At 70.5% G+C, this 453,715-nt stretch carries 417 protein-coding genes, 6 tRNA genes, 3 rRNA genes, 1 other RNA gene, 3 pseudogenes and 1 riboswitch (2 of these 431 only partly in view); of the genes and pseudogenes, 213 read left to right on the top strand and 217 right to left on the bottom strand.

Annotation, left to right across the window (positions count from 1 at the left end; all coding sequences use genetic code 11):
* The 4 genes in view from LGI35_RS19770 to LGI35_RS19755 are tightly spaced (at most 52 nt apart) and all read left to right on the top strand, a layout consistent with a single transcriptional unit that may run on beyond the window.
* Positions 1-429: the 3' portion of an LPXTG cell wall anchor domain-containing protein gene (locus LGI35_RS19770; protein ID WP_227295137.1), read on the top strand. Its footprint begins 273 nt before the window's first position; the window shows 429 of its 702 coding nt (coding positions 274-702); its start codon lies beyond the left edge, outside the window; its stop codon occupies positions 427-429.
* A 52-nt stretch (positions 430-481) separates the two neighbouring features.
* A complete protein-coding gene (locus LGI35_RS19765) occupies positions 482-1,492 on the top strand; it encodes a COG1470 family protein (protein WP_227295136.1) in 1,011 nt (336 codons plus the stop codon).
* The gene (locus LGI35_RS19760) at positions 1,489-2,619 is read left to right on the top strand and encodes a DUF1573 domain-containing protein (RefSeq protein WP_227295135.1); all 1,131 of its coding nucleotides are present in this window, start codon (positions 1,489-1,491) and stop codon (positions 2,617-2,619) included. The genes LGI35_RS19765 and LGI35_RS19760 overlap by 4 nt, the downstream gene beginning before the upstream one ends.
* A 38-nt stretch (positions 2,620-2,657) precedes the next feature.
* Positions 2,658-3,944, top strand: a complete 1,287-nt coding sequence (locus tag LGI35_RS19755; RefSeq protein WP_227300381.1) for a hypothetical protein — start codon at positions 2,658-2,660, stop codon at positions 3,942-3,944.
* A gap of 85 nt (positions 3,945-4,029) precedes the next feature.
* Here LGI35_RS19755 and LGI35_RS19750 read toward each other — a convergent pair whose 3' ends face one another.
* Positions 4,030-5,517, bottom strand: coding sequence for a peptide MFS transporter (locus LGI35_RS19750; RefSeq protein WP_227295134.1), 1,488 nt, complete (start codon positions 5,515-5,517; stop codon positions 4,030-4,032).
* Between the two features lie 489 nt (positions 5,518-6,006).
* On the opposite strand from LGI35_RS19750, the gene LGI35_RS19745 reads away from it, so the two are divergent.
* Both LGI35_RS19745 and LGI35_RS19740 read left to right on the top strand, forming a co-directional pair.
* A complete protein-coding gene (locus LGI35_RS19745) occupies positions 6,007-6,684 on the top strand; it encodes a response regulator transcription factor (RefSeq protein ID WP_116512611.1) in 678 nt (225 codons plus the stop codon).
* 15 nt (positions 6,685-6,699) lie between these two features.
* Positions 6,700-7,974: an ATP-binding protein gene (locus LGI35_RS19740; RefSeq protein WP_227295133.1), complete on the top strand. Its 1,275-nt coding sequence runs from the start codon at positions 6,700-6,702 to the stop codon at positions 7,972-7,974.
* Positions 7,975-8,016: 42 nt separating this feature from the next.
* Here LGI35_RS19740 and LGI35_RS19735 read toward each other — a convergent pair whose 3' ends face one another.
* Entirely contained in the window at positions 8,017-8,550 is a 534-nt protein-coding gene (locus LGI35_RS19735; RefSeq protein WP_227295132.1) for a GtrA family protein, read from the bottom strand.
* Positions 8,551-8,673: 123 nt separating this feature from the next.
* Between LGI35_RS19735 and LGI35_RS19730 the strand changes: the two genes are divergently transcribed.
* From LGI35_RS19730 to LGI35_RS19715, 4 genes are all read left to right on the top strand, one after another.
* Positions 8,674-9,828 carry a 5-(carboxyamino)imidazole ribonucleotide synthase gene (locus LGI35_RS19730; protein ID WP_227295131.1) on the top strand — a complete coding sequence of 385 codons (1,155 nt, stop codon included), beginning with the start codon at positions 8,674-8,676 and terminating at the stop codon, positions 9,826-9,828.
* Positions 9,825-10,352 (top strand): 5-(carboxyamino)imidazole ribonucleotide mutase, encoded by a 528-nt coding sequence (purE, locus tag LGI35_RS19725; protein WP_227295130.1) that lies wholly within the window; start codon positions 9,825-9,827, stop codon positions 10,350-10,352. The genes LGI35_RS19730 and purE overlap by 4 nt, the downstream gene beginning before the upstream one ends.
* A 5-nt stretch (positions 10,353-10,357) precedes the next feature.
* Positions 10,358-11,545, top strand: coding sequence for a dipeptidase (locus LGI35_RS19720; protein ID WP_227295129.1), 1,188 nt, complete (start codon positions 10,358-10,360; stop codon positions 11,543-11,545).
* A gap of 231 nt (positions 11,546-11,776) precedes the next feature.
* Entirely contained in the window at positions 11,777-12,883 is a 1,107-nt protein-coding gene (locus tag LGI35_RS19715; protein WP_227295128.1) for a dipeptidase, read from the top strand.
* A 21-nt stretch (positions 12,884-12,904) separates the two neighbouring features.
* Here LGI35_RS19715 and LGI35_RS19710 read toward each other — a convergent pair whose 3' ends face one another.
* Complete coding sequence (locus LGI35_RS19710; protein WP_227295127.1) at positions 12,905-13,267, bottom strand: VOC family protein; 363 nt, start codon at positions 13,265-13,267, stop codon at positions 12,905-12,907.
* 91 nt (positions 13,268-13,358) lie between these two features.
* On the opposite strand from LGI35_RS19710, the gene LGI35_RS19705 reads away from it, so the two are divergent.
* The gene (locus LGI35_RS19705) at positions 13,359-13,859 is read left to right on the top strand and encodes a CGNR zinc finger domain-containing protein (protein ID WP_227295126.1); all 501 of its coding nucleotides are present in this window, start codon (positions 13,359-13,361) and stop codon (positions 13,857-13,859) included.
* A gap of 4 nt (positions 13,860-13,863) precedes the next feature.
* Here the strand turns inward: LGI35_RS19705 and LGI35_RS19700 are convergent, their stop codons facing one another.
* A complete protein-coding gene (locus tag LGI35_RS19700; RefSeq protein WP_227295125.1) occupies positions 13,864-15,207 on the bottom strand; it encodes a UDP-glucose dehydrogenase family protein in 1,344 nt (447 codons plus the stop codon).
* 172 nt (positions 15,208-15,379) lie between these two features.
* On the opposite strand from LGI35_RS19700, the gene LGI35_RS19695 reads away from it, so the two are divergent.
* The 6 genes from LGI35_RS19695 to LGI35_RS19670 all read left to right on the top strand — a co-directional run bounded on the left by LGI35_RS19695 (position 15,380) and on the right by LGI35_RS19670 (position 21,602).
* Positions 15,380-16,552, top strand: a complete 1,173-nt coding sequence (locus LGI35_RS19695; protein WP_227295124.1) for an acyl-CoA dehydrogenase — start codon at positions 15,380-15,382, stop codon at positions 16,550-16,552.
* A gap of 229 nt (positions 16,553-16,781) precedes the next feature.
* Positions 16,782-18,173 carry a methyl-accepting chemotaxis domain-containing protein gene (locus LGI35_RS19690; RefSeq protein WP_227295123.1) on the top strand — a complete coding sequence of 464 codons (1,392 nt, stop codon included), beginning with the start codon at positions 16,782-16,784 and terminating at the stop codon, positions 18,171-18,173.
* A complete protein-coding gene (locus tag LGI35_RS19685) occupies positions 18,170-18,661 on the top strand; it encodes a hypothetical protein (RefSeq protein ID WP_227295122.1) in 492 nt (163 codons plus the stop codon). The genes LGI35_RS19690 and LGI35_RS19685 overlap by 4 nt, the downstream gene beginning before the upstream one ends.
* 27 nt (positions 18,662-18,688) lie before the next feature.
* Complete coding sequence (locus LGI35_RS19680) at positions 18,689-19,354, top strand: vWA domain-containing protein (protein WP_227295121.1); 666 nt, start codon at positions 18,689-18,691, stop codon at positions 19,352-19,354.
* Between the two features lie 17 nt (positions 19,355-19,371).
* Positions 19,372-20,631 (top strand): protein phosphatase 2C domain-containing protein, encoded by a 1,260-nt coding sequence (locus tag LGI35_RS19675; protein ID WP_227295120.1) that lies wholly within the window; start codon positions 19,372-19,374, stop codon positions 20,629-20,631.
* Positions 20,628-21,602: a hypothetical protein gene (locus LGI35_RS19670; RefSeq protein WP_227295119.1), complete on the top strand. Its 975-nt coding sequence runs from the start codon at positions 20,628-20,630 to the stop codon at positions 21,600-21,602. The genes LGI35_RS19675 and LGI35_RS19670 overlap by 4 nt, the downstream gene beginning before the upstream one ends.
* Positions 21,603-21,640: 38 nt before the next feature.
* On the opposite strand, the gene LGI35_RS19665 is transcribed toward LGI35_RS19670, so the two are convergent.
* Positions 21,641-22,939, bottom strand: a complete 1,299-nt coding sequence (locus tag LGI35_RS19665; protein WP_227295118.1) for an LCP family protein — start codon at positions 22,937-22,939, stop codon at positions 21,641-21,643.
* 118 nt (positions 22,940-23,057) lie between these two features.
* Between LGI35_RS19665 and LGI35_RS19660 the strand changes: the two genes are divergently transcribed.
* Positions 23,058-23,606, top strand: coding sequence for an acyl-CoA thioesterase (locus tag LGI35_RS19660; protein WP_227295117.1), 549 nt, complete (start codon positions 23,058-23,060; stop codon positions 23,604-23,606).
* An 89-nt stretch (positions 23,607-23,695) separates the two neighbouring features.
* Here LGI35_RS19660 and LGI35_RS19655 read toward each other — a convergent pair whose 3' ends face one another.
* Complete coding sequence (locus tag LGI35_RS19655) at positions 23,696-25,168, bottom strand: LCP family protein (protein WP_227295116.1); 1,473 nt, start codon at positions 25,166-25,168, stop codon at positions 23,696-23,698.
* Positions 25,169-25,294: 126 nt separating this feature from the next.
* Here LGI35_RS19655 and LGI35_RS19650 point away from each other — a divergent pair, with 126 nt between their 5' ends.
* Positions 25,295-26,323, top strand: coding sequence for a glycosyltransferase family 2 protein (locus tag LGI35_RS19650; protein WP_227295115.1), 1,029 nt, complete (start codon positions 25,295-25,297; stop codon positions 26,321-26,323).
* Between the two features lie 39 nt (positions 26,324-26,362).
* Here the strand turns inward: LGI35_RS19650 and LGI35_RS19645 are convergent, their stop codons facing one another.
* The 4 genes from LGI35_RS19645 to LGI35_RS19630 all read right to left on the bottom strand — a co-directional run bounded on the left by LGI35_RS19645 (position 26,363) and on the right by LGI35_RS19630 (position 32,270).
* Positions 26,363-28,030 carry an LCP family protein gene (locus LGI35_RS19645; protein WP_227295114.1) on the bottom strand — a complete coding sequence of 556 codons (1,668 nt, stop codon included), beginning with the start codon at positions 28,028-28,030 and terminating at the stop codon, positions 26,363-26,365.
* 81 nt (positions 28,031-28,111) lie between these two features.
* Positions 28,112-29,845, bottom strand: coding sequence for an LCP family protein (locus LGI35_RS19640; protein ID WP_227295113.1), 1,734 nt, complete (start codon positions 29,843-29,845; stop codon positions 28,112-28,114).
* A 226-nt stretch (positions 29,846-30,071) separates the two neighbouring features.
* Positions 30,072-31,328 (bottom strand): LCP family protein, encoded by a 1,257-nt coding sequence (locus tag LGI35_RS19635; RefSeq protein WP_227300380.1) that lies wholly within the window; start codon positions 31,326-31,328, stop codon positions 30,072-30,074.
* A 186-nt stretch (positions 31,329-31,514) separates the two neighbouring features.
* The gene (locus LGI35_RS19630; protein WP_227295112.1) at positions 31,515-32,270 is read right to left on the bottom strand and encodes a TIGR03089 family protein; all 756 of its coding nucleotides are present in this window, start codon (positions 32,268-32,270) and stop codon (positions 31,515-31,517) included.
* 148 nt (positions 32,271-32,418) lie between these two features.
* Between LGI35_RS19630 and LGI35_RS19625 the strand changes: the two genes are divergently transcribed.
* From LGI35_RS19625 to LGI35_RS19615, 3 genes are all read left to right on the top strand, one after another.
* On the top strand, positions 32,419-33,798 hold the full coding sequence (locus tag LGI35_RS19625) for a peptidoglycan recognition protein family protein (RefSeq protein ID WP_227295111.1): 1,380 nt from the start codon (positions 32,419-32,421) through the stop codon (positions 33,796-33,798).
* 83 nt (positions 33,799-33,881) lie between these two features.
* Positions 33,882-34,964: a mannose-1-phosphate guanylyltransferase gene (gene manB, locus LGI35_RS19620; RefSeq protein WP_227295110.1), complete on the top strand. Its 1,083-nt coding sequence runs from the start codon at positions 33,882-33,884 to the stop codon at positions 34,962-34,964.
* A 130-nt stretch (positions 34,965-35,094) separates the two neighbouring features.
* Positions 35,095-36,120 (top strand): DNA-3-methyladenine glycosylase family protein, encoded by a 1,026-nt coding sequence (locus LGI35_RS19615; protein ID WP_227295109.1) that lies wholly within the window; start codon positions 35,095-35,097, stop codon positions 36,118-36,120.
* 143 nt (positions 36,121-36,263) lie between these two features.
* Here LGI35_RS19615 and LGI35_RS19610 read toward each other — a convergent pair whose 3' ends face one another.
* Genes LGI35_RS19610 through LGI35_RS19600 form a run of 3 tightly spaced genes read right to left on the bottom strand, consistent with a single transcriptional unit; the run spans position 36,264 to position 39,055 of the window.
* Complete coding sequence (locus LGI35_RS19610) at positions 36,264-37,562, bottom strand: coenzyme F420-0:L-glutamate ligase (protein ID WP_227295108.1); 1,299 nt, start codon at positions 37,560-37,562, stop codon at positions 36,264-36,266.
* A complete protein-coding gene (gene cofD / locus LGI35_RS19605; protein ID WP_227295107.1) occupies positions 37,559-38,518 on the bottom strand; it encodes a 2-phospho-L-lactate transferase in 960 nt (319 codons plus the stop codon). Before cofD ends, LGI35_RS19610 begins: the two co-directional genes overlap by 4 nt.
* A 33-nt stretch (positions 38,519-38,551) precedes the next feature.
* Positions 38,552-39,055, bottom strand: coding sequence for a cysteine dioxygenase (locus LGI35_RS19600; RefSeq protein WP_227295106.1), 504 nt, complete (start codon positions 39,053-39,055; stop codon positions 38,552-38,554).
* Between the two features lie 705 nt (positions 39,056-39,760).
* Here LGI35_RS19600 and LGI35_RS19595 point away from each other — a divergent pair.
* The 3 genes from LGI35_RS19595 to LGI35_RS19585 all read left to right on the top strand — a co-directional run bounded on the left by LGI35_RS19595 (position 39,761) and on the right by LGI35_RS19585 (position 45,563).
* Positions 39,761-40,024 carry a WhiB family transcriptional regulator gene (locus tag LGI35_RS19595; protein WP_093617031.1) on the top strand — a complete coding sequence of 88 codons (264 nt, stop codon included), beginning with the start codon at positions 39,761-39,763 and terminating at the stop codon, positions 40,022-40,024.
* Between the two features lie 323 nt (positions 40,025-40,347).
* Positions 40,348-44,058, top strand: coding sequence for a glycosyltransferase family 2 protein (locus LGI35_RS19590; RefSeq protein WP_227295105.1), 3,711 nt, complete (start codon positions 40,348-40,350; stop codon positions 44,056-44,058).
* Positions 44,055-45,563: a DUF5719 family protein gene (locus LGI35_RS19585; protein ID WP_227295104.1), complete on the top strand. Its 1,509-nt coding sequence runs from the start codon at positions 44,055-44,057 to the stop codon at positions 45,561-45,563. The genes LGI35_RS19590 and LGI35_RS19585 overlap by 4 nt, the downstream gene beginning before the upstream one ends.
* A 25-nt stretch (positions 45,564-45,588) precedes the next feature.
* On the opposite strand, the gene LGI35_RS19580 is transcribed toward LGI35_RS19585, so the two are convergent.
* Positions 45,589-46,044, bottom strand: coding sequence for a metallopeptidase family protein (locus tag LGI35_RS19580; protein ID WP_116512639.1), 456 nt, complete (start codon positions 46,042-46,044; stop codon positions 45,589-45,591).
* A 322-nt stretch (positions 46,045-46,366) separates the two neighbouring features.
* On the opposite strand from LGI35_RS19580, the gene LGI35_RS19575 reads away from it, so the two are divergent.
* The 9 genes from LGI35_RS19575 to LGI35_RS19535 all read left to right on the top strand — a co-directional run bounded on the left by LGI35_RS19575 (position 46,367) and on the right by LGI35_RS19535 (position 56,172).
* Entirely contained in the window at positions 46,367-46,744 is a 378-nt protein-coding gene (locus LGI35_RS19575) for a DUF3499 domain-containing protein (RefSeq protein ID WP_206302118.1), read from the top strand.
* Between the two features lie 141 nt (positions 46,745-46,885).
* A complete protein-coding gene (locus LGI35_RS19570; protein WP_227295103.1) occupies positions 46,886-48,502 on the top strand; it encodes an L-lactate permease in 1,617 nt (538 codons plus the stop codon).
* Between the two features lie 68 nt (positions 48,503-48,570).
* Positions 48,571-49,935: a phosphomannomutase/phosphoglucomutase gene (locus tag LGI35_RS19565; protein WP_227300378.1), complete on the top strand. Its 1,365-nt coding sequence runs from the start codon at positions 48,571-48,573 to the stop codon at positions 49,933-49,935.
* Positions 49,936-50,046: 111 nt separating this feature from the next.
* Positions 50,047-50,217 carry a Trm112 family protein gene (locus LGI35_RS19560; protein ID WP_100597970.1) on the top strand — a complete coding sequence of 57 codons (171 nt, stop codon included), beginning with the start codon at positions 50,047-50,049 and terminating at the stop codon, positions 50,215-50,217.
* A gap of 44 nt (positions 50,218-50,261) precedes the next feature.
* The gene (locus LGI35_RS19555) at positions 50,262-51,386 is read left to right on the top strand and encodes an SIS domain-containing protein (protein WP_227295102.1); all 1,125 of its coding nucleotides are present in this window, start codon (positions 50,262-50,264) and stop codon (positions 51,384-51,386) included.
* A 62-nt stretch (positions 51,387-51,448) separates the two neighbouring features.
* A complete protein-coding gene (manA, locus tag LGI35_RS19550) occupies positions 51,449-52,600 on the top strand; it encodes a mannose-6-phosphate isomerase, class I (RefSeq protein WP_227295101.1) in 1,152 nt (383 codons plus the stop codon).
* Positions 52,601-52,729: 129 nt separating this feature from the next.
* A complete protein-coding gene (locus tag LGI35_RS19545; protein WP_227295100.1) occupies positions 52,730-53,734 on the top strand; it encodes a cation diffusion facilitator family transporter in 1,005 nt (334 codons plus the stop codon).
* A gap of 235 nt (positions 53,735-53,969) precedes the next feature.
* Entirely contained in the window at positions 53,970-55,433 is a 1,464-nt protein-coding gene (gene ahcY, locus LGI35_RS19540) for an adenosylhomocysteinase (RefSeq protein ID WP_227295099.1), read from the top strand.
* Between the two features lie 124 nt (positions 55,434-55,557).
* On the top strand, positions 55,558-56,172 hold the full coding sequence (locus LGI35_RS19535) for a hypothetical protein (RefSeq protein WP_227295098.1): 615 nt from the start codon (positions 55,558-55,560) through the stop codon (positions 56,170-56,172).
* Positions 56,173-56,189: 17 nt separating this feature from the next.
* Here LGI35_RS19535 and LGI35_RS19530 read toward each other — a convergent pair whose 3' ends face one another.
* Complete coding sequence (locus LGI35_RS19530) at positions 56,190-57,146, bottom strand: RDD family protein (RefSeq protein ID WP_227295097.1); 957 nt, start codon at positions 57,144-57,146, stop codon at positions 56,190-56,192.
* Between the two features lie 110 nt (positions 57,147-57,256).
* On the opposite strand from LGI35_RS19530, the gene LGI35_RS19525 reads away from it, so the two are divergent.
* From LGI35_RS19525 to rrf, 4 genes are all read left to right on the top strand, one after another.
* Entirely contained in the window at positions 57,257-58,264 is a 1,008-nt protein-coding gene (locus LGI35_RS19525) for a stage II sporulation protein M (protein WP_227295096.1), read from the top strand.
* Positions 58,265-58,862: 598 nt separating this feature from the next.
* Positions 58,863-60,390: ribosomal RNA gene (locus LGI35_RS19520) — 16S ribosomal RNA — on the top strand.
* A gap of 318 nt (positions 60,391-60,708) precedes the next feature.
* Positions 60,709-63,831 (top strand): 23S ribosomal RNA (locus tag LGI35_RS19515).
* Between the two features lie 89 nt (positions 63,832-63,920).
* Positions 63,921-64,037 (top strand): 5S ribosomal RNA (gene rrf / locus LGI35_RS19510).
* The 16S, 23S and 5S rRNA genes sit together here, the layout of an rRNA operon.
* A gap of 131 nt (positions 64,038-64,168) precedes the next feature.
* Here the strand turns inward: rrf and LGI35_RS19505 are convergent.
* Genes LGI35_RS19505 through LGI35_RS19485 form a run of 5 tightly spaced genes read right to left on the bottom strand, consistent with a single transcriptional unit; the run spans position 64,169 to position 69,779 of the window.
* On the bottom strand, positions 64,169-65,479 hold the full coding sequence (locus LGI35_RS19505; protein ID WP_227295095.1) for a DUF58 domain-containing protein: 1,311 nt from the start codon (positions 65,477-65,479) through the stop codon (positions 64,169-64,171).
* A gap of 17 nt (positions 65,480-65,496) precedes the next feature.
* The gene (locus LGI35_RS19500; RefSeq protein ID WP_199842108.1) at positions 65,497-66,489 is read right to left on the bottom strand and encodes an AAA family ATPase; all 993 of its coding nucleotides are present in this window, start codon (positions 66,487-66,489) and stop codon (positions 65,497-65,499) included.
* A complete protein-coding gene (locus LGI35_RS19495) occupies positions 66,486-67,745 on the bottom strand; it encodes a DUF4350 domain-containing protein (RefSeq protein ID WP_227295094.1) in 1,260 nt (419 codons plus the stop codon). Before LGI35_RS19495 ends, LGI35_RS19500 begins: the two co-directional genes overlap by 4 nt.
* Positions 67,742-68,440: a DUF4129 domain-containing protein gene (locus LGI35_RS19490; RefSeq protein WP_227295093.1), complete on the bottom strand. Its 699-nt coding sequence runs from the start codon at positions 68,438-68,440 to the stop codon at positions 67,742-67,744. The genes LGI35_RS19495 and LGI35_RS19490 overlap by 4 nt, the downstream gene beginning before the upstream one ends.
* Positions 68,441-68,444: 4 nt before the next feature.
* Complete coding sequence (locus LGI35_RS19485) at positions 68,445-69,779, bottom strand: DUF7847 domain-containing protein (RefSeq protein WP_227295092.1); 1,335 nt, start codon at positions 69,777-69,779, stop codon at positions 68,445-68,447.
* Positions 69,780-69,919: 140 nt separating this feature from the next.
* On the opposite strand from LGI35_RS19485, the gene mtnA reads away from it, so the two are divergent.
* The 7 genes from mtnA (at position 69,920) to LGI35_RS19450 (ending at position 78,950) form a co-directional block, all read left to right on the top strand.
* Positions 69,920-71,068 (top strand): S-methyl-5-thioribose-1-phosphate isomerase, encoded by a 1,149-nt coding sequence (mtnA, locus tag LGI35_RS19480; RefSeq protein WP_227295091.1) that lies wholly within the window; start codon positions 69,920-69,922, stop codon positions 71,066-71,068.
* 4 nt (positions 71,069-71,072) lie between these two features.
* Positions 71,073-71,762 carry a two-component system response regulator MtrA gene (mtrA, locus tag LGI35_RS19475; protein ID WP_189491636.1) on the top strand — a complete coding sequence of 230 codons (690 nt, stop codon included), beginning with the start codon at positions 71,073-71,075 and terminating at the stop codon, positions 71,760-71,762.
* Between the two features lies 1 nt (position 71,763).
* Positions 71,764-73,845 (top strand): MtrAB system histidine kinase MtrB, encoded by a 2,082-nt coding sequence (gene mtrB / locus LGI35_RS19470; protein ID WP_227295090.1) that lies wholly within the window; start codon positions 71,764-71,766, stop codon positions 73,843-73,845.
* Between the two features lie 94 nt (positions 73,846-73,939).
* Complete coding sequence (locus LGI35_RS19465; RefSeq protein ID WP_227300377.1) at positions 73,940-75,745, top strand: LpqB family beta-propeller domain-containing protein; 1,806 nt, start codon at positions 73,940-73,942, stop codon at positions 75,743-75,745.
* Positions 75,746-75,959: 214 nt separating this feature from the next.
* Positions 75,960-76,952: a ComF family protein gene (locus LGI35_RS19460; RefSeq protein WP_227295089.1), complete on the top strand. Its 993-nt coding sequence runs from the start codon at positions 75,960-75,962 to the stop codon at positions 76,950-76,952.
* A 326-nt stretch (positions 76,953-77,278) separates the two neighbouring features.
* A complete protein-coding gene (hpf, locus tag LGI35_RS19455) occupies positions 77,279-77,968 on the top strand; it encodes a ribosome hibernation-promoting factor, HPF/YfiA family (protein ID WP_376222823.1) in 690 nt (229 codons plus the stop codon).
* A 226-nt stretch (positions 77,969-78,194) separates the two neighbouring features.
* Entirely contained in the window at positions 78,195-78,950 is a 756-nt protein-coding gene (locus LGI35_RS19450; protein WP_116512656.1) for a response regulator, read from the top strand.
* Between the two features lie 89 nt (positions 78,951-79,039).
* On the opposite strand, the gene LGI35_RS19445 is transcribed toward LGI35_RS19450, so the two are convergent.
* Positions 79,040-80,218, bottom strand: a complete 1,179-nt coding sequence (locus LGI35_RS19445) for a winged helix-turn-helix domain-containing protein (RefSeq protein ID WP_227295088.1) — start codon at positions 80,216-80,218, stop codon at positions 79,040-79,042.
* 120 nt (positions 80,219-80,338) lie between these two features.
* Positions 80,339-80,911, bottom strand: a complete 573-nt coding sequence (locus LGI35_RS19440) for a GNAT family N-acetyltransferase (protein WP_227295087.1) — start codon at positions 80,909-80,911, stop codon at positions 80,339-80,341.
* A gap of 243 nt (positions 80,912-81,154) precedes the next feature.
* Here LGI35_RS19440 and secA point away from each other — a divergent pair, with 243 nt between their 5' ends.
* Both secA and LGI35_RS19430 read left to right on the top strand, forming a co-directional pair.
* A complete protein-coding gene (secA, locus tag LGI35_RS19435) occupies positions 81,155-83,959 on the top strand; it encodes a preprotein translocase subunit SecA (RefSeq protein ID WP_227295086.1) in 2,805 nt (934 codons plus the stop codon).
* A 304-nt stretch (positions 83,960-84,263) separates the two neighbouring features.
* Complete coding sequence (locus LGI35_RS19430; RefSeq protein ID WP_227295085.1) at positions 84,264-84,452, top strand: alpha/beta hydrolase family protein; 189 nt, start codon at positions 84,264-84,266, stop codon at positions 84,450-84,452.
* A 12-nt stretch (positions 84,453-84,464) separates the two neighbouring features.
* Here the strand turns inward: LGI35_RS19430 and LGI35_RS19425 are convergent, their stop codons facing one another.
* On the bottom strand, positions 84,465-84,956 hold the full coding sequence (locus LGI35_RS19425; protein WP_227295084.1) for an Rv3235 family protein: 492 nt from the start codon (positions 84,954-84,956) through the stop codon (positions 84,465-84,467).
* Between the two features lie 289 nt (positions 84,957-85,245).
* Here LGI35_RS19425 and LGI35_RS19420 point away from each other — a divergent pair, with 289 nt between their 5' ends.
* Both LGI35_RS19420 and LGI35_RS19415 read left to right on the top strand, forming a co-directional pair.
* Entirely contained in the window at positions 85,246-85,761 is a 516-nt protein-coding gene (locus tag LGI35_RS19420; RefSeq protein WP_227295083.1) for a DUF6912 family protein, read from the top strand.
* 46 nt (positions 85,762-85,807) lie between these two features.
* Complete coding sequence (locus tag LGI35_RS19415) at positions 85,808-86,482, top strand: HAD family hydrolase (RefSeq protein ID WP_227295082.1); 675 nt, start codon at positions 85,808-85,810, stop codon at positions 86,480-86,482.
* Positions 86,483-86,721: 239 nt separating this feature from the next.
* On the opposite strand, the gene LGI35_RS19410 is transcribed toward LGI35_RS19415, so the two are convergent.
* Complete coding sequence (locus LGI35_RS19410; protein ID WP_227295081.1) at positions 86,722-87,288, bottom strand: DJ-1/PfpI family protein; 567 nt, start codon at positions 87,286-87,288, stop codon at positions 86,722-86,724.
* 479 nt (positions 87,289-87,767) lie between these two features.
* Between LGI35_RS19410 and LGI35_RS19405 the strand changes: the two genes are divergently transcribed.
* The 5 genes from LGI35_RS19405 to LGI35_RS19385 all read left to right on the top strand — a co-directional run bounded on the left by LGI35_RS19405 (position 87,768) and on the right by LGI35_RS19385 (position 96,827).
* Positions 87,768-92,699, top strand: a complete 4,932-nt coding sequence (locus LGI35_RS19405; protein ID WP_227295080.1) for an NAD-glutamate dehydrogenase — start codon at positions 87,768-87,770, stop codon at positions 92,697-92,699.
* Positions 92,700-92,967: 268 nt separating this feature from the next.
* Positions 92,968-94,071, top strand: a complete 1,104-nt coding sequence (manB, locus tag LGI35_RS19400; protein ID WP_227295079.1) for a mannose-1-phosphate guanylyltransferase — start codon at positions 92,968-92,970, stop codon at positions 94,069-94,071.
* Positions 94,072-94,157: 86 nt separating this feature from the next.
* Positions 94,158-94,862 (top strand): polyprenol monophosphomannose synthase, encoded by a 705-nt coding sequence (locus tag LGI35_RS19395; protein ID WP_227300376.1) that lies wholly within the window; start codon positions 94,158-94,160, stop codon positions 94,860-94,862.
* Positions 94,859-95,329, top strand: a complete 471-nt coding sequence (locus LGI35_RS19390) for a GtrA family protein (RefSeq protein WP_227295078.1) — start codon at positions 94,859-94,861, stop codon at positions 95,327-95,329. The genes LGI35_RS19395 and LGI35_RS19390 overlap by 4 nt, the downstream gene beginning before the upstream one ends.
* Positions 95,313-96,827 (top strand): hypothetical protein, encoded by a 1,515-nt coding sequence (locus tag LGI35_RS19385; protein WP_227295077.1) that lies wholly within the window; start codon positions 95,313-95,315, stop codon positions 96,825-96,827. Before LGI35_RS19390 ends, LGI35_RS19385 begins: the two co-directional genes overlap by 17 nt.
* On the opposite strand, the gene LGI35_RS19380 is transcribed toward LGI35_RS19385, so the two are convergent.
* From LGI35_RS19380 to LGI35_RS19365, 4 genes are all read right to left on the bottom strand, one after another.
* Positions 96,824-98,509, bottom strand: coding sequence for a glycosyltransferase family 2 protein (locus LGI35_RS19380; protein ID WP_227295076.1), 1,686 nt, complete (start codon positions 98,507-98,509; stop codon positions 96,824-96,826). The genes LGI35_RS19385 and LGI35_RS19380 overlap by 4 nt on opposite strands.
* Positions 98,506-100,716, bottom strand: a complete 2,211-nt coding sequence (locus LGI35_RS19375) for a bifunctional glycosyltransferase/CDP-glycerol:glycerophosphate glycerophosphotransferase (protein ID WP_227295075.1) — start codon at positions 100,714-100,716, stop codon at positions 98,506-98,508. Before LGI35_RS19375 ends, LGI35_RS19380 begins: the two co-directional genes overlap by 4 nt.
* 107 nt (positions 100,717-100,823) lie before the next feature.
* Positions 100,824-101,660 carry an ABC transporter ATP-binding protein gene (locus LGI35_RS19370; protein ID WP_227295074.1) on the bottom strand — a complete coding sequence of 279 codons (837 nt, stop codon included), beginning with the start codon at positions 101,658-101,660 and terminating at the stop codon, positions 100,824-100,826.
* Positions 101,653-102,570: an ABC transporter permease gene (locus tag LGI35_RS19365; RefSeq protein WP_227295073.1), complete on the bottom strand. Its 918-nt coding sequence runs from the start codon at positions 102,568-102,570 to the stop codon at positions 101,653-101,655. The genes LGI35_RS19370 and LGI35_RS19365 overlap by 8 nt, the downstream gene beginning before the upstream one ends.
* A gap of 123 nt (positions 102,571-102,693) precedes the next feature.
* On the opposite strand from LGI35_RS19365, the gene LGI35_RS19360 reads away from it, so the two are divergent.
* Entirely contained in the window at positions 102,694-103,314 is a 621-nt protein-coding gene (locus tag LGI35_RS19360; RefSeq protein WP_227295072.1) for a TetR/AcrR family transcriptional regulator, read from the top strand.
* A gap of 55 nt (positions 103,315-103,369) precedes the next feature.
* On the opposite strand, the gene galE is transcribed toward LGI35_RS19360, so the two are convergent.
* The 4 genes from galE to LGI35_RS19340 all read right to left on the bottom strand — a co-directional run bounded on the left by galE (position 103,370) and on the right by LGI35_RS19340 (position 107,926).
* The gene (galE, locus tag LGI35_RS19355; RefSeq protein WP_227295071.1) at positions 103,370-104,350 is read right to left on the bottom strand and encodes a UDP-glucose 4-epimerase GalE; all 981 of its coding nucleotides are present in this window, start codon (positions 104,348-104,350) and stop codon (positions 103,370-103,372) included.
* Between the two features lie 58 nt (positions 104,351-104,408).
* Positions 104,409-106,022 carry a glycosyltransferase family 2 protein gene (locus LGI35_RS19350; RefSeq protein WP_227295070.1) on the bottom strand — a complete coding sequence of 538 codons (1,614 nt, stop codon included), beginning with the start codon at positions 106,020-106,022 and terminating at the stop codon, positions 104,409-104,411.
* A 57-nt stretch (positions 106,023-106,079) separates the two neighbouring features.
* On the bottom strand, positions 106,080-107,318 hold the full coding sequence (locus LGI35_RS19345; RefSeq protein ID WP_227295069.1) for a glycosyltransferase family 87 protein: 1,239 nt from the start codon (positions 107,316-107,318) through the stop codon (positions 106,080-106,082).
* Between the two features lie 125 nt (positions 107,319-107,443).
* The gene (locus LGI35_RS19340) at positions 107,444-107,926 is read right to left on the bottom strand and encodes a MarR family winged helix-turn-helix transcriptional regulator (protein ID WP_227295068.1); all 483 of its coding nucleotides are present in this window, start codon (positions 107,924-107,926) and stop codon (positions 107,444-107,446) included.
* A gap of 138 nt (positions 107,927-108,064) precedes the next feature.
* Between LGI35_RS19340 and LGI35_RS19335 the strand changes: the two genes are divergently transcribed.
* The 9 genes from LGI35_RS19335 to LGI35_RS19295 all read left to right on the top strand — a co-directional run bounded on the left by LGI35_RS19335 (position 108,065) and on the right by LGI35_RS19295 (position 122,453).
* Positions 108,065-108,478, top strand: a complete 414-nt coding sequence (locus tag LGI35_RS19335; RefSeq protein WP_100598921.1) for an organic hydroperoxide resistance protein — start codon at positions 108,065-108,067, stop codon at positions 108,476-108,478.
* A gap of 192 nt (positions 108,479-108,670) precedes the next feature.
* Entirely contained in the window at positions 108,671-110,272 is a 1,602-nt protein-coding gene (locus LGI35_RS19330; RefSeq protein ID WP_227295067.1) for a glycosyltransferase family 39 protein, read from the top strand.
* On the top strand, positions 110,269-112,008 hold the full coding sequence (locus LGI35_RS19325) for a hypothetical protein (protein WP_227295066.1): 1,740 nt from the start codon (positions 110,269-110,271) through the stop codon (positions 112,006-112,008). Before LGI35_RS19330 ends, LGI35_RS19325 begins: the two co-directional genes overlap by 4 nt.
* Positions 112,005-113,144 (top strand): acyltransferase family protein, encoded by a 1,140-nt coding sequence (locus tag LGI35_RS19320; protein WP_227295065.1) that lies wholly within the window; start codon positions 112,005-112,007, stop codon positions 113,142-113,144. Before LGI35_RS19325 ends, LGI35_RS19320 begins: the two co-directional genes overlap by 4 nt.
* 64 nt (positions 113,145-113,208) lie before the next feature.
* Positions 113,209-113,925: a methyltransferase domain-containing protein gene (locus LGI35_RS19315; RefSeq protein ID WP_227295064.1), complete on the top strand. Its 717-nt coding sequence runs from the start codon at positions 113,209-113,211 to the stop codon at positions 113,923-113,925.
* Between the two features lie 60 nt (positions 113,926-113,985).
* Positions 113,986-114,822 carry a TylF/MycF/NovP-related O-methyltransferase gene (locus tag LGI35_RS19310; protein ID WP_227295063.1) on the top strand — a complete coding sequence of 279 codons (837 nt, stop codon included), beginning with the start codon at positions 113,986-113,988 and terminating at the stop codon, positions 114,820-114,822.
* Between the two features lie 199 nt (positions 114,823-115,021).
* On the top strand, positions 115,022-118,531 hold the full coding sequence (locus LGI35_RS19305) for a bifunctional glycosyltransferase/CDP-glycerol:glycerophosphate glycerophosphotransferase (protein ID WP_227295062.1): 3,510 nt from the start codon (positions 115,022-115,024) through the stop codon (positions 118,529-118,531).
* Positions 118,528-121,290, top strand: a complete 2,763-nt coding sequence (locus LGI35_RS19300; protein WP_227295061.1) for a bifunctional glycosyltransferase/CDP-glycerol:glycerophosphate glycerophosphotransferase — start codon at positions 118,528-118,530, stop codon at positions 121,288-121,290. Before LGI35_RS19305 ends, LGI35_RS19300 begins: the two co-directional genes overlap by 4 nt.
* Positions 121,287-122,453 (top strand): glycosyltransferase, encoded by a 1,167-nt coding sequence (locus tag LGI35_RS19295; RefSeq protein ID WP_227295060.1) that lies wholly within the window; start codon positions 121,287-121,289, stop codon positions 122,451-122,453. The genes LGI35_RS19300 and LGI35_RS19295 overlap by 4 nt, the downstream gene beginning before the upstream one ends.
* Positions 122,454-122,477: 24 nt before the next feature.
* On the opposite strand, the gene LGI35_RS19290 is transcribed toward LGI35_RS19295, so the two are convergent.
* The 5 genes from LGI35_RS19290 to LGI35_RS19270 form a co-directional block, all read right to left on the bottom strand.
* Complete coding sequence (locus tag LGI35_RS19290; RefSeq protein WP_227295059.1) at positions 122,478-124,691, bottom strand: bifunctional glycosyltransferase/CDP-glycerol:glycerophosphate glycerophosphotransferase; 2,214 nt, start codon at positions 124,689-124,691, stop codon at positions 122,478-122,480.
* A gap of 148 nt (positions 124,692-124,839) precedes the next feature.
* Entirely contained in the window at positions 124,840-125,721 is an 882-nt protein-coding gene (locus LGI35_RS19285; protein ID WP_116512686.1) for a carbohydrate ABC transporter permease, read from the bottom strand.
* Entirely contained in the window at positions 125,718-127,073 is a 1,356-nt protein-coding gene (locus LGI35_RS19280; protein WP_227295058.1) for a carbohydrate ABC transporter permease, read from the bottom strand. The genes LGI35_RS19285 and LGI35_RS19280 overlap by 4 nt, the downstream gene beginning before the upstream one ends.
* 9 nt (positions 127,074-127,082) lie before the next feature.
* Positions 127,083-128,486: an ABC transporter substrate-binding protein gene (locus LGI35_RS19275; protein WP_227295057.1), complete on the bottom strand. Its 1,404-nt coding sequence runs from the start codon at positions 128,484-128,486 to the stop codon at positions 127,083-127,085.
* A gap of 211 nt (positions 128,487-128,697) precedes the next feature.
* Positions 128,698-132,045, bottom strand: a complete 3,348-nt coding sequence (locus LGI35_RS19270) for an FHA domain-containing protein (protein WP_227295056.1) — start codon at positions 132,043-132,045, stop codon at positions 128,698-128,700.
* A gap of 403 nt (positions 132,046-132,448) precedes the next feature.
* Between LGI35_RS19270 and LGI35_RS19265 the strand changes: the two genes are divergently transcribed.
* From LGI35_RS19265 to LGI35_RS19250, 4 genes are all read left to right on the top strand, one after another.
* A complete protein-coding gene (locus LGI35_RS19265) occupies positions 132,449-134,098 on the top strand; it encodes a serine/threonine-protein kinase (protein WP_227295055.1) in 1,650 nt (549 codons plus the stop codon).
* Between the two features lie 137 nt (positions 134,099-134,235).
* Positions 134,236-135,471: a serine/threonine-protein kinase gene (locus LGI35_RS19260; RefSeq protein ID WP_116512691.1), complete on the top strand. Its 1,236-nt coding sequence runs from the start codon at positions 134,236-134,238 to the stop codon at positions 135,469-135,471.
* 79 nt (positions 135,472-135,550) lie between these two features.
* Positions 135,551-136,654 (top strand): peptide chain release factor 2, encoded by a 1,104-nt coding sequence (gene prfB / locus LGI35_RS19255; protein WP_116512692.1) that lies wholly within the window; start codon positions 135,551-135,553, stop codon positions 136,652-136,654.
* Between the two features lie 290 nt (positions 136,655-136,944).
* The gene (locus tag LGI35_RS19250; protein WP_227295054.1) at positions 136,945-137,610 is read left to right on the top strand and encodes a hypothetical protein; all 666 of its coding nucleotides are present in this window, start codon (positions 136,945-136,947) and stop codon (positions 137,608-137,610) included.
* A 73-nt stretch (positions 137,611-137,683) separates the two neighbouring features.
* Here LGI35_RS19250 and LGI35_RS19245 read toward each other — a convergent pair whose 3' ends face one another.
* The gene (locus LGI35_RS19245; protein ID WP_227295053.1) at positions 137,684-137,875 is read right to left on the bottom strand and encodes a hypothetical protein; all 192 of its coding nucleotides are present in this window, start codon (positions 137,873-137,875) and stop codon (positions 137,684-137,686) included.
* 291 nt (positions 137,876-138,166) lie between these two features.
* Between LGI35_RS19245 and ftsE the strand changes: the two genes are divergently transcribed.
* The 7 genes from ftsE to dacB all read left to right on the top strand — a co-directional run bounded on the left by ftsE (position 138,167) and on the right by dacB (position 144,911).
* Complete coding sequence (gene ftsE / locus LGI35_RS19240) at positions 138,167-138,856, top strand: cell division ATP-binding protein FtsE (protein WP_116512695.1); 690 nt, start codon at positions 138,167-138,169, stop codon at positions 138,854-138,856.
* Between the two features lie 44 nt (positions 138,857-138,900).
* Entirely contained in the window at positions 138,901-139,818 is a 918-nt protein-coding gene (gene ftsX, locus LGI35_RS19235; RefSeq protein WP_116512696.1) for a permease-like cell division protein FtsX, read from the top strand.
* Positions 139,819-139,896: 78 nt separating this feature from the next.
* On the top strand, positions 139,897-141,051 hold the full coding sequence (locus LGI35_RS19230) for a S41 family peptidase (RefSeq protein ID WP_227295052.1): 1,155 nt from the start codon (positions 139,897-139,899) through the stop codon (positions 141,049-141,051).
* A gap of 30 nt (positions 141,052-141,081) precedes the next feature.
* The gene (gene smpB, locus LGI35_RS19225) at positions 141,082-141,624 is read left to right on the top strand and encodes an SsrA-binding protein SmpB (protein WP_227295051.1); all 543 of its coding nucleotides are present in this window, start codon (positions 141,082-141,084) and stop codon (positions 141,622-141,624) included.
* 123 nt (positions 141,625-141,747) lie between these two features.
* Positions 141,748-142,117, top strand: a transfer-messenger RNA (tmRNA) gene (gene ssrA / locus LGI35_RS19220).
* A 136-nt stretch (positions 142,118-142,253) separates the two neighbouring features.
* On the top strand, positions 142,254-143,246 hold the full coding sequence (locus LGI35_RS19215) for an extracellular catalytic domain type 1 short-chain-length polyhydroxyalkanoate depolymerase (protein WP_227295050.1): 993 nt from the start codon (positions 142,254-142,256) through the stop codon (positions 143,244-143,246).
* A gap of 45 nt (positions 143,247-143,291) precedes the next feature.
* Positions 143,292-144,911 (top strand): D-alanyl-D-alanine carboxypeptidase/D-alanyl-D-alanine endopeptidase, encoded by a 1,620-nt coding sequence (dacB, locus tag LGI35_RS19210; protein WP_227295049.1) that lies wholly within the window; start codon positions 143,292-143,294, stop codon positions 144,909-144,911.
* Positions 144,912-144,924: 13 nt separating this feature from the next.
* Here dacB and LGI35_RS19205 read toward each other — a convergent pair whose 3' ends face one another.
* Positions 144,925-146,181, bottom strand: a complete 1,257-nt coding sequence (locus tag LGI35_RS19205; protein WP_227295048.1) for an MFS transporter — start codon at positions 146,179-146,181, stop codon at positions 144,925-144,927.
* Between the two features lie 83 nt (positions 146,182-146,264).
* Between LGI35_RS19205 and LGI35_RS19200 the strand changes: the two genes are divergently transcribed.
* From LGI35_RS19200 to LGI35_RS19140, 13 genes are all read left to right on the top strand, one after another.
* Positions 146,265-147,278 carry a LysR family transcriptional regulator gene (locus LGI35_RS19200; protein ID WP_227295047.1) on the top strand — a complete coding sequence of 338 codons (1,014 nt, stop codon included), beginning with the start codon at positions 146,265-146,267 and terminating at the stop codon, positions 147,276-147,278.
* 214 nt (positions 147,279-147,492) lie between these two features.
* On the top strand, positions 147,493-148,185 hold the full coding sequence (locus LGI35_RS19195; protein ID WP_227295046.1) for a hypothetical protein: 693 nt from the start codon (positions 147,493-147,495) through the stop codon (positions 148,183-148,185).
* Positions 148,186-150,360 carry a bifunctional polysaccharide deacetylase/glycosyltransferase family 2 protein gene (locus LGI35_RS19190; protein ID WP_227295045.1) on the top strand — a complete coding sequence of 725 codons (2,175 nt, stop codon included), beginning with the start codon at positions 148,186-148,188 and terminating at the stop codon, positions 150,358-150,360. It begins immediately after the preceding gene.
* Positions 150,357-151,652, top strand: a complete 1,296-nt coding sequence (locus tag LGI35_RS19185; RefSeq protein ID WP_227295044.1) for an acyltransferase family protein — start codon at positions 150,357-150,359, stop codon at positions 151,650-151,652. Before LGI35_RS19190 ends, LGI35_RS19185 begins: the two co-directional genes overlap by 4 nt.
* Positions 151,653-151,735: 83 nt before the next feature.
* The gene (locus LGI35_RS19180) at positions 151,736-152,698 is read left to right on the top strand and encodes a hypothetical protein (protein WP_227295043.1); all 963 of its coding nucleotides are present in this window, start codon (positions 151,736-151,738) and stop codon (positions 152,696-152,698) included.
* A 146-nt stretch (positions 152,699-152,844) separates the two neighbouring features.
* Positions 152,845-154,197 carry a nitrate/nitrite transporter gene (locus LGI35_RS19175; protein WP_227295042.1) on the top strand — a complete coding sequence of 451 codons (1,353 nt, stop codon included), beginning with the start codon at positions 152,845-152,847 and terminating at the stop codon, positions 154,195-154,197.
* Positions 154,198-154,294: 97 nt separating this feature from the next.
* Entirely contained in the window at positions 154,295-155,455 is a 1,161-nt protein-coding gene (locus tag LGI35_RS19170; protein ID WP_227295041.1) for a uroporphyrinogen-III synthase, read from the top strand.
* Positions 155,456-155,762: 307 nt separating this feature from the next.
* Positions 155,763-156,350, top strand: a complete 588-nt coding sequence (locus tag LGI35_RS19165; RefSeq protein ID WP_227295040.1) for a CGNR zinc finger domain-containing protein — start codon at positions 155,763-155,765, stop codon at positions 156,348-156,350.
* Positions 156,351-156,496: 146 nt separating this feature from the next.
* The gene (locus LGI35_RS19160; RefSeq protein WP_227295039.1) at positions 156,497-157,072 is read left to right on the top strand and encodes a sigma-70 family RNA polymerase sigma factor; all 576 of its coding nucleotides are present in this window, start codon (positions 156,497-156,499) and stop codon (positions 157,070-157,072) included.
* Positions 157,069-157,869, top strand: coding sequence for an anti-sigma factor family protein (locus tag LGI35_RS19155; protein WP_227295038.1), 801 nt, complete (start codon positions 157,069-157,071; stop codon positions 157,867-157,869). Before LGI35_RS19160 ends, LGI35_RS19155 begins: the two co-directional genes overlap by 4 nt.
* A gap of 81 nt (positions 157,870-157,950) precedes the next feature.
* A complete protein-coding gene (locus tag LGI35_RS19150; RefSeq protein WP_227295037.1) occupies positions 157,951-160,344 on the top strand; it encodes a HelD family protein in 2,394 nt (797 codons plus the stop codon).
* A 363-nt stretch (positions 160,345-160,707) separates the two neighbouring features.
* Positions 160,708-162,141, top strand: a complete 1,434-nt coding sequence (locus tag LGI35_RS19145; protein WP_227295036.1) for an NAD-dependent malic enzyme — start codon at positions 160,708-160,710, stop codon at positions 162,139-162,141.
* Between the two features lie 296 nt (positions 162,142-162,437).
* A complete protein-coding gene (locus LGI35_RS19140) occupies positions 162,438-162,719 on the top strand; it encodes an HU family DNA-binding protein (protein WP_030680681.1) in 282 nt (93 codons plus the stop codon).
* Between the two features lie 104 nt (positions 162,720-162,823).
* Here the strand turns inward: LGI35_RS19140 and murA are convergent, their stop codons facing one another.
* A complete protein-coding gene (gene murA / locus LGI35_RS19135) occupies positions 162,824-164,164 on the bottom strand; it encodes a UDP-N-acetylglucosamine 1-carboxyvinyltransferase (protein ID WP_100593927.1) in 1,341 nt (446 codons plus the stop codon).
* A 324-nt stretch (positions 164,165-164,488) separates the two neighbouring features.
* Here murA and LGI35_RS19130 point away from each other — a divergent pair, with 324 nt between their 5' ends.
* The 12 genes and pseudogenes from LGI35_RS19130 (at position 164,489) to mycP (ending at position 179,406) form a co-directional block, all read left to right on the top strand.
* Complete coding sequence (locus LGI35_RS19130) at positions 164,489-165,049, top strand: YqgE/AlgH family protein (protein WP_227295035.1); 561 nt, start codon at positions 164,489-164,491, stop codon at positions 165,047-165,049.
* A 100-nt stretch (positions 165,050-165,149) separates the two neighbouring features.
* The gene (locus LGI35_RS19125; RefSeq protein WP_100593929.1) at positions 165,150-165,437 is read left to right on the top strand and encodes a DUF3039 domain-containing protein; all 288 of its coding nucleotides are present in this window, start codon (positions 165,150-165,152) and stop codon (positions 165,435-165,437) included.
* A 243-nt stretch (positions 165,438-165,680) separates the two neighbouring features.
* Positions 165,681-166,973 (top strand): extracellular solute-binding protein, encoded by a 1,293-nt coding sequence (locus LGI35_RS19120; protein WP_227295034.1) that lies wholly within the window; start codon positions 165,681-165,683, stop codon positions 166,971-166,973.
* Positions 166,974-166,989: 16 nt separating this feature from the next.
* Positions 166,990-167,871, top strand: a pseudogene (locus LGI35_RS19115) (carbohydrate ABC transporter permease); the annotation flags it as partial.
* Entirely contained in the window at positions 167,868-168,713 is an 846-nt protein-coding gene (locus LGI35_RS19110; RefSeq protein WP_227295033.1) for a carbohydrate ABC transporter permease, read from the top strand. The pseudogene LGI35_RS19115 and the gene LGI35_RS19110, both read left to right, overlap by 4 nt.
* Before the next feature lie 5 nt (positions 168,714-168,718).
* The gene (locus LGI35_RS19105) at positions 168,719-170,365 is read left to right on the top strand and encodes a beta-N-acetylhexosaminidase (RefSeq protein WP_423835710.1); all 1,647 of its coding nucleotides are present in this window, start codon (positions 168,719-168,721) and stop codon (positions 170,363-170,365) included.
* Between the two features lie 317 nt (positions 170,366-170,682).
* Entirely contained in the window at positions 170,683-171,567 is an 885-nt protein-coding gene (locus LGI35_RS19100) for an FAD binding domain-containing protein (protein ID WP_227295032.1), read from the top strand.
* On the top strand, positions 171,564-173,276 hold the full coding sequence (locus LGI35_RS19095) for a 2Fe-2S iron-sulfur cluster-binding protein (protein WP_227295031.1): 1,713 nt from the start codon (positions 171,564-171,566) through the stop codon (positions 173,274-173,276). The genes LGI35_RS19100 and LGI35_RS19095 overlap by 4 nt, the downstream gene beginning before the upstream one ends.
* A complete protein-coding gene (locus LGI35_RS19090) occupies positions 173,273-175,600 on the top strand; it encodes a xanthine dehydrogenase family protein molybdopterin-binding subunit (RefSeq protein WP_227295030.1) in 2,328 nt (775 codons plus the stop codon). The genes LGI35_RS19095 and LGI35_RS19090 overlap by 4 nt, the downstream gene beginning before the upstream one ends.
* A gap of 173 nt (positions 175,601-175,773) precedes the next feature.
* On the top strand, positions 175,774-176,370 hold the full coding sequence (locus LGI35_RS19085) for a hypothetical protein (RefSeq protein ID WP_227295029.1): 597 nt from the start codon (positions 175,774-175,776) through the stop codon (positions 176,368-176,370).
* A complete protein-coding gene (locus tag LGI35_RS19080) occupies positions 176,370-178,019 on the top strand; it encodes a YML083C domain-containing protein (protein ID WP_227295028.1) in 1,650 nt (549 codons plus the stop codon). The genes LGI35_RS19085 and LGI35_RS19080 overlap by 1 nt, the downstream gene beginning before the upstream one ends.
* A 4-nt stretch (positions 178,020-178,023) precedes the next feature.
* A complete protein-coding gene (gene mycP, locus LGI35_RS19075; protein ID WP_227295027.1) occupies positions 178,024-179,406 on the top strand; it encodes a type VII secretion-associated serine protease mycosin in 1,383 nt (460 codons plus the stop codon).
* A 672-nt stretch (positions 179,407-180,078) separates the two neighbouring features.
* On the opposite strand, the gene LGI35_RS19070 is transcribed toward mycP, so the two are convergent.
* The 4 genes from LGI35_RS19070 to LGI35_RS19055 form a co-directional block, all read right to left on the bottom strand.
* Positions 180,079-180,588 carry a hypothetical protein gene (locus LGI35_RS19070; protein WP_227295026.1) on the bottom strand — a complete coding sequence of 170 codons (510 nt, stop codon included), beginning with the start codon at positions 180,586-180,588 and terminating at the stop codon, positions 180,079-180,081.
* 192 nt (positions 180,589-180,780) lie between these two features.
* Complete coding sequence (locus tag LGI35_RS19065; protein WP_227295025.1) at positions 180,781-183,027, bottom strand: hypothetical protein; 2,247 nt, start codon at positions 183,025-183,027, stop codon at positions 180,781-180,783.
* A complete protein-coding gene (locus tag LGI35_RS19060) occupies positions 183,027-183,485 on the bottom strand; it encodes a hypothetical protein (protein WP_227295024.1) in 459 nt (152 codons plus the stop codon). The genes LGI35_RS19065 and LGI35_RS19060 overlap by 1 nt, the downstream gene beginning before the upstream one ends.
* Positions 183,486-184,365: 880 nt before the next feature.
* Complete coding sequence (locus LGI35_RS19055; protein WP_227295023.1) at positions 184,366-185,007, bottom strand: hypothetical protein; 642 nt, start codon at positions 185,005-185,007, stop codon at positions 184,366-184,368.
* Positions 185,008-185,473: 466 nt separating this feature from the next.
* Between LGI35_RS19055 and LGI35_RS19050 the strand changes: the two genes are divergently transcribed.
* Positions 185,474-186,094 carry a TetR/AcrR family transcriptional regulator gene (locus tag LGI35_RS19050; RefSeq protein WP_227295021.1) on the top strand — a complete coding sequence of 207 codons (621 nt, stop codon included), beginning with the start codon at positions 185,474-185,476 and terminating at the stop codon, positions 186,092-186,094.
* A gap of 734 nt (positions 186,095-186,828) precedes the next feature.
* Here LGI35_RS19050 and LGI35_RS19045 read toward each other — a convergent pair.
* From LGI35_RS19045 to LGI35_RS19030, 4 genes are all read right to left on the bottom strand, one after another.
* Positions 186,829-187,086 carry a hypothetical protein gene (locus LGI35_RS19045; RefSeq protein ID WP_227295019.1) on the bottom strand — a complete coding sequence of 86 codons (258 nt, stop codon included), beginning with the start codon at positions 187,084-187,086 and terminating at the stop codon, positions 186,829-186,831.
* 278 nt (positions 187,087-187,364) lie between these two features.
* The gene (locus LGI35_RS19040; protein ID WP_227295018.1) at positions 187,365-189,437 is read right to left on the bottom strand and encodes a hypothetical protein; all 2,073 of its coding nucleotides are present in this window, start codon (positions 189,435-189,437) and stop codon (positions 187,365-187,367) included.
* Between the two features lie 135 nt (positions 189,438-189,572).
* The gene (locus LGI35_RS19035; RefSeq protein WP_227295016.1) at positions 189,573-189,929 is read right to left on the bottom strand and encodes a hypothetical protein; all 357 of its coding nucleotides are present in this window, start codon (positions 189,927-189,929) and stop codon (positions 189,573-189,575) included.
* A 1,011-nt stretch (positions 189,930-190,940) separates the two neighbouring features.
* Positions 190,941-191,012 (bottom strand) — tRNA-Cys (locus LGI35_RS19030).
* A 192-nt stretch (positions 191,013-191,204) separates the two neighbouring features.
* Between LGI35_RS19030 and LGI35_RS19025 the strand changes: the two genes are divergently transcribed.
* From LGI35_RS19025 to LGI35_RS19010, 4 genes are all read left to right on the top strand, one after another.
* A complete protein-coding gene (locus LGI35_RS19025; protein ID WP_376225714.1) occupies positions 191,205-192,767 on the top strand; it encodes an MFS transporter in 1,563 nt (520 codons plus the stop codon).
* Between the two features lie 579 nt (positions 192,768-193,346).
* Positions 193,347-195,152, top strand: coding sequence for a DEAD/DEAH box helicase (locus LGI35_RS19020; protein WP_227295014.1), 1,806 nt, complete (start codon positions 193,347-193,349; stop codon positions 195,150-195,152).
* Between the two features lie 362 nt (positions 195,153-195,514).
* Positions 195,515-196,156 carry an IclR family transcriptional regulator gene (locus LGI35_RS19015; protein WP_227295012.1) on the top strand — a complete coding sequence of 214 codons (642 nt, stop codon included), beginning with the start codon at positions 195,515-195,517 and terminating at the stop codon, positions 196,154-196,156.
* A gap of 620 nt (positions 196,157-196,776) precedes the next feature.
* Positions 196,777-197,520, top strand: coding sequence for a S16 family serine protease (locus LGI35_RS19010; protein ID WP_227295010.1), 744 nt, complete (start codon positions 196,777-196,779; stop codon positions 197,518-197,520).
* An 82-nt stretch (positions 197,521-197,602) separates the two neighbouring features.
* Here LGI35_RS19010 and LGI35_RS19005 read toward each other — a convergent pair whose 3' ends face one another.
* The 5 genes from LGI35_RS19005 to LGI35_RS18985 form a co-directional block, all read right to left on the bottom strand.
* Complete coding sequence (locus tag LGI35_RS19005; RefSeq protein WP_227295009.1) at positions 197,603-198,571, bottom strand: glycine betaine ABC transporter substrate-binding protein; 969 nt, start codon at positions 198,569-198,571, stop codon at positions 197,603-197,605.
* A complete protein-coding gene (locus LGI35_RS19000; protein WP_227295007.1) occupies positions 198,568-199,431 on the bottom strand; it encodes an ABC transporter permease in 864 nt (287 codons plus the stop codon). Before LGI35_RS19000 ends, LGI35_RS19005 begins: the two co-directional genes overlap by 4 nt.
* Positions 199,428-200,732: a betaine/proline/choline family ABC transporter ATP-binding protein gene (locus tag LGI35_RS18995; RefSeq protein ID WP_376597935.1), complete on the bottom strand. Its 1,305-nt coding sequence runs from the start codon at positions 200,730-200,732 to the stop codon at positions 199,428-199,430. The genes LGI35_RS19000 and LGI35_RS18995 overlap by 4 nt, the downstream gene beginning before the upstream one ends.
* Positions 200,725-201,372, bottom strand: coding sequence for an ABC transporter permease (locus LGI35_RS18990; protein WP_227295006.1), 648 nt, complete (start codon positions 201,370-201,372; stop codon positions 200,725-200,727). Before LGI35_RS18990 ends, LGI35_RS18995 begins: the two co-directional genes overlap by 8 nt.
* A 129-nt stretch (positions 201,373-201,501) precedes the next feature.
* Positions 201,502-201,972: an Lrp/AsnC family transcriptional regulator gene (locus LGI35_RS18985; RefSeq protein WP_227295005.1), complete on the bottom strand. Its 471-nt coding sequence runs from the start codon at positions 201,970-201,972 to the stop codon at positions 201,502-201,504.
* A gap of 123 nt (positions 201,973-202,095) precedes the next feature.
* On the opposite strand from LGI35_RS18985, the gene hppD reads away from it, so the two are divergent.
* The 4 genes from hppD to nthA are packed head-to-tail and all read left to right on the top strand — an operon-like array spanning position 202,096 to position 204,443.
* Entirely contained in the window at positions 202,096-203,250 is a 1,155-nt protein-coding gene (gene hppD, locus LGI35_RS18980) for a 4-hydroxyphenylpyruvate dioxygenase (protein WP_227295004.1), read from the top strand.
* Between the two features lie 53 nt (positions 203,251-203,303).
* Positions 203,304-203,588 (top strand): nitrile hydratase subunit beta, encoded by a 285-nt coding sequence (locus tag LGI35_RS46135; RefSeq protein ID WP_264484679.1) that lies wholly within the window; start codon positions 203,304-203,306, stop codon positions 203,586-203,588.
* Positions 203,581-203,856 carry a nitrile hydratase subunit beta gene (locus tag LGI35_RS46130; RefSeq protein ID WP_264484678.1) on the top strand — a complete coding sequence of 92 codons (276 nt, stop codon included), beginning with the start codon at positions 203,581-203,583 and terminating at the stop codon, positions 203,854-203,856. The genes LGI35_RS46135 and LGI35_RS46130 overlap by 8 nt, the downstream gene beginning before the upstream one ends.
* Positions 203,856-204,443 (top strand): nitrile hydratase subunit alpha, encoded by a 588-nt coding sequence (gene nthA / locus LGI35_RS18970; protein ID WP_227295003.1) that lies wholly within the window; start codon positions 203,856-203,858, stop codon positions 204,441-204,443. The genes LGI35_RS46130 and nthA overlap by 1 nt, the downstream gene beginning before the upstream one ends.
* 42 nt (positions 204,444-204,485) lie before the next feature.
* On the opposite strand, the gene LGI35_RS18965 is transcribed toward nthA, so the two are convergent.
* A complete protein-coding gene (locus tag LGI35_RS18965) occupies positions 204,486-206,153 on the bottom strand; it encodes a tetratricopeptide repeat protein (RefSeq protein ID WP_227295002.1) in 1,668 nt (555 codons plus the stop codon).
* A gap of 107 nt (positions 206,154-206,260) precedes the next feature.
* Here LGI35_RS18965 and LGI35_RS18960 point away from each other — a divergent pair, with 107 nt between their 5' ends.
* Positions 206,261-207,631, top strand: a complete 1,371-nt coding sequence (locus LGI35_RS18960; protein ID WP_227295001.1) for an FAD-binding oxidoreductase — start codon at positions 206,261-206,263, stop codon at positions 207,629-207,631.
* 52 nt (positions 207,632-207,683) lie between these two features.
* Here LGI35_RS18960 and LGI35_RS18955 read toward each other — a convergent pair whose 3' ends face one another.
* On the bottom strand, positions 207,684-208,163 hold the full coding sequence (locus tag LGI35_RS18955; RefSeq protein WP_227294999.1) for an SsgA family sporulation/cell division regulator: 480 nt from the start codon (positions 208,161-208,163) through the stop codon (positions 207,684-207,686).
* Between the two features lie 220 nt (positions 208,164-208,383).
* On the opposite strand from LGI35_RS18955, the gene LGI35_RS18950 reads away from it, so the two are divergent.
* Both LGI35_RS18950 and LGI35_RS18945 read left to right on the top strand, forming a co-directional pair.
* Entirely contained in the window at positions 208,384-210,066 is a 1,683-nt protein-coding gene (locus LGI35_RS18950) for an RDD family protein (RefSeq protein ID WP_227294998.1), read from the top strand.
* 99 nt (positions 210,067-210,165) lie between these two features.
* The gene (locus LGI35_RS18945; protein WP_227294997.1) at positions 210,166-210,945 is read left to right on the top strand and encodes an RDD family protein; all 780 of its coding nucleotides are present in this window, start codon (positions 210,166-210,168) and stop codon (positions 210,943-210,945) included.
* A 36-nt stretch (positions 210,946-210,981) separates the two neighbouring features.
* On the opposite strand, the gene LGI35_RS18940 is transcribed toward LGI35_RS18945, so the two are convergent.
* Positions 210,982-211,311, bottom strand: a complete 330-nt coding sequence (locus LGI35_RS18940; protein WP_227294996.1) for a hypothetical protein — start codon at positions 211,309-211,311, stop codon at positions 210,982-210,984.
* 397 nt (positions 211,312-211,708) lie between these two features.
* Between LGI35_RS18940 and LGI35_RS18935 the strand changes: the two genes are divergently transcribed.
* Positions 211,709-214,105 (top strand): immune inhibitor A domain-containing protein, encoded by a 2,397-nt coding sequence (locus LGI35_RS18935; protein ID WP_116512749.1) that lies wholly within the window; start codon positions 211,709-211,711, stop codon positions 214,103-214,105.
* Positions 214,106-214,227: 122 nt separating this feature from the next.
* A pseudogene (locus LGI35_RS18930) lies at positions 214,228-214,527 on the top strand (hypothetical protein); the annotation flags it as partial.
* A 217-nt stretch (positions 214,528-214,744) separates the two neighbouring features.
* Here the strand turns inward: LGI35_RS18930 and LGI35_RS18925 are convergent.
* On the bottom strand, positions 214,745-215,329 hold the full coding sequence (locus LGI35_RS18925) for an isochorismatase family protein (RefSeq protein ID WP_227294992.1): 585 nt from the start codon (positions 215,327-215,329) through the stop codon (positions 214,745-214,747).
* Between the two features lie 73 nt (positions 215,330-215,402).
* Positions 215,403-216,746: a nicotinate phosphoribosyltransferase gene (locus LGI35_RS18920; protein ID WP_227294991.1), complete on the bottom strand. Its 1,344-nt coding sequence runs from the start codon at positions 216,744-216,746 to the stop codon at positions 215,403-215,405.
* A gap of 81 nt (positions 216,747-216,827) precedes the next feature.
* Between LGI35_RS18920 and clpS the strand changes: the two genes are divergently transcribed.
* The 7 genes from clpS (at position 216,828) to LGI35_RS18890 (ending at position 221,732) form a co-directional block, all read left to right on the top strand.
* Complete coding sequence (clpS, locus tag LGI35_RS18915) at positions 216,828-217,145, top strand: ATP-dependent Clp protease adapter ClpS (RefSeq protein ID WP_227294990.1); 318 nt, start codon at positions 216,828-216,830, stop codon at positions 217,143-217,145.
* A 35-nt stretch (positions 217,146-217,180) separates the two neighbouring features.
* Complete coding sequence (locus LGI35_RS18910; RefSeq protein ID WP_227294989.1) at positions 217,181-217,786, top strand: DUF2017 domain-containing protein; 606 nt, start codon at positions 217,181-217,183, stop codon at positions 217,784-217,786.
* Between the two features lie 357 nt (positions 217,787-218,143).
* A complete protein-coding gene (locus LGI35_RS18905) occupies positions 218,144-219,619 on the top strand; it encodes an amino acid permease (protein ID WP_227294988.1) in 1,476 nt (491 codons plus the stop codon).
* Positions 219,620-219,736: 117 nt separating this feature from the next.
* Positions 219,737-220,153, top strand: a complete 417-nt coding sequence (locus tag LGI35_RS18900) for a M67 family metallopeptidase (protein WP_227294987.1) — start codon at positions 219,737-219,739, stop codon at positions 220,151-220,153.
* Between the two features lie 103 nt (positions 220,154-220,256).
* Positions 220,257-220,361, top strand: coding sequence for a putative leader peptide (locus LGI35_RS46390; protein ID WP_323136349.1), 105 nt, complete (start codon positions 220,257-220,259; stop codon positions 220,359-220,361).
* Positions 220,362-220,497: 136 nt separating this feature from the next.
* Positions 220,498-220,776, top strand: a complete 279-nt coding sequence (locus LGI35_RS18895) for a MoaD/ThiS family protein (RefSeq protein ID WP_227294986.1) — start codon at positions 220,498-220,500, stop codon at positions 220,774-220,776.
* A 5-nt stretch (positions 220,777-220,781) separates the two neighbouring features.
* Positions 220,782-221,732, top strand: a complete 951-nt coding sequence (locus tag LGI35_RS18890) for a PLP-dependent cysteine synthase family protein (RefSeq protein ID WP_227294985.1) — start codon at positions 220,782-220,784, stop codon at positions 221,730-221,732.
* Positions 221,733-221,951: 219 nt separating this feature from the next.
* On the opposite strand, the gene LGI35_RS18885 is transcribed toward LGI35_RS18890, so the two are convergent.
* Positions 221,952-222,401: a type II toxin-antitoxin system PemK/MazF family toxin gene (locus tag LGI35_RS18885; RefSeq protein ID WP_227294984.1), complete on the bottom strand. Its 450-nt coding sequence runs from the start codon at positions 222,399-222,401 to the stop codon at positions 221,952-221,954.
* A 207-nt stretch (positions 222,402-222,608) separates the two neighbouring features.
* On the opposite strand from LGI35_RS18885, the gene LGI35_RS18880 reads away from it, so the two are divergent.
* Entirely contained in the window at positions 222,609-223,361 is a 753-nt protein-coding gene (locus LGI35_RS18880; protein WP_227294983.1) for an MBL fold metallo-hydrolase, read from the top strand.
* Between the two features lie 71 nt (positions 223,362-223,432).
* Here the strand turns inward: LGI35_RS18880 and LGI35_RS18875 are convergent, their stop codons facing one another.
* Both LGI35_RS18875 and LGI35_RS18870 read right to left on the bottom strand, forming a co-directional pair.
* Positions 223,433-224,698: a PTS transporter subunit EIIC gene (locus LGI35_RS18875; protein WP_227294982.1), complete on the bottom strand. Its 1,266-nt coding sequence runs from the start codon at positions 224,696-224,698 to the stop codon at positions 223,433-223,435.
* A gap of 252 nt (positions 224,699-224,950) precedes the next feature.
* Positions 224,951-226,240 carry a PTS transporter subunit EIIC gene (locus LGI35_RS18870; RefSeq protein WP_227294981.1) on the bottom strand — a complete coding sequence of 430 codons (1,290 nt, stop codon included), beginning with the start codon at positions 226,238-226,240 and terminating at the stop codon, positions 224,951-224,953.
* A gap of 140 nt (positions 226,241-226,380) precedes the next feature.
* Between LGI35_RS18870 and LGI35_RS18865 the strand changes: the two genes are divergently transcribed.
* The 4 genes from LGI35_RS18865 (at position 226,381) to rdgB (ending at position 228,675) form a co-directional block, all read left to right on the top strand.
* Positions 226,381-226,701 (top strand): PTS sugar transporter subunit IIB, encoded by a 321-nt coding sequence (locus LGI35_RS18865; RefSeq protein ID WP_264484677.1) that lies wholly within the window; start codon positions 226,381-226,383, stop codon positions 226,699-226,701.
* A gap of 87 nt (positions 226,702-226,788) precedes the next feature.
* The gene (rph, locus tag LGI35_RS18860) at positions 226,789-227,526 is read left to right on the top strand and encodes a ribonuclease PH (RefSeq protein ID WP_116512764.1); all 738 of its coding nucleotides are present in this window, start codon (positions 226,789-226,791) and stop codon (positions 227,524-227,526) included.
* Between the two features lie 110 nt (positions 227,527-227,636).
* Positions 227,637-228,035: a TrbJ/VirB5 family protein gene (locus LGI35_RS18855; protein WP_227294979.1), complete on the top strand. Its 399-nt coding sequence runs from the start codon at positions 227,637-227,639 to the stop codon at positions 228,033-228,035.
* A 34-nt stretch (positions 228,036-228,069) separates the two neighbouring features.
* Positions 228,070-228,675 (top strand): RdgB/HAM1 family non-canonical purine NTP pyrophosphatase, encoded by a 606-nt coding sequence (rdgB, locus tag LGI35_RS18850; RefSeq protein ID WP_227294978.1) that lies wholly within the window; start codon positions 228,070-228,072, stop codon positions 228,673-228,675.
* 46 nt (positions 228,676-228,721) lie between these two features.
* Here the strand turns inward: rdgB and LGI35_RS18845 are convergent.
* The 5 genes from LGI35_RS18845 to bcp form a co-directional block, all read right to left on the bottom strand.
* Positions 228,722-228,805: transfer RNA gene (locus LGI35_RS18845), tRNA-Leu, on the bottom strand.
* Between the two features lie 12 nt (positions 228,806-228,817).
* Entirely contained in the window at positions 228,818-229,657 is an 840-nt protein-coding gene (locus tag LGI35_RS18840; RefSeq protein ID WP_227294977.1) for an HNH endonuclease, read from the bottom strand.
* Positions 229,654-230,145 carry an HNH endonuclease signature motif containing protein gene (locus LGI35_RS18835; RefSeq protein WP_323182801.1) on the bottom strand — a complete coding sequence of 164 codons (492 nt, stop codon included), beginning with the start codon at positions 230,143-230,145 and terminating at the stop codon, positions 229,654-229,656. Before LGI35_RS18835 ends, LGI35_RS18840 begins: the two co-directional genes overlap by 4 nt.
* Before the next feature lie 272 nt (positions 230,146-230,417).
* Positions 230,418-231,929, bottom strand: coding sequence for a glycine betaine/L-proline transporter ProP (gene proP / locus LGI35_RS18830; protein ID WP_227294975.1), 1,512 nt, complete (start codon positions 231,927-231,929; stop codon positions 230,418-230,420).
* A 143-nt stretch (positions 231,930-232,072) separates the two neighbouring features.
* Positions 232,073-232,540: a thioredoxin-dependent thiol peroxidase gene (gene bcp / locus LGI35_RS18825; RefSeq protein ID WP_227294974.1), complete on the bottom strand. Its 468-nt coding sequence runs from the start codon at positions 232,538-232,540 to the stop codon at positions 232,073-232,075.
* Between the two features lie 130 nt (positions 232,541-232,670).
* Here bcp and LGI35_RS18820 point away from each other — a divergent pair, with 130 nt between their 5' ends.
* The 3 genes from LGI35_RS18820 (at position 232,671) to LGI35_RS18810 (ending at position 233,981) form a co-directional block, all read left to right on the top strand.
* Positions 232,671-233,009 carry a DUF3618 domain-containing protein gene (locus LGI35_RS18820; RefSeq protein WP_227294973.1) on the top strand — a complete coding sequence of 113 codons (339 nt, stop codon included), beginning with the start codon at positions 232,671-232,673 and terminating at the stop codon, positions 233,007-233,009.
* 44 nt (positions 233,010-233,053) lie between these two features.
* The gene (locus LGI35_RS18815) at positions 233,054-233,410 is read left to right on the top strand and encodes a GroES family chaperonin (RefSeq protein ID WP_116512770.1); all 357 of its coding nucleotides are present in this window, start codon (positions 233,054-233,056) and stop codon (positions 233,408-233,410) included.
* Between the two features lie 158 nt (positions 233,411-233,568).
* Positions 233,569-233,629: riboswitch (guanidine-III (ykkC-III) riboswitch) on the top strand.
* A gap of 31 nt (positions 233,630-233,660) precedes the next feature.
* A complete protein-coding gene (locus tag LGI35_RS18810) occupies positions 233,661-233,981 on the top strand; it encodes a DMT family transporter (protein ID WP_227294972.1) in 321 nt (106 codons plus the stop codon).
* An 18-nt stretch (positions 233,982-233,999) separates the two neighbouring features.
* On the opposite strand, the gene LGI35_RS18805 is transcribed toward LGI35_RS18810, so the two are convergent.
* On the bottom strand, positions 234,000-236,243 hold the full coding sequence (locus LGI35_RS18805) for a transglycosylase domain-containing protein (protein WP_227294971.1): 2,244 nt from the start codon (positions 236,241-236,243) through the stop codon (positions 234,000-234,002).
* Between the two features lie 209 nt (positions 236,244-236,452).
* On the opposite strand from LGI35_RS18805, the gene LGI35_RS18800 reads away from it, so the two are divergent.
* From LGI35_RS18800 to LGI35_RS18785, 4 genes are read left to right on the top strand one after another with little or no spacing between them, the layout of a single operon-like run.
* Positions 236,453-237,265 carry an ABC transporter permease gene (locus LGI35_RS18800; RefSeq protein ID WP_227294970.1) on the top strand — a complete coding sequence of 271 codons (813 nt, stop codon included), beginning with the start codon at positions 236,453-236,455 and terminating at the stop codon, positions 237,263-237,265.
* A gap of 40 nt (positions 237,266-237,305) precedes the next feature.
* Positions 237,306-238,070: an ABC transporter permease gene (locus LGI35_RS18795; protein ID WP_323182873.1), complete on the top strand. Its 765-nt coding sequence runs from the start codon at positions 237,306-237,308 to the stop codon at positions 238,068-238,070.
* Positions 238,071-238,076: 6 nt separating this feature from the next.
* Complete coding sequence (locus LGI35_RS18790; protein WP_227294968.1) at positions 238,077-239,066, top strand: ABC transporter ATP-binding protein; 990 nt, start codon at positions 238,077-238,079, stop codon at positions 239,064-239,066.
* Positions 239,067-239,075: 9 nt separating this feature from the next.
* Positions 239,076-239,912, top strand: a complete 837-nt coding sequence (locus tag LGI35_RS18785) for a DUF1707 SHOCT-like domain-containing protein (RefSeq protein WP_227294967.1) — start codon at positions 239,076-239,078, stop codon at positions 239,910-239,912.
* 11 nt (positions 239,913-239,923) lie between these two features.
* Here LGI35_RS18785 and LGI35_RS18780 read toward each other — a convergent pair whose 3' ends face one another.
* Complete coding sequence (locus tag LGI35_RS18780) at positions 239,924-241,246, bottom strand: SGNH/GDSL hydrolase family protein (protein WP_227294966.1); 1,323 nt, start codon at positions 241,244-241,246, stop codon at positions 239,924-239,926.
* 290 nt (positions 241,247-241,536) lie between these two features.
* Between LGI35_RS18780 and LGI35_RS18775 the strand changes: the two genes are divergently transcribed.
* Positions 241,537-242,865, top strand: a complete 1,329-nt coding sequence (locus tag LGI35_RS18775) for a DUF445 domain-containing protein (RefSeq protein WP_227300367.1) — start codon at positions 241,537-241,539, stop codon at positions 242,863-242,865.
* On the opposite strand, the gene LGI35_RS18770 is transcribed toward LGI35_RS18775, so the two are convergent.
* Positions 242,795-244,087 carry an MFS transporter gene (locus LGI35_RS18770; protein ID WP_227294965.1) on the bottom strand — a complete coding sequence of 431 codons (1,293 nt, stop codon included), beginning with the start codon at positions 244,085-244,087 and terminating at the stop codon, positions 242,795-242,797. The two genes, LGI35_RS18775 and LGI35_RS18770, sit on opposite strands and share 71 nt — an antisense overlap.
* Positions 244,088-244,158: 71 nt before the next feature.
* On the opposite strand from LGI35_RS18770, the gene LGI35_RS18765 reads away from it, so the two are divergent.
* Together LGI35_RS18765 and LGI35_RS18760 are read left to right on the top strand one after the other, a co-directional pair.
* Positions 244,159-245,178, top strand: a complete 1,020-nt coding sequence (locus LGI35_RS18765; RefSeq protein ID WP_227294964.1) for a GlxA family transcriptional regulator — start codon at positions 244,159-244,161, stop codon at positions 245,176-245,178.
* A 71-nt stretch (positions 245,179-245,249) separates the two neighbouring features.
* A complete protein-coding gene (locus LGI35_RS18760; RefSeq protein WP_227294963.1) occupies positions 245,250-245,612 on the top strand; it encodes a VOC family protein in 363 nt (120 codons plus the stop codon).
* An 18-nt stretch (positions 245,613-245,630) separates the two neighbouring features.
* Here LGI35_RS18760 and LGI35_RS18755 read toward each other — a convergent pair whose 3' ends face one another.
* Positions 245,631-245,936, bottom strand: a complete 306-nt coding sequence (locus tag LGI35_RS18755; RefSeq protein ID WP_227294962.1) for a hypothetical protein — start codon at positions 245,934-245,936, stop codon at positions 245,631-245,633.
* A 205-nt stretch (positions 245,937-246,141) separates the two neighbouring features.
* Between LGI35_RS18755 and LGI35_RS18750 the strand changes: the two genes are divergently transcribed.
* From LGI35_RS18750 to LGI35_RS18720, 7 genes are all read left to right on the top strand, one after another.
* On the top strand, positions 246,142-246,546 hold the full coding sequence (locus tag LGI35_RS18750) for a WXG100 family type VII secretion target (protein WP_227294961.1): 405 nt from the start codon (positions 246,142-246,144) through the stop codon (positions 246,544-246,546).
* 98 nt (positions 246,547-246,644) lie between these two features.
* Positions 246,645-246,998, top strand: a complete 354-nt coding sequence (locus LGI35_RS18745) for a WXG100 family type VII secretion target (RefSeq protein WP_372562546.1) — start codon at positions 246,645-246,647, stop codon at positions 246,996-246,998.
* Positions 246,998-248,713 (top strand): RNase A-like domain-containing protein, encoded by a 1,716-nt coding sequence (locus LGI35_RS18740; RefSeq protein ID WP_227294959.1) that lies wholly within the window; start codon positions 246,998-247,000, stop codon positions 248,711-248,713. The genes LGI35_RS18745 and LGI35_RS18740 overlap by 1 nt, the downstream gene beginning before the upstream one ends.
* A 14-nt stretch (positions 248,714-248,727) precedes the next feature.
* Positions 248,728-249,381, top strand: a complete 654-nt coding sequence (locus LGI35_RS18735; RefSeq protein WP_227294958.1) for a hypothetical protein — start codon at positions 248,728-248,730, stop codon at positions 249,379-249,381.
* Positions 249,378-249,686: an RNase A-like domain-containing protein gene (locus LGI35_RS18730; protein ID WP_227294957.1), complete on the top strand. Its 309-nt coding sequence runs from the start codon at positions 249,378-249,380 to the stop codon at positions 249,684-249,686. The genes LGI35_RS18735 and LGI35_RS18730 overlap by 4 nt, the downstream gene beginning before the upstream one ends.
* A gap of 40 nt (positions 249,687-249,726) precedes the next feature.
* Positions 249,727-250,428: a contact-dependent growth inhibition system immunity protein gene (locus tag LGI35_RS18725; protein ID WP_227294956.1), complete on the top strand. Its 702-nt coding sequence runs from the start codon at positions 249,727-249,729 to the stop codon at positions 250,426-250,428.
* A gap of 223 nt (positions 250,429-250,651) precedes the next feature.
* Positions 250,652-251,068, top strand: coding sequence for a nuclear transport factor 2 family protein (locus LGI35_RS18720; protein WP_227294955.1), 417 nt, complete (start codon positions 250,652-250,654; stop codon positions 251,066-251,068).
* A 24-nt stretch (positions 251,069-251,092) separates the two neighbouring features.
* Here the strand turns inward: LGI35_RS18720 and LGI35_RS18715 are convergent, their stop codons facing one another.
* Positions 251,093-251,497: a hypothetical protein gene (locus tag LGI35_RS18715; protein WP_227294954.1), complete on the bottom strand. Its 405-nt coding sequence runs from the start codon at positions 251,495-251,497 to the stop codon at positions 251,093-251,095.
* Entirely contained in the window at positions 251,494-251,808 is a 315-nt protein-coding gene (locus tag LGI35_RS18710; RefSeq protein ID WP_227294953.1) for a hypothetical protein, read from the bottom strand. The genes LGI35_RS18715 and LGI35_RS18710 overlap by 4 nt, the downstream gene beginning before the upstream one ends.
* Before the next feature lie 196 nt (positions 251,809-252,004).
* Here LGI35_RS18710 and LGI35_RS18705 point away from each other — a divergent pair, with 196 nt between their 5' ends.
* Both LGI35_RS18705 and LGI35_RS18700 read left to right on the top strand, forming a co-directional pair.
* Entirely contained in the window at positions 252,005-252,799 is a 795-nt protein-coding gene (locus LGI35_RS18705; RefSeq protein ID WP_227294952.1) for a helix-turn-helix domain-containing protein, read from the top strand.
* Positions 252,792-253,013 carry a DUF397 domain-containing protein gene (locus LGI35_RS18700; RefSeq protein WP_227294951.1) on the top strand — a complete coding sequence of 74 codons (222 nt, stop codon included), beginning with the start codon at positions 252,792-252,794 and terminating at the stop codon, positions 253,011-253,013. Before LGI35_RS18705 ends, LGI35_RS18700 begins: the two co-directional genes overlap by 8 nt.
* Before the next feature lie 115 nt (positions 253,014-253,128).
* Here the strand turns inward: LGI35_RS18700 and LGI35_RS18695 are convergent, their stop codons facing one another.
* From LGI35_RS18695 to LGI35_RS18680, 4 genes are all read right to left on the bottom strand, one after another.
* Complete coding sequence (locus LGI35_RS18695; RefSeq protein ID WP_227294950.1) at positions 253,129-254,178, bottom strand: SRA domain-containing endonuclease; 1,050 nt, start codon at positions 254,176-254,178, stop codon at positions 253,129-253,131.
* Positions 254,179-254,915: 737 nt separating this feature from the next.
* Positions 254,916-258,011 carry a DEAD/DEAH box helicase gene (locus tag LGI35_RS18690; RefSeq protein WP_227300364.1) on the bottom strand — a complete coding sequence of 1,032 codons (3,096 nt, stop codon included), beginning with the start codon at positions 258,009-258,011 and terminating at the stop codon, positions 254,916-254,918.
* 200 nt (positions 258,012-258,211) lie between these two features.
* Positions 258,212-259,255 carry an SEC-C domain-containing protein gene (locus tag LGI35_RS18685; protein ID WP_227294949.1) on the bottom strand — a complete coding sequence of 348 codons (1,044 nt, stop codon included), beginning with the start codon at positions 259,253-259,255 and terminating at the stop codon, positions 258,212-258,214.
* 40 nt (positions 259,256-259,295) lie between these two features.
* Positions 259,296-260,075 (bottom strand): DUF3592 domain-containing protein, encoded by a 780-nt coding sequence (locus LGI35_RS18680; RefSeq protein ID WP_227294948.1) that lies wholly within the window; start codon positions 260,073-260,075, stop codon positions 259,296-259,298.
* 123 nt (positions 260,076-260,198) lie between these two features.
* On the opposite strand from LGI35_RS18680, the gene LGI35_RS18675 reads away from it, so the two are divergent.
* The 4 genes from LGI35_RS18675 (at position 260,199) to LGI35_RS18660 (ending at position 263,239) form a co-directional block, all read left to right on the top strand.
* Complete coding sequence (locus LGI35_RS18675) at positions 260,199-260,963, top strand: class E sortase (RefSeq protein WP_227300362.1); 765 nt, start codon at positions 260,199-260,201, stop codon at positions 260,961-260,963.
* A 112-nt stretch (positions 260,964-261,075) separates the two neighbouring features.
* On the top strand, positions 261,076-261,387 hold the full coding sequence (locus LGI35_RS18670) for a DUF6412 domain-containing protein (protein WP_116512795.1): 312 nt from the start codon (positions 261,076-261,078) through the stop codon (positions 261,385-261,387).
* A gap of 106 nt (positions 261,388-261,493) precedes the next feature.
* Complete coding sequence (locus tag LGI35_RS18665) at positions 261,494-262,267, top strand: YidC/Oxa1 family membrane protein insertase (RefSeq protein WP_227294947.1); 774 nt, start codon at positions 261,494-261,496, stop codon at positions 262,265-262,267.
* A 114-nt stretch (positions 262,268-262,381) separates the two neighbouring features.
* Complete coding sequence (locus LGI35_RS18660; protein ID WP_227294946.1) at positions 262,382-263,239, top strand: fumarylacetoacetate hydrolase family protein; 858 nt, start codon at positions 262,382-262,384, stop codon at positions 263,237-263,239.
* A 108-nt stretch (positions 263,240-263,347) separates the two neighbouring features.
* Here the strand turns inward: LGI35_RS18660 and LGI35_RS18655 are convergent, their stop codons facing one another.
* Positions 263,348-263,812: a heme-degrading domain-containing protein gene (locus tag LGI35_RS18655; RefSeq protein WP_227294945.1), complete on the bottom strand. Its 465-nt coding sequence runs from the start codon at positions 263,810-263,812 to the stop codon at positions 263,348-263,350.
* A complete protein-coding gene (locus tag LGI35_RS18650; RefSeq protein WP_227294944.1) occupies positions 263,809-264,906 on the bottom strand; it encodes a Gfo/Idh/MocA family oxidoreductase in 1,098 nt (365 codons plus the stop codon). Before LGI35_RS18650 ends, LGI35_RS18655 begins: the two co-directional genes overlap by 4 nt.
* Here LGI35_RS18650 and LGI35_RS18645 point away from each other — a divergent pair.
* The 11 genes from LGI35_RS18645 to LGI35_RS18595 all read left to right on the top strand — a co-directional run bounded on the left by LGI35_RS18645 (position 264,905) and on the right by LGI35_RS18595 (position 275,858).
* On the top strand, positions 264,905-266,191 hold the full coding sequence (locus LGI35_RS18645; protein ID WP_351438047.1) for an ROK family transcriptional regulator: 1,287 nt from the start codon (positions 264,905-264,907) through the stop codon (positions 266,189-266,191). The two genes, LGI35_RS18650 and LGI35_RS18645, sit on opposite strands and share 2 nt — an antisense overlap.
* A gap of 123 nt (positions 266,192-266,314) precedes the next feature.
* Positions 266,315-267,343: a peptidase gene (locus LGI35_RS18640; protein ID WP_227294942.1), complete on the top strand. Its 1,029-nt coding sequence runs from the start codon at positions 266,315-266,317 to the stop codon at positions 267,341-267,343.
* 91 nt (positions 267,344-267,434) lie between these two features.
* A complete protein-coding gene (locus LGI35_RS18635; protein ID WP_227294941.1) occupies positions 267,435-268,193 on the top strand; it encodes a GntR family transcriptional regulator in 759 nt (252 codons plus the stop codon).
* 186 nt (positions 268,194-268,379) lie between these two features.
* A complete protein-coding gene (locus LGI35_RS18630; RefSeq protein WP_227294940.1) occupies positions 268,380-269,435 on the top strand; it encodes an ABC transporter ATP-binding protein in 1,056 nt (351 codons plus the stop codon).
* Positions 269,428-270,300 carry a 2-aminoethylphosphonate ABC transporter permease subunit gene (locus tag LGI35_RS18625; RefSeq protein WP_227294939.1) on the top strand — a complete coding sequence of 291 codons (873 nt, stop codon included), beginning with the start codon at positions 269,428-269,430 and terminating at the stop codon, positions 270,298-270,300. The genes LGI35_RS18630 and LGI35_RS18625 overlap by 8 nt, the downstream gene beginning before the upstream one ends.
* A complete protein-coding gene (locus LGI35_RS18620) occupies positions 270,287-271,084 on the top strand; it encodes an ABC transporter permease (RefSeq protein WP_227294938.1) in 798 nt (265 codons plus the stop codon). Before LGI35_RS18625 ends, LGI35_RS18620 begins: the two co-directional genes overlap by 14 nt.
* 50 nt (positions 271,085-271,134) lie before the next feature.
* Complete coding sequence (locus LGI35_RS18615; RefSeq protein ID WP_227294937.1) at positions 271,135-272,196, top strand: 2-aminoethylphosphonate ABC transporter substrate-binding protein; 1,062 nt, start codon at positions 271,135-271,137, stop codon at positions 272,194-272,196.
* A 140-nt stretch (positions 272,197-272,336) separates the two neighbouring features.
* Positions 272,337-273,116, top strand: coding sequence for an HAD-IIA family hydrolase (locus tag LGI35_RS18610; RefSeq protein WP_227294936.1), 780 nt, complete (start codon positions 272,337-272,339; stop codon positions 273,114-273,116).
* A 99-nt stretch (positions 273,117-273,215) separates the two neighbouring features.
* On the top strand, positions 273,216-273,779 hold the full coding sequence (locus LGI35_RS18605; protein WP_227294935.1) for a hypothetical protein: 564 nt from the start codon (positions 273,216-273,218) through the stop codon (positions 273,777-273,779).
* A 13-nt stretch (positions 273,780-273,792) separates the two neighbouring features.
* The gene (locus tag LGI35_RS18600; protein WP_227294934.1) at positions 273,793-274,467 is read left to right on the top strand and encodes a class F sortase; all 675 of its coding nucleotides are present in this window, start codon (positions 273,793-273,795) and stop codon (positions 274,465-274,467) included.
* 353 nt (positions 274,468-274,820) lie between these two features.
* Positions 274,821-275,858: a glycoside hydrolase family 6 protein gene (locus LGI35_RS18595; RefSeq protein ID WP_227294933.1), complete on the top strand. Its 1,038-nt coding sequence runs from the start codon at positions 274,821-274,823 to the stop codon at positions 275,856-275,858.
* 66 nt (positions 275,859-275,924) lie between these two features.
* Here LGI35_RS18595 and glxA read toward each other — a convergent pair whose 3' ends face one another.
* From glxA to LGI35_RS18575, 4 genes are all read right to left on the bottom strand, one after another.
* Positions 275,925-277,862, bottom strand: coding sequence for a radical copper oxidase GlxA (gene glxA / locus LGI35_RS18590; protein WP_227294932.1), 1,938 nt, complete (start codon positions 277,860-277,862; stop codon positions 275,925-275,927).
* Positions 277,859-279,778, bottom strand: coding sequence for a glycosyltransferase family 2 protein (locus LGI35_RS18585; protein WP_227294931.1), 1,920 nt, complete (start codon positions 279,776-279,778; stop codon positions 277,859-277,861). The genes glxA and LGI35_RS18585 overlap by 4 nt, the downstream gene beginning before the upstream one ends.
* 451 nt (positions 279,779-280,229) lie before the next feature.
* Complete coding sequence (locus LGI35_RS18580; RefSeq protein ID WP_227294930.1) at positions 280,230-280,940, bottom strand: FadR/GntR family transcriptional regulator; 711 nt, start codon at positions 280,938-280,940, stop codon at positions 280,230-280,232.
* Between the two features lie 422 nt (positions 280,941-281,362).
* Positions 281,363-281,436: transfer RNA gene (locus LGI35_RS18575), tRNA-Lys, on the bottom strand.
* 186 nt (positions 281,437-281,622) lie between these two features.
* Between LGI35_RS18575 and LGI35_RS18570 the strand changes: the two genes are divergently transcribed.
* The 7 genes from LGI35_RS18570 (at position 281,623) to LGI35_RS18540 (ending at position 288,363) form a co-directional block, all read left to right on the top strand.
* Positions 281,623-282,948: a peptidoglycan-binding protein gene (locus LGI35_RS18570; RefSeq protein ID WP_227294929.1), complete on the top strand. Its 1,326-nt coding sequence runs from the start codon at positions 281,623-281,625 to the stop codon at positions 282,946-282,948.
* Between the two features lie 156 nt (positions 282,949-283,104).
* Positions 283,105-284,337, top strand: a complete 1,233-nt coding sequence (locus LGI35_RS18565; RefSeq protein ID WP_227294928.1) for an SPFH domain-containing protein — start codon at positions 283,105-283,107, stop codon at positions 284,335-284,337.
* Between the two features lie 11 nt (positions 284,338-284,348).
* Positions 284,349-284,981: a nucleoside/nucleotide kinase family protein gene (locus tag LGI35_RS18560; protein ID WP_227294927.1), complete on the top strand. Its 633-nt coding sequence runs from the start codon at positions 284,349-284,351 to the stop codon at positions 284,979-284,981.
* Positions 284,982-285,070: 89 nt separating this feature from the next.
* A complete protein-coding gene (locus LGI35_RS18555) occupies positions 285,071-285,667 on the top strand; it encodes a lytic polysaccharide monooxygenase auxiliary activity family 9 protein (protein WP_227294926.1) in 597 nt (198 codons plus the stop codon).
* 97 nt (positions 285,668-285,764) lie between these two features.
* Positions 285,765-286,205, top strand: a complete 441-nt coding sequence (locus tag LGI35_RS18550) for a DUF3592 domain-containing protein (protein ID WP_227294925.1) — start codon at positions 285,765-285,767, stop codon at positions 286,203-286,205.
* Positions 286,206-286,217: 12 nt separating this feature from the next.
* Positions 286,218-286,643: a hypothetical protein gene (locus tag LGI35_RS18545; protein WP_227294924.1), complete on the top strand. Its 426-nt coding sequence runs from the start codon at positions 286,218-286,220 to the stop codon at positions 286,641-286,643.
* A 52-nt stretch (positions 286,644-286,695) separates the two neighbouring features.
* Positions 286,696-288,363 (top strand): long-chain-fatty-acid--CoA ligase, encoded by a 1,668-nt coding sequence (locus LGI35_RS18540; protein ID WP_227294923.1) that lies wholly within the window; start codon positions 286,696-286,698, stop codon positions 288,361-288,363.
* A gap of 23 nt (positions 288,364-288,386) precedes the next feature.
* Here the strand turns inward: LGI35_RS18540 and LGI35_RS18535 are convergent, their stop codons facing one another.
* Positions 288,387-289,223, bottom strand: coding sequence for an NAD(P)H-binding protein (locus LGI35_RS18535; RefSeq protein ID WP_227294922.1), 837 nt, complete (start codon positions 289,221-289,223; stop codon positions 288,387-288,389).
* A 109-nt stretch (positions 289,224-289,332) separates the two neighbouring features.
* On the opposite strand from LGI35_RS18535, the pseudogene LGI35_RS18530 reads away from it, so the two are divergent.
* From LGI35_RS18530 to LGI35_RS18520, 3 genes and pseudogenes are all read left to right on the top strand, one after another.
* A pseudogene (locus LGI35_RS18530) lies at positions 289,333-289,707 on the top strand (winged helix-turn-helix transcriptional regulator); the annotation flags it as partial.
* Between the two features lie 143 nt (positions 289,708-289,850).
* Positions 289,851-291,116, top strand: a complete 1,266-nt coding sequence (locus LGI35_RS18525; protein WP_227294921.1) for a sensor histidine kinase — start codon at positions 289,851-289,853, stop codon at positions 291,114-291,116.
* Complete coding sequence (locus tag LGI35_RS18520) at positions 291,101-291,760, top strand: response regulator (protein ID WP_227294920.1); 660 nt, start codon at positions 291,101-291,103, stop codon at positions 291,758-291,760. Before LGI35_RS18525 ends, LGI35_RS18520 begins: the two co-directional genes overlap by 16 nt.
* Before the next feature lie 170 nt (positions 291,761-291,930).
* Here LGI35_RS18520 and LGI35_RS18515 read toward each other — a convergent pair.
* The 6 genes from LGI35_RS18515 to ehuB form a co-directional block, all read right to left on the bottom strand.
* Positions 291,931-292,004, bottom strand: a tRNA-Lys gene (locus tag LGI35_RS18515).
* Positions 292,005-292,067: 63 nt separating this feature from the next.
* On the bottom strand, positions 292,068-292,826 hold the full coding sequence (locus LGI35_RS18510) for an IclR family transcriptional regulator (RefSeq protein ID WP_227294919.1): 759 nt from the start codon (positions 292,824-292,826) through the stop codon (positions 292,068-292,070).
* Between the two features lie 197 nt (positions 292,827-293,023).
* A complete protein-coding gene (gene ehuA, locus LGI35_RS18505; protein WP_227294918.1) occupies positions 293,024-293,839 on the bottom strand; it encodes an ectoine/hydroxyectoine ABC transporter ATP-binding protein EhuA in 816 nt (271 codons plus the stop codon).
* Positions 293,829-294,446, bottom strand: a complete 618-nt coding sequence (gene ehuD, locus LGI35_RS18500) for an ectoine/hydroxyectoine ABC transporter permease subunit EhuD (protein ID WP_264484724.1) — start codon at positions 294,444-294,446, stop codon at positions 293,829-293,831. The genes ehuA and ehuD overlap by 11 nt, the downstream gene beginning before the upstream one ends.
* 47 nt (positions 294,447-294,493) lie before the next feature.
* On the bottom strand, positions 294,494-295,240 hold the full coding sequence (ehuC, locus tag LGI35_RS18495) for an ectoine/hydroxyectoine ABC transporter permease subunit EhuC (RefSeq protein WP_227294916.1): 747 nt from the start codon (positions 295,238-295,240) through the stop codon (positions 294,494-294,496).
* A complete protein-coding gene (gene ehuB, locus LGI35_RS18490) occupies positions 295,237-296,154 on the bottom strand; it encodes an ectoine/hydroxyectoine ABC transporter substrate-binding protein EhuB (RefSeq protein ID WP_227294915.1) in 918 nt (305 codons plus the stop codon). The genes ehuC and ehuB overlap by 4 nt, the downstream gene beginning before the upstream one ends.
* Before the next feature lie 109 nt (positions 296,155-296,263).
* On the opposite strand from ehuB, the gene LGI35_RS18485 reads away from it, so the two are divergent.
* Positions 296,264-296,764, top strand: coding sequence for a DUF3830 family protein (locus LGI35_RS18485; RefSeq protein WP_227300360.1), 501 nt, complete (start codon positions 296,264-296,266; stop codon positions 296,762-296,764).
* Here the strand turns inward: LGI35_RS18485 and LGI35_RS18480 are convergent.
* From LGI35_RS18480 to LGI35_RS18470, 3 genes are read right to left on the bottom strand one after another with little or no spacing between them, the layout of a single operon-like run.
* Positions 296,751-298,154, bottom strand: coding sequence for an amidase (locus LGI35_RS18480; RefSeq protein WP_227294914.1), 1,404 nt, complete (start codon positions 298,152-298,154; stop codon positions 296,751-296,753). The two genes, LGI35_RS18485 and LGI35_RS18480, sit on opposite strands and share 14 nt — an antisense overlap.
* Before the next feature lie 57 nt (positions 298,155-298,211).
* Positions 298,212-299,186: a D-2-hydroxyacid dehydrogenase gene (locus LGI35_RS18475; RefSeq protein WP_227294913.1), complete on the bottom strand. Its 975-nt coding sequence runs from the start codon at positions 299,184-299,186 to the stop codon at positions 298,212-298,214.
* On the bottom strand, positions 299,152-299,439 hold the full coding sequence (locus LGI35_RS18470) for a hypothetical protein (protein ID WP_227294912.1): 288 nt from the start codon (positions 299,437-299,439) through the stop codon (positions 299,152-299,154). The genes LGI35_RS18475 and LGI35_RS18470 overlap by 35 nt, the downstream gene beginning before the upstream one ends.
* On the opposite strand from LGI35_RS18470, the gene LGI35_RS18465 reads away from it, so the two are divergent.
* The 3 genes from LGI35_RS18465 (at position 299,438) to LGI35_RS18455 (ending at position 302,174) form a co-directional block, all read left to right on the top strand.
* Complete coding sequence (locus LGI35_RS18465; protein ID WP_116512830.1) at positions 299,438-300,256, top strand: maleate cis-trans isomerase family protein; 819 nt, start codon at positions 299,438-299,440, stop codon at positions 300,254-300,256. The genes LGI35_RS18470 and LGI35_RS18465 overlap by 2 nt on opposite strands.
* Positions 300,253-300,984, top strand: a complete 732-nt coding sequence (locus LGI35_RS18460; protein ID WP_227294911.1) for a maleate cis-trans isomerase family protein — start codon at positions 300,253-300,255, stop codon at positions 300,982-300,984. Before LGI35_RS18465 ends, LGI35_RS18460 begins: the two co-directional genes overlap by 4 nt.
* A gap of 98 nt (positions 300,985-301,082) precedes the next feature.
* The gene (locus LGI35_RS18455; protein ID WP_227294910.1) at positions 301,083-302,174 is read left to right on the top strand and encodes an LLM class flavin-dependent oxidoreductase; all 1,092 of its coding nucleotides are present in this window, start codon (positions 301,083-301,085) and stop codon (positions 302,172-302,174) included.
* Positions 302,175-302,379: 205 nt separating this feature from the next.
* Here LGI35_RS18455 and LGI35_RS18450 read toward each other — a convergent pair whose 3' ends face one another.
* Positions 302,380-304,272 carry a putative bifunctional diguanylate cyclase/phosphodiesterase gene (locus tag LGI35_RS18450; RefSeq protein WP_227300357.1) on the bottom strand — a complete coding sequence of 631 codons (1,893 nt, stop codon included), beginning with the start codon at positions 304,270-304,272 and terminating at the stop codon, positions 302,380-302,382.
* Positions 304,273-304,618: 346 nt separating this feature from the next.
* Here LGI35_RS18450 and LGI35_RS18445 point away from each other — a divergent pair, with 346 nt between their 5' ends.
* Positions 304,619-305,920 (top strand): M6 family metalloprotease domain-containing protein, encoded by a 1,302-nt coding sequence (locus LGI35_RS18445; protein WP_227294909.1) that lies wholly within the window; start codon positions 304,619-304,621, stop codon positions 305,918-305,920.
* 94 nt (positions 305,921-306,014) lie between these two features.
* Here the strand turns inward: LGI35_RS18445 and LGI35_RS18440 are convergent.
* The 7 genes from LGI35_RS18440 to LGI35_RS18410 all read right to left on the bottom strand — a co-directional run bounded on the left by LGI35_RS18440 (position 306,015) and on the right by LGI35_RS18410 (position 312,485).
* Positions 306,015-306,088: transfer RNA gene (locus LGI35_RS18440), tRNA-Lys, on the bottom strand.
* A complete protein-coding gene (locus tag LGI35_RS18435; protein ID WP_227294908.1) occupies positions 306,079-306,705 on the bottom strand; it encodes a bifunctional DNA primase/polymerase in 627 nt (208 codons plus the stop codon). The genes LGI35_RS18440 and LGI35_RS18435 overlap by 10 nt, the downstream gene beginning before the upstream one ends.
* Before the next feature lie 136 nt (positions 306,706-306,841).
* Positions 306,842-307,195, bottom strand: a complete 354-nt coding sequence (locus LGI35_RS18430) for a hypothetical protein (protein ID WP_116512835.1) — start codon at positions 307,193-307,195, stop codon at positions 306,842-306,844.
* Positions 307,196-307,446: 251 nt separating this feature from the next.
* A complete protein-coding gene (locus LGI35_RS18425) occupies positions 307,447-308,823 on the bottom strand; it encodes an AAA domain-containing protein (protein WP_227294907.1) in 1,377 nt (458 codons plus the stop codon).
* Positions 308,820-310,418, bottom strand: a complete 1,599-nt coding sequence (locus tag LGI35_RS18420; RefSeq protein ID WP_227294906.1) for a hypothetical protein — start codon at positions 310,416-310,418, stop codon at positions 308,820-308,822. The genes LGI35_RS18425 and LGI35_RS18420 overlap by 4 nt, the downstream gene beginning before the upstream one ends.
* On the bottom strand, positions 310,409-311,560 hold the full coding sequence (locus tag LGI35_RS18415; protein ID WP_227294905.1) for a hypothetical protein: 1,152 nt from the start codon (positions 311,558-311,560) through the stop codon (positions 310,409-310,411). The genes LGI35_RS18420 and LGI35_RS18415 overlap by 10 nt, the downstream gene beginning before the upstream one ends.
* A complete protein-coding gene (locus LGI35_RS18410; RefSeq protein WP_227294904.1) occupies positions 311,511-312,485 on the bottom strand; it encodes a phosphatase PAP2 family protein in 975 nt (324 codons plus the stop codon). Before LGI35_RS18410 ends, LGI35_RS18415 begins: the two co-directional genes overlap by 50 nt.
* A gap of 224 nt (positions 312,486-312,709) precedes the next feature.
* Between LGI35_RS18410 and LGI35_RS18405 the strand changes: the two genes are divergently transcribed.
* Positions 312,710-313,315 carry a histidine phosphatase family protein gene (locus tag LGI35_RS18405; RefSeq protein WP_227294903.1) on the top strand — a complete coding sequence of 202 codons (606 nt, stop codon included), beginning with the start codon at positions 312,710-312,712 and terminating at the stop codon, positions 313,313-313,315.
* A 57-nt stretch (positions 313,316-313,372) separates the two neighbouring features.
* Here the strand turns inward: LGI35_RS18405 and LGI35_RS18400 are convergent, their stop codons facing one another.
* Positions 313,373-314,770 (bottom strand): NsdA family TPR-like regulatory protein, encoded by a 1,398-nt coding sequence (locus LGI35_RS18400; protein ID WP_227294902.1) that lies wholly within the window; start codon positions 314,768-314,770, stop codon positions 313,373-313,375.
* A gap of 287 nt (positions 314,771-315,057) precedes the next feature.
* Between LGI35_RS18400 and LGI35_RS18395 the strand changes: the two genes are divergently transcribed.
* Both LGI35_RS18395 and LGI35_RS18390 read left to right on the top strand, forming a co-directional pair.
* Positions 315,058-315,495 carry a hypothetical protein gene (locus LGI35_RS18395; protein ID WP_227294901.1) on the top strand — a complete coding sequence of 146 codons (438 nt, stop codon included), beginning with the start codon at positions 315,058-315,060 and terminating at the stop codon, positions 315,493-315,495.
* A gap of 78 nt (positions 315,496-315,573) precedes the next feature.
* On the top strand, positions 315,574-316,455 hold the full coding sequence (locus tag LGI35_RS18390) for a spermidine synthase (RefSeq protein ID WP_227294900.1): 882 nt from the start codon (positions 315,574-315,576) through the stop codon (positions 316,453-316,455).
* A 60-nt stretch (positions 316,456-316,515) separates the two neighbouring features.
* Here the strand turns inward: LGI35_RS18390 and LGI35_RS18385 are convergent, their stop codons facing one another.
* Positions 316,516-317,052 (bottom strand): hypothetical protein, encoded by a 537-nt coding sequence (locus LGI35_RS18385; protein ID WP_227294899.1) that lies wholly within the window; start codon positions 317,050-317,052, stop codon positions 316,516-316,518.
* A gap of 119 nt (positions 317,053-317,171) precedes the next feature.
* Between LGI35_RS18385 and LGI35_RS18380 the strand changes: the two genes are divergently transcribed.
* The 3 genes from LGI35_RS18380 to LGI35_RS18370 all read left to right on the top strand — a co-directional run bounded on the left by LGI35_RS18380 (position 317,172) and on the right by LGI35_RS18370 (position 320,985).
* Entirely contained in the window at positions 317,172-317,879 is a 708-nt protein-coding gene (locus LGI35_RS18380) for a response regulator transcription factor (RefSeq protein ID WP_206302126.1), read from the top strand.
* Positions 317,876-319,330: a sensor histidine kinase gene (locus tag LGI35_RS18375; RefSeq protein ID WP_227294898.1), complete on the top strand. Its 1,455-nt coding sequence runs from the start codon at positions 317,876-317,878 to the stop codon at positions 319,328-319,330. The genes LGI35_RS18380 and LGI35_RS18375 overlap by 4 nt, the downstream gene beginning before the upstream one ends.
* A 173-nt stretch (positions 319,331-319,503) precedes the next feature.
* Positions 319,504-320,985: a glycoside hydrolase family 18 protein gene (locus LGI35_RS18370; RefSeq protein ID WP_227294897.1), complete on the top strand. Its 1,482-nt coding sequence runs from the start codon at positions 319,504-319,506 to the stop codon at positions 320,983-320,985.
* Between the two features lie 99 nt (positions 320,986-321,084).
* On the opposite strand, the gene LGI35_RS18365 is transcribed toward LGI35_RS18370, so the two are convergent.
* The 4 genes from LGI35_RS18365 to LGI35_RS18350 all read right to left on the bottom strand — a co-directional run bounded on the left by LGI35_RS18365 (position 321,085) and on the right by LGI35_RS18350 (position 325,869).
* Positions 321,085-322,545, bottom strand: a complete 1,461-nt coding sequence (locus LGI35_RS18365; protein WP_227294896.1) for a GH1 family beta-glucosidase — start codon at positions 322,543-322,545, stop codon at positions 321,085-321,087.
* A 65-nt stretch (positions 322,546-322,610) separates the two neighbouring features.
* Positions 322,611-323,516, bottom strand: coding sequence for a carbohydrate ABC transporter permease (locus LGI35_RS18360; protein WP_227294895.1), 906 nt, complete (start codon positions 323,514-323,516; stop codon positions 322,611-322,613).
* Positions 323,513-324,544 carry a carbohydrate ABC transporter permease gene (locus LGI35_RS18355; protein ID WP_227294894.1) on the bottom strand — a complete coding sequence of 344 codons (1,032 nt, stop codon included), beginning with the start codon at positions 324,542-324,544 and terminating at the stop codon, positions 323,513-323,515. The genes LGI35_RS18360 and LGI35_RS18355 overlap by 4 nt, the downstream gene beginning before the upstream one ends.
* Positions 324,541-325,869 (bottom strand): ABC transporter substrate-binding protein, encoded by a 1,329-nt coding sequence (locus LGI35_RS18350; RefSeq protein WP_227294893.1) that lies wholly within the window; start codon positions 325,867-325,869, stop codon positions 324,541-324,543. The genes LGI35_RS18355 and LGI35_RS18350 overlap by 4 nt, the downstream gene beginning before the upstream one ends.
* Positions 325,870-326,122: 253 nt before the next feature.
* Between LGI35_RS18350 and LGI35_RS18345 the strand changes: the two genes are divergently transcribed.
* Both LGI35_RS18345 and LGI35_RS46125 read left to right on the top strand, forming a co-directional pair.
* Entirely contained in the window at positions 326,123-327,169 is a 1,047-nt protein-coding gene (locus LGI35_RS18345; RefSeq protein WP_227294892.1) for a LacI family DNA-binding transcriptional regulator, read from the top strand.
* Between the two features lie 667 nt (positions 327,170-327,836).
* Positions 327,837-327,980, top strand: coding sequence for a helix-turn-helix domain-containing protein (locus LGI35_RS46125; RefSeq protein WP_264484676.1), 144 nt, complete (start codon positions 327,837-327,839; stop codon positions 327,978-327,980).
* 24 nt (positions 327,981-328,004) lie between these two features.
* Here the strand turns inward: LGI35_RS46125 and LGI35_RS18335 are convergent, their stop codons facing one another.
* The 44 genes from LGI35_RS18335 to LGI35_RS18120 form a co-directional block, all read right to left on the bottom strand.
* A complete protein-coding gene (locus tag LGI35_RS18335; protein WP_227294890.1) occupies positions 328,005-328,691 on the bottom strand; it encodes a class I SAM-dependent methyltransferase in 687 nt (228 codons plus the stop codon).
* Positions 328,692-328,765: 74 nt separating this feature from the next.
* The gene (locus LGI35_RS18330) at positions 328,766-329,266 is read right to left on the bottom strand and encodes a hypothetical protein (protein WP_227294889.1); all 501 of its coding nucleotides are present in this window, start codon (positions 329,264-329,266) and stop codon (positions 328,766-328,768) included.
* Positions 329,267-329,563: 297 nt separating this feature from the next.
* Complete coding sequence (locus tag LGI35_RS18325; RefSeq protein WP_227294888.1) at positions 329,564-329,902, bottom strand: DUF6415 family natural product biosynthesis protein; 339 nt, start codon at positions 329,900-329,902, stop codon at positions 329,564-329,566.
* A complete protein-coding gene (locus LGI35_RS18320) occupies positions 329,899-330,363 on the bottom strand; it encodes a hypothetical protein (RefSeq protein ID WP_227294887.1) in 465 nt (154 codons plus the stop codon). Before LGI35_RS18320 ends, LGI35_RS18325 begins: the two co-directional genes overlap by 4 nt.
* Positions 330,364-330,450: 87 nt before the next feature.
* Positions 330,451-331,287 (bottom strand): helix-turn-helix domain-containing protein, encoded by an 837-nt coding sequence (locus tag LGI35_RS18315; protein WP_227294886.1) that lies wholly within the window; start codon positions 331,285-331,287, stop codon positions 330,451-330,453.
* Between the two features lie 15 nt (positions 331,288-331,302).
* Positions 331,303-332,031, bottom strand: a complete 729-nt coding sequence (locus LGI35_RS18310) for a DUF6879 family protein (protein WP_227294885.1) — start codon at positions 332,029-332,031, stop codon at positions 331,303-331,305.
* Positions 332,032-332,156: 125 nt separating this feature from the next.
* Positions 332,157-332,768: a collagen-like protein gene (locus LGI35_RS18305; RefSeq protein ID WP_227294884.1), complete on the bottom strand. Its 612-nt coding sequence runs from the start codon at positions 332,766-332,768 to the stop codon at positions 332,157-332,159.
* Positions 332,769-332,815: 47 nt separating this feature from the next.
* On the bottom strand, positions 332,816-333,148 hold the full coding sequence (locus LGI35_RS18300) for a hypothetical protein (protein WP_227294883.1): 333 nt from the start codon (positions 333,146-333,148) through the stop codon (positions 332,816-332,818).
* A gap of 50 nt (positions 333,149-333,198) precedes the next feature.
* Positions 333,199-333,426 (bottom strand): holin, encoded by a 228-nt coding sequence (locus tag LGI35_RS18295; protein ID WP_227294882.1) that lies wholly within the window; start codon positions 333,424-333,426, stop codon positions 333,199-333,201.
* Positions 333,427-333,435: 9 nt separating this feature from the next.
* The gene (locus LGI35_RS18290; RefSeq protein WP_227294881.1) at positions 333,436-334,254 is read right to left on the bottom strand and encodes a peptidoglycan recognition protein family protein; all 819 of its coding nucleotides are present in this window, start codon (positions 334,252-334,254) and stop codon (positions 333,436-333,438) included.
* Complete coding sequence (locus LGI35_RS18285; RefSeq protein ID WP_227294880.1) at positions 334,254-334,478, bottom strand: Acb2/Tad1 domain-containing protein; 225 nt, start codon at positions 334,476-334,478, stop codon at positions 334,254-334,256. Before LGI35_RS18285 ends, LGI35_RS18290 begins: the two co-directional genes overlap by 1 nt.
* A gap of 62 nt (positions 334,479-334,540) precedes the next feature.
* The gene (locus LGI35_RS18280; protein WP_227294879.1) at positions 334,541-336,157 is read right to left on the bottom strand and encodes a right-handed parallel beta-helix repeat-containing protein; all 1,617 of its coding nucleotides are present in this window, start codon (positions 336,155-336,157) and stop codon (positions 334,541-334,543) included.
* 12 nt (positions 336,158-336,169) lie between these two features.
* Entirely contained in the window at positions 336,170-339,964 is a 3,795-nt protein-coding gene (locus LGI35_RS18275; RefSeq protein ID WP_227294878.1) for a hypothetical protein, read from the bottom strand.
* A 2-nt stretch (positions 339,965-339,966) separates the two neighbouring features.
* Entirely contained in the window at positions 339,967-342,255 is a 2,289-nt protein-coding gene (locus LGI35_RS18270) for a phage tail tape measure protein (protein WP_227294877.1), read from the bottom strand.
* Between the two features lie 324 nt (positions 342,256-342,579).
* Complete coding sequence (locus LGI35_RS18265; protein ID WP_227294876.1) at positions 342,580-342,744, bottom strand: hypothetical protein; 165 nt, start codon at positions 342,742-342,744, stop codon at positions 342,580-342,582.
* A 44-nt stretch (positions 342,745-342,788) separates the two neighbouring features.
* Entirely contained in the window at positions 342,789-343,304 is a 516-nt protein-coding gene (locus LGI35_RS18260) for a DUF7426 family protein (protein WP_227294875.1), read from the bottom strand.
* Between the two features lies 1 nt (position 343,305).
* Complete coding sequence (locus LGI35_RS18255) at positions 343,306-343,782, bottom strand: phage tail tube protein (RefSeq protein WP_227294874.1); 477 nt, start codon at positions 343,780-343,782, stop codon at positions 343,306-343,308.
* A gap of 9 nt (positions 343,783-343,791) precedes the next feature.
* Positions 343,792-344,226 carry a minor capsid protein gene (locus LGI35_RS18250; RefSeq protein WP_227294873.1) on the bottom strand — a complete coding sequence of 145 codons (435 nt, stop codon included), beginning with the start codon at positions 344,224-344,226 and terminating at the stop codon, positions 343,792-343,794.
* Positions 344,223-344,573: a minor capsid protein gene (locus tag LGI35_RS18245; RefSeq protein WP_227294872.1), complete on the bottom strand. Its 351-nt coding sequence runs from the start codon at positions 344,571-344,573 to the stop codon at positions 344,223-344,225. Before LGI35_RS18245 ends, LGI35_RS18250 begins: the two co-directional genes overlap by 4 nt.
* Before the next feature lie 14 nt (positions 344,574-344,587).
* Positions 344,588-344,908, bottom strand: a complete 321-nt coding sequence (locus LGI35_RS18240; RefSeq protein ID WP_227294871.1) for a hypothetical protein — start codon at positions 344,906-344,908, stop codon at positions 344,588-344,590.
* Positions 344,902-345,576, bottom strand: a complete 675-nt coding sequence (locus LGI35_RS18235) for a hypothetical protein (RefSeq protein ID WP_227294870.1) — start codon at positions 345,574-345,576, stop codon at positions 344,902-344,904. The genes LGI35_RS18240 and LGI35_RS18235 overlap by 7 nt, the downstream gene beginning before the upstream one ends.
* A gap of 2 nt (positions 345,577-345,578) precedes the next feature.
* Entirely contained in the window at positions 345,579-348,704 is a 3,126-nt protein-coding gene (locus LGI35_RS18230; protein WP_227294869.1) for a hypothetical protein, read from the bottom strand.
* Positions 348,705-348,722: 18 nt separating this feature from the next.
* Positions 348,723-349,163: a hypothetical protein gene (locus LGI35_RS18225; RefSeq protein WP_227294868.1), complete on the bottom strand. Its 441-nt coding sequence runs from the start codon at positions 349,161-349,163 to the stop codon at positions 348,723-348,725.
* A 60-nt stretch (positions 349,164-349,223) separates the two neighbouring features.
* Positions 349,224-349,733, bottom strand: a complete 510-nt coding sequence (locus LGI35_RS18220; RefSeq protein WP_227294867.1) for a hypothetical protein — start codon at positions 349,731-349,733, stop codon at positions 349,224-349,226.
* A gap of 13 nt (positions 349,734-349,746) precedes the next feature.
* Positions 349,747-350,313 carry a hypothetical protein gene (locus LGI35_RS18215; RefSeq protein WP_227294866.1) on the bottom strand — a complete coding sequence of 189 codons (567 nt, stop codon included), beginning with the start codon at positions 350,311-350,313 and terminating at the stop codon, positions 349,747-349,749.
* Positions 350,310-350,678 carry a hypothetical protein gene (locus LGI35_RS18210; RefSeq protein WP_227294865.1) on the bottom strand — a complete coding sequence of 123 codons (369 nt, stop codon included), beginning with the start codon at positions 350,676-350,678 and terminating at the stop codon, positions 350,310-350,312. Before LGI35_RS18210 ends, LGI35_RS18215 begins: the two co-directional genes overlap by 4 nt.
* A 6-nt stretch (positions 350,679-350,684) precedes the next feature.
* A complete protein-coding gene (locus LGI35_RS18205; RefSeq protein WP_227294864.1) occupies positions 350,685-351,749 on the bottom strand; it encodes a major capsid protein in 1,065 nt (354 codons plus the stop codon).
* Positions 351,750-351,764: 15 nt separating this feature from the next.
* Positions 351,765-352,553, bottom strand: coding sequence for a hypothetical protein (locus LGI35_RS18200; protein WP_227294863.1), 789 nt, complete (start codon positions 352,551-352,553; stop codon positions 351,765-351,767).
* A 288-nt stretch (positions 352,554-352,841) separates the two neighbouring features.
* On the bottom strand, positions 352,842-353,963 hold the full coding sequence (locus tag LGI35_RS18195) for a phage minor capsid protein (protein ID WP_227294862.1): 1,122 nt from the start codon (positions 353,961-353,963) through the stop codon (positions 352,842-352,844).
* Between the two features lie 13 nt (positions 353,964-353,976).
* Complete coding sequence (locus LGI35_RS18190) at positions 353,977-355,575, bottom strand: capsid protein (protein WP_227294861.1); 1,599 nt, start codon at positions 355,573-355,575, stop codon at positions 353,977-353,979.
* Entirely contained in the window at positions 355,559-355,756 is a 198-nt protein-coding gene (locus tag LGI35_RS18185) for a hypothetical protein (protein WP_227294860.1), read from the bottom strand. Before LGI35_RS18185 ends, LGI35_RS18190 begins: the two co-directional genes overlap by 17 nt.
* On the bottom strand, positions 355,756-357,009 hold the full coding sequence (locus LGI35_RS18180; RefSeq protein ID WP_227294859.1) for a PBSX family phage terminase large subunit: 1,254 nt from the start codon (positions 357,007-357,009) through the stop codon (positions 355,756-355,758). The genes LGI35_RS18185 and LGI35_RS18180 overlap by 1 nt, the downstream gene beginning before the upstream one ends.
* A gap of 13 nt (positions 357,010-357,022) precedes the next feature.
* Complete coding sequence (locus LGI35_RS18175) at positions 357,023-357,571, bottom strand: helix-turn-helix domain-containing protein (RefSeq protein WP_227294858.1); 549 nt, start codon at positions 357,569-357,571, stop codon at positions 357,023-357,025.
* Positions 357,572-357,645: 74 nt separating this feature from the next.
* The gene (locus LGI35_RS18170) at positions 357,646-357,990 is read right to left on the bottom strand and encodes a hypothetical protein (RefSeq protein WP_227294857.1); all 345 of its coding nucleotides are present in this window, start codon (positions 357,988-357,990) and stop codon (positions 357,646-357,648) included.
* 238 nt (positions 357,991-358,228) lie between these two features.
* On the bottom strand, positions 358,229-359,038 hold the full coding sequence (locus tag LGI35_RS18165; protein WP_227294856.1) for a hypothetical protein: 810 nt from the start codon (positions 359,036-359,038) through the stop codon (positions 358,229-358,231).
* The gene (locus tag LGI35_RS18160) at positions 359,035-359,640 is read right to left on the bottom strand and encodes a hypothetical protein (RefSeq protein ID WP_227294855.1); all 606 of its coding nucleotides are present in this window, start codon (positions 359,638-359,640) and stop codon (positions 359,035-359,037) included. Before LGI35_RS18160 ends, LGI35_RS18165 begins: the two co-directional genes overlap by 4 nt.
* Positions 359,637-360,032 carry a hypothetical protein gene (locus tag LGI35_RS18155; RefSeq protein WP_227294854.1) on the bottom strand — a complete coding sequence of 132 codons (396 nt, stop codon included), beginning with the start codon at positions 360,030-360,032 and terminating at the stop codon, positions 359,637-359,639. The genes LGI35_RS18160 and LGI35_RS18155 overlap by 4 nt, the downstream gene beginning before the upstream one ends.
* Before the next feature lie 173 nt (positions 360,033-360,205).
* Positions 360,206-360,493 (bottom strand): hypothetical protein, encoded by a 288-nt coding sequence (locus LGI35_RS18150; RefSeq protein ID WP_227294853.1) that lies wholly within the window; start codon positions 360,491-360,493, stop codon positions 360,206-360,208.
* 17 nt (positions 360,494-360,510) lie between these two features.
* Positions 360,511-360,711 (bottom strand): hypothetical protein, encoded by a 201-nt coding sequence (locus LGI35_RS18145; RefSeq protein WP_227294852.1) that lies wholly within the window; start codon positions 360,709-360,711, stop codon positions 360,511-360,513.
* Positions 360,711-361,562 (bottom strand): protein transporter Sec31, encoded by an 852-nt coding sequence (locus tag LGI35_RS18140; RefSeq protein WP_227294851.1) that lies wholly within the window; start codon positions 361,560-361,562, stop codon positions 360,711-360,713. The genes LGI35_RS18145 and LGI35_RS18140 overlap by 1 nt, the downstream gene beginning before the upstream one ends.
* 73 nt (positions 361,563-361,635) lie before the next feature.
* Entirely contained in the window at positions 361,636-361,800 is a 165-nt protein-coding gene (locus LGI35_RS18135; protein ID WP_227294850.1) for a hypothetical protein, read from the bottom strand.
* A 50-nt stretch (positions 361,801-361,850) separates the two neighbouring features.
* Complete coding sequence (locus tag LGI35_RS18130) at positions 361,851-362,954, bottom strand: glycosyltransferase family 2 protein (protein WP_227294849.1); 1,104 nt, start codon at positions 362,952-362,954, stop codon at positions 361,851-361,853.
* On the bottom strand, positions 362,954-363,163 hold the full coding sequence (locus LGI35_RS18125; protein ID WP_227294848.1) for a hypothetical protein: 210 nt from the start codon (positions 363,161-363,163) through the stop codon (positions 362,954-362,956). Before LGI35_RS18125 ends, LGI35_RS18130 begins: the two co-directional genes overlap by 1 nt.
* The gene (locus LGI35_RS18120) at positions 363,163-363,327 is read right to left on the bottom strand and encodes a hypothetical protein (protein ID WP_227294847.1); all 165 of its coding nucleotides are present in this window, start codon (positions 363,325-363,327) and stop codon (positions 363,163-363,165) included. Before LGI35_RS18120 ends, LGI35_RS18125 begins: the two co-directional genes overlap by 1 nt.
* Positions 363,328-363,513: 186 nt before the next feature.
* Here LGI35_RS18120 and LGI35_RS18115 point away from each other — a divergent pair, with 186 nt between their 5' ends.
* The 4 genes from LGI35_RS18115 (at position 363,514) to LGI35_RS18100 (ending at position 364,936) form a co-directional block, all read left to right on the top strand.
* Positions 363,514-363,789 carry a helix-turn-helix domain-containing protein gene (locus LGI35_RS18115; protein ID WP_227294846.1) on the top strand — a complete coding sequence of 92 codons (276 nt, stop codon included), beginning with the start codon at positions 363,514-363,516 and terminating at the stop codon, positions 363,787-363,789.
* Positions 363,790-363,981: 192 nt separating this feature from the next.
* Positions 363,982-364,263 (top strand): hypothetical protein, encoded by a 282-nt coding sequence (locus LGI35_RS18110; protein WP_227294845.1) that lies wholly within the window; start codon positions 363,982-363,984, stop codon positions 364,261-364,263.
* A gap of 10 nt (positions 364,264-364,273) precedes the next feature.
* A complete protein-coding gene (locus LGI35_RS18105) occupies positions 364,274-364,606 on the top strand; it encodes a DUF6233 domain-containing protein (RefSeq protein WP_227294844.1) in 333 nt (110 codons plus the stop codon).
* Positions 364,607-364,723: 117 nt separating this feature from the next.
* Positions 364,724-364,936, top strand: coding sequence for a hypothetical protein (locus LGI35_RS18100; protein ID WP_227300355.1), 213 nt, complete (start codon positions 364,724-364,726; stop codon positions 364,934-364,936).
* Positions 364,937-365,062: 126 nt separating this feature from the next.
* Here LGI35_RS18100 and LGI35_RS18095 read toward each other — a convergent pair whose 3' ends face one another.
* From LGI35_RS18095 to LGI35_RS17955, 31 genes are all read right to left on the bottom strand, one after another.
* On the bottom strand, positions 365,063-365,368 hold the full coding sequence (locus LGI35_RS18095) for a hypothetical protein (RefSeq protein WP_227294843.1): 306 nt from the start codon (positions 365,366-365,368) through the stop codon (positions 365,063-365,065).
* A 163-nt stretch (positions 365,369-365,531) separates the two neighbouring features.
* Complete coding sequence (locus tag LGI35_RS18090) at positions 365,532-365,741, bottom strand: hypothetical protein (protein WP_227294842.1); 210 nt, start codon at positions 365,739-365,741, stop codon at positions 365,532-365,534.
* 85 nt (positions 365,742-365,826) lie between these two features.
* On the bottom strand, positions 365,827-366,543 hold the full coding sequence (locus LGI35_RS18085) for a hypothetical protein (protein WP_227294841.1): 717 nt from the start codon (positions 366,541-366,543) through the stop codon (positions 365,827-365,829).
* A 95-nt stretch (positions 366,544-366,638) separates the two neighbouring features.
* Positions 366,639-366,773, bottom strand: coding sequence for a hypothetical protein (locus LGI35_RS46120; protein WP_264484675.1), 135 nt, complete (start codon positions 366,771-366,773; stop codon positions 366,639-366,641).
* A complete protein-coding gene (locus LGI35_RS18080) occupies positions 366,773-367,552 on the bottom strand; it encodes a hypothetical protein (protein ID WP_227294840.1) in 780 nt (259 codons plus the stop codon). The genes LGI35_RS46120 and LGI35_RS18080 overlap by 1 nt, the downstream gene beginning before the upstream one ends.
* Positions 367,549-367,899, bottom strand: coding sequence for a hypothetical protein (locus tag LGI35_RS18075; RefSeq protein WP_227294839.1), 351 nt, complete (start codon positions 367,897-367,899; stop codon positions 367,549-367,551). Before LGI35_RS18075 ends, LGI35_RS18080 begins: the two co-directional genes overlap by 4 nt.
* Positions 367,896-368,054, bottom strand: coding sequence for a hypothetical protein (locus tag LGI35_RS18070; protein ID WP_227294838.1), 159 nt, complete (start codon positions 368,052-368,054; stop codon positions 367,896-367,898). The genes LGI35_RS18075 and LGI35_RS18070 overlap by 4 nt, the downstream gene beginning before the upstream one ends.
* Positions 368,051-368,176, bottom strand: coding sequence for a hypothetical protein (locus LGI35_RS46115; RefSeq protein ID WP_264484674.1), 126 nt, complete (start codon positions 368,174-368,176; stop codon positions 368,051-368,053). The genes LGI35_RS18070 and LGI35_RS46115 overlap by 4 nt, the downstream gene beginning before the upstream one ends.
* Complete coding sequence (locus LGI35_RS18065) at positions 368,173-368,361, bottom strand: hypothetical protein (protein WP_227294837.1); 189 nt, start codon at positions 368,359-368,361, stop codon at positions 368,173-368,175. Before LGI35_RS18065 ends, LGI35_RS46115 begins: the two co-directional genes overlap by 4 nt.
* Positions 368,358-369,320 carry a hypothetical protein gene (locus tag LGI35_RS18060; RefSeq protein WP_227294836.1) on the bottom strand — a complete coding sequence of 321 codons (963 nt, stop codon included), beginning with the start codon at positions 369,318-369,320 and terminating at the stop codon, positions 368,358-368,360. The genes LGI35_RS18065 and LGI35_RS18060 overlap by 4 nt, the downstream gene beginning before the upstream one ends.
* Before the next feature lie 74 nt (positions 369,321-369,394).
* On the bottom strand, positions 369,395-369,994 hold the full coding sequence (locus LGI35_RS18055) for a hypothetical protein (protein WP_227294835.1): 600 nt from the start codon (positions 369,992-369,994) through the stop codon (positions 369,395-369,397).
* 78 nt (positions 369,995-370,072) lie between these two features.
* Entirely contained in the window at positions 370,073-370,321 is a 249-nt protein-coding gene (locus LGI35_RS18050) for a hypothetical protein (protein WP_227294834.1), read from the bottom strand.
* A complete protein-coding gene (locus LGI35_RS18045; protein ID WP_227294833.1) occupies positions 370,318-371,133 on the bottom strand; it encodes a hypothetical protein in 816 nt (271 codons plus the stop codon). Before LGI35_RS18045 ends, LGI35_RS18050 begins: the two co-directional genes overlap by 4 nt.
* 88 nt (positions 371,134-371,221) lie before the next feature.
* The gene (locus LGI35_RS18040) at positions 371,222-371,659 is read right to left on the bottom strand and encodes a hypothetical protein (protein WP_227294832.1); all 438 of its coding nucleotides are present in this window, start codon (positions 371,657-371,659) and stop codon (positions 371,222-371,224) included.
* On the bottom strand, positions 371,659-371,889 hold the full coding sequence (locus LGI35_RS18035) for a hypothetical protein (RefSeq protein ID WP_227294831.1): 231 nt from the start codon (positions 371,887-371,889) through the stop codon (positions 371,659-371,661). Before LGI35_RS18035 ends, LGI35_RS18040 begins: the two co-directional genes overlap by 1 nt.
* Positions 371,886-372,185, bottom strand: a complete 300-nt coding sequence (locus LGI35_RS18030; RefSeq protein WP_227294830.1) for a WhiB family transcriptional regulator — start codon at positions 372,183-372,185, stop codon at positions 371,886-371,888. Before LGI35_RS18030 ends, LGI35_RS18035 begins: the two co-directional genes overlap by 4 nt.
* Positions 372,182-372,625, bottom strand: a complete 444-nt coding sequence (locus LGI35_RS18025) for a hypothetical protein (RefSeq protein WP_227294829.1) — start codon at positions 372,623-372,625, stop codon at positions 372,182-372,184. The genes LGI35_RS18030 and LGI35_RS18025 overlap by 4 nt, the downstream gene beginning before the upstream one ends.
* A gap of 2 nt (positions 372,626-372,627) precedes the next feature.
* Positions 372,628-373,059, bottom strand: coding sequence for a RusA family crossover junction endodeoxyribonuclease (locus LGI35_RS18020; protein ID WP_227294828.1), 432 nt, complete (start codon positions 373,057-373,059; stop codon positions 372,628-372,630).
* Positions 373,056-373,286, bottom strand: a complete 231-nt coding sequence (locus LGI35_RS18015) for a hypothetical protein (RefSeq protein WP_227294827.1) — start codon at positions 373,284-373,286, stop codon at positions 373,056-373,058. The genes LGI35_RS18020 and LGI35_RS18015 overlap by 4 nt, the downstream gene beginning before the upstream one ends.
* The gene (locus LGI35_RS18010; RefSeq protein ID WP_227294826.1) at positions 373,286-374,038 is read right to left on the bottom strand and encodes an exonuclease domain-containing protein; all 753 of its coding nucleotides are present in this window, start codon (positions 374,036-374,038) and stop codon (positions 373,286-373,288) included. Before LGI35_RS18010 ends, LGI35_RS18015 begins: the two co-directional genes overlap by 1 nt.
* Positions 374,035-374,817, bottom strand: a complete 783-nt coding sequence (locus LGI35_RS18005) for an ERF family protein (RefSeq protein WP_227294825.1) — start codon at positions 374,815-374,817, stop codon at positions 374,035-374,037. The genes LGI35_RS18010 and LGI35_RS18005 overlap by 4 nt, the downstream gene beginning before the upstream one ends.
* Complete coding sequence (locus LGI35_RS18000) at positions 374,814-375,869, bottom strand: YqaJ viral recombinase family nuclease (RefSeq protein WP_227294824.1); 1,056 nt, start codon at positions 375,867-375,869, stop codon at positions 374,814-374,816. The genes LGI35_RS18005 and LGI35_RS18000 overlap by 4 nt, the downstream gene beginning before the upstream one ends.
* Entirely contained in the window at positions 375,869-376,126 is a 258-nt protein-coding gene (locus LGI35_RS17995) for a hypothetical protein (RefSeq protein ID WP_227294823.1), read from the bottom strand. Before LGI35_RS17995 ends, LGI35_RS18000 begins: the two co-directional genes overlap by 1 nt.
* On the bottom strand, positions 376,123-376,563 hold the full coding sequence (locus tag LGI35_RS17990) for a hypothetical protein (protein WP_227294822.1): 441 nt from the start codon (positions 376,561-376,563) through the stop codon (positions 376,123-376,125). The genes LGI35_RS17995 and LGI35_RS17990 overlap by 4 nt, the downstream gene beginning before the upstream one ends.
* Positions 376,560-376,925 (bottom strand): hypothetical protein, encoded by a 366-nt coding sequence (locus LGI35_RS17985; protein WP_227294821.1) that lies wholly within the window; start codon positions 376,923-376,925, stop codon positions 376,560-376,562. Before LGI35_RS17985 ends, LGI35_RS17990 begins: the two co-directional genes overlap by 4 nt.
* On the bottom strand, positions 376,922-377,128 hold the full coding sequence (locus tag LGI35_RS17980) for a hypothetical protein (RefSeq protein WP_227294820.1): 207 nt from the start codon (positions 377,126-377,128) through the stop codon (positions 376,922-376,924). Before LGI35_RS17980 ends, LGI35_RS17985 begins: the two co-directional genes overlap by 4 nt.
* On the bottom strand, positions 377,125-377,661 hold the full coding sequence (locus LGI35_RS17975; protein ID WP_227294819.1) for a hypothetical protein: 537 nt from the start codon (positions 377,659-377,661) through the stop codon (positions 377,125-377,127). Before LGI35_RS17975 ends, LGI35_RS17980 begins: the two co-directional genes overlap by 4 nt.
* Positions 377,658-377,996, bottom strand: a complete 339-nt coding sequence (locus LGI35_RS17970; protein WP_227294818.1) for a hypothetical protein — start codon at positions 377,994-377,996, stop codon at positions 377,658-377,660. The genes LGI35_RS17975 and LGI35_RS17970 overlap by 4 nt, the downstream gene beginning before the upstream one ends.
* On the bottom strand, positions 377,993-378,349 hold the full coding sequence (locus LGI35_RS17965) for a hypothetical protein (RefSeq protein ID WP_227294817.1): 357 nt from the start codon (positions 378,347-378,349) through the stop codon (positions 377,993-377,995). The genes LGI35_RS17970 and LGI35_RS17965 overlap by 4 nt, the downstream gene beginning before the upstream one ends.
* A 95-nt stretch (positions 378,350-378,444) precedes the next feature.
* Complete coding sequence (locus LGI35_RS17960; RefSeq protein WP_227294816.1) at positions 378,445-378,717, bottom strand: helix-turn-helix domain-containing protein; 273 nt, start codon at positions 378,715-378,717, stop codon at positions 378,445-378,447.
* A complete protein-coding gene (locus tag LGI35_RS17955; RefSeq protein ID WP_227294815.1) occupies positions 378,714-379,001 on the bottom strand; it encodes a helix-turn-helix domain-containing protein in 288 nt (95 codons plus the stop codon). The genes LGI35_RS17960 and LGI35_RS17955 overlap by 4 nt, the downstream gene beginning before the upstream one ends.
* A 264-nt stretch (positions 379,002-379,265) precedes the next feature.
* Between LGI35_RS17955 and LGI35_RS17950 the strand changes: the two genes are divergently transcribed.
* Together LGI35_RS17950 and LGI35_RS17945 are read left to right on the top strand one after the other, a co-directional pair.
* A complete protein-coding gene (locus tag LGI35_RS17950; protein WP_227294814.1) occupies positions 379,266-379,685 on the top strand; it encodes an XRE family transcriptional regulator in 420 nt (139 codons plus the stop codon).
* 177 nt (positions 379,686-379,862) lie between these two features.
* Positions 379,863-380,348 carry a hypothetical protein gene (locus LGI35_RS17945; protein WP_227294813.1) on the top strand — a complete coding sequence of 162 codons (486 nt, stop codon included), beginning with the start codon at positions 379,863-379,865 and terminating at the stop codon, positions 380,346-380,348.
* Here the strand turns inward: LGI35_RS17945 and LGI35_RS17940 are convergent, their stop codons facing one another.
* From LGI35_RS17940 to LGI35_RS17920, 5 genes are all read right to left on the bottom strand, one after another.
* Positions 380,349-381,638, bottom strand: coding sequence for a tyrosine-type recombinase/integrase (locus LGI35_RS17940; protein ID WP_227294812.1), 1,290 nt, complete (start codon positions 381,636-381,638; stop codon positions 380,349-380,351).
* Between the two features lie 121 nt (positions 381,639-381,759).
* Positions 381,760-381,832 (bottom strand) — tRNA-His (locus tag LGI35_RS17935).
* 121 nt (positions 381,833-381,953) lie between these two features.
* Positions 381,954-382,556 carry an oligoribonuclease gene (gene orn, locus LGI35_RS17930; protein WP_227294811.1) on the bottom strand — a complete coding sequence of 201 codons (603 nt, stop codon included), beginning with the start codon at positions 382,554-382,556 and terminating at the stop codon, positions 381,954-381,956.
* A 10-nt stretch (positions 382,557-382,566) separates the two neighbouring features.
* Entirely contained in the window at positions 382,567-383,778 is a 1,212-nt protein-coding gene (locus LGI35_RS17925) for a helix-turn-helix domain-containing protein (RefSeq protein WP_227294810.1), read from the bottom strand.
* A 407-nt stretch (positions 383,779-384,185) separates the two neighbouring features.
* Positions 384,186-384,554, bottom strand: a complete 369-nt coding sequence (locus LGI35_RS17920; RefSeq protein ID WP_376219141.1) for a hypothetical protein — start codon at positions 384,552-384,554, stop codon at positions 384,186-384,188.
* A gap of 330 nt (positions 384,555-384,884) precedes the next feature.
* On the opposite strand from LGI35_RS17920, the gene LGI35_RS17915 reads away from it, so the two are divergent.
* The gene (locus tag LGI35_RS17915; protein ID WP_227294809.1) at positions 384,885-385,409 is read left to right on the top strand and encodes a universal stress protein; all 525 of its coding nucleotides are present in this window, start codon (positions 384,885-384,887) and stop codon (positions 385,407-385,409) included.
* A 148-nt stretch (positions 385,410-385,557) separates the two neighbouring features.
* The gene (locus LGI35_RS17910; RefSeq protein WP_227294808.1) at positions 385,558-386,127 is read left to right on the top strand and encodes a GPR1/FUN34/YaaH family transporter; all 570 of its coding nucleotides are present in this window, start codon (positions 385,558-385,560) and stop codon (positions 386,125-386,127) included.
* Between the two features lie 111 nt (positions 386,128-386,238).
* On the opposite strand, the gene glmS is transcribed toward LGI35_RS17910, so the two are convergent.
* Together glmS and LGI35_RS17900 are read right to left on the bottom strand one after the other, a co-directional pair.
* Complete coding sequence (glmS, locus tag LGI35_RS17905) at positions 386,239-388,056, bottom strand: glutamine--fructose-6-phosphate transaminase (isomerizing) (RefSeq protein WP_227294807.1); 1,818 nt, start codon at positions 388,054-388,056, stop codon at positions 386,239-386,241.
* A 17-nt stretch (positions 388,057-388,073) separates the two neighbouring features.
* Complete coding sequence (locus LGI35_RS17900) at positions 388,074-388,331, bottom strand: hypothetical protein (RefSeq protein WP_100594082.1); 258 nt, start codon at positions 388,329-388,331, stop codon at positions 388,074-388,076.
* Between the two features lie 212 nt (positions 388,332-388,543).
* Between LGI35_RS17900 and LGI35_RS17895 the strand changes: the two genes are divergently transcribed.
* Entirely contained in the window at positions 388,544-390,124 is a 1,581-nt protein-coding gene (locus LGI35_RS17895; RefSeq protein WP_227300351.1) for a purple acid phosphatase family protein, read from the top strand.
* 125 nt (positions 390,125-390,249) lie between these two features.
* Complete coding sequence (locus LGI35_RS17890; RefSeq protein ID WP_227294806.1) at positions 390,250-391,944, top strand: beta-N-acetylhexosaminidase; 1,695 nt, start codon at positions 390,250-390,252, stop codon at positions 391,942-391,944.
* Positions 391,945-392,026: 82 nt separating this feature from the next.
* Here the strand turns inward: LGI35_RS17890 and LGI35_RS17885 are convergent, their stop codons facing one another.
* From LGI35_RS17885 to LGI35_RS17840, 10 genes are all read right to left on the bottom strand, one after another.
* Positions 392,027-393,799: an IucA/IucC family protein gene (locus tag LGI35_RS17885; RefSeq protein ID WP_227294805.1), complete on the bottom strand. Its 1,773-nt coding sequence runs from the start codon at positions 393,797-393,799 to the stop codon at positions 392,027-392,029.
* Complete coding sequence (locus LGI35_RS17880; RefSeq protein WP_227294804.1) at positions 393,796-394,368, bottom strand: GNAT family N-acetyltransferase; 573 nt, start codon at positions 394,366-394,368, stop codon at positions 393,796-393,798. The genes LGI35_RS17885 and LGI35_RS17880 overlap by 4 nt, the downstream gene beginning before the upstream one ends.
* Complete coding sequence (locus LGI35_RS17875) at positions 394,365-395,672, bottom strand: lysine N(6)-hydroxylase/L-ornithine N(5)-oxygenase family protein (protein WP_451023560.1); 1,308 nt, start codon at positions 395,670-395,672, stop codon at positions 394,365-394,367. The genes LGI35_RS17880 and LGI35_RS17875 overlap by 4 nt, the downstream gene beginning before the upstream one ends.
* Positions 395,629-397,080, bottom strand: a complete 1,452-nt coding sequence (desA, locus tag LGI35_RS17870) for a lysine decarboxylase DesA (protein WP_227294802.1) — start codon at positions 397,078-397,080, stop codon at positions 395,629-395,631. The genes LGI35_RS17875 and desA overlap by 44 nt, the downstream gene beginning before the upstream one ends.
* Positions 397,081-397,231: 151 nt before the next feature.
* A complete protein-coding gene (locus LGI35_RS17865) occupies positions 397,232-398,119 on the bottom strand; it encodes a siderophore-interacting protein (RefSeq protein WP_227294801.1) in 888 nt (295 codons plus the stop codon).
* Positions 398,120-398,124: 5 nt separating this feature from the next.
* A complete protein-coding gene (locus tag LGI35_RS17860) occupies positions 398,125-399,168 on the bottom strand; it encodes an ABC transporter substrate-binding protein (RefSeq protein WP_227294800.1) in 1,044 nt (347 codons plus the stop codon).
* Positions 399,169-399,273: 105 nt separating this feature from the next.
* Positions 399,274-400,434: an acyl-CoA dehydrogenase family protein gene (locus LGI35_RS17855; RefSeq protein WP_116513644.1), complete on the bottom strand. Its 1,161-nt coding sequence runs from the start codon at positions 400,432-400,434 to the stop codon at positions 399,274-399,276.
* Between the two features lie 5 nt (positions 400,435-400,439).
* Positions 400,440-401,417 carry a hydroxymethylglutaryl-CoA lyase gene (locus LGI35_RS17850; RefSeq protein ID WP_227294799.1) on the bottom strand — a complete coding sequence of 326 codons (978 nt, stop codon included), beginning with the start codon at positions 401,415-401,417 and terminating at the stop codon, positions 400,440-400,442.
* Complete coding sequence (locus tag LGI35_RS17845) at positions 401,414-403,351, bottom strand: acetyl/propionyl/methylcrotonyl-CoA carboxylase subunit alpha (RefSeq protein WP_227300350.1); 1,938 nt, start codon at positions 403,349-403,351, stop codon at positions 401,414-401,416. Before LGI35_RS17845 ends, LGI35_RS17850 begins: the two co-directional genes overlap by 4 nt.
* Positions 403,352-403,370: 19 nt before the next feature.
* Complete coding sequence (locus LGI35_RS17840; RefSeq protein ID WP_227294798.1) at positions 403,371-404,993, bottom strand: carboxyl transferase domain-containing protein; 1,623 nt, start codon at positions 404,991-404,993, stop codon at positions 403,371-403,373.
* A 111-nt stretch (positions 404,994-405,104) separates the two neighbouring features.
* On the opposite strand from LGI35_RS17840, the gene LGI35_RS17835 reads away from it, so the two are divergent.
* The 4 genes from LGI35_RS17835 (at position 405,105) to LGI35_RS17820 (ending at position 408,912) form a co-directional block, all read left to right on the top strand.
* Positions 405,105-405,698, top strand: coding sequence for an SACE_7040 family transcriptional regulator (locus LGI35_RS17835; RefSeq protein ID WP_227294797.1), 594 nt, complete (start codon positions 405,105-405,107; stop codon positions 405,696-405,698).
* A 92-nt stretch (positions 405,699-405,790) separates the two neighbouring features.
* Complete coding sequence (locus LGI35_RS17830; protein ID WP_100594312.1) at positions 405,791-406,948, top strand: acyl-CoA dehydrogenase family protein; 1,158 nt, start codon at positions 405,791-405,793, stop codon at positions 406,946-406,948.
* Positions 406,949-406,984: 36 nt separating this feature from the next.
* Positions 406,985-407,866 carry an acyl-CoA thioesterase gene (locus LGI35_RS17825; RefSeq protein ID WP_116512863.1) on the top strand — a complete coding sequence of 294 codons (882 nt, stop codon included), beginning with the start codon at positions 406,985-406,987 and terminating at the stop codon, positions 407,864-407,866.
* Positions 407,867-407,913: 47 nt separating this feature from the next.
* Positions 407,914-408,912, top strand: a complete 999-nt coding sequence (locus LGI35_RS17820) for a cation diffusion facilitator family transporter (protein WP_227294796.1) — start codon at positions 407,914-407,916, stop codon at positions 408,910-408,912.
* On the opposite strand, the gene LGI35_RS17815 is transcribed toward LGI35_RS17820, so the two are convergent.
* Positions 408,896-409,693: a phosphatase gene (locus LGI35_RS17815; protein ID WP_227294795.1), complete on the bottom strand. Its 798-nt coding sequence runs from the start codon at positions 409,691-409,693 to the stop codon at positions 408,896-408,898. The genes LGI35_RS17820 and LGI35_RS17815 overlap by 17 nt on opposite strands.
* 62 nt (positions 409,694-409,755) lie before the next feature.
* A complete protein-coding gene (locus LGI35_RS17810; RefSeq protein ID WP_227294794.1) occupies positions 409,756-411,264 on the bottom strand; it encodes a PucR family transcriptional regulator in 1,509 nt (502 codons plus the stop codon).
* Positions 411,265-411,441: 177 nt separating this feature from the next.
* Between LGI35_RS17810 and LGI35_RS17805 the strand changes: the two genes are divergently transcribed.
* The 7 genes from LGI35_RS17805 to LGI35_RS17775 all read left to right on the top strand — a co-directional run bounded on the left by LGI35_RS17805 (position 411,442) and on the right by LGI35_RS17775 (position 422,734).
* Complete coding sequence (locus tag LGI35_RS17805) at positions 411,442-412,920, top strand: sodium:solute symporter family protein (RefSeq protein ID WP_227294793.1); 1,479 nt, start codon at positions 411,442-411,444, stop codon at positions 412,918-412,920.
* 72 nt (positions 412,921-412,992) lie between these two features.
* Entirely contained in the window at positions 412,993-413,961 is a 969-nt protein-coding gene (gene speB / locus LGI35_RS17800; RefSeq protein ID WP_227294792.1) for an agmatinase, read from the top strand.
* Positions 413,958-415,631 (top strand): thiamine pyrophosphate-binding protein, encoded by a 1,674-nt coding sequence (locus LGI35_RS17795; protein WP_227294791.1) that lies wholly within the window; start codon positions 413,958-413,960, stop codon positions 415,629-415,631. The genes speB and LGI35_RS17795 overlap by 4 nt, the downstream gene beginning before the upstream one ends.
* Before the next feature lie 227 nt (positions 415,632-415,858).
* Complete coding sequence (locus LGI35_RS17790) at positions 415,859-416,785, top strand: serine hydrolase (RefSeq protein WP_227294790.1); 927 nt, start codon at positions 415,859-415,861, stop codon at positions 416,783-416,785.
* Between the two features lie 174 nt (positions 416,786-416,959).
* Complete coding sequence (locus tag LGI35_RS17785; RefSeq protein ID WP_227294789.1) at positions 416,960-420,700, top strand: ABC transporter ATP-binding protein; 3,741 nt, start codon at positions 416,960-416,962, stop codon at positions 420,698-420,700.
* 94 nt (positions 420,701-420,794) lie between these two features.
* Positions 420,795-421,187 (top strand): hypothetical protein, encoded by a 393-nt coding sequence (locus LGI35_RS17780; RefSeq protein WP_227294788.1) that lies wholly within the window; start codon positions 420,795-420,797, stop codon positions 421,185-421,187.
* A 119-nt stretch (positions 421,188-421,306) separates the two neighbouring features.
* A complete protein-coding gene (locus tag LGI35_RS17775; RefSeq protein WP_227294787.1) occupies positions 421,307-422,734 on the top strand; it encodes an alpha/beta hydrolase family protein in 1,428 nt (475 codons plus the stop codon).
* Positions 422,735-422,759: 25 nt separating this feature from the next.
* On the opposite strand, the gene LGI35_RS17770 is transcribed toward LGI35_RS17775, so the two are convergent.
* The 3 genes from LGI35_RS17770 to LGI35_RS17760 form a co-directional block, all read right to left on the bottom strand.
* Positions 422,760-423,392 (bottom strand): hypothetical protein, encoded by a 633-nt coding sequence (locus LGI35_RS17770; RefSeq protein ID WP_227294786.1) that lies wholly within the window; start codon positions 423,390-423,392, stop codon positions 422,760-422,762.
* 111 nt (positions 423,393-423,503) lie between these two features.
* Positions 423,504-425,321 carry a glycoside hydrolase family 3 protein gene (locus tag LGI35_RS17765; protein WP_227294785.1) on the bottom strand — a complete coding sequence of 606 codons (1,818 nt, stop codon included), beginning with the start codon at positions 425,319-425,321 and terminating at the stop codon, positions 423,504-423,506.
* Positions 425,322-425,744: 423 nt separating this feature from the next.
* Positions 425,745-426,704, bottom strand: coding sequence for a LysR family transcriptional regulator (locus LGI35_RS17760; protein WP_227294784.1), 960 nt, complete (start codon positions 426,702-426,704; stop codon positions 425,745-425,747).
* A gap of 133 nt (positions 426,705-426,837) precedes the next feature.
* On the opposite strand from LGI35_RS17760, the gene LGI35_RS17755 reads away from it, so the two are divergent.
* Both LGI35_RS17755 and aroA read left to right on the top strand, forming a co-directional pair.
* Positions 426,838-427,812 carry an EamA family transporter gene (locus LGI35_RS17755; RefSeq protein WP_227300348.1) on the top strand — a complete coding sequence of 325 codons (975 nt, stop codon included), beginning with the start codon at positions 426,838-426,840 and terminating at the stop codon, positions 427,810-427,812.
* Positions 427,799-429,055: a 3-phosphoshikimate 1-carboxyvinyltransferase gene (aroA, locus tag LGI35_RS17750; RefSeq protein ID WP_227294783.1), complete on the top strand. Its 1,257-nt coding sequence runs from the start codon at positions 427,799-427,801 to the stop codon at positions 429,053-429,055. The genes LGI35_RS17755 and aroA overlap by 14 nt, the downstream gene beginning before the upstream one ends.
* On the opposite strand, the gene LGI35_RS17745 is transcribed toward aroA, so the two are convergent.
* Together LGI35_RS17745 and LGI35_RS17740 are read right to left on the bottom strand one after the other, a co-directional pair.
* Positions 429,039-429,839 carry a sugar phosphate isomerase/epimerase family protein gene (locus LGI35_RS17745; RefSeq protein ID WP_227294782.1) on the bottom strand — a complete coding sequence of 267 codons (801 nt, stop codon included), beginning with the start codon at positions 429,837-429,839 and terminating at the stop codon, positions 429,039-429,041. The two genes, aroA and LGI35_RS17745, sit on opposite strands and share 17 nt — an antisense overlap.
* Positions 429,840-430,354: 515 nt before the next feature.
* Positions 430,355-431,404, bottom strand: coding sequence for a LacI family DNA-binding transcriptional regulator (locus LGI35_RS17740; protein ID WP_227294781.1), 1,050 nt, complete (start codon positions 431,402-431,404; stop codon positions 430,355-430,357).
* A 166-nt stretch (positions 431,405-431,570) separates the two neighbouring features.
* Between LGI35_RS17740 and LGI35_RS17735 the strand changes: the two genes are divergently transcribed.
* The 3 genes from LGI35_RS17735 to LGI35_RS17725 are packed head-to-tail and all read left to right on the top strand — an operon-like array spanning position 431,571 to position 434,706.
* Positions 431,571-432,728: a Gfo/Idh/MocA family protein gene (locus LGI35_RS17735; RefSeq protein WP_227294780.1), complete on the top strand. Its 1,158-nt coding sequence runs from the start codon at positions 431,571-431,573 to the stop codon at positions 432,726-432,728.
* Positions 432,725-433,876: a dihydrodipicolinate synthase family protein gene (locus tag LGI35_RS17730; RefSeq protein ID WP_227294779.1), complete on the top strand. Its 1,152-nt coding sequence runs from the start codon at positions 432,725-432,727 to the stop codon at positions 433,874-433,876. Before LGI35_RS17735 ends, LGI35_RS17730 begins: the two co-directional genes overlap by 4 nt.
* Before the next feature lie 32 nt (positions 433,877-433,908).
* A complete protein-coding gene (locus LGI35_RS17725; protein WP_227300346.1) occupies positions 433,909-434,706 on the top strand; it encodes a sugar phosphate isomerase/epimerase family protein in 798 nt (265 codons plus the stop codon).
* A gap of 47 nt (positions 434,707-434,753) precedes the next feature.
* Here LGI35_RS17725 and LGI35_RS17720 read toward each other — a convergent pair whose 3' ends face one another.
* From LGI35_RS17720 to LGI35_RS17695, 6 genes are all read right to left on the bottom strand, one after another.
* On the bottom strand, positions 434,754-435,218 hold the full coding sequence (locus LGI35_RS17720) for a DUF937 domain-containing protein (RefSeq protein WP_227294778.1): 465 nt from the start codon (positions 435,216-435,218) through the stop codon (positions 434,754-434,756).
* 251 nt (positions 435,219-435,469) lie between these two features.
* Positions 435,470-435,859 (bottom strand): D-ribose pyranase, encoded by a 390-nt coding sequence (rbsD, locus tag LGI35_RS17715; protein ID WP_227294777.1) that lies wholly within the window; start codon positions 435,857-435,859, stop codon positions 435,470-435,472.
* A complete protein-coding gene (locus LGI35_RS17710; RefSeq protein WP_227294776.1) occupies positions 435,856-436,755 on the bottom strand; it encodes a ribokinase in 900 nt (299 codons plus the stop codon). The genes rbsD and LGI35_RS17710 overlap by 4 nt, the downstream gene beginning before the upstream one ends.
* An 84-nt stretch (positions 436,756-436,839) precedes the next feature.
* Entirely contained in the window at positions 436,840-438,786 is a 1,947-nt protein-coding gene (locus tag LGI35_RS17705; RefSeq protein WP_227294775.1) for an ABC transporter permease/substrate-binding protein, read from the bottom strand.
* Positions 438,776-440,365: a sugar ABC transporter ATP-binding protein gene (locus LGI35_RS17700; protein ID WP_227294774.1), complete on the bottom strand. Its 1,590-nt coding sequence runs from the start codon at positions 440,363-440,365 to the stop codon at positions 438,776-438,778. The genes LGI35_RS17705 and LGI35_RS17700 overlap by 11 nt, the downstream gene beginning before the upstream one ends.
* A complete protein-coding gene (locus tag LGI35_RS17695) occupies positions 440,362-441,411 on the bottom strand; it encodes a LacI family DNA-binding transcriptional regulator (protein WP_227294773.1) in 1,050 nt (349 codons plus the stop codon). The genes LGI35_RS17700 and LGI35_RS17695 overlap by 4 nt, the downstream gene beginning before the upstream one ends.
* Before the next feature lie 247 nt (positions 441,412-441,658).
* Here LGI35_RS17695 and LGI35_RS17690 point away from each other — a divergent pair, with 247 nt between their 5' ends.
* The 3 genes from LGI35_RS17690 (at position 441,659) to LGI35_RS17680 (ending at position 446,026) form a co-directional block, all read left to right on the top strand.
* On the top strand, positions 441,659-442,243 hold the full coding sequence (locus LGI35_RS17690) for a hypothetical protein (RefSeq protein WP_227294772.1): 585 nt from the start codon (positions 441,659-441,661) through the stop codon (positions 442,241-442,243).
* Positions 442,244-442,298: 55 nt separating this feature from the next.
* On the top strand, positions 442,299-444,602 hold the full coding sequence (gene recD2 / locus LGI35_RS17685) for an SF1B family DNA helicase RecD2 (RefSeq protein ID WP_227294771.1): 2,304 nt from the start codon (positions 442,299-442,301) through the stop codon (positions 444,600-444,602).
* Between the two features lie 134 nt (positions 444,603-444,736).
* Positions 444,737-446,026, top strand: coding sequence for a citrate synthase (locus tag LGI35_RS17680; RefSeq protein WP_116512889.1), 1,290 nt, complete (start codon positions 444,737-444,739; stop codon positions 446,024-446,026).
* A gap of 628 nt (positions 446,027-446,654) precedes the next feature.
* Here LGI35_RS17680 and LGI35_RS17675 read toward each other — a convergent pair.
* The 3 genes from LGI35_RS17675 to LGI35_RS17665 form a co-directional block, all read right to left on the bottom strand.
* Entirely contained in the window at positions 446,655-449,012 is a 2,358-nt protein-coding gene (locus LGI35_RS17675; protein ID WP_227294770.1) for a heavy metal translocating P-type ATPase, read from the bottom strand.
* Between the two features lie 91 nt (positions 449,013-449,103).
* Positions 449,104-449,421, bottom strand: a complete 318-nt coding sequence (locus LGI35_RS17670) for a heavy-metal-associated domain-containing protein (RefSeq protein ID WP_227294769.1) — start codon at positions 449,419-449,421, stop codon at positions 449,104-449,106.
* Between the two features lie 116 nt (positions 449,422-449,537).
* Positions 449,538-450,488: a PrsW family intramembrane metalloprotease gene (locus LGI35_RS17665; RefSeq protein WP_227294768.1), complete on the bottom strand. Its 951-nt coding sequence runs from the start codon at positions 450,486-450,488 to the stop codon at positions 449,538-449,540.
* A gap of 172 nt (positions 450,489-450,660) precedes the next feature.
* On the opposite strand from LGI35_RS17665, the gene LGI35_RS17660 reads away from it, so the two are divergent.
* Positions 450,661-451,695 (top strand): zinc-dependent alcohol dehydrogenase family protein, encoded by a 1,035-nt coding sequence (locus tag LGI35_RS17660; protein WP_227294767.1) that lies wholly within the window; start codon positions 450,661-450,663, stop codon positions 451,693-451,695.
* A 72-nt stretch (positions 451,696-451,767) separates the two neighbouring features.
* Here the strand turns inward: LGI35_RS17660 and LGI35_RS17655 are convergent, their stop codons facing one another.
* The 3 genes from LGI35_RS17655 to LGI35_RS17645 form a co-directional block, all read right to left on the bottom strand.
* Positions 451,768-452,358: a GNAT family N-acetyltransferase gene (locus LGI35_RS17655; protein WP_227294766.1), complete on the bottom strand. Its 591-nt coding sequence runs from the start codon at positions 452,356-452,358 to the stop codon at positions 451,768-451,770.
* A gap of 108 nt (positions 452,359-452,466) precedes the next feature.
* Positions 452,467-452,664, bottom strand: a complete 198-nt coding sequence (locus LGI35_RS17650) for a helix-turn-helix transcriptional regulator (RefSeq protein WP_227294765.1) — start codon at positions 452,662-452,664, stop codon at positions 452,467-452,469.
* 260 nt (positions 452,665-452,924) lie between these two features.
* A protein-coding gene (locus LGI35_RS17645) for a sugar phosphate isomerase/epimerase family protein (protein ID WP_227294764.1) crosses the window boundary here: on the bottom strand, positions 452,925-453,715 show its 3' portion. The gene runs 112 nt beyond the window's last position; the window shows 791 of its 903 coding nt (coding positions 113-903); its start codon lies off the right edge, out of view; it ends in the stop codon at positions 452,925-452,927.

The following is a 453,715-nucleotide window of genomic DNA, read 5'->3' as shown; positions in this document are numbered from 1 at the left end:
GCCGTCATCAAACTGGGCGGCGCCGAGACCGGCTCCCTGCCGGTGTCCGGGCCGGCGAACGCGGAGGCGGTCCCCGCCAACACCCCCATCAAGATCAGTGACCTGTCGGGCACCTACACCCCGGCGAAGAGCGGCAAGGTCACCTTCACGGCGGGTGTCCTCACCATCAAGGCGCTCGGCACCACGACCACGTGCACACCCGCGAACAGCCCGAAGCCGTCACTGACCCTGGACGTCAAGTCGGCCGGGGGCGGCGGCACTTCGGGCGGATCCTCGGGCGGCTCGCAGAGCACCCCGTCCGGTGGCGAACTGCCGCAGACGGGACCCGAGGACTCCGCGATCGCGCTCGGCACCCTCGGCGGCACGGTGCTGCTCGCGGGCGCCGCGGGCGTGCTGTGGCTGACGCGACGCAATCAGGCGGCGCGCTGACCCCGGCGGCCGTGCCCGTCCGACATCCGTACGCGACGACCTGGAGCCGCCGATGCCGTCCAGTCACCGGGCCCGCGCCCGCCTGCGCGCGCTGTGCGGGGCCGCCGTCCTGCTGACCGCGGGGGCGGGGGGCCCGGCGGCCGCGGCCGGCACGGCGCCCGCCTGGTCCGTCTCGCCGTCGGCCGGCGGCGGTACCAGGCCCGCGCAGGACGGGCGCCCCTACTTCTACGCGGAGGGGGTGCCCGGCACGGTGCTCCAGGACAAGGTGGCCGTCACCAACCCCGGCGGCCGCCCCCTGACCGTACGGCTGCGTGGCGCCGACGCCGACAACACCGGCACCGGCGCCCTCTCCCTGCGCAAGAGGTCGACCGACACGGGCGCGTGGATCACCTTCGCCCGGCGCGAGGTGAAGATCCCGGCGCGCACCCGCGCCGAGGTGCCCTTCACCGTCACCGTCCCGGCCGACGCCACACCCGGCGACCACCCGGGCGCCGTGGTGGCGAGCGCGAACGGGCGGGACTCCGGGGTCAGTGTCCATCTGCGGGTCAGCGGCCCCACCCTCTCGGCGCTCACCGTCGAGCGGGTCCGTGTCACTGGCGGCCGGATCTCGTACGACCTCGTCAACCGCGGCAACACCGTCCTGACCCCGAGGCTCGCCGTGCGCGCCGACGGCGTACTCGGCCGGGCGCTCGACCGGCGCCCGCGCACGCTGCCGGTGGAGCTGCTGCCGGGCCGCCGCGTCACCCTCAGCGAGCCCTGGAAGAACGCCCCCTCCCTCGACTCGGTCCGGGTGCGGCTCACGGTCACGGCCGGGGGCGGCGCGCACGACGAGGCGACGGCGACGAAGCGGTTCGTGCCGTGGGCGGCGGTCGCCGGAACGTGCGCCGTGATCCTGGCCGCCGCGGGCGCGGCCTTCTGGTTCGTACGCCGACGGCGGCGTGCGAACGGCGGGAACGACGCCGGCAGCGAGCACGGCGAGTACGGCGAGAACAGCGAGAACAGCGAGTACGGCGAGAACAGCGGGAACCTCGGGAGCCAAGAGATCCAAGGGAGTTGGTCATGAACCGCCGCCACCGCTGCGGGCCCCGGCTGTGGGCGGCAGCGCTCGTCCTCGTCACCGCGCTCGGCCTCGCCGCCCTGCCGCTGCAGGACGCCTCCGCCGCCGATGGGCCGGCCGTCACCCTCTCCAAGTCGCAGGCGGGCACGGGCGGTTCGATCACCGTCAGCGGCTCGGGCTGGCATCCCAAGACGCTGCTCATGATGCTGATCTGCGGCCAGTCCGAGCCCGGCAGGGGAGTCGTCGGCGGTACGAACTCCTGCGCCAACGCCGACGGCCGCGCCGTCACCACCGGGGACAAGGGCACCTTCGGCAAGAAGCTCCCCGTCGCCGAGCCGCCCGTGCCCTGCCCGTGCGTGGTCCACGTGGCGACCGTCACCGGCGACAAGGCGCAGGCGGACGCGGTGCTCAAGGTCGCGGGCCATCCGGTCGAGGCGCTCCCCGCGCAGTCGGGCGGCGGCAAGCTGTCCGTCCTGACCGACACCCGGCTCGACGGTTCGAGCGGTGTCCTGACCTGGTTCGGCGCCCCGGCGTCGCGCACCTTCGTCTTCACCGTCGGCAACGTCGGCTCGGCCCCCCTCAAGGACCCGGTCTTCCAGGTCGGCACCTCCCACGGCGTGTTCGCCCCGCAGTGGGAGGACCAGCAGTGGCGCGGCACGATCGCCCCCGGCAGGAAGGCGCAGATCAAGCTGCCCGTCGAGCTGACCTCGGGGGCGCACGGCAACTACCTGGTCTCCCTCAAGTTCGGCGGCAAGGTCCTCGCCGAGCAGCCGTGGGGCGTGGGCCGCCCCTGGGGCGTGACGCTCTTCTGGATCCTGCTCTGCGTCGTCGTACCGGCCGCCGTGTTCCGGATCGGGATGGCCGCCGTCGACCGCGTACGCCCTCGGCGGTCCGGCGGCGCGGGACGTCACCGGGGCGCGCTGCACTTTCCCGAACTGGCCGCGCGCGTACCGAAGCTGCGCCTGCCCGAGTCCTCCCGCCGCGCCGCGGGTCCGCCGCGCGACAGTACGGGAACCGGCACCCACACCACTACGGCCCTGCCCTGGTTCACCCCGGACACCGATCCGGGCGCACCGGCCGGTCAGCTCTCCGCACCGTCAGACAACAGCCCGACAACGAAGGGAAACACGTGAGCACCCAACGGAGAGTGAGCGCGGCCGGCGTCGCCCTGATGCTGGGCGGTGCGGGCCTCCTGCTCGCCGCCGCACCGGCACAGGCCGCCGAAGTCGCGTACAAGACCGAGTGCATCCCGCCCTCGATCTCCGGCCTGCCCCCCGTGGAGGGCACGACCAAGGTGGAGATCACGGCGCCCGCCGAGGCGAAGGTGGGGGACGAGGTGGAGGTCGTCTGGAAGACGACCCAGGCCGCCTCGAGCAACCCCGACGTCCTCGACCTCGACAAGGACACGGTCAAGCCGACCGGCACGGTGAAGGTGGGCGGCGCGCAGACCGCGGACCTGGCGGTGGAGGGCGAGCGCTCCAACCCGCCCATCAAGAAGAACAGCCCGATGGTGCTCTCCGACATGAAGGGCAAGATCAAGCTGACGGCGCCCGGCGAGGTGACGCTGACGCCTGACAAGTACAACATCAACGTCAGCAAGCCGATCTCGACGGACACCAAGTGCTCGCCCAAGGAGGCCGTGAAGCCCGGCGCGACCATCAAGGTCACCGACGCGGGCGGCGCCACCACGGGCGGGCTGCCCACCGGCCTTCCGACGGGTCTGCCCACGGGGCTTCCGACCGGGCTCCCCACGGGTCTGCCGACGGGCGGCGCCAGTGCCACTCCCACGGGCGGATCATCCAGCTCCAGTGGCGGTGACACCAGCGGCAGCGGCGGCGGGAAGAGTGACTTCACCGGCAAGGAAGTCCAGATCCCGTACCAGTGCAAGACGCCCATCGGCGACAAGAACGCCACGTCGCCGGTGCAGATCAACGCGAAGAAGGACGGCGGGAACTACGGCCTCACGGTCCAGTTCAAGAAGTCCGTCATGGACAGCCCGGCCGACATCCCGAAGGACTCGGTCAAGCCGTCGATGGAGGTGAAGCTGGGCGGCGCCGACAAGGGCACCGTCCATGTGGAGGGCCCGACGAACGCGGAGCCCATCAAGTCGGGTCAGCCCATCAACATCCCCGACCTGACGGGCACCTACAAGCCGGGCGCCGACGGCAAGTCGACCCTGTCACCCGGCGTCCTCACGGTGAAGGCCCTCGGCACGACGACGACGTGCACCCCGTCGAAGACCGAGGTCTCGCTGGAGATCGACACGGCGGCCCAGCCGGGTGGCGCGGCCGGCGGCTCGGGTTCGGCCGGCGGCGCGGGCACCTCCGGCGGCCTCGCGGAGACGGGTTCCTCGAACGACGGCGTCCTGCGCGCCCTCGGCCTCGTCGCGGGCACGGTGATCCTGCTGGGCGGAGCGGTCTTCACGTTCCTGCCGAAGCGGCGGGCCCGGCTGCGCTGACCGGGGACATCCCGTAACGCCGAAGGGCCGCCGCACCGAATCCGGTGCGGCGGCCCTTCCGTTGCCTACTGGCCGAGCGGAGCGACTAGCGGACGTCGCCCATGAGCTCCTTGACCTTCTTGCGGTACATGAAGACCGCGCCACCGGCTATCACCGCGAGTGCGGCCTCCAGGGCCACGACGCCCGAGCCGTTGAGGTCGGCGCCGTAGGTGGAGAGCAGACCCGTCACCGCGTCGCCCGCCGTCACCGCGAGGAACCAGACACCCATCATCTGGGAGCCGTACTTCGCCGGGGCCATCTTGGTGGTGACCGAGAGGCCGACCGGGGAGAGCGTCAGCTCGCCGACCGTCTGGACGAAGTAGATCAGGACGAGCCACCAGGGGCTGACCTTGCCGTCGCCCGCGGCCGTCAGCGGCAGCAGGAAGACGAAGAAGGAGACACCGACGAGGGCCAGACCCAGCGAGAACTTGGTGACCGTGCTCGGCTCCTTGCCCTTGCGGGCCAGCGCCAGCCAGATCATGGCGGCGACCGGGGCCAGCGCCATGATGATCACCGGGTTCACGGACTGGAACCAGGAGACCGGGAAGTCCCAGCCGAAGACGCTCGTGTTGGCGTGGCTGTCGGCGAAGATCGACAGGGTCGAGCCGCCCTGGTCGTAGATCATCCAGAAGACGGCGGCGGCGACGAAGAACCAGATGTAGCCGGAGACCTTCGACTGCTCGGCGCTGGTCAGTTCCTTGTCGCGCTTGATGCGGCCGAGGACCATGATCGGGACGATCAGGCCGATCAGCATGAGCGGGACCATCACCCAGTTCAGGGTGTAGGTGCCGGTGCCCACGACGATGCCGTAGAAGACGACCGCGATGAGCAGCCAGATCATCGACTTCTTCAGCGTGGCGGCGCGCTCGGCGGCGTCCAGCGGCTTCGGGACGACCGACGACTCCTCCGCCAGGTGGCGGGTGCCCAGCAGGAACTGGCCGAGGCCGATCGCCATGCCGACCGCGGCGAGCGCGAAGCCGATGTGCCAGTTCACGTTCTGGCCGATGGTGCCGATGACCAGCGGCGCGGCGAACGCGCCGAGGTTGATGCCCATGTAGAAGACGGTGAAGCCACCGTCACGACGCGGGTCGTCGGGGCCGTTGTAGAGGTGGCCCACCATCGTCGAGATGTTGGACTTCAGCAGACCCGAGCCGACGGCCACGAAGAGCAGACCGACGTAGAAGACGCCGTCCGACGGGACGGCCAGCAGCAGGTGACCAAGCATGATCACCGCACCGGCGATCGCGGTCGTCTTGCGCGGACCCCACACGCGGTCGCCGAACCAGCCGCCGGGCATGGCGAGCAGGTACACCGTCGACACGTAGACGGAGTAGATGGCGATCGCGGTGCCCGCGTCGAGGCCGAGCCCCTCGGGGGCCACCAGGTACAGCGGAAGCAGGGCGCGCATGCCGTAGTAGGAGAAACGCTCCCACATCTCGGTCATGAACAGAGTGGCCAGACCGCGAGGGTGGCCGAAGAAGGTCTTGCCGCCGGAGGGTGCCCCGGTGGATTCCTTCGTCAGGCTGGTCGCCATGGAAGATCCTTGCTGGTACGGGTCGCGGGTCGTGGGTGACCGCGCGGCCAGTGGGGGTGGCCGGCACCGGGACCTGCCGTCCTTCTCCCCACGCCCACAGGGGAGTGCCACCGCGTACGAAGATGCTCACGGAGGCCAGGTACGGCTGTCCCGGGATCCACACCCCGTACGCGTCATCACGTCGGGGTCCGGCCCACAGGTCATTCCTTCATGCTGGTGATAACCAGCTCGCACATGAAGGAGACCTTCGGCGCGCGGTGCGCTCCAAAGGTCCTTCTTTAGTGCATCAGGCGTTGAGTCACCATACGACACGACAGTGCGGCATATGGAAGGACTTGAGAGATGGATCACAGGTCCTGATGGAACCGTTCGCGCGGATTCGAAGGCATCCCCCACGATCTCATCCCACAGCCGCAGGCCGGCCCGGCCAGGTCACGGCCCTGGTGGATCGCCCCCCGGCCGCGGTCCGGCGCGGACTACCATCACTGCATGACCCGTGTACTGCTCGCCGAGGACGACGCGTCCATCTCGGAGCCGCTGGCCCGTGCCCTGCGCAGGGAGGGTTACGAGGTCGAAGTGCGTGAGGACGGCCCGACCGCGCTCGACGCCGGACTTCAGGGCAGCATCGACCTCGTCGTACTCGACCTGGGGCTGCCCGGCATGGACGGCCTCGAGGTCGCCCGGCGGATGCGCGCCGAGGGGCACACGGTGCCCATCCTCATCCTGACCGCCCGCGCCGACGAGGTGGACACCGTCGTCGGCCTGGACGCCGGCGCCGACGACTACGTCACCAAGCCGTTCCGCCTCGCCGAACTGCTCGCCCGCGTACGGGCCCTGCTGCGGCGCGGCGCCGCCGAGCCCCAGCAGCCGCCCGCCACGCACGGCGTCCGCATCGACGTCGAGTCGCACCGCGCGTGGATGGGCGACGAGGAACTCCAGCTCACCGCCAAGGAGTTCGACCTGCTGCGGGTCCTGGTGCGCGACGCCGGCCGCGTCGTCACCCGCGACCAGTTGATGCGCGAGGTCTGGGACACCACCTGGTGGTCCTCGACGAAGACTCTCGACATGCACATCTCCTGGCTGCGCAAGAAGCTCGGCGACGACGCCGCCAATCCCCGCTACATCGCCACGGTGCGCGGCGTCGGTTTCCGTTTCGAGAAGAGCTGACGTACTGGTACAGCTATGCGCCGCCGTCTGATCAATTCCACGCTCGCCGTCGTGCTCGTCGTGATCGCTGTCTTCGGGGTCTCGCTCGTCATCGTCGAGACCCGCACGATCACCAACAGCGCCCGGGAGCGTGTGGACTCCGAGGCGGTCCGGCTCGTCAGCATCGTCGACAGCCGGCTCCTCGGTGACGAACAGGTCACCGGCGCGATCCTGAGGAACCAGGTCGGCCCCGACCGGTACGCCAGGATCGAACTGCCGGGGCGTGCCCCCATCGAGATCGGTGCGCGCCCCCCGGGGGACGTCATCCAGGGCACCGCCAAGGGCGAGAAGGGCGAGACGGTCACCGTCGAGGAGCCGCGCTCCTCCGTCACCCGCGAGGTCGGCCGCACCCTGCTGATCATCGCCGGGGTGGCGCTGCTGGCTGTCATCGCCGCGGTCCTGCTCGCCGTACGCCAGGCCAACCGGCTCACGTCCCCGCTCACCGACCTCGCCTCCACCGCGGAGCGCCTCGGCTCGGGCGACCCCCGCCCCCGCCACCGCCGCTACGGGGTGGCCGAGCTGGACCGGGTCGCCGACGTCCTCGACTCCAGTGCCGAGCGGATCGCCCGCATGCTGACCGCCGAGCGGCGCCTGGCGGCCGACGCCTCGCACCAGCTCCGTACGCCCCTCACGGCGCTCTCCATGCGCCTGGAGGAGATCACCGTCACCGACGACCTGGACACGGTGAAGGAGGAGGCGACGATCGCGCTCGCGCAGGTCGAGCGCCTCACGGACGTCGTGGAGCGGCTGCTGACCAACTCGCGCGACCCGCGCACCGGGTCCGCGGTCTCCTTCGACCTGGACGAGGTCATCAAGCAGCAGCTGGAGGAGTGGCGCCCCGCCTACCGCAGCGCGGGCCGCGCCATCGTCTCCTCGGGCAAGCGGCACCTGAAGGCCGTGGGCACGCCGGGCGCCGTCGCCCAGGTCCTTGCCGCGCTGATCGAGAACTCGCTCATGCACGGCGGCGGCACCGTCGCGCTGCGCACCCGCGTCACCGGCAACCAGGCCGTCGTCGAGGTCACGGACGAGGGGCCGGGGGTGCCGGGGGACCTGGGCGCGCGGATCTTCGAGCGGACCATCAGCGGCCGCAACTCGACGGGTATCGGCCTCGCGGTCGCCCGCGACCTGGCCGAGGCGGACGGCGGCCGCCTGGAGATGCTCCAGACGAACCCGCCGGTGTTCGGCCTGTTCCTGTCGCGTACGCCGCTGAAGAAGTCGGCGCCCGGTGACGGGCCCGAGACGGTCCGCTAGCCGGCCGGCTGGTTGATCGTTCGGTGAGCGGGCCCGGACCGGTCAGCGGTGGGTGCGCTGCACGTCGGAGCGGCGGTCCTCGCGCCCGTCCCGCCCGTCCCGGGTCTCCAGGAACGATTCGGCGCGGGTGACGGTCTCGTGGCCGGGCAGGGTCTTGAAGACCCATGTGCGGTACGACCAGAAGCGGAACAGCGTCGCGATGCCGATGCCGACGACCTTGAAGATGTTGCGCTGGAGCGAGCTGTCCCAGCCGAAGCCGTAGATCGCCACGTACAGGACGCCGTTCTCGATCACCAGGCCGACCGCGCTGAACGCCAGGAAGAGCGAGAGCTCGCGTGTCCGGCCGCTCTTGTCGCGGTCACGGTAGGTGAAGTAGCGGAACCCCACGTAGTTGAAGGCGATGGCGATGACCGTGGCGATGATGTTGGCCCGCACGGCCTGAAGGCTCGTGGTGTGCCACAGAAAGTTGGAGACGCCGAAGTTCACCAGCGTTCCGAGCGCGCCCACGGCACCGAACTTGGCGACCTCGCGGCCGAGCCGGTCGAGCCGCGCACGCCATGTGGCAGGTCCGTTCATCGTGCTCGCCCCAGCCCCCGTAGATTCCGATATATCGACCCCGTCATGCTAACCAGGCGGCTGGTCGGGCGCCTGGGGACGCCGGTAATCCTGGCACCGCGGGTCGGCCGATACCCTGGGGGTGTGACGTTCCCGGTAGTCGGCATGGTCGGCGGGGGGCAGCTCGCTCGTATGACACACGAGGCGGGCATCCCGCTCGGCATCAAGTTCAAGCTCCTCAGTGACACTCCTCAGGATTCCGCGGCGCAGGTCGTCAGCGATGTCGTCATAGGCGACTATCGCGACCTGGACACGCTGCGTGACTTCGCGCGGGGCTGTGACGTGATCACCTTCGATCACGAGCACGTGCCCACGGAGCACCTGCGGGCCCTGGAGGCGGACGGCATTCCCGTGCGCCCAGGACCCGATGCTCTGGTGCACGCCCAGGACAAGGGTGTGATGCGCGCGAAGCTCACGCAGATCGGTGCTCCCTGTCCGCGCCACCGCATGGTGAAGGACCCCGCCGACGTGGCGGCCTTCGCGGCGGAGGGTGCCACTGACGCGGGCGACGGTTTCCCCGTGATCCTCAAGACGGTGCGCGGCGGCTACGACGGGAAGGGGGTGTGGTTCGTACGGTCCCTGGAGGACGCGGCCGAGCCCTTCAAGGCCGGCGTCCCCGTGCTCGCGGAGGAGAAGGTCGACTTCGTACGGGAGCTCGCGGCCAATGTCGTCCGCTCCCCGCACGGCCAGGCCGTGGCCTACCCCGTCGTCGAGTCCCAGCAGGTCGACGGCGTGTGCGACACGGTGATCGCGCCCGCCCCCGGCCTCGACGAGGATCTCGCCCTGCGCGCCGAACAGCTGGCCCTCGGCATCGCGAAGGAGCTCGGTGTCGTCGGGCACCTCGCGGTGGAGCTCTTCGAGACCCGCGACGGCCGCATCCTCGTCAACGAACTGGCGATGCGCCCGCACAACTCCGGCCACTGGACCCAGGACGGTGCCGTGACCTCGCAGTTCGCGAACCACGTGCGCGCCGTCCTCGACCTCCCCCTCGGTGACCCGCGCCCGCGCGCCCCCTGGACGGTCATGTGCAACGTCCTCGGCGGCGACTACCCCGACATGTACTCCGCGTACCTGCACTGCATGGCCCGCGACCCGAAGCTCAAGATCCACATGTACGGCAAGGACGTGAAGCCCGGACGCAAGGTCGGCCACGTCAACACCTACGGCGACGACCTGGACGACGTGCTGGAGCGCGCCCGTCACGCAGCCGGCTACCTCAGAGGAACGATCACCGAATGAGCACGTCCCCTGTCGTTGGCATTGTCATGGGTTCCGACTCCGACTGGCCCGTCATGGAGGCCGCCGCCCAGGCTCTCGACGAGTTCGAGATCCCCTACGAGGTGGACGTCGTCTCCGCGCACCGCATGCCGCGCGAAATGATCGCGTACGGCGAGCACGCCGACGGCCGTGGCCTCAAGGCGATCATCGCGGGCGCGGGGGGAGCCGCCCACCTGCCGGGCATGCTCGCCTCCGTGACCCCGCTGCCCGTCATCGGCGTCCCGGTCCCGCTGAAGTACCTCGACGGCATGGACAGCCTGCTGTCCATCGTGCAGATGCCGGCGGGCGTCCCCGTCGCCACCGTCTCCGTCGGCGGCGCGCGCAACGCGGGCCTGCTCGCGGCCCGCATCCTCGCCACCCAGGACGAGGAACTCCTCGGCCGCATGCGGGAGTTCCAGCAGGAGCTCAACGACCAGGCCACGGAGAAGGGCAAGCGACTGCGGGCCAAGGTCGAGGGCGCGTCCGGCTTCGGCTTCGGGAAGTGACCGCGATGACCACCTCCCTGGAGCGGGCCCGCGCGATACTCGCCGACTTCCCCGTCGTCGACGGCCACAACGACCTGCCGTGGGCACTGCGCGAGCAGGTCGCGTACGACATCGACGCGCGTGACATCGCCGTCGACCAGAGCGCGCATCTGCACACCGACCTGGCCCGGCTGCGGGCCGGCGGGGTCGGCGCGCAGTTCTGGTCCGTGTACGTGCGCTCCGACATGGCCGGCGACGTGGCCGTCAGCGCCACCCTGGAGCAGATCGACTGCGTCCAGCAGCTGATCGAGCGCTACCCGGCCGACCTGCGCCGCGCGCTGACGGCCGCCGACATGGAGGCCGCCCGCACCGAGGGCCGGATCGCGTCCCTCATGGGCGCCGAGGGCGGCCACTCCATCGGCAACTCGCTGGCCACGCTGCGCGCGCTGCACACCCTGGGCGTGCGCTACATGACGCTCACGCACAACGACAACATCGCGTGGGCGGACTCGGCGACGGACGAGCCGGGCGTCGGCGGACTCTCGCCCTTCGGCCACGAGGTCGTACGGGAGATGAACCGGTCCGGCATGCTCGTCGACCTCTCGCACGTGGCGGCGACCACGATGCGGGCCGCGCTCGACACGTCGGTCGCGCCGGTGATCTTCTCCCACTCGTCCTCGCGCGCCGTGTGCGACCACCCGCGCAACATCCCGGACGACGTCCTGGAGCGGCTGCCCGCGAACGGCGGCGTCGCGATGGCCACGTTCGTGCCGAAGTTCGTCCTCCAGGCCGCCGTCGACTGGACGGCCGCCGCGGACGACAACCTGCGCGCGCACGGCCTCCACCACCTGGACACGTCGGAGGAGGCCATGAAGCTCCATCGCGCCTTCGAGGAGGCGCACCCGCGCCCGGTCGCCACCGTCTCCACGGTCGCCGACCACCTCGACCACATGCGCGAGGTCGCGGGCGTCGACCACATCGGCATCGGCGGCGACTACGACGGCACGGCGTTCCTGCCGGACGGCCTCGGCGACGTCTCGGGCTACCCGAACCTGATCGCGGAGCTCGTCGACCGCGGCTGGTCGGACACCGACCTCGCCAAGCTGACCTGGCAGAACGCGGTACGGGTCCTCGGTGCGGCGGAGGACGTGGCCCGCGACGAGCAGGCGCGGCGCGGCCCCTCGAACGCGACGCTCGACCAGCTCGACGGCTGAGCGACCGGGCTCGACGGCCGGGCGACCGGGCTCGACGGCTGAGCGACCGGGCTCGACGGCCGGCCGATCGGGCCCGACGGCCGGGCGACCTGCAGAAACCTCCGGAGTGATGCCGCTCCGGAGGTTTGGGCGGCCCGATGTCGCCCGAACGCGCCGCCCACCGGGTGGCTGCGGGCCATGCGTGTGACGGTGAACGCTACTGCCGACACCGTCGACGCCCGGAGCTTTGCCATGGCAGACCTGCAGGACGAACTGACCGCCACCGCCGAGATGGACGAGCTCGCCGAGCTCGCCTCACCGACCGAGGAGGCTCCCCAGCCCGCCGCGGACGACGCGCTCACCCGCGCCCGCGCCCTCCTCACGACCCACCCCGTCGCCGACGGCTACTGCGGTCTGCCCGCAACGCTGCGCACACTGCCCTGGTACGACCTCGAACTGGGCGACTGCTCGGTCGACACCGACCTCCCGCGGCTGCGTGACGGAGGCGTCGGCGCCCTTCTGTGGACGCTGCGTCTGCCGCCCGGCACCGCGCTCGCCGAGCACCCCGTCACCGCTGTCCTCGAACAGCTCGACCTCGCCAAGCACGTCGTGGCCGAGTACCCCGAGGGCCTGCGCCTGGCCCTCTCCGCCTCCGAGGCGTGCGACGCCCGCGCGTACGGCCGTATCGCCGTCCTCATGGGCCCCGCACCCGCGGCCTCCATCGGCGACTCCCTCGCCACGCTGCGCGCCCTGCACACGCTCGGCCTGCGCGTACTCACCCTCAGCGGCGCCTCCTGGGCCACAGAGGCGGGGCTGACCCGGTTCGGCGAGGAGGTGGTGCGGGAGATGAACCGGCTCGGCGTCCTCGCCGACCTCACCGGCGCCTCCGTGCGCACGGCCCGCCGGGTCCTCGCCGTCGCCAAGGCCCCGGTGATCCTCACCCACTCCGGGGCCCACGCCCTCAACAGCCACCCCGACAACGTCCCCGACGACCTGCTCGCCGAGCTCGGCGCCGCAGGGGGCGTGTGCCTCGTGCCGTGCTCCGCGGAGCGCACGGGGCCCGAACTCGGCGACGTGGCCGACCATCTCGACCATGTGAGACGGGTGGCGGGCCCGGAGTCCGTCGGTCTCTGCGGCGCGTACGACACCGGAGCCGTGCACCCGGACGGCCTCGCCGACGTCTCGCGCTATCCGTACCTCATCGCGGAACTGGTCGAGCGGGGCTGGCCGGAGTCCGATCTGGCACGGCTCACGTGGGGCAACGTCCAGCGTGTGCTGCGCGAGACGGAGTTCGCGGCGCGGGCAGCCGCGCTGCGCCGCCCGCCGTCGACGGCGAGGATCGAACGCCTCGACACCTGACGGGCGGGCAGGGGAGCGGACTCAGCAGGCGCACAGGCAGAACGGGTGCCCTGCCGGGTCCGCGTAGACCCGCCAGGTGCGTGAGCGGTCCTCCGCGTCGAGGACCCTCGCGCCCAGGGCCAGTACGCCCTTCTCCGCCGTGTCGAGGTCCTCGACCGTGAGGTCCAGGTGGAACTGCTGCGGCCGGTCGGGCGCGGGCCAGACCGGCGGTACGAAGTCGGGTGCCGCCTGAAACGCGAGCGACCGGCCGCCCGGCACCTCCAGGTCGACCCAGGTGCCGTCGTCGCCCGTCACTTCGCCGCCGAGCACCTCCGCGTAGAAATCGGCGAGCGCGCGCGGTTCGGGACAGTCCAGGACGACGACACCCAGCGTGGCGAGAGCCATGACATCTCCTCGATGTGAGGGTTACCTGTAGAGGCCTTCATGAGGTAACCGCGTTACTGCATGCTCCCGCAACAGAGGTAACGTCGCAACCATGAACGACCGCGTGCCCGCGCCCGGGGGACTGGCCCTGATCCAGGCCCTGGTGAACACCCTCGACATCGAGACGGGCGCCGACGCGCTCGACACGGAGAAAGGGCGCGAGGCGCTCGGCCTCACTCAGGAGGACGCGGAACCGGCGCGCGAACTGCGCGAATCACTGCGCGTCGCCTGCCTCGCCCACGGCGGACACGCCCCCCACCGCTCGGTGACCCCCCTGCACCGGCTGCTCGCCGAGGCCCCGCTCCTGGTCGGCGTCGACGCGACGGACGGCTCGGCCTCTCTCGCGCCGGCGGACCCGCACGCGCTCGTCTCGCGCGTCGCGGCGGCGATCGCCCAGGCGCACGCGGACGGCACCTGGCCCCGCCTGAAGGCCTGCGAGGCCCCCGACTGCCACTGGGTGTACTACGACCGCAGCCCGGCGGGCCGCGGTCGCTGGTGCTCGATGGCGGTGTGCGGAGCGCGCGCGAAGATGCGCCGCTACCGCGCGAAATAGAGGCTCAGGCGGCCGGGCGGCCCATCGCCCGGTACGTCCAGCCGGCCTTGCGCCACAGCACCGGGTCCAGCGCGTTGCGCCCGTCGAGGATCAGCCGCGTGCCGGCCAGCTCGCCGAGCGCCGCCGGGTCCAGCTCGCGGAACTCGCGCCACTCCGTCAGGTGCAGCACCACGTCCGCGCCCCGCACGGCCGCCTCGGCGGACTCCGCGTAGCCGAGCGTGGGGAACAGGCGCCGGGCGTTGTCCATGCCCTTCGGGTCGTAGACCGTGACCTGGCCGCCCTGGAGGTGGATCTGCCCGGCCACGTTCAGCGCGGGGGAGTCCCGTACGTCGTCGGAGTCCGGCTTGAACGTGGCGCCGAGCACCGCGACCCGCTTGCCCAGGAAGGAGCCGCCGCCGAGCGCCTCGCGGGTCATCTCGACCATCTGGCCGCGGCGCCGCATGTTGATGGAGTCGATCTCGCGCAGGAACGTCAGCGCCTGGTCGGCGCCCAGTTCACCGGCGCGCGCCATGAACGCGCGGATGTCCTTGGGCAGACAGCCGCCGCCGAAGCCGATCCCGGCCCGCAGGAACTTGGACCCGATCCGCTCGTCGTAACCGATCGCCTCGGCGAGCTTCGCGACGTCACCGCCCGCGGCCTCGCACACCTCGGCCATCGCGTTGATGAAGGAGATCTTCGTCGCGAGGAAGGAGTTGGCGGCCGTCTTGACCAGCTCGGCCGTCGGGAAGTCCGTCACGACGAACGGCGAGCCCTGCCCGACCGGCGTCGCGTACACCTCGCGCAGGGTCTGCTCGGCGCGGTCGCTGCGCACGCCGACCACGATCCGGTCCGGGTGCAGCGTGTCCTGCACGGCGAAGCCCTCGCGCAGGAACTCCGGGTTCCACGCGAGCTCGACCTCGCCGCCCGCGGGCGCCAGCTCCAGGATGCGGGCCGCGAGCCGCTCGGCGCTGCCGACGGGCACGGTCGACTTGCCGACGACGAGCGCCGGCTTGCCCAGGTGCTTGGCCAGCGACTCCACCGCGGCGTCGACGTACGACATGTCGCAGGCGTACTCGCCGTGCTTCTGCGGGGTGTTCACGCAGACGAAGTGGACGTCACCGAACTCGGCGACCTCGGCCCAGTCCATGGTGAAGCGCAGCCGCCCCGTCGACCCCTCGATGCCGGCGACGTGCTTGCGCAGCAGTTCCTCGAGACCGGGCTCGTACATGGGGACCTCGCCCCGCGTGAGCATCTCGATCTTCTCGGGCACGACATCGAGCCCGAGCACCTCGAAGCCGAGTTCGGCCATGGCGGCGGCGTGCGTGGCGCCGAGGTAGCCGGTGCCGATCACGGTGATCTTCAAGGCCATGAGAGCTCCAGAGGTGTACGGCTGCAGTGCGGCCCCGAGCATAGTCGGGCGTGGCACGGCCCCTCACAGGGCACGTTTCCCCTGTCGCGTAGCTCACGTATCCCTCAGGTGGGCGGAGGCATAAAATTTGGGTTACTTAACGGTAATTAGCGTCCTTGGAGCGTGAGTCACCTTGGCAGGTTCGCCCGAATTCGACCTGTACCGTCCGGCCGAAGAGCACGACATGCTCCGCGAGTCCGTGCGGGCTCTGTGCGAGGCCAAGATCGCGCCGTTCGCCGCGGCGGTGGACGAGGAGGCGCGTTTCCCGCAGGAGGCCCTCGACGCACTCGTCGCCAACGACCTTCAGGCCGTGCACGTACCGGAGTCCTACGGCGGCGCCGGGGCCGACGCCCTCGCGACCGTCATCGTGATCGAGGAGGTGGCCCGCGTCTGCGCCAGCTCCTCCCTCATCCCGGCCGTGAACAAGCTGGGCTCGCTGCCCGTCATCCTCTCCGGCTCCGAGGAGCTGAAGAAGAAGTACATGACGCCGCTCGCCAAGGGTGAGGGCATGTTCTCGTACTGCCTCTCCGAGCCGGACGCGGGTTCGGACGCGGCGGGCATGAAGACGCGCGCGGTCCGCGACGGCGACTTCTGGGTCCTCAACGGCGTGAAGCGCTGGATCACCAACGCCGGCGTCTCCGAGTACTACACGGTCATGGCCGTCACCGACCCGACCAAGCGGTCCAAGGGCATCTCCGCCTTCGTCGTCGAGAAGTCCGACGAGGGCGTCTCCTTCGGCGCCCCGGAGCGCAAGCTCGGCATCAAGGGCTCCCCGACGCGCGAGGTCTACCTCGACAACGTCCGCATCCCCGCGGACCGCATGATCGGGGAAGAGGGCACCGGCTTCGCCACGGCGATGAAGACCCTGGACCACACCCGCGTCACCATCGCGGCCCAGGCCCTCGGCATCGCCCAGGGCGCCCTCGACTACGCCAAGGGCTACGTCAAGGAGCGCAAGCAGTTCGGCAAGCCGATCGCCGACTTCCAGGGCATCCAGTTCATGCTCGCCGACATGGCCATGAAGATCGAGGCCGCCCGCGCCCTGACCTACCAGGCCGCGGCCAAGTCGGAGCGCGTCGCCGCCGGAGGTGAAGGAGGGGACCTCACGTTCCAGGGCGCCGCCGCCAAGTGCTTCGCCTCGGACGTCGCCATGGAGGTCACCACGGACGCCGTCCAGCTCCTCGGAGGCTACGGCTACACCCGCGACTACCCGGTCGAGCGCATGATGCGCGACGCGAAGATCACGCAGATCTACGAGGGCACGAACCAGGTCCAGCGCATCGTCATGGCGCGCAACCTGCCGTAGTCCAGAACCTTTTGAGCAGCCCCCGGCGCCGAGCCGGGGGCTGCTCCGCGTCCGGCCGATCCCGCCAACTCCCAATGCGGCAAGGACCGTACGCGCTGCGTGACGTGTGTCGTACGCTGTGCGCCTGTGGTCGCGTCCTGAGGGGCGCGGGCCGCGTGGGCCGGGGGGCCGCCGTACCTGCGGGCCGGCTCGTGACGCGCACTCCCGGTGTTTGCGAGGGAGTTGGGGGATGGTCATGGGGGGCCTGACGGACCGGCACGTGGTGGGCCAGCGGATCGGTGACCTCGCCGACGAGCGCGGGCTCGCACCGAGAGCCGAGGAACTCCAGGCGCTGGCTGCGGCGTTGCGCGCCGCGGACACCGACGGCCTCGGTACCTGGGCCGACCTCGACCTGCTCGCCGCGTACGGGCGGCCCGAGAGCGTGGCGGTCGACCCGGCCGTCGAACACAAGGCGTGGGGCTGGCTGGAGGCCGGGCTCGGCGCGCTGGTCTTCCTGCCCCTGCTGTTCACCTGGCACGGTCTGACCCAGGCTTCCAGCGCGTACGGGGCCCTGACGGGCGACAACCCGAAGGCCGCGGCACGGCCCTTCCTCCAGCTGTGGCAGTCGGGTTTCGAGGGACATCTCGCCGGGCTCTACACGTTCGGCACGGTCGCGATGAGCGCGACGGTCGCGATCGCCGTGCTGTTCGCGCTGGCGCTCGTGCACAGCTTCCGCAAGGCGGCGGTCGACCGTCGCGAGGAGGCCGCGCGCCGTGCCGCGGAGCAGCTGATGGCACGTCTGGTGCCGGCCCTCAGCCGTGCCCAGCTCGTCCTCAACGAACACCGGATGTCGTCCCCGGTCAGGTTCGCCGCCGAGCTGACCGGCGCCGCCAAGACGCTGACCCGGCTCGGCAACCGGGCCGCGAAGACCAACGCCGAACTCGCCGCCGCCGCCGAGACGGTCGGTGCGGCGCTCAAGGAGGCCGAGCGCCAGCTGGGCGCGGTCGGCACCTCCGTACGGCCGCTGGAGGAGGCTGCCGGACGGATCGAGACGGCCGTCAGCGGCAGTGGTGCGATGGTGCGCGAGGCGCTGGAGGAGGTCCGGGCGGTGAACGGCGAGGTGCGCGACAGCCTGGGCAAGGCAGGGGAGCGCGTCGAGGACTCCGTGACCGTACTCGCCGCCTCGCAGCGGTCGTTCACCACCGGTATCGAGGTCGCCGCCGATGTGTCGGCACAGGTTCTGGGGCGCCTCGACGCCGCCGCGGAGGAGTCCGCGCGGCTCTTCGCCGCCGCCGAGGAGGCGGTACGGGAGTCCCGGAAGGTGGCGGAGGAGACGCAGGACGCCGTGCGGGACTCACAGAGCGCCGCGCAGGAGACGCAGACCGTGGTGCGGGCGATGGCCCAGCAGGCCGGTGCCCTGCGCGAGACCGCGGAGAAGTTCGCGCAGCTGGTGGCGGTGGTGCAAAACTCCGGGGGAGTCGGTGTGCCCGTCCCCCGGCCGACGGAGGGCGCGTCGTCGGCGCCGTCCGTCCCGTCGTGGCCCGCGAGAGGTGTGGATCTCGGCAAGCCCGGCGACGCGGGTGAGGCCCGAGGGCACGTCGTCGAGGACGCCGTGCCGGGCCGGCCGGGCTCCGCGGGATGAGGGCGCGCAGGTTCAACCCGCTGCACCTGGCGGGCTGGCTCTTCGCCGACATGCTGCTGGTCCTCGCGCTCGTCGCGATGGGCGACCAGGGCGACCCCCAGGCGGCGGAGGCCAGACCGACGCCCTCGGCGTCCGCGAGCGGGAAGCCCACACCGTCGAAGAGCCCCGGGCACAAGGGCCCGCGCGCGGTGACCCGTACGCCCGTCAAGGTGTCCATCGACGCCGCTCAGGGGGACCGGGACCGTATCGAGAAGCGGCTGCGCGCGGTGACGGAGAAGTACCGGGGACGACAGGCGGCGTTCGTCCTCACCTTCGGCCGCAACAGCGACCCGGGCGCCGGAGGCGCGTACGCCCACGAGGTCAACTCGCTGCTGACGAAGGCCCGTCCGGACATGTTCAGGAACGCGACCACCCGCGACTTCTGGAAGGGCGCGGCCACCGGGGGCCATGCCGACATCGAGATCTACTTCTACACCTACGCGAACTGACGACAGGCTTTCCGGAGGCACGAGGCCATGCAGATTCTGCCGTTCTACCTGCTGTGCGACGAGTCGGGCTCGATGACGGGGGACCCGATCGAGGCGATCAACAGCGCACTGCCCGAGCTTCACCACGAGATCAGCACCAATCCGACGGTCGCCGACAAGACCCGGTTCTGCCTGATCGGTTTCTCCGACGACGCGAAGGTGCTGCAGCCCCTGGTCGACCTGAGCGACATCGAAGAGGTCCCGGCGCTCGCCGCGGGCGGACTGACGTCGTACGGCGCGGCCTTCCGCGAGCTGCTGCGCTGCGTAGAGGCGGACGTCGCGTCGCTGAAGGCGCAGGGGCACGAGGTGTACCGGCCCGTCGCGTTCTTCCTGTCCGACGGCATTCCGACCGACGACGGCTGGGAGCGGGACCACAAGGACCTGCTCGCCTCGAAGTACGCCCCGAAGATCATCGCGTTCGGGATCGGTGACGCGGAGGCCGCGACGATCGGGCAGGTGGCGAACTTCCGCGCGTTCATGCAGCAGGACTCGACCGTCTCACCGGCGAAGGCCCTGCGGGAGTTCGCGTCCAGCCTGACCCGCTCCATCGTCCGGTCGGCGAGCAGCATCCCGGCCGACGGCGGGAGCGGTTTCACCCTGGCCGTGGACGAGACCGTCCCGGGCTTCTCCACCGTCTCCCTCGACAAGCTGTGAGCGAAGGGCGTACGCGGATGAACGAGAGCGAGGAAGCGGCCCGGCTGCACTGGACGCCGACCGACCCGCACGGCTTCGTGGTGTCGGACGACGCCCTGACGGTGCGGGACGGCTCCTCGTCGGCGGGGGACGGCGTCTCGTCGGCGCGGGACGACTCCCCGGCGGTTCGGGACGACTCCCCGACGGTGAGGGTCGGCGTCTCGTCGATTCGGGACGACTCCCCGATGGTGGGGGACGGCGTCTCGTCGATTCGGGACGACTCCCCGTCGGTGGGGGACGGCGTCTCGTCGGCGCGGGACGACTATGAGTTGCCGGCGCCGGTGCGGGCCGCCGACGGTCCGGCCCTCACCCAGTCTCCCGTCCCCGCTCTCGGTGCGCCCGCCCACAGCGGTCCGAAGGCGCCGAGCTACCCGCCGGTCCCGCAGGGACTGCCCGCCGTGACAGGGGACTTGGCGGCGGCCGTGCTGCCGGACATCGTCCTCGACGGTGCCGCGTACCCGGGGGTGAGCGTCCGCGCCGCCTCCGTACGCGGGGACTCCCACCGCTATGCCGGGGAGCCGCGGCAGGACGCGCTGTGCGTGACCCGCATCGGTGGCGACGAGCACGGCGGTGAGCTGCTGATGCTCGCGGTCGCCGACGGAGTGGGCTCGGCCCCGCGCTCGCACGTCGGGTCCAACGAGGCCTGCCGCCTGGCCGCCCGCTACCTCGACCGCTCCACGTCCCTGCACGAGGCGATCCGCACCGGCGACGCTGAGCGGTTCCGGCGCACGGCCGACGACGTGGTGCGCCAGATCGGCAACCTGCTGGGCGACCTCGCGTTGCAGCACGGCGAGCGCCCGGACGCCTTCGCCACCACGCTGCGGATCCTGCTGGTCCCGCTCGACCCGCGCGTACGCACCCGCGGCTTCCTGGCCGTCGGGGACGGCGGCACGGCCCTGCTGCGCCGCGGCTACTGGCACCTGGACGTCGTGGGGGACGCCGACGGCGACAAGGACAGCGACGTCATCGACACGCGCACCGCGGCCCTGCCGCGCGCCCGCTCCGCCGTGACGCGCCTGCTCCAGGCGCACGCCGGCGACGTCCTGGTCCTCAGCACGGACGGCCTCTCGTCCCCGCTGGCGGGCGACGCCGGAATGCGGGAATTCCTCGCCGAGGCGTGGAACGGCGACGAGGTCCCGGCGCCGGCCGACTTCCTCTGGCAGTTCCAGTACCGGGTCAAGTCCTACGACGACGATCGCACCGCCGTCGTCCTGTGGGAGCACGGGGAGGCGCGGTGACGTTCCACAACGGCGCCGATCTCCCCTACAGCGGGCTCAAGCTGCTCGGCAAGACAGGGGACGGCGGGCAGGGTGAGGTGCACGCGGTCGGCGGCCCCGGTGACCTGCTCTACAAGAGCTACCGCGAGCCGCACAAGGTCGACGGATCGTCCCTGGCGGCCCTGGTGGCGTACCGTCAGGCTCTTGCCGCCGCCGACAGGGACCGCCTCGACGCGGAGACCGCGTGGCCGCTGTGCCGGGTCCTCGACGCGGGGACGGTCACCGGGTTCCTGATGCGCAGGGCGCCGGCGACCACCAACTGGCGTACTCCCAAAGGCGATACGAAGCTCATCGAGCTGTCCTATCTGCTCCGTGAGCCCAAGGCGGCCTGGCAGGCCGTGCCGCAGCCGGAGCCGGGTGCCCGGCTCGCGATCGCCGTCGCGCTGGCCGGTCTGTTCGGGCGGCTGCACGCGGCGGGGCTCGTGGTCGGTGACCTGTCGCAGTCCAATGTGCTGTGGACCCTCACACCCGAGCCCGCCGTCTTCCTGCTCGACTGCGACGGCATCCGTCTCGTCGGCCGGCCCGCCGTGCTCGACCAGGCGGACACCCCTGACTGGCACGACCCGCTCGCCCCGCCCGGGACGGCCACGGTCGACAGCGACCGGTACAAGGCGTCACTGATGATCGGGCGGGTGCTGATGCGGGACGCGTACGCGCATCCGGGCCGGCCGATGGCGCCGCTCCCCGGTGTCCTCGACGACCGGCGCGAGGCGGCGGTGCGCGGTCTCTGGGCCCGCGCGGCCGGTCCCCGCGGAAGCCGGCCCGATCTCGGGCAGTGGCAGACCGCGCTCGCCGGTCGCGAGACGATCAAGCTGATCGCGGCCGCTCCGGCGCCCCGCCCCGCGGTCGACCGTTCGATGTTCGACACCGCCAGGAGGCGCGGCACGATACAGCTGAACGGCCGGGGAGAAGGGCCGGGGCCGCCGGCCTGAGTCGGAGATCCGACCGGCCAACTGCCCCGTCTCTAGCGTCAGTTGCCCGAGACCGTCACGGTCTCGTCGTTCTTGAGCTCGCCCACCAGCTGCTTGACCTTGGTCTTGTCCCAGACGAGGTTGCCGTTGACGGAGCCGGAGACCGGCATGTTCATCGACTTGCCGTCGCCACCCGTGACGCCCTTCATGGCGAAGAACATCGAGCCCAGGTCCCACAGGTTCATGTCCTTGTCGACGACGAGCGAGTCGAGGCCCGCGCCCATCGTCGGGTAGAGCTTGAACGGGTTCATGACCGTCGACGGGGTGGCCACCTGGTGGGCCAGCGCCGACAGGAACGCCTGCTGGTTCTTGGTGCGCTGGAGGTCGCTCGCCGCGAACGCGTGACGCGTACGGACGAAGGCCAGGGCCTGCTGGCCGTTCAGCGTCTGCTTGCCCTTCTGGAAGTCGGCTCCGGACCACTTGTCCTTGAAGCCCTCCTTCAGGTTCATCTCGACGCCGCCGACCGCGTCCACGATCTTCGCGAAGCCGCCGAAGCCGATCTCCGCGTAGTGGTCGATGTGCAGCCCGGTGTTGAACTCGACGGTCCGCACGAGCAGTTCGGGGCCGTCCTCCGCGTAGGCGGCGTTGAGCTTCACCTGGCGGCCCTGGTTCGGGTAGAGCTTGCCGGAGTCCGAGCCCTTGTAGGACGGGATGGTGACGTTCGAGTCACGCGGCAGGGAGATCATCGTGCTGCCGTTGTCGCCGGTGTGCAGGATCATCATCGTGTCCGTGCGCTTGCCCTCGGCGGACCCGGTGTGCAGCTTCTTCTTCTCCTCGGCAGACATCCCGGCCCGGCTGTCGGTGCCGACGATGAGGTAGTTCGTGCCCTTGCCGGTTTCGGGCCGTTCTATGACCTTGGAGAGGTCGACGTCACGGTGGAGCTTGGAGTCGGCCCAGAAGTACGTGCCGATGCTCACACCGACGAACACGACGACGAGGGTGAGGACGGCCCACTTGATGCGCCGGCCCCAGTTCGGCCGCGGCCGCGGGGGCGCGTACCCGTCGGCCGGGTCGTTGTCGTTCGGTATGTAGCCGTTGCCGCCGCGGCCGCCGCCACCGCCGTAGACCTGGCCGGTGTTGTAGCCGCTGTCGTACTGGTCCCCGTATCCGTCGCCGTACGAGGGCTGCGCCGGGACCGTGGGCCTGGGCGGCGCGGAGCGGCGGGGGCCGCCGCCCTGTCCGCGCTGCACATGCGGCATCGCGCGGGCGCCCTCGGGGCGCGCGTTGGCACTGCCGCGACCGTAACCGCGGTCGCCGCCGCCCTGACTGTCGCCCCAACCCTCTGGCCAATCGTTCATGGGCCCAGTGTGCAGTCCTGGGCTGTGTGCCCCACAAGGGTGGGTGGCGAATCGGGCCCGGGCTGTTGCAGAGCTGACACAAAGCAGCCCGTGTCCTGCCCGGCATAAGGTGGAGGCCATGACAGACCAGGCCCGCGGCACGGAATCCGAAATTCCGGGTAAGCCGACCTCAGCTTCCCGTACGACGTTGTCGCACATCATGACCCACAACGACACCAATCTGCTCGGAACGGTACATGGTGGCGTGATCATGAAACTGGTCGACGACGCGGCGGGCGCCGTGGCCGGACGGCACTCGGGCGGACCCGCCGTCACCGCCTCCATGGACGAGATGGTCTTCCTGGAGCCGGTGCGCGTGGGCGACCTGGTCCATGTGAAGGCACAGGTCAACTGGACGGGCCGTACCTCCATGGAGGTCGGGGTGCGGGTCCTGGCCGAACGCTGGAACGAGTCGACGCCGGCCCAGCAGGTCGGCTCCGCGTACCTCGTGTTCGCCGCGGTCGACGCCGACGGCAAGCCGCGCTCGGTGCCGCCCGTGTTCCCGGAGAGCGAGCGCGACAAGCGGCGCTACCAGGAGGCCCAGATCCGCCGCCAGCACCGGCTCGCGCGCCGCCGCGCGATCAAGGAACTGCGGGAGCAGCGCGTGGCCGACGGCATCGAGGACTAGGGCTTCCCGCTCGGATCGGGCCGGGCGCGCGGGGTCTGCCTGATCCGGACGAAAGGCCCTGGGCCTCTTCGTCCGGAGGCGGCGGGGCGTCAGCCGCACACGACCTGGTCCCCGGTGACCGCTCCGAACTCGCCCTGGCGTGCGTCCTCGGCCCGTACCGCGCTGACCGCCTTGAAGTCCGGGCCCGCCACCACCTTCAGTACCGGGCCCTGCCCGTTCACGGCCTGGAGCTGCGCGCCCGGCAGCGCTGTCGCCAGCGCCTTCGCCGACCGGTCCCAGCGCGGGTCGTAGAGGATCACCGTGTGCTGGGCGGTGCGCTGCGCCGCGTTCATCGGCGCACCGCTCGTGCGGAACCCCGTCCCCCGCAGCCCCGCGTCCACCTTCCTGCCGAGACCCGGGGTCATCGTGCCGTTCTCGACCTGGACGCGGATCTGCTGCGGGGCGACGCCGACGACCGTCCCCGTCGTCTTCTTGTGGTGCACGGCGAGCGGTTTGTCCTCGCGCAGCGCCTTGAACAGCTTCCCGGACTTCGCCGGGTCCCACTTCACCGTCGAGCCGATACCCGGGACCGGGAAGCTGACGTTGCCGATCGGCACGGTCGTGAACTCCGACGACGACGGTGAGAACCCCCGCATCGCCTGCCCGAGCTCGACCATCTGGTCCGTGCCGAACCCCCGGTCCGCGCGCACGGAGCTGAGCAGGGTGCGAGCCACATCACGGAACTTGACCGGGTTCAGGAGCACCCCGGACGACGTGGTCTTCGCGATGAGCGCGGCGAGGAAGCGCTGCTGGCGCTGCATCCGGCCCAGGTCGCCCGCCCCGTCCGTGTGCCGGGCGCGCACGTACTGGAGGGCCTGGCCGCCGTCGAGCGTGTGCGTGCCGACGGCCATGTCGAGCCCGGTGTACGAGTCCTTGAGCGGCTTGGCCGTGCAGATCTCGACGCCGCCGAGCACGTCCACCGTCTTCATGAAGCTGATGAAGTCGACCTCGAGATAGTGGTCGATCTTCACCCCGGTCATGTGCTCGACGGTGCGCACGGTCAGATGGGGCCCGCCCTCCGCGTACGCCGCGTTGATCTTCACCGGGTGCTGGTGGTCCTGCTTGCCCGTCGTCTGGTCGGTGTGCGAGGGGATCTCCGCGTACGAGTCCCGGGGCAGGCTGACGATGCTCGCGCGGTGCCGGTCGGCGGAGAGGTGCACGATCATGATCGTGTCCGTGCAGTGACAGGGAGCGCCGCCCAGCCGGTACTTCAACTTCTCCGCCGGGGTGATCTTGTCGCGGCCGTCGGTGCCGACGAGCAGCACGTTCATCCCGTGACCGCCGGAGGGCCGGTTCTTCATGTCCTTGAAGGGGTCGACGCGGTTGATCTCGGTGTCGAGCCCGGTGACGACCGCGTGCCCGATGCCCGCGGCCGCGAGGACCGTGACCGAGACCGTCGTCGCCACCCGCATGGCCCACCGGGGCTTCTTCCTCCGCACGGGAGCGGGCACGGGGGGACGGCCGCGCTCCTGCCGCGGGGGACGCGGTGGGCGTGCGGGGGAGCGGGTCGGCGGACTGGGCACGTGGGGACACCTCCGAGAAGGTGGGCGTGGGATCGCGAGCACCGTAGGCCGATACGATCTCCTGCCCGCGGTACTGACCACGGCGGCGCGCGCCCGTGTCCCCCATTAGCGGTAACGTGACGCCTGATGAACGCGAATTCCGACAAGCAGCTTCCGCCCGTATCGGTGATCATGCCTGTCCTCAACGAGGAGCGGCACCTGCGCGGAGCCGTCGAGGCGATCCTGGCGCAGGAGTACGGCGGCGAGATGGAGGTCGTGGTCGCGCTCGGCCCGTCCTCGGACCGCACGGACGAGATCGCCGCGGAGCTCGTCCGCGAGGACCCCCGGGTCCACACCGTGCCGAACCCCACGGGCCGTACGCCCGCGGCGCTGAACGCCGCGATCGAGGCGTCCCGCCACCCCATCGTGGTGCGCGTGGACGGACACGGCATGCTCTCGCCGAACTACATCGCGACGGCCGTCCGCCTCCTGGAGGAGACCGGCGCCCAGAACGTCGGCGGCATCATGCACGCCGAGGGCGAGAACGACTGGGAGGACGCGGTCGCCGCCGCCATGACGTCGAAGATCGGCGTCGGCAACGCGGCCTTCCACACGGGCGGCGAGGCTCAGCAGGCCGAGACCGTGTTCCTCGGTGTCTTCCGGCGCGAGGCCCTTGAGCGGCAGGGCGGCTACAACGTCGAGTTCATCCGCGCCCAGGACTGGGAGCTGAACTTCCGTATCCGCGAGGCCGGCGGCCTGATCTGGTTCTCGCCCGAGCTGAAGGTCTCGTACCGGCCGCGGCCCAGCGTGAAGGCGCTCGCCAAGCAGTACAAGGACTACGGCCGCTGGCGGCACGTCGTCGCCCGCTACCACGCCGGCTCGATCAACCTGCGCTATCTCGCGCCGCCGGTCGCCGTGTGCGCGATCGCCGCGGGTGTCGTCGTGGGCGCGCTCGTGACGCCGTGGGGATTCGTGATCCCCGGCGGCTATCTGGCGGCCATCGCGGCCGGTTCGGTGCCGGCCGGCAAGGGGCTGCCGCTGAAGGCGCGCCTGCAGATCCCGGTCGCGCTCGCCACGATGCACATGTCCTGGGGCTGGGGCTTCCTGACCAGCCCGCGCTCCCTCGCGAAGAGGGTCATCGCGTCGCGCCGTCCCGCCGTACTCAGCGAGGCATGAGCACCCCCGGGGCCGAGTCCGTCGGCCCCGGAGCATGCGTCACCAGGTGAAGTTCTTGTTCACCTTCATGCAGGCCTTCTTGTCCGAACCGTTCAGCGCCAGCGCCGTGTCCGGGGTGGTGTCGTCGTCCTTCGAGGACTTCGGGTAGGTGTTCCCCTCCCGCCAGTCGTCGCCCACGACGAGCGTGACCCCGGAGACATCGGTCGACTTCTTCACCGAACTCAGTGGAATGCCAAGGGACTTGGCGACCCGCTGGGCATCGCCCTCCAGATCGACGCTGGGGAAGCGGATGACCGTCTTCTCCTCGCTCAGTGACTGCGACTGGTCGGCGGACGCCTTCGTGAAGCCCTTCGCGGTCAGGATCTGCGCCACCGTGCCGGCCCGGCCCGACGCCGCGGGCAGCTCCGCCGTCCGCGTGCCGTTCTGCACCTGCACGGCGATCTCGCCGTCGGCCGCCGCCGGGTCGTCGGACTCCTTGGGCGGAGCCTTCTTCTTGTCCTTGCCGTCCAGGGCCACGTCGTCGCGCACGAGCCGGAACAGCTTGTCCGCGTCGCCCGGCTTCGGGGCCACGCGCGCGCCCACGTACACGAACGGCATCGTCGTCATCGTGATGCGTTTCGGCTCCGGCTTCTTCAGCTCGTTGCTGAGGTCGTAGAGCTTCTTGACCGTGTCGAGGCCCTCGTCGACGCGGAGCGCCTTCGTGGCCTCCTCGGCGAGGTTGCGCAGCTTGCCCGGGTTGGTGATGGTCGCGTTCTCCCGCATCTGGCGCACCATCGAGTTCATGTACATGTGCTGCGCCTTGGTGCGCGCGATGTCGCTGCCGTCCTCGAAGCCGTAGCGCGTACGCAGCCACTGCAGGGCCTGCTTGCCCTTGACCGGGTGGGTGCCCTTCGCCAGCTTCAGGCCCGAGCCGTGGCCCAGGGCGTCCTTGGAGTGGATGTTGGCGTCCACGCACACCGGTACGCCGCCGATGGCGTCCGCCATGGAGACCACGCCCGCGAAGTCGACCATCATGAAGTGGTCGATGTGGATGCCGGTCAGCAGTTCCCAGGTGGCCACCGTGCAGCCGGGGCCGCCGCGGCCGAGCGACGTGTTCGTCATCTGCCGCCCCACCGTGGCCGGATACTCCCTGCCCGTCTTCGGGTCGGTGCACTTCGGCAGCTTGAGCAGGGTGTCGCGCGGCATGCTCACCACGGACATGTTGCTGCGGTCCGCGGAGAGGTGGACCAGCATCTGCACGTCCGCGAGCGGCACACCGCCGAAGGTGTCCTTGGCGCCGCCGAGCTTCTGGTTGGCCTTGGAGTCCCGCGCGTCCGAGCCGATCAGCAGGATGTTCAGCGGGGTCTGGCCCGCCGCGTTCGGCGTCGGCTTCGCCGCCCTGTGCTCACCGATGTTGAGCTTGTCCGTCTTGATGTTGCTGTTGAGATGCCGGTACCAGAGGTAGCCCGCTCCCGCGGTGCCGACCATCAGCACGGCGACAGTGATCGAGAACCAGCGCAGTATCCGGTGTTTGCGGCGCCGCGGGCGCGCGCGTCCGCGCCGGTGCCCGCGCGGCCTGCCGCCGTCACCCTGTCCTTTGTCCTGTCCCTGTCCGCCCTCGGGCCCCCCGGCCTCGTGCGAACCGCCGCGTCGGCCCGGATCACCCGAGTCGACCGGCTGACGGACCCGTGCTCGCGGCCCGTCCCCGCGCACACTGCTCTGCCTCATGCCCCACCCCTCCCGCCCCCGGCCTACACTTCGGCCGCCCCGATCCTGTCTGTTAGACAGTCAAGAGGCGGCCGAGGTTGGTCACTTGGCGCACACAGTCTTGTCCGCTGTTGCCTTCTGGATGTCCTCCGGCGCCTTCGTGGGGGCGGCGATGGGTGTCCCGGCCCCCTTGAAGTCGGCGCCGAGGGTGAGGATCATCGCCGGCAGGCCCTGGTCGTTCTTCTCGCTCTTGCCGGGCTTCATGGCGGATGCGGGCAGCCCCATGATGTCGGCGAGCCGGCGGGCCTGGTCGGCCTGGTCCGGCGCGTACTCGAGCGTCGTCTTCGACAGCTTCTTCGGCGCGTTGCCCAGCTGGCTCGACTTGAGGACGCCCTCGGTGTTCTGCAGCCAGGTCAGCGTCGTCTGCGCGGCGCCGACGGTCTCGCTGCCGTTGTAGATGTCGACCCGGACCTCGGAGGCGTCGGCGCGCGAGCCCTTGAGCAGCGCGTCCTGCTTCGACTTGGCCGCCTTCTTGTCCTTCGCCACCTCGGTCAGGGAGACGTCGTCGCGGATCATCGCGAACAGCGGGTCAGCCTTGGCCGGGTTGACGACGACCGTCGCGTGGACCTTCTCGGCGGGGTTGTCGATCACGGGCAGCGTGGTGAAGGTGATGTTCTTCGGCGGCACCTTCTTCAGTTCGAGGGCCACGTCCTTGAGCTCGCTGAGGCTTCCTATGCCGGTGTCCACCGTGAGCGCCTTGGTCGCCGCCTCGGCCAGGTTCGACAGCTTGGTCGGGCTGGTGAGCGTGTCACTGGAGCTCATCTTGCGCATCAGCGATCCGAGGAACTGCTGCTGCTGCTGGATGCGGTCCAGGTCGCCCTGGTTGCCGAAGCTGTGGCGGGTGCGCACGAACGCGAGAGCCTGCTCGCCCTTCACGTTGTGCTTGCCCTTGGAGAGCTTCAGATGCGAGTCGGGGTCGTCGACGTCCTTGGCGAGGCAGATGTCCACACCGCCGACCGCTGTCGTCAGCGTCTTGACGGCGTTGAAGTCGGCCATCATGAAGTGGTCGGGCTGGACTCCCGTGATCTCCTTGACCGTTGCCATCGTGCAGCCCGCGTCCCGGCCGCTCTGGCCGAGGCTGGTGTTGAAGCGGGTGTCGGGCGTTCCGGTGATCGTCTTCTCCACCCCGTCCTCCCTCACCTTGCAGTCCGGGATGTCGGTGATGAGGTCGCGCGGGATGCTCAACGCCGTCGCGTTCGAACGGTCCTTGGCCACGTGCAGCAGGATGTTGGTGTCCGCGTGGCCGACGCTGTTCTTGTCGCCGTAGCCCGCGTTGCCCTTGCCGGTGCGCTTGTCCGTGCCGATCAGCAGGATGTTGAACGCCTCGTCCTTGCTGAAGCCGTTCTTCGCGCCGACGACGTCCTGCTTGTTGATGTTGCCGTCGAGGTGGCGCAGATAGAGATACGCCCCGCCCGCGCCGGCCACCAGGACGAAGGCCATGACGCCGCCCGTCCACAGGATCGCCTTCTTGCCCTTGGACTTCTTCTTGTTCTTGGACCGGCGCCTGCTGGCCGGCTCCGGCTGCGGGGCCCGCCGCCTGCGCTGGCCGGGCACCTCACGGCTGTCCTGTTCCTCGCGGGTCCTGCCGTTCTGCCGGTTCTGCCCGGTCTGTCCCCGTTGCCCGGTGGGGCGTTGGGAAGACCTGCGAGGTCCGGGTACGGCCGACTGCCCAGAGGAAGGGTTCAGTCGCAGTTCGTAATCGCCGGTGTTCGGGTTGAGTACCCACTGGTCTGCGGGATCGATGTTGTCCGCCCGCCCACGGCCTTGCGCGTCCACGGTTGTCTGCATCCTCCGTCGGGGCCACGCGGCGCCTTGTCCCCCTCAAGAAGGCGCTCGGTCAGTCGGTAATCAGTGCGCGACCGTCGTTGGCCGGGTGCACCGGATCGCTCACACTATCCGCCCAGTTCAGCGTCAAGCCACGGCGGTGACAAATTCCACTCCCCTACAACTGGGCAATCCGTCCTATTTCTTTGGACGTGACGCGAACCCCTTGGGTATCGCTTTACCCGCAGGCATCCTGGGCGGCCGTGTTGCCGCGGAATGTGGGTGCCGGACTGGCGGAGGAACCGGACGAAACGGAGGGGTCGCCGGGCTTCCCGTCGTCGTATCCGTCGTGCTCGTACGCCATGTTGTCCGTGTCCGAGCTGTCCTCGCCGGAGCCGTCGGAGGAGCTCTTGGCGGCACTTTCGTTCGGCGTCCTCTTGGCGACCACCACGGGGGCGTCGGTACGCAGTTGCGTGAAGAGCTTCTCGGCCGCGGGCTGGACGAGCTGGTCGCGGTTGGCGTTGTAGACGTAACTGCGCCGCGGCACCGTAAGGAATTGGACGCGTTCGGTCGGAATGTCCCGCATGCCGCGTACGAGGTTGTAGAGGCCGCGCAGACTGGCGAGCCCGGGGTCCGTGGTCAGGGACGAGGTGGCCGCGTCGAGCACGGGGTACAGCTTCGTCGGGTTGAGCAGCACCCGGTTGCTCTGCACCTTGTTCACCAGGGCGCCGAGGAACCGCTGCTGGCGGTCCATCCGGGCGGTGTCGCTGCCGTTGCCGAGGCTCTTGCGGGCCCGCACGTAGCCGAGGGCCTGCTCGCCGTCGAGGGTCTGCTTGCCCGCGGGCAGCTTCAGGTGCGCCGCGCGGTCGTCCATGGGCTCCTTCAGGCAGACCGCGACGCCGTCCACGGCGTCGACCATGTCCTTGAACCCGCTGAAGTCGACGACCATGTGGTGGTCGACGCGGATGCCGGTGAGCTTCTCGACCGTACGGATCGTGCAGGCCGAACCGCCCTGCTCGAAGGCGTAGTTGAACATCGCGAACTTGGAGCTGCTGCGGGTGCCCTCGTGCGTGCGGCAGCTCGGTATGTCCACCATCAGGTCGCGGGGCAGTGAGACCGCGATGGCCCTTTTGTGGTCGGCGGATATGTGCAGCAGGATCGTCGTGTCCGAGCGCTGGGTGCCCGAGTCGCGGCCGTACTTGCGGTTGGCGGCGCCGGCCCGCGAGTCGGAGCCGATCAGCAGGATGTTCTGCGCGCCGTGCACGAGCGAGGCGGGCCGCTCCTTCTCGTAGCGGGCGAGCTCGGCGGCCGCGTCGGTGTCCTCGGTGATGTTCCCCTGGAGCTTCTCGTAGACCGCCCATCCGGTACCGCCCGCGGCGAGCACCACGACGCCGGCGCCGATCGCCGTGTACCGCAGCCAGCGCCGGCGCCGCCGGGCCGTGCCCGCGCCCGTGGGGGACGAACCCGCGCCCGGCCCGTGCGTGACCGGCCCCACCGTGTCGTCGTCGCCGGGGTGCCGCGGCTGCGGGGGCGTGCCTGCGGGTTCGGTCACGTGAGTCCACCCCTCATGACGACGGCGGTGCGCAGGTGCGCCCCTTCGACCATCGCCCGGCGCGCCGCCCGGGGCCCGGTGGCCCAGGGGTGGACTGGGCCGAACGGGTGACGCCGGCGCCCGGGTGTCTCAGCGTGCGGTCGTCGAGACCCGCTCGTTGTCCACCCGCTTGGCCAGGGACTCCTCGTCCAGGCCGTCGAGGTGGCGGCACAGGACGACGGAACCGCCGGTGGCGAGCGGCGCGTACAGGCCCGCGCTCAGGCCGCGCCAGGTGTCGTACGGGAGTCCGGACAGCAGGCGCGATCCGGGGCCCGTCAGGCCGAGGTCCGTGGCGTCGGCCCGCGCCTTCTCGACGACCTCGGCGCCCGTGAGCTCGGCCCCCGCGACGACGAGCGCGGGCTCCTCCGGGTCCACCGGCGCGAACGGGGCGAACCGGTCGCCCTGCCCCGGCACCTCGACCGCGTAGTCGGCGAAGCCCTCCGGAGGCTGCGGGAAGCGGCCGCCGAGCGGACGCAGGGCGAGCGCCACCCGCTCGCCGGAGCAGGCGCGCGCCCGCTCCAGCGAGTCGGGGCCGCTGACGACGAGGTCGGCGGCGGCCGGGTCACCGTCGACGTCGGCGACGACCCCGACCGACGCGCACGCGAGCAGCCACACGGCGCTCTGCCAGTGCGCGGGCAGCAGCAGCGCGAGCCGGTCGCCGGGCTGTGCGGCGAGGTCGCCCTGGAGGAGGTTGGCGGTCTTGGCCACCCAGTTGGCGAAGGTGGCCACGGACAGTTCGACGCGTTCGCCCGTGGCGTCGTCGTAGAAGGTCACCAGTGGGCGTCCTGGATCGGCGGCGAGCGCGGATCGCAGCAGGTCGGCGGGGGTGCGGTCGGTGGCGTTCACGGGCGCAAGAGTACGCCGGGCGTGTGGCGTCATGCGGCCGACCGGGGGAACACGACGCCGTGTCGGCCCGATGGACTGTCAATTCCCCTTTCCACCAATGACACTTCCCGATGGACAGATATGTACAGCTATGTCCACGATCGTTGACATGCGTGGATTCCTAGCTTCCTCGATCGGCGTCGCGTGTGCGGCAGCCCTGTCCCTTCCGTTCGCCCTGTCTTACGGAGCCGGGGCAGCCACGACCCCTTCGGCCGCCAGGGCCCTGACCGCCGAAGCCATACCCGGCAGCACCCAGTCGCTGCCCCTGTCCGTCCTGCCCCGCGACCGCGGCCTGCGCGCCCCGGGCGAACAGGGGCTGACCCAGCGTGATGTGCGCCCCTTCTCCCTCGTGGGCGTGGTCTGGAACGACCCGGCGGCCGAGCTGGAGGGCCGCGTCCAGGTGCGTACGCGCGCCACGGGCAGCGCCCGATGGTCCGGCTGGCAGGAGGTCGAGACCCACAACGGCGATCACGCCCCCGACCCCGGCACGGCCGAGAGCGACTCGGGCCGGCTGCGCGGTTCCACGGCCCCGCTGTGGGTCGGCGCCTCCGACGGCATCGAGGTGCGCGTGCGCCCCCAGGCCGCCCCGGCGCACCGGGGTACCGCGCCCGCCGGATCCGCCGCGAACTCCGCCGCTCAGGCCCCTCTGCCCAAGGGCCTGCGCCTCGAACTGGTCGACCCCGGCAAGGAGCCCCCGCCCGGCGGTGCCCCCGCCGACGTCCCCCGCGCCGGAGCGATGACCGCGGAGTCGGCGGCTGCCTCCGCCGTCAACGCGGACCTGGCCCCGCTCGACGCGGACGTCATCCCCGCCCTCGGCAAGAAGAAGACCGAGAACGAACTGATCGAGTCCCGCGGCGGCGAGGCCGACGCGAAGTCCAGCCCCTACATCGGCCCCCGCCCGCGCATCGTCACGCGCAAGGGCTGGGGCGCCGACGAGACGCTGCGCGAGAGCAACTTCAGCTACACCTCGAAGGTCAAGGCGGCCTTCGTGCACCACAGCGCCACGGGCAACAACTACAGCTGCTCACAGGCCCCTTCGGTCATCCGAGGTATCTACCGCTACCACGTGAAGAGCATGGGATGGCGCGACATCGGCTACAACTTCCTCGTCGACAAGTGCGGCAACATCTACGAGGGCCGTGCCGGTGGTGTGGCGAAGCCGGTCATGGGCGCCCACACCCTCGGGTTCAACACGAACAGCATGGGGGTCGCGGTGATCGGCACCTTCGAATCCTCGAAGCCGCCGGTCGCCGCGGTGGAGGGCATCGCCCGCCTGACGGCCTGGAAGCTTGGCCTGTACGGGGTGAATCCGAGCGGTAAGACATATCTCACGTCAGCCGGTGGCAATCTGTACGGCAAGGGAGAGAGCGTACGACTGAACGTGATCTCGGGGCACCGGGACGGCTTCGCGACCGAGTGCCCGGGCCGCCTCCTCTACAACAAGCTCGGCACCGCCCGGTCCACATCGGCCAGTCTCCAGGGCCGCTGACGCCCGGCCGCACCGCACAGTCTGCATACACTGGCCGGCCGAAAGGCAGTTCGACCGGCCCCAGCAGGAAGCAGAGACGACAGGTGACAGAAGCGATCCTCCTGGTCGGCGGCAAGGGCACCCGACTGCGACCGCTCACCGTGAACACACCCAAGCCGATGGTCCCGGCGGCGGGCGTCCCGTTCCTCACCCACCAGCTGGCCCGGGCGAGAGCGGCGGGCGTCGAGCACATCGTGCTCGCCACCTCGTATCTCGCCGAGGTCTTCGAGCCGTACTTCGGCGACGGCTCACGCCTCGGACTGCATCTGGAGTACGTCACCGAGGAGGAGCCCCTCGGCACCGGCGGCGCGATCCGCAACGTCGCGTCCCGGCTCCACTCGGGACCCGACGACCCGGTCCTCATCTTCAACGGCGACATCCTCACCGGCCTCGACATCCGCGCCCTGGTGCACGAGCACGAGACCACCGGCGCGGACGTCTCCCTGCACCTGTCCCGGGTCGAGGACCCGCGGGCGTTCGGCCTCGTCCCCACGGACGCGACGGGCCGGGTCCAGGCCTTCCTGGAGAAGCCCCAGACGCCCGAGGAGATCGTCACCGACCAGATCAACGCGGGCGCCTACGTGTTCCGCCGCTCGGTCATCGACACGATCCCGACGGGCCGTCCCGTCTCCGTGGAACGCGAGACGTTCCCCGACCTGCTCGCGTCCGGCGCCCATCTCCAGGGCATGGTCGACTCCACGTACTGGCTGGACCTGGGCACCCCTCAGGCCTTCGTGCGCGGCTCCGCCGACCTCGTCCTCGGGCGCGCGCCGTCCCCCGCGGTCCCCGGCCGGCGCGGCGACAGCCTCACGCTGCCCACCGCCTCCGTCGCCCCCGGCGCGAAGCTCACGGACGGCACGGTCGTCTGCGAGGATGCGACGGTCGGCGAGGGCGCCCGCATCTCGGGCAGCGCGATCCTCGCGGGCGCGACGGTCGAGGCGGGCGCGGTCGTCACCGACTCCCTGATCGGCCGCGGCGCCCACGTGGGCGCCCGCACGGTCCTGACGGGCGCGGTGATCGGCGACGGCGCGACGGTCGGCGCGGACAACGAACTCCAGTCGGGCGTACGGATCTGGTGCGACGCCCGCATCCCGGCGGCGGCGGTGCGCTTCTCCTCGGACCAGTAGGGGCCGGTTCTTCGGACCGGCAGGGGGCATCTCCCCGGGACCGGTCCGGGTCGTCTCCCCGGACCGGTAGGGGCCGGCGCGCCCGACCCCCTACGCTGCAAGGAGCACCCCACCACCCGACGAGGACCCCTTGGCCGGCCGATACGCCCCCCGCCCCACGCGCACCACGGTGCGCGGCGGCGAGACCGGCGTGCCCAGGGCCGTCGTGCCCCGAGCCCTCGTTCCGGGCCCGGCGACCGCGGCGCACACCCGTCGCTGGACCCCCAACGGCCCGTTCGACCTGGGCCTGACCCTGGGCCCGCTGCGCCGAGGGCCCGCCGACCCCGCCTTCCGCGTCACACCGGACGGCTCGGTCTGGCGGGCCACCCGCACCCCCGAAGGCCCCGGCACGCTGCGCGTGGCCCTGCGCGGCGGAGTCGTCGAGGCGCAGGCATGGGGCCCGGGTGCGACCTGGCTTCTCGCTCAACTCCCGCAACTTCTCGGCGAGTTGGACGAGCCCGAGGCGTTCGAGCCGCGCCACAGGCTTCTCGCCCACGCCCACCACCACCGGCCGGGACTGCGCCTGCTGCGTACGGGTCTGGTCATGGAATCGCTGATCCCGTCGATCCTGGAACAGAAGATCACGACGGAGGAGGCGTACCGCGCCTGGCGCATCCTGCTCCGTACGTACGGCACCCCGGCGCCCGGCCCCACCGCCGGACTCGGCCTCCACGTCATGCCGGAGCCGCGCGCCTGGTCGCTCATCCCGTCCTGGGAGTGGCACCGCGCGGGCGTCGACAACAAGCGGGCCTCGACCGTCCTGCGGGCCGTGAAGGTGGCCCGGCGCATGGAGGAGGCCGCGGCGATGACCCCGGCCGACGCCCGCGCCCGCCTCGAACTGATCCCCGGCATCGGACCCTGGACCTCCGCCGAGACGGTCCAGCGCAGCAACGGCGCCGCAGACGCCGTGACGACCGGAGACGTCCACCTGCCCGGCATCGTCGGCTACGCCCTCGCCGGCAACCGCGACGCCGACGACGCGGAGATGCTGCGGCTCCTCGCCCCGTACGAGGAGCAGGGCCAGCGCCACCGCGCGGCCCGCCTCATCCTCCTCAGCGGCCGCACACCTCCGCGCAGACAGCCGAAGATGCGCCGCACGAACATCGCCGACTGGTAGCCGCTGTTCCCGCGCACGACCTTCCAGCACATGGCCTTCCCGCGCGCCGCCTTCCAGCACATGGCCTTCCCGCGCGCGGCCTTCCAGCACATGGCCTTCCAGCACACGGCTTTCCCGCGCGCGGCCTTCTGGCGCACCGCCTTCTAGCGCACGACCACGAAGTCACCGGCGTCACGCGCCGGGCGCTCGGCGGGGGCGGCGGCCGCGTGCCCCACGGCCACGGCGCCCATCGGGTCCCACTCCTGCGGAAGCCCGAGCACCTCGCGCACGACGTCGCGGCAGAACATCGTCGACGACACCCACGCGGAGCCGAGCCGCTCACCGGCGAGCGCGACCAGGAAGTTCTGCACGCCCGCACCGGCCGCGACCACGAACATCTCCCGCTCGGCGGCGTCCCGTCGCGCGTGCCCGTACGTGTGCGACCCGTCCATCACCATGCACGGCACGACCAGATACGGCGCCTGACGCAGCACGTCACCGCGGCGCACGCGCTTGGCGACGGACTCCTCGCTCTTGCCGTCGCGCCGCAGGTCCTCGATCCACGCGTCCCGCATCGCGTCGAGCAGCCGGACCCGGGATTCCTCGGACTCCAGAAGCACGAACCGCCACGGCGTCGTGTGGTGCGGGGCGGGCGCGGTCACGGCCGCGGCGACCGCACGCCGTACGGCTCCCGGGTCGACCGGCTCGTCCGTGAACGCCCGCACCGTACGCCGCTGGGTCACGGCCTCCCGTACGGCCTCGGACGTGCCGAGCCGGAACATGTCGTCACGCGCGACGCGCACCAGCTCACGCGCGCCGGTGCCCTCGCCCACCACGTGCGCGAGCCCGCGCACGACGGCGACGGGCAGCCCGGCCGCCTTGCCCTTCACCAGGTCCCCGGCGGCGGCCAGTTCGTCCGCCGTGGCGACGACGGTGGCGCTGAGCGGATTGCCGTACGCGTCCGTGCCGCCGCGCAGGTCGTCGAGGACGTGCACGCCCGCGGCGCCGATGGCGACATCGGTCAGGCCGTTGCGCCAGGGGCGGCCGAAGGTGTCCGTGACGACGACCCCGACGTCCACGCCGAGCGCGTCCCGCAGCCCGTCCCGGATCGCCGCGGCCGACGCGTCGGGGTCCTCCGGGAGCAGCAGCACGGTGCCCGCGGGCGTGTTCGACGCGTCGACGCCGGCCGCGGCCATGACCAGGCCCAGCTTGTTCTCGACGATGCGCAGGGTGCCACGGCGCGCGACGACCCGTACGGTCTCGGCGTCTATGGCCGCCTCGCGGTCGGTCGCCTCGACGATCCGGCCCTCGGCCTTGCTGACGATCTTCGAGGTGACGAGCAGGACGTCCCCGTCGACGAGGCCGGGCTCGGCGGTGGCGATCAGCTTGGCGAGGTCGTCGCCCTCGCGGACCTCGGGGAGGCCGGGGAGCGCCCAGGCGCGGAAGGAGGGAGCGTCACTCACGCGCGGACCTCCTCCGCGAGCGTGAGCGCCTCACGCGCCATCTGCGTCGTCGCGTCCAGGTCGGACATCATCAGCGGCACCGCGCGGCAGCGGATGCCCGCCGCCTCGACGCGCTCCACCGTGCCCGCGTCCACCGTGTCGACGAGCCACCCGTCGAGCAGCCCCGACCCGTAGTGCTCGGCGACCGCGGCGGCCGTCGAGTCGACGCCCACGGCGGCGAGGACCTTGTCGGCCATGCCGCGCACGGGCGCGTCCCCGACGATGGGCGAGAGCCCGACGACGGGCACACCGGCTTCGGCGATGGCCTCGCGAATGCCGGGCACGGCGAGGATGGTCCCGACGCTGACGACGGGGTTGGACGGCGGGAAGAGGATGACGTCCGCCTCGGCGATGGCCTCCAGGACACCCGGCGCGGGCTTGGCCTGCTCGGCGCCGACGGGCACCACCGCGTGCGCGTCCACGGAGGCCCGCAGCTTCACCCAGTACTCCTGGAAGTGCACGGCCCGGCGCTCCCCGTCCAAGGTCACCGCCACATGGGTCTCGATGCGGTCGTCGGACATCGGGATGAGCCGCACACCGGGCTTCCAGCGCTCGCACAGCGCCTCGGTGACCGCGCTGAGCGGATAGCCGGCGTCCAGCATCTGCGTACGGACGATGTGGGTCGCGAAGTCCCGGTCGCCGAGACCGAACCACTCGGGCCCCACCCCGTACGCGGCGAGCTCCTCCTTGACCCGGTACGTCTCGTCCGTGCGTCCCCAGCCCTGCTCCTCGTTGATGCCGCCGCCGAGCGTGTACATCACCGTGTCGAGGTCGGGACAGACCTTCAGGCCGAAGAGATGGATGTCGTCGCCGGTGTTGCCGATGACCGTGATGACCGCGTCGTCCGGTGCCGCCTGCTTGAGACCGCGAAGGAACCGGGCACCACCGATGCCGCCTGCCAGAACCACAATGCGCATGTGCCCAGCATCGCAGGCGGGTACGACAGTCCGTCAGGCGGTCACGGCATCCTGCGTGGCGTCGCTGACGCAGCGGGGGGCGTGCATGGGCATCTCGGTGAGGCCCGGGTAGTACACGTGGAGGCTGACGGCGGGTTCCAGCGCGTCGTTGACGACCTCGTGGACGTAGCCGGGGGCGAAGACGCGCTGTGCGCCGGGCGCGAGGGTGCGGGAGCCGCGCTCCGAACGCTCCGTCAACTCACCCTGGAGGACGGTCAGTATCCCGGATGAGCGGCCGTGGTCGTGCAGTCCGCTGCCCTGTCCGGGCACCCAGGACAGGAGCCAGACCTCGTAGCCGGGGCCCGTCTGCAGGCGGTGGTACCAGCGGCTGGTGGCGTCGTACTCGACGAGGTGTTCCCACCGGCCGCGGTCGGCGGCGATGGTGCGGGCCAGGCCGGCGAACTCGGCGACGGTGGCCGGGTGCTCGCGCGCGGGCTGGAGCAGGTGGGGTACTTCGAGGATGTCGCCGGCGATCTGCAGGTCGCTGTTGCTGTTCATGGGTATGGGGATTCCTCGGCGGGGTGCGGTGTGCTGGGGATGTCGCTGGACGGCGCCCGGCGCGGACGAACTGCCGGGGGAGTGGAGCGCGGTGAAGCGAGGGGATTCAGCCGGAGCGCGGTGGGCTCAACAGCTGGGACAGCAACAGCAACAGCGCGCGTGGGCAGCACCGAGGGACCCGGGTCGGGTCACGGAAAGCGCCAAGTTCGCGAGCATGCCCACCAGGACACCGGTTCATTCCTCCTCTGTCAACTAGGTGTCCGGATTGTGGGATATGTTTCACCTCATCCGGTTGCCCTGCCAGGCGAAAGGTTTGTTCAGGTTCCGGCCGGGACACATGGCGCATCAACCGGGCGCACAAACGCCGTCGCGCTCCCGTGATCCGAATGTGATCCGGAACGCTCCGGCGCCGCTCCCGGAACGGGATCAATGCCCGAGGCGTCCTTCCTTGCGGAGGTCCGCGTGAGGTCTGCCGGAGCTCTTGCGGGGGGTGGCGGCCGGGATGGGCCTCTGGCAAGTGTCAAGGTTTAGGCCGATTTGAACACTTTCCGCATACCCTTGGTTCCGCAGAGTGAATAAGGGACCCAATAGCAGATCTCGGCTTGACTGGCCCGGATCGGCACACTTGTAATTTCACTCGTGTCGTTCAGCCGAAATCGGTAGCGGCAGCATCACGGGGACGCACAGACGGACGAGGGGCGCACTATGACCGAGTCGTTTCAGCAACTGCTGGTCGAGGACGCGGAAGAGGAACTCGGCTGGCAGGAGCGCGCGCTGTGCGCCCAGACCGACCCCGAGTCCTTCTTCCCGGAGAAGGGCGGCTCCACCCGGGAGGCCAAGAAGGTCTGCCTCGCCTGCGAGGTCAGGTCCGAGTGCCTCGAGTACGCACTCGCCAACGACGAGCGGTTCGGCATCTGGGGCGGCCTCTCCGAGCGGGAGCGGCGCCGTCTGAAGAAGGCCGCGGTCTGAGGAGGCAAAGTCTGCGGAACGCCGCAACACCGCGGAACGCCGCGACGCCGCAGAACGCCGCAAGACCGTACGAAGCCCCGCACCGAGGCCCGCAGCGCGACCAGAGCCGGGGCCGCACCGAGGACCGCGACAAGGACGCCGTCCGAAGACTCTTTCCGCAGACTCTTTTCCGCGTAGCGATCGGCCCGTCGCCCTGGGTTGTCCACAGGGGGCGGGCCGCCGTTGTTGTCAGCCGTTAGTGTGGGGCCCCGTCCGAGACGACCCAGCGCCCCCGCAGGGCACAGGCGTCCACCGCAGTCCAACGAACCGGGGCCCGTACCTCGATGTCCGTGCACAGCCATTCGGCAGGCCAATTCGACACTGCCGCAGCCGCGTTCAACCCGGGGCACGCCGCAGGGCCAGACCCGACCAGGCCACCCGAGTTCCCCAGACACGTCGTCACCGCCGTGCTCGTCTCCCACGACGGAGCACGCTGGCTGCCCGACGTCCTGTCAGGACTGCTCGGCCAGGAGCGCCCCGTACAGAACGCCGTAGCCGCCGACACCGGCAGCGCGGACGCCTCCGCCACGCTGATCGCCGACGCGATCGGCGACGAGCGCGTTCTCCATCTGGCCCGCCGTACCGGCTTCGGCCAGGCCGTCGACGAAGCGGCGCGCACCGCGGGAGTGCTGACCCCGGAGGAGCTGCCGTACCTCAAGCGCCCCAGTGGCTGGGACCCCGTCAGCCGGAGCTGGCGCGACGACGCCTACGACATGCCGGAGCTGCCGCACGGCGAGCCCGAGCAGTGGCTGTGGCTCCTGCACGACGACTGCGCGCCCGAGCCCGACGCGCTCGCCGAACTCCTGCGCGTCGTCGAGAACGAGCGCGAGATCGGCAACGAGGTCGCCGTCGTCGGACCCAAGCTCCTCGGCTGGTACGACCGCAGGCAGCTCCTGGAGGTCGGCGTCTCCATCGCCAACTCGGGGCGCCGCTGGACCGGCCTCGACCGCCGCGAGCAGGACCAGGGGCAGCACGACCACGTCCGACCCGTCCTGTCCGTGTCCACCGCCGGCATGCTGATCCGGCGCGATGTCTTCGAACAGCTCGGCGGGTTCGACCGCAGGCTGCCCCTCATGCGCGACGACGTCGACCTGTGCTGGCGCGCCCAGGCCGCCGGACACCGCGTAGTCATCGCCCCCGACGCCGTAGTCCGCCACGCGGAGGCCTCCTCGCGCGAGCGCCGCACCGTCGACTGCGTGGGCCGCACGGCGACGTCCCCGCACAAGGTCGACAAGGCCGGCGCCGTCTACACCCTGCTCGTCAACGCCCCTACGGCCGTGCTGCCCTGGGTGCTCCTGCGCCTCGTCATCGGCACGCTCGCGCGTACCCTCGCGTACCTCGTCGGCAAGGTTCCCGGCCAGGCGCTCGACGAGATCACCGGACTCCTCGGCACCCTGCTACGGCCCGAGCGGATCCTCGCGGCCCGCCGCAGGCGCGGCAAGGGAGTGGTCGACGCCAAGGAGCTGCGGCCGCTCTTCCCGCCGCCGGGCGCCACGGTCCGGCTCACCGTCGAGCAGGTCGCGGGCAGCCTCTTCGGCGCGTCCGACCCCGAGATCAACGCCGCGGGACGGCACGGCAGCGCCGTCGAGTCCGGCCCCGGCGGCGACGACGCGGACTTCCTGGAGATCGAGCAGTTCGCCCGTCTCAAGCGCATCGCCCGCAAGCCGGGACCGATGCTCTTCGTGGTGCTGCTGTTCGTGTCGCTCATCGCCTGCCGCGCCCTGCTCGGCGGCGGGGCGCTCGCGGGCGGCGCGCTGCTGCCCGCTCCGGGTGACGCGTCCGCCCTGTGGTCGCGCTATCTCGACGGCTGGCACGCGGCCGGCACGGGCGGCACCCAGTCCGCGCCGCCGTACCTGGCGCTCGTCGCCGCGTTCTCCACGCTCCTGTTCGGCTCGACCGGACTCGCCGTCACCGTGCTCCTCGTCTGCTCGGTGCCGCTCGCCGGCTTCACCGCCTACTTCGCCTCCCGGCCCCTGGTCACCTCGCGCCTGCTGCGCGCGTGGGCCTCGGTCGCGTACGCCTTCCTGCCCGCCGCCACCGGCGCGCTCGCCGGCGGCCGGATCGGCACCGCGGTCCTTGCGATCCTGCTGCCGCTCATCGCGCGCGCGGGGTTGTCCGCGAGCGGCTTGATGAACCACGCGGGGGCGCGCGGCAGCTGGCGCGCCACCTGGGCGTACGCCCTCCTGCTGACCGTCACGACGGCCTTCACGCCCATCGTGTGGCCGATCGCGCTCGTCCTCGGCATCGCGCTCCTCGCGGTCCGCCGCGGCGACATCACCGCGTACGGGCTCCGCTTCCTGGCCGGGCTCGGCACCCCGCTCCTGATCCTCGCGCCCTGGTCGCTGACGCTGCTTCCGTTCGGCTTCTTCAAGGAGGCGGGCCTCCCTTACGGGAAGGGGTCGGCGTCCGCGCTCGGCCTGCTCGGCGCCTCGCCCGGCGGCTCCGGCACCCTCGGCGGACTGCTGCTCATCGGCATCGTCCTCGCCGGGCTCGCCGCGCTCCTGCGCACCGAGCGCCGCCTCGCCGTCCTCACCGCGTGGGCGATCGCCCTGGTGGCCCTGGTCTTCGCGGCCCTGTCGAACAGCTCGGCCTGGGCCGGGCCCGCGACCCTCGTCTACGGCATCGCCCTCCTCGCCGCCGCCGTGCTCGGCGCCGACGGGGCACGCTCGCGCGTGGCCGAGCAGAGCTTCGGCTGGCGGCAGCCGGTGGCGGCCCTCATCGCGTTCGCCGCGGTGGCCGGACCGCTCCTCGCCGCGGCGGGCTGGATGATCCGCGGGGCCGACGGCCCCCTGGAACGCCGTGACCCCACCCAGGTGCCCGCGTTCGTCGCCGAGGAGAGCGACACCCAGGACCAGGCCCGCACCCTCGTCATGGACAGCGATTCGGCCGCCAGGGTGTCGTACACCCTGGTGCGCGGCGCCGGCGCGCGCCTCGGTGACGCCGAACTGACCGAGGCGGGCGGCAGCAACAAGAAGCTCGACAAGGTCGTCGCCAACCTCGTCGCCGGCTCCGGCGCCGACCAGGCCGACCAGCTCGGCGGATTCGCCGTGCGCTACGTCCTCGTACGCGCGGGCGCGCCCCGGCAGATGAGCCGCGTCCTCGACTCCACGCCCGGCCTGTCCCGGCTCAGCCAGCAGGACGGCACCGCCCTGTGGCGCGTGGACCGGCAGGTCTCCCGCGCCGCGATCGTGTCCGGGTCCGACGAGCCGCAGGCCGTCGCCGCGGGCCCCGTCGAACTCCACACGAAGATCCCCGAGGGCAAGGCCGGCCGCGTCCTGCGCCTCGCCGACACGGCCGACGAGGGCTGGACGGCGACGCTGGACGGCGCGCCCCTGACGAAGACGACCGTCGACGGCTGGGCGCAGGGCTTCGAACTGCCCGCCACGGGCGGCCGCCTGGACGTCACGTTCGACGCGCCCATCTCGCACGCGGCCTGGCTGTGGGCGCAGGGCGCGCTCGCTCTCGTCCTCGTGGTGCTCGCCCTGCCGGGCAGGCGCAGGGACGTGGACGACGACCTCCCCGAGGAGCCCGTCGTGCCCGCGCAGGCCGTCGAGGGCGAGGGCCGCAGGGCCCGCCGTCTGCGCGCCCAGGCGGAGGCCGAACAGGCCACGGCCGAGGGCACGGACGGCGCGGTACCGCCGCCGCCCTCGGAGGAGGAGCTCGCCGCGGCCGGTGTGCCGCACCAGCCGACGTACGGCGAGTGGGACACCCCCACGTACGCGGCCGCCGACTACGGCCAGTACGCCGCGGGCGATCAGCAGCAGTACCAGGGCGGCGCCTACCAGGGCACGTACGACCCGAACCAGCAGGCGGATCCCTATCAGGCGGACCCCTACCAGGCCGGCCAGTACGACCCGTACGCCTACGGGGGCACGTACGACGCCCAGCAGCAGTACGGGCAGCAGGCCTACGACGCCTCGTACGAGCAGCCGCAGCCGCCCGCGCAGCCGCCGCACGGCACCGACAGTGAGCGCCCCGACGGGAGCCAGCAGTGAACCGCACCACCCTGTCCCTGATCGCCGCGGCCGCGGCCCTCGCGGCCGTCACCGGTTTCGCGGCGGCCACCGCGCCCGGCGACGACGGCGACTCCGCGAAGGCGGCCGCGCGGCTGCCGGTGGAGCGCTCCAGCCTGCTGTGCCCCGCGCCGAGCACGTCGGACCTCGCCGAGACCGCGTACACCTCGTACACACCCGCCTCGGAGGGGTCGGGCAGTTCCGGCAAGGCCGCCCTGTCGTCGGCCACGCGCGAGTTGACGGACGGCGCCGGGAGCGGCAAGGGCAAGGGCAAGGGCAAGGCCGACAAGCCGGTGCTGTCCCCGCTGAAGCCGGGCAAGCCCGTCGCGGGTGAGTCGTCGGGCGCCGAGTCGCCCGCGCTCGTGGGGAGCGCCGACGGGAATCTCGCGCCCGGCTGGACCGTGCAGCAGACGACGGAGGTGGCCGCCGGCACCGGCCGCGGCCTCCTGGGGGTGAACTGCTCGGCGCCGGACACGGACTTCTGGTTCCCGGGCGCCTCCACCGCCAAGGAGCGCAGTGACTACATCCACCTCACCAACCCGGACGACTCGGCGGCCGTCGTCGACGTCCAGCTGTACGGGGCGAACGGCGCCATCAAGTCCGATGTGGGCGAGGGCATCCAGGTCCAGCCGCACTCCAGCGTGCCGGTCCTGCTGTCCACCCTCACCGACAAGCCGCAGACGAACGTCACGCTCCATGTGACGGCCCGCAGCGGCCGGGTGGCCGCCGCGGTCCTCGCCGCGGACGACAAGCTCGGCGGCGACTGGCTGCCGGCGTCCGCGGACCCCGCGGGCACGGTCGTCCTGCCCGGCATCCCGAAGGACGCCACGAGCGTGCGCCTGGTCGCCTTCACGCCCGGCGACAACGACGCGGACCTGAAGGTCCAGCTGGCCTCCCCGACCGGCCGCATCACCCCGGCCGGGCACGAGAGCCTGCACGTGAAGTCGGGGATGACGGCCGCCGTCGACCTCGGCGACGTGACGCGCGGCGAGGCCGGCTCCCTCGTCCTGACGCCCACGGGCGACTCGGCCCCGGTCGTGGCCGCCCTGCGCGTCGTGCGCGGCAAGGGCGCCGACCAGGAATCGGCCTTCATCCCGGCGACCCGGCCCGTCGGCGCGCGGGCGACCGTCGCCGACAACCGCGCGAAGGGCTCGACGCTGTCGCTGACGGCCCCGGGCGCGGCGGGCACGGTCAAGGTGACGGCGTCGGCGGGCACCGAGGGCGGGACCCCGGTCACGAAGACGTACACCGTGAAGGGCGGCACGACGATGTCCGTGCGGCCGCCGGTCCCGGCCGGGCTCAAGGGGTCGTACGCGCTGACGGTGGAGCAGGTGTCGGGCGGGGAGGTCTACGGCTCGCGGATGCTGGACGTGTCCGACGCGGACGTCCCCGGCGTCCCCATGTTCACGGTCCAGACGCTCCCGGACGACCGGGGGACGGTCTCGGTGCCGCACGCGGACCAGGACCTGTCGGTGCTGCAGAAGTGATCCCGGAGTGACCCGGTCCGCCGGGTCACTCCTCGTCGCCGTAGCGCGGATCCACCGTCTCCGGTGACAGGCCGAGGAGTTCGGCGACCTGCTCGACCACGACCTCGTGCACCAGGGCCGCGCGCTCGTCGCGGCCCTTGGTGCGGATCTCGACCGGGCGGCGGTAGACGACCACGCGCGCGGGGTGCCCCTCGCGCGCCGCGATCGTGGACCCCAGGGGCACCGACTCGTCGCTCCAGCCCTCGCCGGCCGTGCCCACCGAGGGCACGTCGAGGATGAGGAAATCGATGTCGGCGAGCTGCGGGAAGCGCCGCTCGAGCCGCTCCACGGAGTCCTGCACCAGATCCGCGAACCCCGCGGCCCGGCTCGCGGAGAGCGGGACCTGAGGAGGGGCGACGGGCCCTCGCATGCCCCTGCCGTGCCGGTCGCGGCGGCGGGGAGGCTTCGGCTCTGCGGCGGGGGGCGGTACGGGGTTCTCCATCACTGACGCAGCGTAGACCTCCCGCGGACGCACCCGCCCGCGGTGGCCCGCACGGAACCGGCATGTCGCTTCCTGACCGATCAAGCCAAACTTGGGCCCGATTCGGCATCCCTCCCGGACCGGTGACCTCGCGGCTCCTGTCGGTATTTGCCCCGACTGGTGACCGTGCGTACCGGGGACGCGGGGCGCACCACCCCCGGTCCGCGCAGGTCAGCGGCGCGCTCCCGGAACCCCGTGTGCGCCGCCGCGCGCCACGACACGGTGGGGTGACCTCCCGGGGAGTCGTCGCGGCCCGCTCAAGAGTGCGGTACCGTCCAACGCTGTGAGCCCTGTACGTCGCTGTTCGCGCACCGCCTGCGGCCGTCCCGCCGTCGCGACGCTGACGTACGTCTACGCCGACTCGACCGCGGTCCTCGGCCCCCTCGCCACCTACGCCGAACCCCACTGCTACGACCTGTGCGCCGAGCACTCCGAGCGCCTCACCGCCCCGCGCGGGTGGGAGGTCGTCCGGCTCGCCGACACCTCCGGCCCCTCGCGCCCCAGCGGCGACGATCTGGAGGCTCTGGCGAACGCCGTGCGTGAGGCGGCCCGCCCGCAGGAGCGCGCGGCCGAGGCGGGCGGCTCCGGCCCCCGCACGGCGGACCCGATGGAAGTCGCACGCCGCGGCCATCTTCGGGTACTGCGCTCGCCGGACAACTGAGCCGGACCCCACCCGGCAGCCGGATCGGCGGCCGGATTCGGACTTCGGTTTCCCCTTTACGGAATCTCCTTCGTCCCACTCATTGACCTGAGTTTGTTGCGGACACAACAATTTCGCCACCCAGAGCCCCGGGAGGCGCCCGTGTTCGTCCAGCAGCTTGAACCGGTGGCCGGATCGCTCGGTCTGTCCGCACTCGTCGCGACCCTGCCCCTGGTCACCGTGCTCGTCCTGCTCGGCGCCGTCCGCATGAAGGCCCACCTCGCGGGCCTCATCGGGCTCGCCGTGGCCGCCCTCGTCGCCTGCATCGCCTACGGGATGCCCGTCGGCCAGACCGTGTCGAGCGCCGCGCAGGGCGTGCTGTTCGGGCTCTTCCCCATCATGTGGATCGTCGTCAACGCCCTGTGGGTGTACCGGATGACCGTCCGCACCCGGCACTTCGACATCCTGCGCCGCTCCTTCGGACGGCTGTCCGACGACCCGCGCATCCAGGCCCTCGTCATCGCGTTCTGCTTCGGCGCCCTGCTGGAGGCACTCGCCGGATTCGGGGCGCCCGTCGCGATCTGCTCCGTGATGCTCGTCGCGCTCGGCTTCGACCCCGTGAAGGCGGCCGTCGTCGCCCTCGTCGCCAACACCGCGCCCGTGGCCTTCGGCGCGATGGGCACCCCCGTCGTCACCCTCGCCCAGGTGACCGGGCTCCCGCTCGACTCGGTCGCCTCCGTGGTGGGCCGTCAGACACCGCTGCTCGCCCTGCTGGTGCCGCTCATCCTCGTCTGGCTCGTGGACGGGCGGCGCGGCCTGCGCGAGACCTGGATCCCCGCCCTCGCCTGCGGAGTCGCCTTCGCCGCCGCCCAGTTCGCCGCCTCGAACTACGTCTCCGCACAGCTCGCCGACATCGGGGCCGCGCTCATCGGCGCGGGCGCCCTCGTCGCCGTGCCGCACGCGCGCAGGCCCGCCGCCGAACCCGTGCGCGCCGCCGTCCTGACCGGCGTGCGCAGCGAGGAGCTCGACCAGGACGACCCGCGGCCCGAGGTCCTGCGCGCCTACGCCCCGTACGCGCTCATCGTCGTCATCTTCTCGATCGCGCAGATCCCCGCGGTCAAGGACTGGATCGCCCAGGCGACCCGCGTCTTCGACTGGCCCTTCCTGAACGTCGCGAACCCTGAGGGCAAGCCCGTCGGCGGCAACGTCTTCACCCTGCCGCTCGTCTCCACCGGCGGCACCCTCGTCCTTCTCGCCGGCGTGATCACGGCCGCCGTCATCGGTGTCCACGCGCGCGTGGCCGTACGCGAGTGGTTGGCGACCGTGTACGAACTGCGCTTCGCGATCCTCACCGTGACCAGCGTCCTGGCCCTCGCCTACGTCATGAACCTCTCCGGGCAGGCCGCCACCATCGGGCACTTCGTCGCCGCGGCCGGTGCGGGCCTCGCGTTCCTGTCGCCCGTACTCGGCTGGTTCGGCGTCGCCGTCTCCGGATCCGACACCTCCGCCAACGCCCTGTTCGGCGCACTCCAGGTCACCGCCGCCCAGCAGTCGGGCCTGTCACCCGAACTGCTCGCCGCCGCGAACAGCTCCGGCGGCGTCCTCGGCAAGATGATCTCGCCGCAGAACCTCACCATCGCGTGCGCCGCCGTCGGGCTCGCGGGCAAGGAGGGGGACCTGTTGCGCAAGGTGCTGCCGTGGAGCGTGGGACTGCTGCTCGTGATGTGCCTGATCGTGATGGCGCAGAGCTCCGCGGTCCTCGGCTGGATGCTGCCCTGACCGCTGTCTGTCAGTCCGTACGGGTAGTTTGTGCTGTCCGAAGCGGACTTCAGGAGAGTTGGGTGACCGTGGCTGCTGATCTGTCGCAGATCGTCAAGGCGTACGACGTACGCGGGGTGGTCCCGGACCAGTGGGACGAGCACCTCGCCGAGCTGTTCGGCGCCGCCTTCGTGCGCGTCACGGACGCCGAGGCCATCGTCGTCGGACACGACATGCGGCCCTCGTCACCCGGCCTCTCCCGGGCCTTCGCGCGCGGCGCCGCCGCCCTCGGCGCCGACGTGACCGAGATCGGCCTGTGCTCCACCGACCAGCTGTACTACGCGTCGGGCGCGCTCGGCCTGCCCGGCGCCATGTTCACTGCCTCGCACAACCCGGCCCGGTACAACGGCATCAAGATGTGCCGCGCCGGCGCCGCCCCCGTCGGACAGGACACGGGCCTGGCAGAGATCCGCGAACTGGCCGAGAAGTGGCTGGAGACGGGCGTCCCCGACCCCGCCACGAAGGCGGGCACCCTCACCCGGCGCGACACCCTCGACGACTACGCGGCCTACCTGCGCTCCCTCGTCGACCTCACGGAGATCCGCCCCCTGAAGGTCGTCGTCGACGCGGGCAACGGCATGGGCGGACACACCGTCCCGACCGTCTTCGCGGGCCTGCCCCTCGACCTCGTCCCGATGTACTTCGAGCTCGACGGCACCTTCCCCAACCACGAGGCCAACCCGCTCGACCCGGCGAACCTCGTGGACCTCCAAGAACGCGTCCGCGAAGAGGGCGCCGACCTCGGCCTCGCCTTCGACGGCGACGCGGACCGCTGCTTCGTCGTCGACGAGCACGGCGACCCCGTCTCCCCGTCCGCCGTCACCGCACTCGTCGCCTCCCGCGAACTGGCGAGGAACGGCGGCACGGGCACGATCATCCACAACCTGATCACCTCCTGGTCCGTCCCCGAGGTGGTGAAGGAGCACGGCGGCACACCGGTCCGCACACGCGTGGGCCACTCCTTCATCAAGCAGGAGATGGCCACCTCCGGAGCGATCTTCGGCGGCGAGCACTCGGCGCACTACTACTTCCGCGACTTCTGGAACGCGGACACGGGCATGCTCGCCGCGCTCCACGTCCTCGCCGCCCTCGGCGGCCAGAGCGGCGCCCTGTCCGCCCTCGTCGCCGAGTACGACCGCTACTCGGGCTCCGGAGAGATCAACTCCACGGTCGACGACCAGCGCGCCCGCCTCGCCGCGATCAAGACCGAGTACGCCGGCCGGGACGGCATCACGCACGACGAGCTCGACGGCCTGACGATCACCTCCGCGGACTGGTGGTTCAACGTCCGCCCGTCCAACACCGAGCCCCTCCTCCGGCTCAACGCGGAGGCCAGGGACGAAGCCACGATGACCAGGATCCGCGACGAGGTCCTGGCGATCATCAGGGCCTGACCAGGGCCACACACGAAACGGGACCCCCGTCCGAGCAGCCGAGCCACCGCCCCCGGCGGTACGCTGACCAGGCCACACGCGCACACATTCACACCGCCGAAGGGACACCCCATGCCGCTCGAAGCCGGCCTCCTGGAGATCCTCGCCTGCCCGGCCTGCCACGCCCCCCTCAAGGAGGCGGACGCCGAGCTGCTCTGCACCGGATCGGACTGCGGCCTCGCCTACCCGATCCGCGACGGCATCCCCGTACTCCTCGTGGACGAGGCCCGCCGCCCCGCATAGGTCCCACCCCAGGCCCCGCACGGGCCGTCCCGGAGGCTGACACCATGCTCGACGAAACGCTGCTCGACGCCCCCGAGGCCCTCGCCAGGGTCGACCGCCGCGGACTCCTGCGCGGCGCCGCCGAGGCCGGCGCCCGGGTCCGCACCGCGGTCCGGCACGCCGCGGAGGCCGGGATCACCCAGCTCGAACCGGACGGCCGCCCGCGCGCCGTCCTCTTCGCCGGACCAGGCCTCGCCGCCGGCTGCGTCGCCGACCTGCTCAACAGGCTCGCCGGCGCCTCCTGCCCCGTCGCCCACCTGCACCCCACCGGAGTCGCCCCCGCCGCGGGAGCCCTGCGCTGGGAGCTGCCCGGCTGGGCGGGCCCCGTGGACCTGCTCCTGATCGCGACCACCGACGGCACCGAGCCGGGACTCGCCCTCCTCGTCGAGCAGGCCTACCGGCGCGGCTGCACCATCGTCGCCGTCAGCCCCACGGGCACCCCCCTGACCGATGCCGTCGCCGGGGCACACGGCCTCTTCGTACCGATGGCGACCGCCCCGTACGAGCAGGACGAACCCGCCGCGGCCTCCGCGCCCGGCGCCCTGTGGGCCCTGCTCACCCCGCTGCTCTCCCTCCTGGACCGCACCGGGCTGCTCTCCGCACCGGCCGAGACCCTGGAGAAGGTCGCCGACCGCCTCGACCAGACCGCCGAGCGCTGCGGCCCGGCCATCGCGACCTACAGCAACCCCGCCAAGACCCTCGCCGCCGAGCTCGCCGACGCCCTGCCCCTGATCTGGACCGAAGGGCACGCCGCGGGCCCGGCAGGCCGCCGCTTCGCCGCCGCGCTCGCCGAACTCGCCGGCCGCCCGGCCCTCGCCTCCGACCTGCCCGAGGCGCTCCCGGCGCACGGCCGCCTCCTCCTCGGCGACCTCGCGGGCGGCGCCGACCCCGACGACTTCTTCCGCGACCGGGTCGACGAGGCGCAGCCGATGCGCGTCCGCGTCGTCCTCCTGCGCGACCGGCCCGGCGGCCTCACCGCCGCGCCCGCCGCCCGCGAGCTGGCCCTCGGCCACGACACCCCGATCAGCGAGCTCGAACCCGAAGAGGGCGGCGAGCTGGAAACACTCGCCGAACTGATCGCCGTCACGGATTTCGCCGCCGTTTACCTCGCGCTCGCCTCGGGCGCATGACGTGGACCCGGCCGGTCCGAACACCGGCCGGCCCCTGACCCGCGTACGGAGAAGAACACCTGATGGACCGCCTCACCAACACCGTCCGCCCCTATGCCTGGGGCTCGACCACCGCCATCCCGCACCTCATCGGTGCCGAGCCGACGGGCGAGCCGCAGGCCGAGATGTGGATGGGCGCCCACCCGGGAGCCCCCTCGCAGACCGCGCGCGGCCCGCTCAACGAGGTGATCGACCAGGCCCCCGAGCGTGAACTGGGCCCGCAGGCCGTCGCGAAGTTCGGCCCCCGCCTCCCCTTCCTCCTCAAACTCCTCGCCGCGGGCGCCCCGCTCTCCCTCCAGGTCCACCCCGACCTCGCCCAGGCCAAGGAGGGTTACGAGGCCGAGGAGCGCGCCGGCGTCCCCATAGATGCCCCGCACCGCAACTACAAGGACGCCAACCACAAGCCCGAACTGATCTGCGCCCTCACGCCGTTCGAGGGCCTGTGCGGATTCCGCGCCCCCGAAGAGGCCGCACGCCTCATCGAGGGCCTCGGCGTCGACTCCCTCAAGCCCTACGCCGACCTGCTGCGCGCCCACCCCGAAGAGGCCGCGCTGCGTGAGGTCCTGACGGCCGTACTGAGCGCGGACCCCGCGGAGATGGCCACCACGGTCACCGAGGCCGAGGCCGCCGCCGAACGCCTCGGCGGCGACTACGCGCCCTACGCCGGACTCGCCCACCACTACCCCGGCGACCCCGGCGTCATCGCCGCCATGCTGCTCAACCACGTCCGCCTCAACCCCGGCGAGGCCCTCTTCCTCGGCGCCGGCGTCCCGCACGCCTACATCGACGGCCTCGGCGTGGAAATCATGGCCAACTCGGACAACGTCCTGCGCTGCGGCCTCACCCCCAAGCACGTCGACGTCCCCGAACTCCTGCGCATCGTCCGCTTCGAGGCCACCGACCCCGGCATCCTTCGCCCCGAGGCGACCCCCGACGACGAAGAGGTCTACGCGACCCCCATCGACGAATTCCGCCTCTCCCGCCACGTCCTGCCCGAGGGCGCGGCCCCGCACGACGTCACCGCCGGGACCCCGCAGATCCTGCTCTGCACCGCGGGCACCGTCCGCGCCGGTGAACTCGCCCTCACCGCAGGGCAGTCGGCATTCGTCCCCGCGGGCGAAAAGGCCGAAGTGTCCGGAGTCGGCACGCTCTTCCGGGCAACCGTGGTGGCCTGACGCGCCCCCGCTGTCCCGGGCTGCAACAATGACCCACCGCAAAGGGTGGGCAAAGCCCGGGACGGCGTACGCGGACCAGATCCGTACGGGCCAGGACCGGGACGGCGTACGAAGGGACATCGGGAACACATGAGCGCTTCAGGCGGCACAAAAGCGATCGTGGCGGCACTCGCCGCCAACCTCGCGATCGCGGCAGCGAAATTCGTGGCGTTCCTCTTCAGCGGCTCGTCCTCGATGCTCGCCGAGAGCGTCCACTCGCTCGCCGACTCCGGCAACCAGGGCCTCCTGCTGCTCGGCGGCAAGAAGGCCCAACGCGAGGCGACCCCGCAACACCCCTTCGGCTACGGCCGCGAGCGCTACATCTACGCCTTCCTCGTCTCCATCGTCCTCTTCTCGGTCGGCGGCATGTTCGCCGTCTATGAGGGCTACGAGAAGATCAAGCACCCGCACGCGCTCGAGAACTGGTACTGGCCGATCGGCGTCCTCGTCTTCGCGATCATCGCCGAGAGCTTCTCGTTCCGCACCGCCATCAAGGAGTCCAACCAGCTGCGGGGCAAACTCAGCTGGTCCCAGTTCATCCGCCGCGCCAAGGCACCCGAGCTGCCCGTCGTCCTCCTCGAGGACTTCGGCGCGCTGATCGGTCTCGTCCTCGCGCTCGCCGGCACCGGCCTCGCCCTCGCCACCGACGACGGCCTCTGGGACGGCATCGGCACCCTGTGCATCGGCATCCTGCTCATCGCCATCGCGATCGTGCTGGCCGCCGAGACCAAGTCGCTGCTCCTGGGCGAGGCCGCGGGCGTCGACGACGTCAAGAAGATCGAGACCGCGCTCGTCGACGGAGACACCGTCACCGGCGTCATCCACATGCGCACCCTCCACCTCGGCCCCGAGGAACTCCTCGTCGCCGCCAAGATCGCCGTCCAGCACGACGACACGGCCACCGAGGTCGCCAACGCCATCAACGCCGCGGAGGCCCGCATCCGCGAGGCCGTCCCGATCGCCCGCGTGATCTACCTCGAACCTGACATCTACAACGCGTCGGCCGCCTCCACCGGCACCAACCCGGCCAGGACCCCGGACAGCCCGACCTCGGAAAACTCGGCCCCCCACAGCCCCGGCCCGGACGCCGGCTGATCTCCCCGCTCACGCCGGACCCGGAGGCGGGCTGGGTCCGGCTGGGCCGATCGGTGTAGATTCGTCACTGAGCCAGACGTCGCTGCTGATGGCGGTCGGGCGGCCCGCACGACGGGCCGGCCGAGGGAGAGAGGGCCTCCGACGGACTGCGCTGCGAGCGCCGGGCACCCGTATGTCCGACGCCGCAGACCAGCCATGCCCACCTCGACCCACCACCACGAGGAGCAAGCTCCCTATGACGACTGTCGACAACCGACAGGACCAGGACTTCAAGGTCGCCGATCTCTCCCTGGCCGATTTCGGCCGCAAGGAGATCACCCTCGCCGAGCACGAGATGCCCGGCCTGATGTCCATCCGCAAGGAATACGCCGCCACGCAGCCGCTCGCCGGCGCCCGCGTCACCGGCTCCCTGCACATGACGGTGCAGACCGCCGTCCTCATCGAGACCCTCGTCGCCCTCGGCGCCGAGGTCCGCTGGGCCTCCTGCAACATCTTCTCCACCCAGGACCACGCCGCCGCGGCCATCGCCGTCGGCCCGAACGGCACCCCGGACAACCCCCAGGGCGTCCCGGTCTTCGCCTGGAAGGGCGAGACCCTCGACGAGTACTGGTGGTGCACGGAGCAGGCCCTGACCTGGCCGAACAGCCCCACCGGCGGCCCGAACATGATCCTCGACGACGGTGGCGACGCCACCCTCCTCGTCCACAAGGGCGTCGAGTACGAGAAGGACGGCAAGGTCCCCTCGGCCGACACCGCCGAGTCGGACGAACACCGCGTCATCCTCGAGCTCCTCAACCGCACCATCACCGAGGGCTCGCAGAAGTGGACCCAGCTCGCCTCGGAGATCCGCGGCGTGACCGAGGAGACCACGACCGGCGTCCACCGCCTCTACGAGATGCACCGCGACGGCACCCTGCTGTTCCCGGCGATCAACGTGAACGACGCCGTCACGAAGTCGAAGTTCGACAACAAGTACGGCTGCCGCCACTCCCTGATCGACGGCATCAACCGCGCCACCGACGTCCTCATCGGCGGCAAGACCGCCGTCGTCTGCGGCTACGGCGACGTGGGCAAGGGCTGCGCCGAGTCTCTCCGCGGCCAGGGCGCCCGAGTGATCATCACCGAGATCGACCCGATCTGCGCCCTGCAGGCGGCGATGGACGGCTACCAGGTCACGACGCTCGACGAGGTCATCGACAAGGCCGACATCTTCGTCACCACGACCGGCAACAAGGACATCATCATGGCCTCGGACATGGCCAAGATGAAGCACCAGGCGATCGTGGGCAACATCGGCCACTTCGACAACGAGATCGACATGGCCGGCCTCGCGCAGACCCCGGGCATCGTCAAGGACGAGGTCAAGCCCCAGGTCCACACCTGGAAGTACCCCGACGGCAAGGTCCTCATCGTCCTCTCCGAGGGCCGCCTCCTGAACCTGGGCAACGCGACGGGCCACCCGTCCTTCGTGATGTCCAACTCCTTCGCGGACCAGACCCTGGCCCAGATCGAGCTGTTCACGAAGCCCGAGGAGTACCCGACCGACGTCTACGTGCTCCCCAAGCACCTCGACGAGAAGGTCGCCCGCCTCCACCTCGACGCCCTCGGCGTGAAGCTGACGACGCTGCGCCCCGAGCAGGCCTCGTACATCGGCGTAGAGGTCGACGGCCCGTTCAAGCCGGACCACTACCGCTACTGATCCCGAGCGGACCCCGGTGCTACGCAGGCCCCTCGCACTCCGGTGCGGGGGGCCTGCCCCGTACCGGCCCGGCAACCCGCACCACCCGACGTCCGCACGACCCCGAAGGACCTCGAGAGCCCCCATGCCCCGCGGCCGCTATTCGCTCCACGACACCCACGACCACACCCCCCTCGGCGAAGAACACTTCCACTGCGCCCCCGGCCCCTCCGGCTGGCGCTACGTCTCCCAGACCGTCACCCCCTCCGGCGACCACTCCGGCTCCGTCGACCTGGCCATCGACGAACTCGGCCGCCCCATCCGCCTCGAGCTCAACGCCGCGAGCTGGCAGGTACGAGGAGCAGCCATCGACGGCGTCACCTGGGTACGCACCGACCCCACCGGCACCCACGCCACCGAGGGAAACGCCCCCGCCCACGCCTTCACCGGCACCTCGCCGGCCTTCCTCGTCGCCACCGCACGCCTGCTGCGCCTCACCCCCGCTTCCCCCGCGACCCGCGTCCGCCTGGTCCGCTTCACCGACCCGGTCCTGGCCCCCCTCACACTCGACCAGTCCTGGGCCCTGCTGAAAACAGAAACACACGCCACTGACAGCGGCCCCTTGAACGTCGACGAATACCAGGTCACCGACCTGAACACAGGAGAACGGCAGGCCGTCCACCTCGCCGGCGACGTGGTGCTCGCCGCCCCCGGCATCGAGCTCGAACACCTCGAATCCCCGCCCTCGACCTTCGCCTGAGAGACGGCGGACCCGCGTCAGGCAGGCGGCACGAAACCCGTGCCCGGCCCCTCGTCCTCGCGAGGGCGCGCAGGCTCGACATCGACAGGGGGAGGCGCAGCCCCGACAGCCGGACCCACGGGCTGCCCAACCGGCGCCCCGACACCCGGATACATCGGACCCGCCCCACCCACCGAACCGGGCCCACTCACCGGGCCCGCCCCGACCGGAGCCACCCCCACCGCCCCGCCGCCGAACGCCCGCTGTGCATCCCGCGACTGCCGCTCATGCACCACCGCGGCCAGATACGCCGCAGGCGGCACATCCCGCGGCGCCGGAGCCCCCGTGCACGCCGCCAGATCACCGGCAAGCCGCTCCGCCATCGCCCAGCCCACCTGCGGATCCAGCTGCCCCATCCGCGTCAGATACGACCGGACCGCCAGCCACAACCCGTCCGGCACCCCCGACAGATCGAGCCCGGCGAACCGCCCCACCAGCCACGGAGGCGGCGGAGGCACGAACCGCGCCGGCCCCGCAGGCACCCGCTCGCGCACGACGAGCGTCCCCGCGAACACGTCCCCGAGCCGCCGCCCCCGCTCGGACACCAGCGACGCGATGCACGCGACCACCCCGAACGTCATGAGGATCTCCACGACCCCGACGGCCCCGCGCACCAGCGCATGCCGGAACCGGATGGGCCCCCCGTCGTCCCGCACCACACGAAGTCCGCACGCCAGCTTGCCCAGCGAACGCCCATGACTCAGCGTCTCCACCGCGATGGGCACCCCGACAAGCACCAGCACGAACGTCGCCACCGCCACAGCCGCGGCCGCCGCGTCGTCCAGGGAAGCGGTGGACGCCACGATCCCCATCGTCACCACGATGTACACGGTGAACGCCACGACGAGATCGATGACCACCGCCAACGCCCGACTGGGCAGCTTCGCGGGGCGCAGCTCAAGAGCCACCGCCTCGCCCGTCACAAGCTCACTCACGCCGGCCGTCCTTCCCTGCCCTGCCCTCGGAACCGCCAGTCTGCCAAGCTGAGGGCACATCGCGCCGCAGAGGTAGCCACAGCAACAGCAGCCGAGGAGCAGCCGACCCGATGGACCTCGACGTCTTCGTGTCCGCCCACCGAGCCGAGTGGGACCGCCTGGACGCGCTGCTGCGCCGCCGACGCAGCCTCACCGGCGCCGAAGCCGACGAACTCGTCACCCTCTACCAGCGGGCAGCGACCCACCTCTCCCTGATCCAGTCCAGCGCCCCGGACCCCCAGATATCCGGCCGCCTCACACAACTGGTGGCACGCGCGCGTAGTGCCGTGACAGGCACCCGCCGCGCCTCCTGGCGCGACGTGACCCGCTTCCTGACAGCGGGCTTCCCCGCAGCGGTCTACCGCTCCCGCCATTGGTGGGTCCCCACCGCACTCCTCTCCACCGCGATAGCCGCCCTCCTGGGCTGGTGGATAGGAACGCACCCCGAAGTACAGGCATCGATCGCCGCCCCATCCGAACTGCGCGACCTCACGCGCCCCGGCGGCCAGTACGAGACCTATTACTCCAGCCACCCAGCGGCCTCCTTCGCCGCCCAGGTGTGGACGAACAACGCCCAGGCGGCCGCCATGTGCCTGGTCCTGGGCGTCTTCCTGGGCCTCCCGGTCCTCTGGATCCTCTTCCAGAACATGCTGAACCTGGGCGTGGGCATCGGTCTGATGTCCTCGGCCGGCCGCCTCGACACCTTCCTCGGCCTGGTCCTGCCCCACGGCCTCCTGGAACTGACAGCGGTCTTCGTAGCGGCCGGTACGGGCCTGCGCCTCGGCTGGACCCTCATCGACCCGGGCCCCCGAACCCGCCGCGCAGCCCTCGCCGAGGAAGGCCGAGCCGCCCTGGGAATGGCGATCGGCCTGGCGCTCATCCTCTTCATCTCGGGCGCCATCGAAGGCTTCGTCACCCCATCGGGCCTGCCGACCTGGGCCCGCATCACCATCGGCGTCCTCGCCGAGCTGGCCTTTCTCGTCTACGTCTTCGTGCTCGGCGGCAGAGCGGCCCGCGCCGGCGAGACGGGGGACCTGGACAAGGCGGAGCGCAGCGCCTCCGTACCCACCGCCGCCTGATGTGCGTTCACGGCGTCTGACCTGCTAGTCTCCTCGTCGCCCCACAAGAGCCGTTGACACGGAGGGAGTGGGGAGGTAGATTCGAACAGTTGCCTGGGATTCGACAGAGTCGCCCGCAACGACTAGGGTCTAGCTCGCTTCCGAGAAATCTTCTCCAGAAGCGCACCCCCCGATAAATCGGAAAACGAATGCCGGTCAATCCGGCCGAAACCTTCTGATAAAGTCGGAACCGCCGGAAAGGGAAACGCGAAAAGCCGAAAGGCCGGAGCGGAAACCTGAAAGGCGCCGAGGAAATCGGACACGAAAGAGTCTGATAGAGTCGGAAACGCAAGACCGAAGGGAAACTGCCCGGAGGAAAGCCTGAGAGAGTCTCTCGGGTGAGTACAAAGGAAGCGTCCGTTCCTTGAGAACTCAACAGCGTGCCAAAAGTCAACGCCAGATTGACAACCCCGGCCCACTTTGTGGGTTGGAGGTTCCTTTGAAAAAGTCCTCACTCCCACACCGGGGTGAGGCGCACTAGCGAGGACGCAGTGAATCGTGGGGATTATTCCTCCCGACGGTTCCGCTCTCGTGGTGTAGTCCCGATTACGGGAAAACATTCACGGAGAGTTTGATCCTGGCTCAGGACGAACGCTGGCGGCGTGCTTAACACATGCAAGTCGAACGATGAAGCCCTTCGGGGTGGATTAGTGGCGAACGGGTGAGTAACACGTGGGCAATCTGCCCTGCACTCTGGGACAAGCCCTGGAAACGGGGTCTAATACCGGATAACACCCCCTCTCGCATGGGAGGGGGTTGAAAGCTCCGGCGGTGCAGGATGAGCCCGCGGCCTATCAGCTTGTTGGTGAGGTAGAAGCTCACCAAGGCGACGACGGGTAGCCGGCCTGAGAGGGCGACCGGCCACACTGGGACTGAGACACGGCCCAGACTCCTACGGGAGGCAGCAGTGGGGAATATTGCACAATGGGCGAAAGCCTGATGCAGCGACGCCGCGTGAGGGATGACGGCCTTCGGGTTGTAAACCTCTTTCAGCAGGGAAGAAGCGAAAGTGACGGTACCTGCAGAAGAAGCGCCGGCTAACTACGTGCCAGCAGCCGCGGTAATACGTAGGGCGCAAGCGTTGTCCGGAATTATTGGGCGTAAAGAGCTCGTAGGCGGCTTGTCACGTCGGTTGTGAAAGCCCGGGGCTTAACCCCGGGTCTGCAGTCGATACGGGCAGGCTAGAGTGTGGTAGGGGAGATCGGAATTCCTGGTGTAGCGGTGAAATGCGCAGATATCAGGAGGAACACCGGTGGCGAAGGCGGATCTCTGGGCCATTACTGACGCTGAGGAGCGAAAGCGTGGGGAGCGAACAGGATTAGATACCCTGGTAGTCCACGCCGTAAACGGTGGGAACTAGGTGTTGGCGACATTCCACGTCGTCGGTGCCGCAGCTAACGCATTAAGTTCCCCGCCTGGGGAGTACGGCCGCAAGGCTAAAACTCAAAGGAATTGACGGGGGCCCGCACAAGCAGCGGAGCATGTGGCTTAATTCGACGCAACGCGAAGAACCTTACCAAGGCTTGACATATACCGGAAAGCATCAGAGATGGTGCCCCCCTTGTGGTCGGTATACAGGTGGTGCATGGCTGTCGTCAGCTCGTGTCGTGAGATGTTGGGTTAAGTCCCGCAACGAGCGCAACCCTTGTTCTGTGTTGCCAGCATGCCCTTCGGGGTGATGGGGACTCACAGGAGACTGCCGGGGTCAACTCGGAGGAAGGTGGGGACGACGTCAAGTCATCATGCCCCTTATGTCTTGGGCTGCACACGTGCTACAATGGCAGGTACAATGAGCTGCGATGCCGCGAGGCGGAGCGAATCTCAAAAAGCCTGTCTCAGTTCGGATTGGGGTCTGCAACTCGACCCCATGAAGTCGGAGTTGCTAGTAATCGCAGATCAGCATTGCTGCGGTGAATACGTTCCCGGGCCTTGTACACACCGCCCGTCACGTCACGAAAGTCGGTAACACCCGAAGCCGGTGGCCCAACCCCCTTGTGGGGAGGGAGCTGTCGAAGGTGGGACTGGCGATTGGGACGAAGTCGTAACAAGGTAGCCGTACCGGAAGGTGCGGCTGGATCACCTCCTTTCTAAGGAGCACTTTGGCTGCCAGGTTTCACCTGGTGGTCCAAGAGCCATTTCGTCGGCAAATGTCCGACGGTGGTTGCTCAAGGGTGGAACGTTGACTATTCGACCGGGTTCTCGGGTCGGAGGCTGTGAGTACTGCTCTTCGGAGCGTGGAAAGCATGATCTCCGGGCGGAAGCGGGTCGGGCACGCTGTTGGGTGTCTGAAGGTACGGCCGATTGGTCGCCTTCAGTGCCGACCCCAGTGCACTCGAATCTGCTGGTTCGGGGTGATGGGTGGTTGGTCGTTGTTTGAGAACTGCACAGTGGACGCGAGCATCTGTGGCCAAGTTTTTAAGGGCGCACGGTGGATGCCTTGGCACCAGGAACCGATGAAGGACGTGGGAGGCCACGATAGTCCCCGGGGAGCCGTCAACCAGGCTTTGATCCGGGGGTTTCCGAATGGGGAAACCCGGCAGTCGTCATGGGCTGTCACCCATACCTGAACACATAGGGTATGTGGAGGGAACGCGGGGAAGTGAAACATCTCAGTACCCGCAGGAAGAGAAAACAACCGTGATTCCGGGAGTAGTGGCGAGCGAAACTGGATGAGGCCAAACCATATGCGTGTGATACCCGGCAGGGGTTGCGCATGTGGGGTTGTGGGATCTCTCTTTCACAGTCTGCCGGCTGTGAGACGAGTCAGAAACCGTTGATGTAGGCGAAGGACATGCGAAAGGTCCGGCGTAGAGGGTAAGACCCCCGTAGTCGAAACATCAGCGGCTCGTTTGAGAGACACCCAAGTAGCACGGGGCCCGAGAAATCCCGTGTGAATCTGGCGGGACCACCCGCTAAGCCTAAATATTCCCTGGTGACCGATAGCGGATAGTACCGTGAGGGAATGGTGAAAAGTACCGCGGGAGCGGAGTGAAATAGTACCTGAAACCGTGTGCCTACAAGCCGTGGGAGCGTCGCGCAAGGAACTTGTTCCTTGCGTCGTGACTGCGTGCCTTTTGAAGAATGAGCCTGCGAGTTTGCGGTGCGTTGCGAGGTTAACCCGTGTGGGGAAGCCGTAGCGAAAGCGAGTCCGAATAGGGCGATTCAGTAGCGCGCTCAAGACCCGAAGCGGAGTGATCTAGCCATGGGCAGGTTGAAGCGGAGGTAAGACTTCGTGGAGGACCGAACCCACCAGGGTTGAAAACCTGGGGGATGACCTGTGGTTAGGGGTGAAAGGCCAATCAAACTCCGTGATAGCTGGTTCTCCCCGAAATGCATTTAGGTGCAGCGTCGTGTGTTTCTTGCCGGAGGTAGAGCACTGGATAGGCGATGGGCCCTACCGGGTTACTGACCTTAGCCAAACTCCGAATGCCGGTAAGTGAGAGCACGGCAGTGAGACTGTGGGGGATAAGCTCCATGGTCGAGAGGGAAACAGCCCAGAGCATCGACTAAGGCCCCTAAGCGTACGCTAAGTGGGAAAGGATGTGGAGTCGCACAGACAACCAGGAGGTTGGCTTAGAAGCAGCCACCCTTGAAAGAGTGCGTAATAGCTCACTGGTCTAGTGATTCCGCGCCGACAATGTAGCGGGGCTCAAGCGTACCGCCGAAGTCGTGTCATTGCGATATATACCCCCAACGGGGATCGTGATGGGTAGGGGAGCGTCGTGTGCCGGGTGAAGCAGCCGCGGAAGCGAGTTGTGGACGGTTCACGAGTGAGAATGCAGGCATGAGTAGCGATACACACGTGAGAAACGTGTGCGCCGATTGACTAAGGGTTCCTGGGTCAAGCTGATCTGCCCAGGGTAAGTCGGGACCTAAGGCGAGGCCGACAGGCGTAGTCGATGGATAACCGGTTGATATTCCGGTACCCGCTGTGAAGCGTCAAACATTGAATCAGGCGATGCTAAGTCCGTGAAGCCGTTCCGGACCCTTCGGGGAAAGGAAAGTGGTGGAGCCGACGGACCAGACTTGTAGTAGGTGAGTGATGGGGTGACGCAGGAAGGTAGTCCAGCCCGGGCGGTGGTTGTCCCGGGGTAAGGGTGTAGGCCGTGTGATAGGTAAATCCGTCACACATAAGGCTGAGACCTGATGCCGAGCCGATTGTGGTGAAGTGGATGATCCTATGCTGTCGAGAAAAGCCTCTAGCGAGTTTCATGGCGGCCCGTACCCTAAACCGACTCAGGTGGTCAGGTAGAGAATACCGAGGCGTTCGGGTGAACTATGGTTAAGGAACTCGGCAAAATGCCCCCGTAACTTCGGGAGAAGGGGGGCCATCACTGGTGAGAGGACTTGCTCCTCGAGCTGGGGGTGGCCGCAGAGACCAGCGAGAAGCGACTGTTTACTAAAAACACAGGTCCGTGCGAAGCCGTAAGGCGATGTATACGGACTGACGCCTGCCCGGTGCTGGAACGTTAAGGGGACCGGTTAGTGCACTTTCGGGTGTGCGAAGCTGAGAACTTAAGCGCCAGTAAACGGCGGTGGTAACTATAACCATCCTAAGGTAGCGAAATTCCTTGTCGGGTAAGTTCCGACCTGCACGAATGGCGTAACGACTTCTCGACTGTCTCAACCATAGGCCCGGTGAAATTGCACTACGAGTAAAGATGCTCGTTTCGCGCAGCAGGACGGAAAGACCCCGGGACCTTTACTACAGTTTGATATTGGTGTTCGGTTCGGCTTGTGTAGGATAGGTGGGAGACTTTGAACTCTGGACGCCAGTTCAGGGGGAGTCGTCGTTGAAATACCACTCTGGTCGTGCTGGATGTCTAACCTGGGTCCGTGATCCGGATCAGGGACAGTGTCTGATGGGTAGTTTAACTGGGGCGGTTGCCTCCTAAAGAGTAACGGAGGCGCCCAAAGGTTCCCTCAGCCTGGTTGGTAATCAGGTGTTGAGTGTAAGTGCACAAGGGAGCTTGACTGTGAGACCGACGGGTCGAGCAGGGACGAAAGTCGGGACTAGTGATCCGGCGGTGGCTTGTGGAAGCGCCGTCGCTCAACGGATAAAAGGTACCCCGGGGATAACAGGCTGATCTTCCCCAAGAGTCCATATCGACGGGATGGTTTGGCACCTCGATGTCGGCTCGTCGCATCCTGGGGCTGGAGTCGGTCCCAAGGGTTGGGCTGTTCGCCCATTAAAGCGGTACGCGAGCTGGGTTTAGAACGTCGTGAGACAGTTCGGTCCCTATCCGCTGTGCGCGTAGGAATATTGAGAAGGGCTGTCCCTAGTACGAGAGGACCGGGACGGACGAACCTCTGGTGTGCCAGTTGTCCTGCCAAGGGCATGGCTGGTTGGCTACGTTCGGAAAGGATAACCGCTGAAAGCATCTAAGCGGGAAGCCTGCTTCGAGATGAGTATTCCCACCCCCTTGAGGGGTTAAGGCTCCCAGTAGACGACTGGGTTGATAGGCCAGATCTGGAAGCCCGGTAACGGGTGGAGGTGACTGGTACTAATAGGCCGAGGGCTTGTCCTCAGTTGCTCGCGTCCACTGTGTTGGTTCTGAAACCACGAACAACCCCACGTTTGTCACAGAGCGTGGTGCGGTTGACAGTTTCATAGTGTTTCGGTGGTCATAGCGTGAGGGAAACGCCCGGTTACATTCCGAACCCGGAAGCTAAGCCTCACAGCGCCGATGGTACTGCAGGGGGGACCCTGTGGGAGAGTAGGACGCCGCCGAACTATTTTTGAAGAAAACCCCCGTAACGGATGAGAATCCTGTTACGGGGGTTTTCTGCGTTTGAGGGTCGGCCGTGGGCCGGTCCCCGTTTTTTCGGCCGGACTCCTTTTCAAGGCCCGGCCTTTCCTCCTATTCAGAGTCGGCCCGCTGCCTTCAAGGCGAGGTAGGCGTCCGCCAGTGCCGGAGCGAGGTCGTTGGGGGTGGCGTCGACGACTGTGACACCGCGACGGATGAGCAGTTCCGCCGTGCGGTGGCGTTCCGCTTGGGCCTGGGCCGCGGCGGCAGCGTCGTATACCGCCTCTGTGTTTCCTCGGGCGTCGGCCATTTCCGCGATCGTCGGGTCCGCGACCGAAGCCACCAATACCGTGTGGCGTTTGGTGAGGCGGGAGAGGACCGGGAGGAGGCCCTCCTCCACGGGAGCCGCGTCGAGGCTCGTGAGGAGGACGACGAGTGAACGGCGGCGAGCTGTGTGCAGGGCCGCCGCGGTGAGGCCGCGGGCGTCCGTTTCGATGAGTTCCGGCTCCAGTGGGGCCATGGCGTTGACCAGGGCCGGCAGGAGTTCGCCGGCTGCGCGGCCCTGGACCAGGGTGCGGATGCGGCGGTCGTAGGCGAGCAGGTCGACCCGGTCGCCGGCCCTGGAAGCAAGCGTGCCGAGGAGGAGCGCGGCGTCCATCGACGCATCGAGGCGGGGTGCGTCGCCGACACGGCCGGCAGAGGTGCGTCCCGTGTCGAGGACGAGAAGGATGTGCCGGTCGCGTTCCGGGCGCCAGGTGCGGACCGCGAGTGTGGATTGGCGGGCGGTGGCGCGCCAGTCGATGGAGCGGGTGTCGTCCCCGGGAACGTACTCGCGCAAGCTGTCGAATTCGGTGCCCTCTCCCCGGGTCAGGACGCTGGTGCGGCCGTCGAGTTCGCGCAGGCGGTCCAGTTTCGAGGGCAGGTGCTTGCGGCTGTGGAACGGGGGGAGGACGCGGACCGTCCAGGGGACGTTGTGGCTGCCCTGGCGGGTGAAGAGGCCCAGTGGGCCGTACGAGCGGATCGTCACCCGGTCGGCCTTTCGGTCCCCCCTGCGGGTGGGGACCAGACGGGTGGTGATGCGGCGGCGTTCGCCCGGGGGGATCGTCACGCGGTGGCGGGACGCCTCGACCTCGGTGCCGGGAAGCCAGCTGCTGGGCGGCCAGGCGTCGCGGAGTTGGGCGCGCAGGGGGCGGCGCGAGGGGTTGGTGACGGTGAGGGTGACGTCGGCAGGGTCGCCCAGGCGTACCGCGGTGTCGCCCGAACGCGTCAGGCGCAGTCGGCGTACCGGGGCGGCCAGCGCGAAGTCGCAGGCGCAGGCCAGGGCCAGGGGGGTGTTCACGGCCAGGATGCCGGTCCAGCTGGGCTCCCAGATGCCTACGGGGAGGGAGCCCAGGGCGGCGAGCAGGGCGGTGCGTCCGGTGAGGGCCATGGGTCCAGAGCCTTGCGTCAGCGGGGAACGGGGACGTGGGCCAGGATCGCGTTGATGACCGAGTCGGGCGTGACGCCCTCCATCTCGGCCTCGGGGCGGAGCTGGATCCGGTGGCGGAGCGTGGGCAGGGCGAGGGCCTTCACGTCGTCGGGGATGACGTAGTCGCGGCCCGTCAGCCAGGCCCACGCGCGGGCCGTGGACAGGAGCGCCGTCGCGCCGCGGGGGGAGACGCCCAGGGTGAGGGACGGGGATTCGCGCGTGGCGCGGCAGATGTCGACGACGTAGGCCGTGATCTCGGGGGAGATCGAGGTCTTCGCCACGGCCGCTCGGGCGGTTTCCAGGTCGGCGGCGGTGGCTACGGGGCGTACACCCGCGGAGCGCAGGTCGCGCGGGTTGAATCCCTGGGCGTGCCGGGTCAGGACGTCGATCTCGTCCTGGCGCGAGGGGAGGGGGACCGTGAGCTTGAGGAGGAAACGGTCCAGCTGGGCCTCGGGGAGAGGGTAGGTGCCCTCGTATTCGACGGGGTTCTGCGTCGCCGCGACCAGGAAGGGGTCGGGGAGTGGGCGCGGGGTGCCGTCGACCGTGACCTGGCGTTCCTCCATGGCTTCGAGGAGGGAGGACTGGGTCTTGGGCGGGGTGCGGTTGATCTCGTCCGCGAGGAGCAGGTTGGTGAAGACCGGGCCGGGCTGGAACGAGAACTCGGCGGTGCGGGCGTCGTAGACGAGGGAGCCCGTGACGTCGCTCGGCATCAGGTCGGGGGTGAACTGGACGCGCTTCGTGTCGAGTTCGAGGGAGGCTGCGAGGGCGCGTACGAGGAGGGTCTTGGCCACTCCGGGGACGCCTTCGAGGAGGACGTGGCCGCGGCAGAGGAGCGCTACGACGAGGCCCGTGACCGCGGGGTCCTGGCCGACGACGGCCTTGGCGATCTCCGCGCGCAGGGCCTCCAGAGACGCCCGTGAGCTGCGGGGATCTCCGGTGGGCCCGGCGTTGTCAGTGGTCGGGGCCATCATGAGTGGCGTACCTCTCTTTCGAGGGCGTCGAGTTGGTCGGCGAGGGCTGTCAGGGCCGCGTCGTTGGCGGGCGGCGGGCCGAAGAGGAGGGGGCGTGGGTCCTGGCCGGAGGTGTGGAGTGCGGCGGTCAGGGCGGGGAGCAGGGTCTCGGGCGTGTGGGCCTGGGACGGGGGGACGCCGATGAGGGGGGCGAGGCGGGTGCGGGTGGCGGTGCGCAGAGCGGAGGCGGCGCGGTCGCGGGCGTTGGCCTTGCGGTAGAGGCGAGCGCGTCCTTCGACGGCTTCGGAGGCGCGGATCGACACGGGGAGGCGTTCGGGGACCAGCCGGCCGAGGCGGCGGCCGCGCCAGAACGCGGCGAGGACGGCCGCGACGAAGAGTTGCAGGGTGCCCCAGAGCCATCCCGAGGGGAGCAGGTCGAAGAAGCTGCGCTGCTCGGAGCCGGTGGCCCGGGCGTCGTCCGAGAGGGAGGGGAGGTACCAGACCAAGTGGGGGCGGGAACCGAGGAGTTGCAGGGCGAGCGAGGCGTTGCCGTGCTCGTCGAGGCGGTCGTTGAGGAGGATGTCGGGGGCGCCGATCAGGACGGTGTCGCCGCCCTTGGCCTCCGGCAGGCGCAGCAGGGTGGGGAGGCTCTCGCTGCGGTAGCAGGTGTCGGCGTCCGCGGGGTACGTGGCGTAGCGGTGGCCGCCGGTCTCGGCGTCGCCGGCGCGGCGGGCGGCGGGCAGGGTGCAGCCCGGGCGGGCGAGTGCGTCGAGGCTGGGCGCGGGGTCCACGGTGACGTCGGGGGCGAGCGTGCCGAGCGAGGGGGCGCCGGGGGCGATCAGGACGGTGCGGCCGCCGGAGCCGGTGGTGGCGGCGTGCAGTCGGGCCTGCTGGCGGTCGGTGAGCAGGTCCGGGGACGCGACCAGGACGGTGGTGTCGGGGCCTGCCGCCTGGCGTGCCTCGGCGGTGGTGGTGACCACGCGCGTGGAGACGCCCCGGTCGGCCAGGAGGCGGGCGACGGCGCGGCTGCCGCCCGGGTCGGCGGAGCGCGGGTCGAGGCGGCCGTGTGCGGCGTCGGAGCGGACGAGCGCGATGGCGACGGCGGCGATCAGCAGGATGGCGGCGGCGATGAGCAGCCCGCGCGTGCGGGTCCAGAGCTGGCGTGGGGTGCGGGCCGTGGAGGTTGCCGGTGGCTGTTCGCCCGGGTTCGCCGGCGGCGTGGAGTCCTGTGCGTTCTGAGGAGCAGCGGTGGGGGCCGTCGGATGCTGGGTGGTCACTCGGCGGCTCCTCGGGGGGCGCTGCCGGTGAGCGTGGGGGTGGTGCGGTCCAGTTCGGCGTCGAGCGTGGTGAGGCGCTCGTACGTCTGCGGGGTGGCGGTGCGGCCGCCGTATGTGACGTCGTCGAAGTCGCGGGCCGCGGTGCGCAGTCGGTCCGCGTGCGCGGGCAGGGTGCGGCCTGCCTCGGTGGCGGCCTCGTCGGCGGTGCGGCCGGGGCGCGGGTCGAGGAGTGCGCGTTCCTCCAGGGAGCGGACGATGGCGCGCATCCGATCCTGCACGGCCTGGGTCCAGTGGCCCTGGGCGGCGTGCGCCTCGGCGGCCGCGCGGTGTTCGGCGGCAGTGCGGGGGCGGTCGTCGAAGAGCGCGGGGGTGGAATGGGGGGAGCGGCGCGGGGTGCCCAGGCGCCACCACAGGGCGACGGCGAGGGCCACGACCGCGAGCACGATGACGAGCAGGCCGAATCCGCCGCCGGGGGTCGCCCCGGAGGCGGCGGAGAACAGCTTGTCGAGCCATTCCCAGAAGCGGTTGAGGCCCCGCTGGAGGAGGCTCGTGTCGCCCTGGTGGTACGCGGGCTCGGACAGCTCGCGTCGGGCCGCTTCCCGCGCGGGGTCGCGGCCGATCGTCACCGGTGGTTCGTCGCCGCCGGTGCGCGAGCGCAGCGCGGCAGCCCAGAGCACTCCCCCCGCCGGGCTCACCGCATCAGCTCCCCGGGGTGGGGCTCGTGGTGTCGCCGTACCCCTGGAGGCCTGCCGCGCGGCCGAGTTCGAGGTCGAGGGCCTCGCGGCGGATGCGCTGGTCGATGTAGAGGAGCACGGTGACGCCCGCCGTGATCGGGAACGTGAGCATGGAGCCGATCACGGAGCCGATGCCGGTGACGATGAGGAACGTCCAGCCGAGGTCGCCGGTGCCGCCGTCGAGGAGTCCGCTGACGCCTTCGCCCCCGAGCGCGGCGGCGAGGAAGGTGAACGGGATGACGATGATCGAGGAGACGAGTCCGGCGATGATCCCGGCGAGCAGCTGGATGCCGAAGACCCGCCACCAGGAGCCGCGGACCAGTTTGGCGGAGCGGCTCATCGATTTCAGGATGCTCTGCTTCTCCAGCATCAGTGCGGGCGAGGCGAGCGAGAAGCGGATCATCAGCCAGATCGCCAGGACGGCGCCACCAAGGGCGCCGAGGGCGATGAGAGGGGCGCCGGAGTCCGAGGAGCCTATGGCGGCGACGAGGATGCCGGGCAGCATGCAGACGAGCAGCACGGCGGCGGCGATGAGCGGCAGGAGAAGCGTCAGGCCGGCCAGCTTGAGGAGCTGGGGCTTGGCGTCCTTCCAGGCCTCCCCGGTCGTCACGGACTTGCCGAGGACGGCCCGGCTGGTCACGGTCGTGAGCAGGGCCGTGGCGACGATGGTGCCGAGCAGGTAGACGATCTGGACGACGCCCGAGCTCAGCAGGGTGTCGCCCACGGCGCGCGTCAGTTCGCTCGCGGTCGCGCTCGGGTCGTCGAGGGCGTCCGTGTTCGTCGAGTTGTTCAGGACGAGGCCCTGGAGGAGGACGACGACGATCTCGATGAGCACGGCCACGGAGAGCGAGATCCCGAGGACGGTGCGCCAGTGCGCGCGCATCGTCGACACGGCGCCGTCGAGGATCTCGCCGACGCCGAGCGGGCGCAGCGGGATGACGCCCGGCTTGGCGGCCTGGGGCCTGCCCTGCCAGGAGCCCCATCCGCCGCCGTAGCCACCGCCTGGTCCGCCGTAACCGCCACCGCCGCCGTAGCCGCCGCCTCCGCCGGGGCCCGCGGGGCCGCCGGAGGATCCGCCGCCCCAGCCCTGGGCCGGAGGCGACGGAGGAGGCGGGGTCTGGCCGGTGCCGGACGGGGCGGACCACTGCGCGGGCGGCGGCTGCTCCTTGGACCACTTCGGGTCGGGAGCCGCGTCCTTGCCGTCGCCGGTGCGGCCGTCGTGGCCGTCCTGCGCAGGCTGGTCGTCCTGGCCGTCGGAGGGGGCAGATCCGGGCGAGGCCCAGCCCGGAGTGTCGTTCATCGTCGCTCCTTCACGGTGCCCGTCCGCGGTCGCGGCGGCAGCTTGGCGCCCATCGTGCCACGGTGTGGCTCGGAGTTGACCTGGTGCCGTATGGGCTGCACACCTTCAATTGTCCGCCCGGTACGGGGCAGACTGGGCGGATGGCTGATCAGTACGCGCAAACCGGCGACGACAAGCGGCCCACCGACATACCCGTACTCCGATGGGAGGAGCCGGCCGAGGGGCCCGCGCTCGTCCTGCTCGACCAGACCAGGCTGCCCGTGGAGGAGGTCGAGCTGGTCTGCACCGACGCGCAGGCGCTCGTCCAGGCCATCAGAACGCTCGCCGTGCGGGGAGCGCCACTCCTCGGCATCGCGGGGGCGTACGGGATCGCCCTGGCCGCGGCACGGGGGTTCGACGTGGACGAGGCGGCCCGCGCGCTGGCCGGCGCGCGGCCCACCGCGGTGAATCTCGCCAGAGGCGTGCGCCGGGCTCATGCGGCGTACCGCACCGGGCTCGGGGACGAGGGGGACCGGGAGCGGGCCGCCCGGGACGCACTCGCCGCCGCGCGGGCGCTCCACCGGGAGGACGCCGACGCCAGCGCCGCCATGGCCGGACACGGCCTCGCCCTGCTCGACGAGATGCTGCCGGGCGGACAGCACCGGATCCTCACGCACTGCAACTCGGGATCACTGGTCTCCGGGGGCGAGGGCACCGCGTTCGCGGTCGCGCTCGCCGCGCACCGGGTGGGACGGCTGACCCGGCTGTGGGTCGACGAGACGCGCCCGCTGCTCCAGGGGTCGCGGCTCACCGCGTACGAGGCGGCGCGGGCGGGGATGGCGTACACGCTGCTCACGGATAATGCGGCGGGGTCGCTGTTCGCGGCCGGTGAGGTGGACGCGGTGCTGGTCGGGGCCGACCGGATCGCGGCGGACGGTTCCGTCGCGAACAAGGTGGGGACCTATCCGCTCGCGGTTCTGGCCAAGTACCACCACGTGCCGTTCATCGTGGTGGCGCCGAGTACGACCGTGGACCCGGACACCCCCGACGGAGCGTCTATCGAGGTGGAGCAGCGGGCCGGACATGAAGTGACGGAGGTCACGGCACCCCAGGTGCCGATGGCCGGGGTTGAGGCAGGAGGCGTGTTTCCGGTGGCTCCGCTGGGAACGCAGGCGTACAACCCCGCATTCGATGTGACGCCGCCCGAGTTGGTGACGGCGATCGTCACAGAGTGGGGAGTGGTTTCCCCTGTGACAGCTGAAGGACTGGGCGAGCTGTGTGCCAGGTCACGCCAGGTAACGATTAAGTAATGGGATGATGTGGCCTATGAAGGGACGAGTCCTTGTCGTCGACGACGACACCGCACTGGCCGAGATGCTCGGCATTGTGCTGCGTGGTGAAGGTTTTGAGCCGTCGTTCGTAGCTGACGGCGACAAGGCGCTGGCCGCTTTCCGGGAGTCCAAGCCGGATCTGGTCCTTCTGGACCTGATGCTTCCCGGCCGGGACGGCATCGAGGTGTGCCGCCTGATCAGGGCGGAGTCCGGGGTGCCGATCGTGATGCTGACCGCGAAGAGCGACACGGTGGACGTCGTGGTGGGCCTCGAGTCGGGCGCCGACGACTACATCGTGAAGCCGTTCAAGCCGAAGGAGCTCGTGGCCCGTATCAGGGCGCGGCTGCGGAGGTCCGAGGAGCCCGCTCCCGAGCAGCTCGCCATCGGTGACCTGGTCATCGACGTGGCCGGGCACTCCGTGAAGCGGGAGGGGCAGTCGATCGCGCTGACGCCGCTGGAGTTCGACCTCCTGGTGGCGCTCGCCCGCAAGCCGTGGCAGGTGTTCACGCGTGAGGTCCTCCTCGAGCAGGTGTGGGGCTATCGGCACGCGGCCGACACCCGCCTGGTGAACGTGCATGTGCAGCGGCTGCGCTCGAAGGTCGAGAAGGACCCCGAACGTCCGGAGATCGTGGTGACCGTCCGTGGCGTCGGTTACAAGGCCGGACCGAGCTGACATGTCCCGTGACAGTGCCGCTCCGGCACCCGGGGGGCCGGGAATCCGCTCGGGGCGGCCTGTGGGAACGAAGGCCGGGCGTGCCTCAGTGCTGCGCCGGGTCCTCGACGGCGGTCTGCTGCTCCAGGGCGGAATGAAGGGCAGCCCCGTGCTGCGCCTGTTCACGCGCTGGGTGCGGCGGCCTCTGCTGCCCGCCATGCGCCTGTGGCGGCGCAACATCCAGCTCAAGATCGTCGTCACGACACTCCTGATGTCGCTCGGCGTCGTCCTGCTGCTCGGCATCGTCGTCATCGGCTCCGTACGCAACGGCCTGCTCGACGCCAAGGTGAAGGCGTCGCAGAGCCAGGCCGAGGGCGGCTTCCGGGCCGCCAAGGACAAGGCCGACACAGCCGCGGCCGGGGCGCGCGACGGCGCGACGACGGACAGCCGCGCCCCCCTGAACACGAACAACTGGATGAGCGAGCTGGTCACCCAGCTCTCCTCCGGCGGCCAGAGCGCCTTCGACGTGGTGACGCTCAGCCCGCCCGGGGCCGACAGCGGCGACAGCGTGCGCGGACCGCGGGCCTCCGGCGGCGTCCTCGACCCCAGCGTCCCCGACGACCTGCGCGAACGGGTCGAGAAGATGACGGGCGCGTCCCAGGAGTACACGCGCATCGTCTACGAGGACGGCAAGGACTCTCAGCCCGGCCTCGTCATCGGCAAACAGCTGACCGACCCGAAGGGCCACGCCTACCAGCTGTACTACCTCTTCCCGCTCACCCAGGAGGAGAAGTCGCTCGGCCTGGTCAAGGGGACGCTCGCCACGGCCGGGCTGTTCGTCGTGGTGCTGCTCGGCGCCATCGCCTGGCTGGTCGTACGGCAGGTCGTCACGCCCGTACGGATGGCCGCGGGCGTCGCCGAGAGGCTGTCCGCGGGACGCCTCCAGGAACGCATGAAGGTCACCGGCGAGGACGACATCGCCCGGCTCGGTGAAGCCTTCAACAAGATGGCGCAGAACCTGCACACGAAGATCCAGCAGCTCGAGGATCTCTCGCGGATGCAGCGACGCTTCGTGTCCGACGTGTCGCACGAACTACGGACGCCGCTGACGACGGTGCGCATGGCCGCCGACGTGATCCATGACGCGCGCGTGGACTTCGACCCGGTCACCGCGCGGTCGGCGGAACTGCTCGCCGACCAGCTGGACCGTTTCGAATCACTCCTCTCCGACCTCCTCGAGATCAGCCGCTTCGACGCGGGCGCGGCCGCCCTGGAGGCGGAGCCGATAGACCTGCGGGAAGTCGTACGCCGTGTGGTGGGCGGCGCCGAGCCGCTCGCCGAGCACAAGGGCACGCACGTGCGGATCGTCGGGGACCAGCAGCCCGTGGTCGCCGAGGCGGACGCCCGGCGCGTGGAGCGCGTCCTGCGCAATCTCGTCGTCAACGCCGTGGAGCACGGCGAAGGCAAGGACGTGGTGGTGCGGCTCGCCGCGGCCGGCGGCGCCGTCGCCGTCGCCGTACGCGACTACGGCGTGGGCCTCAAGCCCGGCGAAGCCACCCGCGTCTTCAGCCGCTTCTGGCGCGCCGACCCGGCACGCGCGCGTACCACCGGCGGTACGGGCCTCGGCCTGTCCATCGCCCTCGAGGACGCCCGGCTGCACGGCGGCTGGCTCCAGGCGTGGGGCGAGCCCGGCGGCGGCTCCCAGTTCCGGCTGACGCTCCCGCGGACGGCGGACGAACCCCTGCGCGGGTCCCCGATACCCCTGGAGCCGGAGGACTCACGGCGCAACCGAGGCCTGAGCGAGGCAGGGCTTCCGCACGGCGGGGGCGCCGGCAAGCTCGCGACAGTTCCGGCGCAGACAGCGGGCGCGCCCCGCGTACCGTCGCCCGTACCGGCGAAGGAACCGGCCGCACCTCGGTACGCGGTCGACCCCGCGGCACTGCCCGGGAACGGCTCGCGGGTCGTGGCCCGCAGCGACACCGCCGCACCGGCGGCACGCGGTCAGGACACAAGGGGTCCGGAAGGACCCTGGGAAGAGCAGGCCGGACCGGCCGAGGGGGCCGACGGCAGCGGCGAGGGAAGTGGGGGCGGGCGTGCGCGGTGAGCGGGGGCGGCCACCGTTGGCCGGACGGCGGCGCGGGCTGCGTACAGGCGTGTTGCTCGGCTGCGGCACAGTGGTGCTCAGCGGCTGCGCGTCCATGCCGGACAACGGCGGACTCCAGGCCGTGGAGGCGTCCCAGCGGCCCGACTCGCAGGTGCGCGTCTTCGCGATGCCGCCCCGCGAGCACGCCGGGCCCGACAGCATCGTCGAGGGCTTCCTCGAGGCGCTGACCAGCGACGATCCGCAGTACACGATGGCGCGCAAGTACCTCACGGCGAAGGCCGCCAAAGGCTGGCACCCCGAGGAGCGCACCACCGTCCTCACGGACGGACCGAGCACAGGATCGGCTAGCAGGCCCAGCACCGGCGACGAGGGACGTACGTTCAGACTGAGCGGCCATCAAGTCGCGTTCGTGGACCAGCAGCAGGCGTACCGGCCCGAAGGCACCTCGTACAGCAAGACGCTGCACCTCGTGCAGGAGAACGGGCCCAAGGGAAAACAGTGGCGCATCGACGGGCTGCCGCAGGGCGTCGTCCTCGGGCAGTCCGACTTCCAGCGCATCTATCAGTCCGTCAACAAGTACTACTTCGCGCTGGACGAGGAGTCCTCCTCCGGCGGCGGCGCGCAGAGCGGTGGCGGATCGGGTTCGGGTGAGGGTTCGACCAGTCGTCAGAAGAGGCTCGTCGCCGACCCCGTGTACGTACGTCAGTGGATAGACCCCCTCACGCAGACGGTGCGGGCCCTTCTTTCGGGCCCCACGCACTGGCTGAACCCCGTCGTGACCACGACGTTCCCCTCCGACACGCGGCTGCGCAAGGGCGTGAAATCCCTCGCGCCCGACGACGAGAACAATCTGAAGGTCCCGCTGAACGCGAAGGCCGACCACGTCGGGCAGGCCCGCTGCAAGGAGATGGCCGCCCAACTCCTGTTCTCCCTGCGGGATGTGACGTCGGCGAGCGTGTCGCAGATCGAACTCGAGCGGTCGAACGGGTCGCAGCTGTGCGTCCTGAGCGAGAGCGACGCCGAGGCCCTCGTGGAGCCGCGCACCTCCGGGCCCTCCGACGACCAGTACTTCCTGGACGACAAGGGACGGCTCGTACAGATGTCGGGCGCCTCCCGCACCGCGAAGGACCCTGAGAGGGTGCCGGGTCCGCTCGGCGACGGCGAGCAGCGGATGCGCTCGGTCGCCGTCTCGCGCGACGAGACGCAGGCCGCGGCGGTGTCGAACAACGGCAGCTCCCTGTTCGTCGGGTCGCTCGTGGCGGGCGCCTCGCTCGGCGACCCCGTCGTGCGCAGCAACGCCAAGTCCGAGAAGGACCGGCTGACGACACCCAGTTGGGACGGACTCGGCGACCTCTGGGTGGCCGACCGCGACCCGAAGAAGCCACGACTGCTGATGTTCGGCCGGGGCATGGCGGACAAGATCCACGAAGCTGACGTCTCCGGTCTCGACGGCGGGCGCATCGAGGCCGTGAAGGTCTCGGCCGACGGAGTGCGGATCGCGCTGCTCGTCGCCGAGAAGGGCAAGACCACGCTGCGGATCGGGCGCGTCGAACGCGACTCGGGACCGGACGGCAAGTTGTCGGTCTCGGTCGACGAACTGCGCGCCGCGGCACCCCAGATGGAGGAGGTCACGGCCATATCGTGGGCCGGCGGAAGCCGACTCGTGGTCGTCGGACGCGAGTCCGGGGGCGTGCAGCAGCTGAGTTACGTCCAGTGCGACGGCTCGGCGCCGACGGTGCAGGCGCTGCCCGGCCTGACGGGCGTGAAGGAGATCGCGGCGTCCGAGGACGACCGCCTGCCACTCGTCGCCCACTCGGACGACGGGATCGTCAGGCTGCCGCCGGGTCTGCCGTGGCAGACGGTGCTCAAGGACGGGACGGCGCCGGTCTATCCGGGCTAGTGGGAGCGCGGGTCTGGTCGGGGTAGAGGGGCGCCCGGCTGCCCGGGGAGAGGGAGCTGAGGGGCGGCGGGACGGCATGAAAGACGCCGTTCTCCCTCCAGCCGGACGGAGTTGAGTCCTCCGATTGCAACGGAGTGTGCCCGTCCGGGAGTTATCCACAGGGGGTTATCCACAGGGGTGGTCTCAGCGCGCCCCTCTTGGCACAGTGGTGGACATGCGGGGGTGGTTGCAGGACCTCGGAGATCTGGTGCTGCCGGCCGAGTGTGGAGGCTGTGGTCGGCCGCGTACGGCGCTCTGCGCGCGCTGCGGGGACGCCTTGTACGGCGGTGCGCCGGGCCGGGTGCGGCCGAGCCCTGAGCCGCCCGGGCTGCCGGTGGTGCACGCGGCCGCTCCGTACCAGGACGCGGTACGGGCCGTACTGCTCGCGCACAAGGAGCGGGGGGCGCTGGGTCTCGCGGAGCCCCTGGGCGCGGCCCTCGCGGGGGCGGTGCGGGCAGGACTGAGCGAAGCGGGGGGTGGGGGAGGGGGCGGGGGTGGGGGCCCCGTAGGCGGGCGTACACAGGCCGATGGACGTACAGCCGATGGACGTACAGCCGATGGACGTACACAGGCACACGCACGCACGCAGGTACGTGCACGTGGCGTGCGTGGCCAAGCAAACACGCCCACCCAACCAGCCGCCCGCATCCAACCCCGCGTCCAACCCCTCACTCAGTCCCCCACCCAGCCCTCCACCCCCCTCCTCCTGGTCCCCGTTCCCTCCGCCCGGAAGGCTGTTCGGGCGCGTGGGCATGATCCTGCGCGGCGGATCGCGTATGCCGCTGCGGCTGAGCTGCGTCGGGCGGGGGTGCCTGCCAGGGTGCTGGCCGCGTTGCGTCAGAGGCGGGCCGTTGCCGATCAGGCCGGGCTCGACTCGCGGGGGCGTCTGGCCAATCTCGCCGGTGCTCTGGAAGTGCCCGCGGGGGCCCGTGCGCTCCTCGCCTCGGGTGGCCGGATCGTGTTGGTCGACGACGTCATGACCACGGGCGCCTCATTGGCAGAGGCGGCCCGCGCAATACGTGCGGCAGTGGTCAGCGCGGCAGAGGATGAGAGCGACGGGTTCACGCCGGGATGGGTGGAAACAGCACGGGAATTGCCTCCGCGCAACTCGATCAGTGCGGCCGTGGTCGCCTCCTCTCCGGGTTCTTTCGAAATAAACCGGAACTGAGCGCAAACCTGCGTCGTTGCAGGTAGTGAGAGGGTCAATTCACCTGAATGGAGGTACGCGTCAGTAGAGGGTGACGACATCCGTCCGGGCGAGATATGTTCGGTTGTGAGGAATGGTTGACGCCGTCCTCGGCAATCGAGAATGCCGCTGTCGTGGGTGCCGCAGGTTTTTTTGGCAATCACCCGCGATGATGGGGTGTAGATCTTGTCCATGGGGGAGGAGGAGGTGGAAGTCGCCGAGTCAGAGACTCCGGAAGTGGCCGGAGTCTGGTGCAACAGGGAGATGCTCCGCCGATGGAGCGGGGCGATCCGGGAACGGAGTTCTGCGTGGACATCGTCGTCAAGGGCCGCAAGACAGAGGTGCCCGAGCGGTTCCGCAAGCACGTGGCCGAGAAGCTGAAGCTGGATAAGATCCAGAAGTTCGACGGCAAGGTGATCAGCCTCGACGTGGAGGTGTCCAAGGAGCCCAACCCCCGACAGGCCGACCGCTGCGACCGCGTAGAGATCACACTCCGCACGCGCGGCCCGGTCATCAGGGCGGAGGCCGCGGCCAGCGACCCGTACGCGGCGCTCGACCTGGCAACGGACAAGCTCGAGGCGCGCCTGCGCAAGGAACACAGCAAGCGGTCCACCCGTCGCGGAAGCGGCAGGCTCACGGCCGCGGAAGTCCCCGATGTCGTCCGCACGGCGACTCTGAACGGGGACGGCTCAGTGGTCAACAACGAGGAGCCCGGCGGAGTGCCGACCACGAGGATCGGCTCCCTCGAGGTCCAGGGCGAAGGCCCGCTCATCGTTCGCGAGAAGACGCACGTCGCTGCGCCCATGTCGCTCGACCAGGCGCTCTACGAGATGGAGCTGGTCGGGCACGACTTCTACCTCTTCGTCGACTCCGAGACCAAGGAGCCCAGCGTCGTCTACCGGCGCCACGCCTACGACTACGGCGTGATCCACCTCAACACCGACCCGATGGTCACCCAGGCGCAGTCGTCCGAAGCGGGCGGGGCGCTCGGCGGCTGAGGCAGGCGGAACAACACCGCTGAGCCCGCGGGAGACAGCCGGAAATGGTGCCCCTGGGAGCGCGTGCGCCCCCAGGGGCACCATCGTGCGACCCCCGTGCACACCGCTCTGACACCGCACCGACGCCAAGGCATGAAAGCATGGCCGTGCCGGGTCAACCGGTGTGCCGCTGCCTCGGGTTGGCGTGGTACTGGAAGACGGGCCATGGCCTTCAGGGGGAGGAACGATGGCGGACAGCTTCGGACCGATGCGGGACGACGGCGCCGGTACGGCCGGTGACGGTGTCCAGGGCATGGGCCCGGACGAGAGCGCGCCGCGCAAGGAGCCGATCAGGGTCCTCGTGGTGGACGACCATGCGCTGTTCCGGCGCGGGCTCGAGATCGTCCTCGCGGCCGAGGAGGACATTCAGGTCGTCGGCGAGGCGGGTGACGGCGCCGAGGCCGTGGACAAGGCGGCCGACCTGCTGCCCGACATCATCCTGATGGATGTGCGGATGCCCAAGCGTGGCGGGATCGAGGCGTGCACCTCCATCAAGGAGGTGGCCCCCAGCGCCAAGATCATCATGCTCACCATCAGTGACGAGGAAGCCGATCTCTACGACGCGATCAAGGCGGGCGCGACGGGTTATCTGCTCAAGGAGATCTCCACGGACGAGGTGGCGACGGCCATTCGCGCCGTGGCCGACGGGCAGTCGCAGATCAGCCCCTCGATGGCGTCGAAGCTCCTCACCGAATTCAAGTCCATGATCCAGCGCACGGACGAGCGGCGTCTCGTCCCCGCGCCGCGACTGACCGACCGCGAGCTGGAAGTCCTGAAGCTGGTCGCCACGGGCATGAACAACCGCGACATCGCGAAGGAACTGTTCATCTCCGAGAACACCGTGAAGAACCATGTGCGCAACATCCTGGAGAAGCTGCAGCTGCACTCCAGGATGGAGGCTGTGGTCTACGCGATGCGGGAGAAGATCCTCGAGATCCGGTGACGACCGCCGGGTGACGACCGCTGCGTGAGGGCCGCCGGGTGGCGGCCACCGGATGGCGACCGCCGGGTGGGAGTGGTCGGTCGAGGTGGTCAGTCGAGGGCGGTGATCAGGGCCGGCTTGAGGTCCGGCATGTCGACGCGCTCGATCCGGACCGTGTCGCAGCCCACCCACTGTGCCGCCTCCCGCAGCGCCTGCGCCACGGCCTGGACCGCCTTCGGGCCGTCCAGGGAGACCTGCTTGGCGACCAGCGTGCTTCCGTCGCGCGCGGGGTCGACGCGGCCCACCAGACGCCCGCCCGCGAGGACCGGCATCGCGAAGTAGCCGTGCACCCGCTTCGGCTTGGGGACGTACGCCTCCAGGCGGTGTGTGAAGCCGAAGATCCGCTCCGTGCGGGCCCGCTCCCAGATCAGGGAGTCGAAGGGCGAGAGCAGCGTCGTACGGTGGCGGCCGCGCGGGACGGTCTCCAGCGCCGCCGGGTCCGCCCAGGCCGGCTTCCCCCAGCCCTCCACGGTCACGGGAACCAGGCCCGAGTCCTCGACCACCGCGTCGAACTGCTCGCTCTTCAGGCGGTGGTAGTCCGCGATGTCGGAGCGGGTGCCGACGCCCAGGGCCTGTCCGGCCAGGCGGACCAGGCGGCGCAGGCACTCCCGGTCGTCGAGGTCGTCATGGAGCAGCTCGGCCGGGACGGCGCGCTCGGCGAGGTCGTACACCCGCTTCCAGCTGCGGCGCTGTGTGCACACCACCTCGCCGTACATCAGGGCGCGCTCCACGGCGACCTTCGCCTCGGACCAGTCCCACCACTCGCCCTTGTTCTTCGCGCCGCCCAACTCCGTTGCCGTGAGCGGGCCTTCGGTGCGCAGCTGCTTGATGACCTGCTCGTACGCGCCGTCGGGCAGGTCGTGGTACCAGTGCGGGCGGGTGCGGTAGGCGCGGCGGCGGAAGGCGAAGTGCGGCCACTCCTCGACGGGCAGGATGCACGCGGCGTGCGACCAGTACTCGAAGGCGTGCGGCGCGCCTGACGTGCCGGGGGTCCAGTACGCGTCCTCGACCGTTCTGCGGTCGACCGCGCCCAGGCGCGCGTACGGGATGAGTTCGTGGGAGCGGGCCAGCACCGAGATGGTGTCGAGCTGGACCGCTCCGAGGTGACGGAGCACGCCGCGGACCCCTGCCCTGCGGTCCGGCGCGCCGAGGAACCCCTGGGCCCGCAGCGCGATGCGGCGGGCCTCGTCGGCGGTGAGTTCGGCGGCGGGGCGCGGCGTGGTCGTCATGCCCCGAACGATAGGGCGCGGCACTGACAGTCGGGCCGGGACCGCGAAGCCCTGTCCGTCAGGCGGTGCCGGAAGTCGTCGGGCCGGGGCCGGGAGGTGTCTTCCCGGCGCCGGACGCCGTCACGCGGGTGCCGGGAGGTAGGGCAGCGCCGCCGGGAGGCCGAGATCCGAGGGGAGGAGCGAGGCGACCCAGCAGTCGCGCAGCACGCCCTTGTTGGGCAGGCCCGCCCGCATGACGCCCTCCATGGTGAAGCCGGCCTTCTCGGCGACGGTGCGCGAGCCGACGTTGCCGACCTCGGCGCGCCACTCCAGGCGCGTGCAGGCCAGGTCGGTGAAGGCCCAGTGAGCCAGGGCGAGGACGGTTTCGGTCATGTAGCCGCGGCCGCGGTGCTCCTTGCCGGTCCAGAAACCGACCTCCCAGGCGCCCGCGCGCGGGTGGTGCAGGCTCGCGGCGGCGATCACGGGGCCGTCCTCCTGGAGCCGCACGGCGAAGGTGTACTCCGTGTCGGCGCGCCAGCCGTCCGGGACCATGCGGCCGACGAAGTGCTCGGCGTCCACGCGCGCGTAGGGCGACGGGATCGTGGTCCAGCGCTGGATGTCGGGGTCCTGGGCCGCGAGATACACCTCGTCGGCGTCCTCGGCGGTGAACGTGCGCAGCCGCAGGCGGTCGGTGGTGAGTGCGACGGGTTCCATCGGCCGATTCTGCTCGGAGGCCGACAATGACGCCAGCAGAATTCGCGGGGTGAGCGCGCTGTTACCTTTCGTATTCGGGGTGCACACCTTCGTGCGGCACCTTGAGCGGTCCTCGTGCGTTGTCCGTGTGGCTGTGGTTACGGCAGACCTCCCGGCGCGCCGGGGTCCTCGCATACGATGGCCGTTGCTCTATACCGTCACACCCGACCGTGCCAGGCCCGACCGGCAAGGAGACCAACCCCCGTGTCCGTCCTCTCGAAGATCATGCGTGCAGGCGAAGGCAAGATCCTGCGCAAGCTGCACCGCATCGCGGACCAGGTCAACTCCATCGAAGAGGATTTCGTCAGCCTCTCCGACGCCGAGCTGCGGGCCCTCACCGACGAGTACAAGGAGAGGTACGCCGACGGCGAGAGCCTCGACGACCTGCTCCCCGAGGCCTTCGCCACGGTCCGCGAGGCCTCCAAGCGTGTCCTCGGCCAGCGTCACTACGACGTGCAGATGATGGGCGGCGCCGCGCTGCACCTCGGATACGTGGCCGAGATGAAGACCGGTGAGGGCAAGACCCTCGTCGGCACGCTCCCCACGTACCTGAACGCGCTGTCCGGCAAGGGCGTCCACCTGATCACGGTGAACGACTACCTGGCCGAGCGCGACTCCGAAATGATGGGCCGCGTCCACAAGTTCCTCGGCCTCAGCGTGGGCTGCATCCTGGCGAACATGACGCCGGCGCAGCGCCGCGAGCAGTACAACTGCGACATCACCTACGGCACGAACAACGAGTTCGGCTTCGACTACCTCCGCGACAACATGGCGTGGTCCCAGGACGAGCTCGTCCAGCGCGGCCACAACTTCGCGGTGGTCGACGAGGTCGACTCGATCCTCGTCGACGAGGCCCGTACGCCGCTGATCATCTCCGGCCCCGCCGACCAGGCCACGAAGTGGTACGGCGACTTCGCGAAGCTGGTCACCCGCCTGAAGAAGGGCGAGGCCGGTAACCCGCTGAAGGGCATCGAGGAGACCGGCGACTACGAGGTCGACGAGAAGAAGCGCACCGTCGCCATCCACGAGCCCGGCGTCGCCAAGGTCGAGGACTGGCTGGGCATCGACAACCTCTACGAGTCGGTGAACACGCCGCTCGTCGGTTACCTGAACAACGCCATCAAGGCGAAGGAACTGTTCAAGAAGGACAAGGACTACGTCGTCATCGACGGCGAAGTCATGATCGTCGACGAGCACACCGGCCGTATCCTCGCCGGCCGCCGCTACAACGAGGGCATGCACCAGGCGATCGAGGCGAAGGAAGGGGTGGACATCAAGGACGAGAACCAGACGCTCGCCACGATCACCCTGCAGAACTTCTTCCGTCTCTACGACAAGCTCTCCGGCATGACCGGTACGGCCATGACCGAGGCCGCCGAGTTCCACCAGATCTACAAGCTGGGCGTCGTCCCGATCCCGACGAACAAGCCGATGGTCCGCAAGGACCAGGCCGACCTGATCTACCGCACCGAGGTCGCCAAGTTCGACGCGGTCGTCGACGACATCGCCGAGAAGCACGAGCAGGGCCAGCCGATCCTCGTCGGTACGACGTCCGTCGAGAAGTCCGAGTACCTCTCGCAGCAGCTCTCCAAGCGCGGTGTGCAGCACGAGGTGCTGAACGCGAAGCAGCACGACCGTGAGGCGACGATCGTCGCCCAGGCCGGCCGCAAGGGCGCCGTCACCGTCGCCACGAACATGGCCGGTCGAGGCACCGACATCAAGCTCGGCGGCAACCCGGACGACCTCGCCGAGGCGGAGCTGCGCCAGCGCGGCCTCGACCCGGTCGAGCACGTCGAGGAGTGGGCGGCGGCGCTGCCGGGCGCTCTGGAGCGGGCCGAGCAGGCGGTGAAGGCGGAGTTCGAGGAGGTCAAGGACCTCGGCGGGCTCTACGTCCTCGGCACGGAGCGGCACGAGTCGCGCCGTATCGACAACCAGCTGCGTGGTCGTTCCGGCCGTCAGGGAGACCCGGGCGAGTCCCGTTTCTACCTGTCGCTCGGTGACGACCTGATGCGCCTGTTCAAGGCCCAGATGGTCGAGCGCGTCATGTCGATGGCGAACGTCCCGGACGACGTGCCGATCGAGAACAAGATGGTCACGCGCGCCATCGCGTCGGCCCAGTCGCAGGTCGAGCAGCAGAACTTCGAGACCCGGAAGAACGTCCTCAAGTACGACGAGGTCCTCAACCGGCAGCGTGAGGTCATCTACGGCGAGCGGCGCCGTGTCCTGGAGGGCGAGGACCTGCACGAGCAGATCCAGCACTTCATGGACGACACGATCGACGAGTACATCGGCGCCGAGACCGCCGAGGGCTTCGCCGAGGAGTGGGACCTGGACCGGCTGTGGGGCGCCTTCAAGCAGCTCTACCCGGTGAAGGTCACCGTGGACGAGCTGGAGGAGGCCGCGGGTGACCGTGCGGGTCTGACGGCCGAGTTCATCGGGGAGTCCGTCAAGGACGACATCCACGCGCAGTACGCGGCGCGTGAGGAGCAGCTCGGCTCCGAGATCATGCGTGAGCTGGAGCGCCGCGTGGTCCTGTCGGTCCTGGACCGCAAGTGGCGTGAGCACCTCTACGAGATGGACTACCTCCAGGAGGGCATCGGCCTGCGCGCCATGGCGCAGAAGGACCCGCTGGTCGAGTACCAGCGCGAGGGCTTCGACATGTTCACCGCCATGATGGAGGGCATCAAGGAGGAGTCCGTCGGCTATCTGTTCAACCTGGAGGTCCAGGTCGAGCAGCAGGTCGAGGAGGTCGAGGTGCAGGACACGGCGCCGTCCCTGGACAAGCAGGACGCGGTGCCGGCCGGTGTCGGCCGTCCCGAGATCCGCGCCAAGGGCCTCGACGCCCCGCAGCGCCCGGACCGCCTGCACTTCCAGGCGCCGAACGCCGAGGGCGGCGTGGACGAGATGGACTACGTCACCGAGGACGGCCCGACGCGCTCCGAGGCCGACGGCCTCACGCGCGCGGAGCGCCGCAAGCAGCAGAAGGGCGGGCGTCGCCGCAAGAAGTAGTGCGCGGCGCGCTCTGACCGAGCGTGCGTGAAGGGGCCGGGCACGGGATGCCCGGCCCCTTTCGTCGGTGTCGGGACGCTTTTCGTCGGCGTCGGGAGGCACAGCGGGGGACTACCTCGCGCCCCGGGGCATGAAGGTCCTCGAGGTGGCCCGCGACGGCGGTTGCCTCGCCGAGGTGTTCAAGCCGGCGAGGGTCTGAAGAACGCCGACTTCGCGTACGGGACGCCCCGCAACGGAGCGCCCCGGGCCGGCCGCGCTGCCGGCCCGCCACTCCGAGCCGCCCGTCACCCGCCACCGCGAGCCGGTGCTGATCGTGCAGGGCACCGCGGACACGACGGTGCCGGCCGTCACCTCGAAGGAGACGGCGGCGGCGCCGGCGCGGGCCGGGACGCGGGTGACGTACACGTCGTACGAGGGCGTCGGCCACCCTTCGCCGCCGGTGTCCGCGCTGGACGAGGTCGACGCCTGGCTCGACGCGCGGCTGGTGCGCTGACGGCGGCTGCGCTCACGCCCCGGTACCGCGGGGCGGGCGCCCGACCATCTCGACGGCCGTGCAGAGCCAGCGGTGGTCGTCGCCCCGGCGCAGGCGGAAGGCGAGGGCGTGCAGCCGGGGGCCGGCGCTGATCCGGGCGAAGACCTCGTAGACGCCGGGTTCGGGCTGGTAGTGGCCGATGCCGCGGACGACGGGCTGCCGTCCCCGGTCGTTGAGGGGCCGGTCCTCGGCGAGCCGGATCAGGGCGTCGTAGAGGGATCCGGCGAAGTGGCGGGACGCCCAGTGGACGGGGCGCTGGCCGCTGAGCATCAGCAGGAGGCGCTCGGTGAACAGCTCGGCGGGGTGGGGCGGCAGCTGGGGCGGGACGCGTACGGGCCGCGTGCCGGGGCGCCTCGCGTCCTGCCTGCCGGGCGGGCGGCCGCCCGGGGGCCGGGTCGTCCTGGGGCGGCGGCGCGGCTGGTCCATCACCTTGCGCAGCGGCTCATGGGCGGTGGGCTCGTGCATGTCTGGGTCCCCGTTCGGCCTCCGACCGGTGGATACCGATCGGTAACTTCGCTTGGGGATCTTGTACGTGGACGGCGGCGCCGCTCACAAGGCCGGAGGTGCCCGGCGTGGGCGGCCGTAAAGATCACCTATCCGAGTGATCGGACGGCGGACAAGGCGTGCGGGGACGGGGCTCGGGAGCGTCACGGGGAGGTCCGGAGTGGACGTGCGGACGGGTGGTGACCGGCACCCCGAAGGGGGACGCCCGCACGTATCCTGAAGGCCCTCTCGTCGACGAAAGTGGCCCGCCATGCGCGTGTACGTCCCCCTGTCCCTGCCCCGTCTCGCCGAGGCGCACAAGGCGGGCGAACTGGGACCCGGACCGCTCACCGCGTACGCCGTGACACCCGCGCTGCGCGAGTGGTACGTCTCCGACGACATGGAGGAGCTGGAGTACGCGGCCCTCAACCGCGCGGCGGTGGCGTCGCTGCGGCTGATCGCCGGGGATCCGGACGCGCCCCGCAAGCGGGTCGTGGTCGCGCTCGACGTGCCGGACGGTGCCGCGGTGGCCGACCCGGACCGCGGACTCGACCCGGGAGCGCTCGGCGAGGTGCGGATCGCGAACGCGGTCCCCCTGGCCAAGGCCGCGGCGGTGCACGTGGACTCCGTCGACGCCGAGAAGGACGTGACGGCGGCGGCCGCGGCGCTCGGGGCGGCGGACCAGGGCGACGACGACGCGCAGTTCGTCGTCGACGGCGCCGAGGACCACGAGCTCCTCTGGTTCGCCACGCAGGAGATCCCGAATCTGCTCGGCCTGAGCGGCTGACCTGAGCGAACGTACGATTGTCGGTCCCTGCGGGTAAGTTCTTGGCATGGGGAAGCACGCAGCCGGAGCACACATCGTCTGGGACTGGAACGGGACGCTGTTCCACGACAACGACGCGGTCATCAGCGCGACCAACGCCGCCTTCGAGGAGATCGGACTCGAGCCGATCACCCTGGAGCGGTACAGAGAGCTGTACTGCGTGCCGATACCCCGCTTCTACCAGCGGCTGATGGGCCGGCTGCCCACTGAGGCCGAGTGGGAGCGCATGGACACCGCTTTCCAGCGGCACTACACGCTCCACCGCACGGCCTGCGGGCTCGCCGACGGCGCGGAGCTCCTCCTCGCCGACTGGCGCTCCGCGGGCCGCAGCCAGTCGATCCTCAGCATGTACGGGCATGACGAACTCGTTCCGCTGGTGCGGGAGTTCGGGATCGAGTCGCACTTCCTGCGGATCGACGGGCGCACCGGCCCCTCCGGCGGCAGCAAGGCCGAGCACATGGTCCGCCATCTCGGTGCGCTGGCCGGTTCAGGGGTGGCGCCGGGGCGCACGGTGGTCATCGGGGACGCGGCCGACGACGCGGTGGCAGCGCTGCATGTGGGCGCCGGCGCCGTGCTCTACACCGGCGGGTCGCACAGCAGGGCCAGCCTCGAAGGCGTGGGGGTGCCGATCGTGGACACTCTCGCCGAGGCCGTGGGAGTGGCGCGGCGCCTGGCGGAGTGAGTGAATCCGCTCACGTTCCGCGGCGGGCGCGCACGGTGGACGCGCACGTGGAGCACATAGTGGCCAAGTTGGGTGTCGCGTCCCGTAGGGAGATCAGATCGCGGCGGTCGAGGGAAAGCCGTAGCCCCGTGGGGTTCCGTCGTGTCGCTCCAGGAGCGCCGTGCGTAGCGGCTGACCTCGTCGGCGGGTCAGCCGCCACCCATGGCGCCCCTGGAGCGACAGGCGTCAGGCGTCAGGCCTCAGGTCACCGGCGCCTTGGCGCGCAGCACCGTGAGGAACTCCCGCATCCACCCCGGGTGGTCCGGCCAGGCGCGGGACGACACCAGCGTCCCGTCGACCACCACTTCCGCGTCGCGGAAAGCCGCACCGGCCGCCTGCATGTCGGGCTCCAGCGCCGGATAGGCCGTGACGTTGCGCCCGCGCAGCCCGTCGACGGCCGCCGTGAGCAGCGGTCCGTGGCAGATCTGGGCCACGGGCTTGTCGGCGTCGAAAAAAGACTTCAGAATCTTGCGAAGCTCCGGGTCGTTGCGCAGATACTCGGGGGCGCGGCCGCCCGGGATCACGACAGCGACATACTGTTCCGGCTCGACCTCCGCGAACGCGAGATCGGCGGGCCAGGTGTAGCCGGGCTTCTCCGTGTACGTGTCGAACCCCGGCTCGAAGTCATGGACGACGAACCGCAGCTTCTTGCGCTCCGGGGCGGCGATGTGGACGTCGTAGCCCTCCTCGCGCAGGCGCTGGTAGGGGTACAGGACTTCCAGTGACTCGGCGGCGTCGCCGGTCACCAGGAGGATCTTGGGTGCCATGGCTGTGCGCTCCCCTCGGAGCCTTCGGGCCGGGGTGTCTTCCCCTCAACGTGGACCCGGCGCGACCGTTAGGCAACCCCTCGTGGCATCCATCCGCGTCGCTGTCCCTGTGCAGAGTGTCAAAGTTCGACCGCTGTATTTGTACACATACGGCTCATGACGACTCCCGGGGGAGGGGCGATAGCCTTGACCCGTGATCAGCGCGATATCTCGCGGGGGCATCGTCGCCCCCTGCCCGCGCCGGGAGCACACGGAGATCTACATCCGTGCCCGGTGCTCCGCTGACCATTCCCTTCGGGACGGAACATGGATGCCGTCCCGGCTCCGGGCAGGAAATACGCCAAAAATGGCGGATAAACGCCCGCTCATCTCTCATCCCGGCATACCGTCGACCTCGACCGGAGACCCCGCGTCGTGGCGTTGTGCCGCATCAATTTCTTCAACGTCACGCAACGGCGCGCGACAGGAGCCAGAGGACAATGCAGACCAAGCTGGACGAAGCCAAGGCCGAGCTGCTCGCACGGGCCGCCCGGGTAGCTGAGAACAGCCCGGCAGGGGGGCATCTCCCGGCCGGGACGAATGGCGAGGGGGCTCCGGACCAGGAGTCCGTGCTCGCGTTCCTCCAGCGCTACTACCTGCACACCGCCCCCGAGGACCTGGCCGACCGTGACCCGGTCGACGTCTTCGGAGCAGCCGTCTCCCACTACCGGCTCGCGGAGGTCCGCCCGCAGGGCACCGCGAACGTCAAGGTCCACACGCCGACGGTCGAGGAGAACGGCTGGACCTGCAGCCACTCCGTCGTCGAGGTCGTCACCGACGACATGCCGTTCCTGGTCGACTCGGTCACCAACGAGCTGTCCCGCCAGGGCCGCGGCATCCACGTCGTGATCCACCCGCAGGTCACCGTGCGCCGCGACCTGACCGGCAAGCTCCTGGAGGTCCTGCCCGCGGGCAGCGCCGCCGACGGCCACGACACGCTCACCGAGTCGTGGATCCACGTGGAGATCGACCGGGAGACCGACCGCGCCGACCTGAAGCAGATCACCTCCGACCTGCTGCGTGTCCTGTCCGACGTCCGTGAGGCCGTCGAGGACTGGGAGAAGATGCGGGACTCGGCGCTGCGCATCGCCGACGACCTGCCCAGCGAGCCCACCGCCGACGACGTGCGTGCCCAGGACGTCGAGGAGGCCCGCGAGCTGCTGCGCTGGCTGTCCACCGACCACTTCACGTTCCTCGGCTACCGCGAGTACGAGCTGCGCGAGGACGACTCGCTGTCCGCCGTGCCCGGCACCGGCCTCGGCATCCTGCGCTCCGACCCGCAGCACGGCGTCGACGACCACCACCCGGTGAGCCCGTCCTTCAGCCGGCTGCCCGCCGACGCGCGCGCCAAGGCCCGCGAGCACAAGATCCTCGTGCTGACCAAGGCCAACAGCCGCGCCACCGTGCACCGCCCCTCGTACCTCGACTACGTCGGCGTCAAGAAGTTCGACGCCGAGGGCAACGTCATCGGCGAGCGCCGCTTCCTCGGCCTCTTCTCGAGCGCCGCGTACACGGAGAGCGTCCGGCGCGTCCCGGTCGTGCGCCGCAAGGTCCAGGAAGTGCTGCGGGGCGCCGGGTTCTCGCCCAACAGCCACGACGGCCGCGACCTGCTCCAGATCCTGGAGACGTACCCGCGCGACGAGCTGTTCCAGACCCCGGCCGACGAGCTGCGCGCCATCGTCACCAGCGTCCTCTACCTCCAGGAGCGCCGCCGGCTGCGGCTCTACCTGCGCCAGGACGAGTACGGCCGCTACTACTCGGCCCTCGTCTACCTGCCGCGCGACCGCTACACCACCGGTGTCCGGCTGCGGATCATCGACATCCTCAAGGAAGAGCTCGACGGCACCAGCGTCGACTTCACGGCCTGGAACACCGAGTCGATCCTGTCCCGGCTGCACTTCGTCGTCCGCGTCGAGCCGGGCACCGAGCTGCCCGCGCTGACCGAGGCGGACACCGAGCGCATCGAGGCGCGGCTCGTGGACGCCGCCCGCTCGTGGGCCGACGGCTTCGGCGAGGCGCTGAACGCGGAGTGCGGCGAGGAGCGCGCGGCCGAGCTGGCCCGCCGCTACTCCGGCGCCTTCCCCGAGGGCTACAAGGCCGACCACTCGCCGCGCGCGGCGGTCGCCGACCTCGTCCACCTGGAGGCCCTCAAGCGCGGCGAGAAGGACTTCTCGCTCTCGCTGTACGAGCCCGTGGGCGCGGCCCCCGGTGAGCGCCGCTTCAAGATCTACCGCACTGGAGCCCCGGTCTCCCTCTCGTCCGTCCTGCCGGTCCTCAACCGGCTCGGCGTCGAGGTCATCGACGAGCGCCCGTACGAGCTGCGCTGCTCGGACCGGACCACCGCGTGGATCTACGACTTCGGTCTGCAGATGCCCAAGTCGCCCAACGGCAACGGCGACTACCTCGGTGACGACGGCCGCGAGCGCTTCCAGGAGGCCTTCACGGCGACCTGGACCGGTGCCGCCGAGGACGACGGCTTCAACTCCCTCGTCCTGAGCGCCGGTCTGAACTGGCGGCAGGCGATGGTGCTGCGCGCGTACGCCAAGTACCTGCGCCAGGCCGGTGCGACGTTCAGCCAGGACTACATGGAGGACACCCTCCGTAACAACGTCCACACCACCCGCCTCCTGGTGAGCCTCTTCGAGGCGCGCATGTCGCCGGAGCGCCAGCGGGCCGGGACCGAGCTGATCGACGGGCTCCTGGAGGAACTCGACGGGGCGCTCGACCAGGTCGCGAGCCTGGACGAGGACCGGATCCTGCGGTCCTTCCTGACCGTCATCAAGGCGACGCTGCGGACGAACTTCTTCCAGAAGTCCGACGACGGCAAGCCGCACGCGTACGTCTCCATGAAGTTCGACCCGCAGGCCATCCCCGACCTGCCCGCGCCGCGCCCCGCCTTCGAGATCTGGGTGTACTCGCCGCGCGTCGAGGGTGTGCACCTGCGCTTCGGCAAGGTCGCGCGCGGTGGTCTGCGCTGGTCCGACCGGCGTGAGGACTTCCGTACCGAGGTCCTCGGCCTGGTCAAGGCGCAGATGGTGAAGAACACCGTCATCGTGCCGGTCGGCGCCAAGGGCGGCTTCGTCGCGAAGAACCTGCCGGACCCGAGCGTCGACCGTGACGCCTGGCTGGCCGAGGGTGTCGCGTCGTACAAGACCTTCATCTCGGCGCTGCTCGACATCACCGACAACCTGGTGGCCGGCGAGGTCGTGCCCCCGGCGGACGTCGTGCGCCACGACGAGGACGACACGTACCTCGTGGTCGCGGCCGACAAGGGCACGGCGACGTTCTCCGACATCGCCAACGCGGTCGCCGAGTCGTACAACTTCTGGCTCGGTGACGCCTTCGCCTCCGGCGGTTCGGCGGGCTACGACCACAAGGGCATGGGCATCACCGCCCGCGGCGCCTGGGAGTCCGTGAAGCGGCACTTCCGGGAGCTGGGCACCGACACGCAGACCGAGGACTTCACGGTCGTCGGCGTCGGCGACATGTCCGGTGACGTGTTCGGCAACGGCATGCTGCTCTCCGAGCACATCCGCCTGGTCGCCGCGTTCGACCACCGGCACATCTTCATCGACCCGCGGCCCGACGCGGCCACCTCGTACGCCGAGCGCCGCCGTCTGTTCGACCTGCCGCGCTCCTCGTGGGCCGACTACAACAAGGAGCTGATCTCCGCGGGCGGCGGCATCTTCCCGCGCTCCGCCAAGGCGATCCAGCTCAACGCGCACATCCGCGAGGCACTCGGCATCGAGTCGGGCGCCGCGAAGATGACGCCGGCCGACCTGATGAAGACGATCCTGCACGCGCCGGTCGACCTGCTGTGGAACGGCGGCATCGGCACGTACGTGAAGTCGTCCGCCGAGTCGAACGCGGACGTCGGCGACAAGGCCAACGACGCGATCCGCGTGGACGGCCAGGACGTGCGGGCCAAGGTGATCGGCGAGGGCGGCAACCTCGGCGCGACCCAGCTGGGCCGTATCGAGTTCGCGCGCAAGGGTGGCAAGGTCAACACCGACGCCATCGACAACAGCGCGGGCGTGGACACCTCCGACCACGAGGTGAACATCAAGATCCTGCTCAACGCGCTCGTCACCGACGGCGACATGACCGTCAAGCAGCGCAACAAGCTGCTCGCCGAGATGACCGACGAGGTCGGTGCCCTGGTGCTGCGCAACAACTACGCGCAGAACACGGCCCTCGCCAACGCGGTCGCCCAGGCGCCCGACCTGCTCCACGCCCACCAGCGCTTCATGCGCCGCCTGGTCCGCGACGGGAACCTCGACCGGGCCCTGGAGTTCCTGCCGGCCGACCGGCAGGTCAAGGAACTGCTGAACTCCGGGCGCGGTCTGAGCCAGCCCGAGCTGGCCGTCCTCCTCGCGTACACGAAGATCACGGCCGCGCACGAGCTGATCCAGACGTCGCTGCCGGACGACCCGTACCTGCGCAGGCTCCTGCACGCCTACTTCCCGCAGGCGCTGCGCGAGCGGTTCTCCGACGCGGTCGACGGGCACGCGCTGCGCCGCGAGATCATCACCACGGTGCTGGTCAACGACACGGTGAACACGGGCGGTTCGACGTTCCTGCACCGGCTGCGCGAGGAGACCGGGGCGTCCCTGGAGGAGATCGTGCGGGCGCAGCTCGCCGCGCGCGAGATCTTCGGCCTCGGCGAGGTCTGGGACGCGGTCGAGGCGCTCGACAATGTCGTCGCCGCGGACGTCCAGACCCGGATCAGGCTGCACTCGCGCCGCCTGGTCGAGCGTGGCACGCGCTGGCTGCTCAACAACCGGCCGCAGCCGCTCCAGCTCGCCGAGACGATCGACTTCTTCCATGAGGGTGTCGCCCAGGTCTGGTCGGCCATGCCGAAGATGCTGCGCGGCGCGGACGCCGAGTGGTACCAGTCGATCCTGGACGAGCTGACCGCCGCGGGCGTGCCGGAGGAGCTGGCCGAGCGGGTCGCCGGGTTCTCCTCGGCCTTCCCGACGCTCGACATCGTGGCGATCGCCGACCGCACCGGCAAGGACCCCCTGGCCGTCGCCGAGGTGTACTACGACCTCGCGGACCGGCTGTCCATCGCGCAGCTGATGGACCGGATCATCGAGCTGCCGCGGTCCGACCGCTGGCAGTCGATGGCCCGCGCCTCGATCCGCGAGGACCTGTACGCGGCGCACGCCGCCCTCACGGCCGATGTGCTGGCCGCCGGGAACGGCGTGTCGACTCCGGAGCAGCGCTTCGACGCGTGGCAGGAGAAGAACGCGCCGATCCTGGGCCGCGCGCGGACGACCCTGGAGGAGATCCAGAGCTCGGACGCCTTCGACCTGGCGAACCTGTCGGTCGCGATGCGCACGATGAGGACGCTGCTGCGCACGCACTCGTAGGGTCCGCGTCAGCGAACGGGGGCGCCCCGCACCGGAACTCCGGTGCGGGGCGCCCCCGTTTCACCGCCCGGACTCTTTCCGTTCTCTTCCCATTCTCCGGCCGGCCTCTTGACCGGGTCTGACCTGATGGACCGCGCGCCCAATCGGTTGCTCCTGAAGGCGCGGCGGCCCCGAGGGGTTCGTCATGAGCGATCAAATCGGGCATTACGTCTAAAGTGGACCCGATTGTCAGATTGGCGGCACGGAGCGGAGAGGGCGGGAAGGGTTCATGACGGAAGCGATTCTGCTGGTCGGCGGGCTGGGTACCCGGCTGCGGCCGCTCACGGTCAACACCCCCAAGCCCATGGTGCCGGCGGCCGGCGTCCCCTTCCTGGCCCACCAGATCGCGCGGCTCGCCGCCGCGGGCGTCGACCACGTCGTCCTCGCCACCTGCTATCTCGCCGAAGTCTTCGAGCCGTACTTCGGCGACGGATCGGCGCACGGCGTCCACCTCGAATACGCCGTCGAGTACGAGGCGCTGGGCACCGGCGGCGCGATCCGGCACGCGGCCCGCCGTCTGATCTCCGCACCCGAGGACCCTGTCCTCGTCTGCAACGGCGACATCCTCACCGGCCTCGACACCCGCGCTCTCATCGACCGGCACCGCGAACGCGAGGCCGATGTCACCCTCCACCTCTCCCGCGTCGACGACCCCAGCGCCTTCGGCCTCGTACCCACCGACGCCGACGGCTGCGTACTCGCCTTCACCGAGAAGCCGCAGACGCCCGAGGAGCTCGTCACGGACCAGATCAACGCGGGCTCCTACGTGTTCCGCAGGTCCGTCATCGACAGCATCCCCGCCGGGCGGGTCGTCTCCGTCGAGCGCGAGACGTTCCCCGGCCTGCTCGCCGCGGGCGCCTATCTGCACGGCATGGTCGAGGACTCCTACTGGCTCGACCTCGGCCGGCCCGAAGCCTTCGTGCAGGCCTCCGCCGACCTCGTGCGCGGCGTCATCCACTCACCCGCCGTGCCCGGAGTGCGCGGCGAGTCCCTCGTCCTGCCCGGCGCGAAGGTCGCCGCCGACGCGTGGCTCGCCGACGGTACCGTCGTCGGGGCGGGCGCCCGGGTAGGTTCAGGAGCTGTGGTCCACGGTTCCGTGCTGCACGACGGCGCGACCGTGGGCGCCGGTGCCTACGTAAGGAACAGTCTGGTCGGCGCGGGTGCGCGGATCGGGCGGCGCTCCGTCCTGCACGGCAGCGTCATCGGTGACGGCGCCCGCGTCGGCGCCCACAACGATCTGCGGAACGGAACCCGGGTGTGGTGCGAGGCCGTACTGCCCGACCGGGCCGTCCGCTTCTCCTCCCTCGCCGGAGAAGGGCTGACCGAACAGTGAACACGAACTCTCCCGACGTCGGGGCCACACCGGCCGCCGCGAAACCGCTGCCCGACGACTGGGCCCGCACCCCCCTCACCGTCGTCATGCCGACGTACAACGAGGCGGGCAACCTGCCCGGCATGGCCGACGCCCTCATGGCGCTCCCGCTCCCGGGTCTGCGCCTCCTCGTCGTCGACGACTCCAGCCCCGACGGCACCGGCGACATCGCCGAGCGGTACGCCGAACGGCACGGGCGCGACCGGATGAGCGTCCTGCACCGGGCGGGGAAGGAGGGTCTCGGCCGGGCCTACGCGGCCGGCATGGCACGGGCCGTCGCCGACGGGGCGCGCTACGTCCTCCAGATGGACGCCGACGGCAGCCACCCCGTCGACAAGGTCCCCGCGCTCCTCGGCACCGCCCTCTCCACCGGAGCCGCCGTCACCATCGGCAGCCGCTACGTCCAGGGCGGCACGCTCTCCGACGCGTGGGGCGCGCACCGCAGGCTCCTGTCCCGCTGGGCCAACGCCTATGCGGGCACCATCCTCGGCACCCGCGTCCGCGACATCACCGGCGGCTTCAACCTGTGGCGCGAGGACGCCCTGCGCGCCATCGACCTGGCGTCCGTGGACAGCGCGGGCTACAGCTTCCAGGTCGAGATGAAGTTCCGCGCCGTGCGGCGCGGCTTCGGCGTCATGGAGGTCCCCATCCACTTCGAGGACCGCACGGTCGGCGAGTCCAAGATGAACCTGATGGTGCAGCTCGAATCGGTCACCATGCCGTGGAAGCTGCGGGCGAGGGGGCACCGATGACGGTCCCCACCGCGGTGCGCGAGGCGCCGCCCGTCGTCGTACCCGTCCGGGCCCGCGTGCGCCGCCTGTCCATGGAGGTCGCCAAGTTCGGCCTCGTCGGCGGCAGCGGTGTCGCCGTCAACTTCCTCGTCTTCAACCTCCTGCTGCACGGCATCGGCCGGGCCCCGATGACGGCGACGGTCCTGGCCAGCTGCGTCGCCATGGCCACCAACTACCTGGGCTTCCGCTTCTTCGCCTACCGGGACCGGGCCTCCCGCACCCGCCGCCAGATCGCGCTGTTCTTCGGCTTCAGCGCGCTCGGCGTCCTCATGGAGAGCGTCCTGTTCTACGCCGGGTACCACGGCGCCTCGATGACCGGACCCCTCGCTTCGAACGTCGCCAAGGCGCTGTCCATCGTCCTGGCCTCGGCGTTCCGCTTCCTCGTCTACCGGACGTGGGTCTTCCAGCACGATGCGCGCCGCGAGTAACGCCGCCCTCAGGGCCGCCGCCCCGCTGATCCTCCTGCTGCTCCTCGCGCTGCTCGTGGCAGTCGCCGTCCGGCTCCCATGGGCGGGCGACCTCGGCATCCACGCGGCCACCGTCGAGCGCCTGCGCCACGATCTCCTCGACCCGGGCAACCCGCTGGTCGACGAGAAGACGCCGAGCCCGTACTACTCGCCGTGGACGGTGTCCCTCGCCGTCCTCGGCGACGTCACCGGCCTCGGCACCTTCACCGTCCTGCGGATCGCCGCACTGATCTCGCTGACGCTCCTCGTGACCGGCGTATGGCGGTTCACCGGCACCTTCACCGGCGCGTCCACGGGCCGCACCCGGCGCACGGCGGTCACCGTGCTCGTCCTCCTGTGCCTGCTCCTCCTGTGGGGCACGAGCCTGTTCAACTGGAGCGGATTCCTCGGCCTCAACTCCCTTGCCCTGACCGTCTCCTACCCCAGCACGTTCGCGCTCGGGGTGTCGTTCCACTTCTGGGCGCTGCTGCGCCGGGCGCTCGCACGCGGCTCGGGCCTGACCGCGTTCCTCGGCCTCGGCCTGCTCTGGTCCGTGATCCTGCTGAGTCATCAGTTCTCGGGCGTCGTCGCGTCGTTCGGCGCGCTGGCGATGGTGGCCGGGGCGCGGCCCTGGCCGGTACGCGCGGTGTGGACACGGCTCGCGGCCGGGCTCGCCGTCGGTGTGATCGTGCTCGCCGCGTGGCCGTACTACTCGTTCTTCTCGCTCTTCCAGGCGCAGGGCCTGGAGGAGATCCACCGGGCTCTGTACGGGAACCTGCTCGGCCGGTACTGGCTCCTGCTGCCCGGCGTGTTCGCCCTCGCCCTGCGTCTGCGCAGGGACCGCCGGGATCCGCTGGTGGTCTTCTTCGCGCTCGGGGCGCTGATGTTCGTGGCGGGCGGGGTGAGCGGCCACTACTCGTGGGGCCGGGTCCTGCCGGCCGCCGTGATCCCCGCGCAGGTCGCGGCGGGCCTCGAGGTGTTCGGGCAGGGGCGCAGGGCGGTGCGCACGGCGTTCGCCGCGGTGCTCGGCGCGGCGCTCCTCGCGGGCGCGTGGACCCAGTCGGGCGTACTCGGCTACGTCCTGCCGCGCGAGGCCCTGCCCACGCCGATCGCCGACCGCTACAACCCGCCGTGGCGCGGCTACCAGTGGGTGATGCCCTGGGCGAAGTACGGGGACGTGGTCCTCGCCACGATGTTCCCGGCGCGACAGATCCCCGGGTACGGGCCCTACACCGTCGCCCCCGGCTACCCGGACTTCTTCCTGCCCGACGAGGACGCCCGCACCCGCGCCGTGGAGGCCTACTTCGCGCCCGGCACCACGCGGGCCCGGCGCCTCGACGTCCTGCGCCGCTACGAGGTGCGGTGGATCGTGAGCCACCGCGACGACGCCGGCCTCGCCGCCACCGACCCGGCACTGCACAAGGTCACGACGGGCCCGGGAGGCCAGACCCTCTACGAGGTCGTCGGCGACCCGGGCTAACGCAGCGCGCTCTTCACCAGGCGTACCGCGCTCCGTACCCGCCCGTCCGACACCGTGGCCAGCCTGCGCGCCACCGGATGCGTCACCAGGGCCGTGAGCCCGGCCGGCTGCCAGTGGATCTGGAGGCGCCCCGCGCCCCGCCCCTCCGGCTCCACCGTCACCCGGTGCGGGGCCGCCCCCGAGCGGTAGCCGACGCGGGCGGTGAGCGTGGGGAAGTCCAGTGGCGCGAGCAGGACCGCCGTGTTGCGCAGGCCTTGTTCCTGGAGCTGGAGCATCGGATGCCGTACGCCGTCGAAGCCGTGCACCGGGAGCGGGGCCGCCGCCAGATCGAGCCGCACCCGCCCCTCGAAGACGCCCGGCCGCACCGGGTCGAGCCGCAGCCGCGTCGTCATGCGGTGCCGCCCCGGCGCCACGATCAGGGCGGCGACGTGCGGGCCGACGGCGAGACGCAGACCGGGGTCGTACGTGCGCACCGACAGGTCGACGGCGGCGCCGGGACCGCGCTCGATCCGCGTGATCTCGTGCCGGAACTGGGCGCCGGGGAAGGGGCGCGAGTACAACTCCTGGTCGGACAGGTCGAGTTCGGCCCGCGCCTCGTCCGACGACGGGACCACCGACCCCCAGTACACGGCGCCGGACGCGTCCGTGGCCGTCTCGCGCGGGGCCACCGCGTGACCGAGCCCGCGCGCGGCGAGCCGGGCGTCGGCGAGGCGCCCGTCGCGCACCAGTTGCAGGACGACCCGCTCCGGGCGCGGCAGCCGGGCGTACGCGCCCGGGGACAGCGTCGCCAGATACGGGTTCACGATCTCGGCGAACCCGGCCAGCCACGCGTCGTCCCGGAAGGGCAGGTCGCCCGCGTACATCCGGAAGTCGTGCTTGAGGAACTTGTAGTCCTTGTCCTCGCGCACCCCCGCGTGACCGCCCACCGCGAGGAACTCGTCGATGAGCTCCTGCACGTGGACGCGGTCGCGGACATTGCTCAGCTTGTGCCGCTGGTTGGAGATCGACGCGTCGTCCGCGGCGACGAACGGCGCGATGTACCAGCGGTAGACCGGCTCGGGGATGACGGTGAAGGACTTCGCGAGGCAGTACGCCTGCGCCGAGAAAAGCTGGTCCTCGTAGTGGATGCCCTCGGGGAACCGCAGCTCGTTGCGGTCGAGGAACTCCCGCTTGTACATCTTGCTCGTCGACAAGTGCTCGAAGAACAGGCCGGGTTCGGCGTCGATCCCGTCGACCGTGCGGCGCTCCGCGACCAGGTGCGGCATCCACGTCGATGTGCGGCCCGTGTCGACGCGGACCCGCTCGACCGCGCCCATCGCGAAGTCGATCCCCCGCTCGCGATGCGCGGCGAGCAGCAACTCGACCGATTCCGGCGGGAGTTCGTCGTCGCTGTCGAGGAACATCAGATACGGGGCGCGGGCGATGTCGAGCGCGCGGTTGCGGGGCGCGCTGCACCCGCCGCTGTTCTCCGGCAGACGCAGGTAGCGCACCCGCGGATCCGCGGCGGCGAGCCGGCGCGCCACCTCGGGGGTGGCGTCCGTCGAGTGGTCGTCGCTGATGACGACCTCGATGTTGCCGTGTGTCTGCCCCAGGACCGAGGCGACGGCGCGCGGCAGCCGCCCGGCGTCGTTGTAGACGATGACGGTGACCGTGACGTCGGGGGTGATCGTGGGCGTGGTCATGGGCGGGCCGCCTCCTCGGGGGTGGGCGCGGGGATGCGCTCGTCGACGGGGATCACCGGGGGCAGGGACGCGCCGCTCTCGCCGAGGAAGACCCGGCGCACGACCCGCTCGGCGGCGTTGCCGTCGTCGAACTCGCAGAACCGGCGCCGGAACGCGGCCCGCGCCTTCCCCGACGCCTCGTCGCGCCACGCGCCCGACGCGAGGATCTCCGTCAGCTCGTCCTGCGTACGGGCGACGGGCCCGGGCGCCTCGGCGATCAGGTCGAAGTAGACCCCGCGGGTCTTCGCGTACATCTCCCAGTCGTCCGCGTAGACCACGATCGGGCGGTCCAGGTTGGCGTAGTCGAACATGATCGACGAGTAGTCCGTGACCAGGGCGTCCGCGGCGAGGCAGAGGTCCTCGACCGGGTCGTACGTGGACACGTCGATGACCCGGCCGCTGCGGCGCAGCTCCGCGAGCGGTGAGGCCGCCCCGCCGTAGAAGTAGTGGCCGCGCACGAGGAGGACGGTGTCGTCGCCCAGGCGGTCGGCGAGCGTGGCCAGGTCGAGGCGCGGGGTCCAGGCGGCCTCGTAGTCGCGGTGGGTGGGCGCATACAGGACGGCCCGCCGGCCCGGCGCGATCCCGAGACGGTCGCGCACAGCCCGGATGTCGGCGGCCGTCGCGCGGTAGAAGACGTCGTTGCGCGGATAGCCGTACTCCAGCGCGACGTAGTGCGCGGGATAGGCGCGCTCCCACATCCGCGTGGAGTGGCTGTTCGACGTGACGCTGTAGTCCCACTTGTCGACGCGGGCCAGGAGCTGGCGGAAGTTGAGCCCCTTGGACGCGGTCGGGTACTCGATCTGGTCGAGGCCCATGCGCTTGAGGGGTGTGCCGTGGTGGGTCATGACGTGGACGGCTTCGGGGCGCTTGACCACGCCGTTGGGGAAGTTGACGTTGTTGACGAGGTACTTGGCGCGGGCCATGACCTCCCAGTAGCGGCGGGAGCCGGGCACGATGTGGTCCGTGCCGGGCGGCAGGAGCGGCGCCTTGGCCGCCGAGACGACCCACACCTGGTGGATGCGCGGGGCGAGTTCGGCGAGCTTCGCGGCGATCGCGCCCGGATTGCAGGCCATCCCCCGGTCCCAGTACGCGGAGAACACCGCCAGGTCCGGGTCCACGGGCCGGCGCAGCTCCCGCCGGTAGCGGTGGCCGCGGACCTTCGCGCCGACCCGCCGCTTGCGCTCCCGGACGGCGGACTTCAGGCCGCGCCGCTTGTGGTTGACGCTCTGGAAGGCGCGGTAACGGGAGTACGCGTCCTCTTCGAGCAGCCGGCGCCGGATGCCTTCGAGCCCCGCGGGCCTGATGTAGCCCTCCGGCCGCCACGCGACGGCCGCGCGGGAGGCCCGGCGGAAGAACTCGCGGCCCACCGGCTCCGGCATCCCGGCGCGGGCCACGATCCGCATGCACTCGGTCGCCATCACGTCGTACAGCACCGCGCGGGGACCGGTCGGCGTGCCGCGGTCGGCCATCAGCCGCTGGAGGTCCTCGTACTCGCCGACGGGCGCGTAGTACTCCTGCGGGGTGAGCGGCGGCAGGCTCGCGGCGCGTAGTCTGCGCTCGTCGAGCACCACCTGCTGCAGGGCGGTGACGCGGTCGGCGAGGACGAGGGCGGCGCGGGCCGCGAAGCGCTCTTCGGTGGCGGCCAGCCGGTCGCGGTGGTCCCTCCAGAACGCGGCGCGCAGGGCGCGGTTGCCGAGCAGCGGGGTGACCCGCAGGAGGTCGGGGCAGTCCGCGAGGGCCAGATCGCGGTCGCCCGCCCTGGCCAGCAGCCGGGCGTCGGGGCCCGGGGCGCCGGAGGTGTGCCAGGTCGAGCGGACCTGGTCGGCGAGTACGACGTCCACGCGCTCGGCGGCGTCCGGGAGGTCCACGACCCGGTCCCGCAGCGCCCGCAGCGCGCCGGGGGGCACCCGGTCCTTGGCGTGCACGAACAGCAGCCACTCGCCCGAGGCCCGCTCGCCGCCGGCCGCGCGGGCCTCCTCGTCGGAAATGGTGCCGGGCAGGGCCAGAACGGTGACGCGGCCCGGCACGTCGGCGGTCGGCGCCGGATCGTCCACGGCCGCGACGACGAGCTCCGCCCCCTCGGGCAGCTGGCCGGTCACGCTGTCCAGACAGTCGGCGAGATGCCCCTGCACGTCCCGGCCGTACACGATGACGCTGAGTTCCTGCACGGTCGCTCGTCCCTTCTTCTCCTGGCGCACCATAGTGTCACCAATCGGATAAAAGGGATAAGGGGGTGGGGCTGAAAGGGACAAGGGGAGCGGGTCCCGAATCGGCCTCAGGCGGAAACGGCGACCTTGCCCTTCGCGGGTTCCGTCCGGCCGCCGCCCGGACTGGTGAACGCCTCGTACGCCTCGAGGACCTCGTCCGTCGGCCCGTCCATGCGCAGCTCGCCGCGCTCCAGCCACAGGACCCGGTCGCAGGTGTCGCGGATCGACTTGTTGTTGTGACTGACGAGGAAGACCGAGCCGGCCTCCTTGCGCAGCTCGCGGATCCGCGACTCCGAGCGCTTCTGGAAGGACCGGTCGCCGGTGGCCAGGGCCTCGTCGATCAGCAGCACGTCATGGTCCTTGGCGGCGGCGATGGAGAACCGGAGCCGGGCGGCCATGCCCGAGGAGTACGTGCGCATCGGCAGCGTGATGAAGTCGCCCTTCTCGTTGATGCCGGAGAAGCCGACGATGTCCTCGTAGCGCTCGCGGACCTCCTCGCGGCTCATGCCCATGGCGAGGCCGCCGAGATGGACGTTGCGCTCGCCCGTGAGGTCGTTCATCAGCGCCGCGTTCACGCCGAGCAGGGACGGCTGGCCATGCGTGAAGATCCGGCCGTTCTCAGTCGGCAGCAGCCCCGCGACCGCCTTGAGCAGCGTCGACTTGCCCGACCCGTTCGTGCCGATCAGGCCGATCGCCTCGCCCTTGTACGCGGTGAACGAGACCTTCTTCACCGCGTGCACCTTGCGCACGCCGGCCCGCGCCTCGGCCTTCTTCCGGCCGCCGATGATGCGGCCGAGCGCGGCGGTCGCGGTGCCGCGACCCGCCCCGGTGCCGTTCACGCGGTAGACGATGTCGACGTTGTCGACGATGACGGTGGGGATCCGCTCCCCGGAGGTGTCAGCCACGGCCGTACGTCTCCTCTGCCTTCCAGAAGTAGATGAACCCGCCGACGCCCGCGAGCAGCGCCCACCCGGCCGCGATCGCCCACACGTGGGGCGGCAGCTGATCGCGGTGGAAGCTGTCGATCAGGGCGAAGCGCATCAGGTCGATGTAGACGGCGGCCGGGTTCGCGGACAGCAGTACGTGCACGACGTGCGGCAGGTGCTGGTTCTTGAGCACCTTGTCGATGCTCCACATCACGCCGGACGTGTACATCCACGTACGCAGCAGGAACGGCATCAGCTGCGCGATGTCCGGCGTCCGCGCGCCCATCCTCGCCATGACGAGCGCCACGCCGGTGTTGAAGACGAACTGGAGCAGCAGGGCCGGCAGGACCAGGAACCACGAGAGGGCCGGCGGAACGCCGAAGCAGAACAGGATCACCACCAGCGCGCACATCGAGAACAGCAGCTGCTGGAGCTGCTGGAGCGCGAACGACACCGGCAGCGCGGCGCGCGGGAAGTGCAGCGCCCGTACGAGGCCGAGGTTGCCGGAGATCGCGCGGGTGCCCGCCATGATCGAGCTCTGCGTGAACGTCCACACGAACACGCCGGTGACCAGGAACGGCACATAGTCCGGCACGTTGTGCTTCGTATTCATCAGCACGCCGAAGATGAAGTAGTAGACCGCCGCGTTCAGGAGCGGGTTCGCCACCTGCCACAACTGGCCCAGCTTCGCCTGGCTGTACTGCGCCGTGAGCTTGGCCGTCGCGAAGGCGGTGATGAAGTGGCGCCGCTGCCAGAGCTGGCCCACGTACGCCGCGAGCGACGGGCGCGCGCCGCTGACCGAGAGGCCGTACCGCGCGGCCAGCTCCGCGGGATCTTCCACCGGCGCGATGACCGCCGGCGGGGGAGGTGTGTCGACTGCCTGACTCACATCCGCTGCTTTCGCTCAAGGGGTCGGACACGTCGGAACGGGTCCGTATCGTCGTGACGTGAGCGTAGGGCGTCGCTACGTCGGAACGCAACCGTTTCGTCGTAACGCCGTAAGCTGTTCACCATGACGACCAACGCCGACTCCGCCAAGCCAGCGCGTCGCCGGGCCCCCGCAGGGGCAGCCGTGCTCCGTGAGGATGTGACCGACGCCATCAGGGCGGCCGTCTTCGAAGAGCTCGCCGCCGTGGGCTACGCCCGTATGTCCATCGAGGGGATCGCGCGCCGCGCGGGCGTCGGCAAAACCGCCGTCTACCGCCGCTGGCGCTCCAAACTGCACCTGGTCCTGGACCTGGTCTCCGCCATAGCGGTCCAAGGCCTGCCGGCCCCGGACACGGGTTCCCTGGAGGGCGACCTGCGCCTCCTCTACGAGGTCACATCACGCGCCCTGAAGCACCCGGTCGCGGGCCAGATCATCCCCGACCTCCAGGCCGAGGCGGCCCGCAACCCGGACATCGCGGAGGCCATGCAGAAGGCGCTGCGCGAAGGCCAGCACGGAGTGGCGAACGGCATCGTGCGCAGCGCCGCCGCACGCGGGGAGGTCAGGCCCGACCTCGACGAGGACCTCGCCCTCGACCTGATCTCGGGCCCGTTGTACTGGCGCGCCGTGGTGGTGCGGACGCCGTTGCCCAAGGGGTACCTGGGGAAACTGGCTTCGGCTACGGCGGCGGGGTTGAAGGCGTTGTGACTCCGTCCGCTTCCGGAGGCGAAGGTGATGAAGGTGGCCCAGGTGGTGGGGGGACTCACCTCACGGCGGTCCCGTGGACCCGGACCCAGCCCTGCCACGCCGACTCGACCATGTCGCGCACGTCGCGCTTCGCCGTCCAGCCGAGCTCCGTCGCGACGCGGTCCGCGGAAGCGACGACGCGAGCCGGGTCGCCGGGGCGGCGCGGGGTGACGACGGGGTCGGCGCCGTGGCCGGTCGTCGCGTTGATCAGCTCGACCATCTCCAGGACCGAGACGCCTTCGCCGCGGCCGATGTTGAGGGTGAGGTCGGTGCCGGGGGCGGCGGTGGAGAGGCGGCGGGCGGCGGCGACATGGGCCTCGGCGAGGTCGACGACGTGGATGTAGTCGCGAACGCAGGTCCCGTCCGGCGTCGGGTAGTCCGCGCCGAAGATCCGCGGGGCCTCGCCGTCGGTGAGCTTCTCGAAGACCATCGGTACGAGGTTGAAGACGCCGGTGTCGGCCAGTTCGGGGGTGGCCGCGCCCGCCACGTTGAAGTAGCGCAGGGAGGCCGTGGCCAGGCGGTGGGCCCGGCCCGTCGCGCGGACCAGCCACTCGCCGGCGAGTTTCGTCTCGCCGTACGGGCTCATCGGCAGGCACGGGGTGTCCTCGGTGACCAGGTCGACGTCGGGCATGCCGTACACGGCGGCGGACGAGGAGAAGACGAACGACGGGACGCCGCTCGCGGTGACCGCCTCCAGGAGGACGCGCAGACCCTCGACGTTCTCGCGGTAGTAGTGCAGCGGCAGCTCCACCGACTCGGCGACCTGCTTCTTCGCGGCGAGGTGGACGACGCCGGTGATGCCGTGTTCGGCGATGGCGCGCGCCACGGCGTCGGCGTCCAGGGTCGAGGCGACGACCAGGGGTACGCCGTCCGGGACGCGCGCGGCGTTGCCGGTGGACAGGTCGTCGAAGACCACGGTCCGCTCGCCCGCCTCGTGCATGGCGCGGACGACGTGCGCCCCGATGTATCCGGCACCGCCGGTGATCAGCCAGGTCATGTCGGTTCGGGGTCCCCTCGGTCGTGTCGTGTCGCGTCGTGCGCGTGCGGTCGGCGTTCTAGTGAACCAGGCGGTTGAGGCGGCCGCGTGCCACCGCCAGGGCTCCGCGTACGCCGGGCGCGAGGCGTACGGCGAGGGCGCCGGAGTGGGTCGCGTACGGATGGGCGAGCAGCATGCCGTGGCGCAGGCTCGGCAGGGCGGTGCGGCGCAGGAGGCCGGGGCCGGTGGCGGCGTGGGCGCCGGCGTCGCGGCTGGTGCCGTCGGCGAAGTTCACATGGAGGCGCAGGTCCCAGGTGCCGGTGGCGAGCGCCGACAGGTCGAGGGACGCCTCGGCCTCCCAGGTCCCGGCGTCGGGCCCGGGCACGAAGGTCACCGTGCGGCGTCGGGCGGGGCGGCGGCGCAGGCGGTCGATGACCTCGATGTCGACGGTGGCGGGGCCCGCCTCGGCGACGCGCCCGTACAACTCGTGCAGGCGCAGCCGCAGCCGTGAGCCACGCGCGCGTGGCCGCAGTTCCGCCTCTATGGCGATGGGGAGCAGGCCCATGGGGCGTTCGAGGAGATGTTCAAGGGTGACCTGGGGGAGGTCGTCGGACCAGATGGGCGTGCCGTCGGAGGCGCGTGCGTAGGGCGGGCGCAGGCGGGCGGGGCGGGCCGCGAACTCCTTGAGGCGGGACAGGTCGCGCGGGTGGTCGGAAGCGAGGATCACGCGCGCGATGACGCGGCCGGGGGCGGGCGCCGCGTCGATGTCGGCCGTGTCGAACGTGGCGAGGTAGGCGCGGGTGCGGTCCCACCACTCGGCGCGGTACTCGGGGCTGCGCAGGTCGAGCTCGCGGGCGTACATGCGCAGGCTGTGGTCGAGGAACCGGGTGCGGGCCGCGCGGGCGAGGCGCTTGTGCGAGGCGGTCAGGAGGATGTCGACGGACTGGCGGTGCGCCTCGATGCGGGCGGTCCAGTTGTCGAGTCCGGCCCGGTCGAGGGAGAGCGACAGGCGGTCGGCGTCGCGGCGCACGTTCCAGACGTAGACCGTGTCGGGGACGAGCGCGATGCGCGGTCCGGCGGCGAGCACGCGCGCGGTGAAGACGAAGTCCTCGTAGACGAAGTGGCCGTCGGGGAAGCGGATCCCGCGCTCGCGCAGGAAGTCCGTGCGGTAGAGCTTGTTGACGCAGAGCGTGTCGTGGACGAGGCGGGGGCGGCGCTCCGGGTGGGGGATCACGGTGGCCTCGGCGTACAGCTCGGGCTGCCACGGGATGTCGCGGCCCGAGGGGAGCTCGCGGCGCACGCACAGACCGGCGGCGACCTCGGTGCCGTGGGTGAGGGCCGCGCCGAGCAGGGCGTCGACGGCGCCGGGCGGCAGCACGTCGTCGCTGTCCAGGAACATGACGTACGGGGCCGAGGCGTTGTCGATGCCGTCGTTGCGCGGGGTGCCGCAGCCGCCGCTGTTCGTGGCGCGGCGCAGCACCTTCAGGCGTGGTTCGTCGTCCGCCAGGTGCCGGAGGAGTTCGCCGCTGCCGTCCGTCGAACAGTCGTCGACGGCGATCACCTCGCGGACGGCGGGGCCCTGGGAGAGGGCGGAGCGTACGGCGTCGGTGACCCGTGCGGCGTCGTTGTAGCCGATGAGGACGACCGAGACCTGTGAGCGCTGTTGCGAGGGCTGCTGGGGCTGGGACTGCATGGCTTCCACAGAAGGGAATCCTAGGCCTTTGCGGTAATTGTCCGGTAAGTAAAATTCCTACGCCTTGGTTCCCCTCCAGAGGGAGCGGAACGAGAGGACGGCTCCTGTGAGGAGCAGGCCGTTGCGCGCCAGCATCAGCAGCGAGCCCGTCCATGTGGCCGCCTCGACGTCGCGGTACAGGACCGGGTAGGCGAGCGCGCTCAGGCCGGCCGCCGCCACGATGAGCAGGGCGACGGGGCGCTGGGTGGTGTGGCGCGAGGTGAGGCAGACCGCGGCGAGCCCGAGCAGCCAGATCAGGTACTGCGGGCTGAGCACGCGGCTGGTGACGGTGAAGAGCAGGACGGCGCAGAGCGCGGCGTCGAACGGCGTCGCGGGGCTCCAGTTCACCGCCCGCAGCCGCCAGGACAGCAGCAGCACCGCCGCGAGGGCGGTGAGCACCAGGGAGGCCGCGGCCACCACGCCGACGTGCGGGCCGACGTACTCCATCGCCCCGAACCGGTAGCGGATGTGCCCCGACCAGCCCGCCCGGCGCGCGAAGGACAGCACCGTGCCGCCGAGCGATTCGATCTGCACGCCCCGCTCGCCCTGCTGGCGCAGGAACGAGAACGGCGAGCGGAACGCGACCGCGAGGACCAGCAGGATCGCGGCGCCGGAGGTGAGCGCCGCCGTCCACGCCTCCCGGCTCGTACGTCCCCGGGGTGTGCCGAGCAGGGCGAGCGCGGGCCACACCTTCACCAGCGCGCCGCACGTCGCGAGGACGCCGCCCGTGCGCGGGAACCGCCCCATGAGCAGCAGCGCGAACACGGCGAGCGCGGTGACCTCGACGTCGTAGCGGGCCAGCGGGATGTGGAGCAGGAGCGGCAGCCCGGCCACCCACAGCCAGGCGCCTCCCGTGCTGCGCCGCGGCCGCGCGCCGGTCCGGGCGAGGGCGAGCGTGACCAGGGCGTCCGTGGCGAGGGTGAGCGCGACGAAGGCCTGGAAGTAGGTGAGGCCGGGGGTCAGGCCGGGCGCCAGGAGGACGGGGCCCGCGCCCGGCGGGTACTGCCACAGCGGGTCGCCGGCGGGGAAGGCGCCGCCGGCGAGGACGGCGTACCAGTGGGCGTACAGCGTGTGCACCTCGTGCGCGACGCCTCCGACGCCGAGCGGGGCGCGCCCGTCCATGACGAGCAGGGCGAGCATCCCGGCGCGGGTGGCCAGCCAGGTGAGGGGAAGCGCCCTCCGCGTGAGGGGGCCGGGGCGGACCCAGGTCGCGTGGACGGGCGCTGCGGCGGTGGGTGGCTGAGTGTCGAGCGTCACCTGTGCGAGCGTACGAGCGAATGACCACGTATGCAGTGATAATCAGCCAAATGCGGCTTTCGTGTCGGACGGGGGATGGTTCTGCCGGGCGAGGGCGTCACGCGTCCGGCGCGGGTGGCCGCCGGTCACGCGTCGAGCGCCGCCCCGTCCAGTGCCGTCGTCAGGCGGTCGAGGCGGGCGCGCATGTCCTCGATCTCCGCCAGGTCGAACCCGGTGGCCGCCGCGATCCGGCGCGGCACCAGCGCCGCGCGCTCCCGCAGCGCGGTTCCCGCGCCGGTCGGCCGGACGTTCACCGAGCGCTCGTCGCGCGCGCTGCGCTCCCGCTGGACGAGGCCGGCCGCCTCCAGCCGCTTGAGCAGCGGGGACAGCGTGCCCGAGTCGAGCCGCAGCCGCTCCCCGAGTCGCTTCACGGGCAGCTCGCCGTCCTCCCAGAGCACCAGCATGACCAGGTACTGGGGGTAGGTCAGGCCCAGGTCCTTGAGGAGCGTGCGGTAGACGCCGCCGAACGCGCGCGACGCGGCGTTCAGGGAGAAGCAGATCTGCCGGTCGAGCCGCAGGAATTCCTCGTCGCCGGGCGTCTCGGGCGTCTCGGTCGTCTCGGTGGTCATGCGTTCAGGGTAACCGGGACCTCTGGCGTGTCATTCAGTTGTGCACAATTGAATTGCGTGCTCTACTTGTGTCCGTCAGCGCAGCACGTACTCCACCGCGGACGTCACCGCGGACCTCATCGCAGGAGGATGTTTTCCATGGAAGCGATCTACACCGCCGTAGCCACCGCCACCCACGGCCGTGACGGCCGCGCCGTCAGCTCCGACGGCCGCCTCGACCTCCAGCTGGCCATCCCCACGGAGATGGGCGGCAACGGCCAGGGCACCAACCCCGAGCAGCTCTTCGCCGCCGGGTACTCCGCCTGCTTCGCCAGCGCGCTCGGCCTGGTCGGCCGCGCCGCCAAGGTCGACGTCAGTGACGCCGCGGTGACCGCCGAGGTCGGCATCGGCAAGCAGGGCGAGGGCTTCGGCCTCGCGGTGACGCTGCGCGTGGAGCTGCCGGAGACGGTCGACGCCGAGACCGGCCGCAAGCTGGTCGAGCAGGCCCACCAGGTCTGCCCGTACTCGAACGCGACTCGCGGCAACATCGACGTCGAGCTCGTCGTCGAGTAGTCGCCCCGCCCGTGGGGTGCTCGTTCTGATCCCGGGGTGTCAACGCTCCCCAGGGGAACCCCCGTTGACCCGCGCGAGCACCTCGCCCGTGCGCACGAAGCGCCCGTGATCGCTGGTTGCCGCCGTGCGCTCCGTGCGCCCATGACGGCAAGGCTGCGTCACAAATCCGATCAATTGGGACAGGATCGGCGCGTGCGCATCTCTTCGGACGGTCCGCGCGGCCGCACCCCCAGGGCCCTTCCCGCAGCCGCACCCACCGTGACCGCGGTCCTGCTGCCGGGCGTGGTGATGCTGTGCCTCGGACTCTGGGGGCTCGACCGCGGCACGATCTGGCGCGACGAGGCCGCGACGATACTCGTCGCCACCCGCTCCCTGTCCCAGATCCACCATCTCCTCGGCAACATCGACGTGGTGCACGGCCTCTACTACGTGCTGATCCACTTCGTGCTCGGCGGGCAGACGGACGCCTACCTGATGCGGCTGCCGTCCGTGCTCGGCGCGACCGCGGCGGCCTGCCTCGTCGCCGCGCTCGGCATCCGGCTCGCCCGGCCCCGCGTCGGCCTGTGGGCCGGACTCCTGTACGCCGCCTCGCCGTTCACCGGCTACTACGCGCAGGAGGGCCGCTCGTACGCGATCGTCGCGGCGGGCGCGGCCGCGGCGACGCTCATGTTCGTCCACTGCGTACGGCATCCGTCGTGGCCCGCGTGGGCCGGGTACGCCGCGCTCGTGACGGTGACCGCGTGGCTCCACGAGTTCGCGGTCCTCGTCCTCGCCGCGCACGCCGTCACCCTCCTCGTCTCGCGCGCGGCCCCCGTGCTGTGGCGGGGCTGGGCGGCCGCCGCCGTTGCCGCCGTCCTGCTGGTGCTGCCGCTCGCCGGCGAGGCGCGGGAGCAGAGCTTCCAGGTGGCGTGGATCCGCAGGCCGGGCTGGGCGGACGCCGAGGCGCTGCTGCGGCTCGCCGCCGGGCACCCCGACGCCGTCTTCAACACCACGCTCCTGCTCGCCGCTGCCGCCGTGTTCGCCCCCTCGGTCCGCCGCGGGACGTGCGGGCTCGCCGCGGTCGCGCTGCCGCTGGCCGTGGTGCCGCCCGCGCTGCTGCTCACCGTGTCGCAGTGGCAGCCGCTGTACGCGCCGCGCTACACGTTCTTCGCGTTCGCCGGGCTGACCCTGCTGGCGGCGGGCGGCGTGGACACGGTCCTGCGGCGCCTGCCGGAACGGGTGCGGCCCCCCGCGTACGTCCAGGTGACCGCCGGGGCCGCCCTGGTCGCGCTGGCGTTCTGGGCGCAGTTCCCGGCGCAGCTGCGCGAGCGGTCGCCCGAGAGCCGCAGGGACGACTTTGGGGCGGTCGCGCGGATGGCGGAGCGGGATCTGCGGCCCGGCGACGCGCTGCTCTACCTGCCGAAGACCGGCCGACGCCTCACGGAGACGTATCCGCGCGCGGTGGCGGGCGTGCGCGACGTGGCGCTGAAGTCGACGGGCGCCCGCTCCGGAACCCTGTACGGCGTGGACGCGAGCCCCGCCGAACTCCGCGCCCGGATGGCGTGCCTGAGCCGCGTCTGGGTCCTCTTCGACGCGGAGGCGGGCCGCCCCGGCTGGCGCACCCGCAATCCCGTCGAGCTCACCAAACTCGCGCTCCTGGAACGGGACTTCACGCCCCTCGCCGAATCGAGACGCCGCAGCGGGCTGCTGCGCCTGTACGAGCGTGTGGGCGGCCCCGCGCCCACGTGCGCGGCCGGCGCGGGGCCTGCCGCGGCGACCGTCACCCCCACCGAGCCGACGCCGGAGTTTCGATGAACGCCACGCTCCTCGCCCTCCTCGACCACCGCCGCCCCGACCGGGCGCGTCCCGTGTCCGCCGCCCGCGCCTCGCCCGCCGGCCCCTCGTCGCGTCTGCGCCGGTGGGCCGACCCCGCCGCCGTCTTCGCCGCCACCGCGTTGATCGTGGTCAGGGCCGCCGGGCTCGGGCGCTGGATCGTCGACGACGCCGCCGTCACCTTCGCGTACGCGCGCAGCATCGACGAGGGCCTCGGCCCGGTCCAACTGCCCGGCGCGCCACCGGTGGAGGGCTACTCCAACCCGTCCTGGCTCGTCCTGATGGTCCTCGGGCGCAGGCTCGGCCTCTTCGACCACGGCGCGTTCCTGGGCGTCAGCGACCTCGTGCTCTACCCGAAGGCACTCGCCCTGCTGTGCACGGCCGGCACGCTCGCATGCGTCGCGTGGGCGGCCCGCGCCGTGACCTCCGGCCGCGCGTGGGCGGTGACGCTCCTCGCGGGAGCCGCCCTCGCCGCCAACCTCTCCTACGTGGCCTGGTCCTTCTCCGGCCTGGAGAACCCGCTGTACGGGCTGGCGGCGGCGGGCACGGGGGCGGTGCTGGTGCGGGCGGCCGTCCGGGGCGGCCTCACGGCGCCGCGCACCGCCGTGGCCGCCGCCGCGATCGCCCTGCTCGCCGCCCTGACCCGGCCCGACGGCGCCGTACTCGTCGCCGCCTACCCCCTCGTCCTCGCCCTCTTCCTGCGCCGCCGCGACCTGGCCCGGTCGGTCCGCGCGCTGGCCCTGCACGCCGGTGTCGTCGCCGTGCCCTACGGCGCGTTCCTGCTGTGGCGGCACGCCGTCTTCGGGCTGTGGGTGCCGAACACCGCGGTCGCCAAGGCGCAGCAGACCCCCGAACTGGCCCAACTCGCCCAGAGCGGCGATCTGTTGACGTACGCGGGCTGGGCCTTCGCGCTGATCGGCGCGCTGTGCGCCGGTGCCGTGCTCGCCCGGCCCGGCACGGCGCGCCGGGCCCTGGTGGCGCTGCTCGTGCCGCTGCTCCTGGTGCTGCTCGCGTACGGGGTGCTCGGCCGGGACTGGATGGCCCTGTACCGGTTCGCGACCCCGGTGTGGGTCCTCGCGGCGGCTGTCGCCGCGCTGTCGGCCGTGGTGCTGTGGGAGGCGGAAGGAGCCCGCGGCCGGGCCGTCCTCGTCGCGGCGCTGACCGGCGCACTCGTCCTCGCGCACACCGGACAGGCCGAACGCGAGGCCTCGTTCGAAGCCCACCCGACGCTCTCCATGTGCTTTGTCGCCGAACGCTACGGCCAGGTGTTCAACGCGTACGCCGAGCGCCTCGGCCTGCGGCACGCCACCATCGCCCTGCCCGACCTCGGCGGCACGCTGCTCACCACGCGGCTGCGGGTGCTGGACCTGGCGGGCCTGACCGACCGCCGCATCGCGGACGCGTACGCCTCCGGCGACATGCGCGCCCTGCGCGACCACGTCCTGCGCGCCGAGCGCCCCGAACTCCTGCACGTCCACGCGGCCTGGGTGGACAAGCCGGGCCTGACCGTCTCCCGCCTGGCGGACGCCGGTTACGTTCCGCTGTACCGGCAGCAGAACGGCGGTGACTTCGTCCGGGCCGACGCCGTCCACGACCCGGCCCGCATCGCCGCCGTACGCGCCTGGGCCGCGCCGCGCCTCGACCGCCTGATCGCGGAGCAGGACCACACGGGCAGCTGCGGCGCCACTCTCACCCCGGGGCGGGGAGCCGCCCTGTGACAGCCACCCTTCTCCCCGCGCCCACCCGCTCCCGCAGCGCGCAGGAGCGGGCGCCGCGGCTCGATTCGCTGACCGGGATGCGCTTCGTGGCGGCGCTCGCCGTCTTCGTGCACCACACCACCGGGCTCTCCCCGGGCAGCGGCCTGGCCCAGGCGCCGGTCCTCTTCCCGTACTCGACGATGGGCGTCAACGGCGTCGGGTTCTTCTTCGTGCTGTCCGGGTTCCTGCTGGCCTGGGGGCACCGCCCCGGCACGCGTCGCGGTCTCTTCTACTGGCGTCGCGCCGGCCGCATCTGGCCCGCGCATCTCGCCGCCACGATCCCGTGCATCTGGGTGTTCTACCTCTGGGGCGGCGTACCCACGGACGCGTTCAGCTTCGTCACGTCGCTGCTGCTCGTGCAGACCTGGTTCCCCGGCGTCGTACCGATGTTCCCGGGCAACGGTGTCGCCTGGACGCTCAGCGTCGAAGTGTTCTTCTACCTCCTGTTCCCCTGGGTGATCGGCCCCGCCCTGCGCCTGCGCACCCGCACCCTCGCGCTCCTCGCGGCGTCCGGTCTCGCCGCCATGTGGGCCGTCAACTGGTGGGCCGCCGCACACCTTTCGCCCTTCGCCCGCGAATGGGTCATGCGCCACCCGGTGACGCGCCTGCCCGAGTTCGCGGCCGGCCTCGTCTGTGCGATCGCCCTGCGCCGCGGCCACCGGATCGCCCTGCGCCCGGCCGTACTGCTCGCCTCCTTCGCCGCGTACACGGCCGTGTACTGCCACCGGACCGACTGGTTCGCGCCAGGCGCGGTGGGTCAACTGGAGTGGACGGTCCGGCCGTTCGTCGCCGTGTTCTCGGCGCTCCTCATCGTCGCGTACGCCCGGCGCGAGCTGTCCGGGCGCCGCGGAGCGCTCTGTTCGCGCCCCATGGTGCTGCTCGGCGCGTGGTCGTACGCGTTCTATCTCCTGCACCAGACGCTGAACCGGTACGTGCAGGACACCTGGGGCCGGATGCGGCCCGACAACTCCGCCGTGTTCGCGCTGTGCGGACTCGCCGTCGCGGTGGTCGCGCTGTCCTGGGCGCTGTTCACGTACGTCGAGGAACCGGCCAGAAAGTGGTGGTCCCGGCACACGCCGCGCCGCCTCGCACGGTGACCCCACGCGGACATGCGCGTTGAAAAGCCATCAAGGCACCCCAACCCCCTTGACGGAGGCCGCCATGCACCAGTCCGCGTACGAACAGATGGAGCTCTGTGTCCGGAGCTACCTGCCGCGCGGGCGGCGGCTGCGGGTGGTCGATCTCGGGGCGCGGGTGTCGGACGGGCAGGTGCGCACCCACAAGTCGCTCCTTGAGGGGTACGACACCGAGTACGTCGGCGTCGACGTGCTGGAGGGGCGCAACGTGGACGCGGTGATGGCGAAGCCGTACCGCATCCCGGTCCGCTCGAACAGCGCCGACTTCCTCATCTCCGGCCAGGCCTTCGAGCACATCCCGTTCTTCTGGGCGTCGATGCTGGAGATCGCCCGCGTCCTCAAGCCGGAGGGTACGGCGTTCATCACGGCCCCCTCACGCGGCCATGTGCACGACGCGCAGGACTGCTGGCGCTACTACCCGGACGGGATGCGCGCCCTGGCCGCGTACACGCGTCTCGAACTGCGCGAGGCGTACACCGACTTTCCACCGATGAAAGGCATCCGGCACGCCTACGGCAGCATCGACGCCAAGCACGCCTACTGGGGCGACACGGTCGGCGTCTTCCGCAAGCCGGCCAAGTACCCGCGTCTGACCATGGCGTTCGTGCGCTCGACCACGCGCTGGTGGGCCAACCGCGTCGGCGGTGTCGACGGAGTGCCGCTGCCCGCGCCGCTCGCCGGACGGGAGCGGTGCGGCCGCCCGTCGACGGTTCCCAGGCCCGCGGGTGTATCAAATGGTTAGAAACGTCTGTCTGTTGACGAAAAGTGACATGCCGAATATCACGGACGTAAGGTGCCGCGCATGGCATGGCGAAGCGCCGTGAATGGCGTCATCAAGCAGCTCACCGGATACCAGCTGACCCGCGTACCGGTGCCCGCTCCCCGGCAGGCCGCCCACGCGTCCGAGTCGGCGCCACCGGCCCAGGCGCCCAAGCCGAAGCCGACGCCGAAACCCAAGGGCCTGGTCCTCCCCGAGGACTACGACGACGAGGCGAAGGGCATCATCCGCGCGGTCAAGCCGTACACGATGACGTCCCCGGAGCGGCTCAACGCCTTCATCCTCGCCACCCGCCACATCGTCAAGCACGACATCCCCGGCGACATCGTCGAGTGCGGTGTGTGGCGCGGCGGTTCGATGCAGGCCTGTGCCAAGGCCCTCCTCGCGCAGGGCGACACGGAACGCGACCTCTACCTCTTCGACACGTACGAGGGCATGACGCCGCCCACCGAACAGGACCTCAGGCGTGACGGGAAGTCCGCCGAGGAACTGCTCGCCGCCCAGGGCAAGGACCGCCCGATCTGGGCCGTCGCCACCCTCGACGACGTCAAGTCCGGCTTCCGGTACGTGCCTTACCCCGAGGACCGCCTCCACTTCGTGCGGGGCAAGGTCGAGGACACCGTCCCCCGGCAGGCCCCGGAGCAGATCTCGATCCTGCGCCTCGACACCGACTGGTACGCCTCCACCAAGCACGAACTCGACCATCTCTACGACCGGTTGGTGCCCGGCGGCGTCCTCCTCATCGACGACTACGGCTACTGGCAGGGCTCCCGGCAGGCCGTCGACGAGTTCCTGGAGAAGACCGGCGAGCGGCTGCTGCTCCTGCGCATGGACGAGGGGCGCATCGCCGTCAAGCCCTGACCCGGCCCGCAACCCCCGACCCGACCGATCCCGCGCAGCGCGGCCGCCCGCCGGCCCGCTGCGCGGGATCGCTTGCGTGATCACCCGAATGGCTCAGGCGTGGTGACCCGGATCCACAGCGTGGGTTGTTAACCAGTAGTTCCCTTCGCGGGTCGCGCAGCCGTGCCCGTCAGTTCTACGGAAGGAATGTGCGCAGCGCATGACACCACGACTGACCGTCGTCGTCCCCATCCACAACGTCGAGGACTACCTCGACGCCTGCCTGGAGTCGCTGGCCGCGCAGACCATGCCCGACCTCGAAGTCGTGATGGTCGACGACGGCTCCACCGACGGGAGTCCGGTGATCGCCCGCGCCATGGCCGGGCGCGACCCGCGCTTCAGTTACGTCCGGCAGGAGAACGCGGGCCTCGGAGCGGCGCGCAACGCGGGTGCGGCGCGGGCCACGGGCGCGCATCTCGCCTTCGTGGACAGTGACGACGTGGTGCCGCACGACGCGTACGAGCGCATGCTCGACGCCCTGGAGGAGTCGGGCTCCGACTTCGCCACCGGGAACGTGCACCGGCTGCGCGTCGACGGGACGACCGAGCAGTCCGCCATGTTCCGCAAGGTGATGGGCAAGGACCGCGCCGCCACCCACGTCACCCGGCACTGGGACCTGATCGGGGACCGCATCGCCTGCAACAAGGTGTTCCGCAAGGACTTCTGGGACCGCCACGCGTTCGCGTTCCCCGTGGGCGTGCTCTTCGAGGACACCCCGGTCGTCGTGCCCGCGCACTTCCTCGCCCGCAGCGTCGACGTCCTGTCCGGGCCCGTCTATCTGTGGCGCGACCGGGACGGCTCCATCACCAACCGGCGGGCCAGGCCGCGCGCCGTCGCCGACCGCACCGCCGCCGTCCGCACGGCCAGCGGCTTCCTCGGGGACAGGGTGCGCGAGACGGCCGGCACCCCGGAGGCCGCGGGCTGGGCGGAGGGAAAGCGGCGTTACGACGCGACGGTGCTCGCCGGGGACCTGTGGCTGTTCATGGAGGCGCTGCCGCTCGGCGACGCCGAGTACCACGAGGCCTTCCTCGACCACGCCAACTCCTTCGCGGACACCGTCGACCCGGCCGTCCTCACCGGTCTTCCGCTGGCCCTGCGCGTCAAGTGGCAGCTCATCCGGGAGCGCCGCCTGACCGAGCTGCTCGCGTTCATGACGTACGAGAAGAGCAACGGCACGACGTTCGTGGCGCGCGGGCCGCGCAGGAGCCGGGCGCAGTTCCCGCCCGTCACCGGGCCCCTGCCGCGTGGGGTGACCGCGCTCCGGCGGGCCGATCTGCCGCTGAAGTCGCACATCACCGAGGCGTGCTGGGACGAGGACGGGCGGCTGCGGCTCAAGGGGTTCGCCTATGTACGGAATCTGCCGGCGGGCCGGGTGGGGGCGCGCGCCAAGTTCGCGTGGCTGCGGGCGGGCAAGCGGCGCGCGGTGCCGCTGAAGGTCCGTACCGTCCGCTCCCGCGAGGCCACCTACCGCTCCAAGCAGGGGCTGCACAGCTACGACCGGTCCGGGTTCGAGACGGTCATCGACCCGGCCCGGCTCGTCACCAAGCGGCCGAGCACCACCTGGAACGTCGAGATGGCCGCCTTCGGAGGCGGCCTGCTGCGCACCGGGCCCGTGCGGATGGGCGGGCTCGCCGAGCTGCCCGTGCGCTATCTGGACGACTTCCTGCGCATCGCGCCCCGGCTCAGCGCGGGCCGGCTGCGGCTGCGGGCCGAGCGGGTGAAGGCCCGGCTGGTGCGGCACGAGGAGTCCGGCGGCACCCTCAGGCTGGAGGGTGAGCTCGCCCCCGGTGCGCCCGCCGACCTCAAGGCGCTGCGCGTCGAGAACTGGCACACCAAAGAGGCGTACGACCTCCCTGTCGAGCGCGCGGGGCGCACCTTCGCCGCCGAGCTGCGCCTGGAACTGATCGCGGGCGCCGGGACCGACGACTCCGGGGCGCCCCGCAAGACCGACCCGTGGGGTGTCGGCCTCGTGCGCGGGGACGACGAGTGGTCGGCCCTCGCGGTCCGCCCCGACATCCCGGCGGGCCGCCGGCCCCTCGGCGCCGGGCGCGAACTGCTCGTCCTCGCCAACGCCGCCGGGAACGTGGAGCTGCGCAACCAGACCGTACGGCCCCTCGTCGACACCCTGACCTGGGACGAGGACGGTCGGCTCGCCGTCGGGGGCAGCTTCCCCGACGAGTCCGGCACCGCGTGGGAGCTGCTGCTCCAGCACAGCGGCCACGACGAGGTGGCCGTCCTTCCGGTCGAGGTGACCGGCGGGCGGTTCGGCGCGGCGCTGTGTCCGGACGCCGTCGCGGGCCCCGCCGGAGTCCTGCCGCTCGCCGAGGGCCGCTGGTACCTGTACCTGCGCGAGCCCGGCGAGACCGACTCCGGCCGGTACCGCCAGGTCCATGTCGCGCCCGCCCTGCACGAGCGCCTGCCCCTCGTACGCGCCCTGGGCGGCCGGGACTTCACCGTCGGGCGCCGCTACTACGACCGCCTCGTCATCGAGTCGGGATCGGTCCTCGCCGTCACGGAGCGCGGCGGAGCCCAGCAGGGCGCGCTGCGCACCCGCTACGCGTCCCTGCGCGTCGAGCCCCGCACCGACACGGTCCTGTACTCCAGCTTCGACGGCCGCCAGTGCTCGGACTCGCCGCGCGCCGTGCACGAGGAGCTCGTCGCGCGCGGCGAACCCCTGGAGCACCTGTGGGTCGTGCGCGACCAGCAGGTCACGGTGCCCGCGAGCGGCCGGCCCGTGGCCCTGTGGAGCACCGAGTGGTACGAGGCGCTGGCCCGCAGCCGCTACGTCGTCACCAACACACAGCTGCCCGACTGGTTCGAGCGCGCCGAGGACCAGTACGTCGTACAGACCTGGCACGGCACCCCGCTCAAGCGCATCGGCCGCGACCTGGCGGACAGCCCGTCCGGCGACCAGCGCTACATCGCCACGCTGCCGGAGCGTGCCGCGCAGTGGAACCTGCTCGTCTCCCCGAACCGTTTCTCCACCCCCGTCCTGCGGGGCGCGTTCGGCTACCACGGCGAGGTCCTGGAGTCCGGCTACCCGCGCAACGACCTGCTGCACGCGGCGGACCGCGCCAAGGTCGCCGCCGCGGTCCGCGAACGCCTCGGCATCCCCGAGGACAGGCGCGTCGTCCTCTACGCCCCCACCTGGCGCGAGAACCAGCCGCGCAAGGGCGGCCGTTACGGGCTCGACCTGCGCCTCGACCTGGCGGCGGCCCGGCGCGCGCTCGGCGAGGACCACGTCCTGCTCGTGCGCCGCCACTACCTGGTCGGCGGCACCGTCCCGGGCACCGCGTCCGGCTTCGTGCGCGACGTCACCCGCCACCCGGACGTGAGTGAACTCCTCCTGATCAGCGATGTGCTGGTGACCGACTACTCGTCGCTGATGTTCGACTTCGCGCAGACCGGCCGCCCGATGCTGTTCCACACCTACGACCTCGACCACTACCGGGACACGCTCAGGGGCTTCTACTTCGACTTCGTCGCGCAGGCGCCGGGACCGCTGCTCGCCACCGGCGAGGAGGTCGTCGAGGCGCTGCGCGACCCGGTTGCCGCGACCGCCGGGCACGAGGAGGCCTACCGCCGCTTCCGCGAGGTGTTCTGCGACCTGGACGACGGGCGGGCCGCCGCCCACGTCGCCGACGCCATGCTGCCGGGAGGCCGCCGATGACCACCCCCGAGGCGTACGACATGAGCTGCGTCGTCGTGTGCGGCACGGACGCCGCCGCCCTGCGCGCCACCGTGCGTTCCGTGCTCGACCAGACGCTGGCCGGCACCGAGGCGGTCCTCGTCGCGGCCGGGGCGCACGACACGGCCGCGTCGCTCGCGGCCGCCGACCCGCAGCGGATCCGGCTCGTCCACGCAGGAGCGGAGAGCACCGCGTGCGTCCTGCGCGACCTGGGCCTCGCCGCCGCCCGCGGCCGGTACGTCATGGTCGCGGCCCCGGGCGAGCGGCTCGAACGGCACGCCTGCCGCAACCTCTTCGAGGCGGGCCGCCGCACGGACGCCGACCTGGTCGCGGGACGCCGGGACAAGGCTCCCGCCTGGCACAAGGAGCTGCACGCCAGGTCCCGGGTCGTCGAGAACCTCGCGGACGCGCCCGAACTCGTCACGCGGGACAGCCTGAGCGCCGGGTTCTGCCTGCGGCGCGGCGCACTCGGCGCGCTGTCCGGCGCCGGGCGGGCCCTCTTCGGCGTGCGGGCCGCGCTCGCCGCCCGGCGCATCGCCCTCGTCCCGAACCTGATCACCACCGGATGCGCCCCCGCCGACCCGGTACGGGACCTGCCCCGCGCCGCCGACGCCCAGCGCGACACGCTGGAACTGCTGGACGGCGACGACACCCTGCGCGCGGCCCGGGAGAGCGCCTTCCTCACCGACCACGTCGTCCCGTGCGTCCGCGCCTTCCTGCCGCTCGGCCCCGACGACCGCGGGGAGGCGGCGGACACCCTCGCCAGGAGCCTGGACGGCCTCGTCACCCCGGAGGCGCTGGGCGCGCTGCCGCCTGTCGAGCGCATCGGCGTACGGCTCCTCACCGACGGCGACGCGGACGGTGTGCAGGCGGCCGCGTACGCACTGGCCCGGCCCGGCACCGTCGTCTCCCCGCTCGTCAGGACGGGTGACGGGCGGATCCGATGGAGCGCGGAGCACGCCGGCGACGACACGTTCGACGTCACCGAACTCGGCTACCAGTACCGGCAGTTCACCGACCTCCGCCTCCTGAACCGCGTCACGCACTGCCTGCGCCAGGGAGCGGTGCTCACCGTCGGGGGGCGGCTCGTCGTGCCGCTGGGACTCCTCGACGACCGGCCCGCGCTCGCCGCCCGGCTCGACCTCTCGGTGCGCGGCGGCCGCGCGCACACGCTCTCCGTGCCCGTGCGGGACGTGCGCCAGGAGGACGGGGGCGTCGTGTGGCGGGCCGAGCTGCCCCTCACCGGCGCGCTGCGCCCGCGCGGCATCGGCGACCGCGTGTGGGACCCGCGGCTCGTCCTCACCGTCGACGGCGTCCCCGTCACCACCGACCTGCTCGCCGACAAGGCGGCCGTCCCCACCCGCGCCACCGCCCTGCCGGCCCGCCCCCTCCTGACCCGCCTCACCGCCGACACCTGGCAGCCCTACGTCACGGCCAAGCACCACCTGGCCGTCTGCCTCCTGCCCCGCCGCCGCGCCGCCCGCACCGCGCAGGCCCTGGTGCACTACGTCACCCACTTCAGGCCCGCCCGCAAGCTGAAGCCCGTACTCCGCACCCTGCGCAAGAAACGCGAGGCCCTGCACTCCCAGCGCGTCAAGCTCCGCGTGTACCGGCGGATCCTGTCCCGACTGCCCGTCAGCAAGGGCCTCGTCGTCTTCGAGAGCCACATGGGCAAGTGCTACGGGGACAGCCCGCGCGCCGTGCACGAGGAACTCCTCGCCCGCGGGGCCGGGGTGCGCTGCGTCTGGTCGTACGCCGCGTCGCCCGCCGGGTTCCCGGACGGCGCGCGGCTCGTGCGCCGCTGGTCCTGGCCGTATCTGTGGGCGCTGGCCCGCGCCGAGTGGTGGGTCGACAACCAGGGCTTCCCGCACGCCCTCGACAAGCCGCGCCACACCACGTATCTCCAGACCTGGCACGGATCCGCGTACAAGCGCATGGGGTTCGACGAGGCGCGGCACAGGACACGGAACGCGCCGGAGCGCGAGAAGCTCCGGCACGCGGTCGGCCGCTTCGACCACTTCATGGTCCGTTCGGAACACGACGTGCGGACCCTCGCCCACGCCTACCGCATCCCCGAGGAGCGGCTGCTGCGCGCCGGCTATCCGCGCAACGACCGCCTCGTCGAGGCCCGCGGGCGCGACGAGCGCGAGGGCCGCTTCCCGCGCCCGCCGCTGGCCACGGAACTCGGCATCCCGGACCACCGCACGGTCGTGCTGTACGCCCCCACGTTCCGCGGCGTCCCGAAGAAGGGGCAGGTCGTTCAACTTCCGCTCGATGTACGGAAATTCGCCGAGCGCTTCGGTGACACGCACGTCCTGCTCGTGCGCGCCCACTACATGGAGGCGGCGAGTCTGCCGGTCACCCCGCCCGGCACGGTCATCGACGTCTCCGGCCACCACGACGTGAGCGAACTCCTCGTCCTCGCCGACGTGTTGATCACCGACTACTCGTCGATCATGTTCGACTACGCCCTCCTCGACCGGCCCCTCGTCCACTTCGCGCCGGACCTCGATGCCTACGCGGTGGACCGCGGCACCTACTTCGACCTGCGCAAGCGCGCCGGCGGGCCCGTCATCGAGACGCAGGAGGAGCTGCTGCGGACCCTCGGCGGGATCAAGAAGGCGGACGGCGAGTGGCAGGCGGCACGCCGCGCGTTCGCCGCCGAGTTCGGCTCGTACGACGACGGCGGCGCCGCCCGCGCGGCCGCCGACCTCATCCTCGGGAAGAAGGCCCGCGCATGACCACCATCACGACCGCCGCGCGCACGGGCCGCGACCTCTTCCTCGTCGCCAACACCGTCGACGAACTGGGCGGCGTCACCGCCTGGACCCACCAGATGGCCCGCCTCTTCCAGGGCGCGGGCCACCGTGTGCACGTCATCGGCGTCCACGAGGCGGAGCTCAAACTCACCCTGCCCGCCGATCTCGGATACGAGGTGACCAGCCTCTACCCCGCGCACCCCCCGACCCCGCGCCCCGTGCGCGGCCTGCACCGCCTCAGCCCCGCCGCGCACCGCCGAGAGGCCCGGCGCCTCGCGGACCGCGGGCGCGCCGTCGCCCGCCTGTCGGAGCTCTTCCGTGCCGCCCGCCCCGGCGCCGTCGCCGTCGTCACCCAGGTGTGGCCCATGGAGTGGCTGCGCGAGGCGGACACCGCGGGCCTGCGGATCATCGGCATGAGCCACGAGTCGTACGCCTACACGCGGGCCTGCCACCGCTACCGCTCGGTCAAGCGGAACTACCCGTCGGCCGACCGCTGGCTCACCCTCACGCAGGAGGACGCCGACGACTGGATCGCCGACGGCATGCACAACGTCGGCGCCATGCCGAACGCACTGGCCCACCTCCCGGAGATCCCCTCGCCGCGCACCGCGAAGGTCGTGTGCAGCATCGGCCGCCTCGCCGACCAGAAGGGCATCGACATGCTCGTCGACACCTGGGCCGAGGTCGCCCCGCACCGGCCCGACTGGACCCTGCGGATCTACGGCGCCGGATCCGACGAGCCGGACCTGCGGCGCCAGTGCACCGAGCTGGGCCTGGACCGCTCCGTGCGGTGGATGGGCCGCACGGACGACGTGGCGGGCGCGCTCGCCGGGAGCGCCGTCTTCGTCCAGTCGTCGCGGGGTGAGGGCTTCCCGCTCGCGCTGATGGAGGCCATGGCGAGCGCCGTGCCGTGCGCCGCGTTCGACTGCGCGCCCGGGGTGCGGGAGATCGTGCGCCACGGCGAGGACGGGCTCCTCGCACCTCCCGGCGACGTCGCGGCGCTCGCCGACCGCCTCCTGCGCCTCACCGGCAACCCACGGATGCGGGACGCCATGGGGGAGCGGGCCAGGGTCAATGTGCAGCGGTTCTCCGAGGAGCGCGTCCTGGAACGCTGGGAGGAGCTGTTCGCCCTGCTGGAGCGGTGAGGTCCCGGCCCGCGCCTTCGGGGCTCAGGAGTGCGGGCCGACCGGCTCGCTCGCGGGCGCCCGCCGCGGCCCGGCGAGCGGCACCTCGGGCAGGGACCGCGGCTCCTCGCCGAGCACGACGTGCCGCACGACCCGCTCGGCCGCCCGCCCGTCGTCGTACGGGCAGAACCGCTCGCGGAACGCGGCCCGCAGCTGCGCCGAGCGTGAGCCGCGCCAGTGCCCGGTCGCGAAGATGTCGATCAGCTCGTCCTCGCTGCGGGCGACGGCGCCGGGCGGGGACGCGCGCAGGTCGAAGTACGTGCCCCGCGACGCCTCGTACGCCTCCCAGTCGTCGGCGTGGATCACGATGGGCCGGTCGAGGTTGGCGTAGTCGAACATCAGGGACGAGTAGTCCGTGACGAGGGCGTCCGCCGCCAGGCACAGCGACTCGACGCTCGCGTGGCCGGAGACGTCGATGAGGCGCCGGGCGCTCTGCGCGGGAGGCGCCGGGTGAAGCGGGTGGGCGCGGGTCAGGACGACGAAGTCCGTGCCGAGCCGGCGCAGCACCCGCTCCAGGTCGAGGGCGCAGGTCTGGGTGCGGCGGTGGTCGCGGTGGGTCGGCGCGTACAGGATCGCCGTCGCGCCCTCCGGGATGCCGAGGCTCTCGCGGATGCGGGCCACGTCGCGCGAAGTCGCCCGGTGGAAAGCGTCGTTGCGCGGATACCCGTACTCCAGCGTCGTGTACGCGGACGGGTAGGCGCGCTCCCACACGAGGGTGGAGTGCCGGTTGGCGGACAGGACGTAGTCCCAGGTGTCGACGGAGCGCAGCAGCCGGCCGAAGTCCTGGCCGCGGGCCGCCGCCGGATGGTCCTGGAGGTCGAGGCCCATCTTCTTCAGGGGTGTGCCGTGCTGGGTCTGGATCACGACCTGGCCGGGGCGCTTGACCAGCCTGTGGTCGAAGTCGACGTTGTTGACCAGGTACTTGGAACGGGCCAGTGCCGTCCAGTAGGCGGCGGTCCCGGGGCTCAGGGCGCGGGTGCCGGACGGCAGGGTGTGGTGGTGCTCGGGCTCGGCGATCCACGTGGTGGCGACGTGCGGCGCGTACGTGCGGAACGCGGCCTCCAGGGCCCCCGGGTTGCAGCCGTGGCCGCGCCCCCAGTAGCTGGAGAACACGGCGCGGTCCGCACGCACCGGGAGTCGCAGCTGGACGCGGTAGTGCGCCTGGAGGGCGGCCGCCCGGGCCGCGCGCCGCAGCCGGCCCACGAACCCCCGGACCCGCCGCACGCAGCGCATCGCCGCGGCCAGCGACCGGTACGTGCGGTGCGAGCCGAGCCGCACCAGGCCGTGCCGGAGCCGGTCGCGGGCGGCGACGGGCGCGCCGGGGACGCGGTAGCGCCGGTAGTGTGCGCGGGCCCTGCGCAGGAAGTCGGGGCGGGAGCCGCGCGGCAGCCGGTCCGGATTCGTGAAAACCGTGGCGAAGTGCTCGACCATCCGCCGGAACAGCAACGGGCGCCACGCGTCGGAGAGTTCGGGGTGTGCGTCGAGGAACGCGAAGACGCGGTCGTACTGGTCGAAGACGTCGAAGTGCTCGCGGGACGTGGTGCCCAGGATGTTGCCCCGGCGGCGCTGGCGGTAGTGGACGCAGACCCGGTCGAGGGTGGCGATCGTGCGCGCCGACATCAGGACCGGATAGGTCCAGGGAGTGTCCTCGTAGTAGCCGGGCGGGAAGACGAAGCCCCGCTCCTCGATGAAGGCACGCCGGTACGCCTTGTTCCAGGCCACCATGAGCAGTTGGAGGATCTCGGGCCGGTCGACGAGCGCGAACGGTGCCGGTCCGTCCTGCGTGAGACGGTCCGCGTACTGGTTGCGCACGGCCTCGCCCGTCCAGTACGTGCGGGCGTAGTCGTAGACCAGGACGTCGGGGCTCCCGGTCGCCTCGATGCGGTCCGTGATCGCCTGGAGCGCGCCCGGTGTGAGGGTGTCGTCGCTGTCGAGGAAGAGGACGTAGTCGCCGGTGGCGTGTTCGAGACCGGCGTTGCGGGCCCGGCCCAGCCCCACGTTCTCCCGCAGACGCACCGTCCGCACCCGCTGGTCCCGCGCCGCGAACTCGTCGGCGATCGCCCCGCTCGCGTCCGGCGAGCAGTCGTCGACCGCGATCACCTCAAGATCGGAACACGACTGTTCCAGGACGGATTCGAGGCACGCGTGCAGGTAGGCCTGCACCTTGTACACGGGGACGATGACACTGAACCGGGGCAAGGCGCATCCATGGGTCGGCACTGGCAGACTGCCCGGCAACGGCCGATGGAGTGATCCGGTTACGCCAGTTGTGGCATACGGGGGACCTCGGTAACCGAAGAGGGGCGAACCGTGACCGGTCCGCCCCTCAATTCGCCTGCGGATGCGGCTATTTCACCGCCCCTGCCATCACACCGGACACGAACTGCCGCTGGAAGGCGAAGAACACGGCCAGCGGGATCACCATGGAGATGAAGGCGCCGGGTGCCAGGATCTCGATGTTCCCGCTGAACTGCCGCACCTGCTGCTGGAGTGCGACCGTCAGCGGCTGCGAGCCGGAGTCGGAGAAGATCAGCGCGACCAGCATGTCGTTCCACACCCACAGGAACTGGAAGATGCCGAGCGACGCGATGGCCGGTCCGCCGAGCGGCAGGACCACCGTCGCGAAGAGCCGCGCCTCTCCCGCGCCGTCGAGCCGCGCCGCCTCCAGGAGTTCACGGGGGATCTCCGCGAAGAAGTTGCGCAGCAGGAAGATCGCGAACGGCAGCCCGAAGCCGACGTGGAACAGGATGACGCCGATGATGCTGCCGAAGATGCCGATCTTCCCGAAGAGTTCGGAGAGCGGGATCAGCGCCACCTGCACCGGCACCACCAGCAGCCCGACGACCGCCATGAACCAGCCGTCGCGGCCCTTGAAGTCCATGCAGGCGAAGGCGTATCCGGCCATCGACCCGATGATGACGACGAGGAGCGTCGCCGGGACCGTGATCCAGATCGTGTTGAACAGGGCGTGGGTGATCTCGTCCTTCTCCAGGAGCGACTGATAGCTCTTGGTCGTCAGCTGGGCCGGGGCGGTGAAGACCTTCCACCAGCCCGACGCGGCGATGTCCGTCGGATCGCGGAACGAGGAGACCAGCAGCCCGAAGGTCGGCACCAGCCAGAACAGGCCGACCACGAGCAGGAAGGCGCGCAGCGCCCCGCCTGCCGCGCCGCTCGCGATCCGGGCGGCGAGCGAACGCTTGGCGCGCACGGACGTGTCGAGTGCGGTCACCGCTGACGCTCCTTCCGCAGCCGGCGGATGTTGACCCACATCACCGGGAGGACGAGCAGCAGGAGCAGCACGCCGATGGCGCTGCCCGCGCCGAAGTTCCCCTGGCCGCCGAACGCGGACAGGAACAACTGGAGGGCCAGGACGTTGGCGTCGTCCTGGGACGGCTGCGGGGCGATGATGTAGATCAGGTCGAAGATCTTCATCACGTTGATCATCAGCGTGACCAGGACGACGGTGAGGACCGGCGCGAGCAGCGGCACGGTGACCTTGCGGAACACCTGCCACTCGTTCGCCCCGTCGACGCGCGCCGCCTCCAGGAGGTTGCGGTCGATGCCCGCGAGCCCGGCCGCGATCAGGACCATCGCGAAGCCCGCCCACATCCAGGCGTACGCGCCGATGATCGACGGTGTCACCAAGGTCGGGCCGAGCCACTCGACGCCGTTGTAGGCGGCCGCGAAGTTCGAGCCGGGCAGGCGGAGTCGGGTCCCGTCCGCCGCCTTGGGCAGGGTGAAGGTGCCGTCGGCGGCGCTGGTGGTGGACGCCACGACCTTGCCGCCGCGTACCGCCTCCACCTTGACGCCCTTCAGGGCCTTCTCGCCCGCGTCGACGGCACCCTTCTCGCCGCCCCCGCCGAGCTTGAAGTCCAGCCAGACCGTGCCCGTGACCTTGTCGCCCACGGTGCTCGCCGCCTTGGCGTCCTGCGGGCTTCCGGGCACCTTGTCGGGCGCGATGCCGACCAGCGGCAGGAACGCCGGGGTGCCGGCCTGCGCGGTCTGCTTCGTGGTGAACGACCCGCCGCCGGACGCCTTGAGGTCACTGCCGATGGCGGGGCGCGCCTTCGGATAGACGGAGGCGTCGGTGAACGCGTCGTGCACGGACGTGACGATCGCGTTGGCCGCGCCCTGGTTGGGGTCCTGCTCGTAGACCAGGCGGAAGATGATGCCCGCCGCGAGCATCGAGATCGCCATCGGCATGAAGACGATCAGCTTGAACGCCGTGCCCCAGCGCACCCGTTCGGTCAGCACGGCGAAGATCAGGCCGAGCGCCGTGCACAGGGCCGGCGCCACGGCCACCCAGATCGCCGTGTTCCTGACCGCGATCAGCGTCTGGTCGTCGCGGAAGATGTCGACGTAGTTGTCGACGCCGACGAAGTGGGAGCCGCCGGAGTCGTAGAGGCTGCGCCAGACCGAGTACCCGATCGGGTAGACCACGAGCGCGCCGAGCAGGACGAGCGCGGGCAGCAGAAACAGCGCCGCCACCCACGGCCGGGTCCCGATCACGCTCTTGCGCGGTGTCGCGGACGGCGCCGGCGGCAGTGCGCCGGCGCCCCCCTTCGCCACGGAGGACGACATACCGCGCCGTCAGCCGTTCTTGTACGCCTTGGCGGCGTCGGCCTCGAGTTGGCGCTGGATCCCGGCGACGTCCTTCGGGTTCTTCAGGAAGTCCTGGAGGGCCTTCCACTCACCGACGCCCTGCGTGCCGCCGAACGCCGCGGGTGCCTGGTCGGACATGTCGAAGCGGAAGTCGTCGCCCGCCGCGAGCAGCGCCTTCGCGATGTCCCGGGTCACCCCGTCCTTGTACTTGGAGGTGTCCATCTCCTTGTTGGGGGAGATGTAGCCGCCTTGCGCCGCCCAGATCTCGGCCGCGTCGGTCGAGGAGAGGAACGTGACGAGGGCCTGGGCGCCCTTGCCGCCCTTGAGGGCCACGGCCACGTCGCCGCCGCTGACCACGGGGGCCTTGTCGCCGACCGCCGGGAACGGGAAGACCTTGGCGTCCGTGCCGACCTTGGCCTTGGTGTCCGCGTTGATGTTGGCGGTCACGAAGTCGCCCTCGTAGACCATCGCGGCGGGGGTGTCACCGGAGAACGTCTGCGTGACGGACTTCGGGAACTCCGTGCCGAGCGCGCCCTTGCGGCCGCCCGCGATCAGGTCGTCCTTGCCCCACAGCTGGGCGAGCGTGGTCAGCGCCTCCTTCACGGAGGGGTCCGTCCACTTGATCTTGTGGGCGGCGAGCTGGTCGTACTTCTCCGGGCCCGCCTGGGAGAGATAGATGTTCTCGAACCAGTCGGTGAGCGTCCAGCCGTCGGCGCCGCCGATGGAGACCGCGGGGGAGCCCGCGTCGGACAGGGTCTGCGCGGTGGACAGGAAGTCGTCCCAGGTCTTTGGGGTCTTGGAGATCCCGGCCGCCTCGAACGCGGCCGTGTTGTACCAGACCAGCGACTTGTTGGCGGCCTTCACGTAGACGCCGTACTGCTTGCCCTTGTACGCCCCGAGGTTCTTCCAGCCGGCCGAGAAGTTCTTGTCGACCTGGGCCTGCGCCTCGCTGCCCAGCGGCTTGATCCAGCCCTTGTCGGCGAACTGGTGCAGCACGCCGACCTGCGGCAGGAACGCCACGTCCGGCGGCTTGCCGCCCTCGATCTTCGTACTGAGGAACGTGGCGGTGTTGTTGCCCGTCGGCACGAAATTGACCTTGGCGCCGGTGCGCTTCTCGAACTCCTTGAGGACCTTGGTGAAGTTTTCCTGCTCCGGCCCGGTCCAGACGGCCGCGACCTCCAGGGTCTGCCCGTCGAGCTTGGGAAGCTTGACGGAGGCGCTGCTGCTCTCGCCGCCGCTCGGGTCCTTGGCGCTCTTGTCCTTGCCGTCCCCACCGCCACAGGCGGTCAGCGTCAGCGCGAGGGCGCCCGCGGTCAGAGCTGCCGCCGCGGCTTTCGCTGCCCCGGACGTCCTGGACGCCCTTGATGTCGTGCGTGTACGAATGCTGCGCATCGCTGCCCCGTTCTCGTCGCGAACGCTGAACGTACGTCCTGAACGCTGAACGTACGTATGTGCGCTGTCCCGTGGCGTCTGGTTCTACGCCCGGCCGGGGACACCCGGCAAGGGCGCCTGCGGTGTCAGCTCGAAGATCGTGACGGGGTCGTGATGTCGGCCCTGAACATGGGGAGTCGGGAATTCTCGGGCCGTCCCGCCGGGCGTGCCGTCACAGGAGGGACGGCACCTCCCGTGCCGCGACGGAACGGGCGGCCCGCTCCAACGCGCTGGCCAGCAGGGCGAGATCGGTCGGCCCGTTCCCCAACTCCCTCACGGGGCGCCGGGTCGGCGGGTCACCCATCCGCGTCCAGTCGAGCGCCACCACCGTGGGCCGCTGCGTGGCCGTACGGGGGATGCGCCCCGTGACCCGGCCCGCCTGGAACGGCAGTTCGCGTCCGTCGGCGCCGGAGAGCCGGCCGCGGCCGGGCGCCGGATCGTCGGGACCGGCCGACGGGGCGTCGAGCACGACCCGAAGAGCCACGCCCCACGCCGGCTCGGAACCGGACGCGCGGGCCGCGACCAGATGCACCCCGAGACGCTCGCCGTCCCGGACGACGGCCTCCAGGGCCCGTACGACGGATCCCGCGGCGGGACGCCCCGGAGAGCCGAGCGGCGGCGAGAGCAGCGCGTCCAGGTCGTCCACCAGGACGACGAGCCGGGGCAGGGGCGGCGCCGGGTCGGCCTCCTTGCGGGCGGCGGCGGGCCGCAGGCGCATGGTCGAGCTGGGCGGCGCCTCCAGGTCCCCGGCGCCCTGGTCGGACGTGCGGGGCGGCGCGGGGCGCTGGGCGACCATCCGGCCCGACACCTCGCGCTGGGTGTGCCACTCGGCGAAGTGCTGCCGCCCGAGGAGCTCGGCACGGCGCTTCAGCTCGGCGGCGAGCGACTGGGCGAACTCCCGCATACGCACCGGGTCGTTGGCCGCCAGATGGGTCGTGACGTGCGGCAGGTCCGTGCAGACGCGCAGTCCGTCGCCCCGGTCGGCGCCGCCCGTGCCGTCCCGGCCGTCGACGAGGACGAGCCCGAGCCGGTCCGGCCGCTCGGCCGCCGCGAGCGAGGCGGCGATCGAGCGCAGCAGCTCCGTACGGCCGCTGCCCGCCGGGCCCTCGATCAGGAGATGGGGGCCCTCCGCGGCCAGGTCCACGACGACCGGGCCGCGCGGTCCGGCGCCGAGCACGGCCCAGGCGCGCCCGCCGAGCGCCTCCGTGTCGTCCCCGGCGGCGGCCCAGCGGGCCATCAGGGACGCGGGCGTGGCCCGCGCGAGCCCCAACTCGTCCAGGAGACGGGCGATCTGGGGCAGGGGGGCCGAGACCCTGGGGTGCGGCTCGCTCGGGCCGCTGTCGGTGCGCAAGGGGGCGAGGGCCCGCGCGAAGCGCTCGGCCCAGGCCGCCGACACCGCGTCGATCGCGGCCACCGTGCCGTGCCCGACGACCTGGCCGTGGGACGTCCGCAACAGCCGCAGGGCCGTCGCCACGTCCCCGCTGAGCAGCGCGACGGCGCCGCACGACTTGAACGCGGGCGACACGGCGCACGCCATCTCATAGGTCTGGGTGACCGGCGACGCGGGCGAGGACGCGGGTGCCTCGGCGAGACAGATCACGTGGATCCCGGCCCGGCCCCCTTCCGTCGCGAGCCGCACGGTGGCCTCGCGCAGCCCGGCCGACCCCGGGTCCCCGTCGACGACGAGAACGGTCAGCGGGCCGGTCCAGCGGTGCCCGGCGCCGGGTCCCTGCGTCGTCCCGGGCGGCCAGGTCTCCTCCGCGGCGGGGTGCCCGGCGGCGTACTCCGACGCGCGCCCGTCCCGGTCCGTGCCGGGCCTGAAATCTCCGTAGCCGTCTGCCGCGGTGTCGGACCGGCCGCCCGCATCCTCGTGCCCGTACGGCCCGGGCGCGGTCGTACGGCCACCGCGCTCCCCGGCGTCGGCTGCTTCACCCGAACGGGACCTCGGCACCATGGGGCCGAAGCCGGCCTGCGGCTGTGCCGCGCGGGCGGCCGCAGGCCCGGCGTCCGGGCGGCGCGACTCGTCCGCGATGTGGTCGTCGAGGCGGCGCAGGAGCTCGCCCGTGCGGGCCACCGCCTGCTCTCGGTCGTACGCCAGCAGGAGCCGGCAGTCCTGACCGTGCGCGGGACGCAGATGGGGGAGCCAGCCGAGCCAGGACCACTCGGCCGCGCGGTCCTGGACGCCGCGCGACCGGTCCGTGCTGACGAGGACGATCTCCAGCACGTCCGGCGAGTGCAGCGCCGCGAGCTGCGCGACGACGGAACGTGCCACGCCCGACAGCCGCGCCCGCGGCCCGGCGAGACCGAGCGCGCCCGCCTCCCGCAGCCCCACTGTCACCGGCACGCCGGGCAGCAGCCCCGTGCGGTCCGGGGACGTCCGATCGTCCGTACCCAGCCGCACTGCGAGCGCCTCGGGGTGCTCGGGCCCGCGCTCCCAGAGCCGGGGCCCCGGGCCGAGCGCGGTGAGCAGCAGCGCGGCGGCGTCGGGCCACGACTCGGGGGAGCTCGGCGAGGGCGCGAAGGTCTCGGGGATGTGCGGCGGCTCGCCGTCGTGGGCGCCGCTGTCGTACGGGGACACGTCCTCGCCCGTGCGCCCGCCGGCCAGGCGCCGTGCCCAGGCGCCGAGCCCGCCGCGCCTGCGCTGCTCGCGCGGCACGGGTGTCCCGCGCGCGGGGGTGACGGTCGGCGTGCTCTCGACGGCGGGCGGTCCGCCCTGCTCGGGCACGACGGGGCCGGAACGGGAGGCGAGCGTGGCGGGCCCGTACGCGTGCCGGGTCTCGCCCGCGAGAGCGGGATCGGCGGAGGGGTCTTCGGAGGCACCGGTGTCCGGGGCCGTCACGCGCACGTGGCCCTCGCCGTCGGGCGCCGTCCGAAGCACGGGCCCCGAGGAACCTGGGAAACCGGTGGAACCCGTGAAGGCCGAGGAACCCGCGGCGCCCTCGGGGGCCAGCCGCAGAGTGGACTCGCCGAGGCGCAGGAGGGCGCCGGGGGCGAGCCGGGCGGGGCGGTCCCCGACGGGGCTGCCGTCGACCGTCGTCCCGTTCGTCGAGCCGAGGTCCGTGACCGACACACGGCCGTCGGTGCCGAGTGTCACGGCGCAGTGCATCCGTGACACATCGGGGTCGTCGAGCGGGACGTCGGCGTCCGCCGAGCGGCCCACGCGGATCTCGCCGCCGTGCAGCAGATGCACACCGCCCGCGTCGGGCCCCGCCACCACATGGAGCTGCGCCGCGGCGCTCTCGATCTCGGGTCCCGGCTCGGCGGGAACGCCCAGGGACAGCACGGCACCGTCGGTCAGCGGCGGCTCGCCCAGCGTGCACCGCTGCCCGTCGAGCCGCTCGGGTCCCGCATAGAGAATCGCCGTGCCCTCACCGCCCGCGACGGCCGCCACCAGGGCGGAGGTCACCGCGGCGAGCGCGGTGCCCGCCGGGGCGGTGACCAGCACGTCGCACGACGCCGCGCGGCCTTGCGGGTCGGGGCGCGTCCCCAGGGGGTCTACGACGGTCAGCCGGATCTGCATCGCGTCAGCGGTCCCTTCTGCGCGGGCGCCCGGGAAGGGGCTGCACCGCGGTCACCCCACCGCAGATCCCCCACCGCACAACGGGCACGTAGGCCAGTACGAGAGGCATCCTCGCACTTGCCACCGACAACACGCCCGTCGGCCACCCGTAAGTGATCTTGATTGGTCGGCTCTGCCCGCAAAAGTGCCTGCATGATGCCGCTTGGGACCGCTCGCGCCCTTGCCGGCGGCAACCAACAGCCCGCCGCGAGCGTCTTTCCGTGGAACGCGGCTCCGGCGGGCGGGGAGTCGCGGAAGATCAACAGACAGTGGGTTGTTCGACGGCACTACAGTGGGTCGGAACACCCGAGAACGAGCAAGACCAAGCAGTACGCCAGTACGCAGCAAGCAGGGAGCGCATGACGTGCGGCCGGTAGGCAGTAAATACCTGCTCGAGGAGCCGCTCGGACGCGGCGCCACGGGCACCGTCTGGCGAGCCCGCCAGCGGGAGACCGCGGGGGCCGAGGCGGCCGTCGCCGGGCAGCCCGGCGAGACCGTGGCGATCAAGGTCCTCAAGGAGGAGCTCGCCAACGACGCGGATGTCGTGATGCGCTTCCTGCGCGAGCGCTCCGTGCTGCTCCGCCTGACGCACCCGAACATCGTGCGCACCCGCGACCTGGTCGTCGAGGGCGAGCTCCTCGCCCTCGTCATGGACCTGGTCGACGGCCCCGACCTGCACCGCTACCTCCGCGACAACGGCCCCTTCTCCCCGGTGGCCGCGTCCCTGCTGACCGCCCAGGTCGCGGACGCGCTCGCGGCGAGCCACGCGGACGGCGTCGTGCACCGCGACCTGAAGCCTGCGAACGTCCTGCTGAAGCAGGACGGCGGTGAGATGCACCCGATGCTCACCGACTTCGGCATCGCACGCCTCGCCGACTCCCCGGGCCTGACCCGCACGCACGAGTTCGTCGGCACACCCGCCTACGTCGCGCCGGAGTCCGCCGAGGGCCGCCCGCAGACCAGCGCGGTGGACATCTACGGCGCCGGAATCCTGCTGTACGAGCTGGTCACGGGCAGGCCGCCGTTCTCCGGGGGCTCCGCGCTCGAGGTCCTGCACCAGCACCTCAGTGCCGAACCGCGCCGCCCGTCCACGGTGCCCGACCCGCTGTGGACGGTCATAGAGCGCTGCCTGCGCAAGAACCCCGACGAGCGCCCCAGCGCCGAGAACCTCGCCCGCGGCCTGCGCGCCGTCGCCGAGGGCATCGGCGTACACGCGAACTCCGCGCAGATCGCGGCCGCCGAGGGCGTCGGAGCCCTCCTCATGCCCGACCCGGCGCCCGCCCAGGTGCCCGGGGTGCCCGGCGCGGCAGACCCGACGCAGGTCCTGCCCGGCAACGCGGGCTCGTACGACCCGAACGCGGCGACGAGCGTCATGCAGTCCACCGGCATGGGCGACGCCGACCCCACCTCGGTCCTGCCGAACCGGGGCGCGGCCGACCCGACGGCCGTCATGCCGCCGGTCCCGCCGCACCAGCCGGGCGCGAACCCGGACGACCCGCACCCCTGGCAGAACCAGATGCGGGCGGCCCGCGACCGCAACGAGCAGACGCAGGTCCAGTACCTGGACCCGAACGACGACCCGCTGCGCCGCCGGCCGCAGCGCCAGCAGGGGCGCCCGCAGCAGCAGCCCCAGCAGCCGCCTCAGCAGCAGTACGCGCCCCAGCAGCCCCGCCGGCAGCAGCCGCAGCAGCCCCAGCGGTACGCGCCGCAGCCCCAGCAGCAGCAGTACGCGCCGCCGCAGCAGCCCCGCCGGCCGCAGCCGCAGGCGCCGCAGCGTGAGCCGAGGCAGCGCAGCGCGAACCGGATGAAGATCCCGGGGCTCGGCTGCCTCAAGGGCTGCCTCTTCATGATCGTCATGCTGTTCGTGGTGAGCTGGCTCGTCTGGGAGTTCACCCCGCTCCAGGACTGGATCGGCACCGGCAAGGGTTACTGGGCCCAGCTGTCGGACTGGTACGACACCGTCTCCGGCTGGATCGGCGACCTGGGAAGCGGCGGCGGGGGCTCCGGCAACTGAAGTGAGCCACGCGCGCCCGGCGTTGGGCGTGATGTTGGAGATTTGTCGACTTCCGGAGGGTGATTTCCCCCGCGGATGTGATGGTTGGCGTCCGAGCCGCGTAGCTTGGGCGCCAACACGCGTCTGTAGGAGCAGTCTTGGCACGGAAGATCGGCAGCCGGTACACCGCGAACCAGATCCTGGGACGCGGCAGCGCCGGCACGGTGTGGCTGGGCGAGGGACCCGAGGGGCCCGTCGCCATCAAGCTGTTGCGTGAGGACCTGGCCTCGGACCAGGAGCTCGTGGGCCGCTTCGTCCAGGAGCGCACGGCCCTGCTCAGCCTCGACCACCCGCGCGTGGTCGGCGTCCGTGACCTGGTGGTCGACGGGAACGACCTGGCCCTGGTCATGGACCTCGTACGGGGCACGGACCTGCGCACCCGGCTCGACCGCGAGCGGCGCCTGGCCCCCGAGGCCGCGGTCGCCATCGTCGCGGACATCGCGGACGGCCTCGCCGCCGCCCACGCCGCCGGGATCGTGCACCGCGACGTGAAGCCGGAGAACGTCCTCCTGGACATGCAGGGCCCCCTCGGCCCCGGCGGCTCCCACCCCGCGCTCCTGACCGACTTCGGCGTCGCCAAGCTCATCGACTCCCCGCGCCGCACCCGTGCCACGAAGATCATCGGCACCCCGGACTATCTCGCCCCCGAACTCATCGAGGGCCTCCCGCCGCGCGCCGCCGTCGACATCTACGCCCTGGCGACGGTCCTGTACGAGCTGCTCGCCGGGTTCACGCCCTTCGGCGGCGGCCACCCCGGCGCGATCCTGCGCCGGCACGTCACGGAGACGGTCGTCCCGCTCCCGGGCATTCCCGACGAGCTGTGGCAGCTGCTCGTCCAGTGCCTGGCGAAGGCGCCCGCGTCCCGACTGCGCGCCTCCGAGCTGGCGGCCCGCCTGCGCGAGCAGCTGCCCCAGCTCGCCGGGATGGCGCCCCTCGACGTGGACGAGCCGGACACCGAGCCCGACCCGGAGCCGGAGGCCGCCCCGGCCGCGCCCGAGGCGCCCGCCGCCCGCCGCGGCGCCGTCCCCCTGGTCCCCGGCGCGACCCCGGCCGACTCGAACAGGGACACGCACACGTCGATGCGCGTCCCGGCCCCCGACGAGCTGGCGGGCGGCGCCCGCGGTACCGCCCGCGCCCCGCGCGCGGCCGGAGCGCCCCGCCCCGGCTCGGCCCGCCACCGCGCCTCCGCCCGGCGCCGGAGGATCACGCTCGGCGTGGCCGGAGCCGTCCTGGTGGTGGCGGCCGGCATCGGCACGTGGGCGGCCGTGGGCGGCGACGACGCGGACGCGACGCCGGGCAAGAACCCCGGACAGTCGGCCCCCGCCTCCCCCTGAGACGGCCCGGCAGGGCGCCCGGGCCCGGCCCCGCGGCCACCAGGACCGGAGCACTTGCCCCAGCCGTTACGCTGGTGTCGTGGCAGTCGTCGACGTTTCCGAAGAGCTCAAGTCCCTCTCCTCGACCATGGAGTCGATCGAGGCCGTCCTGGACCTCGACAAGCTGAGGGCAGATATCGCCGTGCTCGAGGAGCAGGCGGCCGCGCCGTCCCTGTGGGACGACCCCGACGCGGCACAGAAGATCACCAGCAAGCTGAGCCACCTCCAGGCCGAGGTGCGCAAGGCGGAGACCCTGCGCGGCAGGATCGACGACCTGAGCGTGCTCTTCGAGATGGCCGAGGAGGAGGACGACCCGGACACCCGTGCCGAGGCCGAGTCCGAGCTGACCTCCGTCAAGAAGGCGCTGGACGAGATGGAGGTCCGCACCCTCCTGTCCGGTGAGTACGACTCCCGCGAGGCGCTGGTCAACATCCGCGCCGAGGCGGGCGGCGTCGACGCCGCGGACTTCGCCGAGCAGCTCCAGCGCATGTACCTGCGCTGGGCCGAGCGCCACGGCTACAAGACCGAGGTCTACGAGACGTCGTACGCGGAAGAGGCCGGCATCAAGTCGACCACCTTCGCCGTGCAGATCCCGTACGCGTACGGGACGCTCTCGGTCGAGCAGGGCACGCACCGCCTGGTCCGCATCTCGCCCTTCGACAACCAGGGCCGCCGTCAGACGTCCTTCGCGGGCGTCGAGGTCCTCCCGGTCGTCGAGACGACCGACCACATCGACATCGACGAGTCCGAGCTGCGCGTCGACGTGTACCGCTCCTCGGGCCCCGGCGGCCAGGGCGTGAACACGACGGACTCCGCGGTCCGTCTGACCCACCTGCCGACCGGCATCGTCGTCTCCTGCCAGAACGAGCGCTCGCAGATCCAGAACAAGGCGACCGCGATGAACGTCCTGCAGGCGAAGCTCCTCGAGCGCCAGCGCCAGGAGGAGCGGGCCAAGATGGACGCCCTCAAGGACGGCGGAAGTTCGTGGGGCAACCAGATGCGTTCCTACGTCCTGCACCCGTACCAGATGGTCAAGGACCTCCGGACGGAATTCGAGGTCGGTAATCCGCAGTCGGTGCTCGACGGCGAGATCGACGGATTCCTCGAAGCGGGAATTCGCTGGCGCAAGCAGCAGGAGAAGTAACACCGGGTCTTTTCCAGCTTTGTCGACAAGGCAACTGCCGCCCACCGGGCGGCAGTTGCCTTTTACGTCACAGTCACATGTCCGTACGTCGTCCAACTCCTCTGATTTCGGGCATCACGTACGCAACGACCTTGACGCTGACATGAAAACTGGGAAGGCTGACGCGCGGCATGCGTATCGGTGGGACGCGTGTGCACCGGGGGACGGGACAGCAGTCGCCGACCACCCCCGGGCGGCCCCCGTCCCGCGCGCTGCTCCATCAACGATTAGCTACTGGGGGTAGCAGGCAGATGACCAAGAAGACGCGCATCCGTGTCGCGCGGATAGCAGCCGGTGCGGTGATCGCGGCCGGTGCGTCACTGACCGCCGCGGGCGCCGCTTCGGCCCTCGACATCGGCGTCAACCTTCCGGGCGCCGGCGTGAACGTGCACGCGGGCGAGGACGGTGTCGCAGCGGGTGTGAGCCTGGGTGACGACGAGGACCCGACCGACCCGCCCACCGACCTCCCGACGGACCCGCCCACCCAGGACCCGACGGACCCGCCCACCGAGGACCCGACGGACCCGCCCACCTCGGAGCCGACGGACCCGACGGAGGAGCCCACCGAGCCCACCGAGGAGCCGACCACGCCCGGCAACGGCGGCGGTAACGGTGGCGGCAATGGCGGCGGTCACCACGGCGGTGGCGGCGGCAACCACGGCGGCGGGAACGGCAACACCGACCCCGACGGCGGCAACAATCCGGTCGAGCAGGGCCAGGGCAAGGACAGCCTGCAGGACACCGGCTCCGTGCCGGCCGCCCAGCCGGCCCAGAACGGCAAGTCCGGCGGCGAGCTGGCCGAGACCGGCGCCGCCGAGACCACGTTCCTGCTGATCGGCGCCGCGACGATGATCGCCGGCGGCATCGGCTTCCGCCTGCTGCCCCGCCTCGTCGGCGGCGGCCGCACGGTCGCCTAGGCGACCGTAGGCGCGTAGTGCGCACGTGACGTGAGAAGGGCCCGGAGCGTCGCTCCGGGCCCTTCTTCGTGTCTCAGACGGTCTGGTGGGCGAGGAGCGCCACCGCCGCGACGAGCACGGCGACCAGAACTATCAGGGCCATCGGGTGAAGACCCGCGAACGGGCTCTCGTGCTGAAGTCGCTCACGGTTCGCCCGGCATACGGGGCAGCGGCCCTCGCTCACCGGCGCCGCGCAGTTCGCGCACACCAGTCGGTCATAGGTCATGCGCTCTTCCTCCTCCCGCGCGGCGGAGCCGCCACACCATAATCCTCTCCGCACAACGCTCCGGGGAACGCAACCGTTCCCCCTACCACTGTGCCAGCTTCCGGGGATTTCGGCGCGCCTCCCCGGATGCTGCCCCTTTGGACCCGTTCCGTTCCCGCCAGGACCCGCCTGTGACCGGGCAATCATCGGGACAAACCACTCAACCAAGGACGCCGACTGCGCCGCGCAGCCGGGTTCGCGTATGGTCACGCTCACCTACCCCCGACGCCCACGATGCACCGAGGCGCACCCGTGATCCGATTCGACAACGTCTCCAAGGCCTACCCCAAGCAGACCCGGCCCGCCCTCAGGGATGTGTCCCTCGAGGTCGAGCGCGGTGAATTCGTCTTCCTTGTGGGATCTTCCGGCTCCGGAAAGTCCACCTTCCTGCGGCTGGTCCTGCGCGAGGAGCGCACCAGCCACGGGCAGGTGCACGTCCTGGGCAAGGACCTGGCACGACTGTCCAACTGGAAGGTGCCGCAGATGCGCCGCCAGCTCGGCACGGTCTTCCAGGACTTCCGGCTCCTGCCCAACAAGACCGTCGGCGAGAACGTCGCCTTCGCGCAGGAAGTCATCGGCAAGTCCCGTGGCGAGATCCGCAAGTCCGTGCCCCAGGTGCTCGACCTCGTCGGCCTGGGCGGCAAGGAGGACCGGATGCCCGGCGAGCTCTCCGGTGGTGAGCAGCAGCGTGTGGCCATCGCCCGCGCCTTCGTGAACCGCCCCAAGCTCCTGATCGCCGACGAGCCGACCGGCAACCTCGACCCGCAGACCTCGGTCGGCATCATGAAGCTGCTGGACCGGATCAACCGCACCGGGACGACCGTCGTGATGGCCACCCACGATCAGCAGATCGTGGACCAGATGCGCAAGCGCGTCATCGAGCTGGAGAAGGGCCGTCTCGTCCGCGACCAGTCGCGCGGCGTCTACGGCTACCAGCACTGAGCCCCGTGAGCACCAGAGCACTGAGAAAGGCCTGAGCAGACGCCATGCGCGCCCAATTCGTCCTGTCGGAGATCGGCGTCGGTCTCCGCCGAAATCTCACGATGACCTTCGCGGTCATCGTCTCGGTCGCCCTCTCGCTCGCCCTGTTCGGCGGCTCGCTGCTCATGCGTGACCAGGTGAGCACGATGAAGGGCTACTGGTACGACAAGGTCAACGTCTCGATCTTCCTGTGCAACAAGGGCGACGCCGAGTCGGACCCGAAGTGCGCCAAGGGAGCCGTCACCGCCGAGCAGAAGCAGCAGATCCTCTCCGACCTGCACAAGATGCCGGTCGTCGACAAGGTCTCCTACGAGTCGGCGGACCAGGCGTACAAGCACTACAAGGAGCAGTTCGGCGACTCCCCGCTGGCCAGCTCACTGACGCCGGACCAGCTCCAGGAGTCGTACCGGATCAAGCTCAAGGACCCGGAGAAGTACCAGGTCGTCGCGACCGCCTTCGACGGGCGTGACGGGGTGCAGTCCGTGCAGGACCAGAAGGGCATCCTGGACAACCTCTTCGGACTCCTCAACGGCATGAACTGGGCGGCGCTCGCCGTGATGGCGCTGATGCTCGTCGTCGCGCTGATGCTGATCGTCAACACGGTGCGTGTCTCGGCGTTCAGCCGCCGCAGAGAGACCGGCATCATGCGCCTGGTCGGCGCGTCCAGCTTCTACATCCAGATGCCGTTCATCATGGAGGCCGCCGTCGCCGGAGTCATCGGCGGTGTGGTCGCCTGCGGAATGCTCCTCGTGGGCCGCTACTTCATGATCGACCACGGTCTGGCGCTCTCCGAGAAGCTGAATCTGATCAACTTCATCGGCTGGGACGCGGTCCTGACCAAGCTGCCGCTCGTCCTCGCGATCGGCCTGCTGATGCCCGCGATTGCCGCGTTCTTCGCGTTGCGCAAGTATCTGAAGGTGTGACAAGACTCCCCGGAGTTGCAGGGCGCCGTGCGGTTCAACGAGCCGTACGGCGCTTCGCGTTGTCCTAGACTCACCGTCATGTCGGGCCCCGAGCTGTTCTCCCGGCCCCGCCGCTTCGGCCGCGGGGCGGCCCTGACATTGGTCTTCGCGAGCGTCCTCGCGACCGGCGTCGCGACGGGTTCGTGGAGCGCGGAGGGCAGCAAGTCCGATGAACGCCCGGCCGGTTCGGCCACCGGCGGCGCACACGAGGACGTGCGGGACGCGGCCGCCGAGGCGATGGCCGACGGCAAGTCCCCCACGCAGGCTGCCGAAGAGGCCGTCAGCCGCAGCGGCGACCGCTGGGGCGCGGTCTACTCGCAGGGCGAGTACAGGGAGTTCGAGCAGGAACTCGACGGCCAGTACACGGGCGTCGGCCTCTGGGCCAGGCGTACCGCCGACGGCCGGATCGAGGTCTCCAAGGTCGGTTCCGGTTCCCCCGCGGCGCAGGCGGGCGTGCGCCCCGGCGACCGGCTCCGCACCGTCGACGGCCGGCCCGTCACCGGCCACCCCGTCACCGAGGTCGTCTCCCTGCTGCGCGGCGAGCACGCGGGGACGGCGGTCCGGCTCGGCCTGTCGCGCGGCACGCGCGTGTGGACCGAGACCCTGCGCCGGGCGAACCTCGCCACCGAGTCCGTCACCGTCTCCCGCCTCCCCGGCGGCACCGTCCTGATCAAGGTCGCCGCCTTCACCAAGGGCTCGGGTGATCGCGTACGGTCCGCCGTGCGCGACGCCCCCCAGGGCGACGGCGTCCTCCTCGACCTGCGCGGCAACTCGGGCGGCCTGGTCACGGAGGCGGTCACCGCGGCGTCGGCGTTCTTCGACGGCGGGCTCGTGGCGACGTACGACGTACGAGGACGCCAGCGCGCCCTGCACGCCGAGCGCGGCGGCGACACCTCCAGACCGGTGGTCGCGCTCGTCGACAGCGGCACGATGAGTGCGGCCGAGCTGCTCACCGGAGCCCTCCAGGACCGCGGCCGTGCGGTCGTCGTGGGCTCGAAGACCTTCGGCAAGGGCTCGGTCCAGATGCCGAGCCGGCTTCCCGACGGCTCCGTGGCCGAGCTGACCGTCGGCCACTACCGCACCCCCACCGGCCGCGGCGTCGACGGCCGGGGCATCACCCCCGACCTCGAGGCCGAGGACGGCGCCCGGCAGCGGGCCGAGACAGTATTGAGTGGCCTCGGGGACCCCTCGTAGTGCGAAAATGGCCGCACTATGTCTAAGGGAATGTTCGTACCGAAGGAATCACAGCCCAAGCAGGGCGCGTCCGGGAAGTCCGGCAAGGACAAGGACGGCAAGCGCAAGATCGTCGCGCAGAACAAGAAGGCCCGGCACGACTACGCCATCGTCGACACGTACGAGGCGGGCATCGTCCTGACCGGCACCGAGGTGAAGTCGCTGCGGCAGGGCCGTGCCTCGCTGGTCGACGGCTTCGTCCAGATCGACGGGAACGAGGCGTGGCTGCACAACGCCCACATCCCCGAGTACAGCCAGGGCACCTGGACCAACCACTCCGTGCGCCGCAAGCGCAAGCTGCTCCTGCACCGCGAGGAGATCGACAAGCTGGAGTCGAAGTCCCAGGAGACGGGTCACACGATCGTGCCCCTGGCCATCTACTTCAAGGACGGCCGCGCGAAGGCGGAGATCGCGCTCGCCAAGGGCAAGAAGGAGTACGACAAGCGGCAGACGCTGCGTGAGCAGCAGGACCGGCGCGATTCCGACCGCGCGATCGCGGCGGCCAAGCGGCGGCAGCGGGCGCGGGAGCGCTGACGCCGGACTCCAGTCCGCAGGCACGGCCCGGTCCGCCGGGAATTGGCTGGCCCCGTCGGCCGTTGGTCACGTACGATGGGTCATGTCCCGCTGGTGACGGGACGCATTTTGAAAAATCAACATGGGGATGATCGGTTTCGACAGCGGCTGTCGAAGCAGGGGAAGCGTGTCGAGGAAGCGGCAATGATCTCGTTAACCATATGTCGCAACCTATAATCGCCAACACCAAGCGCGATTCCTTCGCCCTCGCTGCCTAAGTAGCGACTTGCGAAGTGTCAGCCCGGGGGTGATCCCGACCCGGATCCTGGCATCATCAAGGGATCTAAACTTCTAAGCCCGGTCACGGGGCCTAGAAGGAAATCAAACAGTGACTGAGCCCGTCGGAGACTTGTTCGCGTGATCTCCGGGGCTGAGAAAATCGAAGCGAACTGCACACGGAGAAGCCCTGATTCTGCACCGTTGGACGCGGGTTCGATTCCCGCCATCTCCACAATTCCCATGTGAGACGAAGGCCCGGCTGCCCTGCAGCCGGGCCTTCGTCGTGCCGTCGTGTGCCACAGGCGCGCGAGGAGCCTTGTGTGGCCCGGCTCCATATCAGGGGTCACGGGCCGCCTCTACGGTCCCTCCCCATGACACCGACCAGAGCCGCAACACCCCCACGTCTCGCGTTCGTGGCCCTCCTGGCCGCCCTCCTGTCCGTCTTCCTGCCCGTACCCCGCGCCGACGCCGCCGCCACTGCGGCGATCCAGGAAGTCACCGGCTTCGGGACCAACCCCGGCGCCCTCAGGATGTACCGCTACGTGCCCGACGGGCTGCCGGCCGGGAGGCCCGTCGTCGTCGCCCTGCACGGGTGCACGCAGAACGCCTCCGGCTATGGCACCGGCAGTGGCTGGACCGAGCTCGCCGACCGGTGGGGCTTCTCCGTCGTGCTGCCGCAGCAGCAGCCCGGGAACAACGCGTCCGCCTGCTTCAACTGGTTCCAGGCCGGCGACGTCGAACGCGGCCAGGGCGAGGCCGCCTCCGTCGCGCAGATGGTCGACCGCCAGCTCGCCGACGCCTCGGGCGACCCCGCGAAGGTCTACGTCACCGGGCTGAGCGCCGGCGGCGGCATGACCTCCGTGATGATGGCCGCGTACCCCGAGAAGTTCGCCGCCGGAGGCGTCGTCGCCGGGCTGCCCTACGGGTGCGCGGCCGCCGCCGGGTCGCCGTACGTGTGCATGTACGTGGGTGCCACGCAGACCGCGCAGCAGTGGGGCGACCGGGTGCGGGCCGCGCGGCCCGGGTATGCCGGGCCCTGGCCGCGGCTGACCGTCTTCCAGGGCAGCGCCGACTACACGGTGAAGCCCGTGAACATGACCGACCTGATGAAGCAGTGGACCGATGTCCAGGGTGCCGACCAGGTCGCCGACGTGAGCGACGGCGTCGCCGGGTATCCGCACCAGGTCTTCCGCCGGGCCGACGGAAGCGCCGCCGTGGAGACGTACAGCATCACGGGGATGGGGCACGGGCAGCCCGTCGATCCCGGGAGCGGGGCCGCGCAGTGCGGGACCGCGGGCGCCTACATCCTCGATGTGAACCTGTGCGCGGCCTACACGATGGGCCACTCCTGGGGGCTCGGCTGACGCACCTCTGTCCCCGGACGCCGTGATCGGGGATGCTCCTGAGGCATGAGTAGACCCGACGGACCTGTGAGACGACTCCTCAATCCCCTTGCACGTCAACGGCGTTACCTCGTCTGGCCCGCCCTCGTCGCGCTCGCGGCGGGCCTGACCTGGGGCTCACCTGCCGGTGCCGACGGCGACAGCACCGGCCTCCCCGAGGCCATCGACACCATCCTGGGCGACCCGTCCATGGAGGGCGGCGCGGCGAGCGTCGTCGTCGCCGACGCCAAGAGCGGCGACATCATCTACCAGCACAACCCCACCGGACGCCTGATGCCCGCGTCCAACACCAAGCTCCTCACCTCCACGGCCGCGACGGAACTCCTCGGCACCGGCTACCGGTTCACCACCGACGTGCTCGGCGACGGGCGGCGGCGGGGGAGCGTCCTCGACGGCGATCTGTATCTGCGCGGCACCGGCGACCCGACCGCCCTCGCCAAGGACTACGACGAACTCGCCGCCGAGGTCGCCGCGTCGGGCGTGAAGTCGGTCAGCGGTCGCCTCGTCGCCGACGACACCGCGTTCGACAGTCAGCGCCTCGGCCGCTCGTGGGCCGCCGACGACGAGTCCTCGTACTACTCGGCGCAGATCTCCGCCCTGAGCGTCGCGCCCGACACCGACTACGACACCGGAACGGTCATCGTCGAGGCCTCGCCGGGCGCGAAGGCCGGGGACAAGCCGAAGATCACCGTCACACCGAGAACGCACTACGTCGACATCGACGTACGGGCCACGACCGTCGCGGCCGGCGGTGACGACAGCCTCACCGTCGAGCGGCAGCACGGCACGAACACCGTCACCGTCAGCGGCACCGTTCCCGTCGGCGGGGGGACCACCAAGGAGTGGGTCACCATCTGGGAACCCACCGGATACGCGGCCTCCGTCTTCCGCGACGCGCTCGCCGCGCACGGCGTGAAGGTGTCGGGCGGCACGAAGCTCGGGCGTGCCACCCCGAAGGGCGCCGTGCGCCTCGCCACGCACGACTCCATGCCCCTGAAGGACCTGCTGATCCCCTTCATGAAGCTGAGCAACAACATGCACGCCGAGATCCTCACCAAGGCCATGGGCGCGAAGGCGACCGGCCACGCGGGGAACTGGGACGACGGGCTCGCGGCGATCAGCGGCTATCTGAAGGGCATCGGCGTCGACACCGGGCGGCTGCGCCAGGCCGACGGGTCCGGGCTCTCCCGGATGGACAACATCCCGGCGGGCCAGATCGCGAAGCTGCTGCTCGCGGTGCGCGCCGAGCCATGGTTCGGCGACTGGTACAAGTCGCTGCCGGTGGCCTGCGACCCGGACCGGTTCGTCGGCGGGACGCTGCGCTCGCGGATGTGCGGGACACCGGCAGCGCTCAATGCCCGCGGCAAGACCGGCTCCCTGACCGGCGCGTCCGCGCTCTCCGGCTATGTCAAGGACGCCGGGGGACGTGAACTCGTCTACAGCGTCGTCCAGAACAACTACCTGGTCGGCTCCGTGAAGCCCCTCGAGGACGCGATCGTGGTGACGCTCGCGAAGTCCGACGCGGACGCGGCGGTGGCGGTGAAGCCGCGCTCGCTGCGCTCCGTGCCGGTTTCCGAACGCAAGGGCGACCTGGAGTGCTCGTGGCGCAAGCCGGCGGTGTGCTGACGGCCGCGGGTGACTACGTACGGTCGCGTGCGTCGCCGCGTACGTAACCGATGAGCGCGAGTACGAGCGCGCACGCCGACGCGGCGGCCGGGACCGTGTAGCCCGCGGTGGGGCCGAGGCGCTCCACCGCGGAGCCGCCCGCCGCCGCGCCGCAGGCGATGCCCCCGAGCAGGCCGGTCACGGCGAGGGTCATGCCCTCGTTCAGCTGGCCCTCGGGGGTGCGGGCCTGGACCAGCGTCATGCCCGTGACCATCGTCGGGGCCGTCGCCATACCGGCGACAAGGAGAGCCCCGGCGACCACAAGGAGGGAGCCGGTGAGCGCCGCGAGCAGGGGGAGGGCCAGCAGGACGGTCATCGCCGCGACGCACCACGGGTGGCGCCGAGCCGCGGGACCGGCGGGCCGCACGGCCCCGTAGACCAGGCCCGCCACGCAGGAACCTGCCGCCTGGAGTGCGAGGACCGCGCCGGCCGCCGCCTTGTGGCCCCCCTCGTCCGCGAACGCGATCGTGACCACCTCCATCGAGCCGAACACGGCGCCGGTGGCGAGGAACGACGCGAGGAGAACGGGCATCCCGCGCGCGCGGAGGGGCGATTTCGTGGCCGTGCGCCCATGGGTGGGCGGTTCCGTGGCCCGCTGCGCGGCGAAGACCAGGACACCGGTGATCAGCAGGACCGCCCCGATCAGGGTTCCGGCCTCCGGGAAGAGCGACCCGCACAGGAAGGCGGCGAGTACCGGGCCGAGCATGTAGCACAGCTCGTCCGCCGCCTGTTCGAAGGAGTTCGCGGTGTGCAGGGCGGCCGGGTCGCCCTTGAGGAGATGGGCCCAGCGGGCGCGTGACATGCCGCCCGTGTTGGGCGTCGTGGCCGTCGCCGCGTAGGCCGCGAAGAGCGTCCAGTCGGGCGCTCCGTAGTGCACGCACAGGAGCAGGGCGAGCGATCCGCAGACCGCGACCGCCGTGGCCGGTACGGCGATCCTGGCCTGTCCGTACCGGTCCACGAGGCGTGCCGTCCACGGGGCGACGACCGCGGTCGCGGCCATCCCGGTCGCGGTGACGGCCCCGGCGAGCGCGTACGAGCCGCGCGCCCCGGCGATCATGATGACGGCGCTGACGCTGAACATGCCCATGGGGAGCCGGGCGAGGAGGTTCCCGAGCGTGAAGGCGAGCGCGCCGGGCGTGGACAGGAGCCGGACGTACGGGGAGCGGCCGGGCTGTGGCCGGTGGGTGGAGGTCGGGGGAGCGGTGACGGGCTCGGATATCGCGTCGGGCATGTGATCAGCGTCGCCGTGGGCCGGGCGCCCGGTCCAACACCTTCTCCGTACCGATTCACGCGCCCGCGTTGTAAGTTCGCCGGATGTCCCACCAGCCAGCCGCGCCCGGCACGTCCGCCCCCGCCCACCTGGAGCCGCGGCTGCTGCGGGCGTTCCTCGCCGTCGCCGAGGAGCTGCACTTCACGCGCGCCGCCGCCCGTCTCTACGTCGCGCAGCAGGCCCTCAGCAGGGACATCCGCAGGCTCGAACGGGAGCTCGGCGCCGAGCTGTTCGCGCGGAGCACCCGCCAGGTCGCCCTGACCGCGGACGGGGCGCGGCTGCTGCCGTACGCGCGGCGGGTCCTCGACGCGCAGGACGAACTGCTCGCCGCCTTCACGCGCCGCCCGGCCGCAGGGGTGGTGCGGCCGCTGCTCGTCGATGTGAACAGCCCCGGCCTCGTCTTCGAGCGCATCCTGGAGCGGGCCCGCGAGTTCGCCCCCCAGTGCGAACTGATGGCCCGCTACGAGAGCGGTCTGACCGGCGCCGCCGCGGAGATGACCGCGGGCCGCCTGGACGCGTCGTTCGGGCGGTACGCGGGGCTCGATCCGGCGGTGCGGGCGCGCCTTTCGCAGCAGCCCGTGAGGTACGAGCCGATGACGGTGGTCCTGCCGGACGGCCATCCCCTCGCCGCCCTGGACGCCGTGCCGCTCGCGCGGCTCGCGGGCGAGGCGGTGTACGCGGGCGCGGGCAATCCCCGTACACCGGAGTGGACCGACCTGGCCGGGCGGCTCTTCGAGGGGCGCGGGATAGCGGTCGCGCCGCCCGCTCCCCTCGCCGTGGGCGTCGAGGAGTTCCGGCGGATCATGGCCAAAACGGGGACCCCGGTGCTCGCCGCGGGGGACTTTCCGGCCATGCCCGGCTCCGTCGTGAGACCCCTGACCGACCCCGTGCCCCTGTCGCCGGTGTCGCTGGTGTGGCCGACGGGGCTCGTGCACCCGGGGATCGACGCGCTCCGTGCGGCGGCGGCCACGCTCGCGGAGGAGAACGACTGGCTCCGTAAGCCCCCAGGCGCCTGGATTCCGGCCATAGATGCACTCATCATGATGAGTCAGGACTGAGGGTTGGACGCGGCTGTCACTCGCGTGCGCTACATTCGTCGTCCGAGCGCATTGTGATAAGGGGGGCGCTCGGATCGGGTGGGGGCCCGGTCCGAACGACGAGGGCTCGGTACGTCGCGCGCGCACCCAATGTTCATGTCCTTGGGGGGATGTGCGTACGGTGGAACATTGGCGAGAAAATGCCCGTTCCGGGCAAACTCACGATCCTAATGAAGTGACGGTCCAACTCGACGGCGCGGGCCGCCAGTTGGACGAGCTCATCGCTGCCCGGCGCGAGGGTGCGGCCGACAAGGAAGTCCCGGTCTTCGTGGACGACTCGGGACGGCGAAACCGCAGATACCGCCGCTTCGGCGCGATCGTCGGCATGATCTGCGCGGTCTACGCCGTGGTCATCGTGGCGACGCTGCTCTCCGGGAACTCGAGCGCTCCTTGGCTGCCCATCCAGGGCGAGGACCGCGACAAGCCCGCCGGCAAGGTGGACACGTCGCCGCTGCCCGCCGACCCGGCGGCCAGGCCGTCCTCCTCGACGGGCGCCACGGCCGGTCCCAGCGCTTCCGGCACGGGAGCGGCGTCCAGTGAGCCGGGCGCCGGCTCGTCGACCGGGCCGGACAGCAGCGCGAGCGCCAAGCCGGGCGACAAACCCGGCAAGTCGTCCGACCCGAAGCCGTCCGGCGGCCCCGGCAAGCCCGCCCCCGGCAACTCACCCGACCCGGGCCCCGGCCCCTCGGAGCAGCCCAGCTCACCCGACCCCGGCGAGCCGTCCCCCTCGGACAGCGGACCACCCGTCGAGCCGTCGGACTCCCCGGCCCAGGACGGCACCCAGACCGTCGCGGCGCCGCCCGTCGGCCCGAGTCAGAGTCCGGCCGGACCGTCAGCGGCCTCGTCCCCGGAAAGCGGCATCCTGTAAATGTCCTCCCGCAAACGCAGCAACCGCAGGGCGCCGCGTCGCCGCCTGCCGATGCGCTATCTGCTGCCGTCGCTGCTCCTTGTCGCCCTGCTCGCGATGCTCATGCTCCGCGGGTACGTGCACAGCGAGATCCTCGCCGACCACCGCATCCAGCCGCCCGCCGCCACCGATCACGTGCCCGAGAAGATCCTCGATGGCGGTCCCGTCATCGACACGCGCGGCGGGCGCGAGACCAGCATGAGCGTGCCCGAGCACCGGCTCGTCCTCACCTTCGACGACGGCCCCGACCCGGAGTGGACCCCGAAGGTCCTCGACGTCCTGAAGGAACACCACGCGCACGGCGTCTTCTTCGTCACCGGCACCATGGCCTCCCGCTACCCGGACCTGGTCAAACGCATGGTCGACGAGGGTCACGAGGTCGGCCTGCACACCTTCAACCACCCCGACCTCTCGTACCAGTCCAAGAGCCGCATCGACTGGGAACTCACCCAGAACCAGACGGCCCTGGCCGGTGCGGCCGGCATCCGCACCTCGCTGTTCCGGCCGCCGTACTCCTCGTTCGCCGACGCCATGGACGACAAGTCGTGGCCGGTCACCAAGTACATCGGCAGCCGCGGATACATCACCGTCGTCAACAACACCGACAGCGAGGACTGGAAGCGCCCCGGCGTCGACGAGATCATCCGCCGCGCCACGCCCCAGGGCGGCAAGGGCGCGATCGTCCTGATGCACGACTCCGGTGGCGACCGCTCGCAGACCGTCGCCGCCCTCGACCGCTTCCTGCCCCAGCTCCAGGGCCAGGGATACGACTTCGTCAACCTCACCGAGGCGCTCGGGGCACCCAGCGCCCACACGCCCGTGCACGGTCTCGAACTGGCCAAGGGCAAGGCGTGGATCTACGCCGTCGAGGCCTCGGACAACGTGACGGACGTGCTCGTCGTCGGACTCGCGGTCATCGGCGTCCTCGTCTTCACCCGCTTCGGCCTGATGCTCCTCCTGTCCGGGGCGCACGCCCGGCGCGTGCGGCGCCGCGGATTCTCCTGGGGGCCGCCCGTCACCGAACCGGTGTCGGTCCTGGTCCCGGCGTTCAACGAGGCCAAGTGCATCGAGAACACGGTGCGTTCGCTCATGTCGAGCGAGCACCCCATCGAGATCATCGTCATCGACGACGGCTCGACGGACGGCACGGCCCGCATCGTCGAGAATCTGCGCCTGCCCGGCGTCCGGGTGGTCCGCCAGCACAACGCGGGCAAGCCGGCCGCGCTCAACAGGGGCCTGGCCAATGCCCGGTGCGACCTGATCGTGATGATGGACGGCGACACGGTCTTCGAGCCGTCCACCGTCCGCGAGCTGGTCCAGCCCTTCGGTGACCGCCGCGTCGGCGCGGTCGCGGGCAACGCGAAGGTCGGCAACAAGGACTCCCTGATCGGGGCCTGGCAGCACATCGAGTACGTGATGGGCTTCAACCTCGACCGCCGCATGTACGACATGCTGCGCTGCATGCCCACGATCCCCGGGGCCGTGGGCGCCTTCCGCCGCAGCGCGCTCGAGCCCATCGGCGGCATGAGCGACGACACGCTCGCCGAGGACACCGACGTCACCATGGCCCTGCACCGGGACGGCTGGCGCGTCGTCTACGCCGAGAGGGCCCGCGCCTGGACCGAGGCCCCGGAGTCGGTCCAGCAGCTCTGGTCCCAGCGCTACCGGTGGTCGTACGGCACGATGCAGGCGATCTGGAAGCACCGCCGCTCCGTGATCGAGTCGGGCCCCTCCGGCCGCTTCGGCCGCATCGGCCTGCCGTTCGTCGCCCTCTTCATGGTCCTCGCGCCGCTCCTGGCGCCCCTCATCGACGTCTTCCTGCTCTACGGCCTCGTGTTCGGCCCCACGGAGAAGACGATCGGCGCCTGGCTCGGCGTCCTCGCCATCCAGGCCGTCTGCGCGGCGTACGCCTTCCGGCTCGACCGCGAACGCATGACCCATCTCATCTCGCTCCCGCTCCAGCAGGTCCTCTACCGGCAGCTGATGTACGTCGTGCTGCTCCAGTCCTGGATCACCGCGCTCACCGGCGGCCGCCTGCGCTGGCAGAAGCTGCGGCGCACCGGAGCGGTGGAGGCGCCGGGGGCGGTTCCTCGCCAGCGTGCGTCGCACGACAACGATCGGAGGCCCGTCGCATGACGTATCCCACGCCCGCCACCGGCGGCCGGAGCGAGTTTCCGCAGACGCGCCCCCTGTCACAAGTGCCGTTCCCGCAGGTGCCGTTCACACCGGAGCCGACGCAGGTGCCCGCGCCCGCTCCGCCGGCCCCGCCCGCGCAGGCGGCCGCGCCCAAGAAGCCGGGCCGCGACCGCTATCTGGACCTGCTGCGCTCCATCGCGCTCGTCCGCGTCGTCGCCTACCACCTCTTCGGGTGGGCCTGGCTGACGGTCCTCTTCCCTTCCATGGGTGTGATGTTCGCGCTCGCCGGATCGCTGATGGCGCGCTCCCTGAGCCGGCCGGCGATCGGTGTGATCAGGGGCCGTATCCGCCGGCTCCTGCCGCCCATGTGGGCGTTCAGCGTGGTCGTCCTCGCCCTGCTCTTCCTGGGGGGCTGGAATCCCGGCAAGGACCCCGACAGCGGCGGGACCTGGGGCTGGATCGGCCTGTTCAACTACTTCGTGCCCGTCGGTGCGCCGTCGTTCCCCTGGCACCTCGGCGACAAGGCGGGCCTCCTGGAGGACACCTGGCCGTCGCAGGCCGCGGGCCCGCTCTGGTATCTGCGGGCCTACCTGTGGTTCGTCATCGCCTCGCCGCTGCTGCTCTGGGCGTTCCGCAAGGTGCCGTGGGCGACGCTGCTCGCGCCGCTCGCGCTGACGGCCGTCGTCGGTACGGGCATCGTCACCATCCCCGGCGAGACGGGGAACGCGGTCACCGACTTCGCGGTCTACGGCGGCTGCTGGGTCCTCGGCTTCGCCCACCACGAAGGCGTCCTCGCGAAGGTGCCGCGCTATCTCGCCGTGTCCTGCTCGGCGATCGTGATGGCGTTCGGACTGTGGTGGGCCTCGGGCCATCTCGGGCCGGACGGCTGGGACCTGAACGACATCCCGCTGGCGCAGGCGACCTGGTCCTTCGGGTTCGTCGTCATCCTGCTCCAGTACTCGCCGTCCTGGCAGGAGCTGCCGGGCCGGCTCGCCAAGTGGGACAAGCTCATCACGCTGTCCAACAACCGCGCGGTCACGATCTATCTCTGGCACAACATGCTGATCATGGCGACGGTGCCGATCATCGACCTCGCGTACAACCTGCCGTTCATGGAGGACGCGAGGTGGAGCGGCGCCCTCGACTCCACGTACATGCTCTGGATGTTCGTGCTGACCTGGCCGCTGATCGCCCTCGCGGTCCTCGGCACGGGCTGGATCGAGGACCTGGCCGCCAAGCGGCGCCCGCGGCTGTGGCCGAACGGCGTCAAGAAGCGGGCGCACAGCCGTTAGACGGGGTTGTGCGGTGAGCGGGGGTGGGGGAGGTTGGGCCGTGAGCGACCAGTGACCGCAGGACCACGAGGGGACCCGGATCGATGACACAGCCTCCCGGCCAGCCACCGCAGGACGGATCCGGGCACCACCCGGCGTACGGGCCGCCGCCCACCCCGCCGCAGGCGCCGTCCGGCGGCGGGCAGGACAACCCGTACGCCGGCGCGCCGACCCCGCCCCCGGGTCCGCCGCAGACACCGCAGACCCCGCCACCGGCCCCTCAGGGCCGGCCCGGCTACGGCGATCAGCCCGCTTACGGGGATCAGCCCGGCTATGGGGACCAGCCCGGATACGGCGATCAGTCCGGATACGGTGCCCAACCCCCCTACGGCCAGCCCCCGCAGGGGCAGCCGCAGGGCCAACCCCCTTACGGACAGCCCCCGTACGGCGGGCAGCCGCCCTATGGCGGAGGTGCCTATCCGCCGCCCCCGCCCTCGCAGGGCAGTGGTGGCAAGCGCCGGACGGCCCTCATCGTCGGGTCCGCGGTCGTCGCGCTCGTCGTGATCGTCGGTGGGATCTTCCTCGCCACGAACAGCGGCGGCGACGACGACAAGCCGAAGGCGAAGGACTCCGTGTCCGCGGAGCCCACCGTGTCGGACGAGCCCTCCGACGAGCCCACGACCGAGGACCCCGCGACGGAGGACCCCGTCGAGGAGCCGAGTGATCCCTCGGGGACGGTGGAGGAGCGGCCCGCCGGGTCCACCGGCTATCAGGGCCAGTGGCAGGACGAACAGGCCAGGACCCTCACGGTCGGCGACAAGGTCGCGTCCGGCACGGCCAAGGGCAAGTACAGCGTGTCCTACATCGACGCGGGCGGTAAGGGCATCTGCACCGGCATCGGGGAGAACCGCAGCGGCGGCGCGTTCCGGATAGCCGTCAAGTGCATGGGCAAGGACACCGGCGACGAGGTCTTCGGGGCGAACCTGACGCAGGCCGACGACGTGGTCACGCTGAAGTGGGACAAGGGCGGCTCGGCGAGCCTCAAGTGGGCGGGCACCACGACCTGACCCACGCCGGGGAGCGAAGCTCACCGCCGGGCCCCGCGCCCGGTGAGAGCAACGTTCCCCGCCGGTCACGGTGCGGCACAGCGCGGTAATCCCGCATCCCTACCTTCGGGGTCAGCAGCCGAGAACCGTGACCCTGGAGGCGTGTGATGGCAGCCCGGAGTTGGATCCAGAGGTGGGATCCGGAGGACGAGACGTTCTGGTCGCAGGAGGGCGGCGAGAAGGTCGCGCGGCGCAATCTCGCGTTCTCCATCCTGTCCGAGCACATCGGGTTCTCGATCTGGACCCTGTGGTCCGTGATGGTCCTGTTCATGGGGCCCGAGTACGGCATCGACCCGGCCGGCAAGTTCTTCCTGGTCTCGATGGCCACGCTGGTCGGGGCGGTCGCCCGCGTGCCGTACACCTTCGCCGTCGCCCGCTTCGGCGGCCGGAATTGGACGATCTTCGCGGCGAGCCTGCTCCTGATCCCGACGGTCGCCGCGTTCGCCGTGATGGAGCCGGGGACCTCGTACACGACGTTCATGGTGTGCGCGCTGCTCACCGGGGTGGGCGGCGGCAACTTCGCCTCGTCGATGACCAACATCAACTCCTTCTTCCCGCTGCGGAAGAAGGGCTGGGCGCTCGGCCTGAACGCGGGCGGCGGCAACATCGGCGTCCCCGTCGTGCAGCTCGCCGGGCTCGCCGTGATCGGCGCGAGCGGCGGACCGCGCGTACTGCTCGGGATCTACATCCCGCTCATCGCGGTGTCGGCGATCTGCGCCGCGCTGTTCATGGACAACCTCGCGACCGTGAAGAACGACACCGGCGCCGCCAAGGAGGCCGTGCGCGACCCGCACACATGGATCATGGCGTTCCTGTACGTCGGGACGTTCGGGTCGTTCATCGGCTACAGCTTCGCGTTCGGACTCGTCCTGCAGACACAGTTCGGCAGGACACCGCTGCAGGCCGCGTCGATCACGTTCATCGGGCCGCTGCTCGGTTCCCTGATCCGGCCCGTCGGCGGCCGGCTCGCCGACCGGTTCGGCGGCGCCCGCATCACGCTGTGGAACTTCGTCGGGATGGCCGCCGCCACCGCCGTCGTCGTCCTCGCGTCGACGCAGAAGTCGCTGCCGCTGTTCACCACGGCGTTCATCGCCCTGTTCGTGCTCACCGGTCTCGGCAACGGGTCGACGTACAAGATGATCCCCGGCATCTTCCAGGCCAAGGCCGCCGCCAGGGGGCTCGCGGGGGAGGAGGCCGCGGCGTACGGGCGGCGCCTGTCCGGGGCCTCGATGGGGCTGATCGGCGCGGTGGGCGCGCTCGGCGGGCTCGGCATCAACCTCGCCTTCCGCCAGTCCTTCCAGACCGCGGGCACCGGCACGGCCGCCTTCGTCGGGTTCCTCGTCTTCTACGCGGTGTGCTTCGCCCTCACCTGGGCCGTATACCTTCGCCGCCCGGCCGCCACGGAGGCTCCCGTCGAGGCCGCGGAGACGGAGTCCCGGCTCAGCTACGCCGAGGTGTGACGTAACACCGCTGACATCATGGGGAACCGAGCCCGTCACGGGATCTTGACAGGCTCGGTCGACCCCGGCAGAACCACCCGAGCGGGACGAGAGCCACATGTACGACGCACAGCAGGGCCCCCCGGCGGGGCAGCACGGCCCCCTCGCGGGCTTCACCGTGGGCGTGACCGCCGCGCGCCGCGCCGACGAACTCGGGGCGCTGCTCCAGCGGCGCGGCGCGGCCGTCCTGCACGCGCCCGCGCTGCGCATCGTCCCGCTCGCCGACGACAGCGAGCTCCTCGCGGCGACCAAGGACATCGTCGACCACGCGCCCGACGTCGTCGTCGCGACCACCGCCATCGGCTTCCGCGGCTGGATCGAGGCCGCCGACGGCTGGGGCCTGGGCGAGGCGCTCGTCGCCCGGCTGCGCGGCGTGGAGCTGCTCGCCCGCGGGCCCAAGGTCAAGGGCGCCGTCAGGGCCGCCGGGCTCACCGAGGAGTGGTCCCCGTCGTCCGAGTCGATGGCGGAGGTCCTCGAACGGCTCCTCGACGAGGGCGTCGACGGCCGCCGGGTCGCCGTCCAGCTGCACGGCGAGCCGCTGCCCGGCTTCGTCGAGGCGCTGCGCGAGGCGGGCGCCGACGTCGTGGGGGTGCCGGTGTACCGGTGGATGCCGCCGGAGGACATAGGGCCCCTCGACCGGCTGCTCGACGCGACCCTCGCCCGGGGTGTGGACGCGCTCACGTTCACCAGCGCGCCCGCCGCCGTGTCCCTGCTCTCCAGGGCCGAACTGCGCGGCCAGCTGCCGGAGTTGCTCGCCGCCCTGCACCATGACGTCCTGCCCGTCTGCGTCGGTCCCGTGACCGCGCTGCCCCTCCAGGCCCACGGCGTGGACACCGTGCAGCCCGAACGCTTCCGCCTCGGCCCGCTCGTCCAGGTCCTGTGCGCCGAACTCCCGGGCAGGGCCCGTACGTTGCCGGTCGCGGGTCATCGCGTGGAGATCCGCGGGCAGGCCGTCCTGGTCGACGGCGACCTGCGCCCGGTGCCGCCCGCCGGGATGTCGCTCCTGCGCTCGCTGTCGCGCCGGCCCGGCTGGGTGGTGCCGCGTGCCGAACTGCTGCGCGCGCTGCCCGGCGCGGGCAGCGACGAACACGCGGTGGAGACGGCGATGGCCAGGCTGCGCACGGCGCTCGGCACTCCCAAGCTGATCCAGACGGTGGTCAAGCGCGGCTACCGCCTGGCCCTGGACCCGGCGGCGGACTCCAAGTACGGGACGGAGTGAGTCGGTTCGTCGTGCGGTGAACGCTGCGCTCGTCCAGGTCCGCCGACCGGCCCGCGGCGGCGAAGTCCTCGTCGTCGTGGAGCACGACGAGGCCGTGGTGAGCCGTGGTGGCGCGGACGGGCCGTCGACCGTCGACAGGTCCTGGTGGCGGCCGCGCCGGGCGGGTCGGTCCTTCGCCGTTTCGATCCACGGCCAGGCGTTCTCGCGCAGCACGCTCGGCGTCCCGGGCCGGCCCGTCCGTGAACCCTTCGTGAGGGGCCCGGCACCAGGGGTTCCGGCGGTGCCTGGGTGCGGGCACTGTAGGGGCATGGCATCGCCATCGTCCTCGTCCTCGTACGAGCTGCGCTTCGACTCCGGGCGCAGTTCGCTGGATCTCCTGGCCACGGCGCATCCCGACGAACGGCTCGACTCGGTGGGGCGGCTGCGGACCTGGCTGGTCGGCTCGGGGCTCGTGCCCGCGGACACGCCGCTGCGCGGCGCCGACGCGTCCTGGCTCGCCGCCGTGCACGAACTGCGCGGCCACATCGGCCAGTTGGTGCGCGGCGAACTCGACGGCCGGCCCGCGTCCGCCGCCCTGGAGCGGGTCAACGCCCTCGCCCGCGCGGCGCCGCCCGCGCCTCGCGCGACCCGCCGCACCGACGGCACCCTCGCCAGGGACCTGCACGCCGACCCCGGCTGCCGCGAGCTGCTCGCGGCCGTCGCCCGCGACGCCGTGGAACTGCTGACGGACCCGGTCGCCCGCTCGTGTCTGCGCCGCTGCGAGGGAGACAGCTGCTCGATCATCTACCTCGACACGTCCCGGGGCCGGCGCCGCCGCTGGTGCTCCAGCGAGGTGTGCGGAAACCGGGAGCGGGTGGCGCGGCACCGCCGCAGGGCGGCGCTCGCCCGGGCCTGAAGATCCCCCGAAGACCTCTCCGAACCTCTTTTTGGCATGTCCCGGCAGATCGTTTGAACGCTTCGCGTCCCGCTTGCGTATTGGGGTGCGTCCAGCCGAGCGGCGACCCAGCCGGAACGCTCAACCAGGGGACAGCGGAGGTAGGCGTGCGCAAGGATTCCGCCGTGGCCGATGAACGCCCGCCGAGGGCACGACATCGCGCGCCGCAGCCTCCTGAGCCCGACGAGGAGCTGATGCGCGCGCTCTACCGCGAGCACGCGGGTCCGCTACTGGCCTATGTGCTCAGGCTGGTGGCGGGGGACCGGCAGCGCGCCGAAGATGTCGTGCAGGAGACGCTCATCCGTGCCTGGAAGAACGCCGGTCAGCTCAACCGAGCGACCGGTTCGGTACGCCCCTGGCTGGTGACGGTCGCCCGGCGCATCGTCATCGACGCTCACCGCAGTCGGCAGGCCCGGCCGCAGGAGGTCGATCCGTCGCCGCTGGAGGTCATCCCCGCGGAGGACGAGATCGACAAGGCGCTGTGGCTGATGACGCTTTCGGATGCGCTCGAGGACCTGACGCCTGCCCACCGTGAGGTGTTGGTGGAGACGTACTTCAAGGGGCGTACGGTCAACGAGGCGGCCGCGACACTCGGTATTCCCAGCGGAACGGTGCGCTCACGGGTGTTCTACGCGCTGCGTTCCATGAAGCTGGCGCTGGAGGAGCGGGGGGTGACGGCATGAGTGCCTCGTACGACGACTACGGACCGCATGGGTCCGGTGACGTTCACGAGACGGTCGGCGCCTACGTGCTCGGTGTCCTCGACGACGCGGAGGCGAGCGCCTTCGAGGCGCATCTGGCGGGCTGCGAGCTGTGCGCACGCCAGCTGGAGGAGTTCGCCGGCATGGAGCCCATGCTCGCCGCCCTCGCGGACATCCCCGAACCGCAGGGCACCCCCGCCAGAGAACGCCTCGGCGCGCAGCTCGGCGCCCGCCCGAGCGACCAGCTCGCCGGCCGGCTGTTCGACGAGGTGGCGCAGAGGCGGGCACGCAAGCGCCGCCGCGGGATGTACCTGGTGGCGGCCGCCGCCGCGCTGATCATCGGCGGTCCGCTGGCCGTGATCGCCGTGAACGACGGCGGGACGAACGACGTCGCCGTGGAGCCCCACCCCACCAGCCCCGCCGAGGACGCCTTCTTCAACCACATGGACGAGAAGGTCAGGGCGACGGACCCGAACACGAAGGTCACCGCCACCATCGGCATGGAGAAGAAGGCCTGGGGCACCCACACCGTCCTGGAGCTGAAGAACGTCAAGGGCCCGCTCACCTGCTCGCTGGTCGCGGTCGGCAAGAACGGCCAGCGTGAGACGGTCACCACCTGGGCCGTCCCGAAGTGGGGTTACGGCATTCCCAACAGCAAGCACGGGGCGTCGAAGTACCCCCTGTACGTGCACGGGGGCGCCGCGTTCGAGCGCAACGCCATCGACCACTTCGAGGTCGAGACGCTCGACGGCAAACGCCTCGTGGAGGTCGACGCGTAGCCCCGGCAGCCGGATGCGTAGCCTCCCGGGCCTCCCTTCGCGTACCTTTGACGGCTGCCCAGCACGTCAGAAGGGGGCCCGGTGGCCGCTCAGGCTCATCAGCAGACCGCGCTCGACCAGGACCGCGATTCCGTCCGGGACCGCGAGGTCGGTGTCGAACAGGAACACCTCGACCAGGTGTACCGCCGGCTCGAGGAAAAGATCCACGAGGCCGAGTTCCTGATGAACGACGCGGCCCAGCGGGGGCAGGTCGGCACGCCCGGCGCCCTCGCCGAGCGCGACGCCCAGGTGTTCCGCGCGGGGATCCACCTCAACCGCCTCAACAACGAGTTCGAGGACTTCCTCTTCGGCCGGATCGACCTGCTGCTCGGCAAGGACGGCAAGAAGGGCCCCGACGGCGCGTACACGGCCGTGGAGCCCGCCGAGGGGTCCGTGCGCGAGGACGCGGAGGGGAAGCGGAGCGCCGACATCGCCGAGACGCTCCACATCGGCCGGATCGGCGTCCTGGACGCCGACTACTCGCCCCTGGTCATCGACTGGCGCGCGCCGGCCGCCGCGCCCTTCTACCGCTCGACCCCGGTCGATCCGGGACGCGTCGTACGCCGCCGGGTCATCCGCTCCAAGGGCCGCAAGGTGCTCGGCGTCGAGGACGACCTGATGCGCCCCGAGCTGACCGCGTACCTCGACGGCGAGCAGCTGCCCGTCATCGGCGACGGCGCCCTGATGGCCGCCCTCGGCCAGGCCCGCAGCCACACCATGCGCGACATCGTGGCGTCCATCCAGGCCGAGCAGGACCTCGTGATCCGGGCCCCCGCCGCGTCGGTGACGTACGTGGAGGGCGGCCCCGGCACCGGCAAGACGGCCGTCGCCCTGCACCGCGCCGCGTACCTGCTCTACCAGGACCGCCGCCGGTACGCGGGCGGCATCCTGATCGTCTCCCCGACCCCGCTCCTCGTCGCCTACACCGAGGGCGTCCTGCCCTCGCTCGGCGAGGAGGGCCAGGTCGCGATCCGCGCGGTCGGCTCGCTGGTCGACGGCGCGGAGGCCACGGTCTACGACTCCCCGGCGGTCGCCCGCGTCAAGGGCTCCTCGCGGATGCTGCGCGTCCTGCGCAAGGCCGCGCGCGGAGCCCTGGAGATGGGGACCGTGACGGCGCCGCAGCCGAGGCAGGGCCAGCTGGCCTTCGGTGACGACGACTCCGACGGGGACGAGGCGCAGGCCCCCGCAGAGCAGCCCACGCGCCTGCGCGTCGTCGCCTTCGGCCGCCGCCTGGAGCTGGAGGCCGCCGACCTGGCGCGGATCCGCCAGAACGCGCTCAGCGGCACCGCTCCCGTCAACCTGCTGCGCCCGCGCGCCCGCAAACTCCTCCTGGACGCCCTGTGGTCGCAGTCCGGCGCGGGCACCCGCCACAGCGACCCGGAACTCGCCGCGGAGCTGCGCTCCTCGTTCGATGACGACATCACCTCCGAGGACGACTTCCTGCGCTTCCTCGACGCGTGGTGGCCCGAGCTGACCCCGCGCGGTGTTCTCGCCGCGATGGGCGACGAGCGCCGCCTCGGCCGCTGGGCCCGCCGGATCCTCAACCCCGGCGAGGTCCGCAAGGTCGCCCGCTCGCTGCGCCGCGAAGCCCTGTCGGTGCACGACGTGGCGCTCCTGGACGAGCTGAACGCGGTCCTCGGTACCCCCGTACGCCCGAGGAAGAAGCGCGAGTACGACCCTCTGGACCAGCTCACCGGTCTCGAGGAGCTGATGCCCTCGCGCGAGGAGACGCAGCGCGAGCGCGCCGAGCGCCTGGCCCAGGAGCGCACGGAGTACGCGCACGTCATCGTCGACGAGGCGCAGGACCTCACGCCCATGCAGTGGCGGATGGTCGGCCGCCGCGGCCGGCACGCGACGTGGACGGTGGTCGGCGACCCCGCCCAGTCGTCCTGGTCGGACCCGGACGAGGCGGCGGAGGCCCGTGACGAGGCCCTCGGCTCCCGTCCGCGCCGCCGCTTCACCCTCACCGTGAACTATCGCAACCCGGCCGAGATCGCCGAGCTCGCCGCCAAGGTCCTCGCGCTCGCCATGCCGGGCTCCGAGTCCCCGTCGGCGGTCCGCTCGACGGGGGTGCGCCCCCGGTTCGCGGTCGTACGGGACGGTCTCGGGCACACCGTCCGCGAGGAGGCGGCGCGCCTGCTCGACCAGGTCGACGGCACGGTCGGCGTCGTCGTCGCGATGAACAGGCGGGACGAGGCGGCGCGCTGGCTGTCCGGACTCGGCGACCGCGTGGTCGCGCTCGGCAGCCTGGAGGCCAAGGGCCTGGAGTACGACGCGACGGTCGTCGTGTCGCCCGCGGAGATCGCCGACGAGTCCCCGGCGGGCCTGCGCGTCCTGTACGTGGCGCTGACCCGCGCCACGCAGCAGCTCACGGTCGTCTCGGGCAGCCGCGACGAGCCGGACGCGGACGGGGTGCCGGACCTGCTGCGTGAATGAGTTCGAGGGATGGGAATTGCCTTACGGGGATCCTTTGTTACCTTGGACGTGGCACCGGCTCGATCCAAGCCCCCGGGCCCAACCTTCGTCGCTACGAGCGACCACTTGCCGCGAGGCGAGCATGGCGGGTCGGTGTCATCAACGTAAGTGAGAGGTCCACGTCAGCTGACGTGGACCTCTTTCTGTTTCCCGTCACTTCTCGTATGGTGGAAACAACTTTCCGAAAGCGCGCGACCGGGGTGCTGTCCGGGCAGTGAACAAAACGTTCGCAATCCGGGGCGGCTACCACGTACTCAGCGGTAGGTGCGACGATCGGACGGAAAAACAGCAGCAGCCACACGGTGAAAGCAGAGGAAGTCGGCCATGGCAACGGCGCCCAGCGTCTCCTACTCGATGACGGTCCGCCTTGAGGTGCCCGCCAGCGGAACAGCGGTATCCCAACTCACGACGGCCGTGGAGTCCCACGGAGGCTCGGTGACCGGTCTCGACGTGACGGCGTCCGGCCACGAGAAACTCCGGATCGACGTCACGATCGCCGCGAGCTCCACCGCGCACGCCGACGAGATCGTCGAGGGCCTGAGCGGCATCGAGGGCGTCATCCTCGGCAAGGTCTCCGACCGTACGTTCCTGATGCACCTCGGCGGCAAGATCGAGATGCAGTCGAAGCACCCCATCCGCAACCGTGACGACCTGTCCATGGTCTACACGCCGGGTGTGGCCCGCGTGTGCATGGCGATCGCCGAGAACCCCGAGGACGCCCGGCGTCTGACGATCAAGCGGAACACCGTTGCGGTCGTGACGGACGGCTCCGCCGTGCTCGGCCTCGGCAACATCGGCCCGATGGCCGCCATGCCCGTCATGGAGGGCAAGGCGGCCCTCTTCAAGCGCTTCGCCGACATCGATGCCTGGCCGATCTGCCTGGACACCCAGGACACCGACGCGATCGTCGAGATCGTCAAGGCCATCGCCCCCGGCTTCGCGGGCATCAACCTCGAGGACATCTCCGCCCCGCGCTGCTTCGAGATCGAGGCCCGCCTGCGTGAGGCCCTCGACATCCCGGTCTTCCACGACGACCAGCACGGCACGGCCATCGTCGTCCTCGCCGCCCTGACGAACGCCCTGCGTGTCGCGGGTAAGGCCATCGGCGACATCCGCGTCGTCATGTCCGGCGCGGGCGCGGCCGGCACGGCGATCCTCAAGCTCCTGATCGCAGCCGGCGTCAAGAACGCGGTCGTCGCCGACATCCACGGTGTCGTGCACGCGGACCGCGCGGACCTCGTCGACGCGAAGGCCGATTCGCCGCTGCGCTGGATCGCCGACAACACCAACCCCGAGGGCCTCACGGGCACGCTCAAGGAGGCCGTGCGCGGCGCCGACGTGTTCATCGGGGTCTCCGCTCCGAACGTGCTCGACGGCGACGACGTGGCGGCCATGGCCGAGGGCGCCATCGTGTTCGCGCTCGCGAACCCGGACCCCGAGGTCGACCCCGCAATCGCCCGTCAGACGGCGGCAGTTGTGGCCACGGGCCGCTCGGACTTCCCGAACCAGATCAACAACGTCCTCGTGTTCCCGGGCGTCTTCCGTGGCCTCCTCGACGCCCAGTCGCGTACGGTCAACACGGAGATGATGCTGGCCGCCGCGGCCGCCCTGGCGGACGTGGTGAGCGAGGACGAGCTCAACCCGAACTACATCATTCCGAGCGTCTTCAACGACAAGGTCGCGGGCGCCGTCGCCGGAGCGGTGCGTAACGCCGCGAAGGCCGTCGGCGGCGCTGTGACGGGCGCCACGGCCTCCTGAGGCCCGGCGCGTCGCGGAATGCGGGGCCCCTGGCCGCCCTCTAGGGTGGCCGGGAAGCACGGCCCCACCCCGCCCCATACCGGGACGGCGACGCAATCCGTGTGACCCCCAAGGGCGCCGGATTGGCTTTCCCGCCGCTGGTGGGGGCAGGATGCGTCTTCGGGCGCGAGGGTCTGAAGACGGACCCGGGTCCGGGGCCTGACCGAGGACCCTGGCAGCATCGGCTTCGCTGTGCCCAACATGCGGCTCCGCCGCGTGGCACGCCTCAACGGCAAGAAGAACACGGGAGTACAAACATGAACCGCAGTGAGCTGGTGGCCGCGCTGGCCGACCGCGCCGAGGTGACCCGCAAGGACGCCGACGCCGTGCTGGCCGCGTTCGCCGAGACGGTCGGCGAGATCGTTGCCAAGGGCGACGAGAAGGTCACCATCCCCGGCTTCCTGACCTTCGAGCGCACGCACCGTGCCGCTCGCACCGCCCGCAACCCGCAGACCGGCGAGCCGATCAACATCCCGGCCGGTTTCAGCGTGAAGGTGTCCGCGGGCTCCAAGCTCAAGGAAGCCGCCAAGGGCAAGTAAGCCAGGCAACAGAAGGGGCGGCCACCCGGTTCGGGTGGCCGCCCCTTCTGCGTTGTCACGGGGGTCCTGCCGACGCTCAGGAAGGGCGTCGGCAGGACCTGTGGCTAGCCCAGTGCCTTGCCCGGCAGCTCGACCTTCGCGCCGAGCTCCACGAGCTTCTCCATGAAGTTCTCGTAGCCGCGGTTGATCAGGTCGATGCCGTGGACGCGGCTGGTGCCCTGGGCGGCCAGGGCCGCGATCAGGTACGAGAAGCCGCCGCGCAGGTCGGGGATGACCAGGTCGGCGCCCTGGAGCTTCGTGGGGCCCGACACGACCGCGGAGTGCAGGAAGTTGCGCTGGCCGAAGCGGCAGTCCGAGCCGCCCAGGCACTCGCGGTAGAGCTGGATGTGCGCGCCCATCTGGTTCAGGGCGGACGTGAAGCCGAGGCGGGACTCGTAGACCGTCTCGTGGACGATGGACAGGCCCGAGGCCTGCGTCAGGGCCACGACGAGCGGCTGCTGCCAGTCGGTCTGGAAACCGGGGTGGACGTCCGTCTCCAGGGCGATCGACTTCAGCGAGCCGCCCGGGTGCCAGAAGCGGATGCCCTCGTCGTCGATCTCGAAGGCGCCACCGACCTTGCGGTACGTGTTCAGGAACGTCATCATCGAGCGCTGCTGGGCGCCGCGGACGTAGATGTTGCCCTCGGTCGCCAGCGCGGCCGACGCCCACGACGCGGCCTCCAGACGGTCCGAGAGGGCGCGGTGCGTGTAGCCGCCCAGCTTGTCGACACCCGTGACCCGGATGGTCCGGTCGGTGTCCATGGCGATGATCGCGCCCATCTTCTGCAGTACGCAGATGAGGTCCTCGATCTCGGGCTCCACGGCCGCGTTCGAGAGCTCGGTCACGCCCTCGGCCAGCACGGCCGTCAGAAGGACCTGCTCGGTCGCGCCGACGGACGGGTACGGCAGCCGGATCTTCGTGCCGCGCAGCCGCTGCGGGGCCTCCAGGTACTGGCCGTCCGCCCGCTTCTCGATGGTCGCGCCGAACTGGCGGAGCACCTCGAAGTGGAAGTCGATGGGCCGGCCGCCGATGTCGCAGCCGCCGAGACCCGGGATGAACGCGTGGCCGAGCCGGTGCAGGAGCGGCCCGCACAGCAGGATCGGAATGCGCGAGGAGCCCGCGTGCGCGTCGATGTCGGCGACGTTGGCGCTCTCCACGTGCGACGGGTCCATGATCAGCTCGCCGGGTTCCTCACCCGGGCGGACCGTCACGCCGTGCAGCTGGAGGAGGCCGCGTACGACCCGGACGTCCCGGATGTCCGGGACGTTGCGCAGCCGGCTCGGCTCGCTGCCGAGCAGCGCGGCGACCATGGCCTTGGGCACGAGGTTCTTCGCGCCGCGGACACGGATCTCGCCCTCCAGCGGGGTTCCGCCGTGGACAAGCAGTACATCGTCGGTGACGGTCATGAATCTCGCGTTCCGATGAGATGGACAGGACAGATGGGCAGGACCGCGGCGGAGCCGTCGGGCGAGGCCTTTCGGGCCGGGCCGCTGGGCGGGCCAAGGCATAAGCGTAAGGGCCGCCTACCCCCCTTCCGTAAGCCCAAGTGCACCGGGGGGACGTCATGACTTCGCTACAACACGAAATGTCGCTAAACGGGCGCGGAGGGTCACCTTCCGGAGGCGGTTCACGGCGCGCGCCCCGGGCGCGTGAGGCGTCTCTGAGCTGGGCTCACCCGGGAAGGGTCATTGACTCCCCGCTCGGCGGCAAGATGCGGGATCATGTCTGGCATGACCGAGGTGTCCTCGCTCACAGGGCGGCTGCTCGTGGCCACACCCGCCCTCACGGACCCGAACTTCGACCGGGCGGTCGTGCTGCTCCTCGACCACGACGAGGAGGGCTCGCTCGGCGTGGTCCTCAACCGGCCCACGCCGGTCGGGGTCGGCGACATCCTGGAGGGCTGGGGCGAGCTCGCCGGCGCTCCGGGCGTCGTCTTCCAGGGCGGCCCGGTCTCGCTCGACTCGGCGCTCGGCGTCGCGGTGATCCCCGGCGACGAAGGGCCCCTCGGCTGGCGCCGCATCCACGGCGCGATCGGCCTGGTCGACCTGGAGGCCCCTCCCGAGCTGCTCGCCTCCGCGCTCGGATCCCTGCGGATCTTCGCCGGGTACGCGGGCTGGGGCCCGCGCCAGCTGGAGTCCGAGCTGACCGACGGCGCCTGGTACGTCGTCGAGTCGGAACCGGGCGACATCTCGTCGACGGACCCCGAGGGCCTGTGGCGCGCGGTGCTGCGACGCCAGCGCAGCGACCTGGCGATGGTGGCGACGTACCCGGACGATCCGTCGCTCAACTGAGGCCGTCGGCCGGTGCCGTGATCGACGGGAACCGGGGGCGCGGGCCCTTCACCCCGAGGCCGCTGACCCTTCTCCCGGCGCTTCAGTACCCTTGGCCTTTATGAGCACTCTTGAGCCCGAGCGCGGGACAGGTACGGGGACCCTCGTAGAGCCGACGCCGCAGACATCGCACGGTGACGGCGACCACGAGCGCTACGCCCACTATGTCCAGAAGGACAAGATCATGGCGAGCGCCCTCGAGGGGACGCCGGTCGTCGCGCTCTGCGGCAAGGTCTGGGTGCCGGGCCGGGACCCGAAGAAGTACCCCGTGTGTCCCATGTGCAAGGAGATCTACGAGTCCATGGGCGCCGGCGGCGACAAGGACAAGGGCGGCAAGGACAAGAAGTAGCGGGCAGGAAGTCGCGGGCATGACGTAGCGGCAGCGGGCGGAAGTGGTCGCCCGCGCCGTCGCGGAAGGTTCCTGAGTCTGCTGCGAAAGGCCCCCGAGGTGCGCATCTGTCGCGCCATGGGGGCCTTTGTGCTGCCTCCGCAACCGTTGCGCTCAGTGGTCTGGACCTCCTAGCCTCCTCTGTGTTGTGCACAGCAAAACCGCCATTGCGTATGTTGCAACGACACTTCGGAGGCTGCCCCCATGAAGCTCCCCGTCCGAATGGCCTTGCCCCTGGCCGCACTTGCCCTCGCCACCGCCTGCGCCCCCGGGACCTCGGACAACGGCTCCGCCGGGGACGACAAGAGCGGGACCCTGCGCGTCTGGCTCTTCCAGGAGGTCGACAACCGGCCGAAGCAGAAGGTCGTCGACGCGGCCGTCGCCGCCTTCGAGAAGTCCCACAAGGGCGCCGACGTCACGGTCGAGTACATACCCGTCGAGACTCGCGCCGAGAAGATCAAGGCCGCCTTCAACGACCCGAAGAGCGCCCCCGACGTCATCGAGTACGGCAACACCGACACCGCCGGATACGTCAAGGACGGCGGCCTCGCCGACGTGACCGAGGAGTTCGGCGCCTGGCCCGAGGCCAAGGACACCGACCCGACGGCCGAGGAGTCCGTGACCGTCGACGGAAAGATCTACGGCGCCCCCTACTTCGTCGGCGTACGCGCCCTCTACTACCGCACCGACGTCTTCAAGGACCTCAAACTCGACGTCCCGACGACCCAGGCCCAACTCGCCGCCACGGCACGGAAGATCCACAAGATGAGGCCCGACCTCTACGGTCTCGCGGTCGGCGGCGCCTACACGTACGGCGCCATGCCCTTCATCTGGTCCCAGGGCGGTGAACTCGCCGAGAAGAAGGGCGGATCGTACGAGTCGGCCATCGACAGCCCGGCCGCGCGCAAGGGCATCGAGGCGTACACGTCCCTCTTCGGCGGCGACAACTGTCCCGCCGCGAAGTGCGCGGGCATGGGCGGCAACGACACCGTCACCGCGTTCGCCTCCGGCAAGGCCGGCATGGCCATCGGCGGCGACTTCAGCCACCAGGCCATGGAGGACGGCAAGGTGAAGGGCAAGTACGCCGTCGTGCCGCTGCCGGGCGCGGACAAGGGCGACATCGCGCCGGCCTTCGCGGGCGGCAACAACATCGGCGTACTCAGGAGCACCGCGCACCGCACGCTCGCCGTGGACCTCATGAAGAGCCTCGCCTCGAAGAAGACGCAGGGCGAACTCTTCGACGCGATGGGCTTCCTGCCCACGTACACGGACGTCCGCGAGAGCGTCGCGAAGAAGGAGCCCTTCGTCGCGCCCTTCATCAAGACCCTCGGCGCCGGCGCCAAGTTCGTGCCCGCCTCGCCCGCCTGGGGTCAGATCGACGCCTCGCTCGTCCTGCCGACCATGTTCCAGGAGATCGTCAGCGGACGTAAGGACGTGGCGACGGCCTCACGGGACGCGGCGAAGAAGATGGACACCGCGTTCCGCACCGCGGGCTGACCGCGTGGCCACCACCGCCCGCCGCACCGGCGCCTGGACCCCCTGGCTCTATCTCGCCCCCGCCCTGCTCCTCCTCGGCGGGCTCCTCGTCTACCCCGTCTACCAACTCGGCCTGATCTCGTTCCTCGAATACACCCAGGCCCAGGTCAGCGGCGGCGAACCGACCACCTTCCAGGGGCTCGGGAACTACGCGACGCTCTTCGCCGACGAGCAGTTCTGGCAGGTGCTGCTCGCCACGGTCCTGTTCGCCGCCGCGTGCGTCGTCTCAACCCTCGCCGTCGGCTGCGCCCTCGCCGTGCTGCTCACCCGCGTACGCGCCCTGCCCCGGCTCGCCCTCATGCTGGCCGCGCTCGGCGCCTGGGCGACCCCCGCGGTCACCGGCTCCACGGTCTGGATGTTCCTCTTCGACCCGGACTTCGGCCCGGTCAACCGGGTGTTCGGGCTCGGCGACTTCTCGTGGACGTACGGCCGCTACAGCGCCTTCGCGCTCGTCCTGCTCGAAGTGGTCTGGTGCTCCTTCCCGTTCGTGATGGTCACCGTGTACGCGGGCATCAGGGCGATCCCGGCGGAGGTCGTCGAGGCGGCGGCGCTCGACGGGGCCTCGCAGTGGCGGATCTGGCGCTCGGTGCTCGCCCCGATGCTGCGGCCGATCCTCCTCGTCGTCACCGTCCAGTCGGTCATCTGGGACTTCAAGGTGTTCACCCAGATCTACGTCATGACGAACGGCGGCGGCATCGCGGGCCAGAACCTCGTGCTCAACGTGTACGCGTACCAAAAGGCCTTCGCTTCCAGCCAGTACAGCCTCGGCTCGGCGATCGGCGTCGTCATGCTGCTGATCCTGCTCGCCGTCACGCTCGGCTACCTGCGGATCCTGCGCCGCAGAGGGGAGGAGCTGTGAATCCGGTACGGGTGAGGGTGCGGCGGCCGTGGCGGCTCGCCGCCGAGGCGTCCGCGCTCCTGATCGCCCTCGTCGTCGCCTTCCCCCTCTACTGGATGGTGCTCGGCGCCTTCAAACCGGCCGGCGAGATCGAGTCGACCGAGCCGAGACCCTGGACGCTCGCGCCCTCGCTCGACTCCTTCCGGCGCGTCTTCCAACAGGAGGAATTCGGCCGGTACTTCCTCAACAGCCTGACCGTCGCGGGCACCGTCGTCGTCGTCTCCGCCCTCGTCGCATTCCTCGCGGCGACCGCGGTGACAAGGTTCCGGTTCAGGTTCCGCACGACGCTTCTCATCATGTTCCTGGTCGCGCAGATGGTGCCCGTCGAGGCCCTCACCATTCCGCTCTTCTTCCTCATGCGGGATTTCGGGCAGCTCAACACACTCGGCTCACTGATCCTGCCCCACCTGGCGTTCTCCCTGCCGTTCGCCGTGTGGATGCTCCGGGGATTTGTGAAGGCCGTCCCTGAAGCGCTCGAGGAAGCCGCGTACATCGACGGGGCGAGCCGCACCCGGTTCCTCTGGCAGATCCTTTTCCCGCTGGTCTTTCCCGGCCTCGTGGCGACCAGCGTCTTCTCCTTCATCTCCACCTGGAACGACTTCCTGTTCGCGAAGTCCTTCATCATCAGCGACACCTCGCAGTCGACCCTGCCCATGGCCCTGCTCGTCTTCTTCAAACCCGACGAGAACGACTGGGGCGGCATCATGGCGGCGTCGACGGTAATGACCATTCCGGTACTGGTCTTCTTCGTACTCGTACAGCGGCGCCTGGTGTCCGGGCTCGGCGGCGCGGTTAAGGACTGACGTCAGTGACTTCGACAGATCTCATTCCCGCACCCAGCCGGACGGCGCACGGTGACGGCCTCCACGAACTCGGCGACGCCACCACCATCGACGCCGCCGCGGGCACCGAGGGCGTCGCCCGCTGGCTGCGCTCGACCGTCGGAGCGGCCACCGGCCTCGGCCTGCCCCCCGCCGGGACCGGCGCTGACCTGCGCGACGGTGAAACCCGTATAGAGCTGCGCGTCGACCCCGAACTCGGCCCTGAGGCCTACCGGATGACCGTCGACCGGCGGACCGTCCGCATCGAAGGCGGCGGCGCGGCCGGCGTCTTCTGGGGCGCCCAGACCTTCCGTCAGCTCCTCGGCCCCGACGCCTTCCGGCGCGCACCCGTCGAACCGGGCCGCAGCTGGACCGTCCCCACCGGCACCGTCGAGGACGCCCCACGCTTCGCCTGGCGCGGCCTGATGCTCGACGTGGCACGCCACTTCATGCCCAAGGACGGGGTCCTGCGCTATCTCGACCTGCTCGCCGCGCACAAACTGAACGTCTTCCACTTCCACCTCACCGACGACCAGGGATGGCGTATCGAGATCAAGCGCCACCCCAGGCTCACGGAGCAGGGCGCCTGGCGCGCACGCACGAAATTCGGCCACCGCGCCTCACCTCTGTGGGACGACCGTCCGCACGGCGGCTTCTACACGCAGGACGACATCCGCGAGATCGTCGCGTACGCCGCCGAACGGCATATCCGCGTCGTCCCCGAGATCGATGTCCCCGGCCACTCCCAGGCGGCCATCGCGGCCTATCCGGAACTCGGCAACACGGACGTCGTCGACACCGCCTCCCTCACCGTCTGGGACAACTGGGGAGTAACCCCGAACGTACTCGCGCCGACCGACCGGACTCTGCGCTTCTACGAGGGCGTATTCGAGGAACTCCTCGCTCTCTTCCCCGCCGACGTCTCGCCGTTCATTCACATCGGCGGCGACGAGTGCCCCAAGGACCAGTGGAAGCAGTCGCCCGCCGCGCAGGCCCGGATCGCCGAACTCGGCCTGAAGGACGAGGACGAGCTCCAGTCCTGGTTCATCCGGCACTTCGACACCTGGCTCGCCGAACGCGGCCGGCGCCTCATCGGCTGGGACGAGATCCTGGAGGGCGGCCTCGCGCCCGGCGCCGCCGTGTCGTCCTGGCGCGGCTATCAGGGCGGCATCACCGCCGCCCGCGCCGGACACGACGTCGTCATGTGCCCCGAGCAGCAGGTGTACCTGGACCACCGTCAGGCGCCGGGCGACGACGAGCCGATGCCCATCGGATACGTCCGCACGCTGGAGGACGTCTACCGCTTCGAGCCCGTCCCGCCGCAGCTCACCGAGGAGGAGGCGCGGCACGTCCTGGGCACCCAGGCCAACGTGTGGACCGAGGTGATGGAGAGCCAGGCCCGCGTCGACTACCAGGTGTTCCCGCGCCTGGCGGCCTTCGCCGAGGTCGCCTGGTGCGCCCTGCCCGCACCTGCCGAGCGCGACTACGCGGACTTCCGGCGCCGAATGACCGCCCACTACGGCCGCCTTGACGCTCTCGGCGTCGGCTACCGCCCGCCCACAGGGCCCCTTCCGTGGCAGCAGCGACCGGGTGTGCTCGGACGCCCGATCGAGGGGGCGCCCCCGAACGTGTGAGACGCCCGCCGTACGCGTGCCCCGGGGCTCCGGCCCTGGGACCGTGGGACCGCACGAAAAAGCCTTACAAAAATCACCGAAGAGTGGCAATGCGTACCGACCGGTGACCAGGGGCGAAATCGATCCATCTCCCTGGTCCTCGGGGCGAAAGCCTCCTAGCGGACCCCCTCGCCGGGCCCCCGGGAAGATGTGCCAGAGTTGCCACGTCCGGCCTGTCAGCACGTACCGTACGGCGGAACAGGCGTAACGGCGCGAACGACGGCTCACATGCCGAAGCCGCCGGGCGAAGTGCCGGACATCGGGAAGGGGCAGCCGGTTTGACCACGCACGCAACGCAGGCCGTGACGCTCCCGGGCTCGCTCGACGAGGCCGTGGCAGCACTCGCCGCCATGCCCGCCGCGGTCCCGGTCGCGGGCGGCACCGACCTGATGGCCTCGGTCAACGCCGGACTCCTGCGCCCCGCCGCCCTCGTCGGCCTCGGCCGCATCAGCGAGATCCGCGGCTGGCAGTACCAGGACGGTCACGCTCTGCTCGGCGCCGGCCTCACGCACGCCCGCATCGGGCGCCCCGACTTCGCCGCCCTGATCCCCGCGCTCGCGGCCGCGGCCCGCGCCGCCGGACCGCCCCAGATCCGTAACGCGGGCACCCTCGGCGGCAACATCGCCTCCGCCGCCGCGACCGGCGACACGCTGCCCGTCCTGGCCGCCCTCGAAGCCACCCTCATCATCGCGGGCCCCGGCGGCGCGCGGCGCGAGGTGCCCGTCTCCCACCTGCTCGCGGGCATGGAGATGCTCAGCCCCGGCGAACTCATCGGCTTCGTGCGCGTGCCGCTCCTGCACGCCCCGCAGACCTTCCTCAAGGCCACCGGCCGCACCGGCCCCGGACGCGCCCTCGCGTCCGTCGCGCTCGTCCTCGACCCCGCGAGGCGCGGCGTGCGGTGCGCGGTCGGCGCGATCGCGCCCATGCCGCTGCGGCCCCTGGAGGCCGAGCAGTGGGTGGCCTCGCTCATCGACTGGGACGGCGAGCGGAAGCTCGTGCCCGAGGCGCTGACCGCGTTCGGCGAGTACGTCGCCGCGGCCTGCATCCCCGACGCCGCCCCGGCCCCGGACGGCACCCAGGAACAGCTGCCGCCCGCCGTACTGCACCTGCGGCGCACGGTCGCCGCGCTGGCCCGACGTGCACTTGGGAGGGCGCTGTCGTGACTGACGAGCACAACCACGGTGGCCACGGTGGTCACCAGGGCGGCGGCTGGGAGCCGCTGCCCCAGGGTGACTACGACGCGGACGCCACCGCCTTCGTGCAGCTCCCCGAGGGCGGCCTGCCCGACGTGCCGCTGGCCGCGCCGGGACACGGTTACGTACCGCCGCAGATCACCATCGCGCCCGGCGGCCCCGCGGCCACGGACCCGGCGGCGACGGGCGTGTGGGTGCTGCCGCCCGACGTGACGGGCGCGCAGGTGGCGCCCACGGGCGCGGGGACCGGCGAGGTGCACTGGCCCGAACCCGCCGAACACGCCGAACACGTCGCACCGGCCGCTCCGGAGGCGATGCCTTCGTACGGCCACGGGGCCGGGGTGACCGGGCAGTGGAACTTCTCGGACGTCGAGCACCAGGCGCCGCCCGCCCACGACCAGGCCGGGGCCGGCCAGGCGGCGCAGACCGGGCAGTGGTCGATTCCGGTCATCGCCGAAGGGGATCTTCCGGACGAGTCGGGCGAGTTCACCACCTCGTCCCTCGCCGCGCAGTGGGGCCGGACGCCTCCGGCGACGCTGCCGGGGGGCGCGGTGGCGCCCTGGGCGGCGGAGGAGTGGGCACGGGAGCCTGCGCGGGGCGTTCCGGAGGACGAGTTCGAGCCCGAGTTCGAGCCGGCGATCGAGTCCGACGTCGCGCCTGAGGTCGCGCCGGAGCCGGCGCAGGGGAACGCAAGCGACATACACGCGGTACGCGGCGTGCACGGCGAACCCGAGCCGGTCGGGACGGCGGACGGCGAGGCACATGCCTTCGCGGACGTCGCCGCCGAGTCGGCGGAGGGGCCGGTGCGGGTGCCGACGGCCGAGGCTTCGGAGATCTCGGAGGTCGCGGAGGTCTCAGAGATCCCGGAGGTCGCGGAGGTCTCAGAGATCCCGGAGGTCGCGGAGGTCGTGGAGGCCCCGGAGGTCTATGCGGCTCCTGCGGTTTCTGACACTTCTGAGGTCGACGAAGCCCCCGACGTCACCGAAGCCGCCGCTCCTGAGGACGCCGCCCCCGACGAGCCCGCCCCCGACGCCGTGGTCGCCCCCCTCCACGACGACCACCCCCTCGCCTCCTACGTCCTGCGGGTCAACGGCACCGACCGCCCCGTCACCGGCGCCTGGATCGGCGAGTCACTGCTCTACGTCCTGCGCGAGCGCCTGGGCCTGGCCGGGGCCAAGGACGGCTGCTCGCAGGGCGAGTGCGGTGCCTGCAACGTGCAGGTCGACGGCCGCCTCGTGGCCTCCTGCCTCGTGCCCGGTGCCACCGCGGCCGGCAGCGAAGTGCGCACCGTGGAGGGCCTGGCCGCCGACGGGCAGCCCTCCGACGTGCAGCGCGCCCTCGCCGGCCGCTGTGCCGTCCAGTGCGGATTCTGCGTGCCCGGCATGGCGATGACCGTGCACGACCTCCTCGAGGGCAACCCGGCCCCCACCGAACTGGAGACCCGCCAGGCGCTGTGCGGCAACCTGTGCCGCTGCTCCGGCTACCGCGGGATCCTGGACGCCGTACAGCAGGTCGTCACCGAACGCGAGGCGACGGCGACGGGCGCGGCCACCGCGACGGACTCGACGGACTCGGCGGGGTCGACCGCCTCCGCGGGTGACGCCGGGGGCGAGGCCCGCATCCCGCACCAGGCGGGACCCAGCGCGACCGAAGGTATTCAGGACGGAGGCCTGGCGTGAGTGACGAAGCAACAGCCACCGCGCCCGCGGCCCCCGTGGCCGAGCCGCTCCCCCACGGCCTCGGGGCCTCCCTGCCGCCCGCCGAGGCGCGCGCCAAGACGGAGGGCACCTTCCCGTACGCCGCCGACCTGTGGGCCGAGGGCCTGCTGTGGGCTGCCGTCCTGCGCTCCCCGCACCCGCACGCGCGCATCCTCTCCATCGACACCACCCACGCGCGCGAGATGCCCGGCGTGCGCGCCGTCATCACGCACGAGGACGTCCCCGGAGCGCCGCTTCCCGGACACCGCGCCGCGGACCGCCCGGTGTTCGCCTCCGACGTCGTACGCCACCACGGCGAGGCCATCGCGGCCGTCGCCGCCGACCACCCGGACACCGCGCGCATGGCGGCCGCGGCCGTCCTCGTCGAGTACGAGGTGCTCGAACCGGTCACCGATCCCGAGCAGTCCTTCGCCGCCGAGCCCCTCCACCCCGACGGCAACCTGATCCGCCACATCCCCCTGCGCCACGGCGACCAGGACGCGGTCGGCGACATTGTTGTCGAGGGCCAGTACCGCATCGGCCGCCAGGACCCGGCCCCCATCGGCGCCGAGGCCGGCCTCGCCGTCCCGCGGCCCGACGGGGGAGTGGAGCTCTACATCGCCTCCACCGACCCGCACGGCGACCGCGACCTCGCCGCCGCCCGCTACGGCCTCGAACCCGAGCGTGTGAAGGTCGTCGTCACGGGCGTGCCCGGCGCGACCGGCGACCGCGAGGACCAGAGCTTCCAACTCCCGCTCGGACTGCTCGCGTTGAGGACCGGCCGCCCGGTCAAGCTCACCGCTACGCGCGAGGAGTCCTTCCTCGGCCACGCCCACCGCCACCCCACGCTCCTGCGCTACCGCCACCACGCGGACGCCGAGGGCAAGCTGGTCAAGGTCGAGGCGCAGATCCTCCTCGACGCGGGCGCGTACGCCGACACGTCCTCGGAGGCGCTCGCCGCCGCGGTCTCCTTCGCCTGCGGCCCGTACGTCGTTCCGCACGCCTTCATCGAGGGCTGGGCGGTACGCACCAACAACCCGCCCTCCGGCCACGTACGCGGAGAAGGCGCCCTCCAGGTCTGCGCCGCGTACGAGGCGCAGATGGACAAGCTGGCGAAGAAACTCGGCATCGACCCGGCGGAGCTGCGCCTGCGCAACGCCATGGCGACGGGAGACGTACTCCCGACCGGGCAGACGGTGACGTGCCCGGCGCCGGTCGCCGAACTGCTGGGCGCGGTAAGGGACTTCCCGCTGCCGGATCTTCCCAGGGACACCCCCGAGGACGAGTGGCTGCTGCCCGGCGGCCCCGAAGGCGCGGGTGAACCAGGCGCGGTGCGCCGCGGTGTCGGCTACGGCATCGGCATGGTGCACATGCTCGGCGCGGAAGGCACCGACGAGGTGTCGACGGCGACGGTGAAGGTCCACGACGGCGTGGCCACGGTCATCTGCGCGGCGGTCGAGACCGGCCAGGGCTTCACCACGCTCGCCCGCCAGATCGTCCAGGACACCCTCGGCATCGACGAGGTCCAGGTCGCCCCCGTCGACACGGACCAGCCCCCGGCCGGCCCCGGCTGCCGCGGCCGCCACACGTGGGTCTCCGGCGGAGCGGTCGAACGCGCCGCGAAGATGGTCCGCACCCAGCTTCTCCAGCCCCTGGCGCACAAGTTCGGCATGTCCACGGAGCTGCTCCAGATCGCCGACGGCAAGATCACGTCGTACGACGGAGTCCTGTCGACGACGGTCACCGAGGCGATGGACGGCAAGGAACTGTGGGCCACGGCCCAGTGCCGCCCGCACCCCACCGAACCCCTCGACGCCGACGGCCAGGGCGACGCCTTCGTGGGTCTCGCGTTCTGCGCGATCCGCGCGGTGGTCGACGTGGACATCGAACTCGGGTCCGTACGCGTCGTGGAACTCGCGGTCGCCCAGGACGTGGGCCGAGTCCTCAACCCGGCTCAGCTGACGGCCCGTATCGAAGCGGGTGTCACGCAAGGCGTGGGCGCCGCGCTCACGGAGAACCTCCGCACCCCCAGGGGCCTGGTCCGCCACCCCGACTTCACGGGTTACGCGCTCCCGACGTCCCTGGACGCCCCCGACATCCGCATCGTCAAACTGGTCGAGGAACGGGACGTGGTGGCCCCCTTCGGAGCGAAGGCGGCGAGCGCGGTCCCGGTGGTCGCGTCCCCGGCGGCAGTGGCCTCGGCGGTCCGCGCGGCCACGGGCCGCCCCGTCAACCGCCTCCCGATCCGCCCGCAGGCGGCGGTGGTGACGAACGCGTCCGCTCCGGCGATGGCGTCAACGGAGTGACCCTGCCTGCCCGTTGCAACTTGTGACACGTCGTGTCGTTGTGTGACGCGTTGTGGATGGTCTCTGCAACGGGCCGCGTGTGAACTGACAGTGTGCATGGCTAGAGTTGTTGTCGAGACTTCGCAACGACGGCCGATGACCTTCGGCGAGCACGGGGGAACGGGGAGGACGCGATGGCAGAGGCAGCGGACAAAGGCGGCGGCAGCGACGGCTCGCCGTGGGCCTTCTTCGGCGTACTCGGAGCGGTGGGGGCGGCGCAGGCGGCGGTGGGGGACATCGTCACCGAGCTGGAGTCGTTCACGAAGTTCCAGCAGCGGGTTGATGAGCTGATCAAGAACCTCAAGGGTTCCGACGCTGGCCCGAAGAAGATCGGCCAGGAGCCGCTGACCCGTCATCAGTTCGGTGGCGGCACGGGCGCCTGGGGCGAGGCCGCAGGCCTGTTCACGTCGTACCAGACCGTCCTCACGGAGCTGGAACACCTGTCACAGGTCCTCTCGGACTCGATAGAGGGCATGGGCATCGCGGTGCTGGCTTCGCACAAGACCTACAAGGGGATCGACACAGATCTCCGGGACCGCATGCTGGCGATCAGCGCGGAGACGAAGCAGCACTACGGCGGCGACTACGACCCCGAGAAGTCCAAGCTCTGGCACCAGGGTGAGGGGCCGAAGATGGATGAGATCGGCAAGAAGGACGCTGACGGTGACTCGGGGGCCACGGGCAAGTCCGCTCCGACGCCCAAGACTGACTACAAGGGCGGGGTGGCTTGATGGCTCGCGATCCGTTCGACGGCATGAGCCACGAGCAGATGCTGGAATGGCTCGACCAGGCGAACTCAGGGACGGTGCAGGCGGCTGCTGCGCGACTCGCCGCGGCGGCGAAGGAGATCCATTCCATCGCGGAGGACCTGAAGGTCCGGCCCCAGTGGGTCGAGTGGAAGGGCGAGGGTGCGGAGTCATTTCGCACCTGGGCCGGAGACCTGGCCAACGCGACCCTGACGCTAGGGGACTTCAGCCAGGACTCGTCGAAGTGGCTTGCTCAGGCCTCGACGGCGATTGGCAATGCACAGGCCGCCATTCCGAGGGACAAGGCCAGCGCGACGGCAAATCTGGATGCCGCGAAGGCCGCGCACAACGACCCCGACGCCGGGGCCGTGGCCAGTAAGTCAACGAGTGAGCTTCAGGCGATCGCGGCGAACAAGGAGAAGGTGCGGCAGGAAGCCGCCGGCGAGATGCGGAAGTTGGGGCAGGCGTACTCGCTGTCCTCCACTCAGATGGATGGTTTGACCCGCCCGAAGTTCCCTCCGCCGCCTAAGGCGTTCGTGCCCGAGAAGTCCAGCATCGATGAGGTCAAGGAGCATGGTTACGGCGGTTCGGCTGCCCAGGCGTCTTCCGAAAGCGGCCTGACCGGATCTACGCCGGTGGTGAGCGGACATGCGGGGACCATTCCCGGAGCAACCACACCGCAGCACGATGTGACGGCGCCAGAACGAACGGTCCCGGCTTTCGAGCAACGCCCGACGGAGATGGGCATCGACTCGGTGGAGACCCTGCCGGACGTTCGGCAGAACCCGACGACCACTGGCCCTGGACCCTCACCGGCCGGCCCGAGCGCGCCCGGCCCCGTCGGCACGCCACCCACGACCGGAATGATCCCGCCGGCCTTCGGCGGCCCCGGCCGACCACCCCTCACCGGCCGCGCCACAGGCCCGGCTATGACCGCACGTGGGACGTCACCCCAGGGAGGCCCTGGAGTGACGGGGAGGCCCAACAGCCCGGCAACGGCCAACGGCCTGGGCCGTCCGACGACACCCGGCGCGCGCGGCCCCATGCTGCCTGGCCAGAACGCCACGGGAACCGGCCGATCGGTTCCGGGCGCGAATTCCGGACGTCTTCCGACCAACAATGGAGTGGCAGGCGGCCGTCCTCAGCAGACAACGGGCAGGTCAACGGGCATTCCTCGTGGCACGGTGATGGGCGGTGAGCGTGCGGCAGGTGGCCGGAGCACCACCGGCCAGGGAGTGACAGGCGGCAGGCCGACGGCTACCGGTGGCAGCGCCGGATCGAAAGGGGCAGTCTCAGGACGCCGAGCCGGCGGGGTAACTGGCGAGAACGGTGGCGTCGTCGGTGGTCGACCCCAGCAGCAGAGCCGCGCGAATGCCCGTTCGTTCAGCCGGGGTGGCTCAGGATTGGTACGTGGCCAGGGCGCTGGCGGGGACACGTCCGAATCAACGCGCGGCACAGGCCAGGCCGGTCGCGGCGGAGCGATGCCTCATGGCAGTCGCCCCGACGGCAGTCAGAGCGAGAGGAAGGGCGAGCGCCCCGACTACCTCGTCGAGGACGAGGAGACCTGGCAGCCGAACAACCAGGGCAATGTGCCGCCGGTCGTAGACGACAAGTCCAATAACAGCGAGAGGTAATTGCATGCCCACCAGCAGGATTCGGTACGGCCGCCGAGCTGTTGCCTCGACAGCCCTCGGTTTGCTGTTGGTGGGTGTCGCGGCCACGCCGGCACTCGCGGAATCGACGCGTGACGAGCAGTGGTACCTCACGGTGATGAAGGCCGAGACCATGTGGCGCACGAGTAAGGGCGAAGGCGTCACGGTCGCTGTGATCGACACGGGAGTCGACCCGACAAACCCTGATCTGCAGGGGCGAATTCTCGGCGGACTTGACCTGGCACCTGACGAAGCCGGCGACGAGCACACCGACTACGAAGGCCATGGCACGGGCATGGCCGGCCTGATCGCCGCGACGGGCGCGCACGGCGGTGGGCATGGGTCATTTGGACTGGCTCCGGAAGCGAAGATCCTCCCCATCCGTCTGCCCGACTCGAGTAAGGCAAACAATCTCTACGGTGCGGCCAAGCAGTTCAACAAGGTCACGCCGAAGGCGATTCGGTACGCGGCGGACAGCGGCGCCAAGGTCATCAACATCTCTCAGGCCGTGTTGAAGGGCTCGCCTCAGCTCACGGCATCTGTGGACTACGCCTTGAAGAAGGGCGCACTGGTCTTTGCGGGCACAGGAAATGACGGGGCTTCTGGCAATGAAGTGATGTACCCCGCCGCGACTCCGGGCGTGGTGGGTGTGAGCGCCGTCGGCAAGGATCTCCGGATGACGGACGAATCCACACATGGCCCTCAAGTGGACATGTCCGCACCTGGAGACAAGATGGTCCACGCCTGTGGGACCAAGAGCAGCAAGACCGGGCTCTGCGAGAGTCACGGCACGAGTGACGCCACTGCGCTCGCCTCCGCCAGCGCGGCCCTGATTTGGTCCCAGCATCCCAACTGGACCAACAACCAGGTTCTTCGCGTCATGCTCAACACGATCGGCAGCCCCACGGACGGCGCCAAGCGCAATGACGGCATCGGCTACGGAATCGTCCGCCCTCGGATCGCCCTGACCAACCCCGGCGACCCCGGTCCTGCCAGTAAGTTCCCGCTGCCGGACTACCCCGTCACAGCGTCCAAGCCGTCAGGCAAGCCCTCCAAGGTTCCGGACGAGAGCAACTCCGTCGCTCCGGCCGCGGCGTCCAAGGGTGACGACAGCAACCCCGCTCTGTGGATCGGCATCGGTGTGGGCGCCGCGGTGGTGATCGCCGCGGGAGCCGTCGTGGCGGTCAAACGCAGCCGCAAGCAGCGCGCGCCTCAGCAGCCACCCGTGTACCCCGCCTACTCGCCTGGCTCCGCGCCTGGCCCCGTGCAGCCGCAGTACCAGCCGTACGGCGCTCCGCAGAGTCACCCTGCAAGCCACGACCCGAACTCGCCGTACGGCGGGCAGCAGGGGCCGGGTCCGTCCGCGTGAGGGCTGTCTTGCCGGTGCAACCCCCTCAGAGAGTGGTCTCTCTGGCCTCAGAAGCCGCAAGTATCGCTGCCCGGGACATCAAGTGCAGTCGGACGAAGCACCAACGGCTTTTGTGTACGCAGTGATGAGTTGCTTCATGGTTGATGCCTCACCCTCAACATCGGATGCGCAGACTTGGATGACGGAGAAGAGAGCCTGTTCGGGGTGTGTCGGGTCGGCGCAGTCTTCAACGCGTCCTACTGCGCCCGTGCGTGAGTACATGTAGCGACTGTCATCCGTCAGGGCTCCGTCGTCCGTATTAGCGTTAGAGTTGGCCATTTGGGCGACGCTGTCCTTTTGCGCTGCCCAGATCCGGCTTGAGACGAGGGCGACTTTTCCGTCAACCAAGCCTTGGCAGCGATTGGTTCCACTGTTCGGAGACACCTGTTGCGCAGCGATTTTCTTTCCGGCTCGAAAGAATGAAGGCCAGTTCTGCTTCCCGGTGGGGATGCCGCACAGTGAACTGGGGAGGTGTATTCCTCCTCTTTCTCGCCAGAACAGTCCACCACTGCTATGGCTGCGGTGGTGAAGACTGCTGGGACGATGCGTTGGCGCATTGTTAGCCGGTTCCCTCGTGTCCGCCCCTCCGTCTCGCCTGGACTTCCGGGCGGGTAAGTCGGTCAACGTGCCGGGTTAATCGGGCTGGCCTGCCGGTACTCGAGACGGCAGGGAGGCCTGTGAGGCGCAACCCAACTGCTTCGCCATGGCTCGCGACACGGCGTTGAGGACGGTCATCCTGTCGCGTCCAGTGCTCTTTGCCGATAGCTGGTCCGGAGTTCCGATGAGCTCTGCTTCGACGTAGGGCGTGGACTGCCCCGGTGCATCGGGGTTTTTCGTTGGGCACTTGAAGTACAGCGAGGCTCCGGCGGTGCCGCGCGCCGCGGCATACACGCCCATCCGGTAGTGGGACGCCCCCGAGTCTTCGCTGCCACCTCTGGTCTTTTTCGGGTAGAACTTAACGGCTGAGAAATCCACTGTGATCAATGGGTGACTGGTGGTGTCTCCCGCTTTGAAGACTACACACTGGTTCCGTTGCGTCATGTCGTCATGAAGAGTGTCTGCAGCTTGTTTCAGAGAGAACTTGTTGGGCTTTCCCGCGTCATTGGTGCCGGGCAGTTCAGTAAACTCCTTGATCTCACCCATGCGTTCGATAGATGCAACTGCCGGCGCGTCTAGAGTTGAGGCACATAGCTGGGAGGCGGCCAAGTTCGCCTCCGTCTGATTTCCGTCGTCGCCGCCACTGCATGAGACTAGGCAGAGCGTCGCCAGGGAGATAGCCGCTGCCATCTTGGAGGTGGTGCGGGCGCGTGGTCTTTTGCTGATCTGTGGCACGGGTCAGTCCTTGTGTGGCGTGCGGCCGCGATAGTCGTTTTCTTGCGAGCCGGTCCCGTAGTAAGCGTTGTTTATATCTTGGACCCAATTTTGGTCATTGGCGATTCCCTTGACCTTAGGGTTGTCCTCGGTGTAGGACGCATAGTCGGTCCCGAGTTGATTAATTCCCTTCTTGTAGAACTCGCTGCTCGTCAACTGGGATTGCTCGGCGGGGTCCTGCTCTGCGGCGTCTACCCCCTTGTCGACTTGATGCCCGATAAATGTATTTACGGCCTCGCCAACGGTATCCGCAGCGAGCGGTGCGACTACGAGGGCAGCTGCCGTGGAACCCGGAAGGGGAATCGCGGCGATGCCGCCGCCGACGACGGCTCCGGCCCCGAGCTTGATCCAGTCCGCGGACCTTCCCAGCGATTTGTTGGCTTCCTCTGTGCCGGCCTTGTACGTAGCCTCGGCTTGCTGAACACGGGAGTTGTCGAGGATTCCCCGGGCCTGGGCCTCGGTGGTCAGCACGTCGTGAGCGTGTCCGATGTTGGAATCGCTCGTCGGGGGGTAGGCGTCGAGCGCGCTCAGAGTGTAGAGGTGCTGCGCAGCTGTGATGGCGCGATGCGAATTCTCGTCCTGGCCGAGAACGCTCATGAAGTTGATCGCGCCCTCGTTGGTGAAGTGGGCGCGCCCCGGATACTTGGGAGGGAAAGTGTCACTGTCCATGGCACTTTCTCCGATGCCGGAGAGATTGTAGTCAAGGTCGTCGATGTAGGCGCCGCCCATTTTGCCCAGGCTGTCGGCCAGTTCTGGTTGGCCATGCAGCATGTCCGGCCCGTCTTTACTGCCGTAGAGGTATGCGACCTGCTCCATGACACCGGCAGTTGCGGCTGTGCGGTGGTCGCCGGCCTGCATGGCCTTCGCGTCGGCATCGTAGGGGTAACCGATGGTCGCTGCTTCCAAGGCGTGCCCGAGGGAGTCTCGTCCGGCCACAACCTTGTCGTTGCCGTCAAGCGTGGCGTCGGAGAGCCAGATGCGGTCCTTGGTCAGGTACTTGAGGTGGTCGTTGACCTCGGAGTCCTTGTCTACGCCGGCCCCGGTGCCATCAGGCTGCTCGAAGAACTGCGTCGATGCGTCCGGGTTGTGCCCGAGCGCCTCGAGGAAGCCGGCCATCGGGTCGCGGCCACGGTCGTCCTTTCCCCAATAATTGAGGTCGCCCTGATTCCAGTTATTGACCCAGGGGCTCAGCCCCTTGACGTTGTGTTCCTTGTCGAACGTGTAGAGCTTGTCCCCGTAGTCGTTGAGGAACTGGTCGTCGTAGTCGCCGAAGCGCATGAGGTTACTCATGACCGCGAAGCCGCGTGGGTTGGTGGCGTCATCGGTTCCGAGCTCGCCCGGCCCCAGGCTCACCATCTGCTTCTCCCAGCTCCGCATGTTCGCGCTGTCTGAGAGCGTGGCTGTTCCGAGCGTGATGCCCAGGTTCTTCTGAAGCTTCTTTGCCAGAGCTCCGCGCTCCGGGTCGTAGTGCATTCCATAGGGGTCGGCAATGCCCGCATAGAACGTCATGATCTTCTTGGGGCCCGCGTCTACGGCGAACTGCTCGGCGAAGAGAGGATCGTTCTTGTACTTGGCCAAGGTCGAATCGAGAGACGACAGCTCCGTGTTCGTCACATCGTGCGGATTCTTGCGCAGTGTCTTGGCGGCCTCCTCAGCTGCCTTGATTGCTGCGGCCGCCGAGTCCCGGTCCTTGTAGCTGGCGTCCGAGAAGCCGTATTCAGCATGGTCGACAATGAGGCGCAATGCCTTTGCGGCCGTTGTGTCGCTTTCGCTGGCTTTCTTGAGGATTTCCTCGATCTGGTCACGTAGGCCGGCGGCATCGGTCTTGGCGCCGGTGGGGTCAGTCGTGGGGTTGGGGATGACGTTGAACGAGCCGCTACCTGTGTCCACTACCGTCATGCTTGTCGACGACTCGATCAGGGTGTTCAACTGAGACTTGTATGATCCCAGCTCGCCACGGGTGTCCTTGAGGATCTTGGTGACGGTGTCTGCCTGCGTGTGGGCGTCGCTGAACTCCCCCGAGGTCTTGTCGACGAACTCCCTTGTGACGGCCGCGTTGTATCCCGTCCAGTTGGCCTTGTCGGCCTTCCCTTTGAGGTTTTTGTCGGCGTTGTCTGCGACGGTTTTGAGGTCCCGTGTCATCTGATCCCAGTCGTCGATGGCGTCATCGAGCTGGGAGAAGTTGAGGTGACGGAGCGCATCGAGATCCATCAGTGGCCCGTCCCTCGCTCGTCGAAGCCCTTGTCCAACTGGGCGATGCTGCTGATCGTGCCGGCGATGTAGACCTCGTCCTTGGCGTGCACACCCTTGGTGTAGTCAAGGTGGTTGGAGATGTGAGCCGTCGCGTCAAGAAGGTTCTGAACTTGGTCGACCCAGTGCGTGGCGACATGGTCCAGCGCTTCACCGAGCGCGAACCCGTCGCTCTTCTTCAGGCTGCTCGTGACCTTCATGGACGAGAGGCGGGCGCGGTCACTAACGCCCTCAAATTCCTTGCGGAGGTCGAAGGCGGCGTTCCCAACTGCTGCTAGATCCTTCTGGCTGACGGTGAGATCGCCGTGCGCACTCCCGCCTCCGCCGCCTGGGTCCGCCGGGATGCTGTTGAGCTGCATGTTGGCGGACTGCCGGGCTGCCGCCTCGGCCTTCAGCTGATCCCATTCTTCCCAAGCCATGGGTGATCACCTTCCCCCGTGTACCCGGTTGCTTCTGTGATCGTCAGATGCATTGGTTCGATCAAGTTAGCAACTCGCTGCGAAGATCACTGACCGGAGCGTGTTCTCGCAGTTGCTAATCCGGAGGAATGCCTCAATCGCCCCTGGGTTACGCCGCCTTCGGCATGGGTGGGCCGCATGTGGCGCATCGACCTGGCGCGGGGGAGCAGGTTCTTGAGGCGGGGAACAGGGTCGGGAGGATGCGGCGGGGGTCGTCGCGATGTGGGGCTGCGAGGAGAATGCGGCTGGGGCGGAGGGAGTGGGGAGCGCTCGGGGCCGTGCTGGGGCTGGGGTTGGTGGGGGATTGGTTGGCAGATTCGGGCGCGGGGGAGTGGTCGGAGGGTGAGGTTTCCGAGGGCGGCTTGGCGCTGAACTGCCATTCATTGCCTCCAGCTCGCGTAACGCTCCCTGATGCGGACCTCGCCCTCCCTGAAGCGGGCTGTCAAGGCTTTGAGCTTTGCGCTGGTGTGGGTGGGAGCGATTGGATGCGGGCGGCCGGACCGCTCGCCGGGAGGGGCGGGTCGCCGTGCCGGGTGAGGTGGTTGTCCCCCATCGGGAAGCGCTGCTTCCCTGGTGGTCAGGCCCTCGCGCTGGGATTGGCGTCTCCGCGGGGCCGTTGCATGTGGGCAGGCACGCGTATGCCCTTGTACGTCTGCGGTTGAGGCTCGTGGGTCAAGCCGATTGAGTGCTGCCGGAGTTGAGGTTGATCGCTCGTGTGAGCGAGTGAGTGCGTGGGGGAGCTGTCGTAGAGGTGTTGGGGTGTGGGGCGTCGGCTCGTAGATGACTCGGTGTGGTCCGGTGCCTATCGATGGGGTTATGCGGGTCGTCCTCGCGAGGTCGCTCACCAGCCCGGCTCGCCGTCCTTGTCGTAGTCGTAGCTGTACTCGTCCCGGTGGCGAATGCAGGTGCCCTCTGCGCGGATTTCGGGGTTGCCCGAGTAATAGGCGGGTTGCAGGGAGAGTTCCGTGCCGTGGTCGTCCTTGGTCGTGATTCCCGGCAGGCCTTTTCCAGGTTCGCCTTTGGCGGGGGCCCGGACATCTGTCACCTTGCGGCCCTGGGACTGCCAGGCGGCCTTGAGGTTCGCGACCACCGTGCGGTAGTCGGCGCGGCTGGTGAAGGGCGGGCTCCAGGTGTAGATCGGCCGGTCGCGAGTGACTCCCTCCTCGTCGAAGCCGAAGTCGTCCACGCAGGATGTGCTGTCTTCCTTTTCCGCGTACGGCGCCGTCAGCGATGCGGGTGACAGCTGCGCGTATGCGTCTTCGCCTGCCTGCTTCGTGTTCTCGATGTGGAGTCTGAAGGCGGAAGCCGACCTGACGGGGCCGCCCTCGAACGACTCGCACGCCTTGGCCGTAAAGCCGATGAAGGCGACGAGCGCGATGGATGTGGCGATTGCCGCCGACTGGCCTCTGGTGACTAGGCCGCCGGCCCCAGCTCGCTTCGCGCGACTCGGGGCGGGAGGCGGCCACGGCGGCGTTGTCTGCATGGAGACGATCAAAGTCGCCGGTGGGGCGTGGCGGCACTGGCGAGGTACTCAGGCGTGGCCCGTACTGGTGCTTATGGGTGCCGGGGTGGCGAGCGGGAGCCGGCTCTGCTGTGGCGCGTACGCGCTGTCCGTGGCGTCACCGCTGTCGCGCGGCGTTGGCCGGCGCGGCAGCGGTGACGATATCCCCCGTTGTGTGAGCCCGGTTCGACCCGGCCCACGTTCCCCCGTACACCCATGCGCTACGGGCTAATGCTTCTCGCCGCGCATTAAGGTGTGGCCACGCTATCCGGAAGCCGTCGGCCGTGCAAAGCGGAAGGGGCAGGAATCGACCTGCCCAGACGTGAAGATCTGGTGCCCATGGGATCGGTGTCGGGGCGGGGTGCGTCTGGCGCACGGCCCGAGCTCGGCGGGGCCTGCCTGGTGGCTCGGCGTTTGTCCTGGTGTCGCGGCGTCTACATTGACGTCGATGACTGAGCGACCACAGCACGGCTCCGCCCGCCCCGGCGGACGTACGGCCCGCACCCGCGCGGCTGTCCTCGCGGCCGCGCTGCACGAGCTCGACGAGACGGGGTTCGGCGGGCTCACCCTGGACAAGCTCGCCGAGCGGTCCGGCGTACACGTTTCGACGATCCGGCGGCGCTGGCGCAGCGTCGAGGGTGTCGTCGTCGACCTGATGGCCCAGCACAGCAAGACGATCGCCACGCCGGACTCCGGTGAGTTCCGTCAGGACCTGCTCGAACTGGCCGAGGCCATCGCCGGGTTCCACGCCCTGCCGCGCAGCCGCAATCTCGTCGAGGCGATGGTGGCGGCTGCCGCGTACGACCCACATATCGCGGACATCGTCCGCGACGCCTTCACCGCGCGGACCGATGTCGTGACGCAGCTGGTTCACCGTGCTGTGGAGCGGGGCGAGGTTCCGCCGGACACGGATGCGTACGAAGTCATCGCGGCGCTGAGCGCGCCCTTCTATTACCGGTTGCTCATCATGCGGGCCTCCATCGACGAGCGGCTGGTTCGTACGAGCGTGGAGGCGGCGTACCGGGCGGCGTGCGGTGGGGTGTTCGGTGGGGAGGGGGCGGGGCTCTAGTAGGTGTGCCGGATGTGTCGTCCTGGCCGGGGTGGCTGCGGTGCGTGCGTGGGCCTACCGATCGACTCCAGCCGAACCGGCGTTGCCGCGCGGCGCGGTCCGTACGACTCATTCATGGCGATGACCAGCGCAGACGCGTGTGTGACGGTCGCGCGCCGGGCGTGCAGATCGAGCAAACGTCGGCCAGCTGTGGTCCGCGTCCGGCGCCGCGTACTTACTGTTGGGTGCGAGGGTCACCCGGCTTCCCCCGTGGTCGGGTGGCCCTCATTCCGGTTGCGGAAGGCCGGTAGGCATCCCGTGGCCGCATCATGGATTTGCATTGGTCCAGGCCTATGGTGAGGCGGCACTGCCGCGTCACGGGGGTGGCAGGAGCGGTCGGTGGGGCCCCGTATCTGACACGGGGCCCTGTGCGACCCATCGGGATCGGCGTCGTTGTCGACGTGGTCCGATTCTCCGGATATGCCGGGGCGGCTGATTGCACGTTCCGGCGGGGTCGTACGTTGGGAACGCGAACGTCGCGATGCGCTCGGAGAGGACGGCAGTGGTGACGACGAGTGAGCCTTCGGGGCCACAGAATCCGGCGGATGGGCCCGAGCCGCGGTCCTATGAGCCGGGTCCCTCCGCCGGGAAGCTGCTGCTGTTCGTGGCGGTGTTTGTGGCGTTTGCGGTGATTGTGGTGGGTGGAGGTGTGATTCTTACGGCTGGGGGGTGACGGGTCGCGTGCGCTTGCTTTGTCAGGGGTGAGTGCAGCCCACGGCCTTCATGGTGGCGGGCATGTAGGCGCGCATGAACTTCTCGACATCCCCTCTGAGGTGGGGTACATCGCTTCGGTGGCTCAGCTTGAGCGTCAGCGTGAAGTGATTGTTCGGTTTCGTCCGGCAGCGCGTGGTCGCGATCGCGCCGTCATCGCCGAGTGCGGCACTATCTGCCAAGGTCATCCGAGCCGGCTCCCACAGGCCTGTGACGTTGTTATTGGGAGAGGCTGACTTCATCGGGTCCACGTTGTCCGAGTGCCACGCAAATTTTAGGCGCAGAGATTCGTCGCCTCCGACTCGGACAATGCACCAATTCGTCTCCCGCTTGCCCCACCCTGCGGTGTGCGATTCGCTGACCTTGCCTTGAGTTCTGAGTAGCGGCTCGACAAGTTTCTGATTCACGCGCGTGCCACAGACGGATTTCGGGATCTCGGATTCTTGGGGGCTGCAAGAGGCAAGTGACGCCAACCCTGAGCACACAGATAGTGTCAGCAGCCCGATCCGCGTTGGATGGTTCACTTGGTCTTCTCCCCTGAAGCACCCCGACCCCGCTCGAATCCCGCGTATGCGGCTTCATCGATGGCTTCCTGTGCCGCGATGGCGGAGCCGTCGCGGGAGCCATGGATTTTGTGCCACTCACCTGCGAGGGCCATGAGTTGCCTGTTCCGATTGGTGTAGTCGGCGACGTTTCCTTCGGCTGCTTTGTCGTCCAGTTTCTTCTGTTCGTCGGCCAGCCATCGGTCCGTCACGTAGTCGACTCCAGATTGAATTTCGTCACCACCGACGGGGATGTAGCCGATAGCTTGATCGACTACCCATTTGTGTTTGAATTCGGCAACTTTGGGATCCCCTGCGGCGTTGGCGCGGGCCTGCTCAAGGAAACCTACCGTTCGTCCGGCGTGAGTCAGTGAATCCTTGGGGTGTTCCTGATGCGGGTCGTGAATATCAGTGACCATGGCGTGGTTGATGCCGCTGTTGAGAGCCGCATATGCCCCCTGGTCCTTGGATACCTGCTTCACGACCTCGTATAGCTGGTCCTGCTCCAGCGGTGCCTCGTTCATGTCGATTGCGCCGGCCGCCGCATGCACCGTATCCCCATGATTCACCAGAATCTTCGCCATGGGCTCGCGAAGTGACGGCGGGAATTTGTCGCCCTCTTCCGCCAGGTACTTCAGTGACGACTTGAACACCTTGTTGTTCTCCGCGGAGTGGTCCACGTACTTCGCGTTCGGGTCCGACGGGTCCAGGCCCGTCGCTCCCGCCTGGAGTGCCGCCGCGAAGCCGGCGTGGGTGTCCGCGTCCAGGGATGGGGTGTAGACCGTCGCCTTCGGCGTCTCGGTCGTGTGGAGCGTGAGCTTCCAGTCGCGGTCGTGCATCAGGTACTTCATGCGGTCGTCGTCATTGAGGTAGTGCGCGGCCGTGGCCGGCTCATGGCTCATGATGCCGAGTACGCCGTCTACCGGGTCGTTGGCGAACCAGCCGCCCCGTTTTCCGCTGTATTCGCCCTTCAAGTCCCAGATTTCAGGGTTCTTCTTCTCGACCTTGATCATGTCGTCGCCGAGGTCCTCGAGGAAGTCGCGTCCGTACCCGTCACCGTGCTGCATGAGCGTGACCAGCGACTGGTATCCGTGGACCTTGTCCAGCCTTGCTGTCTGGAATTCGGTCTCGTAGCGCGCGACTCCCGCTTTCCGCATTTCCGTCCGCCAGTCCTTGTACCACTGGGAGTGGGAGTTCTTGGTGGCCGTCGCGAGGGAGTTGGCGAGGCCGGTCTCGATGGAGTTGTAGTCAGCCGCGTGCCGGGGGTCGGTCACATGGGCGAGGTCGCCGAGGTTGTTGGTCAGGCGGATCGTGCCGCTCGGGCCCAGGCTGTCCAGGACGGTGCGGCTGAATCCCGGATCGTGGTCGTTGTCGCGGAACGAGCGTTGGAGTTCGGCGAGTTGGTGCTGCGTGAGCCGTTCGCCGTTGGCGAGTTTGAGGGCGGATTCCTTTGCCACGTCCGCCTCGTATTGTTCGATGTCGCCCTTGGCGCGGGCGTTGAAGCCGTTGCCCGTACCGTCCGTGAGATTGGAATCGAAGATGGCGGCGCCGAGCGCGATCTCGACTCCTGCGTCGGCGTCCCCCAGCGTACGTACCGCCTTGTCGATACGGCCCTGCCAGGATTCGACCGCCCGTTGGACTTCGGCCCGGCTTGCGGGGTCGTGCATCGCCGAGTTCGAGGCATCTCCGGCCGCGCGTTCCTCGTCGTATGCCACCACGCCGCGATCCGAGACCTTTATACCGGCCTTGATGGCCGCCTCGCGCTCCGACTTGAGCCGGCCGCGCAACGTGGTGAACTGCGCGTGAGCGTCCCGGAGGAGCGAGGCAATGGCCCTGGCCTCCGTCTGGGCGTTCTGGAATTCATGGAGCGTTACGTCGAAGCGCTTGCCGGCCGCGTCGGCGCTCAGGCCGGTCCAGGTCGAGGTGGACGGCGGGCCGGGCGTGATGCCGTGCACGTCCCGCTTGTAATCCGTCTCCCGCTTTCCGAATTCTTTCGCCATGCCGTCCCAGCGATCGGCCGCGGTGGTGAGCGTGGCGAGGTCGGTGGTCATGATCTCGTGGTACGTGGGCATGCGTCCTCGTGCGTCGGGCGGAGTGGGTGACGTGGTGCCTGCGGTGCGCATGTGCCGGTGTGGCGTCGCGGTGCGGACTCGTGGGTCCGTTGTCCGTCTTCTCCGTTGTCCGTGTCAGTAGCGGTCGAGCGATGACGTCGTCCGGACCTGCGCCCCTACACCGAAGTCCGTGCCCTGGAGGAGGGCCGTGGTGGCGCGCAGCGACACCTTCTCCGAACTCAGCCTGTTCATAAGTGACTTCACCTGATCGCCCCAGGCCTTGTGCGCTTTCTTCAGGGCCGATGACGTGATCCAGCCGTGCCCGTCCTTCGCGTCGAACGCCCTGACAGCGGCGCCCGTGTCCTCGTCCGCCCACTCGCCCGAGCGGCGCGTGTCGGGCTCGATGCGGTTCTCGATCGCCCGTGCCGCGGCACGCTTCCGCGCCGGCGACGAAGCGAGGTCCTGCTGCCCCTGGGCAGGTCCGATGGCCATGATGCTGATGTCCTCCCCGTGTGTGTACTCGCATCCCCGTGTGCCCCAACTGCCTTGATTCGAGGCGGGATTCTGGGAAACGAGGACCGGACGCACTGGTCACCCCACGTCCGGGTGATCAGTGCCGCAGGCCAGTGGTGGGCGGGACGGCGGGCCGTCCGTCTCGGGTGACGCACTCCGTCCGCCTTGACGGAGCGCCGCTGGCCGCGATGACAGGATGAGGGCATGACAGATGAGGCCATGGCGGATGGAGTCGTGGCCGGGCAACGGGGCGGCTCCCGTGGTCGCGCACGGTGAAAGCTGCCCGCAGCTGTCGTGGCCGTGGTGCTGGTTCTGGGCGGTCTCGGTGTCTGGTGGTTGTGGCCCGACGAGAATCCCCTCGTGGCGGTGCCCGCGAAGGTGTGCGAGAGGTCTCTGCCGGGCGGGGCCCTGAAGTGCCTGATGCCGGAGCGGGGTGAACGGTTCCGGCAGAGGGACGCCTACGGTTTCGCCGTCGAAGGGGGCAGTCGTGACGTCGTGCGGGGTCAGGGACCAGGGCAATGTCTGCTGACCGGGGGCGACGTGTCCATCAGGGTTGCCTACTGGTACCTCCAGGGCGGCGACTGCACCCGCGACGACGTCGAGCGTGATCTCCGCAAGTCCGGTGGTACGCGCCTCACGCTTGGCGACGCGGGTGGAACTCTCGACGGGCTGGGCGCCCACCTGTTCGTCGACTGCCCGCCGGGCAAGCGAAGGGATGAGCTTCTGGAGATCTCGGTCGGAGTGGGCGGCGGTGGCGCCGACGTGGGCGACCGTGCCGTGCGGGAGAGTGCTGCCGGCTTCGCAGCTGATGCCGCCCGGCGTGTCGCCCAGGACCTTTGGTGGTGCCCCGGCGCCCGAACCTGCCGAGTGGTCCGCCGCGCATCGGGTGAGTCCGGCCGCTCCGCTGCTCTTCACGCCCGCGGTGCCTGTCGGCCAACGCCAAAGGGGCGCCCCTTGAAACGGGGCGCCCCTTCATGAACGTGCTGGTCGAGGCCGTGACCGGAATCGAACCGGTGTGCTTCGCTTTGCAGGCGAATCCCTAAACCACTCGGGCACACGGCCAACTGAGTTCGGAACAAGGTTCGTTGAACTCGATGTCTTTGACCGTACGGCCCGTGCGTCGTCGCGCCAAGAGAGGCGCGTGGGTCGCAATGTGACTGCCATACGCCGTTCATGGTCGTACGACCAAGGGACCAGGAGAACGGGGACCACCGACAGGGGTCAAGTGGCGTGGTGCCCCTTACTCTGAAGCTCATGACCGCCCTGGAACCGTCCGGTGACGCCGCTGTCGCCCGCGACATCGCCCCCGATTTCGCCCGCGACGGCGCCTCCGATCTCGCGCCCGATTTCGCCTCCGACACCCCCGCCGGACTTGCTGCTGATGGCGCTGCCGAAATGGCTGCCGACATCGCTGCCGACGGCAGGACCGGTGAAGGCGTGCTCGGGCGGGGATATCGCGCTCTCAGCATCGGCATCGTCTCCGTCGTTCTGCTGATCGCGTTCGAGGCCACCGCCGTCGGGACCGCCATGCCCGTCGCCGCGCGTGAGCTCGACGGGGTGTCGCTCTACGCGTTCGCCTTCTCCGCCTACTTCACCACCAGCCTCTTCGGCATGGTGCTGTCCGGGCAGTGGGCCGACCGGCGTGGGCCGCTGGCGCCGCTGGGGGCGGGGATCGCGGCGTTCGCGGCCGGGCTGCTGCTCGCCGGCACCGCGGCGTCCATGTGGATGTTCATCGCCGGGCGGGCCGTGCAGGGGCTGGGGGGCGGGCTGGTCATCGTGGCGTTGTACGTCGTTGTCAGCCGCGCCTATCCGGAGCGCCTGCGGCCCGCGATCATGGCCGCCTTCGCCGCGAGCTGGGTGGTCCCCTCCGTCGTCGGGCCGCTCGCCTCCGGCGCCGTGACCGAGCACCTCGGGTGGCGGTGGGTGTTCATCGGGATCCCCGTGCTGGTCGTGTTCCCGCTCGCGCTCGCCCTGCCCCAGATCCGTCGCCGCGCCTCCGGACCCGCCGACGGCGCCGTCCCGGGCGCCGTCGACCGGCGTCGTGTCCGGCTCGCTCTCGGGATCTCCTTCGGCGCCGGGTTCCTTCAGTACGCGGCCCAGGACCTGGCCTGGGTGTCCCTGCTCCCCGGCGCCGTGGGCGTCGCCCTGCTCGTGCCGGCCGTGCTCGGGCTGCTGCCCCGGGGTACATACCGCGCCGCCCGCGGGCTGCCCGCCGTGGTCCTCCTGCGCGGGGTCGCCGCCGGGTCCTTCATCGCGGCCGAGTCCTTCGTGCCGCTGATGCTCGTCACCCAGCGCGGGCTCTCGCCGATGGCGGCCGGGCTGTCACTGGCGGTGGGCGGGGCCACGTGGGCGCTGGGCTCGTACGTGCAGTCCCGGCCGGGCCTGGAGCCGTACCGGGAGCGCATGATGGCGGGCGGGATGGTCCTGGTGGCCGCGGCCATCGTCACCGCTCCGAGCGTCCTGATCCAGGCCGTGCCGGTGTGGATCGTGGCGGTGGCGTGGGGCTTCGGGTGTCTCGGGATGGGCCTGGTGATCTCGTCCACGAGCGTGCTGCTGCTCCAGTTGTCCGCCCCGGAGGAGGCCGGGGCGAACTCGGCCGCGCTGCAGATCTCGGACGGCCTGTCGAATGTCGTCCTGCTCGCCGTGGGCGGCGCCGCGTTCGCCGCGCTCGGGGGCGGAGCGGTGGGGGCCGCGCACGGCGCCACGGCGGCCGGCGGGTCGCATCCGGCGGCGTTCGCGGCGGTGTTCCTGCCGATGGCGGTGGTGGCGCTGGCGGGGGCGTGGGTCGCCACACGGGTACGCGCCGAGCGGCGCTGACGGGCAGGCCGCGCGGGTGCGGGCCGCGCGGGGCTGACGGGCGGTACACGGACGGTACGAGTCCCGTCGGACAGGCCACGCAGGTACGCGCCGAGCGGGGCTGACGGGCAGGCCGCGCAGGTATGGACCGAGCAGCGCTGGCGGGCGGCGGTACGAGCCGTGTCGGGCAGGCCAAGCGGGTGCGGGCCGCGCGGCGCTGAAGGGCAGGTGAGGACCGTCGGACAGCGGATGTGAGAGCCGTCGGACAGCCGATGCGAGAGCCGTCGTGCGGCACATGCGAGAGCCGCCGCGCGACGGATGCGGGGCCATCGCGTGCCGGGTGTGAGGCCCACCTCACGACGGGTGTACGACCCACCGCACTACGGGTGTTAGGACCATCGCCCGACGTACGTGAGGCTCATCGCCCGGCGCATGTGAGACTCATCGCCCGACGGATGTGAGGCCCGTCGCATCCGGTGCCCGAGCCCCCGAGTCTGCCCGGGGAAGCGAGGGGGCCACCGGTAGGGTGGCCCGGTTGTCGTACGTACCCGACCCCCTCCGATCATCGCCCCGTTGCCGCGCCCGTCGAACCCGGAGACCGTGACTACCACCGCCGCCGCCACCGCTTCCGCCTCCTCCCACCACCTCTCACCCGCCTTCCCCGGGCGCGCCCCCTGGGGCACCGCGGGCAAGCTGCGTGCCTGGCAGCAAGGGGCCATGGAGCGGTACCTCCAGGAGCAGCCGCGAGACTTTCTCGCCGTCGCCACCCCGGGCGCCGGCAAGACGACGTTCGCGCTCACCCTCGCGTCCTGGCTGCTGCACCACCATGTCGTGCAGCAGGTGACCGTGGTCGCGCCGACCGAGCACCTGAAGAAGCAGTGGGCCGAGGCCGCCGCGCGCATAGGGATCAAGCTGGACCCGGAGTACAGCGCGGGGCCGCTCAGCAAGGAGTACCAGGGCGTCGCCGTCACGTACGCGGGTGTGGGCGTGCGGCCGATGCTGCACCGCAACCGCAGCGAGCAGCGCAAGACGCTCGTCATCCTCGACGAGATCCACCACGCCGGTGACAGCAAGTCGTGGGGTGAGGCGTGCCTGGAGGCCTTCGAGCCGGCGACCCGACGGCTCGCCCTCACCGGTACGCCGTTCCGCTCGGACACCAACCCGATCCCCTTCGTCCAGTACGAAGAGGGCAAGGACGGCATCAGGCGCTCCTCCGCCGACTACACGTACGGCTACGGCAGCGCGCTCGGCGACGGTGTCGTGCGGCCCGTCATCTTCCTCTCCTACAGCGGCAACATGCGGTGGCGCACGAAGGCCGGTGACGAGATCGCCGCCCGGCTCGGCGAACCCATGACCAAGGACGCCATCAGCCAGGCCTGGCGCACCGCCCTCGACCCGCGCGGCGAGTGGATGCCGAGTGTGCTGCGCGCTGCCGACCAGCGGCTCACCGAGGTCCGCAAGGGCATCCCGGACGCCGGCGGCCTCGTCATCGCCGCCGACCAGGACTCCGCCCGCGCCTACGCCAAGCTGATCCGGGAGATCACCGGCACGAAGCCCACGACCGTCCTGTCCGACGACACCGGCGCGTCGAAGCGGATCGACGACTTCTCGGGGAGCAACGACCGCTGGATGGTCGCCGTCCGCATGGTGTCCGAGGGCGTCGACGTGCCGCGGCTCGCCGTGGGCGTCTACGCGACGACGATCTCGACCCCGCTCTTCTTCGCGCAGGCCGTGGGCCGTTTCGTACGTTCACGGCGGCGCGGCGAGACCGCGTCCGTCTTCCTGCCCACCGTCCCCGACCTCCTCGGCTTCGCCAACGAGATGGAGGTCGAGCGCGACCACGTGCTCGACAAGCCGAAGAAGGACGGCGAGGAGGACCCCTACGCCGAGTCCGAGCAGGAGATGGACGAGGCGAACAAGGAGCAGGACGAGGACACGGGGGAGCAGGAGCAGTTCTCCTTCGAGGCGCTGGAGTCCGAGGCCACGTTCGACCGGGTCCTCTACGACGGCGCCGAGTTCGGCATGCAGGCCCACCCGGGGAGCGAGGAGGAGCAGGACTACCTCGGCATTCCCGGGCTCCTCGAACCCGACCAGGTGCAGATGCTGCTCCAGAAGCGGCAGGCCCGGCAGATCGCGCACAGCAAGAAGAAGCCGGACAGCGAGGCCGATCTTCTCGAGATGCCGGCCGAGCGGCGGCCCGTCGTCTCGCACAAGGAGCTCCTCGAACTCCGTAAGTCGCTGAACACGATGGTCGGGGCGTACGTACATCAGAGCGGGAAGCCGCACGGCGTCATCCACACCGAGCTGCGGCGGGTGTGCGGGGGGCCGCCGAGCGCGGAGGCCACGGCCGGGCAGTTGCGGCAGCGCATCGCGAAGGTCCAGGAGTGGGCCACCCGGATGAAGTGACGTCGCTTCGCGCCGTCCAAGGTCGGCGCGCCAAGAATTGTGTGCACTACGTGCAGAGGCGGTGCACGTTCCGTTGATCCCACCCGCGTAACGGGGCAATCGGTACAGCTCGGGATAGTTACTGCCCGGATTCTGGACGGAGTCTTCCGCTGAGCGGGACGACCTCGCTACATTCCCGGCAACGCACACGCCCCGTGGCAGAGCCGCCGCGGAGCGCAGCCGGTGCGCCATGCGCCTCCGCCCGGGACCATCCGAACCGGGTCGATTGCCGACCGGCGGCCTCTGACGCGCGTCGCCCACGGGACCGGCGTCGCAACCGCCGCGGAGGGGGCCGCCGCCTTCACCACTAAGGAGTGGGCGTCGTGACCGCGGAGACCTCCCAGACGCTCGACCGAGGACTGCGTGTCCTCAAGCTGCTCGCCGACACCGACCACGGGCTGACGGTCACCGAGCTGTCCAACAAGCTCGGCGTGAACCGCACCGTCGTGTACCGCTTGCTCGCCACGCTCGAACAGCACGCCCTGGTCCGACGCGACCTCGGAGGCCGGGCGCGGGTGGGGCTCGGCGTGCTGCGCCTGGGCCGCCAGGTGCATCCGCTGGTACGGGAGGCCGCGCTGCCGGCGCTGCGATCTCTTGCCGAGGACATCGGGGCCACCGCGCATCTCACGCTGGTCGACGGCTCGGAGGCGCTCGCCGTGGCCGTCGTCGAGCCGACCTGGACGGACTATCACGTGGCGTACCGGGCGGGGTTCCGGCATCCGCTCGACCGGGGGGCCGCGGGGCGGGCGATACTCGCCGCGCGGCAGGGGCATGTGCCCGAGCCTGGTTACACGCTGACCCATGGGGAGCTGGAGGCCGGTGCGTGTGGCGCTGCGGCGGCGTTGGTGGGGGTGAGCGGGCTCGAGGGGAGTGTGGGGGTCGTGATGCTTTCGGACTCCGTCCCTGAGCGGGTGGGGCCGCGGGTTCTTGATGCGGCGCGGGAAGTGGCCGACGCGTTGCGCTAGCGCGCTGCCTGATCGGTTGTTTGTGCGGGGTGTCAGTGCCGGTGTTTGTGCGGGGTATCAGGGGCGGGGGTTTTGCGCAGTTCCCCGCGCCCCTTGGAGGGGTCCGTTTTCGTCTGCGGGTCCGTCTCGGTTGATCGCGCCGTTCCCCGCGCCCTTGGATGAGCCGTCGGTTCGTTGTCGGCTGCTGGTTCGTCTCGGCTGGTCGCGCAGTTCCCCGCGCCCCTTGGAGGGGTCCGTTTTCGTCTGCGGGTCCGTCTCGGTTGATCGCGCCGTTCCCCGCGCCCTTGGATGAGCCGTCGGTTTGCTGTCGGCTGCTGGTTCATCTCGGCTGATCGCGCCGTTCCCCGCGCCCCTGTGTGAAGTGGAGCCGTTCCCCGTCCCCCTGAGCGAAGCGTCCCGAATCCCGCGCCCCTGTGTGAAGTGGAGCCGTTCCCCGCCCCCTGAGCGAAGCGTCCCGAATCCCGCGTCCTTGTGTGAAGCGGCGCAGTTCCCCATGCGCCTCTTGAACAACCGGCGGGTGCCCCCGCCACACTGGGCGCGTCTGTTCCTCGCGTTAGATTGGGCTCGTGCTTCTCTCTCGGATTTCGCGGCCCAGGGCCCTTGCCGTTTGTGCTCTGCCTGTGGTGGCTCTGCTTGCCGTGGCGGGGTTCGCACCGCTGCCGTTCGCCATCGCGCAGCCCGGGCCGACCACCGATGTGCTCGGGGATTCGAAGGGGAAGCCCGTCATCGACATCTCCGGAGCGCCCACCCGCGACACCTCGGGGAAGCTGCGCATGGTGACGATCGTGGCCACGGGGCCCGACGCGGAGGTGAGTCTCGGCGATGTCGTCGACAGCTGGTTCCGAACGGACCGTGCGGTCATGCCCCGCGACTCCGTGTACCCGGCGGGCGACTCCACCAAGGAGATCGAGCAGCACAACCTCGGCGAGATGAAGAAGTCGCAGGACTCCGCGACCGAGGCGGCGCTCGGCTATCTGGGCAAGGACCCGCAGGACGTGCACGTGAAGCTTCAGCTCGCTGACGTCGGCGGGCCGAGCGCGGGACTCTTCTTCTCCCTCGGCATCGTCGACAAGCTGGACGGCAACGGCAGCGGCGGCGACCTCACGGGCGGCCGTTCCATCGCCGGTACGGGCACCATCACCTCCGGCGGGAAGGTCGGCGCGGTCGGCGGGGTCTCGCTCAAGACGCAGGCCGCCTGGCGGGACGGCGCGAAGGTGTTCCTGGTGCCGCGGGCGGAGTGCGGCGACGCCAAGGCCGAGTTGCCCAAGGGCATGCGGTTGATCCCCGTGACGACGCTGCGGGGCGCGGTCTCCGCCCTGACGGCCCTGGACAAGGGTGACGCGAGCAAGGTCCCCAGCTGCTGAATCCCTGCCCCCGGCAGCCGGATCGGCTGACCCGGGGCCCGCTCACTCCGACCGGATCGGCTCACTTGGACCCGGGGCCCGCTCACTCCGTCACGAAGCCCTCCTTCACCAGCCAGTCCTTCGCCACGTCGTGCGGGTCCTGGCCGTCGACGTCGACCTTCGCGTTCAGCTCCTGCGCGACCGTGTTGTTGAGCTTCTTCGTGATCGGCTCGATGACCTTCGCCATCGCCGGATACCTCTCCAGGGACTTGGTGTTCATCTCCGGGGCCGCGTTGTAGTTCGGGAAGAAGTGCTTGTCGTCCGCCATCACCCGGAGCTTCATCGCCTTGATGCGGCCGTCGGTCGTGAAGACCTCGCCGAACGTGCACGTGCCCTTCGCGGCCTGCGTGTAGATGATCCCGGTGTCCATCTGCGTGATGTTCGCGGTCGGGATGTCCATGCCGTACGCCTTCTCCATGCCCGGCAGCCCGTCCGCGCGGTTGGCGAACTCGCTCTCCACGCAAAGCGTCACGGCCTTGGGGTCCTTCTTGGCGAGCGCGGCCACGTCCGAGAGGGTCTTCGTGCCGTACTTCTTGAAGTTGGTCTCGTTCATGGCCAGCGCGTACGTGTTGTTGAGCGCGGACGGCGGCAGCCAGGTGATGCCGTTCTTGAGGTCGGCGTCGTGCACGGCCTGCCACTGGGCCTGCGGGTCCGGGATGGGGGTGGAGTGGCCCAGGTAGGTGATCCAGGCCGTGCCCGTGTACTCGTACATCCCGTCCGCGTCACCGCTCTTGATGGCCTCGCGGGCGCCGATCGAGCCCTGGATGCCGGTGCGGTCGAGTACCTCGGCGCCGGCCGCCTTGAAGGCGATGCCCATCATGGCGCCGAGGATCAGCTGCTCGGTGAACTCCTTGGACGTGACGGTGATGTCGGCGCCCTTGAGCGGCTCGCCCTGGCCGACCGAGCCCGGCTTCACGTCGTCGACCATCGGGCTGCCGCTGGTCAGTCCGCAGCCGGCGAGCAGGGACACCACGAGGCCCGCTGCCGCCGCCGCACGGTACGTACGCCTCATGCGCCCACCTCCAACCCGCGCGGACGCAGGAGGAGTTCGGCGAGCGACGCCAGCCAGTCGACGATCAGGGCCAGTGAGACCGTCAGGACCGAGCCCAGGACGAGGATCGGCATGCGCTGGGTGGTGATGCCGGTGGTGATGAGGACGCCGAGCCCGCCACCGCCGCCGAACGTGGCGAGGGTCGCCGTGCCGACGTTCAGGACGAGCGCCGTCCGCACGCCCGCGAGGATCAGCGGTACGGCCAGTGGCAGTTCGACCTTGGTGAGGACGCCGAGCGGTGACATGCCGATGCCGCGCGCCGATTCGAGGAGGGTGGGATCGTTCGCCTTCAGGCCCGCGATCGTGTTGGAGAGCACGGGCAGGATCGCGTAGATGATGATGCCGATCAGGGCCGACCGCCGGCCGATGCCCAGCCAGATGACCAGCAGGGCGAGCAGGCCGATCGCGGGGGTGGCCTGGCCCATGTTGGCGAAGGCGAGGGCGACCGGGGTCGCCTTGCGGAACATCTTGCGGGTCAGCAGGATGCCCAGCGGGATCGCGATGATCAGCACGAAGAACGTGGAGACCACCGTCAGGTAGATGTGCTGCTTGAGGAGCTTCCACACCTGACCGCCCACGATGGCGTTCTCGGAGATCGTGTCCAGGCTGGCCTGCTGGAACCAGAGCCAGGTGGCCAGCAGTACGGCCGCGACCACGGCCGGCAGGAACGTGAGCTTCTGCCAGGAGATCCGGCGCTTCCCGCGGACCGGCGGTGGCGGGGGCGCCTCCTGCTCGGCCTCGCCTTCGTCGCGGAAGGCGACGCCCTTCACCTCGTGCTCGCCCTCCGGGCGCTTGTCCGGGGGCGACTTGGGGGTGTTCACGCCTTCGGTCCCCCCTCGCCTTCCTGCTCCTGGTGGGTCTGCTGGGCCCGCAGCTCCTCCAGTTCGTGCTGGTGCTCCACGGCTTCGAGCCGGTCGGCGTCCAGGAGTTCGTGCACGGAGTTCATCAGCGTCTCCATGTCGACGACGCCCTCGTACTCGCCGCGCCGCCCGGTGACCGCCACGCGTCCCGCGTTGTCGGTCAGGACCGCTTCGAGCGCGTCGCGCAGAGTCGCGTCCCGGGTCACCGTGTCGTGCACGAGGGTCCCCGCGCGGGCCAGTGATCCCTTGGCGCGCATCAGGTCGCCGCGCCGCAGCCACTTGTAGGGGCGGCGCCGCTTGTCGAGCAGGAGCAGTTCGTTGGTGCCCGCGTCGCGCAGCTTGTCGAAGATGGTCTGGAGGGGGTCGTCGACCTGCACCGTCGGGTAGTCGGTGACCTCGACGTCCCGTACGCGGCTGAGGTTGAGGCGCTTGAGGGCGGCCCCCGCGCCGACGAAGCCGGACACGAAGTCGTCGACGGGGTTGGTGAGGATGGCCTCGGGGGTGTCGAACTGGGCGATGTGCGAGCGCTCGCGCAGGACCACGATGCGGTCGCCGATCTTGATCGCCTCGTCGAAGTCGTGGGTGACGAACACGATCGTCTTGTGCAGCTCGCGCTGGAGGCGGATCAGCTCGTCCTGGAGGTGGTCGCGGGTGATCGGGTCGACGGCGCCGAACGGCTCGTCCATCAGGAGTACGGGCGGGTCGGCCGCCAACGCCCGTGCCACGCCGACGCGTTGCTGCTGGCCACCGGAGAGCTGGCGTGGATAGCGGCCGCGGAACTCGCCGGGGTCGAGGCCGACGAGGTCCAGCATCTCCTCGACGCGCGCCTTGATCTTCGACTTGGACCAGCCGACCATCTTCGGCACGAGGGCGATGTTCTGGGCGACCGTCATGTGTGGGAAGAGCCCGGAGGACTGGATCGCGTAGCCGATCTTGCGGCGGAGCTTCACCGGGTCCATGTCCGTGACATCCTCGCCACCGATCCTGATGCGGCCGCTGGTCGGCTCGATGAGCCGGTTGATCATCTTGAGGAGGGTGGTCTTGCCGCCGCCCGAGGGGCCTACGAAGATGACGGTCTCGCCCGCCTTGATCTCCAGGCTGACGTTGTCGACGGCCGGGGCGGCGGACCCCGGGTAGCGCTTGGTGAGGTTCTCCAGCTCGATCGTCGCCCCCGTCGTGGAGTCGGGCCGCCCCGCGTCGGCGTCGGCGGTGGCGGTCGCCGTGGCGGCGGAGGCGGGGGTCTCGGGCACGGAATCAGACACGGATCCCCCTCGGGATGGTCATGCGGCCGATGAGGACGTACGCGGCGTCGAAGAGGAGGGCGAGGATGATGATGCCGATCGTGCCCGCGAGGACCTGGTTGAGCGCGTTCTTGCTGCCCAGGGACGCGATGCCGCGGAAGATCTCGTTACCGAGGCCGGGGCCGGACGCGTAGGCGGCGATGGCGGCGATGCCCATCAGCATCTGGGTGGAGACCCGGATCCCGGTGAGGATCGGCGGCCAGGCCAGCGGCAGCTCCACCTTGGCGAGCCGGGCGACGCGGGACATGCCGATACCCTGCGCCGCGTCGATGAGGGAGGGGTCCACGCCCCGCAGGCCCACGATCGAGTTCCGGACGATGGGCAGCAGCCCGTACAGGGTCAGCGAGATGACGGTCGGCGGGACGCCGAGGCCGACGATCGGGATCAGCAGACCGATCATGGCGAGCGAGGGGATCGTCAGGATGGTCGAGGTCGCCAAGGTGGCGAAGTTGCCCGCCCACTCGCTGCGGTAGGTGAGGACGCCGATGAGGACGCCGGCGAGGGTCGCGACGACCATGCACTGGAAGACGAGGCTGGCCTGCTGGTAGGCATCCGCCAGCAGCTGCTGATGGCGGGTGACGATGTACTCCCAGAAGTTCACGGGCCTCACCTCCTTGCGCCGGGCTGACGTCCGGCCGGCCTCGGCCGGTGGTCCGGGGTTGTCCCCGGGAACGCAGCGCCGGCACTCACCTCGTCCGGGCGGACTCCGTGAGCGTCGGGGACGTACGGGTCAGGAATCCGACGAGGCCTGCTCCACGAGCGGGATGATCCGCAGCGGAACGGGGTTTTCCATGACGATCGCGGTGGAAGCCCGGACGATGCCATCAAAACCCACGACCCGGTCGATCACACGCTGGAGATCGGCGTTCGAGCGGGCCACGAGGCGGCACAGCATGTCGCCGCTGCCGGTCGTCGTGTGCAGTTCGAGGACCTCGGGGACCGTCGTCAAGTGCGCCCTGACGTCGGAGCCTTGGCCCTGCCGGATCTGGAGCGTGGCGAACGCGGTGACCGGATAGCCCAGGGCCGCCGGGTCGACCTGAGGCCCGAAGCCGCGGATGACTCCGTTCGACTGAAGCCGGTCGAGGCGCGCCTGCACGGTGCCCCGCGCGACCCCCAGGCGCCGGGACGCCTCGAGCACCCCGATCCTGGGCTCACGCGCGAGCAGCAGGATCAGCCGCCCGTCCAGATGATCGATCGCCATAGGGGGCCTCCGTGATGGTCATCCTGTACAGATCGCTCGCCCATATTGGCGATCCGCTGAGCAAATTGACCACTGGAATCACAAACTATTGCGCACCTTGTGGTTCGGAGGGAGTCTCGGGCCATGGCAGCTACTTCTGCGCACATCCAGCCCACCCCCGACACCGCGCGCGAGGCCGACCCCTTCCCGGTGAAGGGAATGGACGCGGTCGTCTTCGCCGTGGGCAACGCCAAACAGGCCGCCCACTACTACTCGACCGCCTTCGGCATGAAGCTCGTGGCCTACTCGGGCCCGGAGAACGGCAGCCGCGAGACGGCCTCCTACGTCCTCACGAACGGCTCCGCCCGCTTCGTGTTCACCTCCGTCATCAAGGTCTCCACCGACTGGGGCCACTTCCTCGCCGTCCATGTGGCCGAGCACGGCGACGGCGTCGTCGACCTCGCCATCGAGGTCCCGGACGCCCGCGCCGCGTACGCGTACGCCGTCGAGCACGGCGCCCGCGGCATCACCGAGCCGTACGAGTCCAAGGACGAGTTCGGCACCGTCGTGAGGGCCGCGATCGCCACGTACGGCAAGACCCGCCACACGCTCGTCGAGCGCACCGGGTACGACGGCCCGTACCTGCCCGGCTTCGCCGCGGCCGGCCCGATCGTCGAGCCGCCGGCCAGGCGCACCTTCCAGGCCGTCGACCACTGCGTCGGCAACGTCGAACTCGGCAAGATGAACGAGTGGGTCGGCTTCTACAACAAGGTCATGGGCTTCACGAACATGAAGGAGTTCGTGGGCGACGACATCGCGACCGAGTACAGCGCGCTGATGTCGAAGGTCGTCGCGGACGGCACGCTCAAGGTCAAGTTCCCGATCAACGAGCCCGCCATCGCCAAGAAGAAGTCCCAGATCGACGAGTACCTGGAGTTCTACGGCGGCGCAGGCGTCCAGCACATCGCGCTCGCCACGAACGACATCGTCGCGTCCGTGCAGGCCATGCGCGCCGCGGGCGTCCAGTTCCTCGACACCCCGGACTCGTACTACGACACCCTCGGCGAGTGGGCCGGCGAGACGCGCGTGCCCGTCGAGACGCTGCGCGAGCTGAAGATCCTCGTCGACCGCGACGAGGACGGTTACCTGCTGCAGATCTTCACCAAGCCGGTCCAGGACCGGCCGACCGTCTTCTTCGAGATGATCGAGCGGCACGGCTCGATGGGCTTCGGGAAGGGCAACTTCAAGGCGCTCTTCGAGGCGATCGAGCGCGAGCAGGAGAAGCGCGGCAATCTGTAGCGACCCGCAGATCTCTGGGGGCACTCCGTAGGCGCACGTCCTAGGCTGGTGCTATGGCCAGGATCAATGACGTGGGCGGCATGACAGGGTTCGGCGCCATCGACACCAGCGATGACGCCGAGCCCTTTCACGCGGACTGGGAGGCGCGCGTCTTCGCCCTGCAGCGCGCGCTCCTCGTCAAAGGGGTCTTCAACCTCGACGAGTTCAGGGACGCCATCGAGACGATGCCGCCGGGGGAGTACCTCGCGGCCTCGTACTACGAGCGCTGGTTCCACGCGATCCGCACGCTCCTCGAACGCAAGGGCGTCATCGAGGAAGGGGCGCTGAGCGATGACTGACCGGTTCGCGGCCGGCGCCCACGTCCGCACGTACCCGCACGACCCGCCCCACCACACGCGCCTGCCGCGGTACGCCCGCGGCAAGCTCGGCGTCGTGGTCGAGCCGGAGGGGCGGGCCCCGCTCGCCGACGTGCGCGCGCAGGGTCGGGACGACGCCCCCGTCGAGATGATCTACGCGGTCCGCTTCGCGGCACGCGAGCTGTGGGGCGAGGGCGACCACCACGTCGTACTCGATCTGTCGGAGAGCTATCTGAGGGAGGCCGAGTGATGTCCGGTACGCACGAGGACGCGGTGATCTCCCGTCAGGTACGGCGCCTGGAAAGCCTGTTGGAGGCGCAGGGCATCGTCGGGGGCGACACCGTCGACGAGGTCATCGACGGGTTCCTCGCGGGCGCCTCGCCCGTGAACGGCGCGAAGGTCGTGGCCCGCGCGTGGACCGACCCGGCCTACCGCGAGCGGCTCCTCGCCGACGGCACCTCGGCGGTGGGTGAACTGGGCTTCTCCTCCGGGGGAGTTCAGAAGCAGCGGCTGCGCGTCGTCGAGAACACCGCCGACACGCACAACGTCATCGTCTGCACGCTGTGCTCCTGCTATCCCCTGCGCCTGCTCGGGCCCTCGCCCGGCTGGTACAAGAGCGAGGCGTACCGCTCCCGCGTCGTGCGGGACCCGCGCGGTGTCCTCGCCGAGTTCGGCGTGACGCTCCCGGAGTCCGTGGACGTCACGGTCTGGGACTCCAGCGCGGAGACGCGGTACATGGTCCTGCCCAGGCGCCCCGCGGGAACGGACCGCCTGAGCGAGGAAGAACTGGCGTCCCTGATCACGCGGAACGGGCTCATCGGGACGGGTGTGCTTTAGGGGGCCGGGCTCCCGCGTTCGAGAGGGCGCCGGGTGCGGGGGTCACGCGCCCGAGGGCTTGGGCGTCTGAGGGGCCTGCCGGGGCGACGGCTTGGCAGGGGCCGGAGGCGTGGCCGGCGGTGCCGCGGACTTGGGCGGCGCGACGGGGGCGGCCGGGCGGGCCGCGGGGCTTTCGGGCGCCGGGCGCCGGGGTGCGGGACGCGCGGGGGCCGGGTTCCGGGGCGCCGCGTGGGGCCGCGGCGCCGGTGCCGTGTTCGCCTCCGCCTTCGGCGCCTTGTCGGACCTGCCGGCCGACGGATCGCCCAGCGCGGCCAGCGCCTCCTTCGCGAGCGGGGCCAGGAGCGGGGAGAACGCCGAGTTGATGCGCAGGGCCTCGCCGATGTGCCGGCGGGCGGGCCCGTCCAGCTTCAGCTTCCGTTCCACCTCCCCCCGGTGGTAGGCGATCAGCGCACTGCGTACGGTGCCCCCGTGCTCGGGGTCCGTCGCGCGCTTCGCGTACTTCAGCGCCTCCTGGTCGTCGCCCGCCTTGTGCAGCGCCCAGCCCAGCGCGTCCGCGGTCTGCACGCTCGGCGCCCGCTTCCACTCGACCCGCAGCCGGGTCACGGCCGCCCGCGGGTCCCCGTGGTCCGCCTCGAACCGGCCGAGGAGGAGCGTGTCGTCGACCCCGTTCGCCGCGTCCGCGGCCACCCGCTTCCGCAGCAGTGCGTACTGTGCCTTCGCCGCGTCGTCGAACCTGATCGACTGGTACAACTCGCCCAGTTCCAGGGAGTATTCGGGCCGGGGCTGCATGGCGAGCGCGCTCCGGTAGGCCTGGACCGCCTCCGTCGTACGGCCCAGCGACGCCAGGGCGCGGCCCTGCCCGGCGAGCGACGCGTGGTGGTCGGGGTCGGCCGCGAGGGCCTGGGTGAAGTAGTTCAGCGCCTTGGCGGGCTCGCCCCGCTCCCACGTCAGCTCGCCCGCCCGGTGCAGGCACGCGGCCTGCTCGGACGGCGTCGCGGCGAGCGCCGCCGCGTCGGTCAGCGACGCGAGCGCGTCGTCACGCCAGCCGCGGTCCCGGTAGACCTGACCCTCCCGTGCCATCACGGCCGCGCCCGAGCGCAGCTTCGTCAGCGTCTCCAGGGACCGGTCCACGGCCTTGTAGTCCCCGAGCCGCCCGTACGTCTCGATCAGCAGCGGATACGTCGTCCAGCGCTTCGGCGCCAGCTTCAGCGACGCCTCGCCCCACTTCTTCGCCGTGCGGTAGTCGTGGCGAGCGTTGGCGAGCGCGGCGAGCCCGTCCAGGGCGTCCACGTTTCCGGTGGGCCGCGTCTTCAGCGAGGTCCGCAGGGCGCGCTCCGCCTTCGGGTAGTACGTCGGGTCCGCCGTCCGCAGCCCGTACTCCACGTAGGCGGCCCCGAGCACCGCCCACGACTGGGCGTCCCGCGGATCGGTCCGCAGACGGGCCTCGCGCTCCCTGATGAGGGCCGTCAGATCGGGCAGCGACGCGGCGGCCCCCATGGCCGCCGCGATCATCGCGTGGCCGGCCGACCCCGGAGCGGGCGCCGCGGAGCGCTCCGGCGAGGAGGGCGGCACCAGCAGGATGCCGCCGAGCACCACGGACCCCGTGAGGGCGCTGATCACCACGCCCTTCGCCAGCGGGGACATCCGGTACCCCGGTTCGGGAGCAGTGGCCGGAGCGTGCTGTTCCGCTTCGATCTCCTCGGTCTTCATGACGCAACTGTGCGTCAATACGAAGAGCACATCACGGCAACATCCCGGCAGGTGAAGGCCGCCGCAGACGGGTTCACACCGATGGCCCCGGGTGCGAGGCTGTGATCATGAGCCGCACACTCGTCGAACGACTTCAGGAAGGCCTGCCGGCCGGGGCGGTCCTCACCGACCCCGACGTCACGGCCTCGTACGCCAACGACATGGCCAGCTTCTGCGACGCGGGAGCGCCGGCCGTCGTGGTGCTGCCCCGCACCGTCGAGCAGGTCCAGCACGTGATGCGCACGGCCACGGAGCTACGCGTCCCCGTCGTCCCGCAGGGCGCCCGCACGGGCCTCTCCGGCGCGGCGAACGCGTCCGAGGGCTGCGTCGTGCTGTCCCTGGTCAAGATGGACCGCATCCTGGAGATCAGCACCGTCGACAGGATCGCGGTCGTCGAGCCGGGCGTCATCAACGCCACGCTCTCCCGCGCCGTCAACGAGAAGGGCCTCTACTACCCGCCGGACCCGTCCAGTTGGGAAATGTGCACCATCGGCGGGAACATCGGCACGGCGTCGGGCGGCCTGTGCTGCGTGAAGTACGGGGTGACGGCGGAGTACGTCCTCGGGCTCGACGTCGTCCTCGCCGACGGCCGGCTCCTGTCCACGGGACGCCGCACGGCCAAGGGCGTCGCGGGCTACGACCTCACGCGTCTGTTCGTCGGCTCCGAGGGCAGCCTCGGCATCGTCGTGCGGGCCACGCTCGCGCTCAAGCCCGAGCCGCCGCAGCAGTTGGTCCTGGCCGCCGAATTCGCCTCCACGGACGCCGCCTGCGACGCGGTCTGCAAGATCATGGAGGGCGGTCACGTCCCGTCGCTGCTCGAACTCATGGACCGTACGACCGTGAAGGCCGTCAACGCGATGGCGAACATGGGGCTCCCCGAGACCACCGAGGCGCTGCTCCTCGCCGCCTTCGACACCCTCGACCCGGCAGCCGACCTCGCCGCCGTCGGCGCCCTGTGCGAGGCCGCCGGCGCGACCCAGGTAGTCCCCGCCGAGGACGCCGCCGAGTCCGAACTCCTGCTCCAGGCCCGGCGCCTCTCGCTCACCGCGCTCGAAGCGGTCAAGGGCACGACGATGATCGACGACGTGTGCGTGCCGCGCTCGAGGCTCGCCGAGATGCTCGCCGGCGTCGACCGCATCGCCGAGAAGTACGGCCTCACGATCGGCGTCTGCTGCCACGCGGGCGACGGCAACACGCACCCCACCGTGTGCTTCGACGCCCAGGACGCCGACGAGGGCCGGCGGGCCCGCGAGTCCTTCGACGAGATCATGGCGCTCGGTCTCGAACTCGGCGGGACCATCACCGGCGAACACGGCGTCGGCGTACTCAAGAAGGAGTGGCTGGCGCGCGAGCTCGGCCCGGTGGGCATCGAGATGCAGCGCGCCGTGAAGGCGGCCTTCGACCCGCTCGGCCTGCTCAACCCGGGCAAACTCTTCTGACGCCCGCCACTCCTGGTCGGTCGGCCCGCATCCACCCCCGTGGGACGCGCGCTCACTCACCGTCCTGGGACTCGTCCGAGGGCCACGGGTCGCGCAGCCACAGGTCGTCGGCGCGGCCCGAGGCGGGAGCGAGCAGCTCGGCGAGGCCGTCGTCGATGCCGAGCCGCTCGGACTCAGAGCCCGGAGGGACCACCCGCAGTGTCCGCTCCAGCCAGGCGGACACCGCGGCGGCGGGCGCCTCCAGGAGCGCGTCGCCGTCCGGTGAACTCAGCGCCATGAGGACGACGCTGCGGCGGTCGACCTTCGTCGGCCACACGCGCACGTCCCCGTGCCCGCACGGCCGGAAGACCCCCTCCACGAACAGCTCGCGCGCGAACGTCCAGTGGACCGGGTGCTCGGAGCCGATGTGAAAGGCGATGTGGACGGCGTACGGGTCGTCGGTCCGGTAGGTGAGCCGGGCAGGGACAGGGATGCTGCGTTCGGGCGACAGGACGAGCTTCAGCTCGAGTTCACGTTCCACCACGGTGTGCATGTCGTGCGCTTCCTCTCCTCGTACGGGTCGTGCGAGGGCTCGCGAGAGCGGGCCCGTGCAAGGAGAGAGGGCGAAGGGCGCGGAGCATTACGCGAGTTCCGGAAAGTTTTTTCGGCGTCCCCGGAAAGTGGTCCGTACGGGCGGACCCGCCCGGTGGCGGGCGGTGGTCTGATAGATGTGGACCCCCAACAAAACCCCGAGCAGATACGGGACGACGGACATGAGCGCCCCAACTCCGGCACCCGGCGACGACAGGCCCCGCGACGGGTACTACCCCGACCCGTCCATTCCCGGATATGTCCGGTACTGGAACGGTGCCGCGTGGGTGCCCGGCACGAGCCGCCCGGCCCCGTCCGACGGCGAACCCCTCGCGGCCCCCGCCGGGGTGACCCCGGCCCCCGCCCCCACGCCTGCGCCCGCGCCCGCGTCCGTCGAGGAGACCGGCCCGGTCTTCCTCGACGAGGAGCCGGAGCGGTACTCGGACGAGCCGGCCGCACCCGAACCCGCCACGGCCTGGCAGGCGGACGCGTCCCGCCAGACCGGCTTCGGCGGCGAGCAGGACCGCCGCGTGTCCTGGGGCACCGACCCGCGCGTGCCCGCTCCGCAGCAACAGCAGCAACAGCAGCAGCAGCAACAGCAGCAGGCGCGTGCGGACGGTGCGGGCGCGAACCGCCCGGCGCAGCCGGAGCTCCCGACGCCGTCCACGGACGGGACCGTCACGTTCCGCCGCCCCACCCCGCCCACGGACCGTCCCGAGGGCACGATGACGATGCGAGCGCTGTCCGCTCGTCAGGGGCCGGGCCGACAAGGTCCTGCGGTTCAGGGACAGCAGGGTCAGGTGCCGGGCCGGCAAGGACCTGCGGTGCAGGGTCAGGGGCAGCGGAGTCAGCAGGTTCCGGGTCAGCTTCAGGGCCAGCTGGATCAGCAAGCGCAGCCCCAGCAGGCTCAGCCCCAACAGCCACTCGCCCAGCATCCGCAGGCGGCCCAGCAGCCCGCGCCCCAGCAGGCCGACGCCCAGCCCCGGTCCGGCGCCCAGTCGCAGCAGCCTCAGCCTCAGGCGGGCTTCGCCCCGCAGGGACCGGCTCAACAGCCCCAGGCCCAGCAGCCCCAGCCCCACCAGGCGCACGCGTCCCACGCACCCCAGGCCCTCACCCCGGCGCAGCAGCCCCAGGCCGGCCGACCCGGCGTGGTCCCGCCGCAGGCCGCCGGTGGCGCCTCCGCCACCCCCATGACCTCCGGCCCTGGCGGCGGTTCGCCCTCCTGGGCGCAGCAGGTGCACCAGCTCGCCCAGCCTCAGTCCGCGCAGCCCGCTCACTCCGCTCAGCCCGCCGCGGGCGAACGCGCGGAGCCGGAAGGCCCCGTCACGCCGTGGAAGCCCGTGGCCAACGACCCGTTCCTGGCGGCAGCCCAGGCGCAGGCGTCGGCGCGGCCCGCGGGGCTCGGCAGGCGTCTTGCCGCGCGGCTCATCGACTCGGTGGTGCTCGGCGCGGTCACCGCGGTGGCGGCGGTCCCGCTCGGCACCAAGGCCATCGACCACATCGACGGGAAGATCGACGCGGCGAAGGCGTCGGGCCGCGAGGCCACGGTCTGGCTGCTGGACGGCACGACGGGCGCCTACCTCGGCATCGTCCTCGCCGTCCTCCTCGTCGCCGGCGTCCTCTACGAGGCCCTGCCGACCGCCAAGTGGGGCCGCACCCTGGGCAAGAAGGTGTGCGGACTCCAGGTGCGGGACATCGAGGAGCACGAGGCGCCGACGTTCGGCGCGGCGCTGCGGCGCTGGCTGGTGTACAGCGTGACCGGCCTGCTGGTCATCGGCGTCCTCGGCGTGCTGTGGTGCCTGTTCGACCGGCCGTGGCGCCAGTGCTGGCACGACAAGGCGGCCCGTACGTTCGTGGCGGGCTGACCCGGGCCGTCCCGCTCGGTCGCCGCACGGGCGAGCCGTCGTACTCCGGACGGCGGCTCGCCGGATGCGGAATCGGGGGGTTCGCGGTCGACTCGGGCCATGAGCTCCGAACCGCCGCCCCCCGGCTCAGGCCAGCCCCCGGAAGACGACCCGTTCAGAAAGCCACCGCCGTCCCAGGGCGGCGGCTCACCGTACGACGGCCCCCAGGACCCGTACGGGACTCCGCAGGACCCTCAGAATCCACAGGGCCCTCAGAATCCCCAGGGCCCCCAGAACCCCCAGAACCCTCCGGGCTCGGGGAATCCGTACGACTCCCCGCCGCCCCCGCCCGGCGGCACCCCGCCGCCCCCGTACGGCGGTGGTGGTGGAGGTGGCCCCTACGAGGGTGACCCCTACGGTGGCGGTCCCTACGGGGATGACCCGCTGGCCGGGATGCCGCCGCTGGCGGACAGCGGCAAGCGGGTGCTCGCGCGGATCATCGACATCATCCTGGTCAGCATCGTCGTGGGGCTGCTGTCCTGGGCGTTCGGGGTCGCCGCGTACCAGACGAACCCCGACAAGATCCAGTACGGCAGGCAGTTCGGCCAGTCCGTCCTCGCCGCGGTCCTCTACATCGGGTACGACACCTTCATGACCGCGAGGACCGGCCAGACGCTGGGCAAGCGGCTGCTCAAGCTGCGCGTGGCGAACCTCAACGACGGTGCCACGCCCAGCGTCCAGACCAACCTGGTGCGCGCCGCGGTCCTGTGGCTGCCCGCGGTGTTCTGCTGCGCCTGCATCTGGACCGCGATCTGTGGCGGCTGGAGCTTCTTCGACAAGCCCTACAAGCAGGGCCTGCACGACAAGGCCGCGAAGACGGTGGTGGTCAGCACCGGCTGAGCAGGCGCGGGGTGGTGCTTCCGGCGGGTCCGTGGGTCACGGGCCCGCCGGTCCGCGTGTGCCGGACGGCGCGACCTCGTACACGGACTCGGGGGCGGCCTGCGGGGCGGCCACGGAGGGCACAGTCGCTCGCCGGACCGTCACCCGCTCCTCGGCCGCGGCGGCAGTGGCGGCCGGCGCTGCGGCGGGCCGCGACTTCGGCAGGGGCACCGTCAGTGCCACGAGGAGACCGAGGCCGAGTGCGGCCAGGGCGATGACCGCGACACCGAGGCCCGAACTCGTCTGCGACAACAGCAGCATGGCGAGTGTCGAGAAGATCACGGTCGCGGAACCGTAGGCGAGCTGTGCGGCAGTCGGACGCGGCATGGCGTTATCCGTCCTCGGGACAGCGGATGCTTGCTTCACTGGCGTATGGCAGGAGCCATTGGCAGCTGCATATGTAACGGGTGCGGAGCCGGGTCGACTTTGCCGTAGCGCGCCGTCAAATGACTCTATTCCGACGCATGCCCGAGAGGAACGGGCGGTAAGCGTGACCTAACCCACGGTGCCGGTGCACAGGGGGCGCACGGAGTCACCGAGTCCACGAAGTGGACGGTTCGGCGCGCCCGTTGGGAGGAAGTCCGCGTCCGGATAGCGGTGCCGTCCCACTGCATAGTGCACTTCGGTTGCCCCAGTCAAGGTCTGTTATTTCTCCTTCACCTCCGGTCAAATAGCGTCACTTGTGACACGTGGCTGAAACGCCACGGAGGAGGGGAACCATCAAGTGACCACCAAGAGACGGGCGTTGAGATCCGCCGCCGTGCTCGTGACGCTGGCCGCGACCGCGGCTGCCGGATCGGTCCTCGCGACGGGCGCCCAGGCCGACACCCCGGCCGTAGGAAGTTCCACGTCGCACGGCAAGACGTACGGGGGCAAGGGGCACGTCATCGGCGGCCCCTTCAGCCAGCAGATGGAGCAGCAGCGCAAGACCGCGCTGGAGCAGGTGCTCTCCGGGAAGTCGAAGGTCGTCAAGCGCGACGGCTCGCAGGTCGTGCAGCTCGGCAAGGACAAGTACGTCGAGCTGGGCCGGGAGCGGACCGACAAGATCTTCACGATCCTGACGGAGTTCGGCGACAAGGTCGACAACACGACGCTGGTCGACCGCGCCGACGACGACACGCCTGACCTGAAGCCCAAGTACGGCGGTACGCCCGGCCCGCTGCACAACCAGATAGCCGAGCCGGACCGTGCCAAGAACAACAGCACGGCCTGGCAGAAGGACTACAGCAGCAAGCACTTCCAGGACCTGTACTTCGGTACGGGCAAGGGAGTCGACTCGCTGAAGACCTACTACGAGAAGACGTCGTCGGGCCGCTACTCGGTCGACGGCGAGGTCTCGGACTGGGTCAAGGTCCCCTACAACGAGGCGCGTTACGGCTCCAACTACTGCGGCGCCGACAACTGCCCGAACGTCGAGGACCTGGTCCGCGACGGCGTGACCGCGTGGGTCGAGCAGCAGAAGGCGGCCGGCAAGTCCGACGCCGACATCAAGGCGGACCTGTCCCAGTACGACCAGTGGGACCGCACCGACCACGACAACGACGGCAACTTCAACGAGCCCGACGGCTACATCGACCACTTCCAGATCGTCCACGCGGGCGAGGACGGGTCGGCCGGCGGCGGCGCGCAGGGTGGCGACTCCCTCTGGGCGCACCGCGGTTACGCCTACGGCCGCGACGACGGCGACACGGGCCCGGCCGGCTTCAAGGCGGGCGGCACCCCGGTCGGCGACACCGGCATCTGGGTCGGCGACTACACGATGCAGCCGGAGAACGGCGGCCTCGGCGTCTTCGCCCACGAGTACGGCCACGACCTGGGCCTGCCCGACCTGTACGACACCACGTACAGCGGCGAGAACTCGGTCGGCTTCTGGTCCCTGATGTCGGCCGGCTCCTGGCTCGGCACCGGCAAGGACTCCATCGGCGACATGCCGGGCGACATGACCGCCTGGGACAAGCTGCAGCTGGGCTGGCTCAACTACGACAAGGCCAAGGCGGCGACCAAGTCGACGCACACGCTGGGTGTTTCGGAGTACAACACCAAGCGCAAGCAGGCCCTCGTCGTCGAGCTGCCCGAGAAGAAGAACGTCACCACCGACATCGTGAAGCCCACCGAGGGCGCGAAGCAGTGGTGGTCGGACTACGGTGACGACCTCTCCAACACCCTGACGCGCCCGGTCGATCTGACCGGCAAGTCGAAGGCGGCCCTCGAACTCGACGGCTGGTACGACATCGAGAAGGACTACGACTACCTGTACACGCAGGTGTCCTCGGACGACGGCGCCAGCTGGAAGACGATCGACGGCACCGCCGACGGCGTCACCATCCCGCGCGACGGCGGCGACAAGCCGGCCCTGACCGGCGTCTCCGGCAAGTTCCAGCACCTGGTGTTCCCGTTGGACGCCTACGCGGGCAAGAAGATCAGCGTCCGCTTCCGCTACAAGACGGACGGCGGCGCCGGCGGCATGGGCTTCACCGCCGACAACCTCACCGTCAAGGCGGACGGCCAGGCGCTGTTCACCGACAACGCCGAGGGTGACGACAACGGCTGGACCGCGCGCGGCTTCTCCCGCGTCGGTGCCTCCGTGACGGGCGACTTCCCGCAGTTCTACCTCGCGGAGAACCGCCAGTACGTCTCGTACGACAAGACCCTCAAGGTCGGTCCGTACAACTTCGGTTGGCGTGACGGCGGTGCGAAGAACGACTGGGTCGAGCACTACTCGTACCGTCCCGGCCTGATGATCTGGCAGTGGGACACCTCGCAGCGCAACAACAACGTCGGCCAGCACCCCGGCAAGGGTCTGATCCTGCCGGTCGACGCCCACGCCAAGCCGCTCAAGTGGGCCGACGGCAAATACATCACCAACAAGATCCAGCCGTACGACGCCGCGTTCAGCTGGTTCCCGAACCGGGGCTTCTCGCTGCACAAGCTCGGCGTCGAGACCAAGATCCCGGCACAGCTGGGCGTTCCGGTCTTCGACGACCACAAGGGCACGTACTGGTACAAGGAGAACCCGACCGGCAGTGTCCAGACAACTGACACCAACACCCGGATCTCGATCGTCGGGCAGCCGCTCGACGGCTCGTCGATCACGGTGAAGGTGGGCCCTTCGGCGAAGTAATCCACATCGCCGCAGGTCAGAGCATGATCGGCCGTCGCCCTCTAGCGGGCGGCGGCCGATCGTGTTTAGGTGCGTCCTGTGGGTTTCTTATTGACACTACGTCTCACGGGGGTGTGACAATCATGTCCGCAGGAGGGTTCTGCAAGCTGCCGAACGGCAGAGTGGTGGTGGCACTGACCGTGCCCAGCCCGTCGCCGGACGACGGTGCGGTACGGGTCCTGGTGCACGCGGCGAACCGCGCCCGCGCCCTGACCCGGCTGCGTAACCTGGGCCTGCGGGCGATCTACCTGAGGGGCAACGCGGAGCCCCCCACGCCCGACGAGGTCACAGCGGTCCTGCACCACCCGGACGGCCTGCTCTGGCGAGCCGCCCCCCGCTGCACGGCGGGCGAACTCTGGCACCCGATCAGAGCGCTCATGAGACCGAGACATCCCGACCGGCCCGGCTATTCCAGCTCGGCCTCCAGCCCGGCGGGCCATCCCGGCGCCGGCTATTCCAGGGCGGGCCACGCAGGCTTCTTCGGCGCTTCTTCCGGTCAGGCCGGCCACTCCAGCCCTTCGGGAGTCTGAGGGGCGTGGCCTGGGGCAGAGCTCCAGGTCTTTCGGGAGGGGGCGGGCCGGGGGGAGAGGAAGCAGCCGCTCAGACGACCGGCTTCCCCGACAGCTCGACCCCGGCCGCCCGCATCTCGTCCAGCGCCGCCGCGGTGGTCCCCGCGGCCACTCCGGCCGTCAGATCGAGCAGCACCTGAACCCGAAACCCCTCCCGCACCGCGTCCAGCGCGGTGGCGCGAACGCAGTGATCCGTGGCGAGCCCGACCACATCCACCTCGGTGATCCCCCGCGCGCGGAGCCAGTCCGCCAGGGACACCCCGTTCTCGTCGAGCCCCTCGAACCCGCTGTACGCGGCCGCGTACGCCCCCTTGTCGAAGACGGCGTCGATCGCGCCGGACGCGACGACGGGCGCGAAGTTCGGGTGGAACCCGATGCCCTCCGTGCCCGCCACGCAGTGCGCGGGCCAGGAGTGGACGTAGTCCGGGGACTCGGAGAAGTGGTCACCGGGCGCGATGTGGTGATCGCGGGTGGCCACGACGTGCCGGTACCCGGCCGGCGCCTGCCCGATCAGCTCGGTGACGGCCGCGGCCACATCGGCCCCGCCCGCCAGCGCGAGGCTGCCGCCCTCGCAGAAGTCGTTCTGCACATCTACGACGATCAATGCGCGGCGCATAGGAGGTGTCCTTCTGCTGGGAGACTTCGAGCGTAGAGACTTGAAGTGCGTTGCGGGAGAGGACATTTGACCGTTAAACGGGCGTGTTCACCAGATACTCCGTAGGGATCACCGCTTCCCCGCGCGACAGCTGCTTCGCCGAGAGCGGCAGCCCGTCGAGCGCCTCGATGTGCCGCTCGCGCACCGCGTCCAGCGGCTCGCGGGCCACGACCGTGCCGCCCTTGACCAGCTCGACCAGGAGCTGTCGGTCGACCAGGTCGGCCGGGACGGGACCGGTGCCGAGCACCTCGGCCTCGGCCACCCCCTGTTCGTCGCGTCGCCGCGCGGCCCACTTGCGGCCGCCCACGGACGTCTTCGCGCCCATGGACTTCTTCGCCACGGGCAGCAGCGGCGCCTTCGGATCGGCGGACTCCGCGCGCGCGACGATCTTGTAGACCATCGAGCACGTCGGGTGCCCCGAGCCGGTGACCAGCTGCGTCCCCACCCCGTACGCGTCCACGGGTGCGGCCGCGAGCGAGGCGATGGCGTACTCGTCGAGGTCGGAGGTGACGACGATCTTCGTCTCGGTGGCGCCGAGCTCGTCGAGCTGCCCGCGCACCCGGTGCGCGACGAGCAGCAGGTCTCCCGAATCGATGCGCACGGCGCCGAGCCCGGGCCCGGCGATCTCCACGGCGAGGCGCACGGCCTCCGTGACGTCGTACGTGTCCACGAGCAGGGTCGTGCCCTCGCCGAGGGAGTCGACCTGCGCGCGGAACGCGTCGCGCTCGGTGTCGTGCAGCAGGGTGAAGGCGTGCGCGGACGTGCCGACGGTCGGGATCCCGTACCGGAACCCGGCCGCGAGGTCCGACGTGGTGGCGAAGCCGCCCACGTACGCGGCGCGGGACGCGGCGACGGCGGCCAGCTCGTGCGTGCGGCGCGCGCCCATCTCGATCAGGGGCCGGCCGCCCGCGGCGGAGGCCATGCGGGAGGCTGCGGCGGCGATCGCCGAGTCGTGGTTGAGGATGGAGAGGATCACCGTCTCCAGGAGGACGCACTCCGCGAAGGAGCCCTCGACCCGCAGGATGGGGGAGCCGGGGAAGTACACCTCGCCCTCGGGGTAGCCCCAGATGTCACCGCTGAAGCGGTAGTCGGCCAGCCGTTCGAGGGTTCGTTCGTCGACGATGCCGCGCTCGCGCAGGAAGCCCAGTTCGCGGGCGTCGAACCGGAAGTTCTCGACGGCGTCCAGTACCCGGCCGGTGCCTGCCACGACGCCGTAGCGGCGGCCCTCGGGCAGCCTGCGCGTGAAGACCTCGAAGACCGAGCGCCGGTCGGCCGTGCCCGCCTTGAGCGCGGCCTGGAGCATCGTGAGCTCGTAGTGATCGGTGAAGAGTGCTGTCGACGGAACATCCACCGGCAGGCCAAGGTCCGCTGTGTTCATATCCGGGATGCTACCCCCAATTAGCGTCAGTGTGACGATTTCCGTGGCCCATTTGTGCGGTCGCCGCCCCCTAGTGGCAGCATGGGCTGTGTGACGGCTCCTGCACCCCTAGAGATCGAACGCACCGAGTCGGCGGAGGAGACCTTCGCCGTGCCCGAGCCGGACGTTCCCTGGATCACGCTCGTCCACAACGACCCGGTCAACCTCATGAGTTACGTGACGTATGTCTTCCAGTCGTACTTCGGGTACTCGAAGGAGAAGGCCACCAAGCTGATGCTCGACGTGCACCAGAAGGGCCGCGCGGTCGTCTCCACCGGGTCCCGCGAGGAGATGGAACGCGACGTACAGGCCATGCACGGCTACGGTCTGTGGGCCACCCTTCAGCAGGACCGCAAGTAGCGCACGCAAGCAGCGACGGAGTAGCGACGCACCTGATGCCAGGACACTTCGAACCGATTCCCGGCGGCGGCGCTGCCGTCGCGCTCGACGAGGTCGAGATCTCGATCATCCGCTCCCTGGCGGTCCAGCTCCTGGAGCTGATCGGCCCCGGGCCCGGCGGGGACGCGCCCGACGACCCGCTCGCCGAGCTCTTCGCGGAGGGTCCGAGCGAGCCGCCGTCCGACCCGGTGCTCCAGCGCCTCTTCCCCGACGCCTACGGCGGCCCGGGGAGCGAGGAGGCGACGGTGGACAAGGCGGACGAACAGCGCGCGCACTCCGCCGAGTTCAGGCGCTTCACCGAGAACGACCTGCGGGCCGGCAAGCGGGAGGACGCGCTCGCGGTGATCCGCTCGCTGGACGCGCTGACGTCCGCCGGTGAGGGGGGAGCGGTCCTCAAGCTCTCGCCCGAGGAGTCCCTGCGCTGGATGCGCGCGCTCAACGATCTTCGCCTCGCGATCGGCACCCGCCTCGACATCACCGACGAGGAGGACGCGGATCTCCTCTACCGGCTCCCCGACGAGGACCCGCGCAAGCCGATGGTGATGGCATACCTGTGGCTGGGCGGGCTCCAGGAGACTCTGGTCGAAACCCTTATGCCCTGACCTGTCAGGACATAGCGAGCGGAGTCCAAGCGTCCGTATGTAAGCGCGTTCGCTCAGCGGTTGCTCAATTCCGGATAACGATCCTGTTACTCAAGCGGTCTTGTATGCCGCACGAGGGGTTTTTTGTCCGGTTTTTCCAGTGGTGTGTGCCACACGTGCCTTTCTCCATCAGTGTTGCCGCCGTGATAAATCTTCACGACCGCTCGACGGACGCCACCCCTGTCCCGTCGGGTGCGCCCCGACCGGCAGACCGCCGGTAGGCACAGCTCCATCCATCCAGGGGCCCAGCCCCCGAGGATCGTCACAGTCGATCCGAGCCGCAGCGGCACGGATCGGCATGGAGAAAGGCGCAACACCATGACCTCAGTGCAGGTCGGCAAGCAAAACGACGGCAATGAGGCCGTGCAGGCCCCCGGCGAGTCCGGTGAGGGCGAGGGTTACCAGCGCGGTCTAGGTGCCCGGCAGATCCAGATGATCGCCATCGGCGGCGCCATCGGGACCGGCCTCTTCCTCGGCGCGGGCAAGGGCATCTCGAAGGCGGGCCCCAGCCTGATCCTCGCGTACGCCATCGCGGGCCTCGTCATCTTCTTCATCATGCGGGCGCTCGGCGAGCTCCTCATGTACCGCCCCGTCTCGGGCTCCTTCTCGGAGTACGCGCGTGAGTTCATCGGCCCCTTCGCGGGCTTCGTGACCGGCTGGACGTACTGGCTCTTCTGGGTCGTCACGGGCATCACCGAGGTCACCGCGGCCGCCCAGTACATGAAGTACTGGACCCACGACAGCGTTCCCCAGTGGCTCACGGCACTCGTCTTCACCCTCATCCTCTACGCCGTGAACCTGATCTCCGTGAAGCTCTTCGGTGAGCTGGAGTTCTGGTTCTCGATGGTGAAGGTCACCGCGATCGTCGGCATGATCCTCATCTGCGCCGGCATCCTCACGGTCGGCTTCTCCGACGCGGGCGACACCGCCTCCGTCACGCACCTGTGGTCCGACGGCGGCTTCTTCCCGAACGGCATCGGCTCCACCCTCATGACCCTCCAGATGGTCATGTTCGCCTTCCTCGCCGTCGAGCTCGTCGGCGTCACCGCGGGCGAGTCCAAGGACCCGAAGACCGTCCTGCCCAAGGCCATCAACACCGTGCCGTGGCGCATCGCCGTCTTCTACGTCGGCGCGCTGATCATGATCCTCTCGGTCGTGCCGTGGACGAACTTCCAGCCGGGCGTCTCCCCGTTCGTCGCCGCCTTCGAGAAGATGGGCCTCGGCGTCGGCGCCGCCATCGTCAACTTCGTCGTCCTGACCGCGGCCCTGTCGTCCTGCAACTCCGGCATGTACTCCACCGGCCGCATGCTGCGCGACCTCGCGCTCAACGGCCAGGGCCCGAAGTTCTTCACCAAGCTCACCAAGTCCGGCACGCCCCTCATCGGCACGACGGTCTCCGCCGCGATGATGCTGGTCGGCGTCTGGATCAACTACCAGTGGCCCGGCGAGGCGTTCAACTACGTCGTCTCCTTCGCCACCATCTCCGGCATGTGGGCCTGGATCGTCATCCTGATCTGCCAGATCCGCTACCGCCTCAAGGCCGACCGCGGCGAACTGCCCCAGTCCTCCTTCAAGGCCCCCGGCGGCATCATCCCCAGCATCTTCGCGCTCGCCTTCATCGGCATGGTGATCGTGCTGATGGGCATCGACAAGGACGCCCGCGTCTCGCTCTACTGCGCGCCGCTGTGGGCCGTCATCCTCGGCATCTCGTACGTCGTCCTGCGCAGCCGCAACCCGCAGAGCGCGGCGTTCGCGAAGCGCAAGCAGTCCGAGCAGCCGACGCAGTCCAAGTAGTCCGAGTAGTCCCAGCAGTCCCACAGCAGTTCCGGGGCAACCCCCCGCGTCTCAGCATCCGGGCCCTCCCGTACCGCACTCCGGTACGGGAGGGCCCGTCTGTCTATCCTGAGCCCCATGCTGACCCTGACCCAGGCCCTCTACGACCAGATCGTGGCCCACGCGCGCGCCGACCACCCCGACGAGGCGTGCGGCGTCGTCGCGGGACCGGTGGGCACCGGCAGGCCCGAGCGCTTCATCCCGATGCTCAACGCCGCCCGCTCGCCCACGTTCTACGAGTTCGACTCGGGTGACCTGCTGAAGCTGTACCGCGAGATGGACGACCGGGACGAGGAGCCCGTGATCATCTACCACTCGCACACCGCGACCGAGGCCCACCCCTCCCGCACCGACATCACCTACGCGAACGAGCCGGGCGCCCACTACGTCCTCGTCTCCACCGCGGACACCGACGACGCGGGACCCTTCCAGTTCCGCTCCTTCCGGATCGTCGAGGGCGTCGTGACCGAGGAAGAGGTCGAGGTCACCCCGTAGCCATGGCCTCCCATCCCGGATGCGTCCCATACTTCGGACGGAAATCGACCGCATGGTGAGATCACACTCCGGGATCCCGGCCGGGAATCGATACGATGACCCCATGGTTCTTCACGACGTGAGCGACAAGACGCCGGGCATGCTGCTCGTGGCGCGCCTTCACGTCGACCTGTGCCGCCTCGCCAGCGCCATCTGTCCCGATTCCTGACGCGCCCCGCGCACTGCTTCGCAGGCTTCGGGCCGCTGCGGCGGACGCCGTCCGCCGGTCCGACGTGTCGTGGGCACCGCTGTTCCAGCGCACGCCAAAGCCCTTCCGTACCCTTCCCTGTTACTGGAGTCCAGCCATGGCCATCGAGGTCCGCATCCCGACCATCCTCCGCACCTACACCGACGGCCAGAAGTCCGTCGAGGGCAGCGGGGACACGCTCGCCGAGCTCTTCGCCGACCTCGAGACCCGCCACACGGGCATCCGGGCCCGCATCGTGGACGGTGAGCAGCTGCGCCGCTTCGTGAACGTCTACCTGAACGACGAGGACGTCCGCTTCCTCGACGGCATCACCACCAAGCTCGCCGACGGCGACAACGTCACGATCCTGCCGGCCGTGGCCGGCGGCATGGCCTGATCGGGATGCGGTACGACTCCCCGCTCGCCGCGGTCGGCAACACGCCCCTGGTGCAGCTGCCGCGGCTCTCGCCGTCCGAGGACGTACGGATCTGGGCGAAGCTCGAGGACCGCAACCCGACCGGCTCGATCAAGGACCGCCCCGCGCTCCACATGATCGAGCAGGCCGAGAAGGACGGCCGGCTCACCCCCGGCTGCACCATCCTCGAGCCGACCTCGGGCAACACCGGCATCTCGCTCGCCATGGCGGCCCGTCTCAAGGGCTACCGCATGGTGTGCGTCATGCCGGAGAACACCTCGCAGGAGCGCAGGGACCTGCTCGCGATGTGGGGCGCCGAGATCATCCCGTCGCCCGCGGCGGGCGGCTCCAACACCGCCGTCCGCATGGCCAAGGAACTGAGCGCGCAGCACCCGGACTGGGTGATGCTCTACCAGTACGGCAATCCGGACAACGCGGGCGCCCACTACGCGACGACCGGCCCCGAGATCCTCGCCGACCTGCCGTCCGTCACCCACTTCGTGGCGGGCCTCGGCACGACGGGCACCCTCATGGGCGTCGGCCGCTACCTGCGCGAACAGAAGCCGGACGTCAAGATCGTCGCCGCGGAGCCGCGCTACGACGACCTGGTCTACGGCCTGCGCAACCTCGACGAGGGCTTCGTCCCCGAGCTGTACGACGCCTCCGTCCTGACCACCCGCTTCTCGGTCGGCTCCGCCGACGCGGTGACCCGCACCCGTGAACTCCTCCAGCAGGAGGGAATCTTCGCGGGCGTCTCCACCGGAGCGGCCCTGCACGCGGCGATCGGCGTCGGCCGCAAGGCGGTCGCGGCCGGGGACTCCGCCGACATCGTCTTCGTCGTCGCCGACGGCGGCTGGAAGTACCTGTCGACCGGCGTCTACACGGCGGCCACGACGGAAGAAGCGATCGAGACGCTGCACGGCCAGCTCTGGGCGTGAGCACGAATCGTCGAAGCGGGGGCCGGGCCGGCAGCAGTACGGCCCGGCCCCCGCTCGCACGTAAGCCCGCTTCCACGTAGGCCCGCTTTCCCGTGGGCCCGCTTCCACGGATGCCGCTCTCACGTGGGCCCGCTTCCGCGTAAGCCGCTGTCATGTCAGCCGGCAGGCGCGTCAGCCGGCGGGCACGTCAGCCCGCGGGCACGTCGGCCGGCCCCCGCGTCACCTCGCCAGATGCCGGACCTGGTCCCAGACCACCGGGTCCAGCACCCCGGCCCTACGCCGGAAGTCACCCACGGGAACCTCGCGGAGCTCATCCGTCTCCAGGAAGCTCGGCCTGCCCTGCGCGTCGCCCACGGTTCCGGGCGGCAGCGCGATCACCCCGGCCCGCTCGTCGTGGTACTTGCTGGTGATCTTCGCAACGCGCGCCCGCCGCCGGCGCACCGTCAGCACGAGGCACGGCCTGTCCTTGCCGCCCGGCCCGTCCTCGTACGGCACCACCGCCCACCAGATCTCGCCCGGCTGCGGCCGCGCACCCGGTGCGCGCGGCCCCCGCGGCGGGCGGGTCCGGCCGCCGGGCCGACGGTGCCCGCGGCCCCACCCGTCGACGAGCGTCGCGACGAGCGCGAGCAGCAGCACCGCGGCGAGCGCGAGCCACCATGACGTGTCCATACGGGAGACGGTACCGGTGCACCGGCGCGATGCCGCGCCGGACGCACGCCCCCCGAACCGGTGACAGCACAGGTGAGTTCTCCCACAACGGCCCACGACTGAGGAGCGACCGGCCCTTTTGCGCCTTACGCTCGACGGACCGATCGCCCCCTTTTCCTTCTGCTCTCATCCCGCTCTCTGACTGCCAGCGCGGAGGTTCCGGCTCTTATGAAGCTCACCGTCGTCGGCTGCTCGGGGTCGTTCCCGTCCGCGGATTCGGCCTGCTCGAGCTACCTCGTCGAGGCCGACGGCTTCAGGCTGCTACTCGACATGGGCAATGGCGCCCTGGGCGAGCTGCAGCGCCACTGCGGTCTCTACGACCTCGACGCGATCTTCCTCAGCCATCTGCATGCCGACCACTGCATCGACATGTGCGGCTACTTCGTGGCGCGCTACTACCGCCACGACGGCGGCCGCTGCGCCCCGATCCCGGTCTACGGCCCCGAGGGCACGGAACAGCGCCTCACCACGGCGTACGCGGACACGCCCTCCGCCTCCTCGATGAGCGAGGTCTTCGACTTCCACACGGTGAAGCCGGGCTGGCACGAGATCGGCCCGTTCACGGTGCGCACGGAGAAGGTGTGCCACCCCGTCGAGGCGTACGGCATCCGCGTCGAGCACGACGGCAGATCACTCGCGTACTCCGGGGACACGGGCGCGTGCCCCGCGCTCGACGAACTGGCCGCGGACAGCGACCTGTTCCTGTGCGAGGCGGCGTTCACGCACGGCAAGGAGAACATCCCCGACCTCCACCTCAACGGCCGCGAGGCGGGCGCGTCCGCGACCCGGGCCGGCGCGCGCCGCCTCGTCCTCACCCACATCCCGCCGTGGACGGACCCCCAGGCCAACCTCGCGGACGCCCGTGCCGTGTACGCCGGACCGGCCGAACTGGCCGCGCCCGGGCGGGTGTACGAGATCTGAGCCCGGCATGACGAAGGCCCCCGGAACCGCATCGGTTCCGGGGGCCTTCGTCGTCGTGCGGGGGCCGGGGCCTACTTGCTCTCGGCCTTGAGGAGTTCAGCCAGCTCCTCGTCGGACTCGCGGCCCGGCGTAGGAATGTTGAACTTGGTGATCGCGAACCGGAAGATCACGTAGTAGACCACCGCGAAGCAGAGGCCGACCAGCGCGAGACCCAACGGGTTGGTCGCGATACCGAGGTTGAGGAAGTAGTCGACCGCGCCGGCGGAGAAGCCGAAGCCGTCCTTCATGCCGAGCGCCCAGGTCAGCGCCATCGAGACACCGGTGAGCACCGCGTGGATCGCGTACAGGGCCGGGGCGATGAACATGAACGTGAACTCGATCGGCTCGGTCACGCCGGTGACGAACGCGGTGGCCGCGAGCGAGAACATCATGCCGCCGACGACCTTGCGGCGCTCGGGGCGGGCGCAGTGGACGATCGCGAGACAGGCCGCCGGGAGGGCGAACATCATGATCGGGAAGAAGCCGGTCATGAACTGGCCGGCGCTCGGGTCGCCCTGGAGGAAGCGCGCGATGTCGCCGCTCTTGCCCTGGTACGTACCGGCCTGGAACCACGGGAACGAGTTGAGCAGGTGGTGCATGCCGATCGGGATCAGCGCACGGTTGGCGACACCGAAGATGCCGGCGCCGACCGCGCCCGAGCCGACCAGCCACTCACCGAAGTTGTGCAGGCCGGTGCCGAGCACGGGCCAGATGAGGCCGAAGACGATGCCGATGACCAGGCCCGCGAAGGCGGAGAGGATCGGGACGAGGCGGCGGCCGCCGAAGAAGCCCGCCCAGTCGGGAAGCTTGGTCCGGTAGAACTTCTGGTAGAGCAGGGCCACGACGACGCCCATGACGACACCGCCGAGCACACCGGCGTTGACCGGCGCCTCGTTCATGACGATCTTGCCGTCGACGACGGCGGCGACCTTCGGCAGGTTGCTGTCCGTGAAGGTGGCGAGCACCTTCTGGAAGACCAGGTAGCCGGTGACGGCCGCGAGCGCGGTGGAGCCGTCGGACTTCTTGGCGAAGCCGATGGCGATACCGACGCAGAACAGCAGCGGCATGTTGTCGAGCAGCGCACCGCCGCCCGCCGACATGTACGACGCCAGCTTGGTGATGAAGGTGGGGAACGAGTCCCTGCCGAGCATGTCGGGCTGCCCGAACCGGACCAGGAGCGCGGCGGCGGGCAGCACCGCGACCGGCAGCATGAGGCTGCGGCCGATGCGCTGCATGACAGCCATCGCGCCCGCGCCCTTCTTCTTGGCGGCCGCGGGGGCGGCACTGGCCGTGGTCACAACTTCCTCCAGTAGGCAAGGCGCCGCCCGGGGGAAAGGTGGGGACGGCGGCGTCTCGGAAACCCGGCTCTGCGGCCGCGTGGTCTACACCACTCAGTGGTGTAGACCTGTTGTAGCACGGTGAAGGTCGTATAAGGAACCCGCTCCTTCGCGGGATCCTTGTGCGCTCAGTCATATGCGACAGCGCGGAACAAAGCCCCCGGACCAGGAGGGTCCGGGGGCTGTGGGAGCTCGGGGCTCGGGGAGCGGGTGTCAGGCCTTCGTGACGTCCTCGACCTGGTCCTCCGGCTCACGGCCCGGCGTCTTCAGATCGAACTTGGTGATCGCGAATCTGAAGATCGCGTAGTAGACCGCCGCGAAGGCCAGCCCGATCGGGATGATCAGCCAAGGCTTGGTCGCGAGGCTCCAGTTGATGACGTAGTCGATCAGACCCGCCGAGAAGCTGAAGCCGTCGTGCACGCCCAGCGCCCACGTCACCGCCATCGATACGCCGGTGAGGACCGCGTGAATCGCGTAGAGCACCGGTGCCACGAAGAGGAACGAGTACTCGATCGGCTCGGTGATGCCGGTGACGAACGAGGTCAGGGCGACCGACAGCATCAGACCGCCGACCACCTTGCGGCGCTCCGGGCGCGCGCAGTGCGTCATCGCCAGGCACGCGGCCGGCAGCGCGAACATCATGATGGGGAAGAAGCCCGAGGTGAACTGGCCCGCGTTCGGGTCGCCCGCCAGGAACATGTTGATGTCACCGTGCACCTCGGTGCCGTCCGGTTTCGTGTACGTGCCGAACTGGAACCAGATGGGCACGTTCAGGAACTGGTGCAGGCCGATCACCAGCAGCGCGCGGTTGGCGACACCGAAGATGCCGGAGCCGAGCCAGTCCAGGCCCACGAGCCAGTCGCTGAAGCTCTCCAGGGCGTCACCGATCGGCGGCCAGATCCACAGGCAGATCGCGGCGACGGCGATGGCGACGAAGGCCATGATGATCGGGACGAGGCGGCGGCCGTTGAAGAAGCCGAGCCAGTCGACCAGTTTGGTGCGGTGGTAACGCTGCCAGAAGAAGGCGGCGAGCAGGCCCATGACGATGCCGCCGAAGACACCCGGGTTCTGGTAGGTGAACGCCACCACCGTGTGGTCCACCGTCAGCTGGCACCCGGTGGTGACCGCCTTGGAGCCGCCCGGGCATCCCTCGGGGAACTGGCGCAGGACGTTGTAGTAGACGAGGAAGCCGACGACCGCCGCGAGCGCCGTCGAACCGTCCGACTTCTTGGCCATGCCGATCGCCACACCGATGCAGAACAGCAGCGGAAGCCCGAGCGCGCCGTCGAGCAGGGCGCCACCCGCACCGACCATCACCCTGGAGACATCGGTCCACCCCAGGCCCTCGTCGCCGAAGACGTCCGGCTGGCCGAGCCGGTTGAGGATGCCTGCCGCGGGCAGCACGGCGATGGGGAGCTGGAGGCTGCGACCCATCTTCTGCAGACCCTGGAAAAGGCGGCTCCACGGGCTGGGTCTGTAGACGGCCGCGCTGTCGGCGCTCATGGGCGTCCTCCCGGAACAAGGCGCTGGGGCGGTACGTTTGGCGGTCGTGGGAAACTGGTGTAGACCAGTCGCGGACGGGTCGGTCGGCGCGGGCCTGTAAGGGCATGACGCCGTGATCGTCATCATTGGTCACGGGTTGAATGACCGCTCGTGAAGATGGGCCAACCGTGGGTTACCGTGACAAAGCGGGCCCATGGCGGGCCAAGAGAGAAGTCAGGGAGAACCACATGGCCACCAAGGCTGAGAAGATCGTCGCCGGGCTCGGCGGGCTCGACAACATCGAAGAGGTCGAGGGCTGCATCACCCGCCTGCGCACCGAGGTCATCGACCCCAGCAAGGTCGACGAGGCCGCCCTGAAGGCCGCCGGCGCCCACGGCGTCGTCAAGATGGGCACCGCCATCCAGGTCGTCATCGGCACCGACGCCGACCCCATCGCCGCCGACATCGAAGACATGATGTGAGCGCCGGGCAACCCGCCTAGGCGCGAAGAAGGCCCCTCACCGGACACCCGGAACGGGGCCTTCGACGTTTTCGCTAGGCTCACTGCCATGTCTCGCATCGACGGCCGCACCCCCGAACAGCTCCGCCCCATCACCATCGAACGAGGGTGGAGCAAGCACGCAGAAGGCTCCGTCCTCGTCTCCTTCGGCGACACCAAGGTCTTCTGCACCGCCTCCGTCACCGAAGGCGTCCCCCGCTGGCGCAAGGGCAGCGGCGAAGGCTGGGTCACCGCCGAGTACTCGATGCTCCCCCGCGCCACCAACACCCGCGGCGACCGCGAATCCGTCCGCGGCAAGATCGGCGGCCGCACCCACGAAATCAGCCGCCTCATCGGCCGCTCGCTGCGCGCCGTCATCGACTACAAGGCCCTCGGCGAGAACACCATCGTCCTCGACTGCGACGTCCTCCAGGCCGACGGCGGCACCCGCACCGCCGCCATCACCGGCGCCTACGTCGCCCTCGCCGACGCCATCACCTGGGCCCAGGGCAAGAAGCTCATCAAGGCCGGCCGCCAGCCCCTCACCGGCACCGTCTCCGCCGTCTCCGTCGGCATCGTCGGCGGCATCCCGCTCCTCGACCTCTGCTACGAGGAAGACGTACGCGCCGACACCGACATGAACGTCGTCTGCACCGGCGACGGCCGCTTCGTCGAGGTCCAGGGCACCGCCGAGGCCGAGCCGTTCGCCCGCGACGAACTCAACTCCCTTCTCGACCTGGCCGTTTCGGGCTGCGCCGACCTCGCTACCGCCCAGCGCGCGGCACTCGAGGCCACCCTCCAAAGGTAAAGAGCACGCCAAGTAGGGTGGCAACCCGAAAGACGCCCACCGCGTCACTACGGACGGGCGTACGGCATCTCGCCGTACGCCCGTTTCCGCACACAGGGGAGGACCGTTCCATGGCCGCGCGCCCACGCCACCGTCGCCGCATCGCCGTCATAGCCGCCACCGCGGCACTCATCGCCGTACCGGCCGCCGCCGGCTGCGGCGCGCTCGACAAGGCGCTCGACTGCGTCCAGACCGCCGACTCCATCGCCGACAGCGTCAGCGACCTCCAGCAGGCCGTCGAGAACGCGACGAACGACCCCGCGCAGGCCGACAAGGCGCTCGACTCCATCGACAAGAACCTCGACAAGATCGGCGACAAGACCGACAACGCCGACGTCTCCAAGGCCGTCGACGACCTCAATACGGCCGTGGGCAACGTCCGTACGGCCATCAAGAACGGCGACGAGACCCCCGACATCACCCCCGTCACCGACGCCGCCGGCGAACTGACCAAGGTCTGCACGCCGTGACGAGGGCACGAACGCCGGCGCGATACTGGTCCCCATGACCCGCCTCATCCTCGCCACCCGCAACGCCGGCAAGATCACCGAACTCAGGGCGATCCTCGCCGACGCAGGCCTGCCCCACGACCTCGTCGGCGCGGACGCCTACCCCGACATCCCCGACGTCAGGGAAACCGGCGTCACCTTCGCCGAGAACGCCCTCCTCAAGGCGCACGCCCTCGCCAAGGCCACCGGCCTGCCCGCCGTCGCCGACGACTCGGGCCTGTGCGTCGACGTACTCGGCGGAGCGCCCGGCATCTTCTCCGCCCGCTGGGCCGGCCGCCACGGCGACGACAAGGCCAACCTCGACCTCCTCCTCGCCCAGCTCGGCGACATCGACTCCGACACCCACCGCGGCGCCCACTTCGCCTGCGCAGCGGCGCTGGCCCTGCCGGACGGTACGGAGCGCGTGGTCGAGGGCCAGCTGCGCGGCACCCTGCGCCACAGCCCCACGGGCGCGAACGGCTTCGGCTACGACCCGATCCTCCAGGTGGAGGGCGACACCCGGACCTGCGCCGAGCTGACCCCGGACGAGAAGAACGCGATCTCCCACCGGGGGAAGGCGTTTCGGGCGCTGGTGCCGGTGGTGAGGGAACTGCTGGGCTGAGTAACCGGCCTGCGCCTCATACCTTTGAAGCGCAGGCCGCTGGCCGTGCGGCGGAAGGGATTCGAACCCTCAAGCCCTGTCACGGGCCACAGATCCTAAGTCTGCTGCGTCGCCGTTGCGCCACCGCCGCTCGGCCGACATGCTACCGGGCTCTGTTCCGGCCGCGACACCAGGTATTGGTGAACGCGTGGCAGTTCGGGCACAGGTAGCGCAGGTTGTCCCGGCGGTTGTCCAGCGGGTCGGCGTTGATGTGGTCGATCTCCAGGACCAGCCGCTTCCCCTGCCACAACTCGCCTAGGCCGCATTCGGCGCACGCGCGTGGCATGCCGAGCTCATCGAGTGCCCGGCGCAGTAGGTGCGTACGCGTGCGGTGCGAACCCGGCCTCCGGCGGACCAAGATCTCGTCGGCGTCCTTGCGCATTGGCGACGTGGTTCCGGCCCGATGGCTCTGCCCGACGAAGTGCTCCGTCGAGAGTCCGTACTCGTCAATGCTGCGTTTGGCCTTGGCACGTGCGCTGCCATCGAGCGAGGACTTGCCCAACCTGCGCATCAGCTCGGCCAGACCGCGTGAAGCGGCGACGGCTCGGGTGAATTCCTCTTCAGGGAAGAGGGCGGAGGCTGCATCTCCGCCGGCGGGTCTGAAGTGGCTGGTGCCGATGCCGAACTTGGTCAGCTTCTGCTTGATGAGCGAGTACGGTCCGTCCTCCGGTGGGATTCCCATGTGGACGAACATCTCGCGGATGCTTGTCGAGTGGGCCGCAGCGTCCGTCAGTACTTCTTTGGAGTACGACCTCCTTGGGCGGTCAGGGAGAGGCGCCTCCTGGAAGTGTGACGTGTCGATCTCGTAGTGTGCGAGGCGCTTGCGCAGGTAGCCGGCAGGCCCGCTCCCCATCGGTGCGCCGACGCGGCGCATCAGGTCAACCAGGCTGGTCGACTCCTTGGCTGCTTCGGTGAGGGTCTCGCGGGGGTACTTTCCGTTCATGCCGATCGCCGTTTCCGGCCCCGGTAAGTGTCCGTCACCCCATGGCAGTTGGGGCAGAGCAGGCGCAGGTTCTCCAGGCGGTTGTCCCACCACTCGCCGCTGACGTGATCGACCTCAAGTGAAATCGGCCGTCCGCGCCATTCCGATCGGGCGCACGTCGCGCACTGCTCCGCCACGCCGATGCGCAGCAGTTCCCGACGGAGGCGGACTCCATGAACCCGCCCATCCTCTGGAGACCGCAAGGCCAGGGGGTTCGTTGGAGCCTTACCGGACTTGTGCGCCGGTGGCGCGAAGTGCGAGGTGTCGATCCCGAGTGCCGCGATCCGGCGGCCGATGTGAGCCTGGTTGCCGCCGACGTTGTTGATGCCCAAGCGCCGCACCACGTCCCTGATGCTGCGCGACTCCGCGACGGCCGCTCGTAGCGCCTCGTCTGTGTGCCGTACTGCCCCGTGGCGGAAGTGCGAGGTGTCAATCTCGGCCTCGGTCATTTTCTGATGCAGGTAACGCTTGCTGTATCGAGTCGGTTCACCCCCACAGACCCGTACCGCCTCATCCCACGTCTCCGCCTCCCGAGCCGCCCTCTCCAGCAGCTCCCGCGTATACCGAGTCCCGGCCATGTTCACCCCTCCTGTTTCGCCCGCCCGTTCGTGACCTCGTACAGATCAACGAACCGAAAATCGGATCGTCACGCACGAAATGCGGAACGGCCCGCTCCGAGGGGAGCGGGCCGTTCGCAGGGGCGGGTGCGGGGTCGTCCGGGTCAGAACTTCGGGGAGCGGGCCTGGGACTCGACCAGTTCCGCCGCTTCCTCCTGCGTCTCCACCGACGGCGGGGAGCCCGCCAGGGGCTGTTGGGCCGTTTCCTTCATGCAGGCCACCGCGATGACGCCGACCAGGGCCGCCGCCATGGCGTAGTACGCGGGCATCATGTGCGTGCCCGTGACGCTGATCAGGGCGGTGACGACCAGCGGTGTCGTGCCGCCGAAGAGGGACGCCGAGAGGTTGTAGCCCACGGAGAGCGAGCCGTAGCGGACCTGGGTGGGGAAGAGGGCCGGGAGCGCCGCCGACATCGTGCCGAGCATGCAGACCAGGGACAGGCCGAGCAGCAGCATGCCGAGCGAGACCGCCCACAGGGCGCCGTTCTTGACCAGCAGGAACGAGGGGATGGAGAGGAGGAGGAAGCCCAGCATCCCCGCCATGAGGAGCGGCTTGCGGCCGAAGCGGTCGGAGAGTTTGCCGACCTGGGTGATGACCAGCATGAGGACGATCATCGTGGCGATGAGGATGAGCAGCCCGTGGGACTCCTTGTAGCCCATCTCGTCGGACAGGTACGTCGGCATGTACGACAGGAGCATGTAGTCGGTGATGTTGTAGGCGCCGACCAGGCAGATGCACAGGATGAGGGTGGGCCAGTAGCCGCGGAAGATCTTCGCGAGGTCGCCCTTCGCGGTGGTCTCGACGTTCGACGCCGCGTCCGACGCCCGGTGCGAGGACTCGTCCTCCAGTTTCTGGAAGGCGGGTGTCTCGTCGAGGCGCAGCCGGAGGTAGAGGCCGACGAGGCCGATGGGGCCCGCGACGAGGAACGGGACGCGCCAGCCCCAGGACTCCATGCTCCCGGTGCCGAGGAGGGTGGTCAGGACGGTGACCAGGCCTGCCGCGCCGACGTAGCCGGCGAGGGTGCCGAACTCCAGGAAGCTGCCGAAGAAGCCGCGGCGTTTGTCGGGTGCGTATTCGGCGATGAACGTGGAGGCGCCGCCGTATTCGCCGCCCGTGGAGAAGCCCTGGACGAGGCGGAAGAAGATCAGCAGGACGGGTGCCCAGAAGCCGATGACGGCGTACGACGGGATCAGTCCGATGGCGAAGGTGCCGATGGCCATCAGGATCATCGTCATCGCGAGGACCTTCTTGCGGCCGATCTTGTCACCCATGGGGCCGAACACCATGCCGCCGATGGGGCGGACCAGGAACGAGACGGCGAAGGTCGCGAAGGACGAGATCAGCTGGACCGTCGCGTTCCCGGAGGGGAAGAAGACGTGGCCGATGGTGACGGCGAGGTAGCTGTAGATGCCGAAGTCGAACCACTCCATGGCATTGCCGAGCGAGGCCGCCTTGACGGCCCGTTTCACCGCCGCCTCGTCCGTGACGGTGATGTCCGTGCGGCGCAGAGGTGGATTCTTCCGGCGTCTCACCGCGCGGAAGAGGGTCCTGTGGCGTTTGACCGCCGCCGGGTCGGCGGCGGCCCCGGTCTGCTCTGGGTCGAGGACGCCCGACATGGAGTGATCCCTTCTCTGGACGCGAAGTTCCAGGGGATCACTTGCTCCGAGGTGGCGATCGCAAACGGAAGTCCCCGGTGAAGGGGACTTCCGTCACATCTGCGGGTGCCCGGAAGGCCTGCGGTGAGCCGCGGCGCGGTGCGTCAGATTCCGAGATCCTTGATGATCTTCGCTACGTGGCCCGTGGCCCTCACGTTGTAGAGGGCTCGCTCGACCTTGCCGTCCTCGTCCACGACGATCGTGGAGCGGATCACGCCCGTCACCGTTTTGCCGTAGAGCTTCTTCTCGCCGTACGCGCCGTAGGCCTCGAGGGTCTCCTTCGAGGGGTCGCCGAGGAGCGTGACCTTGAGGTTTTCCTTCTCGCGGAACTTCGCGAGCTTCTCCGGCTTGTTCGGGGAGATGCCGATCACGTCGTAGCCCGCGCCCGTGAAGACGTCGAGGTTGTCCGTGAAGTCGCAGGCCTGCTTGGTGCAGCCGGGGGTGAGGGCGTCCGGGTAGAAGTAGACGATCGTCTTGCGGCCCTTGTGGTCGGCGAGGGAGACCTCGTTGCCGTCCGCGTCGGGCAGCGTGAAGGCGGGGGCGGTGTCGCCGGTCGTCAGTCGCTCGCTCATGGTGGGACTCCTCGTACGGGATACGGGTACGGGACCCGAGCGTAATAGGGGGTGCCGTGGGGTGCGGCGGCCGCCGAGCTGACAGACTGTCCATGACCAGTGCCACAACAGCGACCACGGAGGCAGCGCGGTGTCGGACACGTCGAGAACGTCGGATGCGCGGACCCCGGCGCAGATCGAGGCGGACATAAAGCGCCGTCGCGAGGCGCTGGCCGAGACTCTCGACGAGATCGGGGTGCGGGTGCACCCGAAGACGATCGTCGGTGACGCGAAGGCCAAGTTCGTCTCGAGTGTCGACCACACCGTCGGGCGGGCCTACGTGGGCGCGAACCGGCTGGTGTCGGACGTGAAGGCGCAGTTCGTCTCCGAGGAGGGTGCGCCGCGTGTGGAGCGCATCGTGCCCGTGGCTCTCGCCGTGGTCGGTCTCGTGGGGCTGCTCGCCGTGACCGCGCGGCGCCGCAAGCGCTGACCCTTGCTGCGTACGGGCATGGCGGCGGCAGGTAGGTTCGGGGCGTGAGCGCCAACAGCGAGAAGCACAGCACCCAGCACGACAAGTTGCCCATCCGCATGCTGCACGACCGTGTGCTCGTGCGGCAGGACTCCGCCGAGGGCGAGCGGCGCAGCGGTGGCGGGATCCTGATTCCGGCGACCGCGGCGGTCGGGCGGCGTCTGGCCTGGGCGGTCGTGGTGGCCGTCGGGCAGAACGTGCGGACGGTGGAGCCGGGCGACCGGGTGCTGTACGACCCGGAGGACCTGGCCGAGGTCGAGGTGCGGGGTGTCGCGTACGTGCTGATGCGTGAGCGCGATCTGCACGCGGTGGCCGCCGACCGGTTCGAGGGCTCCCAGGATTCGACGGGCCTGTACCTGTAGAGGCCCGTACCTGTAGAGGTCCGTACGCGCAGGGGCGCTGTCCCTGTACCTCTTGCGCCTGTACCTGTACCTGTACCTGTACCTGTCGAGCAGTCCAGCTCGTAGTGGCTTCGCAAAAGGGCTGGTGACCCTTGTCACCAGCCCTTTTACGCGTTCTTTGCTACCTTTGAGGGACCCCGACGAGACGCGCCGTACCGGGTATCGCAAAGACGACGCACCCCTGTTGATCCAACTGACGGAGGTGCCTGTCATGGCCTGGGTTCTTATCGTGATCGCCGGATTTCTCGAGGTCGGCTGGTCGATCGGCATGAAGTTCACGGACGGGTTCACCCGGCTGTGGCCGAGCGTGTTCACCGGCGCGGGCATCGTCGCCAGCATGGTGATGCTCTCCTACGCCGCCAAGACCCTGCCGATCGGTACGGCTTACGGCGTGTGGGTGGGCATCGGTGCGGCCGGTGCCGCCGTCGTCGGCATGCTGGCGCTCGGGGAGCCGGCGACGGCCGCGCGGATCTTCTTCATCGTGCTGCTGATCGTCGCGATCGTGGGTCTCAAGGCGACGTCGGGTCACTAGGGCCTTTGAGGGGCGCTGTCACTCGTCGGAGCCGGAGTCGCGGGTGGCGTCCGGGTCGCCGAACAGTTCGTTCATCGGTCCTGACGTCGGGTTCGGTTCCTCCGACGGAGTCGCGAGGGTGGGCTCCGCCGATGTGGACGGTGCGGTCGGAGGGCCGGACGACGCCGGTTCGGACGGGGGCTCGCTGGTGGGCTCGCCGGTGGTCGGTCCGGTGGACGACGGTTCGTCGGGTGCGGCCGAGGGGATCTCGGGCTGTTCGGCGCCGGACTCCAGGTCCAGGTCGAAGTCCTTGGCGGAGCTGCCCGCGAGCGCGTCCTTGGTGAACTGGGCCCAGATCTGCGCCGGGAAGCCGCCGCCGTTGATGCGCGCCAGGCCCAGCGCCCCGTAGAGCGGGGTGTGGGCGCCGGTGTCGGGATTCTGGCCCATGACGGCGACGACGGTGGCGAGGTCGGGGGTGTAGCCCGCGAACCAGGCCGCCGTGTCCTCCTCGGCGGTGCCGGTCTTGCCGGCGGCGGGCCGGTCCGCGGCGAGGGCGGCGGTGCCGGTGCCGCCCTCGACGACGCTCTGCAGGACGGACGTCGTCGTGTCGGCGGACTCGCGGGTGACGGCGCGCCTGGTGGTCTGCTCCGGCAGGTCGACCTTCTCGCCGTCCTTGCTGACCTCGGTGACGAGGGTGTACGTGGCGCGTCTGCCGTGGTTGGCGAGGGTGGCGTACGCCTCGGTCATGTCCAGGACGCTGGCCGTGGCCGGGCCGAGCGCGATCGAGGGGGACTCGGTCAGGTCGGGGGTGTTCTTGGGGAGGCCGAGGGCGATGGCGGTCTGTTTGACCTTGTCGGAGCCGACGTCGACGGCCATCTGTGCGTAGACCGCGTTGACGGACTTGTCGGTGGCGGTGCGGACGGTGATGGGGCCGTAGTCGACCTTGTCCTCGTTCTCCGGGGCGTAGTAGCCGCCGCTCCAGCCCTGTACGGGGCGGGCGTTGGTGCCGTCGTAGACGGTGTTCGGGGTGATGGTGCGGCCGTCCTGGGTGGTGGAGGCGTTCTCCACGGCCGAGGTGAAGACGAACGGCTTGAAGGTGGAGCCGACCTGGTAGTCGCGGCGCGTGGCGTTGTTGACGTACTGCTTCGTGTAGTCGATGCCGCCGTACATCGCGAGGACGTTGCCGGTCGCGGGGTCGATGGCGGCGCCGCCGGCGCGGACGTTGCGGTCGGCCGCGCGGTTCTCCTTGTCGAGTCTGGACATCAGCTGGTCGTCGACGGCTTTGACGAAGGCGTCCTGCTTCTTCTTCTGGAGTGTGGTGGTGATGCGGTAGCCGCCGACGGCCAGGGTGTCCTCGTCGACGATGCCGTTGTCCGTGAGGTAGTCCTTGACGGCCTGGACGAGGTAGCCGCGCTGGCCGGACATCCCGGCGGGGCCCTTGGCGTCGTCGGGCATGGGGAACGTCATCTTCCTGCGTTCGGCGGCGCTGAGCCAGCGTTCCTTGACCATGCCGTCGAGGACGTAGTTCCAGCGGGCGACGGCCTGCGCCTTGTTCTCGGGGTGGGCGACGACGTCGTACGAGCTGGGGGCGTTGAGGAGGGCCGCGAGGTAGGCGCCCTGCGCGGTGGTGAGGTCCTCGACGTCGACGCCGTAGTAGGCCTGGGCGGCTGCCTGGATGCCGTAGGCGTTGCGGCCGAAGTAGCTGGTGTTGAGGTAGCCCTCGAGGATGTGGTCCTTGCTCTCCTCGCGGTCCAGCTTGATCGAGATGAAGAACTCCTTCACCTTGCGGGTGATGGTCTGTTCCTGGCCCAGGTAGTAGTTCTTCACGTACTGCTGGGTGATCGTCGAGCCGGACTGCTTGCCCTTGCCGGTCACGGTGTTCCAGGCGGCGCGGACCATCGCCTTGGGGTCGATGGCGGACTCGTTGTAGAAGTCACGGTCCTCGGCGGCGAGTACGGCGTGCTGGACGGTCCCGGGGATCTGGGAGAGGGAGACGTTCTCGCGGTTGATCTCGCCGTCGCGGGCGAGCTGACTGCCGTCGGCGTACAGGTAGACGTTGCTCTGCGCGGTGGCGGTGGCGTTGGCGGGCGGGATCTTGACGAGGTAGTAGCCGAGGGCGAACAGGCCGATGCCCAGGAGCAGGAGGCCGAGGATCGTGCCGAGGACCATGCGCCAAGTGGGGATCAGACGGCGCCAGCCCGTGCGCCGGGGGCGTTTGCGTTTCGCCGGCGTCCCGGCTTTCCCGGACTCTGCGGCCTTCGGCTGCTGCGGCTCGTCGCTCATGCCCTGTGGAACTCCTGTTTCCCTCCGTACGTCACGTACGCCTCGTACGGCTCTTTACTTCCTGCCGGACACTCTGGCATCGATGGGTGGTGCGGCCGGGGCGTGGCACGCGCCGAGGGGGTGGAAAATGCGTGGCACGGTACTCCCTGCTCCCGCTAGGCTCCTGCGCTTTGGTCCGGAACGGAAGACGGGAGCGCGGGGGAGTGTTCGTGGGGTCCTGCCGGGTGTACGCGGCCGTCGCGGCCGGTGGGTTCCGGCGCTACGCGACGTACCGGTCGGCCACCGCGGCCGGCGTGTTCACGAACACCGTCTTCGGGTTCATCGTGGCGTACACGTACCTCGCGCTGTGGGACGAGCGGCCGGGGCTCGGCGGGTACGACCAGGCGCAGGCGCTGACGTACGTGTGGATCGGGCAGGCGCTCGCGCAGGCCCTGTCGATGTTCAACGCGGGGTTCGCCGTCGACATGGTGGCGCGGATCCGTAACGGCGACATCGCGGTGGACCTGTACCGGCCCGTGGACCTCCAACTGTGGTACCTGGCCGGTGACTTGGGACGGGCCGCGTTCCAGTTGTTCAGTCGAGGCCTGGTGCCCCTGACGGTGGGCGCGCTCGCCTTTCCGCTCGCGCTGCCGGGCGATCCGGTGGTGTGGCTGGAGTTCCTGGGGGCGGTGGTGCTGGCGGTGGTGGTGAGTTTCGCGATCCGCTATGTGCTGGCGCTGAGCGCGTTCTGGCTGCTCGACGGGTCGGGTGTCCTGCAGTTCGGCGGTCTGGTGGGGATGTTCTTCACGGGGCTGCTGCTGCCGCTCAACGCGATGCCCGGCGCGCTCGGCGACATCGCGCGCGTGCTGCCGTGGGCGTCGCTCCTCCAGATGCCGGCGGACATCCTCCTGGGCGCCCGCTCCGGCGCGGCCGAAGTCCTCATGGCGTACGCCTTCCAGGCGGGTTGGGCGGTCGTCCTGCTCGCCGCGGGCCGCCTCCTCCAGTCCTCCGCGACGCGCAAGGTGGTGCTCCAAGGTGGCTGACGTCGGCGGGAGCGTACGGGTCTACGGCCTGATCGCCGCGATGTGGATCCGCTCCACCCTGGTCTACCGCACGTCGTTCGCGGCCGCGGTCCTCACCAACTTCCTTGTCACGGCGCTCGACTTCGTCGTGATCTGGATGATGTTCTCGCAGGCGACCTCGCTCGGCGGCTACAGCTTCGCGGAGACCGCGTTCCTGTACGGGACCGCGTCCGTCTCCTTCGGGATCACCGCTCTCCTGCTCGGCAGCGTCGACGATCTCGGACTGCGGGTGCGCGACGGCTCCCTCGACGCGTTCCTGGTGCGCCCCGCGCCGGTGCTCGTGCAGGTGGCGGCGGACCGCTTCGGTCTGCGTCGCCTCGGCCGTTTCCTCCAGGGCGCCCTGGTCCTCGGCTGGTCGCTGACGCGCCTGGACCTCGACTGGACGCTCGTCAAGCTGCTTCTGCTGCCGGTGATGCTGCTGAGCGGCGCGGCGATCTTCGGCGCGGTGTACGTGGCGGGGGCGGCGTTCCAGTTCTGGGCTCAGGACGCGGCGGAGGCGCAGAGCGCGTTCACGTTCGGCGGGCTGACGCTGCTCCAGTACCCGCCGACGGTGTTCGCCAGGGACTTCGTGATCGGCGTGACGTTCGTCGTGCCGCTGGCCTTCGTCAACTGGCTGCCCGCGCTGTACGTGCTCGGCCGCCCCTATCCCATCGGGCTGCCCTGGTGGCTCGCCTTCACGCCGCCGCTGGTGGCCGCCGGGAGCTGTGTGCTCGCGGGTCTGGCCTGGCGCGCGGGTGTCCGTTCGTACCGCAGTACCGGGAGCTGAAGACGTATGGCTGAGGACTTCATCGAGGTCGACGGCGTGGAGAAGGTCTTCGACGTGCGCAGGAAGACGGGGCTGCTGCGGCGCGAGCGCCATCAGGTGCGGGCCGTCGACTCGCTCACCTTCAGCGTGCCGCGCGGCGAGATGGTCGGCTACATCGGGCCGAACGGCGCGGGCAAGTCCACCACGATCAAGATGCTGACCGGCATCCTCACGCCCAGCGCGGGCCGGCTGCGGGTCGCGGGCATCGAGCCGTCCCGGGAGCGGACGCGGCTCGCGCGGCGGATCGGCGTGGTGTTCGGGCAGCGTACGACGCTGTGGTGGGACCTGCCGCTGATCGACTCGTACCGGCTGATGCACCGCATGTACCGCATCCCGGACGCCCGTTACCGGGAGAACCTCGACCGGTGTGTCGAACTCCTCGAACTGGGAGGCCTGTTGGACACGCCGGTGCGGCAGCTCTCCCTCGGGCAGCGCATGCGCGGCGACATCGCGGCGGCCCTCCTGCACGACCCCGAGGTGCTCTACCTCGACGAGCCGACCATCGGGCTCGATGTCGTCTCCAAGGTCAAGGTGCGGGGATTCCTGCGGGAGTTGAACGAGGAGCGCGGCACGACGGTGCTGCTGACCACGCACGACCTGACCGACATCGAGCAGCTGTGCAAGCGCGTCATGGTCATCGACCACGGCCGCCTCATGTACGACGGTCAGCTCGACGGCCTGCATCAGGTGGGGGAGAGCGAGCGGACCCTCGTCGTCGATCTGGAGCGTGAACTTCCGCCCTTGGACGTGGAGTTCACCCGGGTGGTGAAGGTGGACGGGCCGCGCCAGTGGCTGGCGTTCCCGGCCGCGCAGTCGGCGGCGCCGCTGGTCGCGCAGATCGCGGCCGGGTATCCGCTGGCGGATCTGTCGGTGCGGGAGCCGGACATCGAGTCCGTGATCGCCCGGATGTACGCCAGGGAGGAACCATCCCTGGGAGGAACGGCCGCGCCCTCGTAGGCTGACCCCATGACGGACGAACGCCCTGAGCGCCCCGAGCCGAACGACCTGCCCGAGCTGCGGGCCTCCGACGCCGACCGGGACCGGGTCGCGGAGGCCCTGCGGGACGCCCTCGCCGAGGGACGCCTGGACATGGAGGAGTTCGACGAGCGGCTCGAGGCCGTGTACGCGGCGCGCACGTACGGTGAGTTGGCGCCGATCACGCGCGATCTGCCGGTGGCGGGCGCGGCGGCGCCGGGGACCCCGGTGAGTTTCGTGAAGGAGCCGCGGCCCGAGGGCGCGGTCGACTGGCGGGCCCGGATCGGCGGGGAGGCCACGTCCACGTGGGCGCTCGCGTTCTTCGGCGGGTTCGGCCGCAAGGGCCGCTGGACGGTGGGCGAGCGGTTCACCGCGTTCGCGATGTTCGGCGGCGGTGAGATCGACCTGCGGGAGGCGCGGTTCGCGTCCCGTGACGTGGTCATCAACTGTTTCGCGATCATGGGCGGGATCCAGATCAAGGTGCCGCCGGAGCTGGACGTCGCCGTCAAGGGCTTGGGTTTCATGGGTGGCGTCGACGACCGGGCGTCGGGCGAGGGCTCACCGGGCTCCCCGCGGGTCGTCGTACGGGGATTCGCCCTGATGGGCGGCGTCGGCGTGGACCGCAGGGTGTCGCGTGAGGAGCGCCTTCGTCTCAAGGAGGAGCGCCGCCAGGACAAGCTGGACCGCAGGGCGGCGCACCGTGAGGCGCTGGAGGGGCACCACGAGCGGCACGCCGAGCGCCATCATCTGCGGCACGAGCGCCACGAGGAGCGGCGCGAGCGCCAGTGGGAGCGGGCGGAGGAGCGCCGCGAGAGGCGTGAGCGGTAGCGCAGGGCGCGCTACAGCTCGGCCGGCGTCGACCCCTTCAGCGTCGTCAGGTTGAACGTGTCCGCCATCCTGCGGAAGCCGGAGTCGCTCGGGTGCAGGTGGTCACCGGAGTCGTATCCGGGCAGGAGCTTGCGCGGGTTGTAGGGGTCGCGCAGCGCCTTGTCGAAGTCGACGAACTCGTCGAAGACCTTGCCGGAGCGGATCTGCGCGTTCACGGCCTGACGCACGCCGTCGAGGCGGGGCTCGTAGCCCCGGTGGCCCTGGAACGGCATGAGGGTCGCGCCGACCACGCGCAGGCCGCGCGTGTGCGCCTGCCGGGTCAGCTCCCGCAGCCCCTCGACGATCTTGTCGGGGTCGTTCTGGTGCGGGTTGCGGAGGATGTCGTTGATGCCGAGCGCGATCACGACGGCCTTGACGCCGGACCGGTCGAGGACGTCCCGGTCGAAGCGCGAGAGGCCGCTCGGGTTGTTCGCGGGGCGGCCGAGGCCGTCGGACAGGATGCGGTTGCCGCTGATGCCCTGGTTGACGACGCCGTAGCGGGCCGCGCCGTTCTCGTCGCGCAGCCGGGCGGCGAGGACGTCCGTCCAGCGGCGGTTGGCGCCCACCGTCGAGGTGACGCCGTCGGTCAGGGAGTCGCCTATCACGACGACGGTGCCGTTCGACTCGTTGCTGAGCACGTCGAGCGCGGTGACGTAGCGCCAGTACGGGGTCTGCTGCGTGTACGCGGCGCCGGTCGTGTCCTCCGCGCGGTCGCCCTGGGCGACGTACGACATCTGACGGGCCTGCGGGTGATAGGTGACCGGGCCCGACGGGGTGGGCGAGTAGCTCGTGACGAGCATGTCCGCGTTGTGCGGGACGTGCAGCCGCACGGCGTCGCTCATGGCCTGGGATCCGGCCGGGATGACGACCGAGGTGTTGCCGGCGAAGGTGAGGCGGCGCAGCGTACCGGCCGCGGCGGCCGGGCTGTTGGGCGCGGCGGCGACGGCGACCGAGGCGTGCGTGATGCTGAGCGGCTGCTGCCCGTAGAGGTTGGAGAACGTGATGCGGGCGCTGGTGCCGCCGATGCTGGTGTGCACGACGTTGCGCACGGAGCGGCCCGCGAGGCCGTCGGTCTCGGTGCCGGGCTCGCCGCCCGCGGGAGAGGCCGACCAACTGCCCGACCAGGTGCCGGTGGAGGCGGGGGCGGCCGAGTTCTGCGGGTGCCGGGGGCCGGCGCTGACCGTGCTGTTCGAGCCGTCGTAGGCACCGGAGACGCCCAGATATATGGCGGCCGAAATCACGACGACCAGGGCCGCGAGCGCGGCCAGCAGGGCATAACCGTGTCGCTTGGTCATGCGGGGGTGTCTCCTCGGGCAGCGGGAGCCCCGAGGCTCCGGTGTGATGACCCCATGATGCGTCATGGGCCGGGAGGAAGCCGACAGTGCCCCCCTCCGCCTTTTGAGACGCCGGGAACTTGTCGTCCGTTCCGGGAGTCGGTCAGGTAGGGACAATGTGTGAGAGGGATGACACGGGGGACTTCCGGGTGAGCGGACTGGTGACGGGCGGAGTGAGCTGAGTGGACGAAGTGGAGGACGGGAAGCGCGAGGCGACCGCGCGCGATACGGAGGAAACGGGCGAAGCGGGCATGGGTGAGCATGCCCGCGCGGGCGGCTCCTCATTCGGGACGCGCCCGGCCCCGTTCGGCGCGGGCCCCGGCTCCTTCAGCCCCGCCGACGTGGAGAAGCAGCGCGGCGTACGCCGGATGAAGACCACCGCCACGGGCCTGCTCCTGCTCGTCGCCGTCATCTACGTACTCGCCAAGTGGGGGCAGAGCTCCGGCGCCGGCGCCTGGGCGGGTTACGTCGCGGCCGCCGCCGAGGCGGGCATGGTCGGCGCCCTCGCCGACTGGTTCGCGGTCACCGCGCTCTTCCGCCGCCCCCTCGGCCTGCCCATCCCGCACACGGCGATCATCCCGACCAAGAAGGACCAGCTGGGCGTCTCGCTCGGAGAGTTCGTCGGGGAGAACTTCCTCTCCTCCGACGTCGTACGGAAGCGGCTGCGCGCCGTCGGCATCGGCGGCCGGCTCGGCACCTGGCTGGCCCAACCGGAACACGCCGACCGGGTGACGGCCGAGCTCGCCACCGCCCTGCGCGGCGCCCTCACCGTGCTGCGCGACTCGGACGTCCAGGCCGTCGTCGGCGAGGCCATCACGCGCCGCGCCGACGCCCAGGAGGTCGCGCCCGGCATCGGCAAGCTGCTCGAGAGGGTCGTCGCCGACGGCGGCCACAAGCGGGCCGTGGACCTCATCTGCGCACGGGCCCACGACTGGCTGGTGCGGCACGGGGACTCCGTGATGGAAGCGGTGCAGGGCGGCGCCCCCGGCTGGACCCCGCGGTTCGTCGACAAGAAGATCGGTGACCGCGTCTACAAGGAACTCCTGCGCTTCGTCACCGAGATGCGCGACATGCCCGGGCACCCGGCCCGCGGCGCCCTCGACCGCTTCCTCGGCGACTTCGCCTCCGACCTCCAGTCCGACACGGACACGCGGGCGCGCGTCGAGCGACTGAAGTCCGAGGTCATCGCCCGTCCCGAGGTCCAGGACCTGATCGCCTCCGCCTGGTCCGCGGTCCGCGCCATGATCGTCGCGGCGGCGGAGGACGAGCGCAGCGAGCTGCGGCTGCGCGTACGGGCCTCGCTGCTCTCCCTCGGCTCCCGGATGGCGACCGACGCGCGCCTCCAGGACAAGGTCGACGGCTGGGTCGAGGGCGCGGCCACGTACGTCGTGACGACGTACCGCAAGGAGATCACCTCCCTGATCACGGACACCGTGGCGGGCTGGGACGCCGAGCACACCTCGAAGAAGATCGAGGCGCACATCGGCCGTGACCTGCAGTTCATCCGGATCAACGGCACGGTGGTGGGCTCGCTGGCAGGGCTCGCGATCTACGCGGTGTCGCGGGCGCTGGGGGCGTGACGCGCAGCCCCTGCGGCCTGCGCACGGTCAGCGCGAGGAGCGCCGCCCCCGCGCACAGCGCGCCCGCGCCCACCCACACCGGGTCGTACGAGCCGAAGGCGTCCCGCGCCATCCCGCCCGCGAACGCCACGGCCCCGGCCCCCACCTGGTGCGCGGCGCTCACCCAGCCGAACACGACCGGCGCGTCCGCCCCGTGGTGGGCGCGGCACAGCGCGATCGTCGGCGGCACGGTCGCCACGTCGAGCAGCCCGAAGACGACGGTGAACGCGACGAGCGGCGCGTCCACGGCCGACGTCAGGAGCAGCGGCAGCGCGAGGAGGGTGAGGCCGCGCAGGGCGTAGTACACGGCGAGCAGGTGGCGCGGATCGGCGCGGTCCGTCAGCCATCCGGACGCCACCGTCCCCGCGACATTGAAGATCCCGATGAGGGACAGCAGCGACGCGGCGACGGTCACCGGCATCCCGTGGTCGTGGGCGGCGGGCGCGAAGTGCGTCCACATCACCCCGTTCGTCGAGGCGCCGCAGACGGCGAAGGTCCCGGCGAGCAGCCAGAACGGGCCGGTGCGGGCGGCGCGGGCGAGCGTGCGCAGGGCGCGCCGCGCGGCGTCCTCCCCCAGGGACGGCCCGTTCCGCGGATCGCGCACCGCGGCCCCCACCACGGGCAGCGCGCCGGCCGCGGCGAGCGCGAGAGCCGCGGCGGCCGCCCGCCACGAGTACGCGTCGATCACCCACGACAGCACGGGCAGGAAGACGAACTGCCCCACCACGCTCGCCGCCGTGAGCAGCCCGGTGACGAGCCCGCGCCGCGCGACGAACCACCGTTCGGTGACGGTCGCGGCGAACGTCGTGGCCGTGGCCCCCGTCCCCAGGCCCACCAGCACGCCCCAGTACAGGACGAACTGCCAGGGCGCGGTCATCGTCGTGGCGAGCCCGGCCCCGGCCCCGACGAGACACAGGGCGCCGACGGCGACGCGCCGCATCCCGAACCGGTCCATGAGCGCCGCGGCGAAGGGGGCACTCGCCCCGTACACGACCATGTTCACGAGCGAGCCGAGCCCGACGGACGCCCGTGACCAGCCGAGATCCTCGTGGAGCGGCCCGACGAGCAGACCGGCGAGCGTGCTGAACGCCCCGGCCGTGACGATGGCGAGCGCGGCACCGGCGGCGACCGTCCAGGGCGAGCCGGGTTTCCGGGGGTGCGGCCGGGGGCTGGAGTTCTTCATGACTTCACCCTGTGACGGAGGCACCCACCGCCACGACTGGCCAGATGGCCATGAGGTGAAAGAATCTGGCCATGACTCCCGTGAGGCCCGCGGCACCGGCGCCCGGCGGTCGCCGGACCGTCGCCGTCCTCGTCCGCGACGGCGTCCTGCCCATGGAACTCGGCCTGGTCCACCAGCTGTTCGGCACGGCGAGGTCCGCGGCGGGCGAGCCCCTCTACGACGTCCGCACCTGCGCCCCTCGCCCCGGCAGGATCCGAACGGACGCGGACTTCCCGATCTACGCGGAGCACGGCCTGGCGACGGTGGCGGCGGCGGACACGGTCCTCGTGCCGGCGTCGCACGAGACGGACGAGGGCCTGCGGCCCGGCGGCCTGCCCGAGGAGCTGGCGGAGGCCCTGCGCGGGCCGGAGGGCGCATCCGCCCCCCGCCGCATCGCCTCCATCTGCACGGGCTCGTTCGTGCTCGCGGCGGCGGGGCTCCTGGACGGCCGGCGCGCGACGACGCACTGGATGTCGGCCGACCTCTTCGCGCGCACGTTCCCGTCCGTGACGGTGGACCCCGGCGTCCTGTACGTCGACGAGGGCCGGATCCTCACGTCCGCGGGCGAGGCGGCGGGCATCGACCTGTGCCTCCACCTGATCCGCCGCGACCACGGCGCGGCTGTCGCGGCGGAGGTGGCGCGCCGCACGGTGGTGCCCCCGCACCGGGAGGGCGGCCAGGCGCAGTACATCCAACGCCCCGTGGAATCAGAGGGGTTGACGTCCACGTCCGCGTCACGCGCATGGGCCCTCACCCGCCTCGCCGAGCCCCTCACCCTCGCCGAACTGGCCGCGCACGACGCCATGTCCGTGCGCACGTACAGCCGCCGCTTCCGGGAGGAGACCGGCCTCACACCCATCCAGTGGCTGACCCAGCGCCGCGTGGACCGCGCGCGCGAACTCCTGGAGCAGACCGACCACACGGTCGACCGCATCGCGACGGAGGCGGGCTTCGGCACGGGCGCGTCGCTCAGAGCGCACTTCCAGGCGGGCCTCGGGGTGCCGCCGGGGGCGTACAGGTCGACGTTCAGGGGGAACGTTGGGCAAGGATGACCGGTGGTCGGCGTGCCGCCCGACCGGTCCGAGCACCGCCCCGACCTGACCCCACCGCACGGGAGCCCCAGATGACCATCCGCAGGATCGTCCCGGACCTCACGACGAGGTCGCCGGAGTCGATGGCCGAGAACCGCGACTTCTACGGCCTGCTCGGCTTCGAGGAGGTCATGAACCAAGGGTGGGTGATGACCCTCGCGTCCCCCTCCAACCCGACGGCCCAGGTCAGCTTCCTCACCCACGAGGCGACCGCGCCCGTGGTCCCCGACCTCAGCGTGGAGGTCGAGGACGTCGACGCGGTCTACGCGCAGGTGCGCGCATCAGGCGCCGAGATCGTCCACGACCTCCGCGACGAGGAGTGGGGCGTACGCCGCTTCTTCGTACGGGACCCGGAGGGGCGAGTGGTGAACGTGCTGGGGCACCGGGGCGCGTAGCCCCTGGAGGGGTCCGCCTTACGCGCCGCGCCGGTCGGCCAGCACGTACGACGCGGCGGCGACGCCCCCGGCGACCGTGAACACGGCGGGCCAGGCGCCCATCTTCTTGGCGAGCGGGTGCGACCCGGCGAACGCGGCGACGTAGGCACCACCGAGCACGGCGGCGACCCGTCCCCCGGCGGCCTGCCGCCACCGAGTCCCGGCCGCGACGCCGGCGGCGGCCAGCACCACGCCGCCGAGCTGCCGCTTCTTCGTGAACCGCGCCACGGCGTACCCGCCGACAATCCCGCTCGCGGCCACTGCGGCCGCCGGTACCTTCGCCATCACTGCCTCGCTTCTCCGTCATGTCCGGCCCGGGGCGGACGTGGACCGATTCGAGGCTAACGCGCGGGATTGCGGCACCTGCGGGCAGGTGCGGTCTCCTGCGTACGGGGAGCCGGAGGGCCATCGGATTCCGGCCCGCGGTGCACTAGAATTCCTGTGCGACCAACGGGGGTTGAGCGCCACATGTGACCGGGGGAGCGGCGTGATGGGCGATCCAAAAGATCTACGGGTTCCGCCCGAGAAGCTGACCAAGCTCGCGGACGACCTGGACGGCATGCAGGACCACCTGGACCAGCAGGTGAAGCGCATGGACACGATCGTCGACAGCATCGAGGCGGGCTGGAGCGGCCCGGCGTCGACGGCGTACCGGGGCTTTCACCGGGCGGCGGCCGAGGACGCCGTACGGATCCGCGAGGTGATGAAGGTCCTGGAGCAGGCGGTCCGCATGAGCCGCGACGGCTTCACCCAGCTCGAACTGGACAAGCTCGACCAGTTCCGCCGCATCCAGGTCGACGTCGACGTGGCGGCCGAGGCGGACAAGCTGTCCACGCCGAACGTCGAGGCGCCCGCGCCGCCGTCACGTCCGCGCAGCGGCCTGGACAGCTTCTGATCCGGCCGGTCCACCCGGCCATCCGCACGTTCACCATTCGCCGCCGCACCCGTACGCAGCCGTAGACCGCAAGCCCGTACGCGGATGCAGCCGTAGCCATGACTCGTAGCCGCAGACGCGCACAGCGACAAGGGGGATCCGTGCCGCCCAGCGACGCCGACGACCACATATCGGTCACCTTCACCACCCTCCACCACCTCGCGGTGGAGCTCGAGGACATCCTCAAGCAGCTCAACGGCCGGATCGACGACCTCTACGAGCGCGTAGAGCCCGTCGTCCTGTCCTGGCAGGGCGAGGCCCGGGAGATGTTCGTCGACAAGCTCGACGAGTGGGACCACTCGGCCCAGGACCTCCAGGCGGCCCAGAAGTGGCTGCACGAGATCGTGACGACCGGCCACATCAACTACGCGGCGGCGCACCGGGCGGTCCTGCGCGGCTGGGGCGCGGCCTGATGGGGACGCCGACGCCGAGCAGCGGCACCATCGACGTCAAGCCCTCCACCCTGCACCAGGTCGCGGGCGGGTTCGCGGGCGAGCAGACGCCGTTCGACAAGGCCGCCAAGAACCTGATCAAGGAGTTGAAGGAGTACCCCGACGCGGGCGGCTACGGCACGGCCCCGCAGGCCTTCGCCGCCTCCTACCTCAAGGCCGGCAACCGCTACCTCGAGGTGTGGGCCAAGGCCGTCGTCAGTATCGGAGGCGCCGCGGTCGGCTTCGCCACCACCGCGAACAACTACTCCAAGGCGGAGGCCGCCAACGACGCCTCGGGCAAGACCAAGCCCCAGACGCAGCCTCCGCCCGTCGTCATCGACAAGGCCCCGGACTACGGATCGGTCCCCGACCTGAAGTGGGGCGACGACGACGGCGGCGACGACTTCATCCGCTCGCTCCTGGAGTGCATCCCGGACGTCGTCTGGCACGTCATCCGCCCGCTGCTCGAACACGCCTTCCGCTGGGGCAAGGTCGCCGAGGTCTACCCGTATCCACAGCAGCACTACCTCAACTCGCTGTCGCAGTCCTGGGCGGACATGACGAAGGCGCTGTCCTGGGCCGAGGGCAATCTGACGGGCCAGATGTACAGCATCACCCAGCAGAGCAACAGCGAATGGCACGACGCCATGCGCCAGTTCTGCAGCTCGCTGTGGGGCAGTACGGCCTGGGGCACGACGACGGCGAACTACGAGTGGAAGCACGACTCGGCCGCCAACCAGAAGCCGAGCCACCCGGTCATGACCGTCCTGTTCGACACCGCGATGAAGATCAGCGACCTGCTGCGCGAGTTCGCCGAGGCGGCGGTGTACGTGAACGGCGAGGTCTGGGACATCTACTTCGACGCGGTCAAGAAGGCCGTCGGCGACATCGACCTCAGTGACGGCGTCGACCTCAAGGACCTCAAGGAGGGCGCGAAGGGCGTGGGCCGCTTCCTCAAGGGCCTCGCCAAGGGCGGCGCGGAGTTGAGCGTCGAGATCACGCTCAACATCGACACAGCCGCGCTCAACCGCGTCGTGGAGGAGTACAACCGCCGCGTGAACGCGCTCTGGCCCCGACTCGACGCGCTCATGGAGGCGTTGGACGAGGCGCACCGAGCCGCGCCGACATACGCGGCGGAGGAGGCGCGCGCGGAGGCCTTCGGCGCGCGCTCGCTGAACGACTACAAAAAAGAGCACCACTTCACCGTTCCGGGGCAGGACCCGGACAACATGTTCTATCCGCTGGACCTGGCGAATCAGGAAGGCCTCTACGGAAGCCATCCCATCGACAAGCATGTCGGCCTCACCGACGACCAGCTGAGAATGCGGCTCCGTGATCAGGCCGGTGCACCCGCCGCTTCGACGTTCAAGGACCTCGCGTCCGCCCAGAAATTCACCACCGCGGCGATCGAGGACATCAACAACGCCGACCGCATCGACAAGTGGATCGAGAGCGTCGAGAAGAAGATCCAGAACAACCCGAACTACGACCCGAACAAATCGGAGATCCAGCCTCCGATCTACAAGGAATTCGCGGGTCAGTCCACGGGTCGCAGCGTCTCGCGTGACGACTATGATGCTGACGGCATGAGTGCCAAAGCCGACGACAAGAGCTGGGTGCAGGTCCGCCTGATCTACAAGGAAGGCCTTCACCCGCCCTTCATCGTGCTCACTGCCATGCCGCACAAGGGACCCTAGGAGAGGTGGTCGACGTGCAGTCCTTCCCAGCCTCACTGTTCTCGGACGGCCCGGCGCCGCGACTCCTCGATCTCGCCGTCAAGGCGCAGGAGTCCAAGGGCGAGCTGTCTCTCGACGACGAGATCCGGCGCTACATCCGCACCGTCCGCGGCAACTGGATCGCGAACTGGAACTGTTCCGTCTACGCGGCTTCCGGAGTTCTTGAATTCGCGGCGGATTCCGTGGAACGCGGCGAAGGACTCACCCCCTTCCCGCCGGAGTTCCGGGAAAAGGCGGAGCGAGCGGTCGGCGACGTGGACCCGGCGGAGTATCTGCGGATGCTCGCCGAGATCGTACGAATCCTCGACCGCGAGCCCTCACCCGAGTACGACGAACTCCCGATGTCGGGCTGGGAATTCCAGCTGACCTTCCCCTACCTCTTCGGATTCGACGCGATCCTCATGGACGAAGGGGATCAGGAATTCGCGGACGTGGTGCGGTCGGCGGTGACGAACGAACACCCCTATTGCGCTGAGCGTGCCGCGTCCTACACCACCGAGGCGCAGCGCGCGCTGGTCCTCTTCCCGGGCCCGGACGGGCTCAAGCGGCACCTGTACTGGGCCACCCGCGACCGGCTCCAGGAACTCATCGCCACCACCAACGAGCACATGCAGCGAGAGCACTCATGACCGCACACCCGACCCGCTCCGCCACCTACCCCGACCGCGAGACCGCGCAGTGGGCCACCCAGCAGGTGGTCACCGCCAACGAGCAGCTCATCCACCGCTGGCTCGCGCAGTCGACCCGCTCCCGCCTCGCCATCGAGGCCGCGTGGCCGTCCCGCCCGGACCCGGTCGGCCGGGTCCTGCTCCAGGCGATGATGCTGGCGGGCCGCGACCCCGTCGACGTACGGGCCGCGCGCGTCATCCTCAAGCGGGACGACGCGAGCCCGCACGGCTTCGTCGTGCACGCCACGTTCCCGGTCTACCTGTAGCCAGCCGTATCCGTATCACCCCGTAGAGGACGCCGTAGCCGTGCCCATGAAACCCCTCGAACACGACCGACGTTACGGCGAGTTGGACCAGGTGATGCGCGCCTACGACGGCCAGTCCGCCGACGACACCGAGGACAAGCCGAGCACCGCCCTCACCGCCTACCTGCGCCACACCTGGCACACCCGCCCCTGGGCGCTGGCCACCGCCGAGACGCAGCTGCGCGAGTACTCCCGCAACCCTCCGGGCCGAGTGCGCCTGCGCCTGGGCGAGTTCTACCCGGTCCCGGACGTCGGGCTGCCCGAGGGCGACATCCAGGGCTGGCTGGCCATCCTCGCCGACCACATCAAGCAGAGCATCGAAGAAGGCGAAGTCCCGCCCCCTTCAGCACCCTTGACCCACTGGGAGTGGCGCGCCCGCTTCCCGGAGGCGGCGCAGTTCCTCGGTGGCTGGTTCTCCCAGGACATGCCGGACGAGTTCGCCGACCACGACGCGGCGACCACGGACTACATCACCACCACCGACCCCCACCTCAAGGCCCGCCTGGCGGGAGAGCTCCACGAACTGCTGGCCCTGCCCCTGGACGAGTCGGACTACGCGCTGGCGCTGACGGAACTGGGCATGGAGGTCGACCCCCCGTCGCCGTACTCCCCGAGCGGCTGGCTGGCGCGGGTGGCGGAGCAGGTGGGCGGGGGAGGCTTCGTGGCGGATTACGGGGAGGGGCGGGGGCAGGGCGGCGAGTAGGGCCTCGGCACCCGCACCCAGCCAGTCTCCGCCCCCTCGTCTCGCCGTGAGCACGGGTCGGCCGGAACTCACCGGCGGGAGGTCCGGCCGTCAGCCTGGATTGGTCGTCGGCGGTCTCCAAAAACCTTGCAACTCACGAGAGTTAGGCACCTCCAGCAGACCTGCGGAGCGACCGAACCGTCGCCCCGACAGGTCCGTCCGGCTGGGTGCTACTGTCCCGGCCATGTCCGAGACGACAAGCACCACCAAGACCGAAATAGACGCGATCACGGCCGAGTTCTTCGGGGCGTTCGACAACAGGGGCGGCAGTGAGGCGGACGTCGACCGGATCCGCCGGCTCACCATCCCGGGCGCGTTGATCGTGAGCACCGGCTCGGCGACCACGGCCTACACGGTGGACGAGTTCATCGAGCCGCGCCGGAAGCTGCTGTCGGACGGCCGGCTGGTCGAGTTCTCCGAGTGGGAGACGAGTGAGCGGACCCAGATCGCGGGCGACATCGCGGCGCGCTTCGGCGAGTACCGCAAGTCGGGCGTCATGAACGGCGAACCGTTCGAGGGCGGCGGCACGAAGTCCATCCAGTTCGTCCGCACGCCGGAGGGCTGGCGCATCGCCTCGTTCACTTGGTACGACCAGCCCTGACGGACGCTGCGCGGGGAGCGGGCGTTATCGGCTGTCTCTCATCGACCTACCCGTACTCGTCTGCAACTCGGCGTCGACCGGCTCGTCGTCATCGTCATCGTCATCGTCATCAGGCACGGTGAGGCGGGCGCCTCTGCTACGGGCGATGCGGTGCACGTCGTGCAGTGTCTCGACCAATCGGGCTGCCAGGAAGTGGAGTTGGTGCGCGGTGGCCTTGCTGTCGACGTCGACGGCAAGGAGATCGGCGGCGTGGTCGAGGAGTTCTTCCGCCATGTCGAGCTGCACGGATTCGACGTTGTCGGCCAGGCGGGCGAGGTGGCTGTTGCCGCTGCCGTCGCCTACGAGGTAGCAGGGTTTCCCGTCCAGGCTGGACCAGGGGAGGAGGCGGGGCCGGCTGACGGTTGTGGCGTCGTGACTCTGGTGGGTCACGCGACCACCTCAACACCGTGGATGCGGCGCGGGCCGATATCCACCCCGTGCACGGCGAGCCACAGGGCGCGGCGGTGACCTCGCTGGCGCTTCGCCTGCTCGCGCTGCTCGTGGGCGAGGAGGTAGGGGCGGACGAGCCGGGAGTCTTCACCGCGGAGGGGGGCCGTGTGCGGGGAGGGGCGGCGAGGCGCGGTGGGGGCTGTGGGCGCGGGGCTGGGTGGCGGTGCCCCCGTGTGCTGCCGGTGCCGCCCGGAGGCGGGCCATACAAGCCGGAGCAGCGCCTCGATGAAGCGGGCGATAAGGTCCAACACGTCATCAACTCCTGTGAAGTTGGTGGCCATGCCCCCGGGCCGTTTCGAGGACGGTCGCGGGGGTCTTCCATGCCCGAGGGCAGGTCGACCTGCATGGACATCGCTGTGTAGCGATCCACTCACAGAGTGGTACGGCGAGGGTTACGCTCACCAGGGGGTTTGTGGTGACTAGGCCTCTGTCACACGGGAGTTGACGATGAGTAGCACCTATGGGGATTGGTTCAGGGCTCAGCGTGAGGCGGCAGGCTTGACGCAACAGGAGCTGGCTGACCGGGCGATCATGACGCGTTCGCACATCGCACACATCGAGGCAGGGCGTCGTCTTCCGTCAAAGGAGGACGCGCGGCGGCTGGACAAGGCGTTGGGCACGGGGAATGTGCTCAGCAGTTTCCTGCCGGCGGAAGACGCGGCGGTCGCAGAGTACTTCGAGACAGCCCTCCAGCTCGAACAGCAGGCCACCATCATCCGCGAGTTCGCGCTGTCCTTCATCCCAGGCATCCTCCAAACGGAAAGGTACGCACGAGCGGTTCTGGGTACGTCGTTCCCTCCTGTGGGGCAAGAGGAGCGTGACAGGCGCCTTGTCACACGCCTTGAGCGAGCAAAGATCCTTGCGGATCCAGTGGCGCCCGTAGTGTGGGCATTACTGGATGAAGCCGTACTGCGCCGCCAAATCGGCGGCCCGCACGTCATGGCGGAGCAGATCGGTCATCTCACGAGCCTCGTCGAAGTCGGCCGGATCCAACTCCACGTACTGCCCTTCACGTTGGGCATCCATCCCCTGCTGAACAACATGCTCACCCTGATGTGGTTCGAGGATCAGCCACCCATGGCGTACGGCGAGGGGCTGTACATGGGGAAGATCCACGACAGCCCATCCGTGGTTCAGGAGCTGCAACATCGCTACGATTTCGCCCTGGGCAACGCGCTGCCACTCAAGGAATCATTGGCTCTACTCAGGGCAACAGCAAGGGACTACGAACGCCATGACTGACAGAAGCATCCCGCACGCGGCGTCACTGAAGGGCTGGCGGAAGTCGTCCCACAGCAACGACCAGGGCGGCAGCTGCCTGGAAGTCCTGGACCACCACCCCGCAGGCGTCCCCGTCCGCGACTCCAAGACCCCGAACGGGCCCGCACTGGTCTTCCCTTCAACGGGCTGGTCCTCGTTCATCACAGCGGTCAAGGCCGGAAGTTTTCACTTCTGACCTTTCGCGCCGGAGGTATGACAGTCATCGCAACGCTGTCACACCTCCCGATCGGGAACCTGTGGTGCAGCTACGTCCGTGGTGCGGGCTGCGCAAGCTGCTGTTTGTTATCTGATCAATTCAAGCGAGCCGGACAGTCGAGACATGAAATGCCTCTAGATGTGCCCCCTGGAAGGGGATTCTGCCCGGTGCCTTGGAGCTCTGTCAGGTCGCCGTTTTCGTCGCGGTAAACTATCCCTACGTTGTGCAGGGTGAGGAGCTGGCGGATATCTTCGCCGGGTAGCTCGGGTGCCAATACCATGCAGCGTAGTGGCATGCCGTTCTCTATCGAGTTTAGATGCCTGCTGATATCTATAAGTTGCACCAACGCATCCTTGAGAGCCTGGCGTGACGCGCTCCCCGCTGGTTCGTAAAGCGTGTGTGCGCTTTCGTCGTACAAGGAGGCTTGGAGAGTCTCTTCAATGTCTCTGACCTGTATCTCCAGTCGCCCGAAGTGGTGTTGTCGCTGGCTGAGAGTTTCCTCGTAGTCGGCGACCAGGTCCTCTCGATTGCGTGAGGCAATTATCGCTGCTGACATATCCCGTTGACGGGTGTCTCTGACGTCCTTGGGCTCCTCCAGTCGCCGACGCATCCGGGAGCGAATGAAAGAAACCGTGGTCTTCTTCGCGGGCGGAATCTCGTCGGCTTCCAATCGAAAGAAGGTGCCGATCGGGCGAAGACGGAAGACGATTACATCGCGATTCTTTTTGTCCTCATCTCGTGCCTGGCGGACGATGTATGGTTCACTTGCATCCAGTTTAAAGGCGCCAATATATCGGTGTGTTTTAGTATCACTTCCTCGCACTTTGCCGTGCGCAATGAACAAATGTAGAGTGCGTCCATCTATGGCGTGCCGTAAAATCGATGCATTCCCTCCAGAAAAAACCTGATCGCCCAGGGTTCCTGCGCCGGTATATTCGTAGACGGGGCCGAAATGGTCCTCTTCGCGGAGCCATCCATCGCGGTACCCATACTGCTCTCCTGAGCCGATGTCCGAGTAGAGGACCACGGTCTTCTTCTCCTTGGACGGAGTGATGCCACCTTGTGGGCTGCCACCCAGTTCCTTGCGGATGTCGGCACGTGTCCGGATGTCTCCAGGCTGGAATGAGGAGGGGGAGATCGTCATGATCAAAGGCTAGTTGCTTCCACAGACAGCGACGGGGCAACTTGGCTGATAGGTAAGCGACTTGGGGTGTGTCTCGACTGACCAGCTTGCTGTCGAGGATGATGCGTGCATGGATCAAGGGCTAGCGGGGGTAGTTGCCGGCATCGTGGGCACCGGAGGCGCGCTCGTTGGCGCGGCAGTTGGCGCAATGGCGGGTGTGCGAGGCGCGAGAATCGGCGGAGCGAAGGCTGTTGAAGCGGCGCTCGTCCAAGTAGAGCGTCAAGCCACAGTGGAACATCTTCAATGGGTACGGGAGCAGCGGCAGCAGGCCTGCACGAAGCTACTTGATGCTCACTCGGCGGCAGAGGACACGCTGAAGCGAGCAGCTGCTGTGATACGTCGCGGAGGCAGTTTTCCCGACGCCGAACGCGACGAACTCACAAACCACGTCTTTACTTTGCAGTCCTGCACGAGCCAACTCGCGCTCTGGGGCCCTGATGAAGCGGTGCGCTTGGCTCAACTCCTCCGTGCCAAGACGGCTGAAGCTGCAGTGGCATTGACGCAAGCCCAACATGGAGTCGCCGATGCCACGGGAGACCTGGAGTTGAGATGGGGTCGGTGGGTAGAGGAGAGTCGAGGTGTGACGTCCCTACGGACTAGCTTCCTTGAGTTTGCTGGACAGGTGCTGCGCGACCCGCGCCAGCCGTCCACGTAAGAGAGCCACGACCGGGGTGGTCGTGGCCCTCCACTGACCTTGGCTAGCTGGCGGCTACGGCCGAGTACGTCCATACTTCCGCCGGAATTTCGTGCTTGAGCTTCCATGTGATCGCCATCGGCTTGCTGCCCTCGTGCTTTTCGTACTCGGCCGGGCCGAGCAGCATCCATGGTTGGGCGCCGCCGATATCGGTGCTCTTGTATCGGCGCACGAAGAGAAGAACATGACTACCTTCGGCGACATGGTGCTGGTAGCGCTGTCCGGTGGGAGAGCTTTCCGACGTCTGGTTCTGAGACTCCCAGTGGAAGAGCTTTGTAGTCACCGCATAGTCGTGGTAGCGGGTTTGTGGGGAGAAGTCCTTCTCATCCTTCTCGCGAGTGATCAGCAAGGCGTCCGTCTTGAAGGACTCGCACCACTTCACGCCCTCGCGGAAGTCGCCCGGCATGAACCCCCCGATGTACGACTGGCCGAGCGCCGGAAGGATCTCCTCGCGGGTGTACGAGGCGTGGACGGTTAGCGGCACTCCGGCATGGTCGCCAAGCAGGGGAACCGGGACGTGTTCGGTGCGGGCGAGGTTGTACGCGAGCACTTGGCGCAACTCGCTGCGCACGGCGTGCTGCTCCCGCAGGGCAGCGAACCCGGCGTCATAGTCCGCGAAGCCTTTTCGCGTAGTGCCGCCTAGCGGCCACAACTGGAAGAAGAGCATGCGGGCGTAGGCCTGCCCCTGCCCGTCGAGGTCCACATAGGCAGGTGCGTTGTCCTGGAGCATCCGTGTGTATGCCGCCACGCGCAGCGGATCGTCCACGTGCAGGAAGGACGGCACGCGCTTGAGGAGCGCCGCCTCACCTGTTGGCGGCTCGTCCTTGAGGAGCCGAGCTCTACGGAGAAGGCCCGTCCACGAGTTGCCGCTACCGCGGTAGAGCTCCTTCAACTCTCGTCCGCTTTCCTCGAGATAGCGGCTCAATCGAGTCTCGCCGTAATCCGCTACCTCTCGGGAGAGAGCAGTCACGTTCACGCCGATTTGTGCCTTGATGTTGTCGAGGATGGTGTGCTTGGCCTTCTCCTCGAGGAGAATTTGGCAACCCGATGGAAGCTGGGGGAAGTCCGCTTCTATGTGGTCGAGGAGTCGCTTCCGGGTTAGGTTTGTCAGTGCCCGGAACTGGTTCTCGAAGCGGAACTCCTTGCGGTGCTGACCGATGAAGTCGAGCACCATCAAAACGGCCTTGTCCTCGGTGCGCCGCAGACCGCGTCCGAGTTGCTGAAGGAAAACCGTTGCGCTGGCTGTGGGACGCAGCAAGAGCAACGTATCCACATCGGGAATATCCAACCCCTCGTTAAAGAGGTCGACCGAGAAGATAACTTGGAGATCCCCAGTCTTGAGGTCGTCAAGTGCCCGCTTGCGCGTCTCTGCATCTGTCTCGCCGGACAGTGCGATGGCGTTGAGTCCAGCAGATTGGAAGAAGTCGGCCATGAACTCTGCGTGCCGTACCGAGACGCAGAACCCAAGGGCTCGCATAGATCCCGGATCTGAAATCTTCTCTTGGACTTTCTTTACGATGAGCCGAGCTCGTGTCTTGTTGCCCGTCACTACGTTACTGAGGGCGGTTTCGTCATAGCCGCCCCGCTTCCAAGTTACTGAGCTCAAGTCGGTATTGTCGCTGATGCCGAAGTAGTGGAAGGGGCTGAGGAGGTCGTTCTCCAGAGCTTCCCAAAGTCGCATTTCGGCAGCGATCCGGCCATCGAAGAATTCATCTTGGATGTTGCGGCCGTCTGCTCGCTCCGGCGTTGCGGTCAGGCCGAGTAGTTCCAGAGGCTTGAAGTGCTCGATGATCTTTCGATAGGTCGGCGCGGTTCCATGATGGAACTCATCGATGACGATCACGTCAAAGTGATCAGACGGCAAGTTTTCCAGGGCGCGCGCAGTGAGCGACTGAACGCTGGCAAACACGTGAGTTCGCTGCTCGGGTGACTCTCCACTGTGCATCGCCTCCCCGAAGTTGGCGTCCACCAGCACGTCTTGGTACGTACGCATCGACTGCTGGAGGATTTCCTTGCGATGGGCGACGAACAGCAACCGTAGGTCGCGACCAGCCTTTTTGCGGAGCTGCTTGTAGTCGAGCGCGGCCATCACCGTCTTGCCGGTGCCAGTAGCGGCCACAAGAAGGTTGCTGTGCCGATCATGTACCTCTCGCTCGACCTCGAGGCGCTCGAGCATGTCGCGCTGATGCGCGTACGGGCGGACTTCGAGGCCGGAGAGCGTGATCCTGCGAGGGGTGTCCGTTTTCGACGAGGAGCCGCTCGCGATGAGGAGCGCTTCCGCTAGGCGTGTGCCGTCAGCTTCTGGATCGTACGACTCAAAGGACGGGTCGCTCCAGTACGCGTCAAATGTCGCCCCGAACTTGCGCATCACATCCGGTGTAGCAACAGAGGACAGTCGTACGTTCCACTCCAAGCCGTCGAGGAGAGCTGCTTTGGAGAGGTTGGAACTGCCTACATACCCGGTGTCGTAGCCACTATTGCGATGGAACAGCCAGGCTTTGGCGTGGAGCCGCGTCGACCGTGTCTCGTAGTTGACCTTGACTTCGGCATTGAATTCGGTTACCAACCGATCCAGGGCTCGACGGTCGGTAGCGCCGATGTAGGTAGTCGTGAGGACGCGTATGGGTACGCCCCGGTCGCGCGCTGCTGCCAAGGACTTTTCGATGACGTGCAAGCCGTGCCATTTGACGAAGGCGCAGAGGAGGTCCACGCGGTCTGCGGTGGCGAGCTCGGCGCGCAGCTCAAAGCCGAGGCTGGGGTCATCTGGTGAGTTGGTGATGAGTCCAGCGTCGGAGAGGGGAGTGGCGGGCCGGATGGAGAAGACACCAGGCGCTTCTTGCCGTGCCAGAGCCAGGAGTTGGCGAGGGCCTTCGGCCACCAGCTCAACCCACTCCCGAGCTCCGTCCAGGGTGCTTATGGACTCCAGGATGTGGTTGGCTGCGTGCACTCGCTCTTCGGCTGCTATGCCTTCGAGGACGCGCTTGACCGTCGTGGCTACGTGTCGTGCTAGCACGTGGGGAACGGATTGCTCTCCGACAGCACCGCTGACCGGATTCCATCCGAGGTTGGCTAGTTCCTTGAGCTGCTTCTCAAAACGCATGGTGATGAGTTGCTCGTACAGCCCGGCTGACGGAACCGACGTTGAGTTGCTGATGTCAGACACGCTTGCCCCCGAAAGTCATCTGGCTTATGCAGATGTTCTATCAGGGGCCAACGATGTTCTGGCTGGGTGAGGAGTTTTGAGTGAGCTGCCGTTCCTGACGCGCCCCGTGGGATCACTCCGCCGAGGCCCAGGAGCTGCTACCCCTGCGCCCCATGACACTCCCCATAAACCCGCCCCGACCCGCACCAGCACTCCGCCCCCCGCTCCGGCGGCCACGGAATCGCGCGGCCTCGGGCCGCCAGCGTCGTGGCGTACTGCGGCAGCAGCGACGCGTCTGTGGGGGACGAGGACTCCGACGCCGCGAACGCCTCGTACGACGGGACCGTGCCCGCGACGATGCCGAGGTTCGGTGTGCCCGAGGCCGCGAGTTCGCGAAGGGAGGACTCTATGGTCGCCAAGTGCTCTTCGTGGGACGGGTATTCGGCGGAGAGGGAGGGGTACGCGGCCAGGAGTTCCGTCAGCTCCGTCGACGGCCAGTTCAGTACCGCCACCGGGAACGGGCGGGACAGGGCCTGCCGGTACGAGCCCAACTCCGCGCGCAGGCGCAGGATTTCGGCCCTCAGCTCCGCCGGGTTGTCCGAGCCGAGCGCCCACGTCCGGTTCGGGTCGTGGAGTTCGTCCAGGGTCACCTCGGCCTTGTTGACGCGGTCGGCCAGCGCGTCCCACTCGTCGTGCGCCGAGCCGATCAGGCGGCGTACGCGGTGGCGGCCCAGGAGCAGCGGATGCGTCTCGTACGGCGGGTTCGTGCGCTCCGCCTCCGGCAGGAGCAGCGTCAGGGCCTCCGTGAAGGACTCCTGCGCCGCTTCCAGTTCGTCGTGCGACTCCAGGGCCTCCGCCACGATCACGTACGCGGCCGGGTCCCTGGGGGCCGCGGTCCGGATGCCCGTGATGATTGCGCGGGCCTCGGCCTCGTGGCCGTACTCCCACAGGTTCGCGGCCATCAGGGCCTTCACCAGATGCGGCTGGTCCAGCTCGGACGGCGGTCCGGCGATGAGGCCGTCGTACAGCGAGGCCGCGCGTTGGCGGGCGTCCGCCAGTTCGTAGTGCGCCGCGGCCTGGAGGAGCAACTGCTCCGCGTCCTCCGGGTACAGGCCGGCGATGCGCTCCAGGCGCTCGGCTTCGGCGATGTGGTTGACAGGGTCTACAGGCTCGGCGGGCGTAGCAGGCGTGTCGGGGCGCATGGGTGACACCGTACTGCCGACCACCGTCACCGGCGCCAGGTCACCACAGCCTCGCGTAGCCGTTGCTTTCGTTCAATACGTACGCCATGCGCACGACCACCACGGCCAGCGTGCCCGCCCACAGGACCGTCCCCGCCCACAGCCAGACCACGCACGAGCGGTAGCGGCCGTCGGTGTCCAAGGCCGCGAGACCGGGGTGTGCCGGGTCGAAGCGCACGCGTACGCGGCGGCCTTCCGGGAGCGCGTGGGGGCCCACCTCGTCGGGCAGCGCCTGTTCGTGCGCCGTGCCGTCGGCCGCCGTCCAGCTGACCACCGGGTGCAGCACCGCGTACGACGCCTCGTTCGACGCGACATGGCCCGTCACCGTCGCGTCGACCACCGTGCCGGTGCTGCGCCGGAGCGTCTCGGTGACGAGTTGCAGCACTTGTGAGGTGGCCAGGACGAGGCCTGAGACGAAGGGGATCAGCGCGAGCAGCCAGAGGGGACCCATGAGGCGTGAGCTTAAGGGCGGGCCGGCCGGACGGCCCGCAGGCAGCCGGGCGGGGAGTTCACCGGTGAGGTCCGGCCGGTCGGTTCCCTGGTGAGTTACGGAGGCAGGGCCTATCTTGCGGCCGTGCGCGAGCGGAAGCAGCGGGAGTGGCGACGGGATCGCGACCGGGACCGGGACCTGGGTCGCGACCGGGACCTGGATCGGGATCGCGACCGGGACCGGGACCTGGGTCGCGACCGGGACCTGGATCGGGATCGGGATCGGGATCCGGAGCGTCAGCCGGTCGTCGTGCGGCAGGGGCCGCACGCTGGACGCCGTGTGCCCGGGCATTGGCCCTCAGCGCCGCGCGCAGGACGCCGCGCGTTCGGTCGCCGCCCCTCGACCACCCAGGGCCGCCCGCAGAGGCGCCGCCCCGCGGCCCCGGGCCCTTCGCAGGGGCCCCGCCCCTCGGCCCTGCGCCGCGCCCTGTGGACCGGTGCCGAGGTCACCGTCACTCTCGGGGTCGTCCTTCTCCTCCTCGTCGTCCATCAGCTGTGGTGGACGAATCGCGAGGCCAGAGCCGGTGCCGAGCGCAAGGTGCGGGCGCTGGAGCACGAGTGGGCGGCCACCCCCTCGGACGGGCGGGGTGACGGGGGCGGGGACGGCGCCTCCGATCCGGCCGGTGACGACACCCAGGCCGGCTCGTCGGGCGGCGCTGGGGCCGGGAGCGGGTCCGGGGGCCGGACATCCGCCGACTCCACCTCCGTCTCCCGCGAAACGCCCCGCTGGGACCAGGCCTACGCCGTCCTCACCATCCCGCGCCTCGGCCTCACCGTCCCCGTCGCCGAGGGCGTCGGGAAGCAGAACGTCCTCAACAAGGGTTACGTCGGCCACTACCCCGCCACCGCCCAGCCCGGCCGCCCGGGGAACTTCGCGCTCGCCGGGCACCGCAACACCCACGGGGAGCCCTTCCGGTACATCAACCGGCTGCGCAAGGGCGACGAGGTCCAGGTCCGTACCCGCGGCGCCGTGTACACGTACGTCGTCGACAAGACCCTCGCGCAGACCTCCGCGCGCGACGGCGGCGTCATCGCGGGTGTGCCACGCAGCGAGGTCGTGCGGGGTGCCGGGTACAGCGAGCCGGGGTACTACATCACGCTCACCACCTGCACACCCGAGTACACGTCCAGGTACCGGCTCGCGGTGTGGGGGAAGCTGCGGTCGATGCGGCCCCGGTGAGCGGGTGGCCGAGAAGCCGCCCCTTCATCCGGTCGGGGCTCATCCTGTATAACGGGCAGAACGCCACAACACGTGGGCACGGACGAAGCAGCGGGAAGGAGGGACGCCGGACATGACGCGCACCTGGGCCACGGCCCTGCGGCCCGCCGCCCTGCTCCTGTTCCTTCTCGTCGAGACCGTTCTCGTCGACACCGGCAGCCTCACCGCCGCCGTCGCGTTCGCCGCGACCGCCGCCGCGGGCTCCGCGCTCGCCGTCTGCTCCCTGCTCGCCGCGCGCAGCGCCCCCGCCGTGCCCCGCACCCGGGTCCGTACAGCGATGCGCGACCGTGAGCAACGCACCGCGTTCCTGCCGCAGCGCGATCCCGACGCCCGAGGGCGCAGTCGCCCCCGAGCACCCGGCCGTCTCCTCCTGACGGCCGCGTAGGGGACCCGCTCCACCCGCAGTCCCCCTACGGGCCGTCACGCCGATCGGCCGCCCTTCCCGGCGGTCTTCCGATTCCGGCACGACGGGACCCCCGGAGGGCTCACCCATGTCGACGTTCATGTCTGTCTTCGCCAGCCTGGTCGAGCACATCGCCGACCTGCTCGACCCGCTCTTCCACGCCTCGGCGACCGCGGCGGCGATCGTCCTGTTCACCGCGTTCGTACGCCTTCTCGTCCACCCTCTGTCCCGGGCCTCGGCCCGCGGGCAGCGCCAGCGCGCCAAGCTCCAGCCGCGCATCGCCGAGCTGCGCAAGAAGCACAGGAAGAGCCCGGAGAAGCTCCAGAAGGCGATCATGGAGCTGCACAAGGAGGAGAAGGTCTCGCCGCTGTCCGGCTGCCTGCCGAGCCTCTTCCAGCTCCCCGCCTTCTTCCTGCTGTACCACCTGTTCTCGAACGGCAGCATCGGCGGTGAACCCAACGCCCTGCTCGGCCACACCCTCGGCGCCGCGCCGCTGGGCGGGCGCTTCAAGGACGCGCTCGCGGACGGCGGTCTCTTCGGCGTGCAGGGCGTCGTCTATCTGGTCCTGTTCGCGATCGTCGCGGCGGTGGCGAGCTTCAACTACGCGCGCACGAAGCGTCAGATGGCCGCCCAGCCGATGCTGCCGGCCGCCGCGGACGGGCCGCAGGCGCCGGGCGCGGGCGCGATGGCCTCGATGACGAAGATCATGCCGCTGATGTCGTTCATGACGCTGTTCACGGTGGCCTTCGTGCCGCTCGCCGCCGCCCTGTACGTGGTGACGAGCACGACGTGGAGCGCCGTCGAGCGGGCCGTCCTCTACCGCGACATGCCCTCCGCCGCGGCGCTTGCTACTGCCGCGTAAAGGTCCAGTCCGTGAACGAGGTATTGCGGACTGGACAGGGACCTTGGACGATCGACCAGTCCTCCGATGGCTGCACCCGTCGCGAGGTCCCTCCTCGATCAAGGAGTCTCAACCATGAAGCTGCTGCGAGTCGGTACCGCTGGGGCGGAGCGCCCGGCCCTGCTCGACGCTGAAGGTGTCCTGCGTGACCTGGGCGGAGTCGTCCCCGACATCGACGGGGAGCTGCTCGCCGACGATGCGGCGCTGGGGCGCGTACGGGCCGCCGCCGAGTCCGGCGAGCTGCCCGCGCTCGACGCGGACGGCCTGCGGGTGGGCCCGCCGGTCGCGCGGATCGGCAAGGTCGTGTGCATCGGCCTGAACTACCACGACCACGCCGCCGAGACCGGCGCCGAGCCGCCGTCGGAGCCGGTCGTCTTCTTCAAGGCGGCGGACACGGTCGTCGGCCCCGACGACACCGTGCTCGTACCGCGCAAGTCCGTGAAGACGGACTGGGAGGTCGAGCTGGCGATCGTCATCGGGCGTACGGCGCGCTATCTGGAGTCGCACGAGGAGGCCCTCGCGCACGTCGCCGGATACGCGGTGTCGCACGACGTGTCCGAGCGCGAGTTCCAGATCGAGCGCGGCGGCACCTGGGACAAGGGCAAGAACTGCGAGACGTTCAACCCGCTGGGCCCCTGGCTCGTGACGGCGGACGAGGTCGCGGACCCGCAGGCGCTCGGCCTGAAACTGTGGGTGAACGGCGAGCTGAAGCAGAACGGCTCGACGGCCGACCAGATCTTCCCGGTCGCCGAGGTCGTCCGGTACGTCAGCCAGTTCATGACCCTGTACCCGGGCGACGTGATCAACACGGGGACGCCGGCGGGTGTGGCGATGGGGCAGCCCGAGCCGAAGCCGTATCTGCGCGCCGGGGACGTGGTGGAGCTGGAGATCGAGGGTCTGGGGCGCCAGCGCCAGGAACTCAAGGACGCGTAGCGCTCCGCGTGGGGGCGGGGGAACCGCGGGGGCCGGTGGCCGTTTCGCCGGCCGCCGGCCCGTGGTGGCTGGTCGCGCGGTTCCCCGCGCCCCTTACGGGGCGTGTGTCTAGCCCGTGATGAAGAGGTCCAGGGCCTTGACCACCAGTGCGTGGTCCTCCAGCTGGGGGAGGCCGGAGACCACCACCGCTCCGATGACTCCCGCGCCCTCGACGGCGAGCGGGAACGCGCCGCCGTGCGCCGCGTACGTGTCCGGGTCGAGCCGGGACGAGTCCTCGAACGTCGTGCCCTTCGCCCGGAAACGGGTTCCGACCAGCAGCGACGAGCAGGCGTAGCGCTCCACGACGCGGCGCTTGCGGGCGATCCAGGCGTCGTTGTCCGGAGTCGAGCCGGGGAGTGCCGCGTGGAAGAGCTGCTGGCCGCCACGCGTGATGTCGATCGCCACCGGAGCCTTGCGCTCCCTGGCCAGCTCGACGAGCAGCGAGCCCAGCTCCCAGGCGTCCTCGTGACCGAACTTCGGCAGGACCAAGCGCCGCTCCTGCTCCTCGATCTCCTCGACCGTCGGCGCGCTCACAGGGTCACCGTCACACCGTCGCGGGCCGAGCGGCGGGCCGCCTCCAGGACGTCGAGCGCGGCCGCGGCCTGCTCGGCGGTGACCGGGTTCTCGCCCGTGCCGCGCAGGGCGGCGGCGACGGCCGCGTAGTACGCGGGGTAGGCGCCGGGGAGCGTCTCGACGGGGCGTCCCCCGCCGGTCAGCGGGGACTCACCGGAGCCGATCCGTCCCCACATCGACTCGGGCTCCACGCCCCAGGACTCGCCGGCTGCCGGGATCACGCCCTCGCGCAGCACCGCCTCCTGCGGGTCGAGGCCGTACTTCACGTAGCCGGCCTGCGAGCCGAGGACGCGGAAGCGCGGGCCGAGCTGGGCCGCGGTCGCGGAGACGTAGAGGTGGGAGCGGACGCCGTTCGCGTGCGTGATCGCGATGAACGTGTCGTCGTCGGCCGCCGCGCCCGCGCGCCGCACGTCGGACTCCGCGTGGACCGAGACGGCCGGGCCGAACAGGACGAGGGCCTGGTCGACGACGTGGCTGCCGAGATCGTAGAGGAGACCTCCGATCTCTTCCGGGTCGCCGGACTCGCGCCAGCCGCCCTTGGGCTGCGGCCGCCAGCGCTCGAAGCGCGACTCGAAGCGCCAGACGTCGCCGAGCTCGCCCTCCGCGATCAGGCTCCGCAGCGTGAGGAAGTCGTTGTCCCAGCGGCGGTTCTGGAAGACCGAGAGCAGCAGGCCGCGCTCCTCGGCGAGCGCCGCCAGCTCGCGCGCCTCGGCCGCGGTGCCGGCGATCGGCTTGTCGACGACGACCGGGAGGCCCGCCTTGAGGGCGGCCGTCGCGATCGGTACGTGCGTCTTGTTCGGGGAGGCGATGACGATCAGGTCGAGCTCGTCGGCCCGCGCCCACAGCTCGTCGGGGGTGGCCACGCAGCGGATGCCGTCGCCGAAGGAGGCGCGGGCCTGCGCCTGGCGCTCCGGGTTCGAGGTGACGACCGTGTCGAGCACGAGGCCGTCGGTCGCGGCGATCAGCGGGGCGTGGAAGACGGAGCCCGCCAGGCCGTAGCCGACGAGACCGACGCGGAGGGGGGAGCCGGTGGTCCCAGCCGTACCTGATGTCATGCCTTCAGTCATGCATCCACTTAAGCAACGGTGTTGCCAAAGTGCAAGCGGAAGGGACAATGGGGGAGTGAACAGGGCTTACTCCGGGGTCAATCTGGCGGTGCTGCGAGGCCATAACGCCGCACTCGTACTCGATCTGCTGCGCACGGCGGGTGACGAGGGCATCAGCAGGCTCGAACTGGCCGAGCGCACGGGCCTCACCCCGCAGGGCGTCAGCAAGATCACGGCGCGGCTCAGGGAGCAGGGCCTGGTCACGGACACCGGCCGGCGCGCCTCGACGGGCGGCAAGCCGCGCACCGTCCTGCGCCTCGTGCCGGACGCGGGGTACGCGGTCGGGCTGCACCTGGACCGCGACGAACTGACGGCGGTCCTGGTCGACCTCGCGGGCGCGGTCGTCGCCGAACGCCGCTCCCCGCTGGCCTTCGGCGCGGGCGGCGACGCGGTGGTGGAGGCGGCGGCGCGCGAGGTGGAGGCGCTGCTCGCGGAGGCGGGAGCGGGAGCGATCGCAGGAGCGGGCGACGGGGACGCGGACGCGGGGGACCCGGGCCGGACCGACGCGCAGGACCCCGTACATCCGGAACCCCCTACCCCCGGCGTCCTGGGCGTGGGCGTCGCGCTGCCCGGTCCCCTCGACCACATCTCCGGGGTGCTGCACCGTGTCACCGGCTTCCCCGAGTGGGACGGGTTCCCGCTGCGGGACGCGCTCGCGGGGCGGCTCGGGCTTCCGGTGGTCGTGGACAAGGACACCAACGCGGCCGCGCTCGGCCTCGCGCTCGCCGGGTGCGGCGACGCGTTCGCGTACCTCCACCTCGGTACGGGACTGGGCGCCGGACTCGTCCTGGGTGGCGCGCCCTACCGCGGGCCGCACACCGGTGCGGGCGAATTCGGCCACCAGGTGATCCAGCTGGACGGCCCGCTCTGCGGCTGCGGCAATCGCGGCTGCATCGAGGCGCTGTGCCTCGCGGCGGTCGCCGCCGGTTCCTTCGACGAGGCCGCGCGCGTGCTCGGCGAGGGCGCGGCGAACATGGTCGGCCTCCTCGACATCGACCTCGTCCTGCTCGGCGGGCGTACGGTCGCGGCCGCCGAGGAGCGCTTCGTCGAAGGGGTGCGGGCGGTGCTCGGGGAGCGGGCGCGGCGCGGGGGCACGGTGGAGGTCCCGGTCCTGCGTGCGCCGGGGTCGGAGAGCGTGGTGGTCGAGGGCGCGGCCCAACTGGTCCTCGCACCCCTGTTCGGCCGGGCGCACGGTCGCTTCCCGGCCAACCGGAATGACAGAAATCTGAGCTGATCGAGCGGAATCGCTCGTGCATCGGGCCGTACGGGGCCCCGCTGGTCCTGCGCAGGGCGCGGCGCGCGTGACACGGTCGCGGCGGATGTACCCTTCCCGACCCGCGATCAGCAAAGGCTCCCCATGCGACCGCGTATCCCGCTCGCCGTCACCGCCATGGCCCTGACCTCGGTGGTGATTGGCGGCCCCGCCCTCGCGGCCGACCCGGTCGGGTCCGGGTCCGGGCCGCGCGAGCCCACCTGCTCCGCCGAGCACCCCGCCGACTTCCCGATCGGCACCCGCATCCACGGCGGCCCCACGACCTACCACCCCGGCGGCGGCTTCCGGACCTGGTCCCTCGACCTGACGAACAAGACCGACGCCGAGTGCGCCGGCATCCACCCCGTCCTCGTACTCATCGACAAGCAGCGGACGCTGGTGACCCGGCAGATCCAGCTGGAGTTCTCCGACGGCGGGCGCCAACACCCCGTCCGCTTCGAACGGACCGACCGGGACGAGAACATCGGCGTCTTCGACGACGGCTTCCCCGGCTTCCGAGTGGGCCCGGGCAAGACCGTCACCGTCCGGGCCCGGCTCGCCTTCACCTCCGACACCCGCCCGAACAGCGTCGTCGCCAACGCGGCCGTCGTGCAGCGCCGGGACGACGACGGCGACTGGGTGGGGGAGTCGGGCGACTACCGGTTCACCCTGACCGACGAGGAGAGGGACGAGGGCGGCGAGCCGTCAGGGCGGCCCCCGGGCGAGGCGTCCGGACGGCCTCCCGGCGAGCAGCGCGACGAACCCGGCGCAAGGGATGACGGCCTGCTGGAGCCCGGCCGCGACAGCGGCACCGCGAGCGGCCGGCCCACCGACGGGCCCGGCCCCACCACCACCGCCCCCAAGCCCACCGCCACCGCCCCCGATCCCACCCCCAGCGCCGATACGGAGACGGGTGCCGGTACAGGCACGGACACCGGCACAGGCACAGGCACAGGCACCGAGGACGACCAAGGTGACCACGGCGACCGAGGCGATCTCCCCCTCGCCCCCGGCGAACTCGCGCGGACCGGCCCGCGCTCCCTGCGCGGACTCGGTCTCACGTCCGGCGCCCTGCTCGTCGGCGGCGCGGCCCTCGTGGCGGCCTCCCGGCGGCTGCGCACCGACCGCCGGTGAGGGTGGATTCCGGCCACACCGCCCGCCGCGCGCACCGCGCTGCGGGACCGCCCCCGACACCGCGTCAACGAATGTCTGCGAACATCCCTGGGTGGATTACCCGAACGACCAGGCACCTGGCGCACCCGTACGCGCCGGCATCCCCGAGCACGGCCGCATCCCGAAGTACTACGCGGTCAAGGCCCATGTCTCCGCGCTCCTCGACGAGCTGGGCGAGGGCGAACCGCTGCCCACCGAACGGGACCTGGCCCTGCGCTTCGAGGTGGCGCGCGAGACCGTGCGCCAGGCGCTGCGCGAGCTGCTGCTCGAAGGGCGCCTGCGCCGCCAGGGCCGGGCGACGGTCGTCGCCGGGCCCAAGCTGGAGCAGCCGCTGTCGATGGCCAGCTACACCGAGGGCGTGCGCCGCCAGGGCCGCCGCCCGGGACGTACGCTCATCGGCCTCGACCGCTTCCCGTGCCCGCCCGCCCTCGCCGGCGAGATCGAGGTCGAGCGGGGCGAGCCGGTGTGGCACATGGAGCGTGTGCTGCTCGCCGACGACGAGCGCGTCGGCCTGGAGAGCACTTATGTCGCCGTGGCGCGGATGCCGCGCCTCGACGTCGACTTCGACCCGGACTCGTCCTTCTACACGTATGTGCACGAGCGGCTCGGGATCGAGTTCGGGTCCGCCGACGAGCGCATCGAGACCGTGCTGGCCACCCCGCGCGAGGCCCTCCTGATCGGCACGCCGCCCGCCCTGCCGATGCTTCTCATCCACCGGGTGTCGTCCGACACGAGCGGCCGGCCCACGGAAAGGGTGCGGACGCTTTACCGGGGAGACCGGTTCTCGTTCACCACGCGTTTGGGCAACTGAGCGCCGGGGGGCGACAGTTGACCCACATCGGTAACGGAAACGTAACGGGTCTAGGCCAACCTTGGGGGGCCGTTCACCGTCTCGTTGCCGTGCGGACCGGTGCGGGTCATCCGTCCCGAGGAGCGTGGCCGCCGTGAGAGAGAAGACCGACCCCATACCCGCCGTGCGCCTGGGAGCTGAGAGCTGATGGCCAGCGGCATCCGCTTCGACAAGGTGTCCGTCGCCTACGGTGCGAACACCGTCCTCCACTCCCTCGACCTGACGGTCGAGCCCGGCGAGGTCATGGCGCTGCTCGGCCCGTCCGGCTCCGGCAAGACGACGGCCCTGCGCGCCGTCGCCGGATTCGTGCGGCCGGCGACGGGCCGCGTCCTGATCGGCGACCGCGACGTCACGGACCTGCCGCCCCACCGGCGCGGCATCGGCATGGTCGTCCAGCAGTACGCCCTGTTCCCGCACCTGCGCGTGGAGGACAACGTCGCCTTCGGCCTGAAGGCGCAGAAGGTCGCCAAGGCCGAGATCCCCGCCCGGGTCATCGAGGCCCTGGAAATGACCGGCATGGCCTCCTACGCGAAGCGCTACCCGCGCGAGCTGTCCGGCGGACAGCAGCAGCGCGTCGCCATCGCGCGGGCCCTCGCCATCCGGCCCGGGGTGCTCCTGCTCGACGAGCCGCTGTCCGCGCTCGACGCGCAGTTGCGCTCCGGCATGCTGGCCGAACTGGCCCGCCTGCACCGCGAGTTGCCCGACGTGTCGATCCTCTACGTCACCCACGACCAGGTCGAGGCGCTCACCCTCGCCGACCGGATCGCGGTCATGGACAAGGCGCGGCTCCAGGACTGCGGGACCCCGCAGGAGCTGTACCGCAGGCCCCGCACCGAGTTCACCGCCTCCTTCGTGGGCAACGCCAACCTCCTTCCCGTACAGGTGGGTTCGGGGTCGGTGTCCTTCGCCGGCGCCCAGCTGAAGGTGCCCACCGGCGACGTCGCCTCCGGGGTGTCCGCCACGCTGTGCGTGCGCCCGCACCTCGTCGGACTCGGCGACGGGCCCAACGCCCTCACCGGCTCCGTGTCCGAGGTCCAGTGGCGCGGCTCCACCCACCGCCTGTACGTCGACGTGGACGAGCACCGGCTCAAGGCCGACCTGCGTGAACTGCGCACCCCGCCCGCGCTCGGCGACGAGGTCACCGTGCACTTCGCACCCGAGGACGCGGTGCTGCTCTCGGCCGGGGTGAGCAAGGATGGCTAGCGCCACGCTGAGCACGCCGGTGAGCAAGGCGGCGAACCCCCGCAAGGGGATGCCGAAGTGGGTGTGGGCGCTGCCGCCCGTCGCCGTACTCGCCCTCGTGTTCCTCTACCCGCTCGCCCTCGTCGTGCAGCAGTCCGTGCGGCCCGACACCGGCGGCACCTCCCTCGCGCCGTACGCCGACGTCTTCGCCTCGTCCGCGTTCCGGGAGGCGCTCGGGACGACGGTGTGGCTGGCGCTGGGGGCGACCGCCGGATGCCTCGTGCTCGGGTTCGCGCTCGCGCTCGTCATCGCGTTCGTCCCGTTCCCCGGCGGAAAGGCCGTCGCCAAGTTCATCGACGTGTTCCTCTCCTTCCCGTCCTTCCTGATCACCCTCGCGCTGCTCTTCGTCTACGGATCCGTGGGCATGGCCAACGGACTGTGGACGGACGTCACGGGCGCCGCCTCCGGGCCCTTCCAGTTCCTGACCACCCCGTGGGGCGTGCTCCTCGCCGAGATCACGTACTTCACGCCGTTCGTGATGCGGCCGCTGCTCGCCGCGTTCTCGCAGATCGAGACCGCGCAGCTGGAGGTGGCGTCCTCCCTGGGCGCGAAGCCCGCCCGCATCGTGCGGCAGGTCATCCTGCCCGAGGCGCTGCCCGCGCTCGCCGCCGGTGGCAGCCTCGTCCTCGTCATGTGCCTCAACGAGTTCGGGATCGTGCTCTTCACCGGCGCCAAGGGCGTCACCACGCTCCCGATGCTCGTGTACAGCAAGGCGATCCTCGAGTCCGACTATCCGGGCGCGTGCGTGGTCGCCGTCGTCAACGTCCTGATCTCCGTGGGCCTCTACGGCCTCTACCGGGTGGTGAGCCGCCGTGCTGGTGCATAGCCGTAAGGGCAGGTGGGCCACCTGGGTCCTCTTCTTCGCCCTCTTCCTGCCCCTGTTCGCGCTGCCGCTGCTCGTCATCGTCGCCGCGTCGTTCGCCACGAGCTGGTCGAGCGCCCTTCCGACCGGATTCACCGGCGGTCACTACCGGGCCGCCACCAGCGGCGCGTCCCTCCAGGCGCTCACCACCAGCCTGGTCACCGCTGTCAGCGCCAGCCTCCTCGCCCTCCTGATCGGCACGTGGGCCGCGCTCGCTGCCGCCGCGCTCAAGAAGGGCGGCCGCAGGGTGCTCGACGCCCTGTTCATGCTGCCGGTCGCCGTGCCGTCCGTCGTGGTCGGCCTCGCCGTGCTCGTCGCGTTCTCCCAGCCGCCGATGGTGCTCAACGGCACCCGCTGGATCGTCATCCTGGCGCACACGATTCTTGTCACGGCGTTCGCCTATCAGTCGGTTTCGGCCGCGATCGTACGACTCGACCCCGCGTACGAACAGGCCGCCGCGTCGCTCGGCGCCCGCCCCTCGTACGTCCTGTGGAAGGTGAAGCTGCCCCTCCTGCTGCCGTCCCTGAACGCGGCCGCGGGACTCTGCTTCGCCCTGTCCATGGGCGAGCTGAGCGCCACGATGATGCTCTACCCGCCGGACTGGATGCCGCTGCCCGTGCAGATCTACGCGATCACCGACCGCGGCTCCCTGTTCACCGGATCGGCGATCTCCGTGATCCTCATGGCGACGACGCTGCTCGTCCTGCTGCTCGTCTCGCGGATCCGCACCAAGGCCTCGTACCGCTAGGCCCCGTACCGCCCCCATGCCCTGACCCTCTGCAAGGAGTTCACCTCGCCATGCGCAGAAACACGCTCAAGCCGATCGCCGCCGTCACCGGAAGCATCGCCCTCGCCGCCACCCTCTCCGCCTGCGGCGGCAACTCCGCCGCCTCCGACGCCAAGACCGTCACCGTGTACAGCGCGGACGGCCTCAAGGGCGAGAACGGCGACGGCTGGTACGACCAGGTCTTCAAGGACTTCACGAAGAAGACCGGCATCAAGGTCGAGTACGTCGAGGGCGGCTCCGGCGAGATGGTGCAGCGCGCCGCCCGCGAGAAGTCGAACACCCAGGCCGACGTCATCGTGACGCTCCCGCCGTTCATCCAGCAGGCCGACGGCAAGGGCCTCCTGCAGAAGTACACGCCCCAGGGCGCCGACCAGGTCGACGGGGCCGACAAGGCCGCCGACGGCACCTGGACCTCCGTCGTCAACAACTACTTCGGCTTCGTCTACAACAAGAAGGACCTGAAGACGGCGCCCACCACGTGGGACGAACTGCTCGACGGCTCATACAAGAACAAGCTCCAGTACTCCACGCCCGGCGTCGCCGGCGACGGCACCGCCGTCGTGGTCAAGGCCATGCACGACTTCGGCGGCAAGAAGCCCGCCATGGACTATCTGAAGAAGCTCCAGGCCAACAACGTCGGCCCGTCCGCCTCCACCGGCAAGCTCGCCCCCAAGGTCGACAAGGGTGAACTCCTCGTCGCCAACGGCGATGTGCAGATGAGCTTCGCGCAGTCCAAGACCATGCCGAACCTCGGCATCTGGTTCCCGAAGAAGGCCGGCGGCAAGCCGACCTCGTTCGCCCTGCCCTACGCCGGCGGCCTCGTGAAGAACGCCCCGCACAGCGAGAACGGCAAGAAGCTCCTCGACTTCATGCTGTCCGCCAAGGCGCAGCAGCAGGTCAGCTCCATCGGCGGCGGCTTCTCCGCGCGCAAGGACGTCAAGGCCACCGACGAGAACGCCATCGCCCTCGCCAAGGTGATGGACGGCGTCGAGATCTTCGAGCCCGACTGGAACGACATCGACAAGAACCTCCAGACGTACGTGACGGACTGGAAGTCGGCGACCGGCAGCTGACCTGCGGACCCGCTTCCGCGGACTCGGCGGGGTCAAGATCAGGCGGTGCTGATTAGGCTGGGGGCGTCGGCACAGCGTGGTCCCGGCGTCCCAGCTATTTCTTGACCCCAGTGTTTTCTTGTATGGCAGGAGACCGGCACATGGCAGAGCGCAAGCCCATCGAATCGTGGCTCACCGACATGGACGGTGTGCTCATCCACGAGGGCGTGCCGATCCCCGGCGCCGATGCCTTCGTCAAGAAGCTCCGCGAGTCGGGCAAGCCCTTCCTGGTGCTGACGAACAACTCGATCTACACCGCCCGCGACCTCCAGGCCCGGCTGACCCGCATGGGCCTGGAGGTGCCGGTCGAGAACATCTGGACGTCGGCCCTGGCCACCGCCAAGTTCCTCGACGACCAGCGCCCCGGCGGCACGGCGTACGTGATCGGCGAGGCCGGTCTGACGACGGCGCTGCACGACATCGGGTACGTCCTCACCGACCACGACCCCGACTACGTGGTCCTCGGCGAGACGCGCACCTACTCGTTCGAGGCCATGACGAAGGCCGTCCGACTGATCAACGACGGCGCCCGCTTCATCTGCACCAACCCGGACGAGACGGGCCCCTCCACCGAGGGCCCGCTGCCCGCCACCGGCGCCGTCGCCGCGCTGATCACCAAGGCGACCGGCAAGCAGCCGTACTTCGCGGGCAAGCCGAACCCGCTGATGATGCGCACCGGCCTGAACGCGATCGGGGCGCACTCGGAGACCAGCGCCATGATCGGCGACCGTATGGACACCGACGTCCTCGCGGGCCTCGAGGCCGGGATGAAGACCTTCCTCGTCCTGACGGGGCTCACGGGCAGGGCCGACGTCGACCGCTATCCCTTCCGGCCTTCCGAGGTCGTCGATTCCATCGCTGACCTGGTCGAACTCGTCTGATCCCGGTCCCGGGGGCGGCCGTTTCCGGTGCCCCCGGGATGCGGATCGGGCCCGCGCGCGTGACCCTTCCAATACAGGAGGTTCACAATGCGTAGAGAGATGTTCGCTCTCCGTGCCATAGGGGCGGCCGCCGTTCTGGTGACACTGCCCGTCGCCGCCGCCCACGCGGAAGGCGGGGGATCCGACGGATCCACCGGTTCCATCACCGTCACCCCCTTCGCCCCCGCCCCCGGGACCCAGGTAGACCTCAGGGTCTCCGGTTGCAGGGAATCCAAGGGCAAGGCCTACTCGGACGCCTTCGAGGCGCCCGGCGATCTCGCCCCGTCCGCCGACCAGCCCACGCTGACCACCCAGGCCCGCATCCGCTCGTCCGCGACGCCCGGGATCTACGAGATCAGGGTGACCTGCGACGGCGTCACCGGCAGGGTCAAGGGCAGCGTCGAGGTCCTCCAGGAGGGCCGCCCCGCGCCGGTCCCCACCGCACCCGTGCACGCGGGCGGCGGCGGTACCGCGCAGCTCACCGCGGCCCACACCACCGAGATCACCGACGGTCTGCGCGAGGAGGGCCCCGGCACCCGGCACACGGTGCTGGGCCTGGTGCTCGCGGCGGTCGCGGCCGTCGCCGTGGCCCTGCGCAGCGTCCGCCGGCGCCGCTCAGAGTGAGCGGGGGCCGATCATGGCTGACGGCGAACGACCGCACGGCAACGGGCGGCTCGTGACCGGAGTGGCCTGGGCCGTACTGCTGCTCGGCCTGTGGCTGTGGGGCCGCGGAGTCACCGATATCCACGGCCTGTCCGCGCCCACCACGGGCGACGCGGCCGCCGTCGGACGGCCGCTCGGCGTCGAACTGCCGCCCGCGCACAAGCCGATGGCCGGCGCGGAGCCGCAGCGCATCGATGTCTCCGCACTGAAGATCGAGGCGCCCGTGAAGGCCCGCGGCCTCGACGGGAACGGCGCGATCGACCCGCCGCCGTTCTCGCAGGCAGGCGTCGTCGGCTGGTACGGCGGCGGCGTGAAGCCGGGCGAGCGCGGCACGGCCCTGCTCGTCGGGCACGTCGACACGGACACGAGGCCCGCCGTGTTCTACCACCTCAGCTCGGCCAAGCCGGGCGACAAGGTGCGGGTCGCGCGGGACGACCACTCCGTCGCCGAGTTCACCGTCGACGACGTGCAGGTCTTCAGCCGCGACCGGTTCGACGCGCAAAAGGCTTACGGCCAGCGGCAGTCCGACCGGGCCGAGCTGCGGCTGATCACGTGCGGTGGCTCCTTCGACCGGGCGTCGCGCACCTACACCGCCAACGTCGTCGTGTCCGCGTACCTCACCGGTGTGACCGACGCGCCCGCGCGCTGACAACCTGGCCCGGCCGGCGGCCCGCTCCCCCCGGGGAGACGCCGGCCGGGCTGGTCCTCGACCGCGCGCGCTCGGGCTGCGGGAGTAACCCGGCGTCGGCGCGGGAGGTCAGGAGAGACCTGCTCTCCCGGAGGTGGTGCAGGCCGGGGCTCGGGCCGCTCACGACGACTCTAGAGCGGATGGGCGACGCGGCCTAGAGGCTGTTTGACGCCAAGTCCGGATGCGCTCGCGGCCTCGGTGAACACCGAACGCGGGGGCTGTAACAGGTATTTGACGAACCCTGTCCGCCCTCGTGGTCGCCGCGGCCCGTATGCCAGGATTGAGAGTCGTACAGGGCACCCAAGGGGGAGTGGATGTACCGCAAGGACGCAGGCCGCGTACGCGGTGTCGGCGCCTGGGGGGTGAGGGCGGGAGCGGCGGCCGTGGGGGCGGCGCTGCTGGTGTCCGGATGTTCCTCCGGGGACGGCAAGGACAAGAACGGCTCACCGTCACCCGTGAAGCAGCAGCCGAAGGGGTCCGACCCGTACTGGGTCAACCCGGACGGCAGCGCCGCCAAGCAGGTCGCCGCCTACGAGAAGGCCGGCAAGAAGGACGACGCCGAGCAGATCCGGAAGATAGCCGAGCAGCCGAGCGGCGAGTGGATCCTCCCGGAGAACGCGGAGGACCAGGCCCGGGGCTACACCGAGGCTGCCGACGAGGCCGACCGGGACGCCCTGCTCGTGCTCTACAACATCCCGCACCGCGACTGCGGCCAGTTCTCCAAGGGCGGCGCGGCCGACGGGAACCAGTACCGGGCGTTCATCGACAGCGTCGCCAAGGGCATCGGCGACCGGCACGCGACGGTGATCCTGGAGCCGGACGCCGTGCAGCACATGGTGGACAACTGCACGCCGGAGGAGTTCCACGAGGAGCGTTACGACCTCCTCAAGGGCGCCGTCGGCAAGCTCAAGTCGTTGAAGAACACGACGGTCTACCTCGACGCGGGCAACGCCGGCTGGGGCAAGCCCGACCAGATCTTCCAGCCGCTCCAGTGGTCCGGCATCGACCAGGCCGACGGCTTCTCGGTCAATGTGTCGAACTTCTACACCACCGCGGACTCCGTGAAGTACGGCAAGGAGCTCTCGGCGAAGGTCGGCAACAAGCCGTTCGTCATCGACACCAGCCGCAACGGGAACGGGCCCTACACGGGCGGCAACCCCGACCAGCGCTGGTGCAACCCGCCCGGGCGGGCGCTGGGCGAGGAGCCCGGCACCAAGACGGGCGACCCCCTGGTCAAGGCGTACCTGTGGGTCAAGCGGCCCGGCGAGTCGGACGGCGACTGCAAGGGCGGCCCGAAGGCGGGGGCCTGGTGGCCGGAGTACGCGATCGGCCTCGCCAAGGCCACCAAGTAGGGGCAGCGGCCGGAAAGCAGCAAGGGGGGTGGGGGCCCGGGCCCCCACCCCCCTACGTATTTGCCCCTACGGCACGTGCACCCACTGTGCCTTGCTGGGCGTGCCCTGATCGTCCGTCACGAACAGCATGTACCAGCCCGACTCGACCAGGCTGCGGTTGTTCGGGATGGTCACCGTGACGCTGTCCTTCGACTTCTTCAGGTCGAGGGCGATCGACGTCTGGTCGACGTCCGTGACGTGCGTGGACGCGCTCGGCCTGATCAGCCGGGCCGTCCTGATCGCCGTCGCGTGGTCCGACTTGTACGTCGCCGTGCCGCCGCGCGCGACGGTCTTCGTGCCGCCGCTGAGCGTGGGCCGCGAGTCCTGGTACAGATACGGCGGCGTGTAGATCTCGATGCGCTGCTCGAAGACGCCGGGCTTGGTGTTCGCCTTGTCGGCGTAGAGCGAGTCCGAGCCGAAGAACATCACGCGGCCGTCGGGCAGCAGGAGCGAGCCCGAGTGGTAGTTGCGGCCGACGAGCGGGTCGGCGACGCGCTTGAACGTGTTGGTCTTCACGTCGTACAGCCGCGCCTGGTGGATGTTCGAGTCGCCGCGGCCGCGGTAGTCCTCGGAGCCGCCGGACACCAGGACCGTGTCGTCGGGGAGCGTGGAGGACTGCGGGTAGCGCGTGCCCTTCTCCAGCTCGGGCCCGTCGACGAACTTCGGGTCCTTCGCCTTGAGATCGACGATCCGCGTCTTGCGGCTCGACTCCTTGGACTCGCCGACCCCGCCGCCGCCGACCACCATGTAGCGCTGGTCCTGCGCGGGCGGCAGCTCCACCGTGCCCGCGGTCTCCATCAGTTCGGGGTCGCTCAGCCCGGGAATCTTCTGGAACTTGTTGGTCGCGAGATCCCAGATGCCGGGCGTGCGGCCGACGTTGTCGGGCCCGTAGCCCGCGTTGGCGCCCGAGTAGAAGATCCTCCCGTCCTCCATCTGGAAGAGGGCCGGGTACGTCGGGAACTGGCGGATCCCCTTGGTGTACGTCCACTTCCTGGTCTTCGGGTCGTACGTCTCGTTCTTGCCCGGCACGAGCTGGCCGATGTCGTCGAGCCCGGAGACCGAGAGGACCTTGCCGTCCGAGAGCGTGGTCAGCGTCGGGTACCAGCGCGCCTCGTTCATCGGGTCGACCTTGATGTACTTCTCGGCGACCGGGTCGAACTCGTAGCTGTCCCTGATCCCCTGGAAGTCCTTCTTGTCCAGGGCGAGCTTCTGCGCGATGCCGTAGACGTTGCGCGCGTCGGCGCCCTTGAGGCCCTGCACGCGGTAGTTGTCCTGAGTCCCCGTCTCGTACTTCGTGCCGCTCTTCTGCGCCTCGACGTAGACCCGGCGGATGCCCGGGTCGTTGCGCAGGAACCTGCCCGTCTGGGGGTCGAAGACCTTCTTCGCCCGCTCGATGGTGATGTTCTCGCTGGTGACGAAGGTCTTGCCGTTCTCCTTGCCGGTGAACCTGGACCCCTTGGGGATCGTCTTCGGCTCGTCCGGGTCCTCGTTGTGGACGATCATCAGGCCGCCGGCCTTGGTGACGTCGCCCTTGAGCTTCTCGTAGCTCTTGGTGCCGCCGGCGATGAGCAGATTGCCGTTGGCCAGCTGCGTGTGGCCCGTGCAGAACAGGTCGCTGGGCGTGGGGATCTTCTTGATCGTCCCCTTCACCGGGTCCCACAGCCGGGTGTCGAACTTCTTCGCGTCGAAGTTGTCCTGGTTGTTCCCGGACCCGGCCACGAGCAGGATCTTGCCCGTGTGCAGCAGGGCGGCGTGGATCGTGTTCTGCCGGTACTCCTTGGGGAACTCGACGATGTCCCACTTGCCGTTCTCGGCCTTGTACTCAGGTCTGTTGATCTTGTACTCGTGGTACTTCGCCGAACCGAACCGGTAGAGCCACGGACCGTTCATCCCGGCAAGCGCTAGCACCACCACCGAGCCGATGGCTATGCGTCGGGCACGGCGGCGGCTGGCACCGTCTTTCATTTCTTACGTCCCCCAAGGGCGATCTGCATGGTCTGGTCGGGCGCGGCCCAGGTCGGCTTCTCCTGCGCGGCGTGCGCCGGTGGAGCCAGGTGCTCCCCTTGGTCCGGGGGAGCGGCCGGCGGCTTCGGCTTCTTCCTGTCCTGCCGCATCGTCCATCGCCAGGCGAAGATCGGCGAGGCCGTGATGAGCAGCGCGAAGGAGGCCCAGGTGAGCATCGCCGGGTGCGCGTGCCCGAACACGAAGGACGCGGTCATGGACGCCGCGAAGACCAGGATGAAGAACAGGTGGATGCGGAACGTGCCGAACAGTGTGTCGGGGCTGGCCGACTCGCCCTTGGGGGTCACCACGAACTTGCTCTTGCGCCGCAGCACGGCGTCCATCAGGGAGCGTGCGTAGATCGGCGCGGACAGCGCCGACATCACCATGCCCGCGATACCGCCGGAGCCCTCGGGCTCGTGCGGCGACACGTTGTGGCGGCGGTTCCAGATGTAGAGGCCGATCTGCAGCGCGGACGCGTTGCCGTACAGCATCAGCCAGATGGTCGGGTCGATGTTCACGCCGGACGCGCCGAGACCGAGGAACAGGGCGCAACTCAGCGCCGCCAGGATCCAGTTCATGGCGGACATCGGGTAGAAGATGACCATCATCGTGTAGTTGAAGAAGCGGCCCGGCGGCAGCGAGAACGGCGCCTTCCAGAACTGCTTGAGGATCGTCTCGTACGTGCCTCGGGACCAGCGCAGCTGCTGGGTGAAGAAGTCGGTCCAGGCGTTCGGTCCCTCACCGACGGCGAGCACGTCGGGCGTGTAGACCGACTTCCACTTCTCGCCCGTGGCCGGGTTCTTGGCGCGGTGGATCTCGAAGCCCGTCGCCATGTCCTCGGTGATCGAGTCGTACAGACCGCCGATCTGCTTGAGGGTCCTGATGCGTACGGCGTTGGAGGTGCCGACGAACATCGGGGCGCCGTAGGCGTTGCCCGCGCGCTGGATGAGCGCGTGGAAGAGGAACTGCTGGGACTCGGCGGCCTTCGTGACGAAGGAGTCGTAGTTGCCGTAGACCTGCGGGCCGATGACGAAGCCGACGTTCTCGTCGCGGAAGAAGCCGAGCATCCGCTCCAGGTAGTTGGGCAGCGGCACGTGGTCGGTGTCGACGGAGGCGAAGTAGTCGTAGTCGTCGCCGTGCGCGTCCAGCCAGGCGTTGTAGTTGCCGTGCTTGGTCTTGGCGCGGTGCGGGCCCTTGGCCTGGTTCCACCTCGCGACGCCCTTGCGGGAGAAGTGGTGCACGCCGAGGCGCTCGCAGACCGCCTTCACCTCGGGGTCGTCGCCCTCGTCGAGGAGCCAGATGTGCAACAGCCCCCGGTGGCGCAGCTTCACGGCCGCCTCCAGGGTCTTCGTCACCATCTCGATCGGCTCCTTGCCGGGCACGAACGAGGTCAGGAACGCGACCCTCGTGCCGGTCTCGGGCACCACCGGGATCGGGTCGCGGGCGACGAGCGTGGCGTGCGCGTTCGACAGCACGTTCATGCAGCGGAAGAACTCGATCAGACCGATCGACACCAGCATCACGACGTCGAGCGCGGGCAGGAAGTCGTACGCCGGGTAGTCCCGCTCCGTCCAGTGCTCGGGCTGGAGCAGCCAGAAGAGCAGTACGAGAGACAGGAGCGGCGCGGCGCCCAGCATCAGCGCGGCCCGCAGCCGGTGCGGCTCCTGTGAGAGCAGTGAGCGGTACTGCACCTTGTACGGCTTGCCGGGATCGGGCTGGGTCAGCGGCCCCGCGAGCCGGCTGTAGTGCTCGTAGTCGTAGCGCGGCAGGGCCTTCTTGATGCGACGGAAGCCGCCGGTCCGATGCGGCGGCACGCGTAGCTGGGTGGTCTGGGACGGGTCGAAGTTCTGCCGGGCGCCTGTCGGCGTCGACGTCATGAGTCATTCCCCCCGCACGCAAGTCACTGCGTGGTCGTCGGTCATCCGTCCGGTTCGGTCCCCCTCGACCTCGCCGGACGTGTCAGTGGCAGGCCACGGTCCCCCGTCTAAGACTGAGACGGCGGCCTTCCGGTTGCATGATGCCCCCCTCGGCATCGCTTCATGAACGGGGCCCCCACCCCTGAGTCGAGCGCAACCGGCGCCGGCCGAGTGCCGGTCCCAACTGCCGTGTGCCGCCTGCCTCATCGGAGCCAATGGCTCCAGGACAGGGTTCTACGCACTTCATCATGATCGCAAGGGCGATACGAAGCGAAACAAGCTGTTTACCGGTCATACGTGCGATTTGGCACGCCTGTTGGGGCGGATGGGGTGCTCAGGAGTTGCTCACGGAGCGCGCGCCGGGGGCGCGGACGCTGCTCGTCGGGCGCGCGCCGGGGTGTTCACGCCCTGCTCACGGGGTGCCCTTCGGGGTGCTCGTCGGGTTGCCGGTCGGGGTGCTCAGCCGGGTGCGGATGTCGCCGAAGTGCTCCCTTATGGCGCGCTCCGCACGCAGCGGGTCGCCGGAGCGCACCGCGTCGACGATCTCGCGGTGCTGGAGTCCGGTGACCTTCGGGTCGTGCGGGATGGCGACGAGGTCGGTGCGCACCCGGTGGAAGGCGTCCCAGAACGCCTCCATGACCTCGCCGAGCAGCGGGTTCCCGAGGCCGCGGTAGAGCGTCGCGTGGAAGGCGCGGTCGGTGCCCGGGCTCACGGCGCCGTCGGTGGCCGCCTCGGTGTCCATGCGGTCGACGAGGGCGTCCAGTTCGGTCAGGTCGGCCTCGGGGACGCGGCCGGCGAGGCGCGCGATGAGGCCGGTCTCGACGGCCTCGCGCAGTTCGAGGAGCTGGAGCAGGCTGTCCTCGCCGCGGTAGTGCCCGGCGACGGTGCGGAAGGTGAGCCCCTCGATCATGGGGGCCATGGACATCGGCCCGACGTAGGTGCCGAAGCCGTGTCGGATCTCCACGATGCCCATCGCCTGGAGGGCCTTGAGCGCCTCGCGCACGGAGTTCCGGCTGACGCCGAGGAGCTCCATCAACTCGGGCTCGGTGGGCAGGGAGGCACCGGAGGGAAGCCGCCGGTCGATGATGAGCTTTTTGATCTGCTCCTGGAGGTCGCGCGCCATGGGCCCACGTTATCTGCAGCAGCGGCTGCCGTAGCCCCCCGAGCAGCAGAAAGGGGCCCATCACGCGGGGACCCGCCGATAAGTGAAGGCCCCCGCTTTCGTGGAGGGCCTTCGCCGTGTCTGTGCGCGGCCAGGGACTCGAACCCCGGACCCGCTGATGCTGTGTCTTCCCGGGGGGAACCCCCGGACCCCCAGCCGCTCTCGCTGCGTCGGGGTGGGCCCGCCGATGAGTGAAGGCCCCCCACTTTCGTGGAGGGCCTTCACCGTGTCTGTGCGCCGCCAGGGACTCGAACCCCGGACCCGCTGATGCTGTGTCTTCCCGGGGGGGAACCCCCGGACCCCCAGCCGCTCTCGCTGCGTCGGGGTGGGCCCGCCGATGAGTGAAGGCCCCCCACTTTCGTGGAGGGCCTTCACCGTGTCTGTGCGCCGCCAGGGACTCGAACCCCGGACCCGCTGATTAAGAGTCAGCTGCTCTAACCAACTGAGCTAGCGGCGCCTGCTGACCTGGAGAACTCTACCCGAATCCCGGAGGTGCTCCGGACCACCACGCCTGTCCGTATCGCCCTATTTATCCGGTAAATCAATCATTCGGACCGTCAACATGCGATATCTCCAGAGAGTTGAGAGGCTTCCGTTTGTGCAGATTGTTGGACATTTCATTCTGGAGTGTGAGGGGAATCGCATGAAGGCTCCGGTGTTCGAGGAATTCGATCCTGCGAGCGACTGCGACTGCCCGGGGTGCCTTCACTGGCGGAGTGCCGCCCGGAGCTCCCCGTCGTCGCTGACGATCGGTCTCGGCGGCCACCCCGCCGCCCACGGCGCCCGGCGTGCCCTCGTCCTCGCGGCCGCGGCCGGCACGGTCATCGGTGGCGCGCACGCGGTCCCCGCCGTCGCGGCCGACCACGGACCGGCCAGGCCGGGGGTGCCGTTCTCGGACGAGCCGCCGACCCCGCAGGGCGGGTCGGGCCCGCTGCACGGGCCGGTGGGTCGCCCGGCCTCGCCCCTGGGGCGCGTGACCGGACTGCCGGCCACGACCCGCGCGGCGATCGTCAACCGGGCCAAGCTCTGGCTCACCGCCAAGGTGCCGTACAGCATGGTGAAGTACTGGAGCGACGGGTACCGGCAGGACTGCTCCGGCTTCGTCTCCATGGCGTGGAACCTCGGCAGCAACGAATGGACCGGGAGTCTCGGCAAGTTCGGGACACGCATCACGCGCGACCAACTCCAGCCCGGCGACATGCTGCTCTTCCACAATCTGTCCGACCCTCAGAAGGGTTCGCACGTCGTCCTCTTCGGCGGCTGGACCGACTACACGCACACCTACTACCTCGCGTACGAGCAGACGCCGCCCAGCGCCCGCAAGCAGTCCACGCCCTATGCCTACTGGAGCAACTCGTCCCACTACGTGCCCTATCGCTACAAGGGGCTGAAGGTGGAGGAGAAGGCGGCGGTCGGCGGTTCGGTGTCGACACAGTTCCCGGGCGTCAAGTCGTTCGGTTCCGGGGCTAACAACGCGAACGTCACGCGGCTCGGGAAGCTGCTCGTCGGCCGGGGCGGCGGGCGCTTCTACACGGTCGGACCCGGGCCGCGCTGGGGTGCGGCCGACCGGCTCGCCACGCAGGCGTTCCAGCGTGCGCAGGGCTGGACGGGCGCGAACGCCGACGGCCTGCCCGGGCCCACGACCTGGGCCTATCTGGTCGGCGGCAAGGGCAAGAACATTCCGCCCGTCGCCGGTGGCGCGTCCGGCCCCGGTTCCGCCACGTCCAAGGTGCCGCCGTATCCCGGGCGCGGCATGTTCCGGCCGGGCGCGAGCAACGCGCACGTCACCCAGCTCGGCAGGCAGCTGGTGAAGAAGGGGTTCGGCAAGAACTACACGAAGGACCCGGGCCCCCGCTGGGGCGAGGACGACCGGCGTGGCGTCGAGGCGTTCCAGCGCTCCCAGGGCTGGCGCGGCGGCGCGGCCGACGGCTACCCGGGTCCCGAGACCTGGCGACGGCTCTTCTCGTGAACGCCCACCGGCCGGCCGCCGGCGGGGCGTGAGGTCCCGCCGGCCGCACGCGGCCCCGGGGGTGTGCGGCGACTCGCCTCACCGCACACCCCGACCCCTCCGGCTCTGCCGGGCCGGAGGTCAGCGCGGATGTACGGATCCAGCACGGAGGCAAGGATGAGTACGACGACGGAGTGGCCGGAGGGGCCCGAGCTGCCCGCGGAAGCCGATGGTGGCGGTGCGCGTGACGATGCGCGTGGTGGTCAGGGGGTGTCCGGGGGCGTCCGCGCCGCGGGCTTCGCCGAGCCGGGAACCGGTACGTCCGGCGGGTGGGGCGCCCGGCTGATCCGCGGCGGGGCCGCCACGGAGATCCCGGTCCATCTGCTTTCCCGGGACGGGCCCGACCCCGTCTCGGTGCCACTGCGGCCGGCCGTCGTCGGGGGCCGGCGGAGCGGCGGCGAGCTTCCGCGTGTCCTGCGCCGGTTGCCGTCGCGACCGCCCTCGCGCCAGGCGCCGGTCGTCGACCCCGACCTCGTCGAACGGCCCGGGCGTACGCTGCCCGGCGCGGTCGGTGTGCTCGGCGGCCTCGCGGGCGCGGCGGGCGGTGCCGCGTCGCTGTGGTGGGGCGGGGTGCTGCCGCACATCGCGGCGCTGCCCGTCCCGGCGGGGGCGCAGCTCGGACCCGTCCAGTGGGCGGCCGTCGCGGGTGCGGGCACGCTCGCCCTGTTCGGGTTCGGCGGTCTCGCGCGCGGCCGGACCGGCAAGGCGTGGGTGCTCACGTGCTTCGGCCGCTACCGCGGAACCGTCCGCCGCACCGGCCTGACGTGGGTGAACCCCCTGTTCCTGCGCCGCCGTACCGACGTACGCCTGCGGCACTGGCGCAGCGAGGCGATGCCCGCGGTCGACGCGAACGGGGTCGCCCTGCGTGTCGTCATCCTCGTCGTGTGGCGCGTCAAGGACACCGCGTGCGCCGCGTTCGCCGTGGAGGACCACCAGGAGTATCTGCGCCAGTGCGTGGAGGCGGCGATGGCGCGGGTGCTCTCCCAGCTGCCCGCCGACGCCTTCCACCAGGACGCCCCGACCCTGCGCGACGCGGAGGCCGTCGGTGACGCGCTCACCCGGCAGCTCGCCACCGACGCGGCGCCCGTCGGGATCGAGGTGTTCTCGGCGCAGCCGACGAGGATCGAGTACGCGCCCGAGATCGCCGCCGCGATGCAGCGACGCCGGATCGCGGCCCTCGACGCGCAGCACCGGGACAGCGTCCTGACGTCGGTGGTCGACTCGGTCGAGGACACGATGACGCGGCTGACGACGCGTGGCCTGGTCGAGCTGGACGACTACGAACGCAAGGCGCTGGTCAAGGATCTGACCGTGGCGTTCTACACCGGCCGGGGCGGCGACGCGTCGTAGAGTCCCCGCCCATGGGGATCTCGAGACTGACGGCCGAAGCCTGGAAGCTCACCGCGTCGGGCCCGCGTGTCCTGCTGGGGATCGCGGGCCCGCCCGGCGCCGGGAAGTCCACGCTCGCGCGGGCCCTGGTCGAGCGGATCGGCGAGCAGGCCGCGTATCTGCCGCTCGACGGATTCCATCTGGCCAACGCCCAGTTGGAGCGCCTCGGGCTGACCGCGCGCAAGGGCTCCGAGCCGAGCTTCGACGTGCGGGGGTACGTGGCGCTGCTGCGCCGGGTCCTCGACGACACGGCCGCGGACATCTACGTCCCCGATTACGACCGCACGTTGCACGAGCCCGTCGCCGCCCGGCATCTGGTGCCGCCCGCGGCCCGGCTCGTCGTGACCGAGGGGAACTATCTGGCGTGCGACCTGCCGGGCTGGCGGGAGGCGCGGGAGCTGATGACGCGGTGCTGGTATGTCGAGGCTCCGGTGGAGGTGCGTCAAGTCCGCCTGGTGGAGCGGCAGTTGGCGGGCGGGCGGGACACGGCGGGGGCCCGTGCGTGGGTGGCCGGGAATGACGCGCCCAACGGTGAGCTGGTCGAGACCTCCCGGGGGAGATGCGACCGGATCCTCTCCACTATTGGTATGGACATGTTCAACTGACGGCAATAATCTGGGCCTTGGTCTAGACCTGATGTAGCGCTGTGCGCACGGCTCACCGGAACTCCCCCACGTTCTCCAGGAGCGGCAGCATGCGAAAGAAGATCTACGCGGCCCTGCTCGGCCTCACCACGGCGGGGGCCTTCGTGCTCTCGTCGGGCGGCGCCAGCAGTCACGGCTACACCGACCTCCCCATCAGCCGGCAGAAACTCTGCGCCAACGGCACCGTCACCGGATGCGGCAACATCCAGTGGGAACCGCAGAGCGTCGAGGGGCCCAAGGGCTTCCCGGCCGCCGGTCCCGCCGACGGGACGATCTGTTCCGCCAACCACGGCGAGTTCTCCGCGCTCAACGGTGCCAAGGCCCCCGACGGCACCGCCTGGCCGACGACCAAGGTCACCGCGGGTGCGAGCCAGACCTTCCGCTGGCAGTTCACCGCGCGGCACTCCACCACGGACTTCCGCTACTACATCACCAAGAACGGCTGGGACGACAGCAAGCCGCTGACCAGGGCCGACCTGGACACCGCGCCGTTCCTCACGGTGCCGTTCAGCGGCCAGCCCCCGGCCACCCTCTCGCACACCGGCACCCTGCCCTCCGGCAAGAGCGGCCACCACGTGATCCTCGCGGTGTGGACGATCGCGGACACGGCGAACGCGTTCTACGCGTGCTCGGACGTGCAGTTCTGAGCATGGCTTGAGGCTCCCGGGGCCTTCGCGCGGGTAGGTTCCGTGCACGCCGTTCCGACCGGGCGGCGTGCACGGAACGTGGTATCGGGGGATGGCCATGCGGGTGTTGTTCTTGATCGTGCCGGTGTTCATCGCGGCGGTGGCGCTCTTCATGGCGGTGACGCTGACCCGCCGCTCGATGCAGGTCAGAAGGGCCTGGGCGAGCGGTCTGACCGCGGAGGGCCGCTGTCTGCGCGCGTTCACCTCGACGAGGCGTGACAGCGACGGTCACCGGAGCACCACGCAGCACCACGTCTACGAGTTCACGGCCGGTGACGGACGCCCCGTCAGGTTCGAGGAGACCAACGGGCCCGCGACCACCGTGCAGGGCGATGTCGTGATGGTGTACTACACCGCCGACCGCCCGGACCGAGCCACGGCGCACGCACCGGCCCCACTGCGGGCCGCGGCGAGCATGGTGTTCCTGCTGGGCTTCCTCGGTCTCGTCGTCGCCTTCTGCGTATTCTTCGTTGTCGCCGCCGCCGACATGCCCTTCTGACCCGAGGCCCCCATGGATGCCGTCTTCCACATACTCTTCCCGGTCCTGATCCTCGTCCTGATCTGGGCCGGGTACGCGATCGTCCGCAGAAGCAACGAGCGGCAGGCCGCCTGGCGGAGCGGGCTGACCGCGCGGGCGCGGGTCGTCCGGGCCTATGTGACGGTCCAGGTGGTCAACAACATCGCCCGCCGGATCCAGTGGCACGAGTACGACTTCACCACCGCCGACCGGCGCGCGATCCGGTTCAAGGAGTCCGGTGGGCCGCCGAGCCGGGACGTCGGTGACGAGGCGGTCGTCCACTACACGCTCCAGCAGCCGGACAAGGCCACCGCGTCGGAGCCGAGTCCCGGCAAGGACGCGTTCGGCGTGATCTTCGGCCTCGTCGTCATCGTCGTGACTATCGGCATCCTCATCGACGTCATGGTCCAGTACGGCTGATCCGCCGCCGGGGGCTGCACTTCTGACGGTATGTCAATTATGGTGCGCGGTCATGGGTCCCATGAGGCGTACCGTCGCGGAACTCGTACAGGAGCGATGGGGTGACCACCGCCCCGGACTGTGGTGCGAGGACCAGGTCCTCAGTCATCACGAGGTGGCCGCGGGCGCCGCCGCCCGGGCCGCGCTCCTCGCCGACCTGCTGCCCCGGGGCGCCGATCCGCACCTCGGCGTACTCCTCGACAACACCCCGGAGTTCCCGCTCTGGCTGAGCGCCGCGGCCCTCGCGGGCGCCGCCGTGGCCGGCGTCAACCCGACCCGGCGCGGCCCCGAACTCGCCCGCGACATCCTGCACACCGACTGCCGCGTCCTCGTCACCGAGCGAGCCCATCTGCCGCTGCTCGACGGTCTTCAACTCCCGGGCGTGCGGCTCCTGGTGACGGACTCCGACGCGTACGCCGAACTGCTCGCGCCGTACGAGGGCGCCAAGCCCGACCTCGCCCGCGCCACCCCCGAGACCCGCATGCTGCTGTACTTCACCTCCGGCTCCACGGGGGCGCCCAAGGCCGCGATCTGCTCGCAGGGGCGCCTGGCGGCCGCCGGGCAGTCGCTCGTCGGTCAGTTCGGGGTGCGCCCCGACGACGTCCACTACATCTGCATGCCGCTCTTCCACGGCAACGCGGTGATCGCCGACTGGGCGCCGGCCGTCGCGGCGGGCGCGGGCGTGGCCCTGCGGCGCCGTTTCTCGGCCTCGCGGTTCCTCGACGACGTACGGACTTACCGAGCCACGTACTTCACATACGTCGGACGGGCCGTGCAGTACATCCTGGCCACCGACGAGCGGCCCGACGACCGGGACAACCCGCTGCGGGTCGGCTTCGGCACGGAGGCGGGGGCGGTGGACGCGGCGCGGTTCGCCGAGCGGTTCGGGGTGCGGCTCGTCGAGGGGTACGGGTCCTCCGAGGGCGGCGCCGCCATCCAGCGCTCGGCGGGGACGCCGGCCGGGGCGATAGGTCGGGCGACACCCGGGGACGACCTGGCCGTCGTCGACGCGGCGACCCGGCGGGAGTGCCCGCCCGCGGACTTCGACGCGGACGGGCGGCTCCTCAACGGGGATCTCGCGATAGGGGAGTTGGTCAACCGCGGCCGTACGCCCTTCGAGGGGTACTGGCGCAACGAGGACGCGTACGGACAGCGGGTGCGGGACGGCTGGTACTGGACGGGTGACCTCTTCTACCGCGACCGCGAGGGGTTCCTCTACTTCGCGGGCCGCACCGACGACCGGCTTCGGGTCGACAGCGAGAACCTGGCTCCCGCGATGATCGAGAACATCCTCGCCCGGTACGTGCACGCCGCCGCCGTCGCCGTGTACGGGGTGCCGGACCCGGTGGCCGGCGACCAGGTGATGGCGACGCTCGCCCTGCGCGGGACGGACACGGCCGGCCCCTTCGACCCGCTCGCCTTCGCCGAGTTCCTGCTGTCCCAGAGCGACTTGGGGACGAAGATGGCGCCGCGCTTCGTCCGGGTCGTGGAGCGGATGCCCGTCACCGCGACGAACAAGGTGCACCGGGTGGGGCTGCGCCGCGAGGGGTTCCGGTGCGCCGACCCCGTGTGGTGGCGGCCACCGGGGGAGAGCGGGTACCGGCGCCTCACCGATGCCGACGTCGTGGCGCTCACGGCGGAGTACGCGGCGCACGGGCGGTCGGAACTGCTGGACCGGTGAGCCGGGCGCGCTCGCGGGGCCGGTCAGGCGAAGGCCGCCGCGTTGCGGGCCGCCCACTGGGCGAACGTGCCGGGCTCGCGGCCGAGCAGGGTCCGCACGTCCGGGCTCACCCGCTGCTCGGCGGGGTGCGGCGAACCGAGGATGTCGAGCGTGCCGTCCACGACCGGCTCCGGCATGAACCGCGTCATGAAGGCACGGGCCTCGGCGCGGCTCAGCTCGGTGAACCGCACCTCGGCGCCGATCGCCTCACCGAGCGCCGCGGCCTGCTCACGCGGTGAGACGCCCACCGGTCCCGTCAGCTCGTAGGCCCGGCCCGCGTGACCGTCCTCGCGCAGCACGACGGCCGCCGCCGCCGCGATGTCCGCCGGGTCGATCACCGGCAGCGCCACATCGGCGAACGGGGCGGCGACAGTGCGGTGGGCGCGTACGGAGTCGGCCCAGGCGAAGGCGTTCGACGCGAACCCGCCGGGGCGCAGCAGCGTCCAGTCCAGGCCCGACTGTCGTACGGCCTCCTCGAACGCGTGCAGCCTGGCGTGCGAGACGGCGTCGGGCCGCGTCACCGCCCCCTGCGAGGAGAGCAGGACCACCCGGCGCACACCGGCCGCCTTCGCCGCGTCGAGCACGGCGGCCGGCGGTTCCCCGGCGTGCAGCAGCTCCGCGCCGATCAGCAGGAACAGCGCGTCGGCCCCCTCCAGCGCGGGCCGCAGACTCTCCGCGTCGCCGACGTCCGCCTGGACGTGGCGTACGGGCAGGTCGGACGCGGGGCGGCGCGACACGGCGGTGACCTGCTCGCCCGCGGCGGTCAGGGCGGTGACGAGCGGACGGCCGACGTTCCCGGTGGCACCCGTGACAACGATCATCTTCAACTCCCTTGTCCTGCGGGGACTTTGAGGCCCCGCTCGGTTCTCGAAAGCTAGCATCCTGAGTAAAGTAGGTACCTAGAGGAAAGTGACTTCCCGGGAGGGCTGTATGAGCGGCAGTACGCGGTGGCAGGGCGGCGGCCCCGAGCAGGCCTGCCCGATCTCGCCGGTCCTCGACATCGTCTTCAGCCGCTGGACCACGCCGATCCTGTGGGCGCTCAACGAGTACGGCACCCAGCGCTTCGTGCAGCTCCAGCGCGCCATCGGCACCATCACGCCGAAGGTGCTCACGCAGCGCCTGCGACAGATGGAGCGCGACGGACTCGTCGTGCGCACGTACTACCCGGAGGTGCCGCCCCGGGTCGAGTACGAGATCAGCGACCTGGGTCGCAGCCTGGCCCCGCTGTTCGCGACGCTCGCCGAGTGGTCGTCCGGGCACCTGCCCCTGGTCGAGGAGGCCCGCCAGAGGTTCGACGCGGGGGAGTCGACGGGGCCGTCTCCGGTCAAGGGGGCGTCTCCGGTTGCGGGGCCGTCTCCGGTCAAGGGGGCGACTCCGGCTGCGGGGCCGTCCCCTGCCACGGCGTCGTCCCCGGCCGCCGGGCGCTCCCCAGCTGTCGGCCCCGCCCGATGACGTCTCTCGCCGCCTCCCTGCGTGGCCCCTCCTACCTGCGCGGCAGCGCCCCGTGGCGCGCCGCCGGGTATCTCGCGGGAGGGGTGCTCGTCGGAGCGCCGCTCCTGGTCACCTTCGTGACGCTCGGCGTCGCGGGCGCCGTGCTCTCCCTCGTCCTCGTGGGGCTGCCGCTGCTCGCCCTGCTCGCGCTCGCCGGGGTCCCGGTCGGGGCGCTGGAGCGACGCCGGCTGCGGCCCGTGACCGGGCAGGCGGCGCCCAGCCCGCACCGCACACCGGCCGAGCCCGGCGCCACGGCCTGGCTGCGGCTGCGTCTCGGTGAACAGGCGACCTGGCGCGAACTCGCCTATGCGGCGCTCCTCGCGCTCGTCCTGTGGCCGCTCGACCTGCTGGTCCTGACCTGCACGATCGGCCTCGCGGGGGCGGTGGCGGCGGCGCCGCTCCAGCTCGCGAGCGCCGGGCACGACACCCGGGTCGTGAAGCTCTGGCTCATCGACTCGTACGGGCAGGCCGCCCTGTGCACCGTCGCCGGGCTCGCCCTGCTCGCGGTGCTCCTCCACCCGCTCGGCGCCTACGCCGCGGCGCGGGCCGCGCTCGCCCGGCTGCTGCTCGCGCCCCGCGAGACGGAGGAGGAGGCGCGGCTCGCGGAGGTCACCAGGTCGCGGGCGCGCCTGGTCGCCGCGTTCGAGGCCGAGCGGCGCCGTATCGAGCGCGACCTGCACGACGGCGCCCAACAGCGCCTGGTCGCCCTCACGATGAGCCTCGGACTCGCCCGCCTCGACGCCCCCGCGACGGGACCGCTCGCCGAACGCATCGCCGCCGCGCACGACGAGGCCGGCCAAGTCCTCGTGGAGCTGAGGGAGTTGATCCATGGAATCCACCCCCAGGTCCTCGCCGACTACGGGCTCGCGGCCGCCCTCGACGACGCCGCCGACCGCTCGACCGTCCCCGTCGACACCCGTATCGACCTGCCCCGGCTGCCCGGACCCGTAGAGTCCGCCGCCTACTTCGCGGTGTGCGAGGCCCTCGCCAACACCGCCAAGCACAGCGGCGCCGGCCACGCCCGGCTCACCGCACGCCACGAGCGCGGCCGCCTCGTCATCGAGGTGCACGACGACGGGGGCGGCGGCGCCGACCCCGCGGGCGGCAGCGGGCTCACCGGACTCGCCGACCGTCTCGCCGTCCTCGATGGCACACTGGCGATCACCAGCCCGGCCGGCGGGCCGACCGCACTGTCCCTGGAGATCCCGTGCCCAGCGCTCTGAGAGTGGTCCTCGCCGAGGACGCGGTGCTGCTGCGCGAGGGCCTCGTGGGCCTGCTCGCCCGGTTCGGGCACGAGGTGGTCGCCGCGGTCGGCGACGCGGACGCGCTGCGCGCCGCCGTCGCCGAGCACACGCCGGACCTCGTCCTCACCGACGTACGGATGCCGCCCGGATTCCAGGACGAGGGCCTGCGCGCCGCGCTCGCCCTGCGCGCGGACCGCCCCGGCCTTCCGGTCCTGGTCCTCAGCCAGTACGTGCAGCGCTCGTACGCGGCCGAGCTCCTCGACACGGGCGACGGCACCGGCGTCGGCTATCTGCTCAAGGACCGCGTCGGGCAGGTCGAGCAGTTCGTCGAGGCGGTGGAACGGGTCGCTTCCGGCGGCACGGTCGTCGACCCCGAAGTGGTACGCCGGCTGCTGCGCCGCCGCCGTGACCCCCTGGAGCGCCTCACCCCGCGCGAGCGAGAGGTACTCGCCCTGGTCGCCGAGGGCAGGTCGAACGGCGCGATCGCCCGGGACCTGGTGGTGAACGAGGCCGCGGTCGGCAAGCACATCGGCAACATCCTGGGAAAACTGGACCTGCCACCGGCCGACGACTCGGACACCCATCGAAGGGTGCTGGCGGTGCTGGCTTACCTGAGGGCTTGATGCGTGAGAGGCGACAGGTGAAAGGCCTGCCGCTTCCGCAGGGGCCTTCACTGTGTCTGCGCGCGGCCAGGGACTCGAACCCCGGACCCCCAGCCGCTCTCGCTGCGTCGGGGTGGGCCTGCCGATGAGTGAAGGCCCCCCACTTTCGTGGAGGGCCTTCACCGTGTCTGTGCGCCGCCAGGGACTCGAACCCCGGACCCGCTGATTAAGAGTCAGCTGCTCTAACCAACTGAGCTAGCGGCGCCTGCTGACTCGAAAATAATACCTGGTCCTGAGGGGTGCTCTGCACACCCCGGGGGGCGGGTGCCTAGATCGCCAGGGAGAGCAGGAGCGGAGCCGCCCCGCGGTTCAGGGTGTCCGCCGCGTGGTGCAGGCGGTGGGCGTGCTCGATCGGGAGGGAAAGGGCCAGCGCGCCCACCGAGGAGCCTGCCGTGATCGGGACGGCGGCGCACACCGTGCCCACCGCGTACTCCTGGAGGTCGAGGACCGGAACCGTCGCGGGCTGGGCGTCGAGCTTGGAGAGCAGGACGCGCTCGTTCGTGATCGTGCGCGAGGTGAGGCGGGCCATCTTGTGGCGGGAGAGGTGGTCGCGCCGCCCGTTGAGGTCGAGCTGGCCGAGGAGGCTCTTGCCGATCGCGCTGGCGTGCGCCGCGGAGCGGAAGTCCACCCACTCGTTGACCGCGGGGGTCGTGGGGCCCTGGGCGAACTGGGTGATGCGGATCTCGCCGTCGACGTACCGGCTGAGATAGACCGCCGCGCCCACCGTCTCGCGCAGCCGGTCGAGGTTGCGCTGGAGGCTCGTGGTGAGCGCGTCCTCACGGCTCTGCGCCGAGCCGAGGCTGGTCAGCGTGTCGCCTGTGACGTACGCGCCGTCGGAGGTCTGCTCCACGTACCCCTCGCGGCGCAGCATGCGCAGCAGCGTGGTGAGCCGGTCGGCGGGCAGCCCGGTCTCGTTGCTGAGCTCGGTGTCGGTGACACCGACGCCGCGTCGTGCGACGGTTTCGAGCACACGAAGGGCGTGCTGCACCGAGTGGTGCTGCGCGATCGGCTCGTGCTTCAGCGCCACGGCATCCCCCTGCAAGGACCGGTTCCGGACAGCTGGCCTCGATCCACGATAGTCGCCAAGAGGCCATTGTGGGGGGCCTGTTGGCGACATTGGTGGCGCGCTCCGGGTCTGTCAGCAGGAACGCGCCACCCTGGCATATGCCAAAGTCATGCCCCAGGTTTGGGACCTCCGCACTTACCGGCCCTCACCGATCGTGGTCACAGAACTGCGCTGAGAAATTCCCGTGTCCGCTCGTGCTCCGGATCGCTGAAGATCTTCTCCGGCGCCCCGGACTCGATGACCCGGCCCGCGTCGAACATCAGGACCTGGTCCGAGATGTCGCGGGCGAAATTCATCTCGTGGGTCACGCAGAGCATCGTGATGTCCGTGGTGTGCGCGATGTCGCGCAGCACGTCCAGGACGCCGGCGACGAGCTCCGGGTCGAGTGCCGAGGTGACCTCGTCGAGGAGCAGCACCTGTGGGCGCATCGCGAGGGCGCGGGCGATGGCGACGCGCTGCTGCTGGCCGCCCGAGAGCTGCGTCGGGTACGCGTCGCAGCGGTCGCCGAGACCGACCATGTCGAGCAGCTCGCGGGCGCGCTGCTCCGCCTCGTCCTTGGAGAGGCCGAGCACGGTGACCGGCGCCTCCATGATGTTGCGCAGGACCTTCATGTTCGGGAAGAGGTTGAACTGCTGGAAGACCATCCCGATGTTCTTGCGGACCTCGCGGATGTGCTTCTCGCCGGCCGGGACGAGCTTGCCGGCCTTCTCCTCGTGCGTGAGGTAGTCGCCGTTGACCTTGATCGTGCCCTCGTCGGGCTTGATCAGGGTCATCAGGAGCCGGAGGATCGTCGTCTTGCCGGAGCCCGACGGGCCGATCAGCGTGACGTGCTTGCCGGAGTCGACGGAGAAGTCGAGCTCGTCGAGGACGGTGTTGCCGCCGAAGCGCTTGACGACCTTGTCGAAGCGGATCAGCTCGCTGCCGTCCACCTTGGGGTTCGGCTGGTCTTTGGGGAGGTTCGCGTCAGCGGACAAGACGTCGCTCCAAGGCTCGGAGGAGGAGGGAGGAGGGGTAGGCGATGACGATGAAGGCGACACCCACGACGGTCAGGGCCTCCGTGTACTGGAAGGTCTGGGCCGCTTCCAGGCGGGACCGCTGAAGCAGTTCGAGCACGCCGATCCCGGCGAGCAGCGGGGTGTCCTTCAGCATCGCGATCACGTAGTTGCCGAGCGCCGGGATCACGCGGCGGATGGCCTGCGGCAGGATCACCGCGGTCCATGTCCTGCGGTACGGCAGGCTCAGCGCCCGCGCCGCCTCCCACTGGCCGGCGGGCACGGCCTCGATGCCCGCGCGGTAGACCTGCGCGGTGTACGTCGAGTAGTGCAGGCCGATGGCGACGATGCCGGTGGTCAGGGCGGAGAACTGGATGCCCCACTCCGGCAGCACGAAGTACAGGAAGAAGAGTTGCACGAGCAGCGGGGTGTTGCGGATGAACTCGGTGACGACGCCCACCGGCCAGCGCACGAAGCGCGTCGGGGCGCGGAAGGCGATGGCCCAGACGAGGCCGAGGCTGAAGGAGATCAGCGAGCCGAGGACGAGCGCCTGGAGCGTGACGAGCACGCCGTCCCAGAAGTGCGGCATGAAGTCGGCGACGGCCGACCAGTCCCAGGTGCCGGATGCGGTGGTGATCACGCGCCGCCACCTCCCGCGCTGGTGGGAACGGGAGCGGTCTCCGTCGTCTGACGGATGTTGAGCTTGCGCATGATGCCGGTTCCCGGGTCGGGGCGCCGGCCTATGCCGGCCTTGGTCTTGCGCTCGAGCGCGCGCATCCCGCGCGTGAGCAGGAAGGCGATCACGAAGTAGATGACCAGGGTGATCGCGTAGATCTGGGCGCTCTCCTGGGTGGCGAGGCGCACCAGGTACGCGGCGAACGAGACGTCACCGATGCCGAGCAGCGAGACCAGGGCGGTGCCCTTGAGGAGCTCGACCAGCAGGTTCGAGAACGGCGGGATCATCTCCGGCACGGCCTGCGGCAGCAGGATCAGCCGCATCCGCTGCCACGGGGTGAAGCTCAGCGCGACCCCCGCTTCGCGCTGGGCGGGCGCCACGGCGTTGAGCGCGCCGCGCACCACCTCGGCGCCGTACGCGCCGTAGGACAGGCCGAGCGCCAGGACCGCGGCCCACATCGGGACCAGCGACCAGCCGGCGAGCTGCGGCAGCACGAAGAAGATCCAGAACATCAGGATCAGCGCCGACGTGCCGCGGAAGACCTCGGTGTAGAAGCCGGCGACGAAGCGCACGATCTTCAGCCGGTGGGTGCGGGCCATGCCCACACCGAAGGCGACGGCGGTCGCGAGGGCCGCGCTGTACACGGTGAGCTGGATCGTGATCCAGATGCCCGGAAGGACCCAGTGTTCCCACAGTCCCGCTGTCATTTGCACAGCTCCTCTGCGGTCAGCTTCGTCATCTCGGCCTGGGTGAAGCCGAACGGCCGCAGAATGCGGAAGAGTTCGCCGCTCGCCTTCATCTTGTGGATCTCCTTGTTGAAGGCGTCGCGCATCTCGGTGTCGTTCGAGCGGAACGTGAATCCGCCGCCGTCGACGTGCTTCTTGCCTCCGACCAGGGGAGCGAACGGCTCGGTGTGCTCGGCCTTGCGGCTCTTCTTCGTCACCTCACGCGTGGTGAGGGCGGTGCCGGCGAACACGTCGATACGTCCCGCCTCCACGGCGTTCAGGCCGGCGACCTGGTCCTGGAGGATGACGATGTCGCTCTCCTTGTAGCCCGCCTCGACCGCGTAGGCGATCTCCGCGTAGCCGGTGCCCGTGCCGAACTTCGCCTTCGCCTTCACGCAGTCCGCGTAGTCGTGCAGGTTCTTCGGGTTGCCCTTGCGGACGATGAAGGAGTCCAGCATCTGGTACTCGGGGTCCGAGAAGATGACCTGCCGGCAGCGCTCCTTGTTGATGTACATCCCGGCCGACACCACGTCGAACTGCTGGGTCTGCAGGCCGGGTATCAGGGAGCTGAAGTCGGTGGCGACGGGCTGGACATGGCCGATACCGAGCCGTTTGAAGATGACCTTGGCGAGTTCGACGGCCTCACCCGTGAACTTTCCGCTGTCGTCGATGTAGCCGTAGGGCACCTCGCCCGCGATCCCGAGACGCACCGTGCCCTGAGCCTGGAGCCGCGCGAGGGTGTCGCCGTCCGGTACGCGGCTGCAACCCGCGGCCCCGACGGCGCCGGCCGCACCGAGAGCGGTGGCACCGATGAGCAGAGATCGTCGGCGTATGCCCTTTCTGTTGGCTTCTAGGCTTCGTGTTCCTTCTGTGACATTCCAAATAGGTGGAGCCATGGCCGCGCGGCTACCCGACTCGACACGACCTATGCGTATCAATTCAAGCCCCTGATGCGGGCGGGGCACCCTTGACCCAGGGGGGAGCATGGGGCTGAACATGGAGGGCATGGCCGACCGATACATCGAAGTCTCCCTCGCCAAGCGGGGAGTTCAGTGCACGGCAAAGCTGCTCGACGACCGCGCTCCGCTGACCTGCGCGGCGGTGTGGGACGCGCTTCCACTGGGCTCCGACGTCTATCACGCGAAATACGCGCGCAACGAGATCTACGCCCTTTTCCCGGCATTCGCGGACCGGGAGCCACCCCTGGAGAATCCGACCATCACCCCCATTCCGGGGGACCTCTGCTATTTCTCCTTTTCCGGTACGGAACTGGGGACCCAGGCATACGGCTACGAATCCGGTGCCGAGCTGAGGCCCGGCGCGGCCGTCGTCGACCTCGCCCTCTTCTACGAGCGCAACAACCTGCTGATCAACGGCGACGTCGGCTGGGTCCCCGGCATCGTCTGGGGCCAGGTCGTGGAAGGCCTCGACCGGATGGCCGAGGCCTGCCAGGACCTGTGGCGCGGCGGCGCGCTGGGCGAGACGCTCTCGTTCAGGCGGGCGTAGGCGCCGCGATCCCGGCGATCCCCGCCTCGTACAAGGTGTGCGCGGCACGCAGGACCAGCGCGTCCGCGTGCCGCGCGCCGACGATCTGAAGGCCGACCGGCAACCCGTCCGCGTCCACCCCCACCGGGACGGTCGCCGCCGGCTGCTGCGTCAGGTTGAACGGGTACGTGAACGGCGTCCACCCGGTCCAGCGCCGCAGCCCCGACCCCTTGGGCACCTCGACGCCCGCCTCGAACGCCGTCAGCGGCAGTGTCGGCGTCACCAGCAGGTCGTACGACGAGTGGAACCGGCCCATCCGGCGCCCGAGTTCGGCCCGCACGTCGACCGCAGCGAGATACGTGAGCGCGCTGACCCCGGACCCCTGCGCACAGATCTCGCGCAGGCCCGGGTCGAGCAGCGCGCGCTGTGCCGGCGACAGGTTCTGCGTCACGCGCGCCGCCCCGCTGAACCACAGTGTGTGGAACGCCTCGACCGGGTCCGTGACGTCCGGATCGGCCTCCTCGACGTACGCCCCGAGCCCCGCGAGCCCTTCCACCGCCTTGCGGACCGCCGCCGCGACCGCAGGCCGTACCGCGACCTGCCCGCCGAACGACGGCGAGAACGCGACGCGCAGGCCCCGCACCCCGTCCCGCAGCCCGTCGCGGAAGCCTCCCCCGACCGGGCCGAGCTGCGACCAGTCACGCCAGTCCGCGCCCGTGATCACGTCCATCATCAGCGCCGCGTCCGCCGCGTCCCGCGTCATCGGCCCCACGTGCGAGAGCGTCCCGAACGCGGACGCGGGGTACAGCGGCACCCGCCCGTACGTCGGCTTCAGACCGAAGATCCCGCAGAACGCCGCCGGGATCCGCACCGATCCGCCGCCGTCCGTGCCCAGCGACAGCGGGCCCGCACCGAGCGCCACCGCCGCCGCGCTGCCGCCGCTCGATCCGCCCGAGGTGCGCGAGACGTCGTACGGATTGCGGGTCACGCCCGACAGCGGCGAGTCGGTGACGCCCTTCCAGCCGAACTCCGGCGTCGTCGTGCGGCCCACGAACACCGCGCCGTGCTCGCGCAGCCGCGCCACGGACGGCGCGTCCTCGTCCCACGCGCCCTCGGCCCGCACCGTGCGCGAGCCGCGCAGCGTCGGCCCGCCACGCATCAGCAGGATGTCCTTCACCGACACCGGGACCCCGTCCACCAGGCCCTGCGGCTCACCTCTGCGCCAGCGCTCCGCGCTCGCCTCCGCCTGCGCGAGGGCGGTCTCCGCGTCGAGCCGCACGAAGGCGTTGACCGCGGGATCCACCTCCTCGATCCGGCGCAGGACGGCCCGCGTGGCATCGACGGGGCTGAATCCGCCCTTGCGATAGCCGTCGACGAGCGCTTCCGCGGTCAGCTCGGTGAGCTCGGTCATCCGCTCTCCTCAGGTCGATCCGGGAGTGCCGATCCGGGACGTGATCTCTCGGATCGGTCAGTGTCCGGGGACATACCCACGTTTCTTGTCGACCACGTTCGGAAGCGGCTCCCCGGACGCCCATTTCTCGTAGAACTCCACGAACTGGCGCGAGAGTTCGTCCCGCCAGCCGACCGTGTCGCCGCTCATGTGCGGGGAGACGATCAGGCCGGGCGCGGTCCACAGGGCGCTGTCCCGCGGCAGCGGCTCGTGCTCGAACACATCGAGCGCGGCGCCCGTGATCCACCGCTTGGCCAGCGCGTCCGCGAGATCGTCCTCGACGACGAGCTGCCCTCGGCCCACGTTGATGAAGCGGGCGGACGGCTGCATCATCCCGAAGAGCCGGGCGTCGAACATGCCGCGTGTGTCGTCGGTCAGCGGCGCCGCGCACACCACCCAGTCCGCGCGGGCCATCAGCCGGCCGAGATCCGCCGGCCCGTGCACGCCGGCCCGCGCGGTGCGTCCGACCAGCGCCGTCGTGATCCCGAGCGCCTTCAGCGTCGCGACGATCGCCCGGCCGATCGGCCCGGAACCCACCACGCACGCCCGGGTGCCCGAGACGCGCTGTGTCTCGCGGTGGCGCCATTCGCGCTCACCCTGGAGGGCGAGCGTGCGTGGCAGGTCCTTCGCCATGGCGAGGACGAGCGCGCCGACGTACTCGGCGATCGGCTCGTCGAAGACGCCGCGCGCGTTCGTCACGACCGTGTCCGACGCGGCGAGTTCCGGGCACATCAGCCGGTCGACACCCGCGCTCGCGGTGTGCACCCAGCGCGGGCGCGGGCCCTCGCCGGGCCAGGCGCGGCGCACCGCGTCGGACAGGAAGTCCCACACCAGCAGCACGTCGGCCGAGGGGAGTTGAGCGGCGAGCGTGGACTCGTCGGCGTGCACGACGCGCGCCTGTCCCATGAGCCGGCCCAGGCGCGGCGGGGGGTCGTCGTCGAGCACCAGCAGGGTCACTTCAGACACGTTCGCTCCGGTCGTCGGGCCGTCCATTGATGGTCATCGGGCCGGGAATCTGGCTGGTCGTCGGGCCCGTCACCGGGCCGGTCATCGGCAGAAACCGTTTCGCAACGATGGTCCGCTTCATTGGTAGGAAAAAGTGCGGATTGACCACGCTGGCACCCGAACCTACCTTCGTCAACAGAGGCATTTCTACCGCTGCCCAGCCCTGTCCCGACGTCCCGGCCCGCCGGCCGGCTCTCCGCTGCATCGTCTCGAACGTCTCAAGAGACTTGGGGCCTGTCATGGACGTCTCCTTCCTCGGCGGACCGCACCCGCAACGCGGTGTCGGTGTCGTCGCACCCTTCGACTTCGCCCTCGACCGCGAACTGTGGCGCTGGGTTCCGGACGAGGTGTCACTGCACCTCACCCGTACCCCGTACGTTCCCGTGGAGGTCAGCCTCGACCTGGCCCGTCTGGTCAGTGAGCACGAGACACTCGGCGAGGCGGTGCGCGCGCTGAGCGCCGCCGAACCGGAGGTCCTCGCGTACGCCTGCACGTCGGGCAGCTTCGTCGGCGGCATCGCGGGCGAACGCGCCATGTGCGAGGCCATGTTCCGGTCGGGTGAACGCCCTTCCGTCACCACGTCGGGCGCGCTCCTCGAGGCGCTCGCCGAGCTGGGCGCCCGCCGTATCGCCCTCGTCACGCCGTACACGCGGTCGGTGACCGAGTCGCTGGAGGAGTACCTGGCCGAGGCCGGCATCACCGTCACGGGCCGCGCCTTCCTCGGTCTGACCCGGCACATCTGGAAGGTTCCGTACAGGGACGTGGCCGACATGGCCAGGGGCGCCGCCCGCCTGGACGCCGACGCGCTGTTCATCAGCTGCACGAACCTGCCGACGTACGACGTCATCCCGCAGCTGGAGGCCGAGCTGCGGATCCCGGTGATCTCAGCCAATCAGGTCACGGTGTGGGCAGCGCTGCGCAGGCTGGGTACCCGTGCCGTGGGGCCGTATCAGGCTCTGCTCGACGAATCGGCGCGGCACTGGCCGGTCCCCGAGCTGCCGCAGATGCCGCAGGAACCGGCCCATGAACTGCCGGAAGAACAGGAAGGGTGGGCATGACCGCAGTCGGATTTCTCTACCCGGGACACTCGGCCGAGGACGACTATCCGCGTATCGAAATGCTGATCGACACCGATGTGAGGCTGTCCGTCGTCCACACCGACATCGGTGAGGACGCGCACCGCGTCGACGCCCTGATCGAGATGGGCTCCCCGCAGCGGCTCGCCGCCGGTGTCGAGGAGCTGCGCCGGTCCGGCGCCGAGGCGGTCGTCTGGGCGTGCACCAGCGGCAGCTTCGTCCGGGGCTGGGAAGGCGCGCACGAACAGGTGCGGGAGCTGGCCATGGCCGCGGGCCTGCCCGCCTCCAGCACGTCGTTCGCGTTCGCCCACGCCGTGGGCGAGGTCGGCGCGCGCAGCGTCGCGATCGCGGCGACGTATCCGGAGGACGTGGCGGACCACTTCCGCACGTTCCTGAAGGCGGCGGGCATCGAGGTCGTCTCGGTGCGCGGCAGCGGCATCATCACGGCGGCCGAGGTCGGCACCTGGGGGTGGCCGGAGGTCAGGGCGATGGCGAAGGCGGGCGATCACGCGGACGCGCAGGCGCTGCTCCTGCCGGACACGGCCCTGCACACGGCGGCCTACGTCCGTGACCTGGAGCAGGAACTGGGCAAGCCGGTCCTGACGGCCAACCAGGTCACCGTGTGGGAGGCGCTGCGTCTTGCGGGGCGGCGGGTGAACGCACCGGCGCTCGGCGCGCTCTTCACGAAGGAGCCGCTGGTGCAGGTGTGATCCTTGTCAGATCCCGCGGAACAAGGCGTCCGGAATAAACCGGAGCCATCCTCCGTTAAGTCCGGGCGCAGACAGCACCGTACTTACAGGAGGACTCCGTGGCCGGAAACGACGAGATCCGGGCAACCGCCCTGGGCACCGCCCCCGTGCCCCTCTCGGTCCTCGATCTGGTGACCGTCGGCGCCGGCCGCACCGCCACCGACGCCCTGCGGACCAGCGTCAAGATCGCCAAGCTCGCCGAGAACCGCGGCTTCAACCGCTACTGGGTCGCCGAACACCACTCCATGCCCGGCGTGGCGTCCTCGTCCCCGGCCGTGATCCTGGCGCATCTCGCCGCCCACACCGAGCGCATCCGCCTCGGCTCGGGCGGCGTCATGCTGCCCAACCACGCGCCCTTGGTCATCGCCGAGCAGTTCGGCACCTTGGAGGCGATGGCCCCGGGCCGTATCGACCTCGGCCTCGGCCGCGCCCCCGGCACCGACGGCGCGACGGCCGCCGCCCTGCGCCGCACCGACCGGCTCAACGAGGGCGCCGACGACTTCCCCCAGCAGCTCGCCGAGCTGACCCGCTTCCTCGACGACGACTTCCCGGACGGCCACCCCTACGCCCGCATCCACGCGGTCCCGGGCCCGGTCCAGGCCACGTCCCCCGGCGGCGTGCAGTCCCCGCACCGCCCGCCGATCTGGCTCCTCGGCTCCTCCGGCTTCAGCGCCCGCCTCGCCGGCGTCCTCGGCCTGCCCTTCGCGTTCGCGCACCACTTCTCCGCGCAGAACACGGTCCCGGCCCTCGACCTCTACCGCGAGTCCTTCAAGCCGTCCGCGGTCCTGTCCTCCCCGTACGCCCTCATCGGCGTCTCCGCGCTCGCCGCGGACGAGGAGAAGGAGGCCCGCCGCCAGGTCCTCGCGGCCGCCCTCAACATGGTCCGCCTGCGCACCGGACGCCCCGGCCTCGTCCCGACCCCCGAGGAGGCGGAGGCCTACGAATTCAGCCCGATGGAGCGGGAGTTCGTCGACAGCTGGAACTCGAACGTCATCCACGGCACCGCCGACGAGGTCCGCGCGGGCCTCGACGACCTCCAGAAGCGCACCGGCGCCGACGAGCTGATGCTCACCGCCAACGCCCACACCGCCGAGATCCGCCTGCGCTCGTACGAACTCGTCGCCGACGCGTACGGGCTGCCGCGCGGCTGACCCGGCCGGCCCGGGGTGCCGCCTCGCACGGGGGAGGCGGCACCTCGCGGTCTTTCACATCCGCAGGGAGGCCGTCGAGGAGCTGTCGGGAAACCGCCGGGAGGCCGTCGAGGAGCTGTCGGGAAACCGCCGGGAAGTCGCCGAGGAGCTGTCAGGGCGCTGCCGGGAGGCCGTCGAGGAGCTGTCAGGGCGCCGCCGGGAGTCGTCAGGAAGCCGTCAGCAGCGCGGAGATACGATCCGGCGCCACCGGACGTGAGTACAGCCAGCCCTGCCCCGTGTCGCAGCCGATCTGGCGCAGGCGCGCCGCCTGCGCCGCCGTCTCCACGCACTCCGCGGTGACCGTGAGACCGAGCCGGTGCGCGAGCTGCACCATGGCCTCGACGATGACGGCGTCCGCGGGGGTCGCGTGCTCGCCCCCGTCGTCGTACTGGAAGCCGCGCACGAACGAGCCGTCCAGCTTCAGGGCCGACACCGGGAGCCTGCTCAGATACGCGAGGTTCGAGTAGCCGGTGCCGAAATCGTCGATGGCGATGTGCACGCCCATGTCGCTGAGCGACTGCAGGGCCTGGAGAGGGCGGCCCGCCGAGCCCATCACCGCCGACTCCGTCAGCTCCAACTGGAGGAGTTCCGGGGCGAGTCCCGTCTCCGCGAGGACCTCGGCGACATCCGCCACCAGGTCCGAGTCCCACACCTGACGCACCGCCACGTTCACGCTCACGTAGACCGGCGGCGCCGCGGGGTGCTCCAGCTGCCAGCTGCGCGCCTGCCGGCACGCCGTGCGCAGGATCCACCGGCCCAGCTGCACGATCGAGCCGTCCTCCTCGGCCAGTCCGATGAACCGATTCGGCGTGAGCATTCCGAACTGGGGGTGATCCCAGCGCACGAGCGCCTCGACGCCGCGCAGCACCCCGTCGCCCAGATTCACCAGCGGCTGGTACTCGAGGACGAACTCGCCGCGCTCCACCGCGGGACGCAGGCCCGACGACAGGGCCTGGCGGGTCATCCGGTGCGCGTTGCGCTCCGGGTCGAAGAGCGTCCAGCGCGCCTTGCCGTCGGCCTTCGCCCAGTACAGCGTGGTGTCCGCGGCCTGCATCAGGCCCGTCGCCGTCGTGCCCTCCATGTGCCGCTCCACGACCCCGATCGAGGCCGACACGGCGAGCCGCTGCCCCGACAGGTCGAACGGTTCCTGGAGTGCGCGGAGCACCGACTCGGCGAGCCCCGAGAGCTGCTCCGTACCGTCCGAGTCCTCCACGAGCAGCGCGAACTCGTCGCCGCCGAGCCGCGCGACCAGCGGCGTCGTGGCCCCCTGCCCGTAGCCGATCCGGTCGGCGCAGCGCGTCAGGCGCTCGGCGACGGCGGCGAGCAGCCGGTCCCCGATGCCGTGCCCGAGCGTGTCGTTGACCGCCTTGAACCCGTCGAGGTCGAGATAGCACAGCCCGATCCGGCCGCTGCCCGCCCCGCCGTACGCGCCAGCCTCCAGCGCGGCGGAGAGCCGCTCGAAGAACAGCGTGCGGTTCGGCAGCCGGGTCACCGGGTCGTGCATCTGCAAGTGCCTTAGCCGCGCCTGGAGTTCACGGCGGGCGCTGATGTCGGTGAGGGAGAGCAGCACCGTACGGCCCCCCGGCACCGGCGAGACGGTGACCTGCACCCACACGGAGTGCCCGTCGGGGTGCTTGATCCTGCGGGTGCACGTCAGCCGCGCCTGCCGCCCGCGCAGCACCTCCTGGTACGTGTGCCAGGTGCGGGAGTCGGACGCCAGGTCCACCAGCTCCGCAGCCGTGAGCCCGGTCAGCCGGCCGGGGTCCTCCACGCCGAGCATCACGGCGAGCGCGGCGTTCGCGGTGACCACCTGGCCCCGGCGGTCCACGACGGCCAGGGCCAGGGGTGCGGCGAGGAAGGCCGAGAGGTAGGGCGTCGGCGGGGACACCGGCGGGGGAGGGGGTTCGGCGCCGAGCGCCTCGCGGGCCCGGGCGTCCGGGCCCGTGCGTACGGAGTCGGGGGCGTGCGGGGGCGTCGCCACCGCTGCGGAACTCTCCGTGACGGCGCGGCGGGTGGAGTCGGGTGCCGCGTCGGCCGCGGTCATCGGCCCTTCGGACATTCCGCTCACCGCTCGCTCCCGCAGTGCAGTCGTTCCGGGGGTCCGGGAGGGTTGCTCCCGGGTCATCACAGTCTGGGTGGCGAACGGCCTTCGCAGCCGGGCCCGCGCAGGAAAGTGTGCCGATCATAGAGGCAGCCCCGAGGCGCGATCCAGCCTTGCCCGCCCGATCCGCCGGTTCGGCGGCATCCCGGGGTAGCCGGCAGATCGTTTCTGCTCGTCCCTGGCACTGCTTCTGGCCTCCCGCGATCACGCGTGACGTTCCGTGACCGCCCGGGGTGTCGCCCTCTCACCCGACCGGGCCAGATAAACAGGGCGTAGTCGTATAAATCCCCACACTCTGGGTTGGGTGTCCCGCTTTCCCCATCCGGAGGTCGACTTGCCGCGTCCGCTGCCACCCGGTGGAGTGGAGAGGCCCCGCCTGCGCTCCGTCGGCGCGGCCCTCACCGCGCTCACCGCCATGGCCGCCACGTCCCTGGTCGCAGGCCCCGCGATCGCCGCCCCGTACGCGGGACCCTGCGCGCTGGAGCGCACGGCGGCCCACCACTCGGAGGGGCTCGACACCTGGAACGGTGCCTACCCGCGCCCGGTCCGGACCCTCAACGCGGTGATGATCTTCCTCTCCTTCCCCGACTCCCGGCCGATGACCACCCCCGAGGAGCTCACGGCCGACTACTTCCCCGCCACCAGCGACTTCTACGAGCGGGCCTCCTACGGAAAGTTCCACCTGGTCCCGCACCCGCAGCGCCGCTGGCTCCGCATGCCGCACGCCTCGACCTCGTACGCCATAGAGCGCGACTGGGACGCCGCGCACCGCGGCGCCTATCTGCGCGACGCCCTCGCCACGGCCGATCCGCACACCGACTTCAAGAAGTACGACATCGTCTACTTCGTCGCCGACCCCGACGCCCCGGGCGTCGACTCGGACGCCACGAAGGTCGTCAACTTCGACCAGCCGATGCGCGCCGACGGTACGGACATCAAGCGCATCGTCACCGTCTTCGAGCAGCATCCGCCCGACCGCAACGTCCTGGCCCACGAGACGGGCCACGTCTTCGACCTGCCGGACCTCTATCACCGGCCGACCGACGGCAAGGGCGACTGGGACACGTATGTCGGTGACTGGGACGTCATGGGCAGTCAGTTCGGGCTCGCGCCCGACTTCTTCGGCTGGCACAAGTGGAAGCTGGGGTGGCTGGACCGGCGGCAGGTGGTGTGTGTGACGAGCAGCCGGCGGATCACCCTCGAACCCCTGACGTCCGCGCCCGCGCGGTCGGGCGCGCCGCCCGGAACCAGCGGTGCGCCCTTCGGCGTGGGCGGCGGGACGAAGCTCGCCGTCGTACGCACCGGGGAGGACAGCGCGATCGCCCTGGAGGCCCGCGACGCCGACGGCAACGACGCGGCGACATGCTCCGAGGGTGTCCTCGTCTACCGCGTGCGCAACGAGACCGCCTCCGGCAGCGGCCCGGTCCAGGTGCTCGACGCACACCCCGACACGGACGCGTGCTCCGGCGACTCGGTCTATCCGCCGCTCGCGGACGCACCGGTACGCGTGGGCGAGAGCTTCAAGGTGCCGGGCGAGAACGTACGGGTGAAGGTCGAGGGACGCACGCGGTCGGGGTCTTGGACGGTCAAGGTCGAGACGGGTTGAACACCTGTCGCGGTGGCGGTGTCTCTTTCTGTGCACTGGCGTATCGGCATACGCAAGAAGCCCCTCGCTCTCGCGAGGGGCTTCTTGCTGTCTGTGCGCCGCCAGGGACTCGAACCCCGGACCCGCTGATTAAGAGTCAGCTGCTCTAACCAACTGAGCTAGCGGCGCCTGCTGACGTCGTAGACCTTAGCATCCTGATCCGGGCCAGGAAAAATCGATATCCGCACCGCAGGTTTGGCGCTCGCGCGGGCCGCCCGGACGCAGGCCCAGAGCAGTACCTCGGGCCCCGGCAGCCACGGGTCGCGGGTGTCGGGGGCGACCACCCAGCGCGAATCGGCGCGGGGTCCCCCGGCGTGGTCGGTGCCTCCGGCCGGCGGCGGGACGGTCACGGCGTCACCGCTTCCATGGCACAGGAGAGGCGGCACGGCGGGGCCCCACTCCTCCCATTCCAGGAGCGAGGGCAGCCGGTGGGCGGTGCCGGGGGCCGTGAACAGGAGCATGCGGCCGCGGTGCGCGGCGACCGGCCCCGACCCGGGGCCGTCCTCCCACAGCGCGTCCAGCATCCGGCGCCCGAACATCGACGGCACGTTCACCACGTCGAAGGCGATCCCGCAGGGCAGCACCACGGGGGCGCCGGGCCGTGACTCCCAGAACGCGAGGGTGCTGCGCGGATGTGTTCCCGCCGAGGCGAGCCACGCGGCGCCCTCGCGAGTGGCGCCCGCGATGTCGAATCGGTCGTACCGGGTCAGCGGGCCGACGCTGTGCTGGGGGTGTGTGGCGCTCATAGCATTTACATCTACCGGCGGTGAGCACGTGACTTCCCAGGGTTGCCGGAAATCGGGACAGGAGGGGGCGGGGTGGAGTATCTTGCCCCCTGGCATATGCCAAATGATCTTTACAAGTGTGGCCGCTACGGCGTTGCTACGGCCGGTTCTCGGCCGGTCCGCGCATCAGGTCGCGGCCGAACTCGACCATCTTCTTCGCGTAGTCCTCGGTCCACTGCGCCTGCTCGGCGATCGCCGCGGCCGTCAGGCGGTCGAAGCGGCGCGGGTCGGCGAGCTGGGCCGCCGCCATGGCCTGGAACTCCACGGACCGGTCGGTCGCGGCACGGAACGCGTGCGTCAGCTCCGTGGCGCGGGCGAGCAGCTCGCGCGGGTCCTCGATCGCCTCCAGGTCGAAGAAGTGCTCCGGGTCCGCGGCGGCCTCGGCCGGCTCGAAAAGCAGCGGGGCCGGACGCATCCGCCTCTCGGTACGGGCCCGCTCGGGCTCGGCCATGATGTTCCTCCTCGTACGGTGTGCAGCCCCACGTCGCCCCCGGGGCCACCTTCTATTCTCCGCAGGCCCGCAAGAGCGCCCCCGTTGTTCAGTTCAAGGCGTCCAGGCCACCCGGTGTTCCGTGAGGCGGGCCAGTACGGCGTGATTCGCCTCCCAGCCGCCGGGCTGTGTTCTTCGGCCGTCTCCGGCGGCGTGCGGTCCGGGGCGGCGGGCGAGCACGCGCGCAGGGTGACCACGGGCGCCCGGTCCGCTCAAGGCGTCCAGGCCACCCGGTGTTCCGTGAGGCGGGCCAGTACCGCGTGATTCGCCTCCCAGCCATCAGGAAATTTCACCGTCACGCCGAGTTGGACCGGTTCCGTCGACGGGTGGTCGTCCAGCAGGTCGGGGACGCCCGCGCGGCAGACCACGATGCACGCGTGGCGGTGGCGGGACGCCAGGACGCACAAGCGGCCCGTCTCCAGGTGGAACGCCGTCGCGTCGGGGCGGCCCGAGAGCGGGTGCAGGACGACCGTGACGTCGAACTCCCGGCCCTGCAGCCGGTTCGCCGTGTCCACGGTGACGTCCGTGACGCCGAGGTCCGCGAGCGCCGAGCGCACCGCCGCCGCCTGGTCGCGATGCGCCGTGCCGACCGCGATGCGGTCCGCCGTGAGGGGGGACGGGTCGGGGCCGCGCTCCGAGACCGTGACGCCGCCGCGGTCGAGCAGGCGCCGCACCACCTGGGCCAGGGCCCGTACCGCCTCGGGGTCCGTGCGGGGCGTGTGCCCGGCCGGGAGTTCGAGCAGGCCCCAGCCCGAGTCCGCCGCCTCGTCGATCACCCGGTCCGGGCCCGAGCCGTCGGAGGCCACCGTGAACCCCAGGCTGCGGTCGCCGTGGTCCGTGCCGCTGCGGAACGGCGTGTACGGGTAGAAGGCGCCGGAGACCAGCGGCGCGGCGGACGCCGGGAGGCGCCAGGAGACCGGAAGCCGGTGCTGCGGCAGCTCGGGGTTGTGCGCCAGGAGCGTCGTCACGGCGGACGCCGAGGGGTCGTACGACAGGCCCGCCCACTGCTCGGCCCCGACGATCGCGAACGGGTCCAGTTGGCCCGGATCCCCCACGAACAGCGCCCGCTCGAACAGGCCCGCCACGGCGAGCAGCGCGTCCGAACGCATCTGGTACGCCTCATCGACGATGGCGTGTTGCCAGGGGTCGATGTCCTTGACGTGCGCCCACTTCGCGGCCGTCGAGATGACGACCGGCAGCGGCGCGAGGTCACCGGCCTTGGTCGACTTGCGCACGTTGACCAGGTCGTCGAGTGCCTTGTCGTACGGGTCGGGGTCGCTGCTGTGCAGGCGCCCGACGGGCAGCTCGGGGTCTTTCTCGGCGAGGCGCAGGACGAGGTCGTCGACCTGCGCGTTCGTCTGGGCGATGACCATCAACGGGCGCCCCGCCTCGGCCAGTTCGAGCGCGGCGCGCACCACGAGCGTCGACTTCCCGGCGCCGGGCGGGGAGTCCACGACGGTGCCGCGGGCCGTGCCGTGCAGGGTGTCGCGGAGGATCGCGTCGGTGGCGCGGCCGGCCGCCGCTCCCGGGTCGAACGGAGTGTCGCCGCTCGTGCCGGAGCGGCCGAGCTGATGCGGTGCGGCCGTCACAGCAGATCCTCCGTGGTCACGGCGTCAGGCGCCTCAGGCACCGGCGCACCCGAGCCGTCCGTATGCGGCGGGCCGCCGTGCGTCCACGGCGTCTCCTCCGGGTCCGGCAGCTTCGGGCCGCCCCGCTGCTCGTGCTCGAAGAGCGTGAAGCACACCTGGTCACCCTTCTCCGGGACGGATCCCGGCTCCGGCTCCTTGCCGCGGCCCATCTTGTCGAGGACGCGCAGGACGACCCCGCCCCCGGCGTCGTACGAGACGAACTCCGCGGCCTGCGGCTTGCCGTCGAGCGAGCGGTACACCTTCGTGCGCTCACCGAGATGCGGCACGTCGTCGGTGCGGACGGTGATCAGGGGGCGCGGCCGGTTCTTCTCGTTGTACGCCGGCACCGACTCGGTCACCTCGCCCGCGAACGCCTCTCCGGTGAGCCTGCGGCCCGCCATGACCAGCGGGTCGTCGAGCGCCTCCTGCGCGTCCAGCCTGGCCTGCTCGCGCTCGCGCGTCGCCAGCTTGTTGGCCGCCGTCACCGCGTCGTCGCGGCGCGGCTGCGGGGGCTCGCCCGCGGCGACGCGGTCCCGGTGGCCGGTGAACGACCAGCGGTCGCGCGTCCAGCGCTCCGCGGCGCGCGGCCCCTCGGGGAGCGTGCACAGCGTGTCCAGACCACGCCACACCGCGTCCCACGTGGGCCGGGTCCGGCTGTCGACGAGCGCGTGGATCCCGCGCTCGGCCGCCGTCAGCGCGGCCAGCCTCGCGTCCGCCTCGATGCCGTCCTCGGCGGCGGCCAGCAGGGTGCGGGCCTTGTCGTAGCGCTCGATCGCGGGCGCCAGCAGCTTGTTGTCGAACGCGGGGTCCGTGGCCGGGCCCGCGGGCGGACAGACGAGCTGGCCGTCCTTGTCCCGGGCCAGCTCGGCGCGGAGCGCGGCCTCGGCGCCCGACGTGCCCTCCGGGGCCTCGATCCAGGCGAGCAGCGCGCCCAGGTGCTGGTCCTCCAGGGTGGACTGGCCGGTCGCCCAGTGCCGGGACAGCAGGTCCGTCATGGCGAGCAGCAGCGCGGAACCGGGAACCCTGGCCCGCTCCCCGAAGTGCGTCAGCCAGCGGCCCAGGAGCGGGACGTGCGGCGGCGCGGGATAGGGCGCCTCGGGCTCCTGCTCGGCGGTGCGGCGGAACCGCATCGAGCGCCCCAGGAGCCGTACGAACTCGATGCCGGAGCGGCTCGGCAGGATCAGCTGGGGCGCGTCCGCGCACAGCTCGACCTCCACCTTGACCCGCTTGCCGGTCGTGGGGTCCGTCTCGGCGCGCTCGGCGGCCTCGACGTCGGCCGCGAACCCGTCGACGTACGGCAGGACGATCCCTGCCAGCTCGGCGAGGAAGGCGAAGCGCAGGTCCCGGTCGCGGGGCTGGGGCACCACGAGCAGCCGGGGCGAGGTGCGCTCCGTGCCGACGAGCGCGCCGAGCGGGGCGCCCGCCTCACCGGCCGTGATGAGCGGGACGAGGACGAGGGGGCGCTGCGACAGATGGCGGTGCCGCACGGTCGCGACCGGCTCGGCGCGCCCGCTCTGCACGGCCTCCAGACGGGCCAGATCGTTGATCAGCGGCATGCCGGCGCCGCCTCTCCGCGTGCGCCGAGCGCCTCGGCCCGCAGCCGGGCCGCCCGGCGCAGGGCGGCGACCGCCGGGTCCAGCGGGTCACCGGAGTGCCCATGGGCGGCCGAGAGGACCTCGTCGACCGTGGTCAGGCCGCCCAGCTCGGCCCGAAGGCCGCGGCCGAGCGAGGTGACCGCGCCCTCCTCGCGGGCCCGGTCGCGGCAGTGGAACGCCAGCTCGCAGGCGGCCAGGCACTCCGGCGCGTACGTCGCCGGCACCGACTCGACCGCCTCCGTCAGCTCGTCCGCGGGCCGCGTGACGTCGAAGCAGGTGCCCTCGGGCAGCGCGTCCGCGATGTCCTCGATGCGGGTGAGCCGCTCCAGCTGCCGCCGTGTCACCGACAGCTGCTTGCGTACGTCGACGGCGGACGCCGCCGGAAGGTTGCTGAAGTCCTTGGGGCAGACGAGCAGGATCCGGTGCCTGACCTCGGGCGCCGGGTCCAGGTGCCCGGCGACCCGCTCGAGCGCCAGCACGTACACCGCGGCCTGGCGGGCCGCGGCGCCGACCTTCGCCGCGTCCGCGCTGCCGTCGATCATCGGGAAGGATTTGATCTCGACGACCGTCCACGTCCCGTCGGGGTGCACGACCACCGCGTCCGGTTCGAGGAAGGCCGGGGTGCCCGCGACGTCCAGGGCGAGCATCGGGTGCTCCAGGAACGTCCAGGCGCCGGAGGCGGCCGCCTCCGCCGTCGCCTCGCGCAGCGCGAGCGCCGTACGGGCCGTGCGGCCCTCGGGTCCGGCCGCCGTCAGATCCGGCGTACGGGCCTCGCCCGGCACCGGCTCCGGGCCGCCGCCCATGTGCTCGTGCACGAGCCGGAGCAGCTCCGCGCCCCCGTCGGCCTTGGCCTTCGCCTCGAACGCGTTCCCCCGCATGAACGCGAACTGCGACTGGCCGAATCCGGACGGCGCCCCGAGCGCGTCCGCGAGCAGCGCCTTGTCGACGCCCGCTCCGTCGAGCAGCGCGCGCCGCCGGCACCCGGGGTTCGCCGCGAGCGCGGCCAGCGCCCGCGCGTCGAGCGTCCGTGGCGGTATGCCGGCGCCACGCAGCTCAGCGAGCTGCTGCCGCAGCGCCGTCCCCCGCGTCGGAGGAGCGGGCACCCGGGCCGCCGCCCGGTCCTGCACTGACCTTGCGCTGTCGGGGAATTCGCTCACCCGCCGAAGTCTGGCACTCCCCACTGACAATCGTGGAGGCCGCCGTGGAGGCCGGGGCGGGAGAGGTGCGCCCGGGCCGTGCGGAACCGGCCACGGGCGCGCTGCGCACCCGGGCCCGTACGAGGTCCGCGGCCCGCACCACGCGCCGGCTCACCAGGAATCCGAGACCCATCACGGCGACCCCGGCGAGCGCGTCGAAGAAGTAGTGGTTCGCGGTGCCCATCACCACGAAGGTGGTGATCAGCGAGTAGGCGACACCGGCCGCCCTGACCAGCGGTGTACGGCCGTGCCGCCAGAGCATGACCCCGCACCACATCGCCCAGCCGACGTGCAGGCTGGGCATCGCCGCGTACTGGTTGGTCATGCCGCCGAGCCCGCGCGGCGCGCTCGCCTCGCCGCCCCACCAGCCCCACGAGCTGTACTGGGCCATGGTGTCGACGAAGCCGTGGCCGGGGGAGAGCAGGCGCGGCGGGCAGGTCGGTACGAGGGTGAAGCCGATCAGGCCGATCAGGGTGGAGGTCATCAGCCAGGTCCGGGCGGCGCGGAAGTGGACGGCGCGGCTGCGGAAGAGCCAGATCAGGATGCCCGGAGTGACGAGGTAGTGCAGTGAGGCGTACCAGAAGTCGGCGGGGACACCGATCCAGGCCTCGGCGGTGAAGAGACGGTTCAGCGGGTGTTCGAGGTTGAGATGGAGTGCCTTCTCGGCCCGGAGTATCGCGAGGCCGTGCTCGACGGCGCGCGCCTCGTCCCCGCGCACCATGAGCCGGCCCGCCGAATAGGCGGCGTACACCAGCACGATCAGTGGCAGCTCGGTCCACCAGCGCAGCCGGTCGCCTGTCGCCGCAGTGGACGGTGCCTCGGTCTGCGACATCAGGCCGCTCCCCCTTAACTCCCTGTACGGCGGCCCGTGGCCACGTGGACCACTTTACGGTGTATGTGTCCGCCTGGAAGGGGCGCCTCCGACCCACGAAGACGCAACGATCGCCCGGTGGGTTGCCTGAATCCCGGGTGAGCGATGATGGAACGAGCGGGCGCGCCTGGCCTGACTTGTCGGTACATGGCAGCCCTTTTCACCCACCCTCGGAAAGGTCACCCATGGCACCGCGCATCCTGTTGGCCCGGCACGGACAGACGGAATGGTCACTGTCCGGGCGGCACACCGGCAGGACCGACATCCCCCTCCTCGAAGAGGGACGGCGCGGCGCGAAGCTCCTCGGCGAACGTCTGCACCGGTCGCCCCTCGACGGACTCCCCGGCGCCGAGGTCCGTACCAGCCCCCTGTCCCGCGCGCGCGAGACCTGCGAACTCGCCGGCTTCGGCGACCGGGCCACGGAGTGGGACGCGCTCATGGAGTGGGACTACGGCGCGTACGAGGGGCTGACCCCCGCCCAGATCCAGGAGCGGCGCCCCGGCTGGTTCATCTGGCGCGACGGCGTCCCCGAGGGCGAGACCCTGGAGCAGATGACCGCCCGCGCCGACGAGGTCGTCGCCTGGGCCAGGTCCGAGAACCGCGACGCCCTGGTCTTCGCGCACGGCCACATGCTGCGCTCCATCGGCGCCCGCTGGCTGGGCCTCCCGCTGGACTTCGCGGCCCGCATCCGCCTCAACCCGACGTCCCTGTCGGTCCTCGGCTGGGCCTACGGGGAACCGGCGATCGAGTCGTGGAACGACATCGGCCATCTCGCGGGCCACGAGGGCTAGGCAGCCTCTCGTTCAAATCGGGCCGGGCTCGCGGGCTCCCGCGGGCGCCGGAGGCGCTCACGCCGTGCGCGGCGCCGACGCGTGCTGCTCCAGGAACGCCGAGACACCCGACGCCCTGCGGTGCGGAAGGAGCACGCGCGCGGTGGTCGCCAGCATCGACTGGATGCGCGACGACTGGACCTCGGTCAGCAGATGCAGGACCCGCATCCCCGCGGACGCGGCCTCGTCGGGCTGGCCCGCGCGCGCCAGGTCGTCGGCCAGCTCCGCCGTGTACAGGGCGATGTTCCGGGTGAAGTGCGGGTCCTGGAGGGCCGCGGCGCGACGCGCGTGCCGGGCGGCGCGCGTCCAGTCGCCGAGCGCCGAGTAGCACTGCGCCTCCAGGCCCTCCAGCTCGGCCTCGCCGTAGAACGTCATCCACTCCGGGTCGTCGTCCGACCGCCCGCGCGCGAAGAGGGCCTGCGCCCGGGCCAGCGCCCGCTCGCACCCCGTACGGTCGCCGAGCCCCGCCCAGCCGCCCGCCTCGCGCAGCGCCAGCAGCGACAGCAGTCGTGGCGAGGACAGCTGGGCCGCGACGCGCGTGGCCGCCTGCGCCGCCCGCACCGCCTCCCTCGGCCGCCCCGCGTCCCGCGCCAGGAACGCCGTGTTGCAGAACGCGTGCGCCTCCAGCGCCGGGTCGCCCGCCACGCGCGCGGTGGCCAGTGCCTCCGCGTAGTGCGAGCGCGCGTCGTCGAAACGGCCCGAGTCGTGCGCCAACCAGCCGACGGAGATGGCCAGTTCACCCGCCCCGGCCTGGAGCCGCTCGGCCGTGCCGGGCGCCGCCGTCCCCGCGTCGAGCAGCGCGAACGCCGTACGCAGCGGGGCCGCCGCCCTCTTGTAGAGTCCGTCGGCGCCGTGCCGGTCGTCGAGCAGCCGGATCCGGCGGATGGCCTCCTCGACCGCGCCGACACCGGCCTCGGGCGCCGCGCGCCCGCCGTGGCCCGCGGCGGTCGACTTCGCCGCACGGGCTGCCGTGCCGTCGGCCGCGATGCCGAAGGGCGCCAGGGAGGCGATGGCCACGGTGGCCGTCCCTCCGGTCATGAATGCGCGACGCCGCACGTCGCTCTCCTCGTCGTGGTGCGGGAACTCGAACTCGGTGTGCGCGAGGGGTACGGGCTCCGCGGGGCGTGCCGCCCGGCCGCGTACGGCCGAGCGGGGCGCGAACCCCAGATCCGTGAGCGAGCGGCCGGGGAACATGTGCAGGAACACCCGCTCGTACGCGTAGTTGGGGCAGCGGATCTCGCCGGCCTCCACCCGCCCGATGTAGCGCGCGTCGCAGCTGACCCGCTCGCCGATCTCCCGGGCGGCGCGTCGCACCGAGGCCGCGAACTCGCCCGGAGAGCGCTGCCCACGCAGCCGCCTGAAGGCGAGATTCGGCCGCGGGGACTGCGCTGACGATGCCACCGATGACGGCGTCATGACCGGGCCCTCTCGTGCGAACCGTGCCGGATCACCGGGGAGTTGGGTCTCTGTGAGCCCTGATGCAACCCTGTTCCGACGGGGCACGAAGGTACCTGCTGTAACGACTCCGACACACAGTGTTTAGCTACAAACGGGATATCTCACCCCTCATCCGCCATGAAGTGCCATCCTTTGCGGCGGCGTGCCGCCGTAGCTGTTGACGCCTGCGGGCGTTGAACCTTGCGGGGCCGGAGCGGTCGCGTTCCGGTCGTGCAACCCGTACGCGAGAGCGAGGAGGGGCTGACGTGTTGGAGGCATCACTTTCGACGGCGCGGCACCGGCCGACCCAGGACCACAGCGCGCCACCCCGTGACAGCGCGTCCTGCGACGTGGTGACCGTCCCGGCCCGGCAGGGCCTCGAAGCCGTCGACATCCTGCGCCGCGGCGCCACCGAGGCCGTCGGCCCGGTCCTGCACGACGGGGACTGCGACACCCTCGGCTTCCTCGTGCCGCCCGGCACCGCCGACGCCTGGGACGTCCCCGGCAGCGCCTGCACCCACACCCCCGCGTCGTCCTCGCCGGAGCGCGGGACGGGGGCGGGCCCCGTGCCGCCCGCCCCCGTCGAGGGCGGCGGCTGGCTGCTCCCGCCCGGCGAGGCCGAGCTCGTCACCGACCCGGCGGTCCTGCGGGCGGCGCTCGACGAGGCGGCCCGCATGATCGAAGCCGCGGACAACTGCCGCTGAGACCGTCCGCCGGACCCTTGCGGTCCCTGGCCTCGCGGCCGCTGGGCCGACTCGTCGCCGCCCGTCGATAATGGACGGATGGCAAGGTCAAGGGCAAAGAACAAGCAGGCCGGAGCGGCCCGCGGCGGCCGGGAGGCCGTCGTCGAGGCCGTCGACGGCGGGCTCGCCGAGCTGATACCCGACCGGGACCGCCCGCGCGCCTGGACGCTGCTCGTGGACGGTGCCCCGCAGTCGCACGTCGACCTCGACCATCCCGAGCACCTCGAATTCGAGTACCAGCGCAGGATCGGCCACGTCATCGACCTCGCCGTGGACAAGGGCCGCCCCGTGCACGCCGTGCATCTGGGAGGCGGCGCCTTCACCCTCGCCCGCTACGTCGCCGCGACCCGCCCCCGCTCCACCCAGCAGGTGGTCGAACGCGACGAGGCGCTCGTCCAACTGGTGCGCCGCGAGATGCCGTTGGACCCCGGCGGCCGGATCCGCGTCCGCGCCGGCGACGCCCGCGAGGGCCTCGCGAAGCTCCCCGACGGCTGGGCCGACCTCCTGATAGCCGACGTGTTCAGCGGAGCGCGTACGCCCGCGCACCTCACCAGCACGGAGTTCCTCACCGAGGTACGCCGCGTGGTCAAGCCCGGCGGGTGCTACGTCGCCAACCTCGCCGACGGGCCGCCCCTCGCGCATCTGCGCGGCCAGATCGCCACCGCCGCGGCCGTCTTCCCCGAGCTCGCCCTCGTCGCCGACCCGGCCGTCCTGCGCGGCAAGCGCTTCGGCAACGCGGTGCTCGTCGCCTCCGACCGGGTCCTGCCCATAGCCGAGCTGACCCGGCGCGCGGCCGGCGATCCGCATCCCGCCCGCGTCGAACACGGCAAGGCCCTCTCGGACTTCACCGGAGGCGCCGGTGCCGTCACCGACGCGCATGCCGTCGCTTCGCCCGCTCCTCCGCCGTCCGTGTTCCGGTGACGGGGGGTCCGGGCCGAGGGGGCGTTGTGGGCGGGCCGGGGTGGGTGGTCGTGCGGGTGGTCAGTACTTCGCCACTTCCACGCTCGGTGCGTGGTCGTGCCACGTGCAGAACACCGAGACCTTGTCCGTGCCCGAGGTGAACTCCACCCTGATCCACGTCGAGTCCTTCCACACCTGAACCGACCAGCCGGCCGCGGGCGTCGCCGACACCAGCGTCGCCGAGTCCTTGCCCAGGTCGAACACGGCACGGCCGCCCTGCGTCGCGTAGCCCTTCACCGTGCCGGACGCCGACGGGGACGCGGGCGGCTTCGCGGAGGTGCTCGGTCTCGTCGTGCGGCTCGGGGACGGAGTGGCCGAGCCGGGGGAGTGCGACGGCTTCCGCGATGCGGAGCGGGACGGCGAGACTGACGGCGTCGACGCCTCCGGGCGGTGCGTCGACGACGCCCGCGCGTCCACCGCTCCCGCGGCGATCGGCACCGCGCGCGGCGGGTCGTACGCCGTGCCCGCCATCACCGTGTGCACGCCCCACCACGACAGCGTGACGGCCGCGCCGGTGGCCAGGAGCCAGGCCGCCGTGTGAACAAGTCCTCTGCGCATGGGGTGCATCGCGGCCATACTGCCGCACCCGCCCCACCCGTGTCCCCGGGGGACCGGGGTTGCCCCGGACCTGGGCGGAAGGAGGACCGGGGTCCCTCGTATGGCGTACGGTGCCGCCCATGGCAAGTGTGCTCGTGGTCGAGGACGACCAGTTCGTGCGCTCGGCCCTCATCCGGCACCTGACCGAGGCCTCCCACACCGTACGGAGCGTCGGCACGGCCCTGGAGGCGCTGCGCGAGGTCGCCCATTTCCGTTTCGACGTCGTGATTCTCGACCTCGGACTGCCCGATCTGGACGGCTCCGAGGCGTTGAAGATGCTGCGCGGCATCACCGACGTACCCGTGATCATCGCCACGGCCCGCGACGACGAGACCGAGATCGTCCGGCTCCTCAACGACGGCGCCGACGACTACCTCACCAAGCCGTTCTCGCCCGAGCACCTGTCCGCGCGCATGGCCGCCGTGCTGCGCCGCGCGCGCTCCAGCGCCGCCGCCGAGCCGCCCTCGCGCCTCCTCCAGGTCGGCGGCCTCGCGATAGACCCGCTGCGGCGCCAGGCCGAGCTGGACGGGGCGCGGCTCGATCTCACCCGGCGCGAGTTCGATCTGCTCACCTTCCTCGCGGGCCGGCCCGGCGTCGTCGTCCCCCGCAAGGAACTCCTCGCCGAGGTGTGGCAGCAGTCGTACGGGGACGATCAGACCATCGACGTCCATCTGTCGTGGCTGCGCAGGAAATTGGGCGAAACGGCCGCGCGGCCGCGCTATCTGCACACGTTGCGGGGCGTCGGCGTGAAGCTGGAGCCGCCGCGGGCGGAGGGCGGGCCGGCATGAGGTGGGCCCTGGTCAAGGTGTGCCTCGCCGTCACCGCCATGGTCGTGGTGGCCTTCGCGGTTCCTCTCGGCCTCGTCATCAAGGAGATGGCCAGGGACCGTGCCTTCTCGAACGCCGAGCGGACCGCCGCCGCGTTCGGGCCCACCCTCTCCATCACCACCGACCGTGACGAACTGACCCGCGCCGTCGCCTCCACCGAGGCCGGTGCCGACGGCCGCATGGCGGTGTACATCCCGGCCGCCGGCGGCGCCCCGGCGATCCAGGTCGGCACGTCGCGCGCCGGTGACGGGCACGTCGGCCTCCGTCAGGCCACCGTCGCCGATGTGCCTGGCGGGTCCGTGTGGCTCCAGCCCATCGCCGTCAGTTCCGGCATCGCCGTCGTCGAAGTGTTCGTGCCGGAGTCCGAGGTCACCAACGGGGTCGCCACCGCGTGGCTGGTGCTGGCCGGTGTCGCTGTCGCCCTCGTCATAGGGTCCGTGGCCGTCGCCGACCGGCTCGGCGTACGCATGGTGCAGCCCGCCCAGCGCCTCGTCTCCGCCGCGCACGATCTGGGCGAGGGGAAGCTCGGGGCCCGCGTGCCGGAGGAGGGGCCCACGGAACTCCGGCTCGCCGCGGTCGCGTTCAACTCCATGGCCGATCAGGTCGTCCAGCTTCTCGCCAACGAGCGGGAGCTGGCCGCCGATCTTTCGCATCGGCTGCGCACGCCCCTCACCGTTCTGCGGCTCAACGCCGTCTCGCTGGGCGAAGGCGCCGCCGCCGAGCAGACCCGCGCCGCCGTCGAGCAGTTGGAGCGCGAGGTCGACACCATCATCCGTACCGCCCGCGACGCCAAGCCGCAGACCGCCGCCGCGGGGCCCGGGGCCGGGTGCGATGCCGCCGAGGTCATCCGCGAGCGCATGGACTTCTGGTCCGCGCTCGCCGAGGACGAGGGGCGCAAGGTGCGCGTCGCCGGGGTCGACCGGCCGGTACGCATCCCCGTGGTCCGGGGGGAGTTGGCCGCCGCGCTCGATGCGCTCCTCGGGAACGTCTTCCGGCATACGCCTGAGGGCACCGCGTTCGCCGTCGACGTGCACAGCGGAGAGGACGCCGTGATCGTGCTCGTCTCCGACGCCGGGCCCGGGATCCTGGACCCGGACGCCGCGATGGCCCGTGGGCGCGGGTCCGGCAGCGACGGGTCCACCGGGCTCGGGCTCGACATCGTCCGTCGGCTCGCCGAATCGACCGGGGGAGACGTGCGCATCGGGTCCTCCGTGCTCGGGGGGACCGAGGTGCGGATCTGGGTGCAGCTGGACGGGCGGGGGCCCGGTGGCGCTGTGCGGCGAGGGCATCGGGGCGGGGTGCGGCGCGGGCGTAAGCGGGGTGCCGGCGCGGGTGGTGGCTCAGGGGTCGGCTCGGGTTCCGGGGCAGGTGCGGGCGCCGGGTCGGGCGCCGGGTCCGGTGCCGCTGTGTAGTCGGGTGGGGCCTCTTCGTTTCGGTGTCGGTCTCTACCTTTAATCCGTTCCGATGGCTTCCTTAAGCCCTCCATAAGAACCTCGACCGCCGGTGCCGGTGCCCCATTTGCCGGGTTCCGGATCGCTAGCGTGCTGCCGCACCCCCACCCCCGTACAGCTAAGGCAGGCACGCGATGAGCAGCACGCACCGGCGCAGGGTCAGCGGCAGGAACAAGGCGATAGGCGGGCTCGTCGCCGCGGCCGTCGTGGGCGGCGGCGCCCTCCTGTTCACCGGTACGGCGCAGGCCGCGGGGGTCGGCGCCGCGTACACCAAGACCAGTGAGTGGTCCGGCGGGTACACCGCCCAGTACGTCGTCAAGAACGACTCGGACAAGGCCCAGTCCGACTGGAAGCTCGAGTTCGACCTGCCGTCCGGCACCAAGCTCGGCTCCCTGTGGAACGCGGAGTCGTCCGTGTCCGGCTCGCATGTCACCGTGACGCCCGCCTCCTGGGACAAGGAAGGCGTCGCCGCCGGGAAGTCCGTGACCGTCGGGTTCGTCGTCACCGGCGACGCCGATCCGGCCGGGTGTCTCATCAACGGCGCCAAGTGCTCCGTGGACGACGGGGCCACGCCCGAGCCCAGCGGACGCCCCACGGAGTCCGCGACTCCCGCCCCGAGCGCCAGCGCCTCCGCTTCGGCCACCGCCAAGCCCACCGAGACCGCCACGTCGACGGCGAGCCCGTCGCCGTCCTCGTCCTCCGGCACCGGTTCGGGCTCCGCCGCCGCGGCCGGCTTCGCCCCCTACGTCGACACGTCGCTCTACCCGAAGTTCGACCTGGTCTCCTCCTCCAAGGCCACCGGCGTCAAGGAGTTCAACCTCGCCTTCATCACCTCCGGCGGCTCCTGCGCCCCGAAGTGGGGCGGTGTGACCGACCTCGGCAGCGACGAGGTCGCCGCCCAGATCGGTGACGTGAGGGCCGCCGGCGGCGATGTGCGCGTCTCGTTCGGTGGCGCGTCCGGCACCGAGCTGGCGCAGGCCTGTTCCTCCGCCTCCGACCTCGCCGCGGCGTACCAGAAGGTCATCGACCAGTTCAAGCTCACCAAGGTCGACTTCGACGTCGAGGGGGGCGCCCTGCCGGACACCGCCGCCAACACCAAGCGTGCCCAGGCCATCGCCACACTGCAGAAGAACAACCCGGGACTGAACGTCTCCTTCACGCTCCCGGTGATGCCCGAGGGCCTGACGTCCGACGGCGTGAACTTCCTGAAGAACGCCAAGTCCAACGGCGTCTCGACCGACCTCGTCAACATCATGGCGATGGACTACGGCGCCTCCTACAGCGGCGACATGGGTACGTACGCCGAGCAGGCCGCCACCGCCACGCAGGCGCAGATCAAGAGCGCGCTCGGGCTGTCCGACGCCGCCGCCTGGAAGGCCGTCGCGATCACCCCGATGATCGGCGTCAACGACGTCTCGTCCGAGGTCTTCAAGGTCGACGACGCCACGCAGCTGGTCGCCTTCGCGAAGGAGAAGGGACTGGGGGGTCTGTCGATGTGGTCCGCCACCCGCGACAAGGCGTGTGAGGGCGGGGCGTCCGACTCGGCCCAGCCGACCTGTTCCTCGATCGAGCAGTCGGCCGACGCCTTCCAGAAGGCCTTCGCGTCCTTCAAGTAGCCCTCCCCCCGCGGGAAGCTGCGCGCCCCGGCCGGATCTTTCTCCCCCCACTCGGCCGGGGCGCGCGTCTGTGTGCCGGTTCGTTCTGGCGAGCGGCTGCTAGTTCGCCGGCGGGAGTTGGTTGGTGCGCGACGCCTTCGCGTACCAGTGCGCGCTCGACTTCGGCGTGCGCTTCTGGGTCGCGTAGTCCACGTGGACCGCCCCGAAGCGCTTCTCGTAGCCGTAGGCCCACTCGAAGTTGTCCATCAGCGACCAGAGGTAGTACCCGCGCACGTCCGCGCCGTCCTTGATCGCACGGTGGACGGCGGACAGGTGGCCGTGGAGGTAGGCGATGCGCTCCGGGTCGTGGACCCGGCCTTCCGGGTCCGGCTTGTCGTCGTACGCCGCGCCGTTCTCCGTGATGTACAGCGGCAGGCCCGGTGCCTCCCTGGTGTAGCGCATGATCAGGTCGTGCAGGCCCGTCGGGTCGACGGTCCAGCCCATCTCCGTACGCTCGCCCGGGGATTGGTGGAAGGCGACGTCGTCCGCTCCCGGCCAGGGGGAGTGGTCGCTCGCGCCGTGGCCGTCGGATCGGGACGTGGGGGCCGACGGGGACGAGGAGACCAGGGACGGGGTGTAGTAGTTCAGGCCCAGCGCGTCCAGCGGCTGGTGGATCTCCGCCAGGTCGGTGGCGTGGATGAAGGACCAGTCCGTGATGCCCGCGGTGTCCGTGATCAGGTCCGCCGGGTACTCCCCGTGCAGCATCGGGCCGTGGAACACGCCGTTGGCCAGGTTGTCGATGCGCCGGCGGGCGTCGTTGTCGGCGGGGCTGTCGGGTGAGAGGGGCCTGACCGTGGAGGAGTTGAGGCTCACCGCTACTTCCGCTCGGGCCGGCAGCGTCTGGCGCAGGGCCTGTGTTGCCAGGCCGTGTGCCAGGTTGAGGTGGTGGGCCGCCCGGAGCGTCGCCGCCGGTTCCGTCCTGCCTGGCGCGTGCACACCCGAGCCGTAGCCCAGGAACGCGCTGCACCAGGGCTCGTTGAGCGTGATCCAGAGGTCCACCCGGTCGCCCAGCGCCTCGCCGACCATGCCCGCGTACTCCGCGAAGCGGTACGCCGTGTCGCGTGCCGGCCAGCCGCCCGCGTCCTCCAGTTCCTGCGGCAGGTCCCAGTGGTAGAGGGTCAGGGCCGGCTTGATGCCCTTGGCGAGGAGTTCGTCGGTCAGGCGCCGGTAGAAGTCCAGGCCCCGCTGGACCGCCGGGCCGCGGCCCGTGGGCTGCACCCTCGGCCACGAGACCGAGAAGCGGTACGTGCCCAGGTCCAGGTCCTTCATGAGCGCCACGTCGTCCCGGTAGCGGTGGTAGTGGTCCACCGCCACGTCGCCCGTGTCACCGCCCGCCGTCCTGCCCGGCGTATGGCTGAACGTGTCCCAGATCGACGGCGTCCTGCCGTCCTCCCGCACCGCCCCCTCGATCTGGTACGCCGATGTCGCGGCTCCCCAGAGGAAGTTCGCCGGGAAGGTGGGGGCGTCGGTGGAGGAGGGGGTGGGATCTGTCGTGGGTGTCTGCGTAATGGGCTTAGGCATGGAAGCGCTCCCATCGGTAGGAAGTTGTGGGGTGGGGCCGCCGCTCGCGGCGGCCCCGGGAAACGTCAGCCCTTTACGGCGCCCTGCATGATGCCGCCGACGATCTGCTTGCCGAACAGCAGGAACGCGATCAGCAGCGGCAGCGTGCCGAGCAGGGCTCCGGCCATGATCACCGAGTCGTCGGGGATGTAGCCGGTGCCCAGTTGGTTGAGGGCCACCTGGACCGTGGGGTTCTCTCCGTTGAGCGCGATGATCGGCCACAGGAAGTCGTTCCACGCCATCACGAACGTCAGCAGTCCGAGCACCGCCATCGCCGGGCGCGCGGCCGGGAAGACCACGTGCCAGACGACCCGCAGACTGCTCGCCCCGTCGACCCGGGCGGCCTCGATCAGTTCGGTGGGCAGCGCCTGGACCAGGTACTGGCGCATGAAGAACGTGCCGAAGGCGCTGACCAGGGTCGGCAGGATGACCGTCTGCAGATGGTTCGCCCAGCCCAGATCCGTCATCCACAAGTAGAGCGGAACCACGGCCAGTTGGGGCGGAATCATCATCGTGCCGATGGTCATCAGGAGCAGCGTGCTGGAGAAACGGAACTTCAGTTTGGCGAAGGCGAAACCGGCGAGCGTGGAGAACAGCACCGTGCCGACGGTGATGGTCGCCGCCACGAGGATGGTGTTCCACATCGCGGTGCCCATGCCGGCCTGGTTCCAGGCGGTCTCCAGGTTCTTGAACAGGTTTCCGCCGAACCAGAAGGGGGGTGGTGTCTGCGCGAGGCGGGTGTTGGTGCGTGAGGCCGCGATCGTCGTCCACAGCAGCGGGGCGAGCGAGATCACGGCGAACAGGGTCAGCACGAGGTACGTGACCGGACCCGCGTGCATTTGCTTGCCCGCGCCCAGGATCCGCCGCCGACGCGGCGGTTCGGCGTCGCTCTCGGCGACCTGAGGAGGTGTCGCGTCGGTGATGGTGGTCATTGGGTTTTCCTCAGCCGTCGGGTGATCAGCAGGTTGATCGCGGCCACGATGAGCAGGATCAGGAACATCGACCAGGCGATCGCGGACGCCTTGCCGAGGTTGCCGACGATCCAGCCCTGGTCGTACATGTACAGGCCGAGCGTCTGGTACTGGTGCTCGGACCCGCCCTTGGTGCCGCTGACACCGCCGAACAGCAGGGGCTCGCCGAAGAGTTGGGTCGCGCCGATCGTGGAGACGACCACCGTGAACAGGATCGTCGGACGCAGCATCGGAATGGTCACGTGCCGGAACTGCTGCCAGCGGTTCGCGCCGTCCAGGGCCGCCGACTCGTACAGGTCGGCCGGGATGGCCTGCATCGCCGCCAGATAGATCAGCGCGTTGTATCCGGTCCATCGCCAGATCACGATCGAGGAGACCGCTGCCTGCGAGCCCCAGTCGGATTCACGCCAGTTGACCGGGTCGATGCCGATCAGGTCGAGCGCCCAGTTGATCATGCCGGTGTCGGGCGAGAAGAGCAGCACGAAGACGAGCGTCGCCGCCGCCACCGAGGTGGCGTACGGGGTGAGCATGACGACGCGCCACACGGTGGAGCCGCGCAGCCGGTAGTTGAGCATGTGCGCGAGCCAGATCGCCGCGATCAGCTGCGGCACGGTCGAGATCACGCCGATGGTGAACGTGTTCTTCAGCGCGTTCCAGAAGAAGTCCGACTGGAAGAGGTTCGTGTAGTTGTCCAGACCCGCCCAGGTCTGGCCGTCCAGGTTCGACAGCTGTACGTGGTGCAGGGAGTACCAGGCGGTGTAGAGCAGCGGCACCAGTGAGAAGGCGCCGAAGATGATGAAGAAGGGGGAGATGAACGCGTACGGGGACGCCTTCATGTCCCAGCGGTACAGCCGGCTGCGCCAGGTGCCGGCGCCCGTCGGCGCCGTACCGCGCCCCTGAGCGCCCCGGGCCGCGCCCGGCTCCTGGGAGCCGGGCGCGGTGTCGGCGCTCGTCGCGGACTGCGCGAGAGCCTCGTCGGAGCTGGTCACTGGTCGAGCACGTCCTTGACTTCCTTGGTGGCCGCGTCCCAGCCCTGCGCGGGCGACTTGCCCTTCTGCTCGACCTGGAGGATGCCGGTGTCGGTGATCGCGGTGCCGATCGGCTGGTCCTTGATGCCGAAGACCTGGACCGGGATGGTCTTCGCCGAGTCGGAGAAGATCTGTGTCAGGGGCGCGTCGGAGAAGAAGGTGGTCGTCGCGGCCTGCGGCTTCAGGTCGGCGTACGCCGAAGGTGTCGACGGGAAGCTGGCCTGCTTGGCGAACACCTTCGCCTGCTGCGCGGGCGCGGTCAGCCACTTCGCCAGGGCGATGGCCTCCTTCTGGTGCTTGCTCGCCGTCGGCACACCGATGAACGAGCCGCCCCAGTTGGCCGCGGTCGGCGCGGCCGCCACGTCCCACTTGCCCTTGCCAGCGTCACCGGACTTCTCCTGGATGTAGCCGAGCATCCACGCGGGGCAGGCCACCGTGGCGAAGGTGCCGTTGGCGAAGCCCTGGTCCCACGGCTTGTCGAACTGCTTCAGCTTGGCCGACATGTTGCTGGTCGCCACCTCCATGGCGGCGTTCCAGGACTTCTTCACCCCCGTGGACTTGTCCCAGATGACGCTGCCGTCCTTGTCGTAGTACCGCTCCTTCTCGCCGCCGAGCGCCGCGTTGTAGACGGAGGACGCGGAGTCCACGTACTTGGTGCCGTTCGGCGCCTTCTTCATGTACTGCTTGCCGAGGTCGACGTACTTGTTCCAGTTGCCCTTCCACTGCGCGGCGAGCTTGGTGCGGTCGGTCTCCAGACCGGCCTTCTCGAACAGGTCCTTGCGGTAGCAGATCGCCATCGGGCCGACGTCCGTGCCGAGCCCGATGAGCTTGCCGTCCTTGGTGGTGGCCTGGGCGTTCTTCCAGTCCAGCCACTGTGACTTGTCGACCTCCTTGCCGAGGTCGACGAACTTGTCGGCCTGCGTCTGGACGGCCTCGGTGATGTTGCCGACCTCGATCGCCTGGATGTCGTCCGTGCCGGATCCGGCCTGCAGCCGGGTGAGCGTCTTCGGCCAGTAGACGTCGGTGCGGGTGGTGACGTTCTCCTTGATCGTCACGCCCGGGTGCAGCTTCATGTACTCGTCGTAGAGCCCGGCCTGCTTGTAGCCGAAGACGCCGAACGTGCCGATCGTGACCGTGGTGCCGCCCTTGTTGCCGGCACCCCCGCTCGAACCGCCGTCGGATCCTGAGTCGTCATCGGTCGCGCATCCGGCGAGCAACCCTGTGGCCAGGGTGGCAACGACCGCGAAGGTCATCGCTCGACGGGACGTGCGGGCAGTCGTGCGCATTGCGTCCTCCAAAGAATTCACTTGCTCTGAAGTGCCAACCCCGGCCAACTGCCTTGCTGCGCCCGTTTTTCACGTGCGGCTCGGGCGGGGAACGTGCGGCTTCTGTATACGCCCAGTAGAGTGGGAGCGCTCCCATAGGTGATGTGTTGAAGGGTCGTCGCTCGGCCCGGGGGTGTCAAGACGCTCGGCAGCGGCAACTTGGCGCGGTTATCGGGCTGTTAGATTCCGCGTGAGACTTGGGGAGGTGGGAGTCATGGTGGCTCGCGGCACTCACGGCAGGCGTCCGACCCTTGAGGAGGTCGCGGCCCGGGCGGGCGTGGGCCGGGGCACGGTCTCCCGGGTGATCAACGGCTCGCCCCGGGTGAGCGACGCGACCCGCGCCACGGTCGAGGCCGCCGTCGCCGAGCTCGGCTACGTGCCGAACACGGCGGCCCGCGCCCTCGCCGCCAACCGCACGGACGCCATCGCCCTCGTCGTGCCCGAACCGGAGACACGTTTCTTCGCGGAGCCCTACTTCTCCGACATGCTGCGCGGCGTCGGTGCCGAGCTCGCCGAGACCGAGATGCAGCTCCTGCTGATCTTCGCGGGCAACGACCGGGAGCGGCAGCGCCTCGCGCAGTACCTCGCGGCGCACCGCGTCGACGGCGTCCTGTTGGTGTCCGTCCACGCCGACGACCCGCTCCCCGATCTGCTCAGCCAGCTGGAGATCCCCGCCGTCATCAGCGGCCGCCGCTCCGCCGCCGAGACGCTGCCCTCGGTGGACTCCGACAACTTCGCGGGCGCGTACTCGGCCGTCGAGCACCTCGTGGGCCGCGGCCGCACCCGCATCGCCACGATCACCGGCCGGCTGGACGTGTACGGCGCCCAGCGCCGCGTCGACGGCTACCGCGCCGCCGTCGAGGCGGCGGGCCGTGAGGTGGACGAGCGGCTCATCGTGCCGGGGGACTTCACGGAGGAGGGCGGCCGTCGCGCGATGACCGACCTCCTGGAGCGCTGCCCCGAGGTGGACGCGGTGTTCGCCGGGTCGGACGTGATGGCGGCGGGCGCCCGCCAGGTGCTGCGCGAGGCGGGCCGCCGTATCCCCGACGACGTCGCCCTGGTCGGCTACGACGACTCGGCGATCGCCCGGCACATGGACCCGCCCCTGACCAGCGTCCGCCAGCCCATCGAGGAGATGGGCCGCGCCATGATCGACCTGCTCCTCGCCGAGATCGCCGACCGCCGCCCGGCCGCGTCCCGCACACTCGACGGCCGCCAGCTGGTCCTGCCGAACGAACTGGTGGAGCGCGCTTCGTCCTGAGGGGTGCGCGCCGGCCGCGGGCGGCGTGTCGACCTGAGCGGCGCGGGCGCCACGACGAACAAGGCCCCGGTTCTTTCGAACCGGGGCCTTGTTCATTCAGGGTGAGTGACGGGACTTGAACCTGATCCTTGACCCATCTTTGACCTGCAAGGATGCAGGGAATTAGGACAAAAGGGCCGCATTCGATGTCGCTCGATGACGCTGGATGTCGCTGGACGACGCTCAGTGTTCCCGCGGGAACAGCCCGGGAACGGTGTTCGCGGAGCCTCGGGCGGGGTGAGTGCAAAGCACCCCAACCGTGGATCGAACCCAGCGCATGACAGCGCCCCCGGCGATGGGCCGAGGGCGCCGCTGGCCGCTGTTCCACGCCTGGGGGGCGGTGTGCTGGAGGCGGCCAGTTCTGGGATGAGTGGTGCCGCCATCCTTTGCATGGAGATCTTGGCTGGCAACATCACTTCACCAAATTCACTCGAACGTGTGTCTTATTCTCCCGAGGCTTTCACAGGTGGCCGAAATGTGATCCATAAATGTACGGCCGACGATACAGACAGTCGATCATGATCGGGCGAGCGTTGAGCGGGTGCCGCCCGCTCCCCCCTCGCCCCGAGTACTCGCCGCCCGGCGGGCCGTCGGCGAGCGCATCCGAGCCGCACGCCTCCACGCGAACATGACGCAAGAGACCTTGGCGGAACAGGCTGGCCTCGACCGGCAGAGCATCAACCGCATCGAGCAAGGTCACGCGAGCCCGATCCTCGACAACTTGATCAGGATCGCCGACGGGCTCGGTGTCCCGCTCCGCGACCTCGTGTAAGCAGCGGACAGGGCCGCTCCTCGTTCAGCCCTTGGGCGGAAGGGCGAAGCCCCTCGCCGGCGCCTCGGCCTGCACGATGAGAGTGCCGATATGCCCCGGCGTCGGGGCCTCCGTCACGGTGGCCGTGGCCCTGGCGAACCCGGCCCGAAGCAGGTGCCGCTCCCACACCGCGGGCTTATAGCTGTAGCGGTAGGTGAACTGCGCCTTGCCCGCGAACCCACCCTTATACATACCTTGCGGACCGTAGGCGCCTGGGATGGCCGGCGGCTGAGAGAACACGAACCGGCCGCCGAGGTTGAGGCGCTCGAGGACCAGCGGGAACAGCTTCGACGGGTCGACGAACCAGGCTGCTCCGAACATCGAGTAGACCGCGTCATAGGTCTGCGTGTCCTCGGCCAGGACGTCGAGGACTTCGCCGCACACGAACTCCGCGCCCGTGTGCGCCCACCGCTCGGTGGTCTTCTGCACCATGACCGGGGACAGGTCGACGCCGCGAGTCTTTACGCCGGCCTCGGCGAGGCTGGCGAGTGCGCGTCCGGTGCCGCACCCGATCTCCAGCACCGACTCCGGGTCGCCGAGCAACTCGGGCCCGGGGCCGTGGCCGGCGTACTGGGTCCAGCAGAACGACGGCTCGGCGTCGGCCTTGAAAGCTGACTGTGCGTAGGTGTTCCACAGTTCGGTCTCGGCGGCGATGTCGTGGGGTACGGGCACTGTGGGTCCTTCGGTCGATGTGCGGGAGCCCCGCCCCCTAGGTGCGCGGTGGGGGCGGGGCGACTGTAGCGGGGTCAGTGGCTGTCAGGGACCTTGTTGTCGCAGGGCGAGCAGTTGGCGCCGTCGATGGCCCACAGCTCCTCGTCGATGGCCCAGCCTTGGGACTTGAGGAAGTCCCCGGTGCGCAGGCACAGGCCGTCGCCGCGGCGCTCGATGAACGGGGCGTGGTGCTTGTACCGGCCGCCGTTGTACAGGCGGCAGATGCCCCACCAGACGGGCGTGTCGAGGATGAGCTGGTGGACGCCGATGTCGACCAACTTGCCTACGCCGAGGTGCACATCGGGGTTCTCGATGGAGCCCATGACGTACATGATCCCGTTGCCGAGGATCCGCTCGGCCATGTCACGCACCATCGTGTGATCGCGCAGGAGCAGCGCGATCTCGCGGTCCCAGAGGGACATGCCGCTGTCGAATACGTTGAGGGTCAGTTCCGTGATGTGCGGGGCAACTGCGTTAAGCAGTTCTTCGGGGTCCCGCGTACGAGTTGCGGCAGGACTGTCGAATGTGACTGTCATGGTTCCCCTCCTGGTTGCTAGTTCGACTCACGCTGTGGGGCGGCCGCTCCCACTGCTCGCCATCGAGCGGCCGCCCCGACCCGCCGCCCATCAGCTCCAAGCACCCGGCGGCGGGGGTCTAGTGACTGCGCGGGACGGGCGCCCGCTGGTACGGCGGCGGAGTAGTCGGGCACAGCGGGGCGTGGAACTCCACGTGCGCGCCAGGTCCGGACGCGCTGAACACGTCGCTCGTCCGCGTCCGCTCGCCAGGCCGGATCGGCTTCTGGCACGTCCAGCAGAGCCGCACGCCCTCGAGGCTCACCGCTCACCGCCGGCGAAGTGGTGCAGGCCCAACAGCGCGCGACCGAGCGCGCTCACCGTGAGGGACGCGGCGAGCGGGCTCGGACTCAGGCCCTCGCGCATGATCGCCTCGGCCTCGTCGACTGCCCGCTCCCGGGATGCACGCTCCGGGCCGGGCGCCGCGGGCTCGACCTGCGCGGCCACGATCGGCGTCAACTTTTGGATCGCTAGCCGTGCCGCCGTGTACAGGTACCGCAGCGTCTCAGGGTTGGGGTAGTCGCGGGGTGCGGACAGGGCCGCCTCGATCACCTCGCAAATGGTGGGCGTCGGCAGCGTGGTGCTTCTGGGGTTTGTCATCCGAAAGCCTCCGCGAGGATGCGTGGCCCGCCGGGGCCGAAGGCGGCGGCGAGGTGAACAGGATCAGTGAGTCGTGCCGTTCCGTCGGGAGCGTGGAGCCAGAACCGTCCGCCGGCCGGGCGTTGGGTCGAGGGGCAGTGCAGCGGCCAGCCGTGCGGCTGAACGGTGAGGCGCCGGACGTCAGCGAGTTCCTCGGCTGCGTCGAGCGGGACCAGCCACCATGCGGCATCGAGGTCGGGCGAGACGAGGAGTGGCCCGCGGTGGCGGGAGGGGATCCGTCGGGCAGCCTGGAGTGCAAGGCCGAGCTGTGCCTCGGCGGCGAGCCACTGCGTGCAGTGGATCGGCGCTAGGCCGTCCATCTCCCAGACCTCGAAGGCGAGTTCTGGACGGCGGGCGCAGGAGGCGAGCCAGGTATCACCTGCCTCGCGCCGGGGTGCGGTGGTGCGCGTCGGTGCGGCCATGACGAGCACCGTAGGAGCCTGCGAGAATCACCAGCCGGGATGATTCTCGAATATTCGCGGCGGCTTCTCAGCGATTCGCGAGGATTCTCAGGACGCTTCGAGATGCGCTCGGGCACGAGCTATGACCCGGTGCGCCTGCGACCCGTAGACCGCCGAGGCCGACAGCGAATCCCACACCCGCCGGTACAGGCTCAGGCTGTCCGAGTCGTCGAGCCACAACTCCGCGTGCCAGTCCTCGACGATCGCAAGCCGATCGTCATAGAGCCAGAACCCATTGGCCGGCGGGACAGCGATGCCGGCGCCAAGGGGCACGATGCCGAGCTTCACCGTGTCCAGTCCGATCGCGCCCACCAGGCGGTCGAGTTGGGCAGCGAGAACATGGGGCGCAGCCACCCCAGCGTGTAGGGCGGCCTCCCACATCACGATGTGGAAGATGCGGCCGGGCTGGTAGAGCATCTCTTGTCGCTTCACGCGGGCGCGTACGGCGTCGTCGAGATCGCGTGGGGACTGGTGGAGCTCTGTGTAGCGGGCGAACACTGCGCGCGCGTAGTCGGGCGTCTGGAGCATGCCGACGACCATCGAACCTTCCCAGGCTCGGAGCACGGTGGAGCGGTCGTATTCGACCGTGAGGGCGTCCTGTACCGGCTTGTGTCCGGCGCGGAGTTGGCGGCGCCACGAGCGGGAGTGGGACTCGATTCCCTGGAGACGCGCAGCGAGTTCGTCAGCCGCGGCCGGGCTCCCTGTTGCATGAGCCCATGCGGCGAGGTCTTCCAGGGCGGGGGTCTGCCGGCCGCCTTCGAGTTTGCTGACCTTGGACTGTGGCCAGCCGAGCCGTTCGGCGAGCACACGTTGAGAGACCCCGGCGCGTAGCTCTTTGAGCCGCGCGCCGAGGGCCGCTCGGGCCTGCTGAAAGTCGGTGCTCACACACCGAAAGTACCGTCAGGCCTGGTCGTACGGCACTGCGTAGTGCCATGCAGCTTCGCGGATCTGCTCGTACCGGACGACGTCGACGGGGTTGGTGATGAGTTCGACGCCGGTCATCTGGTCGGCGTCATCGAAGTGGAGGAGAGCGACGACGCGCGAGTCGAAGATCCAGAAGTCCTCTGCGGGCAGCCGATGCTCATCGGCGAGGGCGCGGGAGATGACGCGGATCTCCTCGCCTGCCGCCGTGTTGCGGCGGGCGTTGTCGAGGAGGTAGCGCTGGCCCTCGGTCTGCGGCTCGTCAAGGATCCGCACGCGCTCAAAGCGCTTACCGAGAGCCTTCTGGTCGCGGCGCTCCACGCACCACGGGTCGTCGAGGTCCCAGTCGACGCGTCCTTCGGCGAGGAACTGGGCGTAGGTGTCGGTGCCCTCGTCGGAGGCGTAGCGGCGGCGGGTCTCCAGCCTCCACGCGGAGTGCTTGAGGCTGGTGAACATGCCGTCGAACTCGTCGAAGGTGATGAACTGCGGCACGTGCACGGGCTCCTTGGGGCCGAAGTTGGCGAGCAGCTCACGCGGCACCGTGACTGCGCCCTCTTCGAGGGTGAGGTTGTCGAGCTGGTCGAGTTCGCCTGTGTCGGTGACGCGGTCGCCCTGGACGACGTACCGGTCGGTGCCGGGGATCTCGTAGAGGGTGGGGCATCCGTTGTTGCCGGAGTTGGTGCCGACCTTCCACAGTCGTCGGGTCATCGCTGGGTCCCCTCGTCGTAGGTCAGTTGACTGGTCGCACCGTAGCCAACCCGGGTGCGGGCGCAAGAGGGCATCTGGGCATGACGAAAGGGCCCCCACCGCCCGAAGGCGATGGGGGCCCAAGCTCATGCGTACTGGCGTCGCTGCGGATCCAGGCCGGCCGCGGTCGGCGGCGTGTCCTCCGGCGCTGGCTGCTCCGGCGGCGGAGCCCCGGCCTTGCGGCAGACCAACGCATCGGGGTCGTCGGCTGGGGCCTGCCAGGTGTAGCCGTCAGGGCACTGCGTCGTCCCGTCGGTGCCGTCCGTCCCATCCTTTCCGTCCTGCCCCACGGGGCCAGGCGGACCGGACGGGCCGGGCACGGTCGAGTCGGCGCCAGGTGGACCGGGCACCGTCGAGTCGGCGCCAGGCGCACCCTGCGGCCCCGGAGAAGGAGTGATCGTCGGCGCTGGCTTCCCCGGTGCGCCTTGCGGGCCTCTCGGCCCAGGCACGAGCACGGGATCCCCGACGCGGTCAGGGAGATTGTCGACCGCCCGGGACGGATCCGGCGCCGCCGGGGTTCCGCCTTCCGCCTTGACCTGCTTCCGCAGTATCCGCACGTCCTCCGCGAGGGTCGTCACCGCGTCGCCCCGCAGGTTCGCCTCGGCGATCGCCTCTTTACGGGCAGACGACTCGGCGTCGATGCGAAGCCACACCAAGACGAGTGCGCCGGAGAGGACGAGCAGTGCCGCGGCGAGCATGAGGGAGCGCCAGCGGCGGACGATAAGCGGCTGTGCGTGGCGTCCACTCACGTCGGGTGGCCTCCCAGGTCGGCGAGTTGGCGGCGTAGTCGACTGTTCTCGTCGGTCAGGTCAGTGATCTGTGTGAGGAGCCCGGCCTTCTCGTTCCGCTCGGTCGCGAGTTCCTGGTAGGCCTCGGCCAGGCGGCGCTCGTTGTCGGCGAGTTTCACCGTGAGGGCGTTCCGCTCCTCTTGGAGGTTGTCGACGAGCGTGGAGTATCCGCCCAGGACTGCCCCGGACTGGCTGGCCCGGTTTTCGCCTCGCTTCCCGACCAGGGCGCCCGTGGCCGCTGCGAGTCCGACGACGATGGTTCCGACGGCGCCGAGCGTCGCAGCGTCCACGTGCTACCCCCTCCATCACGGCCAGTTCGAGGTACGGGTCCCGCCTGGGTTCAGGCGTCCGAGCGTGGCGTGTGCGGGGCCGCCCACCCGGCGATCCATGACGCGGCGGCCGGGACCAGGGCGAGCACGAAGGGCTCCAGGGCGTCCGGCATGCCGGAGATCAGGGAGGGGTCGTCGGTGATACCGCCGAGGATCGCGAGCCCGGCGAGGCTCGCCAGGTACGACACCGCGGTGGACGCCTTGACCTTCTTCTCGATCGGAGCTGAGGACGAAGCCATGGGGTTACCTCACTTCTCGGGGAGGGTGAGCTTCTGGCCGACGCTGAGGGTGTCGGACGAGAGGCGGTTGAGGGCCTTGATCTCCGCGTAGCGGGCTCCGCTACCGAGTTCGTGCACGGCGATCGACCAGAGGGTGTCGCCATCGACGACGGTGTACGGGCGCGCGGCGCCCGGCGACCACGAGGCCTTGTGCTTCAGCCGCTCGGCGACGTCCGTGCGCAACTGCTGGCCGGAGTAGGTGAATCGGCCGCGCGTGCCGTATCCCTCGACGGGCCCCTTGGGATCGATCTTTCCCTCGATGCTCGTCTCCTTGTGGTCACCGCACGACTCCGCGGACCACCCGTAGTGCCGGCAGAGCGCCGCGTTGATGCGCACCCACGCGTCGTACTGCTCGCGCGGGTACATATCGCGGCCGTCGCCGAGGTTCTCCGTCTCGATGCCGTACGCGACGTCGTTGCCGTCGACCGTGCCCGACGATCGCGACGGGGCCGGATGGCTGCTCTTCTCGTTCAGGAACGAGTTGTAGGCGTTGACCGCCATCAGCCCGGCATGGTTCGCGCGGCCCGCGCTGCACATCGTCGCGACGCCCGACTTGGCGAGGTAGATGTGGGCAAGAGGGGCGGGCAGACCGGGGACGCCGTACTTCGCCACGGTGTCACGGCTGTTCCGCCCGGCCGTGTGGTGGTTGAGGACCATATGGACCGGGCCGAACGCCTTGCCGGTCGCGGCGTCGCGTTCGCGGCCGCGCCAGCCGGCGTACTCGGACGTCTTGACGCCCTCGGATCTGAGGATGGACAGGAACTCGTCCGGGGTCAGCGGCTCGGCCATCAGCGGTTCCCCTCAGCAGTGCGCGCGATGGCTGCGTTGGCCCAGAACATGGCCTCTTCCAGCTTCGTGATGGCGAGCGACTTCTCCCGCCCCTCGGGGAGCCGGTCATTCCATTCGGCCGCGAGCTCGCGGCAGTCCTCACGCACGTTCTCGTGCTCGGTCCGCTTCTCCGGCGTAGCCGCCGGATGGAAGGCGAACCTATTGGCGATGTCGTCGAGCTGCATGGGTCTCCAGACATGAGAAAGGCCCCGGCCGGCGGCTCGGGGCATGCGTGCTGCGCGGGGGTCTACCCGATGTCAGTGGCGGTGGTGTTCGGCGACGTCGACAGGTCGTCGATGCCGTTCCCGCCTGCGCCAGACCAGGTGCCGCGCATGTCGTTGCCGTAGCGGTGGATGCCGGTGCCGCTGGAGATGGACAGCCCTCTTACCGCCTTGGTCGCGGAGGCTCCAGGGCGGCACTTGTTGCCGCTGATGGCGATGGCCACGGGGTTCGTCGACACGCGAATGCCGTAGGCACTCGACGCCACACGGTTCGCGCCGTCAACGAAATTATCGCGAATCTGGACGTCCGATCCGCCCTGCACGAGGATCCCGGAGCTTGCGGGGTCGCGGATGTGGTTGCCGAGGATGTCGCTGTTGTCGCTGGTCACCATCGTGATTCCGTGCGCGCCCGAGGTCCAGATCACGTTGCCGTTCAAGATCGTGTTGTTCTGGTTCTCGGTGCTGATCCCGGAGCCCGCCGTGTTCGCGATGATGTTGTCCGCGACCGTGGCGCGCGACACCCGGTCGAGGCGCACTCCGGCCTGATTGGCAGTCGTGCCGTCGATCGTGTTCCCGACGACCGAGAGGTTCAGGATCGTCCCGGACGTTTCCCCGAGGGCGATGATCGCGTGGTCGTAGCCGCCACCGGATCGCATGGTGTTGCCGACGACGGCGATGTTGCGCATGTTCTGGCTGGCGCCCGTGGGGTTGCCGTTGACGTCCTTGGTGTCCTCGGCATCGGACAGGATCACCACGCGGAGACGCACGGCACCGCCGCAGGACACGAACGTGTTGCCGACGATCGTGCAGTCCTCGTAGTTGTACGCGCTGACCGCGTACTGGAGGATCCCCTCGAAGCTGTTGCCGATGATCCGGATGCGGCGATGCCAGCGGCCGATCGTCGCCGAGTGCGAGCCCACCCCGCGCGGCCACGCGGTCGTGCCCGCGGTGCCGGACGCCCCGAAATGACATCCCGAGATCAGAATGTCTTCGCACGGCGTGTGGTCGTAGGGACCGAAGCCGCCGAAGACGCCGACGCTCTTGGCGAGGTCAATCTGGACGGCCTCAGAGAAGTCCCTCCCTCCGGGGTCGACGTAGCCCCTGAACTGGCAGCCGCTGATCGTCCCGTGCGTCGTCGAGTTGAGCTCGATCCCGTGGAACCCGGGCAAGTCCCTGATCTCCAGGTCGCGGATCACGATGTCCGTGGCGTGCCCGATCGAGATGCACATCGCGCTACCCGTGAGCCCCGGGGTCGTCCCGCGCATGTTCCACAGGCCGCCCTCGATGATGATCCGAGAGTGCCCCGTGTACCCGCCGAAGGTCTGCCCGGAGTCACCGTTGAGGATCATCGTCGCGGCCACATTCCGCCGGAACTCGGCGCCCGCCATCAGGGTCAACCTGGTGTTGCCGTAGATCCGCAGCGTCTGCCCGATCAGATACACCCCGGGCGGCACCAGCACCTGCGCGCCACCCAAATCGCGGGCCGCATTCAGGGCGAGCTGGATCCCGGGCGCGGCGTCGGTGCTCCCGGACGAGTCAGCGCCGTAGTTGGTGACCATGAACGATGACCGCTGGTTCATCGACTCCAGTCGGCCGGCCGTGAGGTCCATGCCGGGCTGCCACTGCTCAACAGGCGTAGCCAACGGAACTCCTCCTCATAGAGACGCGATTGCGGGATGGGCCAGCGAGACCGCTGTCCCTGCCGCGTGCGATTTGGCGACTCCGTTCACGGAGCGAGTGACCGTGAACACCTGGGAGTCGGAGATCTGAAAGTCGTCCACCGGCGTCAGGACCGGGAGGGCGTTGGTGTTGGTGGTGCCGATGAACGACCGGAAGCCGACACCACCAGCCGCGGGCACCAGCGGGTCCGTGTCCGTCGCAGCGGAGTGCCAGACGCTCGGCTCCGGGGCCGTGGAGACCCATACGCGCGCCGACAGCGTGGAACCCTCCACCCGGAAACGAACCTTGTACGACTGGCCGGCCACGTGAGTCAGCGTCGTGGCGGCCGTCGCCAGGAGGACCTCCGTCGGGTTGCGCTTGCGTAGCGAGAGCGCGACCACGCCGGACGTCGTGATCTCGACGCGAGCGAAGAGGTACGAGGTCACCGCTGTGTTCGTGCGGGACAGGACGTAGGTGTAGATGCTGTCGCCGGTCGGCATCACGGGCACCGTGAACTGAGCCAGGGTCTCCACGTCAGCCACGACCAGCGACAGCGCGGCGTACCGGAAGACGTTCCTGGTCGTGTGCGAGATGACGCCCTGGGTGCCGTTGACGGAGAAGTCGGAGACTGTCCCGTTGAACGTGGTCCAGGGCTGGCCGGTGTCAGCGTTGCCCCAGCCGTTCGCCACCGTGCGGCCGAACGTGTCGAGAACCGTAGAGCCACCACCCGGCCCGAGGAGGCGCAGGCCCCACACGTGGTAGAGCGACGACGCCGGCGGCGTCGTGCCCTGGCGGCAACGGGCCACGATGCTGGCTGTTCCGGCCGGTGCCGTGGTTGTGAACGTCATGAACGTCCACTGGCCGGGCGGGACAGTCGTCTGTGGGCCGGAGGTCGTGCCGTTACCAGCGCCAGCGGACGTGAACCAGTCGATACTCACCCGGAAATCAGCCCAGCCACTAGGCGAGTAGACCCAGAAGCATGCCGTGTAGGACTGGCCAGCCACCCCGGGGGAGCGGGCCGCCATGGCGAAGCTGTTGGAAGCCGCCGAGCCTGTCGGCGTGACCATCGCAGAGGCCACACCCCGGGGATGGTGCACGGCCGTCGAGTAGGTGACTGCCGCCGTGACCTGGCCGACCCAGCCGGACAGATCTGACTCCAGCCACGGGTTCGTTGACAAGAGCTGGCCGACAGCATCGACGCGGGCGACTTCCCCGCCGAACTGAACCTCGATCGGGGTTTCCTGCGGGTCTGTCGTCCACGGCGGGCCCGCCGTGGCGCGCACGGGGACCGCCGTGTCCGTCGCAGAGATCGGGCCCGCGAGCGCGGAGCCGTCCGTGTCTGCCTTGCCGTACACCGCATGATCGGCCTTCGCGGTCATCCACGGTCCGGCCGGAACGCACGTGAAAACGATCTCCCACGTACGGGGCAACATCGTCTCCGACCAGCCCGTCACGAGTAGATCAACGGGCCCGTACGCCACCCACGGAGGCAGGCCGGTGAGGCGAATCAGGTCGCCCTCACGCAGGGCCAGGACAGACGGCATCAGCTCCGGCGCCCGATGGAGCAGCACCCGCACTGACGGGTAGCGTGCGCCGTCGTAGGTCCCCAGGTGCAGGCGCCAATGCGCGATGGGCTCGGGCTGCGTGTCGTCCGCCAGGGACAGCGTCGTCGACTCGTCGTAGAGGCCGATGCCGTACGGGGGCTCCTGCACGGACAGGACTCCCGATTCGAGGACGGCGCGGGCCGACGATCCCGCATCGCGCGTGACCGTGATGTCGTTGCGGGTGGCGGTGTCGTCGTCCACCGGCTCCAGTGGCGGTGCCAGTCCGCCGCCTCGGTACGCGAGGGTAAGGGCAGGCTCCTGCGTGTACAGGCTCGAGCGGTCCCGGTAGACCAGGCCGAGCCGGTCCTGAGACTCGAGGAGCATGCCGCCGTCGGCCTCGGCCGCCGCCTGGAGGAGCGCGAGGAGAGTCTCAGGCCGCTGCGGGCCTACACGCTGTGTCGGGAGAGAGCCGGGCGTGTGGCTCATCGGGACGCTTTCCTCTGAGCACAGGCGGAGCATCCGCTCCCACGCTGTCTCGCCTGCGTACCCGTCATCGCTGCCGTTGTAGAGCGTCGACTCAGCGACGGGCACCACGCTGAGATGGCCGAGCGCCCATCCCTCTGTGGCCGCGCCCCAGTCGCCCGTGACTGCGGTGACCCGGCCCACGGTCCCGCTGACGGTGCGGCTGATGCCGCCGGCGCTGCCTCCGACGTCCTGAAAGAACAGGCCCCATGTGATGATCCCGCTGACCTCGCGTGCCCAGAATTGCAGGCGTACCCAGCCGTGGAAGACGTCGCTCCCCAGGGCGACGCCCTGATTGACGATTGCGGTCCCTGAGGAGTCGTAGCCGTAGACCTGGCCCGATCCGTTGCGCAGGCCTACCGACCAGCGGCGGACCGTGCCGGTGGCCGAGATGCTGATGACCTCTGGGTGAGGCTCGGCCGCTGCCGGGGCTTTGTCGTCGGCGTTGTAGACGAACTCGACCTGCCACTGCGTGGGTGTGGGGTGGGCGGGCACGATCGCGGACAGGGTTGCCGCACCGGTCAGGCGGGGCAGGGCGCGCGAGCTCGGCAGGGTGTCAACGCTCGCGAATTCCACGCCTGTCAGCGCCGCCGGGCTTACCGCCTTGAGTGGCGAGTAGGCGCGCGTGGCTTCCCGCGCCTCCTCCATCGGCCAGTACGCGAGCGGCGCCCCGGAGGGAATGCGGCGCCGCAGCGTCGAGTCCAACGCCTTTTGTCCCTGCCCGTAGCGGCGCAGGATCCCGGCGGCCTCCACTGACGTCCATACGGACTGTCCGGAGGGCACCCACCGCTGAGGCCACGACGAAATCTCTCCGCGGAAACGCTCCTGGCGGTCCGCGACTGCCGCGGTCCCGGCGAACGTCCATGCCCGACCGGCCGAGTCGGTGAATCCAGCGGCGCCGACCGGCTGCGCCTGGAAGTTCGGCGAGGCCACGATGGTGCCGTTGATGCCGGAGCGGACTTCGGCGGCGTAGCAGCGCCCGCGGAACGGTCCGCGCGGCGGGTTCAGCGACGTGTCGAAGGCCCCGACCGCCAGCGGCGAGGCCGAGTTGAAGAACGACATAGTGCCGGCGGTGACGAGGTCCGAGGCGAACTGGGTCCACGGTCCGGTGATGCTCGGCGCCCAGTAGTGCCGGACTACCCAGGCGCCGGCCCCGTTGTCGACGTCGACCGTGACCCTCAGCGCGGCCCTGCGTGGCAGGTCGGGCAGGTACTGCCAGGCGGCGAGGCCGATGCTGCCGTCCTGGGAGAACCCGAAGTAGAGGAGCCCGCTTTGGATGCGCATGTGCCAGGAGCGGCCCCCGGGTGATCCCCACTTGCCGATGAGCATCTGGGGCGCCGGGTCGGACCAGTTGATCTCTCCCTCCCACCGAAGGTCGATGTCGCCTGTGATGTCCAGGGCGGTCGTGTCCGGGGTGGAGGTGTAGTTGGCGGGGTCGCCGTTGAGGTCGAGGAAGTGGGGGCCGCCGGGGATCCACACCCTGACAGGTGTGTTGCGCCCAATGAGTCCGTAGTACGGGGAGACGGGATTGCGGGGGGAGAACTGCCCGCCCCGGTTGTCGATTTTCAAGGGGACGGAGGCGGGATCCGCATTGCTGCCGCTGTTGCGGATCCCACGCGAGGCCGTGATCGGGTCGGCAGTCTTCGTCTGCGCGGTGATGTCCGTCCACACCTGCCCCGTCTGGATCTCCACTCGCACGCCGAGCGGTGTCTCCGGGAACGCCACGTCTACCTCCCCAATACGAACTGAACGTTGCCGCCGCGGGATCCCACGGCGTCGCGGAGTGTGCCGATCATGAAGTCGCCGAACGCCGTCCCGCCGGAACGGAGTTCGACCACGCGGGGAGTAGATCCGGACGCTGATCCGGATCCGCCGGACACAGCACCAGCTGCGGACATCGCCGCTTGGCCAGGAGTGGGCGTGGACACGAGCGAGGACATCGTCCGGTCCAGGGCGCCCTGTCCGGATTCGATGCCTTGCACGATGCCCGCAGGGATCCACCGGCCGACCTGGTCAGCCATGACACGGGACGGTGACGCGATGCCGAGGGCCTTGCGGACCGGGCCCGGGATGATGCTGGTCACGAAGCTGATCAGCACGCCCTTAAGCCAGCCGCCCATGGACTTGATGCCGTTCCACAGGCCGCGCATGACGTCCGTTCCCGCGCTGTACAAGAGGCGTCCGAGATTGCCCACCGCCGACTTGATCCGGCCGGGGATGCCTCGCACCCATGACATGAACCCGGTCGCCTTCTCCACGGCCGCCGACTTGAAGCGGTTCCAGGCAGTGGAAGAGGCGTTGGCCAGGGTGCCGGCGAGGCCAGAGATCGCGGATCCGACCCGGCCCGGAAGCCCGGACAGCCAGGTGAGGAACTCCAGCATTTTGGCGACCGCGAAGTCCTTGGCCTGGCCGAACCAGCCCGCGATCATTCCGGGGATCTGGCCCAGGTAGGAGATCCCGGCAAGGATCGCTTGCCACGCCCCTTTCAGCCAGGCGACGATCGCGTTCCAGGCGATGATCGTGAAGGCTTTGACTTTGTCCCAGTTCGCGATGATCAGCGCCACCAGGGCGATGACGGTGATGATGATCCAGCCGATCGGGCCCATCGCGATCAGCCACTGAGCCGCCATCGTCGCCGCCCACGCGACCGCACGCGCGGCCATCATCACGAACTGCGCGACCGTCACGGCCGCGACGCGAATGATCTGCACGAGCCACGTAGCAGCCATACGGGCAGCGGACGCCGCCCACACAGCCGCAGTACGGGCCGCACTCATGGCGGCCCCCACCGCCACCCGCACGAATGCTGCCGTGGACCGGGCCGCCATCGTCACCCACGCGCCGGCCGTACGAGCCGCGGACGCGACGTGCGTTGCCGCGCTCCTGACCGCTGCCGCTCCCGAGCGCACCCACCCAGCGACGACCTGCGCCGAACGCACTGTCGCCGCCACGCCCATGAGGACGAGGGCGGGGATCATCACTCCGGTGATCACTGCAGCGGCGATCTTGAACGCGCCGGAATGCTGCTGGACGAACGAGAACACCTTGGTCAGCGCAGGGATTACGTAGGTGCCGAGCATGTCGACGAGGCCTTGCATGGCCTGCCGCTTGAATGCCTCGACGCGCGCGCCCGCGTTGTCGCGCAGGCTGTTGCCCATCTTGTCGGCGGCACCGCCGACTTGGCCGAGAGCATCGGCGGCCTTAGACGGATCGAGCGCCATCAGCGCCTTCTGCGTGTCCTCGCTCTTGGTGCCGAACAGTGTCAGGGCAACGTTGTTCTTGTCGGTGCCGTCCTTCATCTTCGACAGGCCGGCGAACACCTTGTCCAGAGCTGCGCGGGCTTCCGGTCCGCCCTTGACGAAAGCTGCCTGCATCTCCTTGCCGGACAGGCCGATCTTCTTGAACGCGTCGTCGACCTTCGCTCCACCGCCCTGGGTGATGAGGACGAATTCCTTCAAGCTGTCTGCGACAACGTCGGTGTCGCGGGCGCCGGCCTTCATCCCCTGAGAGAGCAGGCCCGTCGCGTCCGTGGCGGACAGGCCCATCTGCCGGAAGATCGTGCTGTATTCGTTGAAGGTGTCGGCGATGTCATCCGCCCTCGGCCCCATCTTCTGGAGCCCCGCGGTGAGTGCGTCGATTGCCTCGGTGCCGTTCTGGGCAAGCCCTGTCTTGATCATCTGGCCGACGGCATTTGCGGTCTGGCCCAAGTCCAACTCGAAGGTCTGCGCCAGGTCAGCGACCTTCGTCGAGATCGACTCGATCTGTGCGTTCGTTGCCTCCGGAGGAGCGATACCCGCGCGCATCGTCGCCGAGATGGCGTCCGCCGCGGTCTGGAAATCCTCCGTGACGCCCTTCGCGTACAGCTGCCCGGCGATCTTCCCGTACTGCTGCGCCACGGCCGGAGTCGTCCCGAGCTGCGCGCCGAGACGGCCCGAGATCTGCGACTGCTCCATCGCCTGCGCGAGCCCGGTCATCAGCGCGGCGCCGATCGCCCCGCCGATGAGCAGCCCCTTCACATGCTCCAGAGCGCCCGAGAGCGCGTCGGCCGCCCGGTCGCCACCGTCCGCCGCGCCATCCGCGGCTCCGTCCCCGACGCTGGTCCCGATCCGGCGACCGGCCGCCACGAACCGGCCCCGCGCATTGCGGAGCCGCCCGTCGGCGCCCATCACGACACCATCGCCGAGCGCCTGGCCGGCGTGCTGCCCGGCGCTGTCGGCGTCGCCTGCCATGCGCTGCCCGGTGGAGCGGAGTGCTCCCTCGGTGCGGCGCAGGGCGGGGGCGACGCCTCGATCGTCGAGAGTGATGAGGCCGGTCAGCTCGCCGATGGTGAGCGCCACAGGTCACCTCCTGGGGGTGCGGGGGCCCTTGGGCTCCGGGGGCTGGAAGTGGCGCGAGATGCGGGACTCGGCGGAGAGGAGGCCCCACAGGCGGATGCGGAACCAGCGCCATGAGCGCTGGCGCAGGAGCAGCGGTTCGGAGAGGTCGATGCCGTAGACCTCGTGCATGTCGGCCTCGACGAGTGGCCACTGCTCCAGGAGGGCGTCGAGGGTTACTTGCGGGCCGCCGCCTTTGCGTTGCGGGGTGACTCCGCCCTCGTACCACTCGTAGAGCCCCGTGACCGGGTCGTAGTCGCCGCAGCCGACGCCGAGGAGGCGCGACTCTGCTGGCGACGGGCCGCCCGGTTCGGGGCCACGCGAGAAGGGTCGCCACCGGAGGCCCAGAACTTGTGCGCGGTGTCCCGGTCCGCAGTGACCCAGAACATGGCCGTCAGCGCTGCGTGCTTGAAACGGGACCAGTCCGTGTCGGCGAGGAGCCGGTCATGCACGTCGCCGAGGAGCATTCGGTACAGGTCGCGCTCCTCGGCGTCGGACAGGCTCTCGGCGTCGGGTTCGCTGCCGTCCTGGAGCATGCGCGCAGCCGCGCGCGTGATCTTCTCGACGCGGAGTCCGTCCTCGGCCGGCGGTGACGCGATGCGGTACGTGCGCACCGTGCCGTCCGTACCGAGGACGGGGAGCTCCAGGAAATCATCGAGGAAGTCGTCGAGTGCTTCGAAGACCGCTGCCATCTCAGGCGACCGGGTTGTCGATGATGAGCATCGGGCCGTCGCCAGTGATGGTGATCTCCGGCTGGTCGAGGTCGGTGTGCTCGCCGCCGGAGTTCTCCCACTGGACGATGCCGGTGCCCTCGTACGCCTCCGGCAGGCCGGTGCGGTCGAACCAGCGCAGGTGCACGCGGGAGGCGCTGCCGAAGCCGAACGCGGCGTTGCGCAGCTTCTCGTGGGTCGGGTGGAAGATCTTCACCTGGTCGTTGATCTTCCGGTTCAGCGTGACGCTGAGTTCCCAGGCCTGCGCCGTCTTCTCGTTGCCGTTCCAGCCGTCCGACTCGTAGTCCGAGGCGTCCTCGATGTTCGGGTCCGGCATGGGAGGCGTGAACTCCTTGACACCGAACATCGTCTGCCAGTCGCTGCCGTCCATGGCGGCGCTCATGTCGATCTGAAGACGCCACCGGCGAACCAGCGCGGTCTGCGGCGTGGGAGTGGACATGCGGTGCTCCTAGTCCTGTTGGTGAGGGCCCGGCCGAGTGGTCCGGAAGTAGAAGTTGCTGGTCAGTTCCATGCGGCCGTGCTCGTCCTGGCCGATCCATGCCTGCGACTGCCGCCACGACAGCTCGACGTGGATGCCGCCGGCGTCGTAGTGCTCACGGCCGTGCAGTACGGCCCACACGGCGTCGGCGAGGTCGTCGACCGCGTCCGGGGCGCGGCCCGCGCGCATGCGGATCTGCACTCCGGTCGTCGCGTCCGTGAGGTGCGTGTCTTCGACTGGGTAGGCGGTCAGGCCGAGTGCTCGGTCCGGCGTGGACGGCATGACGCCGCGGAAGATCCCGGTGTCCGGGTCGGCGATCACGTCGTCTGGTGCGAAGCGGCCTAGGCCCTCGGTCGCGAGGAGGCCAGCGAGCCCGTCGAGGAGGCTGGACGTGTAGCCGCTCACCGCAGCGCCCGCCGGACCTGCGCGGCGATAATGTCCATGACTTCGCCGCGGGCGCCGTTCAGCGAGTTCTCCAGGTACTTCGCGGTGCGGCCCGGAGCGTGCCGGAAGTCCATCCGCTCGTGCTGCACCACCGCGTACGGGGTGTCGTAGGAGATCGCGCCAGTCAGGGTGCCCTCGTCCACCGAGGCGACGCCGGAGCGCTGGAGTTCGGCCTCGTCGAGCGGCACCACGTCGTTGGACTTGCCGAGGACGTGCTCGGTCGCGAGGTACAGGCCACGGCCGGCGGCCTCACGGATCGCGCGCTCGACCGGCGCCCCGTCGAAGCGGAGCCGGAAGGACTGTGCCATGGGCGGGCCCCCCTTTACTGGAGATAGACCTGGGTGTTGCTCGGGACCGGCAGGCTTCCGCCGTCCGCGCGGGCGGTCGTGATGACCTTCGTGATCCGCCCGTCCGGCAGCGTCACGCGGCTCTTCGGCGGTGGCCGGTGGCCGGGCCTGGTGATGTACGAGGAGCCCGACGTGACCTGCTCGCCGCCCGGGCTGGTCACCATCTGAGTGCGCTCATCGATGAGACAGCGCACAAACGTCGCAGGCCCGTAGACGTCGCCCTTGCTCGATGAGCCCCGGTACGGCTCGACCTTCACCTCGTGCTGGAGAAGGAATGCGGGGACCTGTCTCACCACGCGGACGCCACCACCCCGAGCCGGAACACACACGAGTCGAGGCGGCCCAGCGCGGCGGCCGCGCGCGGTGGCAGCGTGCCACCGGCAATCGGTGTCGCTGCCGCGCTGCCGGAGCTACGCGACAGGGACACGGGCCCCGCCGAAACGCTGTCCCAGCCGCCGTCGGCGCCCACCGCGTCGCCGGTCTCACCCCACCACTCGACGATCCGGCACACCGCCTCAGCGAACGCCGCAATCACGTCCGGATGGGTGGGCATGCCGTCGTCGTCGGTGTCGTACACCGCAGTCTTCAGCGCGTCGTCCAGGGCGCGAGAGGCGTCCGCGAGCAGCTGCACCGCGTTCAACGCAGGTGCTGCGCCAAGGATGTTCGCGAGCTGCGTTGTCGTCGCGTACACCCGGCCCGTCACAACGACAGCCGGGGCCGGTGCCACCGTCGCTACCTCGTGCTGCACAGACGCACCCGTCCCGGTGACCGTCCACGACAGCCGCCACAGTCCGGCAAGCGTGTACGTGACCGGTGCCGTCCATACGGCTCCGCCCTCCGAGGAGGTGACCACTGGTGCCAGCGTCGCCCCGTCCGGGCCCGTGACGACGAGCGTGGCCGCGGTGGTGCCATCGAACGGCGTGACCTCCAGCCGTGCCGTCACCACATCGCCTACGTCCGGCATGGTCAGCCTCCCGTCGAGGTCGCGGTCAGATGCGGGCTTGTGGTGCTTGCGGCCAGGGAAGGTCCGGCGGTGGCCGAGACCAACTCCGGGCCGCTTCGGGCGCCATCGAGGTGCGGACCAAAGGTCGTGACGTCAAGCCGATCCGCCGGACGCTGCCGGACACCGGACACCAGCTCGGCCGTGGCCACCTCGACCGCAGGCGTCAGCCGTACGAACGGGCCGATCAGGGCACGCGACACCTCGACCGCGGTGCCGAGCAACAAGCGTGCAACTGAGCCGACTTGCAGGCCCTCATCGACCGCAGTCGCCGTACTCAGTGGACGGCGCCTGCCACGGGCCAAGCCGAGGCCGGCACTCGTCTCGATGGCCACGCCGAGCGCACGATGCTTGCGCGCTGACAGCGCCCGGGCCGGGTCCACACCGAGACTGGCTCCGAGTGTCCGTGCCTTGGACAGGTGCAGGGTGCAGGCGGTGCTCGTCTCGTCGGCCGCGTTGATGCGGTCGGGGATAGCGACGGCCTGCGCCTGGTCAGTCTCCTCGGCGGCCGTGAGCTTCAGTCGCTTCGCTCCGGCGAGCGGCCAGGCCGTGCTCGCCTCGATGGCGAAGGACAGGGCGCGTGCCTTGCCCCCGGTGAGCGGACGAGGCGCGTGGGTCTCGCCAGCGGTGAGGAGAGCTCGTGCTCTCGCCCGGCCGAGGAGGCGTGCCGTCCACGTCTCTTCGGCCGGGACGAGAGCCCGAGTCTGGCCGCCCATGAGCGGCCTGCCCTCGCCGATCTCGGCCGCCACGCCGAGACCTACCCGCTTGACCCGGCCGAGTGGCCGAGCCGTTTCCACCATCCCCGCCGTGCCCAGCACGGAGGCTTTGTGACGGCCCAAAGGCTGCGCCGTCGTGGTCTCTTGAGCGGAGACGAGCCCGGTCGAACCGGTGAACGTCCCGGCCGTGCTGGTCTCCGACGCTGTGGCCAGGTTCTGCCGCTTGGCCTTCCCCAGCGGGCGCGCATCGCTCTTCGCGGCGGCCAGGGCGAGCGGGATCCGTTTGATGCGGGCGAGCCATTGCGCGGCCGTCGCATCGACCGCGACGCCGAGCGCCTTTCGCTTCGCCCGCGCGAGCGGCTGCGCAGCCTCGACCCCAGATGCGATGCCCGCGCTCCGGCGCTTTCCTCGAGGGAGCGCCTGCACGGCCGCGGACTCGGCCGGCCGCGGCAGAGCCGCCACCTTGACTCGGCCGAGGGGCTGAGCCGTGCCCGCTTCCACAGCTGGGGACAAGCCGAGCTGCTGGCTCGCCGTGCTGTTGACCGCGTCGAACTCGGCGTAGTCGTTCGTGCCGCCGTCCCGGTGCGCAATGAGCTGCACCTGGAGGTTCGTGTCGCCCACCCATACCGGAGACGTCGCCGCGCGCCGGTTCGTCCAGGTGATGCCGTCCGGGCTCGTGTCCCAGAACAGGCTGCCGCCGGTCTCACGGATCCGCAGCCACGCGTGCGCCACCGGATCGTAGGTGATCGCGACCTGCGCAGGGTCGTAGTAGCCGGTCCGGACCGCCATCACCAGGTTCCCGGTGACCGCCGACACCTCAAAGACCGCGTCCGTGCCGGGTGTGGCCGTCTGCACGAGCAGCTGCGACCACGCCTCCGCCGTGGCGCCGCCCGCAGCCGGTGGCCACATGCGGACGTGGACGTGCGACTCGCGCAGCCGGTAAGCCTCCGCGCTCGCGTACGCGTTGTACGCAGTGGTGCAGGCGATGCGGGCCCGGCCGCCCGTCTCGGAGTACCCGCCGGACTCGTACGAGTCAGGCCACTTGGCGGGGCTGGTCACGCCGTCGTTGAAGTCGTCAGCCAGCGTGGCGAATCCGATGCCGCCGATGGCCACGAGCGGCTGCGCGACGTCCGTCTCTGTGGCCGTGCCGAGTGCCAGCGTCTTGCGGCGGCCGAGAGTCTGCGCCGCGGCCGATTCCCCGCACGTTCCGCCCGCCAGGGATGTCGGGGCGATCGCCTCGACGAGCGCCCACAGTGCCGACACCCGACGCGTGGACGCCTGGTTCACGTTGGAGCGCACGCCGATCTGCGCGTTGTCGAGTGCAGCCCTCGTCCACGCTGCCCCGGTCTGCGGATTCGTGTAGGCGGTGAGCTGCGGCACGTACGGCATGGCCGACTTGTGCGTGGCCCACCCGTTCACGGCGATGGACACCGATCCGGACTCGACGACCGTTCCGCCCGCCTGGCTCTTGAGCCGGTAGACGAGATTCGCCGCGATCGTCGCGTTCGAGCCGATCCGCCCGCCCACCGACACCAGGGCGATGGCGTCCGTGACACCGAGCCCCGCCGAGGCCGGGGAGCTGACGTTGAAGTCGTCGATCGTGGTGGTTCCGGTCGCGCTCGTCTCGTTGTACGACGTCCCATCGTTCGGGGGCGTCTCGGAGACACGCCCCCAGTTGTTCGCCGCGCCAGCGGTGCCGCCCACCGCGGTGGCCCATCCGTTCGCGTCGCCGGCCGAGTCGGGGACCAGATGCACGACGTTGCCCGGACCGGGGAGGCCGGTCTGCGCGGTGCCGGTGGTGTCGTTGACGGCGAGATCGTCGAGGTGGATTTCACCGGTCGCCGCGGTGACGAAGCCTGTACGGATCCGGCTGAACCCGTTGATGTTGGAGACGAGCGTGGACCCAGAGAAGTTGGCGCCGTTGAGGTAGCCGACGAACGCCCCGGTGACGGATCCGGCGGTGCCGGCCGCGTCGGTGTGGTCCAGCTCGATGCGGTACCACTGGCCGACGCTCAGCGCGGCGGATGCGGTGCCGAGGTCGGTGCCCGTGAATGCGTCGTACAGCCGCAGTGTGCCCGTCGCGGTGAGGCGCAGCTGTGCGGGGAAGTAGCCGGACTGGCCGATCGCGTAGACGGTGACGGTCGCGGACGGGAGGGTCGTGATGCGCAGGTACAGGCGGTGAAGGGAGCGCTTCACGACGCCCGTATCAACCTGCTGTTCGACGTACTGCGTGGCCGCAGACGGGTTGATCCTGAGGGAGGCCGTGCCGAGCCGGTGGACGGTGGTCGAGACCGTCGGGGCGCCGGTGACGGAGAGGATCTCGACACCGGCCGCCGCTGATTGCAGCTCGAATCCGCACGTCCACAGGCGCGCCACGGTGGCCTCCCCATGGGGTCAGGCTGCGGACGAGGTCCGCGCGAAGTCTGCGATGGTCAGCGTGAAGTCGCTGCCGTCCGGCGTCATAGCGACGTCGTGCTTGGTCAGCGGGATGATCGCCGAGTCCGCGGAGGCCGTGTCCGGCTTGTAGCAGATGACCACCGCACCGATCGCCGCGCCGCCTGCCGCCGTCCACGTGACGTCGTCGCAGTCGATCGCGACCCGGTCGTTGGTGTTGTCGACGCTGACCGTGACGTTGGCCAGAGTCTTACGGCCGAGGGTGGTCTGTTCCGTGGCCCCGGCCTTGACCGCAGTAAGCGTCGCGTAGTCCCGCATCGTCGCGTCGGTCGGCAGGCCGGCCGCTGCGAACGGGACGAGGATCAGTGAGTCCGCGGCAGCCGGGAGATCCCCGTACTGCGCGAGCCGCCCGAGGGCGACGTTGAAGACGATGTTCGCCATCAGGTCCTCCAGGCATGCGGAAGGGGGCCCACGAGGAGCCCCCTTGCCGCAGATGGTCGGCTACGCGGACGCGCCGATGATGCAGATGTCGTACGAGACCGTGGACCCGGCCCCGCTGTTGGCGACCTTGAGGAGGTCACCAGTGGATGCGGTCACCGCGTAGCCCGTCGCGTCGGCGGCGCCCGCCACAACCGCCAGACTGGAGCCCGGCCGCAGAGTGAGGGTGCCCGTCGTGTTGAGCAGCGTCGCCCACTGGTTCGAGGTGGCCGCGCCGATCACGACGTTGTTGGTATTCGCGGCGGCGGCCTTAACGAACAGGCCCTTCACGCGGACGAAGGTGGTCGCGGCGCCGAACGCGTCGAGGAGCACGCCCACGAGGTCGAGATCCTCGCTCGCGGACGCGGCGAGCGTGCGACGGCCCTGATACACCTTGTCGGCCTTGCCCGCGCCGGTGCCCGAGGCGAGCGACACGGACCCGGTGAGGTTCGACTTCACCGAGCCCGTGCCGAGGCCCGCAGCTTGCGTGAGCTCGGAGGTGACGCTGATACCGAGTGAACTGGTGAGAGGCATGAACGGTCCCCTCTCAGGTCGCGATCACGAGCGGCACGTGCCGCTTGTAGGCGGGCGTGGCGATGGTCGCCGGGGCGGTAGCCGTGAGGCTGGATCCGGACGTCTGCGAGAGGTTGCCCTCCCCGGTGAGGAACGGCTTCGCACCGACCGAGCCGACCAGCGTCGGCACCGTGGCTGCGGCGACGGACAGCCCCGCGTAGTAGATGCCCGACCTGGTGATCCGCTGCGCAGTCGCCAGACCGAACGTCTTCGCCGTGTCGGCCGCCCACGCCTCCGACGTCTTGTCCGCGGACTGCGCGAGCAGCACCCCGGCCCCGGAGTACAGGGCGGCGAACTGGTTCGTCAGGGTGGCGCCTGCGGTGGCGCCGCTGACGAACGTCAGGTTGGAGATCAGGTCGCCGTCCTGGAGATACAGGGCGACGGAGCACATGACGCCCGACGCAGCCGTCGCGACGTCGTCCAGGCCGACGCGCGGCAGGTTCGCCCGATGGAACACGGCCTCCGGGTCCGGGCGGCCGGCCGAGTTGAGCCAGCCAAGGTCGTTGCGGGGGTTGCCCTTGAAGGTGCCGAGGAGCGTCACTTGCCTGCCTCCTGCTTCTGCTCGCCGCGGGCGAGGATCGTCTTACGGGCCTTGCCCGCCTGCTCGGCCTCCAGGATGCGGGTCACCTCGTCCGCGTCGTCCGCGTGCGCGTCGAGGTAGGCGAGAACCTCAGGAGCGTCGTGCTCGGCCGGGTCGAACGGGTCGTCGTCCTCGACCTGCACGGCCACAGCGTCCACATCGGCATCGACCGGCGTGAGCGCGTAGCCCTGCCGGCGGAAATACTCGATCGCGGCGCGGCCGTCCTTCGTGGCGTCGTCCACAGAGCCAGTGCCCTTGTGGAAATGCACGCCCACGGACTCGCCTGTGAAATCACGGACCGGGGACTCGACGGTGTACTTGTTCATCGCTGATCACCGCACCTTCACGTTGCGCAGGACGCCGCAGGCCTTGGTGTTGCGGAGGACCGCAGCGACCGGGCCCATCTCGACCTCACCGCTCTTGACGGCACCCGGCTGGGTGAAGTCGGGCAGGAACGTCTCGACGAGCGGGGTGCCTGCCATCGCCGCGCCGTGGAACGCGTCCAGGCCGAGGCTGACGGCGTAGATGTCGGTCAGGCCCGTGATGGTGCCGCCGGCGCCCGCGCCGTCAGTGTCCGCCGAGCGGATCGGGATGATCGGGCCGTTGCCGTCCGCGCGGTCGCCGAGGTCGACGAGGACCCAGTTGCCGTACTTCTCGACGAGGACGCCGAGGGCGTCGCGCTCGCTGGTGTACTGCGAGGCGCGGCGGGCGAGCGACTTGATACGGCTGACCGACTTGGTGTTGCCGAGGATCGCCTTCACGCCGGACGGGATCGAGCCGTCCGCCCCGGTGTCGCCGGAACCGGTCTGCGAGCCCATGATGCGGGCGAGGAAGTCGTCGAGCGCGTCGAATGCCGACATGGCGAGGTCCTCGGTGTTCACCGTCTGCGGCGACCAGTCGAGGTAGCCGGTGGTGATGCCCTCGTTGAGCGGCAGGTACTCGGTGGTCTGCCCGACAAGTGCCTTGTCGAGGCCGTCGAACCCGGCGTCGTCCACGGCAGTGTCGCCGAGGATCAGTTCCTGCTGGAAGCGGGTGCGCACGGAGGTGAGCTTCTGCGCGAGCTGGAACGAGATCTCGTTCGACGCGGCCGGGCCGAGCCGGGCCAGCTTGCGGTCGACCGTGAACGCGCCGCCCAGCGGGTGCAGTTCGACGGACTTCCGCTCACGCGTGGCCTGCGACGGCACGTACTCCTCGTTGAAGCGGCGGAACGAGGCCGCCGACGGGGCGAGGAGACGCGTGTAGCCGTAGGTGAGGGAGCCGCCGCCCGTACCGGGGGTGACGGTGTCGTCCCACACGAAGTTGTTGAGCAGCCAGCTGTTCCGCCTGAGGTTGTCGATGACGGCGAAGTCGATGTCCGCCTGGGTGTTGAGCTGCGCCTGAGCGAGCGTCACGGGCATGGTGATCCTCCGGGATCAGGTCTGGTAGTGGTTCTCGATCGCTCCCGCGAGCGATCCGCCACGCTTCTTCGCGGCGTTCTCTTGAGTGCCGCTGGACAGGTCCCCGCCGGACTTCCCGGCGCTCTGCACGGCGATGGACGGGTTGGCCTTCAACTCGGCCTTGATCAGGGCGTCAACCTTGTCTCCGAACCCCTTCGCATCGGGGTCGAGGTCGGCGAGCGCGTCGTAGAAGGAACGGGAGTTGAGGAGCGGGGCGACCTTGGCGCCGAGCTTCTCGGCCCGCCCGTACACGGCGAGTTGCCCGCTCAGATCCTTGATCTTCGCGTCGCGGGCCGTGACTTCCTTCGCGGACTCCTCGGCGGCGGCCGTGCGGCCCCGCGTCTCGGCTTCCTCGACGGCCTTCTCCTGGTCGGTGAGCTTCGCCTTGCGGAGCTTCTCCAGCTCCACGAGCGCGGCCTCGCCCTTCTCGGCGGCGGCCTTGTTCTCCTTGGCGCGCTTCTCCCACTCGCGAGCGTGCGACTTCCAGTCCTTGTCACCGGACTGCGATCCGGACTCACCGGATCCCTGCCCGGACGACTGCCCGCCCTGCTCGGAGCCCTCAGCGCCGGAGCCGTCCCCTCCCTGTCCGGAGTCTCCGGATTCACCGGATCCGGACTCGGTGGATTCGGATCCGCCTTCGCCCTCGCCGTTGCCACCCGCGATGGCGTAGATCGGCGAGCCGTTGCGGCGGTAGCCGAGCACGTCCAGAGCGGAGTGCGATGCGAGCGGGTGCTTGAAGCCCCGTCGTGTGAAAGGGACCTGCATGGTGATCTTCTCCCGTTTCGGGTTGCCCGGGCGCCGTGCGGCGGCCGGAAGTCTGTGAGGCCCGAGGTTGTCGGTGAGGGCCGGTATCTTCGCGAGATGGCCAGATATCGCGAGAACGCACCCGGCGCTTGCCGCCGCTGTCATGGGCCGTTGGTCCGCAACGTCACCGTCGTCCCCACCTGGGGCAGCGAAGAGATACGGAAGGAGAGCAAGCCCTACTGCACCTCGTGCACTCAGCCCGAGTTGGCGGCGTGGGACCGCGAGCATGGGCAGCAGTCTGAGTAGTAGTCACCGTGATCTGGTGAGCTGCTCGCGGTGGCTCTTCCGAGGAAGGCCAGTCGCTGCGGTCAGCTCACGGATCCGCCCCTGGTAGGCGCGGACCTTCGCGTTCGCCGAGCGGCGCGCGGCGTCGTCCATCCCGGCCGCGGCCTTCCGCTTCCACGCCCGCACCTGCCGCTCCAAATACCGCTGCTTCTGCGACTGCTCGTACGTCGCGCGGCTGCGGGCCTTCTTCGGGCCGGCAGGCTTCGTGAGGCCAGGCAGGTAGATCGACACGTTGTGCCGGCAGTTCGGATGCATGAGCCCTTTGGACCGGGCTTCAGGAAGGGACCCAGCCACCCGCACCGACACCATCCGTTCGTCCTCGGTGGCGTGCTCGACCTCGACCGTGCCCGCCCCGGACGCTCCGTCGCGCCGCAGGATCTTGCCCTCCCACGGCTTGCAGCGCGGGCATTCCTCCGGAGCGTCGGAGACGATGACCAGCTCGATCCCCGCGGCGCCGAGCCGGTCCGTGTGCGCCTGTACTGCTGCGCGGCCGAGCGCGGACCGGGTCGCCATCTCGACGTAGGAGGTGAGGTTCCAGGCACGGCCGCTGTTGTCGACGAACCCGGTGATGCCCCGGACCGCGAACCGGGCCAGCGCGCGCTGTGCGGTCTGCCGTCGAGTCGTTGCGCCGAGGAGCGGCGCCGAGGTGGCCTCGGCGATCACGCGCCGGTACACGTCCAGAGTGGAGCGCAGGATCCGCGAGTGCGTCGCCTCTGTCTCGCCGACGAGCGCCGACGCCAGCCGGTCTACCGCCGCAGCGGTAGGCAGCGCCTCGGCGGCAGCCGCTGCGGTGCCGGTGGCCAGCGCGCCGAGCTCGACCACGGCCGCCTGTTGCCCCCGCTCGTACGCGTCGGCCACGGCCTGGCCGATCGCCCCGGATGCGTCGGCCTGGAGCGCGGCGAGCACCTCGTCGACCGCTGCGCGCAGGTTGCCGAGAGCTGCGAGCTTCAGCTCCGCCCACAGCGGGCTGTCGAGGCCCTCAGCGAGCGCCCGCGTGACCTTCTCAATCAGCGCCAACTCGGCTTGCTCGTACAGGGAACTGACCGCTGTGGCGAGATCCTCTGCAAGGTCGGGGCTGACCGGCATGGGTTACCCCCGGCTACTCCTCGATGGCGGCTTCGGCTTCGGTGTCGCCCTGCTCGTCGTCGGCCGTCGGTTGCTGGCCGAAGTCAGGCCGGTCCGCGCCGAGCATGAGTGGGTCCTCGACGAGGCGGCCGGACTCCTTGAGGATCCGGTCGACCTCGGCCTTCTGATCCTGCTCGTCCCAGTCCGGGTGCAGGAGCGCGACCTTGACCTCGGTCGAGGCGGCCTCGGCCTGTGACCACAGGGCCGCAGTCTCGGCGAGCGTCTTCACGTCGTCCTGTACCGAGTCCTGGAACTCAACGTCCGGCCGCTCGATCTCGACGGCCGGCGCTCCAGGGAACATCCCGGAAGCGACCAGCATCAGCCACGCCTCCGTGATGTCCGCGATCCCCGGGGCGGCCAATTCAGCCTTTCGGGCTCGCGTGGACATCGACCGCGCGTTGCGCGCCTTGATCTCCGTCGCGGTTACCGCGGCGCCGGCCGAGTCATCGCCGAACGTGCCTGAGCTATATCCGGCGTTGCGGACAGCTTTGTCCGTCAGCTCCGCGGCGGTGGCCCGGTGCTCCTCGTGCCTGATGACGAACTGGTTCAGGGTGATCGCCTGGTCTGCGGTCGGCGGCACGTTCATCGGGGCGTAGACCTCGCGGTCCTCCCACACTCCGCCCATCCCGGGCCCGGAGTTGAGGAGGTAGCCGGACGGGACGATGATCCGCGCCTTCGCCAGGCGGATGTCCCGCAACCAGCTGGTGTACGTCTCGTCGATCCCCGACAGGAACGTCTCCGCGCCCTGAAAGTCCGACGTGCCGAGTCCGGCAGCGCCGGGGATGTCTTCCCAGTCAGGGGCGTCCATGGTGTTCGGCAGGTAAGAGACGAGGAGCTTCCGCTCCATGCCTGGCGGAAGCTGCCGCACCGGCAGGAGGTCGCGCGTCGCGGCGAAGGCGCCCATGTCGACGGGCTTACCGAGGTTGTCCTCGGTGCCCTCGTACACGCCATGCAGGACGTAGCCGGGCTCGTGCCGCTCCAGGTGCCGGACGACGCGCTGCCCGTCGGCCTCCAGCACGGTCCAGAAGGTGACGGCCCGCAGCCGCTCGCCGTGCGCGAACTCGGGTGCTGCGCCGTCGCCGCGGACGCGGCCGATCCACGGCAGGGGGCTGATGTCGGTGTCCCACACGATCCGCAGATATGAGCCGCCGAGGCCGGCCCCGGACTCGCCCGCCGCGATAAGGCTGCGCTTCAGCCCGGTGTCGAGGAGCGTCTCCAGGACCTCCTGCGTGGCCGAGTGCGTGACCTTCAGCGCGGGCGGCTCGGAGTACAGCAGGTCGGCGGAGGTGCGGGCGATGTCCCGGGCGAGCGGCATGTGGAGGTTGGCGCGCTTCTCGCCGAGCGGTGTCGGCTCGCCCCAGAACCAGCGGGCCACCCGGCCGACCATGCCGCCCCGGTACTGCGAGGGCCGGTTCTCGGCCGGCCCGAAGCGGGCGGTGTCGCGGTGCCGGTTGCGGTAGCGGTAGGCGAGCCGGTCAGGGTTCGCGGACAGCCACGCAGACCAGTCCGCCATGTCGGCCTGGATCGCGGGGTGGATCGGCGGCCAGCGAACGCCCTTACTCGGGAGCGGCATCCTCGGCCTCCTTTGCTGCGGCTTCCATCGCGTCTGCGGTCTCACGCAGCGCTGCGGATACGTCGAACGTGGTCAGCGTGAACTTGCCCTCGGCGTCCGCCTCGATCTCGATCGTCCCGATCTCCGTGACGGAGCCCGTGCCGAGGGTGAGGTACACGGGGATGTTGACCGTTGCGGCCATCAGGCGGCCACCTCCAGGTCTGCGCGGATCAGATGCCGCCATTCGTTCACCGAGCTGTGCAGCGCGTACCGGAGTGCATCGCAGCTGTGGTCGTTCGCCTTCACCGGCTTGTCCTCACCCGCCATCGCCGCCTTCTCGTCCCACGAATACGACGGCAGCTCACCAAGCAGGCCCTCGCACGAGCGGTGGACGAGGAGACGGCCGGCAGAAAGCGCCATCGACACGGAACGGATGCCGTCCTTCACGTCGTTGTCAGCCTTCGCGACACCTTGCACGCCGTCGGCCCACAGCTGCGTCATGAACGACGAGGCGGAGGGGTCGACGAACAGCCAGTCCGGGGCCGCACCCTGTGTGCCCTTGTGGTCGTACTCGCGGAGCCACTTCGTGACGCCGCGGCTGTACTCCGCGTCGGTCAACTGACGGTGTGCGGCGCGGGAGTCGTGCCGGAACTCCGAGGCGACGTACAGGCGGTCGTCCACGCCGTGCCCGACGAGGAGCCCCACGAACGGGTTGATCGTGCCGTAGTCGATGCCCACGGCCATCCACCGGCGCATGTCCGGAAGGATGTCGACGACGTGCCGGGAATCGTCGAACGCGTCGTAGACGGCGCCGGATGCAAGGCACCAGTCTCCGAGGATGAACCGCCGGTACCAGAGCCCTGTGTACTGGGCTTTGAGGCGGGCGACCATGAGCGGGTCGAGGCTCGGATTGTCGTCCAGCGTGAAGTGCCAGTGGGACATTCCCACGGCGTCCTTGCGGAGGAGGAACTCCTTGCGCAGCCAGTGGAACGGCCCATCGGGGTTGGTCGTGGCGAGGAGACGCGACTGGTTGCCGACGCGGAGACGCGACAGCAGCATCATCCAGAACTCGTACGGCACGAGCGTCGCCTCATCGACGTAGGCGAGCGCGATTGTGGAGCCGCGGATGCGGCCCTCTGCGCGCGCGTCCGAGGCGCCGATCAGGTGCACGGTGCGGCCGAGGATCGTCGCGGTCGTCGAGCCGGTGGTGTGGTGCACATGCTTGGCCAGAGGGCCGAACAGGTACGCGGACTGCAACGGATCGATCAGGTTCCGCTCGATCGTCTGGAGCGTGCGGCCCACGATGACGATCAGACCGTGATCCGGTGCAGCGACGAGCCGCAGGAGGAACGCGATCAGGGATGCGATGGTCTTCCCAGACGAGACGGCACCGGACCACAGGGCAAGGGGTGCGTCCTGGGACTCGACGATCGAAGCGATCTGCGCGCGAGACATTGGCAGTTCGAGATCACGGAGCATCACCCGCCCCCTCGCTGTCGCCCTCCTCGGTCATCGCGCTGTAGGCGGCGGACAACCCGGAGGCGAGCTTGCCCAGCATGCTGATCCCCTCGTCGACACCGTTGTTCGTGTCGAGAGCCTCGAGCCTGGCGGCCGCGGTCGTCGCAGTGCTGACGCTGGATACGAGAGCCTTGCGGTCCTGCGCCGGCAACCGGTCGACGGTGTACTTGACTGGCTTGCCGAGGGACACCTCGACGAGGCGGTATCCCTCGCCCTGCTTGAGGTAGGCGAGTTCGTCCTCGGCAACGTCGTAGAGGCCTTCGATGATCGCGGCGCGGCGGGCCTTGGCATCCTGCATCTTGGCCTCCGTTGCTGCGGCCGTGGCCGACCGGTCGAAGGTGAGGCCCTCGTCTTCGCAGATGAGGGACACAGTGCGGAGCGAGCGTCGCGTCAGTCTTGCGATCTCGTTGCGCCCCTTGTTCTCGCCGTGGAGGCGGATGATCTCGGCGCGTTCCTCGGGAGTGACAGGGCCGCCCTTGCTGACGGTGGGACGCGGCACGGGGCCACCTCCTCGCGGGCATGTGAAAGCCCGGCCGCGGTGACGGTGCGGCCGGGCTCGTTCGTGCGTCTAGGTCAGGCTTTCCACCCGGCGTCGAGGCAGGATTGGGCGAAGGCGTCTGCACCGAGCTTCCACGCGCTGGGCGAAGCTTCGGAGCCTCGAGCGAGCGCGGTGGCGTTGTCGGCGATGTTGTTGGTGATCGACTGCTGCGCCCACTTGTTGACCTTGTTGGCGAGGTCGACGCGGGCGCTCTGCGTCTGGGCCGCTTTGTAGCCGCGGGCGAAGTCGTCGCAGGCGAGGGACGCCGCGTCATCGAGCTTCTTAGGGTCCGCCGGCTTGTCATCGGCGGCGCCGGAGCACGCGGTGAGCGCGAGAGTGGCGGCGACGAGTAAGCCGACGGCGGTGGCGGTGCGGTTCATGGGTCCCCCAGAGATATGGAGCTGAGGGAGCATCATGCCTCGGCCAGTGTGATCGTTTCCGGGCATGCCAAATCTGCGGCCAGTGTGGAGCATGATCGGCCAGAGCGCAACTACGGATGTAGTGAAGCCCCGCCACGTCGGGGGAGCGTGGCGGGGCTTCATGCCGGACGCTATCCGGCGCGCAGACTCCAGTGTGTCAGCGGCCATCCTTCGGCGCGCCCGGAACCGGGCTCTCTGCCTAGTGGCCCCGAACTCTGTAGCGGCGGTGGGTGTCCGCGAGGTCGTACACGGTCAGCCCGTCAGCGGTGCGCACTACACGCAACCCCTCTCCGGGCCTCCCCTCTCCGCTGTCGTCGTCGTTGTCGTCGGCAAGCTGACCTGCACCGACGACACCCGAGAGGGGGGTGATGGGGGGAGGGGGCGGGCACTCGTCCCAGCGCAGCCCGGCCGACGCCGACCGGCCCTGCATCCGCACGTCCTTCACCGGCCAGCCCATGCGGGCGGCTGCTGCGCGCACCGCGTCCGTGGTGTCGTGGAGGTGCTCGGCGAGCGGCACGAGCTGCGCATTGGGAGTGCCGACATCACGTACCGCGGCGATCAGTGCGACGGGGGAGATAGGCGGATGCCCGGGCGGCGCCTGTTGGGCGGCGGGGGCCTGGTCCCCCTCGTCGGCCGGCGCGTCCTGCTCGGCCTCGAGGCGCGGTTTGGGTTTCCAGTCGGGGTGGCCGCACCGGTACCCGCCGATGACCCAGGCGAGGGCCACGCCCCACATGAGCCACGGGCGGCCGCCGTTGGCGACCGTGAGGTACAGGCCCGTCGCGATCGCTGCGAGGATCTTGCGGAGGATCCAGGCAACAGCGAGGAGCACGCCGAGGCGCAACAGCCAGGCGACGCCGGACGCTTCGGCCAGCCAGTCCCGGCCGCGGTTCCAGATGCGGCAGCCCTTGTCGAGGGCGCGGGCTGCGAGGTGGGTGGCCAGACGTACAGACCCGGTGGACAGGCGTTGCCCGGCCCGCCGGATCCACTGCACCGTCGTGGGCGCCCTCATGCGAGGCTCCCGTGGGCGACCGCGTCCAGGATCATGCGCGCCGCACCGTTCGTGCTGCTGACGACCGATGCGGCGACCCAGGCCGCTGTCCCGGTGGTGATGCACAGGAGCGAGCTGGTGAACGCGCCCTTCCACCACTTGCCGCGCACCGCCTTGGGGAGCACCTTGCGCAGCAGGAACAGGGTGACGAACAACGCGGTCACGAGGACCGCGCCGAACCCGTCGACCTGCGGCGCGCCACCCTGCCCGAGGGCCGCGCCCTGCTGACCGGTGAGCCAGCTCATGGCCATTCCGCCGATACCGTTCCCGGCCCACCGGAACACCTGAGAGACGGTGCCCAGCAGCCCGGCCGGGCAGGCGACCATGAGAATGCCGCACGTCATCCCGAACCAGAACGGGATCATCGCCTTCGGGTCGAGGCTCTTTGCGGCCGGTGCGGGTGCGCCTCCCTTGCCCTTGCCTCCGACGGCTGCGCCGCCGCTGCCTCGGTACCAGCGCCAGTGCTCAGCACCGAACAAGGCGAGGCCGAGGGCGAATCCGGCGGTGGTGACGCCGACAGCGGTGAACTGGTCGACGCCTGCGGCCAGGGTGAGGGGGCTCATGCGCGGACTCCGGTCAGGATGTAGACGAGCGTGGTGACGGGCAGGGCGAGCGCGGTTCCGATCGCGGCGGCCCACAGGGCGCAGCGCGCGGCGGCGGCGCGGAGCTTCGGGCCCCAGAGGTCGGGGTGAGCTCCGGTGGCCTCGGCCCGCTTCGCGTTGTCGACGAACGCGAGGACGGTCAGCGGGACGAGCGCGATGACCCAGGCGCCGGCGAGGGACTCCTCCTCGCGCACGGTGGTGAGGAGAGCGGCCCACGGTCCGGCGAGTGTGAGCGACAGCGTGGCGAGCGCCGCGTTGTAGCCGAGGCGGATTCGCTGCCACCAGCGCGGACCGGGATCCGGATCGGGTGCGGACAGCTCTCCGTCCTGGTCAAAGGTGACGGTGACGTGCACGTCGACCGGTACAGGCGGAGGCGGTCCGGACGGTCCGGATCCGGTCCGCCACCAGTCCGGAGGCCCGGCGGGTGGGGTCGGAGGTGCGGGCGGCGGAGGAGGGATGGGAGCGGGCAGGGGCTGCCCGGCCGGGATGATGCGGGTCGGGGTGATCGGGTGGCGCGGCGGTGTGGTCACAGGGCCACCCCTGTGCAGGTGAGGGCGAGGCAGGCGGTGGCGGCCCATGCGGTGCCGATCCAGACGCGGCCGTCGTCGTAGGCGTGCAGTGCGGCGAGGAGGGAGCCGACGGCAACGGCGACGCCGAGAGGGGGGAACAGGACCATGGTCAGGACGAGGGCCAGGGGCAGGCTGAGGGTGACTCCGAGCCCCGCGGCGACGGCGAGTGGCCAGCCGCGCCCGCGCAGCAGCCACGCGGTGGCGACCCCGGGCACAAGTCCGGCCAGGCAGAGAGCGATCAGCATGGGGCTCGGCTTTCAGGTCAGGGGGTGAGGGCGGCGGCGAGCTGGTGGAGACAGGCGAGGAGGAAGCAGCCGGCAGCGACGCCGAGCGTGAGGACCCGGACGGCAGGCAGTAGCCAGTGCGGTTCACGGCCGGTCAGGGTGGCGACGGCCAGGCCCGCGGCCAGGCCGACGACGGCGATGCAGATGAGGGCGAGGACCAGACCGCCGGCGGCAGTCATCACGCCCCCACCCGGAGGGCGCGGAGGTACCGCTCGACGGTGTCCGGCGAGGCAGGCTTACCCATGGCCTTGCCGACGTAGCGGCGGACGGCGTCCGGTTCGCGGATGTCGGCGTCCCAGGCGATCCGGACTGCGTCCTTCATGGTCAGCGCGCCGGGGTGGATCGGGAGGACGTTGTGATTCGGCTCGTCTTCCTCGTCGTCCGGACGCTCCGGATTGGCGGATCCGCCGTCCGCTTCGAGGGCGCGGCGCTCGGCATCACGGAGCGCCCGGGACCTGTTGACGCGACGGTCCACGGGGATCCGGGCCAGCTCGGCGCCGGCCTCGCTGAGTTCCTGCTCCAGGAACGCGGCGGTGCGCGGGTCGAGGGGAACAGACTGGTAGGCGAGGAGGATCGTCCACGTGCCCTTGGCGAGTCCGGAGACGACCGCGCCGACAATGCCGATGGCCGGGTCGCCGAAGAGCCAGCCGTGTGCGCCGACGGCTCCCATCGCGACGGCGAGGGCGACGTATCCGCCGAAGCGTGCTGCGCGGGCGCGGACGGGGGTGTAGCGGGCCAGCCACTCAATGATCATGAGGGCGATCCAGGCCAGATCGAACACGGTGGCCGCGCCGTACGCGGCGGGCTCGACGACGACTCGGGCGAGGAGATCGCCGATGGACACGGTCGACCACACCACGCACGCGAGGACGAGCGCGGTGACGATGGCGGTCACCGTGTTGAGGGCGACCTGATCCCAGTCGCGGGGCGGGAGCGGGACCTCGATCACCTCGTCGTCGGGGACCATGCGGGTCTTGCCGTCGACGGTGTGCGGGACGAGGCGCTCGCGGGTGATGCGGCGGGTCTTCACGGAGCTGCTCCAGGAAGCGAAGGAGGCCGGGCCCGGCGTGGGGGACGTCCGGGCCCGGCCGGATAGTGGGGCGTCAGCCGCGGCTACGGCGGCGCGGGGCGAGCTTCCACAGGGACAGACCGGCCGCGATGAGGGTGGTGCACGCGACTGCGATGGCGAGGGTGTTGAACCCGGTGGCGGCGAGGGCTCCGGCTGCTCCGGCTCCGCCGATCTGTCCGCCGACGATGGCTCCGTACATGGGTGTTGATCTCCTGGTTCTTCTGGTGGATGGGTTGTGGTGGGCGCCGGTCAGGTGGCGATCCACCGCTCCTCGCGTCTGAGGGCGAGGTCTGTGAGGGCACGGAAGTACACGGCGTGCTGGAACAGGTCGTAGGCCAGCTCGACGACGAGCACGCTTGCGAGGAGGCGGGCGCGCCATCCCGCGCGCCACACGGAGACGACCTTCTCGACGACGAAGACGGCGCCGATCGCAGTCCAGAATGGGTTCACGCCGAGCGCGCCGACGTAGACGAGCTGGAGGGCCACGAACGTCAGGTAGAGGCCGAACGCCAACGCGCCGGCGCCCATCATGAGTTGCTTGCCGAAGTACGGGGCGGTGACCTTCGTCAGGCCGTAGTCCCGCAGGTTCTCCAGGGCGCCGCGCTGCCACCTGAGCCGCTGGTTCCACAGGGCGGGCAGCGTGGTCATGACCTCGGTGGTGACGGTGCACGCGGCCGGGGACATGGTGCGGTACCCCAAGGTCTTGACGGCCTTGGTGATCTCGTCGTCCTCGGTGAGCGAGGCGAGCGAGTAGTACGAGGTGCCGCCGCCGAGCCGCCCCGCGATGCGCGCAGCTTTGATCTCGCGCAGCACCCGCACCCGGAAGAGCGATGCGGTGCCGGTGAGGACGACGGCGCGATTTCCGCTCCGTGCGATCTCCCACGCGTACCGCTGGTACTCCATGCGCTGAAGCTGACCGAGCAGACCGCCGCCAGGCTCGCCGTAGAACACCCCACCAACCGCACCGACCTTGCGGCGCATCGCGGCCGCTGCGTGCTCGACGAAGCCGGGCACGAGGACGGTGTCGGCGTCCTGAATGAGGATGAGGTCCTGGTCGTCGAACTCGTCGAGCACCTCGTCGAGCGCGGTGTTGAGCGCGCCGGCCTTCTTGCCTTTGACGCCGTGGAGGTCGAGGACCGCAGACCCTGCGTCGCGTGCGGTGCGGGCGGTGGCGTAGTCGTCGGTGCAGTTGTTCGTCACCGTGACGATCTCGTCCGGGACGCGGGTCTGCGCCTGGAGCCCGGCGACGGCGGCGGCGATCCGCTCGCCCTCGTTGCGGGCGGGGATGAGCGCGATGATCCGCGGCACGCGCGGACGGACCAGGGTGATGGTGGTCTCGGTCGCCGTGCTCATCAGTCGTTCCAGTCGGTGACGCGGTCGCCACCGCGGCGCTCGCTGGCACGGTCGCGGTCTTCCCAGGCCTGGCCCTCGGCGGCGGTGCCGGGGATGCTGCGGCGGTGGCCTTCGCGACGTCCACGGGCGGCCTTGGCGGTGGCGGACTCGCGGCCTTCGTACTTGGTGGCGGCGGTCTCGGCGTCCGAGCGCCGGCTGAAGATGCCCATCAGGCGTTGCTCCCGTCGGTCCAGCCGAGGCGCGCCCGGACGTCGGCGGCGTCGGCGTAGTCCTGCTGGCATGCCTCGACGGTGGCGGGCTCGTCGGTGATCTGGTTGCCGGTGGCCTGCCGTAGGGCTTCGTCGGCCTGGTTCGGGTGGGTACCGTGGTCCACGGACCTGCTCCTTCGATCGCTTCGGGGTGGGTCCGCCCCCGGCCCATATGGAGCGGCAACTCCGGACCGGGGGCTTTGTGCTTAGTAGCTCGGGCTACTTCCTGGACTGTACGGGGCCCCGTACACTCTGGGCAAGCGGCCCGCCCGAAGAATGTGAGGCCGGGTGTGACCGAGGAGGCTCAGCGCGTGATCGACGCCATGGACGCAGTCGAGGCGATGCCCGACCCGGTGGAACGCGCCAGGGCGATCGGCGAGGTGATGGCCGATCAGGCGGATCGTGGGAAGCGGTGGCGGGAGATGCGCCGGACGCTTGTGCTGGAGATGCGGGCGCAGGAGCCGCCGGTGTCGTATCGGAAGATCGCTGCGGCGTTGGGGATCGGGCTCGCTACGGTTCAGGACATCGAGCGGGGCTACACGGGGTCGGGCAAGGATCGGCCCCGTGCGAAGTCCGGGGAGGCTTAGCGGTCGTGGCGTGTGTGCGCCATGCGTTCACACGCCACGCCGTTCTGTTCCGTGCTGGCCGAGGTCTGCGTACGTTCGTGGCGTGAGTGCGGGCGGGTGCAGCTGCGAGCGGCTCGCCCGCACTCCACGACTGAGAGCCCCTGCCTCGCGGGTCGAGGTAGGGGCTTCGTCGTATCTGCTTAAGATCCGCTCGTGGCGACCTTCGATGAACTGGTTGAGAGACAGCAGGCGGCGAACGCTGCGCACCGCGAGGTCCTGCGCCTGCGCGACGAGTACGGCCCGCCCACCGCAGGGGGCTGGGCTGAAACGCAGACGGCGACGTACGAGACGGCATGGCGCGCCTGGCGGGACCTGGCCCGGGACACGCAGGCCGCGGTCACCGAGCATGCGAAGGAGCAGGGCCTCGCTCGGCATCAGGTGGAGGCCGATGTGAAGGCGAAGGCGCGGGCTGGCGAGTCGGCCCCGGAGTCATAGACTCGAACATGTGAACGACTTGCCGCCGGATCTTCCCCGCCTCCGCACGCTGGAGACCTGGCTCGCCATGAGCCTCGAAGTCGTCCGGCGCAAGATCGCCGACGTTGAGCGGCGCGAAGCCGAGCAGCAGTACGGCCAGGAGCACCGGCCGCCTCTCCCGGACTGGCTCATCGAGATGGGCCTCGGCGGACGCGACCCCGTATACGTCCACGTCGGCGGCTGCCACATGGCGGGCAAGCGCAGCCGGGGCGTCGAACGGGACCAGGCGCTGCGGGCCGTGACCGAGGGCATCGACGCGTGCCCCCACTGTCGGCCCGACACCGAGCTCGGCGTACTCGACTAGGCGGAGCCCGCCCGGCTGGAAGAGGCGCGAACGCTCCGGGCGGGTCTCACTCCGATCGTGGCGCGACCGCACTGGCTGCCGCATGCGTGGCTCGGCCGTTCGGGTGACCATGGAGCTATGGCGGTGGCGCCGATAGTCGTGCACCCGCCGCTCGGCACGGGCGGCCGGCGGGTGACGGCACGCGGCCAGATCCTCGGCCTCGCCTACTCGGATGGGGACGTGATCGAGTTCCTGCGGCGAGCGGGCCTGCCGGATGCGGAGGAGCTACTCGACAATCCGTCGTGGGTGAAGTGGCGCGGGGGCCACGCACACCACTATGAGGCGGCCTAGGTGGATTGCGGAGACCCGATCCACTCGGCTGCGGGCGCACACGGGGAGACGACACCCGGTGTGCGCCCCCGCCTTGCACGCGGTGACTACTCATACGAAGCGGCTTAGGACGACACGTGTCTGCGCCTACTCGGGGTCGTCGACTGCCCGCAGGTGCCGTTGGCTGCGCTGCCACTCGGTGAACTTGGCGACGATCTCCTCATGGGTCAGCTTGTCGTTCTCCGGACTGCGGCGGACGACTGCGACGCTCCGGTGCCCGCTCTCGTCCTCATGCGTCACGAGTCGCGCCTCGGAGCCGGCGCCCCGCCGGCTGATCAGTTCCTCGTCCGTCATCGCGTCCACTTCCGGACTGCGCTTGATGGCGACGATGCGGCGCTCGTCCTCGGTCGGCCAGTATTCGATGACGCGGACTTCGTCGTTGTGCGTCGACATGGTGGCTCCTTCCGGCTGCGCGAACGTTCAGGCTGCGCCCCCGCTCGGGCGTGGTCAAGACCGTCTTCTCACCTGACGGTTGAGGGACTACCGTCGTAGAGCCCTCGGAGGCATAGAAGGCCCGTCGGTCGTAGGGGTACGGTCCCGGCGGGCCTTCTGCTGCTCACTGCACGGGCGGATGCTCGGTGTAGTCGTACGCGTACTCGTCGACCGGAAGAGCTGCCACGAAGCGCTGGGAGCGCCGATAGACGGCGAAGGCTCCGGGCTCGTGTTCCGTAAGGATCTTGACCTCGTAGCCGAGGGCGTCCGTGATGAGACGTTCACCTTCGAGGCCGTCGAACGGGCCGCCGCGGAACTTGGTGCGCAAAAGCATGGCGCGGAACCTCAATTCTTTCTTCCTAGGCCCCGCGCCTGCTCACTATTCTGCCGCACGGCGCTGACACTTGCCGCGGCATCTCTCACGCTGCGACGACCCCGGCCTCCGTCCAGATCCGCCCGCACCCCACGCAGTGCGCGACGGGCGGCCGGCCCTCACCGCCGTGCATGTCGATCTCCCCACCGCACGCGCACCGTTGGGCCAGCGTCCGCCTCTGCGCAGCGATGTCGAGAGCCCGCTCCACGCGCCCGGCCGCCCCCGCGGCGGTCGCCCCGACCAGAGCGGCCTCCTGTTCCGTCAGCGCGCGGAACGGCCCCGGCCGTGCCTCGACACGGGCGAGGAGCCACAGCGCGGTGTACGGGGCCGGGCGGCGGCGGCCGGTCCACCGCCAGCGGCGCGGGTCGGCTGCGTCGGCGCGTGCCAGCTGGTTGCGGCGCTCCTTGTCTGCGGCAGGCCAAGAGCTGGGCGCGAGCGGCATGGGCGTGCGCTGGACGGCGGCGGCGATCTGGTCTGCGGTGCCGTGGAGGGCGGCTTCGATGGCGCGCATGGTGTCGAGGATGTGGAGGCGTACGGGGACGGGCCGGTCTCCGAGCTGGATCGGGTCCCGCTCGAGGCTGCGGCGGTGCGCGGCCTGGTGACGCTCGTACTCGGCTTGTTCTGCGTCGAGTTCGTCGAGGCGGGCGAGGTAGCCGCGGAGGCCGAGGCCGAACGCGCCGACGGTGACGGGTTGGCCAGCGGCGTCGTGGAGGTCTTCCCAGTGGAGGGCGATGGTGCGGAGGTGTGTGGCGGTGGTGGTCATCGTGGGCTCCTGTGGTGCGTGGGGCGGTACGGTGAGTCCACCGGTGGGGGCGTGCCTGGCCTGGGGAGGTCGAGAGGCGCGCCCCTTCGTGCTGTTCAGCGTCGGCGGTTGTGCCCCCGGTCGAAGGTGCGGTTCACATAGGCCAGGTAGCGGGCGAACAGGTTCACTGCCCACGGGAAGGCCAGGACTGTGACGACGAACAGGGCCGCGATCGTGAGCGGGACGGGCATCATCGGTTCCTCGCGATCTCACAGCGTCCCGTCTCGGTGTGCATCTCGGCGCACTCCGGGCCGCACCGACGGAGCAGTTCGGCGGTGTACGCCTGCATCCATGCGTACTTGGCAGTGGTCGTGTGGCCGTCCCACCGAGCGCGCGGGTCATCGGCTGGCACATGCTCGATACCGGCGACTAGATCGGCGTCGCGTGGGCTGACGTGCCATGAGGCCTGGTGGCCACCGATGTTGAGGTACGCGATCTGCCAGCCGGGTTCGTCGATGTCTGTGGCGGGGGCGACGATGGCTCCCGGGGTCAGTGCGGCGAGGAGGGCGGTGTGGCTCGTGCGCTCGCGGTACGCGCCGTCACGTTCTCTGGTGAGGCGCTCGACGTCTTCCTCGGCGCTCTGGTGCATAGCGCGCATGAACCGGCCGTGCGGGATGACCACGCCGAGGACGCCGGTGATGATCTCGGCCAGGAGCTCCTCGTGCTCGTCGGTGCGGTTGTGCTCGGGGTACTCCAGGAGCATGGGCTCGATGGCTGCGCGGAGTCGGGCCCGGAGCGTGGACGCGGTGTGAGCGGGCTCGATAGCTTCGGTGGCTGCTGAGTCAGGTCCGGTGGCCGCGCGGATCCGCGCGGCTGTTTCGTAGCGGCTGGCGGCCCACGGTGCTCCGCTGTGGATGGCGGCGGCAACGTGGTGGACGCGGACGAGGGCGGCCTCGGCCCGTTCGGCGTGCGCGTACAAGGCGTCGAGTTGGTCGCTGGTCAGCTCGTCCAGCGGGATGCGGTGAGTCATGCGGCGCTGCTCCTCTTCGGGTTGCTGACCGGCGCGAGGTGGCGCAGGCAGTCGATGTCGTGTGCGTTGCCGGCGGCGTGCTCGGACAGGTCGCAGCACGGGATGACGGTGTAGACGATCGGGTCGATGGGGAGGCCTCGGGCTGCGCGTTCGGCGAGCCTGGCGCGGGCTCTGCGAATGCGGTGGTGTCGGTGGTGGGCGCGGGCGCACCAGACGAGGAACAGGGCGACGTACGCGCACGCTGCGGCGGCCCACAGGCTGTACGTCCAGCCGAGGTAGACGGCGCCGGCCGTGGAGGCGAGAGCGAGTGCGTCACAGGTTCGGGCGATGCGCTGGTCGGGTGTCACAGGTACCTCCCGGTGAGGGGGATGTCGTCGATGCGGGCGTCGTAGGGGAGTCCTTGGCCGCGGAGGTCGGCGGGGATGGGGTCGGGCTCGTCGTCTTCGAACTCGTCGTCGTCCCAGTCGGGTTCGCAGCCGAGGGCGAGCTGTTCGGCGGTCATGGCTTGGCCGTGCGGCGCGGACGGACGTGGTGGAGGAGGGTGCGCCCTGCCCACCGGATGGTGAGCAGGAGCGCGGAGGCGAACGGGCCGAGCACCAGGCCCAACGCGAGGCCGGTGATCATGCGGCTTCCTCGTACTCGGCCGCAGGCTGCTCGGCACGGCGGCCGGTGCCGATGCGGGCCCACAGTCCGGTGACGGCTCCGGCGAGGGCGACGATGACGGAGGCGACGAGGATGCCGGCGACTGCGGACCATGCGAGCGAGGCGTAGAGGACGAGTTGTGCGGTGGTGATGAGGTCGTGGATCACGGCTGTTGCTCCTCGTCGGTCACGCCGCGGTGCCAGGCGCGGGAGTCGCCACAGGTGGCGCAGAGTCCCGGTGCGCGGGGTGCGTCTGGCACGAATGCGTGGGCCTGCTGCGACTCGTCGGCCATGAGGGCAGTGGTGATCAGCCCCCGGTACTCAAGGGCGCTTCGATCGACGACGGCCTCCGTCTCAAGCACCGCACGAACGCGCTCGATCGTGTCGGTCTTCCGGCGCAGCGCTGCGCACGCCTGCTCGTAGGCCCATGCGGTCGGGTAGGGCTGCCGGTCGTGGGCGATGGCGAGATCACGCTCGCGGCGGAGTTCGGCGTGCTCGGCGTCTGCAACGGCCATGACGGCGGCGATCATGTGTTGCCCGTCATCAAGTACCCATCCGTCGGTCTCACGGATCGCGGCGGCGTACCGCTCGCGGCGCACGGTCTGGCTGGCGGGCGCAGACGGCGCGGCGGCGGCCTCTGCGCGGGCGCGGCGGAGCATCTCGTCGAGCATGCCTGCGGTGCCGGGGTAGCCCTTGGCGAGGATGGTGTTGCGGAGCAGCTCGGTGGGGAACTCGGTCTCGCAGGTGGCGCCGCAGTACGTGTGGTCGCCGTGGGCGTGCGCGCGTTCGGTCTCCTCGCGATCGGCGCGCTCCTCGTCGGTCTCGGCCGGGTCGGGCGCAGGCGGCGGGCCAGCGGGGAGGACGTGCTTCGCGCAGTACAGGGCGGCGGCGAGGGTGAGTTCGGAGATCAGGTCGTCGGCTCCGCCGCGGCCGATCAGGCGGACGGGGACGGTGCGCAGCTTCTCGGCGACGAGCGCGGCGAGCGGGGCGAGCTCGGCGAGGAGCTCGGCCTCGGTGCGAGGGGTGTAGCCGAGGCACTGGAAGGGGCGCCCGTACACCTCGTACACGTGCTCGTCGTGCCGGTCGTTGCGGCGGCATGGACTGAGCGGCGGGCGGTCGGTGGGCATCTTGGCTCCGGGGTGTCGTGTGGTGGACTGGTCGGGCCGGCCGCCGCAGGTTCGGGCCGCGGCGGCCGGCGCTCTCAGACGTGGCGGAACGTCAGCTCGGCGAGCTGCGCGCGGGCGTCGGCGATCGTGGTGCTGCCCATCGCGAGGTCATAGATCAGGCCGACGGCGTGGTGCTCGTCGCCATCAGTGGCGTCGCGCAGCTGGGAGGCGATCGAGCTGATCAGGTTGAACGCCTCGCTGTCGTCGCTGTACTCGCTGCCGTCGAGCGCGGTATCGATCGCGTGGCCGACACCCTCAACGAGCGCGGTACGCATCTCCTCGGGCATGTCCGGCTCGAACGCGAAGTGCATGCGGGCGATCGGGCGGCCAGCGTCGACGGTGATCTCGTGCTCGGTGGACGGGGCGAGTCCATCTGCGCCGAGCTGGACAGCCCACGCGGACACGTTGGCCGCGTCGTTGATCAGGTCGTGGATCTTCCGCTGTGCCTCGTCGAACTCGTCGCGGGTGAGGTCGCCCCACGTGTGGAGTCCAGGGCCGGGCTCGTCGGTGGGCGGGCAAGGCTGATCGCTCATCTGCTCACCAACGCCCATGTAGTCGGGATCCCACGAGCAGCCGGCGTGCTGACGGGCGGCTTCGTGGCGGAGGTCGGCGTCGGTGTACGGGCGGTCGGTCATCGTGATCTCCGTTGTGACGGTGTCTGGTTGGGCCATGGGTTGTGCGCGAGGCCGGCCTTAACCGGATGAGCGCGCGTGTCAGGCGGCGTCTTTGTGGCTCTCGGTTTCGACGAGTTGGAGGTGTCGGCGTTCGTCGGCGCGGGTTTCTTCGTCCCAGACCCAGTCGGTGATGGCTTCGAGGAGGTCGGCGCAGTGCTGGGCTTGCTGGATGGCGGTCCAGGTGGTGCCGGGGCATGTGGGGCGTTCTGCGGGGCGTGGGGGGAGTGCGTGCCCGAAGGTGCCGGTGGGGATCTCCTCGGCTGTGAGGCGCTCGTGTGGCGTCGTCATGAGGCGCTCCGGTGTTCGGCGGTGACGGGTGGGCAGTTGGGGTGTGTGGTGCGGCCGTGCCTCGGGAGCATCGGGCGGTTGCAGCGGGCGCAGCGGACGAAGTCGGCGGGCTCGTCGTCGTGGGGGTTTTGGTCTTGGGGGGCGATCTCTGTTGTTCCGGTCGCCCCAACTACCTGAGGTTGGAAGACCACCCCGGCCGCCTCATGGGAGATCTCATGGGTACTACCTGGGTTATTCGGGGGGCGGTCCCCCGAACCAATCGGGGGGTGGTCCCCCGAACTCATACGGGGGGCGGTCCCCTGAACTTCTTTCTCCGTACCGCCGGTAAGTTCCGGGGCCGGTCCCCCGAACTTCGACTCCTCGGGTTCGGGGGACCGCCCCCCGTTCTTCTCCGTCCAGGGACCCGGCTTGCGTCCCGGCCGCTCCCGCTTCGTCGCGTCGAGGTAGGCCTCCGCGGCATCCCAGTTCGGCCACGGCGTCACCGCGAGCGTGTAGAGCGTCGCCTTGCCCCTCTTGCGCTCACCCTTGGTGCCAACGACACCGGCGCGGATGGCGGCCTCGAGGTAGCGCCTGGTGTCCTTCTCGTCGGCGCCGGCGGCCTTGGCGATGTCCTGGATGCGGATGGCCTTGTGGTCGCTGTGGAACTTCAGCTCGCCGTTGGCGTTGGCCATGGAGCGCAGGGCGTAGAGCAGCGTGAGGAAGCCGCGGCGCAGGGCTGTGGGCATCTGGCGTGACCACTTCCATGCGAGGGCGTTGCCGTACGCGTGCGGGACGCTGCCGCTCGCGGGGGTGGCCTGCTCCTCTGTGCTCAACTCGCTCTTCTCTCAGTGATGTTGCGGAACCGTTGCGGCAAGATCCCTGGCCCGGGGCGGCCGGCGTGGGCTACCCCGGGCGGGTGGGTCAGCGGACGTACTCGGCGCGGCGCTGGTCCTCGATCTGGCGGCGGTGCTCCTTGAGCTGGTCCTCGGTCGGCTTCGTCGCGGTGATGTCGAGGAGGGCGGCGTCGGGGCGGCGCGGGCCCTGGCCGATCTCGTCGAGGGTTCCTTCGATCTGGCGGTCCCTCCACATGGCGCGCTTGGCGTCCAGGAGGGCCGCGGCATCGTCGTCAGTGCGGGCGACTTCGCAGCCGGTGACGCGGACCTTGACCTGCGGGTCCTTGTCTTCACCCTCGGCGTGACCCGTGTAGCTCTTGGAGGTGAGTTCGACGATGGCGACGACGGTCGTGCCGGGCTTCTCGAAGAGACCACGGCGAACCTCGCGGGGGAGGCTGGCTTCGATGCTGGCGGCCGCGGAGTCGAGCTTGACCTCGGGGACGTCGGCGGGGCTGAGCTTCGGCATTACAGGGTTCCGTTCTGGTAGGCGTCGGCCGCTTCTGCGACCTGCTGTGCGAGGGCCTGTTCTGCGCAGACCTTGTGTGCGGGGCTGCGCTTGGAGTCGCGGAGGTGGGTGTCGTGTCCGCAGTAGCGGCAGGGGAGTGCGCGGCTGGACCAGTGCGAGGAGTCGCGCCAGTCGAGGACTCCGCCGGGCGGCAGATCGGGCGGGGCGCGTCGGCGCCGTCGGCCGGTCACTGTCGGCCCTTGCCGTAGTTGGCGTAGGCGCGCTGTCGCTGCTGAGGGGTGAGGCCGGCGAAGATGCCCCAGCGCATGTCCTTGCCGCGGTTGCCTTCCCAGTGGAGGACGGAGCGCAGGCACTCTTGGCGAACGGGGCATGGGCGGCAGACGTCGCGGGCCTCTTCGATCCCAGCCTTGTCGTTGTCCGGGAACATCGTCTCGGGGTCGACCTGGCGGCACGTGGCGCGAGTGCGCCAGTCCTCGGCGTTGGCCGGGGTGGGGGCCGCGATGGAGTACGGGGTGTGGATGATCACGCCGAGACCTCCCGGAAGATCGCGGTGAAGAGAGCGTTGGTCTGCTCGCGGATGCGCCGGTCCTGGGTGTGGGCAGGGGCGACGCAGCCGTCGCGGTCGCACGTCGGCGTGACGTGGCCCTCGGGCTCGCGGCCGTGCTTGATGCGGAACGCGATGCGCAGAGCGGTGTGGGTCCTGCCGCCGTGTCGCAGGCTCAGAGTTCCAACGCGGCTGCGGTAGCCCGTCCAGATCAGGTGTCCGTCGTCGGTGGGCTGGACGCGATGCCAGAACAGGTCTTCCGGACTGCTTGCGGGGCGCTTTCCGCTGGGGACAGGAGCGATACCGAGTGCGACGCGGGCTCGGCGGACGGTCTTCTTCGCATCGACTCCGAGTTCACTGGCGATGGCCTTGTCGGAGAGGCCGGCGCGGAGGAGTTCGGCGACGTCTGCGCGGATCTGCATGGTCACCACGCCCCGTTCGAGAGCGGGTCGGCGCCGGCGACCAGGCCGGTGATGACGAGCACGAGCTGGCCGCCGCTGACCTTCGCGCCGAGGCGCATGTCCGGGCCGACGAGCTGCGTGTGGTCGTCGTCATCGAGGAGGCCGGCGTCGACGAGCCCGTCTACCGCGGCCTTGAAGGACGGGTACCAGTTCGCGGGGTCGGCGCGGCGTGCGGTGGCCGGGTGCAGGACGCCGAGGACGTGCGCGCGCTGGAACAGCGGGCCGGGCTTGGCCGCGGCGAGGGCGTCCATCAGGGAGGGGCAGTCGCTGACGGCCTCCATGGTGAGGGCCCGGATCGCGGCGGTGATCTTTGCTTTCGGCCGGTGGTGGAGCCGCTGGTTCGCGTTCAGCAGCGGCATGCCGGCGGGGAGCTTGACGACGTACGGCTTGTTCACTGGTCACCTGCGGTGGTGGTGTTGCAGGTCCAGCACGTGCGGGACCCGTCGGTGTGCATGGCGTGGAAGGTGGTGCGCGTGCAGTTGGGGCAGGGCGCGCATTCGTTGGCTTCGATGTCGCCGTCGGCCAGGAGCTGCTCGAACTCGGCCTCGTCGAGGACACCGGCCGTGGCGCGGTGCTTCCCGGTGGGCGCGATGATCTGGCGGAGGACGCGGAGCGGCGACATCAGGCGTCACCGCCCGGACGCGGCGCGGGGATGAGCGGCCACGAGCCGTCGATCACCTTGTTCAGGTCGCCGCCCTGCTCCGGCGTGGCCTTCGTGCGGAACCAGTCCTGCAACCCGGCCTGGTGCGAGGCCCGCCAACGCTGCTGATCGGCGAACAACTTGTACGGCCCGTCCGCGCCGAGCTGCGGCCACTTCGCGAACTGCGCCTCGGCGATCAACAGGGCGGCGAGTGCGTCGGCCTCGGCGGTGTGCCAGTCGGTCAGCTCGACGCCGTAGCGCGCCGCCGTTGGCTGCAACTTCCGCATGCCGCTGCCCTTGACGTACCGATCCATCTGCTTGTCGATGACGATCGGGTCGACGAGCGGCAGCACAGCGGACCCGACGCGGTCATACACGGTGGGCAGGCCGTTGCGGAGCAGGTCGTAGTGGAGGATCGACCAGTCGAACGACTGGTTGAACGCGATGAGCGGCATGCCCTGCTCGATCGCGTGCGCTACGTAAACGGCGATCTCGTCGAGGGCGGCCTTTGGGTCTGCGCCCTCGGCCTGCACCTTGGCGTCGTCGATGCCGTGCACGGCCGTGGCTTCGGCAGGGATCGGCACCCCGGGGTTGATCAGCCAGGAGAAGGAGATGTTGTCCCCGGCCGGCGTGCGGACGATGAATGCCGCGGTGACGATGCGGTCCTCGGTCGGGTTGGGTCCGGTGGTCTCGGTGTCCCATGCCGCCTTGCGGACTTCAGCGAAGGTGCTCACTGGCCACCGCCGGTGCGCTCCTGGTAGTGCCGCATGCCGAGCGCGTCGAGGGTCTCCTCGTCGCCGTTCTCGTTGGCGACCTTGATGTGCAGCATCCGGGCGTTGCGCAGCTCGTAGCTGATCTGCTCCAGGCGACCAGGTGACGTCTTCGGGTTGATGATCTCGTCGCGGTAGTCGGTGGCGGAGCGCTGCGGCGCCTCGCCCCGTTCGACGTGCTGTGCCTCCGGCTCCGGGTCACCGGTCGGGATCATGCCCGTGTTGAACAACAGGGCCCGCAGCGCCAGGGACTGCGCCTTCGCGGTGCCCTTGTCGCCGGAGTCCAGCGACTCGCCGGCCGACCGCAGAAGCGGCAGGCTGTCGCCCTTGGGGCCGAGGATCTGCCAGGTGACGACGACCGTGCACTCCCGCATCGGGTTGCCGCGGCTCGACTTGGTGTCGCGGTAGGAGGTCGTGATGTCGACGGCCATCACGTTGATGCCATGGCGCAGGGTGGCAGGGCCGAAGGCGTTCAGCGCGGCCTCGATGCCGCGGAAGTGGTACTTCACCTTGTTGTTCTCGATGTGCTTGTCGCTCTTGGCGACGGCGCGGACGTCGTTGCGGACGCGGAGCCAGGCGAGGTGCACGGGCACCATGGCTGGGGCCGGGTAGTCCTCGGACGCTTCGTAGTCGTAGACGGGCAGCGGTTCGGAGGCAGCCGGCGCCGCGTACTGCGGGGCGGCAGGAGTGTCGGGCTGCTCGCCGGTGGCGGCCTGTTCGGCTCGCTCGGTCAGGGACGTCATGCGGCGAACTCCTCACGCACGTACTTGGGGATGGCGATCCGGTCGTGTGGCACGTCGGCCACGCACGCGCGGTACGCCTCGGGGAATTCCTCGGCCAGACGCGCCAGATCCGGCGTCTTCTTCGAGGACTGCTCGATAGAGAAGAACGGGCGGTCCTGATACATCGCGGCCTGCGCCGGGCCGAGCACGCCGAGGAGCTTGGCTTTGGCCGCGGCCTTCTTGTACTTCGCCTTGCGCTCTGTGGCGACGGCCTCGACGTACTCGGCCATCGCGTCCTGCGCGTCACCGTCACGGTCGACGACCACGGCCCCGGACCTATCCGGGTGGAGCCGGTCGTACAGGTCGATCAGGGCGCCGGGCGGCTCCTCGCCGGACGAGGCCGGCGGGCGGCCGGGCACGATGTGCTCGTGCCACAAACGTCCGGCCTCGGCGTTGAGGTACGCGACCAACTTGATGTGGTCCTCGAGGCGCACGGTGTACTGCCGGTAGTCCTGGCCACCGATCAGACATACGACGTGGATGTGGTCGAGGCCGGTGACGAGGATCTGCCAGAGCACTTGGGCGAGGACGTCGTCCGGCGGGCCCTGGCGCCAGAGGTTCGCGACGAACGCGTTGCGGGTCTTGACCTCCAGCGCGCACAGCGACTGGCGGGTGCGGTCGAGGGGGCACTCGGTGCACAGCCGGTCGAGGGTGCACATCTGCCACGGTTCGGCCTCGTTGGCGATGATGCCGACGGGCTCGACGACGGTGCGGTTTCGGCGGGCCCAGTCGCGGGCGAGCGGGTCCTCGAAGATCACCCCGAAGTGGGCTGCGTCGCTGAACTCGTCGTCGTGCGGGAGGTGGCCGAGCTTGTCGTGGAAGATGTGCAGCGGCGTTTTGAAGCCGGAGAGGTTCATGACGCCGGGCAGGTCGCTGGAGCCGATACCGCGGCGGCGGGCATCGAGCCACACGTCGCGGGGGGCAGTGGGTTCGAGGAGGAGGCGGCCGGTCGGTGTGACCTTCCGGCCGGCGGCCGGGGCGGTGCTCGCCCCGGCCTGCACGGTCGTCGTCATCAGTCGTCGTCCCCCTGCAGCGGGATCGCGACCCCAGCAGCACGTCGCCACTCGGCGCCGTCGTACCGGACGTACTCGGCCGAGGCGGACCGGTCGGCGTTCGCGAGCGCCGTGGCGGCGGCCAGGGCGAGCGTCGCGTGGACCTGCGCCTCGGCGAGGAACGACATGTCCTCGGCGTCGCCACGCAGCTCGGCGTCGCGGGCTTCGGCGTAGCCGAGGAGATTCTCGGCCTCGCGGTAGTGCTCGGGCCCGGTCATGCGCGGCCGTCCTTTCCGGTGGTGCTGAGCGTGTAGAAGCGGGCGTCGTCGGGGCCGTGCGCGGTGGCGAGGCCGAGCGCGACGAGGGCTTTGAGGTACTGGCTCGCCGAGTTGCGGCCGAGGCCGGTGAACCCGGCGGCGAGGAGCACGCGGCGGGCGGCTCCGACGCGCCACTCGCCGGGGTTGGCGATCATCGCCTCGTGGAGGGCGCGGACCCGGGCGTTCTCGATGAACGGCGGGGGAGTGGCCGTCGCCGCCGCAACGGTGGCCTTCTCATCCCGGGCGGAGTACGCGGCCTGTTCGTCGATTTCGTGCTCAGCGAGCACTCGACGCAGTTCGTCGATGTCGCTGTGCATCGCGATGGTGCGGATGACACGAACCAAGCCGCGCAGCATGGCGAGTTCGCCCGGATAGCTCTCGATGTCGTGGGCGCTCATGCGGCACCTCGCTGACCCGGCACCGGACGCGGCGCCGCGATCTCCCGGACAGCGGAGAGGAGCTGACCGACACCCGTGGCGTACAGGTCGACCTTCCCGCCGTCCGCGTAGCGCTCGATCATCCGCTCCATGCGCACGTCGAACTCGTGCCGCGCGTGGCTGTCGGCACCGCCCCGCTGCGCGGCCTGCGCGAGGGAGTGCATGTCGGCGAACTCCTCGCCGAACGACTTCGAGTCGGCGTCGGCGTCCTCGAACAGCTCCAGGAACACGGCGCGCACGAGGTACTGGGTGACGTCGAGCGCGGCCCCGTCCTTCGTGGCGGCGAGCGCGATGGGGAACGGGCCGTCAATGTGGTGCGTCATCGGAGTGCTCCCTTCGGAGCGGAGAGCAGGAGCACGAGGGCGGCGGTGGAGAGCGCGGCACGCTGGACGGCGGCGCGGGCGGAGGCCAGGGCCTCACGCACGACGCGGGGCGTCAGGTGCTCGGCGTCCACCAGGAGGAGGAACGGCACGAGGCCGGCGGCGTAGGCGGAGATGCCGAGGCAGATCGCGGCGGGGATCGTCACCGGACACCGCCCGTCTCGGTGGGCGCAGTGCCGCCGTGAACCGTGGTGACGTGGTCGTGGAGCTCGGCCTCCGCCGACCCGTCAGCCACGTGCCAGACGCTCGTACGCCAGCCGCACCCGCAGGTACGGGAGACCTTCGCGTCGTGTCCGTGAGCCGGGCCGCCCCCGAACGGGTTCAGCTCCGAGAAGTAGCCGTGGCAGTCGACGGCCTCGCACTCGTACGTGTCGAAGACTGGGGCGAACGGACGCCACTCGTCGTCCTGCGGGCAGCGGCACACGGCCTTGCGCGCCGCGCGGCGGGCCTTCATCCGCGCGAGGATCTGCGCCTGCGTCGGCTGCATCCATGCGTGAATCCCGTGGCCCGGCGTCCACCGGCGGCCGTGACCGCTCTGCTCGGTGCCGCACCAGCGGCACCCGGACGGGGTGGGCGGGCGCCCGTTGGGCCAGCGAATGTGACCGTGCAGCACGCCCGTGATCACGTCGCGTCGGCCGTAGCCAAGGAGGTGCTTGGTGGGGTCGTAGGTGAGGGTCACCGGACACCACCCGTCTCGGGCATGTCCCGGCCGAGGCGGTAGTCGCGGTGCAGCGGCCCGTCGTGCGGCTCCTCGCGGAGGGCCTGCGTCGGGGCGAGGAGCGCGGTCAGACGGTCCGCCGACTCATCCACCGACGGCTCGGTGCCGGCCGGGACGGGCAGCACGTCAGCCGAACCCGCGATCCCGTGCTCCGCCAGCTCCGGCAGCGTCGCCATCACGAACTCCGGGCACTGGCACACGCCAGCCACCGCGTACAGGGCGAGACCCCCAGGGGTCACGGCGCGACGCGTCCACACCGTCCCGTCGAGCGTGTTCACCACCAGCGGCGTACTCATGCCGCCACCTGCTCGTCCGCCGCCGGGCGCGGGGCCACAACCGGGATCTGGTGGCAGGTCAGGTGCACTGGCACCTGGAACTGCCGCGCCTGCTGGCTCAGGTTCAGCCACGCGTCGGTGCCGTTCCCGGTGAGCTCGACGTTCTCCGCGTCGAACTCCAGCGCCTCACGCCACATCTCGAACGCGGCCTGGTCCGGCGTCTGGATGTTCAGCACGGTGCGGCCCGGGTGGGCGTTGAGCGTGACGTAGGGGGCGGGCAGCTCCGGGAAGTGGATGGAGTACCAGCGGATCAGATCGAGCGCGAACCGCATCTGACCTGCGTTCGGAGCGGTGAAGGTAGTCTGCTCGGTCACGGGGACCTCTCTTTTCTTGGTGTAGGGGTTCGCCGAGTCGTGGGGCTCGCCAGGCCGGGAAGTCGGGCGGGCCCTTCGGCGCGTTCATGGGGAGTTCAGGCAGTTCGCCGAGCCGCACCGCGCGCCGGCAGCGGCCGAAGCTGCGCCAGCGGGTGGGGCCCGTCCGTCCGGGGCGCCGGGACGATGGCCAAAGGGCCCGCGTTCGGCTCGTAGTGGTGGAGGGAGTCGATTCGCTCGATGTCCTCGGCGGAGAACGTCACGACTCGGCCTTTCTTGCTGTGCGGCAGCGACTTGATGTGGCGGCGCAGCCAGGTTTCGTCGACGCGCAGTTCTGTCGCGGCTTCGGCGTACGTGTAGCTGCGGGTCATGCGACAGCCATCTGGGAGGGCTGGGGCCTGGCGGCTCGGGCAGCGCGGGCCTTGGGGGCCCACAGGCACAGCGGTTCGATCCCGACCTCGTGGCAGATGGCGTCAACGACCCACTGCGGCTGGGATCGGGTAGTCCCTGTGAGCAGCGCGTTGATGGTGCTGGTCGGGACGCCGACCGCTGCGGCGAGCTCGCGTCCGCTGATGCTGGCGCCGGTGTAGATGCGCTCCATGAGCAGGCGCAGAAGATCGGGCCGGACCAGCTCGAAACGGGTTTCTGACTTCACGATTCACCCCCTTGGACAAGGTGACCAATTTCTTGGACACGTGAAGCATGGCAGAACCTGGACGCGGTGTCCAGAAAATTGGACGCGCCGTTTGGTGGGAATTTGGTCAAGCCCTGTTGGTGGGGTGGCGCAGGGCGCCCAAGAACCTGGACACTGTGGCTGTCGAGATGGCTTTAGCGATCTATCTACCAGCGCATATGCCAAACGAGACTCAGCAGTCACGTGGACACCACGCCACACAGCGCCCGCGCGGAGACGAGGAAAATGTCAGCCGAGGAGACGACGGAACGGACCGACCTGTCCGACCTCGTGCGCAACCGAATGGGAGAACTTGGCCTTGGGCTCAGGACCTTGGCCGACCTCACCGTCGACCCAGAGGACCCGGATGCCGGCCCTCTGTACAAGCGCGGCACCCTGGATAACTTGACCAAGGGGCACGGCGTCAAGGCGCCGACCGAGGGTCAGCTACGCGCCCTCGCTGCGGCCCTCCAGCTCCCCCCGGTAGCCCTCCAGCGCGCTGCCAGCGCCCAGTTCTTCGGGCTCGTCTCTGAACGCTGGGACGAGCGCGGCGCCCTGCGGCTCTTCGTGGCGCGGGCCGAGGAGCTGACCGAGGATGAACTCGACGAACTCGATGAACTCGCCCAGATCGTGATGCGCCGGCGGGCCCGCAAGGCGGACCGCTGACCCGCCTCGCCGGGTAATACTACTTTCAGTCACATCATGAGACCCTCTGGTCACATCTTGATCGGTATGGCAAAGTCGGTGATCCGCCTGGGGGCGTGTCGGATCACACATATCACTCGCACTTCGAACATGAGTTCGCTCACGGGGTGCGGTGTGCCATGCAAAGGGGCACGACTAATGGCAGACGACGGCGACACCGCGTCGCAGGCGGAAGAGCGCGCAGCAGAGTTCGACATGGAGTTCGCCCCCAGAATCCCCGGCGGCAGAGCCATCTTCCCGGCGGAGCGCGAGGGGAAGTTCGTATTTCTCGTGGCCACAGGCGCCATGACTCAGCAGTGCTTCGACGAGATGCTCCGACATCTCCAAGCCATCGTCAGCGCCGGCCAGTGGAGCCAGAACTGGAGCGACGGCGACACGCCCGCCGACCAGGCCCCAGCCACCGCCCACAAAGACGAATCTCTCTTCGACATGGAGTGGCGCCCCACCCTGCCAGATGGCGCCGCCATCCTCCCCGACGAGGAGAAGGGACGATTCGTCTGGCTCGTCCGCAAGGGCGCCATGACCAAGCAGTGCTTCGAGGAGATGCGCGCCTACCTCCTCCACATCGTCAGCAACGGCCAGTGGAGCCAGAACTGGGGCGGCTCGCCCCAGCCCGGCCACTGATCACGCGGAACGGACAGGCCGCAGACCATCGCGAGGCGCAGCAACGCGCATCGCGTTGGCCACTGCGGCACTGATCTCGTCGTCCAGGTTGCTCAGCAGGTGCCCGTACCGGTCGATCGTCGTCGTGATCGACTCATGGCCCACGCGCGCCTGGATCGCCGCCGGAGAGATGTTCTGCTCGATCAGCCACGCCACATGCGTGTGCCGCAGATCGTGGATCCGCGGGCGCTTGGTGAGCCCCTTCTTGATCGCCTCCTTCAACGCCCGCTCCCACTTGCGGTGGTAGAAGTTCGAGTGCCGCCACGCCTTACCCATGCCGCCCCGGAAGACGTAGTCCTCCGGGCCGCGGCCGGTCACATGCCGGCGGAGCATCGCCAGCTGGTCCTCGTTCAACTTCACCAGCCGCCGCGCCTTCCTAGTCTTCGGCGGTCCGATCTCGAACGTGTTGTCGTCCTGCCGCTTCCACGCGCGCTGAACGCTTACCTTGCCGGTCGTCCAGTTGATGTCCCGGCTCTGGATGGCGGTGGCCTCGCCCCAGCGCATGCCGGTGCCGACGAGGAAGTCGGCGAGGTCGGCGGCGTTGGGGTCCAGGGCGCGGAGTTCGAGGCTGATGCGGGCGTACTCGTCGTGTTCGAGGAACACCATCTCCTCTTCGGTGCCATCGTCCTGGCGGGGGAGTCCCGTCTTCTTGCAGGGGTTCGACTCGCGGAGTTGGGGCTCAGCCTCCACGGCGGCCTGCATGATGCAGTACAGGAGTCCGTGGCGGTTCGCCACGCTCTTGGGGCTCGCCTTGGCTCGCAGTACGCGTTCAGGGTCGTCAGGGGCTGTGACGGCCGTTCGCTGCCTCGTGACCCAGTGGTTCACGTCGGCCTGCGTCAGGTTGCACACGGTCGCCGGGTGGGCGGTGCCGTCCGGGCCGAGGTGCACCAGTCCGCCGAGGCGATGCTCGATGCCGGCGGGGTCGGTGTAGCGGACGCCCACAAAGTGGTTCTCGATGTCCCGCTTGTAGTCGTGCTTGGTCCGGTCGTCCACGGTGTTCAGGCCGTCGACGTATCGGTGCGCATAGTCGGCGAAGAGGTGGTCGTCCGGGTGCGTCTCGGGCTCGACGAAGCCGAGGCCCTTGGTCCAGCCGTGCGGCCAGGTGCCGCCGTGGGCTTCGACCAGTCGCTTGAACTGGTCGGCCTGATCGGGGTCGCCGAAGTTCTCGGATTGCCAGGCGCCGCCCTCGCGCCACTTCACCTGGTACGTGATCTCGCCCGACTTTTTGGGGCGCTCAACGATGCTCGCCATGGGGGGACGATACGGGCGGCGAGGGGGCTGTGGGAGGGGGCTGTGTTCCCGTGATGTTCCCAAGGGCCTAGGAACGACTAAGGCCCGACCTGCTTTCGCAGGTCGGGCCTTGATCATTCAGGGTGAGTGACGGGACTTGAACCCGCGGCCACCTGGACCACAACCAGGTGCTCTACCAACTGAGCTACACCCACCATGTCCGGTCGTATGTCGTTCTTCCGACCGGCCGAGAAAAAGTGTACAGGGTCCGAAGGGGTGCTCGTGCACTCCTTTTCCGGACCCCGTACACAGGGGTCGGAAATGCGGTGCGAGGCGCTATTCCGCAGGCGGCGCGTGCTTGGCCGCGATCTTCTTCGCGGTGTCGGAGTCCGGTCCCGGCTGCGGGACGAAGACCGCCTCGCGGTAGTAGCGCAGCTCGACGATGGAGTCGCGGATGTCGGCGAGCGCGCGGTGGTTGCCGTTCTTGTCCGGACTGTTGAAGTACGCCCTCGGGTACCAGCGGCGCGCCAGTTCCTTGACCGAGGACACATCGACGATCCGGTAGTGGAGGTAGTCCTCCAGCGTCGGCATGTCCCGCAGCAGGAATCCGCGGTCGGTGCCGACCGAGTTCCCGCACAGGGGCGCCTTGCCCGGTTCCTTGACGTGCTCGCGTACGTACGCGAGGACCTGTTCCTCGGCGTCGGCGAGCGTCGTGCCGCCCGCGAGCTCGTCGAGGAGGCCCGAGGCGGTGTGCATCTGCCGCACCACCTCGGGCATGGTCTCCAGGGCCTCGGCCGGCGGGCGGATCACAATGTCCACGCCGTCGCCGAGTACGTTCAGCTCAGAGTCGGTGACCAGTGCGGCCACCTCGATGAGCGCGTCATTCGCCAGCGAGAGCCCGGTCATCTCGCAGTCGATCCACACCATGCGATCGTTCATGCGCCCAACCCTACGGCGCACTCCTCTGCCCCGGCAGACTCGCGCGCCCCGCCGCATACGCGTCCGAGCTCGGTTTGCCCGGATCTGTCGGCAGTGAGGCGGTGGGTCCCGGGTAGGTTCCGGCCGCCGCGGTGCGCCGTGACTGGGCCGGGACCGGGGTCTCCGGACCTGGCGCCGCCGCGATCTCCACCGGCTTCTCCTGCTGCGGCCTGCGTGCCCGGTAGGCCGCGCGGTACGCGGCCGGGGACGAGCCGAGCTGGCGCCGGAAGTGCCCGCGCAGGGCGACCGGCGAACGGAAGCCGCAGCGTCCGGCGACCTCGTCGACCGAGTAGTCGGAGGTCTCCAGAAGCCGCTGGGCCTGCAGCACCCGCTGGGTGATCAGCCACTGCAGCGGAGCACTCCCGGTCAGGGAGCGGAACCGGCGGTCGAAGGTGCGGCGGCTCATGTAGGCGCGCGCGGCGAGGGTCTCCACGTCGAACTGCTCGTGGAGGTGCTCCAGCGCCCAGGCGACGACCTCGGCCAGCGGGTCGGCGCCGATCTCCTCGGGTAAAGACCTGTCGAGGTAGCGCTCCTGGCCGCCGCTGCGGCGCGGCGGGACCACGAGCCGACGGGCGAGCGCCCCGGCCGCCTCGTTGCCGTGGTCCGTGCGCACGATGTGCAGACACAGGTCGATGCCGGCGGCGGTCCCGGCGCTCGTCAGGACGTCGCCGTCGTCCACGAAGAGCTCGCGCGGGTCCACGTGGACCGACGGGTAGCGCTTGGCCAGCGTCGGCGCGTACATCCAGTGGGTGGTCGCCGGGCGGCCGTCGAGCAGGCCGGCCGCGGCGAGCACGAAGGCGCCGGTGCAGAGCCCGACGATGCGCGCGCCTTCCTCGTGCGCGCGGCGCAGCGCGTCGAGGGCCTCCTCCGGGGGCGGCGAGGTGATCGACCGCCACGCGGGCACGACGACGGTGCCCGCCCGTGAGATCGCGTCGAGCCCGTGGGGCGCGGTGAGTTCGAGGCCGCCCGTCGTGCGCAGCGGGCCCTCCTCACCGGCGGACACCAGCAGCCGGTAACGCGGAACCCCGGCGTCCTGACGGTCGATGCCGAACACGGAGAGCGGAATGGAACTTTCGAAGATGGGTCCGCCGCTGAACAGCAGCACCGCGACTATTTCCCGGCGGCGTCGCCCGGAAAGCTTCCGAGCTGCGGCCTCCGGCGCAGCAGTGGAGTCGTGGCTCATCCCGCTAAGCCCCCCTCGGTGGTCGCGGCGCCCTTAGTCGTGTGACGGGCTTGTCGCTCCAGCACGTTTCCCCTCGGTCCTGCAGAGTCCCCCGCCGATGGACAGTCATGATCGAATCTACTGCGTCCGGTGGTCCCGTCGTGACCAGTTGGGGATCCGGCACATTGTCGACATGGCAACTTGGCGTGAAGCATTCGATCACGAAGCGTGGCACTCGGGGGCGTTGCAGGGAAGTGCGCCTCAACTCAGTGGCCGGTCCCCGTAGGGCGCAAGCGCCTTCTACGGTCCTTTCATGCCTGGTGGCACGGGGGTTGGAGGCAGGTGAGGGCAAGAAATGCACGGCCGGGCGAAGTTGGCTGAAAATATACGCGGTAGTGCGCGGAAACCAGTCAGCCCCCCGGCGCACATCATCCCGTGCGGCGACCGCCCTTGCGCGCCCCCGGCACCGTCCCGCCGCGCCGGCCCCGGTGGCCGCTGGACCGTACCGGAGCCGGCCGCGCCGCGCACCGCTCGGACTGGCGCAGAAGCACCCGGCAGGCCCCGGTCACCGCGGCGAGGCCGAGCGCCGCGCCCGCCGCCCCGGCCAGTGAGATCCCGTACCCCACCAGGACGACCGGGACGAGGACGCAGCTGAACGCGGCCCAGCGGACGACGTCGCTCACCGTGTCCGTGCCGGACGGTTCCGTGGTCTCCCGTCGGCCCTCGTACGCGCCCTCGGGCGGCCGCCGCTCGCTTGAAGCGGCGTCGGGCGGGTACACGATGGACGGTCCGGGCACGGCGCACTCCCTGTTGCTGTGGGTACGCACGTTCAACGCGTGGTGGTCCGGCCGGTCACTCGGCCGAACCGGGGGCTCCCGGACCGTACGCAAACCGTCTGTACGAGGCAGCAACCATTGCCATACGGGCACGGCCTCGGGCATGCTCCCCTGAACGCCGCGGAGCGTGCGCTTAACCGGGCAGACGACTCTGGGCAGAGGAGGAGTGTCGCCGTACCCTTGGGGGTATGGGCTTGGGAAGATGATTCCCGGACACAGCTCCGCCGCTCCCTGTCGTCCCTCCACCGAGGATCCGTCGAGGATCCAGAGGACCTAATCGCCGAGATACCCATGGCCGGTCACGAATTCCCTGAACCCGCGGACCGCAAGCGGCAGGTCGCCGATCCCACGGCGACCCCCCAGGCGGCGGAAGAAACACGTCAGTCCTGCGATCCCGCCTTCAAGCACGGGGTGGTCGTCGGCTTCGACGGCTCGACCTCCAGCGAGCGCGCCCTCGCCTACGCCATCGGCATGGCCTACCGCTCGGGCTCCGGCCTGATCATCGTCCACGTCGCCAACCGGCTGCCCACCACGGTGTGGGCGGGCTGCGAGCCGCCGGTCTTCGTGGATGTGCCCGACCACCGCACCGAGGTGCTCGGTCTCGAACTCGCCTGTGCGGACTATCTGTCCGAGGTGCCCTGGATCCTGGTCGAGCGCGGCGGCGACATCTGCCACGAACTCGAAGAGGTGGGCCGGGAGTACGAGGCCGACGCGATCGTCGTCGGCTCCACGCACGGGATCGTCGGCCGGATCTTCGGCTCGGTCGCGGGACGGCTCGCGCGGCGCGCCAGGCGCCCGGTCATCGTCATCCCTTAACTCCCTTTGGCTCCGGGCGAGATGGGCAAATCCTACTCGCGCGTAGAGGTGCTTTGTGCCTTTGTGAAGGGTACATACCGGTCGCTGGACCATCGCAGGGCCCAGTACCGCGCGCAGCACAACTGCACCCGCACGAAGGGAGCCCGCCGTGGACAAAGACGTCTCCGCGGGAAGCACGACCTCCACTCTCGGCCATCTCGCCCTGGGACTCACCCTGTTGGCCTTCGGCCTCGGTCATACGGAAGTGATCGGCGGTGTGACGGCCGCGAATGCCGTATCCCTCGCGACGTACGTCGGTGGCATCGCCCTGTTCGTCGCCGGCCTGCTCGCCTACCGCGCCAGTGACGCCTCCACGGGTACGGCCTTCGCCGCGCTCGGCGCGTTCTGGTTCACCTGGGGCGTCACGGCCGGCGACACCATGTCGGCCAACGCGCAAGGGCTGTTCATGCTCCTGTTCGCGATGCTCGCGCTGAGCCTGACCCTCGGGGCGTCCGGCTCCGGGACCCTGGTCCGCGGGTCGTACGGGGCGCTGTGCGTGGCCCTGCTGCTGCTCGCCGTGGCCGCGTTCGGTGACACGGCCGGGCTCGCCAAGGTCGGCGGCTGGTTCGCCGCGGTGGGCGGGCTCCTCGCCTGGTACGCGGCGACGGCCGCGCTGGGCGGGCTGCCCACGGCCCTGCCGGGGCGTGCTGCCGGCCGGGGGGTGACGGCCACCGGCTGACAGCCGGGGGCCGGGGAATGGGCGCCCCGGCCCCCTCGAAAGAACGGGTCCCTGTGCGCTTGGTGGCGCGCACAGGGACCCGTTCTCATGTACTCGTACTGCGGGGGCCGACTACTCCACCGTGACGGACTTCGCCAGGTTGCGGGGCTTGTCGATGTCGCGGCCGAGGGCCAACGCCGTGTGGTAGGCGAGGAGTTGGAGCGGGATGCCCATGAGGATCGGGTCGAGCTCGTCCTCGTTCTTCGGGACGACGATCGTGCGGTCGGCCTTCTCCTGCTCCTGGTGCGCGACCGCGAGGATGCGGCCGGAACGGGCCTTGATCTCCTCGAGGGCGGCGCGGTTCTTCTCCAGCAGGTCGTCGTCCGGGACGATCGCGACCGTGGGGAGCGCCGGCTCGATCAGGGCGAGCGGGCCGTGCTTCAGCTCGGAGGCGGGATAGGCCTCGGCGTGGATGTACGAGACCTCCTTGAGCTTGAGCGAGGCCTCGCGGGCGACGGGGTAGCCACGGACGCGGCCGATGAACATCATCGAGCGGGCGTCCGCGTACTCCTCGGCGATCTTCTTGATCGCCTCTTCCTGCTCCAGGATCTCGGTGATCTGGCCGGGGAGCTTGCGCAGGCCCTCGATGATCCGCTTGCCGTCGGCGACGGACAGGTCGCGGATGCGGCCGAGGTGGAGGGCGAGGAGGGCGAAGGCGACCGTGGTGTTGGTGAAGCACTTGGTCGAGACGACGCAGACCTCGGGGCCCGCGTGGACGTACACGCCGGCGTCCGACTCGCGGGCGATGGCCGAGCCGACGACGTTCACGACGCCGAAGACGCGGGCGCCCTTGCGCTTCAGCTCCTGCACGGCGGCCAGGACGTCGTACGTCTCGCCGGACTGGGAGACCGCGATGTAGAGGGTGTCGGGGTCGACGACCGGGTTGCGGTAGCGGAACTCGGAGGCCGGCTCGGCGTCCGCGGGGATGCGGGCCAGCTCCTCGATCATCTGCGCGCCGATCAGGCCCGCGTGGTACGAGGTGCCGCAGCCCAGGATCTTCACGCGGCGCACGCTGCGCGCCTCGCGGGCGTCGAGGTTGAGGCCGCCCAGGTGCACGGCGGAGAAGCGCTCGTCGATGCGGCCGCGCAGGACGCGGTCGACCGCCTCCGGCTGCTCGAAGATCTCCTTGTGCATGTACGTGTCGTGGCCGCCCATGTCGTACGAGGCGGCCTCCCACTCGACGGTCGTCGGCGACGCGGTCGTGCGCGTGCCCTCGGTCGTGTAGGTGCGGAAGTCGTCGGCCTTGAGGGTGGCCATCTCGCCGTCGTCGAGGGTGACGATCTGGCGGGTGTGGGCGACCAGGGCGGCGATGTCCGAGGCGACGAACATCTCCTTCTCGCCGATGCCGAGGACGACCGGGGAGCCGTTGCGGGCCACCACGATGCGGTCGGGGAAGTCGGCGTGCAGGACGGCGATGCCGTACGTGCCCTCGATCAGCCGGAGCGCCTCGCGGACCTTGTCCTCGAGCTTCTCGGCGGGGGAGCGGGCGATGAGGTGGGTGAGGACCTCGGTGTCCGTCTCGGAGAGGAAGGTGACGCCCTCGGCGGTCAGCTTGGCGCGCAGGTCGGCGGCGTTGTCGACGATGCCGTTGTGGACGACGGCGACCTTGTTGTCCGCGGACATGTGGGGGTGCGCGTTCTCGTCGGACGGTGCGCCGTGGGTGGCCCAGCGGGTGTGGGCGATGCCCGTGGTGCCCTTGAAGCGGGCGGGCACCTTGGCCTCCAGGTCGCGCACGCGGCCCTTGGCCTTCACCATTTTCAGGCCGCCGGCCTTCGGGCTGGTGATGACGACGCCCGCGGAGTCGTAGCCGCGGTACTCCAGGCGCTGCAGCCCCTCGAGCAGCAGCGGTGCCACGTCACGCTTACCGATGTAACCGACAATTCCGCACATATGTGTACTGATCCCCTCTAGCCGTAGACGATGCGCCGCAGCTGCCGCAGGGACAGCTCGGGCGGCGCGACCGCGCGGTACTTCAGGTCCGCCGAGATCCGTTCGAAGATCTCCGCGTTCACCAGGCCCTGACCCTGGAGCTCGCGGTGGCGGCGACGGACGAACACCTCGGTCGTCTCGTCGAAGTAGGCGAGCACGTCCTGGATCACCCGCAGTGCCTCGCCCCGGTTCAGGGGCGAACTGCGCGTCAGATGATCGACAAGTTCGTCGTGCACTCGGATGATCCTGGAGGAAGAGGGGAGTGTTCGCAAGAATTCTGCCCGATTTCGGGCAGGGGTGCGCCATCCGGCGTGGGCGCCGGGGTTCTTGGGACAGCTGTGGTCAAGGCTTGAAGGGCGCCATGCCGCTTGTTCCCGTTGCGTTCACATGCCGTATCCGGCCGAGATGAGTGACCCGAGCAACTTTTCCGGTCATGGACATTCCCCGTATGGGCGTACCCGAGCAGCTTGCCGACCGGAGCCTGGCCGAGCAGCACGAGTACCTGCGCAGCAAGTTCTCCCGCCGCACGATGATGCGCGGCGGCGCCGTCACCCTGGGCGCGATGGCGGGCGGCGCCTTCGTGCCGGGCGCTGCGAGCGCCGCCGTCCCCACGCAGACCGGGCGGACCCCAGGCCATGCACCCGCCGCCCAGAAGGTCGACGGCGCGCTCGTCGCCCCATTCGCCCGCCACCTCGCCTACGGCGCGGACGCCCGTACCGAGATGACCGTCTCCTGGCAGGTCCCGGTCGCCGTCAAGAACCCGTACATCCGCGTCGGCGTCCACCCCTGGGACCTGTCGCGGAAGATCGAGGCCGAGGTCCGGCCCCTCTACACCCCGGCCGGGGTCGGCACCGGCGCCGACCACACCCAGTACTACCTCCACGCCCAGCTGACCCGGCTGCGCCCCGGCACCACCTACTACTACGGCGTCGGCCACGACGGCTTCGACCCGGCGGCCGCGCACCTGGCCGGCACGCTCGGCACCTTCAGGACGGCGCCCTCGCACCGCGAGCCGTTCACCTTCACGGCCTTCGGCGACCAGGGCGTCAGCTACCACGCGCTGGCCAACGACAGCCTGATCCTGGCGCAGAACCCGGCGTTCCACCTGCACGCCGGAGACATCGCCTACGCCGACCCGTCGGGTTCGGGCCAGACCGGCGACACGTTCGACGCCCGCACCTGGGACCAGTTCCTCGCCCAGACGGAGTCCGTCGCCAAGCAGGTGCCGTGGATGGTCGCGTACGGCAACCACGACATGGAGGCCTGGTACGCGCCGCACGGCTACGGCAGCCAGCAGGCCCGCTTCACCCTGCCGGACAACGGGCCCGACGCGACGAACCTGCCCGGCGTCTACTCCTTCGTGCACGGCAACACGGCGGTCGTCTCGCTCGACGCCAACGACGTGTCCTGGGAGATCCCGGCCAACCTCGGCCTGTCCGGCGGCACGCAGACCTCGTGGTTCGAGCGCCAGCTGAAGAAGTTCCGCGCCGACCGCGACATCGACTTCATCGTGGTCTTCTTCCACCACTGCGCGTACTGCACCGCCACGAGCCACGCCTCCGAGGGCGGCGTGCGCAAGGAGTGGGTGCCGCTGTTCGAGAAGTACACCGTCGACCTCGTCATCAACGGGCACAACCACGTCTACGAGCGCACCGACGTGCTCAAGGGTGACCGGGTCACCAAGGAGCTGCCGATCGGCGGCACGGCGTACCCCGAGACCGACGGCATCGTCTACGTCACCGCGGGCGCCGCGGGCCGGAGCCTGTACGCGTTCCCGGTCGACGACACGTACGAGGGGCACGAGAAGGAGATCGATCCCTTCACGTCCTTCGTCGTCCAGCCCGACGGCAGCAAGAAGAACGTCACCGTCGACTGGTCGCGCGTGCGCTACACGAACTACTCGTTCCTGCGCGTCGACGTGGAGCCGGCGCCGGCGGGCCGCACGGCGAAGCTGACGGTGCGGGGCCTCGCGGAGACCGGTGAGGAGATCGACCGCTTCGTCATCGCGCGCAAGGTGCGTCGGGGCTGACGCCACGTCAGGGCCCGCCCCTTCGTGAAGGGGCGGGCCCTGCGCCCCATCCTCCCCGGGATGCGTCATCCAGTCGGTGAGAATTGGTCTACACCCTTGACCCGCTCATGGGGCGGACGGTACCCATGGTGACTGTTCGGCTGCACAGATGTGAAACCCCCCGCGATCCACGACCCAGTCGCTCGTCGAAGGGACCGTTTGTGAGACAGCAACAGAAGCAGCGCCGCAGGACCGCCCGGCTGTTCGGTTCGCTGCTGCTCGTCGCGGCCGCGGGGGTGTCCGCCGTCGGCGCCGCCCCGTCACCGGGTGCGGGATCCGCCGCCGCGACCCCGCTGGGCCAGGTGGTGCCCGCTCCGGCCTCGGTGGCCGCGGGCGGACCGGCGTACGAGATCACCTCGAAGACGCGGATCCGTGTCGAGCGGGACTCGAAGGAGGCACAGCGCGTCGCCGGCTACCTCGCGGGCGTGCTCAGGCCCTCCACCGGCTACCGGCTGCCCATCACGGGCCAGGGCGGTCGCGACGGTATCCGTCTCGAACTCAGCGGCAGGGCCAAGGACTTGGGGGACGAGGGGTACCGGCTCGTGTCCGGCCGAGGCTCCGTCACCATCACCGCCCACAAGGCCGCCGGTCTGTTCCACGGCGTGCAGACCCTGCGCCAGCAGCTGCCCGCCAAGGTGGAGAAGAGCAGCAGGCAGACCGGGCCGTGGCTCGTCGCGGGCGGCACCATCGAGGACAGCCCCCGGTACGGCTACCGCGGCGCCATGCTCGACGTCTCCCGGCACTTCTTCGGGGTCGACAAGGTCAAGCGCTACATCGACGAACTCGCCCTGTACAAGGTCAACAAGCTGCATCTGCACCTGAGTGACGACCAGGGGTGGCGCATCGCCATCGACTCCTGGCCGAAGCTCGCCACGTACGGCGGGTCCACGCAGGTCGGCGGCGGGCAGGGCGGTTACTTCACCAAGGCCCAGTACAAGGAGATCGTCCAGTACGCCGCCTCGCGGTATCTGGAGGTCATTCCCGAGATCGACATGCCGGGCCACACGAACGCGGCGCTCGCCTCGTACGCGGAGCTGAACTGCGACGGTGTCGCGCCGCCGCTCTACACCGGCACGAACGTCGGCTTCAGCTCGCTGTGCGTCAACAAGGACCGCACGTACGACTTCGTCGACGACGTCATCCGTGAGCTCGCCGCCATCACGCCCGGCAAGTACCTCCACATCGGCGGCGACGAGGCGCACTCCACCAGCCATGAGGACTACGTCACGTTCATGGACAAGGTGCAGCCGATCGTCGCCAAGTACGGGAAGACCGTGATCGGCTGGCACCAGCTGACCGGCGCCACTCCGGCGAAGGGCGCCCTCGCCCAGTACTGGGGTCTCGACGGGACCAGCGCGGCCGAGAAGGCGCAGGTCGCGGCGGCGGCGCAGCAGGGGACGGGGATCGTCATGTCGCCGGCCGACCGTCTCTACCTCGACATGAAGTACAACAAGGACACCCCGCTCGGCCTCGCCTGGGCCGGGTACGTCGAGGTGCAGCGCTCGTACGACTGGAACCCGGGCAGCTACCTTCCGGGCGTTCCGGCGTCGGCCGTCCAGGGTGTCGAGGCACCGCTGTGGTCGGAGACCCTGTCGACCTCCGCGCAGGTCGAGTACATGGCCTTCCCGAGGCTGCCCGGTGTCGCCGAACTGGGCTGGTCCCCGGAGGCCACGCACGACTGGAACACGTACAAGGTGCGGCTCGCGGCGCAGGCTCCGCGCTGGGACGCGCTCGGCATCGGCTACTACAAGTCGACGCAGGTGCCCTGGCCCGCCGGCTAGGGGGAAGCAGACAAGTGAGCGGGGCTCCGGACCCGCGACGCAGTCGCTGTGAACTGCGGCGTCTCCGGAGCCCCGCTCACGTCTACGCGATCGGGTTCGGCAGTGTCCCGATCAGCTGAAGGGCCCCCGCCGGGTCCGCGAGGTCCACCATCTGCTCGTTGTTGCGCAGCTGGAGCCGGTTGAGGCAGGACAGCGTGAACTCCGGGGCGAACATGTCGTACTGCCGGAATTTGTCGGCGAGTTGGGGAGCCGAATCCTGGTAGTCGCGGACACAGTCGGCGACCGCCTGCCAGAACGTGTCCTCGTCGAGCACGCCCTCCGTGACCAGGTTCGCCGCGAGGAAGCGGAAGAAGCAGTCGAAGACGTCCGTGAAGATGGACAGCAGTTTCTGGTCGTCGGGAACCTCGACCCGGATCCGGTCGACGCCCGGCGGGAGGACCGCGTCGGGGTCCATGACCGCGATCTCCTCGGCGATGTCCTTGAAGATCGCCCGCTGGACCGTGCCGTCCTCGCCGAGCACCAGGATGACGTTCTCGCCGTGCGGCATGTACACGAGGTCGTACGCGTAGAAGCTGTGCAGCAGCGGCGTGAGGTACGACCGCAGGTAGGGGCGCAGCCACTCGGCGGGCGTCAGGCCCGAGCGCTCGATGAGAGCCGCGGCGAACGAGCGGCCGTCGGCGTCGACATGGAGCAGCGAGGCCATGGTGGCGAGGCGCTCCCCGTCGGCCAGGGACGGGACGGGCGACTCGCGCCACAGGGCGGCGAGCATTTTGCGGTACGGGGAGTAGCGGTCGGTCGCGGCCTCGTACTCCAGGTGCCGGTAGCCGACGGCGGCACGCTCTCGGATGATCGACAGGCCGGTCCCCTTGAGGACCTCGTCGTTCTCGATGAGCTGCGCGAGCCAGTCGTTGATGGCCGGCGTGGCCTCCATGTACGAGGCGGACAGGCCACGCATGAAGCCCATGTTGATGACGGACAGGGCCGTCTTCACGTAGTGCCGGTCCGGGTGCGACGTGTTGAAGAACGTGCGGATCGACTGCTGGGCGAGGTACTCGTCGTCGCCCTCGCCGAGGAGCACCAGATGGCGCTGGGCGACCTCGGCCGCGAAGGTGACCGACAGCTTGTTCCACCACTGCCAGGGGTGGACGGGGATCAGCAGGTAGTCGTCCGGGTCCAGTCCCTGGTCCGTGAGCGTGGCGGTGAACCGCGCGAGGGTCTCCTCACCGAGTTCGGCCCGCAGGTGGGACTCGTAGTCGAGTCCGGCACCGGCCGTGAACGCGGCCCGCTCCCGTGTCGCCGCCAGCCAGATCAGCCTGATCGGGCTCGCGGTCTCGGGGGCGTACGAGAGGTACTCGTGGACGCCGAAGCCGAGCCTGCCGTTGTTGGCGACGAAGCAGGGGTGGCCCTCGGTCATGCCCGTCTCGATCTCCTGGAAGGAGCCGTCGAGGGCGAGGGAGGCCGCGGTGACCGGGTTCTTGGCGAGCTTGTAGCAGGTGCCGGAGAGGGTGGAGGAGATCTCTTCCAGGTAGACCGGCAGGATCGCGTCGCTCAGGCCGAGCGAGGTCTTCAGCTCGATGAGGAACTCCAGTGCGCTGAGCGCGAGTTCGGCGCCGTCGCGGTGACGCGAGACCGAGTCCGCGCAGACCTGCCAGTGGTCCAGACGCAGGCGGCGGGCGGTGAAGCGGTACTCGGTCGCGCCGTCGTCGGAGCGCACCGAGTACCGGTCGTCGCCGAGGGACTCCGGCGTGAGGAGGCGCTCGTGGGTGAACTCGGCGAGTGCCTTGCGGATGAGGAGGCGGTTGGCCTCGGCCCAGCGCTCGGGGGAGAGATGGGTGACGGCGTCGGAGAGCGTCATACGGCGGCCACCCCCGTGGCGGCGAGGAACTGCTCGCGCGTGCAGAAGCTGAGCAGCGCCTGCTTCTCCGGCTTCTGGACGACGCGCGCGGGGACGAAGCCGACGGCCTCGTTCAGGGCGTGCACGGCCTTGTTGCGCACGTCGGGCTCGACGACGACGCGCTTGGCCGCCGGGTCGGCGAACAGGAACTCCATCACCGTGGTGATCACGGCGCGGGTGAAGCCGGGGATGCGGACGTCGCTGGGCGCCGTCAGGAAGTGCATGCCGACGTCGCCGGGCTCGGGCTCGTACAGGCCGACGAGTTCGACGTGGGCCGGGTCGTAGCGCTCCATGAGGAAGGCGGGTTCGCCGTCGTGGAGGCCTATGAACGCGTCGTGGTGCGCGGCGGCGGCTATCGCCATGTACTCGCGCTCCACGTCCTGCAGTTTCGCGTCCTGCATCAGCCAGAACGCGGCCTTGGGGTCGGTGACCCAGCGGTGGAGCAGCTCGGCGTCCGCGATCGGGTCGAGAGGGCGGATGCTGAAGGTGCCGGTGGGGGAGCCGGTGGGGGAGCCGGTGGGGGTGCTCATGCGGCGAACTCCTGGAACGCGATGGTCTTTTCTACGGGGTAGTACTCGGTGCCGAGCAGCTCACGGATGATGTACGCGTTGCGGTACGCGCCCATGCCCAGGTCGGGCGAGGTGATCGAGTGCGTGTGCACGCCGGCGTTCTGGACGAACACACCGCGGCCCGTGGTGTCGACGGAGTAGTTGCGGGCGAGGTCGAAGCGGCCCCGGCTGTCCCAGTTGAGCCGGTCGCGGACCGGCTCCAGGAAGGCGGGCGTCTCGTACTTGTAGCCCGTGGCCAGGATCAGGCCGTCGGTGCGCAGCTCGAAGTCCTTGTCCTGCTCCTCCTGGCGCAGGCCGAGCGTGTACGTGCCGTTCTCGTAACTCGCGCTCCGCAGAGCCGAGTTGGTGAGCAGTCGGGTGGGGACGGGGCCGGCCAGGTTCTTCTGGTAGAGCAGGTCGAAGATCTCGTTGATGAGGTCGCCGTCGATGCCCTTGAAGAGGTTCTTCTGCTGGGTCTCCAGGCGGTAGCGGGTCTCCTCGGGCAGCGCGTGGAAGTAGTCCACGTACTCGGGAGAGGTCATCTCCAGCGTCAGTTTCGTGTACTCGAGAGGGAAGAAGCGCGGGGAGCGGGTGACCCAGTTGAGGCGGTAGCCATGGACGTCGATCTCGCTGAGGAGGTCGTAGTAGATCTCCGCGGCGGACTGGCCGCTGCCGACGAGGGTGATCGAGTCCTTCTGCTGGAGCTCCTGCTTGTGGTGCAGGTAGCGGGAGTTGTGGATCGCGTCGCCGCCGAGACCCCGGCAGGGCTCGGGGATGTGCGGCGGGGTGCCGGTGCCGAGGACGAGGCGCGGCGCGCGGTGGGTCTCGCCGCTCTCGGTGCTCACGACGTACACCTCGGCGGCCTCGTCGTACGAGACCTGTGTGACGGTCGTGCCGAAGCGGATGCTGGTGAGTTTCGCGGCGGCCCAGCGGCAGTAGTCGTTGTACTCGGTCCGCAGGGGATAGAAGTTCTCGCGGATGTAGAAGGAGTAGAGCCGCCCCGATTCCTTGAGGTAGTTCAGGAAGGAGTACGGGGAGGTCGGGTCGGCGAGCGTGACCAGGTCCGACATGAACGGCGTCTGGAGGTGGGCGCCCTCGAGGAACATCCCCGAGTGCCACTCGAAGTCCGGCTTGGACTCCAGGAAGACACCGTTCAGTTCGGCTATCGGCTCGGTGAGGGCGGCCAGGCCGAGGTTGAAGGGGCCGAGGCCGATCCCGATGAAGTCGAGGGGATCAGGGGACTCAGGAAGCTTCGACAAGGTTCTCTCCCAGGTACTGCTCGGCATGGCCGGCGATCAGATCGAGGACCGCGACGATGTCGTCGACGGTGGTCTCGGGGTTGAGCAGGGTGAACTTCAGGTAGTGGCGGCCGCCCACCTTGGTGCCCGCGACGATGGCGTCGCCGGAGGCGAACAGCGCCTTGCGGGCGTACAGGTTGGCGCGGTCGATCTCGGCGGGGTCGGTGACGCCGGCCGGGATGTGGCGGAAGACGAGGGTGGACAGCTGCGGTTCGACGACGACGTCGAACCGGGGGTCCGCGGCGAGCAGCTCCCAGGCCTTGCCCGCCAGGTCGCACACCTCGTCGAAGAGCAGGCCGACACCGTCGGCGCCCATCACGCGCAGCGTCATCCACAGCTTGAGCGCGTCGAAGCGGCGGGTCGTCTGGAGGGACTTGTCGACCTGGTTGGGGATGCGCTCGGTGACCATGCGGCGCGGGTTGAGGTAGTCGGCGTGGTACGTGGCGTGCCGCAGGGTGGCCGCGTCCCGGACTAGGACGGCGCTCGAACTCACGGGCTGGAAGAACGACTTGTGGTAGTCGACGGTGACGGAGTCGGCGCGCTCGATGCCGTCGAGGAGGTGCCGGTTCTTGACGGAGGCGAGGAGCCCGCAGCCGTACGCGGCGTCGACGTGCATCCAGGTGCCGTACTGGGCGCAGAGCTCGGCGATCTCGGGGAGCGGGTCGATGGAGCCGAAGTCGGTGGTCCCGGCGGTGGCGACGACCGCCATGGGCACGAGGCCCTCCTCGCGGCAGCGCTCCAGCTCCCTGGCGAGGGCGACGGTCTGCATCCGCTTGTCGCGGTCCACCGGGATGGTGACCACGGCGTCGGGGCCGAGACCGAGGAGCGTCGCGGACTTCTTGACGCTGAAGTGGCTGACCTCGGAGGCGAACACCCGCATTTTCGTGGGGTGTTCGGCGTTCTCGGACTTGGTCTCGTCGCGGGCGAGCAGCAGCGCCTGGAGGTTGGACTGGGAGCCGCCGGAGGTGAAGACGCCGTCGGCGGCGGGGCCGAGGCCGATGCGGCTCGTGGTCCAGTCGATGAGCTTGCGCTCGATCAGGGTGCCGCCGGCGGACTGGTCCCAGGTGTCCAGCGAGGAGTTGACCGCGGAGAGCACGGCCTCGCCGACCACGGCCGGGATGACGACCGGGCAGTTGAGGTGGGCGAGGTAGCGCGGGTGGTGGAAGTAGACCGCGTCGCGGAGGTAGACCTCTTCGAGCTCGTCCAGGGCGGCGGTGGTGTCGAGGAGCGGCTTGTCCAGGTCGACGGCGTCGATGCGGGGCGTGAGCTCGTCGACCGTGACCCCGGTGAACGGCCGGTCGGTGGTGGCGAGTTTGGCCGCCACCCGCTCGATTCCCTCGGTCACGGAACGGCGGTAGTGCTCCGCGGTCGTGTCGTTGAGCAGGTGCGAGCGCATGGACGGTCCTCCGGATGGGGGCAGGAGTGCGGGTGAGCGGGGAAGACGGACGGCATGGGAAAGGGCGAGGTCCCAGCACGTGACTTAGGTTAGCCTAACCTAAGTTGTGCTTGCGACCCCGCCCCCATGAGTGGCCGGAATGTGCTGTCCGTCAGTCCTCGGCGGCCGCCTCCTGGGCCTCGGCGACGCGCAGTCCGTCCTCGCTCAGGCCCTTGCGCCAGTAGCCGACGAACGTCACCGACCGCTTGTCGTAGGCGCGTTCGCGCACGAGATGGCGGCGCAGCTCCTTCATCGTTCCGGACTCGCCCGCGAGCCAGGCGTACGGACTCGACGCGGCCGGCAGCTCGGCCGCGCGGATCGCGTCCACCGCGGACGGCGCGTTCTCGTCCCGCACGAGCCAGGTGACGGTGACGTCGCCCGAGGTCTCGATCGCCGGGATGTCCTCGCGGTGCGGGACCTCCAGCCAGACATGCGCGGGCAGCCCCGGCGGCAGCCAGGCGAGGATGCCCAGGGCGGCGGGCAGGGCGGTCTCGTCGCCCCACATCAGGACGTGGTCGGCGCCCTCGTGGGGGCGGCAGCGTACGGCCGTGTTGTCGGCGACCGCCGGGCCGAGGACCGTCACGCGGTCACCGGCCTTCGCCGCCTCGGCCCAGACGCAGGCGGGGCCCGCGCCGCCGGGGCCGTCGTGGTGCAGGACGAAGTCGATGTCGACCTCGCCGGGTTCGCCGGGTGTGCGGCGCTGCCGGCTGACCGTGTACGAGCGCATCACGGCCCGCACGTCGTCCGGGAGCGCCCGGTAGGCGGCGTGCCAGGCGCGGCCGTCGTCGCCCGGCTCGGCGGCCGGCAGGACGGGGGCCTCCTGGCCCGGCCGCGGCAGGAACAGCGACAGGCTCTGGTCGCGTCCTCCGGCGTGGAAGTCCACGAGGTCGGGCCCCGTGAACGTCACGCGCTGCAGCGACGGACCGAGCCGCCGCGTGCGCGCTACCTGGAGGTCGAAGAATCTGAAGGGTGCGATCGCGGGCGACTCGGTCGTCGTCATGGGTGTCAGCCGACCTTCTTCGCCTTCTCGATGGCCTCGGCGAGGTCCTCGAGGATCGGGGCGCACTTGGCGTACGAGTAGATGGGCTCGGTGACGCGCGGGATGACCTGGCCGGCCTTGACGGCGGGCAGCTTCTTCCAGGTGGGCTTCTCGATGTCCGCGGGCTGAATGGTGGCCGTGCGGTTGTCCATCATGATGACGTCGGCCGGGTACTTGTCGATGTTCTCCCAGCTCAGATTCTCGAACCAGCCGCCGGACGCCTTCTTCGCCTTCTCCGACGGCTCCACGAGGTTCACGCCGAGCGACTTGAAGTACTCCAGGTCGGCGGAGAGGTTGGAGCCGGAGACGTAGAAGATGTCCTGGCTCGCGGAGCCGATGAGCACCCGGATCTCGGGGCGGGCCTTGGCGGCCTTGCGCAGGCGGGCGGCCGCGTCCTCGAAGCGCTTCTTCGCCTTGACGGTCTTCTCGGCCTTCACGTCCGCGCCGAGCGACCCGGCGAGCTCGAGCAGGCGCTCCAGCGGCTGGGTCATCTGGCGGTCGTAGACGGAGATGCCGACGCTCGGGGCCAGCTTGAGGATCTTGTCCTTCGACTCCAGCGGGACGGACCAGAGGGTGCCGGCGGTGTCGTACACGGTGGTGACGAGGAGGTCCGGGGAGAGGGTCGCGTACTTCTCGATGTTGAAGCGGCCCCACTCGTTGCCGATGATCGTCACCTTGTCGACGTCGATGTCGCCGGCCTGGACGTCGGCCTTGCCGTCCGAGGTCTTCGTCGGGCCGAAGACGCCCTTGCACTCGATGCCGTAGTCCCACAGGGCGGCGGCGACGCTGGTGAAGGCGACGACGTTCGCCGGGACCTTGTCGGCCTTCGCGGTCGTGCCGCGGTCGTCCTTGAAGGACCAGGGGCCGGACTTGGCGCTGCCCGACTTGGCGCCCGAGCCGCTGTCCTTGGAATCGCTGCCGCAGGCGGCGAGCGCGGCTCCGAGGCCGAGGGCGCCGCCCGCGGCGAGGATGCCGCGACGGGAAGGGGTGGAGAGACGGGCATTGGGCATGACAGTGGCTGCTTTCGTGACGAACGGAGGGCCGCTGGCCGGATTCTGGCTTAGGTTAACCTAACCTAAGGTGTTGTCCAGAGGGCCCCCTCGTCCGCCGCCCTCTCAGCCCGTCAGGCCCAGCTCCCGCGCGATCAGCATGCGCTGCACCTCGCTCGTGCCCTCGCCGATCTCGAGGATCTTGGAGTCGCGCCACATGCGGGCCACCGGGTACTCGTTCATGAAGCCGTAGCCACCGTGGATCTGCGTGGCCTCACGCGCGTTGTCGACCGCGATCGTCGACGAGTAGAGCTTGGCGAGCGCCGCCTCCTTCTTGAACGGCTCCCCGCTCACCAGCCGCGAGGCCGCGTCACGCCACGCGAGGCGGGACGTGTGCGCCTTCATCTCCATGTCGGCGATCTTGAACTGGATCGCCTGGTACGAGCCGATGTTGCGGCCGAACGCGTGCCGCTCCTTGGCGTACTTCACCGACTCGTCCACGCAGCCCTGCGCCAGACCGGTCGCCAGTGCGGCGATCGCGATGCGGCCCTCGTCCAGGATCCGCAGGAACTGGGCGAATCCGCGGCCCTGTTCGCCGAGCAGGTTCGCCGCGGGGACCCGCACGTCGTCGAAGTGCAGCTCACGCGTGTCCGACGCGTTCCAGCCGACCTTCGAGTACGGCGCCGCCACCGTGAAGCCCGGCGTGCCGGACGGCACGATGATCGAGGAGATCTGCGGCTTGCCCTCGGGGGAGCGGCCGGTGACCGCCGTGACCGTGACCAGACCGGTGATGTCCGTACCGGAGTTGGTGATGAAGCACTTCGTGCCGTTGATCACCCACTCGCCGGTCGCCTCGTCGACCCGCGCCGTCGTACGGGTCGCGCCGGCGTCCGAGCCGCCGTCGGGCTCGGTCAGACCGAACGCGCCGAGGATCTCGCCGGAGCACAGCCGCGGCAGCCATTCGGCCTTCTGCTCCTCGGTGCCGAACAGGTGGAGGGGCATCGCGCCGAGCGAGACGCCCGCCTCCAGCGTGATCGCCACGGACGAGTCGACGCGCGCCAGCTCCTCCAGGGCGATCCCGAGGGCCAGATAGTCGCCGCCCATCCCGCCGTACTCCTCCGGGAAGGGCAGCCCGAACAGGCCCATGCGGCCCATCTCCCGCACGATCTCGTACGGGAACTCGTGCCGCTCGTAGAAGTCGCCGATCTTCGGGGCGACGACGTCGTGCGCGAACTCCTCGACGGTGCGGCGGAGTTCTTCGTGCTCGCTGCTCAGGCGGTGGTCCATCTTGTTCACTGCTCCTGTAGGGGCTGTGCCGTCTTCACGAGGGCGCGGACGGTGCGGGACGGGCTGGGACGGCCCAGCTGTTCGGCCATCCACGCGCTGGTGGCGGTGAGACGGCCCAGGTCGACCCCGGTCTCGATGCCGAGGCCCGAAAGCATCCACACGAGGTCTTCGGTGGCGAGGTTTCCGGTGGCGCTCTTCGCGTACGGGCAGCCGCCGAGGCCGCCGGCGGAGGCGTCCACGGTGGTCACTCCGTGCTGGAGCGCCGCGAGGGTGTTGGACAGGGCCTGGCCATACGTGTCGTGGAAGTGCACGCCGATCGCGTTCGTCGGCACGCCCTCCTCGTTGAGCTCGGCCAGGAGCGTCTGGACGTGGCCCGGCGTCGCGACGCCGATCGTGTCGCCGAGGCTCAGCTCGTCGCAGCCCATGTCCATGAGGGCCTTGGCGACCCGGACGACCTGGTGGACCGGGACGGCGCCCTCCCAGGGGTCCCCGAAGCACATGGAGAGATAGCCGCGCACATGCGCCCGGCCCTCCTTGGCGCGGGTCACGACCGGCTCGAACATGGCGAGCGCCTCGTCCACCGTCCGGTTCAGATTGGCCTTGGCGAAGGACTCCGTGGCGCTGGCGAACACGGCGACGCGGCGCGCCCCGAGCGCGAGGGCCCGGTCCAGACCCCGCTCGTTCGGTACGAGCACGGGCAGGTGCGGGCGGGCCCCGCCCTCGAAGTTCCGGAGCATCGGGAACAGGGCTTCCGCGTCGGCCAGTTGGGGCACCCACTTGGGGTGCACGAAGCTGGTCGCCTCGATGGTGGTCAGGCCCGCGGCCGCGAGGCGGTGCACGAACTCCGCCTTCACCGCCGTGGGGACCGTCGCCTTCTCGTTCTGCAGCCCGTCGCGCGCGCCGACCTCGTGGATCCGCACGCGCGCGGGCAGATCCTGGGAGGGCACGACCATGGGCAGTGCGGAGGATGTGGGAGTACTCATGCCGTCACCTCCTCGTGCGGCGTGACGACCGCGAGGATCTGGTCCATCGCGACCGTCGTGCCCGGTGTGACGTCCAGCTCGGCCACGGTGCCGGCGTGCGGGGCGGAGATGACGTGCTCCATCTTCATCGCCTCGACCACCAACAGGCTCTGCCCCGCGACCACTTCGTCGCCGACGGCCACCTTCACCACGGTCACCGTGCCGGGCATCGGCGCGGTGAGGGAGTCGGCGCCGGAGTGCCCGGCGCCGGTCAGCGAGGCCGCCACCGGGTCGAAGTCCTGCACGTGCCAGGCGTCACCTTCGCGGCCCAGCCAGTCACCGGCCCGGTGGAAGGTGTGGGTCAGGCCGTCCAGGTGGACGGTGACGCTGTCGGCGCCGACGGTGTGGGTGCCGCGCGCGCGGTGCGTGACGGGTTCGTGTCCCGCGGCCTTGAGGTGGAAGTCGACCGGTGCGGGCGTGCCGCCCAGGCGCCAGCCCGTCGGCTGCGCGAACGGGTCGGTCCAGCCGGATCCCGACGGCGTCAGCTCCGCCCGGCGGACCGCGGCGGCCGCTTCGTACACCTCCTCCGGCACCTCGCCGGGGACCAGTCCGTCGGCCTCGCGCTCGACGAGCCCCGTGTCCAACTCGCCCGCCACGACCGCCGGATGCGCGAGCAGCCGCCGCAGGAACCCGGCGTTCGTCGGCACGCCCAGGGTGACCGTCCCCGCGAGGGCGGCGCGCAGCTTGCGCAGGGCGGTCGCCCGGTCGGGCCCGTACGCGATGACCTTCGACAGCATCGGGTCGTACAGGCTCCCGACCTCCGTGCCCTCGCTGAGGCCGGAGTCGGTGCGCACCCCGTCGCCCTGCGGCTCGCGCAGCGAGACGACCGTGCCGCCCGAGGGCAGGAAGCCGCGCGAGGGGTCCTCGGCGCAGATCCGCGCCTCGACCGCGTGCCCGGTCAGCTCGATGTCGTCCTGCGCGTACGGCAGTCGCTCGCCGGCGGCGACCCGCAGCTGCCACTCCACCAGGTCGACGCCCGTGATCAGCTCCGTGACCGGGTGCTCCACCTGGAGGCGGGTGTTCATCTCCATGAAGTAGTACGACGAAGGGTCGTTGCCCGGCACGATGAACTCCACCGTGCCGGCGCCGCGGTACCCGCACGAGCGGGCCGCCTGCACCGCGGCCTCGCCCATCGCCGCGCGCGTCGCCTCGTCGAGGAGGACGCTCGGCGCCTCCTCGATGATCTTCTGGTGGCGGCGCTGGAGGGAGCACTCGCGCTCGCCCAGGTGGATCACGTGCCCGTGGCCGTCGGCCAGGACTTGGATCTCGATGTGCCGGGGGCGGTCGACCCAGCGCTCCACGAGCAGCGTGTCGTCGCCGAAGGAGGCGCGGGCCTCGCGGCGCGCGGCCGCGATCTCGTCGCCGAGCAGCGCCTCGTCACGCACCAGGCGCATGCCCTTGCCGCCGCCGCCGGCGGACGGCTTGAGCAGTACGGGCATGCCGATCTCCCGTGCCGCGTCCGCCAGTTGGGCATCGGTCAGGCCGCTGCCCGACGAGCCGGGCACGACCGGGACCCCGGCCGCCTTCACGGTCTCCTTGGCGCGGATCTTGTCGCCCATGAGGGAGATCGCGTCGGCGGAGGGGCCGATGAAGACGAGGCCGGCGTCGGCGCAGGCCCGCGCGAACGCGGCGTTCTCCGCGAGGAAGCCGTAGCCCGGGTGGACGGCCTGCGCGCCCGAGCGCGCGGCCGCTTCGAGGAGCCGGTCCACGCGGAGGTAGCTCTCGCCCGCGGGCGGCGGCCCGATGCGGACCGCCGTGTCGGCCTCCCGCACATGGCGGGCGTCGGCGTCCGCGTCGCTGTACACGGCCACCGAGCGGATGCCGAGCGCCCGCAGCGTACGGATGACGCGGACGGCGATCTCGCCGCGGTTGGCCACAAGAACGGTGTCGAACATGCTCATGGGGTCCCTCCCCTCACATCCGGAAGACGCCGAAGCCGCCGGACTTCTCCGGCAGTGGCGCGTGGGCACAGGCGGTCAGGGCGAGGCCGAGGACCTGCCGGGTCTCCAGCGGGTCGATCACGCCGTCGTCCCAGAGGCGGGCCGTCGCGTAGTAGGCGTTCCCCTGCTCCTCGTACTGGGCCCGGATCGGCGCCTTGAAGGCGTCCTCCTCCTCGGCGGGCCACTGTTCGCCCCGCGCCTCCATCTGGTCGCGCTTGACGGTCGCGAGGACGGAGGCGGCCTGCTCGCCGCCCATCACGGAGATCTTGGCGTTGGGCCACATCCACAGGAAGCGCGGCGAGTAGGCCCGGCCGCACATCGAGTAGTTGCCCGCCCCGTACGATCCGCCGACGACGACGGTCAGCTTCGGCACGCGGGTGCTGGCGACGGCCGTGACCATCTTGGCGCCGTGCTTGGCGATCCCGCCCGCCTCGTAGTCGCGCCCCACCATGAAGCCCGAGATGTTCTGCAGGAACACCAGCGGGATGCCGCGCTGGTCGCACAGCTCGATGAAGTGCGCGCCCTTCTGGGCCGACTCGGAGAACAGGATGCCGTTGTTCGCGACGATCCCGACCGGGTGGCCGTGGATGCGGGCGAAGCCCGTGATGAGGGTCTGCCCGAACTCCGCCTTGAACTCGGCGAACCGCGAGCCGTCCACCACGCGCGCGATGACCTCCCGCACGTCGTACGGGGTGCGCGAGTCGACCGGCACCGCGCCGTACAGCCCCGCGGGGTCCACCTTCGGCTCGATCGCCGGGGTGACCGACCAGGGCAGCGGGCCGCGCTCCGGGAGCGTCGAGACGATCGTCCGCACGATCCGCAGCGCGTGCGCGTCGTCCTCGGCGAGATGGTCCGTGACGCCCGAGACCCGTGAGTGCACCTCGCCGCCGCCCAGCTCCTCGGCGGTGACGACCTCGCCGGTGGCGGCCTTCACCAGGGGCGGGCCGCCCAGGAAGATCGTGCCCTGATTGCGCACGATCACGGCCTCGTCGCTCATCGCCGGGACGTACGCGCCGCCCGCCGTGCACGAGCCGAGGACCGCCGCGATCTGGGGGATGCCGGCGCCCGACATCCGCGCCTGGTTGTAGAAGATCCGCCCGAAGTGCTCGCGGTCGGGGAAGACCTCGTCCTGCATCGGCAGGAAGGCGCCGCCCGAGTCCACCAGGTAGACGCACGGCAGGTGGTTCTCCAGGGCCACCTCCTGGGCGCGCAGGTGCTTCTTCACCGTCATCGGGTAGTACGTGCCGCCCTTGACCGTCGCGTCATTGGCGACGATCACGCACTCGCGGCCGCTGACCCGCCCGATCCCGGCGATCACCCCGGCGGCCGGGGCCTGGTCCCCGTACATCCCGTCGGCCGCCAGCGGCGCCAGCTCCAGGAACGGGGAGCCCGGGTCGAGCAGTGTGTCCACGCGGTCGCGCGGCAGCAGCTTGCCGCGCGCGGTGTGCCGGGCGCGGGCCCGCTCACCGCCGCCGAGCCGGGCCGCGGCCAGCTTGCCGCGCAGCTCGTCGGCCAGCGCCTCGTGCGCCGCCTCGTTGGCCTTCCAGGCCTCCGACGCGGGGTCCGCCGCGCTCGTCAGCTCCGGTGCCTCCTGCATCGCGCAGTCCCCTCATTCGGCTCGCGTCGTTCGGCTCCCGCTCGGTTAATGAGCGTTAACGCGTTTCCCTCAGGTTAACGACCGCTAACGTCGCTGTCTAGAATTACCTTCATGGCCACCAGAACCGACGCACCCACCCGCCGCGAGCAGATCCTCAAGGAGGCCGCGCGGCTGTTCGCCGAGCGCGGGTTCCACGGGGTCGGCGTCGACGAGATAGGTGCCGCGGTCGGCATCAGCGGCCCTGGGCTCTACCGTCACTTCGCGGGCAAGGACGCGATGCTCGCCGAGCTGCTGGTCGGCATCAGCGGGCGGCTCCTGACCGGCGGCAAGCGCCGTCTCGCCGAGTCCGACGGCGGCGATCCCGAGGCGCTGCTCGACTCGCTCATCGAGGGGCACATCGACTTCGCCCTCGACGACCGTCCCCTGATCACCCTGCACGACCGTGAGCTGGACCGCCTGCGCGACAGCGACCGCAAGCTGGTGCGCCAGCTCCAGCGCCAGTACGTCGAGCTGTGGGTCGAGGCGGTGCGTGAGGTCTATCCCGGCCTGGTCGAGCAGCCCGCGAGGGCCGCGGTGCACGCGGTCTTCGGTCTGCTCAACTCGACCCCGCACCTCGGCAGGTCCGGCGGACTGCCCGGCCGCGAGGCGACGGCCGGCCTGCTGCACCGCATGGCGCGCGGGGCCTTCGAGGCCGCCCAGGCGTGATGTGCGTCTCTGGACGCTCCAGAAACTGGCGGGTAACCTAAGCTGAGCAAGCGCTTAGTCGTGCAGTGATGCCGTTTCCGAAGGAGCAGGTCGTGCGCCGTACCGTTTACAACGAGGACCACGAGGCGTTCCGGGACACCATCCGCGCCTTCATCGAGGCCGAGGTCGTGCCCGTCTACGACGAGTGGTTCGCGGCCGGGCAGGCCCCGCGCGACTTCTACTACAAGCTCGCCGAGCTCGGCGTCTTCGGTATCCGCGTGCCCGAGGAGTTCGGCGGCGCCGGCATCGACTCGTACAAGTTCGAGGCGGTGATGTACGAGGAGACCTCGCGCGCGGGCGTCCAGTTCGGCGGCTCCGGCGTGCACGTGCTGCTCGGCCTCCCGTACATCAAGATGCTCGCCACCGACGAGCAGAAGAAGCGCTTCCTGCCGAAGTTCGTCTCCGGCGAGGAGATGTGGGCCCTCGCGATGACCGAGCCGGGCACCGGCTCCGACCTCGCGGGCATGAAGACCACCGCCAAGCTCTCCGAGGACGGCACGCACTACGTCCTCAACGGCGCCAAGACCTTCATCACCGGCGGTGTCCACGCCGACAAGGTGATCGTCTGCGCCCGCACCGACGCGCCCACCGCCGAGGACCGCCGCCACGGCATCTCCCTCTTCGCGGTGGACACCAAGTCCGAGGGCTACTCCATAGGCCGCAAGCTCGACAAGCTCGGCCTGAAGACCTCCGACACCGCCGAGCTGGCGTTCGTCGACGTGAAGGTCCCCGTCGAGGACCTCCTCGGCGAGGAGAACAAGGGCTTCTACTACCTCGGCCACAACCTCGCCTCCGAGCGCTGGGGCATCGCCTTCGGCGCCTACGCGCAGGCCAAGGCCGCCGTCCGGTTCGCCAAGGAGTACGTCCAGGAGCGCGCCGTCTTCGGCAAGCCCGTCGCCTCCTTCCAGAACACCAAGTTCGAGCTGGCCGCCTGCCAGGCCGAGGTGGACGCCGCCGAGGCCGTCGCCGACCGCGCCCTCGAGGCCCTCGACGCGGGCGAGCTGACCCCCGCCGAGGCCGCCAGCGCCAAGCTGTTCTGCACCGAGGTCGCGCACCGCGTCATCGACCGCTGCCTCCAGCTGCACGGCGGCTACGGCTTCATGAACGAGTACCCGATCGCGCGCCTGTACGCGGACAACCGCGTCAACCGCATCTACGGCGGCACCAGCGAGATCATGAAGACGATCATCGCGAAGGACATGGGCCTGTAACCCGCCCGTCCCTCCGCCTTCTGTAGAACTGGCTGTATGAATCAGGCACTGGAGTCCCTGCTCGATCTGCTCGACCTGGAGCAGATCGAGCAGGACATCTTCCGCGGGCAGTCCCGCTCCGCCGTGGTCCCCCGGGTCTTCGGCGGACAGGTGGCTGCCCAGGCGCTCGTCGCCGCCGGGCGCACCGTTCCCGGCGACCGGCACGCCCACTCGCTGCACGCGTACTTCCTGCGGCCCGGCGACCCGGGCGCGCCCATCGTCTACACGGTCGACCGGATCCGCGACGGGCGCTCCTTCACCACGCGCCGCGTCGTCGCCGTCCAGCACGGGCAGCCGATCTTCCATCTCTCGGCGTCCTTCCAGACGTACGAGGACGGGCTCGAGCACCAGGCGGCCATGCCGCCCGCGCCCGACCCCGAGACGCTGCCCACCGCCGCCGAGATGCTGCCGCGCTACGCCGACGCGTTCGTCGAGCCCGGCGTCGCCGAGCGGCTCCTCGAAGCGCGCGAGGCCGTCGACCTGCGGTACGTGGACGCGCCGCCGTTCGGCAGCGTGGGCACCCCGCAGGAGCCGCGCTCGCAGGTCTGGTTCCGTACGAACGGCAAGCTCCACGGCGTCATCGACGAGCCGCTGCTGCACGTCTGCCTCGCCACGTACGTCTCCGACATGACGCTCCTCGACTCCGTGCTGCTCGCGCACGGGCGCGGGGGATGGGCCGTGGGCGACGTGGTCGGCGCCTCGCTCGACCACGCGATGTGGTTCCACCGCCCGTTCCGCGCGGACGAATGGCTCCTGTACGACCAGGAGTCGCCGTCGGCCTCGGGCGGGCGCGGCCTCGGCCAGGCCCGCATCTACACGCGCGACGGACAGCTCGCCATCTCGGTGATCCAGGAGGGCGTCGTCCGCGTCCCGAGGTGAGCCCGTGTGGTTCGCGGCGCGCGGGGATCGGACATACCGTCAGGTGCATGGGCACGAGCGCTGAGCAGAGTGGGACGGCCGGGGACGCGGGGGAGGACGGCGGGGGCGAGAGCGTCACCACCGTCCTCGTGGCGGCCGCCGCCAATCTCGGGATCGCCCTCGCCAAGGCCGTCGCCGGAATCATCAGCGGGTCGAGCGCCATGCTCTCGGAGGCCGCCCACTCGGTCGCCGACACGGTCACCGAGGTGCTGCTGCTCACCGCGCTGAAGCGCAGCGAGAAGCCCGCGGACGAGGAACATCCCCTCGGCTACGGGCCCGAGCGCTACATCTGGGCCATGCTCGCCGCCGTCGCCACGTTCGTCGGCGGCGCCGTCTTCTCCCTCTACGACGGCATCCACACCCTGATCGCCGGCGAGGAGCTGGGCAACCCGCTCATCTCGTACATCGTCCTCGCCGTCGCCTTCCTCCTGGAGGGCTTCTCGCTGCGCACGGGCATCAAGCAGGCGCGCGGCGAGGCCGAGCGCATGGGGGCGCCCGTGGGCCGGTATCTGCAGCGCACCCCCGACACCGCCGTCAAGGCCGTCGTCATGGAGGACTCGGCCGCCCTCGTCGGCCTGTTCCTCGCCGCGGGCGGCCTGCTCGGCGGTCAGCTCACCGGCTCCGGCGTCTGGGACGCCATCGCCTCCCTGTGCATCGGCGCGCTGCTCCTGTCCGTCGCCTGGGTCCTCGGACGGTCCAACGCCGAACTCCTCATCGGGCGCCCGCTGCCCAAGCCGGTCCGCCTGGAGATCCGCCGAATCCTCGCCGGCGTCGAGCACATCGAGGCCGTACTCGAACTGACCACCCTCGTCCAGGGGCCGCGCGAGGCGCTCGTCGCGGCGAAGGTCGACCTGCGCGACACCTCCACCGCCGCGCAGATCGAGTGGGCCTGCGAGGAGGCGGCCCGCCGGCTGCGCGAGCGGTTCCCGAACGTGACCCGGGTCTACCTCGACCCGACGCCCGGGTTCGCGCAGCGGCGCGAGGAAGGGCTCAATCCGTGGGGCTGAGACCCGCCGCGTCGAGGAGGTAGGCCGTCATCGGGTCGTAGTGGCGCGGGCTCGTGACGTGGTCGTCGAGCGGCACCGTCACCTGAAGGGTGCCCTCCGCCTCGCCGACGAACAGCGCCGGGTCGTTGCAGTCCGCGTATCCGATGGAGTCGATGCCCCGCTGGCCCGCGCAGCCCGCCCAGCCGTGGTCGGCGACGACGAGGTTCGGCAGCGGGCGCCCCTCGCGCTCCAGGCCGTCCAGGATCCGCGCCATGGGGTCCGGGGAATGCGTGTGCCACAGGGTCGCGCCGCGCTCCAGGACCGCCACGTCGGCGAACTGGAAGACCATGCCCTCGTCCGTCGACAGGCCCTCGGGGATCACGACGATCTCGCAGCCCGCCGCGCGCAGCGCCGCGGCCGTCGCGCGGTGCACGTCCAGGAGGCCGCCCGGGTGGCCCGTCGCGAACAGGACGCGCTCCTTGCCGGCCGCCGCCTTGCGCAGCCGGGCGCCCATCCGGTCCAGGGCGTCGACCGTGAGCTGCGGGTCGATGGTGTCCTGGCCGAAGCGGTACTCGGGGTCGTCGTTCACGCCGCAGCGCTCCGCCATCACCGCGAGGACGTCCTGCTCGTCGGTCCAGCGGTCGCCGAGCTCCAGGCCGAGCCAGTAGTGGCGGTCGCCGTTCGCGAGCCTGCGGTAGTGGGAGAGGTTGTTGTCGCGGGGTGTGGCCACGTCGCCCGCGATGCGGGTGCGGATCAGATGGTCGACGAGCGCGGCGCGGCTGGGGGTCCCGGGTATCGGCATGCCCCCCATTGTGCCGTCGGGCGCTGTGAGGAGCCCCGATGTCCCGGAGGGTGGGACGGGTGTCACTCTGCGTGGCGCAGGGCGAACCACAGCTCCATGCGCACGTCGGGGTCGTCCAGGTCCGTGTCGAGGAGCGTGGCGCACTTCGCGATGCGCTGCCGCACGGTGTTGCGGTGGACGCCGAGCGCGGTGGCCGTGCGGTCCCAACTCCCGTGCAGGGACAGCCACGTACGCAGTGTCTCGGTCAGCGCGGGCGTGTGCGCGATCGGGGCGAGGAGCGTCCGGGCGTGCGCCGTCACCTCCCCGGGGTCGAGGAGCGAGGCGAGTCCGCGCGCGTCCGCGTGGTGGTGCACGAGCGCGGCGCGGGTCGCCTTCGCCCGGGTCAGGGCACGCGAGGCCTGCGCGTCGGCCGCCGCCAGGTCGTCCGTGGGCGCCGCGCCGCTCACCCCCATCACCCAGCCCTCCTGGGCGACGACCTCCAGGTCCGCGGGGAGCAGGGCGCGTACGAGGCAATCGGTCGTGTCGAGGAGGGGCGTGCCGAGGGAGACGGGGGGAGGCGACGGACGGTCGGGTGCGGCGTGGACCACCCGCCACGTGCCGTCGCCGAGCAGCGCCGCGACGGCGGCCGGCTCCTCGCCGAGCAGGAGCCGGACCAGGGCCGCCGAGCGCGCCGCCTCGGCCGTCGTCTGGTGTTCGCCCGTGAGCAGGGAGAGCAGGACCACCGCCACCCCCGCGATGGTGTGGTCGCCGGGGTCGCGGTGGCCGACCGCCGTCCCCAGCGAGTAGCCCTGGCCGCCGCCCAGCGCGTACGCCGCCAGCTGCGTGCCGCCCACCGTGTCCGCCGCCGACGTGGGCGCGGGGAAGAGGCGGGTCTCGCCGGGGCGCACGATCCGCATCAGCTGCGCCATCGCCGCGCTCACCTCGGCCGACGGGTCGGGGCCCGCCCGGCCGACCTCCGTGCCGTCCGGCGCGGTGAGCACCACCCAGCCGCCGGTGCGCTGCGCCAGCTGCCGCAGCACCGCGGGCACCGGGTAGGGGCGCGCCGCCGCCGTGGCGAGGCCCTGCTGCGCCTCGCTGACGCGGCGCAGTTCCGCGTGGCGCGCCTGGGCCATCAGCTGCCAGACCGCGCGGGTCACCCCGCTGAAGGTGGAGTGCGGCGGCACCTCGAGGAGCGGCAGCCCGTGCCGCTCGCAGGCCTCGACCAGCGCGCGCGGCACCGTGTCGTGCACCGGCGCGACCCCGAAGCCGAGCGCCGCCCCGCCCGCCGCGACGACCCGCGCCACGTAGTCGTCGTAATAGGGGCCCGTGCCCGCCGACTCCGTCGCGTGCACCCCGGCGGTCAGCAGCAGCTCACCGCCGAGCAGATACGGGTACGGGTCGGCCATCTCGGACGTGTGCGCCCAGTGGATCACCGTGTCGGGGCCCACGGGCGGGCCGGCGATCTGGCGCAGGCCCAGGTCCTCGCGGGCGAGCAGCGCGGTGAGCGGCACCGGCGGGGTCGGCGGAACGGCCGGTGCGGGGGGCGCAGAGGGGCCTGGCGGGCCCGCCGCAGGCCGGGTTGCGTCCGGCATGGTGGACGTTTTCTCCATCCAGTCGCGGGAGAGTGGATAAAAAGTACACTTCAGCGTTGCTTTCAGGCCACCTAAGGTCGTGCCGACCGCAGGCCTCGGGTACGGGCGGATGTCCCCACGGCCGGTCACCCACCCCATCTGCACGACACGCCACCGAGGTGCGCGAAGGAGGGCCCTATGGCCGTCGACTACACAGTGATCGTCGTCTATCTCGCCGGCATGCTGGCCATGGGCTGGTGGGGCATGCGCCGCGCCAAGTCCAAGAGCGAGTTCCTCGTGGCGGGCCGCAGGCTCGGCCCGATGATGTACTCCGGCACCATGGCCGCGATCGTCCTCGGCGGCGCCTCCACCATCGGCGGCGTGGGCCTCGGCTACCAGTACGGCCTGTCCGGCGCGTGGATGGTCTTCACCATCGGCCTCGGCCTGCTCGCGCTGTCCGTGTTCTTCTCGGCGCGCATCGCCCGCCTGAAGGTCTACACCGTCTCCGAGATGCTCGACCTGCGCTACGGCGGCCGGTCCGGGCTCATCTCCGGCGTCGTGATGTGGGCGTACACGCTGATGCTCGCCGTCACCTCGACCATCGCCTACGCCACGATCTTCGACGTGCTGTTCGACATGAACCGCACCATCGCGATCATCCTCGGCGGCTCGATCGTCGTCGCGTACTCGACGCTCGGCGGCATGTGGTCCATCACCCTCACCGACATGGTGCAGTTCGTGGTGAAGACCATCGGCGTCCTGCTCCTGCTGCTGCCGATCGCCGTCATCAAGGCCGGCGGCTTCAGCGAGATGAAGGCCAAGCTGCCCACCGAGTACTTCGACCCGCTGGGCATCGGCGGCGAGACGATCTTCACGTACGTGCTGATCTACACGTTCGGCATGCTGATCGGCCAGGACATCTGGCAGCGCGTGTTCACCGCCCGCAGCGACAAGGTCGCCCGCGTCGGTGGCACCGTCGCCGGCACCTACTGCCTGGTCTACGCCGTCGCCGGCGCCGTCATCGGCACCGCCGCGAAGGTCATGTACCCGAAGCTGCCCAGCGCCGACGCCGCGTTCGCGACCATCGTCAAGGACGAGCTCCCCATCGGTGTGCGCGGCCTGGTGCTCGCCGCCGCGCTCGCCGCCGTCATGTCGACCTCGTCCGGCGCGCTGATCGCCTGCGCGACCGTCGCCAACAACGACATCTGGTCGCGGCTGCGGGGCGCGATCAAGCCCTCCGGCGGAAACTCCGACGAGCCCCACGACGAGGTGAAGGGCAACCGCCTCTTCATCCTGATCATGGGTGTCGCGGTGATCTGCATCGCCATCGCGCTCAACAACGTCGTCGAGGCCCTGACGGTCGCCTACAACCTGCTCGTCGCCGGACTCCTCGTGCCGATCCTCGGCGGCCTGCTGTGGAAGCGCGGCACCGTGGCCGGCGCCCTCGCCGCCGTCACCGTCGGCGGACTCGCCGTCATCGGCCTGATGTGGGGCTACGGGATCCTCGCCAACGAGCCCGTCTACTACGGCCTCCTGCTCTCCCTCGCCGCCTTCGTCATCGTCTCCCTGGTCACCAAGCCCACCGACGCCGCGGTGCTCGCCACCTGGCGCGAGCGGCTCGCCGGGCGCGGGGCCGAGGCGGAGACGGGCGCGGAGCCGGCCACCGTCACCCAGTAAATTCGTCAAGCGCCGCGCAGCCCCGCCAAGGGCTGCGCGGCGCCAAGAAGCGTAGGAAAGAAGGCAATTCGCATGAGCAGCAACGAGACGCCCCGCGGTCCGGTCGACTCCTCCCGCGTCCCGCGGTACGCCGGTCCCGCCACCTTCGCCCGGCTGCCCCGCCTCGACGAGGTGGGCACCGCGGACGTGGCCGTCGTGGGCGTGCCCTTCGACACGGGCGTCTCGTACCGGCCGGGCGCCCGCTTCGGCGGCAACGCGATCCGCGAGGCGTCCCGGCTGCTGCGCCCCTACAACCCGGCGCAGGACGCCTCCCCGTTCGCCCTCGCGCAGGTCGCGGACGCCGGTGACATAGCGGCCAACCCGTTCAACATCAACGAGGCCGTCGAGACGATCGAGGCCGCGGCCGACGACCTCCTCGGCACCGGCGCCCGCATGATGACGCTCGGCGGCGACCACACCATCGCGCTGCCGCTGCTGCGCTCGGTCGCCAAGAAGCACGGCCCGGTCGCGCTGCTCCACTTCGACGCGCACCTCGACACGTGGGACACGTACTTCGGCGCCGAGTACACGCACGGCACCCCGTTCCGCCGCGCCGTCGAGGAGGGCATCCTCGACACCGAGGCGCTCTCCCACGTCGGCACGCGCGGCCCGCTGTACGGCAAGCAGGACCTCACCGACGACGAGAAGATGGGCTTCGGCATCGTCACCTCGGCGGACATCTACCGCCGCGGCGCCGACGAGGTCGCCGACCAGCTGCGCCAGCGCATCGGCGACCGCCCGCTGTACATCTCCATCGACATCGACTGCCTCGACCCGGCCCACGCGCCCGGCACCGGCACCCCCGAGGCCGGCGGCATGACCTCGCGCGAGCTCCTGGAGATCCTGCGCGGCCTGTCGTCCTGCAACCTCGTCTCCGCCGACGTCGTCGAGGTCGCCCCGGCCTACGACCACGCGGAGATCACCGCCGTCGCCGCCTCGCACACCGCGTACGAGCTGACGACGATCATGTCCCGTCAGATCGCGGAGGCCAGGGGCAAGTGACGCACGACCACGACCTGGAACTGCTGCCCACCGAGGCACAGACCGAAGCCGCGCTGAACCCGCCGCCCGGCCGCAACGGCGGCGACCTCGTCGTCGAGACGCTGCACGGCCTCGGCGCGTCCACCGTCTTCGGGCTCCCCGGCCAGCACGCGCTCGGCATGTTCGACGCGCTGCGCCGCTCGGACCTGCGGTACGTGGGCCTGCGCGTGGAGAACAACGCGGGCTTCGCGGCCGACGCGTACGGGCGCGTGACCGGTGAGGTCGCGCCCCTCCTGCTCTCCACCGGACCCGGCGCGCTGATGTCGCTCGCCGCGCTCCAGGAGGCGGCGGCCGCCTCGGCGCCGGTCCTGGCCATCGGCAGTCAGATCCCGGTCGCGGGGCTCGGCGGCGGACGCCACGGCTATCTGCACGAACTCCGCGACCAGCAGGCCTCGTTCCGGGACGTGGTCAAGTCCGTCCACACCGTGCGGACGCAGTCGCAGATCCCCTCCGCGATCGCCGCCGCCTGGGAGTCCGCCCTCACCGCGCCGCACGGCCCGGTCTGGGTGGAGATCCCGCAGGACGTGCTCCTCGCGCAGACGGCCCTTCCGGTCGTCACGGCGATGGACGCGACCCCGCGCGACCTCGTGCCGCGCCCCGAACTGACCGCCGTGGCAGCCGACCTGCTGTCGCGCGCCGAGCGTCCCGTGATCATCGCGGGCGGCGGCGTCGTACGGTCGGACGCGAGCGGCAAGCTGGTCGCGCTCGCGGAGAAGATCGACGCCCCGGTCGTGTGCACCTTCGGCGGCAAGGGCGCGTTCCCCTGGGAGCACCCGCTCTCGCTCCAGTCGTGGATGGAGGACCGACACACGACGGACCTCCTGGAGGACGCCGACGTCCTCCTCGTCGTCGGCTCCGGCCTGGGCGAACTCTCCTCGAACTACCACACGTTCGCGCCGCGCGGCCGGGTGATCCAGATCGAGGCGGACGCCGGGAAGCTGGAGTCCAACCACCCGGCGCTCGGCATCCACGCCGACGCGCGCCTGGCGCTCTCGGCGCTCCTGGAGACGGTCACGGAACGGCCGGACCCGTCGGCGCCCGAACGGGTCGCGACGCTCCTGGCCGCGGTCCGCGAACGCCTCGACGGCCAGGACCTGGCCTTCGAACGCGAGATCCTGGGATCTGTGCGGGCGGCCCTCCCGGCGTCCTCCCCCTCCTTCTGGGACATGACGATCCTGGCGTACTGGGCCTGGTCGGCATGGCCGGGCGCGCTGCACTCGGCGCAGGGCGCGGGCGGCCTCGGCTACGGCTTCCCGGCCGCGCTCGGCGCCGCCGCGGCCGACCCGTCGAAGCCGGTCCTCGCGGTCTCGGGCGACGGCGGCGCGATGTACTCGATCGCGGAACTGGCCACGGCGAAGCAGTACAACCTGCCGGTGACCTGGCTGATCGTGGACGACGGCGGCTACGGCATCCTGCGCGAGTACATGACGGACGCGTTCGGCGAAGCCACGGCGACGGAGCTCTCGCGCCCGGACTTCGTGGCGCTCGCCGAGTCCTTCGGGGTCCCGGGCGTACGGACGTCCCCCGAGACGCTCCAGGAGGACCTGGCCAAGGCCCTCGCGGAACCGGGCCCGTCGGTCGTGGTGCTCCCCGCACTGCTGAAGATGTTCGCGCCCACGCATCTGGGCTGAGGCGATCAGCCGATCGGTCGATCACGCGACGGCCCCCGGGAGATGTCTTCCCGGGGGCCGTCGCGTTTCCGGCCCCTGATCCGCCAGGGGTTGGTCTACGCGGTGCCGAGCAGCTTCATGACTCGCTCCCGGATCTGTCGGGGTCCGTACAACCCTTCGCCCTCATTCGGTGTCATGTGAGGCGAGTGCGCTGGAGGCGTGCTCGGTTCGAATCTGGGGGGAAACGCATGACGCGCCGAATATCCATACGTGCTGCCCGCGTGCTTCCGGCGGTCATCGCCGCCGGGGTGCTCGTGCCCGTCGTCGCGGGGGCCGCGCCCGCGTCCGCCGCCACCGCGCCACAGGTCACCTGCACCTCCGGCAAGGCCGGGCTCGCGGCCAAGCTGCAGAAGGACATCACCGCCGCCCTCGCGAGCCGTAAGGGGACCGTCGCGGTCGGGCTCTTCGACCGGACCACGAACACCACGTGCGCGCTTCGGGCCACGTCCTCGTACGACTCCGCCAGTGTCGTGAAGGTGACCGTCCTCGCCACGCTGCTGTGGGACGCCAAGAAGACCAACCGGTATCTGACCACGCGCGAGGCGAACCTCGCCACCGCCATGATCACCAAGTCGGACAACGCGGCCACCACATCGCTGTGGAAGCAGCTCGGCACCACCAAGGTGAAGGGCTTCCTGAAGGCCGCCGGGATGACACGGACCGTGCCGGGATCGGGTGGCTACTGGGGGCTGACCCAGATCAACGTCCAGGACGAGCAGAAGCTGCTCTCGCTGGTCACCGCCAAGAACACCGTCCTCAGCGACAACTCCCGCGCCTACATCCTCAAGCTCATGGGCAAGGTCGTCTCGTCGCAGCGGTGGGGCACCCCGGCCGGCGCGCCCTCGTCCGTCGCCGTACACGTCAAGAACGGCTGGCTGCAGCGCTCCACGTACGGCTGGCGCGTGCACAGCATCGGCGCGTTCCAGGGCGGCGGACACGACTACACGATCTCTGTCCTGACGCACGGCAACAGCACGATGAGTTACGGCGTGGACACGATCCAGGCCGTGGCGCGGGTCATCCACAAGGACCTGACGCCGACCGCCGCGGCCTCGTCCCGCTATACGCCGACCAGCACGCCCAAGGAGGCGTTCGTCGCCGTACCGCAGAAGTGACCGCACAAGTGACCGCGGCACCGACCCGCGGGCACGGGGGCCGGCCGAGGACCAAAGGACCGGGCGGCCTCCGTCCTTGGTCCCGGTCTGCTCCCCGTTTTGTTGCGGCGGGATGAAATCCGCCGGTCTCCGCGTTGGGCCTCTCGGCAGGTCAGGACAACAGGAGGCGGACACGTGGCGGAGCAACGGGGCTGGGGTCGGCGGCTCGCCGGGTACGCGTGGCGGTACCCGAAGGACGTCGTGCTCGCGCTCGGGGCGTCCCTGGGCGGCATGGCCGTCATGGCGCTGGTGCCCCTGATCACCAAGGTGATCATCGATGACGTGGTCCAGGACCACACCCGCTCCATGGCCCCGTGGGCGGGCGCCCTGATCGGCGCCGCCCTCGTCGTCTACGTCTTCACCTACATCCGCCGCTACTACGGCGGCCGCCTCGCACTCGACGTCCAGCACGACCTGCGCAACGAGATGTACGGAACGATCACCCGGCTCGACGGCCGGCGCCAGGACGAGCTGTCCACCGGCCAGGTCGTCGGCCGCGCGACCAGTGACCTCCAGCTCATCCAGGGCCTGCTCTTCATGCTCCCGATGACCATCGGGAACGTCCTGCTCTTCCTGATCTCCCTCGTGATCATGGCGTGGCTGTCCCTGCCGCTCACCCTCGTCGCGCTCGCCGTCGCCCCCGCCCTCTGGTTCATCGCCAAGCGCAGCCGCTCCCGCCTCCACCCCGCCACCTGGTACGCGCAGGCGCAGGCCGCCGCCGTCGCCGGGGTCGTGGACGGGGCCGTCTCCGGCGTGCGCGTCGTGAAGGGCTTCGGGCAGGAGGACCAGGAGACCGGGAAGCTCAGGGAGGTCGGGCGGCGGCTGTTCGCCGGCCGCCTGCGCACCATCCGCCTGAACTCCAAGTTCACCCCCGCACTCCAGGCCGTGCCCGCCCTCGGTCAGGTCGCGATGCTCGCGCTCGGCGGCTGGCTCGCCGTCCGCGGCCAGATCACGCTCGGCACGTTCGTCGCGTTCTCCAGCTACCTCGCCCAGCTCGTCGGCCCCGTCCGCATGCTCGCCATGGTCCTGACCGTCGGCCAGCAGGCCCGCGCCGGCGTCGAGCGCGTCCTCGAACTGATCGACACGGAGCCGTCCCTCGAGGACGGCAAGAAGGAACTGCCCGCCGACGCCCCCGCGACCGTCGAGTTCGACGACGTGTCGTTCTCGTACGAGGGCACCGACCGCGCCGTACTCGACGGACTGTCCTTCGAGATCCCGGCCGGCGAGACCCTCGCCGTCGTCGGCTCCTCCGGCTCCGGCAAGTCGACCGTGTCGCTGCTCCTGCCGCGCTTCTACGACGTCACGCACGGCGCCGTCCTCGTGGGCGGACACGACGTGCGCGAACTGACCCTCGACTCGCTGCGGGCCGCGATCGGGCTCGTGCCCGAGGACTCGTTCCTCTTCTCCGACACCATCCGCGCGAACATCGCGTACGGCGCACCCGACGCGAGCGACGAGCAGATCGAGACCGCGGCCCGCGCCGCCCAGGCCGACCGCTTCATCGCGGAGCTCCCCGACGGCTACGACACGACCGTCGGCGAGCACGGCCTCACACTCTCCGGCGGCCAGCGCCAGCGCATCGCGCTCGCCCGCGCCATCCTCACCGACCCCCGCCTCCTCGTCCTCGACGACGCCACGTCCGCCGTCGACGCGCGCGTGGAACACGAGATCCACGAGGCGCTGCGGGGCGTCATGGCCGGCCGCACCACCCTCCTCATCGCGCACCGCCGCTCCACCCTCGGCCTCGCCGACCGCATCGCCGTCCTCGACGACGGGCGCCTCGCCGCGATCGGCACCCACGAGGAGCTGGAGGCCGGATCGGCCCTCTACCGGCGCCTGCTCACCGACCCCGACGAGCTCGGCGGGGTCTCGCCGGGCCATGTCGCGCCCGCGCTCCCCGACGAGGACACCTCCGTACGCGAGGAGCTGGACGCCGAGTTCGACGCCGAGCGAGGCATCACCCCCGCCCTGTGGACGGGCGACCGCGAGGCGAAGAACGCCGAGGATCCGGCGCTCGCCGGGATGCCCGCGACGCCCGAACTGCTCGCGCAGGTCGAGGCCCTGCCCGCCGCGACCGACGTCCCGGACATCGACGAGGCGCGCGCGGTGACGGCCGAGGAGTCGTACGGGCTGCGCCGCCTGCTGCGCGGATTCGGCGCGCCCCTGCTGATCAGCCTCGTGCTCGTCGCCCTCGACGCGGGCATGGGCCTGCTGCTCCCCGTGCTGATCCGGCACGGCATCGACGAGGGCGTCTCGCAGCTCGCGCTCGGCGCCGTGTGGGCGGCCGCCGGGCTCGGCCTGGTCACCGTCCTCGTCCAGTGGTGCGCGCAGATCGGCGAGACCCGGATGACGGGACGCACCGGTGAGCGGGTCCTCTACTCGCTGCGCCTGAAGATCTTCTCCCAGCTCCAGCGGCTCGGCCTCGACTACTACGAGCGGGAGCTGACCGGGCGCATCATGACCCGGATGACGACCGACGTGGACGCCCTGTCGACGTTCCTCCAGACGGGCCTGGTCACCGCCTTCGTCTCCGTCGTCACGTTCTTCGGCATCATGGGCACGCTCCTCGTCATCGACGTCCAGCTCGCCCTGGTCGTCTTCGTGACGCTGCCGCCGCTGATCGTCGGCACGTTCTTCTTCCGTCGTTCCAGCGTCAAGGCGTACGAACTCGCCCGTGAGCGCGTCTCGGTGGTCAACGCCGACCTCCAGGAGTCCGTCGCCGGGCTGCGGATCGTGCAGGCGTTCCGGCGCGAGCGCTCGGGTGCCGAGCGGTTCGCCGAGCGCAGCGGCGCCTACCGCAGCGCCCGTATCCGCGGCCAGTGGCTGATCTCGGTGTACTTCCCGTTCGTGCAGTTCCTGTCGTCCGTCGCCGCTGCCGCGGTCCTGATGGTGGGCGCGGGCCGGGTCGAGGCGGGCACCCTGACGACCGGCGCGCTCGTCGCGTACCTCCTCTACATCGACCTGTTCTTCGCGCCCGTGCAGCAGCTGTCCCAGGTCTTCGACGGCTACCAGCAGGCCACCGTCTCGCTCGGCCGCATCCAGGAGCTGCTCCAGGAGCCGACGTCCACGAAGGACGCCGAGGAACCCCTCGACGTCCTCTCCCTGCGGGGCGAGATCGCCTTCGAGGACGTGGACTTCGCGTACGGGGCCGCCGACGGTTCCGAGGCGGCGCTCAGCGACGTGGCCCTGCGCATCCCCGCCGGGCAGACCGTCGCCTTCGTCGGCGAGACCGGCGCGGGCAAGTCGACCCTCGTCAAGCTCGTCGCCCGCTTCTACGACCCGACGGCGGGTCGCGTCACCGTGGACGGCACCGACCTGCGCGCCCTCGACCTGACGAGCTACCGCCACCGCCTCGGCGTCGTGCCGCAGGAGGCGTACCTCTTCCAGGGCACCGTGCGCGACGCCATCGCCTACGGCCGCCCCGACGCGACCGACGCCCAGGTGGAGGCGGCGGCCCGCGCGGTCGGCGCGCACGAGATGATCGCCACCCTCGAGGGCGGCTACCTCCACGAGGTCGCCGAGCGCGGCCGCAACCTGTCGGCCGGGCAGCGGCAGTTGATCGCCCTGGCCCGCGCCGAGCTCGTCGACCCCGACATCCTGCTGCTCGACGAGGCGACCGCCGCGCTCGACCTCGCCACGGAGGCCCAGGTCAACCAGGCCACGGACCGGATAGCGGGCAAGCGCACGACCCTCGTCGTCGCGCACCGCCTCACCACCGCGGCCCGCGCGGACCGGGTCGTGGTGATGGCCGACGGGCGCGTCGCGGAGGACGGCACGCACACCGAGCTCCTCGCGCTCGGCGGGCGGTACGCCGAGCTGTGGCGGACCTTCTCCGGCGAGCCCGAGGCGGAGGCGGAGATCAGCTCTTCGCTGTGACGGTGGATCGGCGCAACCACCGGCCCTGTGTGTGGCGTCCGTTCATCAGTACGCTGTGGCACACGTGACTGGAGGGGCGACGGTGGGTGGAGGCATGAGCGAGGGCGCCATACGCAGACGGCTGGCGGCCGCTGCAGCAGTACTGACCTCCTCGGCGCTGTTGGCCCTCGCGGGCCCAGCCGCCGGCACGGCCCAGGCCGCGGCGATCTGCCCCGGCCACAAGGTGCGCACCCTGCCGTTCTCCACCGGCAGGACGGTCCTCTACCGCAGCGGGAACTACCTCTGCGCGGTCACCCTCACCAAGCGCGACGGCGTACGGCAGAAGATGTCGGTCAGCGTGCAGGCGCGCGGCAGCAGGCCCGTCCAGGACAGCGGGCGCTACACCCACCACGCGGGCCCGGTGACCGTCCACACGGGCCACCGCTGCGTGTGGGTGAGGGGCGCGGTCGGCGGGGCGTCGGTGAGCTCGGGCTGGATCCTCTGCTGAACGTGCGCCTCGCCCGCCCCGTACGCCCCGTGCGCTCACAGAACCCCAAGAACCCCTGACAGAACAGATGTTCCTCCGCTAGGTTCCGGTGCGCATCTGTGTTCTACAGGGGAGTATGCATGCGCAATGCGCTGAGATGGTTGCTGGCGCTCGTGGTGCTGATAGGCACCGTGAGTACGGCCACAGCGGCCACCGCCGCTCAGGCCCGGCCGGCGGCCGCCGACACCAGTACCGATATCAAGGACCGGCTCCTCGCCGTACCCGGCATGAGCCTGGTGGAGGAGAAGCCCTACACCGGCTACCGCTACTTCGTCCTCAACTACACCCAGCCGGTCGACCACCGGCACCCGTCCAAGGGCACGTTCCAGCAGCGCATCACCGTGCTGCACAAGGACGTCAGCCGCCCGACGGTCATGTTCACCAGCGGCTACAACGTGTCCACGACGCCGAGCCGCAGCGAGCCGACCCGCATCGTCGACGGCAACCAGATCTCCGTGGAGTACCGCTACTTCACCCCGTCCCGGCCCGCCCCGGCCGACTGGTCCAAGCTCGACATCTGGCAGGCGGCCAGTGACCAGCACGGCATCTACCAGGCCCTCAAGCCGATCTACGGCAAGAACTGGCTGACCACCGGCGGTTCCAAGGGCGGCATGACGGCCACGTACTACGAGCGCTTCTACCCGCGCGACATGGACGGCGTCGTCGCGTACGTCGCGCCGAACGACGTCGTGAACAAGGAGGACTCGGCGTACGACGACTTCTTCAAGACCGTCGGCCCGAAGGACTGCCGCGTGGCGCTGCAGAACGTGCAGCGCGAGACACTCGTGCGCCGTGACGCCCTGGAGAAGAAGTACGCGGAGTACCTGAAGGCCAACAACTACACGGTGGACACGGTCGGTTCGCTGGACAAGGCCTACGAGGCCACCGTCCTCGACCTGGTGTGGGGCTTCTGGCAGTACCAGCCGTCGCAGACGGCGTGCGCCGAGGTGCCCGACGCCGCGACGGTCACGGACCAGGCGCTCTTCGACTACGTCGACGCGGTCGGCGGCTGGTCCTCGTACGCGGACCAGAGCCTCGCCACGTACACGCCGTACTACTACCAGGCGGGTACGCAGCTCGGCTCCCCCGACATCAAGCAGCCCTGGCTGGGGAACCTGTCGCGCTACGGCTACCAGCCGCCGCGCAACTTCGTGCCGCGCTCCATCCCGATGAAGTTCCAGCCGTCGGCGATGCGCGACGTGGACTCCTGGGTGCGCCACCACGCGACGCGGATGCTGTACGTCTACGGCTCCAACGACCCGTGGGGCGCCGAGCGGTTCCGCCCCGGCAAGGGCTCGACGGACTCGTACGTGCTCACCGCCCCCGGCGCCAACCACGGGGCGAACGTCGCCGGTCTGAACGCCGACGACAAGACGTTCGCCACGGAGCGGATCCTGAAGTGGGCCGGCGTCTCCGCCCCCGCCGCGCAGGCCGCCAAGCCGCTGGCCCCGTACGACTCCAAGCTCGACAAGCGTGACGTCCAGCGCGAGCTGACCCTGCGGCCGTAAGGCCTCTCGTCCGGATCAAGCCGAACTACACCCGGACCGCGCATCCCACCGGTTCGGACCCGCCCAGCGTCACGTACAACGCCGTGAGCGCGGGGCACTTGGCGCGGTCCACCGCCGCGGCGGCCACCCGGTACCGGGGTTTCTCCTTGCCGGAGCCGTCGCAGGCGGTCTCGCGGACCTGGCCGCGGCCCGCCGCGTACACGCAGTCCCCGACGATCGTGCGGGGCCCGCCGCCGCCCCCCGGATCCCCGGGGTGCGGCGGCTCCAGGTTGCGCATGCAGGCGTAGCCCCGCGCGATCTCCCCGTCGGCGGTTCCGTCGCTCCCGACGAGCGAGGGCCGGCCCTCGCTGATGTGCAGGACGAAGTCGGTGCGGGACGGGCACGTCGGCCCGTCCGTCACCTTTCCGTCGTAGCGCGCGGTGACCCGGGCCACCGCGCGCTCGCTCCTGCACGGCACCTCGGTGAACGTGGCGCGCCCCCGGGAGCTGCACTCGTCCACGGCGAGGAACACCGCCCCGTAACCCGACGGCGACCGGCCGGCCTGCGGCGCAGGTCCGCCGGACCCCGCATCCGGCGACCCCTGACACGCCGCGAGCGTCATGGCGAGCAGTGCCGCGCACACCGCCCCCGCCCACCGCGCCCTGTTCCACGCAAGCATGGCAATCCCCCCGATACGCACCCCAGCGTGACCCGCCGGGGCGGGCGCACGCCAGGCGTACAGGGTGGTTTGGGTCAGTCGGGGGTGGTGCGCCGGGTGTGCGGCGTACGTCTAGTACGACAACCCGTAGCCGATCGGGTACAGCACCTGCGTCGGATCGTCGGCCCGCTGCACCGGCACGGGCAGCTTGCCCCGCGGCCTGGCCCGGCCGGCGATCACCCGGACCGCGGCCCGCAGTTCGACGTCGGTCCACGAGTACGAGGCGAGCGAGGCCCCGACGCCGGGCACCTGCGCGATGTCGTACGGGTTGCGGATCGCGACCGCGACGACCGGGACGCCGGTGGCGGCCAGGGCGTTCACGAGCCGCTGCTGAGCGCTGCCCGCCGTGACGTTGTACGTGCCGACCAGAACCGCGTCCTTGCCCTGGGCGGCGGCGACCGCCTCGTCGATCTTCGCCTGGTTCGGCGCCGTCCCGGTCGACAACACCGTCGCGGCGAAGCCGAGTTCGGTCAGGGCCTGGCCGAGGGTCGTCGTCGGCGGGCCCGTCGTGCCCGAGGGCGAGGCCGGGTCGGCGCCTACCACGAGGATGTTCTTGTGGGTGCGGCGCGACAGCGGGAGCAGCCCGTTCTTGTTGAGCAGGAGCGTCGTGGTGGCCTCGGCGATGCGGTCGGCGGCGGCCAGGTGGTCGCGCGTGCCGACGGTCTTGTCGACGCCGCGGCCGGTGACGTACGGCTCGTCGAACAGGCCCAGCTTCTCCTTGAGGCGCAGGACGCGCAGGATCGACTCGTCGAGGCGCTCCTCCGTCAGCTCGCCGTTCTTCACGGCGGCGAGGACGGCGTTCCAGGACACCTCCAGGGAGGGCGGGTTGAGGAGCTGGTCCACGCCCGCCTTCAGGGCGAGCACCGGCACGCGGTCGTCGCCGTACTTGTCGCGTACGCCCTGCATGCCGAGGGAGTCGGTGACGATGAGGCCCTCGAAGCCGAGTTCCTGGCGCAGGATGCCCGTCATGATCGGGTGCGAGAGCGTCGCGGGGTCGCCCGAGCCGTCGAGGTCGGGGACCATGATGTGCGCGGTCATGATCGAGTCGATGCCCGCGGCGATCGCGGCCTTGAACGGCGGCGCGTCGATCTTCTGCCACTGCTCGCGCGTGTGCGTGATGATCGGGAAGCCGAAGTGGCTGTCGGTGGCGGTGTCGCCGTGGCCGGGGAAGTGCTTGGCCGTGGAGGCGATGTCGGAGCTCTGGTAGCCCTTGACCTCGGAGGCGACCAGGCCCGCGACGGCCTCGGGGTCGGCGCCGAAGGAGCGCACGCCGATGACCGGGTTGGCCGGGTTGATGTTCACGTCGGCGTCGGGCGCGTAGTTCTGGCGGATGCCGACCGCGCGCAGTTCGGCGCCGGCGATCCGGCCCAGGGTGCGGGCGTCGGAGCGGGAGCCGCCCGCGCCGATGGCCATGGCGCCCGGGAAGAGTGTCGCGGGCTCGCCGACGCGGCAGACGATGCCGTGTTCCTGGTCGGTGGAGATGAGCAGCGGGATACGGCTCGGCTGGGCGAGGCCCGCGCGCTGGATGCCGTTCGACAGGTCGGCGATCTGGTGCGGGTCGCGGGTGTTGTGCGCCCAGGTGAAGTAGATGATGCCGCCGAGCTTGTACTTGTCGATCAGTTCGGCCGCGGTGCGGACACCGATCTCGGCGAGGTTGGCGTCGATGTCGGCCTGGTCGGGGTCGGTGGCGGAGTGGCCGTAGACCCGCATCACGAAGAGCTGGCCGACCTTCTCCTCGAGGCTCATCCGGGAGATGAGCTGCTTGAGTCGCGCGTCCTTGCCCTTGCGTGACGCGTCGTCGGCCTGGGCCGGGGCGCCGGACAAGGTGACTGCGGCGGCGCCCGCGGTGGCGGCGGCGAGCAGGGTGCGTCTGGACAGGCTGTGGTGCACGTGCGCACTCCTTCCGGAGGAGAACTGGTGATCCAAACCCTGAAAGAAACTTCCGTGGGTCACGATTATCCGGAAAGTTTCTGCCAGTCAAGGGTGCGCGCAGTCGGGGCGGCAGATGGGTCGGGGGAGGGGCCGTCACCGGCGCAAAGGGAGGGGGCGCGCCAGTGACGGCGTGCTGCCGGCCGCAGGCGGTGGAGAGGGTGGTCAGCATTCGCAGCCGGCAGCGAGGCCGACACCGCTCTGCGGAGACTCTCCGGCAGCATGCCGTTCTGACGGAGCGGTACGCGGGCGGGTTCCCCACTTCCCGGGGATCGCCGGAAAGTGGTGCGCCGGTGAATTCAGGGGAGCGGCATCGCTCCTGAGCACCGGTCAGCGAGTCTGGTCCACCTGGTCCACCTGATCGGCCTGATCCGTCTAGCCCGTCTAGCCCGTCCGGCCCGTCTGACCCACCTGATCCGTCTGACCCGCCTGTTCCGGCTCCCGGGTGACCTCGCCCCACCGCTCCCGCAGCGTCCGTACCGCCTCCGCGATGGCCGGCCTGCGCGACGCCCCCGTCCGCCACAGCGCGTACAAGTGCCGTACGGGCATGGGGTCCAGCGGCACGGCGACGGCGCCGTCCGGCAGCGGGCCGCGGCCGAGCCGGGGGATCAGCGCGACGCCGAGCCCGGCCGCGACGAGCGCGGTCAGTGTCGGGTTCTCCTCGGCCTGGTGCCTGATGTCGGGCTCGAAGCCCGCCGCCCGCAGCGTCCGCACCAGCCAGTCGTGGCACACCCGCCCCGGCGGCTGCGACACCCACCGCTCGCCGCCGAGCTCCTCGCGGCGCACCGCGTCGCGTCCCGCGAGCGGATGCCCGGCCGGCACGAGCAGGTCGCACAGGTCGTCCCCGATGGCCGCCTGCTCCACGCCGGCGGGCGCCGGCAGCGGCGCGATGTCCCAGTCGTGCGCGACGGCCAGGTCGACGGCCCCCTTGGCGACCAGATCCACTGACAGATGCGGGTCGACCTCCGTGAGCCGGGCATCCAGCGCGGGATGCCGTACGGCGAGATCCGCGAGGACGGACGGCAGCAGACCGCGCGCCGCCGAGGCGAACGCGGCGATCGTCAGCCGCCCGGCCGGGAGTCCGCGCCGTTCCTCCAGATCGGTCTCGGCACGCTCGACGATGACCATCAAGTCCTGTGCCGTACGGGCGAGTTCGAGGGCCTCGTCGGTCAGGCGGACGCCCCGCCCGTGCCGTTCGAGGAGCACGGTCCTCGTCTCCCGCTCCAGCTTGGAGATCTGCTGCGAGACCGCGGACGGCGTGTATCCGAGCGCCGCCGCGGCGGCCCCGACCGTGCCGTGCACGGAGACGGCGTGCAGCGCGCGCAGCCGCTGGAGATCGAGCATGCCGGCCTCCCGGTGATCCTGGGGCGGAGTCTGGGGCTTTCATTAGCGTTACTGAATTCAACCATGCAGACATTCGCGCTGGTGCTACACGGTCCGGCCCGGTGATCCTCGACGCATGGCTCCTACGCTCCCCATGCGCCCGTCCCACATCGCGCTCGCCGTCCTCGTCACCGCCATCTGGGGCGTCAACTTCGTCGTCATCGAGGTCGGTCTCGACCACTTCCCGCCGCTGCTCTTCTCGGCCCTGCGCTTCCTCGTCGCGGCAGCGCCCGCCGTGTTCTTCGTGGGGCGGCCCAAGGTGGCGTGGGGCGGGTCCTCCCCTGCTCGATCGAAGTGGAGAACTTGGCGATGGGTCGTCGGTGTCGGACTGGCGCTCGGCGTCATGAAGTTCGGCCTGCTCTTCGTCGGCATGAACCAAGGGATGCCCGCCGGGCTCTCCTCCCTCGTCCTGCAGATCCAGGCCGTGTTCACCGCCCTGTTCGCCTTCGTCGCGCTCGGCGAACGGCCCGGCCGGATCCGCCTGGCGGGCATGGTCGTCGCGCTCGCCGGGATCGGCGTCGCCGCCGTTGACGAGGGCACGAGCGGCCCCCTGCTCGGCTTCACGCTCGTCGTCGTGGCCGCCGTCGGCTGGGGCGTCTCGAACGTCCTCACCCGCAAGGCGGCGCCGTCCGCCCCCTTCACCTTCATGGTGTGGGCGTCCGCCGTCCCCGTCCTGCCGCTGCTCGCGCTCTCCCTCGCCTTCGAGGGCTGGGACCGCGACACACAGGCGCTCGCGTCGCTCGACTGGACCGGCGCCGGCATCGTCGCGTTCGTCGCCTGGGTCACCACGCTCTTCGGCTTCGGCGCCTGGAGCTTCCTGCTGCGCAGCCACCCCGCCTCGTCGGTCGCCCCGTTCACGCTGCTCGTCCCGGTGTTCGGGATGTCGTCCGCCGCGCTCTTCCTCGGCGAGAGCGTCAGCCCCCTGCGCTGGTGCGCCGCCGCGCTGCTCGTCGGCGGTGTCGCCCTCTCATCACTCGCGCCCGCTCCCCGGGACCGGGCCGTCCACCGTGTGGACACTCCGGCGCCCGCGCTGCCCGTCGAGGACCATGAAGCGCATGCCAGTCGTTGAGATCCCCGGTTCCAAGTCCGTGACGGCGAGGGCCCTGTTCCTCGCCGCGGCCGCGCAGGGCACCACCACCCTCGTACGCCCCCTCAGCTCCGACGACACCGAGGGCTTCGCCGAAGGACTGCTCCGGCTCGGCTACGGCGTCGAACGCGGCGCGGACGCCTGGCACATCGAGGGCCGCCCGGCGGGCCCCGCCGCCGCGGACGCCGACGTGTACTGCCGGGACGGCGCGACCACCTCCCGCTTCCTGCCCACGCTCACCGCGGCCGCCGCGCACGGCACGTACCGCTTCGACGCCTCTCCCCAGATGCGCCGCCGCCCCCTCGCGCCGCTCACCAGGGCCCTGCGCGACCTGGGCGTGGACCTCCGTCACGAGGAGGCCGAGGGGCATCATCCGCTCACGGTCACGGCGGGCGGGGTCCGGGGCGGCGACGTCACCCTCGACGCGGGTCAGTCCTCCCAGTACCTCACCGCGCTCCTGCTGCTCGGCCCGCTGACCGAGGCCGGCCTGCGCATCACGGTCACCGACCTGGTCTCGGCGCCGTACATCGGGATCACCCTCGCGATGATGCGCAGCTTCGGGGCCGAGGTCCGCCGCGACGGCAGTGTGTTCACGGTCGCGCCCGGCGGCTACCGCGCCACCACCTACGCGATCGAACCCGACGCCTCGACCGCGAGCTATTTCTTCGCGGCGGCGGTCGTCACCGGCGGCGAGGTCACCGTCGAAGGGCTCGGGAAGGACGCGCTCCAGGGTGACCTGGCGTTCGTCGACGTACTGCGGCGCATGGGCGCCGGGGTGACGACGACGGCGGACCGCACCACGGTCACCGCCCCCGGCCCCGCGGGCCTGTCGGGCATCACCGTCAACATGCGGGACATCTCCGACACGATGCCGACCCTCGCCGCGATCGCGCCGTACGCGAGCGGCCCGGTCCGCATCGAGGACGTCCACAACACCCGCGTCAAGGAGTGCGACCGCCTGGACGCCTGCGCGCAGAACCTGCGGGCGCTCGGGGTGACGGTGGCGACGGGACCCGACTGGATCGAGATCCAGCCGGGCACCCCGGCCCCGGCGGAGATCACCACGTACGGGGATCACCGCATCGCGATGTCCTTCGCGGTGACGGGCCTGCGGATCCCGGGCGGCGTCACGTTCGACGACCCCGGGTGCGTGCGGAAGACGTTCCCCGACTTCCATGAGGCGTTCGCGAAGGTCTTCGGACAGCCGTCTACGCCGACTCGTTGAGCAGCCGGGCGAGATGCTCGCGTCCGGCCGTCAGAAGTCCGGGCAGCGGGGCGGCGTCCGGGTACCAGCGCTTCTCGTACTCCCAGCACAGCCAGCCGTCCCAGCCCTCGCGGCCCAGCACGTCCACGACCTCGGTGAGCGGCAGCACGCCCGCGCCCAGGGCGAGCGGCGTCGTGTCGTCGGCGCCCGCGATGTCCTTCACCTGTACGTAGCCCAGGTGCGGGGAGAGCGCCGCGTACGACTGGACGGGCTGCTCGCCGCCGAGCCAGGTGTGCATGACGTCCCACAGGGCGCCGACCTGCCGGTGCCCGACCGTGCCGAGCACGCGCGTCGCGTCGGCTCCGGTGCGGTGCGAGTCGTGGGTCTCCAGGAGGATGCGGACGCCGAGGTCCGCGGCGTACTCGGCGGCGGTGCCCAGGCGCCGGGCGGCCGCGGCGTCGGCCTCGGCGCGGCTCTGCTCCGTTCCGCCGCCCGGGAAGACGCGTACGTAGGGCGCCCCGACGTCGCGGGCGAGTTCGAGGAGTGACCTGATCTCCGCGATCACGGGTTCGTCCTCGCCGGGAGCGGCCACCCGCGCGTATCCGGCGAGCCCGAGGATCTCGACCCCGGCTGCCTTGAACTCGGCGGCGGCGTCGGCCCGTTCGGTGAGTCCGAGCCCCGGGTGGACGGGTTCCTCGGGGTGGGCGCGCAGCTCGACACCGTGATACCCGTGATCGTCGGCGAGCCGGACGACATCGGCGAGGGGAAGCCCGGGAACCCCGAGCGTGGAGAAGGCCAGTTTCATGGCGGGGACGCTACCTGGCCCCGAGCGAGGGTCAAGGGCACGCCCGGGCGCGAGCGCGGCGGCCGGGACGAGGACGGAGCCTCACTCACCTGCGACCGAGGGCCATGCCGCGTGAACCGGCCCGCGCCCCAGGGCCGTGTCTCGCACACCGGTTCGCGTCCGAGGTCCGTGCCTCGCTCGCTCACCGGCCCGCACCCGGGCGCGGTGCCCTGCTGACGGGTTCGCGTCCGAGGGCCGCACCCTGCTCACCGGCCCGCACCGGGCGTGGTGCTCCGCTGACCGGTTCGCGTCCGAGGGCCGCACCCTGCTCACCGGCCCGCACCGGGCGTGGTGCTCCGCTGACCGGTTCGTGTCCGAGGGCCGCACCCTGTTCAACGGGCCGTACCGGGCGTGGCGCCCTGCTGACCGGTTCGTGTCCGAGGGCCGCACCCTGCTCACCGGCCCGCACCGAGCGCGGCGCCCTGCGCACCCGCTGCAGGCCTACGGCCTTCGCGGCACCCCGCACCCGCGGAGGCCTACCCCTTCGACGGCACCCCGGTAGACCCCCGCACCATCAACTCCCCCTGCACCACGGCCATCCCTCCGGCGGGAGCCGCCTCGCGGCCCATGGCGATGCGGCCCGCGCGGGCCCCCGCCTCCGCCAGCGGCAGTCGGACCGTCGTGAGAGCCGGTACCGCGTCCACGCTGAACGGCAGGTCGTCGAAGCCGGCCACCGAGACGTCCCCCGGAATGCTCAGGCCCGCCTCCCGCAGCGCGGCGCACGCGCCGAGCGCCACTGTGTCGTTCGCGGCGACCACGGCTGTCAACGACGGTGCGCGGCGCAGGAGTTCGACCGTCGCCTCGTAACCGGACCGGCGGTCGTACGGGCCGTGCACGGTCCAGTCGGTGTCGTCGGGCACGCCCCGCTCCGCCAGCGCCGCACGGTGCCCTTCGAGGCGGTGGCGGGTCGTCGTCCGCTCCTCGGGGCCGGCGATGTAGCCGATCCTGCGGTGGCCGAGGTCGAGCAGGTGGTCCGTGAGGGCCTTGCCGCCGCCGCGGTTGTCGAAAGCGAGCGCCACCGCGTCCGCGTCCGCCACGGGCGGCCGCCCGCACAGGACGACCCGGGTCCCGGCGTCCGCGAGGCGCCGCAGCTTCCCGGAGATCGCCTTGGCGTGCTCGGGGTCCTCGACGGCGCCGCCCGTGAGGACGACGGCCGCCGCCCGCTGGCGCTGCAGGAGCGTCAGATAGGTGAGTTCGCGCTCGGGCGACCCGCCGGTGTTGCACACGACCGCGAGCCGCTCGCCGCCCGCGCGTCCGCCGGGCCCCACGATCTCGGACTGCACGGCCCCGGCCATGATCCCGAAGAACGGGTCGGCGATGTCGTTCACGAGGATGCCGACCAGGTCGGAGGTGGCGGCGGCCAGGGCGCTGGCCGGCCCGTTCAGCACGTAGTCGAGGTCGTCCACCGCGCGCAGCACCCGCTCGCGCGTGGCCGCGGCCACGGGGTAGTTGCCGTTCAGTACGCGGGACACGGTGGCGGGGGAGACCTGGGCGCGGGCCGCCACGTCCGCCAGGGTCACGGTCATCGCATCATCCTCCGGTCGCCGTCCGGTCCCCCGTCCGGCCTCGCATCCCGTTTCATCAGCCCCCGGTCTTGTCCGACCGGCTGTGCAGAGGCTAGCTTCTTCACGTGTAGAAAGCGCTTGCTACGACGAGCGTGTTCTTCATCGGCGTCTGTACGAAGGGACTCTCGTGACACGCAAGACGGTGCGCATCGCCATGAACGGGGTGACGGGGCGCATGGGCTACCGCCAGCACCTCGTCCGCTCTCTCCTCGCCCTGCGCGAACAGGGCGGCCTCGACCTCGGCGACGGCACGGTGCTGTGGCCGGAGCCGGTCCTCGTCGGCCGCCGTGAGCACGCGCTGCTCGCGCTCGCCGAGCAGCACGGCCTCGACCCGGCGAACGTCTCCACCGACCTCGACGCCGTCCTCGCCGACGACACGATCGACATCTACTTCGACGCACAGGTCACCTCCGCCCGCGAGGAGGCGCTCAAGAAGGCCATCGCCGCCGGAAAGCACCTCTACACGGAGAAGCCCTCGGCGACGAGCCTCGGCGGCGCGCTCGAACTGGCCCGCCTGGCGAAGGCGAAGGGCATCAAGCACGGCGTCGTCCAGGACAAGCTGTTCCTGCCGGGCCTGCTCAAGCTCAAGCGCCTCATCGACGGCGGCTTCTTCGGGCGGATCCTGTCCGTGCGCGGCGAGTTCGGCTACTGGGTTTTCGAGGGCGACTGGCAGGAGGCGCAGCGGCCGAGCTGGAACTACCGGTCGGAGGACGGCGGCGGCATCGTCGTCGACATGTTCCCGCACTGGGAGTACGTGCTCCACGAGCTGTTCGGCCGGGTGACCAGCGTGCAGGCGCTGGCCTCGACGCACATACCGCAGCGCTGGGACGAGGGCGGCAAGCCGTACGACGCGACGGCCGACGACTCGGCGTACGGCATCTTCGAGCTCGACGGCGGCGCCGTCGCGCAGATCAACTCCTCCTGGTCGGTGCGGGTCAACCGGGACGAGCTCGTCGAGTTCCAGGTGGACGGCACCGAGGGTTCCGCCGTCGCCGGGCTGCGCAACTGCCGTGTCCAGCACCGCGCTTCGACCCCGAAGCCTGTATGGAACCCGGACCTGCCGGCCACGTACTCCTTCCGCGACCAGTGGCAGGAGGTCCCCGACAACCAGGAGTTCGACAACGGCTTCAAGGCGCAGTGGGAGCTGTTCCTCAAGCACGTGTACGCCGACGCTCCCTACCGCTGGGACCTGTTCGCGGGTGCCCGCGGGGTGCAGCTCGCCGAGCTCGGCCTGAAGTCGTCGGCCGAGGGCCGCCGCCTGGACGTCCCGGAGATCTCGCTGTGACGATCCGACTCCCCGGCCCCGGCGGTTCGCTGCGTGACTACTCCCCGCGCGCCGAGCCGGCCTCCTTCGCCACGGGCGCGCCGCTCGTCTCGCGGACCGTCTTCTCGGCGGCGCACGTCGTCGCCGACCCGCTCGCCGACGCCGGGCCCGGCGCGGCCGCCGTCGACTGGGACGCGACGCTCGCCTTCCGCCGTCATCTGTGGGCGCACGGCCTGGGCGTCGCCGAGGCCATGGACACCGCCCAGCGCGGCATGGGCCTCGACTGGGCGGGCGCGGCCGAGCTGATCCGGCGCTCGACCGCCGAGGCCAGGTCGGCCGGAGGCGCCGTCGCGTGCGGCGTGGGCACCGACCAACTGACCGGGCCCGCCACACTCGCCGAGGTCCGCGCGGCCTACGAGGAACAGCTCGCGCTCGTGGAGGGGACGGGCGCGCAGGCGATCCTCATGGCCTCGCGGGCCCTGGCGGCCGCGGCGTCCGGACCCGAGGACTACCTCGACGTCTACGGGCACCTGCTGCGCCAGGCGTCCGAGCCCGTCATCCTGCACTGGCTCGGCCCGATGTTCGACCCCGCCCTGGACGGCTACTGGGGTTCGCCGGACCTCGACGCCGCCACCGAGACGTTCCTCGACGTGATCGCCGCGCACCCCGACAAGGTCGACGGCATCAAGGTCTCGCTCCTGGACGCCCGGCGCGAGGTCGAGCTGCGCCGCCGCCTCCCGCGGGGCGTGCGCTGCTACACCGGGGACGACTACAACTACCCCGAGCTGATCGCGGGCGACGAGCAGGGCTTCAGTCACGCGCTCCTCGGCATCTTCGACCCGCTGGGCCCGCTCGCGGCCGAGGCGGTGCGCGTCCTCGACACGGGGGACACCGCCAAGTTCCGTGAACTGCTCGACCCGACGGTCGAGTTGTCCCGGCACCTCTTCGAGAAGCCGACCCGCTTCTACAAGACGGGCGTCGTCCTGCTCGCCTGGCTCGCGGGACACCAGTCCCACTTCACGATGGTCGGCGGCCTCCAGTCCGCCCGCCCGCTCCCGCACCTCGCGCGCGCCTACGAACTCGCCGACGGCCTCGACCTGTTCCCGGACCCCGCCCTTGCGGAGACCCGGATGAAGTCCCTGCTCAGCGTGTACGGAGTCGACCAGTGAGCCACGCCCTCGACCGCTTCTCCATCAACCAGATGACCGTCAAACAGCTCGGCCTCGAAGAACTCGTCGCGGCCTGCGCCGAGTTGGAGGTCCCGGGCGTCGGCCTGTGGCGCGAGCCCGTGCAGGCGTACGGGGTCGAGGCCGCGGCGAAGCTCGTACGGGACGCGGGACTCGCCGTCACCACACTGTGCCGGGGCGGCTTCCTCACCGCGATCGACCCGCAGGCGCGCGTGCGGGCCCTCGACGACAACCGGGCGGCCGTCGACGAGGCCGCCGCCCTCGGCACGGACACCCTCGTCCTGGTCTCCGGCGGCCTCCCCGAAGGCAGCAAGGACCTGCACGGCGCGCGGGAGCGGATCGCCGACGCGCTCGCGGAGCTCGGCCCGTACGCCGCCGGGCGTGGGGTCCGGCTGGCCATCGAGCCGCTGCACCCGATGTTCGCCTCGGACCGCTGCGTCGTGTCGACGCTGGCGCAGGCGCTCGACCTGGCCGAGCGCTTCCCCGCCGAGCAGGTCGGCGTGTGCGTGGACACGTACCACATCTGGTGGGACGACCGGGCGTCCGCGCAGATCGCGCGCGCCGGGGCGGGCGGGCGGCTGCACGCCTTCCAACTGGCCGACTGGACCACACCGTTGCCCGAGGGCGTTCTCAACGGACGGGGGCAGATCGGTGACGGCGCGATCGACATGCGCGCGTGGCGCGGCCTCGTCGAGGACGCCGGGTACGCGGGGCCCATCGAGGTGGAGCTCTTCAACGACGGGCTGTGGGCACGCGACGGGCGCGAGGTGCTCGCGGAGACGGCGGACCGCTTCGTGCGGCACGCCTGCTGAGGCCTTCCGTCAGCGGCCGGCTCTCGGGCAGCGGCTGAGGGCGGCGGCTACAGCGGGCCGCCGCCCGTCTTCTTGCCCCCGGCCCGCTTGGTGAAGACCGTCAGCAGCACCGGGATCAGGAGTTCGACGACCCGCGTGACGGTCGCGGGCGGCAGGCCCGTCTTCCTGGCCACCGCGTTCGCGACCGGGCGGCTCATCTTCGAGAGGATCCCGGACATCAGCCCGCCGGCCGCCAGACCGCCGAGCCCGCCGAACGTGGCCACGCCCTGCAAGGGCTGCTGCTCCTGTGTCTCGGCGAGCGCCTGCCGGACCTCCTCGGCCTGCGCGGGATCGGCCGTGGCCTTCTCCCTGAGCCCTCCGGAGAGCTCGGAGACGGTGGTGCCCACGACGTCCTGCGCACCCGCCGCGTCCGTACCGAGCAGGTCGGCGATCTCGCCGAGCCGGTCGTCGCCGAGCTCGTCGAGTACGTCCTTCTGCAGGGAGGGTTCGGCAGAACCGGTGTTTTCGCTCATGCCGGAAACGCTACGTCTGCCCTAGTGTGTCGGCACCCCGAAAAGATTCCGGGCGGACCGTGCAACCCTTTCCGCGCTTTGCGGGTCGTATGTGGCATCAGGACTTCTGGAGGGGGATCCGGGGGGATCGCGGGGGTTCTGATGGGGAGGGGAAGCGTCAGGGGGTCCGGTCCGCCGACCGGGCCCCCTTTTGCGTGCCTACGAGTTGCGTGCCTACGAGCCAGGCCCGAAACCATGTCCGCAACAGCCGGTCAGAAGAAGACCCCGCAGCGCAGCAGCACATTCGCGTACGGCCGCGCCTCTCCCGTACGGACGACGAGCCGCGCGCCCCGCGAAAGCTCCTTCAGGTCCTCGTGCGGGACGAAGGCGAGCGCGGGAAGGCGCTGCGCGAGCAGCCCCGCGGCCTCGGGGTTCGCGGCCCGGATCTCCGTGGCGGCCGTCCCGCCCTCCACCACCAGCTCGTCCAGGAGTCCGTCGACGACCTCGGCGAACGACGGGACACCGGCCCGGAACGCCAGGTCCACGACCCGCGGCCCCGCCGGGATCGGCATGCCCGCGTCGCACACGAGCACGCCGTCGCCATGGCCCAGCTCGGCGAGCGCGCCGGCCAGGTGGCGGTTGAGTATTCCGGCCTTCCTCACAGCGCCGCGACCTCGGCCGTCGTCGGGTAGGACGCCTGGGCGCCCTCCTTCGTGACCGCCGCCGCGCCGACGCGGGCCGCGAAGGCCGCCGCGTCCGCGAGGCTCTCGCCCGCGCCGAGCCGCCACGCCAGGGCCGCCGTGAAGGCGTCCCCCGCACCGGTCGTGTCCACGGCCGTGACCTTGACGGACGGCACACGGCGCGTCCCCGTGCCGTCGGCCACCAGCGCGCCCTCGGCGCCCAGCGTGATCACGACGGAGCGCGGCCCGAGGGCGAGCAGCGCCTGCGCCCAGTCCTCGGGCTCACCGGTGACGTCCGCGCCGAGCACGACCCGCGCCTCGTGCTCGTTGACGATGAGCGGGTCGCAGGCCGCGAGGACCTCGGCGGGCAGGGGAGCGGGCGGGGACGGGTTGAGGACGAACCGGCTGCCCGGCGCCAGGGCCCGTACGACCTCGGCGACCGTGTCGAGCGGGATCTCCAGCTGCGTCGACACCACCGGCGAGGCCTGGAAGAGCGCGCCGGCGGCCTTGACGTCCTGCGGGGTGAGCCGGGCATTGGCACCCGGTGCCACCACGATGCTGTTGTCCCCGGACGGGTCCACCGTGATCAGGGCGACCCCGGTGGGCGCCCCGCCGACGAGGACGCCGACCGGGTCGACGCCCGCCGACCTCATCGAGTCGAGCAGCAGCCGCCCGTGCCCGTCGTCGCCGACCCGCGCGAGCAGCGCCGTACGGGCCCCGAGGCGCGCGGCGGCGACGGCCTGGTTGGCGCCCTTGCCGCCCGGGTGGACGGCCAGGTCCGAGCCGAGGACCGTCTCCCCGGCGCCCGGGCGGCGCTCGACGACGGTCACCAGGTCGGCGTTGGCCGACCCCACCACCAACAGGTCGTAGTCGTGCATCGCTGTCACTTTCTCCGTTCTCTGGACGGGCGTTCTCGACGGGCCGGTCGGGCGCCCGGGTCGGTCACTCGAAACCCATGAGGGCTACTTGAAGCTCGCGACGTTCTTCGAGGTGACGACCTTCACCGGCACCTTCACCATCTCCGCGACCTTCTTGTCCTTCGCCGCCCTGACCGCGTTCTGCACGGCGATCCGGCCGAGCTCCTTCGGCTGCTGCGCGACGGACGCGTACAGCGTGCCCGCCTCGACGGCCTTGAGGCCGTCCGGCGTGCCGTCGAAGCCGACGACGGCCACGGACTTGCCGGCCTTGGAGCCGAGCGCCTTGATCGCGCCGAGCGCCATCTCGTCGTTCTCGGCGAAGACACCGTCGACGCCCGCGTTGGCCTGGAGCATGTTGGTCATGACGTCGAGGCCCTTGGTGCGGTCGAAGTCCGCGGGCTGCTTGGCGACGACCTTGATGCCGGGGTACGCCTTGATGCCCTCGGCGAAGCCCTGCCCGCGCTCCCGGCTGGCGGAGGTGCCGGCCGTGCCCTGGAGGATCACGATCTTTCCGCTGCCGCCGAGCTTGTCGGCGAGCGTCTTCGCCGCCTGCCGGCCGCCCGCGACGTTGTCGGAGGCGACGAGCGTGGCCGTCTTCGCCTTGTTGACGCCGCGGTCGGCGGCGACGACGGGGATGTCCGCCTTGTTGGCGCCGCGCACGGCCGGGCCGACCGCGTCGGAGTCGACGGGGTTCACGATGACCGAGCTCATGCCCTCACTGGTGAAGTTCTGGAGCTGGTTGGCCTGCTGGGAAGCGTCGTTCTGGGCGTCCGTGACCGTGAGCTTGACGCCCTCCTTCTTCGCCTCGGCCTGCGCGCCCGCCTTCATCTGCACGAAGAAGGGGTTGTTCAGCGTCGAGACGGACAGGCCGAGCTTGGTCGACGTACCCGAAGAGCCCTTGTTCCACAGGGAGATGCCGCCGATGATCGCCGCGGCGACGACGGCCGCGATCACGTACTGGGCGGCCTGTCTGCCCTTGAAGCCGCCCGGCCCGGACGTGGCGCCGGCGGCCGTCGGGGTCGCGCCCGCCTTGCGGCGCACGGTGTCGAGGAGCACGGCGAGCGCGATGACGACGCCGATGACGACCTGCTGCCAGAACGCCGACACGGACAGGAGGTTGAGGCCGTTCCTGAGCACCGCGAGGATCAGCGCGCCGATGAACGTGCCCGACGCCTTGCCGACGCCGCCGGACAGCGAGGCGCCGCCGATGACGACCGCGGCGATGGCGTCCAGCTCGTAGCCCTGCGCGGCCTGCGGCTGCGCGGAGGTCAGACGCGAGGCGAGGACGATGCCCGCGACGGCGGCGAACAGGCCCGACAGGGCGTAGATGACGACCTTCTGCCGCTTGACGCGCAGACCCGACAGGCGCGCCGCCTCTTCGTTGCCGCCGATCGCGAACATGGACCGGCCGATGAACGTACGGCCCAGGATCAGCGCCGTGATCAGCCCCATGACGACCATCACGAGCACCGGCACCGGCAGCCAGCCGCCGAGCGTGTCACCGATCCGCGAGACGGACTGGGGGAACGGGATCGGGCTGCCCTGCGAGATGACGAGCGACAGACCACGCCCCACCGACAGCATCGCGAGCGTCGCGATGAACGGCGGGAGCTTGCCGTACGAGATCAGCGCGCCGTTGACGAATCCACAGGCGACACCGGTGACGACGGCGAGGATCACGGCGATCCACACCGGGACGCCCTCGCTGGTCGCGGCCCACGCGAGGACCGTCGCCGACAGAGCGGCCACGGAGCCGACCGACAGGTCGATACCCGCCGAGACGATGACGAAGGTGACGCCGAACGCGAGGATCGCGGTCACGGCGGCCTGCACGCCGACGTTGAGCAGGTTCTGCGTGGTCAGGAAGTCGCCGGACAGCAGCGACATCGCTATCACCAGGACGACCAGGGCGCTCAGCGCGCCGTTGTCGAGCAGGACGCGGCGCAGGCCACCCGCGCCGGCCGTGCTGCTCTTGAGCGTGTCAGTGGCCACGGGAGCCCTCCACTTCATTGTGTACGGGGGTGGTTGCCGGGGAAGCGGCGGTGCTGACGGCGAGCGCCATCACGGAGTCCTGGGTCGCCTCGCCGGCCGCGAGTTCGCCCGCGATCCGGCCCTGCGCCATGACGAGGACCCGGTCGCTCATCCCGAGGACCTCCGGCAGATCGCTGGAGATCATCAGGACGGCGTGCCCGGCCGCGGTGAGTTCGTTGACGAGCTGGTAGATCTCGACCTTCGCGCCGACGTCGATGCCGCGCGTCGGCTCGTCGAGGATGAGGACCTTGATGTCGGCGAGCAGCCACTTGCCGATGACGACCTTCTGCTGGTTGCCGCCGGACAGGGTCCGCACATGCTGGCCGAGTCCGGCCATGCGCACGCCGAGCTGCTCGGCCATGCGCGCGGCCGCGACGCGCTGGGACCTGCGGTCCACGAGGCCCGCGCGGGTCGCCGAACGCAGCGTGACCAGGCCCAGGTTCTCCTCGACGGACGCGTCCAGGAGGAGGCCCTGCCCCTTGCGGTCCTCGGGCACGAGCCCGACGCCGGCGGCCATCGCCGCGTTCACGTCGTGCCGCGGCAGGCGCGCGCCCGCTACCTCGACGGTGCCCTTGTCGTACGGGTCGGCGCCGAAGACGGCACGCACGACCTCGGTACGGCCCGCGCCCACGAGGCCCGCGATGCCGACGACCTCGCCGGCCCGCACCTCGAAGTGCACGTCGTGGAAGACACCGTCACGGGTCAGCCCCTCGACCCGCAGCAACGGAGCCTCCGTCGCGTCGAGTTCGGGCCGCTCGCGCGGGTACTGCTGCTCGATGCTGCGGCCCACCATGAGCCGTACGAGCTCGGCCTCGGGGGTCGACGCGGGGACCTGGCCGACGCTCTTGCCGTCGCGGATGACCGTGACGCGGTCGCCCAGCGCGGCGATCTCCTCCAGGTGGTGGGTGATGAAGACGACGCCGACACCGTCCTCGCGCAGCGCGCGCACGATCCCGAAGAGCTTGTCCACCTCCTCCGAGGTGAGCACGGCCGTCGGCTCGTCCATGATCAGGACGCGCGCGTCCAGGCTCAGGGCCTTCGCGATCTCGACCATCTGGAGCCGGGCGATGCCCAGTTCGCGCACCCGGGTCCGGGGCGACACCGTCAGGCCGACGCGCCGCAGCAGCTCCTCGGCGTCGGCCTCCATCTTCTTGCGGTCGATCATCCCGAGGCGGCGCGGCTGGCGGCCCAGGAAGATGTTCTCGGCGACCGTCAGATCGGGGACGAGGTTGAACTCCTGGTAGATGGTGGCGATCCCGAGGCGCTCGGCGTCCTGCGCCCCGTGGATACGGGCCTCCCGGCCGTCGACGACGATCCGGCCCGCGTCGGGCCGGTAGGCGCCGGAGAGCATCTTGATGAGGGTGCTCTTGCCCGCTCCGTTCTCGCCGAGCAGCACGTGCACCTCGCCGCGGCGCAGATCGAAGTCGACGCTGTCGAGCGCGACGACGCCGGGGAACGTCTTGCGTATCCCCTCGATGCGCAGCAGCTCGTCGGGCGGCCCGGCCGGCTCCTGGGCCTGCCGCTCTTCCGGGTTGCTCACGGGTTCCTCCTCGTTGAGGTCGTGGCGGTGGGGGTGTCTGCGGGGGCCGGGCTCTCCGTCTCGCCGCAGGACCGGCGGACGACCAGGCGCGCCGGCAGCGTCACCGACTGCGGGGGCCTGCCCTCGATGCGGTCGATCAGGGCCCGTACGGCGGCCCGGCCGAGGTCCTTGGTCGGCTGGGCGATCGCCGTGACCGGCGGGTCGGTGTGCACGAACCAGGGGATGTCGTCGAAGGCCGCGAGCCCGATGTCGTACGGGACGCGCAGCCCGGCGGCCCTGATCGCGTCGAGCGCGCCGAGCGCCATCAGGTTGTCGGCGGCGAACACGACCTCGGGCGGCTCGGACAGGGCGAGGAAGCGCTCCGTCGCGCGCCGGCCGCTGTCCGCCTGGAAGTCGCCCTGCCCTATGTAGGCGTCCGGCAGCGCGATCCCGTACGCGGCGAGCGCCTCGCGGAACGCCTCGACGCGCTCGCTGCCGGTCGTGGTGGCGGCGGGCCCCGCGATGATGGCGAGGCGGCGGTGGCCGAGGGCGTGCAGATGGGCCACGAGGTCGCGCACGGCGGCGCGCCCGTCGGAGCGGACCACCGGCACGTCCACGCCCGGGATCCAGCGGTCGACGAAGACCATCGGGGTACCGGCGCGCGCGGCTTCCAGCATCAGCGGCGAGCCGCCGTCGGTGGGGGAGACCAGGAGGCCGTCGATGCGCCGGTCGACGAGGGTGCGTACGTGGTGGTCCTGGATGTCGGGCTGTTCGTCGGCGTTCCCGATGATCACGCTGTAGCCCAGCGCGCGCGCCTCCTCCTCGACGGAGCGGGCCAGCTCGGTGAAGTACGGGTTGAGCACGTCGCTGATGACCAGGCCGAGCGTGCGGGTCTGGGCGGTGCGCAGGGAGCGCGCCACGGCGTTCGGGCGGTAGCCGAGCGAGTCGACCGCGCCGAGCACGCGGGCGCGCGCGTCCGGGCTCACGGACGGGTGGCTGTTCAGCACCCGCGAGACCGTGGCGACGGAGACACCCGCTGCCGCGGCGACGTCCTTGATGCTCGCCATCGCAGGACCACCTCCTTGTGGCTGCTTGGTCCGGAACGGATCCGAAACCTGGTCCGACACCTCGTGGAATCGATTACACGAAGGATTGGAATCGATTACACGGGCTGTTGGCAACCCCCGTTCCGCTTGTCGAGACCGGATCGTGATGTACGCGGCCCTCATGGACCGGTGCCGGACGGCCGTGTCGGCGGTGCGTGAGACGCTGGCGGAGTCAGCCACGGAACCCGCACGGAAGGGGCACACGCCCGTGAATCACGCACAGCTCACCGCGCTCGGCCGGGCGCTGCGCCTCCTCGGCGAGCACGGCGAGGGCCTCAGCACCGACACACCCGACAGCAAGCTGCACGAGATGCGCGCGGACGTGAAGCGCGCGCTCGACCTCATCGAGGACTCCGTCACGGGCGACCCGCCCACCACGCGCTGCCCGGAGCACCCGACGGGCCCGGTCGACGAGAACGCTCAGGACCTGTGCCTGCTCTGCGAGACCCGCCGCCGCGTCGCCCGCCGCTCCGAGATCAACGGCACGTATCCCACGCGACCCCGGCAGGGCGAGAGCGCGGACGCCCCGGCGATGTCGCGGTACGGCGTCCGGGAGGACCGCCCGCAGCCCCAGCAGCGCTGGCTCCCCGAGAAGTGGAACGGACAGGTGTGGCAGCTGTGCGGCACCCCGCGGCACGACCGCAGGGAGGCCGAGCACTATCTCGCGGCCCAGCGCAGGGAGCCCCGCGCGGCCTCGGCGTACCGCCTGGTCCACGCGTTCACGGACTACGAGGTGGTGCGGGTCTGGGGCACGCCCGTCAAGGTGGACATCGAACCCATGGGCGGCCTGTAGTCCGTAACCCGGGCACCGCTCCCCGGGTGTCCGACCCCACCGGTACGGTCGCCTCATGCCGAACCCGGGGATGGCGGTGCTCGAGGGGGTCCTCGAGCGGATCACGTACGCCAACGAGGAGAGTGGGTACACGGTCGCCCGCGTCGACGCCGGCCGCGGCGGCGGTGACCTGCTCACCGTCGTCGGCGCGCTGCTCGGCGCGCAGGCCGGCGAGTCGCTGCGCATGGAGGGCCGCTGGGGCTCCCACCCGCAGTACGGCAAGCAGTTCACCGTGGAGAACTACACGACGGTCCTGCCCGCCACCATCCAGGGCATCCGCCGCTATCTCGGATCCGGCCTGGTCAAGGGCATCGGCCCGGTCTTCGCCGACCGGATCACCCGTCACTTCGGCCTGGACACCCTCGACATCATCGAGCAGGAGCCGGGCCGTCTGATCGAGGTGCCGGGCCTCGGCCCCAAGCGCACGAAGAAGATCGCCGACGCCTGGGAGGAGCAGAAGGCCATCAAGGAAGTGATGGTCTTCCTCCAGAGCGTGGAGGTGTCCACGTCGATCGCGGTGCGTATCTACAAGAAGTACGGCGACGCGTCGATCTCCGTGGTCAAGAACCAGCCCTACCGGCTCGCGTCCGACGTCTGGGGCATCGGCTTCCTCACCGCCGACCGCATCGCGCAGTCCGTGGGCATCCCGCACGACAGCCCCGAGCGCGTCAAGGCGGGCCTGCAGTACGCCCTTTCGCAGTCCACCGACCAGGGCCACTGCTTCCTGCCGGAGGAACAGCTGATCTCCGACGCGGTCAAGCTCCTCCAGGTCGACACGGGCCTGGTCATCGAGTGCCTGGGCGAACTCGCGGGCGAGGAGGAGGGTGTCGTACGGGAGCGGGTGCCGGGACCGGACGGCGGGGAGGAGCTGGTGACGGCGGTCTATCTCGTCCCCTTCCACCGCGCCGAACTGTCCCTGTCCGCCCAGCTGTTGCGCCTCCTGCGCACGGACGAGGACCGGATGCCGGCGTTCCGGGACGTCGCGTGGGACAAGGCCCTGACTTGGCTCGCGGGGCGCACGGGGGCCGAGCTCGCGCCCGAGCAGGAGGAGGCGGTGAAGCTCGCGCTGACGAAGAAGGTCGCCGTCCTCACCGGAGGGCCCGGCTGCGGCAAGTCCTTCACGGTCCGCTCGATCGTCGAACTGGCCCGCGCCAAGCGGGCGAAGGTGGTCCTCGCCGCCCCCACGGGCCGCGCCGCCAAGCGCCTGGCCGAGCTGACCGGCGCCGAGGCGTCCACGGTCCACCGCCTGCTCGAACTCAAGCCGGGCGGTGACGCGGCCTACGACCGGGACCGGCCGCTCGACGCCGACCTCGTCGTGGTCGACGAGGCGTCGATGCTCGACCTCCTGCTGGCCAACAAGCTGGCCAAGGCCGTGCCGCCGGGCGCCCATCTGCTCTTCGTGGGCGACGTCGACCAGCTGCCGAGCGTCGGCGCCGGCGAGGTGCTGCGGGACCTGCTCGGCGAGGGCGGCCCGGTCCCCGCGGTCCGCCTCACCCGCATCTTCCGCCAGGCGCAGGAGTCCGGCGTCGTCACGAACGCGCACCGCATCAACGGGGGTCAGCATCCGCTCACCCAGGGCCTCAAGGACTTCTTCCTGTTCGTGGAGGAGGACACGGAGGAGGCGGGCCGACTCACCGTCGATGTCGCCGCCCGCCGCATCCCCGCCAAGTTCGGCCTCGACCCGCGGCGCGACGTCCAGGTTCTCGCCCCGATGCACCGCGGCCCGGCCGGCGCCGGCACCCTCAACGGCCTGCTCCAGCAAGCCGTCACGCCCGCCCGCCCCGACCTCCCCGAGAAGCGCTTCGGCGGCCGGGTCTTCCGCGTGGGCGACAAAGTCACCCAGATCAGGAACAACTACGAGAAGGGGGAGAACGGCGTGTTCAACGGCACCGTCGGCGTCGTCACCTCCCTCGACGTGGACGAGCAGCGGCTGACCGTACTCACCGACGAGGACGAGGAAGTCGTATACGAATTCGATGAGCTGGACGAGCTGGCTCACGCGTACGCCGTGACGATCCACCGCTCCCAGGGAAGTGAGTATCCGTGCGTCGTGATCCCGGTCACGACCGGTGCCTGGATGATGCTGCAGAGGAACCTTCTCTATACGGCGGTCACGCGGGCCAAGAAGCTGGTGGTGCTCGTCGGTTCACGCAAGGCGCTCGGTCAGGCGGTGCGCACGGTCTCCGCGGGAAGGCGTTGTACGGCACTCCGATTCCGGCTCTCCGGGGGCACATCCTTCGGTTTGGTAACTTTCGATCGATCAAATGAGTCGGAAACGTCACACGGGCTTTCCGCAAGAGGGGCGAAGGGGGCAGGATGAGCAGGTTCGCGGCACTCAGTGCCGCGAATAGGCCCAATGGTCGACCCCGAGTGCACTCTGCTGGGCCAAGTGGGGGATGGTAGAGAACAGTCAGGGCACCTCGAAGAAGAGGCACTACGTCGGTGAGGGATGACGTGAGCGACAACTCTGTAGTACTGCGGTACGGCGATGGCGAGTACACCTACCCGGTGATCGACAGCACCGTCGGTGACAAGGGCTTCGACATCGGGAAGCTCCGGGCCCAGACCGGTCTGGTGACCCTCGACAGCGGATACGGCAACACCGCCGCCTATAAATCCGCGATCACCTATCTCGACGGTGAGCAGGGCATCCTCCGGTACCGCGGCTACCCGATCGAGCAGCTGGCCGAGCGTTCCACCTTCACCGAGGTGGCCTACCTGCTGATCAACGGCGAGCTTCCGACCGTCGACGAGCTCTCCACTTTCAAGAACGAGATCACCGGGCACACGCTGCTCCACGAGGACGTCAAGCGCTTCTTCGACGGCTTCCCGCGTGACGCCCACCCGATGGCCATGCTGTCCTCCGTGGTCAGCGCGCTGTCGACGTTCTACCAGGACAGCCACAACCCGTTCGACGAGCAGCAGCGCCACCTGTCGACGATCCGGCTGCTCGCCAAGCTGCCGACCATCGCGGCGTACGCGTACAAGAAGTCGATCGGCCACCCGTTCGTCTACCCGCGCAACGACCTCGGCTACGTCGAGAACTTCCTGCGCATGACGTTCTCCGTGCCGGCGCAGGAGTACGACCTCGACCCGGTCGTCGTCTCCGCGCTCGACAAGCTGCTCATCCTGCACGCGGACCACGAGCAGAACTGTTCGACGTCCACCGTGCGTCTGGTCGGCTCCTCGCAGGCGAACATGTTCGCCTCGATCTCCGCCGGTATCTCCGCCCTGTGGGGCCCGCTGCACGGCGGCGCCAACCAGTCCGTCCTGGAGATGCTCGAGGGCATCCAGGCCAACGGCGGCGATGTCGACTCCTTCATCCGCAAGGTGAAGAACAAGGAGGACGGCGTCCGCCTGATGGGCTTCGGCCACCGGGTGTACAAGTCCTTCGACCCGCGCGCCAAGATCATCAAGGCCGCGGCGCACGATGTCCTCTCGGCCCTCGGCAAGTCCGACGAGCTGCTCGACATCGCGCTCAAGCTGGAGGAGCACGCGCTCTCCGACGAGTACTTCGTCTCGCGCAACCTCTACCCGAACGTCGACTTCTACACGGGCCTCATCTACCGGGCCATGGGCTTCCCGACCGAGATGTTCACGGTCCTGTTCGCCCTCGGCCGCCTGCCGGGCTGGATCGCCCAGTGGCACGAGATGATCAAGGAGCCGGGATCGCGCATCGGCCGCCCGCGCCAGATCTACACCGGCGAGGTCCTGCGTGACTTCGTCCCCGTCGAGGCTCGCTGATCCTCGGCCGGAGGTCCGGGGGGCGTCCCCCGGACCGGCACAGTACCGGCGAGGTCCCGCGTGACTTCGTCGCTGCCGAGGCCCGCTGAGGCCTCGCGCCGTGCACCCCGCGCTGCGTGACCGCACACCATGCAGGGCACCCCCCGCGTCGAGCGGGAGCAGAAGTGAAGAGAAAGCGGAAAGCGCCCCGCTGCCAGTCCCCCCACGGGCCGGCAGTCGGGGCGCTTTCCTTTTTCCCGGTGCGGATTCCCCCCACGGGATCCGTCCGGGCGTCTACGGTGCCGTCTGCCGGGACCCGTACACGGGAGGGCCGCTCAAGCTCTCCGTGGCACGTGTCCCGGCCAACGCGGTCGGGTCCGTCCCCCAAGACGGCCCCGGTCAACACAGAAACGCCCCCCAAGACGTTCCTGCATCGCCTCCTTAGACTCACGAGAACCTCAAATGGTTACGTTCAGATCTCTGTGATCTGCGTCTCCTGCATATGTCCTGATCGTGCGCAAGAGACCCCATATGTAGATCGAGGTTCGGACGTGAGAATGCTGCGGTTGTGATGTGAGGCGAATGTGAAGACCCCTTGATTCTGGGCCAGAGCAGGGGCGATGGGAAGTCCTTCCAGAAAAAGGGCCGCTCAGCTTCGGGAAAACGTCCTCAGCCGGAGGCTGTTCGTCACCACGAACACGGACGAGAACGCCATCGCGGCGCCCGCGATCATCGGGTTCAGGAACCCGGCGGCGGCCAGCGGCAGCGCGGCCACGTTGTAGCCGAAGGCCCAGAAGAGGTTCCCCTTGATGGTGGCGAGGGTGCGGCGCGAGAGCCGGATCGCGTCGGCGGCCACGCGCAGGTCCGCGCGCACCAGCGTCAGGTCGCCCGCCTCGATCGCGGCGTCCGTGCCGGTGCCCATCGCGAGCCCCAGATCGGCGGTGGCGAGCGCCGCCGCGTCGTTCACTCCGTCGCCGACCATGGCGACGGTGCGCCCCTCGGCCTTCAGACGCCGTACGACGTCGACCTTCTCCTGCGGCAGGACCTCCGCGTACACGGCGTCCTCGGCGATCCCGACGGCCCGCGCCACGGACTCGGCGACGATCCGGTTGTCGCCGGTCAGGAGCACCGGCGTGAGGCCCAGCGCGCGCAGCTCGACGACGGCCTGGGCGCTCGTCGGGCGGACCGCGTCGGCGACGGTGATGACACCCCGTGCCTCCCCGTCCCAGGCGACGGCGACGGCGGTGCGGCCCGCGGCCTCGGCGGCGGTCTTGGCGGCGGCGAGCGCGGGCGGCAGGGCGATGCCGTGCTCGGCGAGGAGGCGCTCCCGGCCGACCAGGACGTCGTGCCGGTCCACCACGCCGCGGACGCCGAGTCCGGCGAGCGCGGTGAAGCGGGTGACGCCGGGCAGCGTCCCGGCCCGGTCGGCGGCGCCCTCCGCGACGGCCCGGGCGACAGGGTGCTCGGAGGCGTGTTCCACGGCCCCGGCCAGCCGCAGCAGGGTCTTCTCCTCGACGCCCTCGGCGGCGTACGCGTCCTGGAGCGTCATCCGGCCGGTCGTCACGGTGCCGGTCTTGTCGAGGACGACGGTGTCGACGCGGCGGGTGTTCTCCAGGACCTCGGGGCCCTTGATGAGGATGCCGAGCTGGGCGCCGCGGCCGGTGCCGACCATGAGCGCGGTGGGCGTCGCGAGGCCGAGCGAGCAGGGGCAGGCGATGATCAGGACGGCGACGGCCGAGGTGAACGCGGCGGTCACCTCGCCGGTGGCGAGCAGCCAGCCGGCGAACGTGCCGAGCGCGATGACGAACACCACCGGCACGAACACGCCGGCGATCCGGTCGGCGAGGCGCTGCACCTCGGCCTTGCCGGTCTGCGCGTCCTCGACGAGTCGCGCCATGCGGGCGAGCTGGGTGTCGGCGCCGACGCGGGTCGCCTCGACGACGAGCCGGCCGCCCGCGTTCACGGTCGCGCCGGTCACGGCGTCGCCGACGGTCACGTCCACGGGCACGGACTCGCCGGTGAGCAGGGCGGCGTCGACGGCTGAGGCGCCCTCGACGACGGTGCCGTCGGTCGCGATCTTCTCGCCCGGCCGCACGACGAACCGGTCGCCCGGCCTCAGCCGCCCCACCGGCAGGCGTACTTCCGCGCCCGAGGCGTCCAGTACGGCGACGTCCTTGGCGCCGAGTTCGAGCAGGGCGCGCAGGGCGGTGCCGGCGCGGCGCCTGGAGCGGGCCTCCAGATAGCGGCCGAGCAGGATCAGGGTGACGACGCCCGCGGCGACTTCGAGGTAGATGGTGGAGGAGGCGGCGGTGCGGTCGACGGCGAACGTGAATCCGTGCCGCATCCCGCTCATCCCGGCGTCGCCCAGGAACAGGGCCCACAGCGACCAGCCGAACGCGGCGAGCGTCCCGACACAGACGAGGGTGTCCATGGTGGCCGCGCCGTGCCGGGCGTTGGTCCAGGCGGCCCGGTGGAAGGGGAGTCCGCCCCAGACGGCGACGGGGGCGGCGAGCGTGAGGGAGAGCCACTGCCAGTTGTCGAACTGGAGGGCGGGCACCATCGCCAGCAGGACGACGGGCAGGGAGAGCAGCGCGCAGACCGCGAGCCGCCGGCGCACGGGGGCGGTGGGGTCGGGCTCGGCGCCGATCTCGATCCCGGACCCGCTCCCGGCTTCCGTACGGACCTCGGCCGGGGCTTCGTGGCCGGCCCCTTCCGGACCGTCCGCGGCGGCTGCGACCGGCTCCTCGTGGGCGACCGGCTTCTCCCGCACCACCGGCTCCGCCGTGTACCCGAGCTTCTGCACCGTGGCGACCAGGTCGGCGACCTCGACCCCGGGCGCGTACGCGACCTTCGCCTTCTCGGTCGCGAGATTGACCGTCGCCGTCACGCCGTCGAGGCGGTTGAGCTTCTTCTCGATACGGGCCGAGCAGGCGGCGCAGGTCATCCCGCCGACGGCGAGCTCCACTTCGGAGAGCGGCCCGGCCGTGGTGTCCGTGGGCGTGGTCATCGCGGTTCTTTCCAGGGGCGTACGGGGCTACCGCCGAGCGTACGACCACGGGCGCCGGGCCCTGGTGGGCGGCCCGGCGCTCCCTGAGGTCTCAGGCCCTGCCGGCCAGCTCGTAGCCCGCCTCGTCGACGGCGGCCCGGACTTCCTCCTCGTCGAGGGGCGCCGCGGAGACCACGGTCACCTGTCCCGTGGAGGCCACGGCCTTCACCGACATGACGCCCGCGAGCCCCGAGATCTCGTCCGACACCGCGCCCTCGCAGTGGCCGCAGGTCATGCCGGTCACCTGGTACACGGTGGTGACGGCTCCCTCGGCGTTCCCGGCGGCGTCGGAGTGGCACGAACCGCTGGGCGAGCAGCAGGAACCGGTCGACTCGGTGCCGATCTGGGGGAGCTCGGTCTGGGCGCTCATGTCGTTCTCCTTGTCGAAGGCCGCGTGCGTCCCGGTCTGCGCAGGCGTGCGGCGTACCGTGCGAGTGAGGCGCCGGGGCATCCCCGGGGCCTCCTGACTCTCACGACTGTATACCCCTAGGGGGTATTTCTCCAAGAGGGATCGCTACGGGCGAGCGAACGTACCCAGGCGATCCCGGCGAGCGAGATGAGCACGAGCCCGCCCACCGAGAAGAGCGTGAAGAGGTGCTTCTGGGTGTCGGTCGGCTGCGGGAGGTGTCCCTCGGCGAAGAGCGAGAGGGGCAGGTCCGTGGTGGTGAGCCGGGCGACGATCCAGACCGCCATGCCGTGCATGGAGTCCCACAGAGCGTGCAGCAAGGACACTCCCAGACAGGTGAGCACCACCGGCGCCGCGAAGCGATAGCGCCCGTTCGGCCTGCGGAAGGCCAGCAGGGCGGCGCCGGAGATCGCCGTCCACAGCCCGTGCCCGAACGGTGCGAGCAGCCCGCGCAGCACCTCCGTCTCCAGGAGCGAGCGCAGGTCGATGCCCCGCATGCCGACGGCCGCGTTGAACGCGTGGCCCGCGCTCTCGAAGGCCGCGAAGCCGAAGCCGACGGACGCGCCGAGGACGAGTCCCGCCCTCAGTCCGCGCACGCGCGGCTGTGCGCGCAGCATGTACATCAGGGCGGCGAGCTTGACCGCCTCCTCGATCAGGCCGACCCCGAGGAACATCCACGGCGAGGGGTGCAGCAGGTAGGACTCCATGACCGAGGCGCCGAGCACCCCGAGGATGCCGCCGACGACGAAGCAGCCGAGCATCAGGCTCACGCCCAGGTCGCGTGCGTGACGCTCGTACGCCCACAGCACGAAGGTGCCCGGAACGAGGAAGCTGCCGAGCAGGATCAGCGTCGGCAGGAGTGTGGTGTTCCTGGTCGCGTAGGTGACGGCGGCGGTCAGGGCCCACAGGGCGAATCCGCCCCACAGCCAGTGCTTCCACAGTCCCGCCCGGATCCGTGGCACGGACGACGGGGGCCGCGTGGGGCCGGGGATGCGGGCTCGGGGCGCGCCGGGCGGCTGTGCTTGAGTCACGGCAATTCCCTCTGAGTGGGGAAGATTTGTGACGGAGTTTACGTAGATACGTGTTTTGTCGCACCGTGAGTTGGTGCGGGGGCAGGGGCGACGGGTCAAGGCCGGGGGCTACGTTCGTCCGGTCGGGTGACCGTCAGGGTCTGTCGTTCGGTGGAAGTGAGGCGCGAGGGCGATGCGGGCTGTGGTGTTCGAGAAGTTCGGGGAGCGGGCCGAGGTGCGGGAGGTGCCCGATCCGGTGCCGGCGCCGCACGGCGTGGTCGTGCGGGTCGAGGCGACGGGCCTGTGCCGCAGTGACTGGCACGGCTGGATGGGCCACGACCCGGACATCCGGCTGCCGCACGTCCCCGGGCATGAACTCGCCGGAGTGGTCGAGGCGGTGGGCGCCGACGTCCGGGACCGGCGGCCGGGCGACCGGGTCACGGTCCCGTTCGTGTGCGCCTGCGGTACCTGCGCCTCCTGTGCGGCCGGTGACCATCAGGTGTGCGAGCGCCAGACGCAGCCCGGCTTCACGCACTGGGGCTCCTTCGCCGAGTACGTCGCCCTGGACCACGCCGCCGTGAACCTGGTGGACGTGCCGGACGAGCTGTCGTCGGCGACGGCGGCGGGTCTCGGCTGCCGTTTCGCGACCGCGTTCCGCGCCGTGGTCGCGCAGGGCCGGGTCGCCGCCGGGGAGTGGGTCGCCGTGCACGGGTGCGGCGGCGTCGGCCTGTCCGCCGTGATGATCGCGGCGGCGAGTGGCGCGCGGGTCGTCGCGGTCGACGTCTCGCCCGCCGCGCTGGACCTCGCCCGCACCTTCGGCGCCGCCCACTGCCTCAACGCCTCCGAGGTGCCCGATGTGGCCGCTGCCGTACGGGAGTTGACCGGCGGCGGGGCGCACCTGTCGCTCGACGCGCTCGGCTCACCGGTCACGTGTGCCGCCTCGGTGGGCGGGCTGCGGCGCCGGGGCCGCCATGTGCAGGTCGGCCTGCTGCCGCAGGACCCGGTCGTGCCCATGGGCCGGGTGATCGGCCTCGAACTCGAACTCCTCGGCAGCCACGGGATGGCCGCGCACGCCTATCCGCGGATGCTGGAGATGGTCCGCGCCGGGATCCTGCGACCGGACCTCCTGGTCACCTCCACGATCGCGCTGGACGCGGCACCCGCGGCGCTCGAGGCGATGGGGACGGCGCCCGGCGCCGGCGTGACGATCATCGAGCCGTGGGCCTGAGACAGATCCCGAATGCCGAGCCCCCCGCCGCGCGCCCGACTGCCGCTCCAGGAACCGCGGTTGGCGCTTCGGCTAGGGCTGCCGGGGCCGCCCCCGATGCTCCGCCCACTCGGGGGCGAGGACCGACATCAGCGTCGAGTCGTACCACTGGCCGTCGCGCAGTACCGACTGCCGGGCCACGCCCTCCTCGACGAAGCCCACCTTCTCGTAGACGCGGCGGGCCCGGTGGTTGTGGCTGAAGAGGTCCAGGGCGATGCGGTGCAGGCCCAGGCGCTCGAAGCCGTGGCCGACGACGAGGCGGACCGCCTCCGTGCCGAGTCCCCGGCCGCGGCCCTCGGGGCCGACGAGCGTGCGGAACGTGCAGCTGCGGTGCTCCGGGTCCCAGTCGTACAGGACGACCTCGCCGACGAGCCGGCCGGTGGCGCGGTCGGTCACCGCGAGGTCGAGGCGGTCGTCCTGGGCGCCGCGTGAGCCGTACCAGGAGCGCAGGAAGTCCACGGTGAGCTCGTTCGACGGGTCGCCGGTGAAGCGGCGGACCTCCGGGTCGTCGATGATCTCGGCCATCGTGTCCGCGTCGGCGGCGGTGAACGGCCGCAGGACGGTCTTCTCGCCGGTCAGTACGGGCTTGACGGAGAAGCCGGCCGCCAGGGGTTCTTGGGTCATCCCGGGATTGTCCGAAGGGGCGGCCGCGCGGGACAACCGAATAACGGGGGCGCCGCCCGGCACGGTGGCATACGTGCGGGGCGGCGCCGGTGCGACGGAGGGTGGCGGTCACTGCTTGAGGCCGCGGTTGCGGGGGCGGGACGCGACCCAGGCGCGGACGGTGTCCGCGTACCAGTACGGCTTTCCCGACTCCACGTGGTCGGGCGGGGGCAGGAGACCGTGCTTGCGGTACGAGCGCACGGTGTCCGGCTGGACCCGGATGTGCGCGGCGATGTCCTGGTACGACCAGAGCCTTCGGTCGGTCATCTGTGGCTCCTTGCTGCGGGGCCGCAGCGGCGGCTCGGGGTGGCCGTCGGGGGAGCTGCGGCGCGAACGCTGGCGATCAGTCAGCCTGTGCCCGGACAACGACCCGCCCGGAGCGGAGGCGAGGGGCTGTCGACGGGGTGTGACGCAAGACCCGCGTATCCGGGACATGTGTGACAGGAAAGGGGTGTTTGTGACGTGAGTGACGCATTGGCGGCGCAGGGAAGGCGCGCACGCGGGAGTGATCGGCCCCCTGAGGATCCCTACACCCCGCACGACCTCAGATAGCCCCTGGTGCGGCGGGCGATGGGCAGCGGACGGTCCGGCTCGCACGGGTACATGTCCTGCTCGACGATCGCGAAGAGATCGACGTCCAGGCGCTGCGCGGCCGCGATGACGGGCTCCAACGCGGGCTCCCCGGCCGGGGGTTCGCACATCACGCCGCGCGCCACGGCGGGCCCGAACGGGACCCCGCCCGCGCGGACCCCGGCGAGCACGGCCGGGTCGACCTGCTTGAGGTGGAGGTAGCCGATGCGCTCGCCGTACGTCTCGATGAGCTTGACGCTGTCGCCGCCGCAGTACGCGTAGTGGCCCGTGTCGAGGCAGAGGGAGACGAGGTCCTGGTCCGTGGAGTCGAGGAAGCGGGCGACGTTCTCCTCGGAGTCGATGTGCGTGTCGGCGTGCGGGTGGACGACGGTCCGCAGGCCGTAGCGCTCGCGGACCTCGTGGGCGAGCCGCTCGGTCTGGGTGGTCAGGTCGCGCCACTGCGCCGCCGTGAGCGAGGAGTCCTCGATGACCTCGCCCGTCTTGTCGTCGCGCCAGAACGCGGGGATGACGACGAGATGCCCGGCGCCGGTCGCGCGCGTGAGTTCGGCGATGGCCGAGACGTGCTCCCACGTCGCGTCCCAGACACCGGGGCCGCGGTGCAGGCCCGTGAAGACCGTGCCGGCGGAGACCTTCAGGCCGCGCCGTCCCGTCTCCTCGGCGAGCACCTCCGGGTCCGTGGGCAGGTAGCCGTACGGGCCGAGCTCGATCCACTCGTAGCCCGCTTCGG

It is taken from the genome of Streptomyces longhuiensis, assembly GCF_020616555.1.
Taxonomy (GTDB): domain Bacteria; phylum Actinomycetota; class Actinomycetes; order Streptomycetales; family Streptomycetaceae; genus Streptomyces; species Streptomyces longhuiensis.
Note: the sequence above shows the minus strand (reverse complement) of the source record. Positions and strands in the feature narration are given on the sequence as shown.

Excerpts from the sequence above, each read along its gene's own strand:
- LGI35_RS17945 (WP_227294813.1), top strand. The coding sequence starts at position 379,863 with ATGGCAGACGACGGCGACACCGCGTCGCAGGCGGAAGAGCGCGCAGCA.
- LGI35_RS18480 (WP_227294914.1), bottom strand. The coding sequence starts at position 298,154 with ATGACCGAGCTCACCGAGCTGACCGCGGAAGCGCTCGTCGACGGCTAT.
- LGI35_RS19535 (WP_227295098.1), top strand. The coding sequence starts at position 55,558 with ATGCCCCGCGGCCGCTATTCGCTCCACGACACCCACGACCACACCCCC.
- LGI35_RS17840 (WP_227294798.1), bottom strand. The coding sequence starts at position 404,993 with ATGCAGGAGGCACCGGAGCTGACGAGCGCGGCGGACCCCGCGTCGGAG.
- LGI35_RS18615 (WP_227294937.1), top strand. The coding sequence starts at position 271,135 with ATGCGCAGAAACACGCTCAAGCCGATCGCCGCCGTCACCGGAAGCATC.
- LGI35_RS18945 (WP_227294997.1), top strand. The coding sequence starts at position 210,166 with ATGAGCTCCGAACCGCCGCCCCCCGGCTCAGGCCAGCCCCCGGAAGAC.
- LGI35_RS18410 (WP_227294904.1), bottom strand. The coding sequence starts at position 312,485 with ATGTCGCAGACCGAGGCACCGTCCACTGCGGCGACAGGCGACCGGCTG.
- mycP (WP_227295027.1), top strand. The coding sequence starts at position 178,024 with ATGCCCACCAGCAGGATTCGGTACGGCCGCCGAGCTGTTGCCTCGACA.
- LGI35_RS19165 (WP_227295040.1), top strand. The coding sequence starts at position 155,763 with ATGGCATCGCCATCGTCCTCGTCCTCGTACGAGCTGCGCTTCGACTCC.
- LGI35_RS17740 (WP_227294781.1), bottom strand. The coding sequence starts at position 431,404 with ATGACCGTGACCCTGGCGGACGTGGCGGCCCGCGCCCAGGTCTCCCCC.
- LGI35_RS18200 (WP_227294863.1), bottom strand. The coding sequence starts at position 352,553 with ATGCAGGTCCCTTTCACACGACGGGGCTTCAAGCACCCGCTCGCATCG.
- LGI35_RS18170 (WP_227294857.1), bottom strand. The coding sequence starts at position 357,990 with ATGAACCGCACCGCCACCGCCGTCGGCTTACTCGTCGCCGCCACTCTC.
- LGI35_RS17885 (WP_227294805.1), bottom strand. The coding sequence starts at position 393,799 with ATGACGCTCTCCGACGCCGTCACCCATCTCTCCCCCGAGCGCTGGGCC.
- LGI35_RS19735 (WP_227295132.1), bottom strand. The coding sequence starts at position 8,550 with ATGAACGGACCTGCCACATGGCGTGCGCGGCTCGACCGGCTCGGCCGC.
- LGI35_RS18320 (WP_227294887.1), bottom strand. The coding sequence starts at position 330,363 with ATGGCCGCACCGACGCGCACCACCGCACCCCGGCGCGAGGCAGGTGAT.
- LGI35_RS19645 (WP_227295114.1), bottom strand. The coding sequence starts at position 28,030 with ATGAGGCAGAGCAGTGTGCGCGGGGACGGGCCGCGAGCACGGGTCCGT.
- LGI35_RS19500 (WP_199842108.1), bottom strand. The coding sequence starts at position 66,489 with ATGATGGCCCCGACCACTGACAACGCCGGGCCCACCGGAGATCCCCGC.
- LGI35_RS19200 (WP_227295047.1), top strand. The coding sequence starts at position 146,265 with ATGTCCCACCAGCCAGCCGCGCCCGGCACGTCCGCCCCCGCCCACCTG.
- LGI35_RS19450 (WP_116512656.1), top strand. The coding sequence starts at position 78,195 with ATGGCGGACAGCTTCGGACCGATGCGGGACGACGGCGCCGGTACGGCC.
- cofD (WP_227295107.1), bottom strand. The coding sequence starts at position 38,518 with ATGCGCATTGTGGTTCTGGCAGGCGGCATCGGTGGTGCCCGGTTCCTT.
- LGI35_RS18475 (WP_227294913.1), bottom strand. The coding sequence starts at position 299,186 with ATGGACGGCCCGACGACCGGAGCGAACGTGTCTGAAGTGACCCTGCTG.
- LGI35_RS19145 (WP_227295036.1), top strand. The coding sequence starts at position 160,708 with ATGGCAACGGCGCCCAGCGTCTCCTACTCGATGACGGTCCGCCTTGAG.
- rph (WP_116512764.1), top strand. The coding sequence starts at position 226,789 with ATGTCTCGCATCGACGGCCGCACCCCCGAACAGCTCCGCCCCATCACC.
- LGI35_RS18865 (WP_264484677.1), top strand. The coding sequence starts at position 226,381 with ATGACCGCTCGTGAAGATGGGCCAACCGTGGGTTACCGTGACAAAGCG.
- LGI35_RS18540 (WP_227294923.1), top strand. The coding sequence starts at position 286,696 with ATGGGTCCCATGAGGCGTACCGTCGCGGAACTCGTACAGGAGCGATGG.
- LGI35_RS19060 (WP_227295024.1), bottom strand. The coding sequence starts at position 183,485 with ATGGCTTGGGAAGAATGGGATCAGCTGAAGGCCGAGGCGGCAGCCCGG.
- LGI35_RS18740 (WP_227294959.1), top strand. The coding sequence starts at position 246,998 with ATGGGGACGCCGACGCCGAGCAGCGGCACCATCGACGTCAAGCCCTCC.
- LGI35_RS18015 (WP_227294827.1), bottom strand. The coding sequence starts at position 373,286 with ATGTCGCCGCTCCGCGTCCTCCGCCAGATCATCGCGCCCACCGGGAAG.
- LGI35_RS18525 (WP_227294921.1), top strand. The coding sequence starts at position 289,851 with ATGACGTCTCTCGCCGCCTCCCTGCGTGGCCCCTCCTACCTGCGCGGC.
- LGI35_RS18900 (WP_227294987.1), top strand. The coding sequence starts at position 219,737 with ATGCTGACCCTGACCCAGGCCCTCTACGACCAGATCGTGGCCCACGCG.
- LGI35_RS19005 (WP_227295009.1), bottom strand. The coding sequence starts at position 198,571 with ATGAGGCGTACGTACCGTGCGGCGGCGGCAGCGGGCCTCGTGGTGTCC.
- LGI35_RS19245 (WP_227295053.1), bottom strand. The coding sequence starts at position 137,875 with ATGACCTATGACCGACTGGTGTGCGCGAACTGCGCGGCGCCGGTGAGC.
- LGI35_RS18365 (WP_227294896.1), bottom strand. The coding sequence starts at position 322,545 with ATGCCTAAGCCCATTACGCAGACACCCACGACAGATCCCACCCCCTCC.
- LGI35_RS19650 (WP_227295115.1), top strand. The coding sequence starts at position 25,295 with ATGAACGCGAATTCCGACAAGCAGCTTCCGCCCGTATCGGTGATCATG.
- LGI35_RS19445 (WP_227295088.1), bottom strand. The coding sequence starts at position 80,218 with ATGACGACCACGCCGCGCCCCGCCGCCGAACTCACCGCCGACGAGGCC.
- LGI35_RS19045 (WP_227295019.1), bottom strand. The coding sequence starts at position 187,086 with ATGAAGTCAGCCTCTCCCAATAACAACGTCACAGGCCTGTGGGAGCCG.
- LGI35_RS19415 (WP_227295082.1), top strand. The coding sequence starts at position 85,808 with ATGGGGAAGCACGCAGCCGGAGCACACATCGTCTGGGACTGGAACGGG.
- LGI35_RS19595 (WP_093617031.1), top strand. The coding sequence starts at position 39,761 with ATGACCGAGTCGTTTCAGCAACTGCTGGTCGAGGACGCGGAAGAGGAA.
- LGI35_RS18550 (WP_227294925.1), top strand. The coding sequence starts at position 285,765 with ATGCGGGTGTTGTTCTTGATCGTGCCGGTGTTCATCGCGGCGGTGGCG.
- LGI35_RS17670 (WP_227294769.1), bottom strand. The coding sequence starts at position 449,421 with ATGAGCGCCCAGACCGAGCTCCCCCAGATCGGCACCGAGTCGACCGGT.
- ahcY (WP_227295099.1), top strand. The coding sequence starts at position 53,970 with ATGACGACTGTCGACAACCGACAGGACCAGGACTTCAAGGTCGCCGAT.
- LGI35_RS19410 (WP_227295081.1), bottom strand. The coding sequence starts at position 87,288 with ATGGCACCCAAGATCCTCCTGGTGACCGGCGACGCCGCCGAGTCACTG.
- LGI35_RS18360 (WP_227294895.1), bottom strand. The coding sequence starts at position 323,516 with ATGACCACCATCACCGACGCGACACCTCCTCAGGTCGCCGAGAGCGAC.
- LGI35_RS19180 (WP_227295043.1), top strand. The coding sequence starts at position 151,736 with ATGACACAGCCTCCCGGCCAGCCACCGCAGGACGGATCCGGGCACCAC.
- LGI35_RS18245 (WP_227294872.1), bottom strand. The coding sequence starts at position 344,573 with ATGGCACAGTCCTTCCGGCTCCGCTTCGACGGGGCGCCGGTCGAGCGC.
- LGI35_RS19360 (WP_227295072.1), top strand. The coding sequence starts at position 102,694 with ATGACGACCAACGCCGACTCCGCCAAGCCAGCGCGTCGCCGGGCCCCC.
- LGI35_RS18705 (WP_227294952.1), top strand. The coding sequence starts at position 252,005 with ATGAGTAGCACCTATGGGGATTGGTTCAGGGCTCAGCGTGAGGCGGCA.
- LGI35_RS18545 (WP_227294924.1), top strand. The coding sequence starts at position 286,218 with ATGGATGCCGTCTTCCACATACTCTTCCCGGTCCTGATCCTCGTCCTG.
- LGI35_RS17855 (WP_116513644.1), bottom strand. The coding sequence starts at position 400,434 with ATGGACCACCGCCTGAGCAGCGAGCACGAAGAACTCCGCCGCACCGTC.
- LGI35_RS19760 (WP_227295135.1), top strand. The coding sequence starts at position 1,489 with ATGAACCGCCGCCACCGCTGCGGGCCCCGGCTGTGGGCGGCAGCGCTC.
- LGI35_RS18580 (WP_227294930.1), bottom strand. The coding sequence starts at position 280,940 with ATGGCGCGCGACCTCCAGGAGCAGATCAAAAAGCTCATCATCGACCGG.
- LGI35_RS18890 (WP_227294985.1), top strand. The coding sequence starts at position 220,782 with ATGCGGTACGACTCCCCGCTCGCCGCGGTCGGCAACACGCCCCTGGTG.
- LGI35_RS18755 (WP_227294962.1), bottom strand. The coding sequence starts at position 245,936 with ATGGCGAAGGTACCGGCGGCCGCAGTGGCCGCGAGCGGGATTGTCGGC.
- LGI35_RS19555 (WP_227295102.1), top strand. The coding sequence starts at position 50,262 with ATGCTCGACGAAACGCTGCTCGACGCCCCCGAGGCCCTCGCCAGGGTC.
- LGI35_RS18985 (WP_227295005.1), bottom strand. The coding sequence starts at position 201,972 with ATGGCGATCGATCATCTGGACGGGCGGCTGATCCTGCTGCTCGCGCGT.
- LGI35_RS18345 (WP_227294892.1), top strand. The coding sequence starts at position 326,123 with ATGGTGGCTCGCGGCACTCACGGCAGGCGTCCGACCCTTGAGGAGGTC.
- LGI35_RS18910 (WP_227294989.1), top strand. The coding sequence starts at position 217,181 with ATGCCAGGACACTTCGAACCGATTCCCGGCGGCGGCGCTGCCGTCGCG.
- LGI35_RS18610 (WP_227294936.1), top strand. The coding sequence starts at position 272,337 with ATGGCAGAGCGCAAGCCCATCGAATCGTGGCTCACCGACATGGACGGT.
- LGI35_RS17890 (WP_227294806.1), top strand. The coding sequence starts at position 390,250 with ATGGTGACTGTTCGGCTGCACAGATGTGAAACCCCCCGCGATCCACGA.
- LGI35_RS19315 (WP_227295064.1), top strand. The coding sequence starts at position 113,209 with ATGCACCAGTCCGCGTACGAACAGATGGAGCTCTGTGTCCGGAGCTAC.
- LGI35_RS18700 (WP_227294951.1), top strand. The coding sequence starts at position 252,792 with ATGACTGACAGAAGCATCCCGCACGCGGCGTCACTGAAGGGCTGGCGG.
- LGI35_RS46130 (WP_264484678.1), top strand. The coding sequence starts at position 203,581 with ATGACTGACCGGTTCGCGGCCGGCGCCCACGTCCGCACGTACCCGCAC.
- LGI35_RS18235 (WP_227294870.1), bottom strand. The coding sequence starts at position 345,576 with ATGCCGGACGTAGGCGATGTGGTGACGGCACGGCTGGAGGTCACGCCG.
- LGI35_RS18925 (WP_227294992.1), bottom strand. The coding sequence starts at position 215,329 with ATGCGCCGCGCATTGATCGTCGTAGATGTGCAGAACGACTTCTGCGAG.
- LGI35_RS19340 (WP_227295068.1), bottom strand. The coding sequence starts at position 107,926 with ATGACCACCGAGACGACCGAGACGCCCGAGACGCCCGGCGACGAGGAA.
- LGI35_RS19690 (WP_227295123.1), top strand. The coding sequence starts at position 16,782 with ATGGTCATGGGGGGCCTGACGGACCGGCACGTGGTGGGCCAGCGGATC.
- LGI35_RS18000 (WP_227294824.1), bottom strand. The coding sequence starts at position 375,869 with ATGACGACGACCGTGCAGGCCGGGGCGAGCACCGCCCCGGCCGCCGGC.
- LGI35_RS19125 (WP_100593929.1), top strand. The coding sequence starts at position 165,150 with ATGAGCACTCTTGAGCCCGAGCGCGGGACAGGTACGGGGACCCTCGTA.
- mtrA (WP_189491636.1), top strand. The coding sequence starts at position 71,073 with ATGATGTGGCCTATGAAGGGACGAGTCCTTGTCGTCGACGACGACACC.
- LGI35_RS18650 (WP_227294944.1), bottom strand. The coding sequence starts at position 264,906 with ATGACATCAGGTACGGCTGGGACCACCGGCTCCCCCCTCCGCGTCGGT.
- LGI35_RS19310 (WP_227295063.1), top strand. The coding sequence starts at position 113,986 with ATGGCATGGCGAAGCGCCGTGAATGGCGTCATCAAGCAGCTCACCGGA.
- LGI35_RS18960 (WP_227295001.1), top strand. The coding sequence starts at position 206,261 with ATGAGCCGCACACTCGTCGAACGACTTCAGGAAGGCCTGCCGGCCGGG.
- LGI35_RS19085 (WP_227295029.1), top strand. The coding sequence starts at position 175,774 with ATGGCAGAGGCAGCGGACAAAGGCGGCGGCAGCGACGGCTCGCCGTGG.
- LGI35_RS17985 (WP_227294821.1), bottom strand. The coding sequence starts at position 376,925 with ATGACGCACCACATTGACGGCCCGTTCCCCATCGCGCTCGCCGCCACG.
- LGI35_RS19140 (WP_030680681.1), top strand. The coding sequence starts at position 162,438 with ATGAACCGCAGTGAGCTGGTGGCCGCGCTGGCCGACCGCGCCGAGGTG.
- LGI35_RS18730 (WP_227294957.1), top strand. The coding sequence starts at position 249,378 with ATGACCGCACACCCGACCCGCTCCGCCACCTACCCCGACCGCGAGACC.
- LGI35_RS19275 (WP_227295057.1), bottom strand. The coding sequence starts at position 128,486 with ATGCGCAGCATTCGTACACGCACGACATCAAGGGCGTCCAGGACGTCC.
- LGI35_RS18125 (WP_227294848.1), bottom strand. The coding sequence starts at position 363,163 with ATGGGCATCTTCAGCCGGCGCTCGGACGCCGAGACCGCCGCCACCAAG.
- LGI35_RS18810 (WP_227294972.1), top strand. The coding sequence starts at position 233,661 with ATGGCCTGGGTTCTTATCGTGATCGCCGGATTTCTCGAGGTCGGCTGG.
- LGI35_RS17810 (WP_227294794.1), bottom strand. The coding sequence starts at position 411,264 with ATGCCGGACGCAACCCGGCCTGCGGCGGGCCCGCCAGGCCCCTCTGCG.
- LGI35_RS17650 (WP_227294765.1), bottom strand. The coding sequence starts at position 452,664 with ATGACCGACCGAAGGCTCTGGTCGTACCAGGACATCGCCGCGCACATC.
- LGI35_RS18380 (WP_206302126.1), top strand. The coding sequence starts at position 317,172 with ATGGCAAGTGTGCTCGTGGTCGAGGACGACCAGTTCGTGCGCTCGGCC.
- LGI35_RS18605 (WP_227294935.1), top strand. The coding sequence starts at position 273,216 with ATGTTCGCTCTCCGTGCCATAGGGGCGGCCGCCGTTCTGGTGACACTG.
- LGI35_RS19590 (WP_227295105.1), top strand. The coding sequence starts at position 40,348 with ATGTCCGTGCACAGCCATTCGGCAGGCCAATTCGACACTGCCGCAGCC.
- orn (WP_227294811.1), bottom strand. The coding sequence starts at position 382,556 with ATGAACGATCGCATGGTGTGGATCGACTGCGAGATGACCGGGCTCTCG.
- LGI35_RS18660 (WP_227294946.1), top strand. The coding sequence starts at position 262,382 with ATGAAGCTGCTGCGAGTCGGTACCGCTGGGGCGGAGCGCCCGGCCCTG.
- LGI35_RS18770 (WP_227294965.1), bottom strand. The coding sequence starts at position 244,087 with ATGAAGAACTCCAGCCCCCGGCCGCACCCCCGGAAACCCGGCTCGCCC.
- LGI35_RS18595 (WP_227294933.1), top strand. The coding sequence starts at position 274,821 with ATGTACCGCAAGGACGCAGGCCGCGTACGCGGTGTCGGCGCCTGGGGG.
- mtrB (WP_227295090.1), top strand. The coding sequence starts at position 71,764 with ATGTCCCGTGACAGTGCCGCTCCGGCACCCGGGGGGCCGGGAATCCGC.
- LGI35_RS18645 (WP_351438047.1), top strand. The coding sequence starts at position 264,905 with ATGCCTTCAGTCATGCATCCACTTAAGCAACGGTGTTGCCAAAGTGCA.
- ehuB (WP_227294915.1), bottom strand. The coding sequence starts at position 296,154 with ATGGCTCCACCTATTTGGAATGTCACAGAAGGAACACGAAGCCTAGAA.
- LGI35_RS17745 (WP_227294782.1), bottom strand. The coding sequence starts at position 429,839 with ATGAAACTGGCCTTCTCCACGCTCGGGGTTCCCGGGCTTCCCCTCGCC.
- LGI35_RS18025 (WP_227294829.1), bottom strand. The coding sequence starts at position 372,625 with ATGCAGATCCGCGCAGACGTCGCCGAACTCCTCCGCGCCGGCCTCTCC.
- LGI35_RS17720 (WP_227294778.1), bottom strand. The coding sequence starts at position 435,218 with ATGAGCGAAAACACCGGTTCTGCCGAACCCTCCCTGCAGAAGGACGTA.
- LGI35_RS17925 (WP_227294810.1), bottom strand. The coding sequence starts at position 383,778 with ATGAGCCACGACTCCACTGCTGCGCCGGAGGCCGCAGCTCGGAAGCTT.
- LGI35_RS19740 (WP_227295133.1), top strand. The coding sequence starts at position 6,700 with ATGCGCCGCCGTCTGATCAATTCCACGCTCGCCGTCGTGCTCGTCGTG.
- LGI35_RS18670 (WP_116512795.1), top strand. The coding sequence starts at position 261,076 with ATGACGCGCACCTGGGCCACGGCCCTGCGGCCCGCCGCCCTGCTCCTG.
- LGI35_RS19700 (WP_227295125.1), bottom strand. The coding sequence starts at position 15,207 with ATGGCCTTGAAGATCACCGTGATCGGCACCGGCTACCTCGGCGCCACG.
- LGI35_RS19050 (WP_227295021.1), top strand. The coding sequence starts at position 185,474 with ATGACTGAGCGACCACAGCACGGCTCCGCCCGCCCCGGCGGACGTACG.
- LGI35_RS19350 (WP_227295070.1), bottom strand. The coding sequence starts at position 106,022 with ATGCAGTCCCAGCCCCAGCAGCCCTCGCAACAGCGCTCACAGGTCTCG.
- LGI35_RS17990 (WP_227294822.1), bottom strand. The coding sequence starts at position 376,563 with ATGAGCGCCCACGACATCGAGAGCTATCCGGGCGAACTCGCCATGCTG.
- LGI35_RS18040 (WP_227294832.1), bottom strand. The coding sequence starts at position 371,659 with ATGCCGAAGCTCAGCCCCGCCGACGTCCCCGAGGTCAAGCTCGACTCC.
- LGI35_RS17950 (WP_227294814.1), top strand. The coding sequence starts at position 379,266 with ATGTCAGCCGAGGAGACGACGGAACGGACCGACCTGTCCGACCTCGTG.
- LGI35_RS19755 (WP_227300381.1), top strand. The coding sequence starts at position 2,658 with ATGCTGGGCGGTGCGGGCCTCCTGCTCGCCGCCGCACCGGCACAGGCC.
- LGI35_RS18295 (WP_227294882.1), bottom strand. The coding sequence starts at position 333,426 with ATGGCTTCGTCCTCAGCTCCGATCGAGAAGAAGGTCAAGGCGTCCACC.
- LGI35_RS19070 (WP_227295026.1), bottom strand. The coding sequence starts at position 180,588 with ATGGGTGAGATCAAGGAGTTTACTGAACTGCCCGGCACCAATGACGCG.
- LGI35_RS17710 (WP_227294776.1), bottom strand. The coding sequence starts at position 436,755 with ATGCACGACTACGACCTGTTGGTGGTGGGGTCGGCCAACGCCGACCTG.
- LGI35_RS18255 (WP_227294874.1), bottom strand. The coding sequence starts at position 343,782 with ATGTCCACTCCCACGCCGCAGACCGCGCTGGTTCGCCGGTGGCGTCTT.
- LGI35_RS18535 (WP_227294922.1), bottom strand. The coding sequence starts at position 289,223 with ATGATCGTTGTCACGGGTGCCACCGGGAACGTCGGCCGTCCGCTCGTC.
- LGI35_RS17790 (WP_227294790.1), top strand. The coding sequence starts at position 415,859 with ATGACGCGCCGAATATCCATACGTGCTGCCCGCGTGCTTCCGGCGGTC.
- LGI35_RS18225 (WP_227294868.1), bottom strand. The coding sequence starts at position 349,163 with ATGGCGAACATCGTCTTCAACGTCGCCCTCGGGCGGCTCGCGCAGTAC.
- LGI35_RS19600 (WP_227295106.1), bottom strand. The coding sequence starts at position 39,055 with ATGAACAGCAACAGCGACCTGCAGATCGCCGGCGACATCCTCGAAGTA.
- LGI35_RS19300 (WP_227295061.1), top strand. The coding sequence starts at position 118,528 with ATGACCACCCCCGAGGCGTACGACATGAGCTGCGTCGTCGTGTGCGGC.
- LGI35_RS18210 (WP_227294865.1), bottom strand. The coding sequence starts at position 350,678 with ATGAACAAGTACACCGTCGAGTCCCCGGTCCGTGATTTCACAGGCGAG.
- LGI35_RS17660 (WP_227294767.1), top strand. The coding sequence starts at position 450,661 with ATGCGGGCTGTGGTGTTCGAGAAGTTCGGGGAGCGGGCCGAGGTGCGG.
- LGI35_RS19420 (WP_227295083.1), top strand. The coding sequence starts at position 85,246 with ATGCGCGTGTACGTCCCCCTGTCCCTGCCCCGTCTCGCCGAGGCGCAC.
- LGI35_RS19485 (WP_227295092.1), bottom strand. The coding sequence starts at position 69,779 with ATGAACGACACTCCGGGCTGGGCCTCGCCCGGATCTGCCCCCTCCGAC.
- LGI35_RS17995 (WP_227294823.1), bottom strand. The coding sequence starts at position 376,126 with ATGACCGGGCCCGAGCACTACCGCGAGGCCGAGAATCTCCTCGGCTAC.
- LGI35_RS18765 (WP_227294964.1), top strand. The coding sequence starts at position 244,159 with ATGACTCCCGTGAGGCCCGCGGCACCGGCGCCCGGCGGTCGCCGGACC.
- speB (WP_227294792.1), top strand. The coding sequence starts at position 412,993 with ATGAGCAGCAACGAGACGCCCCGCGGTCCGGTCGACTCCTCCCGCGTC.
- aroA (WP_227294783.1), top strand. The coding sequence starts at position 427,799 with ATGCCAGTCGTTGAGATCCCCGGTTCCAAGTCCGTGACGGCGAGGGCC.
- LGI35_RS17725 (WP_227300346.1), top strand. The coding sequence starts at position 433,909 with ATGACCGTCAAACAGCTCGGCCTCGAAGAACTCGTCGCGGCCTGCGCC.
- LGI35_RS18205 (WP_227294864.1), bottom strand. The coding sequence starts at position 351,749 with ATGCCCGTGACGCTCGCTCAGGCGCAGCTCAACACCCAGGCGGACATC.
- LGI35_RS19055 (WP_227295023.1), bottom strand. The coding sequence starts at position 185,007 with ATGCAGACAACGCCGCCGTGGCCGCCTCCCGCCCCGAGTCGCGCGAAG.
- LGI35_RS19385 (WP_227295077.1), top strand. The coding sequence starts at position 95,313 with ATGCGCGCCGCGAGTAACGCCGCCCTCAGGGCCGCCGCCCCGCTGATC.
- LGI35_RS19380 (WP_227295076.1), bottom strand. The coding sequence starts at position 98,509 with ATGACCACGCCCACGATCACCCCCGACGTCACGGTCACCGTCATCGTC.
- LGI35_RS18150 (WP_227294853.1), bottom strand. The coding sequence starts at position 360,493 with ATGCTGATCGCTCTCTGCCTGGCCGGACTTGTGCCCGGGGTCGCCACC.
- LGI35_RS17970 (WP_227294818.1), bottom strand. The coding sequence starts at position 377,996 with ATGAGTACGCCGCTGGTGGTGAACACGCTCGACGGGACGGTGTGGACG.
- LGI35_RS18950 (WP_227294998.1), top strand. The coding sequence starts at position 208,384 with ATGAGCGCCCCAACTCCGGCACCCGGCGACGACAGGCCCCGCGACGGG.
- LGI35_RS18165 (WP_227294856.1), bottom strand. The coding sequence starts at position 359,038 with ATGAGGGCGCCCACGACGGTGCAGTGGATCCGGCGGGCCGGGCAACGC.
- LGI35_RS19465 (WP_227300377.1), top strand. The coding sequence starts at position 73,940 with ATGCCGGACAACGGCGGACTCCAGGCCGTGGAGGCGTCCCAGCGGCCC.
- hppD (WP_227295004.1), top strand. The coding sequence starts at position 202,096 with ATGGCAGCTACTTCTGCGCACATCCAGCCCACCCCCGACACCGCGCGC.
- LGI35_RS19155 (WP_227295038.1), top strand. The coding sequence starts at position 157,069 with ATGAGTGCCTCGTACGACGACTACGGACCGCATGGGTCCGGTGACGTT.
- LGI35_RS17860 (WP_227294800.1), bottom strand. The coding sequence starts at position 399,168 with ATGCCCAATGCCCGTCTCTCCACCCCTTCCCGTCGCGGCATCCTCGCC.
- LGI35_RS19660 (WP_227295117.1), top strand. The coding sequence starts at position 23,058 with ATGACAGACCAGGCCCGCGGCACGGAATCCGAAATTCCGGGTAAGCCG.
- LGI35_RS18790 (WP_227294968.1), top strand. The coding sequence starts at position 238,077 with ATGGCTGAGGACTTCATCGAGGTCGACGGCGTGGAGAAGGTCTTCGAC.
- LGI35_RS18145 (WP_227294852.1), bottom strand. The coding sequence starts at position 360,711 with ATGACTGCCGCCGGCGGTCTGGTCCTCGCCCTCATCTGCATCGCCGTC.
- LGI35_RS18180 (WP_227294859.1), bottom strand. The coding sequence starts at position 357,009 with ATGTCTCGCGCGCAGATCGCTTCGATCGTCGAGTCCCAGGACGCACCC.
- LGI35_RS18265 (WP_227294876.1), bottom strand. The coding sequence starts at position 342,744 with ATGCACGAGGTCTACGGCATCGACCTCTCCGAACCGCTGCTCCTGCGC.
- LGI35_RS18465 (WP_116512830.1), top strand. The coding sequence starts at position 299,438 with ATGGACGTCTCCTTCCTCGGCGGACCGCACCCGCAACGCGGTGTCGGT.
- LGI35_RS18685 (WP_227294949.1), bottom strand. The coding sequence starts at position 259,255 with ATGCGCCCCGACACGCCTGCTACGCCCGCCGAGCCTGTAGACCCTGTC.
- LGI35_RS18600 (WP_227294934.1), top strand. The coding sequence starts at position 273,793 with ATGGCTGACGGCGAACGACCGCACGGCAACGGGCGGCTCGTGACCGGA.
- LGI35_RS19270 (WP_227295056.1), bottom strand. The coding sequence starts at position 132,045 with ATGCAGATCCGGCTGACCGTCGTAGACCCCCTGGGGACGCGCCCCGAC.
- LGI35_RS17820 (WP_227294796.1), top strand. The coding sequence starts at position 407,914 with ATGGGCACGAGCGCTGAGCAGAGTGGGACGGCCGGGGACGCGGGGGAG.
- LGI35_RS18260 (WP_227294875.1), bottom strand. The coding sequence starts at position 343,304 with ATGGCAGCGGTCTTCGAAGCACTCGACGACTTCCTCGATGATTTCCTG.
- LGI35_RS18695 (WP_227294950.1), bottom strand. The coding sequence starts at position 254,178 with ATGACGATCTCCCCCTCCTCATTCCAGCCTGGAGACATCCGGACACGT.
- LGI35_RS18630 (WP_227294940.1), top strand. The coding sequence starts at position 268,380 with ATGGCCAGCGGCATCCGCTTCGACAAGGTGTCCGTCGCCTACGGTGCG.
- LGI35_RS19250 (WP_227295054.1), top strand. The coding sequence starts at position 136,945 with ATGACCAAGAAGACGCGCATCCGTGTCGCGCGGATAGCAGCCGGTGCG.
- LGI35_RS18680 (WP_227294948.1), bottom strand. The coding sequence starts at position 260,075 with ATGCCCGGGCACACGGCGTCCAGCGTGCGGCCCCTGCCGCACGACGAC.
- LGI35_RS19460 (WP_227295089.1), top strand. The coding sequence starts at position 75,960 with ATGCGGGGGTGGTTGCAGGACCTCGGAGATCTGGTGCTGCCGGCCGAG.
- LGI35_RS18795 (WP_323182873.1), top strand. The coding sequence starts at position 237,306 with ATGTGGATCCGCTCCACCCTGGTCTACCGCACGTCGTTCGCGGCCGCG.
- LGI35_RS18555 (WP_227294926.1), top strand. The coding sequence starts at position 285,071 with ATGCGAAAGAAGATCTACGCGGCCCTGCTCGGCCTCACCACGGCGGGG.
- LGI35_RS19080 (WP_227295028.1), top strand. The coding sequence starts at position 176,370 with ATGGCTCGCGATCCGTTCGACGGCATGAGCCACGAGCAGATGCTGGAA.
- LGI35_RS19425 (WP_227295084.1), bottom strand. The coding sequence starts at position 84,956 with ATGCACGAGCCCACCGCCCATGAGCCGCTGCGCAAGGTGATGGACCAG.
- LGI35_RS18565 (WP_227294928.1), top strand. The coding sequence starts at position 283,105 with ATGAGTACGACGACGGAGTGGCCGGAGGGGCCCGAGCTGCCCGCGGAA.
- glmS (WP_227294807.1), bottom strand. The coding sequence starts at position 388,056 with ATGTGCGGAATTGTCGGTTACATCGGTAAGCGTGACGTGGCACCGCTG.
- LGI35_RS18375 (WP_227294898.1), top strand. The coding sequence starts at position 317,876 with ATGAGGTGGGCCCTGGTCAAGGTGTGCCTCGCCGTCACCGCCATGGTC.
- ehuD (WP_264484724.1), bottom strand. The coding sequence starts at position 294,446 with ATGCCGCACTTCTGGGACGGCGTGCTCGTCACGCTCCAGGCGCTCGTC.
- LGI35_RS18130 (WP_227294849.1), bottom strand. The coding sequence starts at position 362,954 with ATGAGCACGGCGACCGAGACCACCATCACCCTGGTCCGTCCGCGCGTG.
- dacB (WP_227295049.1), top strand. The coding sequence starts at position 143,292 with ATGAGTAGACCCGACGGACCTGTGAGACGACTCCTCAATCCCCTTGCA.
- LGI35_RS19750 (WP_227295134.1), bottom strand. The coding sequence starts at position 5,517 with ATGGCGACCAGCCTGACGAAGGAATCCACCGGGGCACCCTCCGGCGGC.
- LGI35_RS18585 (WP_227294931.1), bottom strand. The coding sequence starts at position 279,778 with ATGACGTCGACGCCGACAGGCGCCCGGCAGAACTTCGACCCGTCCCAG.
- LGI35_RS19325 (WP_227295066.1), top strand. The coding sequence starts at position 110,269 with ATGAACGCCACGCTCCTCGCCCTCCTCGACCACCGCCGCCCCGACCGG.
- LGI35_RS18405 (WP_227294903.1), top strand. The coding sequence starts at position 312,710 with ATGGCACCGCGCATCCTGTTGGCCCGGCACGGACAGACGGAATGGTCA.
- LGI35_RS19185 (WP_227295044.1), top strand. The coding sequence starts at position 150,357 with ATGACGTATCCCACGCCCGCCACCGGCGGCCGGAGCGAGTTTCCGCAG.
- LGI35_RS17845 (WP_227300350.1), bottom strand. The coding sequence starts at position 403,351 with ATGTTCGACACCGTTCTTGTGGCCAACCGCGGCGAGATCGCCGTCCGC.
- LGI35_RS18195 (WP_227294862.1), bottom strand. The coding sequence starts at position 353,963 with ATGCCGGTCAGCCCCGACCTTGCAGAGGATCTCGCCACAGCGGTCAGT.
- LGI35_RS19280 (WP_227295058.1), bottom strand. The coding sequence starts at position 127,073 with ATGTCGTCCTCCGTGGCGAAGGGGGGCGCCGGCGCACTGCCGCCGGCG.
- smpB (WP_227295051.1), top strand. The coding sequence starts at position 141,082 with ATGTTCGTACCGAAGGAATCACAGCCCAAGCAGGGCGCGTCCGGGAAG.
- proP (WP_227294975.1), bottom strand. The coding sequence starts at position 231,929 with ATGTCGGGCGTCCTCGACCCAGAGCAGACCGGGGCCGCCGCCGACCCG.
- desA (WP_227294802.1), bottom strand. The coding sequence starts at position 397,080 with ATGCGCTCGCACCTGCTCAACGACACGACCGCGGAGCACTACCGCCGT.
- LGI35_RS18940 (WP_227294996.1), bottom strand. The coding sequence starts at position 211,311 with ATGCCGCGTCCGACTGCCGCACAGCTCGCCTACGGTTCCGCGACCGTG.
- LGI35_RS19705 (WP_227295126.1), top strand. The coding sequence starts at position 13,359 with ATGAACGACCGCGTGCCCGCGCCCGGGGGACTGGCCCTGATCCAGGCC.
- LGI35_RS19765 (WP_227295136.1), top strand. The coding sequence starts at position 482 with ATGCCGTCCAGTCACCGGGCCCGCGCCCGCCTGCGCGCGCTGTGCGGG.
- LGI35_RS17875 (WP_451023560.1), bottom strand. The coding sequence starts at position 395,672 with ATGCCGAGCAGTACCTGGGAGAGAACCTTGTCGAAGCTTCCTGAGTCC.
- LGI35_RS17960 (WP_227294816.1), bottom strand. The coding sequence starts at position 378,717 with ATGACCCGCAGCTACACGTACGCCGAAGCCGCGACAGAACTGCGCGTC.
- LGI35_RS19625 (WP_227295111.1), top strand. The coding sequence starts at position 32,419 with ATGCGTGGATTCCTAGCTTCCTCGATCGGCGTCGCGTGTGCGGCAGCC.
- LGI35_RS19215 (WP_227295050.1), top strand. The coding sequence starts at position 142,254 with ATGACACCGACCAGAGCCGCAACACCCCCACGTCTCGCGTTCGTGGCC.
- LGI35_RS18160 (WP_227294855.1), bottom strand. The coding sequence starts at position 359,640 with ATGAGCCCCCTCACCCTGGCCGCAGGCGTCGACCAGTTCACCGCTGTC.
- LGI35_RS17865 (WP_227294801.1), bottom strand. The coding sequence starts at position 398,119 with ATGACGACGACCGAGTCGCCCGCGATCGCACCCTTCAGATTCTTCGAC.
- LGI35_RS18080 (WP_227294840.1), bottom strand. The coding sequence starts at position 367,552 with ATGACTCACCGCATCCCGCTGGACGAGCTGACCAGCGACCAACTCGAC.
- LGI35_RS18435 (WP_227294908.1), bottom strand. The coding sequence starts at position 306,705 with ATGAGCGCCACACACCCCCAGCACAGCGTCGGCCCGCTGACCCGGTAC.
- manB (WP_227295079.1), top strand. The coding sequence starts at position 92,968 with ATGACGGAAGCGATTCTGCTGGTCGGCGGGCTGGGTACCCGGCTGCGG.
- LGI35_RS18905 (WP_227294988.1), top strand. The coding sequence starts at position 218,144 with ATGACCTCAGTGCAGGTCGGCAAGCAAAACGACGGCAATGAGGCCGTG.
- LGI35_RS18100 (WP_227300355.1), top strand. The coding sequence starts at position 364,724 with ATGGCGGTGGCGCCGATAGTCGTGCACCCGCCGCTCGGCACGGGCGGC.
- LGI35_RS19720 (WP_227295129.1), top strand. The coding sequence starts at position 10,358 with ATGACCACCTCCCTGGAGCGGGCCCGCGCGATACTCGCCGACTTCCCC.
- bcp (WP_227294974.1), bottom strand. The coding sequence starts at position 232,540 with ATGAGCGAGCGACTGACGACCGGCGACACCGCCCCCGCCTTCACGCTG.
- LGI35_RS17835 (WP_227294797.1), top strand. The coding sequence starts at position 405,105 with ATGGCCACCAGAACCGACGCACCCACCCGCCGCGAGCAGATCCTCAAG.
- LGI35_RS18060 (WP_227294836.1), bottom strand. The coding sequence starts at position 369,320 with ATGCCCACCGACCGCCCGCCGCTCAGTCCATGCCGCCGCAACGACCGG.
- LGI35_RS18885 (WP_227294984.1), bottom strand. The coding sequence starts at position 222,401 with ATGGACACGTCATGGTGGCTCGCGCTCGCCGCGGTGCTGCTGCTCGCG.
- LGI35_RS17695 (WP_227294773.1), bottom strand. The coding sequence starts at position 441,411 with ATGGCGAGCATCAAGGACGTCGCCGCGGCAGCGGGTGTCTCCGTCGCC.
- LGI35_RS18185 (WP_227294860.1), bottom strand. The coding sequence starts at position 355,756 with ATGGCCGCAACGGTCAACATCCCCGTGTACCTCACCCTCGGCACGGGC.
- LGI35_RS17825 (WP_116512863.1), top strand. The coding sequence starts at position 406,985 with ATGAATCAGGCACTGGAGTCCCTGCTCGATCTGCTCGACCTGGAGCAG.
- LGI35_RS18005 (WP_227294825.1), bottom strand. The coding sequence starts at position 374,817 with ATGACGTCCCTGACCGAGCGAGCCGAACAGGCCGCCACCGGCGAGCAG.
- LGI35_RS18055 (WP_227294835.1), bottom strand. The coding sequence starts at position 369,994 with ATGACCGACCGCCCGTACACCGACGCCGACCTCCGCCACGAAGCCGCC.
- LGI35_RS18780 (WP_227294966.1), bottom strand. The coding sequence starts at position 241,246 with ATGACCAAGCGACACGGTTATGCCCTGCTGGCCGCGCTCGCGGCCCTG.
- LGI35_RS17815 (WP_227294795.1), bottom strand. The coding sequence starts at position 409,693 with ATGCCGATACCCGGGACCCCCAGCCGCGCCGCGCTCGTCGACCATCTG.
- LGI35_RS18470 (WP_227294912.1), bottom strand. The coding sequence starts at position 299,439 with ATGACAGGCCCCAAGTCTCTTGAGACGTTCGAGACGATGCAGCGGAGA.
- manA (WP_227295101.1), top strand. The coding sequence starts at position 51,449 with ATGGACCGCCTCACCAACACCGTCCGCCCCTATGCCTGGGGCTCGACC.
- LGI35_RS18095 (WP_227294843.1), bottom strand. The coding sequence starts at position 365,368 with ATGTCGACGCACAACGACGAAGTCCGCGTCATCGAATACTGGCCGACC.
- LGI35_RS18895 (WP_227294986.1), top strand. The coding sequence starts at position 220,498 with ATGGCCATCGAGGTCCGCATCCCGACCATCCTCCGCACCTACACCGAC.
- LGI35_RS18840 (WP_227294977.1), bottom strand. The coding sequence starts at position 229,657 with ATGAACGGAAAGTACCCCCGCGAGACCCTCACCGAAGCAGCCAAGGAG.
- LGI35_RS19675 (WP_227295120.1), top strand. The coding sequence starts at position 19,372 with ATGAACGAGAGCGAGGAAGCGGCCCGGCTGCACTGGACGCCGACCGAC.
- LGI35_RS18570 (WP_227294929.1), top strand. The coding sequence starts at position 281,623 with ATGAAGGCTCCGGTGTTCGAGGAATTCGATCCTGCGAGCGACTGCGAC.
- nthA (WP_227295003.1), top strand. The coding sequence starts at position 203,856 with ATGTCCGGTACGCACGAGGACGCGGTGATCTCCCGTCAGGTACGGCGC.
- LGI35_RS17675 (WP_227294770.1), bottom strand. The coding sequence starts at position 449,012 with ATGACCACGCCCACGGACACCACGGCCGGGCCGCTCTCCGAAGTGGAG.
- LGI35_RS18305 (WP_227294884.1), bottom strand. The coding sequence starts at position 332,768 with ATGCTCGCCGCGGCACTGCTCGTCCTCTCCGGCGCACTCGTCTTGGTG.
- LGI35_RS19395 (WP_227300376.1), top strand. The coding sequence starts at position 94,158 with ATGCCGACGTACAACGAGGCGGGCAACCTGCCCGGCATGGCCGACGCC.
- LGI35_RS18085 (WP_227294841.1), bottom strand. The coding sequence starts at position 366,543 with ATGACCACCACCGCCACACACCTCCGCACCATCGCCCTCCACTGGGAA.
- LGI35_RS18775 (WP_227300367.1), top strand. The coding sequence starts at position 241,537 with ATGGGTGAGCATGCCCGCGCGGGCGGCTCCTCATTCGGGACGCGCCCG.
- ehuC (WP_227294916.1), bottom strand. The coding sequence starts at position 295,240 with ATGACAGCGGGACTGTGGGAACACTGGGTCCTTCCGGGCATCTGGATC.
- LGI35_RS18460 (WP_227294911.1), top strand. The coding sequence starts at position 300,253 with ATGACCGCAGTCGGATTTCTCTACCCGGGACACTCGGCCGAGGACGAC.
- LGI35_RS46135 (WP_264484679.1), top strand. The coding sequence starts at position 203,304 with ATGGCCAGGATCAATGACGTGGGCGGCATGACAGGGTTCGGCGCCATC.
- LGI35_RS18760 (WP_227294963.1), top strand. The coding sequence starts at position 245,250 with ATGACCATCCGCAGGATCGTCCCGGACCTCACGACGAGGTCGCCGGAG.
- LGI35_RS19035 (WP_227295016.1), bottom strand. The coding sequence starts at position 189,929 with ATGGCCATCGGACCTGCCCAGGGGCAGCAGGACCTCGCTTCGTCGCCG.
- LGI35_RS18720 (WP_227294955.1), top strand. The coding sequence starts at position 250,652 with ATGTCCGAGACGACAAGCACCACCAAGACCGAAATAGACGCGATCACG.
- LGI35_RS18785 (WP_227294967.1), top strand. The coding sequence starts at position 239,076 with ATGACGGACGAACGCCCTGAGCGCCCCGAGCCGAACGACCTGCCCGAG.
- LGI35_RS19170 (WP_227295041.1), top strand. The coding sequence starts at position 154,295 with ATGTACGACGCACAGCAGGGCCCCCCGGCGGGGCAGCACGGCCCCCTC.
- LGI35_RS18285 (WP_227294880.1), bottom strand. The coding sequence starts at position 334,478 with ATGCAGCTCGACGACATCGCCAATAGGTTCGCCTTCCATCCGGCGGCT.
- LGI35_RS17940 (WP_227294812.1), bottom strand. The coding sequence starts at position 381,638 with ATGGCGAGCATCGTTGAGCGCCCCAAAAAGTCGGGCGAGATCACGTAC.
- LGI35_RS19390 (WP_227295078.1), top strand. The coding sequence starts at position 94,859 with ATGACGGTCCCCACCGCGGTGCGCGAGGCGCCGCCCGTCGTCGTACCC.
- LGI35_RS18325 (WP_227294888.1), bottom strand. The coding sequence starts at position 329,902 with ATGACAAACCCCAGAAGCACCACGCTGCCGACGCCCACCATTTGCGAG.
- LGI35_RS46120 (WP_264484675.1), bottom strand. The coding sequence starts at position 366,773 with ATGCCCGTCCCGCTCACGATCGCGGCCCTGTTCGTCGTCACAGTCCTG.
- LGI35_RS18870 (WP_227294981.1), bottom strand. The coding sequence starts at position 226,240 with ATGAGCGCCGACAGCGCGGCCGTCTACAGACCCAGCCCGTGGAGCCGC.
- LGI35_RS17760 (WP_227294784.1), bottom strand. The coding sequence starts at position 426,704 with ATGCTCGATCTCCAGCGGCTGCGCGCGCTGCACGCCGTCTCCGTGCAC.
- LGI35_RS19685 (WP_227295122.1), top strand. The coding sequence starts at position 18,170 with ATGAGGGCGCGCAGGTTCAACCCGCTGCACCTGGCGGGCTGGCTCTTC.
- LGI35_RS18400 (WP_227294902.1), bottom strand. The coding sequence starts at position 314,770 with ATGACGCCGTCATCGGTGGCATCGTCAGCGCAGTCCCCGCGGCCGAAT.
- LGI35_RS46115 (WP_264484674.1), bottom strand. The coding sequence starts at position 368,176 with ATGATCACCGGCCTCGCGTTGGGCCTGGTGCTCGGCCCGTTCGCCTCC.
- recD2 (WP_227294771.1), top strand. The coding sequence starts at position 442,299 with ATGCCGAACCCGGGGATGGCGGTGCTCGAGGGGGTCCTCGAGCGGATC.
- clpS (WP_227294990.1), top strand. The coding sequence starts at position 216,828 with ATGGGCTGTGTGACGGCTCCTGCACCCCTAGAGATCGAACGCACCGAG.
- murA (WP_100593927.1), bottom strand. The coding sequence starts at position 164,164 with ATGACCGTCACCGACGATGTACTGCTTGTCCACGGCGGAACCCCGCTG.
- LGI35_RS19560 (WP_100597970.1), top strand. The coding sequence starts at position 50,047 with ATGCCGCTCGAAGCCGGCCTCCTGGAGATCCTCGCCTGCCCGGCCTGC.
- purE (WP_227295130.1), top strand. The coding sequence starts at position 9,825 with ATGAGCACGTCCCCTGTCGTTGGCATTGTCATGGGTTCCGACTCCGAC.
- LGI35_RS19230 (WP_227295052.1), top strand. The coding sequence starts at position 139,897 with ATGTCGGGCCCCGAGCTGTTCTCCCGGCCCCGCCGCTTCGGCCGCGGG.
- glxA (WP_227294932.1), bottom strand. The coding sequence starts at position 277,862 with ATGAAAGACGGTGCCAGCCGCCGCCGTGCCCGACGCATAGCCATCGGC.
- LGI35_RS18560 (WP_227294927.1), top strand. The coding sequence starts at position 284,349 with ATGGGGATCTCGAGACTGACGGCCGAAGCCTGGAAGCTCACCGCGTCG.
- LGI35_RS18955 (WP_227294999.1), bottom strand. The coding sequence starts at position 208,163 with ATGCACACCGTGGTGGAACGTGAACTCGAGCTGAAGCTCGTCCTGTCG.
- LGI35_RS19680 (WP_227295121.1), top strand. The coding sequence starts at position 18,689 with ATGCAGATTCTGCCGTTCTACCTGCTGTGCGACGAGTCGGGCTCGATG.
- LGI35_RS19065 (WP_227295025.1), bottom strand. The coding sequence starts at position 183,027 with ATGGATCTCGATGCGCTCCGTCACCTCAACTTCTCCCAGCTCGATGAC.
- LGI35_RS17850 (WP_227294799.1), bottom strand. The coding sequence starts at position 401,417 with ATGAGTACTCCCACATCCTCCGCACTGCCCATGGTCGTGCCCTCCCAG.
- LGI35_RS17805 (WP_227294793.1), top strand. The coding sequence starts at position 411,442 with ATGGCCGTCGACTACACAGTGATCGTCGTCTATCTCGCCGGCATGCTG.
- LGI35_RS18665 (WP_227294947.1), top strand. The coding sequence starts at position 261,494 with ATGTCGACGTTCATGTCTGTCTTCGCCAGCCTGGTCGAGCACATCGCC.
- LGI35_RS19025 (WP_376225714.1), top strand. The coding sequence starts at position 191,205 with ATGACCGCCCTGGAACCGTCCGGTGACGCCGCTGTCGCCCGCGACATC.
- LGI35_RS18385 (WP_227294899.1), bottom strand. The coding sequence starts at position 317,052 with ATGCGCAGAGGACTTGTTCACACGGCGGCCTGGCTCCTGGCCACCGGC.
- LGI35_RS19525 (WP_227295096.1), top strand. The coding sequence starts at position 57,257 with ATGGACCTCGACGTCTTCGTGTCCGCCCACCGAGCCGAGTGGGACCGC.
- LGI35_RS19580 (WP_116512639.1), bottom strand. The coding sequence starts at position 46,044 with ATGGAGAACCCCGTACCGCCCCCCGCCGCAGAGCCGAAGCCTCCCCGC.
- LGI35_RS19405 (WP_227295080.1), top strand. The coding sequence starts at position 87,768 with ATGCAGACCAAGCTGGACGAAGCCAAGGCCGAGCTGCTCGCACGGGCC.
- LGI35_RS18485 (WP_227300360.1), top strand. The coding sequence starts at position 296,264 with ATGGCCGACCGATACATCGAAGTCTCCCTCGCCAAGCGGGGAGTTCAG.
- LGI35_RS18835 (WP_323182801.1), bottom strand. The coding sequence starts at position 230,145 with ATGACCGAGGCCGAGATTGACACCTCGCACTTCCGCCACGGGGCAGTA.
- ftsX (WP_116512696.1), top strand. The coding sequence starts at position 138,901 with ATGCGCGCCCAATTCGTCCTGTCGGAGATCGGCGTCGGTCTCCGCCGA.
- LGI35_RS18430 (WP_116512835.1), bottom strand. The coding sequence starts at position 307,195 with ATGGCCGAGCCCGAGCGGGCCCGTACCGAGAGGCGGATGCGTCCGGCC.
- LGI35_RS18625 (WP_227294939.1), top strand. The coding sequence starts at position 269,428 with ATGGCTAGCGCCACGCTGAGCACGCCGGTGAGCAAGGCGGCGAACCCC.
- LGI35_RS19040 (WP_227295018.1), bottom strand. The coding sequence starts at position 189,437 with ATGACCACCGACCTCGCCACGCTCACCACCGCGGCCGATCGCTGGGAC.
- LGI35_RS19305 (WP_227295062.1), top strand. The coding sequence starts at position 115,022 with ATGACACCACGACTGACCGTCGTCGTCCCCATCCACAACGTCGAGGAC.
- LGI35_RS19190 (WP_227295045.1), top strand. The coding sequence starts at position 148,186 with ATGTCCTCCCGCAAACGCAGCAACCGCAGGGCGCCGCGTCGCCGCCTG.
- LGI35_RS18290 (WP_227294881.1), bottom strand. The coding sequence starts at position 334,254 with ATGGCCGAGCCGCTGACCCCGGACGAGTTCCTGTCCATCCTCAGATCC.
- LGI35_RS19505 (WP_227295095.1), bottom strand. The coding sequence starts at position 65,479 with ATGGCCCTCACCGGACGCACCGCCCTGCTCGCCGCCCTGGGCTCCCTC.
- LGI35_RS18050 (WP_227294834.1), bottom strand. The coding sequence starts at position 370,321 with ATGACGACGCCACACGAGCGCCTCACAGCCGAGGAGATCCCCACCGGC.
- LGI35_RS18750 (WP_227294961.1), top strand. The coding sequence starts at position 246,142 with ATGGGCGATCCAAAAGATCTACGGGTTCCGCCCGAGAAGCTGACCAAG.
- LGI35_RS17880 (WP_227294804.1), bottom strand. The coding sequence starts at position 394,368 with ATGAGCACCCCCACCGGCTCCCCCACCGGCTCCCCCACCGGCACCTTC.
- LGI35_RS19120 (WP_227295034.1), top strand. The coding sequence starts at position 165,681 with ATGAAGCTCCCCGTCCGAATGGCCTTGCCCCTGGCCGCACTTGCCCTC.
- LGI35_RS18090 (WP_227294842.1), bottom strand. The coding sequence starts at position 365,741 with ATGCTTTTGCGCACCAAGTTCCGCGGCGGCCCGTTCGACGGCCTCGAA.
- LGI35_RS19205 (WP_227295048.1), bottom strand. The coding sequence starts at position 146,181 with ATGCCCGACGCGATATCCGAGCCCGTCACCGCTCCCCCGACCTCCACC.
- rdgB (WP_227294978.1), top strand. The coding sequence starts at position 228,070 with ATGACCCGCCTCATCCTCGCCACCCGCAACGCCGGCAAGATCACCGAA.
- LGI35_RS18450 (WP_227300357.1), bottom strand. The coding sequence starts at position 304,272 with ATGTCCGAAGGGCCGATGACCGCGGCCGACGCGGCACCCGACTCCACC.
- LGI35_RS18420 (WP_227294906.1), bottom strand. The coding sequence starts at position 310,418 with ATGCCGCTGATCAACGATCTGGCCCGTCTGGAGGCCGTGCAGAGCGGG.
- LGI35_RS19745 (WP_116512611.1), top strand. The coding sequence starts at position 6,007 with ATGACCCGTGTACTGCTCGCCGAGGACGACGCGTCCATCTCGGAGCCG.
- LGI35_RS17775 (WP_227294787.1), top strand. The coding sequence starts at position 421,307 with ATGCGCAATGCGCTGAGATGGTTGCTGGCGCTCGTGGTGCTGATAGGC.
- LGI35_RS19710 (WP_227295127.1), bottom strand. The coding sequence starts at position 13,267 with ATGGCTCTCGCCACGCTGGGTGTCGTCGTCCTGGACTGTCCCGAACCG.
- LGI35_RS18350 (WP_227294893.1), bottom strand. The coding sequence starts at position 325,869 with ATGCGCACGACTGCCCGCACGTCCCGTCGAGCGATGACCTTCGCGGTC.
- galE (WP_227295071.1), bottom strand. The coding sequence starts at position 104,350 with ATGACCTGGCTGATCACCGGCGGTGCCGGATACATCGGGGCGCACGTC.
- LGI35_RS17655 (WP_227294766.1), bottom strand. The coding sequence starts at position 452,358 with ATGACCCAAGAACCCCTGGCGGCCGGCTTCTCCGTCAAGCCCGTACTG.
- LGI35_RS18920 (WP_227294991.1), bottom strand. The coding sequence starts at position 216,746 with ATGAACACAGCGGACCTTGGCCTGCCGGTGGATGTTCCGTCGACAGCA.
- LGI35_RS19130 (WP_227295035.1), top strand. The coding sequence starts at position 164,489 with ATGACCGAGGTGTCCTCGCTCACAGGGCGGCTGCTCGTGGCCACACCC.
- LGI35_RS17755 (WP_227300348.1), top strand. The coding sequence starts at position 426,838 with ATGCGCCCGTCCCACATCGCGCTCGCCGTCCTCGTCACCGCCATCTGG.
- LGI35_RS18805 (WP_227294971.1), bottom strand. The coding sequence starts at position 236,243 with ATGAGCGACGAGCCGCAGCAGCCGAAGGCCGCAGAGTCCGGGAAAGCC.
- LGI35_RS18135 (WP_227294850.1), bottom strand. The coding sequence starts at position 361,800 with ATGTACGGAGCCATCGTCGGCGGACAGATCGGCGGAGCCGGAGCAGCC.
- LGI35_RS18330 (WP_227294889.1), bottom strand. The coding sequence starts at position 329,266 with ATGACAGTCACATTCGACAGTCCTGCCGCAACTCGTACGCGGGACCCC.
- LGI35_RS18965 (WP_227295002.1), bottom strand. The coding sequence starts at position 206,153 with ATGAAGACCGAGGAGATCGAAGCGGAACAGCACGCTCCGGCCACTGCT.
- LGI35_RS19665 (WP_227295118.1), bottom strand. The coding sequence starts at position 22,939 with ATGAACGATTGGCCAGAGGGTTGGGGCGACAGTCAGGGCGGCGGCGAC.
- LGI35_RS18745 (WP_372562546.1), top strand. The coding sequence starts at position 246,645 with ATGACTCGTAGCCGCAGACGCGCACAGCGACAAGGGGGATCCGTGCCG.
- mtnA (WP_227295091.1), top strand. The coding sequence starts at position 69,920 with ATGGCTGATCAGTACGCGCAAACCGGCGACGACAAGCGGCCCACCGAC.
- LGI35_RS17770 (WP_227294786.1), bottom strand. The coding sequence starts at position 423,392 with ATGCTTGCGTGGAACAGGGCGCGGTGGGCGGGGGCGGTGTGCGCGGCA.
- LGI35_RS17915 (WP_227294809.1), top strand. The coding sequence starts at position 384,885 with ATGGCCGGTCACGAATTCCCTGAACCCGCGGACCGCAAGCGGCAGGTC.
- LGI35_RS46390 (WP_323136349.1), top strand. The coding sequence starts at position 220,257 with ATGGTTCTTCACGACGTGAGCGACAAGACGCCGGGCATGCTGCTCGTG.
- LGI35_RS18220 (WP_227294867.1), bottom strand. The coding sequence starts at position 349,733 with ATGCCTCTCACCAGTTCACTCGGTATCAGCGTCACCTCCGAGCTCACG.
- LGI35_RS19335 (WP_100598921.1), top strand. The coding sequence starts at position 108,065 with ATGGAAGCGATCTACACCGCCGTAGCCACCGCCACCCACGGCCGTGAC.
- LGI35_RS17780 (WP_227294788.1), top strand. The coding sequence starts at position 420,795 with ATGAGCGAGGGCGCCATACGCAGACGGCTGGCGGCCGCTGCAGCAGTA.
- LGI35_RS19715 (WP_227295128.1), top strand. The coding sequence starts at position 11,777 with ATGGCAGACCTGCAGGACGAACTGACCGCCACCGCCGAGATGGACGAG.
- LGI35_RS18855 (WP_227294979.1), top strand. The coding sequence starts at position 227,637 with ATGGCCGCGCGCCCACGCCACCGTCGCCGCATCGCCGTCATAGCCGCC.
- LGI35_RS18390 (WP_227294900.1), top strand. The coding sequence starts at position 315,574 with ATGGCAAGGTCAAGGGCAAAGAACAAGCAGGCCGGAGCGGCCCGCGGC.
- LGI35_RS18190 (WP_227294861.1), bottom strand. The coding sequence starts at position 355,575 with ATGCCGCTCCCGAGTAAGGGCGTTCGCTGGCCGCCGATCCACCCCGCG.
- LGI35_RS18370 (WP_227294897.1), top strand. The coding sequence starts at position 319,504 with ATGAGCAGCACGCACCGGCGCAGGGTCAGCGGCAGGAACAAGGCGATA.
- LGI35_RS46125 (WP_264484676.1), top strand. The coding sequence starts at position 327,837 with ATGACGCAAGAGACCTTGGCGGAACAGGCTGGCCTCGACCGGCAGAGC.
- LGI35_RS19545 (WP_227295100.1), top strand. The coding sequence starts at position 52,730 with ATGAGCGCTTCAGGCGGCACAAAAGCGATCGTGGCGGCACTCGCCGCC.
- LGI35_RS19295 (WP_227295060.1), top strand. The coding sequence starts at position 121,287 with ATGACCACCATCACGACCGCCGCGCGCACGGGCCGCGACCTCTTCCTC.
- LGI35_RS18640 (WP_227294942.1), top strand. The coding sequence starts at position 266,315 with ATGCGACCGCGTATCCCGCTCGCCGTCACCGCCATGGCCCTGACCTCG.
- LGI35_RS18690 (WP_227300364.1), bottom strand. The coding sequence starts at position 258,011 with ATGCGTTTTGAGAAGCAGCTCAAGGAACTAGCCAACCTCGGATGGAAT.
- LGI35_RS19440 (WP_227295087.1), bottom strand. The coding sequence starts at position 80,911 with ATGGAACCCGTCGCACTCACCACCGACCGCCTGCGGCTGCGCACGTTC.
- LGI35_RS18310 (WP_227294885.1), bottom strand. The coding sequence starts at position 332,031 with ATGACCCGACGACTGTGGAAGGTCGGCACCAACTCCGGCAACAACGGA.
- LGI35_RS18880 (WP_227294983.1), top strand. The coding sequence starts at position 222,609 with ATGAAGCTCACCGTCGTCGGCTGCTCGGGGTCGTTCCCGTCCGCGGAT.
- LGI35_RS19175 (WP_227295042.1), top strand. The coding sequence starts at position 152,845 with ATGGCAGCCCGGAGTTGGATCCAGAGGTGGGATCCGGAGGACGAGACG.
- LGI35_RS18070 (WP_227294838.1), bottom strand. The coding sequence starts at position 368,054 with ATGACCGCCGAACAGCTCGCCCTCGGCTGCGAACCCGACTGGGACGAC.
- LGI35_RS17895 (WP_227300351.1), top strand. The coding sequence starts at position 388,544 with ATGGGCGTACCCGAGCAGCTTGCCGACCGGAGCCTGGCCGAGCAGCAC.